The sequence below is a fragment of the Bifidobacterium bombi DSM 19703 genome, from assembly GCF_000737845.1.
Lineage (GTDB): Bacteria > Actinomycetota > Actinomycetes > Actinomycetales > Bifidobacteriaceae > Bifidobacterium > Bifidobacterium bombi.
The window spans coordinates 1,268,770-1,617,820 of sequence record NZ_ATLK01000001.1; the positions used below are offsets into that span (position 1 = coordinate 1,268,770).

Annotated in this window: 251 protein-coding genes, 9 tRNA genes, 3 rRNA genes and 9 pseudogenes; 120 read left to right on the forward strand and 152 right to left on the reverse strand. The window is 55.8% G+C overall.

Going from position 1 to position 349,051, the window contains the following annotated elements; genetic code table 11:
• Nucleotides 1-262 precede the first annotated feature (262 nt).
• Together BBOMB_RS04830 and BBOMB_RS04835 are read right to left on the reverse strand one after the other, a co-directional pair.
• Complete coding sequence (locus BBOMB_RS04830) at nucleotides 263-3,001, reverse strand: glycoside hydrolase family 2 protein (protein WP_044088067.1); 2,739 nt, start codon at nucleotides 2,999-3,001, stop codon at nucleotides 263-265.
• 768 nt (nucleotides 3,002-3,769) lie between these two features.
• On the reverse strand, nucleotides 3,770-4,027 hold the full coding sequence (locus BBOMB_RS04835; RefSeq protein WP_152570180.1) for a hypothetical protein: 258 nt from the start codon (nucleotides 4,025-4,027) through the stop codon (nucleotides 3,770-3,772).
• A gap of 34 nt (nucleotides 4,028-4,061) precedes the next feature.
• Here BBOMB_RS04835 and BBOMB_RS04840 point away from each other — a divergent pair, with 34 nt between their 5' ends.
• Entirely contained in the window at nucleotides 4,062-4,727 is a 666-nt protein-coding gene (locus BBOMB_RS04840; protein WP_152570179.1) for a hypothetical protein, read from the forward strand.
• 89 nt (nucleotides 4,728-4,816) lie between these two features.
• Here the strand turns inward: BBOMB_RS04840 and BBOMB_RS08330 are convergent, their stop codons facing one another.
• From BBOMB_RS08330 to BBOMB_RS08075, 22 genes and pseudogenes are all read right to left on the reverse strand, one after another.
• Nucleotides 4,817-5,227 carry a hypothetical protein gene (locus BBOMB_RS08330; protein ID WP_238549892.1) on the reverse strand — a complete coding sequence of 137 codons (411 nt, stop codon included), beginning with the start codon at nucleotides 5,225-5,227 and terminating at the stop codon, nucleotides 4,817-4,819.
• Nucleotides 5,194-5,913, reverse strand: coding sequence for an N-acetylmuramoyl-L-alanine amidase (locus BBOMB_RS04850; RefSeq protein ID WP_044087959.1), 720 nt, complete (start codon nucleotides 5,911-5,913; stop codon nucleotides 5,194-5,196). Before BBOMB_RS04850 ends, BBOMB_RS08330 begins: the two co-directional genes overlap by 34 nt.
• Before the next feature lie 85 nt (nucleotides 5,914-5,998).
• Entirely contained in the window at nucleotides 5,999-6,448 is a 450-nt protein-coding gene (locus tag BBOMB_RS04855; RefSeq protein ID WP_052377489.1) for a hypothetical protein, read from the reverse strand.
• A gap of 47 nt (nucleotides 6,449-6,495) precedes the next feature.
• A complete protein-coding gene (locus BBOMB_RS04860; protein ID WP_044087958.1) occupies nucleotides 6,496-8,262 on the reverse strand; it encodes a phage tail protein in 1,767 nt (588 codons plus the stop codon).
• A gap of 9 nt (nucleotides 8,263-8,271) precedes the next feature.
• A complete protein-coding gene (locus BBOMB_RS04865) occupies nucleotides 8,272-9,495 on the reverse strand; it encodes a hypothetical protein (protein WP_044087957.1) in 1,224 nt (407 codons plus the stop codon).
• The gene (locus BBOMB_RS08070; RefSeq protein ID WP_152570178.1) at nucleotides 9,492-9,887 is read right to left on the reverse strand and encodes a hypothetical protein; all 396 of its coding nucleotides are present in this window, start codon (nucleotides 9,885-9,887) and stop codon (nucleotides 9,492-9,494) included. The genes BBOMB_RS04865 and BBOMB_RS08070 overlap by 4 nt, the downstream gene beginning before the upstream one ends.
• 516 nt (nucleotides 9,888-10,403) lie before the next feature.
• Entirely contained in the window at nucleotides 10,404-11,285 is an 882-nt protein-coding gene (locus tag BBOMB_RS04875) for a hypothetical protein (RefSeq protein WP_044087956.1), read from the reverse strand.
• Entirely contained in the window at nucleotides 11,282-15,310 is a 4,029-nt protein-coding gene (locus BBOMB_RS07630) for a phage tail tape measure protein (protein WP_052377491.1), read from the reverse strand. Before BBOMB_RS07630 ends, BBOMB_RS04875 begins: the two co-directional genes overlap by 4 nt.
• Before the next feature lie 2 nt (nucleotides 15,311-15,312).
• Complete coding sequence (locus BBOMB_RS04885) at nucleotides 15,313-15,558, reverse strand: hypothetical protein (RefSeq protein WP_052377492.1); 246 nt, start codon at nucleotides 15,556-15,558, stop codon at nucleotides 15,313-15,315.
• Between the two features lie 32 nt (nucleotides 15,559-15,590).
• On the reverse strand, nucleotides 15,591-15,917 hold the full coding sequence (locus tag BBOMB_RS04890; protein WP_044087955.1) for a hypothetical protein: 327 nt from the start codon (nucleotides 15,915-15,917) through the stop codon (nucleotides 15,591-15,593).
• A 45-nt stretch (nucleotides 15,918-15,962) separates the two neighbouring features.
• Entirely contained in the window at nucleotides 15,963-16,649 is a 687-nt protein-coding gene (locus BBOMB_RS04895; RefSeq protein ID WP_044087954.1) for a hypothetical protein, read from the reverse strand.
• A gap of 64 nt (nucleotides 16,650-16,713) precedes the next feature.
• A complete protein-coding gene (locus tag BBOMB_RS04900; protein ID WP_044087953.1) occupies nucleotides 16,714-17,109 on the reverse strand; it encodes a hypothetical protein in 396 nt (131 codons plus the stop codon).
• A 9-nt stretch (nucleotides 17,110-17,118) separates the two neighbouring features.
• Nucleotides 17,119-17,436 (reverse strand): hypothetical protein, encoded by a 318-nt coding sequence (locus BBOMB_RS04905; RefSeq protein WP_044087952.1) that lies wholly within the window; start codon nucleotides 17,434-17,436, stop codon nucleotides 17,119-17,121.
• Nucleotides 17,433-17,777 (reverse strand): hypothetical protein, encoded by a 345-nt coding sequence (locus BBOMB_RS04910; protein WP_044087951.1) that lies wholly within the window; start codon nucleotides 17,775-17,777, stop codon nucleotides 17,433-17,435. The genes BBOMB_RS04905 and BBOMB_RS04910 overlap by 4 nt, the downstream gene beginning before the upstream one ends.
• Nucleotides 17,774-18,319, reverse strand: coding sequence for a hypothetical protein (locus BBOMB_RS04915; protein ID WP_044087950.1), 546 nt, complete (start codon nucleotides 18,317-18,319; stop codon nucleotides 17,774-17,776). Before BBOMB_RS04915 ends, BBOMB_RS04910 begins: the two co-directional genes overlap by 4 nt.
• Before the next feature lie 17 nt (nucleotides 18,320-18,336).
• Entirely contained in the window at nucleotides 18,337-19,563 is a 1,227-nt protein-coding gene (locus tag BBOMB_RS04920; RefSeq protein WP_052377493.1) for a phage major capsid protein, read from the reverse strand.
• Entirely contained in the window at nucleotides 19,560-20,288 is a 729-nt protein-coding gene (locus BBOMB_RS07635) for an HK97 family phage prohead protease (RefSeq protein WP_052377494.1), read from the reverse strand. The genes BBOMB_RS04920 and BBOMB_RS07635 overlap by 4 nt, the downstream gene beginning before the upstream one ends.
• The gene (locus BBOMB_RS04935; protein ID WP_044087947.1) at nucleotides 20,285-21,547 is read right to left on the reverse strand and encodes a phage portal protein; all 1,263 of its coding nucleotides are present in this window, start codon (nucleotides 21,545-21,547) and stop codon (nucleotides 20,285-20,287) included. The genes BBOMB_RS07635 and BBOMB_RS04935 overlap by 4 nt, the downstream gene beginning before the upstream one ends.
• A 13-nt stretch (nucleotides 21,548-21,560) precedes the next feature.
• Nucleotides 21,561-23,327: a terminase large subunit gene (locus tag BBOMB_RS04940; RefSeq protein WP_202961855.1), complete on the reverse strand. Its 1,767-nt coding sequence runs from the start codon at nucleotides 23,325-23,327 to the stop codon at nucleotides 21,561-21,563.
• Nucleotides 23,284-23,763 carry a phage terminase small subunit P27 family gene (locus BBOMB_RS04945; protein WP_044087945.1) on the reverse strand — a complete coding sequence of 160 codons (480 nt, stop codon included), beginning with the start codon at nucleotides 23,761-23,763 and terminating at the stop codon, nucleotides 23,284-23,286. Before BBOMB_RS04945 ends, BBOMB_RS04940 begins: the two co-directional genes overlap by 44 nt.
• 289 nt (nucleotides 23,764-24,052) lie before the next feature.
• Nucleotides 24,053-24,370 (reverse strand): annotated as a pseudogene (locus BBOMB_RS08520) (HNH endonuclease); the annotation flags it as partial.
• Nucleotides 24,301-24,519 carry a hypothetical protein gene (locus tag BBOMB_RS08075; protein WP_044087944.1) on the reverse strand — a complete coding sequence of 73 codons (219 nt, stop codon included), beginning with the start codon at nucleotides 24,517-24,519 and terminating at the stop codon, nucleotides 24,301-24,303. The pseudogene BBOMB_RS08520 and the gene BBOMB_RS08075, both read right to left, overlap by 70 nt.
• Nucleotides 24,520-24,773: 254 nt before the next feature.
• Here BBOMB_RS08075 and BBOMB_RS08080 point away from each other — a divergent pair, with 254 nt between their 5' ends.
• Both BBOMB_RS08080 and BBOMB_RS04965 read left to right on the forward strand, forming a co-directional pair.
• Nucleotides 24,774-24,929 carry a hypothetical protein gene (locus BBOMB_RS08080; protein ID WP_156097131.1) on the forward strand — a complete coding sequence of 52 codons (156 nt, stop codon included), beginning with the start codon at nucleotides 24,774-24,776 and terminating at the stop codon, nucleotides 24,927-24,929.
• On the forward strand, nucleotides 24,926-25,114 hold the full coding sequence (locus BBOMB_RS04965) for a helix-turn-helix transcriptional regulator (protein WP_044087942.1): 189 nt from the start codon (nucleotides 24,926-24,928) through the stop codon (nucleotides 25,112-25,114). Before BBOMB_RS08080 ends, BBOMB_RS04965 begins: the two co-directional genes overlap by 4 nt.
• A 246-nt stretch (nucleotides 25,115-25,360) precedes the next feature.
• Here the strand turns inward: BBOMB_RS04965 and BBOMB_RS04970 are convergent, their stop codons facing one another.
• From BBOMB_RS04970 to BBOMB_RS05035, 16 genes and pseudogenes are all read right to left on the reverse strand, one after another.
• On the reverse strand, nucleotides 25,361-26,113 hold the full coding sequence (locus BBOMB_RS04970) for a hypothetical protein (protein WP_156097132.1): 753 nt from the start codon (nucleotides 26,111-26,113) through the stop codon (nucleotides 25,361-25,363).
• A 162-nt stretch (nucleotides 26,114-26,275) separates the two neighbouring features.
• Nucleotides 26,276-26,506 (reverse strand): hypothetical protein, encoded by a 231-nt coding sequence (locus BBOMB_RS04975; protein ID WP_044093283.1) that lies wholly within the window; start codon nucleotides 26,504-26,506, stop codon nucleotides 26,276-26,278.
• A gap of 87 nt (nucleotides 26,507-26,593) precedes the next feature.
• Nucleotides 26,594-27,001, reverse strand: a complete 408-nt coding sequence (locus BBOMB_RS04980; protein WP_044087940.1) for a hypothetical protein — start codon at nucleotides 26,999-27,001, stop codon at nucleotides 26,594-26,596.
• Nucleotides 27,002-27,068: 67 nt separating this feature from the next.
• Entirely contained in the window at nucleotides 27,069-28,073 is a 1,005-nt protein-coding gene (locus tag BBOMB_RS07640) for a hypothetical protein (RefSeq protein ID WP_052377496.1), read from the reverse strand.
• Nucleotides 28,070-28,372 (reverse strand): hypothetical protein, encoded by a 303-nt coding sequence (locus BBOMB_RS04990; RefSeq protein WP_152570177.1) that lies wholly within the window; start codon nucleotides 28,370-28,372, stop codon nucleotides 28,070-28,072. Before BBOMB_RS04990 ends, BBOMB_RS07640 begins: the two co-directional genes overlap by 4 nt.
• The gene (locus BBOMB_RS08085; RefSeq protein ID WP_156097133.1) at nucleotides 28,359-28,526 is read right to left on the reverse strand and encodes a hypothetical protein; all 168 of its coding nucleotides are present in this window, start codon (nucleotides 28,524-28,526) and stop codon (nucleotides 28,359-28,361) included. The genes BBOMB_RS04990 and BBOMB_RS08085 overlap by 14 nt, the downstream gene beginning before the upstream one ends.
• Nucleotides 28,527-28,546: 20 nt before the next feature.
• Nucleotides 28,547-29,047, reverse strand: a pseudogene (locus BBOMB_RS04995) (single-stranded DNA-binding protein); the annotation flags it as partial.
• Complete coding sequence (locus BBOMB_RS05000; protein WP_081867306.1) at nucleotides 29,047-30,015, reverse strand: recombinase RecT; 969 nt, start codon at nucleotides 30,013-30,015, stop codon at nucleotides 29,047-29,049. The pseudogene BBOMB_RS04995 and the gene BBOMB_RS05000, both read right to left, overlap by 1 nt.
• Nucleotides 29,975-30,928, reverse strand: a complete 954-nt coding sequence (locus tag BBOMB_RS05005; protein WP_052377497.1) for a YqaJ viral recombinase family nuclease — start codon at nucleotides 30,926-30,928, stop codon at nucleotides 29,975-29,977. The genes BBOMB_RS05000 and BBOMB_RS05005 overlap by 41 nt, the downstream gene beginning before the upstream one ends.
• Before the next feature lie 165 nt (nucleotides 30,929-31,093).
• Nucleotides 31,094-31,549, reverse strand: coding sequence for a RusA family crossover junction endodeoxyribonuclease (locus tag BBOMB_RS05010; protein WP_044087937.1), 456 nt, complete (start codon nucleotides 31,547-31,549; stop codon nucleotides 31,094-31,096).
• Nucleotides 31,549-31,800, reverse strand: a complete 252-nt coding sequence (locus tag BBOMB_RS05015; RefSeq protein ID WP_152570176.1) for a hypothetical protein — start codon at nucleotides 31,798-31,800, stop codon at nucleotides 31,549-31,551. The genes BBOMB_RS05010 and BBOMB_RS05015 overlap by 1 nt, the downstream gene beginning before the upstream one ends.
• On the reverse strand, nucleotides 31,793-31,993 hold the full coding sequence (locus BBOMB_RS05020; RefSeq protein ID WP_044087935.1) for a hypothetical protein: 201 nt from the start codon (nucleotides 31,991-31,993) through the stop codon (nucleotides 31,793-31,795). The genes BBOMB_RS05015 and BBOMB_RS05020 overlap by 8 nt, the downstream gene beginning before the upstream one ends.
• Nucleotides 31,983-32,348 (reverse strand): hypothetical protein, encoded by a 366-nt coding sequence (locus tag BBOMB_RS07645; RefSeq protein WP_238549893.1) that lies wholly within the window; start codon nucleotides 32,346-32,348, stop codon nucleotides 31,983-31,985. The genes BBOMB_RS05020 and BBOMB_RS07645 overlap by 11 nt, the downstream gene beginning before the upstream one ends.
• A gap of 22 nt (nucleotides 32,349-32,370) precedes the next feature.
• Nucleotides 32,371-32,511: pseudogene (locus tag BBOMB_RS07650) on the reverse strand (DivIVA domain-containing protein); the annotation flags it as partial.
• Nucleotides 32,496-32,729, reverse strand: coding sequence for a hypothetical protein (locus BBOMB_RS05030; RefSeq protein ID WP_044087933.1), 234 nt, complete (start codon nucleotides 32,727-32,729; stop codon nucleotides 32,496-32,498). The gene BBOMB_RS05030 and the pseudogene BBOMB_RS07650, both read right to left, overlap by 16 nt.
• A gap of 6 nt (nucleotides 32,730-32,735) precedes the next feature.
• Nucleotides 32,736-33,017: a hypothetical protein gene (locus tag BBOMB_RS05035; protein ID WP_152570174.1), complete on the reverse strand. Its 282-nt coding sequence runs from the start codon at nucleotides 33,015-33,017 to the stop codon at nucleotides 32,736-32,738.
• A 70-nt stretch (nucleotides 33,018-33,087) separates the two neighbouring features.
• Here BBOMB_RS05035 and BBOMB_RS05040 point away from each other — a divergent pair, with 70 nt between their 5' ends.
• Nucleotides 33,088-33,618 carry a bZIP transcription factor gene (locus tag BBOMB_RS05040; RefSeq protein WP_044087931.1) on the forward strand — a complete coding sequence of 177 codons (531 nt, stop codon included), beginning with the start codon at nucleotides 33,088-33,090 and terminating at the stop codon, nucleotides 33,616-33,618.
• 456 nt (nucleotides 33,619-34,074) lie between these two features.
• Here the strand turns inward: BBOMB_RS05040 and BBOMB_RS08525 are convergent, their stop codons facing one another.
• Nucleotides 34,075-34,332 carry a helix-turn-helix domain-containing protein gene (locus tag BBOMB_RS08525; protein ID WP_081867308.1) on the reverse strand — a complete coding sequence of 86 codons (258 nt, stop codon included), beginning with the start codon at nucleotides 34,330-34,332 and terminating at the stop codon, nucleotides 34,075-34,077.
• A gap of 95 nt (nucleotides 34,333-34,427) precedes the next feature.
• Here BBOMB_RS08525 and BBOMB_RS05045 point away from each other — a divergent pair, with 95 nt between their 5' ends.
• Complete coding sequence (locus tag BBOMB_RS05045) at nucleotides 34,428-34,823, forward strand: helix-turn-helix domain-containing protein (protein WP_044093284.1); 396 nt, start codon at nucleotides 34,428-34,430, stop codon at nucleotides 34,821-34,823.
• Nucleotides 34,824-35,011: 188 nt separating this feature from the next.
• Complete coding sequence (locus BBOMB_RS05050; protein WP_238549894.1) at nucleotides 35,012-35,323, forward strand: hypothetical protein; 312 nt, start codon at nucleotides 35,012-35,014, stop codon at nucleotides 35,321-35,323.
• Here BBOMB_RS05050 and BBOMB_RS07890 read toward each other — a convergent pair.
• Complete coding sequence (locus BBOMB_RS07890; RefSeq protein WP_238549895.1) at nucleotides 35,320-36,495, reverse strand: 3'-5' exonuclease; 1,176 nt, start codon at nucleotides 36,493-36,495, stop codon at nucleotides 35,320-35,322. The genes BBOMB_RS05050 and BBOMB_RS07890 overlap by 4 nt on opposite strands.
• Before the next feature lie 508 nt (nucleotides 36,496-37,003).
• On the opposite strand from BBOMB_RS07890, the gene BBOMB_RS05060 reads away from it, so the two are divergent.
• On the forward strand, nucleotides 37,004-37,762 hold the full coding sequence (locus BBOMB_RS05060) for an HIRAN domain-containing protein (protein WP_044087929.1): 759 nt from the start codon (nucleotides 37,004-37,006) through the stop codon (nucleotides 37,760-37,762).
• A gap of 271 nt (nucleotides 37,763-38,033) precedes the next feature.
• The gene (locus BBOMB_RS05065; protein WP_044087928.1) at nucleotides 38,034-38,384 is read left to right on the forward strand and encodes a hypothetical protein; all 351 of its coding nucleotides are present in this window, start codon (nucleotides 38,034-38,036) and stop codon (nucleotides 38,382-38,384) included.
• Between the two features lie 396 nt (nucleotides 38,385-38,780).
• Here the strand turns inward: BBOMB_RS05065 and BBOMB_RS05070 are convergent, their stop codons facing one another.
• The 5 genes from BBOMB_RS05070 to trmB form a co-directional block, all read right to left on the reverse strand.
• A complete protein-coding gene (locus tag BBOMB_RS05070; protein ID WP_044088131.1) occupies nucleotides 38,781-39,302 on the reverse strand; it encodes a hypothetical protein in 522 nt (173 codons plus the stop codon).
• 5 nt (nucleotides 39,303-39,307) lie between these two features.
• Nucleotides 39,308-39,838: an ImmA/IrrE family metallo-endopeptidase gene (locus tag BBOMB_RS05075; RefSeq protein WP_052377500.1), complete on the reverse strand. Its 531-nt coding sequence runs from the start codon at nucleotides 39,836-39,838 to the stop codon at nucleotides 39,308-39,310.
• Between the two features lie 215 nt (nucleotides 39,839-40,053).
• Nucleotides 40,054-41,241, reverse strand: coding sequence for a tyrosine-type recombinase/integrase (locus BBOMB_RS05080; protein ID WP_052377501.1), 1,188 nt, complete (start codon nucleotides 41,239-41,241; stop codon nucleotides 40,054-40,056).
• A gap of 152 nt (nucleotides 41,242-41,393) precedes the next feature.
• Nucleotides 41,394-41,465, reverse strand: a tRNA-Glu gene (locus BBOMB_RS05085).
• A gap of 449 nt (nucleotides 41,466-41,914) precedes the next feature.
• Nucleotides 41,915-42,943, reverse strand: coding sequence for a tRNA (guanosine(46)-N7)-methyltransferase TrmB (gene trmB, locus BBOMB_RS05095; protein ID WP_161787717.1), 1,029 nt, complete (start codon nucleotides 42,941-42,943; stop codon nucleotides 41,915-41,917).
• 150 nt (nucleotides 42,944-43,093) lie between these two features.
• Between trmB and BBOMB_RS05100 the strand changes: the two genes are divergently transcribed.
• Nucleotides 43,094-43,167: transfer RNA gene (locus BBOMB_RS05100), tRNA-Asp, on the forward strand.
• 39 nt (nucleotides 43,168-43,206) lie between these two features.
• Nucleotides 43,207-43,282 (forward strand) — tRNA-Phe (locus BBOMB_RS05105).
• A gap of 535 nt (nucleotides 43,283-43,817) precedes the next feature.
• Here BBOMB_RS05105 and BBOMB_RS05110 read toward each other — a convergent pair.
• From BBOMB_RS05110 to BBOMB_RS05120, 3 genes are all read right to left on the reverse strand, one after another.
• On the reverse strand, nucleotides 43,818-44,333 hold the full coding sequence (locus tag BBOMB_RS05110; RefSeq protein WP_044088081.1) for a low molecular weight protein-tyrosine-phosphatase: 516 nt from the start codon (nucleotides 44,331-44,333) through the stop codon (nucleotides 43,818-43,820).
• A 316-nt stretch (nucleotides 44,334-44,649) separates the two neighbouring features.
• Nucleotides 44,650-45,309: a dihydrofolate reductase gene (locus BBOMB_RS05115; protein ID WP_044088080.1), complete on the reverse strand. Its 660-nt coding sequence runs from the start codon at nucleotides 45,307-45,309 to the stop codon at nucleotides 44,650-44,652.
• 117 nt (nucleotides 45,310-45,426) lie between these two features.
• Nucleotides 45,427-46,296 (reverse strand): thymidylate synthase, encoded by an 870-nt coding sequence (locus tag BBOMB_RS05120; RefSeq protein WP_044088078.1) that lies wholly within the window; start codon nucleotides 46,294-46,296, stop codon nucleotides 45,427-45,429.
• Between the two features lie 299 nt (nucleotides 46,297-46,595).
• Between BBOMB_RS05120 and BBOMB_RS05125 the strand changes: the two genes are divergently transcribed.
• Nucleotides 46,596-47,009: an OsmC family protein gene (locus BBOMB_RS05125; RefSeq protein WP_044088077.1), complete on the forward strand. Its 414-nt coding sequence runs from the start codon at nucleotides 46,596-46,598 to the stop codon at nucleotides 47,007-47,009.
• A 100-nt stretch (nucleotides 47,010-47,109) separates the two neighbouring features.
• On the opposite strand, the gene BBOMB_RS05130 is transcribed toward BBOMB_RS05125, so the two are convergent.
• From BBOMB_RS05130 to BBOMB_RS05170, 9 genes are all read right to left on the reverse strand, one after another.
• Nucleotides 47,110-48,087, reverse strand: a complete 978-nt coding sequence (locus tag BBOMB_RS05130; protein WP_044088076.1) for a hypothetical protein — start codon at nucleotides 48,085-48,087, stop codon at nucleotides 47,110-47,112.
• A gap of 108 nt (nucleotides 48,088-48,195) precedes the next feature.
• A complete protein-coding gene (locus tag BBOMB_RS05135) occupies nucleotides 48,196-49,050 on the reverse strand; it encodes a hypothetical protein (RefSeq protein ID WP_044093285.1) in 855 nt (284 codons plus the stop codon).
• A gap of 2 nt (nucleotides 49,051-49,052) precedes the next feature.
• Nucleotides 49,053-49,793 carry a hypothetical protein gene (locus BBOMB_RS05140; protein WP_044093286.1) on the reverse strand — a complete coding sequence of 247 codons (741 nt, stop codon included), beginning with the start codon at nucleotides 49,791-49,793 and terminating at the stop codon, nucleotides 49,053-49,055.
• 25 nt (nucleotides 49,794-49,818) lie between these two features.
• Nucleotides 49,819-50,193, reverse strand: a complete 375-nt coding sequence (locus tag BBOMB_RS05145) for a hypothetical protein (RefSeq protein WP_238549896.1) — start codon at nucleotides 50,191-50,193, stop codon at nucleotides 49,819-49,821.
• Entirely contained in the window at nucleotides 50,193-50,807 is a 615-nt protein-coding gene (locus tag BBOMB_RS05150; protein ID WP_162176040.1) for a hypothetical protein, read from the reverse strand. The genes BBOMB_RS05145 and BBOMB_RS05150 overlap by 1 nt, the downstream gene beginning before the upstream one ends.
• On the reverse strand, nucleotides 50,770-51,348 hold the full coding sequence (locus tag BBOMB_RS05155; RefSeq protein WP_156097135.1) for a hypothetical protein: 579 nt from the start codon (nucleotides 51,346-51,348) through the stop codon (nucleotides 50,770-50,772). The genes BBOMB_RS05150 and BBOMB_RS05155 overlap by 38 nt, the downstream gene beginning before the upstream one ends.
• Nucleotides 51,349-51,440: 92 nt before the next feature.
• On the reverse strand, nucleotides 51,441-51,983 hold the full coding sequence (locus BBOMB_RS05160) for a hypothetical protein (protein ID WP_044087976.1): 543 nt from the start codon (nucleotides 51,981-51,983) through the stop codon (nucleotides 51,441-51,443).
• A 190-nt stretch (nucleotides 51,984-52,173) separates the two neighbouring features.
• A complete protein-coding gene (locus tag BBOMB_RS05165; protein WP_044087977.1) occupies nucleotides 52,174-52,917 on the reverse strand; it encodes a hypothetical protein in 744 nt (247 codons plus the stop codon).
• A 35-nt stretch (nucleotides 52,918-52,952) separates the two neighbouring features.
• Nucleotides 52,953-53,606, reverse strand: a complete 654-nt coding sequence (locus BBOMB_RS05170; protein ID WP_044087978.1) for a hypothetical protein — start codon at nucleotides 53,604-53,606, stop codon at nucleotides 52,953-52,955.
• A 629-nt stretch (nucleotides 53,607-54,235) separates the two neighbouring features.
• Between BBOMB_RS05170 and BBOMB_RS07655 the strand changes: the two genes are divergently transcribed.
• Nucleotides 54,236-54,907, forward strand: a complete 672-nt coding sequence (locus BBOMB_RS07655) for a DUF1310 family protein (protein ID WP_052377502.1) — start codon at nucleotides 54,236-54,238, stop codon at nucleotides 54,905-54,907.
• Nucleotides 54,908-55,266: 359 nt separating this feature from the next.
• On the opposite strand, the gene BBOMB_RS05180 is transcribed toward BBOMB_RS07655, so the two are convergent.
• From BBOMB_RS05180 to BBOMB_RS05200, 6 genes are all read right to left on the reverse strand, one after another.
• Entirely contained in the window at nucleotides 55,267-55,629 is a 363-nt protein-coding gene (locus BBOMB_RS05180; protein ID WP_044087984.1) for a hypothetical protein, read from the reverse strand.
• 30 nt (nucleotides 55,630-55,659) lie between these two features.
• Nucleotides 55,660-56,667: a universal stress protein gene (locus BBOMB_RS05185; protein ID WP_044087985.1), complete on the reverse strand. Its 1,008-nt coding sequence runs from the start codon at nucleotides 56,665-56,667 to the stop codon at nucleotides 55,660-55,662.
• A 444-nt stretch (nucleotides 56,668-57,111) separates the two neighbouring features.
• On the reverse strand, nucleotides 57,112-57,843 hold the full coding sequence (locus BBOMB_RS05190) for a C40 family peptidase (protein ID WP_044087986.1): 732 nt from the start codon (nucleotides 57,841-57,843) through the stop codon (nucleotides 57,112-57,114).
• Nucleotides 57,844-57,895: 52 nt separating this feature from the next.
• Nucleotides 57,896-58,963, reverse strand: coding sequence for a CHAP domain-containing protein (locus tag BBOMB_RS05195; RefSeq protein WP_044087987.1), 1,068 nt, complete (start codon nucleotides 58,961-58,963; stop codon nucleotides 57,896-57,898).
• A 302-nt stretch (nucleotides 58,964-59,265) separates the two neighbouring features.
• Complete coding sequence (locus BBOMB_RS07660) at nucleotides 59,266-59,748, reverse strand: hypothetical protein (protein WP_052377503.1); 483 nt, start codon at nucleotides 59,746-59,748, stop codon at nucleotides 59,266-59,268.
• Nucleotides 59,749-59,797: 49 nt separating this feature from the next.
• Nucleotides 59,798-60,949 (reverse strand): type I phosphomannose isomerase catalytic subunit, encoded by a 1,152-nt coding sequence (locus BBOMB_RS05200; RefSeq protein ID WP_238549897.1) that lies wholly within the window; start codon nucleotides 60,947-60,949, stop codon nucleotides 59,798-59,800.
• A gap of 315 nt (nucleotides 60,950-61,264) precedes the next feature.
• Between BBOMB_RS05200 and BBOMB_RS05205 the strand changes: the two genes are divergently transcribed.
• Nucleotides 61,265-61,519 carry a hypothetical protein gene (locus BBOMB_RS05205; RefSeq protein WP_044087994.1) on the forward strand — a complete coding sequence of 85 codons (255 nt, stop codon included), beginning with the start codon at nucleotides 61,265-61,267 and terminating at the stop codon, nucleotides 61,517-61,519.
• Between the two features lie 140 nt (nucleotides 61,520-61,659).
• On the opposite strand, the gene BBOMB_RS05210 is transcribed toward BBOMB_RS05205, so the two are convergent.
• From BBOMB_RS05210 to lysS, 3 genes are all read right to left on the reverse strand, one after another.
• The gene (locus BBOMB_RS05210) at nucleotides 61,660-62,406 is read right to left on the reverse strand and encodes a phosphoglyceromutase (protein ID WP_044087988.1); all 747 of its coding nucleotides are present in this window, start codon (nucleotides 62,404-62,406) and stop codon (nucleotides 61,660-61,662) included.
• 249 nt (nucleotides 62,407-62,655) lie between these two features.
• Nucleotides 62,656-63,702: a 1,4-dihydroxy-2-naphthoate octaprenyltransferase gene (gene menA / locus BBOMB_RS05215; RefSeq protein WP_044087995.1), complete on the reverse strand. Its 1,047-nt coding sequence runs from the start codon at nucleotides 63,700-63,702 to the stop codon at nucleotides 62,656-62,658.
• 292 nt (nucleotides 63,703-63,994) lie between these two features.
• Complete coding sequence (lysS, locus tag BBOMB_RS05220; protein ID WP_238549925.1) at nucleotides 63,995-65,593, reverse strand: lysine--tRNA ligase; 1,599 nt, start codon at nucleotides 65,591-65,593, stop codon at nucleotides 63,995-63,997.
• A 595-nt stretch (nucleotides 65,594-66,188) separates the two neighbouring features.
• On the opposite strand from lysS, the gene BBOMB_RS05225 reads away from it, so the two are divergent.
• Nucleotides 66,189-66,265, forward strand: a tRNA-Pro gene (locus BBOMB_RS05225).
• Between the two features lie 756 nt (nucleotides 66,266-67,021).
• Nucleotides 67,022-68,209: an MFS transporter gene (locus tag BBOMB_RS05230; RefSeq protein WP_044087990.1), complete on the forward strand. Its 1,188-nt coding sequence runs from the start codon at nucleotides 67,022-67,024 to the stop codon at nucleotides 68,207-68,209.
• A gap of 510 nt (nucleotides 68,210-68,719) precedes the next feature.
• On the opposite strand, the gene BBOMB_RS05240 is transcribed toward BBOMB_RS05230, so the two are convergent.
• From BBOMB_RS05240 to BBOMB_RS05265, 6 genes are all read right to left on the reverse strand, one after another.
• The gene (locus tag BBOMB_RS05240; RefSeq protein WP_044087991.1) at nucleotides 68,720-72,916 is read right to left on the reverse strand and encodes a DNA-directed RNA polymerase subunit beta'; all 4,197 of its coding nucleotides are present in this window, start codon (nucleotides 72,914-72,916) and stop codon (nucleotides 68,720-68,722) included.
• A 99-nt stretch (nucleotides 72,917-73,015) separates the two neighbouring features.
• Entirely contained in the window at nucleotides 73,016-76,582 is a 3,567-nt protein-coding gene (rpoB, locus tag BBOMB_RS05245; RefSeq protein ID WP_044087997.1) for a DNA-directed RNA polymerase subunit beta, read from the reverse strand.
• Between the two features lie 520 nt (nucleotides 76,583-77,102).
• A complete protein-coding gene (locus BBOMB_RS07665; protein WP_052377506.1) occupies nucleotides 77,103-82,007 on the reverse strand; it encodes a BspA family leucine-rich repeat surface protein in 4,905 nt (1,634 codons plus the stop codon).
• Between the two features lie 541 nt (nucleotides 82,008-82,548).
• A complete protein-coding gene (gene dapE / locus BBOMB_RS05255) occupies nucleotides 82,549-83,853 on the reverse strand; it encodes a succinyl-diaminopimelate desuccinylase (RefSeq protein ID WP_044087430.1) in 1,305 nt (434 codons plus the stop codon).
• Between the two features lie 169 nt (nucleotides 83,854-84,022).
• Nucleotides 84,023-84,856, reverse strand: coding sequence for a hypothetical protein (locus BBOMB_RS05260; RefSeq protein WP_156097136.1), 834 nt, complete (start codon nucleotides 84,854-84,856; stop codon nucleotides 84,023-84,025).
• Nucleotides 84,857-85,289: 433 nt separating this feature from the next.
• Complete coding sequence (locus BBOMB_RS05265) at nucleotides 85,290-86,345, reverse strand: HhH-GPD family protein (protein WP_238549926.1); 1,056 nt, start codon at nucleotides 86,343-86,345, stop codon at nucleotides 85,290-85,292.
• A 573-nt stretch (nucleotides 86,346-86,918) separates the two neighbouring features.
• On the opposite strand from BBOMB_RS05265, the gene BBOMB_RS05270 reads away from it, so the two are divergent.
• Nucleotides 86,919-87,578: a tRNA (cytidine(34)-2'-O)-methyltransferase gene (locus BBOMB_RS05270; protein WP_081867311.1), complete on the forward strand. Its 660-nt coding sequence runs from the start codon at nucleotides 86,919-86,921 to the stop codon at nucleotides 87,576-87,578.
• Between the two features lie 228 nt (nucleotides 87,579-87,806).
• Here the strand turns inward: BBOMB_RS05270 and glyA are convergent, their stop codons facing one another.
• From glyA to BBOMB_RS05310, 7 genes are all read right to left on the reverse strand, one after another.
• Nucleotides 87,807-89,114, reverse strand: a complete 1,308-nt coding sequence (glyA, locus tag BBOMB_RS05275) for a serine hydroxymethyltransferase (protein ID WP_044087497.1) — start codon at nucleotides 89,112-89,114, stop codon at nucleotides 87,807-87,809.
• Between the two features lie 551 nt (nucleotides 89,115-89,665).
• Complete coding sequence (locus tag BBOMB_RS05285; RefSeq protein WP_152570138.1) at nucleotides 89,666-90,358, reverse strand: HAD family hydrolase; 693 nt, start codon at nucleotides 90,356-90,358, stop codon at nucleotides 89,666-89,668.
• 472 nt (nucleotides 90,359-90,830) lie between these two features.
• Nucleotides 90,831-91,439 carry a heat shock protein transcriptional repressor HspR gene (locus BBOMB_RS05290; protein WP_044087433.1) on the reverse strand — a complete coding sequence of 203 codons (609 nt, stop codon included), beginning with the start codon at nucleotides 91,437-91,439 and terminating at the stop codon, nucleotides 90,831-90,833.
• 87 nt (nucleotides 91,440-91,526) lie between these two features.
• On the reverse strand, nucleotides 91,527-92,543 hold the full coding sequence (locus BBOMB_RS05295) for a DnaJ C-terminal domain-containing protein (protein WP_044087434.1): 1,017 nt from the start codon (nucleotides 92,541-92,543) through the stop codon (nucleotides 91,527-91,529).
• A gap of 128 nt (nucleotides 92,544-92,671) precedes the next feature.
• Nucleotides 92,672-93,532, reverse strand: coding sequence for a nucleotide exchange factor GrpE (gene grpE, locus BBOMB_RS05300; protein WP_044087435.1), 861 nt, complete (start codon nucleotides 93,530-93,532; stop codon nucleotides 92,672-92,674).
• A 2-nt stretch (nucleotides 93,533-93,534) separates the two neighbouring features.
• The gene (gene dnaK / locus BBOMB_RS05305; protein ID WP_044087436.1) at nucleotides 93,535-95,421 is read right to left on the reverse strand and encodes a molecular chaperone DnaK; all 1,887 of its coding nucleotides are present in this window, start codon (nucleotides 95,419-95,421) and stop codon (nucleotides 93,535-93,537) included.
• 534 nt (nucleotides 95,422-95,955) lie between these two features.
• On the reverse strand, nucleotides 95,956-97,647 hold the full coding sequence (locus BBOMB_RS05310) for an MFS transporter (protein ID WP_152570139.1): 1,692 nt from the start codon (nucleotides 97,645-97,647) through the stop codon (nucleotides 95,956-95,958).
• Between the two features lie 725 nt (nucleotides 97,648-98,372).
• Between BBOMB_RS05310 and BBOMB_RS05315 the strand changes: the two genes are divergently transcribed.
• The 7 genes from BBOMB_RS05315 to BBOMB_RS05345 all read left to right on the forward strand — a co-directional run bounded on the left by BBOMB_RS05315 (nucleotide 98,373) and on the right by BBOMB_RS05345 (nucleotide 105,691).
• Entirely contained in the window at nucleotides 98,373-98,690 is a 318-nt protein-coding gene (locus tag BBOMB_RS05315; protein ID WP_044087499.1) for a glutaredoxin domain-containing protein, read from the forward strand.
• Nucleotides 98,691-98,887: 197 nt separating this feature from the next.
• A complete protein-coding gene (gene nrdI, locus BBOMB_RS05320) occupies nucleotides 98,888-99,358 on the forward strand; it encodes a class Ib ribonucleoside-diphosphate reductase assembly flavoprotein NrdI (protein WP_044087500.1) in 471 nt (156 codons plus the stop codon).
• 309 nt (nucleotides 99,359-99,667) lie between these two features.
• Entirely contained in the window at nucleotides 99,668-101,830 is a 2,163-nt protein-coding gene (gene nrdE / locus BBOMB_RS05325; RefSeq protein ID WP_238549927.1) for a class 1b ribonucleoside-diphosphate reductase subunit alpha, read from the forward strand.
• 372 nt (nucleotides 101,831-102,202) lie between these two features.
• Nucleotides 102,203-103,372, forward strand: coding sequence for an ImmA/IrrE family metallo-endopeptidase (locus BBOMB_RS07670; protein WP_052377508.1), 1,170 nt, complete (start codon nucleotides 102,203-102,205; stop codon nucleotides 103,370-103,372).
• Nucleotides 103,369-103,938 (forward strand): DUF4411 family protein, encoded by a 570-nt coding sequence (locus tag BBOMB_RS05335; RefSeq protein ID WP_044087438.1) that lies wholly within the window; start codon nucleotides 103,369-103,371, stop codon nucleotides 103,936-103,938. Before BBOMB_RS07670 ends, BBOMB_RS05335 begins: the two co-directional genes overlap by 4 nt.
• A gap of 442 nt (nucleotides 103,939-104,380) precedes the next feature.
• Nucleotides 104,381-104,680 carry a metalloregulator ArsR/SmtB family transcription factor gene (locus BBOMB_RS05340; protein WP_044087439.1) on the forward strand — a complete coding sequence of 100 codons (300 nt, stop codon included), beginning with the start codon at nucleotides 104,381-104,383 and terminating at the stop codon, nucleotides 104,678-104,680.
• 150 nt (nucleotides 104,681-104,830) lie between these two features.
• The gene (locus BBOMB_RS05345) at nucleotides 104,831-105,691 is read left to right on the forward strand and encodes a DUF1648 domain-containing protein (protein WP_081867313.1); all 861 of its coding nucleotides are present in this window, start codon (nucleotides 104,831-104,833) and stop codon (nucleotides 105,689-105,691) included.
• Between the two features lie 99 nt (nucleotides 105,692-105,790).
• Here BBOMB_RS05345 and BBOMB_RS05350 read toward each other — a convergent pair whose 3' ends face one another.
• From BBOMB_RS05350 to BBOMB_RS05360, 3 genes are all read right to left on the reverse strand, one after another.
• Nucleotides 105,791-106,393, reverse strand: coding sequence for a TetR/AcrR family transcriptional regulator (locus BBOMB_RS05350; protein ID WP_044093291.1), 603 nt, complete (start codon nucleotides 106,391-106,393; stop codon nucleotides 105,791-105,793).
• Nucleotides 106,394-106,551: 158 nt separating this feature from the next.
• The gene (locus tag BBOMB_RS05355) at nucleotides 106,552-107,820 is read right to left on the reverse strand and encodes an MFS transporter (RefSeq protein WP_044087442.1); all 1,269 of its coding nucleotides are present in this window, start codon (nucleotides 107,818-107,820) and stop codon (nucleotides 106,552-106,554) included.
• A 495-nt stretch (nucleotides 107,821-108,315) separates the two neighbouring features.
• Nucleotides 108,316-110,583, reverse strand: a complete 2,268-nt coding sequence (locus tag BBOMB_RS05360) for an exo-alpha-(1->6)-L-arabinopyranosidase (RefSeq protein ID WP_044087443.1) — start codon at nucleotides 110,581-110,583, stop codon at nucleotides 108,316-108,318.
• A 239-nt stretch (nucleotides 110,584-110,822) separates the two neighbouring features.
• Between BBOMB_RS05360 and BBOMB_RS05365 the strand changes: the two genes are divergently transcribed.
• The 3 genes from BBOMB_RS05365 (at nucleotide 110,823) to BBOMB_RS05375 (ending at nucleotide 113,086) form a co-directional block, all read left to right on the forward strand.
• Nucleotides 110,823-112,178 carry a hemolysin family protein gene (locus tag BBOMB_RS05365; RefSeq protein WP_044087444.1) on the forward strand — a complete coding sequence of 452 codons (1,356 nt, stop codon included), beginning with the start codon at nucleotides 110,823-110,825 and terminating at the stop codon, nucleotides 112,176-112,178.
• A 148-nt stretch (nucleotides 112,179-112,326) separates the two neighbouring features.
• Nucleotides 112,327-112,809 (forward strand): Dps family protein, encoded by a 483-nt coding sequence (locus tag BBOMB_RS05370; RefSeq protein ID WP_044087445.1) that lies wholly within the window; start codon nucleotides 112,327-112,329, stop codon nucleotides 112,807-112,809.
• Between the two features lie 194 nt (nucleotides 112,810-113,003).
• Nucleotides 113,004-113,086: transfer RNA gene (locus tag BBOMB_RS05375), tRNA-Leu, on the forward strand.
• A 286-nt stretch (nucleotides 113,087-113,372) separates the two neighbouring features.
• Here the strand turns inward: BBOMB_RS05375 and BBOMB_RS05380 are convergent.
• Both BBOMB_RS05380 and BBOMB_RS05385 read right to left on the reverse strand, forming a co-directional pair.
• Complete coding sequence (locus tag BBOMB_RS05380) at nucleotides 113,373-116,015, reverse strand: S9 family peptidase (RefSeq protein WP_238549898.1); 2,643 nt, start codon at nucleotides 116,013-116,015, stop codon at nucleotides 113,373-113,375.
• Between the two features lie 38 nt (nucleotides 116,016-116,053).
• Complete coding sequence (locus BBOMB_RS05385) at nucleotides 116,054-116,689, reverse strand: NAD(P)H-binding protein (RefSeq protein WP_044087446.1); 636 nt, start codon at nucleotides 116,687-116,689, stop codon at nucleotides 116,054-116,056.
• 451 nt (nucleotides 116,690-117,140) lie between these two features.
• On the opposite strand from BBOMB_RS05385, the gene purE reads away from it, so the two are divergent.
• Both purE and BBOMB_RS05395 read left to right on the forward strand, forming a co-directional pair.
• Entirely contained in the window at nucleotides 117,141-117,650 is a 510-nt protein-coding gene (purE, locus tag BBOMB_RS05390; protein WP_269146620.1) for a 5-(carboxyamino)imidazole ribonucleotide mutase, read from the forward strand.
• Entirely contained in the window at nucleotides 117,634-118,869 is a 1,236-nt protein-coding gene (locus BBOMB_RS05395) for a 5-(carboxyamino)imidazole ribonucleotide synthase (RefSeq protein WP_044087447.1), read from the forward strand. Before purE ends, BBOMB_RS05395 begins: the two co-directional genes overlap by 17 nt.
• A gap of 123 nt (nucleotides 118,870-118,992) precedes the next feature.
• Here BBOMB_RS05395 and purD read toward each other — a convergent pair whose 3' ends face one another.
• From purD to BBOMB_RS05435, 8 genes are all read right to left on the reverse strand, one after another.
• Nucleotides 118,993-120,354 carry a phosphoribosylamine--glycine ligase gene (gene purD, locus BBOMB_RS05400; protein ID WP_044087448.1) on the reverse strand — a complete coding sequence of 454 codons (1,362 nt, stop codon included), beginning with the start codon at nucleotides 120,352-120,354 and terminating at the stop codon, nucleotides 118,993-118,995.
• Between the two features lie 371 nt (nucleotides 120,355-120,725).
• Complete coding sequence (locus BBOMB_RS05405; protein ID WP_044087449.1) at nucleotides 120,726-122,561, reverse strand: ABC transporter ATP-binding protein; 1,836 nt, start codon at nucleotides 122,559-122,561, stop codon at nucleotides 120,726-120,728.
• Between the two features lie 83 nt (nucleotides 122,562-122,644).
• On the reverse strand, nucleotides 122,645-124,501 hold the full coding sequence (locus tag BBOMB_RS05410; RefSeq protein WP_044087450.1) for an ABC transporter ATP-binding protein: 1,857 nt from the start codon (nucleotides 124,499-124,501) through the stop codon (nucleotides 122,645-122,647).
• 242 nt (nucleotides 124,502-124,743) lie between these two features.
• On the reverse strand, nucleotides 124,744-125,289 hold the full coding sequence (locus tag BBOMB_RS05415; protein ID WP_044087451.1) for a MarR family winged helix-turn-helix transcriptional regulator: 546 nt from the start codon (nucleotides 125,287-125,289) through the stop codon (nucleotides 124,744-124,746).
• Between the two features lie 276 nt (nucleotides 125,290-125,565).
• Entirely contained in the window at nucleotides 125,566-126,090 is a 525-nt protein-coding gene (locus tag BBOMB_RS05420) for a hypothetical protein (RefSeq protein ID WP_044087452.1), read from the reverse strand.
• 142 nt (nucleotides 126,091-126,232) lie between these two features.
• On the reverse strand, nucleotides 126,233-127,681 hold the full coding sequence (locus tag BBOMB_RS05425) for an amino acid permease (RefSeq protein WP_044087504.1): 1,449 nt from the start codon (nucleotides 127,679-127,681) through the stop codon (nucleotides 126,233-126,235).
• A 388-nt stretch (nucleotides 127,682-128,069) separates the two neighbouring features.
• Complete coding sequence (ilvC, locus tag BBOMB_RS05430) at nucleotides 128,070-129,128, reverse strand: ketol-acid reductoisomerase (protein WP_044087453.1); 1,059 nt, start codon at nucleotides 129,126-129,128, stop codon at nucleotides 128,070-128,072.
• Between the two features lie 496 nt (nucleotides 129,129-129,624).
• Nucleotides 129,625-135,111 carry an endo-alpha-N-acetylgalactosaminidase family protein gene (locus BBOMB_RS05435; RefSeq protein ID WP_081867315.1) on the reverse strand — a complete coding sequence of 1,829 codons (5,487 nt, stop codon included), beginning with the start codon at nucleotides 135,109-135,111 and terminating at the stop codon, nucleotides 129,625-129,627.
• Between the two features lie 379 nt (nucleotides 135,112-135,490).
• On the opposite strand from BBOMB_RS05435, the gene BBOMB_RS05440 reads away from it, so the two are divergent.
• The 5 genes from BBOMB_RS05440 (at nucleotide 135,491) to gnpA (ending at nucleotide 141,361) form a co-directional block, all read left to right on the forward strand.
• On the forward strand, nucleotides 135,491-136,831 hold the full coding sequence (locus BBOMB_RS05440; RefSeq protein WP_193786674.1) for a carbohydrate ABC transporter substrate-binding protein: 1,341 nt from the start codon (nucleotides 135,491-135,493) through the stop codon (nucleotides 136,829-136,831).
• 101 nt (nucleotides 136,832-136,932) lie between these two features.
• Nucleotides 136,933-137,859 (forward strand): carbohydrate ABC transporter permease, encoded by a 927-nt coding sequence (locus tag BBOMB_RS05445; protein ID WP_081867316.1) that lies wholly within the window; start codon nucleotides 136,933-136,935, stop codon nucleotides 137,857-137,859.
• Nucleotides 137,860-137,871: 12 nt separating this feature from the next.
• Complete coding sequence (locus tag BBOMB_RS05450; protein WP_044087454.1) at nucleotides 137,872-138,786, forward strand: carbohydrate ABC transporter permease; 915 nt, start codon at nucleotides 137,872-137,874, stop codon at nucleotides 138,784-138,786.
• Nucleotides 138,783-138,962 carry a DUF6903 family protein gene (locus tag BBOMB_RS08090; protein ID WP_152570140.1) on the forward strand — a complete coding sequence of 60 codons (180 nt, stop codon included), beginning with the start codon at nucleotides 138,783-138,785 and terminating at the stop codon, nucleotides 138,960-138,962. Before BBOMB_RS05450 ends, BBOMB_RS08090 begins: the two co-directional genes overlap by 4 nt.
• Nucleotides 138,963-139,066: 104 nt before the next feature.
• Complete coding sequence (gene gnpA / locus BBOMB_RS05455) at nucleotides 139,067-141,361, forward strand: 1,3-beta-galactosyl-N-acetylhexosamine phosphorylase (protein ID WP_044087455.1); 2,295 nt, start codon at nucleotides 139,067-139,069, stop codon at nucleotides 141,359-141,361.
• 370 nt (nucleotides 141,362-141,731) lie between these two features.
• On the opposite strand, the gene BBOMB_RS05460 is transcribed toward gnpA, so the two are convergent.
• Entirely contained in the window at nucleotides 141,732-146,888 is a 5,157-nt protein-coding gene (locus BBOMB_RS05460) for a DUF5979 domain-containing protein (RefSeq protein WP_156097137.1), read from the reverse strand.
• Nucleotides 146,843-149,437, reverse strand: a complete 2,595-nt coding sequence (locus BBOMB_RS05465; RefSeq protein ID WP_156097138.1) for a hypothetical protein — start codon at nucleotides 149,435-149,437, stop codon at nucleotides 146,843-146,845. Before BBOMB_RS05465 ends, BBOMB_RS05460 begins: the two co-directional genes overlap by 46 nt.
• 708 nt (nucleotides 149,438-150,145) lie before the next feature.
• Between BBOMB_RS05465 and BBOMB_RS05470 the strand changes: the two genes are divergently transcribed.
• The 4 genes from BBOMB_RS05470 to BBOMB_RS05485 all read left to right on the forward strand — a co-directional run bounded on the left by BBOMB_RS05470 (nucleotide 150,146) and on the right by BBOMB_RS05485 (nucleotide 154,366).
• Nucleotides 150,146-151,231 (forward strand): glycerol dehydrogenase, encoded by a 1,086-nt coding sequence (locus BBOMB_RS05470; RefSeq protein WP_044087458.1) that lies wholly within the window; start codon nucleotides 150,146-150,148, stop codon nucleotides 151,229-151,231.
• 498 nt (nucleotides 151,232-151,729) lie between these two features.
• The gene (locus BBOMB_RS05475; RefSeq protein WP_044087459.1) at nucleotides 151,730-152,086 is read left to right on the forward strand and encodes a hypothetical protein; all 357 of its coding nucleotides are present in this window, start codon (nucleotides 151,730-151,732) and stop codon (nucleotides 152,084-152,086) included.
• Between the two features lie 365 nt (nucleotides 152,087-152,451).
• Nucleotides 152,452-153,750: an ammonium transporter gene (locus BBOMB_RS05480; RefSeq protein WP_414133054.1), complete on the forward strand. Its 1,299-nt coding sequence runs from the start codon at nucleotides 152,452-152,454 to the stop codon at nucleotides 153,748-153,750.
• A 277-nt stretch (nucleotides 153,751-154,027) separates the two neighbouring features.
• Nucleotides 154,028-154,366, forward strand: coding sequence for a P-II family nitrogen regulator (locus BBOMB_RS05485; RefSeq protein ID WP_044087508.1), 339 nt, complete (start codon nucleotides 154,028-154,030; stop codon nucleotides 154,364-154,366).
• A gap of 354 nt (nucleotides 154,367-154,720) precedes the next feature.
• On the opposite strand, the gene BBOMB_RS05490 is transcribed toward BBOMB_RS05485, so the two are convergent.
• Together BBOMB_RS05490 and BBOMB_RS05495 are read right to left on the reverse strand one after the other, a co-directional pair.
• A tRNA-Ala gene (locus BBOMB_RS05490) sits at nucleotides 154,721-154,793 on the reverse strand.
• Nucleotides 154,794-154,851: 58 nt separating this feature from the next.
• Nucleotides 154,852-154,925 (reverse strand) — tRNA-Ile (locus tag BBOMB_RS05495).
• Nucleotides 154,926-154,995: 70 nt separating this feature from the next.
• Here BBOMB_RS05495 and BBOMB_RS05500 point away from each other — a divergent pair.
• Nucleotides 154,996-155,838 carry a YgjP family zinc-dependent metalloprotease gene (locus tag BBOMB_RS05500; protein ID WP_052377510.1) on the forward strand — a complete coding sequence of 281 codons (843 nt, stop codon included), beginning with the start codon at nucleotides 154,996-154,998 and terminating at the stop codon, nucleotides 155,836-155,838.
• 355 nt (nucleotides 155,839-156,193) lie between these two features.
• On the opposite strand, the gene pknB is transcribed toward BBOMB_RS05500, so the two are convergent.
• The 8 genes from pknB to BBOMB_RS05540 all read right to left on the reverse strand — a co-directional run bounded on the left by pknB (nucleotide 156,194) and on the right by BBOMB_RS05540 (nucleotide 166,516).
• A complete protein-coding gene (pknB, locus tag BBOMB_RS05505; protein ID WP_044087461.1) occupies nucleotides 156,194-158,236 on the reverse strand; it encodes a Stk1 family PASTA domain-containing Ser/Thr kinase in 2,043 nt (680 codons plus the stop codon).
• Entirely contained in the window at nucleotides 158,233-159,231 is a 999-nt protein-coding gene (locus BBOMB_RS05510; RefSeq protein ID WP_081867317.1) for a serine/threonine-protein kinase, read from the reverse strand. Before BBOMB_RS05510 ends, pknB begins: the two co-directional genes overlap by 4 nt.
• Nucleotides 159,228-160,700, reverse strand: a complete 1,473-nt coding sequence (locus tag BBOMB_RS05515; protein WP_044087462.1) for a peptidoglycan D,D-transpeptidase FtsI family protein — start codon at nucleotides 160,698-160,700, stop codon at nucleotides 159,228-159,230. Before BBOMB_RS05515 ends, BBOMB_RS05510 begins: the two co-directional genes overlap by 4 nt.
• A complete protein-coding gene (locus BBOMB_RS05520; protein ID WP_081867318.1) occupies nucleotides 160,697-162,313 on the reverse strand; it encodes an FtsW/RodA/SpoVE family cell cycle protein in 1,617 nt (538 codons plus the stop codon). The genes BBOMB_RS05515 and BBOMB_RS05520 overlap by 4 nt, the downstream gene beginning before the upstream one ends.
• Nucleotides 162,310-164,028, reverse strand: coding sequence for a PP2C family protein-serine/threonine phosphatase (locus BBOMB_RS08205; protein WP_044087464.1), 1,719 nt, complete (start codon nucleotides 164,026-164,028; stop codon nucleotides 162,310-162,312). The genes BBOMB_RS05520 and BBOMB_RS08205 overlap by 4 nt, the downstream gene beginning before the upstream one ends.
• Nucleotides 164,029-164,105: 77 nt before the next feature.
• Nucleotides 164,106-164,639 carry an FHA domain-containing protein FhaB/FipA gene (locus tag BBOMB_RS05530; protein WP_044087466.1) on the reverse strand — a complete coding sequence of 178 codons (534 nt, stop codon included), beginning with the start codon at nucleotides 164,637-164,639 and terminating at the stop codon, nucleotides 164,106-164,108.
• Nucleotides 164,640-164,737: 98 nt separating this feature from the next.
• On the reverse strand, nucleotides 164,738-165,436 hold the full coding sequence (locus BBOMB_RS05535; protein WP_044087467.1) for an FhaA domain-containing protein: 699 nt from the start codon (nucleotides 165,434-165,436) through the stop codon (nucleotides 164,738-164,740).
• Nucleotides 165,437-165,667: 231 nt separating this feature from the next.
• Nucleotides 165,668-166,516, reverse strand: a complete 849-nt coding sequence (locus BBOMB_RS05540) for a hypothetical protein (protein ID WP_193786675.1) — start codon at nucleotides 166,514-166,516, stop codon at nucleotides 165,668-165,670.
• A gap of 240 nt (nucleotides 166,517-166,756) precedes the next feature.
• On the opposite strand from BBOMB_RS05540, the gene BBOMB_RS05545 reads away from it, so the two are divergent.
• From BBOMB_RS05545 to BBOMB_RS05570, 7 genes are all read left to right on the forward strand, one after another.
• Entirely contained in the window at nucleotides 166,757-168,283 is a 1,527-nt protein-coding gene (locus BBOMB_RS05545; RefSeq protein WP_414133055.1) for a formate-dependent phosphoribosylglycinamide formyltransferase, read from the forward strand.
• Nucleotides 168,284-168,477: 194 nt separating this feature from the next.
• Nucleotides 168,478-169,041 (forward strand): redoxin domain-containing protein, encoded by a 564-nt coding sequence (locus tag BBOMB_RS05550; RefSeq protein ID WP_044087469.1) that lies wholly within the window; start codon nucleotides 168,478-168,480, stop codon nucleotides 169,039-169,041.
• A 274-nt stretch (nucleotides 169,042-169,315) separates the two neighbouring features.
• Complete coding sequence (locus BBOMB_RS05555) at nucleotides 169,316-171,130, forward strand: FAD-dependent oxidoreductase (protein ID WP_044087470.1); 1,815 nt, start codon at nucleotides 169,316-169,318, stop codon at nucleotides 171,128-171,130.
• A 305-nt stretch (nucleotides 171,131-171,435) separates the two neighbouring features.
• Complete coding sequence (locus tag BBOMB_RS05560; RefSeq protein ID WP_052377511.1) at nucleotides 171,436-172,482, forward strand: alpha/beta hydrolase; 1,047 nt, start codon at nucleotides 171,436-171,438, stop codon at nucleotides 172,480-172,482.
• Between the two features lie 535 nt (nucleotides 172,483-173,017).
• Complete coding sequence (locus BBOMB_RS08095; RefSeq protein WP_202961856.1) at nucleotides 173,018-173,203, forward strand: aldo/keto reductase; 186 nt, start codon at nucleotides 173,018-173,020, stop codon at nucleotides 173,201-173,203.
• 277 nt (nucleotides 173,204-173,480) lie between these two features.
• Entirely contained in the window at nucleotides 173,481-174,188 is a 708-nt protein-coding gene (locus tag BBOMB_RS05565) for a flavodoxin (protein WP_052377512.1), read from the forward strand.
• Between the two features lie 153 nt (nucleotides 174,189-174,341).
• The gene (locus BBOMB_RS05570; protein ID WP_044087471.1) at nucleotides 174,342-175,673 is read left to right on the forward strand and encodes a hypothetical protein; all 1,332 of its coding nucleotides are present in this window, start codon (nucleotides 174,342-174,344) and stop codon (nucleotides 175,671-175,673) included.
• 215 nt (nucleotides 175,674-175,888) lie between these two features.
• Here the strand turns inward: BBOMB_RS05570 and BBOMB_RS08445 are convergent.
• A pseudogene (locus tag BBOMB_RS08445) lies at nucleotides 175,889-176,411 on the reverse strand (SDR family oxidoreductase).
• 455 nt (nucleotides 176,412-176,866) lie between these two features.
• Here BBOMB_RS08445 and BBOMB_RS05580 point away from each other — a divergent pair.
• Nucleotides 176,867-177,283 carry a (deoxy)nucleoside triphosphate pyrophosphohydrolase gene (locus BBOMB_RS05580; protein WP_202961857.1) on the forward strand — a complete coding sequence of 139 codons (417 nt, stop codon included), beginning with the start codon at nucleotides 176,867-176,869 and terminating at the stop codon, nucleotides 177,281-177,283.
• The gene (locus BBOMB_RS05585) at nucleotides 177,283-180,729 is read left to right on the forward strand and encodes a DUF3427 domain-containing protein (protein ID WP_081867321.1); all 3,447 of its coding nucleotides are present in this window, start codon (nucleotides 177,283-177,285) and stop codon (nucleotides 180,727-180,729) included. Before BBOMB_RS05580 ends, BBOMB_RS05585 begins: the two co-directional genes overlap by 1 nt.
• Nucleotides 180,730-181,069: 340 nt before the next feature.
• Here BBOMB_RS05585 and BBOMB_RS07680 read toward each other — a convergent pair whose 3' ends face one another.
• Both BBOMB_RS07680 and BBOMB_RS05595 read right to left on the reverse strand, forming a co-directional pair.
• Nucleotides 181,070-181,600, reverse strand: a complete 531-nt coding sequence (locus tag BBOMB_RS07680) for a helix-turn-helix domain-containing protein (RefSeq protein WP_052377514.1) — start codon at nucleotides 181,598-181,600, stop codon at nucleotides 181,070-181,072.
• A 281-nt stretch (nucleotides 181,601-181,881) separates the two neighbouring features.
• Nucleotides 181,882-184,800, reverse strand: coding sequence for a phosphoenolpyruvate carboxylase (locus BBOMB_RS05595; protein ID WP_414133078.1), 2,919 nt, complete (start codon nucleotides 184,798-184,800; stop codon nucleotides 181,882-181,884).
• A gap of 796 nt (nucleotides 184,801-185,596) precedes the next feature.
• Here BBOMB_RS05595 and BBOMB_RS05600 point away from each other — a divergent pair.
• The 3 genes from BBOMB_RS05600 to BBOMB_RS05610 all read left to right on the forward strand — a co-directional run bounded on the left by BBOMB_RS05600 (nucleotide 185,597) and on the right by BBOMB_RS05610 (nucleotide 190,706).
• The gene (locus BBOMB_RS05600) at nucleotides 185,597-187,405 is read left to right on the forward strand and encodes a threonine/serine exporter family protein (protein ID WP_414133079.1); all 1,809 of its coding nucleotides are present in this window, start codon (nucleotides 185,597-185,599) and stop codon (nucleotides 187,403-187,405) included.
• Between the two features lie 337 nt (nucleotides 187,406-187,742).
• Nucleotides 187,743-188,870: an ABC transporter ATP-binding protein gene (locus BBOMB_RS05605; protein WP_044087472.1), complete on the forward strand. Its 1,128-nt coding sequence runs from the start codon at nucleotides 187,743-187,745 to the stop codon at nucleotides 188,868-188,870.
• Nucleotides 188,871-189,218: 348 nt separating this feature from the next.
• A complete protein-coding gene (locus BBOMB_RS05610; protein ID WP_044087473.1) occupies nucleotides 189,219-190,706 on the forward strand; it encodes a DUF4032 domain-containing protein in 1,488 nt (495 codons plus the stop codon).
• A 56-nt stretch (nucleotides 190,707-190,762) separates the two neighbouring features.
• On the opposite strand, the gene rlmB is transcribed toward BBOMB_RS05610, so the two are convergent.
• The 13 genes from rlmB to dnaA form a co-directional block, all read right to left on the reverse strand.
• Nucleotides 190,763-191,758 carry a 23S rRNA (guanosine(2251)-2'-O)-methyltransferase RlmB gene (gene rlmB, locus BBOMB_RS05615; RefSeq protein WP_044087475.1) on the reverse strand — a complete coding sequence of 332 codons (996 nt, stop codon included), beginning with the start codon at nucleotides 191,756-191,758 and terminating at the stop codon, nucleotides 190,763-190,765.
• An 86-nt stretch (nucleotides 191,759-191,844) separates the two neighbouring features.
• Nucleotides 191,845-192,426 carry an LOG family protein gene (locus tag BBOMB_RS05620; RefSeq protein WP_044087476.1) on the reverse strand — a complete coding sequence of 194 codons (582 nt, stop codon included), beginning with the start codon at nucleotides 192,424-192,426 and terminating at the stop codon, nucleotides 191,845-191,847.
• A 239-nt stretch (nucleotides 192,427-192,665) separates the two neighbouring features.
• A complete protein-coding gene (locus BBOMB_RS05625; protein ID WP_081867322.1) occupies nucleotides 192,666-193,982 on the reverse strand; it encodes a MalY/PatB family protein in 1,317 nt (438 codons plus the stop codon).
• Between the two features lie 318 nt (nucleotides 193,983-194,300).
• Nucleotides 194,301-195,590 (reverse strand): alpha/beta fold hydrolase, encoded by a 1,290-nt coding sequence (locus BBOMB_RS05630; RefSeq protein ID WP_052400133.1) that lies wholly within the window; start codon nucleotides 195,588-195,590, stop codon nucleotides 194,301-194,303.
• Nucleotides 195,591-195,658: 68 nt separating this feature from the next.
• On the reverse strand, nucleotides 195,659-196,486 hold the full coding sequence (locus tag BBOMB_RS05635; RefSeq protein ID WP_044087522.1) for an anthranilate synthase component II: 828 nt from the start codon (nucleotides 196,484-196,486) through the stop codon (nucleotides 195,659-195,661).
• A gap of 268 nt (nucleotides 196,487-196,754) precedes the next feature.
• Nucleotides 196,755-197,807 carry a VanZ family protein gene (locus BBOMB_RS05640; protein ID WP_044087477.1) on the reverse strand — a complete coding sequence of 351 codons (1,053 nt, stop codon included), beginning with the start codon at nucleotides 197,805-197,807 and terminating at the stop codon, nucleotides 196,755-196,757.
• Between the two features lie 119 nt (nucleotides 197,808-197,926).
• The gene (locus tag BBOMB_RS05645; RefSeq protein WP_044087478.1) at nucleotides 197,927-198,571 is read right to left on the reverse strand and encodes a DUF3566 domain-containing protein; all 645 of its coding nucleotides are present in this window, start codon (nucleotides 198,569-198,571) and stop codon (nucleotides 197,927-197,929) included.
• Nucleotides 198,572-198,680: 109 nt separating this feature from the next.
• Nucleotides 198,681-201,446 (reverse strand): DNA gyrase subunit A, encoded by a 2,766-nt coding sequence (gene gyrA, locus BBOMB_RS05650; RefSeq protein WP_152570142.1) that lies wholly within the window; start codon nucleotides 201,444-201,446, stop codon nucleotides 198,681-198,683.
• 39 nt (nucleotides 201,447-201,485) lie between these two features.
• On the reverse strand, nucleotides 201,486-203,534 hold the full coding sequence (gene gyrB / locus BBOMB_RS05655) for a DNA topoisomerase (ATP-hydrolyzing) subunit B (RefSeq protein WP_044087524.1): 2,049 nt from the start codon (nucleotides 203,532-203,534) through the stop codon (nucleotides 201,486-201,488).
• Between the two features lie 303 nt (nucleotides 203,535-203,837).
• Nucleotides 203,838-204,320 carry a DciA family protein gene (locus BBOMB_RS05660; RefSeq protein ID WP_052377554.1) on the reverse strand — a complete coding sequence of 161 codons (483 nt, stop codon included), beginning with the start codon at nucleotides 204,318-204,320 and terminating at the stop codon, nucleotides 203,838-203,840.
• On the reverse strand, nucleotides 204,320-205,723 hold the full coding sequence (locus tag BBOMB_RS05665; protein WP_044087525.1) for a DNA replication/repair protein RecF: 1,404 nt from the start codon (nucleotides 205,721-205,723) through the stop codon (nucleotides 204,320-204,322). The genes BBOMB_RS05660 and BBOMB_RS05665 overlap by 1 nt, the downstream gene beginning before the upstream one ends.
• Before the next feature lie 106 nt (nucleotides 205,724-205,829).
• Nucleotides 205,830-206,954: a DNA polymerase III subunit beta gene (dnaN, locus tag BBOMB_RS05670; protein WP_044087480.1), complete on the reverse strand. Its 1,125-nt coding sequence runs from the start codon at nucleotides 206,952-206,954 to the stop codon at nucleotides 205,830-205,832.
• 536 nt (nucleotides 206,955-207,490) lie between these two features.
• Nucleotides 207,491-209,044, reverse strand: coding sequence for a chromosomal replication initiator protein DnaA (gene dnaA, locus BBOMB_RS05675; RefSeq protein WP_044087481.1), 1,554 nt, complete (start codon nucleotides 209,042-209,044; stop codon nucleotides 207,491-207,493).
• Nucleotides 209,045-209,453: 409 nt separating this feature from the next.
• Between dnaA and rpmH the strand changes: the two genes are divergently transcribed.
• The 9 genes and pseudogenes from rpmH (at nucleotide 209,454) to BBOMB_RS05710 (ending at nucleotide 218,105) form a co-directional block, all read left to right on the forward strand.
• The gene (rpmH, locus tag BBOMB_RS07905) at nucleotides 209,454-209,588 is read left to right on the forward strand and encodes a 50S ribosomal protein L34 (RefSeq protein WP_081867325.1); all 135 of its coding nucleotides are present in this window, start codon (nucleotides 209,454-209,456) and stop codon (nucleotides 209,586-209,588) included.
• A gap of 28 nt (nucleotides 209,589-209,616) precedes the next feature.
• Nucleotides 209,617-210,120: a ribonuclease P protein component gene (rnpA, locus tag BBOMB_RS05680; RefSeq protein ID WP_044087526.1), complete on the forward strand. Its 504-nt coding sequence runs from the start codon at nucleotides 209,617-209,619 to the stop codon at nucleotides 210,118-210,120.
• 139 nt (nucleotides 210,121-210,259) lie between these two features.
• Nucleotides 210,260-210,526 (forward strand): annotated as a pseudogene (gene yidD / locus BBOMB_RS08350) (membrane protein insertion efficiency factor YidD); the annotation flags it as partial.
• Between the two features lie 9 nt (nucleotides 210,527-210,535).
• Nucleotides 210,536-210,691 (forward strand): hypothetical protein, encoded by a 156-nt coding sequence (locus BBOMB_RS08355; RefSeq protein WP_238549934.1) that lies wholly within the window; start codon nucleotides 210,536-210,538, stop codon nucleotides 210,689-210,691.
• Entirely contained in the window at nucleotides 210,688-211,719 is a 1,032-nt protein-coding gene (yidC, locus tag BBOMB_RS05690) for a membrane protein insertase YidC (RefSeq protein WP_044087482.1), read from the forward strand. The genes BBOMB_RS08355 and yidC overlap by 4 nt, the downstream gene beginning before the upstream one ends.
• Before the next feature lie 1,087 nt (nucleotides 211,720-212,806).
• Nucleotides 212,807-213,463 (forward strand): Jag family protein, encoded by a 657-nt coding sequence (locus BBOMB_RS05695; protein WP_081867327.1) that lies wholly within the window; start codon nucleotides 212,807-212,809, stop codon nucleotides 213,461-213,463.
• Between the two features lie 979 nt (nucleotides 213,464-214,442).
• Nucleotides 214,443-215,123, forward strand: a complete 681-nt coding sequence (gene rsmG / locus BBOMB_RS05700) for a 16S rRNA (guanine(527)-N(7))-methyltransferase RsmG (RefSeq protein ID WP_044087484.1) — start codon at nucleotides 214,443-214,445, stop codon at nucleotides 215,121-215,123.
• A gap of 320 nt (nucleotides 215,124-215,443) precedes the next feature.
• Nucleotides 215,444-216,391, forward strand: a complete 948-nt coding sequence (locus tag BBOMB_RS05705) for a ParA family protein (RefSeq protein ID WP_044087485.1) — start codon at nucleotides 215,444-215,446, stop codon at nucleotides 216,389-216,391.
• A gap of 427 nt (nucleotides 216,392-216,818) precedes the next feature.
• The gene (locus tag BBOMB_RS05710; protein ID WP_414133080.1) at nucleotides 216,819-218,105 is read left to right on the forward strand and encodes a ParB/RepB/Spo0J family partition protein; all 1,287 of its coding nucleotides are present in this window, start codon (nucleotides 216,819-216,821) and stop codon (nucleotides 218,103-218,105) included.
• A 351-nt stretch (nucleotides 218,106-218,456) separates the two neighbouring features.
• Here BBOMB_RS05710 and trxB read toward each other — a convergent pair whose 3' ends face one another.
• From trxB to BBOMB_RS05725, 3 genes are all read right to left on the reverse strand, one after another.
• Entirely contained in the window at nucleotides 218,457-219,446 is a 990-nt protein-coding gene (trxB, locus tag BBOMB_RS05715) for a thioredoxin-disulfide reductase (RefSeq protein ID WP_193786683.1), read from the reverse strand.
• 146 nt (nucleotides 219,447-219,592) lie between these two features.
• The gene (locus BBOMB_RS05720; RefSeq protein WP_081867414.1) at nucleotides 219,593-220,819 is read right to left on the reverse strand and encodes a class E sortase; all 1,227 of its coding nucleotides are present in this window, start codon (nucleotides 220,817-220,819) and stop codon (nucleotides 219,593-219,595) included.
• Nucleotides 220,820-221,163: 344 nt separating this feature from the next.
• Nucleotides 221,164-221,943 carry a DUF881 domain-containing protein gene (locus BBOMB_RS05725; protein WP_044087486.1) on the reverse strand — a complete coding sequence of 260 codons (780 nt, stop codon included), beginning with the start codon at nucleotides 221,941-221,943 and terminating at the stop codon, nucleotides 221,164-221,166.
• A 90-nt stretch (nucleotides 221,944-222,033) separates the two neighbouring features.
• Between BBOMB_RS05725 and crgA the strand changes: the two genes are divergently transcribed.
• A complete protein-coding gene (gene crgA, locus BBOMB_RS05730; RefSeq protein ID WP_161787706.1) occupies nucleotides 222,034-222,570 on the forward strand; it encodes a cell division protein CrgA in 537 nt (178 codons plus the stop codon).
• 461 nt (nucleotides 222,571-223,031) lie between these two features.
• On the opposite strand, the gene dcd is transcribed toward crgA, so the two are convergent.
• Nucleotides 223,032-223,613: a dCTP deaminase gene (gene dcd / locus BBOMB_RS05735; RefSeq protein ID WP_044087487.1), complete on the reverse strand. Its 582-nt coding sequence runs from the start codon at nucleotides 223,611-223,613 to the stop codon at nucleotides 223,032-223,034.
• A gap of 665 nt (nucleotides 223,614-224,278) precedes the next feature.
• Between dcd and BBOMB_RS05740 the strand changes: the two genes are divergently transcribed.
• The gene (locus BBOMB_RS05740; RefSeq protein ID WP_081867415.1) at nucleotides 224,279-225,076 is read left to right on the forward strand and encodes an alpha/beta hydrolase; all 798 of its coding nucleotides are present in this window, start codon (nucleotides 224,279-224,281) and stop codon (nucleotides 225,074-225,076) included.
• Between the two features lie 86 nt (nucleotides 225,077-225,162).
• Here BBOMB_RS05740 and BBOMB_RS05745 read toward each other — a convergent pair whose 3' ends face one another.
• A complete protein-coding gene (locus tag BBOMB_RS05745) occupies nucleotides 225,163-227,235 on the reverse strand; it encodes a cation:proton antiporter (protein ID WP_044087489.1) in 2,073 nt (690 codons plus the stop codon).
• Nucleotides 227,236-227,569: 334 nt separating this feature from the next.
• Here BBOMB_RS05745 and BBOMB_RS05750 point away from each other — a divergent pair, with 334 nt between their 5' ends.
• Nucleotides 227,570-228,166, forward strand: coding sequence for a nucleoside deaminase (locus BBOMB_RS05750; RefSeq protein ID WP_044087490.1), 597 nt, complete (start codon nucleotides 227,570-227,572; stop codon nucleotides 228,164-228,166).
• A 100-nt stretch (nucleotides 228,167-228,266) separates the two neighbouring features.
• Here BBOMB_RS05750 and BBOMB_RS05755 read toward each other — a convergent pair whose 3' ends face one another.
• Nucleotides 228,267-229,157 carry a sulfite exporter TauE/SafE family protein gene (locus BBOMB_RS05755; protein ID WP_152570143.1) on the reverse strand — a complete coding sequence of 297 codons (891 nt, stop codon included), beginning with the start codon at nucleotides 229,155-229,157 and terminating at the stop codon, nucleotides 228,267-228,269.
• 360 nt (nucleotides 229,158-229,517) lie between these two features.
• On the opposite strand from BBOMB_RS05755, the gene BBOMB_RS05760 reads away from it, so the two are divergent.
• Nucleotides 229,518-232,142 (forward strand): bifunctional alpha,alpha-trehalose-phosphate synthase (UDP-forming)/trehalose-phosphatase, encoded by a 2,625-nt coding sequence (locus BBOMB_RS05760; protein ID WP_052377517.1) that lies wholly within the window; start codon nucleotides 229,518-229,520, stop codon nucleotides 232,140-232,142.
• A gap of 220 nt (nucleotides 232,143-232,362) precedes the next feature.
• On the opposite strand, the gene BBOMB_RS05765 is transcribed toward BBOMB_RS05760, so the two are convergent.
• On the reverse strand, nucleotides 232,363-233,121 hold the full coding sequence (locus BBOMB_RS05765) for an SIR2 family NAD-dependent protein deacylase (protein ID WP_044087492.1): 759 nt from the start codon (nucleotides 233,119-233,121) through the stop codon (nucleotides 232,363-232,365).
• Nucleotides 233,122-234,077: 956 nt separating this feature from the next.
• On the opposite strand from BBOMB_RS05765, the gene BBOMB_RS05770 reads away from it, so the two are divergent.
• The 14 genes from BBOMB_RS05770 (at nucleotide 234,078) to BBOMB_RS05835 (ending at nucleotide 249,700) form a co-directional block, all read left to right on the forward strand.
• Nucleotides 234,078-235,602 (forward strand): 16S ribosomal RNA (locus BBOMB_RS05770).
• A 424-nt stretch (nucleotides 235,603-236,026) separates the two neighbouring features.
• Nucleotides 236,027-239,098 (forward strand): 23S ribosomal RNA (locus tag BBOMB_RS05780).
• Between the two features lie 176 nt (nucleotides 239,099-239,274).
• Nucleotides 239,275-239,391, forward strand: a 5S ribosomal RNA gene (gene rrf / locus BBOMB_RS05785).
• The 16S, 23S and 5S rRNA genes sit together here, the layout of an rRNA operon.
• Before the next feature lie 475 nt (nucleotides 239,392-239,866).
• Nucleotides 239,867-241,453: a BglG family transcription antiterminator gene (locus BBOMB_RS05790; protein WP_044087535.1), complete on the forward strand. Its 1,587-nt coding sequence runs from the start codon at nucleotides 239,867-239,869 to the stop codon at nucleotides 241,451-241,453.
• On the forward strand, nucleotides 241,450-241,905 hold the full coding sequence (locus BBOMB_RS05795; protein ID WP_044087536.1) for a PTS sugar transporter subunit IIA: 456 nt from the start codon (nucleotides 241,450-241,452) through the stop codon (nucleotides 241,903-241,905). Before BBOMB_RS05790 ends, BBOMB_RS05795 begins: the two co-directional genes overlap by 4 nt.
• Nucleotides 241,905-242,381, forward strand: a complete 477-nt coding sequence (locus BBOMB_RS05800; protein WP_044087537.1) for a PTS sugar transporter subunit IIA — start codon at nucleotides 241,905-241,907, stop codon at nucleotides 242,379-242,381. Before BBOMB_RS05795 ends, BBOMB_RS05800 begins: the two co-directional genes overlap by 1 nt.
• A 56-nt stretch (nucleotides 242,382-242,437) precedes the next feature.
• Nucleotides 242,438-242,749 carry a PTS fructose transporter subunit IIB gene (locus BBOMB_RS05805; RefSeq protein ID WP_044087538.1) on the forward strand — a complete coding sequence of 104 codons (312 nt, stop codon included), beginning with the start codon at nucleotides 242,438-242,440 and terminating at the stop codon, nucleotides 242,747-242,749.
• A 47-nt stretch (nucleotides 242,750-242,796) separates the two neighbouring features.
• A complete protein-coding gene (locus BBOMB_RS05810; RefSeq protein ID WP_044087539.1) occupies nucleotides 242,797-243,912 on the forward strand; it encodes a PTS fructose transporter subunit IIC in 1,116 nt (371 codons plus the stop codon).
• A 66-nt stretch (nucleotides 243,913-243,978) separates the two neighbouring features.
• On the forward strand, nucleotides 243,979-244,716 hold the full coding sequence (gene alsE / locus BBOMB_RS05815) for a D-allulose 6-phosphate 3-epimerase (RefSeq protein ID WP_238549904.1): 738 nt from the start codon (nucleotides 243,979-243,981) through the stop codon (nucleotides 244,714-244,716).
• 354 nt (nucleotides 244,717-245,070) lie between these two features.
• Nucleotides 245,071-245,334 carry an HPr family phosphocarrier protein gene (locus BBOMB_RS05820; protein WP_044087541.1) on the forward strand — a complete coding sequence of 88 codons (264 nt, stop codon included), beginning with the start codon at nucleotides 245,071-245,073 and terminating at the stop codon, nucleotides 245,332-245,334.
• Nucleotides 245,331-246,956 carry a phosphoenolpyruvate--protein phosphotransferase gene (ptsP, locus tag BBOMB_RS05825; RefSeq protein WP_044087543.1) on the forward strand — a complete coding sequence of 542 codons (1,626 nt, stop codon included), beginning with the start codon at nucleotides 245,331-245,333 and terminating at the stop codon, nucleotides 246,954-246,956. Before BBOMB_RS05820 ends, ptsP begins: the two co-directional genes overlap by 4 nt.
• Before the next feature lie 223 nt (nucleotides 246,957-247,179).
• On the forward strand, nucleotides 247,180-248,193 hold the full coding sequence (locus BBOMB_RS05830) for an aldo/keto reductase (RefSeq protein ID WP_081867330.1): 1,014 nt from the start codon (nucleotides 247,180-247,182) through the stop codon (nucleotides 248,191-248,193).
• Nucleotides 248,194-248,197: 4 nt separating this feature from the next.
• A complete protein-coding gene (locus BBOMB_RS08360; protein ID WP_081867331.1) occupies nucleotides 248,198-248,449 on the forward strand; it encodes a hypothetical protein in 252 nt (83 codons plus the stop codon).
• A 408-nt stretch (nucleotides 248,450-248,857) separates the two neighbouring features.
• Nucleotides 248,858-249,700, forward strand: coding sequence for a TrmH family RNA methyltransferase (locus BBOMB_RS05835; RefSeq protein WP_081867332.1), 843 nt, complete (start codon nucleotides 248,858-248,860; stop codon nucleotides 249,698-249,700).
• A 209-nt stretch (nucleotides 249,701-249,909) separates the two neighbouring features.
• On the opposite strand, the gene BBOMB_RS05840 is transcribed toward BBOMB_RS05835, so the two are convergent.
• The 3 genes from BBOMB_RS05840 to BBOMB_RS05850 all read right to left on the reverse strand — a co-directional run bounded on the left by BBOMB_RS05840 (nucleotide 249,910) and on the right by BBOMB_RS05850 (nucleotide 252,790).
• Nucleotides 249,910-250,692, reverse strand: coding sequence for a nitroreductase family protein (locus BBOMB_RS05840; RefSeq protein WP_044087588.1), 783 nt, complete (start codon nucleotides 250,690-250,692; stop codon nucleotides 249,910-249,912).
• A gap of 298 nt (nucleotides 250,693-250,990) precedes the next feature.
• A complete protein-coding gene (gene mscL, locus BBOMB_RS05845) occupies nucleotides 250,991-251,482 on the reverse strand; it encodes a large conductance mechanosensitive channel protein MscL (protein ID WP_044087545.1) in 492 nt (163 codons plus the stop codon).
• A 60-nt stretch (nucleotides 251,483-251,542) separates the two neighbouring features.
• Nucleotides 251,543-252,790, reverse strand: coding sequence for an acyltransferase family protein (locus BBOMB_RS05850; protein WP_044087546.1), 1,248 nt, complete (start codon nucleotides 252,788-252,790; stop codon nucleotides 251,543-251,545).
• 435 nt (nucleotides 252,791-253,225) lie between these two features.
• Here BBOMB_RS05850 and BBOMB_RS05855 point away from each other — a divergent pair, with 435 nt between their 5' ends.
• From BBOMB_RS05855 to purM, 6 genes and pseudogenes are all read left to right on the forward strand, one after another.
• Nucleotides 253,226-255,268: a DUF6541 family protein gene (locus tag BBOMB_RS05855; RefSeq protein WP_238549905.1), complete on the forward strand. Its 2,043-nt coding sequence runs from the start codon at nucleotides 253,226-253,228 to the stop codon at nucleotides 255,266-255,268.
• A gap of 213 nt (nucleotides 255,269-255,481) precedes the next feature.
• Nucleotides 255,482-256,252: a phosphoribosylaminoimidazolesuccinocarboxamide synthase gene (gene purC, locus BBOMB_RS05860; protein WP_044087547.1), complete on the forward strand. Its 771-nt coding sequence runs from the start codon at nucleotides 255,482-255,484 to the stop codon at nucleotides 256,250-256,252.
• Nucleotides 256,253-256,479: 227 nt separating this feature from the next.
• Nucleotides 256,480-259,494 (forward strand): annotated as a pseudogene (locus BBOMB_RS05865) (phosphoribosylformylglycinamidine synthase); the annotation flags it as partial.
• Between the two features lie 318 nt (nucleotides 259,495-259,812).
• Nucleotides 259,813-260,607 (forward strand): annotated as a pseudogene (locus BBOMB_RS08450) (phosphoribosylformylglycinamidine synthase subunit PurQ); the annotation flags it as partial.
• Between the two features lie 206 nt (nucleotides 260,608-260,813).
• On the forward strand, nucleotides 260,814-262,307 hold the full coding sequence (gene purF / locus BBOMB_RS05870; protein ID WP_044087591.1) for an amidophosphoribosyltransferase: 1,494 nt from the start codon (nucleotides 260,814-260,816) through the stop codon (nucleotides 262,305-262,307).
• Nucleotides 262,308-262,415: 108 nt separating this feature from the next.
• Entirely contained in the window at nucleotides 262,416-263,564 is a 1,149-nt protein-coding gene (gene purM, locus BBOMB_RS05875; protein WP_044087550.1) for a phosphoribosylformylglycinamidine cyclo-ligase, read from the forward strand.
• A 139-nt stretch (nucleotides 263,565-263,703) separates the two neighbouring features.
• On the opposite strand, the gene BBOMB_RS05880 is transcribed toward purM, so the two are convergent.
• Nucleotides 263,704-264,897, reverse strand: a complete 1,194-nt coding sequence (locus BBOMB_RS05880; protein WP_044087551.1) for an ROK family protein — start codon at nucleotides 264,895-264,897, stop codon at nucleotides 263,704-263,706.
• 388 nt (nucleotides 264,898-265,285) lie between these two features.
• Here BBOMB_RS05880 and BBOMB_RS05885 point away from each other — a divergent pair, with 388 nt between their 5' ends.
• The 3 genes from BBOMB_RS05885 to BBOMB_RS05895 all read left to right on the forward strand — a co-directional run bounded on the left by BBOMB_RS05885 (nucleotide 265,286) and on the right by BBOMB_RS05895 (nucleotide 269,119).
• Complete coding sequence (locus tag BBOMB_RS05885; RefSeq protein WP_081867333.1) at nucleotides 265,286-266,443, forward strand: phosphotransferase enzyme family protein; 1,158 nt, start codon at nucleotides 265,286-265,288, stop codon at nucleotides 266,441-266,443.
• On the forward strand, nucleotides 266,440-268,122 hold the full coding sequence (locus BBOMB_RS05890) for a galactose-1-phosphate uridylyltransferase (RefSeq protein WP_044087553.1): 1,683 nt from the start codon (nucleotides 266,440-266,442) through the stop codon (nucleotides 268,120-268,122). Before BBOMB_RS05885 ends, BBOMB_RS05890 begins: the two co-directional genes overlap by 4 nt.
• 109 nt (nucleotides 268,123-268,231) lie before the next feature.
• Nucleotides 268,232-269,119 carry an SDR family oxidoreductase gene (locus BBOMB_RS05895; RefSeq protein WP_081867334.1) on the forward strand — a complete coding sequence of 296 codons (888 nt, stop codon included), beginning with the start codon at nucleotides 268,232-268,234 and terminating at the stop codon, nucleotides 269,117-269,119.
• Between the two features lie 157 nt (nucleotides 269,120-269,276).
• Here the strand turns inward: BBOMB_RS05895 and tgt are convergent, their stop codons facing one another.
• Nucleotides 269,277-270,713 carry a tRNA guanosine(34) transglycosylase Tgt gene (gene tgt, locus BBOMB_RS05900; protein ID WP_081867335.1) on the reverse strand — a complete coding sequence of 479 codons (1,437 nt, stop codon included), beginning with the start codon at nucleotides 270,711-270,713 and terminating at the stop codon, nucleotides 269,277-269,279.
• 537 nt (nucleotides 270,714-271,250) lie between these two features.
• On the opposite strand from tgt, the gene BBOMB_RS05905 reads away from it, so the two are divergent.
• The 3 genes from BBOMB_RS05905 (at nucleotide 271,251) to BBOMB_RS05915 (ending at nucleotide 278,453) form a co-directional block, all read left to right on the forward strand.
• Nucleotides 271,251-273,155 carry a S1C family serine protease gene (locus tag BBOMB_RS05905; protein WP_052377518.1) on the forward strand — a complete coding sequence of 635 codons (1,905 nt, stop codon included), beginning with the start codon at nucleotides 271,251-271,253 and terminating at the stop codon, nucleotides 273,153-273,155.
• 249 nt (nucleotides 273,156-273,404) lie between these two features.
• Nucleotides 273,405-275,006, forward strand: a complete 1,602-nt coding sequence (locus BBOMB_RS05910) for an FAD-dependent oxidoreductase (RefSeq protein ID WP_081867418.1) — start codon at nucleotides 273,405-273,407, stop codon at nucleotides 275,004-275,006.
• A gap of 342 nt (nucleotides 275,007-275,348) precedes the next feature.
• The gene (locus BBOMB_RS05915) at nucleotides 275,349-278,453 is read left to right on the forward strand and encodes an RICIN domain-containing protein (protein WP_052377519.1); all 3,105 of its coding nucleotides are present in this window, start codon (nucleotides 275,349-275,351) and stop codon (nucleotides 278,451-278,453) included.
• Nucleotides 278,454-278,607: 154 nt separating this feature from the next.
• Here the strand turns inward: BBOMB_RS05915 and BBOMB_RS05920 are convergent, their stop codons facing one another.
• Nucleotides 278,608-279,534, reverse strand: a complete 927-nt coding sequence (locus BBOMB_RS05920; protein ID WP_044087554.1) for a glycosyltransferase family 2 protein — start codon at nucleotides 279,532-279,534, stop codon at nucleotides 278,608-278,610.
• Between the two features lie 1,157 nt (nucleotides 279,535-280,691).
• Here BBOMB_RS05920 and BBOMB_RS05925 point away from each other — a divergent pair.
• The 6 genes and pseudogenes from BBOMB_RS05925 to BBOMB_RS05950 all read left to right on the forward strand — a co-directional run bounded on the left by BBOMB_RS05925 (nucleotide 280,692) and on the right by BBOMB_RS05950 (nucleotide 290,421).
• Nucleotides 280,692-282,794 (forward strand): DUF7657 domain-containing protein, encoded by a 2,103-nt coding sequence (locus BBOMB_RS05925; RefSeq protein WP_044093294.1) that lies wholly within the window; start codon nucleotides 280,692-280,694, stop codon nucleotides 282,792-282,794.
• Between the two features lie 959 nt (nucleotides 282,795-283,753).
• A complete protein-coding gene (rfbB, locus tag BBOMB_RS05930) occupies nucleotides 283,754-284,770 on the forward strand; it encodes a dTDP-glucose 4,6-dehydratase (protein ID WP_044087556.1) in 1,017 nt (338 codons plus the stop codon).
• 52 nt (nucleotides 284,771-284,822) lie between these two features.
• Nucleotides 284,823-286,277 (forward strand): annotated as a pseudogene (locus tag BBOMB_RS05935) (sugar nucleotide-binding protein).
• Between the two features lie 111 nt (nucleotides 286,278-286,388).
• A complete protein-coding gene (gene rfbA, locus BBOMB_RS05940) occupies nucleotides 286,389-287,285 on the forward strand; it encodes a glucose-1-phosphate thymidylyltransferase RfbA (RefSeq protein ID WP_044087558.1) in 897 nt (298 codons plus the stop codon).
• 18 nt (nucleotides 287,286-287,303) lie between these two features.
• Nucleotides 287,304-288,416, forward strand: coding sequence for a glycosyltransferase family 2 protein (locus BBOMB_RS05945; RefSeq protein WP_156097140.1), 1,113 nt, complete (start codon nucleotides 287,304-287,306; stop codon nucleotides 288,414-288,416).
• On the forward strand, nucleotides 288,367-290,421 hold the full coding sequence (locus BBOMB_RS05950) for a rhamnan synthesis F family protein (RefSeq protein WP_193786676.1): 2,055 nt from the start codon (nucleotides 288,367-288,369) through the stop codon (nucleotides 290,419-290,421). Before BBOMB_RS05945 ends, BBOMB_RS05950 begins: the two co-directional genes overlap by 50 nt.
• A 79-nt stretch (nucleotides 290,422-290,500) precedes the next feature.
• On the opposite strand, the gene BBOMB_RS05955 is transcribed toward BBOMB_RS05950, so the two are convergent.
• Complete coding sequence (locus BBOMB_RS05955) at nucleotides 290,501-291,745, reverse strand: ABC transporter ATP-binding protein (RefSeq protein ID WP_044087559.1); 1,245 nt, start codon at nucleotides 291,743-291,745, stop codon at nucleotides 290,501-290,503.
• The gene (locus BBOMB_RS05960; protein ID WP_044087561.1) at nucleotides 291,745-292,593 is read right to left on the reverse strand and encodes an ABC transporter permease; all 849 of its coding nucleotides are present in this window, start codon (nucleotides 292,591-292,593) and stop codon (nucleotides 291,745-291,747) included. Before BBOMB_RS05960 ends, BBOMB_RS05955 begins: the two co-directional genes overlap by 1 nt.
• An 87-nt stretch (nucleotides 292,594-292,680) precedes the next feature.
• Between BBOMB_RS05960 and BBOMB_RS05965 the strand changes: the two genes are divergently transcribed.
• On the forward strand, nucleotides 292,681-293,565 hold the full coding sequence (locus BBOMB_RS05965; RefSeq protein ID WP_330934715.1) for a glycosyltransferase family 2 protein: 885 nt from the start codon (nucleotides 292,681-292,683) through the stop codon (nucleotides 293,563-293,565).
• A gap of 98 nt (nucleotides 293,566-293,663) precedes the next feature.
• Here BBOMB_RS05965 and BBOMB_RS05970 read toward each other — a convergent pair whose 3' ends face one another.
• Nucleotides 293,664-294,704 carry a glycosyltransferase gene (locus BBOMB_RS05970; RefSeq protein WP_044087562.1) on the reverse strand — a complete coding sequence of 347 codons (1,041 nt, stop codon included), beginning with the start codon at nucleotides 294,702-294,704 and terminating at the stop codon, nucleotides 293,664-293,666.
• 301 nt (nucleotides 294,705-295,005) lie between these two features.
• On the opposite strand from BBOMB_RS05970, the gene BBOMB_RS08420 reads away from it, so the two are divergent.
• From BBOMB_RS08420 to BBOMB_RS05985, 4 genes are all read left to right on the forward strand, one after another.
• Entirely contained in the window at nucleotides 295,006-295,128 is a 123-nt protein-coding gene (locus BBOMB_RS08420; RefSeq protein WP_269146619.1) for a hypothetical protein, read from the forward strand.
• Between the two features lie 73 nt (nucleotides 295,129-295,201).
• Entirely contained in the window at nucleotides 295,202-295,903 is a 702-nt protein-coding gene (locus BBOMB_RS05975; RefSeq protein WP_044087563.1) for an ABC transporter ATP-binding protein, read from the forward strand.
• Nucleotides 295,904-295,913: 10 nt separating this feature from the next.
• Complete coding sequence (locus BBOMB_RS05980; RefSeq protein WP_052377521.1) at nucleotides 295,914-299,456, forward strand: FtsX-like permease family protein; 3,543 nt, start codon at nucleotides 295,914-295,916, stop codon at nucleotides 299,454-299,456.
• Between the two features lie 783 nt (nucleotides 299,457-300,239).
• A tRNA-Gly gene (locus BBOMB_RS05985) sits at nucleotides 300,240-300,310 on the forward strand.
• A gap of 468 nt (nucleotides 300,311-300,778) precedes the next feature.
• Here the strand turns inward: BBOMB_RS05985 and BBOMB_RS05990 are convergent.
• Nucleotides 300,779-301,192 (reverse strand): sterol carrier family protein, encoded by a 414-nt coding sequence (locus BBOMB_RS05990; protein WP_044087564.1) that lies wholly within the window; start codon nucleotides 301,190-301,192, stop codon nucleotides 300,779-300,781.
• A gap of 213 nt (nucleotides 301,193-301,405) precedes the next feature.
• Between BBOMB_RS05990 and BBOMB_RS08100 the strand changes: the two genes are divergently transcribed.
• Nucleotides 301,406-301,546, forward strand: a complete 141-nt coding sequence (locus tag BBOMB_RS08100; protein ID WP_156097142.1) for a hypothetical protein — start codon at nucleotides 301,406-301,408, stop codon at nucleotides 301,544-301,546.
• A 146-nt stretch (nucleotides 301,547-301,692) separates the two neighbouring features.
• Here BBOMB_RS08100 and BBOMB_RS05995 read toward each other — a convergent pair whose 3' ends face one another.
• Entirely contained in the window at nucleotides 301,693-301,917 is a 225-nt protein-coding gene (locus BBOMB_RS05995) for a hypothetical protein (protein WP_044087565.1), read from the reverse strand.
• A gap of 643 nt (nucleotides 301,918-302,560) precedes the next feature.
• On the opposite strand from BBOMB_RS05995, the gene BBOMB_RS06000 reads away from it, so the two are divergent.
• Nucleotides 302,561-303,301 (forward strand): rhomboid family intramembrane serine protease, encoded by a 741-nt coding sequence (locus BBOMB_RS06000; protein ID WP_044087601.1) that lies wholly within the window; start codon nucleotides 302,561-302,563, stop codon nucleotides 303,299-303,301.
• Nucleotides 303,302-303,448: 147 nt separating this feature from the next.
• Here BBOMB_RS06000 and BBOMB_RS06005 read toward each other — a convergent pair whose 3' ends face one another.
• The 5 genes from BBOMB_RS06005 to BBOMB_RS08425 all read right to left on the reverse strand — a co-directional run bounded on the left by BBOMB_RS06005 (nucleotide 303,449) and on the right by BBOMB_RS08425 (nucleotide 314,382).
• Complete coding sequence (locus tag BBOMB_RS06005) at nucleotides 303,449-304,531, reverse strand: D-alanine--D-alanine ligase family protein (RefSeq protein WP_081867336.1); 1,083 nt, start codon at nucleotides 304,529-304,531, stop codon at nucleotides 303,449-303,451.
• A 57-nt stretch (nucleotides 304,532-304,588) separates the two neighbouring features.
• Complete coding sequence (locus BBOMB_RS06010) at nucleotides 304,589-306,061, reverse strand: aminotransferase-like domain-containing protein (protein WP_081867337.1); 1,473 nt, start codon at nucleotides 306,059-306,061, stop codon at nucleotides 304,589-304,591.
• A gap of 571 nt (nucleotides 306,062-306,632) precedes the next feature.
• Entirely contained in the window at nucleotides 306,633-311,291 is a 4,659-nt protein-coding gene (locus BBOMB_RS07685) for a murein biosynthesis integral membrane protein MurJ (RefSeq protein WP_081867338.1), read from the reverse strand.
• Nucleotides 311,288-313,600: a DUF6049 family protein gene (locus BBOMB_RS06020; protein ID WP_052377523.1), complete on the reverse strand. Its 2,313-nt coding sequence runs from the start codon at nucleotides 313,598-313,600 to the stop codon at nucleotides 311,288-311,290. The genes BBOMB_RS07685 and BBOMB_RS06020 overlap by 4 nt, the downstream gene beginning before the upstream one ends.
• Nucleotides 313,597-314,382, reverse strand: a complete 786-nt coding sequence (locus BBOMB_RS08425; RefSeq protein ID WP_044087566.1) for an NUDIX hydrolase — start codon at nucleotides 314,380-314,382, stop codon at nucleotides 313,597-313,599. Before BBOMB_RS08425 ends, BBOMB_RS06020 begins: the two co-directional genes overlap by 4 nt.
• A gap of 104 nt (nucleotides 314,383-314,486) precedes the next feature.
• Between BBOMB_RS08425 and BBOMB_RS06030 the strand changes: the two genes are divergently transcribed.
• Nucleotides 314,487-315,902: a CCA tRNA nucleotidyltransferase gene (locus BBOMB_RS06030; RefSeq protein ID WP_044087568.1), complete on the forward strand. Its 1,416-nt coding sequence runs from the start codon at nucleotides 314,487-314,489 to the stop codon at nucleotides 315,900-315,902.
• Nucleotides 315,903-316,138: 236 nt separating this feature from the next.
• Here the strand turns inward: BBOMB_RS06030 and BBOMB_RS06035 are convergent, their stop codons facing one another.
• The 4 genes from BBOMB_RS06035 to BBOMB_RS06050 form a co-directional block, all read right to left on the reverse strand.
• Entirely contained in the window at nucleotides 316,139-316,807 is a 669-nt protein-coding gene (locus tag BBOMB_RS06035; protein ID WP_044087570.1) for a LytR C-terminal domain-containing protein, read from the reverse strand.
• A 131-nt stretch (nucleotides 316,808-316,938) separates the two neighbouring features.
• Nucleotides 316,939-318,015, reverse strand: coding sequence for a ribosomal RNA small subunit methyltransferase A (locus BBOMB_RS06040; RefSeq protein ID WP_081867421.1), 1,077 nt, complete (start codon nucleotides 318,013-318,015; stop codon nucleotides 316,939-316,941).
• A 353-nt stretch (nucleotides 318,016-318,368) separates the two neighbouring features.
• The gene (locus BBOMB_RS06045; RefSeq protein ID WP_044087571.1) at nucleotides 318,369-319,799 is read right to left on the reverse strand and encodes an aggregation-promoting factor C-terminal-like domain-containing protein; all 1,431 of its coding nucleotides are present in this window, start codon (nucleotides 319,797-319,799) and stop codon (nucleotides 318,369-318,371) included.
• 283 nt (nucleotides 319,800-320,082) lie between these two features.
• A tRNA-Thr gene (locus tag BBOMB_RS06050) sits at nucleotides 320,083-320,156 on the reverse strand.
• Nucleotides 320,157-320,739: 583 nt separating this feature from the next.
• Between BBOMB_RS06050 and BBOMB_RS06055 the strand changes: the two genes are divergently transcribed.
• Entirely contained in the window at nucleotides 320,740-321,750 is a 1,011-nt protein-coding gene (locus BBOMB_RS06055) for a DsbA family protein (RefSeq protein WP_052377524.1), read from the forward strand.
• A gap of 437 nt (nucleotides 321,751-322,187) precedes the next feature.
• Here BBOMB_RS06055 and BBOMB_RS06060 read toward each other — a convergent pair whose 3' ends face one another.
• The gene (locus tag BBOMB_RS06060; RefSeq protein WP_044087572.1) at nucleotides 322,188-323,225 is read right to left on the reverse strand and encodes a DsbA family protein; all 1,038 of its coding nucleotides are present in this window, start codon (nucleotides 323,223-323,225) and stop codon (nucleotides 322,188-322,190) included.
• 201 nt (nucleotides 323,226-323,426) lie between these two features.
• Nucleotides 323,427-325,682 (reverse strand): serine/threonine-protein kinase, encoded by a 2,256-nt coding sequence (locus tag BBOMB_RS06065; RefSeq protein ID WP_044087573.1) that lies wholly within the window; start codon nucleotides 325,680-325,682, stop codon nucleotides 323,427-323,429.
• A gap of 426 nt (nucleotides 325,683-326,108) precedes the next feature.
• On the opposite strand from BBOMB_RS06065, the gene BBOMB_RS06070 reads away from it, so the two are divergent.
• A complete protein-coding gene (locus BBOMB_RS06070) occupies nucleotides 326,109-328,517 on the forward strand; it encodes an HAD-IC family P-type ATPase (RefSeq protein WP_044087575.1) in 2,409 nt (802 codons plus the stop codon).
• A gap of 318 nt (nucleotides 328,518-328,835) precedes the next feature.
• Here the strand turns inward: BBOMB_RS06070 and trpS are convergent, their stop codons facing one another.
• Nucleotides 328,836-329,966 (reverse strand): tryptophan--tRNA ligase, encoded by a 1,131-nt coding sequence (gene trpS / locus BBOMB_RS06075; RefSeq protein ID WP_044087576.1) that lies wholly within the window; start codon nucleotides 329,964-329,966, stop codon nucleotides 328,836-328,838.
• Nucleotides 329,967-330,142: 176 nt separating this feature from the next.
• Between trpS and BBOMB_RS06080 the strand changes: the two genes are divergently transcribed.
• The 15 genes and pseudogenes from BBOMB_RS06080 to BBOMB_RS08210 form a co-directional block, all read left to right on the forward strand.
• Nucleotides 330,143-330,541 (forward strand): DUF3073 domain-containing protein, encoded by a 399-nt coding sequence (locus BBOMB_RS06080; protein WP_044087577.1) that lies wholly within the window; start codon nucleotides 330,143-330,145, stop codon nucleotides 330,539-330,541.
• Between the two features lie 588 nt (nucleotides 330,542-331,129).
• Complete coding sequence (locus BBOMB_RS06090) at nucleotides 331,130-332,179, forward strand: CpaE-like family protein (RefSeq protein ID WP_081867340.1); 1,050 nt, start codon at nucleotides 331,130-331,132, stop codon at nucleotides 332,177-332,179.
• The gene (locus BBOMB_RS06095; protein WP_462138049.1) at nucleotides 332,176-333,165 is read left to right on the forward strand and encodes a CpaF family protein; all 990 of its coding nucleotides are present in this window, start codon (nucleotides 332,176-332,178) and stop codon (nucleotides 333,163-333,165) included. The genes BBOMB_RS06090 and BBOMB_RS06095 overlap by 4 nt, the downstream gene beginning before the upstream one ends.
• Nucleotides 333,166-333,319: 154 nt before the next feature.
• Nucleotides 333,320-334,033 carry a type II secretion system F family protein gene (locus tag BBOMB_RS07690; RefSeq protein WP_152570147.1) on the forward strand — a complete coding sequence of 238 codons (714 nt, stop codon included), beginning with the start codon at nucleotides 333,320-333,322 and terminating at the stop codon, nucleotides 334,031-334,033.
• Between the two features lie 289 nt (nucleotides 334,034-334,322).
• Nucleotides 334,323-334,850 (forward strand): type II secretion system F family protein, encoded by a 528-nt coding sequence (locus BBOMB_RS06105; RefSeq protein WP_161787708.1) that lies wholly within the window; start codon nucleotides 334,323-334,325, stop codon nucleotides 334,848-334,850.
• Nucleotides 334,851-335,243: 393 nt separating this feature from the next.
• On the forward strand, nucleotides 335,244-335,534 hold the full coding sequence (locus tag BBOMB_RS06110; protein ID WP_052377527.1) for a DUF4244 domain-containing protein: 291 nt from the start codon (nucleotides 335,244-335,246) through the stop codon (nucleotides 335,532-335,534).
• A gap of 42 nt (nucleotides 335,535-335,576) precedes the next feature.
• The gene (locus BBOMB_RS06115; RefSeq protein ID WP_052377528.1) at nucleotides 335,577-335,978 is read left to right on the forward strand and encodes a TadE/TadG family type IV pilus assembly protein; all 402 of its coding nucleotides are present in this window, start codon (nucleotides 335,577-335,579) and stop codon (nucleotides 335,976-335,978) included.
• A 50-nt stretch (nucleotides 335,979-336,028) separates the two neighbouring features.
• Nucleotides 336,029-336,547 (forward strand): Rv3654c family TadE-like protein, encoded by a 519-nt coding sequence (locus tag BBOMB_RS06120; RefSeq protein ID WP_161787709.1) that lies wholly within the window; start codon nucleotides 336,029-336,031, stop codon nucleotides 336,545-336,547.
• A 62-nt stretch (nucleotides 336,548-336,609) separates the two neighbouring features.
• Complete coding sequence (dnaX, locus tag BBOMB_RS06125) at nucleotides 336,610-339,315, forward strand: DNA polymerase III subunit gamma/tau (protein WP_044087580.1); 2,706 nt, start codon at nucleotides 336,610-336,612, stop codon at nucleotides 339,313-339,315.
• Between the two features lie 177 nt (nucleotides 339,316-339,492).
• Nucleotides 339,493-340,095 carry a recombination mediator RecR gene (recR, locus tag BBOMB_RS06135; RefSeq protein WP_044087582.1) on the forward strand — a complete coding sequence of 201 codons (603 nt, stop codon included), beginning with the start codon at nucleotides 339,493-339,495 and terminating at the stop codon, nucleotides 340,093-340,095.
• 378 nt (nucleotides 340,096-340,473) lie between these two features.
• Nucleotides 340,474-341,234 (forward strand): annotated as a pseudogene (locus BBOMB_RS06140) (aspartate kinase).
• 568 nt (nucleotides 341,235-341,802) lie between these two features.
• Nucleotides 341,803-342,345, forward strand: a complete 543-nt coding sequence (locus BBOMB_RS06145; protein WP_044087615.1) for an ACT domain-containing protein — start codon at nucleotides 341,803-341,805, stop codon at nucleotides 342,343-342,345.
• 414 nt (nucleotides 342,346-342,759) lie between these two features.
• Nucleotides 342,760-343,830 carry an aspartate-semialdehyde dehydrogenase gene (locus tag BBOMB_RS06150; protein ID WP_044087583.1) on the forward strand — a complete coding sequence of 357 codons (1,071 nt, stop codon included), beginning with the start codon at nucleotides 342,760-342,762 and terminating at the stop codon, nucleotides 343,828-343,830.
• 56 nt (nucleotides 343,831-343,886) lie between these two features.
• Nucleotides 343,887-344,660, forward strand: a complete 774-nt coding sequence (locus tag BBOMB_RS08365; protein WP_044087584.1) for a DUF5701 family protein — start codon at nucleotides 343,887-343,889, stop codon at nucleotides 344,658-344,660.
• Between the two features lie 1,621 nt (nucleotides 344,661-346,281).
• The coding region (locus tag BBOMB_RS08210; protein ID WP_193786677.1) for a BspA family leucine-rich repeat surface protein at nucleotides 346,282-349,051 on the forward strand (2,770 nt) is incomplete at its 3' end.

Consider the following 349,051-nt stretch of genomic DNA (forward strand, 5'->3'; position numbering starts at 1 on the left):
TTGGTGGAATCCTTAACGCACGAGCATCGAGACTTGGGCTGAACCTGACGGACAGCTAGGCGCCATCGAGGAACACGAAGAACGCGCTGCTCATCGGTTTGCTCCATGGGAAGCACACCGAAAGCAAATCGGATAGGCACGAGTATAATCCGACCGAGATGCTGCGAGGCGCGGCTTATGGTTCGCACACGAACATTGCATCCAGCTCACGGCACGGTCCGGATGGTGTACCATCCTTGTGGACCATTGCAATGGAATGAACCTAATGCGCACAGGATTGCAGATCGTTGGCCGACCTCAGGACGCGGGCTGCCGTAAACTCGGCGGGGTTGACGACCGCATCGGAAGAGATGGACCACACCCTCGATTCACCGGGCAGGAGACTGACCATCCCCGAATCCACGGTTGAACGCGGATCGACCTTATCGGACATGCAGAAAAGATCACGTACATAGCTCGTGGCCGTAATGGTGAGTTCGTACCCACCCGGCGCCGCGACCGCCGTCGCTTCATACGGACGCGGCGAAAGCCGCTGGTCAATCACCTCACAGGGGTTGTAAATCACCCGCGCGAAACCACAACGCCCCTGAGATGATTCATCGTCAAAGCGAACCGCAATCAGTTCCTGACGGGCATCGGTAAAGTTCGCAACACTCTCATCCAGCCGAACGCTACACCTGCTCAAAGGTTCAATGCACAGGGACTCACGCTGCGAAGCCAGGACCCGACCGTTAAAAGCAATACGTTCGATCTCGCATCGGCCATCAAATGAATCGCACGTATCGTTGAGGAGAATCAGTGATAAGTGATCAGGCTTGACCGGCCCTCCTTCCCAACTCAGCGTCGCAAGAGCCTCGTCGGAGACGCGGGGCTGAATCGTCGCGAAACGCGGGGCGAAGACATCCCTCGAGGCATACCACAACGGTTTACGATGCCCGTAATAGTCCACTGCCGCCCAAGAGACAACCGGCCAATCATCGTTGAGCTGCCATATCAGCAAACCTGCATTGAGTGGCTCCAATGAGCGCATATGCTCCACTCCGTAACGGACAGCCTGTGCCTGTTGAAGCTGGCACGCCCAATGCCAATCCTCCAAATCCGCCCAGCGGTCGCTTTCAATCAGCCAATCACGGTGGCCATTCTTGTCGCGCGATACGTCGTCGAATACCCCCTCCGTCAGATGCGATCGCATCCCTTTGGCCAGCTTGTAGTTACCTTGTGAAGCCTTCTGATGCGTCAGCATCTGCGGTCCGAACACATCCGCGGGCTCATCGTGCACGACTCGGGTGAGGGTGCTCCAGGCAGGTGGGGCCTGATAACCGAATTCGTCGGCGAATCGAGGCTTGTAATCGCCATATTCCCGGTAGTCCTTCCGGTTCCACACATCCCAGATGTGCATGGTCCCGTCCGTGTCGAGGTTCGCGTCGGTGAACGGCGTGAAACTCATAGGTGAGCTCGGTAGGTACACTCTTGTCGGGTCGAGTCGCGAGAGCAGATTGGGGAACAGCGTGCTGTAGTAATAATCTCCCCAACCCCTTTCACCGTATCCATAGGCATTGGGTTGAAGGCTGTCGTCCCGTAACGCCTGTTTGTAGCCAGCCCATTGGGCATAGGCGACATAGTTTTCATTGGAACCGTTCCACACGACCAGACTCGGATGGGGGCAAAGACGGGAAATCTGCTCTTCCGCCTCGGCTTCGATCTGCGCCTTGGTCTGTGCGTCCTCCGGATATGCGGCACAGGCAAGCATGAAGTCCTGCCATACCATGATGCCAAGTTCATCGGCAAGATCATAGAAGAGATCGGCCTCATAAATGCCACCGCCCCACACACGCACCATATTGGAATTCGATTGAACCAGATCATCAAAACGGGAGAGATAAGACTCCGTACCGATACGTGAAGGAAATACATCCACAGGCACCCAGTTATAGCCACGCGCATGAACGGGTGTTTCGTTGACGTAGATTTGGAATGGCCGACCATGTTCGTCTGCGGCGTTGTCCAAACGAACGGTTCTAAAGCCCACGCGCCCATCCCAAGCATCCGTCTTTCCCCGGCCTTCGCGCAAGCCATCAGGCCTGTTCAATTCGACGTGTACGTCATACAGCGGCTGGTCCCCATAACCTCTGGGCCACCACAGCTCGACTTCAGGCACGCGCAAGACGACGGTGGCGCTCGTCCGGCCTGGATCGAGAAGAGATGAAGCACTGACTTCGCACCCCTGACCTTTGATGGCGACGGTAACCTCGATCGGCGCTTGGCCTTCATTCGCCTCAGCGGGATTCATGACCCTTCCGGTTCCGGCTCGCTCGACTTCGACGGTCGTCGTAAGTATCCCAGTGCCCTGTGCGTCCACATCGACCAAAGGACACACGCCTTTCAACCGGGCATCGGACCATGAATCCATGCCTATGGGACGCCAAATTCCGGCATTCGCGGCATCAATCCCCCAATCCCAGCCGAACTGGTATGAAGGTTTGCGAAGTTGATTAAACGCATGATGCTCCGTATGCGGATAATAGCCTCGTTGCTGTTCAAGCCTGTCGGACTCCCTCACCGGAGACTTGAAATCTATCTGTATGCAATTGTCGCCTTCGACAAGCAGAGGTGCGATATCCCAACGATGGGTGCGGTAGTAGTCACACGCATTACCCACCGGACTGCCGTTGAGCATCACATCGGCGACCGTATCGAGACCGTAGGCGACTAGATCATGGCGGCTGTGCCCGTCATCATGCCAAATGAAATGGCCGCTATACCGCCAATCAACATCACCGATCCACTGTTGTGAGCTTTCATTGTCGCCATCAAATGGGTCGGGAATCAATCCTTGCTTCAAAAGGCAAGTAGTCGCTTCACCGGGCACCGTCGCCACGACACCGACGGCAAGCGTCTGCCTGAGCCGTTCCGGAGCCGCTTGCGGATTCAATGCGGTCAGTGTCCAACGACATTGCAAAGGAGTGAAATTATGACCATAACGGTTGAGTACACGTTTCATTTTTATCCTCTTTATCCTCATTTGATGAGAGAAGACTTCACTGGAGATGTCATCTTGACGCTCGAAACGAAGCATGCAGCCGACGGCAGGAATGAAAAACCAGAACCTGACGCAACACCCCCGTGACGACCTCCATCGTGACGGTCTCCATAGCGTTCTTCATTGATTTCCCCATTGACATCATTCGTGACCAAAGCCTAACAGCCCACAGCCACGACTTCCTTCCGGCTTTCGGCCGCCGGAAGATACCATTCGCTGTAAAAGCAACAATAAATCTTCAGTCTGACAACGAACGATGTAGCAGCCAGCGGCACGCTTGTCAACCCATAAAAACCATACGACCACACAACAAGAAACCGTTAAAACGCATATCAAGAAGCCATGCAACCTGCAAGAAGAAACCACGTAAACTATGTGCCAAGAAACCGTGCAACCACACACCAGAAAACACCGGACCTAGACCCGACACGCCACAAGATTAGGAATGTATTGGCAGACGATGATGCCACGTCTAAACATACGATGGACCCGAATCTGGACTTCGCTGCGAAGACTCTCCAACTCGGTGATATTCGTTGATTTTCAGCCGTCTTTGGCTGTTTTGGTGGGTACCCCCTGAGAGAGTCGGACTCTCGTTGTCAGATTGAAAGTCTGACACTAATTCCACTTTAACACTACTGATTGCTAGTTTTTACTTTGGCAGTGTGTACTAACAGTGTACTATTTTGCCTTACATCGTGCAATCGAGCCAGCCGCATTAAGACAATATCAGCCGTACTTTTCCATCATTGCTTTGAGAGCGTGGTGGTCGTGTTTGTATCTGATGGCATTGATGTCGTCTTTGACTTGGCGGAGCCTGAGTGCAGCCTGGTCACTCTGCTCCCGGGTCAGGCTTGGGTCCCGGGTTTGGTCGAGTAACTGGTCTTTGATGCGCTCCATGCTGATCCTGACCCGCTCATAGTCACCGAGCGGGTGGTCATTGTGCCTTCCACGTCCGGTGGTCATGCTGATTGATAGTGTCCTCAAAAGCAATGGCACAATTAAGAGCTATAATTGTCTCATGGCTAAACTAAAACGCACCACCACTGCTAGAAAACAATGCAGGGAGTCTATGCAACACGGCAATCCAAAAACCGGGGAGCTAGAGGAAACGGCTATCAGGCACCAAAACTTTCTTTATTCTCTTTGCGCGTGGCTAAAGAGAAACCTTGCTTTAATCATAAGCATCCTCGCGTTGGTATGTTCAAATCTATGGTCTTGGAGTACCTATTCAAACTGGGAAAAATCAGGAGTTAAATTTAGCTATATCAACGTAGGACAACCAACTTTTACACATGATTTTCACATGGGAAAGAAGGAGATAAGCAAACCTGTAGCACAGACAAAGGTACTTATCTCGAACACCGGGCGTATGAACGCGACAGTAGTGGATGTAAGCCTCAAAAATGGGCATTCATATATCCAGAGTGGCTGTGAAAAACAAGAGGTTACAATCGCACCTGGCGAATCAAAGTTAATCTGGGTCGCCTTTGATAAAGATGAGTGGAACAACCCCAAGAAAAAAATCTACGTCACCACTGCAGACGGCCTTATCACTAGAGCTGACGATAGAGCGGCCAACGGCAAATCGACCGAAGTTTCAAGAAAGCGCGCATCAGATTATGCACAAGCACACGAGAAGCCTAAATCACCAGATTGCATAGTAGGAGTGTTTACAGTTAAGTAGCAGTCTCGATAGCCATTACCCCAAAATCGCCCTCCCCTGCCAAGCAGTGGGAGGGCGATGGCGTTATGACACGGGTGCGTGTCAGGAATCTACTTGCCGGTCATCCTGATGGGGTTGTAGGTGACTCCGAATCCTGCGGCGATGACGCCCGCGGCTGTGCTGACGAACCCGCCGACGTCGGGGTGGCCGAAGGCCATGAGCCCAAGACCGACCACGGACGCGACCAGGGCGAGCACATAGACGGCCGTGCGTACCTGACTGTTGAACACGGGCGTGTAGCCGGCGTCCACATGCTTGGGCGCATCCTCCGCCCGGCCCGCCTGTACGTCGGGCGTCGCGATGGCCAGACGGGCGAGCTCATCACTGCCGATCGGCCGCACTTGGGTCGGACCGGTTGCCCCCACGTCGCCAGGCAAAGCCTGAGCGACCTGGTCTGCCGTCAACATCTCAGCCTGCATCACGTCGCTCATCGCAACGCCTCCACCAGTCGCGTACCCCACGGAGACCGGCTGTCGCCGAGCTTGATGCAGGGCAGGGTCCTGCCGCACGCCTGCGCCACCATCTGCAGGGCGGTCACCTGATCGGGATGCGTCAGATCGTGCAGCCGCTGGCCGTCGAAATACCGCAGTCCCGGCTCGTCATTGATCTGGATTATCGCTTGCATGTCATCATCCTCCTGTCTTACGGGCGTTTCGCCCGTCAATAATTGGTTTGCCTTGTCGATCACATAAGCCACGTCCAGGCCGTTAGGAGCCAGGTCGGGGCATCCGGCGTGATCGCTGCCGGGCACCTCGCGATGCAGCCACACGTTGCCGTCCAGCCCGTCATGCCACAGGCGGGGCCACCCGTAACGGCGCGCGATATCGGCACACAGCTCGGCCGAGGCATCCATGCACGCCCGGGTGCACGGCACCCCGGCCATGCCGCCCTCATGCTCGATGCTGATGGTCGAACAGTTGGAAACCTCGTTGGCGTCGGACCACGAGCCATCGGACTCGCTGACATACTGGTGGATGGTGCCGTCAGCCCCGATGCCGTAATGCGCTGAAGTCTGACTGGCCTGACCGGCGAACACGCTGTCGGTGCCGGTCAGGCGGCCGACCATGATGTGCAGGGTGATGTGCGTGACCGAGTAGCCGCACCGACCCTGATAGTGGTTGGGACTGCCGACCCATTGGACCTGCATGCGCCCTCCTTCCCACCCCCGAGCGGGGGTGATATACGAAAGGCCACCCCAATGGGGGTGGTCTAGTTGTTAACGATGATGGTGGCTAGTGGTCGGGCGGGTCTCGCGCCAGCGTGTCTGGAGCGACCTGGGCGCGCAGCTCGTCCGGCAGCCGAGGTTTGGGATGACGGGCCATGTACTCCGGCTCCATGGCCTTGACCGCCGGGTCCAGCCAGTGACACAGGCTGCGGATATAGGACACCGCCACCCAATACTGAGCTTGACGCTCCTCCAAACGCTTGATCTGCTTGTCTTGGTCGTCAACCTGGGTGCGTAAAGGCTCGATGATGTCCTCGCGCATGATCTCCGTGGCCTCGTGGGCCGCCTGCACGGCCATCTGCTCGGTAGCGGCCCTGCTCTGCCGCCGCCCCGCCCACGCCGCTATCAACGCGCTCAACGCGCCGGACCCGACCATGGCCGGCAGCAGGACCATGAGCAGGTCCTTATCCAACAACAAATCCATCAAAGGCATACACAACACCAATCCGCCAAACATACGGCTCCAATCGACTGGGATATATCGCAGTAAACGGGATAACAAAATCATCGTGCGCAAATCAGTTTGGCGGTGATGCTGCTCCGCAGCCCGTTCATTGCGGTGAAATTCGGAGATTCTATACGCCACCCGATGCAATCCCCGGCTTCAAGGTACGCAAAGTGAGGTGGCACGGGGAATTCCACCCATGACCCTTCGCAGCGTGCGTAAATATTCGTGGGTATTCTATCGTACCCGTTGAAATTATTCTTAGCTCTTGAAGCGGCAATGATGATTTCAGGCTCACCTTGCCGAAATACGTTAGCTATTCCGCTTATTTCGTAGACGCCAGCCAAAGGCACTTGCAAGAAACCATTCTTCAAAGAATACTGTGATGCTCCGTTTATCGTCCTGACTTCCTTGAAAGTCACCTCCCAAGGACCATCATCGTTAACTGAGTTATATGCCTGACCGATGGAAATACGATCTGCTGGTGCACCATTGATAGTGACCCCATGGTTGCTGTCAACCTGAATAAAGCTTCCACCATTTACCCCAATAGTGACAGACTCTTCGTGTGGTGAATCCCGGGCAGTTATAACTCTATGCTGCCCCATACACACGAAGAATTCTTTTACGGTCCTATCGTCGCTAATGTTGCCGGATATCCCCCAGTGGATGATTTCCTTACCGTCATTTCTTTTCTCAATAAGTGATATTCCCCCAGTGTGATTAGATAATATATCAGCTTGCCGCATCGCCATATATGTGCCATTTTGCGATGTTTGGAAACCACCGACCGCGTTCACGCCGTTGGCATTAGCTGTGAACAGTTCTTTCTCATCCTTGCTTTTTACGAAGAACCCGTTGGCGTCGAACCCGGTCAGCCCATCGGGTGTGGTGAACCTGCCAGAACTGACAATCGCTGCCGTAACATCACCAACGTTGACTTTGTCAGCGGTTACGCTTTGTGCTGCAATTTGAAGCGCGGTAACAGCATTTGCCATTATTTTTCCGGTTGTTATTGCATTATCGGCTATTTCCGTGGTTCCAACTGACGATGCTACAAGCACCTTGTTTGCCATCAAAACCATGTCATTCCAATCGGCACCATTCCACACATAGATTCCTGTAACATTCCCGTTCTGAACGGACGCGATTTTAAACCACAAGTCACCATCAGCAACAAGTGAAGTATCTGGAGGTGTTACGCCACTGAATATTTTATTTTTCTGATCGGCTGTTAATCTGGCTTGACTTGCAGTATCCAATGCTTTTTGTGCATTTTTCTGCACTGCATCAATATCAGCTTTATTGACTGCTCCGATGACCGTAACCATTATAGGTTCGGATTCTTCACTTACATTCGGAGCACTCTCTCCTTTATCATTATGCGCGTCATCAAAAGCCACTGCAGTAATCGTTAACCTAGTACCGTCTTGCATATCGGCTTTAGACTGCGATCCGGATCTAGACAACTCACCGAAATCATAAATAACACCATTGCAATCTTTAGCAGTTATTTTGATATGACTGAAATCGGCTGGTATACCTTTTTCGAGTGTCCCATCCCAATTTACAATCACGCCGCCGGCAACACTGGAAGCGGTCAGTCCAGTGGGCCGCCCAGGAGGTGTGGTATCACCTACCCATTGAGCCACACCGGAACGACCAGCGTCTGTGCCGACAATGGTCCTTGATCCATCGGCATTATGGATAGTGATACTACCGGCTTTACGGGTCTGCTGCCTCCTGCTCTTATCTAAAGCCAGTTGCGCCAAAGCAGTAGCGGCATCAATGGGATCTGACGAAGTTATATTTGGATGAAAAACCATTATGCTCCCTTACTGGAATGGTGCCGGTGCTACGTCAAATTTGAGGGTTGCCTTATCGCTCTGGTCGCCTGACATCTCCATAAGTCGCAGATGATACATGCCGTCAGGCAAGGAAGGGAAACCATTAAGATATAAATCGACTGACTCACCGGGCCAGTATGAGCCAGCTGGATGTTTTGGATGGCCGTTGTTATCGGCGTCGTTAAAGTCGACGACACCAGTTATCTGCATGAGCTTGGTCCCACTTTGTGTCGCAACTCCTTGCACATGGCTGCGGAGCAAATCGAGACCCTCAGTGTCGGTGTCCCCGTAAACGGTCTCCCTGAGCACAGGCGGGTCATTAGCACTGTTGATTAGATCCATGTGCTCCACGCAGGCCGTCACCGTACTCTCGTCTGTACCTGCGCCTGTCGCATACCAGCGGTGATAGCCATCCTGGTATGCGACATGAATATCCTCGACATCTCCACCTTGTGGGGAATAAGTGAATGAGATAGGCAGTCGGTCGGCATCAAGGAAAACATCTGCGTCAGAGCCTGCAAGGAAACGCACACGAAAATGCCGTCCATCCTGCGTACGATATGGTCTAAAAGTGATGTCCGGCCCACCCTGACAGTTGGTAATGTTTGAAAGTAGATTGGACACCGCGAGATTCTGCACGTTCCAAGCCTGGTAATTGGTGCGCTGATGGGCCCCTGCTTCGCCAAGATAGCTCCAGTCGAATGGCAGCGCGCCCCCCTGCTTGGCGGATGTGGCTATACGGCCCAGCTCGGAGCATATGCCTCGATATGACATCGACTCGAAGGATATGACGTCATCACTGTGCCCATCCTGGAAAGCACCGTCCCGGACCGCATACCGGTCGGCAAGGATGGTCATTGGGCTCTCCAGGCTGAATGTGGTGTCCAGGAAACCGTCCTCGCGAGCGCCGATTTTGCCCCAGAATATCGGGGTTGCTGTTCCGTATCCGCTGTTGTTGTCCATGTCGGTGACCCATTCGGTGACGATGGCGCGTCGTTGGGAGTCGAGTAGGGCATTACGTTCTGCGGCGGTGGATGCGGGGATGGCGGTCCATGGTATGGTTAGGCTACTTTCGTCTGTTTTTCCTGGGCCTTTGTCTGTGGTGGCGAAGCCGAAATCGCTGATGCCCATCTGCCATGAAAAGCTGGGGATGTCGATGGGGGCGATGATTTGTCCGGTGCGGGCGTCGCATATCCAATGTCTCCAGCTCATCTGATGACTCCACGGTCCCATACGTCGACTTGTCGCAGTCCGCGCCACCAGAAAGCGGGACCATTTGTGTTGGGTTTGATGTCTACTATGATGTTGTGCCATCCGGCTTCCAGCTCAAGGATCCATGAAATGGTCTGTCGCTGATAATATATGCGTGGGATGAGGCACTCGTCATTTTCGTCGGTCAGTATTTTGTCGCCTTGGTGTGAGTCGCGGACTCTTGCGTAGCATGATGTGGTGTCACTGTCGCATTCGGCGCGGAAGGTGAAGCGTACTTCCACCAGTCGGTCGGTGGGGAGGTTGAAGCCTGTGGCCGCTTGTGCCCACCACCTGTCGGGAGTCCAATCCTGTATTAGGCTTTGCGTGTTGGATGCGTATCCTAGACGTCCCATGCTTGCGCCGTATGGTATCGCATAGTTTACACTCCCTATTGGCGATGAGGATGATGTGGATGTGGCTCCAGCGGGTACGAGCATGTCACGCAATCGCAAGGAGCCCGATGGGATTTCTGGTGGAACAGGTGCTGCTGATGGCGTACCTTGTACTACGTGTAGCTCTACTTGATTGTCCGGTATTCCGGTGTGGGCCACGAGATATATGCTGTCGATGCGTTCATATGCTCCGTCTCCCGCGGTAACTTGTTCTATGGTGAGTCCGCCGGGCCAATAGGCTTCGACTGTCCCATCATCGCCAGCCATCCCGGATACCGCCACACCTGATTCGGCACGGTATCTGAGGCCTGATACGCCGCAAACCTCTAGACCGCAGATGACACCGGTGTTGTGCCATCCTGCCTGTATGATCCGACGATGCGTTAATGCGTCTAAACCGTTGCCTGACTCGTCGGGCGCTACACCCAAAGCCGTAACCATATACTCCTCCTCATGTAATCATTTAAAACTTGGGAATCAGATATAGGTGTCATGTAATTCCACCGTGACTGATCCATCTCCCACACTGGCTAAGTGCAGCGTCACTGACCCTCCCGGTCGCACACTGGGTACTGCGCGACGAACCAGACTTCGGCTGACATCGATTCCACCCATACTGGCAGTCTGCGACCTACAGTCCAAAATCAGAGGCACACCTGATACGACTTTGCCGGACCATTCCAGAGACTGTTCTCCATCACAGACAATGACCACACCGTCAGGCCAATCGCCTGATACTGTTAGACATGGGTATGCAGTGGCGGTTCCTCGGTTGGATAGTCGAAGTAGATCATGTCCTCCGGCAGCCCGACCATAGGATAAGGGGTACGCTAGGCCATTGGCGTTCTGACCGTAGGATAAACCTCCTAAGGGCCCGGACTGTGGGATGAGCTGGCCCTCCTGGGCCTGCCATGACAGTCGTTCCGGTCGCGGGCACACCACGGTGAGAGTCCCGGTCATCCTGCCCTCATGCCAGGCGGGGTCCACACTAACGGTGGCGTAGCCTTCCACATAAGTGTCATCGCCACCGTCCACGACCCTCAGCCTGACCGGAACGGAAGCCGCGGACAGGATACGAGACAGCGCCGTGATCACCTGCGAACGTTCTTCGCCCAAGGCGACCCAGTGCAGGGTCACGGTGCGTGAGGAGTAGATAATCGCGTCGGGAGCGATGTCATGTGCCCCATTGCCCGAGGCACGTTCGGCCATGGTGACCTTCGCCTCGGGTGTCGACCGCCATCCCTCGATGCCTTCACCGCTGACGCCCAGACAGTCTGGCCGGTCCTGTGACATGCTGCCGCTGAACCTCACCTGACGGTCGCGGTAGTAGAGGATCGCGAATGCTGGCTGATAGCTCATGACACTCCCATCATCGAGGCGCGCAGCTGGCGCGCGGCCGTCCGACCGTTGATGGTGCCAGCCACATATGGATCCTTGACACCGTAATTGTTGATGGTCACCTGCATGGCCGGCATGGGCTTTTCCTTGCCGGTCTCGCCGCGATCGCCATCCTTGGAGAACAGGGCCCTCTGCTGGTCGCCGGTGAGCACCAGCTCAGGGTCCATGGTCCGGTTGCTGACCACGGTCACGCCCGGGGCCAAGTATCCGCCCTTGTCGTACAGTCTGGGAACGATGCCGCCGTCCGCGTACCCTCCGGGCCTATCGAGCGCCGACAAGCTCCCGTACCGGTGGATCGCATAGTTGAGTCCAGCGTAGATGTTGGCGAGCGGCTCCGTGATGGGGTGTCCTGCGAAAGGTCCCGCATAGGCGGCGAAAGTGGGCGGGATGACTTGCATGAGGCCCTGCGACGGCATACCCGCCTTGGCGTTGCTATCCCAATTGTTAATCGCGTTGGGGTTACCTCCGGACTCCTGGTTCATGCGTCGCAACACGGTGTCAGCCCAGCTGGCCGGCTGTGCGAGCATCTGCAAGGCCTGGAGCACCAATGGCCTCCATCGCTGCACACCGGCACCACCGTCACCTCCAGGTGCCGGAGCGCCACCGCCAAACAGGCTCGCGGCCATGCTTTTGACCTTATCGACCAGGGCCTGCATGGTCTTTATAGGCAGTTGGGCGATCAGGCTTCCCCAGTCGCCGGCACCGATGCCCGCCAGCGCGGTCTTGACCGGGTCAACGATCAGACGGTTGACCGTCCCACCTGGGTCACGCACGAATTCCATGACACTCTTGGCGGCGTCATGGAGCCAATGCTCGGCATCCTTGACTATGCCACCCATGTCGAATCCGGGCACAATTCCCCCAGTGGAAAACCCCATGTCCGCGCGGACGGCCGCGGGGCCGGACTGACGTGCCAGACGGTTCCACCGATAGACGTTGTCGGCACCTACGGCCCGGGTCCATTCGGGCACCATCCACGCCTCGCCGGGCGAGGTCAATGCCAAGATCGTGTCCTGGCCGGGCGCGTAGCCGGGGTTAATGCCACCTTCCGCAAAATGCGCGTCCGGCAGCTTCAAATCAAGGCCTACCGCGCCAGCGACCTTGTTCCATACCGCCTGGATTCCATTGGTGTACACAGTGTCGACAACCCAGTGCACAGGTTTTGCCGCAGCATCCTTAATCTGATCCCAGGAGCGTCCAATCCAATCCTTCGTTGCCTCGAACGCCTGCCCGATATCATGGATGCCGTCCTTGAACGGCCCGATGACATGATCGTTGATCCAATTCCAAGCATCCCTGAACTTTCCTACGATCCAGTCCCACACGGGACGAATGTGACCATTGTAGAAGTCGTTCCATATCATACCGAGGCCCCTGATTTCGGCCTTGAAACCGTCAATAATGTTCGTCTTGATCCAATTCCAAGCATCCCTGAACTTTCCTACGATCCAGTCCCACACGGGACGGACATAGTTGTTGTAGAAGTCGTTCCACCGGTCGCCAAGAGTTTTGATGCCTTCCTTGAAGGGTTTGACGACATTCGTGTCAATCCACTTCCACGCCCCGCCCATAATTTTGCGGATTGCTTTGAATGCGGGATCGATGACGTTGTGCCAAAGGTACTCCACGGGCTTACGCAGCAGGTTAAAGGCGATTACCCACGGGCTAACGAAGACCGTCACGACGAAAGTTATCAGGAACTTAAAAACCTGGCTTATTCCATGCCCGGCCGCCTTGACGAAATTCCAGAATCCTTGGAACACCGATTTGATTTTGTTCCACGCAGCCTTGAAGAAGTTGACAAACGGACCGGCAAACCATTTACCGACGGACTCGCAAGTGTGCTTGACCCCACGCATCAACTTGTCAACGGCGTCATGAAAAGGCTTGCACTTGTTATAAGCAAGGACGAAAGCACCGACTAGAAGGCCGACAACTGTCACGATCTTACCGATCGTGCTCCCTTTCCACACAAGCTCAAGCAGCCCGAACGCTGTTTTGAAAGCGGATACCGCTTTACGTGCCAAGCCCACCGCCAGCGTCAAGCCAACAACTCCAGTAACAACCCCAGCCAGCACTTTAGTGAGCGTCTTATGACTATCGGTGAAAGCTTTAATCTCCAACGCCCAGTCGGTCATGCCGCGCATGGATTTGGTGATGGCTGGAAGGAACTTGGAGGCGAGGGTGATGCGCGATGTTTCGAGCATCTGGTTAAACCGTTCGGTCTGCACTCTGGCGGTGCGCTGTGTCTCACCCCAAGTGCTGATATCTTTGCCGTTCTTTTTGGCGGCATCGGATATGCCGTTGACGTTGCTGGCGAAAGTCTTGGCCGATCCTCCCGAAAGCATGAGCGCCGTGTTCATGCCGGTGGCTCCACCCATGATTTTCTTCAACGCCTCCGTATACGTCTGCGCCTGCGGCGATCCTTGTTTGAGCTGATCGTTAAACCCCTTGCTCTTGGTATACATCTGTTCCCACTGGCGCACCAGCGAGGCCTGGGTGTCAGGCAGCGCTTTGAGACCTTTGCGGTAGTCGTTGAGGGTCACAGAACCGTCCATGACGCCTTTGGCCAGCTCCTTCGACGCTCCGGTGAGCTTACCGAACATGGTATCAGCATCCTGAGCGGCGAACTTGGACTGGTTGAAGGCGTCCAGAAGGATAGTGCCCGAAGGCCCCATCTTCTGCAGGATTGTTTCACTGAGATATCCTATAGTGCCGGTAAGCCCCCGTTTGCCGAGATTCTGGGCCACATCCACGCTGCTGATGCCGAATTGCTGCATCTCCTTGACAGCAACCTGATTGGGTGCCTGAAGATTACGGATCGTGTTGGCCAGCTCTTGTGTGGACTCCTGCGCGGAGGTGCCATGGGACGTGAGAGTTGCTATTGCCCCACCCACCTGGTCGAAGCCGATGCCGGCAGCCGAGGCGACTGGGAGCACCGTAGACAGAGATCCGGCGAACTCCTGCATGGTGGTCTTGGCCTCTCCGGAGGCGGCGACCAGCTGGTTGGTGACGCTGCTGGCCCTGTCAGCGGGGATGTTGTAGGAACGCATGATGGAGGTCAGTGCGTTGGTCATGACGCCAAGGTCGACCTGCTCGTCGGTGGCCCCCTGCGCGGCTGCCTTAAGGACCTTAAGACCGTCCGCGCCGCGGATCTGGGCCTTTTCCATTGTGTACATGCCCTCGGCGAGCTGGCTGGTGCTAATGCCCGTCTGGACGGCGATGTCTTTGATGCCCTCTTCCACTTGGTGGAGGTTCTTTGTGGACTCGCCGCCAGCCGTGACGAGCAGGTTCATTTGCTTTTCGAAGCCTTCGGCCGCATCGGTGCTGTTCTTCATCCATTGCGCCAGTCCGACCGCGCCCAGGCCGACACCGAGCAGGCTCAGGCTTCTGCGGGCACCGTCCCAGATGCCTTTGAGCTTACCGGATTTCCCGCCGACCCCTTCGAGGGCCTGTCCGAAGCTTGCCCATTTGGATGGCTGCTCCTCGGTGGCCTTGGCGAGGTCCTTGTTGGCCTTGGTCAGCTGCTCGGTGGTCTCCTTTGATGCATTCTTGGCGACTTTAAGAGCTTTCTCGGAAGTTTCCACACGCTCGTTGGTCTGTCTGACTCTGGCTCTGGCTGCGTCGAGCTGCGCTTCGGCTTTGATGGCCTGTGAGGAGGCTGGACCATACTTCTCTACCTGTTCAGAAAGTCGTTTCTCAGCGGCCTCCTGGTTTTTGGCGGCGACGGCCGCTGCGTCGCGCGACTTGGAGATGTCCCGCGTCGCGTCTTGCACCGCCCTTTTGGCTTTGGACTCGGCATCCTGAAGAGCAGACACCTGTTCCTTGAGCACGTCGGTCTTGGACGTGGCCGTCATGGACTGGGTCCAGGCGCGTCCCGCGGACTGTCCCGCCTGGCTTGCCGCGTCTGTGGTGCCTGTCAGCAGTAGTTTGGCAAATTCCGCCAAATCGGGCAGCACGGGCACGTATGCGGGTTTCACAGCCATGGTCAGCCTCCGGGGATGATACGGGATGACAGGGAGTCCAGTTCGTTTCTGACCTGGACATCGAGGTCGTCTTCAGGGCGGTGTTGTTTTTGTCTCTTTTGCTCATCCCGTGCGAGCGCCAGGGAGAGCACGTTGTACGGTTTAAGCCCTCGCACAAGTACGGCGAGGGCTCTGAGTGTGATGTCTCCGCGCCAGTACTCCGCGATCGGGTCACGGGGGCTGTATTGCTCGCATAATGCGGCTTCCAACTCCTCGGGGTGACCTTCAGCGTCGAGGAGATCTAGCGCTGTGTAGGGACTCCATCCGGCGTAGTGGACTCCATCTGCTCGCCGATTTCATTCATCAGCAGCATGACGTCTGCGACCTGTCCGCCGTCAGCGATGAAGTCGTTCCATTGGTCTCCGAGTACGGCTTTGGCCATGTCGATATCGGTCTTCGCTGCGGTGACCGCCTCCTTGGTCCTGTTGGATTGAAGTAGAGGGTGTTCGATATGGTAGACGCGGGCCTTTTCCTCGTCCTTGACGGTGAAGTCGATGGTGTCGGTGACGCCGGGATGGGTCTCCTTGTATTTCTGTCGGATGGCGTGCAGCGAGTATTTTGTTGACATTTATGCTCCTTAAAAAATAATCATGATTGATATGTTGTTGCTGTTTCAGGCTGTTTTCTTGACGCTGGAGGCCTTGTCGTACTGTTTGCCGGTCTTCTCGTCGGTCAGTACGTCGAAGGTGAATCCTAGGTCCTCGGTGTCTGCGCGGTCCATGGTCCGGTCACCGAACCCGCTGATGGTCGCCTTGTACGCAAATTCAACGCGGTAGACGGCGTCAGTACCAACGCCGTCCTGGGTGAGCAGGTAGATGCGGTAGAGGGGCAGCTGGCTCATGCCACGCTCGGTGATGGACCATGTCTTTTCGTCCTTGCTGGCGGGCCATGCTGATACGGGCTGGCCGGCACGGAGCGCCTGCGTGTACGCGTTGGCCTCGCCGAAGGTCACTTCCAGCTGACGCGTGGAGGAGCTCAGATCGCTGCGCACCGGCTCGAGATCCTGCAGCATGGTGGTGTCATCGGTCTTGACGCTGCGCTTCTCGACTGCGCCCTTGGTGGTGACGTATCCCATCTGCTTGTAACCGTCCGGCAGTTTGCACGGCAGGCCGTCCGCGCCGAAAAACTTGGACGGCGCGGGCGTCGAATAGTCTGCGATGGCGAAGACCATGGTGGCGTGCTTCCGCACGTTTCCTGAGCTGTTCTGCATATAGGCCTGCAGGTCGGCGATTGTATCAGTCTGCACGTCATCTTGAGTACCGATGCCGTCTGGCATTGTAGGGTTTATCAGATCGTTCATTGTTCTTCCTTTATATGCAAAAAGCCTCCCGCTTTGAGAGGCCTTATATTGGTTTATCGTTGATTCAGCTGTTCACTGGTCTCATGACCAGTGAGAACGTCGCCGTGCAACGTAGGATGGCGGGGTCGCCGAACGGGACATCACTGAACGCGGTTCCGGACACATCGTCCACATACCCATACTGGTTGCCGTTGCCAGCCAGCGCAGCCATGCACGAGTCCATCGTCTGTATCAGCGGGTTCATGTCCTTCCATGAGCCTGCCAGCAGATCGATGTCAACGCTCGCCGAGCGTTCGACTACTCCGAGCGTTCCCGAAGGGCTCAGACTGGTTCGCACGGCGGGGAGTCTGGCGCGCAGTTCGGTGATTTCTGGCAGTACCGTGTATGGCGAATATCCGGTGCGGTCCTTGATCCATTGGTTGACCAGCCGCAGATGCTGCGGCCATCTGACAGGTTCCACCTTCGCCTCCTACAGCTGAGCCGTAGCACGATTGAAGAAATTATGTTTCGGATATCTCAGCGAGCCGTATTCCTGTTCAGATGCGTTCTCGCTGCCTGCGACAACGTTCACGTAGGGGCGTTTGATGCCGGTCGGCGACTTCGTGCCGGGGCGTACCCCCTGTTCCAGATGGAGCGAGTCCGCGAAGTCCTCACACCCCTCCTGGATGGCCAGCCGCTGGCAAATGGGCAACAGCCGCTTGGCCGTGTCCATCAGGGCATCCTTGACGTTGGGGTTCTGCAGCACGTTGCGGTCGATCCATTCGTCATCCACGATGGCTCCGGTCATCTGTGGTCCTCCATCATGTAGAATTCGCTGTGCGATCCGAGCCCGTCAGCAGGCATGTACTCCTGGACCGCGCTTGACAGCCGGTACGCCTTGCCGTTCCATCGGATGGTGTCGTCGCCGTCCACGAGGTCGGAGACGAGAACGCCTTGTGGTCCGATAACCCGCCATCTGCCGATGATGATGTCCTGTTCGAAGAGCACGTCGCCCGCATTGGTGACGGGTTGCACACTGCAGCCCTCCACCGTGCAGGCGGTCATGCTCTCCTTCGTCTCGCCATCCACGTCCGGCTCGCCTAGGGTCCGGTGCTCTATGACAATGGTGTCACCGTGAATGCCGGTCATAGAATGCCTCCAATCCGGTATTTCGACACTGCCGAGCTCCAAGCCGCAGACGTGCCCACGCTCATCGTCAGACTGTAGGTGCGGGACTCGGCCCCCGTTGTATAGGAGGCCAGTCCGGGAAGCACCTGATAGATGGCTGCGGCCTGTTCCAACACTGCGTCTGACACGTCACCTGGTATCGGGTCATACCCGTGCGAGTAGGTGACCTTCAGTGCCCGCCACTTGTCGGGCAGGGGTGCGGGGAAGCGCAGCAGGCCGTCAGCCGACCATTCGTACGGTACTGGCGCGCCGTCAAGCAGCACCCGGTCCACTGCGAGGACCGGCCAGACCGGCAGACGAATCGTCCTGACGCCGGTGGCGTCGAGGATGATCTCCTCGTTTTCCACTTTGACGATCGGGTTGTGGGATTGCCCGACGAACCGGTCGGAGGCCAGGCGCAGGGCGAGCAGCAGCTTCTTATCATCGGCTTTGGCCCCTATGCGCACCGCCAGGTCATCGGCCGAAGCCAGAATTTGGCGGTCGCCCCGGGACTGTTCGCTCATGTCGGCCTCCTATCGGATCAGTGGCTGGCGTTGCCTGAGGGAGCTCCGGCGATGGCGGCCACAGCGATGCGCTTGGGCTCGCGGATCATGAGCAGGTATTCCTCCTCGGCCCTCACGTAGGTGAGGTTGTGGCGCGCGTCGTCCTCGTTCTGATTGAAGGCCAGGATGGACAGCGGGGTCTTCTGTAGCAGCTGCACGGAGTGGAAGTCGCCGACCAGGACCTTGCCCTGGGGCACGATGCTGGAGGTGATGCGCGGCACGCCAAACAGGGTGAAGGGGCCGGTGGCGAACGGGGCGTTGGACAGGAAACGATCGTTCTTGTCCTTCATCAGGTTCAGTGTCTCGTTGTCTGCCGGGTTCATGACCACGGCCTGCACGCCGATGCCGGGCACCGTCTGCTGCAGCTGGGTGATGGCATGGGACACGGTGGTGACCATGTCCGTGTCGAACGGGATCTGTAAGGTGCCCGCGGTGTTCAGGATGCCGTTGGGCTCGTCGGTGCCACCCATGCCGTTGAGCACTAGGTTCTCCTTGTAGGAGGCCAGATTGCGCGTCAGCACGGAATCGATCAGAGAACTGATCACCCCGTCGTCGGCGAGCTCCTGGTTGGTGACCTTGATGCCGTCCGCGACCGTGAAGGCGTGCGCCTCCGCCACGGCGGTGGACAGGGTGCTCAAAGGCTTGAGGTCGCCCTCCTTGACCTTTTTGGCGTTGTTGGTCACGGATACCAGCTGCCGGTATTTGAGGAACTGGCTGGTGGTGGTGCCCAATGTGATCAGGGAAAGGAAGGTGTTCGGCTGCGGGTAGGTCAGATCGGTGACGCCAGGAAGCACCTGGGGGACGATCGCCCCGGGCAGTCCGGTGGACAGCGGGTCCGGGTCGGCTTTGACGTGCAGGCCGCGCGCGGTGATGGATACCGGTGTGCCATGGGGCTGGTTGGACTGGAAGTTCTTGTAGGCCTTTGTCTCGGTGAAGGCCTGCCCATAGGACTTGGCGACAGCGGTCCTGGCGGGTTCCACCGGTGAGCCCTTGCCCTGACTGTCGCCTCCGGCGGCCAGACTCTTGAAGGCCTCATTGGCCTCATCGGCCTTTCTGATCCGTTCGCGCAGGACATCTGCTTTCTGTTTCCATTCGAGGATCTGGTCGTTCTCCTCGTCGGTGAATTCGCGTTTCTCCTCCTGTGCCTTCTTCGCCAGAGAATTTGTCTGGGCGAGGATATCCTTCAATTCTTCTTGCAGGCTCATAGTCTTCCTTCCATGAGATTGATTTCCATTTCCGCTGCCCAGGCGGTAGTTTCGGGCACTGTGCAGGATTTCACGGTGTCAGCCGCAACATCCCGTCCCTCTCCTTCCTTGCCGGATGGCTTGGACTGAGAGGAAAGTTCTTGGAGTACGGTCTGTCGGACCAGTTCGCGCATACCCTCGTCATGCTCCGCTGTCTCGGCATCAGCGTCGGCCTGGTCAGACTTGGTGGATAGCAGTACGGTGGCCGGATTGGCTCCCTTCATGCATGGGCCGAGCTCGATAAGGTCCACCTTGCCGACCTGATAGATCGCATCCCCGTCCGGACCATCAACCATCCGGAAGTCCGATTCCATGCCGGAGTATGAGAATTCCTTGATGCGTCTGTCCTTGAGGAGCTTGAAGACCTGGACCGCGGTGGGGTTGCTCATGTCCAGTTGTGCGGTGACCTCCAATCCCTGGTCGGTCTCCTTGGCTTCAAGCACCTCGCCGATATGGCTCATAGGATTGCTCCAGTCGTGAGACCAGACCACTGGTATCGGATCGCCGGAGGCCTTCCATTTGGCCAGGGTCTCCGTGAAGGCTCCCGGCATGACCACTTCGCCGAGGGAATCCACATTGCCGAACACGCTCACCAGGGCGGTGAACTGCCCTTCACCAAGGCTTCCTCCGTCGCCGACGCTCTTGAACGTGGCTCCGGTGGTTCGTTTGAGGGTGTGCTGCTTCATTGACTTCCTCCTAAATTCTGTGACCCCGAGTCAGTCGGGTCCGCCTGGGGTCCTCCTCCACGAACGGTGTTGAGCAGGTCGATGATTTGGTCATATTCGGGTCCTAATCCCGGGAATCCTTGTTCCTTGCGCCCCTCGTTGATACTCAGATAGGGGCCTCCGACTGCCTTTTGCAAGATCTCCGCCTGTTCAAGGAACGACCCGCGCAGGGCCGCGTTAAGGTCGAATTCGACGTATTCTCGGGGGTCCTGAGACACCAGGGGCACGATCTGGGCGTTGAACGCCTGCTCCAGCTGTGTGAACAGCGGGCCGAGGGTCTCCTTGTAAAGCGAGTCCCGGAACGCCTGGGTTGATGAGTAATTGGCCTCCCTGGCTCCCACCATCTCGGGCGGCACATGGTACGCAGACGCCACCTCGATGTCCGCGAGCGTGCGCCCTTCGACCTCCTGGGCGTCCTTGGGGCTGAAGGACTCGACCTTCTCCCAGTGGATGCCCTGCAGGACCGGCGAGCGACCTTCATGCCCGCCGTTCTCCAGGTAGTCATCGATGTCGGATTCCAATCGTTTCTGGTCGTCACGCTCCAATGGCTTCATGTCGGCGTTCATCGCGAAGATGCCGGGGATCCGTGCCCCGTTCTTCCAAATTGCCTGCCGCCATTTGACCGATTCGGCGTATTCGCGCAGCGTCTGGGACAGGGTCCGCATAGGGCTGACGCCATTGGCGCTGCCGTACCCCTTGTCCCATAGGACGCCGTCCAGGCCGATTACGCTGGAGCCGTTGTCCGCTGTGGCGAGCTGGATGCCGCGCACGTCCTCAAACCCGGCCCAGGTGAAAGTCCAGGTGTAGGCAGGTATCCGGTACAGCTCCCACCCGCTGCGTGAGCTGGCGGATGGGAGGAGTTTGACCGCGAAGCGGTCGTACACCATCAGATCGCAGATCAAGTCGTACCAGAATCGGTAGGACCCATGGTAGCGAGTAGGATACTTGACCAGGTTGTACAAAGGGCCGTCTGTGACCACAGGCCGGTCGTTGTCGCCATCGCGGCGGTATACCTTCATGGGGATCCTGGCGGCGTTGCGAGCGATGAACTCAACGGTCTTGCGCACAGCCGGCTGGGTGGCGAACACGGACAGCGACTCGGAGTTAGCGGACAGCGGCATTCCAGGGTCCACGACGTACCAGCGTCCCCGTACGGTGCCCGCCTGGAAGTCCTGGACGGACTTCTCAACATGTTTGTGTCTGGTGAAAGGCCAGATCATGCCGTCCTCCTTCTCATGCGTACAGCCCATGCGAGGCGTACGGATTGTCCTTCAGGGTCGTCTTACGGGTCATCGCCTCGGAAAGCGCATCACAGATGGCGGCCACGCCGTCTATCTTGTCACGCGAATCCCTCTTGTTAGGCTGCACGTTGCCGTTCTCATCGCTTTTCACGGCGAGATTGTCGACGTTCCAGCGCAGTACGGGGTTGCCACCATGCTGGAAGAGCGGATGGTCCTCGCTGCCGGTCAGCAGCAGACGTTGCAGCTCCTTGAGTACCGGGGAAAGGGTTTTGAACCCCTGCCTGACCGGGGTCAGCCGATCCACGGATAGCCCCTGCTCCTCGAGATCGTTGACCACCTGGGTGGCGTTCCACGGGTCGTATCCGATGGTCTGGATGTCATAGGCCTCAAGGTCTGCGCGGATCTGCCGCTCGATATAGGAGTAGTCGGTCACGTCCCCGGGCGTGGGCACCAGGTAGCCGTCCCTGACCCATACGCTGGCGTTTCCGGATGTGCGCCGATCCAGGTCCTCAAGCGCGGCTTCGGGGCACCAGAAACGCATCCGGCACCGGTAGCCCTCGCCCTGCGGGAAGAGCAGGCACCAGGCCGTCAGATCGGACACCGAGCCCAGATCCCAGCCGCCATAGCATTCACAGCCCTCCAACTCGCTCTCATCCACGGTCCCGGCGTTGCGGTCCCAAGCCTTGAGGGTGATGAAGCGGGTCTCCTGCTTGGTGCGGATGCCCAGGTGCAGCCTCAGATAGTTGGCGAGCTCGGCCGGCGAATTCCGCGCCCTGGTCGCCACCTTCGCCAGATAGTCGGCGCTTGGCGACACCCCGTAGCCGGGATTGGCCTTCATCTGCGTCTCCATGGCGAACGGGTCATCGTCCTCATCAGCGCCCCACACCACCCCGTACCAGGAAGGGTCCTGGATCGTGCCGGCCGCCAGCTGCTCCACATAGTGGCGGGTCTCGTCGTAGATGGTGCCCGACTTGCCCGCGTCTGGGGTCGTGATGCGCACACCCAGGGGCTGCGAACGCGAGCCGCGTCCGGTTTCCAGGGTGCGGACCAGGTCGGGGGTTTTGTAGACGTGGAGTTCGTCGCAGATGAAGCAGTGCAGGTTCATGCCGTGGGCTGCGTCTGCGGCGGAGCTGATGACTTCCATGTAGCTGCCGGTGGCTTCGTGGACGATGCGTTTTTGGTGGGCTTTCATCACGCCTTTGAGGGCGGGTGTCTTCTCGACGAGTTGTTTGACGGGTTGGAAGACGAAGCCGGCTTGGTGTTCGGTGCTGGCGGCGCATACGACTTGTGCGCCTTCCTCGCCGTCGGCTCCGAGCATGTAGACGGCGATGCCGCCTGAGAGGGTGGATTTGCCGTTCTTGCGTGGCACATCCACGTAGAGGTCGTTGATGATGCGCACGGTTTGCCCGTCGTCGTTCTTGTGGACCCATCCGAAGACCGGGGCTAGGATCCATGCGACCTGCCAGGGGGCCGGGTCGAGGGGGTGGCCGGCCCACTTTCCTTGCGTGTGGCGCAGGACGTGGAAGGATGCCAGGACGCGGTCCACGCGGGATGGGTCGAAACTGGCTCCCTCCATGTCGCGCGGCTCGGCGGTCTTGATTTTGGGCCGTTGCCATTTTTGGGGCAGGTCGAGTCCACGGGAGAGCATGTACCAGGCGACCTCGGGTGAGATTTTCAGGCGTTCCAGCTCATGGTCGGAGGGCAGTTCGATAGGTTCAGGTGCCGAAGGCGAAGGGGTTTGCTTCCTGGTCGCCATCATCCTCACCTAGTCCCTGTATCTGTCCTTCCGCTGCGGGATTGAGGCCGAAATCACGGGCGAAGGTGTGCACATCGGCCCTGGCGGCTTTCAATGCGGCCACTGCGGGATGCGGTTTGGGCACCCCTTGCGAGGTCTTGACCGTCATTCCTTCCTCCAGGAGCTGCTTTGTGGATTCGCGCATCTGCCAGACGGCCGTGCAGTACGCTTCCAGGCTCGGACCGTCCACTTTCTTGAGGATGCCTAAGCCATCCAGGGCCTCGACCACGCTCTTCCATACGGTCTTGGCCCCTTCGGGCAGGTAGGACGGCATCCGGGGCTTCTCGCGCTCGAAGCCAATCTCCTTCTCGACCTTACGCCCTCCGGAGTCCCGGCCTTCGCCCCGTCCATTGATCAGGCGGAGCTTGGGAGGGGCCTTGAGCGGCCCTCGCTGACCCATAGCGACCACCCCCTCCTGAGCAGAAAAACGAATTGGAAAACTTGAGACGCGAAAAAGGCAGTTTCGGCGGCGCTCCCCGGGTCGAAAATTTGTTCGATTTTGACCCCCTACCCACCCTATAAACGTTGGAATTGCAACGTTTTCATGGGTTTGATTGTTCGATTTGTTCGAAGAGGCGGGCGGCGAGGCCGGGGCCTTGGTCTCGGTGGGTGCGTCGGCGTCGGCTGTCGAGGGTCTTGGCGTGGTGGCAGGTGTGGCACAGTGATTGGAGGTTGCCGGTGTCGTAGAGGCTGCCGCCGTCTGCGACTTCCCAGATGTGGTCGACCTCGGTCGCTTTGCCGCCGCATCGTACGCATCTGCCATGGTCCCGGGCCAACGTCAGGCGGCGGGCCTTGGCCCACTGTGCGCGGTCGATGGCTTGCGTGTGGGCCGACGCTCTAGCCCATGGCTTGGGCTGGTGGTCAGCGCATCGTCCCTTGTCCACGGCCTTGGCCATACAGCCGGGCTTGGTGCATCTGCCGTGTGGTCTGGTTGGCATCAGAGCAGCTCGATGCCGAGGGACTGCAGGGCGGCGAGGTACTCGTCCTGGTATATGCGCAGGGGCCATGCCTTGAGTGCGGCGTCCCGGTCTACCTGCATGCCCTGGCCTTGCATGGTGTCGGCGATGCGGGTGAGCTGGTGGGCGATGCGTTCCATCTGCGGACTTTCGGTTTCGGAAGGGTTTCCGATATGGTTTTCAGGTTTTGTTTCCGGCATCATTCCAACCTTTTCGGCGTGTCGCCATTGCTTTAATTTAATTACTTTGTTATTATATAAGTGTCACCAAGGAAAGGAGGGAACATGAGGATAACCGATTGGATACAGACCATCTGCACAGTGGTGACGACGCTGGTCTCGGTGGCGACGCTCATACACGACATCACCCACCAGCACAGATAGTCCAAGAGAGGGGTTCCGAATAGACCAAGTATCCAGAACCCCTCCATCCCAATCATATCCCATGAAACATCATGAAGACAAAAACACTGATAGGCATCGCCGGCATCGCGTGCGGCGTGGCCGCTCTCGTGTGCAGCTTCTCGAGGCTGCCATGGACGGGAGGACTGCTGGGGCTCGCCGCGGGCGTACTGTGCCTCGACCTCGCAATCCGCAGGGACGACGAATGACCGCACACTACCTCAGCATCACGCAGATAGCCGACATGCTCGGCATCGCCAAAGGGGCGCTCGCGGGATACAGGCTCCCCGAACCCGACGCGACCATCGGCCGTACCCGGGGTTGGAGCGAGGACACCATCGAAAAGTGGGTCGCCTCACGTCCCGGCCACGGGGGACGACCCAAGAAACACTGAACGTTTGTTGCCTGCGGGCAAAGGAGTAAAGCCGCAAGCAAGACTACTTGGTATGACGTGGGGCTTCGAAGCGCTCTCCATCGTTTTATAAAGCTCGGATGAAACCATCGCACGCCACATAAATCCGCAATGACTCGGATTGCGTGAAGCTAGACGGATAACAGTGCAGGCCCCCGGAGATAACCTTCGGAGGCCTGCACACTTATGACGTAGTCATTATAGCACACTAGGGGTTCAGCCTACAAATCATTGGGATTTCCTGTTGGCCTGCGTAACAAGCTCCCCAATGGGAAACTCGTAGTAGCCGCCCTCCAACTGGCTGGCGTGGACCTTGCCCCGATGCAGCCAGTTCTTGACATCCTGCCGTGTGACCCTTACGCCGGTCTGTCTGCTGACCCATTTTGCTGCTCCAGCCGGTGTTTGCGTGGTGTGGAGTTGTTGCCAGCGCTCGCGAGTGTCGGCCCGTAGACTGTCGAGGTTGACCCAGTGCCCGCACTGGCAGACCATGCCATGCTCGTCCTTGTCGGCCTCGACTTCACGCCCGCAGTTGGGGCAGCGTCCGGCGAACGGTTTGACTTTGCGTCGCTCCACACGACGGCCGATACGCTCGTTGAGACGGACAAGATCCCGGTAGTCGTCTACCGCGTACGGGCTCTGGCAGAGCCGGGGCAGCACAGTCGTGAGTCTGCGCAGGATGTGATGCCAGTCGCCCCACACCTGGACGGTGGCGGCTATGCTGCTGATGGCGGCCTCCGCCTCGACCTCCAAATCCCATGCCGCAATGTTGACGGGCGTGGGTGCGGTACCGTGACCATGGGCACCGACCTCATGCCCACTGAGCTTGTACTCTCTCATGGCCAGCGCGTGCAACTGCTGCATGTTGAGGCGCAGCCGGTGTATCTGACGCGCGTAGTCCTTGCGACAGGCTTGGCACAGCCGCCAGGGCTCCGATACCGGATTCCCACAGTTCCCACAGCTCCTAGATTCGTCAACCATCATCCGCGCCCCCAAAGCGGAGCGCGGGACATCGCGTCATAACTATCGGCTATCCGCTCCAAGCTGTGAGCGATACTGACAAGCGCCAGATCACTGACACCGATCCCAGACCTCGCCAAATCTACAGCCGACATGTCGTTAACTTTGGCGGCATTCAGCATTTCTTCAAGATTCATTTCCGATATTTTTTTTACACATTTTTGTCTCCTTTGCTTGTCTGCGTGCCTTGCGTTCGGCCCTACGTCGTCTGGTGTAGTAATCCGGGTCTTTGGCGATGATTCTCAGATAGGTTCGGTGTTGCCGTTCCGCTTTGGAGAGCGGCGGCTCCTTACTGAGGTCCGCCTCACCGTCCCGACAGGCCCGAATGAAATCCCAATCCCATGCGCTCGCACTCATGCCTCCTCCCAACCGTCGTCCGGCCCGTCATGCCCGCCGAGCTTGTATTCGCGCATGTCCACCGTGTCGCACACCGCACGGGTCGGCTCACTTCTGCGTTTGCTCATCGTCCAGCGCCCCCATCAGCGCGTCCAATCCATCCGGCAACGGCCTGCCGATACGCCGCAGACATACATAGTCAATTCCTCCGAACAGCCGGACGAACTCGGCGCGGTTGATGTCAGCGAGCGCCATGATCTTCTCGTGCTGCTCGTCGACCTTCCACGCCTCGAGCTTGTGGACGGACCCGATGCCGTCTGTTGGGGTCAGCGGTTCCGTCGTGTTGACGCCTTCGAGTTTCCAATTACCGAGCGTGCTGCCGGTTTGCGCGTCGATGTAGCGGATCACGTCGCCGTTGATGGGTTCGGTCCGTACCTCGTAGTGTTTCGTGCCCTGCTCGATCCGCCTGTAGATGCCGGGTTCGATCTTGGCCGTGACGATCGTCAGCTGTTTCATGATTGCTCCTTTGTCGTTTCGTTGAATGTCCGTCCTGTTTTGGATGATCCTTTACCGCTCCCGTTCATCATGCTGCCTCCCAACCGTCCGTCCCGTCATGCAGGCCCAGCCTGCCCAGTGCCGTCTGTCCGTCCATGCCCTGGTTGAGCAGGATGGCGAGGTTGACGGCGAGGTCGTCGGTGTCGGGCGTCTGTCGGTTGAGCAGGCTTAGGACGTGCTCGCAGGCGTAGCTGTGGGTGTGGGGTTTGTCTGATGGCTGGCCTCTGTCGGTCCGGCTGTCGGGTTTGGTGTCTTTGAGCCACAGCAGGTAGCGTGCGTCCCAGTCCTTGAGCTTGTGTCCTCCGCTCTTGGCCCAGAGGCGGTAGCGGTCGGCCGAGCGGGGCAGGTCGATGTTGTGGTCGGCTGCGTACTGTCGGGCTTCAGGGTTCGGCTTCCAATCGTCCGGTAGCGGGTGGCGTGCTCGAGAGTGATGGTTCTTTTTCGGGGTTTCGCCCCCTTGGGGGGCTAAAGGGGGTTTATATATATCTACGTCAGTAGATATATATATTGGTTCTTGGTTCTTGGTTCTTGGTTGTGCGTCTTCGGGGTGTCTACCAAGCGTCTTCGCAGCGTCTTCGTCGCGTCTTAAGACGGTCTTAAGACGCTTGGTAGACGGTTCCGAGACGGTCTCATCATCTTCCGACGATGCTTCCTTGGACGTTTTCTCCTCGTCTTTTTTGGCTTTATAGCGGGCGTTACGCTCCTTACGGAGTTCGATGGACGTCTCCACCTGCTCGCGGCTGGTGTTATAGCCAAGATAGCCGTGCACCTGGTAGCCGCCATCGGTCTCGTCAAGCAGACGCAGGTCCACGAGAGCGGTGATGTCCTCCTCGGTGGCCCTCAACGTGTAGCGCAGGATGTCATGATCCACATGCCCGTCGGTGAGCTTGTCGGAGCACCACATGATCGCCATGAACCACACGTTGAGCGCATGGGGGTAGTCCTCCATCGCGTGCAGCAGCTTGGGGTTGGCATACCCGTCGTTGTACAGTTTGGCGTAGCCGCGCTCGCCTTGTTTGCGTTTGCCGGTCATGGTCGTACCCGCGCTATCTGGTCGAGGCACTCTGCGAGCAGGGCGCGTCTTACCGGGTTGAGGCAGGTCATGAGGGTCGTCTCGTCCACGGGACCGCTGTAGGTCAATGGCAGTTCGGTGGCATCGTATTTGGCTCGCAGCTCCTGGTCGGTCATCCAAGGGCGGTCGTGGTGCACGAGACTGGGCTCGTACCATTCGAGCTCGGCATCGGAGCCGCTGGAGTCGGGTGCGACCCATCTCAGGAGCACGGTCCTCGTACGCCTCGTAACGTATAGTCCATTGATTTTATACATGCTCATTGTTGGTCTCTCTGGTAGTCGTAGTCGCGCTCCTCGCGCAGATCATCGTCGCACGCAGGCACATGCCATGCCGCCCGATGTAGGGCCTGCCACAGATCGGGCAGGCCTCCTCATCGACATCGGGCGGCATCTCGTCGTGATACAGGCTCATCATGGCTGTCAGAACTCCGGGTCGGAGCCCCACGGGTCACCCGTGTCCTGCGAGCCACTCGCGCCCTGCGAACCGCCCTGATACGCTCCGGTGCCACCGGACGCACCCCACGACGAGCCACCCTGATATCCGCCATTGCCGCCGTTGGTGTTGCCTCCATGCTGGATGCGCTGCACTTGGGCCGTCGCGTAGCGCAGGGACGGACCGATCTCGTCGACCGTCATCTCCACGACCGTACGGTTCGTGCCATCGTTCGCCTGGTATGAGCGCTGCTGCAACCGTCCCGTGGCGATCACGCGCATACCCTTGGTCAGGCTGTTGGCACAATGGTCCGCCAAATCCCGCCAGGCCGAGCAGCGCATGAACAACGCCTGCCCATCCACCCACTGGTTCGTGTTGCGGTCGAACATGCGCGGGGTGGAAGCGATGGTGAAACTCGCCACGCTGCTCCCGTTTTGCAAGTTCCTGAGTTCCGGGTCCGCTGTCAGATTCCCAATGATCGTTATCGTCGTCTCACCAGCCATCACTTGGCCTCCTTGCCGGTCCAAGGGTCGTTCTGCTCGTCCGCGCTACTGTCACCGTCATCGGAGTGGAAGGTTTCTTTGGTTTCCGACGTGTTTTCTTCCACTACCTCTCCTTCTATCTGCGTGGATTCCGTAGGCGTGGAGGGCTGTTCCACGATCGGGTGGAAGATTTCACGGTAGTCGGGCGTGGATTCGTCCACGTTCACGGCCTGCTGCGCGTTGACCGATACCGGAAGGTACGGGAATACTCGACGGATGACGGTCTTCTTGGCCATCGCCTCGTAGTCCGACGCCCAGGGACCGTTGTTTCTGGCTTTGCTGCGCGCCCGTATTCTGTCCACCTCGCTGCGGGTCATGTGCTCGAAAACGAACCCGCCCGTCATCAGCTGTGCGTTGACGAACACGTCGGTGAGCTTGCCCGGCTCATGCGAGGCATTGGGGTTCTGACGGTATTTGAAATGCTGTCCGGTCTCGTCCTCCCAGCATTCGAAATCGTCCCCTTCGTACACGGCTTGCGCGTGGATGCTTTTGATCTGGCCGCTACGGCGTGCCAGGTCGATGATGCCCTTATAGCCGAGGATGAACGTGGCCTGGGTCCTGCCGTTCCTGCCGTTGCCGTAGGGCAGGATGTATGCTCTGCCCAACCCGTCCACGTCGGAGGGTTCCAACCCCAATGCGGAGCATTGCATGAAGCAGGAGAGCACGCTTTCGGGCGTGCAGTCCGCCAGTTTGGGGTTTTTGTTGATGGTGCTGACGCACAGCTGGTAGAGCCGTTCACCGCTCATGTTGTTGCCGATGACCGCCTGGATGCGAGGCCAGCTTTTCTCGAGCATGGTCTTGAGCTTGCCGGTCGGGCTTTTGGTCTGCAATCCTCGCGACTGCGTCTGCTGGGTGAGTTCCCCCATGATTATCTCCTTTGTCTTGTGTTTATTGGTTGATGGTCGTGATGCGCAGGGTGCGGCTGTCATACGCCTTGCGTACGGTCTGCGCGTGGTGCGAGGTCTTGTACGTGGCCTTGTACATGTCGTTGCACAATCCCTGGTGTTCGCCGATGAGGGTCTTGATCGTGGCCGCAACCTCGTCTCTGGCCGTCTTGGCTTTGCTCAGCTCCTTTGATCGCGACAAATACTCATCGCACGCACGGCGGAAGACCTCGTCGTCGGTTTGCTCGATCTGACCGTCATCCTGCGGGTACACGTCATCGACATCGCTGCCGGTCAGTTCCGGCGGCTCATCGCGTTGGACGTAACCCCAGAACTCCTCCGCGGCCTTGATGACCGCGGCGACATCCTGCTCGTCGCGCTCGAACCGCACCTCGACCGGCTCGCCCGAACCAAGATCCGCGTAGAACACGCCCCACGTCCAACCGGTCACGGCCATGTAGTGCGTGACTTGCGCCAGATAGTAGGCCGGGGCGTGCAGACTGCCGTCGTCGGCCTGCCAGTCTTTGGCACGATACGCGTTGGCGGTCTTGATCTCCAACACCCCGTACGACTTGGACGCCGGATCCCAGATGTACCCGTCCAGACTGGCCTGCATGCACGGATGCGCGACGCTCCTCAGGCTCATGTCCGTACCGCCTACCACAGTCAACTCGGGATGCTCACGCCGGAACCGTTTGCGCAGCTCTCCCTCCAGCACATTGCCCCGCTGGATGGCCCACTTGCCGCTCAAGTCCTCCGGATCAGAGCGACCGGTACGCTCCAGCCACAATGCGTACGGCGACTTGTAAGGACTCAATCCCATGATCGCCGCCATGTCACTGCCGCCGACGCCGTCATTGCGATGAGCAAGCCACTTGCCCTCACGCTCTGTCTTGGTGCGACCCTTGAACCGGGTCACCTCATAGGTTCGGTTGCTTGTCAAAATCCTATGATCCATCTCACTCTCCTTTACGTGGCAATGCGGTGGGTAGTTTGACCCAGCTCGTCTTATGCGCTGGTTTGACCGCGTGATGCACCTCGCATGCCCTGATCGCATCCTCCAATGCGCAGGGTGCCGCCAGCGGGCCACACGTCTTGCAGTGCGGCAGATACTCGCTCACTGTCACAGGTCACCACCAGTCTCGGGATCCATGTCGCTTATGCAGACGACCGTGTGCGGCCGGTACTCGATACCGTGATGGGTCAACTGGTCGCCTGGCTTGCGTTTGCGCAGACTGCCCTTGCGAGCGCCAGGGACCAGCTGGTCCGGCGTTATCTTGCACATGCAGGTATCAACGATCTGAGAGTCGTCCTTGTATGCGAGCCCGTTGAGTGCGTCGGTGACCAGCTTGTAGAGGTTGTCGAGGTCGGGGCGACCCTGGTGTGACATCCAAAACTCGGCATCGACGCACACTGGCCCATCCAACGGCGTCGCGTCAGGGTAGGCCTTCTTGAACTCGTCCGCCACGCGACGTTCGGCCGTCCTGGTCCTGGCTGGGGTGACTCCGTGTCCCTTATAGACTTGCGGTCGTCCCTTGGCGACGGGCTCGCCTGGGACCAGCAGTCTGTACCTGGCCATCAGTCCACCGCCTTAACCCGTAACATGCTCTTGGGAGCCCACTGACACAACGCCGTCAGCACACCCCGCTCCCGGTCGATGGTCACGTCGGACATGTCCGGCTGCAGCAGGAGTCGGTCGAAGCGTCGGTCGTTGTTGCACACGCTTATCGTCTCCTCCAACTCCATAAACAGGTCGTGGGCGGGCATGAGCCGTCCCAGCTCGGTAAGCGGCCACCGGTAAGGCGTGCGTGGCATAAAACCGTCAGTCAACGTCATCCTCCTCACCGGCATAAATCCAACTCAAACCGACACAAGCCACAATGACGCACACATAACCCGCTAATATCAGCCGGCCATCAGCCTCATGCGCTCCGGCCAGCAGCAGCACCAGACCGGTTAGCGCCAGGCACGTCATCAGCCCGATCGCGATCACACGCAACTTAGACCTGACATCACTCGTCATCGGACAGCCTCGCCATCATCTCCACGCCGGCCTTGGTAAGCGCGTAACGCCCGCATTTGTTGTGCGACCGGGTCAGACCGTCCTTGTCCGCCACCCGCACGTAGCCGAGCTTGCACAGCTCGTTGAGCCGAGTGCGGATCGTACTCTCACCCATCGGAGCCGCAGCAGGGTAGCGCTTATGCTGGATGCGCTGCGCGCACTCGGACACACGCCAAGCCTCCACGGGCTTGCCGTTAACGCCACACACATCGCGCATCGCGGTCAACGCGAGCCTCCGCTTGGCACGCACATCCGGGCACACACCGTCAAGCCGTCCGGCCAGCATGTCATCGATCGTCAACTGCTCCACGGTCATCATCTCCTCTCAATCCCTCGCGCTCTTTGGCAATCGCCGTAATCGTCATCGCGCACTGGTCCAAAAACTCGTCCACCTCGTCCTCGTCATACCCTTTGCGCAGCAGACCTACCTCGTTGAAAGTGGCCTCGCGTATATCCTTTGGTGTCAGTAGATCAACCATGCGGGTACCTCCCCGTATCGATCCCACACCGACAGCAGCAGCACCCCCAGTGGAGCGCAGATGATGACATAAAGCAGGTTGGTAACACACAACACTCCATGTGCGAGTCCGGCAATCAGCCAGCAGCACTGTATAAACGCCACCAACAGCAGGAGGTCACCGGCCACCAGGCAGACGACAGGCAGCCAGACGGTCGTATCCTTTTCCTTGTCTTGCATGATGCCTCACTCTTGGAAGCCGTATGGTATGCCGGGTTCGGCTGGCAGATTGTCTTTCGCCCACCCGCGTGCAGCTGCTGCGAGCATCTTGGGCGTATGGGTCCCGTCCGGATATACGACCGGTATGTCATGCGATCTGACCGCCTTGCGTATGAGCTTTTCCGGCTGGTTAAGCACAAGTGCGGCTTGTGGGATGGTCCAGTAGTCGGTATGTGCGTAACGTTCGGTCTTCGCCGCTTTCAATTTCTCCCTGAGAATCAGCTCTTCTGTTATACTTGTACTTGACATTGATTCACCTTTCTTTGTCGTCGCCGCAGTGGTAGCTGCGGCATTTTTCTTTATCAAAGAGGAGAAGTAAATGGACATTACTGCTATCATTCCCAGCATCATCAGTGGATTAGTGTCAATTGCCATTGCGGTCGTCGGATGGGTTATCACATGGCGGTCATCGAAAAGACGGGATGAGGAAATTAATGACGCAGCCGCGCAGGAATCCAGGAAACGAGCAGAAGATCTGGAGAATATGTCCCAGCAAGTGCAGGCGTTGCGGGAACAGGCCGCCGCTCTTAAAAAACAGGTCAGTATCGCCATGGACCAGGATGCAGTGCCCAAATGGGACCTGCACCAAGCCAATGGGGTTATATACGAGCTTGTGAACGGCAACACCCATACCGCGTTAGACGTGCGCATCGAACCTGTTGCTGGTTCCATCGATGATTCCGACAAGATAGAACTTGGTAATATTGATCCCGGATCGGCTAGCACCTTCGATTTTGACCTCGCAGCGACGAGCGCTGCCCCAGACAGCGTCCTCATTACCTGGCTCCCGAAGGGTTTCGATGAGCGCAAAAAGGTTCGGACGGCTCTGCCTCCTTATGTTCACCAGTAGATACAAGCGCCGCAGTGAGCGCATCGGAATTTGCTTCGAACAACTGGGTAACCCAAATGTATGCATGCCCGTCATGAATCTGAACCTCGATTGGGTGAGATTCCAACGAAGCAGTATGATTCGGGCGAATCCCAAGCAGTTCCGATAGGTTCATCATCTTGGATTTCGGTAATTCCCGAAGCGTAAAGCTAAAATCGTTATCGTCTTTCATGATTATTCCTTGTTTGACTTGTACTGAACATGTGATTCTTTTCAAAGGGGTGAGGAATAGACTCTGGTCGCGTCTCCATCACCTACTCGTTTTCTCCTGGCGCTGAGCGGAAGACTTTCTCCGAGCCTTTGCCTCCCGAACACAAGACGAGATAAGGACCACGACCGTTCCCGTCGAAAACACAACGGTCACGATACTTGCGATCAAAGTAATCCAATCCGCGACACTCATCCCATTGCCTCCCCTCACGCCGCAACCTTCTGCACCATTCCTGATTGCCGGAATGATGGTGGAAGAAAAACACATGGATCACATTTGAGTACTTGCGCAATGCGAATGATGTCATCAAATGTAAATGAAGAATAACCGCGCAATTTCGAATTGAGTGTGGAATATGGCATACCGGTCTTCTCAGCAACCGCCGTCTTCTTTATCCCAGAGCTAGCGATAACTGACTGAACCTTCTGCCCTAGCCAAGTATCTGTGCTTGTATTGGTAATCATGACTTTAACTCTAGTAATGTTTTCATTACATGTCAAGTCAAGAAGTTATAGATTTGATTACTTGCATTAATTTTTTCCAGAGGTATAGTATAGATATGAACACAGATACTGAATTACTAATCCAGCGGTCACAACTCTGCTCAAAGTACATTGGCGCAGAACTCAAAGGAGCAATTCGCGCTCGCGGATATACTCAAGGCGCTGTTGCCGACGCCATAGGCCGCCCCCGCCCAACTATGACCAATTGGCTGAATTCAAAGCCAGCGATACCAGTAGCAGAGGCAGTACAAATCTGTGATTTCATAGGAATAAAACTCGAAGACATTATTCATCGTGCCCAACAACGGGTCGAGGATGAGCTAGGCCCTTGGCCTCCAATACAAGACGATGATTTTGCTGATGTGTTGGCAAGGGCCAACCGTGGAGATATCACGCTCGCTGCCAATAACAACCCGGACAAAGAGCGTGAGATGGAAACGCCGGACGAGTGACCCCCTCAACTTCGAAGGAATCACCAAAACGAATGCCATTAATAAGAACGGAGTGAATTGGTATCAGACATCAACAGCCTCTACGACGAGGCTGCAAGCATGGGCGTAAAGGTATACGAGGCAAGATTACCTCACTGCTGCCAAGCATCTACGACGATGATCGTCGCATCATATGCCTAGACCAGCGCATGAGTCAGCGGCAGACTCTCTGCACGTTGCAGCACGAGCTCATACACGCTCGATATCGCGATGTCGGCTGCGCTGGGCGCAACGGCGTCCGCAACGAGCTGCGAGCGCAGAGGGAGACGGCCTTGGCTCTCATAGATCCGATGGGCTACCGTACTGCTGAGCAGATGTATGAGGGTGATAAGTGGCTTATGTCCGTCGAGCTTGGTGTCACGCTACAGGTGCTCTCTGATTATCAAACTCTGTTGCGGGAATGGTGTTGTCAGGGTCACTCATTGCAGCAACGCTATGCGGACGCATCCGTGAACGCTTAATCTTCTGTTGGTGTTTGTGGTTGGCTTGTTGGTTGTCTTTCAAGGAGTTTGGTGAGGTCGGTTTTGTGGTCGGAGTATGGGAATGAGACGCGCAGCTGGTAGTTACCGCTTTTCTTGTCGATTCTGAAGTGGGCGTAGCTGATACCACCTTCGTCGGGTACGTGGTCGTAGTGTTTTGCCGTTTCGTTTGCAGTGAGACTTCCTGCGAATTCGCCGTCGATCCAGACGTCGATGGTGGGGTATCCTTTGTATTTTCCGGTTTGGATTCGTCCGTGGGTAAGGGAGACCCATATCTCGTCGTTTGGTAGGAAGCGCGTGAACAGGTTTTGGTGTTCTGCTGGTTTGGAGACGTAGGCGCTTTGCCATGGGGTGTCGTTTTCGACGATGCACTTTCCGATTGGCTGTGGGTTGCGGGCGCGGTGCTGGTCGTGGCCGCCGAAATGGCGGGTTTCGCCGGCTGTCCGAGTGTTGTCGGCTTGCGTTGTATTGGTTATCCGAGAGGTGTAAGTGTTGTCCTGTTTTCGGGTGGCGAAGGTGCCGCCAAGCTGACTCACGTATTGACGCATCCATTCGAAGCACTGTTGAGTCTGAATGGCGTCGGACAGGGCTCGGTGTTCCTCAGCGTCAGCGATCCCGAATCTTTGGATGAGATCCTTGAGACGGTGATGGCGTTCCTGGGGGAACATGGCACGGCTCATCTGCAAAGTGTCAATGCAGGCCGGCCCGGGGAAGTCGATACCATTCCTGTCGGCCTCCTCACCAAGGAACCCCATATCGAATTTGAGATTATGCCCGACGAGCACGTCATCGCCGATCCACCTGACGAACTTGGGCAGCACATCCTTGATGGGTGGCTGATCAGCGAGCATTGAATCCGTCATCCCGGTCAGTTCGACAATCTTGCCGCTCAGCGGCCGTCCCGGGTTCACCAACACAGAGAAGCGGTCAACCACCACGCGCCCACGTACCTTCACTGCACCTATCTCTATGATTCTGTCAGACCCCGAATTCAGACCTGTGGTCTCGGTGTCGAGGACCACATAATCCAAAGGCAGTCCATCATTGTCAGACCGTACCTTCGGCACGAGCGGCTCCGCACAGGGGGCAGTCCCCGATATGTCTTTCTCATCCTCATGTCCACGCCATATCCTTCCCAGTCCTGGAGTGGACACCCTTACCTCCTTTCCTGTTCCTCGACAGAATCCAACCCAAAAAGCACAGCAGCGCAAACACCACCAAACAGACCACAGGGTGCACGAAAAACAGACACAGCAACACTAAGACCACGACAGCGTATCCGACCTTCTTCATAAGACCAAAAAATACACTAAAGCATGGAAACGCATACAGTCGACGGGCGGGACGATCATCTCCATGAGCGACATGACAGTATACGCATAAATCCTATGCATTCTAATCGACGAGAACGCATACGCCACGGCCGAAAACATCTATGAAGGCGACATCACCAATATCGCCGAAGAACTGGACGTCACTCAAGGCGTCATACGCGACTACCGCAACCTCGTACTTTCGGTGGCGACATTACGGTAGAATCATCACCGTAATCCCCGCATGCAAGGAGAAACGGAGAATCATGGAGGAAGGACAGACACAGGAAAAATATACCGAGACGATGGTGTCGAATCATCTAATTACAGCCCTTGATATGGAAGACGCATGATGGGATTACTTAGCCTGCTATTCATCTCGTTCATCGTGGTCCCACTGCTTGTAGCACTTGTCTATCTCATATACCAATGGGTCGCAGAGGATAACGGCGAAAGCACGACGCCAGGTAATCGGGATGATCAAAAAACTAGGCAGAGGCCAGAGACCACCGTGTTCTTGCAGACCACTGAGCATCCCCATGACCCTTTAAGAGGCAAGCCCATCAAGGATCAGACAGCGTATGCTCCGATATACAGTCAATTCTTCCTTCCCCCGGAGCATCAGCTTGATCTGGTGACCGTCGACAGCCAAGGCAACACGAACCTGAAGCTTGGCTTGTACAATGGTCAGCTTGTGTTGGAAGCGCCGAACGGCCTGCTGCCATGCAGGGCAAGCGGACAGATATATAAGCTGGGGATTTTCACAGGTACACTCAGGGGGACTTCATACTATGATGCGGCTTTCCTCCGAGCGGATACCAGACCTTTGAGACCGGCAATCCTACGAAGAGAGCCTGGCAACAAGTACGACAGGAACGCCATCGCCATCCTCGCCCCCAATGCAGGCATTGTCGGATACGTCAATAAGCAGAATGCCGCACGACTGTCCAAAAGACTGGACAAGGGAGCACCATACATGGCCATCTTCACCAGCGGATCACCATCGGGACAGGACTCCACACCCACATCCATCCTCATCGCCCCGGAAAACACCCTGCAATCCATACTAAAAAACAGCGTACCGGCAAACACGAATCTGATTTCGTAGCCTGTGCCACGCTGGGGTCCATAACCCATGTACGACAAAACACGATTCCAGCCGACAAAGCCCCACTTCGGTTGGGCACTTCAAAATCCAAACCCGCGAGCTCGGGGTAACCGTGCAGGTGCTTGGTGATTATCAGAGCTTGCTGCAGGAGTGGTGCTGTCAGGGACATGCATTACAGCAAAGCTGCTTGGACTCACTCGTGAGCGCGTAAATCAACATGATGGGATATCCTTTGTCTCGGCAGAGATGCCAAGAGACAAAGGAGAAGAACATGAAGCGAGCCATAGCTGCATTAGCCTGTGCGGCACTGTTAACCACTTTCGCGGGTTGTGGTGATGGCGGCAAGAGCAAGCAGCTCGAAGACACCGCCACCACATGCAACAAACAGGCGGGCGAGAAAGTCATGGAATACAATCCCAAAGACAAAAGCCTTACCTACCTATCTGACTTTGACACCGAATCTCTACAAGGTGCACGTTGCCTGACCAAGCAACTCAACATATCAACCGACGATCTCAGTAAAACACAAGAAAGTTCTCAAAGCCTGCACAAAAACGGATTCGTCTTTAAAGCAACAGGAAACAGCGATAAGCTATACCTCACCGTCACGGTTGACAAATAGCACACCACAATAAGGCCTCGCTTCGGCGGGGCCTTCACATATCGTGCCCATCGAGCTTGGCGTCACCATCTTACGAACGCCGTGGCACTGATATAAGGCACAGTATTGCTGTTATAACTTGTTCCATTGTTTTTCGGAAACGTTGCTATTTCAATAAGACTAAATGCGCCGACATGCCGTTCAGACGATGTGATTCGTGTTTAAACCCTAACATTTCCAACGAAAAACAGTAGGCTCCTGCGTAATCGTCATTTTTCATTGATAGAAATGATATATCCGGATGCATAATAGGTACAGCTATGAATCAAGACGGCCTCATCACCGTCTACACATCAGTTCAAAGTCTGGACCGTAAACAACCATGCTTCGGCGGGAGCTTATTGCTCACTGTTCCAATTAGCTTTTACGAACGAGGGATAAAAATATCTCGTGTAAAAACTCCTTATACTCTTTCTCCGATTTTTTATCTCTATTCGCGTCCCTAAACGGGAAGAGGTTACGTGTTATGACCCAGAGAATCCCGATAATATTGGCTAAACCGAAAACCATCCACGCAACGATTATCTGCACATCCAATTTATGATAATTCCACAGAGCAAAACCGGAATATGCGATAATCACAAGATCCGTCGCTGCAAGCTGAGCGCGGACAATAGACAGAGCTGTCTTAGAGAACATCTTCCTAGTGCCAGTCTCATCCTCATAACGTTTATTCTGTAAATCAGCACGTACCGCATTGGGTTCGTCACCCTTGCTCTCATTCTCGTCTGCGGAATTCGCCAAAGACTTTGTATCGGAAGTAGTAGCGCATTCCCCTATGTTAACATTGTCTTGAATTACATGACTGTCATTATAAAGATTAAGGGCAGCTTCAGTCTCTTCGTCTTTCCGCTGTGACGAATCCGGTGCGCTCGACATGGACGTTACATCAATCCCAAAGTAGCGACACGGACATTCATCGCACTCTTTGATACCGCGAAAATGTTCGCCATCTCACTGACGGATTTATCCTCTGCCCAGAACTGACGCACAATCGCAGCAGGCATAAGTAAGGCAGCAGCGAATTTATTGGCCCATATCTCTTCCGGGTCAATTCCCTGTGAAGACAGTTCATCGCGTTCCTCAACTTCCCCTGCAGGTTTTTCCCGCGGGAAGTCCTGATACTTGTGGATATAGTGTCCAATCTCGTGTGCGTAAGTGAAACGCTGTCGCTGTAATCCATCTGTTATATTGGCTACAGCGTGAAAATCATCATTTTCCGGCTTGACAAGGATTCCGGCTTTGTCCTTGTCAAGTATCATCGATTCCATCTTAATACCAAGCAGGCGGGATATATCTGACAGATTAATCGGGAGGTTAACTCTCCCATCGGCAGTGCCTACGGTTTTGAGCAACGTATCGGTGGCTGCAGCAGCTGGTGAACCAGTATTATCAACTTTGATTTTGTCTGTCATCGTGCACCTCCTCTATCGACTAACTTATGGCAATAAGTCAATTACTGTCATAAAAAAACATCTTCCTAGTCTTGCTATTAAAAGTAATACAAAAACGTTAAGCAAATGTAACACAATGCCGGAATTTTGTCGATACCAATCTTTTCAAGCCTGCAGTTTTCCAGTCCGAGCACGATTCTGTTTTTTCGCCCCGTCACCGATGCGAACAACACCATTCAAGCCCGTATCATCCTGTCCGCAGAAGTGACAGCTCCGAGCAGGTCGTGCGCGTTGAGGTGCGTATAACCCGCCGTGGTTGATGCCTTGGTGTGGCCCATGAGCAGGATGCGGGTCTGCTCGTCCACTCCCGCCTCGGTGAGCATGGTGGCCATGGTGTGCCTGGCAGAATGCACGCGCACCCGCGGCAGACCTGCACGCTCCAACGCCTGCCTCCAACGCCTCGTATCACCCATAGGCGATATCGGTCTCCCGTTTGTGGTGAAGATGAGATCGTCGGGACCGGCTCCGCACTCCTCCACCCAAGCCGCGAGCGCTGTGGCGAGTTCGGGTGTCAGTGGGATGAGTCTGTGGCCTGATTTGGTTTTGGGGCGTATGAGGTATTCGTCCCCGCCGAGATCGCGGTGTTCGACGCCTGCTGGGAAGTCGGCGTCTTTGATGCGTTGGAGCTGCCAGTTGATGCTCAGGCAGGTCACGTCGTCGACTTGGATCAGTTCGGATGGTGTTATGCCGAGCCGTTCGCCTTGGCGCAGGCCTGTCAGGAATGCGATGCGCCACATGAGTTGGTTCATGGGGTCAGTCTCCATGCCGATCATTCGGGCTGCTTGGGCGGGGGTGAGGATGTCCACCTGCTGTTGGGTGACTCTGGGTCGTGGGGTACGGTCGGCCGGATTGGAGTCGATGAGTCCTTCGGCCACGGCATCCTTGAGCGCTTTAGACAGTAGCTGGTAGGCGTGCAGGGCCATGCTGCTGCTGCGGGCCCTGCGGCCGGTTGTGGGGTCGTCGGATGTGACGTACTCCTCAAGGAGTCGGAAATGCTGCGGGCCTATTTTGTCGAGTCTGACTCCCCCGACTGCGGGGTTGACGCAGCTGTCGGCTATCGACCTATAGGTCTCCAGTGTTCGTGGTTTGAGCTGGGGGCGCATGATCTCGTTGAGCCAGCGGTCTATCCAGTCCCGTAGTTCCGGTGTGTGGCTGCCGCCTGTTTTTCCGGTGCGTTCGTACTCTTTCTTGCGGGTTTCGAACCGGGCTTTGGCCACGCGCTGGTCTTTAGCGCGTACGACGAGCCTGCGTCGTTTGCCCGTCGCGGGGTCTGGCGGTAGCTCCATCGAGTATTCGTAGAGCCCGTTGCTTTTGGGCTTGCTGATTCCGCCGCTGCCTTTGGTGCGTCTGCGTTTGACTGTCATATCGGTGTTCCCGGGTGTTGTATAGGTGTGTACTATAGTGTGTACTATCTTAGCTCTAATCAGCAATAACGAGCCGTATTTCGGAAATTTCACATCGTGCTTGTATTGCCGTTAATCGTTGATTTTCAGCCGTCTTTGGCTGTTTTGGTGGGTACCCCCTGAGAGAGTCGGACTCTCGTTGTCAGATTGAAAGTCTGGTGTCCTAACCGTTAGACGAAGGGGGCTAACAACCTAATCATCATAAGGTATGGCACAGACCGAAGCAAGTCGGCATGTTGCAACAGGAACCCCGTACGAAGCCCTGATCGATGCGAACGCCATACTTAAAATCCCTACATAACACCGACAATGAGGACGACTGTTCCCTACCGCCGCCACATCTCGGATTCCGCACGACGAGGGACGAAGAAACGAAGGAACGTGTATGAGGGAACGTGATTCCTGACCAGATCACCCGTCGATGCCAGATCACCCGTCGATGCCAGTGTCGGATTTCGCGCGACGGGGAACGTAGGAACCGAGGAACGGAGGAACCGCGCAGATGAGACCTCTTTCATGAAGTAAGCAAGGGCATCGAAATCCAACGAGCCTCAACATGCGGCACGACGGATATCAGCGAACGGCCGAGTAACGGCTGGGACAGACGCGGGGTACAGAGGAGCGGAAGCGGGATTCACCGCGCACGGTAGGTGAAATCATGTATCACCCGATCTGCCTTCAAGCCTTTCCTTTCGAAATTGGTAAGCACCCGGCCTTCGAAACGCTGCGATTCAACGAATCGGCTGTGCGGCAGATCTGCGGCCTTTGAGGACGTGCCCTTGCCCACATGACCAGTGGGCAAAGAAGCCGTAATGTCTCCCATGTTCTCGAAATCGGACCGCACATCCATCACTTCGTGAACATGCAACGCATAGTCCTCAATGTCGGTTGCAAGTCTCCACAAACCACCGGTCTTAAGCGCCCGATGTACGCTCTGCGCCAACGCCGGCTGCACTATGCGCCGCTTATGATGGCGCATCTTCGGCCACGGATCAGGAAAAAACGTCCAGAATTCATTCACCACACCGGCTTCGAAGCAATCAATCAGCTCGGGAGCATTGACCTGTGCGATACGCAGGTTCGTCAACCCGGCTTTACCAGCCAGAAGCATGGTATGGGCCACTCCCGGATCATAGACCTCCACCGCAAGGAAATTGCACTCGGGCCGTGCCTGGGCGGCGGCAACGACGTTTTCTCCCTGGCCTGTGCCTATTTCGACGATGAGCGGGTTGCAGTTACCCCATACCCGACGCACATAGTTTTGATCTAAAGCGAATCCGGAGCGTACGTTCAACGACCGACCGGCACCCCTCGCACCCTCACCTGTCTCCTCCTCACCCATCTCGACAGTGGTTTCCATCTCACCTGAAAGCCCAGCGGCCACGCTCATCATGTCGGACCCGGCACCGGCCACGGCCACCTTGGAAACCGGGCCAGACGCAGTCGTTTCGGCATTGGCATCCAGCAAGAAATCAGAGGCATAACGGCTCCATGCACGCTTGAGCCTATCGTCCAAATGCCCTTTGCGGCGCACGAACGAAAGTACCGCTCGATGTCTCATGCCGTCTTGTGTCACCTTCTCGCAATGAGACAACGAACCCTTGCCACCGACAACGTCCGTGGCGCACGACTCATCGAGCTCGATACCCTTTCGATGGTTCATATCCAACTCATGATCAGGCTCGTTGCAGCCTTGTTTCTCATCGCTTTCACACATATCGTCCAGTTTAGCGACACGCGGACACAGGCATAATTTGCGCGAGCCGTGTTTACCAAGTAGAATTTTAACTCGGTTGTTTGATGAAGCAATCACGGCTCCGTAGCTCAGTTGGTTAGAGCGCCGCCCTGTCACGGCGGAGGTCACCGGTTCAAGTCCGGCCGGAGTCGCTTGAAGTTCACGTTCGATTTTAGGGCGGGCTCTTCTATGGCTCTGTAGCTCAGTTGGTAGAGCGAACGACTGAAAATCGTTAGGTCAGCGGATCGATGCCGCTCGGAGCCACCATTCTCTTTTGCAGCCATCCTTTATTGTATGCCGGATGGCTCTGTATTCCCAATATGCTGCTCATCATCACCTCTACGCACAAAGCCGTGACCATTCTTGGCACCCAATGCTCATATGCCGAGCATCGCCTCCTGATGTACCGCACAAGGTTCACCGCATCCGCATGTCCGACGGCACACACCACTCGTATTCATTGCGTATCTCTCCGCCTTGAATACGGCAACAGGCAAAAACGAAAGAACGAAACCAGAAAATCGGGATCAGGGAAAGAATTTAAGGGATTATAGGCGCCGCTTCATGCTCTGCGTTCCCTCGTCCGACATGCAATTCAGTGTCGAGCAAAGCCATGACCACAAGCCTGAACCCGGCCCAAATCACAGATTCAGAGTCAAATCCAGCTCGAACTGTTGCTCTGGCTAGGGCTACAGCTCGGTCTCAGATTCAGAATCCCAGTCACGATTCCGATTCAAGCTCGTTTCCATGTCTGACACAGCCGCGAACGCTATCACAACATGAAGGCGCCCCGGCCATGCCGCTACTTCAGCCGCTCTTCCACCCAGTCCACGATATACGGAGCCACACCATCAATCTGGTCGATAGCCACTTCGAAATCCTCCGGACCGCCATACCACGGATCCACAAGGTCTATGTCTGATTCGTGGCCGGGCATCGGTTTGCGCAGCTTCGGGTCGAAGCTACGGTACAGATGAACCTCGCTCCTCTTGGACTCAGGAAGCTGCCTCAACAATGATCGCATATGCGATGCGGTCATGGGAAGAAAAAGGTCGGTTTCCTCAATCTCCTCAGGCGTGATGCGATGGGCAAAATGGCGGTGGGGCAACTCATACCCCCTGTCGCGCAGCACGCGCACAGCCCTACGGTCGATGGGGTTGCCGTATTCCTCGTCGCTCACGCCACTTGATTCCACACGGACTGCGCTGCCGAGACCGCGCTCCTCGAATCTGGTACGCAGGATGATCTCAGCCATCGGCGAGCGGCATATGTTGCCCGTGCACACCGTCATGACCGTGTATGGTTTATGTTCGTTCATGATTCCCTTTCCGCGCCGCCCGACCTGGAATGACCATCAAGAGCGCCGCCTGCCTTTTTCGGACCCACCATATTCTGGCTACCTTTCATGAAGCAGCCCTGTACGAAGCAGCCTCATATGAAGCTGCCCTGCATGAAGCCAATCGGCATGCCTCACGGCAACCGCGTGGGCCGACTCCCAAAGGATCAATCGGGTTCAATCGGCGCATCGACCGTTCGTCGGACGATTCGCAATTGCAGGCACGATTCCGCGCCTGCCTCCGTTGCTTTACGACTTCGCTTTGGCTGGCATCGGTCTCCCGACCAACACCGATACGTCACGAATTCCTGACGTATTCCACGAAGCGGTATGCCTCAATGCCGTCCTCAGGTTTACTCGGAGCAGTCCATTGGCCGGCGCTTTCCACACGCCAATCACCAAGACGCACTAAGGACTCCATATCGGGAGCGGATGTGTCGGCATTCACCTTCTTTTGTATGTAGGTGACGTAGGCCTTGCTGGCATACGGCATGGCAGCCTTAAAAATCTGCGCCCCCCCGATGACCCAGATTTCGCTGCGATCAAGCCCATCATCCGGTATGGCCTCCTGCCGTGCGAAATCAAGCGCCTCGTCGATGCTGGAGACCACTGTGGCACCGTCGGCCTTAAAATCACAGTTGTGCGAGACGACGATGTTATCCCGATTCGAAAGAGGCCTGAACTTGGGATCCAACGAATCCCACGTCCTGCGACCCATGATGACGGGGTGCGAAACGGTCAGCTCTTTGAAACGGCGCATGTCATCGCCCAGATGCCAGGGAATGCCGCCATCCAACCCCAACGCACCATATTGACCATTGTCTTCTTGGGCACAAGCCCAAATGAGGTTCACCGAGAAGGTCTTGACTTCGTCGTCTCCCCAATCCTCGTCCTCTTCAAGCCCGGCAAGTCCGGGCTCGGGTTCGTGATAGCCACTGCGGCTACTGTCATGCTCCATTTCTTATTCTCCTTGAGAGTGCAAACGGAATATATTCTACAAAAGCGAGCAGACTACATCAAGAGTTTGTGAAAAGCCTTGTCTCACAACGTAATCCCAACTCATGCGCGAGACTTTTCAGACCGCAACGGGTGCCTTGATGGCGGGATGGCACTGGTAGCCCACAATCTCGAAATCCTCGTAAGCGTAGTCGAAGATGGAATCGGCCTTGTGGATGCGCATCTGCGGGTACGGATAGGGCTTGCGGCTCAGCTGTTCAAGCACCTGCTCGATGTGGTTGTCGTACACATGGCAATCGCCCCCGGTCCATACGAATTCGCCGGGTTCAAGCCCCGCCTGCTGCGCCATCATGAGCGTCAGAAGCGAGTATGAAGCGATGTTGAAAGGCACGCCGAGGAACATGTCGCAAGAACGCTGATACAACTGACAGGACAGGCGACCATCCGCCACATAGAACTGGAAGAGCGCATGGCAGGGCGGCAGCGCCATCTGATCGACCTCGGCAGGGTTCCATGCAGTGACGATCATGCGGCGCGAATCCGGCTTCGTCTTGATGAGATTCAACACATTGGCGATCTGATCGACGGTGCGATGCGGATCATCGGGCGTGGGTGCCGGCCAGCTGCGCCACTGCACGCCGTAGACCGGACCAAGGTTGCCGTCGGAATCAGCCCACTCATCCCAAATGTGCACATTGTGCTCCTGCAACCAGCGAACGTTACTGGACCCTTGGAGGAACCACAGCAGCTCATAGGCTATGCCCTTGAAAAACACACGCTTGGTGGTGAGCAACGGGAAGGAGTCCTTCAAATCGAAGCGCATCTGCTGCCCGAAAAGCGAAATGGTGCCCGTACCCGTGCGGTCTCCCTTGAGCGTTCCCTGCGTGAGAATCCTACGGACGAGATCCTCGTACGGCATGGGAACGTCGGTTTCAGGACGTGCAGGTATTCGGGCTCGGATGCCCTCAAGCTGTTCTGGTGTCAACATACGCTTCATTCTAGCAATCGGTCATGTACCGATGTGCTTTTGGACGAATCGAGATACCACCCACTACCTGCCACCCACAGTGACATTGTGCGGGCATCTGCGCAGCCTGATACTGACCCGAAAGGAGGGTTTTCTGCCGTTTGCGCTGGCACTGGCGGTCAATGCCATGCCAGATAGATGGGCAATATGCTCGTTGAAAAAGGTGCCGGCGAAGGTCCTTTTACCGGTTGAACCCGCCTACGCTGCGCGATAGAGTTATGCAGGGAACAGAATCAAGCCAAATATTTCAAGGAGACGATATGGCTAAGAGACTATGGGTGGAGCGCAATGACGACGGCTCATGGGACGCATACAGCGATGAGGGTGCGCACCTGAAATTCGGCCACGAAGACGGGCTGTTCAATCCCGGCGATTTGATGAAAATCGCCTTGGCCGCATGCGGAGCACTCTCAAGCCAATTCGCCATCGAAAATACGCTGGGAAAGGGCAAAGGCGCAAAAATCGTGGTGAGCGGCACCTACGATGATGACGATGACGCCTATACGAGCTTCGACGAGCAGCTGGAAGTGGACGCGTCGGGCGCCGAACTCAGCGACCAAGACGTTGACAAGCTCAAGGAACGCATCAAACGCCACATCGCCAAGTCCTGCACGGTAAAGCATACGTATGAGCAGGCTACACCTGTGCGCATGGACGTGAACATACGTAAGTAAGACCACAATCGGTTGAATGTCAGGCCGACACGATCATCGGTTCAGCTTTGTGCCATCAGTACTCGAACCATCGCATAACTTCATCTGTTGTCATTGTGGTTCACTCCTTTGAGATGGTCCTGGTCTGCATGCACGCCCCCCACTGGTCACGAGACACACCGGTAAGACGCTCCAACAAACTACCCCCGGCCACGAACTCGATATCCATATACGACGACACCGTCCGCCTCTCATCCCACACCGAAAGATCAGGATCGGGATTGGCCTCATACACCGAACGCATCACCACACCCACCTCAGGCACCAGGAACGAGAACACCCAAGGCTGCGGGCCGACACGAACATCACGCGCCTGCGAAATCGTAGCCAGCCGGGTACGCCGGTAATCCACACCCTGCACCGCAAGCATGTGATAACGCTCCTCATCGATACCCCGAGCCAGATCCACCAACGGCGCCGGATCGACCCCACCGGCCGCAGCCAAGGCACGCGCCGCATCCACATTGCCCGAACCCACACCCGCAAGCATGCCCTCCTGCGACTCATCGGCGCACCGCACATACAACCCACGGCCGGCAAGACGGAACACACCCGCCAACCCGCTGCACGAAGCGAACGCGCCCTCCCAGCCAGAACTGGGACCCGCCCCCACCAGATTGAACACCTCACGCGACTCCTGCCCCTGCGCGAACCGGCAGAACGTGGCGCCACCAGCACCGAAATACATCGCATACGAACGCGAATCATCCCCACCGGAAGCCGAAGGCATCACACCATCGGCAACAGCGAACGCACAGTCACGCACCGGAGCCACGACCGAAGCCAACGACGCGCACGGCACGCCCTCGCCATCCGTCAACCCCATGCCCGCAAACGCGAACGACAACTCCTGACGCATCCGCCACAACGACGAATCCTCACCCACATAACCGAACGGCAACACCCGAAACGGCACCAGGAACCTCAGATAATCAGGCCCCCCGATCAACGAATACAACTGGGCGGAATCAAACCCCACCGAAGCCAACGAACCCGCCGACCAACCCGGAGTGAACCCGGCGGCCACACCCTGACTCATAACAACCTCCCACAACAAACACAACGAACAACACGACGAACGACGCCAAGCGCCGTACATCAGAAGAGCTTCGGCATCACCCTCCTCTCATACCTCCAACTCAACCGGTCATCCTGCCACAACCACGCCATGAACCGGTCCCACCAACGACGACGGCCGCCACCGGAACCCGCATACCGCTCCTGCAACACCCCCGCGCTTCGCCAGCGCCATACGAGCACGCGCGAACGCCACGAACCCATCCACATCAGACAGCACACGACGATCGACCACGACCGCGCCCGGCGCCACACCGGCCACGCCAGCGAACGGCACATACGCCAACAGATCCATACTCCACCCATACCGGGCAGAAGGAGACAACACCACCGAACGAGGCGTAACACGCACGCAATCCAGGTCGGCCCACGCCGAACGCACCGCGTTCACCTCCCCACGCACCGACACCAACAACTCCACACCCGACTCATCGACCAACAACCTCGCACGCGAAAGCCAACGCGGACCATACTCCTTGACATTGAACTGACGAACCGCCTCACGACCCTCCGGCCCCGACCAACCAGGAAAATCAAACCACTGCGGCCACGAATTCCAAGCAATCCCAAGTTCCCACCAGCACGACGGCCACAACGGAAAACCAAACAACGCAACCGATAAGATGAGAACAAGAAAGAGCCAGAAGTACTTCACTCCCTCGCCATCGAACCCATCACGGTAAAACGAAAAAAGGGAAAGCAGTATCAATCCACCGAGAAAAGCGGTGAAACCCTGGAACTGCAGCCGCTTCGCGCGCCCGTACGCGGTCGACCCGTACAACAGGTCCTCCCACATCGAGGGATCCAACGTGAAATCGAACACGGCACGCACCGGACCACCCTCAGCCGAACCAGCATCAGCCGGACCAGCGGACAGCCCAGCCTCAGAAGAGGCTCTACCCACACTCACGTCATCGCTTCCCATAGTCACCTCCATGAAACCGAATTGGGAAACACCGTACCACTGCCAGCAGCGGCAGGAGCTGCAGCACCGACCGCACCCGCAACACCCGCGGCACCATTTACACCATTCGCACCGGCAGCAGCACCATCATTACCACCGGTCTCCAAGATAAGATCACGCAGGATGCCACCAACCGAATCAGAGGCCAACTGACCACCACTCAACTCGTCAAGGAACGACACATCACCATCCCGATGCAGCTGCACAAGATTGAACACGTCAGCGGCCAGCTCCCAACAACCATCCTGCACGACCAACGCATCGGAACGATCGGACCACCGATCACGCACACCCCTGGGAAACAGCACGACACGAGACAAACGCTTCCAACGACGCGAACGCCTCGCCCTCCTACGAGCCTGACGAATCCTGCCATAGCATTCACGCCACAACACCCAAGGCCGATCCAACGACGACAACGGAATGGACAAACCATCATAATTCCCTATGCGATCCAGATAGGCCATACTCCCATGGGAAAGCTTCAACGAGTCACGATCCTTGTTCGCCGTGACGAACGTCATCAAGCCATGCATCATGCTCGGCCAACGGCGCATCTGCGTGAACGGAATCCTGATCAGGCTCCCATCCCTCGCAAGCTCCTCCACACCCAACTCCGTGACACGCACCTGCACCTGCACCGACATCGAGCAATCCGCCGGATCACCGAACCACTTTACCGGCCCCGGATTCCACGCCCCCATATCAACCCCATGCTTAACAAAATACTCACGAGCTATTGCATCGCGGTTCAACGGAGGCAAAGGAGGCAACACCAACCACCACGCCATAAGCACAAAAAGCGGCGAAAAACGCAAAAATACTAAGCCGGCCCCCAAAAGACTCATATTCCAGAAAATCCAAATGAAACAAGAAAGTTACTATCCACCAATTCAGCGCCACAAACAAAAAGCAGGCCTTACGCAAATACAAGTCGTTCACGACATGATAAAAACCACGGAACACCCTGTAGTCCAGCCTCACGTCAAACGGGCCGGCCAACACCCTCGGATCACCGACACGAGCGGAAAGACCACGCTCATAAAACACATCAAACTCACGATTCGCCTCATCAGCGGCAACAGACAAATCACCACCCACCATCATTTCCCCTTCGGCCCTTGGTATGTTTCCTGCCCGCTAGCATGGGATACTCTATGATTAGCACCCGGCAGCATCTGCGCACCGCCGTCGGCACCGGACACCAAGATAAGATCGCGCAGAACACCACCAATCGAATCAGAGGAAAACTCCTTACCACCACTCAACTCATCAAGGAACGACACATCACCATCCCGATGCTGCCGCACAAGATTGAACACGTCAGCGGCCAGCTCCCAACAACCATCCTGCACGACCAGCGCCTCGGAACGATCCGACCACCGATCACGCACACCCCTGGGAAACAGCACGACACGAGACAGGCGCTTCCAACGACGCGAACGCCTCGCCCTCCTACGAGCCTCGCGTATCCTCCCATAGCATTCACGCCACAACACCCAAGGACGATCCAACGACGACAACGGGACGAACACGCCACGGCCATCCCAGATCCTATGATACATATAAGCGTCATCCCCATCAGAAAGATGCAACGAATCACTGTCCTTGTTCGCTGCAACGAACGACATCAAGCCACGCATCATGCTCGGCCAACGGCGCATCTGCGTGAACGGAATCCTAATCAGGCTCCCGTCCCCCCGCAAGCTCCTCCACACCCAACTCCGTGACACGCACCTGCACCCGCACCGACATCGAATGGTCAGCCGGATCGTTGTACCACTTCTTCGGGCCCGGGTTCCAGGCCTCCATATCAGCCCCATGGATACAGAAGAAATCGCGCGCCGCTTTACTATCCCTGAGGCCCAACATCGAGGGAGGCCGCAACACAAACCACACGGCAATCGCCAGCATCGCCAAAAAGGAAAACACAGCCACCTTGGACCCAAAGGACTCGCCCCTCAACGAATCCAAATCGAAAAGAAAAACCGGAACCAACCACCAGCATAAAACTACGAATACCAAACCACTCTTACGCCAGTACAGATCACTAGCGACATGGAAGGCGGAACGGAACGCCCCGTAGTCCAACCTCACGTCAAACGGGCCGGCCAACACCCTCGCATCACCGACACTAGCGAAAAGGCCACGCTCATAAAACACATCAAATTCACGATTCGCCTCATCAGCGGCAACAGACAAATCACCATCCAGCGTCACCGCCCCATCGGCAACACGAGACTCAGAATCCAATCCCATATCCATTTACCAGCATAACCTCCATCAATCCCTCAGCGGCCACCATCACCGGCAGCCACACCCGCACATCGCCAAGCCGCCGCAGAAACGGACTACTCCTCGTCGCTATTGACGTCAACGATATGGTCTTGAACGAATCTGGAAACAAAATTCGGCAAAAAGAACAGCAGGCACAACAGCAGGCTTGCTACATCATGATACTTGGACTGCCTCCAAATTGCCAGTCCCAGCACAAGGGGAAGCACCTTGGTGAACATCGTTACGAACCAGAACGCTTGGAACGTCCGCATGGAAAGATCGTCGGCCAATCGAACCGTGACCACGCCCATGAAAAAGAACATGAGCGCCATACAAAACAGACCAACACCGAACCACATGTACCGACGCGCGAAGCCAAACACAGGCAGAATACACACGGCACCAACAACGGCGAACACCAATGCTATAGCGAAACAAAACAGCCCTCGGTTCTTGAGACTGCGACGATAAGACCTTTGAGGGACACCAGCACCCTGAAAACCAGCCCCCTGCGAACCAGCGTCATTCAACAACCGACCCTGCGCATCCTCATCGGAAAATCGCAACAGACGAGACATATCAGGGTTTGGAACACCAAACAGACGATAGAGAGACACAGCCAACCTCCTTCTAAACGGTTACATGACTAAAACCAACGACCAATGGCATCTCTTGCGTCTCTGAAATACCGCGTGAACTCCGAACCGTCCTGCCTGGGCGCCATGCTCGCCAAGCCAACCCGCCCCGCTACCATTCGATTCGCCAATCCACATCACCTCTCCATGTGAGAAGACACCACCGGCACCATCAACGTTGGAGCACATCAGACGAATCGGAACCAGCCGAACCAGCCGAAGCAGACACAGGGACGGAAGCAGACGCAACGCCACTCCCGACGACAGGAACACCGACCCCCACGGAAACAGGAGCGACACCGTCACCCACCACCGAACCACCATCCACAGCGGCGGAATCACCCGAAACAGCGGGAGCGGCCACAGCATTGGAACCGGCATTGGGATCGTCCCGCACGGCAAGGAACCCCCTAACGCCATCAGAAAACATTCCAGGCAGGAAAAACAGCATGCACGGCACCAGGAAAATACTCTTGGAACGACCATGACACAACCACACCGTCACGCTCAACACCACGGGCAGCAACTGGGCGAACCTCACCGACCACCAGAAACGACGATACGCCACCTCGGTCGGATCACGAGCCAGACGAAGCACAAGCACACCCATCGGAACAAACACAAGCGACGAGACGCACATCATAAGACCAACCCAAAAAACGACCGGATCCATAACACCATGCCCGGCATCAAGGTCAACCCAAAGGAAATAACCGCCCATCGCCATGAACATGAACGTGGCAAAGAAGCAAACCTTGCCCAAGTTCCTCGTGCGCCGACGGAAGGACTTGTAATGCCTGACATACCACTTCGAACCCTCGACAGGCATCACATTACCCTCATCATCCTCATCAAGGAACCTCAGACCACGCACCGAACCCTCATCGAAACCCCACAACAGATTCCAAAACGACACAACAAACCTCCCTATTGAACACAAGAACTGCGTCATCACAACACAGACGAATTCGAAGAATCCGACAGGCCGGAAGAAACCAGCCGACCAGACAGCTCGAACGGACCGGCAACAACACCTTCAACAGCAGGAGCAACCATCCCAGAGGCCGGGACACCATCCGCATCATCTGCAACGACCGAATCATCACAGGCCACAAGAAATTTCTTCATTGAGCTGCCCACATACACTGCAATACCGAAAGCCAAGAGCATCACACCAGACAGCCGGCCATGAAAGCCCTCGAACAGGGAAAACGTCAGAGCCGCCACTGACGGAACCACCTCAGCCGCCCTGGCAAAGAAACACGAACCGCCGATATCACAGCCAAGACAGCTCCTTGGCCAGTCCCCAAGCAGGTACAAGCTCAAAAGGGCATATGTGAAGGATATAACAAGGAAACAGAAAGAGAACCCAGCATGCAGAGAATCATCATGAATAGCTCCCGAAGTGAAACCCATACTCAACAGGCTGTGAATCACAGCAAAACACAGACACACCACTACCATGGTCTTCATACGACCACGTTTCAAACAGCGCTGTTTGGCAGACAATGGCCCCTTCGCCCGTCTCAACAGCTGCAGCGCATCCCCACCGATGAACAACAGACGACGCGATTCATTAGATTGAGACATGCTCGACTTCGACATAACCAACCTCCATTGAGTCTGAATCGCAATCATCTTATTATCATGTCAAACGCCACCGCAGGCAGTGATGAAATACTACTTTTGCCTTATGCAAGATATGGAATCCATGGCGAGTTACCGTAGTGATATCGCTGCATGAGCGAATAGAACGTTCCCGCCAATCATCCTTCCGCTGCTATAAATTCCATTAGAAATAACACCTCCCCCTGCCAACTACCAGCAAACGAAAACCTTCTCTTCATTCAATACCAGAGTAAGCTCAGCGTGATAATTAAATTTCTATTATTTTTTTATTTACCATACACCATCGCGAGATTTAGCGCAGTATTTATGCACATTAAACTTTGGCATCACATTATCTGCATTTTCAGACAAAAGTGCAGCAATTGTTCATTTTTTTTCTTTCGTGAATACGAAAAATGGCATGAAATTAAAGGTATGATTATTTTCGTGTCATGAAACCGAATCTGACGTAACACCGACTCCAAGAACAATGAGATGAAACCATTCCACCCAACAGAAAGTTTAATGGAGAACTCAGAACATCGTCGTTTATCGAAACGTAAGCAATCTATTACCGGCACAAAGACCGCACTCGGAATAAATCCACCACTATTCAGGAGGTTTCTATGACCGCGCCAAGCCGATTTATATCAAAATCATCAGAAAACTACTACAACTTGTACCCGGCCGTGTCTCAAACCAATGCGCCACAGACCACGGCGCCCTATGCGTCCAATGCCATGTCGCCCTATGCGTATGGACCGTACCCGAACCCCTACCCGGCAGAACAGGCAACACCACCGGCATACGGCCACGGCAGGCCGGCCAGAAGGAAAACCCGCCTGCAGAAGACCCTGACGGCCATCGGCATATGCGCCCTGGCCATCATCCTCCTATTCATGGAAGGAAGAATCGTGGAACACGAACGAAGCCTGCACGACGCCAAATACATAGCCCACAGCCCCGAAGCCATCGCCATCTACGAAAAAGACATGAAAATGCTCGACCCCAAGGCACTGACCAAGGAAGGCAAAATCAAAACCTACAGAATCGACGACGATAGCGTCAAATGGACACCCATGGGATCTATAACCTTGATCATCATCGTCAACGACAACCCCGAACTCAACTTCAACGAAGACCTCGATCGCCCCTACATGGGAGGGGAACGCAAACCACTGAAAGGCAGCGGACCCGCAACATCCTGGGAACTCAACCATCTCGTCAACCCGAAGGAATTCCCACAGGAGCATGCGCCCGTCGCACCGGAAGACGGAACGGAGAGGAGTGACCAATGAGAGACTACACCGATTATGAACGCACCGAAATCTCCCGCAGGGCATACGAAGATTTTAACGTCGGGAAATGTGTCCCCGTGGAGAGATAACCCTAACAGTCCCCCGATCGGTTACGTGGCCCAGAAAGTCAACAACCCCGACAGTGGCCTGCAGGCATACGTGCTCACGGACGAGAAAACCGGTACGCCACCCGACAAAGTCACACACGTGACCGTCCTGTACCGCGGATCCAACGAACCCAAAGACTTCCTCAACCCCGACAGGCAGGCCGCAGAAAGCGTGCTGACCGGCAAAACCGATCAACACGCGCGGAGACAATCAAATCGCCACATCACCTATCAAGTCCCAACACCTACACATCAGCTGAATACCGGAGCCGGAGCCGGAACGGAAAGCTGCTCACTGAGACCTTTGAAGAACATATTGATTTCTTTTTTCTGTTGACGGGCCTGATACAAGCTGCCATTCGCACGGGGATCTGCAGTGATCCTCACAACGCAACCTGACCCATTCGGATTGGGGGCGACAGTGGCCGTCAGGCGATCACCCCAAGTGAACGCACTCCAGCCGGTGGTGAAGAGGCAGGAAAGCTGCCGATCATTGGTTCCGGTAAGTTTGAATTTCGTCATTGAGTTCACAGCGGCCACCACTGCCCGATACGTCCGCACGGGGTCGGTCGGATACACATAACTGGCCTCGTCATGGCGATTGAAGAAACTCATTTTACCTCCTCATTGAGGGCACCGAATTACTTATGCCGCATGTTTCGGATCGATACTTGCCTCCAAGGCTTCCACTTTATCGCTGTCAGCACTCTCCACTGCCACCGTCTGCACGCCGTCGATGGAATCGATGGCGCCTTCTGAACGTGACTTCTCCGCCTCAACGTATTTGCGAGGCACAACATAAACAGGGCCGGCGGCATGCTGAATAAGTCCTTGGCTAGTGGAGCCAACAAGCAGACCCGTGAAACCGCCACGACCTCGCGACCCGACCACCACGACATCATGGTCAAGGCTTGCCTTGGTAAGGGCGTTTACAGCCGACTGCGGGACTATGGTCTTATGAATCTCCAGATTTGCGTGCGCCTCACGCAACGGTTTGAGCATCTCCTCCAAATCTTCCATATAGGAGTCCATGACATCATCCTCATCCGCAACACCCTGCAGCCCAGGGACCGCATCGATGATGTCCAGCTGAGCGTCATTATCGGCTGCGAGATTACCCGCTATCTCGAGGGCTTTGAGCCCCCAAGGGCTGGCATCGATGCCGACCGCCACTTTGGAAATGGTGTTGTTCAGGTGCATGGTGTTGCCGTCATCGTCGGTATACGGCACCACGATAATCGGACAATACGCATACGCCGGAAGCGAGGAACTGGTGGTGCCGAGCAGACGCTCCGCAAGTCCCCCCTTGCCGCGGTTGCCGATGACGATCAGGTTGTAATTGTGTGACAACTCCACAAAGACCGAGGAAGGATCGCCGGTGACGATAAGCGTCTGGGCATCCACGCCCTGCTCCTGCGCCACGGCCTTCGCCTGGGCGAGGATTTCCTGGGCGTCCGCATGTGCGGCATTGTCGTCACCCATGGATGTGTACGTGGAATCAAACGAAACAGCCGCATAACTTGGAAGCGAATACGCACACACAATCTGAAGCTTCAGGCCGGCGTGCTTGGCGTAATTCGCTGCCCACCAAGTCGCTTTATAGCTCGCCTTTGAACCGTCTACACCTACCAAAACGACCTTATCATCTACCATGTTGATACCTCCTTAGGCATCGGTGCCCCCTCGACACCTACCAACTATAGGATAGTCCATTTCGAGGAAAACGCATAACACGGTAAAGTGAACAAAAGCCTTCGACGGGTTCAAAACCTCACAACAACCCCAGCGCAAGTGGTCCTTCTGGGAGCAATCACCTTAACGAGGCAAACCTGCAAATAGACCGTCAAGGGGATGATTCCGACAAATCAAGCGCAAAACATACCCTAAAAAGTATTTTTCATCAAGACACCCGAAAACGAAACTGAAACACCCGGCATGTTCATAGCGCCAACATCCACCCCAACCAGCACCGCACTGAAAAAGGATACGATGATGCTCACCATAAGTCAAAATCATCATTTTTTGCAGAGCGCAACATCACATGAATACAGTGCGGATCAGCGGCCAACAAGCGAATGGCGCATGGCAAAATGCGATTTACAATACACGCGAGATGCTATACCTACCGCCTTGTAATACGTCTACACTGTTTATGGGACTTATCAGAGTGCCTTGCCTAGGATTCGCAGCATGAATAATCATTCCGTTCCCCAAGTAGATAGCAGCATGTGTTTCGTTCGCAATGATATCGCCGGGCATTGCCTCGGCCAAGCTAGGAACCCGGCGACCGGCATTTGCCTGCGCACCGGAGGTCCGTGGTAAGGCTATGCCGAACTGGGAGAACACGTACTGCACGAACCCGGAGCAATCCCAACCAGCTGGGGTGTTGCCACCATGAACATAAGGAACCCTGCCTGCAAACTGCTGAGCAAAGTTGACCAAGTCAGCGGATGTCTTACCATCCGGAGGAGTGACCGTAAACGTTGTGGCGGTCATCAAGGAATCACGCGATTCCGATCGACTTGCGGCGGCGGCTGCAGCGGCATCTTCCGCCGCTTTCCTGGCGGCGGCATCCTTTTCCGCCTGTGACTGGGTCTGGGGAACATTCAAGGATTCCACCCCACCCCAATTCGCCTTCGCATCAACTTCGGAAGCCGTGGACTCACGCAACAGATCCTTACGAACCACATTCATCTTGTGAAAGGAACGAGATGAGGTAACCGAAGGCGCGTCAGTGGCAGCAAAAGCCACAGCCGGCAACATAGTAGCGGTGGAGCCTATAAGGGCAACCGCAGCCAAAGCGGAAACGATCTTCGAAGATTTCGTCATGATAAGAATCCTATCACAAAGCGCAAACATACAAAGTTTACAGATTCACGAATCAGTAGTGAATCACTTGGAGCTGAGCGACCTGTTGGGCGCTGAACGTACGGGAGAACGTCTTGCCGTGCCAAGCGGCTCCCGACTCCGACGTCTCGACCGAACCATCAGCATTGATCTTCTCCACAACGGCCACATGCCCGTAAATCGGATCGCTCGCATACTGACCGGATGCAAAGACCAGGACATCACCCACATGTCTGGCGGAATTATCCACCCAATACCCCAAGGAACGTGCAGAATCGGCCCACATACGCCCATCACCCATGTGCGAACCCACCGGAAGTCCAAGTTGCTGCCGGCGTGTATAAGCCCACCAAGTGCATTCACTGAACGAATAGGCATTGCCCGTGTCACCGGAGTCATGGTTCGGATTGAAACCTACCGGAAGATGGGAGTAGTCATCATCCATAAAAGAGGCGACCCGAGGATTGTTGGCGATGGGCTTCACCATCTGCGAGACATCAAGGTCATCGTCATGGCCAAGACGCCACGTACCGTGACTGTAAGTCTGAGCTTTGTTGTCCGCGACGGTGGTGTCCGGAATGGAATCCCTGTCGGACGAGCGTGAAGCGGCCGAAGAGGAGACCGGCGAAAGCGTGCGTGTAATCGTGGCATCGACATCGGAACGCGCATCAAGACCCGTTGCCCGACCTGAGGAAAGTGATCCCGACACTGCGGTAAGACCCACCAAAGTCGCCAAGGAAACGGAAGCCAGCAGCTGAGACTTGTGGTTCCGCGCCTTCTGTGCCTCCCTCCAGGCCTTTCGCGTCAGAGGCGTCGTTTTGTTCAAATCACACAGAACCGCTTCATCCAAGTTCACCACGGTGCCATTACCAGCCGCCGCCTGAAAAGATCCACCACGTCCTCCAAAAACATGAGAGGCACCAGCAGATGGCGTTTGCTCGATGGTATGGTCTGTAAACGCCCTCATCCAAGAGACACCGAAATTAGCCTTATGCCTAGCATGAGAGCCTGAGCGCGAACGCCCGGAGGCAGTCGGCGGCACCGCAGAAACCGAACCTGCGCTGCTGCCGCCCCTCAGTGCTTTATGCGCTGCGTGCTTCATGCAATACTCCTTAGAAATTTTTTGCCAACTCGTTCAGACCATCTCATAGTCGGTATAAGCACAGCTTTGTGAAAACCCGCCATGCATATGACCCACAAACTTGTTACTGCGCCTTCAAGCATACCAATTCCACCCTCGCTTTTCCAGTTCAAATGCACAGTTCATCTCAAAATGTCGCATATTCAGTGAGTAAGGAGTGCCTTAGCGGCGTGTCTTTGCAAAAGCTTATTGAAAGCTGAAAAACTGCTTATAATCTCTGCGCGAACTCAGGGATTACGCGAATCCCGTAACGGACCAAAAGATCAGATTTGCGTGGCAGCGCACACGTAAGAACCCTCGGCGGGTGGAGTAGAAACGCCTCGCCGAGCATCACTGGCAGAGCCGAGGCCGGGCATCGCCCTGGAGCTGGCAACCACATGCCCACCGCTGACGCCGACCGCATCAGCATGACCATCAAAAGACCTTAACGAAGGCCCTTCACTGCCCATACGATCACGCCAACCATCGACAAGAAGCACCCCCTCCTGTCTCACCTCGTCAGCAGCACTGCGAATTTCCAACCATCCATCGCAAGCGGGAACGAACACGGCCTCACCCCGGCCAATCACGCATCGTTGCGAAGCGGTGACGCACTGCACCGCACCTTGTGTACACACCACGATGCGCGGTCCGAAATGCCTTTGAAGACGGCGAGCCCCCGCCACCAATCGGCCGTAGCGATGCCTTAGATGGGAGATGAGCGGCCACTGCCCCCCCTGATGGCCGACCTGCCCATAGGTCAACATGAATTCGTCTATTCGCGGTCGATACACGACGTGGTTGCCGGCAAGCGCCTCAGGCAGATTGACGCTTGGGTCGTATGGGGGCGGCCGGACGACAGTTCACAGTCCGAAGGAAACCAGCTATGTTCTTATGCTTCGTCGTAAGCCCCGCCCGCAGGACATTGTCGGAATTCGTCATAATCTCTGCCGCCGTCCCATGAATGTAAGCGTGCGGCGTGCCGGCGGGGATGAACACGGCGTCCCCCTCAGTCAACGCCACTGGATTCATCATCAGCAAGGCCAACGAACTCGGATCCTCATGGAACGTCTCACAAGCCTTCAGCGCATAGGCAAACGAGAGCGCGGACGTTTCACCGCCAGCCCTCCCGGCGGCGAAACGCAACGCATCGGCAAGCCCCTTCCCCTCATCGCCAGATGCACAGACACATGCACGGAAAGCGCGAAAAATCCGCCGTCTTGAAGGCGAAGCGAACTTGGCCCCTGGAGGCATCATGAAATCCCCATCGTCGCTCTGGGAACCACTGTCGGAAGCTCGCCCATCATCATAAGCCACATCAGCAGATCGGACGGCTATATCTTGGCCCTCCCGAGCAAAGCTTTCTTCACCACTTTCCGCGGAATTTCCCACATCATGGTCTCCAACGCCGAGGAACCCGGAAGTCGGGAAACCGGAACGTCCACGAGTCAGAGCCCGCAACATCCTTTGAGCCACGGGATGATCAACCTCAGCCAGATTGGATATCATCGTCACCAAAGGAGCGAAGCCAATGGATGCCTCAAACGGCTCCAAAGCAACGACCATCTCGCTTTTCGCGACGGGATCGCTGAATGAACGCTCCGGGTCGCCGAAAGGAACTCCTGCAAGGTTCTCCGCGTTATAACCGGTACGCGCTTCGAAATCGACCGGGTGAACCTGGAGTGAAAGCGGTATTCGTGCGGAGATGATCTTAAGCAGATACGGCAGCACAGGACCGAACTTCGCGGAACATCGATAGCCGAGCATCTCCTGCGGATTGCTCGCGATGAGATCGGGAAGGGTCATCAAATCAGGTGTCGCGACAATGGAAGGGGAACCTGCATGGGCGCTGAACCACATCTCGGCAAGGGGCTTCCCCCTATCCGGCCCGGCCTCGACGACCGACGGATCCGAGGCGAACATACGCTGCAGGCTGCCGTACGAGCCCCAGGCGTAATCTTTCGCCACCGGTCGGATCGGATACACAGCTCGCCTTTCTTGCCGCAGGACACAAAACGACGCCGTGCGTATTCAAACATACGTCGCCTTGGACCTTCCAAGTCGCTGAACACGGTATGCGCCGTATCAGCCGTATCACCTCAATAAGCTTACGCCACACAGGGCCGAACGATGAACGTCACCATACACAACAGTGCAAGGGCGCCGAAACGGAGAGCCAGGACCGCACCCAATCGAACCAATCCAACCTCGCGCACACGAACGAAAACGTCGCGTCGTAATGTACTTCCGGCCCAGGGGATGCTTGACACTATAGTGAGCAACATGAAGTTAGCTCCAATCATCAATCCAGAAGCCTGTAGACCCGCTCCAAAACCGGTGCAAGTGGATTTACGCAAAGTATTCCTGGTAATATCGTGCGATTGGTTGGTGGCGCTTGTCATTTCACTGATTCTTCTCGCAACGGGGTTCCACGTCACCGAGGCCGTCATCATCTGCACGGGCGGAGTCGCGATAGGCATCTGCCTGCTGATATGGGAGGCCTTTGATCGCAGGGATTACCGGCGTTTAGGTATGTAGAGAACAAAGAGGCGTTTTTGCACCAGCGAATCCCTGCATGAATGCCTTGAACAGTGAGCCCTCTTCGACGGCACGTCGAGAGGGCTCACTGAGTCGACAATCCAGGCGAACGGCACCTAGACGCGCCGTTCGCCTGCCGTTCACTTCTTGGCTTGGCCTTGGGCTGCAACGGCAGCGGCACCAGCGGCCGCCGCTTCAGGATCAAGGTATTCGCCGCGAGGCTTGACCGGCTTCATATTCTCATCCAAATCATAGACCAGCGGGATACCTGTCGGGATGTTGACCTTGGCTATCTCTTCTTCGCTGAGCCCGTCGAGCATCTTCACGATGGCACGAAGGGAATTGCCGTGCGCGGCGATAAGGACGGTCTTGCCGCTCTTGAGCTCAGGAACGATCTCAGATTCCCAATACGGAGTCACACGAGTCACCACATTGGCCAAAGCCTCAGCCTCAGGAACCGGCTCGCCTGCATAACGCGGGTCATGGTTCTGGGCAAATTCGCTATCCGGGTTGATGTCCGGAGGCGGAGTGCCGTAGGAACGGCGCCACACCATGAACTGCTCATCACCATATTCTTCGCGGATCTGCGATTTATCCTTGCCTTGGAGAGCACCATAATGACGCTCGTTGAGCCGCCAGCTACGCTTCACCGGAATCCAAAGGCGATCAGCGGCATCAAGGGCGTAATTCGCAGTGTTGATGGCACGGCGCAGTAGAGACGTGAAGACGATGTCAGGCAATACGTTCTTCTCTTTGAGAAGTTCGCCGCCATGCTTCGCTTCCGCTACACCCTGCTCGGTGAGTGGCACATCTACCCAACCAGTGAACTGGTTTGTTTTATTCCATGCGCTCTGGCCATGCCGGAGCAATACCAATCTATATGTCATATCTGCAATTCTAGACGCTGAAGCGGACGGATGGTGAATACCATGTGAACGCTCTCTTGGAACTGATCTAAAACCTTGCAGTGCCGCTGATGCCAGCAACTTGGGCACGGCAGGAACGCAACCCGCTCCAAAAGGCACGACGGCGTATGATTCGACGGCACAACGGCACACGATATATCTTGACACACCATCGCACGGCACACGCAACAGCGGCCATATATGCCTGGTTTCACAACGGCACGTGCTGATTCACAACAGCACAGACACCTCCGCAATGACGAACACCACGGAGAAAAGCAGTACCGTCATGCTGCACATGGGCAACGCCTTGGGAAAGTTCCCCGACCTTACCGCAACGACCATCGCCAACGCCACTTTGACGCATAATGCCGCGAACAAGAGCGCAATCACCGTCAGAACGATACCGATGAAACGAGCCCCGCCGGATTCAAGGAACACCATTGTAAGAGGCAGGAACGCGATGACGACCGTCAGAACAAGCGGAACCAAGTAAGTCACAAAAAGCACGGATCGCGCACGCGACCTGCCCAAACACACGCCGAGTGTGCGTTTGCCACTCACCCTGTCTTCTTCGACGTCACGAAGATTGTTGACCATCAAGATGGCGCACGAAAACAGGCCGCAAAGCACGGCACCGATGATGCCATGCACGTCCACGTGACCCGCTAGGACGTACTGGGTCCCCAGAACGGCAGCCAAGCCGAAGAAGAGGAACACACCCACCTCACCGAATCCGGCGTACCCGTACGGATGCCTACCGCCTGTATAGAACCACCCCGCCAGCAGACACAGGACACCGAGGATCAGCAACCACCAGTGGCCGGTGATGAGGACAATCGCCAGACCAGCCACACACGCGACCGCAGCATTGATGCCCGCAACGGCCAACACATGGTTTGGAGGAACAAGGCCCGAGGCGGTAATGCGCTGCGGCTTGGCGGTTTTCGTCTCGCAATCACCACGACCTGCGTCGGTGCCGCGCACACCATCCGAATAGTCATTTGCGAAATTCACCGAAATCTGAAGAAACAGCGCTACCACGACGCACAACAGCGCAAGGACGACGAACAAGGCGACGCCGGTACCAGTAAGCGGGCGTTCGACCGCACCGGCATACGTGGCGAAGCATTGCGGCAACGACCCTGCACCTGACGCACACATCTGGGACGCCTTCAAAGTGCGCAACCCCGCAGCGACGCCGACCACAACCGGTGCTATCGAAGCGGGCAACGTTTTGGGGCGCAGACCGGAAATCCATAAAGCTTTGTTTTTCAAAGCGATCACTTCCTTATTTCAAACAATGGCGACATGAAAAAGTGGACAACGCTTTGCGCAAAGGCTATGACGCAAGCACCCTTCTGCAAACCCTGCCGTAGCTGATGCCGCGTGCGGTGCCGTAGGCGGTTTTGCAGACCCGCACCGTAGGCGGTTTCGCGGACCGTACCTAACGGCCCTGCCTAGACCGTGCCGTAAAAGGGCCACCATAGACCATTTTGCGCAAGCCACGCCAAAGCCCCGCATCAAACTCTAAAATGGGCTGAAACCCAGGTGCTCCATCGCCACACGCTCAATTCAACGGTTTGACCAACGGGAAGGTGATGGTGTCGCGGATGGTCGCGCCGGTGAGGGCGATGAGCAAACGGTCGATGCCCATACCCATGCCACCTGCCGGAGGCATACCCACGCCCAACGCCTCGAGGAAGTCCTCGTCGATATCCATGGCCTCGACATCTCCTGCGAGCGCATCCTTGGCCTGCGCCACGAAACGTTCCCGCTGCACCACCGGATCATTGAGCTCTGAATAGCCGGTAGCCAGCTCAAAGCCACGTACATACAAATCCCACTTCTCCACCATACCCGGCTTGGAACGATGGGCCTTCACCAACGGGCTTGTCTCCACCGGGAAATCACGCACGAAGGTCGGTTCATACAAATCATCCTCATAGAAATGCTCCCAAAGATGCTCGACGAGCTTGCCGTGGTTTTCGACCTCGTCACGCTCCACACCGAGCTTGTCGGCGATGGTTCCAAGGTGCTCCACCGACGTTTCCGGAGTGATCTCCTCGCCAAGTGACTGCGAAAGCGACCCATACATGGTAATCTGCTTCCATTCACCGCCGAAGTCATAGTCGCTGCCGTCCTGCAAAGTCACCTTGGTGGAGCCGAAAGCATCGATTGCCGCGTTCTGAATGAGGTTTTTCGTCAGGTCCGCGATGGTGTCGTAATTGCCATACGCCTGATACGCCTCCAGCATGGTGAATTCGGGGGCATGGGTGCCGTCCACGCCCTCATTGCGGAAGTCGCGGTTGATCTCGAAGACACGCTCGATGCCACCCACCAGGCAGCGTTTGAGGAACAACTCCGGAGCGATGCGCAGGTACAAGTCGATGTCGAAAGCATTCATATGAGTGGTGAACGGCCGTGCGGCGGCGCCGCCGTGAACCGTCTGGAGCATGGGTGTCTCAACCTCCAGGAAGTCACGCTTCGCGAAGGTGTTGCGCAACGAAGTCACCACATGGGAACGACGGCGCACCATGTTGCGAACCTTTTCATCAGCGATCATGCCGATGTATGGCTTGCGGATGCGGGTGTCATCCGTGAGTTCCTTGTGCAGTGCAGGCAACGGCTGCAACGCCTTAGAAGCGATCCGCCATTGCGAGGCGAACACCGAAAGCTCACCGGTCTTACTGGCGATGACGCGGCCCTTGAGGAAAAGATGATCGCCCAAATCGACCATCTGCTTGAACTCCTTGAGACTATCGGCACCAACCTCCTTCTTCGAGATCATGCCTTGTATTTTGGTGCCGTCACCGGCGGAGAGCTGGACGAAGCATAGTCCGCCTCCATTGCGCAGGAAAAGGACACGGCCGGCGATGCCCACGACATCCTGGGTCTCCTCACCGGCTTCGAGCTTGCCGTTATACCGAGCACGCACCGCCTCGATGGTATCCGTCACGTCAAGATGCACCGGATACGGCTGCTCGCCGTTCTTCAGCATCAACGCACGTTTGGCTACGCGCATCTGCACCTGTTCAGGATGCGCCTCGGGGCCGAACTCGGCATTCGTTGGATCGATGGCCTCATCCAACGAGGCACCGCCCGCCACCTTGCCGGCAATGGCTTCGTCCTGACGCAAGAGCAGCTCGGCACGCTCCACGGTGGTCATATGAGGAGCCGTGGCGCTTGTTTCCGGTTCACCAGTGTTTTCCTTGATATCATTCACTTCACTCATGCCACAAAGTTTACTGAGAAGCCGATACACTTCGCCTTTACGTAACAAAAAGTGACGGAAAACGGCATAAAGAGACACGGCTTAATCCACCATGCCACAATCACAACAATATATGATGAAAACTGGCACAAAAGACCACCTTCATGGAATGGTGGGCTGCGTCCCCTCCGGAGACCTCACCAACGCCGTTATCTGCACGGGATGCGAAATACGCAGGCAACGTATCATCACCTTGGAAAGGAACGGGCGCACACCAGCATACAGTGAAAAGAGCGTGACGTAGGTCTGCGCACAAACCCGTCATGAATGGAACCGGTTCACAAACGGAAATAGACGCAGAAAGCCAGTCATAGAAGAAGTCGGCGGCTAAACCCGCCAAACCTCCAAATCGACAACCAAAACCACCAACCCCAACCGACCACTGAAACCACCAACCCCAACTGACCGCTGAAACCACCAACCCCAACCAAACCGACACGCTCAAAGAACGAAGCCCAGGGTGAGGCGTATAATCACTTACGTTGTTAATCGGGCTGTAGCGCAGCTTGGTAGCGCGCTTCGTTCGGGACGAAGAGGCCGCGAGTTCAAATCTCGCCAGCCCGACCAACATTTTCGTTGCATTCTGTGGCAATTCCGTCCCATTTATATACTTGGTGGCTGGTATACAGTCTGCTTTTCATGCACTGTAGCGTGAAGACGAAGGAGGCATGGGCCGCAGGACTACGGAACTACAGGTTGCAGAGCTACAGAACTACAAGGCACAGGGCCACCGAGCAATACGAACACATACGAACCGTGAAGGCGGTAAGGTTCATACACAAGACCCATTAAGCAGATCAAAAGAAATCAAGGCAATAAGGCAGGCATATAGGCCATGACAGCAGGCTATTTCGGCAATACGACGCATGAAAGCATAAGATCATGGACGCGAAAGGCGCAAGGCATGCGCACCACATCAAGACTGAAAAGACCATAGGAACTATCAAGAGCAAAAAGGGCCACAAGAATTTTAGAAACACAGCGGCCGTAGAACCGCAATGCCGCAAAGACCACAAGAGCACAGGAACACAAGAACCACAAGAACACGGAGGCCGTAGGTTTGCAAGGACCGCAAGGTCTCCGGGACCGTAGAAGACCAGACAACACCAGGCGTGCGCGGATGCATATAAGCCATGATGCGGATGCATATAAGCCATGATAAGGACTATAAGGGCGATACGCATGAAAGCCCTAGTCATAGGCGGTAGAACCATACGGAGCGATAAAGGCACACGGCATGGAAACGTATGGACAACACAGGCGCATAAAATCAGATGAAGCAGCATGAAAACATGAAGACAACGGCACGAGAATGGGCGGACAATGAAGAAAAGCATTCTGGCACTGGCATCCGGGGCATTCGTATATGGCGCAGCCGAATTCGTGATGATGGGCATTCTTCCGCATGCGGCCCACGACATGGGCGTAAGCATACCGACGGCCGGAAATTTCGTCTCCGCCTACGCCATCGGTGTGTGCATTGGCACGCTGATTCTGGTATTCGGCCGTAAAACATCCCCCAAACGGCTGATCATGCTGTTCATGGTCATCGCAGCTGTCGGCAACCTCTTCAGCGCTCTTGCCCCATCGGCACCCATGCTGCTCATCGGCCGGCTCATTGCCGGATTACCGCATGGTGCGTTCTTCGGCACCTCCGCACTCATCGCCCAGAAGGTCGCGGAAAAAGGCAAGGAGGCCCAGGCCGTTTCGCAGGCAGTCACCGGGCAGACCGTGGCGAACATGCTCGGCGTACCGGCGGGAACGCTGATTGCAGACCACGTAAGTTGGCGTATCGCTTTTCTCTTTTTGGCCCTGATGGCCCTCATTACTGTGGCCTTCGTGCTGCATTGGGTTCCTTTCGTCGCTCCGGTAGCCGATGCAGGCATCGCCGGACAATTCCGTTTCCTATCCGAACCCGGACCCTGGCTCATTCTTGCAGCCACGTTTTTGGGCAATACGGGAATCTTCAGTTGGTGGAGCTATATTTCACCGTGGCTCACCACGGTAGGCGGTTTCCGTGCGAGCGCCGTACCGCTGCTGATGATGCTCGCCGGCTTCGGCATGGTGATAGGCGGCCTGCTAGGAGGACGTATGGGAGACCATTGGCGCACGGCCGGGACCGCCGGTCTGGGCCAGATCATCTCCGTCGTCGGTCTCGCCACGGTAGCATTCGCCGCCCAAGGCAAGCCAGGCACAGCGGCATGCACTTTCATCATTGCATTCGCCATGTTCTTCGTTTCCTCACCTCAACAACTGCTCATGTCGCAGGCCGGAGTAGGCGGAGGGGAGCTCATTGGCGGCGCCTGCGTGCAAATCGCCTTCAATCTAGGCAATGCGGCAGGATCCTCCCTAGGAGCCTTCATGCTTTCGTCGTCACACATGGATTACCATTCACCGGCACTCGGCGGCCTGCCCGTGGCCGTTGCGTCCGTGATCCTCCTCATCGTCTATTCCCTGCGTTTCGAAACGCGGACTGATGCCATCGACCGACTTACCCCCGTTGGAGTCTAAAGACGCCTTTGACCGACGAACGAAAACCATACGCTGGCATCGGCCATACCCGCGAACCAAATGCGATAACCCACCTCAGAACCCGCAACGGACCTGTCGAAACCAACGTGAATGTACACGGAACAGCAACGACACAACGATGCCAACCTCATCACAACACCAGCGCGAATTCGCACGGTGGATACACGCAACGCACGCACACGACGCACACCAACAGCGAGCAGCGCAGAACACCTGTCGGAATATCGGCATGAACTCCGCCGCACGATGTACCCGGCACCAGCAGACACGGCACTACAGTAAGAACAGCACCAACGCCACAATGGACATACAACGAAACCAGCACAATACACAACAATAAACACACGGCAACGGCACCATACGCACGCACAACGAACATGTGCCGCAACCCAAAACAACAAGGTGCCACCGACTGTCCGCAGACAAATCAGTGGCACCTTATCATCAACGCTTCAACGCACCGTCGAAGCGCCAAAAGACGGACCAGTTTCAGGCTTGATCGGAATCAGAATCTGAATCGTTACCGGTGGTACCATCGTTTCCTTCAGCACCGTCGGCACCGTCCTCATGGCTTCCCGCATCTCCTTGCGAACCAGTCAGGCCCTCGCCGGCATGGAAATCATCACCGAAGCTCAGATCACCGTCGAAAGAGAGGCCGCCCTCGTTCGAACCGCTGGCACCAAAGTCATTCAGCTCACCCTGACCACCCTGATCGTCAAGGAAATCATCCGGGTTGAAATCATCACCAAGCTTCAGGTCACCGAAATCGATGTTGGAGAAGTCCACATCGCCCAAACCGTCACCGAAGCCCTCGGAGGCACCTTCTCCACCGAGACCGAAGTTCGGGTAGATGGTGTCACGGATGGCCTTGTCGGGCTCGACCTTGGCGTTGCGATAACGCGCCAAGCCTGTGCCTGCAGGGATAAGCTTGCCGATGATGACGTTCTCTTTGAGACCCTTGAGCTCGTCGGACTTCTGCTCCAGGGCGGCCTCCGTAAGCACACGGGTGGTCTCCTGGAAGGAAGCGGCGGAAAGCCACGACTCGGTCGCAAGCGAGGCCTTGGTGATGCCCAAGAGCTCCGGACGGCCGGCCGCCGGCTTGCCACCGGCTTTGACGGCGGCGATGTTCGACTCACGGAACTTGGCCTGATCGACCAGCTCACCAGGTAGCAGTGCCGTGGAACCGGAATCGATGACGGTGATCCTGCGAAGCATCTGGTGGACGATGACCTCGATGTGCTTGTCGTGGATGTCCACACCCTGCGAACGGTACACTTCGTGCACGCCCTCCACGATGGCGACCTGGGCGGCGCGCGGACCGAGGATACGCAGAACCTTCTTGGGATCCACGGAGCCCTCGATGAGCTGCGTGCCAACCTCGACATGCTCGCCGTCCTTGACCAACAGCGGGGCGCGACGGGTCACCGGGTAAGTGATGGGCTCCACGTTCTGATCGTCCGGAGTGAGCGTGACCTTACGGCCCTGATCGTTGTCCTCCACCTTGACGGTGCCAGAGAACTCAACGATAGGGGCCTCACCCTTAGGAGTACGTGCTTCGAAAAGCTCGGTGACACGGGGAAGACCCTGGGTGATATCGGAAGCCGAAGCCACACCGCCGGAGTGGAAGGAACGAAGCGTCAGCTGCGTACCAGGCTCGCCGATGGACTGGGCAGCGACGATACCTACCGCTTCACCGACATCGACCAGATTGTTCGTGGCCAGCGACCAACCATAGCATTTCGCGCACACGCCGCGCTTGGATTCGCAGGTGAGCACAGAGCGGGCGTTGACTTCCTCAACGCCATGGGCGACAAGGTCGCGCAGCACATCCATCGACAACGAGTCGCCGCGTTTGTACAGCACGGTCTTACCGTCAGCGGGATCGACGACATCCTTGGCGAGCAGACGGGAGTACGGGCCGCCGTCTGCAGCCTTGACAAGCACCAGATTGCCGTCTTCGTCACGCTCGGCCACCTTCATAGGTAGACCACGCATCGTGCCGCAGTCCTCTTCGCGCACGATGACTTCCTGGGCGACATCCACCAGACGGCGAGTGAGGTAACCGGATTCCGCGGTACGCAGTGCCGTATCAGCCAAACCTTTACGGGCGCCGTGCTGCGAAATGAAGTATTCCAACACCGACAGGCCTTCGCGATAATTCGACTTGACAGGGCGGGGAATGATCTCGCCCTTCGGGTTCGCCACCAGGCCTCGCATACCGGAGATCTGACGGATCTGCATCCAGTTTCCACGGGCCCCGGACTGCACCATGATGTTTACGTTGTTGTCGTCGCGGAAGTTCTCGCGCATCTGGTCTGCGACCTTGTCGGTGCACTCGGTCCAGAGGTTGATGAGCTCCTGACGGCGCTCGTCCTCCGTAAGAAGACCCATTTCGTACTGGTCGCTCACCTTGTCGGCCTGCTTCTCATAGTCCGAGATAATGTCGAGACGCTCCTTGGGCTCCACGATATCGGAGAACGCCATAGTGACGCCGGACCACGGGGCCTGGGTGAAGCCCAGATCCTTCAGCGCGTCCAGCGTGGCGGCAACCTGCGCAGTGGAATAACGCGTGGCGATGTCATCGACAATCGTGGAGAGCTTGCCCTTGGCCACCTGTTCGTTGATGAACGGGTAATCAGTGGGCAGGGTCTTGTTGAAACGCAGACGCCCGTAGGAAGTGGCGAACAGGACCGAACCGTCCTCGAAACGCTCCTCCTTCACGGTCTTAGGCGATCCGGGCTCCGGATCGACCGCTTCGAACTCGGTGGGCTCCCAATCGGTGGGAAGCACGAATTCCTTGGGCAGACGCACCAGCACCTTGGCCTGCACATCGACATCGTGACGGTCCACGGCCATCTCAAGTTCATCGACCGAACCGAGTACACGACCCTGACCCTTCGCACCCTCGATGACGGTGGAGAGGTAATACAGACCGAGAATCATGTCCTGCGAAGGCATGGTGACAGTGTGTCCGTCAGCAGGCTTGAGAATGTTGTCGGAAGCCATCATCAAGGAGCGGGCCTCGGCCTGCGCCTCGACACTCAACGGAAGATGGACCGCCATCTGGTCACCATCGAAATCAGCATTGAACGCGGCGCACGCAAGCGGCGGCAAATGGATGGCCTTGCCTTCGACCAGGATGGGCTCGAAGGCCTGGATGCCCAGACGGTGCAGCGTAGGAGCACGGTTCAGAAGCACGGGATGCTCCGAAATAACATCCTCCAAAACGTCCCATACCGACGGATCTGCACGATCGACGAGACGCTTGGCGCTCTTCATGTTCTGCGCGTAATCCTGATCCACAAGACGCTTGATGACGAAGGGCTTGAACAGCTCCAACGCCATGGGCTTGGGCAGGCCGCACTGATGCATACGCAGTTCCGGACCGACCACAATCACGGAACGTCCGGAGTAATCCACACGCTTACCAAGCAGGTTCTGGCGGAAGCGCCCCTGCTTACCCTTGAGCATATCGGAAAGCGACTTCAGTGGTCGGTTGGAGGCACCGGTGACCGGACGGCCGCGGCGGCCGTTGTCGAAGAGCGAATCCACGGCTTCCTGAAGCATACGCTTCTCATTGTTGAGCATGATCTCAGGCGCGCCAAGTTCAATGAGCCTCTTGAGACGATTGTTGCGGTTGATCACGCGGCGGTACAGGTCATTCAGGTCCGAAGTGGTGAAGCGACCGCCGTCGAGCTGCAACATAGGGCGCAGATCGGGCGGTATCACCGGAATGGCATCGAGCACCATCGATTCCGGCTTGTTGTCCGTGGTCAAGAAGGCATTGACGACCTTCAGACGCTTCAAAGCACGAGCCTTGCGCTGGCCTGAACCGTTGTCGATTTCCTCACGCAGTTCCTTCGCGGCACCCGCAAGATCGAAGTCCTGCAGACGCTTCTTAATCGCTTCAGCACCCATGCAACCTTCGAAGTAATCGCCATAGCGATCCTTCATCTCCTGCCACAGATCCACATCGCCTTCCATGTCACCGGGCTTGAGGGTCTTGAAGCGGTCGAACACGGCGTTCAGCCGTTGGATCTGATCGTCAAAACGCTGACGAATGGCAGCCATCTCGCGATCGGCGGAGTTACGCAACTTGGATTTCGATGCGGCCTTGACGTCACCTTCGGCCTCCAACGCAGCCATATCGGCTTCAACCTTCTTGGCGCGCTCCTCTATCTCGTTATCGCGGCGACGCGCGATGGTGTTGAGCTCGGAATCCAGCTCCTCCTGAAGATCAGGAAGATCCTGATGACGCTGAGCCTCATCCACGCTGGTGACCATATAGGCGGCGAAGTAAATAACCTTCTCCAGATCCTTGGGCGCGATGTCGAGGAGATAACCCAGCCTGCTCGGCACACCCTTGAAGAACCAGATGTGGGTGACGGGCGCAGCGAGTTCAATGTGGCCCATGCGTTCACGACGCACGCGGGAACGAGTCACCTCCACGCCACAACGCTCGCACACGATGCCCTTGAAACGCACACGCTTGTATTTGCCGCAAGCGCACTCCCAATCACGGGTGGGTCCAAAAATCTGTTCCCCGAAAAGGCCGTCCTTCTCAGGTTTCAAAGTACGGTAATTAATGGTTTCCGGCTTCTTGACCTCGCCGTAACTCCAGTTATGAATATCCTCGGTGGTGGCCAAACCGATTCTCAATTTGTCAAATGCGTTGACGTCCAGCACGTTTTGTCCTGTCTGTTATTGAATGTTCACGTTTTAGTGTTCACCGCCCGGTGAATGGAGGGAAAACCCACACACCGAGCGGGTGGCTAACAGTTAAGCTCAGCGGTATTCCGGCTGCATCTCGACCTGGTCCTCCTTGGCGGCAGCGTCCGGACGGGCGCCGATGTTGAAGCCAAGATCGTGGGACGAGGACTCGATGTCGTCATCGGCTTCCTTCATCTCGATGGCCTGGCCTTCTGCGTTCAGTACCTCCACATTCAGGGAAAGCGACTGCATTTCCTTAAGAAGCACTTTGAACGACTCGGGGATGCCTGCCGGTGGCAGATTCTCGCCTTTGACGATGGCTCCGTACGCGCGCACACGACCATCCACGTCATCCGACTTGGTGGTCATCATCTCATGCAGCGTGTAAGCGGCACCATAAGCCTCGAGCGCCCAGACCTCCATCTCACCGAAGCGCTGTCCGCCGAACTGAGCCTTGCCACCCAACGGCTGCTGGGTGATCATCGAGTACGGACCAGTTGAGCGGGCGTGGATCTTGTCGTCAACCAAGTGATGCAACTTAAGCATGTACATGTAGCCCACAGAGATCGGCTTGGGGTAAGGCTCGCCGGTACGACCGTCGAAGAGCGTGGCCTTGCCGTCTTCACCCACCAACTTATCACCATCACGATTAGGCAGTGTGGACTTAAGTAGGCCTTGGATGACTTCGGGACGAACACCGTCGAAAACTGGCGTAGCCACAGGAGTCCCAGGGGCACCACTCTCGGCTCCCTGCGGAACATACTGTTTCCAAGCGGCCTCAAGGTCGGGGTCAAGTTTAATGTCCCAACCCGCATGGGCAATCCAGCCCAAATGCAGTTCAAGCACCTGACCCAGGTTCATACGGCTCGGCACGCCCAACGGGTTGAGCATGATGTCAATTGGGGTGCCATCGGCCATGAATGGCATGTCTTCCTCAGGCAGGATCCGCGAGATGCAGCCCTTATTCCCGTGGCGGCCGGAAAGCTTATCGCCAACGGTGATCTTGCGATGCTGAGCGATGTAGACGCGAATCATCTGGTTGACACCATTAGGCAGCTCATCGCCATCCTCCTCGGCGTCTTCACGGGTGATTTCCTTGATGGAAATGACCGTGCCTGACTCGCCATGAGGCACACGAAGCGATGTATCACGCACCTCACGGCTCTTCTCACCAAAGATGGCTCTCAACAGGCGCTCTTCAGGCGTCAACTCGGTCTCGCCCTTAGGCGTGACCTTGCCGACCAGAATATCGCCGGCCTCGACCTCCGCACCGATACGGATAATGCCGCGCTCGTCGAGGTTCGCCAACGCGTCTTCACCGACGTTCGGCAAATCGCGGGTGATCTCCTCAGGCCCAAGCTTGGTGTCACGAGAATCGATCTCGTACTCCTCGATATGGATGGAAGAAAGCGTGTCATCCTTTACAAGGCGCTGAGAAATGATAACGGCGTCCTCGTAGTTGTAGCCGTTCCAAGGCATAAAAGCGACCAACACATTTTTACCGAGGGCAAGCTCACCCTTTTGCGTCGCCGGGCCGTCAGCCAAGACGCTTCCCTCTTCAACACGTTCGCCGTCGTGGATCAGCGGCACCTGATTGTAGGAAGTAGTCTGGTTGGAACGTTGGAACTTAGCCAGCTTGTAGCTGGAAGTTGTACCGTCGTCGTTCATCACCCGAATCATATCGGCGGACACGTATGTGGCCACACCAGCCTTCTGCGCAATGATGGTATCCCCGGAATCAACGGCAGTGCGCCATTCGGCGCCGGTGCCCACCAGCGGACGCTCGGACTGCACCAGAGGCACAGCCTGACGCTGCATGTTGGTGCCCATCAAGGCACGGTGGCCTTCATCGTGTTCCAAGAACGGGATGAGCGAAGCACCCACGGAAACCATCTGGCGTGGCGAGACATCCATGTAGTCGACGGTGCTCACGGGAACATCGACCGCCTCTTCCGTAGCGGAACGCACAAGAGCGGTCTTATCGACGAAATCACCGTTCTTATCAAGTTTCTGGTTGGACTGAGCAATGACGTGATCCGACTCACGGTCCGCGGTCATGTACTCGATCTCATCCGTCACATGTCCGTCAACGACCTTACGGTATGGTGTCTCAATGAACCCGAACGGGTTCACGCGGCCGAACGTGGCCAACGAGCCGATAAGGCCAATGTTCGGGCCTTCAGGAGACTCAATGGGGCACATGCGTCCGAAGTGGGACGGGTGTACGTCTCGCACTTCCATAGAAGCGCGGTCACGGGAAAGACCTCCAGGACCCAAGGCCGAAAGACGACGCTTGTTCGTGACACCCGAAAGCGGGTTGTTCTGATCCATGAACTGGCTCAGCTGAGAGGTACCGAAGAACTCCTTGATGGTGGCGTTCACGGGACGGATGTTAATCAGCGACTGAGGCGTAATGGACTCTGCGTCCTGAGTGGTCATACGCTCACGCACCACACGCTCCATACGGCTCAGACCGGTCCGCAGCTGGTTCTGAATTAGCTCGCCAACCTGACGGATGCGGCGGTTGCCGAAGTGATCGATATCGTCCACGTCCACGCGCAGATCGACATCCTCGCCGTCACGCCTGCCCAGGAAGGTCTTATCGCCGGCATGCAACGCCACGAGATACTTAATGGTGGCGATGATGTCTTCCTGCGTCAAGCTACGGTCATCGGAATCCTTCTCCAAACCAAGCTTACGGTTCATCTTGTAACGGCCAACCCGCGCCAAGTCATAACGCTTGGTGTTGAAATAGAAGGAATCAAGCAGATTACGGCCAGCCTCGGCCGTCGCCGTGTCTGCTGGGCGAATCTTGCGGTACAAATCGGTCAGGGCCTCATCCTGGGTCTCTATCGTCTCCTTCTCCAAGGCGTCGAGCACCAGCGGATAACCCTTGAAAGCCTTCCTAATTTCGGACTTGGTCATGCCGATGGCCATGAGGAAGACAATGGCGGATTGCTTGCGCTTTCGATCCACGCGGACACCAAGCACATCACGCTTATCAATCTCAAACTCCAGCCAAGCTCCACGGCTGGGAATAATCTTAGCCCCGAACACCTCACTATCGGAAGTACGATCCTGTTCACGGCTGAAGTACACACCGGGCGAACGTACGAGCTGGGAAACTATGACGCGCTCGGTGCCGCCGATGATGAAGGTGCCGTGAGGCGTCTGCAGCGGAAAATCACCCATGAATACGGTCTGGCTCTTGATTTCGCCGGTCTCGCCGTTTTCGAATTCGGCGTTGACATACAACGGCGCCGAATAGGTGTAATCCTTCTCCTTACACTCCTGCACAGTATGACGCGGCTCTTCGAAATACGGTTCCGAAAAAGTTAGGCTCATAGTCTGTGCAAAATTCTCAATCGGCGAAATCTCTTGGAAGACCTCGTCAAGACCGGAAGTGTGAGCAACGACGTGCGTGCCGTTCTTGATATCCTCTTCCACCCGCTTCTTCCAGCGCTCATTACCGATGAGCCAATCGAAGCTGTCGGTCTGGACGCCAAGAAGGTACGGCGGGTCTATGGGCTCACGAATGGATCCGAAGTTTACTCGATCAGAAGACCTATGCACGTCAATGTCGTGCTGATCGGCACGAGCGATGACCTGCGTGGTACTCGTCTGAAGCTTTTTATCAGCCAATGGACGTTCCTTATCACTTGCTTGTTCGATACTCTCGTGGAAACACCGCGCATCCATATCAGCATTGAACGCCATAAGTGACAAGACGGTTTGCTCTCAATATCGACTGCAGACTCACCAATCATGACATCACTTGTTCAACACCGAAAACGCTGAAATACGCGGGCGCTTCGACACTTGCAGTATGCCCGCAATATGACACACCTCATGCAAAGATTCAATTATAGCATAGGTAAGGACAACCATTTTCACACTATTACGACACCATTGGCTTTGAAAGCATCATCCGGGTTTCCGGCAGATTTTCACTTACCGAAATTCAGCCAAGCGACAAAACATCATCATCAAAGACTCAACACGATCACAAGGCAACGCCGTCACCCTCCGTACGCACTGCAATAAGACCACGGTAAAATACGACCGATCTACAAGATGTACAGTACATGGTTTGCCATAACGACAAAGTGGCCGTTCCCCGGACGAATCCGACAAACGGCCACCAACACAGCAGAATCACACGTCAGTAACTAACTGCACGATGGCGTGCCATGCCAGCCACACCAGCCATGGTCGCATCACGCGACAAAGGCACCTGAACACCGGCATGACGACCAGAACCAGCACCAGCGGCACGGGAACGACCATCATCACCATCGGCACGACCATACCCGTCATCAGCATCACCATCATCCATACGACGACGCAACGCCAGATACACCGCCTCCATCGCAAACCCGCCGACCAAAGCACTCGACAGGAAATACGGCAGCCACGTCACATAACGCACACCATGCGCCCCACCGATAACAGCCGACCGCTGATCGGCACACGGATCGGACACCTGACGCACCTGACCAGGCAGCACCTGACCATTGGGACCATAATCCGACAGCACACCATCACCACCGGCATCCAACCACGCCACACACTGGCGGTTGTTTAACCTGCTCTTCTTCCTAGGAGCCGGACGAGACTTCTGAACATCTCGCGGAGGCACCTGCGTATTCCGCGAAAGCGACTGAGCGCCCGGTGCTGAACCTGACGGAACAAAGCCGAAGAGCCGAGCGGCACCCGCAACACCACGGTTGCGCCCTACCACGCCGTTAATGCTCCCGCCATCGCCGCCGAGACCAAGAGCAGGCCCTCCGGCGGTCACAATCGTGACCGTACGCGGCTGGTCACCCAACACGACCTCGACAGATGAACCATCGGATGCGACGGTCGCACCCGTCGACTCACGCACACCAACAAACCTGTAGGTATCAGCCGCATACACCGTGATACGGTCACCAGGCCTCTTACCATCAGCGGAGCGATCCGTCATGGTCTTCTCCACAGACGAAGGCAGGCTCTTACCATCCTGACCCACGTACTCGAACGACACCCGCCCGGCCAAACGGGCCGGGGCCGCGGGATCGGCCTTCACGACGAGCTTCACCGTACGAGGCGCATCACCCAGCACGACATCCACGCTCTTAGCATCCGCGGCGATCTTGGCACCCGTGGAACCAGAAGCGACACGGTCGAACAAGTAGCCCGGAGCAACCGGCACGCTCACATGCGCACCAGACACACCGTCCTTGGGCGAACGCGCGGCCATCGCGGCAGCGACCTGCACCGGCAGGCTCTTACCATCCTGACCCACGTACCTGAACGACACGCGCCCGGCCGGCTTGCGCGCCAACGTGACCGTCACCGTACGATCCGAAACACCATACACACCGGAAAGCACACCACCGGCACACGAATCAGAAGACACCGAGGACGAGACGCCCTTCAACCGCCACACCGAATTATCCGGAAGGGAAAGCGAGAACCGCCCATCAGACGCACCCGCCTTCGAAACAGGAAGCCCAAGACCGGCCACCACACCGGATGCAAGCGCCTTGCCGTCCTCACCAACATACTTGAACGACACCACAGCCCCACGCTGATACGTCACGGGAGCAGTACGAACCTTTTCGATTGCACCATCGGCAGGCCTGCGCAACAGACCCTGATCGGGATCCACGGTCGAACAGGAAGCCTGGTCGCCGTCCTTGACATAACAGGCGCCACCCTCAGCAGACGGATCCACCTGAACCCAACGACCAGAAAGAGACGAAACACCAGCATTATCACCGAAATAGGCATTGGGACCCAATTTCAACGACGCAAGACTGCTCGCACCATAGAACATCCGCGCCATGTTCGTGACATTGCCAGTATCCCAACCACTCACATCCAACGACACAAGAGCAGACGCACCAGCGAACATGCTGTACATGTTCGTGACAGAGCCCGTCTTCCACTTGCTCACATCCAACGATTTAAGACTGCTCGCACCATAGAACATGTCCGACATGGTCGTGACCTTGCTCGTATCCCAACCGCTCACATCCAGCGACGCAAGAGCCTTCGCACCATCGAACATGTCCGACATGTTCGTGACCTTGCTCGTATCCCAACCACTCACATCCAACGACACAAGAGCAGACGCATACTCGAACATGCCCGCCATGTTCGTGACAGAGCCCGTCTTCCACTTGCTCACATCCAACGATTTAAGACTGCCCGCATTATAGAACATGTACGACATGGTCGTGACCTTGCTCGTATCCCAACCACTCACATCCAACGACGCAAGAGCCTTCGCACCATCGAACATGTCCGACATGTTCGTGACAGAGCCCGTCTTCCACTTGCTCACATCCAACGATTTAAGACTGCCCGCATTATAGAACATGTACGACATGGTCGTGACCCGGCTCGTATCCCAATTCTTCACATCCAGCGACGCAAGAGCAGACGCACCACCGAACATCCACGACATATTCGTGACAGAGCCCGTGTTCCAGTTGCTCACATCCAGCGACGCAAGAGCAGACGCACCACCGAACATGCCTTGCATGTTCGTGACAGAGCCCGTCTTCCACTTGCTCACATCCAACGCTTTAAGACTGCCCGCATTATAGAACATGTACGACATGTCCGTGACCTTGCTCGTATCCCAATTCTTCACATCCAGCGACGCAAGAGCAGACGCACCACCGAACATCCACGACATATTCGTGACAGAGCCCGTGTTCCAGTTGCTCACATCCAGCGACGCAAGAGCCTTCGCACCATCGAACATGCCTTGCATGTTCGTGACAGAGCCCGTCTTCCACTTGCTCACATCCAACGATTTAAGACTGCCCGCATTATAGAACATGTACGACATGTTCGTGACCTGGCTCGTATTCCAACCGCTCACATCCAACGACGCAAGAGCTTTCGCACCGGAGAACATGTACGACATGGTCGTGACCCGGCTCGTATCCCAATTCTTCACATCCAGCGACGCAAGAGCAGACGCACCACCGAACATGTACGTCATGTCCGTGACATTGCCCGTGTTCCACGAGCCGATGCCCTGCAACGTCTCAAGCTTGGCATCTCCCAAGAACGCGAAATACAGTGAGGTCAGCTTGGAGACATCGACCTTCTCCAAACCCGTGACCGACTTCAAAGAATCCATCCGGTTTAATTGGAATGCGTCCGAAGCACCCAACACGATCGGCTCATCCACCGAAACCTTCACAATCTTCTTATCCAAGCCGCCACTCACACTGTCATAGTTATTCCTGTACAAACCACGCTTGCCGGTCACATGAGCCACAAGACCCACACCAGGCTCATCAACCACACAAAAATCACCATTCGCAGCATCAGCAGTAGGCGTGTCATGATACGCGCAATCAGACCTGCCAGCACGACGCACCGTGACCGTCACCGTACGATCCGAAGCACCATACACACCGGAAAGCACACCACCGGCACACGAATCCGACGAACCAGAAACCGCAGGAGCCGACGAACACCCGGAAAACTCCCAACCAGCAGGAGCATCCAACGAAAACCGATCATCAGCCTTCACACCAAGCAACGACCCCGGCAAACCCTTCGTGGACTGCCCGGGAAGCGCCTTACCACCAACACCCTGGAACTTGAACGCAACACGGGAAGCAGCACGCTTATACGTCACATCACCAGAACGCGAAACCTTACCCGCATCCAACAAATCACTGACATTACGAGTAACGAAACCACCAGCAGGATCAACCTGATACCAACGGCCAGAAACCTTATCCGATTCATTCGTGCTGAAGAGATTGGGATCAGCATACGTCTTGGGCCCCAGTCGAACCGAATTCACACCAGAAGACATGCCAGCAAACACCATTGAGTTATTGTTGTCGCCCCACTGATGATTGAAGACGAGCGAAGTCAGGTCCCAACCGCTCAAATCCAGGACGCCCGAAACAGACACACGTTGGAAGGCATGGTCGAGATAGGTCCAACAATGCTCTCCATCAAACTTCCAGTTGCTCAGATTTAAGGAACCGGAAACCTTTAAAGAACCAAACATGGAGCTTCCATAGGTTTGCCTTCCTGACATATCCCAACCGCTTAGGTCCAACGAGCCCGAAACCTCTGCATTGTCAAACATACCTAACGTAGACGCCCAAGGGGCAAACTTCCATTTATTCAGCGCCAAAGTACCATGAATCTTCGCACCGTAGAACACCAGTTCCATGCGATCAGCATTACGAACATCCCAATTGTTGAGTCCTAGCGAACCCGGCAACTTACCAACATGGAACATGGACGTCATGCTCGTGACCTTGCTCGTATCCCACTTGCTCAAATCCAACGAATCCGGCAACGTGGCACCCATAAACATGCACGACATGTTGGTGACCTGGCTCGTATCCAAGTCGCCTGCATCCAGTGTCGTCAACGCAGAGTCATCGCTGAACGCGTAGCTCAGATCCGTCGCGCCCTTGATATTCGCCAAGCCCGTCACCTTCGTCAGGCTCTGCATGCCACCCAAAAGGACATAGTCACCCGCGACCAGCTGGATGGGATTGTCTATCGAAACCGAAACGACTTTATCCAGATCCAGATCACCGAACTTAGCTTGTAATGCGCCTCCGCCTTGCAGGGCTGCTTTGCCGGTCACATGCACCGCGTACATGCCATTGCCGGCATCCGCCGCACACCAGCCGTCACCCGAATCCACAGCCGACTGACCGGCACACACGCCACCAGTCTGCGCCGAAACCACAGGCCCGGCCTGCGCACCAGGCGCCTCCTTCTTTACATCACCGGAGACCGGTGCCTTCACCGGAACAGGAGCAGCCTTCTTCGCATCCTCACCGTGGGCCGGATCCCCGGCACCAGCCGGCACACTCGACCCGGCTTCCCCAGAAACACCACTCTCCACAGGAGCCTTGCCGTCCGGAGCCGAACCATTCTGGAGCGCGGCCGGAGCATCAACGCCCACCTGCTGAGCGGACGCCGGCAGCGAAGCGAACATGCCACCCAACATCGCCACAACACCCAACATGCCCACCAGCACGCGAGGCCAACGAGCCAAACCTTTACTCTCTTCCGAAACCATATAACACCTCAATAACCACAGCACGATGGGATGGTTAACCCAACCGTGCCTCACTTACATCCAACAGACCGTCACCACCGGCAACAACACCGCAAGCCCGGCCATGCAATAAATAACCAAATGCTGGGGCCATAAAATAGGTCCGAACCAACCTTCGAACTTAAAAGAGTCTCAAGCACAGAGAATGGAGAATGAGCGGGGCAACGAATCTGCAAACATCAAACCAGCAGACGCTGCCGTAAACCACACCACGATTCTCTCCTTTCAACTAAAAGACATGAGCTAATATCACATCCTATCTCTTTTGTTATTAAACGCCCAACCCACGACTTACAGAGACCGATACAAAACTGAAAAACGCATATGAAAAAAGCGGAAACAGCTCACCAAAAAACCATCAGAAATACGTCTGCGCCTACCGCTGCCCGCATCGCTTTGCACCGCAAGCAGCAAACGCCTATGAAGATGCCTAAGTAATACGTTCACTGGCAGAACAAAACCCATAGTCTTTCAACTCACATTAATGGACCGCTCAACAAGCCTAATTACCGTTATTGCGTAACTCCTCGTGCGCCTGTGAGCCGACTTCCACGTCGCACAACCAGTTAAGCAGGATGGAAGCCATGACGTCAAGCTGCGAAACCGGCAGCTGTTCATCGGCCTTGTGGGCCAAGAGCGGGCTGCCCGCGCCAAAGTTGACGGCCGGCACCCCCAGTTGCGAGAAACGTGCCACATCGGTCCACCCAAGCTTCGCCTCGGGCTTGAGGCCGGTCTGCTCACTTACCAAGCGAGCCAATGAGGCGGCAAGGGGAGAGTCCATGCCGGGGCGAGCTGCGGGAGACTCGTCCTTCATCTCCACCCCGAAGCCCTGGAACAAACCTCCGGCAGCCACCATCTCTCCCCTGCCAAGGCATGGCATCGTGGACGCATCGTCAGCACGACCACCGAACATCAACACTTTCGCCTGCCCGATGGTTTTGTCCGGGGCGAAACGGTAGTTGACATGCACACGGCACTCGTCGGGAATCACATTAGTACCCGTGCCACCTGAAATCATCGTGGCGTTCAGGCCTTCGCGGTAAACCAGTCCATCTACCGTGACGTCGGTAGGGACAAACCGCTCAAGCCGCGCCAACACTTCCGCAGCATCGTGGATGGCGTTATGACCCATCCAGGCACGTGCGGAATGAGCCGCCACCCCATGCGTGACCACGTCGAAACGCATGGTGCCATTGCAACCGCCCTCAATGCCACAGGAAGTAGGCTCGCCAATGATGGCGAAATCGCCCTGAACCCAATCCGGATGAGCCTGCACGACCTTCCGCAAACCGTTCTTCGGCGCAGCCACCTCCTCATGGTCGTAAAAAACGAAAGTCAGGTCATAACGCGGACGCCGAACGCTTGCTTCACTAGTCCGTGCCGCGAGTGACGCGATATACGCAATATAAAGAAAGACCGCATCGGAAGCCTTCATGTCGGTGGCTCCCCTTCCCCACATCACCCGCTGGCCTGCACTTTCAGCGGCCACGTCCTCGCGGACACGCGGGTCGCTTGGTTCCAACCATACAGGAGGGAAATTCTCGATGACGGGTACAGTGTCGATGTGCCCCGCAAGAATCACGCGCTGAGGAAGGCCGAAGTTCGTGGAAGCGACGACCGTGTCACCAAGCCTGCGAAAGGTAAGGGACCTACCAGCTCCTCCATAACCCAAACCCCGCAAAAAACTTTCGATGGCATCAGCCAACTGAGTTTCGCAGTCACTGACCGAATACACACCCATGAGCTGCTCAAAGAGACCGACCAACGCCTGAGAACGCCCCACACCATCAGCAATGCTTAACATCATACATTCATGATACGTACACGCTTACACGTCTGCACCACAGTTTTCAACAACCAAGACAGGCTTCATGCCGACGAGGGCCAGACTCGGCGGGGATAGCCGATGACGCCGAGCCGGCATGTACAAGTACACCATTTGATTCGGCGGGTATGCCGCCGAATGAACGTCACCGTTATTCAACGATGATATCCACCTTATTGCTCTTGACTCGCGGGTGTTCCTTGAGGCTCAGCTGGGCTGTGTAACCACCACGGTCCACACGCGGCAATTTGGCGTCATCCTGACATGCTGTGCCCGTCTGGTCCGCGTTCCACGTCAGTTTGCGCTCGTCATGGTTCATGTCGGAAGTCCTGTACATTGCAAGCTTGCGCGGGTCGGTAGGGCACACATCGGAACGCCAGACCGTGTTAGAACCCGAGTAGATGCTCAAGACGCGGGACGCATCGGAACCATCGACTATGCAACCTTTGAAGCCTTTCTTGTACGAGGCTTCGTTATATCGGATAACTGCGGTGAATTCAACCGAACCGCCTACGGGAATCGTTGCATGGTTTGCTTTAAGGTCCAATTCCACCTCCTTAGCACCACAGTGCGGAAGGAGCTTTGCCTGCTCATCTGGAGCGGCTGGAGAATCAGTGTTGGAAGCTTTGCCAGGCTTTGCAGTGGGTTTTCCGGTTTTTGCGCCGGACTTGGCGTCGGATTGAGCGCCGGCCACCGAGGAGCCTCCCTGAGCGGAAGCGGAACCGTTCGCAGATCCACCACCGAACATGGACGTGCCGTGAACCAACCCATAGGCGCCGAACGCCACAAGCGCCAGCACAACGACCACCACCAGAACAACCATGATGCGGCGGCGAACGTAAATTCGATGCATATTCGACTTGTCACCCAAGGATTGAGCGGACGACTTGCTGGACGACCGACGCGGCGACCTTCCGGTGAACTTCGAGGAGTTGTGAGAGGGCTTACCACCCCGGGACGATTTGCTAGGCTTTTGAGACACCATGCCTTCCAGTCTAAACTGCGCAGAGGAATTTTCTGCGTGAGCCGGTGCTGTATCAACCACTCTGACAGGCGCTCAACCCCTTGACAGTTGCTCACGGCCTTGATACTTCCTCACCCCAACCGACAGTTGGCCATCTAACCCGACAGAGGCAGAGACGAAGGCCGCCCTGTAGGGCGTCGTGAATCATCATGGAACACAAATCTCACCGCCAACCGCCTTAGCATGGCAAACTACGGCACTCAGTTCGGCTCTAGAAAAACCAATTTGGTAGATTGAACACAGCTCGAACACTACACCAAACGCGAATCATCGCAACAGACTGAACGGGTGACACAATAAACTCAATGCAAATGAGCTAGGCAAGCCAAACACGGCTCGAACAGCGCAACCCAACGCAGCTTGCCACCATCCAACATAATGAGTTCACCGCAACTCAACGTGGCAGACTCAACGAACCATCCTGATATATCACTATCAAACCGTCCTCGTCCAAGGACGCGATGCAGGCATCGAGCTGCACCAAATCAGGCCAGAGCGCTTCCACGTCCTTACGCGAAAGACGCCCACCACCCAGTAAGCGAAGGGCCTCAAGCACCTTGCCCCTCACTTGGCGGTTGGTTCCCTTGAAATGCTGACGAGGACGGGTACGGCGTTCCCCCAAGTTCGGCAGACCGGCATCAAGGAACGCACACGAGTCCGCTATTGGGCATACCTTGCACATCGGGCTTTTTGCAGTGCAAACGAGAGCACCAAGTTCCATGACCGATTGATTCCACACCGCGCTTGGCTTGGTACGGCGGTAAATGCCGTTGGCATGCACATCGATGGCATCCTGGTCATTTACAGCCGGAACGGCCGAAACGGCGGGAACCGAAGTTCGGTCACCTTCGGCAAGGCGTGAGCCGGTCACCGTGCTGGCGAGCGCACTCGCCTTAGCTCCACTACCTGCATTACACTCATCGGGGTCAAATGGCAGCACCGACTCCGCCAAACCACGATCCACCTCCGTGGCAGCACCGCCGAACGATTCAGTGCCGAGGAAAACTCGCGTAAGCACACGGCGGATATTGGTGTCGAGCACCACGATACGACGGTTAAAAGCGAAACTCAGCACTGCACTGGCGGTGTAATCACCTATTCCAGGAAGCTTGAGAAGCTTATTGTAGTCGTCAGGCAATGAACCACCATATTGTTCGCTTACCTGGCGCGCGCATTCCTGAAGACGCAACGCGCGACGTGGGTACCCAAGCCTACCCCACGCCGTAATGACCTCTGCGGCACCGGCCCTGGCGAGCGTCTGGGCGCTGGGCCACATCTCCATCCATGCCAGCCAGTACGGCACAACACGACTCATTTGGGTCTGCTGACTCATTACCTCGGAAACCAGAACACCCCAAGGCGAGGTCCTGCCGAAACGCCACGGCAGATCGCGCGCGTTCTCATCCCACCACACGACCAATTTCTGTTGAACGTGGTGCGCGAGCGCCAGATCGATCGCGCCACCCTCAGAAACGGGTAGGCCTCGGACCGGGCTATGCTGATTATCGGTTTGACTCACAGCCCTATTGTGCCGAGAGCCATCGCCAAACAAGCATGATACGACGGAAAATCAGTCCATCGTGAACAAAAACGCAGACATGGATCATGCTCGTTCTGGCACGTTTCGCACGGAATTGTACTTCACATGGGGCTTTGCCTAGCATGGGTTTTTACCTCGCAAGGACACTCTTTCGAAGGAATTGTTCTGAATGGAAACCCATACCGAACCGTTCAGACCGGAACCGTTCTGACTGGAACCGTTCTGACTGAAACTGTTCCGACTGAAACTGTTCTGACCGGAACCGTTCCATATAGAGCCTTATAAAGCCCTGACTCTGCGCGGTACCATTTCTCCGAAACGGTTTTATGCGGGGTAGTCTCGTGCGACAAGCACGTCAGTAGCGGTCTGGGTGGCGCAACAGACTTGTGCAACCAGGCCCCACGAACACAGATGAAGAAACCGGAAATAGAGAACCGCTCCGGTTCAACCTACTGTGTCGGTTGACGGGGATAACTTTGAGCTATGAGTCAAGATGAGCAACCCAACGATATTGCGAACGACGCGACGGCCAAAGTTAGCGATATGTACGAATACGGATACCGCAAATCGAACTACGGGCCCGACGAACTCGTCACCGACGCACACGGCAACCCGATCTCCGTCACCGATGCCATGATGAGCGCGCACGAAGCAGCCACAACCACCACCGTAACACCGCACCTGTGCTACTACTCACCGCGCATTCCCGGGAACACAGGCTCCGCGATCCGCCTATGCGCCGTCACAGGCACCATACTGCACCTCATCGAACCCCTGGGCTTCAATCTGCGCGACACCAAACTACGGCGAGCAGGACTTGATTACCACGACATGGCCCATGTGGTGCTGCACCCGGACTTCGACGACCTCGTGCAATCGATGCCAAGCTCGCGCATCATCGCGTTCACCGCACACGCATCCAAAAACTACACCGAAGTGCAATACAGGCCGGACGACATACTTCTGTTCGGGCCGGAACCAGGGGACATCCCCGACCCAATGGACATCATGGGAGGACCTCATGTAGCCGAGCAGGTGCGGCTCCCCATGCGGCCGAGCCTACGCAGCCTGAACCTCACCAATTGCGCTTCCATCGCGATTTACGAAGCCTGGCGCCAGCTCGGCTTCAAAGGCGGTCAGTGATGGCAAGGCCATCGGACTGTGACCGCGGGCGGACATACGCTGACCCACACAAGCGCAAGACGGCGGAACGACACGATTGCACAACGACACCAGCCGTAACAATAGCGTTGGGTGACGAGTCGCAGTGGTATGAGGACATGCTTACGAAAAGGCACGGCACGACTACAACACAGACAGGCACGGGTCAATGACCACAATCATTGACCCGTCAGCCTACCAGCAGACCACTCAGTGAGTCTGGTCCAAACCCGGATACAACGGGAACTCCTGAGCTAGCTTGGTGACGCGTGCATGCAGGGCCTCCACATCCGCAGCCTTGCCCGCCGCCAACGCAGTGCCAATAACATCCGCAATCTCACGATATTGCGGCTCGCCAAAGCCGCGAGAAGCCAACGCCGCCGTACCGATACGGATACCGGAAGCAACTGAAGCCGGGCGCGGGTCGAACGGAACAGTGTTCCGATTCACCGTGATTCCACACTGTGCGAGCAAATCCTCACCCTGCTTGCCGTCCATCTCGCTATTGCGCAAATCGACCATGACAAGATGGACATCAGTACCGCCAGTAAGCAAGCTGATGCCCTGGGCCTTCACATCTTCGGCCTGCAAGCGCTCCGCCAAAATCTTCGCGCCATCCAACGTGCGTTGCATACGATCCTTGAATTCAGGCTTTGCTGCTACACCAAACGCCACTGCCTTGGCTGCTATGACATGCATCAGAGGGCCACCCTGCTGCCCTGGGAAAACCGCGGAATTCAGCTTCTTGGCATACTCCTCTTTAGCCAGAATGAAACCGGAACGCGGGCCGCCAAGGGTCTTATGCGCAGTGGAAGAAACCACATCGGCATAAGGGACGGGGCTGGGGTGGAGACCGGCAGCCACAAGACCGGCGAAGTGCGCCATATCTACCCAGAACTTCGCGCCGACCTCATCGGCAATCTCCTTCATGGCCTTGAAATCCTCAATGCGAGGGTAGGCGCTCCACCCACCGATGATTAGTTGCGGATGCACTTCCTTTGCTTTTTCACGAATAATATCCGGGTCGATGCGGAACGTCTCGGGATTGACACCATAAGATTCGGCATTGTAGAACTTGCCGGAAAAATTCATCTTCGTGCCATGAGTCAAGTGGCCGCCATGGTCCAAGGCAAGACCGAGCACGGTATCGCCGGGCTTGATAAGCGCCTGGTAAACGGCGGCATTGGCCTGGGCGCCCGAGTGGGGCTGCACGTTGGCATAGTCGGCGCCGTACAGGCTCCTGGCACGATTGCGAGCTATGGTCTCCACCTGATCGACCACCTCGCACCCGCCATAATAACGGTGGCCGGGGTAGCCCTCGGCGTACTTGTTCGTCAGCACGGAACCTTGCGCCTGCAACACCGCGCGAGTGACGAAGTTCTCGGAGGCGATCATCTCAAGCCCCTCCTGCTGACGTCGCAACTCGGCATCGAGCAGAGCGGCGATTTCGGGATCGGCCTGTGCGATCGGAGCATTGAACGCATCCGACGAGCACTGAGACAGAGCCGGATTGGACATTGTGCCTTGTGCTTCGGGATTATTCATGTTGATGCTCCTTGTTGATATTGACTGTACTGCCGTACGGGGCTGAGTAAACCGCACCGAAAACGTATGGCATGTCTGCAAAGATTAGCACAACCACGTCTTCAACAGAAACCCAGTGCCGTAATGTGAACATGTGAGGGTGAAACCGTCCAGGGTCATGCAGGTGCACCGTTGAGGAGTCGGCGAGGATGGCCACAACATACTGCTGCGTCGCCACCAGGGACACGGCTTGTGAATCGCCGCCTCTACGGCGAAGCTTCAGCCATCGACCACGGTGGCGGAGCTTCAGCGACGCCATCATCAGCAACGTCGGAACGCGAACCACGCCATCTCTAAATCGGCGGCCACGCTGGCATGGAAGACGACTGAATGCGGAACGAGCAACGCAAACAAGAAAGCGGCACAGCAAACGAACGGCACAGCAAACGAACGATGTGACTGAAAACAGGTCAGGCCAAGCCGAACACCCCTTATTAAGGCGCGGAACGGTCGGCATCAGTCCACGGACTCGCTCAAATCGACCTTCACAAAATGCCCAAACGACGCTCCACACAGGATTCGAGGGATTCAATGGTCACACCGTCGTAACCATCGACGGTCTCAAAACGCGGCCCCGCGGAAGTATCCGAAGGATTGAAGGCGGTTTGGGCGAGCGTGGTGGCGCCGCTCGCGGAAGCGGACTGCAAACCCGGGACGGAATCCTCAATGGCAACGCATCGCGCCATAGCGCGCGGGTCACTCTCAGCATCCACCCCGACCAGACGAGCCGCCGCCACATAAGAAGCCGGATCGGGCTTCTTTGGAAGGCCGTCCGAACCACTGACGCTTCCGACGAACGTGCCCTGGGGGGCTTGACTCAGAAGATTATCGGCCATTTCACGCGGTGAAGCCGTTACCAGCACCGAAGGTATCCCCGCATCCGCGAGCGCGGACAGCACCGGCAGGACGCCCGGAACCCAAGGCATCTGACGTTTCTCAGCCTCAAAAACATACTGAATGAGCATAGGCGTGATTTCATCGGCACTCAGCCGCGTACCATGCTCAACCATGCGCTGGGCCACGACAGGAACCGGTTTCCCAGTGCACTGCCAACCGAGTTCAGGGCTCCAATCACCACCATATTCACGCGAAATCTCCATCTCGCCTTGATGCCAAATAGGTTCGGAATCAATGAGCGTTCCGTCCATATCCCACAGTACTGCCTTGAGTAAGGCCATCTTCACCCGTCCCCTTTTTGGTTGATGCCATTCGATTCGTTCATGGACAGGGCCGAAAGATCCTCTCCGACTCCCATCTCCGACGCATCGGTACGGCATCATCATACCAATTTTAGGGAGAGAACGACGCCGGTCCCCATCAACAGCATCACGCCGGGCAGGAACGTGAGGACATTGGAAACGGCGCGGGAGCCGATCGACCGCCGTACCGAAGGCAAGCATACATGCCGCTCACCGGGGGCCTTATGCCCACGGATCAGCCATTCCTCAGAATCTACGGTTCGACAACGTTCTTGCAGAGCAGCAACTTAACGACCAACGCGTTCCAATGGCGGTTCCACCTGTCCAACAACAGCTTTGCGAGGTAACAACTTGAAGCCCAACCATGCACCAGGCACCGCCGACGAACCTTACCATCCCCGACGGAACAAGATCCTGCCACCTTGCCCGGCGAAGACACAGGCACGATTGGCTAGTCCAGGAAATCGTTCCACAGGGCGAGGGCGCGCCTTTGCACCAAGGAGTTGCCGGGCTTCCCTTCGGAAACGCCGTCTTCGGTGTCCGGATTGGCCGCATCGGGTCTGCGCGAGGGCAACTCACGGACTCGATGCGACATCTCGCGACGCCAGTGGCGGGCCTGCGTAGAACGCCGGACCTCGGTGATGTCCCCATCGGCATCGGCGGCGAACACACTGGGATTGCCACGCTCCTTGAGCCTCTTGATATCGCGGCGCAACTGACGGTTCTCTTCTTCAAGACGCAGAATGTACGCCACACCGGAAAGCGTCACGCCCTCATCCTGGCTGAGATGCTGGGCACGCACCAGACGCTCGATGTCACGCAGCGAATAACGGCGGGCGCCACCTTCCGTCCGCTGCGGCACGATAAGATTCAATCGATCATATTGGCGCAGCGTCTGCGGATGGATATCAGCCAATTGTGCGGCCAAGCCAACGCTGAACACGGGAAGGTCGATGTCGAAGCCTGCGTCGTCCGCGCCGTCGAGGTCCGCACGATGCTCCTCCAGGGCGATGGCGCACATGGCATATAACGTACGCATCTGTCGATCAACACTTGCCATCGCACTCACCCACCTTTCGTTCCAGAGCCTGACTCTTTCGTTTCTGCTGAATCCTTCGCCGTTGGCCCCGCCGCACCGCAGTCCGGTTCACGCGCGCGCGGCCGCTACTTCGTCCGTATACTCCGCGTTCTTCCTATCGAATTCCTTGGCCGCATGTTTGAGTTCCAGACCCGGCTTGGCGGGAACATGAATCTCGATGCGCGCAATCAGATCACCGCCGCGACCGGGCACGCCCCCACCGGAGACACGTACCTTCGTACCGCTTGATGAGCCGGCAGGAACCTTGATTCTAATCTCTTGACCGTCGAAATCTCGGGTAGAGACTTTGGCTCCCGCAACGGCTTCACCCACAGTGACCGGCAAAGGCATCACGAGGTCGTTGCCCTCCATTGAGAACTTCGCATCCGGAGTGACGGTGATGTTGAGGTACATGTCGCCGTTGGCACCGCCGTTCGTGCCGTGACGTCCCTTACCCGCGAGACGTATCTTCTGGCCGGTCTTCACACCGGCTGGAATATGGGTTTTGAAAGTTCTGCCATCCACCTTGAGCGAGACCGTGGAACCCTTGACCGCCTGCCGGAAGGTCAGCGTGATCTTGGAATTACGATCGGCACCGCGTTGGGGCGGCTCAGGCTCACGATATGGGCCGTTTCCTGCGCTGCCATACGGCGCGTCGGCTCCTTGACCCCCTGTAGCTCCGCTGAACATCGAAAAGATGTCGTTCATACCAGGGCCACCTGAGGTTTGGAAACGAATGTTACCCGGACCACCAGTTCCACCGCCGAACATCGAACCGAAGATGTCGGAGAACGCATCAGTGTTGAAACCGCTCTGCCCCGCACCTGAGCCACCTGCAAAACGTGCCCCGCCCATGCCGAACTGACGGATCGCATCGTACTTCTTACGCTCATCCGCGTTGCTCAATACGTCGTACGCCTCGGAGATGTCCTTAAACTTCTCTTCAGCCTCTTTGGTCTTGTTAAGATCCGGATGATACTTGCGCGCCAATTTACGGTACGCCTTAGTGATTTCAGAGGCCGTAGCGTCCTTCGAGACACCGAGCGTCTTATAAAAATCCTTACTCAACCATTCATTCTCAGCCATAAATTCACACCTTTCCTAGCTTTCCCAGCCTCACTCCCGCATCACACCACATTCACGACAGCGGGAAACACGACGGGTGCGGCCTCACATTACAGTGAGATTCCGCACCCGTCGTGAGTGAAACCCCACTAGGCCTTCGGGGAAACGACCACCACACGCGCGGCGCGAATCACACGGTCACCGATGCGATAACCGGCCTCGACCACCGTGTCAACGGTCTCCTTCGTGGCGCTCGGATCCGGCTTGTGCAGCACGGCCTCATGCTTGGTGGGGTCGAAATCCTCGCCTTTCTCACCGAATTTCTGTACATCGAACTTTTCGAAAGCCTTGTCGATCTTCGTTGCAACAGCGGCGAACGAATCGTCGAAGTCACCATGCTCACGGATGCGGTCGATGTCGTCAAGCGCAGGCAACAGCGCCGTAAGTACGTCGATGATGCCATGCTGGCGGAAACGCTCCTGCTCTTTGGCCGCACGATTGCGGAAGTTGACGAACTCGGCACGCTCTCGCTGGAGAGCGTCCAGATATTCCGCAGCCTCCTTCTTCGCTTGGCCGAGCGGAGTAAGGGTGTCGCCTTGCTGAGTACCGTCATCACGTTCGTCTCCTTGGTCTTGGCCTTTATCAGTGCCTGAACCTGTTGACGAACCACCTCTTGCTGAACCATCCTTTTGCGAAGGATCCTGGCTCGAAGCGCCATTCGACGCAACTTCGGCGGCACCCTGGTCGGATGCATTCTGACGTGCGGATTCCGAGTCGCCAGAATTCATAGGGGTATCCTCACTCCCTGCGGCCTGAGCGCTTTCATTGTTTTCCTTCGACACATTAGCCTCCTGATCTGCGGACCGCACGGACGGTTCATCGGAATCTTCGGCGGAGCCTTGCGACCCAGACCCGCTGGCACCGGAAGCACCGGTGCCAGCGGATTTGAGAATCGGGTCGTCGGGATCCGGCAGATCCTTCAGATAATCATCCTTGTCGAACCCGGACATGATTACTTGTTGTCCTTCTTGTCGTCATCATCATCAACGACCTCGGCATCAACAACATCATCGTCCGACGATGAGGTTGCACCGGCATCCGCACCAGTCGTGCCAGCGGTACCAGCGGCGGCGCCTTCGGCACCTTGCTGGGCATAGAGCGCCTGGCCGATCTTCTGCGAAGATTCGGTCAGCTTGGTCTGAGCAGCCTTGATCTTCTCGATGTCCTCACCCTTCAAGGCTTCCTTCAGGGCGTTCACATCGTCGGTGACTTCCTTGACCACGTCATCGGAAAGCTTATCCTTGTTGTCGTTCACCAACTTCTCGATCTGGTAAGCGAAGGACTCAGCCTGGTTACGGGTCTCAGCCTCCTCCTTACGCTTCTTGTCATCGGCCTCGTGTGCTTCGGCCTCCTTGATCATGCGGTCGATTTCATCCTTCGGCAGACCAGAGCCACCGGTGATGGTCATGGACTGTTCCTTGCCGGTGCCCTTGTCTTTGGCGCCGACATGCACAATGCCGTTGGCATCAATATCGAAGGTGACCTCAATCTGCGGGACGCCACGAGGGGCCGGAGCGATACCGGTCAGTTCGAAGGTCCCAAGCGGCTTGTTGTCGCGGGCAAACTCGCGTTCACCTTGATACACCTGAATCAACACGGAGGGCTGGTTGTCCTCCGCGGTTGAGAAGACCTCGCTGCGCTTGGTTGGAATGGCGGTGTTGCGATCGATGAGCTTGGTCATAATGCCGCCCTTGGTCTCGATGCCGAGCGAAAGCGGGGTGACGTCGATGAGCAGCACGTCCTTGCGGTCGCCCTTGATGACACCGGACTGCACGGCCGCGCCCACGGCGACGACCTCATCCGGGTTCACGGACTGGTTGGCCTCACGGCCACCGGTGAGTTCCTTCACCAGCTCCTTGACGGCAGGCATACGTGTGGACCCACCGACCAGAACCACATGATCGATGTCGGAGACCGAGATGTTCGCATCGTGCAACACATTGTTGAACGGCGTGCGGCAACGGTTAAGCAGGTCGGAGGTCATCTCCTCGAAGTGGGCACGTGTCAGCGTCTCATCGAGGTGCACCGGAGCTCCGTCAGGAGTCATAGCCAAGTACTGCATCGAAATCGAGGTCTCGGTGGAGCTGGAGAGCTCCTTTTTGGCCTGTTCAGCGGCTTCCTTGAGACGCTGCAGAGCGATGTTGTCCTTGGAAAGATCCACGCCGTACTTGTTCTTCACCTGGGAGACGAGCCAATCGATGATCTTCTGATCCCAATCATCGCCGCCCAGCCTGTTGTCGCCGTTCGTGGCCTGCACCTGAATGGTGGCGAAGCCGTCATCATCCTTGCCGATTTCAAGCAACGACACATCGAAGGTGCCGCCACCGAGGTCGAAGACCAAGATGCGCTCGTCCTCTTTGCCTTTCTCAAGGCCATAAGCCAGAGCTGCGGCAGTCGGCTCGTTGATAATACGCAGTACGTTCAAGCCGGCGATTTTACCTGCATCCTTAGTGGCCTGACGCTGCGCGTCATTGAAGTACGCAGGGCAGGTGATCACCGCATCGGTGACGGGCTCGCCCAAATATGCCTCGGCATCCCTCTTGAGCTTCATCAGGACCTGCGCGGAAATCTCCTGGGGGGTCCACTTCTTCCCGTCGATGTCAACAGTCCAATCGGTGCCCATATGACGCTTAACGGAACTGATGGTGCGATCCACATTGGTGACAGCCTGGCGCTTGGCCACCTCACCGACGAGCACTTCGCCGGACTTGCTGAACGCGACCACGCTCGGCGTGGTGCGAGCACCCTCGGCGTTGACAATGACGGTCGGCTCGCCGCCCTCAAGCGTCGCGATGCATGAATTGGTTGTACCAAGATCGATACCTACTGCACGTCCCATATCTATTCTCCTTACATTAGGTTTCATTACGTATGCCCGCTCAGGTTTTGTACTCTGCAAACACGCTACGACCGAACGTCTGCGGAGCGGCAGCCGGGTTCACATCCGTTTTGCTTTCCAAAACTTGAGCCTACACTACTCAACTTTGAACTGTCAACTTTTATTCCCGCGTTTTGAGAAAACTTGCTCATATCTGACTCAAGTTTCATTTTCACTTCATCGCAAGCACTCCTGAATAAACCATGCCACACGAGCCGTCACTACCGCACCGGCGCCATTGATTCGCAACGAACTTTGTGACCCTAAACCATGCCACTGCCTACGGTAAGGAGAGCGCATCGCGAAATCAAGCCACAGGAGCATCACCAGAGCACCTGGCCGCCAAGCAAAGCCAACCACAAGCACCGGCCGTACTGCCCAACCCGCATAACAACCCTGCCACCAAGCCCCATAACGACGGTCGTATGGCGACGCGTCGCCATACCCGACCACCTATAAACAAGGAGAACTGCTCAATTGAGAGCAACGATGCTACTACTGGGCCTTGCCACGCTTAACCGCGCGGGCTATCCAGACGGATGCGAAAAGACCGATTAGCAGCATGACAATGGATGCGAACAAAGTCCATTGCCCCGCCGACACAAAGGCAGACTGTAGAGCATCGGCCACCTGCGGCCCCAACGCACCCAATTTCCCGTTCGTGCCTTGGGCGCGAATACCTGGAATCACCGAGCCTGCGGAGGCACTCAAGGAGACGGAAAGCCCATTCGAGGCACTCGCTGGCAAACCCTGAACAGCCGCGAGTCTCACCGGTGCGATGGCGTGAATGGCAATCGCCAAGACCGCACCGGCAATAGCTGAACCCACGCCCGTACCTAACTGGCGTACCATCGACTGGGTGGCCGAACCTTCGCCGGACTGTGGAATCGGAACCTCGGAAAGCACCAGGCTCGTGAGCTGGGCGGAGGCGAGACCAAGTCCGAATCCATACAGCAGCATGGCGATAAGCATCAGAAGCACGGGGAAATGCGGGTTCATCAACACCAGCGTCAGCACCACACCGAGAGTCTCCAGAACCAGACCAAGTTGAACCGTTCCCGCAGCACCTATTTTCTTCGTGAACGCGCGCGCAAGGCCACCAGAAACGATCGAACCCAAGCCCATACTTGCCACAAGCGCGCCGGTGGCCATCATTCCAAGCCCACGAGCGTTGATGAGATACAGCGGCAGCACGAAAATCACGGCGAACTGACCTGCGGCAATCGCGCAAGCCGCGATGTTACCCAGGGAGAACGTAGGGATACGGAACAACGTCAGATCAAGCATGACCGGCAACTCACGTGAGGCGCGGCTGGACTCCGTATGAATGAACCAAGCGAAGAACAGCACGCCCAGCACGATGCACACCGGAATGATTGAAACGGGCCAGGCCTGCCCCCAAGTAAAGCCGCCGATGGAGAATGTTCCTGTGGGGCGCCACCACCCATAAGTCTCGCCCTCGATGAGACCGAAAATGAGGAAGGCCGAGCCAAGCGCGGAAAGAACAATGCCGAGAGGATCCGCACCCTGGGGCTTACCAGACCTCGCGGCATTCATGGCGCCACCGGTCTGCGGGACGAAGAATATGGCGGAGACAAACACGATCAGACCCAGAGGAAGATTGACGAGGAAAATCCAACGCCAACCGATGGTAGCGGTGAACAGCCCGCCAAGCAATGGCCCGACCGCAGCCGCCGCGCTCATCACGGATCCCCAGACACCGAACGCGACCGCACGATCCTTGCCGCGGAAAGATGCGGAAACCGTGGAAAGCGTGGAAGGCATAACGAGCGCCCCTCCGACAGCCTGCACGGCACGCGCGGAAAGCAGAACCGCCGCCCCGTTCGAACTTGCCGCCAAAACCGAACCGCATACGAAAATCACAACGCCCACCTGTAGAGTGGTCTTACGGCCTTTCATATCGCCAAGCTTCCCAAACGGCAGCAACAGCGCTGCCAGCACAATGTTATACAGCGATGTGACCCATTGCGCATCCGTCAAGTTGATATGAATCTCACGGATGATGTCCGGCATGGATACATTCACAATGGAACCATCGAGTACGATCATGGCGAGTCCTAACGCAAGAACCCACAACGCATTCCAAGGTGGAGCCACCTGCTGCGCACCAGCCTGCCCATGCAAGGACGCAGGCTGTGATTCATTGGAATTTTTGCCATCAGCCATAGTTTCCCTCTCTTCACTACATTTCGACATGCACCGCTCATTTGCAACATCCAACAGCACCATCATCGCAAATATCCACACGATGGTATCCGCAGCCGTAGTCACAATCAAACGCTTTACACTGTTATTGGTCACCACACAGTCACCTGCACAATTATGCGCGTCATACAGGAACCATATCGGTCAACATTCTCAACCTATTTGAATGGATTTGATTCCAGAAATCACAACACGGGACGACAAATTTTCGCGCGAACCTCCAAGGTTCGACATAAACGCAATGCCTCCACAAAATGATTGAGACAGTGAAAAACCTGCAATCCAGTCAAATCGTCGATGCCAGCGAGCCACCCGTGAATGCATGAAACAGCCAAAACCGGGGTCAACGAAATGCACAAAACAGGTGAGACGCAATGACCGCGCGGCCACCGCCACACCATCATCGCCACGGCAACCGATCGGAATCACTCATGAACGAACAACAATAAAGGAACACGCCCAAAACATCTCCCAGACATTGTGTGAAGTGCGCGACATTTGCCGATGTGGACAGCTCTGTGGACAAGTCCCCGGAGCTACTCGCAACTAGGATTGCGCACAGCCAAGACACTACATCTAGTGGGACGATGGGCGACACCCTACTACAAATAGTGTTTTCTTTGGAACTGAAGGCATGTAGTCTATACGTACTGAGCAAAATGAATTTCAAGTCGATGGAGGGCGCAATGACCGTCACAGTATTCACTAAACCGCACTGCCCACAATGCATGGCCACCACACGCCAGATGAAGCGTCAAGGCCTACAGTTCGAAACCGTGAATCTGGCCGAGAACCCCGAGACTCTCAAGCAACTTATTGATGCCGGATACAAGCAGTCACCAATCGTCATCACTCCCGACGGATCGTGGAGCGGCTACCGTCCAGACCTTATCAAGGAACTGGGTGACGGCAGTTCTATGAACGCTTCCGCCGCTGCTTCCTCAAGCGTTCCACAAGCCACATCCAACGAATCACGGAAGCAGGAAGTACTGGCTCAGCAATGAACGACGAAGAATCAGCACAGGCGAACTACGTAGAGCAACACAACGCATTTGAAGATGTGGCATCCCATTTCCAGGAAACCGCAGCCACAGCCACCATTTCCGCGAGTGACCCCTTCGAAACTGAAAACCTCGAAGCCGAGAACACCGCGGACCCTGGTCGCGCGAACGAGGACGGTGAAGAGCAGGACGTCGCCAGCCTGCCCGAACGTCCGGCAGATCCCAGCACCGAACACATCGGTGCCGTGGTCTATTTTTCCTCAATATCCGGAAACACAGCCAGGTTCATCACGGCATGTAATTTCCCCGACGAAGGCATCAACGTCTACCGCATACCGTTGCGCACCAAGGAAGAACCGCTCCAAGTGAGGGAGCCCTACGTGCTCATCGTGCCGACGTACGGAGGCGGCAACGTGAAAAAGGCGCTATTGCCCCAAATCCGTAAATTCCTAAACGGACGCGCCAACCGCAGCTTCATCCGAGGAGTGATTTCCTCCGGCAACCGCAATTTCGCGAGCGCCTTCTGCGCCGCCGGAGACATCATCTCCCAAAAATGCCATGTACCCTTCATGTACAACTTCGAGCTCATCGGCACTCCGGACGACCACCGTAAAGTAAGAGAAGGCGTACGGAACTTCTTCCTTGAACAACGTAAACAAGATGCTCGGTAACCGAAACGAACGCCAAATAACCGAAAGACCGGATTCCGCGACACCTATGCGCTCAACCGTCTCCGCGGGATGAATAAACCGACGGGCGACGACGGCGCAAGAACGAAGTACACCGGTACGGTTCAGACATAAGGAACACGACGTGTATTGAGCACGACCTCTATTCATCCGCATTCGACACGACAGAACACTGAATTTTGAGATGTAACCAATCGACGATCGAAGCAAAAGCCTCATCGTCATATAACCGAAAGGAAACTGCCGATTATGGCCAGCAACACCTTACCCACCAACGACACCACGCTGAGCATGGACCAAACAGAAGACGAAGCCGATGTCTTCGACCCCGAGCACGACTACCATTCGCTGAATGCCATGCTCAACCTCTACGACGAGAACGGCCAGATCCAGTTCGACGCGGACATCGAAGCCGAACGCGCGTACATCGAAAGCCATGTGGCACCGAACACCATGCGATTCGCCTCCACGGCGGCTCGCCTGAAGTACCTGGAAGACAACCTTTATTATGACAAATCCGTCTTCGACCGATATTCGCCGCAATTCCTCGACTCCTTCTACGAACACGTCGAGGGGCTGGGATTCGAGTTCGAGACCTTCCTGGGGGCGTTCAAGTTCTACCGCTCCTACGCGCTGAAGACCTTCGACGGCAAGCAGTACCTCGAGGACTTCCCACAGCGGTGCGCCGCCGTGGCCCTGGAACTCGCGGCGGGAGACGAAGACGCCGCCGTCAAATACGCCGATGAGATGATCGCCGGCCGCTTCCAGCCAGCAACCCCGACCTTCCTCAATCTGGGCAAGGCACAGCGCGGCGAGCCTGTCAGCTGCTTCCTGGTTCGTATCGAGGACAACATGGAGTCCATCAGCCGTGGAATCAACTCCGCGCTGCAGCTGTCGAAACGCGGCGGCGGCGTGGCCTTGCTTCTGACTAATCTGCGTGAGCAAGGTGCACCCATCAAGCACATCGAGAATCAGTCCAGCGGCGTCGTGCCAGTCATGAAGCTTCTTGAGGATTCGTTCTCATACGCCAACCAGCTGGGCGCACGCCAGGGCGCCGGCGCCGTGTACCTGAGCGCGAACCACCCGGACGTCCTGCGCTTCCTCGATACCAAGCGCGAGAATGCGGACGAGAAGATCCGCGTGAAGACCTTGGCCCTCGGCGTGGTGATCCCCGACATCGATTTCGAACTCGCAAAGCGCAAGGAGAAGATGGCGCTCTTCTCCCCGTATGACGTGGAGCGTGTGTACGGCAAGCCGTTCGCGGATATCTCCGTCACCGAGCATTACGACGAGATGGTCAACGACGAGCGCATCAAGAAGACCTACATCGACGCACGCGAGTTCTTCATGACCCTGGCGGAGGTGCAGTTCGAATCCGGCTATCCGTACATCCTCTTCGAAGACACCGTCAACCGCGCCAACCCCATCGACGGGCGCGTGACGATGAGCAACCTGTGCTCCGAAATCCTGCAGGTGCAGGAAGCTAGCACATACAACGACGACCTCTCCTACGACCATGTGGGCAAGGACGTCTCCTGCAACCTGGGCTCCCTCAACATCGCGAAGGCGATGGACGGCGGCCTTGCGCAGCCCGTCGAAACCGCCGTTCGTGCACTCACCGCAGTTTCCGACCAGACCCATATCGACTCCGTCCCCTCCATCAAGCGCGGCAATGAGGAGAGCCACTCCATCGGCCTCGGCCAGATGAACCTGCACGGCTTCCTGGCGCGCGAGCACATGTTCTACGGCAGCGACGAGGCGTTGGACTTCACCGACATGTACTTCATGACCGTGGCCTACCACGCCTACAAGGCCTCGCACGCCCTTGCGGTGGAGCACGGCCACCCGTTCGTCGGGTTCGAGAAGTCACAGTACGCCAAGCCGGCCGGGGCAGGCAACTACTTCGACAAGTACACCGACGGCAGCCGCTCGCTGGAACCTCGCACCGATGCCGTGAAGGCGCTTTTCGAGCGTTTCGGCGTAGCCATCCCATCAGTTGACGATTGGAAGGAGCTGCAGGCGCAGATCCTCAAGGACGGCATTTACAACGAGTACTTGCAGGCCGTGCCGCCCACCGGCTCGATCTCCTACATCAACCATTCCACAAGCTCGATCCATCCGATCGCCTCGAAGATCGAGATCCGCAAGGAAGGCAAGACCGGCCGCGTCTACTACCCCGCGCCGTACATGACCAACGACAATCTGGAGTACTTCCAGGACGCCTACGAGATCGGCTGGCAGAAGGTCATCGACACTTACGCCGAAGCCACGCAGCACGTCGACCAGGGCCTGTCGCTGACGCTCTTCTTCCCCGCGGAGGCCACCACGCGCGACATCAACAAGGCGCAGATCTACGCCTGGCGCAAGGGCATCAAGACCATCTACTACATCCGCATCCGCCAGCAGGCACTGGAGGGCACGCAGGTCGAGGGCTGCGTCAGCTGCATGCTGTAGTTTGATCGCAACGCACATCTGCAACCGCGCTACTGAGCCGCCTGCATGGCCGGGTTTCCGGCGAGCGCAGGCGGCTCTTTTATTCGCAGCGGCGAGGTAGCGGCGGTCCGATTCCCTAGCTTCACATTTCTACGGGATTTCCAGCGGAAACGCGAACGTCTACAAGTCCGATGCCCAATCTTGCGGTTGTTGATGAAGATGTTTCCGTAAGTAGCCATAGACTCCGCAACAACTCCTGGCCGTACGAACAAGCCTTGTCCAAGAAGTACAATCCACCCGCCGGGATAGTTATACCTTCGGTGTAATATTGACGTACAAAAATCGTAGCGAGACAACCATGAATCCCGTCCAAAAGCGCAGCAAGGAGGCAGAATGGCCACGATAACCGTCCAGCCCACAACGCTACGCTGGGCTGTGGAACAAAGCGATGCTGATCTCGATGAAATAGTAATCAGCAAGCCAAAACTTGGCCAGCTTCCGGATTGGCTCAACTCCAACGAACCCTTGAAACTATCCTTCAGCAACCTGGAAGCTCTCAGCGCATCGTTGCATGTCCCGTTCGGAACGCTGGTGCTCACCGAACCACCGCAAAGCCACGATGAAGCCATCGTAAAGTACCGCACACTCGGCAACGACAATGCCCATATCAGCCAGAATCTTCGAGATGTGCTGGCCTCCATGCATGCCAAACAAAACTGGGCACACGACGAACTCAGCAATCTGGGCTTGGGAGACAATACGCTGGTCGGCAGTGCGCGGCAAACCAAGTCCCCACAAGAAATCGCAAACCTCATCAAGGACCAGCTTTCCTTGAAAGACGATTGGCCGCTTGGCTACGACCGTCGACCCGCTCGGTTCAATTTCCTGCGTGACATCGTAGCAAAGGCCGGTGTGCTGGTGATGAACGATACCATGATCGGCCGAAGGCGCTTAAATCTCTCGGAATTCCGGGCATTCACCCTCCTTGACGATGTGGTTCCTCTTATCTTCATCAACCGCAACGATTCTGACAGTGCGATGCTGTTTTCCCTGCTCCATGAACTTGTGCATGTGGCGCTCGGGACCGAGGAGCTGTTCAACGACTCCGAAATACCACAATCCAGCGCTGATTCGGAACGGCTCATCAACAGGACAGCAATGGAGCTTGTCGTGCCCGAGCACGTGTTCCTCAACGAATGGAAACTGATGGCCCGGACGCATACAGCCGACGATATTGCGAATCGTTTCTCGTTGAAATACGGCTTAAGCACAATCGCCTTCCTCATCAGAGCCCGACAACTTGGACTTGCAAGCGAAGCCGACATCGAGCAGGAACGCAATGCCATGGAACAGCGTCTTAAGAGTCCTCGACAATCCAATGACAGCAAAGGAGGGAATCAGAATCTCACGAATGCCTCCCATTTTGATTCCCGATTCGTTGGCCTAGTGAGGCAGAGCATCAACTCGGGTACTCTTCCCTACACTGATGGCTTCGCATTGCTCAATGTGAAATCCTCACGCGCTTACGACGGGTTGCTGAAAGCAAAGAAGATGATGCCATGACACAACAGCTCTACCTGCCGGATTCGAACATTTTCATAGAATCCTCACGTCAGCATTATCCGTTTGATTACGGCGAGTTCCATGCCTTCTGGCAATGGCTTGAACGATTGAACGACTCAGGCAGCATCATTATGCTCGACGTTGTTTTCAATGAGCTGACGACTACACGCAGAAATGACAGCAAGAGCAAACCGGACTTCCTCGAAACTTGGGTGATGGCGACCTTCACCAACCCTGTAAGCCATAAGACGGACGAAATCGGCGAGGCGTATTCGGAAATCCTCGATTACCTCAATACCTGCGGCCTGTATTCGCAGGATTCCTTTAGACAATGGACGCCGGAAGACAAGGCCGATCCCTGGCTCATAGCCGCCGCAATGACTACCGGAGCAACCATCGTCACCAATGAGGTTCCGGCACATCCAAGCAGGCAACAGCAAATGAAACGAGAACCAAAGATTCCGGACGTTGCGGCGAATTTTGAGGCTCGAACCATCAACTTGCGCGAGTTTTTTGATGAAAGCGGTCTACTTAATAAGAATCCATATTCGTGCCATGCAAAGTGACATTATCGATGTCTCGATGAGCTCCGGTTTTATGTGAGGCATTCCCTCCCAGTTCCGTTCTGGTTGTATTTGTATCGTTGCGTCTCGGTTGTGTCTTGGTTGCACACTTTGGTTGCGTCTCGGTGGCGTCTCGGTTCGGGAAGAGCCAGTCTTTCCGGAACACGCATTGCAGATTCATCAATCACAAGCCTTTCTTGCTACCTCAAAACCAACGATTACACGCACTTCACTTATTTCAAAATAAATTGAAAAATATCTGCATCGTCAGCGTGTTTCAATTTTATTTGAAATATAGTTACGAGCAATCAGCAAGAACGCAGTTCACTGAACGGTTGGCCGGAGAGCTGGCCGAACGGCCGATCGGAGAGTTCGCTGGATGGCCGTCCGGGGGGGGCTCACCAAACAGTTAGCCGTCAAATTCGCCATAAGAAAGGAGGTGAGTATGGGGGTCCAAACGACGCTCGAAGCATTGAACGACTCCGCACGGCGCAGAATCATCGAGCTCCTGCGCACCCAGACCATGAGCGCGGGCGATCTCGCCGAAGCCGTGGACCTTGCCCCATCGCGCCTCTCATACCATCTGAACAAGCTCAAGGCGGCAGGCCTAGTCAGCGGCACAAGGCGCGGGACCACAATCTACTACGAGTCAAACCTCACGGTGCTGGACGACACCATCGTCTGGCTCAAGGGGTTGCAGAAACGCGAAGACGCCTCAGGTAGCGACGATACCGAAAACTGCTGAGCGCCAGTATCCGACCCGCAGCAGCACAGCGGCACAACCGCCACGCGGCACCAGTCCGTCAGGCAATCCCGACGGACGCATATAACCATCCAATTCAAATAATGTGAGCATCCAACAACCATCGGCCAACACCGAGCAACGGAGACCATCATGTCAACACAAAAAACACAAACCACAACCACCGAAGCCACCGGAACCCTAGGAATTCCCAAAAATCCAGAAACCACCGAAAAACCCGAACCCCGCACGATTGTACGCAGCCTGCTCGGATGGAACATCGCAATGTACATCCTGGCACTGCTGACACCAGTAAGCACCCTCATCACCCTGCCGAGTCTGCCTGCGCAAGTTCCGGCGCATTATGGCATCAGCGGCGAAGTCGACCGTTGGGGCAGCAAGTACGAGACACTGACCATGTCGGGAATCATGATTGTACTTCTCGTCATTTGGACGGTATTGGAACTCGTGCTCATACACCGGACGATTCACAGCGAATCCGAGCCTGACGCCAGACGCAGCATCCGGTTCTTCATCTTCGGCGGCATATGTATATTCGTGTTGTTCGATGTAATAAACACCTATATACTGTGGATGTCGAAAACAGGAACGACGAGCCTCAACATGACTTCGGTCTCGTTCGCACAGATCATCAACATCGTGACAGGGCTGGTACTCATCATAACCGGCAACTTCATGCCGCAAGCCAAGCCAAACACATTTTCCGGTATACGTCTGCCCAGCGCCTACACGAGCCGTGAGACGTGGCGGCGCTGCCAGCGCATGGGCGGCATCGCGTTCATAATGGCCGGAGCGATCATCTTCATCTGCGGAATCTTCGTCAACGATGAAACCGCCGCGCTGACCGTGCTCCTCACCGCCATCATCACCGCCACCATCGCCTTGATGGTCTACGCCCCTTATGCCGCCCGCAAATACGGTGCCATCGGCGGGCCGATCGACAGCGAAGACGACGAGTCCGCGGATATTCCACAAGCACCAGCAATGAAGTAGCATTTAACCAGCCTGGACAAAACAAGGTAAAATATCATATTGTGAGGGTGAGACGGCATGCATGAACAGAAAACGGGATTCATGCTGGACTCAATCGTCCTACCGATACCCATCCCACATCGGCAACGGCATCAACTGATCCTCGCAGTGTGCCCACAACTCGTTGAGGTCACTGCCCGGATTCCTCAGCCACCGCAGCTGAATGCCGTCCATCATACTGAAACCTGCATTCAGTAGCTGTTCGATATTCACTCCGTCAGGGACGGCCCACGGGACCTTCAACATTGAGTCGATGACATTACGGTCTCGATCGAGGAAGTACTGATACGCCGGATGCTTGGGATCAATCGCCTCGGCATCGAGGGTGGAGAACATGTGAACCTGTTCGGGGCGTTTGGAATTGAAAGCCACGACATCTCTCCACATATGCGCCAACAGCGGCTTCTCCGTCATGCTGAAACGTGTGATTATCTGTGATGTGCCGGTATCGTATACCTCATCAAGCACAATGTTGAGCAGCCCCTCCTTACTGCCCACATGATGCAGCACACCAGCCTTGGTCATGCCGACAGAATTCGCTATCTTCTGCAATGAAGTGCGGTAGTATCCGCGCAAACCGAACGAAATGACGGCGGCGTCAAGAATAGCCGCACGGCTGCTCGCCCCGTTCGTGTATTTTTTAGTGCGCTCTAAAGGCTGCATTTCATCATCTTCTTCTGCTCTCAGCAACAATCAATCCGTTTTATTGTGCATGTTGAGGTAGACCTCGGAATGAAGCAACAGCTAATAAACAAGAATGCGGACCCCGCTCCCTCTTGTGGCAACGGAATCCGCATCATACGACAACGCACTATCTAAATTCACTTCACCTTGCGAATCATCATGATGCCAATGGTTCCTATGAGCAAGAAGAAAGCAGCGACAGGGAAGACCGCCTTGTAGCCGCCCATAAAAGCAATGATCGCGGTCGTGCACCACGGGGCCAGCGCCTGACCTATGGTATTGGCGAGGTTGAGGATGCCCAGATCTTTGCCAGCCTGTTCCGGGCTGGGAAGCACATCGACGTTGAGCGCCTGGTCAACGGACATGTAGCAGCCGTTGCCAAGACCCGACAGCACCGCGAAGATGTACATGCCGGTCGTGGTGGGCATGATCCAAGGCATGAGTAGTCCCAATGCGGTCAGTATGCAGCCGAACGCCACCATCACCTTGCGGCGTTGCAGGAAATCGGAAAGCGGACCGGACACCACCGATGCCACGATAGTGGCCACCAGGGTGATCATGGAGATGATTTTGATGGCCGTGCTGGATTCACTGACGCTCAAATGGATGTAGCGTTCAAGGATGAGCAGCTGATAGCTCGTGATCATGAACATGCCAATGGTGAAGGTAAGCCTTCCGACCAGAGCGAGGTAGAAATCACGGCTGTTCTTGGTGGGAGGAATGAAGGAGCGGAGGATATCGGCAGCTGAGGTCACCTTCGTGTTGTTCTCGGCGGACTGCTCGCGCGGCCAGATGAGCACGGTGAGCAGGCCAGAGAAGAGGAAAAGCAATGTGCCGATGACCAGACCCACGTTGAGTTTGGTCAGAAAGAAACTGCCGACGAAGTTACCCAGCTGCATCCCGACAATCTGCCCGGCACCGTAAATCGCGGAGAATGTTCCACGTGTTGCCTCGGGAATACGGTCGGAAAGCACGGCTACGGCAGGCGCGATGAGGCAGTTGATGCCAATCTGCACGATGCACCAGCCGGCGACGATCCAGAACAAGGTCCTAGACTGTGAAGTCAGGAAATAGCCCGCCGCACCGATGACACCGCCTGCGACGATCCACGGGGTGCGCTTACCGACACGGAATTTGGAGATATCCGACAAGGTGCCGAATATGATGTTGGCGAAGAGCGCGAAGATGACGCTGATCGAGTTCATAGAGCCAACGGCTTGCTCAGCGGAGAGCCCTGGAATGCTGGTGAACAGCTGCGGCAAAAGCACTCCCGAGCCCATAGAGAACGGTATTCCCCAAAGTATTGAAATCATGGCGAAACCAATGCCGAACCTCACTTTATTGGCCAATGGTTTCCCTGTGTCCGGTGCCAAATTCGCCGCATCCGGTAATGATACTGCCTCCATGGCATGACCTCCTTGCGTAATGCCGACAACTATCTTTGTTGCCGAACGGTCGGTAAGTATTCTATCACTGCATGAAACAATATTCAATTCAATAATGTGTTTTTGCAATTGCATGTCTGATTGCATACAGATTGCACGACCGTGTCCTCCCCCAACATCGCACGAAGCGGCGGCAGCACGGTTACGAGTATATTCCAGTGCAAACGTCGGCATCGCAGCTCACAATCGGCATCAAGGTTGACGGTTTATAGCGGTGCGAATTCTTCACTGAGAGAGGAACAGGAAAGGGCTGGAATAGTGCGAACAAAAGGTTCCGATTCTATCTGCGGAACCGTCCGAGATTCCATTGCGATACTGAACCGCCCATGGCTCTGTCCAATACGAAACCGTCCGACCCACGACGACTTCGCCGCAAGCCGGACGGAACAATGAACGCACGCAAAGCAAGGCCTCACGTGCAGGTCATTTCAAATGGACCGATTGGGTTGACGCTCGTCAGCCGCGAATCTTCTCATACTCCTCCATGGTTCGGGTATACAGATCCTGCGCTATCTCTGCACTCAGCAACATCGACATGCCACTAAGCGGTGCGGAACGCAGGAACATGACGATAAGCTGGCTATCGGGGATAATGGGGTGACCGTACTTCTTCTCCAGCTCAGGAAGGACCGTGTTCAACGCCTGGGAACCCACCGGATCATCAGCCCACTCACCGTAGGTGGACCACTCCGTCAGCTTCATGCGCTTGCCGTCATCATCGACATCGACATCGACAATTTGGGCGATGTCACGCGAGGAACTACCGACCTCGATGCCATATGAACCGCCTTCGACTTTCCAGCCTTCGAACTGCTCGGACCAATAGGCGAACGCACGCGAATCCAAATCGAAGGTGACCTCCTCGGACGCACCAGGCTCCAAGAAGACCTTCTTGAACGCCTTGAGCTCATGGACCGGACGAGCCACTTTACAAGCTGGTGGGGCAACATAGAGCTGTACTACCTCGGCGCCAGGCAAGGAACCCGTATTGGTTACTCTAGCGGTAACGCGGGCGCTTTGAGGTCCGGACTTTTGAGCGTGCACATCCGAAATCTCGAAGGTCGTGTAGCTCATGCCATAGCCGAACGGATAGACGACCGGCTTGTGGAAGGTATCGTAGTAGCGATAGCCCACAAACACTCCCTCGCCATAATCCACATGACCTTCTTCACCAGGCCAGTTCATCATGCTTGGATCGTCGTCCAAGTTGTTGATAATGGTCTGCGCGAGCTTGCCAGAAGGATTGACATCACCAAAAACAACGTCGGCGGTAGCAGCCCCGCCGGCCTGCCCCAGCAGCCATGTTTCGATGATCGACTTCGCCTCGCCCTGCCAGGGCATGGAAACCACAGAACCATTGGAAAGGATGACCACAACGTTCTTGTTGGCTGTTGCCACGGCCTTAAGTACCTCAACCTGCTTGGCCGGGATGTCGAGCGTGGTGCGGTCAAAGCCTTCGGACTCGGCCTCCGCAGGAAGCCCGAGGAAGAGCAGAACGGTATCAGCTCCCTTGGCTGCGCTGACGGCCTCATCGGTGAGCGCTTGAGTCTGTTCGGAACCATCAAGAGTGAATCCTGGAGCGAATTGCGCATCCACGCCACGCTCCTTGAGCGCATCCAGGAAGCTGGTGAGCTTGTTGGGGTTGATCAGCGAGGAGCCAGCGCCCTGATAGCGCGGGGTACGCGCGAACTCACCGATGACGGCGAGTTTGGTGCCCGGCTTCACCGGCAGCAGGCCGTCCTCGTTCTTCAGCAGCACCATGGCCTCACGCGCTGCCTCACGAGCCACCTCATCGTGCTCATCAATGTCGTAACGATAGCCGGCGGCTCCCTTCTCCATGGCAGGACGAGCCTTGGTCACAAGGTCGATCATGCCTTGCGCCATGTCCTCAAGCTGCTCCGGCTTGATCTGGCCGTCGCGCACTGCGTGCACCACCTTGTCATCGGTCTTGGTCGGCGGCATCTCGAGGTTCAGCCCGGCATTCAGTGCCGCAGCACGGTCGTGGACGGCACCCCAGTCGGACATGACAATGCCTTTGAATCCCCACTCCTTGCGCAGTACGTCGGTCAGCAGCCAATGGTTCTGCGAAGAGTACTCACCGTTGACACGGTTGTAGGAGCACATCACGGTCCAAGGTTGGGCTGTCTTGATGATGTGTTCGAAAGCCGGCAGGTAGATTTCGCGCATGGCGCGCTCAGAGATGCGCGCGTTGATGCGCAGACGGTCGGTTTCCTGGTTGTTCGCGGCGAAGTGCTTGAGCGACGTTCCTATCCCCTTGGACTGGATGCCTTCAACTTCACCGACTGCCTCATGCCCAGCCAAATACGGGTCCTCACTCCAAAACTCAAAGCAACGACCGCCAAGCGGATTGCGCTTGATGTTCACGCCAGGTCCGAGAATGACGGCGACTTGTTCCTGGATGCACTCCTCACCCATGGCCTCGCCGGTCTTCTTGATCAAATCCGGATTCCAGCTGCTGGACATGCCGGCGGCCGGAGGGAAACAGGTAGCGGGCACAGCTGCATCCACATCCATACCCTCAAGATTTTGAGCCTTACGCAATCCATGAGGCCCGTCCGTGATGGTGTAGTTGGGGAGACCTTTCTCCGGAACACTGCCGATACTCCAAGGATTAGTGCCGCTGGTCAGCGCCGCCTGTTCTTCGACGCTCAAGTCCTTCGCTTGCGGCAACGTCGCCTTCTGCTGGGAATTTTGCTCGCTCATCATATTCCTTTCATCTATGTGACCGTCCCGCACTGATATCGACTTCGATGCTGCAGACGGCTTGCAACCATGTGCACGGTGGTGTGCACCCGTTCGAGGTACTGGTAGCCCAGCACAATGAGCCGGCACCACCTGTTACCGAACGGACGGTAGGTATTAATATAATAGCACACTCACCCGCGATATGGTAGAGCATATGGATAATCAATCGTATCCTGCCGAAACTGTAGACTGAGGATATGTCATTGTGGCTCAATATTCTGCTGATTTTCGTCTTCCTTATGCTCGGATCGATATTTTCGGGCACCGAACTCGCATTGGTGAGCCTGCGCGGATCACAGCTCGACCAAATGGAAGAGCAGGATGCACGCGGCGCGAGGGTGGCCCAAATCGCCCGCGACCCCAATACTTTTCTTTCCACGGTGCAAATCGGCGTGACGCTTTCGGGTTTCCTATCGGCGTCTTTCGGTGAATCGTCCATATCACCGTTCGTGGTGCCGGTGGTGGAAGGCTGGGGCCTACCTTCCCGCATAGCCGCACCTTTGACGACGATCATCCTGACGCTGGTCATCTCATTCTGCTCCATCGTGATCTCCGAAATGGTACCGAAGCGTATCGCCATGCAGCGCACGGTGCAGATATCGCGTGCCGTTGTGCCGGCAATCGATGTGTTCGCTAAAATTTGCAGACCCATCATCTGGGCGATAGGCAAATGCACCAATGGATTCGTCAGGTTGCTCGGCTTTGACCCGAACGAAACCAGCAGCGAGGTCAGCGACGACGAATTGCGCGTGCTAGTGGACTCCAATTCCCGCCTCAGCTTGGACGAACGCACTATTCTTGACGACGTCTTCGACGCCTCCGGCACTATCGTGGCTGAAGTGATGCGGCCGCGTGCTGATGTGACGTTCCTGGACGGCGACATGCCGCTCGCGGAAGCGGCGAAATACGTGCGTAAGATGCCCTACTCCCGTTACCCCGTCACCGGCAAAGACTTCGACGACGTGTTGGGTTTCGTGCACGTGCGCGACCTTCTGGACATTAGGGATCCCAAGGCGAAAACCGTGGCCGACGTGGCGCGTCCGGGAATCTCGCTCCCCGGCACCTCGAAGCTACTGCCCAGTCTGGAATTGCTTCGCAAGCGCGGGGTGCATCTTGCAGTAGTCATCGACGAATACGGCGGAACGGACGGCATTGTGACCCTCGAAGACATGACCGAGGAACTCGTCGGGGACATCAGAGACGAATACGACCTCCCGGATGACTCCGGCACCGAACGCGAACCGGGAGGCAAGGGCGATCAGGCTCCTGCTTTCGTGGACGGCGTCGCCACGATTGAAGGAGGCATGACCATAGAGGATTTCGCCGATCTGACGGGAATACAACTCGAAGATGGACCGTACGAAACCGTAGCTGGCTATTTCCTCGCGCATACAGGCAAGCTCGCTTCTGTGGGCGATGTGCTGCATTCCGATGACGGCTACGATATGATCGTATCGAAGGTGGACGGACGCAGAATCGAAACCATCGAAGTGCGCAAAAGCAGCAGCGAAGGCGCGGAGCCCGCTTTTGGAGCGAACAACAGCCAACAATAGCGAATTGAACGAATGTATCTCCGCGCTTAGCACAATTGTCACCTCGCAGCAACCTTAGGGCACAATTAGCCTCACGGCGCAGTGATTAAGCAAACCAACAGCACTCAGTAAAATAGTATTGGTATAGAAAAAATAGAAAGGAAAGTTCATGGTTAAGAATTTTTTGAGCCCAGGACTGGATCAGGCAAGTTCCGACAAGATCGTCGATATCCTGCTCAGCTGCCTAGCCCATGAGGAAGAGGGATCGCTTGTCTTGAAGCATGCCCACTGGAACGTAGCCGGCCCATCCTTCATCGGCGTCCATGAGATGCTTGATCCCGAAGTCGATTCGGTACGCAATATGGCCGATGAGACCGCCGAACGCATTGCCACCTTGGGCGGTGCAGCAGAAGGCGGTGCGGACTTCATCCTCAGCCGCCGCAACTGGAAGCCGTTTGAGCTCAAGGGCCGCCAGGACACGCAGGACTATCTCAAGGCCCTCGTGGACTACTACGCCGAGTTCATCGTCGCCGAGCGCAACGCGATTACGCAACTCGATGACTTAGACGTCATCAGCTCGAACATCATCCAAGATCATGTGCAGGAATTGGAGCACTTCAACTGGTTCATGAACAGCCACCTCATCAAGTGATTTTCTGTTGAGTAACGATTCGCATCCACGGCGATCTTCGTAGGCGAAGAACGACCCCTAGCCTCGCATCATGTGAGCCAAGGGGTCATTCTTCGGAAGATAGCCGCGGATGTCGTCGTCTTGAATGACGTTCGACACGCACTGAACCGGCGCTTGCGTAAGTATGAACGCAGAGGTATCGTTAATTTTTGTCTGCGAGTATGGCGGAATGGTAGACGCGCTGTCTTCAGGTGGCAGTGAGCGAATGCTCGTGGGGGTTCAACTCCCCCTACTCGCACTTTTATAATGTCATTTACAGGCACTGGTGGTCTGAATTTCATCATTCTACCTGCGTCATATTATCCAATTCTCCTCTTCCCTAGACACGCGGTGACATGACCGGTCACACTCACCGCCGGCTCGTCTACATGAGACTCGTCGTTCTAACCCAAGATTCGCAGGCGCTGCGCACAGGGCGACGGCAAGACGTATCACAGAGCTACAGCTACACTAGCGATCTCTTCCACTGTGACTGGCCGTATAGGGCAAGCGCATAATCCATCCATGCACCACGCCGACCTACGTCAGCATATCCCCAACGCATCATAGAGGAAATCCCTCTGGAGCGTCAGAAGGTTCTGAGCAACGGTCTCGTCGTTGGTCATGTGCGTGATTCCGACGAGCGGCAGATAGGTATGTGGCCGACCGGACGCCATAAGCGCCTGCGACAGGCGCAGGGAATGGGCTATGGTGACGTTGTCGTCCGCAAAGCCGTGAATCAGCATCAGCGGCCGTCTGAGCTTGGGTGCATCCGCCACAATGGAATTACGCTCATATACCTTCGGGTCCAGTCCCAAATATCGTTCAGTGTAATGCGTGTCATAGAGCGTCCAATCCGTAGGCGGAGCTCCGGCGCATGCCGCATGGATCACGTCAGGCGCGTCCAGAACGGCGAGCGCCGAAAGATAACCTCCGAACGACCAGCCGATCATGGCCACATGCTCGAGATCTGCATCAGGCGCCACCTGCGGCAAAGCGCGTACGACCTCCACCTGGTCATCAAGGCTCGCATGCTTGAGATCCTCGAACATCTCTCGATCCCACAGAGGTCCGCGACCTGGGGTACCACGATTGTCCGCAGTAACGACAAGGAAGCCCTGGTCGGCCCACCACTGTGACTCGCTGTAGAAAGCCCTGTTGAGCTGAACCTGCTGAGCGCCGGGTCCGCCATAGGGTTTGAGCAGCACCGGAAGTTTTTCGGCATGAGCCCACTTGCTGCTCACACTCGGCCGGGTGATGGCAACGTACATACGCCGTTCTCCGAGACGTACAAAACTCGTGTTCGGCATGAAGCCAGGGACTTCGGCATAATTGGCGATGGAATGCAACAACGATGAGGCATACCCTGAAACCCGAGTGAACACGTCCTGCGCAAACTCGCCGGCACGTTGTGATTCACCCGGTCCATCATCGACCCGGCAAGCAGAGCTTTCTTCGGTGGCTGCCGGATGCCGGACATCTTCCACCCACTCATGCGCCACGAAGGCATGCACCATCAGCCCGCGCTCTTCGCTCATTCCGCGTCCCATAAGGACAATGCCCTGACCTGTTCTGCTGGCGCTCCAATCGCCAGGCTCCTGGTTGACCGGCGTCAGGGAACCGTCGTAGGCGATGGTGACCACATCCATGCTGCGGGCATCATGCGCCTGCCCCGTCTCACTGTCGTTCTTGTCCAGCCATTCCGAGGGAAGCGCCGCGTTCGGGTCGCCGGCTACCGCCGCAGCATCAGCCAGCTCCGGCGTACGTTGTACCACGACAAGCACATTCTCATCGTTCACGTCAAGTACGGAGCGCACCTGCCATCCGGTAGGGGTGAACGGACGCCCGTCAATCGTAAGCCGATTGGTGTTGGCATCCATGTCGTTTATCGCGCAGACGAGACGCCCATCGGGAGTAAGTGCCGGAACACCGGGAAACAGATCAAGCCACTGCGGATTCTCGTGCTCCTGCATCAAGGAAGTGGTACCGTCCGGTTCAATGGAAAGCACCTGGTCATGGTTCTGCCGTCTGTTCTGTACCAGCATGACCGGCCTGTGTCCATCGGTCCAGCTCAGGGATGCCAAGTACTCATAGGCGGATTCGTCCCACTGCACCTGACGAATCTCACAGCCTCGATACTCCCCGGACTCACTGAAGTCCAGAGCAGCGAGCGACAACGTCACCTTGGCGTTGCCAGTAAGCGCACGCGGATACCGTCTGCTCTCCGCACCATGTTCAGGCTCGCTCGGATCACTGATATACCATGTGGGTTCATCACTGGAATCGAAACTTTCAAACAGTATCTCACTGCTGTCCGGCGCCCACCAGAATCCGTCGTAACGGTCCATCTCCTCGCCGGCGACGAACTCGGCCAGACCGATCCGGTGTGTTCGCGGATCGGCGCCGGCGGCGATGCGTGCCACTTCATGCACGGCATCCCCATCGGCGCCTTCGACGGTGTCGTCACCGACATCGACCAGCACAAGCCGAGACCCGGTGCTATATGCAATATGCGAACCGTCAGGGGATATGTGCGGGTTGAGCACGGGCCGCCACTGCGGATCCGAAAGCGCCTCGGCCGCGACCTCACGGGTCGCCCGCCTAACCTCGCCTCCGTCGGAAGCCTTCACGGCTGCCGACACATCAGTGAGGAACAGCTTGGAATCGAGGGTAAACGCCACACGGCGACCCATCGCGTCTACGCAATAGGAGACGATGCCTGCACCGCCTTCACGCATACGCTCCCTACGGGCGCGTTCCTCAGGTGGAACGTCCTCGGAATCGGCGTTAGCCAGTAAGTCACGCGGATCCGCGAGCTTGACCTCACGGCCCGCATCCCCACAGATGCGCGAACCGTGCGCACCATCATCCGCATCGATGACGCTCAGCCACAGGGATGTCGCCAAATCCACGGGCCCGTCGGAACGCAGGAACAACGCAAGTCCGCCGTCTCCGACGACCGTTGCGGACCGAGGGGCGCCGGCACGGAAGCGAAGCGTGCGCGCGTTCCGTCGCGGATACTGACGAATCGCTTCGGACTCGTCCAAGGGCTCACGCCCGTCCAATCCGACGACATCGCCGGTACCGGAGTAAGCCTTACTTGAATTCCTCTGTTCGACCATGTCACCCAGTATAAAGGCAAGCCATGAAAGTACCGGCGGATGCCGGTACTTTGTTGAACGGCTCATGGTTCGCCTTTCAGATCACCGGCCACGAACCATACGTATCACCACATCGGCCTGTCTGCGTCCGTGCCGGGACGATCGATGCCGACGCTAGAGCGATTATCAAGCTGCTGATCGGCAAGAAGCCGCATAATATAGTCCGCAATCGACGCTCGGGAGATGGTTGTGCCTCGGAACAGCTTGCCTTTGCACGTGGTCTCATAGTCGGTGTCGGCCGCGTCGTCCATATAGGCTGCGCGGATGATGGTGTAGTTCACATCCGAATCCTCGATAATCGCCGCCGCACGGCGGGTATCCTCCATGACCTCGTGTCCGCAGCTTTCTTCGATCCAACGTCCGAATTCACCTGGAACCTCATGATACAACCCCAGCCCGGTGACATAAATCAGGCGTCTGACGCCATCGGCATCCATTGCCCTGACGATGTTCGCCGCCATCGGCTCAAAACGCCCACCCAAGTTGGCGTACACCACGTCCTGGCCTTTGACAGCCTCGACCAGTGCCGCATAATCGTTCACATCACCTTCCACCACGGTCTCACGCTCCGGATCGGCATCGGTGATACGCTCCGAACGACGCAGGAACAGGGTCAGGTGCGCATCCTTCTCCTGCAGCAGACGGCTGCGCACCAGTCGTGCTACCTGCCCGTAAGCCCCCAAAATAATGATGCCGGTCATTCCCTTCCCTTTTCCCTTGGATGCACCACACCGGATGACGCTAATCCGAGCCATCCGCTTTCATCCACACCTAAGGCTATTCCTTCAAGCCTGCTCAAAGTCAAATGGCTTCTGTACCAATCCAGAGGGTGGGCGGCAGGTTTCCCAAAATGCGTTCCACTCACCTCTCGGTAGGAGCTCAGACGGGCACGCAGACGGCAGGACAAACCGGCTGACGGAAGGCGGCGTCTAGCCGGCCTAAAATTCATCCGACCTGTGCGGAGCATCGGACTCCGACGTGTTCGCACCCAGCGGGTAATATCGGCCTTGTCCCTACCGGAGGTCTTATATGGCAACAGTGGCAGCTTCTCACAACAACGATTCATCCGAATTCAACGGCACCGATGTAGCCAATGCCCAAGAGGCCGGCGCCCCCGACGCACCCACACCCCCCGATAGGTGCCACGCACGCATCGAAGGGCATGGTGCCGATGAGGCACCTGAAGTGGCGGTCATCATGGGCTCAGCGAGCGATTGGGAGACCATGAGGCATGCCTGCCGTACTCTCGAGCGATTTGGAGTGGCGTATTCGAAACAGGTCATCTCCGCCCACCGCACACCCGAACTCATGGCGAAGTTCGCACACGAGGCGCGGCGAGCTGGAATCAAAGTCATTATCGCAGGCGCAGGTGGTGCGGCGCATCTGCCCGGCATGGTGGCCGCACAGACCACGTTGCCGGTCATCGGCGTTCCGGTCCAATCACATGCGCTTTCAGGTTGGGACTCGTTGCTCTCAATCGTACAGATGCCAGGCGGCATACCTGTTGCAACAACGGCCATAGGCAATTCTGGCGCAACGAACGCAGCTCTGCTGGCTGTGAGCATCCTAGGCCTCACGGATGCCGCACTCGCGGATCAATTACAGGACTATCGCGATTCCCTCAAGGAAAAGGTGGCTCAGAGCAATGCCCAGCTTATCTGAGGAAACGAACGGACGAATCGAACAACTTATGCCAGGGGCCACCATAGGCATCATCGGGGGCGGCCAACTCGGCCAGATGATGGCCATCGCTGCGAAATACCACGGATTCCGCGTAGGCACCCTCGACCCTACGCCGGACTGCCCCTGCGCGCAGGTAGCCGACTGGCAGATTGTTGCGGATTACGACGACGAGACCGCCATCCGCAATCTTGCTCAACGTAGCGACGTGCTTACCTACGAATTCGAAAACGTGAACGCCGACACCATCGACGCAGTCCGCGGCCAGGTCGCCGTGCCCCAAGGCACCGACCTTCTGCGGGTCACACAGGAACGCGTACACGAGAAAACCTTCATTAACCGCCATGGCTCCTTGACGGCCCCTTGGCGCGCAATACACAGCATCGAAGAATTGGAGGATGCACTGTCGGCCGTTGACGACGACGTGGACCCCGTACCGCCGAACTCACCTACGGATTGCCGCCGCAGATGCATCGGCTACCCCGCGGTGCTCAAGACGTGCAGCGGCGGTTATGATGGCCACGGACAGGATGTGCTGCGCGGGCCCGAAGACCTGGCACGCATCCGCGAGCGCGCACGACAGAAAGGAGCGTTCCCTGCGAGCATACTCGAAGGCTTCGTCGATTTTGATTTCGAAGCGTCCGTGCTGGTCTGCGGCAATGGCAACAACTCCGATCTGGTGACTTTCCCCTTGGTGCGCAACGAGCACCGCCACAATATTCTGCACATGACCATCGCTCCCGCACAAGCCAAGCCGAGCATCGCGCAGGAGGCGCACGAGTTGGCAATCCGTCTGGCCAAAGGCTTCGAATTGGCGGGCACGCTGGCTATTGAACTGTTCATCACAAAAAGCGGGCAGGTCATCGTCAACGAGCTTGCTCCACGACCGCACAATTCAGGCCATTACACCATCGAAGCCTGCTCGCTGGACCAATATGACGCACATATTCGCGGCATCGTGGGTTGGCCGTTGCCCAAGGTGAAGTTGCTTAGCCCTGCCGTCATGGTAAACGTCCTGGGCCAGCATGTGGAGCCTACTCGCCGGGTCATCCCCCTGCATCCTGAATGGAACGTGCACGACTACGGCAAGGGCGAGACCCGTCGCGACCGCAAAATGGGACACATCACGGTTCTCACCAACGATACGGCGCGTACCGTCGACGAGCTCGAAGCTACCGGCTGCTGGGACAATTTGGAGTAGTAGCGACGTCCGGGCGCAACCCACCCGGAACGCCAATCCGCCCAGACGCGGTTCGTTCGGCCACTTTCGTATCGCTCGACGCCGCGCAACGGCGCACACGCACAACCGATTCGGCACAGCTGGCTATTTCAGCGCTTTGGCACCTATGTCATGACGATAGAACATGCCGGTGGTGTCGGCGGCATCCAGAAGTTCATAGGCACGAACCTGCGCGTCGTGGATATCACGTGCCCTTGATGCAAGAAGAAGGACACGTCCGGAGCTCGCGGCCAGCGGTGCCTGCGACACGGTTTTCAGCATCGTCGAGGTGGTTCCGGTGATGTTGTTGGCAGTGCCCACGAAACTGTCCGAATCCGCCGCACCGCTGAGGTCCTCCTCCACTGTGCCGATTTCGACGCCGGCGTAGAAGACGTGACTATCGGCATCGATGTCGATCAGAGGCACGTCCGCACCGGTTTTCACCGCATTCGGATACCCTTCGGCCGCCAGCACCACGCCGACCACGGCATGATCCTCATCCCAAGTGAACGTGGGCTCGCGGTGATTGAGGATATCGTCAATGGCTTCGCCCAAATCGGAAGTCAGCAATGGCAGCACGACCTCAGCCTCCGGATCGCCGAACCGCGCGTTGAACTCAATCACCTTCGGCCCCTCATCCGTGGCGATGAGCCCCGCATAAAGCACGCCCGTAAACGGATTACCCTCATCAGCCATGGCCTTGACCGTCGGCCGCACGATAGTGTCGATTGCGGCGGTAACAACGTTGTCACCGATTTGAGGCACCGGGCTATATGCACCCATGCCGCCCGTATTGGGTCCCTCATCACCATCGTAGGCACGTTTATGGTCCTGTGAGATGGGCATGGGCCAGAAACGCTCGCCGTCTACGAAACTCATGAGCGAAAACTCCTGACCTTCAAGGTAGTCCTCCAGGACCACGCTCATTCCGGCGATGCCGAAACGGCGATCCACAAAAATGCTCTGCAGTGCGTCAAGCGCGGTACGCTCATCCATTGCGACGGTCACACCTTTGCCGGCCGCCAGGCCGTCGGCCTTCACGACGATGGGGGCACCGTGTTCGACGACATAGGCCTGGGCGCTGTCCAAATCTGTGAACGTACGGGAGGCGGCGGTAGGAATCCCGCGACTTTCCATAAGCGACTTGGCGAATGTTTTGGAACCCTCAATCATCGCGGCCTTGCGTGTGGGGCCGAACGCCTTTATCCCCGCCTCAGTAAAGTCATCCACAATTCCCTCGACCAAAGGAACCTCAGGGCCTACGAACACCCAGTCGTAGCCGTTCGCCTTCACGAACTCAATGAGGGCCATGCGATTCTCCGGGTTGATTTTCATGGTGCGGATGCCATCACGTTCCATACCGGGATTGCCCGGGGCCACCGTGACTTCCGAGACTCCGCCCCCTTTGAGCAGCGTATGTGCGATGGCATGCTCACGCGCGCCGGAACCGATGACCAAGACCTTCATATCTGTTCTCCCGACTGTATGGAGTTTCCCTGCGGGATGCCCCTACGTGGACTCCCACTTCCCCCCGTTCTTTCACTCAGCCGCCCTGAAGCGCCAAGTGGCGCCAAATCCATAGCAATCCGCTACACATATGGCATATATGACTTAAGATTACTCCCTAGATGGTAGGAACCCGGCAGCCACGGCAGGACTCGCAATAGGCTGGCTGTATCCCCTGACGCCTGTGCCATTTCGTCACTTCACCGTAGACCTGGCACAGGCCTGATTCATGCCCGCTCGACGGGTACGGAAAAGCGGCGGCACCTTCTTGGTTTGCCGCCGCTTCCATGGTATTCGAGGTCTTTCGTTTGCACCGCGTCTAAGGCAACGCCTTACGCGGGCAACTGCGAGAACTGACTGTTGTACAAATCGGCGTAGAAGCCGCCCTTTTTGAGCAGCTCGTCATGAGTGCCCCGTTCGACCACGTCGCCGTGGTTGATCACCAGAATCATATCCGCGTCCCTGATGGTCGAAAGACGGTGCGCTATGACGAAGCTCGTGCGCCCTACGGTAAGCGCGTCCATGGCTTTCTGGATGAGCTCCTCCGTGCGGGTATCCACCGAAGAGGTGGCTTCGTCGAGGATGAGAATCGGCGCATCCTGAACCATGGCGCGGGCGATGGTCATCAGCTGACGCTGCCCTTGCGAAAGCGAAGAGTTCTCATCCAACACCGTGTCGTAACCCTGAGGAAGCGATTGGATGTAACGGTCCAAGCCGACGGCCTTGCACGCGCTTCGAATCTGTTCGTGTGTCACTCCCCCCTTGGCGTATGCTATGTTCTCATTGACCGTTCCGTGGAACACCCAGGTATCCTGCAACACCATCGAGAACTGCTCATGCACGTTGGCGCGCGGGACGGACGCGGTGTCGATGCCGTCTATGGATATGGAACCGCCATTAAGATCATAGAAACGCATCAACAGATTGACCAGCGTCGTCTTGCCGGCACCTGTCGGCCCGACGATGGCCACCTTCTGTCCGGCCTTGACGGAGGCGGAAAAATCGTTGATGATGGTTTTGCCCGGCTCATAGCAGAAATTGACGTCCTTGAACTCCACGTCGCCCTTCACCCTCTGCGGGTGGCCCTCGGCATCACGACCGAGCAAGGCCCGCTTGCCCGATTCGTCGCTCATTTCCGGTTCCTCCAGGAAGGTGAAGACGCGTTCCGAGGCGGCGGCGCAACGCTGAAGGTTCTGCATGGCCTGGGCGAACTGGGCAAGGGGCTGCGTGAAGAGGCGCACGTACATCATGAAGGCGACGATGACGCCGAATTCGATCTTACCGTTCAGCGCCAAGGAGGCGCCCACGATGCACACGACCACGAAACTGAGGTTCGCGATGAAGTTCATCATCGGGTTCATCAGGCCCGACAGGAACTGGCTTTTCCAAGCGGAGTCATAAAGGTCATCATTGTACTTTTCGAACTGGCGAATGGAGTCAGCCTCGCCGTTGTAGGCTTTGACGATGACATGACCCGAATACATCTCCTCGACGTGCCCGTTCACCTCGCCCAACGCCACTTGCTGACGTATGAAGTATTCCTGCGAAGCCTTCATGACAATGACCATGAGCACGCCACCGACCGCCGCAACAACAATCGCGCACACCGTCATCAGGACGTTGTTCCAGAACATCATTACCAGAGCACCGACGAACAAGGTGATGGAAGTGATGAGGCTTCCCAAGGACTGCCCCAGTGTCTGGGCGATGGCATCGACATCATTGGTTATGCGCGAAAGAACATCGCCGTAGCTGGTCCTATCGAAATAGCTCAACGGCAGACGGTTGATTTTGCGCGAGATGTCGTCACGCAGCGACTGTGCCGTATGCTGCGTGACGTTGGCCATCATCCACTGCTGGACGTACCCCAGCAACGCATACGCCAGATACAGCGCAACCAGCGTCCAGGCGATGCGGGTGACTGCTCCCATGTCGATGGATCCCAAAACGGGACGGCCATGCACGATGGCAGGCAAGCCCTTGGCTATCTCGTTGGTCATGTTCTTGAGCATGTTGGGCCCTGCAATCTGGCAGATCGTCCCTATGGCCCCCAAAACCAAGGCGATGACCACCATTGGCAGGTATCTTTTGCAGTAGCTGACGAGTTTTTTCATCACACCTGCGAAATCGGCGGGTTTCTCGGCCACGCCCCTCATTCTTCTTGGCATGTTTTCTTCCTTAGTTCAACGTTAACGTTTTCCTGTTCGACATGGGCCCGTATCGGCGCTCCAAAAACGGGCCGCACCACGGTTTAGGCCTCAAGCTCTTCCGGGCTCAGCTGGGATTGCGCGATCTCCTTATAGACAGGGCAGGTTTTCAGCAGTTCGTCATGGGTGCCAACCCCTGCGACTCTGCCATCGTCAAGCACGACGATGGTATCGGCGTCCATTATGGTGCCGATTCGCTGAGCGACGATGAGCTTCGTGACGCCCACAGCCTGGGTTTTCAACGCGTCGCGTACGGCTCTGTCCGTCTTGAAGTCGAGCGCGCTGAACGAATCATCGAAGATAAGAACTTCAGGCTTGCGGTATACCGCGCGTGCAATGGAAAGCCTCTGTTTCTGACCCCCCGAAACATTGGAGCCGGATTGGGCAATAGGCGCCTGCCAGCCACCATCCATACGCTCTACGAATTCGCTGGCCTGCGCCACCTGACCGGCCTTGCGCACGTCCTCCATCTGGGCATCCGTGAGCCCGACGTTGTCCGAACTTGCGGCAATGAGCTCCAGCTCATGTCTGCGACCCTCTGCCGTCGAGGTGTCGGCCAGCTCGACGTCTTCGCTGTGTTCAGGTTTGGCCCCGTAGCTTACGTTCGAAGCCACGGTACCCTTGAACATGACCGACTGCTGCGGAACATACCCCAAACGGTCGCGCAACGCCTGCACATCCCAGTCGCGCACGTCGACACCGTCCACAAGCACCTGACCGTCGCTGACGTCATAGAACCTCGGAACCAGGTTAATCAGCGAACTCTTGCCCGAGCCGGTGGAACCGATGAACGCCACGGTCTGTCCCCTCTCGGCTTTGAAGGAGATGCCTTCAAGCATAGGTTTGCGGGCCCTCGGGTAAGTGAACTGCACGTTTCTGAACTCCACGGTTCCGCTTTCGCCGTTCTTCCCCGTCGTGACCGAACCGGACCTGACGATGGGTTCGGTATCGAGCACTTCAAGCACACGCTGCGCCGAGACGTCGGCGCGCGGCCACAGAACAAATACCATCGCGAGCAGCAGGAAGGCAGAGATGACCTGCATGGCGTAGCTCGAGAAGACCACCATGTTGGAAAAAAGTGTAAGCCTGTCCATCGCTCCGGCGGCTTTGATGAGGTAGGCACCTATCCAATAGATGGAGAGACTCAGACCATTCATGACGGTGTTCATCAGGGGCATCATGACGGCTATCACACGTGTGGTGAAAAGCTGCGTACCAGTCAACTCGTCATTCGCCTTGTCGAACTTTTTCTCTTGATAGTCCTCGGCGTTATAGGCGCGCACCACACGAAGGCCGGTCAGGTTTTCGCGTGCCACCTGGTTGATGTTGTCGGTGAGCTTCTGCATGGCCTTGAATTTAGGGATGACAAGCGCCATGATAATGGCCATGAAGGCCATGAGAATCACCGTGGCAATGCCGGTGGCCCAGGTCCAATCCGCACCTTTGCCAGCGATTTTGAAGACGGCCCAGACACCCATGATCGGCGCCCTGAAAACCATGAGCAGACCCATGGTGATGAAAATCTGAATCTGCGTCACATCATTGGTGGAACGTGTGATCAGGCTCGCAGTAGAAAACCTGTCCATCTCGGCAGGGCCGAAGGACTCCACCTTCCGAAATTCCAGAGAACGCAGCCGTTGGCTGAAAGAAGCGCCAATGCGGGCCATGAAGTACCCTACAGCGATGGCGCACAGCAACGAGCCCATGGAAATGAGTAGCATTTTGCCGCCCTCTTTCCATATGTCAGACATTCTACTCCCCGGGGTCTCCACCAATTTGGTCACCTGAGACATGTAATCCGGCAGTCTGAGGTCGAAGAAAATCTGCCCCACAGTAAATACGAGGCTCAGCAGCAACTGGCCTATCTCCATTTTGGAGAGATACCTGCTTATACGAAGCATCGGCTCCCTTTCTTGCGTACAATCGTATCGACGTCGCCAAGCTCCGTCATCCGGAGTAACATCGTCGAAATTTTGTACATCAGCATCAAAAATATTTAACAGCATTAATTATTTCTTGTGCGAAATATTATACTATGCTAAAGGACATCAGCGTTTATTTGCTTACCGCGAAGTGGTTTCCCGTCGTGCCTCAAAAAGCTCCTCGGTCAGTGTGGGTTAGCCAATCGACAACGCTTCACAAATCAATGCTCTGTGGGTACTGAACGGACATGAGCACGTGAGTTCGGACGTTCTTTGTCGCGCTTGCGGGCGCGCTCCTCGAACGCCTGGGAAACCTCCTGCGCACTCGGTCTTGGCCCAGCGGGCTGGCATACTGACATATAGGTCATGAACTCATCCACCAGTTCGACGAACTCACGGGTGCGGCGTTCGCCCATCTGGGAGAAGACCCAGCGGATGGCCGAGCTGACCCTATCATTTTCACGACTGGCTTCAGCCCGACCTTCATCAGTGAGCGAAACCAAAATATTACGCCGATCTTCCGGGTCGATACGGCGGATTATAAAGCCTTTCTTCTCCAAAGCACCAAGCAGGGCCGATATCCTACCCGAACTCGAACGCAGAGCCGCCGCCAAATCAGAAGGAGTGGAAGTACCATGACCCAGCAGATGGTGCAGCACAAACGGCTCCCCCTTGTTGGAACGGTACAGCTCATGGCACATCGCGGACTTCTGATGATGCAGACTGTCATGCAAAGCCAGCAAAGCCTCTTGTTCGAACCCTTCCATGAACACCCTCCTGAGTACTATTTTATGAAATAATATCTCACACTATTAACTTTTCATCTCCAGTGGAATCAAGCCATCGATTTACGTCGAAACGCTCGCTGTGTCACAAACGCTTGACTGAGACAATGGAAAACGGTCCATGACCACACTTCGCACAGGCCTTGGAACGGCAAAATGGCATCACGATACTTGAATGTATCGTGATGCCATTTCACCCACACCATCGACAGTCAAACATGACTGTACTACAGAGCCCTATCGGCTTTGGATTCCCTCTCAGCGACGCTGTCCATCCTTGGAATAATCGCCACCGTCGTAGGCCTCATCTTCGTCTTCATCTTCCTTCTCGTCCTTGCGGCGAAGCAGATAGTTAATCAAAAGCACGATGAGCACTCCGACAATCACACCAACAACGACATAAGGCAGCCACCACCACCAAGGAAGGTTACCGTCGTCACGAATCCAGAAGAATGAATGATCCTTGCCCTCAGCAAGGACTACCCCTGAAGTCTGAACGGCGGTCTTGGAAAGACTATCCGCAGAGAGCGGAACTTGAGCAATCTTTCGAGCACCATCGACAGGAACCGTCAGTTCCAGCCTCGCGTCCTTCCCTTTGTACTCCTGCGAACGATCAGAAACCGCATAAACGTTATTCGCCGGCAAGACAATCGAATCATCTGCTCCCGCAGCACCATTGCCCTGAGCGGCCAATGCCGGACCCGCCATAGCCAAACCAAGGACAGCCATAACCGTCGCGGCAGCCATAGCTACTGCCTTACGGATATTTGTCACTTTCATCATTCTCCGACTCCTTTATCACATGGCACAATTACCATATGAATTAATTAATTCCAGTCATATCCACTTAACTATAACGCAACACCTCTAAAAACTGGGATACCAGTTTTCTGAGCAAGCGTCTTCTCCCCAGCCTTCGAAAATATCACCTCTCTAACGCAACCCCGGCTTTACGACCCTTAATCAAGCTGTATCCACCGAAGCAGAGGAGCCATAACAATCCGAGCGCCGCAGGGGCGGTAGTCTCTTTCGAAAGAAACAGAGTGCAGTAGATGAACACGAAAAAGACAATCGTGATGACGCTGGTCACCTTGTAGGCAGGCATCAAGAAACCGTCGGGGTCGAAATCGTTTGACATCCGGTAGCGCCGGTGAGCCACCATGGTGAGAATATATACAAACAGAATGACCGCGCTGGAAGCGGACGAGAAGAGGACGAAGGCACTGGACACCTGCGGGACTGCATTGATTGCCGGAGCAAGAAGAATCAGTGCGGCGGAAGCCAGGATGGCTCGCGCGGGCACTTTGCGCCTCGACACCACGCCAAGTTTTCGGATGACGGCATTGGGAGACTCAAGCGCCACCTGGAACAAATGGCGGCCGGCGGAATACAGGAGTGAGTTCAACGCCGAAGACGCCGCAGTGATGACGACGAAAAAAACGAGGGCGGAAGCCCAGTTGAACCCTGCGTATTGAAACACCATGACGAAAGGCGAAGCGAAGGTACCGTCCTCATTGGGTTGAAATGTTCGCCAAGGAACTATGAGCATGATGGAAATGAGGGCACCCACATAGAAAATGAGGATGCGGCCTATCAACTCATTGATGGCCTTAGGAAGCACCTTTCTTGGATTCTTCGTCTCAGAAACGGTTACGCCGACGAATTCAATCGTCTCATAGGCGAAGAAGACCATCTGGAAACTCATGAGGAAAGCCATCGGCCCATTCGGCGCAAGCTTGAAACCGTTGAGAATATTGTCAAAACCGACATGTCCCGCCGAACTGACATGGTCCAGTCCATGCACATGCACAGCCGGATAATGGTAGCCGACAATCAGCATCACCACAGCTGTTGCGATAAGCCCTAGAATAAGGGTGATCTTAATCATGGAGAACCAGAATTCCGTTTCCCCGAACGCCTTCACGGCAATGAGATTGATAGCGACGAGCAGCACCAGGAAGCACAACTCGATGAGCCACTGCCACTGTTTGAGATTGAAGCCGAACGTGCTAAAAAAGGTGACGAAATAAGTGCCCACGGCTGTCAACTCCGTCAAGCCTATCAAAATAAGCACGATCCAGTACGACCATCCGGCGAAATGCCCCCACCCGGGCCCAAGATACCGGCCTATGAAATTAATGAAGGTATGCTGGTTCGGATCGCGATACATGAGCTCCCCGATGGCGCGCATGAAAAGAAACATCACCGCACCTACCAAAATATAGACCAAGATGATGCTCGGGCCAGTCAATGCTATGGATTTGCCGGAGCCAAGGAACAGACCAGTCCCTATGGTCCCGCCAATGGCGATGAACTGCACATGACGATTGGTCAACCCTCGTTCCAGCGAATTGCCCTTGCTTTGCTCGCCCATGGAAACGTCGTTGCGCGGGAGTTGTAGACCATCCGTTCCCGCTTCCGTATCGTCGCTCACAGTGCCCTTTTCACTCATGCCGCCCCATGACTCATCAATCCTCAACCCCGTGCACCCCTTCAGTAGTGGTACCAGCCAATGCTCGCCATGAACGCAAGATAACCCTGCGCCTTCAAGCGCCAGTCTTTATTGTAACCAAATGATACACAAGGAAAACGGCATACATGTAAACGGCATGCTAACCATCCATCAACAGCAAGCACTGATCACAGCCTTCAAGAAACGACGATCCGTGTGCATGTGCGCTGCCTTGAGTGCAACACGCACACGGACTACAGCGGTCATATGAATGACCACAACTGCAAACCATGAAAGGCAGACAGGCCGACTACTCGCCCTGCACCTGCTCACGGGCGATCTTGCCAGTAAAGGATTCCTCCTCATCCTTATCGGCGGCCGGACCATTGTTCCAAGAGAACATGGCGCGAAGCTTCGGGCCGACCTCTTCGATCTTCTCGTGGCTGAACTTTTCCTGCAACTCTTTGAAATGCGGGGCACCAGCGGCCTGATCATCCATAAATTCCTTAGCGAAGGAACCGTCTTGGATGCGCTGCAGCTGATGGCGCATACGGTCCTTTGTGGACTCGTCCACCACGGTGGAGGTGAAGTCGCCGTATTGAGCCGTATCCGAGCAGGACCAGCGAGCCTTGTTCAGGCCACCTTCATTCATCAAGTCGACGAGCATCTTCAGCTCATGGCACACCTCGAAGTACGCAATTTCAGGCTGGTACCCGGCCTCAGTAAGCACCTCAAAACCGGTTTCGACCAAATGGTTCACGCCACCCATGAGCACGTCCTGCTCACCGAAAAGATCGGTCTCCGTCTCTTCGGTGAAGGTGGTCTTGATGGCACCGGCACGAAGCGCACCCAACGCTTTGGCGTAGGCGAGCGTGATATCCCATCCGTCCCCGCGGGGATCCTGCTCGACGGCGACCACCACCGGTACACCGCGTCCCGCCGCGTACTCACGACGGACGATATGACCCGGCCCCTTGGGGGCGACCATGAACACCATATGCGAAGGACCCGGCTTGATGTACCCGTAATGGATGTTGAAACCGTGTGCGAAGGCGAGCGCGGTATCGGGTTTCATGTTGGGCTCGACCTCGTCATGGTAAATCTTGGCCTGGTACTGGTCGGGAGCCAGGAACATGATGATGTCCGCTTCTTTGGCGGCATCGGCGACTGACTTGACCTCAAGTCCCTGCTCCTTGGCGAACTGGACAGATTTGGACTCCGGCCGCAAACCAACGATGACGTCGACGCCGGAGTCTCGCAGGTTGAGCGCGTGGGCGTGACCCTGTGAGCCGTAACCGACGATAGCCACCTTCTTCCCGTTGAGGACCGAGAGATCCGCATCGTCTTCATACCAGATTTGTGCTGCCATATTGGGCTCCTTTTCTTCTTTTGCCGAGCTGAAACGCGGCGACGAGCGCCAACGGCATTGTCGCCGTTGCAAGCTCCTGCGCCACACGAGCAAGCTTCCTCGCGCAGTGCCGTCTATAAGATGACGGGCACGGACCCAAGGCCGATTCACCTCGCGGTCCCCCCGATTATTCATAATGGGATTTTGTCCCTTCTGCTGTTCAATATATCGTGCGGAATACATGGGGGGCGCATCCATTCCACAGTCCGAACACGATCGATGGCGATTGCAGGATGCACGACCAATCACGAACCGTTCAAGCCAGGGCGCACGGGTGAGACGCATTGTCCCCGTCGTGAAGTCCCAGCCGCTGCTGGGACCTAAACCCGTGTGATCGCGATTCCAGGCCGTTACGCAAAGTAAGGAAATGGCCAAACCCCTAGCGACACTGCAGCAATGCAAATCACTGTCAGGGATTTGGTCATCTTAACTAGGTCACGTCTGCACGAGGGGCGTCTTAATGGGAGTCCGGCACATGCCTGCGGTGACGTGATTTGGCCACGAACAGCGCAGCAGCAGCCAAACCTGAGGCAACCGTTACGGCGACGATTACCAAGACAGCCGATCCAGTAGCGCTCAGCTGGACGTCATCCGGCTTCCTCGTGAATCCCGTACCGGACTGGCCGGCACTTGAACTACCGATAGCGCCTATACCGGGAGAGCTCGAATCCCCGGGAACGTTGGAAGCGCCACCATGCACCTTGACCAGATGCCCGATGGCCGTCAACAAGTTGGTTTGACTCAACAGCACGTCATACAGGGTGCTGTTTTCATTGGAAAACACCGTTCTGGCGGCGGCGAGCGCCTGGGCCAGGGTGTTCCAAGTGATCGAGGTGTAGTCGTTCTGATTCAGGCCGGACGCCTCATCGATGGCCGTACCCAAATCGGTCTTGTCAACGGAGTCCCCAGCATCAGGAACAGCACGTTTTGTGGTGATTCGCAGTTCCGCCGCTGAAGCGAAGTTGTTCTCCTGACCGGAATCACCGTCCGTCTGGGTGGCGCTGATGCGCACAGCTGTGACATTCTTGATGACGACGGGGAATTTGACTTTCTGCCAAACGGCTCTCGTCGTGAATGTGCCGTCAGTGACCACACGCTGATCGGGCGTAGCGGAGCGCGGTTGAGCCGCGTACGTCTCCCCGCCATCGGCGGTGCTCACATCGATGTTGTACTTCAGTATCCTGCCATTGGCACCACTGCTGCGAGGAAGGTACCGCAGGCCGTCGATAGTCGTGGGCTGACTCAGGTCGAACTGATACCACGCGCTGCCGGCCTGAACGGCGTTCACACCCCATTGCGTATGCCAGAACGTATCTGTCTTGCCATCCTGGGCCAGGATGGCAGGGCCTTCCGTCCCTCCACTTGAAAGCTCCTGCTCGCTCCCTGCCTTAACGGTGTATTTATCCGTCTCGACATCATACGCATCCGAGCCATCATTATTAGGGGCCTTCTGCATGTACGAATCAAGGCTTTCCAACAACGAGTATGCCTTGGCGTAGCTTTGCTTATCGGCACCATTCTTGTCGATCAGCACCTGTGCCTTCGCCAACGTATCCTGGTATAATCGCCAAGCCGTCGCAGAGAAATCAGAACTCCTGTCATCGTACTTGCCCTTTACTTCCTTGAGCTTGGCTTCGGTATCTGCCTTGGAGCGCGACGCCGAAGGAAGGTGACGGACCACGAGGTTGTCGAGGATGAAGTCCTTGTATCCACCGAAATCCTGTGCCTTACCGGTCGAGCCCTGCAAGTCGGGAGCCCTGTCCGTGGAGGATATGCCGAACCAGGAATCACCGTTTGGCGCACCGGTTACGGTGAACCTTGCATGAGCCGTGGTTCCCAACGCCTTTTTGAGCGGAGAGAGCTGGTCACGCGCAGGATCGTACTGTCCTTCACCTGTGGTGAACGCGTAGATGCCGTCGGAACCGGATTGGTAATCGAAGGACACCTCGTAAGCCTCCCCTGGCTCCAAATGGACGGTCTGCGGAATCGTCTGGTAAACCAAGTAGTCGTAATCAGCCAATCCGTTCACCTTGAGCGACCACTTGCCCTGCAGAACGTCATCCATTTTCTTGACGTCCCAGCCAGCTTGTGTGTACGGCGCATGAAGCTCAGAAAGATGAGAACGATTGTCTTCCACGCCCTCCAGGCCGGATTCCACGAACGGCCACATGCCTTGCGGGTTACTCTCGAAGTCGTTCTTGAGCTCCTTGAGCGTGCCATCGCTTTCGAAGGACAGTCCGTCATAGTCATTTTCCAGGATTCGCACATCGTCGAAATAGGCGTGATCCACGGCGTTAGCCGTTCCGCTTTGCGAAAGAGTCACCTGGGCGCTCCCCGAGGACGGGGCGATGAACCACACCATCATGTTCTGGAACAGGCTCGTGCCATTCTCAGTATCCGTGTCTTTATTGTGGGCATAGGCCTTCACGTAATTGTAGGCGATGCTCCTGTCGGTGTAGTTGCTTGCAAGCGTCTTACCGTTATTGGTGACGTTGATCGATGCGATTCCATCACCTCGCTTATCCACGCCGACATAGAGGACATAGCGCTTGCCCGGCGTAAGGTCGGTGATGCTTTGCGAGACACCAGCCGCCCCCGAAAGTCTGAGCATGGCGTTGTTCGTGCCTACGATGTCGGCAGCGCCATGGCCTTTGGCGGAAAGCGTGGGATGCCAGTTCCGGATGAGGGTATCCTGGCCGCCGTTGAATCCGGCGTCCACTACATGCATGCCTTCGCTCCAGGCAATGTGCCGGTTCTTTTGGACACCCTGATAGACTACGTACGGCGTATTGGCGTCTGCATTCAAAGTCACCTTCCCGTCGGAGACGGGAACAGTCCGCATGTCGGTTTTGCCTTGATCAGTAAGACGGTACACTTTCACGTCGGAAAGACCGTTCCACCCATCGGGCAGCGCCCATGTGGTCTGACCACCTTTGGTGTTCCAGTGGTAGAGGCGCTGGGCGGAAGGATGTTGTTCCTTCCCGGTCTTGGCGTCCCATAGCCATGGCAACAGATACGACTCGTCTTCCGACCCCTTGGCGGTGCCGTCATCCGCCCTTACTGCTCCGTTGGAGATTACCCGTCCATTGAGGGTGATGGTGCGCTGCCGATAATCGGAACTCTTCGGGTCGTTCGACTTACGGGAAACCACCACCGTGTTGCCGTCAGCATCCTTGAGGGCAATCTGCTCGTTGCCTCCATTGGTGGACGGATCATGGGCGGAAGCTGCGTCGAGCGGGCTGTTGACCCAGCGCTGCACCGTGAAGTGCTGAAGGAATTTCGTGGACACGTCATGGGTGTAGAGATTGAGGATGTATGCCGCATAGTCATTACGGCCCTGCCAACCTTCAAAGTCCTTCATGTCATAACCACCGAGCAACGGCGCGTTGGCCGCGCCGCCATAGGATGGGTAATCACCTACCCAGCTGTCCTTCTGGTGATTACGCAAGAACCGCATCACCTGGGAATTCTCGCCTTTAAGCTCACTTCCGCCATAAGTCAGATCCGCCGCCCAATGCTGGAAAGTGGAATCATACTCATTGGCGGCGCCCCACTCGTTGGCCATGCGCCATCCTCGGTCATTGATCTCCTTGGAGAGTTTGCGCGTCTGCCAAGAATCGTCGGAACCACCGGTTTGGTTGCCCCAAATATCGACGTAGATGAAATCGAGATTGTCGCCCACTTCGTTCTTCAGGTCCTGGAAGCGATTGGCACGCCCATGCGTCAGATCGTAGATGCTGTCGATGCCGACCGCCTGATCGAGCCAGTTCCACCCATACCTCAGGCTGCCGTTCGGGTTGCGACGCACAAGCTCGTCATTGAACGCCTTGGCTTCAGGGTACATCTCTCCGGCATTAACATGTACGCCGAACCGAGCACCGTAATCGGCGCCTTTCTTCAACAGCGTGTTCATGTCCTTCGCACCACCGATGCGCTGGCCAATGTCGCCGTAGTCAGGGTGTCCGGAGTCGTGTCCCTCGTTCGCGTAACCCTTGAGCAACACTGACTGCCCCAGGCCGTCCGTGTTCAGCGAGACTTTCTTCACATTATCGAGCGTGGTCAGGAAGGGGTTCTGGGCCTGAGAGCCGAAATTCATGGCGATGCGGTAGGAGACGAGGTCAGGAACCTCTTGGGACTTGACGGGATTGTTCATGATGGAACGGTAGGCGAGCGCGCCGTCTTCCCAATCAACGACGCCGTCTTTGTTCTGATCTGCGGCAATGGCGACCTTCAACTTGGGCATTTCCGTCTGATCGACCGTATACGAACGGTTTTTCGAATCCGTGACCACACGGTGATAGTACCAAGGAGCGCTTTCCAGACCCAACGAGGTCTCGCCGTTGATCGGAACGGTCGAAGCTATCACGCGGGTGTTCTTCGCACCACCGGCGACAGCCGCAACCGCAGTGCCGTCATACTCGGAATTGCTCCAGAGGCCGGCGCTCAGCGATCCACCCGAAACGAAACCATAGGCGTAATCTCCGGCGTCGTTGATTGCAGTAGTATCGGTGACTGGGAATGTAGTATCGCCGTTTTTATTGGTGTCTGACGACATTCTGGCACCGGTAAACTGAGCCCCGTCCTCGTTGGATTGCACCGAGACGAGCGATTGCCTAGGAAACGCGATGGTCTGGATGGGGTGGTCTTTTTCACTCAAGTTGTTCTTGATGCCCGTAACCTCAAGACCCAGCGTATTCGCTTTCACCGTCAGGTCGACCGTGAGCTCGGCGTCTATATATTGGTCATCGTTCTTGACGGATAGCAGATAACGGGCTTCGGTGTCACTCACCTGCGTGAACTTGACGTCGCCGTCGCTCAGCTTCACATCCGTGCCATTGACGTTCACCACGTTCGAATCAACGCTTTGCCCATACATCTTCTTGCGGCCGAGCTTGATCATCGTATAATCCAAGACCGCCGGGAACCGCTCCTTGACACGCACCTCCATCTCGTCAGTGGTGAGCGTCCGCGTATGCTGATCGGCATTGGTGGCTGCGACCAGCGTAATCTGCGGGAGCTCCACATCGCTCCCCTGCAGCGTCACATCCCTGGTGATTTCGGTATAGCCGGCCTTCCCCACGGATAGCGTGTACTTCCCGTTCTTCAAGTTGCTCAACGTAAAGTCCCCGGAAACATCGGTGGAGACGCTTTGCAATCCGGCAATGCGAACCTTGGCGCCGACGATGGGGCCCTCGGCGCTCGCCACCGAACCCTTGACACTATACGTGGATGTGTCCGCATGCGGAAAGTCCCTGATATATATATCAGTCAAGTCTGAGCCATATGTCGCGGCTCTCATGGCGACTTTCCCGCTCAACGAGTTCATGGATGAATAATCAACTTCGAACGCATCCTTACCGCCTAAGTTCAGTTTCGCGACCTTCCCCGTCCACGATACCGTCACGTCGGTGACCGAACCGGCGACCGGGGCGGGCAGACGAGCCCCTTGGTACCAATCCCCATCGCCACCAGCGTACTTCTGCCAAAACCAACCGCTGGAATCAAAACCTATGAACAGGCCGTCACCGGCAGACTTATAGCCCAGATAAAATCCGAAACGATTATCCGAAGCTGATTGGGAAGATCGTATGGCCGCATGGAAGGATCCGGCTTGCCTAAAGTCGAAGGCCGAACCATACACCGCAATCGCCGGTTGACTGGACCCAGTTGTGGAATTACCGTTTTGGGAGGAAGACTTGAAATGAGTCCAGCCATCCTTATCTTCCAACACCTCACCCTTTGTGTTGTCGATCGTCCAACCATCCACCGTCGTCTGCGCTTGCGGACCGATCAACGGCGCAACTGCCGCCTGTACGGGGCCACCTTGGGACGGCGTCGACACCAAAGTCCGCAGGGAGGATGTGTCGGCGAACGCCGTTTCCCCCGTGAAAGCAAGGGTCAGCAGCAGCACCAGGCCCGAACGCAACAGCATGTTTTTCCTCATTGAAATTGTCTCCTCTCTGATTCTTCCTATACAACCTCAGCGTCACACAGGAATGAATTTTAACGACAACATTCTTTATGTTAAACGAAACAACTTACAAATCATAATATACTATACACGAAATGTACAGATAACCAATCCTTTCGGTTTTTTGAAAAATATAAATTACAACGGAATATCAGCGATACCGTCAATGCGTCTGCCAAGCGTTTTATCGAATGCATATTCTTTCGATGGATCTTCCAACTTTACAATTAATAGAAAGATGGTGTACATTAATATGTAACAGTTCATCCGCAATCGTCATACGCGGATTGGACCTGTACGTCGGTTTTGACTAGGGCATGTCAAATCCGCAGAGAGATTACAAGGAGGTACGATGAAAATGAAGGCAACATTGAAAAGGGCGGTCGCCCTTGTGGGCGCCGTAGCCATGCTCGCGTCCGTAGGCGCTTGCGGCGGCGCGAAGACCGGCGCTGACGGCGGGAAGACCGTACTGAAATTCGCCGCTTTCGAAGGTGGATACGGTTCGGACATATACAAACAGGTCGTCAAGGAATACGAGAAGCTCAACCCTGACGTCAAAATCGAGCTGACCACTTCCAAGAAACTCGGAGACGAGATAACCCCCGGGATGAAGGCGGGGAAGTATCCGGACATCGTCGAGATGGCCCAAGGCAATGAGTCCGGCTTAGTCGAAACCATGCTCAAGGACCACGCGCTCGAAGACGTCTCCGATGTACTGAACGAAAAAGTTCCGGGCGAAAGCAAGAAAGTGAAAGACAAGCTGGTCGACAACATCATCGGCCTCTATACCAATCCTTACGGTGATTCCAAAACCTATCTGATGCCTATGTACTATTCGCCGTCCGGCTTGGTGTACAACAAGACGCTGCTTAAGGAGAACGGCTGGGAGGTGCCCACCAACTGGGACGACTTCTTCAAGTTGGGCGATGAAGCCAAAGCCAAGGGCATCTCGCTGTTCACCTATCCAACTTCCGGATACTTTGACGGTTTCTTCAACGCGCTGCTGGCGGACATGGGCGGTGAGGACTATTACAAGGACGTCATGACCTACAAGAAGGACGTCTGGAAAGAGGACAAATCAAAAGAGTCACTGGAACTGGTGCACAAACTCGTCACCGAGTATCTCAATCCAGCAACGGTAGGTTACGCGAACGCCCAGGACTTCACCAAGAACCAGCAATCCGTATTGGACGGCAAATCACTCTTCATGCCCAACGGCACATGGATTGTCAATGAAATGAAGGACGCACCACGTACCAGCGGTTTTGAATGGGGCTTCGCCCCGGTCCCAGCACCGAAAGCCGGCGGGACACGCTACATCAACACAACGATCGAAGGAATCTGGATTCCGGCGAAGGCGAAGAACAAAGAGGCCGCTAAAAAGTTCATGGCTTACATGTACTCCGACAAAGCGGCCGAAATCTTCGCCAAGACGGGTGCCGTGCAACCTATAAAGGGTGCTTCCGACAAGGCAGACAAGACCATGCAGGTCTTCTATGACGGGTACAAGGAGAACGGCGTGAAGGCCATCACCGGATCGTTCTCCGCAACAGCATCCGTAGAAGGCAAGAACATCAAGGATGACCTTTACACCGCAGTCGATTCCGTGGCATCCAAGCAGAAGAGCGTTACGGACTGGCAGAATTCGTTGAACGAAACCAGTAACGCACTTAACGCCGCAGCTTCGAAGTGAGCCTATAGGCCGATAAACCGATATAAACCAAGGCGGGGCGACGAACAGCACTTTGCCGCCCCATCGATTTTCATCAATCTTCAACAGCAAGAAGGGATCACATGTCGAATTCCACAAGAAAAACCAAAGGCAAACGCAGTGATCTACAACGCCGTCATTCGGCGTTCGGCTTGGCATGCGCAACGCCTGCGGTCATATTATTCGTCATATTCATGGTGATACCCACCATCAACGTTTTTCGCATGTCTCTTTATAAGATGAGCCCGCTTTCCGACGATAAGACTTTCGTAGGGCTGGCGAACTTCATGAAATTGGCGACTGATCTGAAATTCGTGAAAGCATGTCAGAACACCGTACTCTTGCTCGTACTCGTCACCGCCATCACGTTGCCGATTTCAATCATATTCGCAGCCATCCTGACGCAAAGCAACATCATAGGATCAGGCTTCTTGAGATTCGCCATGTACATCCCTTCAGTGCTTTCAGCCGTGGTGATAGCAGCCATCTTCTCAGCCATCTACGACCAAAAGGACGGCCTGCTCAATGGCACCCTCGGGTTCCTTGGACTCAAAGCGCTCAGACAGGTATGGCTAGGCAACCAGAAAATCGTTATCTACTCCATTGTTTTCGCCATGGTCTGGCAGGCCTTCGGCTACTACATGGTGATGTACATGTCCGCGATGGCAGGTGTCAGTCCGGAACTTTATGAGGCGTCTGAGATCGATGGTGCGGGCAAAGTCCGTCAGCTCTTCACCATAACCATTCCGCTGATATGGCAGAACATTCGCACCACCCTCACATTCTTCATCATCAGCTCGGTGAACATGAGTTTTGTGCTGGTCACGGCAATGACCAATGGAGGCCCTGACGGAGCATCGCAGACTGTATTGGGCTACATGTATAAGACGGCATACACTGATGCCACATATGGCTATGGAATGGCCATAGGCGTGGTGCTGTTCCTCTTTAGCTTCCTGCTATCTTTGATCGTCAATCAGTCCACCAAGCGTGAAGTGCTGCAATTCTAGGAGGCGTCAGCAATGACGAGCAAAACTTTCAAACCAGCAGAAAACCGCGGTTCCACGCATACATGGACTGTAGGACGGGCAGTAGGTGAATTCATACTCATTCTGGCAGCACTGAGTATTCTCATCCCCGTGATTTGGGTGTTTTTCGCATCATTCAAAAGTAAAAGCGAATTTTATGGCAACCCCTGGGCCATGCCGAATGGTCTGCATTGGCAGAACTATGTGTCCGCCTTCCAAGATGCGAAACTGGGTCAATATTTCGGCACATCGGTCATTGTGACGGTGATGGCCTTGGCCATTGTACTGGTCGTGGCCCTACCATGCGCATATGTGCTGGCAAGGTTTGATTTTCCGGCCAAGCGCATCATACAGGTCGGCATCCAGGCAGGATTGTTCATCAACGTGAACTACATCGTTGTGCCGATTTTCCTCATGCTGACGGATGGCGACAAATTGCTCATCGACATCTTTCCTAACGGCTTCTTCATCAACAATGTATTCATTCTGGCCTTGGTATACGCAGCCACATCACTGCCATTCACGATTTTCCTACTTCAGGATTTCTTCGTTACCATACCTACAACGTATGAGGAGGCGGCGCTGCTTGACGGTGCTTCACAGTTCACGATTATGACACGCATCTTCTTCCCGATGGCAGGACCGGCCATCTCAATGTCAATGCTCTTCAACTTCCTGAGTTATTGGAACGACTACATCATCGCCCAGACCCTCATGCCACCTTCCGCGGACATAGACCGCCGCACGGTACAGGTGGGTCTGCTCAATCTTATGCAAACGCAGAAAGCCGCAACTGACTACGGAAGACTCTACGCCGGCATGGTCATCGTCATGATACCTGTTCTCATCTTCTATGCGTTGGTGCAGAAGAAGCTGCTGGAGACTTCAAACATGGGAGGGATCAAATGAGCGACAGACTTCGTTCAGCGCTAATTATAACGCTGGAAGTACTCGTGTTCCTTACCTTCACGGCACTTACCGTGATTGGTCAGCGAATGCTTTCCTGGCAAGGCTTGGGACTGGAATGCATCGGTCTGGCGGGAGTGGTGGGTGTCATATGGTTTTACAACCATACCCACAAGTGAGGCAGACTAGCTGGCAAACGGCCCGTGCAACGCCATATCAGTGACGTATTGCAGCTGCACACAATGACAAGCAACCTCTATAGACACATAAGGGAGAGAAACATATGTCCTACGGGTTATTCACCCTTCCGGCGGAGGAGAACTTCGCAGCAAAGACGCGTGAACTTGCGCAGCTCTGGGGGGCGGATGCCATCCGCAACTCGGACGGAACTCATTTGGACGAGGAGGTCAAGGCACTAGGCAAGAAGATATACAGCGCCTATTTCCCCGCTCGAGGCCATAATGAGTGGGCCCGACTGCACATGGACGAAACGCCGATGGTCTACCTGCTCAGCCAGCGTGTGCTCGCAGAGGACGACCCCACCACCAACGGAAACCAGAGCGACACAAGCCCGAACGGCGCAAAGACACGGGTGGAGATTCCTTTCATGAAGACGTTCTTCGAAGAGCAGCTCCAACCCTATTATGATGCCGATCCGGCGCGATACTGGGAGGTCACCGACAGAACAACGGGCGAAACGATACCCACCGAACGCTGGCATGTGGATCGGGAACGAGACACGGTCATCGTGGAACCAGCCGAGTGCTTCCACGAGTACACCGTCACCTTCTTGGCATCCATCATCTGGGACCCCGTCGAGATGTACAACCACATCACCAACAACTGGAGCGACCATGAGCACGCCGTGCCCCTTGACGTGTACCAGCCCGACACACGGGACTTCATCATGCACGCCTACCAGGAATGGCTTGATGCTAACCCTGAGGTGGACGTCGTGCGACTCACCACGTTCTTCTACCAGTTCACGCTTATTTTCAGCGCGCAGCGGCGCGAAAAAATAGTGGATTGGTTCGGATGTGCCTGCACCGTTTCGCCTTCGGCTTTGGACGGATTCGAACGGGAATACGGTTACCGCATGCGCCCCGAGGACTTCGTGAGCGAAGGCGGGTATAACAGCACTTTCCGACAGCCCACCCGTCCGCAACTCGACTGGCTTGGGTTCGTGATGCACACGGTTCGTGCGAACGTGAAACGCATGGTGTCCATGACCCATGAGGCCGGCAAAGAGGCGATGATGTTCCTGGGCGACCAATGGATAGGCACCGAGCCATACGTCGACGGGTTCGAAGACCTCGGTCTTGACGCGGTGGTGGGATCGGTCGGGGACGGAACCACCCTGCGCATGATCTCGGACATCAAGGGCGTCAGATACACGGAGGGACGGTTCCTCCCCTATTTCTTCCCCGATACGTTCCATGAGGGCAACGATCCCAGCATCGAAGCATGGAGCAATTGGCGCAAGGCACGTCGCGCCATCCTGCGAAGCCCCATATCGCGTATGGGCTACGGCGGCTACCTTTCATTGGCCGCGAAGTTCCCGAAGTTCGTGGATGCAGTGACGGAAATCGCCGATGAATTCCGCGACCTGACGGCGAAGACGGGTGGAGAGGGGGCCCAAGGATCGCTCAACATCGCCGTTCTCAACACTTGGGGGCGCATGCGTTCTTGGATGGCCTACACCGTGGCCCATGCGAAGCCGTATCCACAGACCTATTCCTATTACGGCGTGCTTGAGTCACTTTCGGGGATGCGGGTCAACGTACGGTTCATCAGTTTCGACGATGTGACCTCACGTGGCATCGATGACGAAATCGACGTCGTCGTGACTGGAGGCGCCGCCGGCACGTCGTTCAGCGGAGGCGAAGTATGGAAAGACCCTGCACTGGTGTCCACACTGCGCAGATGGGTCCGCAACGGCGGCGCCCTGGTGGGACTCGGCGAACCCAGCGCCGTCAACTGGCAGGGGCGCTTCTTCCAGCTGGCGGACGTGTTCGGTGTGGACAGGGAGATTTCCCAAACGCTTTCCGTAGATAAATACTTCCCCGCACTGACCCGTGGGCATTTCATCACTGCCGATGTTCCAGCGAACGAAACGAACGCGGAAGACGGGGACATCGAGCCCGAGGACTTCGGAGGAACGGTTTACGCCACCCCACGGGCGATGAGCGACATAGGCTACGATTTCGGGGAACCCATAACGGGCACATACCCCATCGACGGAAACGTAACGCTCCTCTCCGCCGCCGAAGGACGAGTGCAGCTGGCCACGAACCGGTACGGCAGCGGTGTCGGCGTCTACCTGTCCGGCCTGCCTTATTCAGGACGGAATGCGCGGTTGCTGGAGCGCATCCTCTTCTATGCGGCTAGACGCGAGGATGAATACGAAGCATACAGTTCCACCAACCCACAGTGCGAGACTGCGGTCTTTCCCAAAACCGGTTGGATGTGCGTCATCAACAACACCAACCAACCGCAGAGCACGGATGTGAAGGTCCCGGGTCAGGGACCGGTGCACGTCGACCTCGGTACGAGTGGCATCTTCTGGAGAAAGATCTAGCTCCAGCCACCGGAAAAGGGCCCGCGCAAACGCCATGAGGCTTTGTGTGGGCCCTACTATCACAGCGGCATCGCATGGTGTCGCCCAAAGAAACTGACCGCGCCACGGCAACTGAATACCCTGCAACGGCGAAACCAAGCCCCCCTCACCTCGACCCGGAAGGCCCGTGGATTCCCGTGCCGTTCTTTCATCGAAGCTTGGCGGCATGCCCCATCTGACGAGAACACGGAACTTACGAGACCGAACGTACGACACTAAGAATCAAAGGTAAGCATGACGATAGGCCACCCGGGTAAAACGGCGAATACCGAATGCCCAGGCAGCCTATCCTGCGTTTCAGAGACTCAACGGCTGTCACGTCACCGCCAAGTCACCGCTTGGCATGTCCTGCGGCCAAATGAGAGCCTGAAGCTTCATGCCTCCTGCGAGAAATCATCAGCACCCCGCCGGCACCGAACAAAATCACGACGGCTGTCACCAACGCGGCGATTGCCGTACCGGTGGAAGCCATGTTCGGGCGCGCATTGAACTGGTCGATGATCTCCACAGTGGTGATGTCATCGTCGGGTATGACGGCATTGCCGTCTTGTGGATTGTAGGAGACCAAATCAGCCATACTGGTATCTGTCTGGGTCACATGACAGCCGGTACCTACAATGAACTCACCAATGGTCGTCTGGTAATCATGAGCCGCATCCAAGATGACCTCACCCTTGCCGGGAAGCTCCTCGTCGGAGGGGCTGTTCTTCTGATGAGCGCAATCAAGCCGCACTCTGAATGGGCCCGCGCCCCGAGCGGCAATCGCCGAACGGTCACCCGTGCGCTTGAGCACGACACGAAGCGTGCCGATGTCATACCTGTCCTGGGCGAGAACCTCGGCATGGCTCAAGCCATCCTTACCGGATTGCCCGCCAGGAAGCTCATTCAGCCTATTGATAGTGACCGTTCCGTTCGTCGGCGTAAGCCTATGCTCCGTGGCGCCGGAATCGTCCAGCTGATTGACGACGCACTGCGTGCCGGCCGGGAATATGCCAAAGCTTTCCGTCTCACCGTTCCGCAGGCTGAACAGGCCATCCTTCCCCGCGAGCAGATGCTGACCTCGATAATCGCACACCGCGGAGAACCGCATCTTGGCCTTCCCGTAACGGGGAGCACCGTCCCCGGTCACTTCGCGCCTGATTTGCAACGTGCCGGCATCATAGTGATTCGTCACCAACGTGGAGACCACATCAGTGTCGCTATCGTTGAGTGTGATGGAGGCGGTGCCGTCGGAGTGTCCCGTTACATTCGTGCCGGTGAACACGGTGCTGTCGGCCGCCGATGTGCCCGTCTCCTTCAGCAGGCAGGTCGAACCGGCGGGAATTGTGTCCGCAGGGGCGCTCCATACGCCCCCATCAGTCAGCGTGAACGACGTGTCGTTCCTCCCTGCAAACCTCACCGCCTGTCCATCCTTCGTAGCGCATGAGAGCGTGAAGTCAAATGGACCGAACTGACCCTTATCGGCCTTCGTGTCCACCTTCTTGCGAACCTTCATACCGGCATACCTGTAGGTATTGGTAATCAAGACCTTCTGCGTATGATCCACATCATTGGAAGGCTTGCCGTTTGAATCAACACCGTCGGCATGGGAGAGCGCCACGACATTAGTGGCGACATTGTCGACGCTCACCGAACGCTCGGTTTCACCGAATTGTCCAAGCGGGCCATGTTCGTTGACGGTGCAGGAAGTCGCCTGCTGACCGGCACTCAGTGGAATCCCACTGAGACGGCCGGCCACGTAATTGCCATCGTCGCCTTTGGATATCGTGACGGACCCCGTTTCCTTGGTGCCGAAGAGTACGTTCTGCCCTTGTGCGTTTCGACAATCAACATCAGCAACGACGTGCGCGGGCGCATAACCTTTCGCCAGGCCATTCACCTCCTTGGCTATCTCCAACGAACCCGTAGAGATATGCACTCCGACCGGTACCGGCGCCAGAGGAGTGGAACTACCAGACATATTGGTGTAGTACAGACCAAATTGGCCCTTAGCCTCTTGCGGTCCGGCCTTGGCATCCATCGAGGCGTTACCCTCAGCCGATCCAGCCACGTTCTTGGAAGAATACGTAACGTCTACCCCATCCCCAGGGCTGAGTTCCCCTCCCGTCCGACTGAAATCGACGGTCACGCGAATCCCCGTGACCTTCGACCAATCAGCGACGCTCGCGCTCGGCATCCAGCTGACCGAAGGATCGGTGGAACACGCATCAGGAACCTGTGAGACACCATTCAACAGGGACGGCCAAGTGCCCACGCACGGCGAAGCGCTCGTGGTCGCCTCTATCGTCGCGGCTCCTGCCGGAACACCCAACACCTTGGGTGCTCCGGTGAGTTCCGGACGATAGGTGGAACCTCGGTTTTCACCGCTTGCGACCATCATCTTATCGCCCTTCTGCGGCAACTCCTCAAAGAACTGAGCACGTTGAAGCGGGACGGTTCCTGCATTGACCATATGCAATACCCAGTCATCGATGCCACCTATCGCCGTATTTGCCTCGCAAGGACTGCGGTAATACTTCTTACCATCCTTGCCGGTGAACGTGACGTCGCATTTCGCACTTGGATCCGTAAAGCTCACCGCTCCGTCCAAGGCCCCTCTGACGCCCTTCAACGCGTAGATGTTCTCTCCATATGAAGGCAAGACGTTCGCCGAGGTCTTGGCGCCTCGTTCCGCACCACTGAGCGCTACCGGGGAGCTAGGCGACGGCATGCCGTCGACAGAAATCGCATACAGGCCAACAGGCTGTTTATCGGTATGCACCTTCACCGGGAGGGTAATCTGTTGCCCGGAACGGGCCCCAGGCTGCAACTCCAACCAGATGCGGATTCGCAGTTGCTCTCCGGGATTCATGCGGCTCTTGCCCGCCGGCCACGTAAGCTTGATCTTCCCGGCAGTCGAAGTATCCAGCGAAGGCACTGTGGTAACGCCGCCCGTATGGCTAGAATCCGGCTCGAAGGTCATCGCTGGATCCCCGACCGTAGCACCGAAACCTGTGTACACCAGCTGATCGGGCAGATCAAGCGTAATGTCATCCAAGCTAATATATGCGGTGCTGCTTGCGCGGTTTGAAACATAAATATCCCAAGGCACCATCTGCCCGATGGTGGCGGTGGAGGCGCCGTTATTGGCGAATTCAGACAGCCCCAGATCCGCACTACCCTGTGAGCGCTTCACACTTGCGACTGCGGTATCACTTGCGCTACTCGACAGTTCGGAGGTTTTCGACTCAACCTGCACCGACAGCAACACCGTATCCGTCGCATCGGTCGGCTTGAAACTCACGGCTTGCGAGGTTCCCCTCACCGTACTCCGTTGTTTTGCACCATACGTTACGCCAGCGCGCCAATCATTACGAGTCGAGGAGAACAGCTGTGCATTGCCGTTGGCATCAGGGTTGTCGAACGTGAATCGAAGACCCTGGACATCAGAGAATCTTGAATTCGCCACAGGCATGGCATAGCCGGAATTCGAAGCAGTGTTCAACAGCTGCCAATCACCGTCCTGCCATTGCATCGCTCCATTGACGCCGAACGGGCCGTACGCGGAAACCTTTACTCGTGAGGCACCCGAAGGGAAATCAATGGTCTTCAGTCCAGTGAAGTCATGGTTCTTCCAGAACCCACTAGTCTTTTGTGCGACTTCGCCCGTGTCGTTTGCAAGTCCCTGGTCCTCGGGCCAATCAGTCATGGTGACCTTGGTGGGCGACAGCGTCGAACAGGCGTCACCCACATTTTGCCCGGAACAGCTGTCGGCGCGACCTTGCAAGGAAACCGTCAACGGACTGTCCGGCTTCGTTTCGTTCACCACGGAGGGATCGATGTTGGAAGCGGCCTTGGTCTTGACTGAGCCTGAAATATAGGTACGATTCATAGCGACAGAGGAACTGGGCCAACGACCTCCACCAGTAATCGGATCAAGTACCTGTGCAAAAACTCTGTTCTTGCCTGAAGTCTGCGACCCATCCGACTTGGGAACGAACTTGCTGCCATCGGCTCTGAGCGTACTGCGCACCCTAGTGGACAAATCCACATGCAAATTGTTCCCGCTGGTGATCGTCCCACCATCTTGCTCCGGATCGGTACCTTGGAACGTGACGGACACTCCAACCACATCACTGAGCTGTTCTTCAGTCATGGCATTCGCATCTTGCGCCGTGGTCTTCGTGAACGAATACCTGTGCGCCCCATCCACTCCGGGAGTGTAGCGCAACAACCAAACCACGGACTGTTCAAGCGACACCTCACTCGGAATATCCGCTGAAATGGAAATTCGCGTCAAATCCTGTTTATTGAATATGTTGGGAATTTCGAAACTGTCTAGCTTGCCGTTCTTGATGTCATCGACTGTATTGCGATCAAACGGATTCTTCACGGCAGCCGCGTGGGCCTGATCGAAATCCGTCGGCGGCAATGCACACGCCGGAATATTGGTATCCGAACACATCGCCGGCTCGATGACCCTTATGTAGGACGCACGACTGGGAGAAGAGCTCTTGGCTTGAAGCCGGTAATTCAGATTCGGATAATCACCCTGACTGACCGCGCCATACGGAGGCACGACCACGGGGGGCTTGTTAGCGGTGTTCGAATCCGATGGTGGGTCGGTGGAGCTTGAAGAATCGCCGGTGGCATCCACGTTCGGAGTACCGTCCTGAATGTTGAAATCGGCCTGGCCTGCACCTTGGTATTCTTGCAAATCACCTTGTCCCGGACTATGAACGGTAAGTGACTTAGAGTACACCTCAAGGGTCTGTTTCACAACTCGGGTAGCCGCCTGCGAACCTGAACGGGCAAATGGGGAAGGAGACGAGAAGCCGACAAGCGCTCCCTTAGGCTTGGGAAGCCCGGCGGATTGCGTCCCCAAAGTGCCTTCCGACGCATCCGCCAAGCCTCGAGGAGCGGTCTGCAACGCATTCGCGCCCAACGCCTGACCCGAAGCATCCGTGGAATGGCCAGTGACGAAGCAATCATGACGTGTGCAATCACGCTCCTTGACTCGAATATTCCAGTTGAGCACAAACTCACGAACCGCAGCGGATGGCGTCACACCCGATCCCGGGGCAGGGACGTAAGGGTTGGTGGAATCCCTACTACGAGCAGCATCGTTGGGTACAACCATGAAACGGACACCTGTGATATCCTCACGCTTCACAGTCGAATTGGGGAAGGTTTCTGGAATGACATATCCTTTGAACGACCCATCCTGATCCTGCCAACTGCCATTGGGTTTTGGCAATTCAATCCAGTTGTCCCGTGTCGTTTGCACCTCGATCTTGGAGATGGTGTCGTACTTGAGGTACCAGCCATTGTCATAAGGCGTGGATGAAGTATTGATGCCGGAGATGGACATCAGGTTGAAGTTCGGACCCCACGTACCAGCGAACGTATCATCGTTCGAGACATATTCGAATGTGTCATCACGATCCGTGACCCTGGCATAGCTCATGTCCGGATCCACACCCCACATGAGGTGAGATGAGACCTCCATATCCGATTGCGCATAGATGGACTCAACAGGCACATCATGCTGGTGTACTTGATGTTCGCCCAGCCATCCATCTTCAAAAAGCCATGTTTAACGTCATCTTTCGTCGGGTATTTGATTACGTCGATATGACGACCGGAACTATCCGCGTCAAGCTTCGAGACGGAGACGACCTTGCCGTCATCGGTGACGCCTTCCGCGTTGAGCACAGTGGAGTTTCCGATTTGATACGGCGTCGGAATCTGGCCCTTGTCGTCAATCTTGTCAGTCTCATCGGTATTGGATCCCGGCGCGTTGGTGCCGTCCCGACGTGTGCTGCGTTCAGTGAACGCAACGAACTGATCAAGCGCCTTCATGGCATCAAAGGGACTGTTGTTGCCCGAATCGAATACGAACCTTATGCCTGTGACATCGCTTGGGACCGCACCGCAGGCATCATGCAATTTCCTTCGCAGGTCTTCGGCCGACAACCTGTACAGCGATGAGTTGCCTTTCGCGGGAACGTGGTCAAGCACGACCCAGCGACCATTGACCTGCACCTGTACGTCCAGACTGGTGTTTTGCGGCAAAGGCGTGGGCTGAATCGACTTGATGTCGAAGGCGTTCCAGAAGTTTCTGGACTTGTCGCCAGCTTCGTCGTTGTTGACCACGTTGCCATTGACGTCAAGCTTCTTGGGCTGCCACGAATCCTCGACGGTGACCTTGTTCGGCTTCAGCGCATATGTCTTTGAGGATATACCGGCCTTAAGCTGCGCAATGACGCTCGCACCCGGCGACACACTCTGAGTGGGACTCACCTTTTTGACCACGTTTAATTCGATCACGGGCTTGACGAGCGTAACGCCTGACGATAATTCCTTGCTCGCCTCCAAGCCATTATGCGTAACGACTTTGGTCACGACAGTGCTCACCGAGTTCTTCGCCGTGCCTCCGTTGGGGAACGTCATGTCGCTGCTGGTCTTCACCGTGAAGTTGACGGTGGTGTGCGCACCATGCTCAATGGGATCGATCGTGCCGGCACCTCCGTCGAATTCGACATCAAACCCTGAAATGTCGCCAGTCGGATTTGCCGGCACACTGGAATCGCCGAAGGTCCTGACCTGATCGGCCGTCCCATCCAGCATATGATAGGTCACCTTCCCGCTGTGGGCGCCTTGCGGGAGGATGATGGGGGAGAAACCACCGAACTTGATATCTTTATCAAAAAAGCCTTGTTTGCTGGAAACGATGAGCTTGTGCACATTGGTGCCCATATTGCTCACCGAAATGACATCAGTGAAACGGTTCCCGGCAGGGTAGCTGGGATTCGTGTCCGTTCCATTGAAGAGCTGGGTGCTGTCGACGGAGATGCTCGGAGGGGATAGCGTGAAGCTGGCGTTGGCGGACGAAACGTCACCCGTTTTATTTCCCTTGGATGCCTGAACGCTCACTGTGTTGTTGATCGTCACCGAAGTCTTCGACTGCGTCAGTGGGGTGTGTGCATCGTCATTGCGATCATCACCCCTTTGCTTGAGATTGATGACGAACTGTGGAATGGACACGTCCTTCGCCATATCACCTTTGAACGTAAATCGAAGCCCGGCCACCTGACTTGCCCTTACGCCGTCAGGCAACATAAAGTCTGCAGAATCCCTGCCTTGTTTCCAATTCCAGGAACCCGCAGTGTATACATAGGCATCCACCCGCACCGTATCTGCACCGGAGGGCAGACGGTTCATTGAGTCAAATCCTTCGAAATTGAAAAAGCGGAAGGGATTGCTCTCATCAAGTTTGCTCGTTCCGTTCGGAGTCTTCGAACCTTGAGGCTCGGAGACGACCAAGGACGTGATTCTGCCGTTCGCGCCACCTCGGACAGACAAGATCAGAGCAACGTTGCCATCGGAACCATAGGTACCATTTTGCGGATTGAAACTCGCGTTGATATTGGCGGACAAAGATTCGAGCACATGCACAATGATGGAGGAAGCGGACGAGGCGGTCGCCGAGTTGGGACCCGAGAGATTGGCCAAATTCTCAATCGTCTGGTTGTTACGCGGATCATCAGGAGTGAAATCATCAGGAACCTTCAGCGTGACGCTGACGGAGCTCTGCCCCACGGCGAGACCAGTGCCGCCATCGAAGCTCTGCCTTGGAGTGACGGTCAGCTTCGTGGCGTTCCCAACCTTCTGCGGCCGGGCGTCGAGTGGTGTTCCTCCTTCACTCCAAACGACTGTGGAGTTCAGGCTGCTATCGACTGAGACGTCTGTAATCCCGAAGTCCTTGAACTGCGCAGGGAATTGGTCTTCAAGCTTGACACCAGGACAATTACGCTCAGAACAGCTCAAATTGAACCGCAATGTGAATGAATCGCCTGCCTTGAGCGCCGCGGGGTCCGAACCTTGCACCCCACCGACGGACTGTGAGAGGCCGAGGAATTGATACTTGCCCGGTTGGATGGCGGTGGCGGCAGGCACTCCACCTATGAGCAAAGTTGAGAGAGCGGCCACCAGCGCCACCAGCCACTTCAGCCAAGAGCGTATCGGCGTACGACGATTCCCCCGCTTATTCGCCATGGCAGGCATATTGCCGGTTGACCGGTGTCTCCCATTCTGCCTAAACATCATCGTGAGCCCTCTTTCAGAAGCGACTGTCTGACTTCAACCTACGTCAGACGTTTTATATAGCATAAATATTGTAAATCACTATCATAATAACCTATTTAATATCCAGTTTAGTCATTTTTCAAAATACCGTATTCTTTTTCTGCCAGCATGAACATAATTTCTGCACGCGATATTAACAGAAGAATACATAGATATCCCATGCACGCTGCCATGTGACGGACAACGAAGGTCGTTATATAATCTAAGAACGTTTGACACCAAAAACCAGTTTTTTACTATATTCAAATATCGACGCGCCAACACATTCCACTATTTCGAAGCACGAATGAAGGACACGACGCCGAGTACGCAATCACATCCTAGGCTCCCAAGGACAGCAAAGAACACAACACTTTTCTCCCCGACATCATCTCGTCCTACGGGCCTCAAGAGCTACGCTGGTGTATGGGTCTGCCGCCAGATCTACCAATGCACCACGGCCGATAACGACATCGTGCCACAGATGACCAGTGAAAGGTTAGTATCATGGCGCTCTGCATCTTCGGGCGTTTCCCATACAGTTGTCCTATCATGAAATAAGCGGGTTTACCGTCGAATCCGTACAACACGCAGCGGCCGGTAATGACGGGGTCGCGACACAATGATGAGAGGTTCACTATGCGTAAAGTTTTATGTTCACCTGGTAGCTATATCCAGCAGGAAGGCGCCATGGGACAGTTGGCGAAAGAATACTCGGCCATCGGGTCAGTCGGCGCGTATGTGCTTGTCGACCCCACAATTGACGAGCTCTACCACGACGAAATCGTATCCAGTTTCGAGCAGGACCATGTATCTTACCAACTAGTCAAGTTCGGCGGAGAATGCTCCATGGAGGAGGTTGAGCGCAATCGCAAGAACCTTGGCCAAGCCGACGCCGTGATCGGCATCGGCGGAGGCAAGACCCTCGATACAGCCAAAGCAGTGGCACATTTCGCCCATCTCCCGGTCATCATCGTACCGACCGCCGCGTCGTCCGACGCCCCCTGCTCACGACTCGCAGTGCTTTATACGCCCGAAGGAGTGTTCGACAAGTACCTGCCTCTGCCCGCCAACCCGAACGTCGTCATCATGGATACCGACATCATCGCCAAGGCACCGGTGCGGTTCCTGGTCTCCGGTTTGGGCGACGCCTTCGCCACCTATTATGAGGCCGCCGCCTGCGTTCAGTCCAACGCCACCACGATGACCGGCGGACACGCCACCAACGCGGCCTTCGCATTGGCAAAGCTGTGCCACGACACATTGCTTGAAGATGGCGTGAAGGCTGTGGCCGCAGCCAAGGCGGGTGTGCGCACCGCAGCCTTGGAAAACATCATCGAGACAAACACCTTACTTTCGGGCTTGGGCTTCGAGTCAAGCGGCTTGGCGGCCGCCCACTCCATCCACGATGGCATGACCGCACTGGAAGGCACGCACAAGATGCTGCACGGCGAGAAGGTGGCATACGGCACCTTAGCTCAATTGGTGCTGGAAGATAGGCCACTCGAAGAAGTCAAAGAGGTCTACAGCTTCTTCCGTCAAGTCGGACTACCCACCTCCCTGGCCGAAATCGGCATCGCCGATGCCACAGACGAAGACCTCCTCAAGGTGGGCGAACACGCCTGCGGTTCGGATGAGACCATGGGCAACATGCCTTTTGAAGTCACTCCTGTCGATGTTGCCCATGCGCTGCGCGCGGCGGACGCACTCGGCAAGGCACTGTAACCCGAACCCGGCGTTCCGATTGAATAATTTATTCGGCTCCCTGGATGTGGACTGCATTTGCCAGGGAGCCGGATGGCACACACCCAGTTGGGTCTCGCACACTCCCGCCATCTTACGTCCTAGCGGGGTAGCAACAGTCGAATAGTGTGCACAGCCGTCTCGCACACTCGGCAACCATCACACAAGCAACGCCTCAGAACGCCAGAGAATACCCGTTTCACAAGTCAGTCCGCCTCATACGGGCCTGTAAGAAATTCCGTTCTTCTTTTTCTCTATACAATTCCTCACAGGCCCGCAATCAACCGCTTCTAATAATCCGCGCCTCCCAATCCTCATTCGTTTCATCCATCCAACTCTCCTCAATTTCGTTTTGCCTTTCCCTGCTTCCCTCCGTTCGCTTCGCCTTTCCCGACTTCCCCTCTCCTTTCTCGTTTTTCTCACCGGTGAAAGCATAAATCCCAAATCAACGTACTACAGATAAAACGAACCTCAAACACCATGCGGCCTACAGCGAATGGAGAACACCTATGGGCAACGCAATCGATCGCCATCAAGGACACGAGCGAGACCACCGGCGGCAGTACTTGCGCTCTTCTCTACTATAAAAACCAAATCCACCCTACTTACGTCAACATCAGCCAGAACGCACAAGGCAACGTCTCCTCGATATCCGAACAAATTTTCGCAAATAAGGACTATACGCAAATCACCCTGCCCGAATACAACATCCTCAACCAGACCAACGCCATCGAATCCCCCTATGAAACCCTCAACCATGTAGCCATTCGATTCAGACTAAGGTTCGTCGGCAAACCCAATCCGCGAGCCAGGCTCAACAACTGCACAACGTCATAACAGGCAAGTAGTCCCTTCGCAAGACATCCTTGCGAAAGACGCATTCTCCCACAGACTTTCCCAAAGGCACCTTGTCCTGAAAGCCGTAGCACAGACATGCCTCCACGGCACGTCGCCCCAAGCACAGTTATCACAACGGCATACCGGGCTTCATTGCGATGGCAGTACAGTGACAACAAACAGCGACAGATTCACAACATAAGCTTCAGCGTTGTGCCAACGCTGACACCGACGCCGCCCTTTACCTCCCTGTAATCAATGTTTTAACTGACCGTAATCTGCCGTAACCGCATCGACTCATGGCAAGTGTTTGATGTGCGTAACAAGGCGGCAATTGCCGCATGAACACGAGAATGGGGGAAACTATGAACAGTGGAAACGCGGCATGGATGCTAGTGGCGGCATCGCTAGTGTTCCTGATGACACCTGCCGTGGCGTTCTTTTACGGAGGGATGGTCCGGAGGAAAGCGGTGCTCAACATGCTCATACTCTCAGCCGGAGCGCTGGCCGTAAGCTCCGTCGTCTGGGCGATGTGGGGCTGGTCGATCGCCTACGCGGGGCACGACGTCGGCGGGTTAGGCCTGTTCGGAGACCCGGCGAGCGGCCTCCTCCTAGGCGATACCATGAAGTTGGGCAAGGACGGCGCATACACCTCCACCGGTCTCAACGCCATCGGGCACTACCCGGTGGACATAGACGTGGCCTTCCAAATGGCTTTCGCCATGATCGCGGTGGCGCTTATCAGCGGTGCGCTGGCGGAACGCATCAAATACAGCACCTGGCTTGTGTTCGTCGCCCTGTGGATCACGCTTGACTACGCGCCAATGGCGCACATGGTATGGAACGGCGGCCTGCTTTCGTCCACCGGAACGATTTCCAAGGCATTGGGAGCCGCCGCCCACGACTTCGCCGGCGGTACCGTCATCCATATCAACGCCGCCACGGCGGCCCTCATCATCGTCCTGATCATCGGCAAACGCAAGGGATTCGGTGTTGAGGTCACGAGGCCTCATAACATGCCCTTCGTCATGCTCGGTGCATTCCTGCTGTGGTTCGGGTGGTTCGGGTTCAACGCGGGATCTGCCTTCGCCGCCAACGGCACGGCTGGTTATGCGTGGGTGTCCACTTCACTGGCGGCCGGGGCGGCCATGCTCGCATGGGGCTTCACGGAACGCATCCGAAACGGCCATTACACGGCGCTGGGCGCGGCGTCCGGCATGGTGGCCGGCCTTGTGGGCATCACGCCTGCCGCGGATGTGGTCTCCCCGCTTGGGTCCATCGCCATAGGTGCCATTGCGGGCGTACTCACATGCCTGGCCTGCGGCCTCAAATTCCGGTTCGGATATGACGATTCACTTGACGTCGTTGGAGTACATGGCGTCGGTGGGGTCACGGGAACCGTACTCATCGGTGTGTTCGGCGCCGAAACCGGTCTACTTGCCGGCGGTTCGTGGAAACAGTTGGCCGTGCAGGTCTCAGTCGCAATCGTGGCCATCCTTTATTCAGCAATCGTGACCGGAATCATCGCATTCGCCCTGCAGCACACGCTGGGCTGGAGAGTCTCCTCGGACGAGGAAATGCTCGGCGTCGATCTGAGTGACCAGGGTGAGAGCGCCTACGATGTGCTCGCCCCAGCCATGTCCCTGGTCAACATCGGGCAGTGATTACGTGGTTCCGGCGAAGCAGAAGACACAGGCACGAGCACAGCCAAGACAACACGGTCCGAGCCGACGCATATCGCGATCTTCCACAGACGACAAGTCGATTCGCGAGCCACGCCGCGACCCCGATCAATCATCGTCCATTCAATGGCCCGACCCAACCACCGTTTATTCAATCAAACAATCAGACATCACGCCCGGTCAAACTGCGGATGCCCAACGCAACACGAAATACCGGACATGAAGGTGACCAAGCAAATGCACAGTCATGGAGAAGAACATGAAACTCATAACCGCAATCATCCGCCCTCAACAATTCAGCGATGTGAAGGAAGCCCTGGAACGCGAAGGCGTCCGAGGACTCACCGTAAGCGATGTGGCGGGATATGGCTGCCAGCACGGGCACGCGGAGGTGTACCGCGGCGTGAGGCAGACCTCGCAGCTTGTGCAGAAGATCCGCCTTGACCTGGTGGTGAGAAACACCGAGGCGGATGCCATGGTGGACGCCATCGTCCAGGCTGCACACACCGGCAACGTGGGAGACGGCAAAGTGTGGGTGCTGCCGATCGACTCCGTGACCCGCGTACGTACTGGCGAATCCGACGCCGCCGCCTTATGACGCCAATCTCAACCGTCACGCCGAACATCAACGCAAACCACTTGCTCACTCAGAGGCTTTAGCAGGAAACCCCAGACCATGTGCAAAAAACATCACGAATCTGAACGTAAACAAGTGATTCCATAGACAGCTGGCATATCCTCAAGCGACACACCACGCCAAGGCGAGCCTGCGTCTGCCATTGCCTCTGCTACTAGAAGAGAGATAGAGCCGTCTGCGAGAAAAGCCTGTGAAAAGCTGAAGATGCTGCCAGGGAATGGAGCGCACTCGCGCGTTTTTGTAGTTGTGTTTGTAGTTGTCGGAGAAACGAAAGACCCGCGACCCTTGATCTCCCAAGGCTCCCGGGTCCGTCTGTGGAGCTAGGGAGACTCGAACTCCCGACCCTCTGCTTGCAAAGCAGATGCGCTACCAGCTGCGCCATAGCCCCTTGGTGCACTGTCCCAAGGCGATTTCATCAATGTCATAAAGGTATCTTGGAACTTGCGTGGGCCCAGGAGGACTTGAACCTCCGACCTCATCCTTATCAGGGATGCGCTCTAACCAGCTGAGCTATGGGCCCGCACGCACTAAAACGTACAGATAGAAATAGTAACAGCTCAGGCAGACGAGTCAACTCCGCAGGAGGTTGCGTGTCGCGGAAGCACGATCCGTTCCTCATGCAAGTCAATCACCTGAGTCACAATACTTCCATGTCTTATCATCGTCGCAGCAGCACCCGCCACCATGCGGTCCGCATCATCGATGAATCCACAATGCAAGTGGACGGCATGCCGGTCCATGTGACGCGAAAAACCACGCACAATATGTACCTTCGCATCAAACCGCCGCTTGGAACGGTGGAGATCAGCGCCCCTGTACAGATGAAGGATGAAGACATCACACGGTTGGTGAGGGCACGCATGCCTTGGATCACAAAACAGCAGGCGCGTTTATGGCACTCCATGCAGGAAATGCAAGCCGGATTCACGGCAGCAAACGGGGCAGGAGCTGCGGCAACGTATGCACCACGGGCCAACACACCAGAAACCATAAGGAACACCCCAGCCGAAGCAGGCCGCGATGACAGCCTCGTCGCACCGACCGACTCCAACACCGCCACGACGATGGACCTTGCAGCAGGCCAATCGGCTTGGAACGACGACATGAAGAGCGAGGCCGAACGCCGCATCAGAGCCAGATTGCCGGAGCTACTCCGTCATTGGACGACCATCATAGGACGCGGCCCAACGCACGTCACGCTTCGACTTATGACCTCACGCTGGGGTTCCTGTACACCAGCCACCGGAAGGATTCGTCTCAATCTGCAACTGGGACTGATGAAACCGGAGCTTCTTGAATACGTCCTGGTGCACGAGATGACACACCTCTGGGAAAACGGTCACGGGGCGCGATTCCAACGACGGATGGACGCCTTTCTGCCAAATTGGCGCACACTACGGCACACCCTCAACCAACAGGTTGCATGGAAATGAACGAATCCAGCAAGTCAAGTCAACCATGGTGGACTCTGGATACCGGTTCTCTCATCGCTAAATTCCCCCCTGCCCAAATCACGCCCCCTAGCCTTCGTTTTAACGAATCCAATGGCACTCATGCTGTGCCGGCTACAAGCGGGCCATATCACCAACACAACCAACACAACCAAATCCACGCGCTTGACTGTGCATGACGCAAACCGCAATCAAGGCCTACACCGATCGGTGCAGGAATGAAATCCGATGCAACCTAGGCCGCATAAAACCAAAGTGGATTCCCTCCGATCTAATCGACAGGAATCCACTTAACTGAGTGACGCCACACCCCTCTAAACGCTTTCCGGCTATGTAATCAGCTCACGGGAGGGGCATCGGTTTTATTGGAGGCCGGAGGGTTTGTAATCGCAGGAGCCTTCGTGGTGATAGTGACAACCGATCCTTTATCGACCATATTGCCACTGCCAGGATTCACGCCGGTCACAAGCGCATTGGAGTCATCGGGTCCCTGAACATGAACCTGAAACCCAGCCGCAGTAAGCAGACTCTGCGCATCACGCAGGGTCATACTCCCAGTGGTGTCAATGTCTGGAATGCCAACTTTCTCTTTGCCTTTCGACACAAAGATGGTGACCCCCGACTGCTGAGTCACGCTCGCCCCCGCCGCCGGGTCGGTACGCGAAACCGTACCTGCCGGAGCATCGGAGAATTCCTGTTCTATCGTGACGACGAACTTCTGCGCCTGAAGCGTCTGCTGGGCGGCGTCCTTCTGCTGCCCCACCACATTAGGCACCTTGGTCATACCCGAGGAAATGTACAGCATCAACGTTGAACCCTTAGGCGCGGAAGTGCCGGCCGTCGGGTCGGTACGCGTCACCATGTCCCTCGGCACATCCACGCTATCTTCGGTCTGTGTGCTCGGGGTGACCTTAAAGCCGGCCTTCTCCAGCCTGGCCCTGGCATCGTTCTGCGAAGTTCCCTTGACGTCCGGTATAAGCACTGACTGCGGGCCAGCCGAGAACCAGACCTTCACAGTAGTACCCTTCAACGCCTTCTTTCCGCCCTTCGGCGACTGCTTGGTGAAAGTGCCCTTTGCGAGGGTTGAGTCCGTATCCTCCTCCACCTGGATCTTCAGTCCCGCGTTTTCGAGTTGCTTGCGCGCTCTGCCTTCCGTGGTGCTTTCACTGAACGTCGGCACGGTGACATACACGTCCTTGCTCTGCCTGTTGCGATTCAGCGCAAATAATCCTCCGACCGCAAGCAAAACCAACACCACCGCGGCGGCCACAGAAGCGATGATGATCTTCTTTTTCTTCGCCTTGGCTTTGGCTGCCTGTTCGGCGCGGGTCTTTACTGCAGTGGCGGGACCGCCGAACGTACCGGTCGCCGGATCATACTCAAGCGGATTGAACGCCTCCGTGGCGGTCGTCTCCAAAGGATTCATGGCCTCCGTAGCTGCGGTCTCTTCCGCCTGCTTGCGAGCCTGCATGTTGGAAAGATCAGAAAGCGGGTTGAACGCGGCGGCGACAGGAACACCGCCATTCATGAAGGTGAGGATGTCGTTACGGAACTCAGCGGCCGTAGCATAACGGTTCTGCCGATCCTTCGCCATGGCCTTGCCGCAAATCTGATCCCACATACGAGGTAAGCCCGGAACCATGGAACTCGGTGGGGTAGCGACCTCCGAAACATGCTGATAGGCGATGGCCACGGCGGAATCACCGGTGAACGGTGCTTTCCCCGTAAGCATCTCATAGAGCACGCAGCCCGCCGAATAGAGGTCGGACCGCATGTCCACGGTCTCTCCGCGCGCCTGCTCAGGCGACAAATACTGTGCGGTGCCGACGACACCCTGCGATTGGGTCATCGTCGCCACCGAGTCATCCAACGCGCGCGCGATACCGAAATCCATAACTTTGACAATGCCTTGCTCGGAAATCATGATGTTCCCGGGCTTGATGTCGCGGTGGATGATGCCCATGCGATGGGAATAGTCCAACGCCGTCAACACGCCCAACATCACTTGTTCGGCATCACGCTGGCTAAGTGGACCGTTGGCTTTGATGATGTCACGCAGGGTCTGGCCCTTGACGTATTCCATGACGAGATAAGGCACGCGTTCGCTCACCCCGTTCTCGCTCTCCACCGTCTCTTCACCGGAATCATAGATGTTGACGATGTTGGCGTTGTTCATCTGAGCCACAGAATGGGCTTCACGACTGAAACGACGCAAGAAGATTTCATCATTGGCAAGGTCAGAACGCATGATCTTGATTGCGACGACCCGACCAAGCCTGGTATCCTGGGCGATGCGCACTTCGGCCATGCCACCTTTGCCGATAAGACCACCGAGCTGGTAACGGCCGTTCGCGAGGGATGAAGGCATGTTCACGCTCATAGTTGCTCCTTCTGTGTCTTTCCGTCAAGTTCTGGTTGCTCAGGTCGGGTCTGAACATGGGTCGAAGTTGTTGAGAAACGTCCTACGCCGCCCGGCATACTTGCCACTCGCCGTGGAATGCGCCCACCCTTGAGCTGAATGATGGTGTCCTCCGCTTCGGTGCGTTGATCGAGCAGCCTACGTTCGATCCGCGCCAAGGTGCTTGAGACCACGAGGGCGTCCTTGGGACGGTCGCGAGGATCCTTCTCCAGCATGCACATCACGAATTGTCGAAGTTGCAAGTCTATGAAATCAGGCATCGGCGGCACGGCGTCGTTCACATGTGCAGCCGCGATGTCCACGGGCGTGGCGCCGGTGAACGGCCTATGGCCGCACAGACCCTCATATGCCACGACACCCAGGGAATAGATGTCGGATTGAGGCGTGGCCTGCTCCCCTTGAGCCTGCTCTGGCGAAATATACTGGGCTGTGCCCACCACCATGCCATCCTGGGTTATCTGCGCCTGGTTGGTGGAGTACGAAACCCCGAAATCGGTGATCTTCACTTCACCGTCCGGCGAAACCATGATGTTGCCCGGCTTGACGTCGCGGTGAATCACACCATGCGAATGCGCCACATACAGACCTCGTGCCGCCTGTATGAGAATCGGCAGCAGCTCGAGCGGATCCATCGCCCCCTTGCGGTTGCGGTAGATATCAGCCAGGGAATCATTGGGAACATACTCCATGACGATGAAGCCGATGCCATCATGCTCATAGTACTCGAACAGCGCGGCGATGTTGGGATGGGCCAGATCCGCCGAATTGTAAGCTTCACGTCTCAGCCTGCGGAGCCTCGCGCCGGTGTCCTTCATATCGGTTCGCAACGCCTTGACGGCTACATCACGCCTGAGCTGCAGGTCATAGCCCTTCCATACCTCTCCCATGCCACCCCGCGCAAGCCTGGTGTCGAGACGGTAGCGATTGTGAATCAACTGGCCTTCCACAAGTCTCATTTCTCTAGCGCCTCCTGCATCATCGACCTCATAATAGGACCTGCGGCGAAACTACCCAAGACATCGGTATTGTGCACCAAAACGGCCACGGCGATTTGCGGATCGTCCGCTGGTGCAAATCCTATCACCCAGCCATCAATGCTGGAATTACCAACACCTATCTGAGCCGTTCCCGTTTTGGCCGCGACTTGGATACCCGGTAAGGCGAGATTCGCATTCTCTTTCGTCACCACCGATTTCATCATACCGGTCAATTTCCCGGAAGCATCAGATGACATGACGTTCGCTTTCACGGACGGATGCGTCCGTGAGATGGTCGAAAGATCGCTGGCGCGCACCCGGTCGACCAGCGTCGGCTTCATCATCTTGCCCTCATTGGCAATCGCCTGCGCCACCATGGCGTTCTGGAGCACGGTGGACTGCACATCGCCCTGGCCTATGGCCGAGAGGGCCAACTTGTCCGGAGCCGGACTGCTTGGGAACTTTGAAGCCACTGCGGTCATGGGCATGCCACTCGAATCGGTTCCATCGATGGTGATTGGTGAACCGTATCCAAACTTTTTAGCCTGGGTGGCGACGGCATCACCGCCCAATGCCCCGGCCAGCTGGGCAAAAGCCGTGTTGGACGAGTAGGCCAGGGCGTCTTCAAACGAAATATGCCCATCCACTCCCGCCGCGGCCGGGGTGGAATTGGTGAGCTGCGTGGAAGTGCCCGGCAAAGTGTAACTGGCGCCGGCGGGTATCTGGGTGTCGGGCTGATACTTGCCGGAGGCGAGTGCCGCAGTCGCCACGACGGTCTTGAAGGTGGACCCCGGCGGGTAAAGCTGCGAGGTGGTTCGATTCACCATGGGACTGGAGTCCCCGGAAGTAAGCTGCGTATAGTTCCTGTTCACTTCAGTGCTGTTGTGACTCGCCAAAAGATTGGGGTCATAGCTTGGTGAGCTGACCATGGCCAGAATTCTGCCGGTCTTGACTTCGATTGCCACCGCGCCGCCGTCCTTGCCGCTCGCGGTCAGACCATCATAAGCCGTTTTCTGCAGTACCGGGTCAATGGAGGTCTCAATTGACGCGCCGTTGTTTTTGCTGCCTTCGACCGTGGCCCTGAGTCTTTTCCAGAACATGGCATTGGACTCATCCGTAAGCGGCTTGTTGCGCGAGGCCTCGATACCACGATCGGCGGCCTGGTTTATGGAGAAATAACCCGTGACCGGCGCATACAAAGGACCGTCCGCATATTCACGCTGATAGGCGAAAGTGTCGTTCACTGGATTGGACTTCGCCATCACGGTGCCATCGGAGGCCAGAATGGACCCACGGGGGGAGCTCACGGAAAGTTCATAAGCCCGCACATTGCGCGGATCGGAAGTGTATTTGTCCGCTGAAATCACCGATATCCATGAGCTGGAGAAGGCAATGATGACGAAAAGCGCCAATACGACGGTGAACAGTTGCCTGAGGTATTTGTTCACGACTCATCACCCCCTTGCTCCTGTGATGACCACGGGCTCCGCAAGGACCCCGAATCAAGTATCTGCGTGCTCATGGCATCCTGCGTGGCTTCATCCTTCTTCTGCGTTTCTTGGCTCACGGCGTCTTCGTCCACGGAACCCCCCACAGGCGATACCAACGATGTGGCATCCTCACGCTCCTGAGACAAGTGGGGTAGGTGCTCTCCAAGATGCACCCGCTTCTGCGTCTCCTCGCGCCCCTTGGCGGCCGCACGGTTGTTCATAGCAAGCAACGCCTCGTATTGCATGGTGCTGGAAAGCCCCTCTCCCTGATCGGGCTTATTCGCCTCGTTCGAGATGACGATGAGCAGCGCCGCCAGCAGATAGTTGGCCAACAACGACGATCCGCCCGCCGCCATGTACGGCATGGTGAGCCCCGTCATGGGCAACACCCTCGTAAGTCCGCCCACAACCGTGAAAATCTGAAAAGCCATAGTGAAAGCCAGTCCAGCGGACAGAAGCTTGCCGAAACCATCCTTGATCTTCATGGCCGTGATGAAGCCTGTCGCGATGATGGCGAGATACAGCATGAGAATCGCCAAGGTACCCGCCAAGCCCAGCTCTTCTCCAAGGGAGGCGTAGATGAAGTCGGAGTTGGCGAGGGGGGTCTTATATGGCCGTCCCTGTCCAACTCCCGTGCCAGTTACGCCGCCAGCGGCCATGCCGAAGATACCGGTGACGAGCTGATAGGAGCTTCCGTACTCCCGCCCATACACCTTGGGGTCGAACGCGTGCAACCATCCGTCCACGCGGTAGCCGACATGGGCGAAGGCCTTCGCCGCGAACAAAGCGGCGGCTACGAACGCGACACCGCCGATGACAAGCCAGTTCTTACGTCCGGTGGCGACGTACAGCATGGAAACGAACAGCGCGAAGAACATCAACGAAGTACCAAGATCGTGCTGCACCACCAACACCAGAATCGCAGCCACCCACACCAACGCTATTGGCCCAAGGTCCTTGATGCGGGGCAGTTGCATGCCCAATATCTTCCTGCCGCCTACGGCCAATTGGTCACGATGGTCGAACAGATATGCGGCGAAGAAAAAGGCGAGGAACAGTTTGGCGAACTCCCCGGGCTGCAGGGTGTACCTGCCGACGCCGATCCAGATACGCGCGCCTCCTATGGTCCTTCCCAACTTGGGAATCATGGGGGAGAACAGCAGCACAAGACCGATTGCCATATTGAGGTAGGAGAAACGGCGTAGCACACGATAATCACGCAGCCATACCACGAAAACGCAGGTGAGAGTCAAGGCAAGACACAACCATATGAGCTGCTGATAACCTACGTTCGTCTGCGGTTTGGCGACATAATCGAGACGGGCTATCATCATCGTCCCTATGGATGTGAGCATCACGACGCAGGGGAGTATCGTCTGATTCGCGTAAGGCTGGAAAACGAGCAGCAGCACCCACAGGACGACGAACAATGCCGCAGCCACAACCAATATGACGACGTATCGGGCAGGAACATAGCCGTACGTACGCTCGAACATCTGAAAATAAATCATGGCGCTTAACGCGAACGAGAGCAGGAGAAGTGAAATCTGACGCAATCTGGTGACGATCATGACTTCGTCCCCCTGCCCGAATCCGTGTCCGATGCGTTGCGTTTTGTCGTCGATTCCTTTTCCTTGTCCTTTTTCTGCTTCGCCAAATCCCGTCTGATCACGCCGATTCTGTCACGTGCCTCATCCAGCGAATCTTCGCTGACGCCTTCGGTGATCTTATCGTTCATGTTCTGAGAGAGTTCCGAAACGGGGATATCCGTCGTTTCGACGGTGCGCGAAAGACTCATTCCGAAAAGATTCGTGTTGACACCTTGGTAGATGGCGACCATTCCATCGGATTCGCCTATATAATACTGGCTGAAAGTCCACTGATAGGCACCAGATACCCCGACTATGGCAAGCACCACAAGCAAGGCCACTATGGTAATCTTCGCGAGACGCTGGCGCATTTTCCGTCTGTTTTTCCCACGGGTCACGCTCCGCTTTTCCCGCTCGATGAACGCCGCCACTTCGGGGTCATGCGGATCGGCCGAATATTGGCCATTACGTTTTTTGACCACGGGTATTTCACTGGTGTCCAGGTCACCCTTGTCTTCGTCCTTCATGGCCGCTGGTATCGCGACGGAAGGCTCGTCTTGAGGTTCGCTCACCGCTTCGACGACAGGCTGATCGGCCTCCGCATCGGTCTGTCCGGCCCCATCATCGGCGGTCGGATGCGGCGACACCCTTCCCAGCGCGGGGGCGGTGATGACCTGTTTGCCGACATTCTGCGCAATAACATCGAGACCTGAAGTCGCGGCCCCTCCCACGACGGGAATCTGATGGTCAAGTTTCAACGCCGCTGTGGCATCCGCGATGACCGCGGTAACGTTATCGGTACTGCCGGCCTTCAAAGCCATACCCACGAGACGACGTGCGCACTCCTGCTGATTGGGTATGGAAACCAGCACGTCCTCGATGGCAGTGTCGTCCAACACCCCACACAAGCCGTCGGAGCAGAGCAACCAACGGTCACCGGGGTACGCCTTGAAAATGGAGATATCCGGTTCGGGATCGATGTCGAAATCACCAAGGACCCGCATGACGACGTTGCGCTGCGGGTGAGAGCGCGCTTCGCCCTCGCTGATTCGTCCGGAATCCACCAGATGCTGCACATAGCTATGGTCATGCGTCATTCTGCGCAACCTGCCCTCACGCAGCATATACGCACGGGAATCGCCTATGTGGGCGCAAACCCAGTGATCGTCAACGAGCACCACGGCCGAAAGGGTGGTACCCATTCCGGCCAGACTACGGTTGTATTTAGCCGTGGCCACTATGGAATCATGAGCGTTCTTGACCGACTTTTCAAGCGTGGACGCCACTGACGCGATATCCAGACTTTCCTGCGACTGCTCCGCGCCGCCCACCGACCTCTCACGCACACGAGAACGCCCCGCGACTCCACCGTCACGCCCGGCACGCGGAGTGTCGCCAACCTGGCTGGAACCACTTCGAGCGTCTTCAGCCTTGCCCACGTCAACACCGTCAATCGCACCTTCGTCTTTGACGGGTACGTCAGGAAGCAGCCCGGAGCCCACCGACTTCTCCAAATGTGCCAAGGACTTGATTGCTATGGTCGAAGCCGTGTCCCCTCCGGCGTGTCCACCCATGCCGTCGCACACGGCCGCGAGCCGTTCCCCGGCGAAAGATGAATCCTGGTTATTGCTGCGCACCGTGCCCACATCGGAAATGGTGGTGGAGTACAGGAACAAACGCCCCAATGACGGTTGCATTTGGCTTTCCCCCCGACCATGCGCGTGATCGAGACGTATATCCGAAACCTCTGGAGTGGGAGTGTCAGCCAATCGCATCACCTCAGTTCAAACGTCGTGGAGCCGATGCGTACCGGCACGCCGGCCTGCAACGCCACTGGCTGGGTGATGCGGTGATGATTGACCACTGTGCCGTTGGTTGAATTCAGATCCTCAACGGCCCATGCACGCGAAACCGGATCAAGGTAGACCCGAGCATGGTGCGAAGAAGCGAACTCATCGTCCAACACAACGGCATTAGAGGACGAACGCCCCAAGGTGATGGTTGAATGGGCGAGCGGAACGGAGACACCCGCAGCAGGACCGTCGAGTACCGTGAGCAGGGTCGGCGCCGCGCTGTGCATCCCTCTTGAAGCCCTGCCGCCGCCCATTGCGGGGGTGGGCGATGCCGCCTGTGTCGGCAACTTGCGGGCGGCCTTCTGCGCCTTGCGGTCACGCATATGATGCCCGAAAGACTTGCGAGGGCTGAATGTCTCTATGTCCTTCCGTAGAGAACGCACGACGAAATACACCAGAAGCCACAGCAGAGCCAGGAATACATATCTGAATATAGTGAACGTCAAATCAGTCATTGCGCTTCTCGCCCCCAATCCATTGCTTCCAGGCTTTGACCCAACCACGCGACCACTCTACCGAACCACAGCCGCCATACTCCCTGTTACGATTGACGTCAGGCTTCCTGAGAAGAAGCCCAGTACATTATCCGAGTACGGCCTATGGTGATCGTGTTGCCGTCCACCAACGTAGCTGCCGGAACCTGATGCCCCTCCACATACGTGCCGTTCGTGGAACCCAAGTCACGGGCGACGACGCCGGCGTCGCTGATGTCGATCTCCAAATGGTTACGCGATATACCCGGATCGTCTATGACGATGTCGCATCCCGATCCACGCCCAATCACCGTCTTCGGCTTGGTGAGCAGGTATTGGCTGCCGTTGATCTCCAGCACCGGGCTGTCCTGAGCCTGATCCTCCACGGTCACCGGAACCGCGTTCCCTTGGACTGATTCAGAGGCCACGTTGAAATTGCCGACACTCAGATCCAAATCCTCTTCGAAAATCACGACGACGGGACCTACAAAGGCATAATGTTGGCTTTTCGCATATTTCGTGAGGTTTTCAGCCAATTCATCAGCCAACGTGGCGCTGCCCCATTCCTCGATGCGGTCGAAATCAGGGGTGCTCAACTTGATGCGATACTCATTGGGCGCCACGGTACGATCCTGCCCGACCGGCATGGCCTCGGCATCGATCTCGTGCTCAAGCGCGCTGGATAGATCGACCGGTTGCAGGTCTTTCGAACCGAACTTCGAAAAGACACCGTTCACCGCACCCTCTATGCCTTTTTCAAAACTATCGAGTACACCCATAGTGGCTCCTAACTGTACATTCGGATATTATCTTACGCGGTGCCACAAACCAGGGCAAATGCCACGGCATACCCATAACGTCGGACCGCAAGCGTATGTCCCTTCATGCAATCCGACCACGGAAACCGCGAGAATACATGGCCGGCCGGACCAGATGCAAACCGACCCGAGTCCCCACCATATCCTGTCACACACGGCATGGCGGCAAACGCACGGACCGCCCTTGATCCGTCAGCCTTTATATGTCTTCTTCCATACGTCCACATGCCCGTCCACCGCCTTACCCGACCGGTCGGCAACGCGCCGCCTGGCTTCATTCGAATCCTCCTCGGAGGACCCATCATTGGCAAGCTGCAAAAAAGCGAGCTGCCGCTGAAGTCTGGTGCACATCGGCTTGAAGGAGAACCATGTGAGACCTCCCGACACGGCCGCTCCGACAAGCGGGACCACTTTAGAGACACTGTCGGCGAACATGCGTTCGCTCATCTTCGCACCGATAATGTCAGCCACCTTCTTGACGATGGGATAGACGACGCCTCTGGTCAGTGCCTGCTCGGGCAGCGTCTTCACAACCTGCTCGGAAATGAGGTTGGCCACCTTCACGATGCCCAGATTCGCGGCGCTGATGCCCATCATTGCGCCCGCGAACAACGTCATGACGGATTTGGTACCACCGTCCACCTGGCCTTCTCCCGCTTCGAAAAGAGCAGGCCAACTATACAAATACGCCAATTCCTGTGATATACGGAGCATATGGCCAAGGTACTGCGCGGCATCCGCCGGAACGGTGGCGACCATGGCGATGCCACCCGGAAGCCCGGTCGCCACCGAAAGCGCCGTGGTTCTGGCGGCCTCCTCGTTAATGGCATTTTTGGCGGCCTCCTCGATGACCGATTTCGGTACACCGGCCTGTACAGGTGTCTGGGCCAGAGCCTGATTGATTTGGCTTTTTGGAGCCATGCCTTTGAGCGCCGACCGCAGGAACTGCGACCTGTCGACGCCTACGCCCGGCAATTGCGCCGCCTGATTCAACAGGCGGCTGAAATCCACATTCCTAGCACCGTCTTTTAAACGCCGCACATCAAAGCGCCTCATTCGTGAAAACCCTCGGAGGACATCGACACCCCTTCATTGTTGATCTTCGAGTCATTATGAGTATAACAAGAAAAAGCAATAAAGAGCCGTGAGAGAAAACGTCATAAATACGATTCCCATGTCTACGCTTACGACGGCCTGAGGTCGTGCACCACGGAGCACGGGCGAATGCCGGACCGTCTCCCGAAACGTGAAGCGGGAGCGCATTAGGGTACACTCAAAATCATGAGCCACCTTCCTTCAGCACCGTCTTCAGCACCGTCGTCTTCCGGTCCATCCCAAGAAGACCCTGCATCGTATGCATCGCCTTCCGCCTCAGCTTCGCCTGAAGTTCGCCAGGGCAGGCCGCAAAGCCAGGAACCGGATCAACGCATCCTCGGGGCACCGCTGAGCGTCAACGACGGACACAGGACCCGGGTACTGCTACTGGGCAGCGGCGAACTCGGCCGTGAGATAACGATAGAACTCATGCGTTTGGGAGCGTGGGTGTGCGCGGCCGACAGCTATGGTGGCGCGCCCGCACAGCAAGTCGCCCATGAAGGACGTGTGGTCGACATGAGCAATGCCGATGCGCTGCAAGGGTTGATTGAGAGTATACGGCCAGATGTCATCATTCCTGAAGTAGAGGCAATTGCCACGCAGGTTCTAAAGCGGGCAGCCGAAAAAGGAATACAAGTGGCACCCAGTTCAGCCATCACGGCGATGTGCATGAACCGTGAGGAACTCCGGATTTTCGCTCACGAAACCTTGGGACTCCCCACAACGCCCTATCGATTCGCCAGTTCTCTAGAAGAACTGAGGAGTGGGGCGGAAGCGGTCGGATTCCCGTGCGTCGTAAAGCCGGTCATGAGCTCTTCAGGACATGGGCAAAGCGTGGTGAGTGGTTTTGACGAAGACGACCGCAGCCGGGAATGGGCGTGCACGGACGACGACGTGGAGCCGTGCCATCGACCCGTTTTATCGAGCAGGCGATCACAACCACCACAAGGCGTCTCGTCCGAACATACACATCCTGACCCACTCGAAAACGCTTGGAACGAGGCTCAGACGGGAAGACGGGCGGCACGCTCAAGCGAGGTCTCACGTGTCATCGTGGAAGCTCTGGCGCCGTTAAGCGCGGAGCTGACAGTCATCACCATCAGCTCCGCCGCGGGGGTGAGCACATGCGAACCAATAGGCCAACGCCAGGAACACGGCGACTACCGGGAATCCTGGCAACCAGCGGGGCCGACGGAGGCATTGCCCCAAGAAATCCTTGAGAAGGCCCGTCACATGGCGCAGTCCTTGGTGGAGGGCATGGTCCGTATGGCTCAGGCAGACGGTGAGCGTGGCTGGGGAGTGTACGGCGTGGAGCTGTTCGTGCTGAACGACGGTTCCCTGCTTTTCAACGAGGTATCGCCTCGCCCCCATGACACCGGCATGGTGACCATGATCTCCCAGCGTTTAAGCGAGTTCGCACTCCAGGCCCGGGCCGTGCTGGGCATACCCGTGACACAGGAGCATCTGGCTCCCGTTCCCGGCCATGGCGTGGCCGCGAGCCGTGCCATCGTGGTGCAAGGCGAAGGCGAAGTGACGTTTTCCCATGTGGACGAGGCCCTGGCCGAGCCGGGAACGGATCTGCGCATCTTCTCCAAACCACGGGTGAAGGGCCATCGACGTATGGCGGTGGCTCTCGCAGTGGGTGAGAATGAGCGGCAGGCACGCACCAAGGCCGAACATGTGGCCGCCTCACTACGAATCGGCGTCGATTAGCCCACGTTGTGTGCCAAACACAGCGTCCTTCGCCGTGGCACGAGGTTCAATATTGTGAGTATCACCACATTAGCGACCACTAACGATTTACCCGGCAACACTGTACGATGAAGTCATAATCAAAAAAGCTATCCCGTGAATTTCATGTCAAACGATATGAATACCAGGTCGTCAGCAATCAAAAGGAGATTATCATGACAATGCTCCAACATGAATTGACCGATTTCAAGGCCAAGTATTTTCAAAACAACGAGATCAAAGAACTCACCAAAGCCGACCTTCTGGGCCATTGGTCATTGATCTTCTTCTACCCCAACGATTTCAGCTTCGTGTGCCCGACCGAACTGGAAGACCTCGCCGATCATTACGACGAATTCAAGAAGATCGGCTGCGAGGTCTACGGCGTCTCCCACGACACTGAGTTCGTACACAAAGCCTGGCATGAGTCCAATGACAAAATCGCCAAAATCCAATACCCGATGGTGGCCGACCCTACGAACCGCCTCTCACGTGACCTCGACTCCTATGACGAGGAGAACGGTCAAGCCGAGCGCGGCGATTTCATCCTGACCCCCGAAGGCAAGGTAGTGGCCTACGAGGTCATCTCCTCCAACGTGGGCCGTAACGCCGAAGAGATTCTGCGCCGCGTACAGGCCAGCCAGTTCGTCTACGAGCACGGCGACGAGGTCTGCCCGGCGAAGTGGACACCCGGCGACGAGACCATCGAACCGAGCCTGGACTTGGTCGGCCAGCTCTGATACCGGTCTACCCGCTATAGCGACCTTTAGGCATCAATGGGCGCGAATCCCCGAGCGCTGTACGGCGTACGCGGTTTGCGCCCATTCCTGTCCCTAGGCCCGCTCAAAAGTCGGTTCCGGCCGTTTTCCGCGGGGCATGCCACAAACGCATTCGAAATCATATGCCGGCATGCGGGCGCTTCGGCGAAGCCTGCAGATCATGCCGCAAGTCCGTTCCGCATGAGACAGCACGGCGACGCATGCGCGTCGCAATGAACGAAAACGAGGATAATCAATGAAACAACAGAATGATTTATACGATGTAGTAGTGGTCGGCGGCGGTCCCGCGGGGCTTACTGCCGGTCTGTACCTGGCCCGGGCGCGCTACCGCGTGCTTATCCTCGAGAAGGACGACTTCGGCGGTCAGATCACCATCACTTCAGAGGTGGTCAACTACCCCGGCGTGGCATCCACCGACGGGCGAAGGCTCACCGAAACCATGCGTCAACAGGCCGAGGACTTCGGCGCCGAATTCAAGGCAGCCCAAGCCACCGGGCTCAGCGTTGACGGTGAGGTCAAAACCGTGCATACCAATCGCGGGGATATACGCACATTCGGCATACTTATCGCCACAGGAGCCAACCCGCGCAGAATCGGCTTTGAAGGCGAATCGGAATACGCCGGACGCGGCATCTCCTACTGCGCCACCTGCGACGGGGAATTCTTCGACGGCAAGGAGGTGTTGGTGGTGGGCGGCGGTTTCTCCGCGGCCGAAGAATCCGTGTTCCTCACCAAATATGCGAAAAAGGTGACCATCCTGGTGTTCACCGATGATTTCACCTGCGATGCCGCCGTAGCCGAGGGAGCCAAGAACAACCCCAAGATCGAAATCCATTACAACACCGAGCTCAAGGCCGTGGCCGCGGGTCAGGGAGGTCTCGCCGAGGCCACCATCCTTGACCGCAAGACCGGTGAAGAGCGCGTATGGAAACCAACCCAAAGCGACACGTTCGGAGTCTTCGTCTTCGCTGGGTACGTCCCGCAGACCGACATCCTCACCGGGGTCGTCGAGCTGAACGAACACGGTTATGTAACGACGCACGGTTATCTGGAGACATCCGTCCCCGGTGTTTATGCCGCCGGAGACCTGCGCGAGAAGAACCTACGCCAAGTGGTCACGGCCGTATCGGACGGCGCCGTGGCCGCCGTCGAGCTGGAACGCTACGCCAAGGACATGAGTGAGAAGACCGGACTCGTGCCGCCACGCCCCACGGACTCGCCTTATGAGAAGAGGGAGGCACAAAAAGCGGAAGCGGCGAAGAATTCAGCGACTTCACCTGCGCCCGCACCTTCACAAGGCACCATGGAAACGGCAGGTACGATCCAAACCAGTTCACGCTCAGGATTCTTCAATGAAGCCATCATCAAACAGCTCAACATGGTATTCGACAAGATGACCCGACCGCTCATCCTGCGCCTGGAACTCGACGGCACCAAGCTTTCCCGCGAGCTGGAAGGCTTCATCGACGAACTGGTGGATCTGAGCTCCGGTAGGTTGAGCAGCCAGAAAGTCCGGGCCGAATCCGGTTCGGCTTCAGCCGGTGCCGACGGCAAAGCCGGGTTTGATCCCGCGCAATCCATGCCGGACGCACGACCATGCGTACGCCTGTGCATACCGGGCGACGACGGCGAACCGGTGGAGACGGGGCTTGCTTTCCACGGCGTTCCCAGCGGTCATGAATTCAATTCATTCGTGCTTGGCCTGTATAATGCCGCAGGTCCCGGCCAAAGCGTGGACGCCGACAGCGATGCACGTATCAGGGCCATCGACACAACGACGGAAATCATGGTATTGGTCTCGCTGACCTGCACCATGTGCCCGACCACTGTGCTATCCGCCCAACGCATCGCGGCAGGAAACACGAACGTACGCGCCGAGGCCTATGACATCTCGCATTACCCGGAACTGCAAAACCAATACCACGCCATGAGTGTGCCCTGCATCGTCATCAACACGACCGATGCCAACGGGGCAACCAAGCAAACGGTCGAGTTCGGCAAAAAGAGCGTGCCGCAGATACTCGACCTCATTGAGCAAAGTCGAGACTGACGTCTTCCCATGAATCATGCCCGCCCTAAGTGGTGGGCATGATTCGGTTTCCGCGTCAGATTGACGGCTTCCCTTGGGTCGTCCCTTTTCCTGGGGTACGGAGACATAATCCGATGCCGCATCCATTTGACGACACACTCCGCCAAACGCTTCATTGAATGCAAAAGCTTGCATATGTACAGATGGCCATTCCTCACGACTGAGGCTCGAAATTGCCGCCTGAAGGCTCTGGGAGAACGGATTCAAGTGCTGTAAGTCAAATTTCACTGAATGCCCTAACGCTGTATGCATGGTGATGGTAACGTATGAAGCGTATGAAACAGGGGGCACGCGATATGCATCACGGCGATGGACATGATGATAATGGACGACCGGTACCTGCACATGCCATGGATCTACCGGATGCCGCTGGAAAGGCAACGGTTGGGAAACGCAGCTACCGAGGCCCGGCGATAATCGTTTTCGCGCTGATTGCGATAGTCGCACTCGCACTTGTAGCCATATTGTTACCGCGACTGTCGAATCCGCACGCCCCGGATTTGACTTCCGCCAAGGCGAGTGCCTCGACGCAACCGAGGCAATCCGCAACGACGGACGACCAGGACCGATCGGACTCCGTTGCAACCCTGTACCTGCACGGATACAACGGCGGCAAGGTCTCCACGGACAGCATGATTGAGTACGCGGAAAAACACGAGGACGCCACGAAGGTGCTCACCGTGACCATTTCCTCGCAAGGCGACGTGAAACTCACCGGCACATGGCCTAAGCACACCAAACGCCCACTGATCCAAGTGCTGTTCGAAGACAACACCAACGTGGATTACGGCGTCACCAGCGAATGGGTACATAGCCTCATCGTCACGCTGCAGCAGCGCTACCATATCCGTCGTTACAACACCGTCGCCCATTCCATGGGCAACCTCGTCATGATGTACTACGAAATGCAGTACGGGCAGGACACCAGTCTTCCGAAACTCGAGAAACAAGTCAACATCGCGGGCAATTTCGACGGCATCGTGGGGGTTGACGATTCCCCTAACATGAACACCATCCAAGCCGATGGCTCGCCAACGTACCGCAACCAGCATTTCAACTATCTGCTCGCCCATAAAAACAACTATCCCGATGGCGTCGAGGTGCTCAACATCTTCGGCAATCTCGATGACGGCACCAACAGTGACAACAATATCTCGACGGCATCGGCACGTTCATTGAACTACATTCTGAAGGGCAAAGCCGCCAGCTACAGAGAGATCGAGGTTCACGGCAAGATGGGCCAGCACAGCAAACTGCACGAGAACCCGAAAGTCAGCGACGAGATAGACGCCTTTCTGTGGGGACGCGGCTAGTTGGCTGCTCCAATCGGTGACTTCTTACAGGGTATCGACCGAGCCGCACCATCATTGTGCCGAAAGCTCCGTCGCCAATGCATGTTTTGGATAGAAGGTTCGGCAGACGATTCCGCCTCGCCGGCTCGGCATCGATTCCCCGTTAACGACCCAACCATGACAATACCGGTAAACGTGCAATCTCCATCCGTTCGAAGCATCCAAACCAACGCGTATACGACTGCAAACATGCGGCATGCTGCGGCTTGGAACCTTGTACGGAACCGATGGCGCGGAACCGGAGCCTATTCGATGGTCCGCCAATCGCCACGATGGAATCAAGACTGATGAAAAACGTCCTACAATCCCTGGGAAGTGCGATTTGGCAGTGAAAGCGCTTGAAGGCATAGGCTGATTCATGATACGTGTCAAGGAACCGTGGGGGAGCGTTCAGCGAATTCTCTTACGTACTCTCGAAAGGGCGGAATTATGAAAACAAGGCATATCGGCAGTCTGGAAGTCTCCCCGATCGGCATGGGCTGCATGGCCCCTTCACATGACTAAGGCAAAATGCCGAGCCGTGAGGAGAGTGGATGCCATTCGCTCAGCGTATGATTTCGGTTGCACCCTGTTCGATACCGCCGAAAGCTATGGCGAAGAGCAGTTCCATGCCGAACACAACGAGCAGCTGGTAGGTGAAGCCGTCAACCCCTTCCGTAATGACATCGTGCTCGCTTCGTAATTCCACCTGCGTGACGGGGAAGTCCACGGCCACCGCGGCGTGGAGGAGTCGGAGCAATCGTCCTTCGGCAACAACTGGACGAACAGGTAAGCGGCTACGCGGCTAGGCGCGTATGCCCGACGACAATCATCGCTGGCCATTGGCACGGATGCACACGACCCATCCGAAAATGCGAAAACGTAAAGAAAGCACGCATAGGCAAACTCCCAGAGGTCGCCGCTGCGGGCGTTCGCACCCTTACGTGCAAACCCCCTTTGAACCACAGAAAAGGATCACTATGAAGGAATTCATCGGCAAACACAAAGGACTACTCATCGTGTCGGTGGCGATCATCATCGTCTTCGCATTGTTGGGATGGAACTTCCAACGCAGTAGAGCGTATCGGCAGACATCCACGACGGAAAGCAAATCAGCCATCACGACCGTGCCGAAAAAGCAGAGTGCCACCAAAGGCAATGAAAAGGCCGACGGCGGAAAGATTCTCATCGTCTTCTTCTCTCGATCGGGAATCAACTATGGCAACAAGAACCTCGAAATCGGCAACACCCACCGCGTGGCCAATGAGATCGCGCGCGTGACCAAAGGCGACGAAGTGGAGCTGAAAACCGTTCAGCCCTACCCCGCCAACTATGACCAGACCGTGGACCAAGCGCAGAACGAACAGAACACGAACGCACGCCCTAAACTCCAGGAACCGTTGCCCGACATATCGCAATATCAGACGGTGTTCATCGGCTACCCCATCTGGTGGAGCGATATACCGATGCCGGTACGTACGTTCATGGACTCGGCCGACCTCAACGGCAAGACCGTGATTCCCTTCTCCACGAACGAGGGCTCCGGTTGGGGCAACTCACTGGAGACGCTCAAACATCAGTATCCGCACGCAAACTTCAAAAAGGGCTTTGAGACCGAAGGCAACAAGGCACAAAACGCGAACAAGGAGATTGATAGCTGGCTGGAAAGCTTGGGCTATCACGCCTAAGGGTACCGTCGATGTCTGAGCGCCGAATCCATGCAAAACCGCCATTTTCACTATTCACCCAATGATGGGGCATGAACCCGTCACCCATCACATGCTCGGGCATGGGCGCCAAACCAATCTGAGCCGAAACAAGAAGAAACTGAGGAGAAAGCGATGCTGAAACGTCATCCGATCATACTCAACTGCGTGTGGATGCTCATCCTGCTTGCGCTTCCATTGCCGTTGGTCGCAATACTGGATTCAAGCCTCTTGCCCGCGGCGATTTCGCAGCTCCTCCCCATCGATGCAGGCGTGACGGCCTACGTGTGGTGGCTCGCCGCCGTGGCTCTTTCCACACGTCCACGATGGATCGACCGAATCATGGGCCTGCCGAAAATGTACCTGATTCACTCCTTGCTTGGAATCGGCGCGCTGCTTCTGGCTTTTCTGCACCGGCATTTCCTGATGACCATGGGTCGCTGGATAGCGCTGGCTGGCAACACGGCTTGGTATCTGGCGCTTTTCGGGCTCACATACGCGCTACTCATGCTCTCAGGTCTTCTGGTCGACCGATTCACCCCTGCGTCCAAGTTGAAGCATCGGTTGGAAACCGTCTTCAACCATCAGATTTCGGTATGGGTTCATCGTCTCAATCTGGTGGCGATTCTCGCCATCTGGTTGCATGTGCACCTTATCGGGCGCATCAGCATCCACTTCTGGTTCATCACCCTCTTCGACCTATACACGGTCGCCGCCCTCGGTTGTTACTGCTGGGCAAAATTCCGCGGCCCAGCCAAGTACCTGCACGGAACCATCGTAGAGAACCGTGAACTGAGCCCTCAGACACAAAGGCTGGTCCTGGATTTCGGGCGCAACGCTCATGGTTATGAGGCAGGGGACTACTTCTTCTTCACTTTTCCGGCCATTTCCAACGAGAACCACCCGTTTTCCGTGACCGATGCCCCGGACAACCACCTGGCGGAACGCACTGCGGACGGCAAAAACGAGCGGAATCAACACCGTATGGTGCTGACCGTACGTAAGCTGGGAGACTACACCAAACACCTCGCCGATTTACCGGTCGGCAGCGAGGTCGGTGCGGAGGGCCCCTTTGGCCGGTTCGCCGATGACATCGAACGTTGCATTGCCTCTGATAAACCGGTGGTACTTGTAGGTATGGGAACCGGCATAGCGCCTTTGCTGAGCTTGGCTGAAGAATACCGAACTCGGCTGCCGATTCATGTGATCTGGACGGTTCGCGCGGGTTCGGAGGCCTATTTTGACCACGAGTTCCGAAACATGCGCGACGATGATGAAATCCGTTACGACATGCAGGTAGGCCGACTGACCGATGAGCAGATACCTCGACTGCTTTCCAAAACCGAGCTGAAAGAAGCGACGTTCTTCGTCGTCGGGCCGGCACGGGGAGTGATTGACGTCGAACACATGCTTCATGCCCAGGGCGTGGCACGCCAGAGGCTTGTAGATGAGCGCCTGACGATGTGACACACAATGTACGCCCCTTGACGGCTCGACTCTGCGTATGTGTTTTCTACCGTCAAGAAAGTCGACAGATTTGTTATATGTGTAGAAAAACCATCGTAACCTCTGCAATCCACATAACGTTGCAGCGAGCGCCCCGCTATGTCCACATAAACCAGCTATGAAACGGTTATAAAACGGTCATGCAACAGCTACGCAACGGCTGGAATCGTACCCCTTTAGATAAGCACTGGATTGCGGTCAATGCGAATATCGGAGACCGTAAGGTTGAGGTCGTTGACCAGATTCAGAAGAGCGATCCGAGCCAACTCATCAACACGCATGAACGTATGCTGCTTTCCAGCGGTACTAGTCATGGCTTTCGCGGTAGAAGTCCGTGTCGATACCGCCCGGATATACACCGATCACACGCACACCAGACCCCTTATAAGCCGCCTTGAGGCTTTCCGTATAGCCACGCTCACCCCATTTGGCCGCGCGCAGTAGACGGACTCCTCAGCCGTTGCCCCTGGTGGCGGCGGTGCTCTGGCGCACGAAGTCCTCGTCCGTAACGTCACCCACAAAACCTTGGTACTGCGACGTTTCAAACTCGCGGTCAAGCTGAGCCATGCGCTCGGCGTCGAAATCGACACCGCACACAAACCAACCGCGTTCGAGAAGCTGACGTACCAGCTCAAGGCCGAGCCCCGCCGCTGATCCTGTGACAATGGCCGCATGAAATGTACCCCTTTGAACACCCATGACTCCTCCTCGGATTGTGCAACATCCGCTGTAACCCGTTAAGCTACAATCATGCCTTAACATGCTATACAAGCGCTAAGGTCTAGCCACGGCGCGAATCCCATTTAACAGCGCTACACTCCAAAACTGCTCAACCGCGTTCCACTGAGTAGCGTGTTCGACGGGAGCTGCCGGATCAGCCTTAAAGAAAACAAGCGAAATGAACTTAGGATAAGCTGCTGGAACAGCCTGCAGCAGAAACGACTCAATAAACCCCTGGAGCAACCTGAATGAACCCAAGAAACTAGCCAGATCAGTACTGCTCTCTTCCGTCTATACATGCGGTACGAAGCGCAAACAGTATATAAATCGAAGCAAAAAATAAAAAACTCTCTGTGTTTATACCTAGTAAAGTGTAATGTAACTTCACAAAATATGTAATCACAACATCTTTAAGTGAGGAATATGGGGATAGCATGGGCACTATAGACAAGCCATTGCGCGTAGTTGGCGCAGCTATCCAACATAACAATATGATCTTATGCGCTCAACGGGGCGCTAACAAGTCTTTGGCCGGATATTGGGAATTTCCTGGCGGTAAGATCGAAGTAGGGGAGACGCCGCAGCAGGCATTACGCCGCGAAATTCAGGAAGAACTACATTGCAAAATAACGGTGGGTAAGCTGCTGTGTAAGACGGTGCAACACTACGATTTTGGTGATATTGAGCTCTCCACTTACCACTGCACTTTGAACGAAGGCGAAACACCACAGCGCACAGAACACAGGCAATTGCAATGGATGCAACCAGATCGTCTCGATGAGTTAGATTGGGCAACAGCCGATATTAAGGCAATGCAGCAACTCAAAGTTTCATATACGAAAGAACAATGATGAGCAAAAATACACCTGATGCTATCGATACCCACGAGGTAAACGACACAGCAGGATCCATCAACCGACCCCTTGATGACTCATTACTAGAGGCCGTAACCGCGGGGTTCATCAATCGCAACCCGGAGGCGGACACCTCTCTTACTCCGGAGCTCATCGCCAATCGCGACGGCTTGACGATGGAATCAGCTCTACAAGATGAGCTACATCACTGCGATGATTTCGACATGTCAGTTGCCTTCGTGAGCGCCGAAGCATTGAAGTCTTTGTTCCAGGATTTTCTTGATTTCAATGAACACCAATCCCGCAGCAAGCAGTACATTGCAGCCAGCAATGGGGCTGAACTTCAGGATAATCAATCGCACCCAGCCCTGTTGAAGAAACCGAATACAACCCCTCCGTTGAGTGGTCGCATAGTCACTTCCACATACAACTACTTCAACAGCCCCGACACTTTTCGAATGCTGTTGAAAATCCAGAATCAAGCCCATATTGAAGTTCGCGTTTGGAAAGGTCCCGACGATAGAGGGAACATCAATACAATCGAGAGCTATCCTTACCATCCCAAAGGCTACATTTTCCGTAAAAACGAGGGAAGCCAGGAGCTAAATAATGCATATATCGGCAGTTCAAATCTCACCCAACGGGCACTAAATCTCAATAAAGAGTGGAATCTCAAGGTTTCAGCGCTTCGCAGCAGCGATCTCATTCGCCAGATTGGCATTGAGATAGATGAGCAATGCCAAGAATCTGATCTTCTGACCGATGCATGGATCAAGGAATATGAAGAGGAATTCAAACAGCACCAAATTACGAATACTTCCTCCTCTCAACAAACAGACAAGAACACCAACATCAAGCCGAATGCCATGCAGGCCGAAGCGTTAATGAATCTTGCTGATTTGCGTCGCAATGGCGAGAGTCGAGCATTGATTATCTCGGCGACGGGAACTGGTAAGACTTATCTTTCAGCCTTCGACGTGAAGCAAGTCCATCCGCAACGCATGCTTTACGTTGCGCAACAGCAGCAGATTCTTGATAAATCTGCCCAATCCTATAGCCGCGTACTTGGCAAGAGCGGCAACACATTCATCATGCTTTCAGGCGATCACAAGATAGACAAAAGCACTGTCAACAATTTAATGCAAAAAAGCAAAACAACATCAGCAGACGGCACGACTTGCGTCTTTTCGACGATACAGACACTTTCACGGCCTGATGTGCTCTCACAATTCAAACCGGATGACTTCGATTACATCCTTATTGATGAAGCTCATCATTCCGCCGCAAGTAGCTATGAGCGCATTACTAATTACCTAAAACCAGACTTTCTGCTTGGCATGACTGCAACGCCTGAGCGCACGGACGATGCGGATATATTCAGTATATTCGGCAATAATATCGCTTGCGAGATCCGCTTGCAGAAGGCGCTGGACGAGGATATGCTATGCCCGTTCCATTACTATGGCGTGCATGAATATCTCAAGGAAATTCCTGATGATGAGCCGATTCCCTCCTCGGCCGTACCGAACTTCGAAAATGTCGACTTAACGGAAGGAAAACAAAGCGACCGAACCAATCTCGAACGAGCGCTTGCCGACCCCAACCGTGTAAAGTACATCGCAGACATGTTGCAACGATATGGCGATCCGAGCGCGCCAGTCTGCGGCCTGGTGTTCTGCAGCCGTCAGCAGGAAGCCATCGACCTCTCAGCAGCATTTAACGAGCACATCAATGAGCAGGCCGAACGCAATTACCGCACGGTCGCCGTAACTAGTGGAAGCAGAGGTATGACTCGCGATGAAGCCGTTACAAAACTGGAGTCAGGTGAACTCGACTACATCTTCACCGTCGACTTGTTCAATGAAGGTGTGGATATTCCGAAGCTCAACCAGATTGTAATGCTGCGACCAACCCAGTCCAGCATCATTTTTACCCAACAACTCGGCCGCGGACTACGTAAAGCGCCGGGTAAGCAGTCAGTCACCGTCATCGACTTCATCGGTAACTATATAAAAAATAATTATCTGATTCCGATTGCACTATATGGCAATACCGGCGACCGAGATGTGGCTCGCAAAAACCTACAGCGGCAGACAATCGGGCTCTCTTCGATTAGCTTTGACCATATCGCACGCGATCAAGTTTTGAAGTCGCTCGATACGGTGGACCTTTCGGATATGAAACTGCTCGGTATACAATATCGACAGTTGCGCGACGAACTAAACCGTATTCCAATGCTCACCGATTTCGCTAAAACCGATAATTCACTGGTCTACACTCTTGCCTCGAAGAAGGATTCGTACTTGGATTTCGTACGTTCACGCGAAGCCAGCCTTTCAAATGGAAAGCATTCCTCAACTGCATTCATCAAGCAGCTTGAAGCCACCAATGATACTGAGGATGGGGCACTCAAAATGCTCACCGTCACACAACTACGCGGTTTGCGTCCCCATGAGCTAGAAGCCTTGGCAAAGCTGTGTGACATCAGCTTTCCAAATCCCTCAGATACGGCATTGCGACATGATATTTCTAAGCCTCTTCAACCGCAAGAAAATACAACTATTTCGGTGGCGGAGTTGCAATTACTTATCCAGCACGATTTCCCGTACGCCGATGCTAGCTTGGACCAATGCCAATCGGCTTTGAACGTGCTCTCTTATTCGTATTTCACGAACCCAAGCCGCAAGAGGTTTGGCGAAGCTCCGATAATTGAACGAGTACCAGCTTCCATGCCTACTAATTCCAACGTTTCTGATGTCATGGAAACGAACACAGGCGAATATAAACTCACTGACTGGTTCTACAATGCTTTACTACAAAACCATACGTTTGCCACATTCCTCGCCGACACTGTGCAAGCTGGTCTTAGCAACTGCAAGACGCTGTATGCAAATCTAGAACCGCATGCCCCGAATCTCAGAGAAACACGAGGATTCATCTACGGCGAGAAATACAGTCTTGCCGACGTGATGCGCTTGTGCGGTTGGCACAATGAGCAAGTGGCACAAAATGTAGGCGGTTACAAGTTCGACACTGAAACCAACTCAATGCCTATCTTCATCAAGTATGAAGCTAGTCAATACGGCGATCGCTTCCTCAGTACCAGCGATATTCGCTGGTTCAGCAAGAACCAGCGTTCGCTCACTTCGTCAGAATTCCAATGGTTGCTGTCCGGAACTGCGGATACCAATCAAAGCGACTGGCAGTCCACCCACTTTGTTCCAGTCTTTATCTGCCGTAAGCAAGATGCCGACAGCAGTAAGAAAGCTCCCAGCTACTACTTTGTAGGCACTGTCGCTAAGGTAACGGACATGTGCGAAAGCAACAACCCACCAGCTGACGAAAACGGCAAGTCATCAAAGGTCGTAATCTCACGCCTGCATCTCTCCCACCCGGTCGACCCGCAGCTGTTCAAACATCTTACCGGTCGCCCAGCGCTGTAAAAGAACCAGGCCGACAAGTGATTTACCTTTTCGCAGATGATATCATTCGCTGGATCCCGTATATCGTTGATATCCTAATCGCTCATACTGCTGTCGATATTCGGCACATCAAGAACCCGGTAGGTGTTAAAATTGCTGCTGTTCTTGCATCTCAACACTTACTGTCGCGATGAACAAAATCGCCAATGTATCGGAACACTGCTCATCGGTTCGTGGCGTTAGTATTTCGGCGAGCATGGCCTCAAGTAGTTCATAGTCCACACGTTCGTGCGCAATGAACTAAGATAATCCTCCCCTATGCTTGCCGATTTCGTCGCCGTTTACAAAGACATATAGCCGTTTAATCTTCGCTGCCATGCTGCACCTCCTCACTGCGCAGCATTAGAGCGTTGAGCATTTGCTGATAACGGTTCTGAGAATGTGCAATCGCTTGGTCAAGATTGGATACAGCAGCATTAACAAGAGATTGCTGCATTTTAGCTATAGGTTCGGCTATTGTTTTAGCTACAGATTCGTTTATCGATTTAGCCATATGTTCCGCTAACGGTTGAGCCACAGATTTCCCCACCAGTGGCGTACGAGGATTGGCTATCATACTGCGGTTCGCTTGGCCGTCCTTCGCGCTCTCATCGGAATCATCCGCGTCCACATCGTAGCTGATCGTCAAATTGACGTTAAGCGCATGGCAAATGGCGAGAATCCTCGAAAGACCGGCGTTCGGAATCTTTCCCTGCTCGAACTGGCTAATCCACGGACGTGTAAGTCCTGTCGCTTCCGCGAGCTCGGCCTGCGTTATATGTTGAGCCTTGCGAGCATCTCTCAGCGAGGCTACGACTTGACCGACCGATTGAGGATTAGTCGAAAATTTCATGCCATTGCCTCCTGAATACGCCTGTACGGTAAAAATGTAAGACTATCGTAACATATAATCCCTAATATGTGTTCGGATAATCTAACATCATGGAAATGTAAGGAAATACTAGCACTACCATAATGTAATGGTTTTCTAACATGCTGTTATCCCACTACCAACAGCGACCTATTATCTCGCCACAAACTGCAACCCGTCACCATAAAAAACACAAAAACTCCCGTGATTCGTGACATTTTCCGTCACAGATCACGGGAGTTTCGTATACGGAAGAACCAAACTCAGCCGGTGTTCTGCAGGCCGGCGGCAACACCGGAGACCGTGCATAGAATCAGGTACACATAGCCGCTGCGCTGTTGGTCCTGGCTCAACTCCTCATTGGCGACCTTCGGGACGGGCGCACCGACGCCGATCCCGCCCGGCGCCGACGAGCTGCCGGAGAATCCAGTTGCCACCGAAACACCAGCACCGCCGCCCGCAGCCATCGCCGTCTTGCCTCCATGCGCCTCACCACCACTTGCCTTGTGCGCGACATTCGCCGTCTGACCATCCAAACCGCGCAGGTTTCGCAACGCCAGCACCTGCGTCACCGAAAGCACGTCCACATACGGCGAGCGAATCCGGATGGCCTGCCCGAGCACATGCCTATGCTGCAACGGCCATTCGTCACCGACGATGTCAAGCACCCACTTGCGTGTCAGGTGCATCTCGTCGAGCACCTTCTTCTTGAGGTCCTCGCGGTCGCCCAAAGCCAGGTACATGCGCGCAATGCGGTCATCCGTCTTCGCCAATGACATCTCGATGTTGTCGATGAACGTATTGAACACCGGCCAATCACGGTAGGCGGCCCGAAGCGTCTTCAAATCACCGAAGTCCTCGCACGCCGTGCCCAAGCCGTACCACGCGGCCAGGTTGATGCGAGCCTGGGCCCAGGAGAACACCCACGGAATCGTCCGCAGATCATCCAACGATTTCGCGCCCAAGCCACGCTTGGCTGGTCTGGAGCCAATCGGCAACAAGCCAATCTCAGTCAATGGCGTGACCGTTGAGAACCATGGGGCAAAATCCTGTGTGCCGAGCAGGTCAAGGAAGCGCCGATGTGCGGAGTCGTCAAGTTTCCGTGCCATACCCCAATACTTCTCGGTCATCTCGGTGTTCGTCTTCTCCATGCTCGGGGCGCTCTGCAGCAAAGTCGCCGCCGCCACCGATTCCACATGACGCACGGCCAACACCGGGTTGCCGTAGCGTGCGAAGATACTCTCGCCCTGCTCCGTAAGCTTGAACCGACAGTTCACTGACCCCACTGGCTGTGCCAGCACCGCGCGGTTCGCGGGTCCGCCACCGCGGCCTACGGCGCCTCCACGGCCATGGAAAAGCGTCAGGTCGATGTCGTGCGCCTTTGCCCATTGCGCAATGCGCTTCTGAGCATCATGCAAGGCGAGCGTGGCCGTGGTCGGGCCGGCATCCTTGGAGGAGTCCGAGTAGCCGAGCATCACTTCGAGCTTGCCGCCCGTGGCTTTGAGGCGAGCCTGCACTTCCGGAATCTTGATCATCTCATCCAGCACGTTGACGCAGTTCTGAAGGTCCTCGAGCTGCTCAAACAGCGGAATGACATCGATGGTAGGCACATCCTGAGGGTGAGCGAACGCCATGCGGTTGAGCTCGTACACGTCGCGCACGTTGCCGGCGGACTTGGTGAACGAGATGATGTAGCGCCGTGCCGCCTTCATGCCATGCCGTTTCTGAATGGATCCAAGAGCACGGAACGTATCAAGCACCTCGTGAGTCATCGGCTGCAACTCGCCGCGTTCGCCATGCAGGCCATGTTCGCGGATGTCCTCTAGCGCACGGGTGTGAACCAGGGAATGCTGACGGAACTCCATCTCCACCAAATGGAAACCGAAAGTCTGCGCCTGCCATATCACGTTCTGCAAAGGCCCGTAAGCGGCGCGTTTGGCACCGGCGGCGACCAGCGAGCGCTGCACCACTTTCAGATCATCGATGAAGTCATCACATGAGGCGTACATGAGGTCGGCGTCGCGTTCCACCGTGTAATGCAGTCGATCGGCCATCACGAGCATCACCGCACGATGCAGCTCTCGCGTGGAGATAAGCTGCGCCTTGTCCGTAAGCCGTTCGCTCATCTCCTTTTGCCGATTCCACAGGCTCACCAGTTCGGAGCTTGGGGGAGTGGTCTCGGTTTCCATCGTCATGTTCGTCCCGACCTTGCGCGTGGCGTTCTCCAAGGCATGGATGGCGTGGTCGCTGAATTTGCGCGCCACGGCGCGGCTGACCTTGGCCGTCACGTTCGGATTGCCGTCGCGGTCGGAACCAATCCATGATCCCGGATGGAAGAACGCTGGGCACTGCGGCTCCTCCACTCCCGCCTTGTCGCCGAGCAGCCAATCGTCGAAGCGGCGATACACCCGTGGGATGGTGTCAAACAAAGTGTTGTCAAAGATGTCGAGGATGGTGTCGGCCTCCTCCACGGGGGTAGGCTTCTTGAGCGCTATGGGCGATGTGCGGAACAACGCGTCGATCTCGTTGTACAGCATCCGGTAGTTTTCCTTCTTATCGGAACCACCGAGCAGCTTGCCGGCGCTGAGCAGATTGGCGATACGACGAATCTTGCCTTCGACCGCCTTACGACGCGCCTCGGTCGGATGGGCGGTGAAAACAGGGTGGAACTCTAGCTTTTCAAGCAACTCCCTTGCCTTTGCCGGCCCCATCTCGCCGATGAGCTGATGATAGGCGCCCGTGAGCTCGTTCACCGGATCGGTGGCCGCATCCTCAGCGACCTCCGATTCCCTCTCATGGAGGACCGATACACGATAGTTCTCCTCGCACAAATTCGCCAAATGGAAGTAAGTCGTGAATGCACGGGCCAGTAACTGCGCATCATGCAGATTTAGCGCATCGATGGTCTTGACGGCCAACTCATGGTTCTTATCCTGCTCTTTGACGGCATCGGGATCCGAAGCGTATTGTTTGGTGCTGGCTCTGTTGGCGTAATCAAGCACCGTATCGAACGTAACGAGCAGCTTGCCGTCGTATTCACCAAGCACGTCACGCAGGATATTGAGGCACAGGTCCATATCGGCCTTCAGCGACCTCGGCAGCTCCTGCTCTTCAGGGGCCTGTGCGCCCGCACCTATATCCGAAGCCGTCGCATCCTTGCCTTGCGCGAGTTTATTCTGTATGGCCTTCGCGGAATTCACCAAACCTGTGAAAGCTTCGGAAACCTTGGAACTCCCGAACTCCGTGGCTGAGCTTTCCACCCGGCTTGATCCCCCGGCTGAATCCGCCCACCTTTCACCGTCACCACTTTGTTCTGACCTATTTGCGGCATTCGCACGTGCCATCAGGCACCTCCTTTTCCAGCGACGGGTTGCTCGGTCTGCAGACCTCCGCGGCTCTTCCACGGTTTTAGTGTCTGTCGTTGCGAACCCAAAGCCCGTTCCTCTGGCTGATGTTGCCTATTCATTGTAAGCACGACCACTGAGATTCAGCGACGTAACAGAACGGATTCGTCCGGCCCAGGACCAACCATGAAGAAACAACCTGAACGTGGGCCATCGCCATAAAGCATGCCTATGCCCCCATACAGTCCATGCCCCGACACAGGCTGGTGACATACATGCTGCAAACCTCACCGGCAGCCATCACCATACCGTCCCTACCGTGACGTAAGCGACGACTCGACTACCAGTAGCTACTACGAGGAATCGCACGACGAACCCTGAGTATGCATCGACCCGGCGCTTTTCGGCGATGCACCGCGATTGCGAGCGCTTGAAGCACCGCCACCGCCACAGTCGCTACAATGGAAGACGTCATCAATTACATAACGACGATTCGGAGACATCATCACTCATGACCGCAAATCAAGACGACGAACTTGAAAACAGCGCACCACACATCCACGAAACGATAGCAGACAACGTGATGCACGACGCGGGCGAGCATGGGGATGGGCAACTCAGCGGTGGAACGGCTATGGATCGCTACAGGACCCATTCCATACCTCTGAACATGGAGGACATCAAGAACGATTGGGACAAACCGGTACTGGATGCAGGCATAGCGGCCAAAACCAGCATCATCGCCCGGGTGGGCGCACTCGACCTGGGCGCCGGTACGGGAAGTTTCAGGGTACGCGAAATGATGCATCGCATCGCGTACCCTCTAGGCGTCCATGTCCGCGCCGACGTTAACCTGACCGATATCGAAGCCACGTGCACCGACGGCAAGCATCGTCTCACGGAAGTCATCGACCTGCCCACCACAGGCGTCAATACCGAGCGCATATGGCTTTTGGAGCATTTCGCTGATTGGTTCAACGTCAATCTTGGCAAGCGGTCGCTGTATCACGCAAAACCCTCCGTTTCCGAGGTCCTCGTGGATCATCTGGAAAGCCCTGAAGCCAAGCAGTCGGCGCTGCGCGTACTCAAGAAGGTGCGCGAGGAACGCGAACGAGAGGAACGCGAACAGACCAAAAGCATGCAGCGGGCTCAGCGGCGAGGATATAAGCCACCGAAAGGCCAGTATGCCGTCCATTTCGAGCATGTCGGGAAGATGACGCAGGAAGTCGAAAAAAGCAACAGCGACGAAGACGAATCGACGATGAATCCCGCCGTCCTTGAAGTTCCGACATCAGGCCCAGGCACCGATGCAAAGGCAGGACCGAATGCTCAACGAAAACTGACGGAAGGCAACCGTCATGCCCATACGAAGGAACAGACAGCGGAAGCGGGTGTTGACAACACGGCGCAACATTCGACCCCGCAACATTCCACAGCACCGCAAGAGCAGACGAAAGGCATCACCGTCCGGCAGGCGCATGAACGCCTCACCCTCATCGAACACCGCAAGCCGCTGTATACGGCCTGGTTCTCCGGATTCGCGGCGGCTGTGGCATGCGCGGCGTTCGTGTTTCTGCTTGGCGGAGGCCCATACGACATGATCGGTGCGTTTGTAGGAGCGGGGATAGGCCAATGGCTCCGCAAACACATGTTTGCACACCATTTGAACCAATTCTTCGTGACCTTCGTCGCGGTGGCCGCTGCGGCTTTCGCCAGCATCGGCACGCTGCGCCTCATCGGGCTCGCGGACCCCACGGCCCTGCAGCACGACACCGCCTATATAGGGGCGATGCTGTTCGTCATACCAGGATTCCCGATCATCACGGGCGGGCTTGACATCGCCAAGCTCGACATTCCCTCGGGTGTGCAACGCACATGCTATACCCTGGCGATCATCCTCATGGCCACGCTTGCCGGTTGGATGGTGGCCACCGCAGTGCACTTGACCCCGCAAGGATTCGAACCTCTCGGCCTTAACCCCATAGTCAACGACGGCCTGCGATTCGTAGCGGCGTTCTGTGGGGTCTGGGGCTTCTCCGTACTCTTCAACTCCCCGCAGCGCATGTGTCTGGTGGCCGCAACCATCGGCGCCATCACCGACACGTTGCGCCTGGTCCTGACGGATTTCGGAATGCCGCCCGAGGCCGCCGCACTGCTCGGGGCATTATTGGCCGGGCTCCTGGCCACGGCGTGGCGTTCATCTGTTCGTCATGGTTTCCTCCCGCCGCACCTCGGATACCCGCGCATCTGTCTGACCGTACCGTCAATCGTCATCATGGTTCCCGGGTTGTATATGTACCGCGCCATGTTTTACTTGGGTCAGTTCGACACGTTACACGCACTGAACTGGATGTTCCGCGCGCTGATGGTAATTGTCTGCCTCCCGATCGGGCTGGCCATGGCGCGCGTCATCACGGACAAGTCGTGGCGTTATGACGTGTGACATCGGTGCAAAATCGTCCCGTCGTCCCCGCCACCACCCCCACTGAAGCCTTTCGTATCAGCTGTAACCCCACGAACATCACGCCGACGGGTTTCTCGGTAAAGGCATAATTACGAACTCACTGCAACTTTTTCTATGAAAGCCGTAGAGACACGCTGGCACGACAAGGCGAGTCGTGCAAAATCGGTGTATACTGTTCATCAGTGGTTGAGCGAGGTCGTGCTCGCGTAATCCAAAACTAAACGCTGAAGTTACGACACCGAAGTCGGTGACGGAGCCAAGGCAGACCCTTCACAACGGATCGTTCGGCACGTACCTGCCGATGAAAGGAACAAAGATGGCAAAAGTCATATTTGACAATGTCACTCGAATTTACCCGGGCAACACTGAGCCCTCGGTTTCGAATTTAAGCATGGATATCAAGGACGGTGAGTTCCTTGTGCTCGTCGGTCCTTCAGGCTGCGGCAAGTCCACAACGTTGCGCATGCTCGCAGGCCTTGAGGAAGTCAACAAGGGCCATATCTACATCGGAGACACCGATGTAACGACCATGCAGCCCAAGGACCGCGATATCGCAATGGTCTTCCAGAACTACGCACTGTACCCGCATATGACCGTCGCCGACAACATGGGCTTCGCCCTGAAGATTGCAGGCACACCCAAGGCGGAGATACGCGAGCGCGTTGAAGAGGCGGCGAAGATGCTCGGCCTGACCGAATTCCTCGACCGCAAGCCCAAGGCGCTTTCCGGTGGTCAGCGCCAGCGTGTGGCAATGGGTCGTGCGATCGTGCGTAAGCCGAAGGTCTTCCTCATGGATGAGCCTCTGTCCAACTTGGACGCAAAGTTGCGTGTGCAGACCCGTACACAGATCGCCGCACTGCAACGGCAGCTCGGTGTCACCACCCTGTACGTCACCCACGACCAGTCTGAGGCCTTGACGATGGGCGACCGCATCGCCGTCATCAAGCTCGGCGTGCTTCAGCAGATCGGCAAACCGACCGAGCTGTACGACAAGCCCGCGAATGCGTTCGTTGCAGGATTCATCGGCTCGCCGTCAATGAACATCAACAAGCACCCCGTCGTGGACGGGAAGGCGAAGATCGGCGACGACACCGTCGAGCTTCCCGCCGAAGCGGTCAACAAGCTGACCGCTGACGATAACGGCGAGATCATCGTCGGCTTCCGTCCCGAGGACGCCAGCCTCGCTGGTGCCGACGAACCGAACGCTTTCGCCCTGAACGTTGTAAACGTCGAGGATCTTGGTTCCGATGGCTACATTTATGGCAGCATCGTGACTGACGGCTCCGTGGCCGAAAGCACCGCAACCATGTCCGATCAGAACAACCTGACGACAATCCGCGTCAACCCGAGGTCCTTGCCGCATATTGGTGACACCGTCAAGATCAAGATCGACCCTGCGAAGATGCACCTCTTCGCTCCGTCGACAGAAGTGCGTCTGAACTAGTATCCACGTTCGGTTCGCATCGATTATGCGTCCCGCGGTCACGCTTAGGGTGTGGCCGCGGGATTTTTGCACGATGGTTACATGCTCCGGCGCAAATCGCGGACATTCCAGGACCATGCGGCTGCACCTTATCATGATCTGTATGAAAACACTGGCTGGTCCATCAACACCGGTTTGGCCAACCACGCCGACCCGAGCCACGTGATTCGACGATGAACGGTGGCATCGTTGGTTCTCCTGGGCCGTTTCCACCACCTCCTACTTTGCCGGGACGATCTACGAGAGTTGTCGCGCCCCGTCTTCCATGTCCATTCCGTCTTCTCCTATCTTGCGATTAGGTTGGTATATATGAAACTATCCGGCACAGCTCAGTTCGACCCCCGCATACTCAAGGCCACTTCAGTGAAAAGCGAGGAGACCGCCACGGAGAAGGATGAACCCAACGCACTCAACATCACCGCCGCGAGCTCAAACCCTAAGATGTTTACTTTGCCGTGGGAACTGCCACTTGCGCAATGGCCGAAAGACCTGCTCGCCAATCTGCCGCGAGGCATCTCAAGGCACGTGGTCCGCTTCGTGCATGTCGGAGACGAGATCTATGCGATGAAGGAAATCACCAGCCAGATAGCCGCAAGGGAATACGAGCTCCTGCGCCGCCTGCAGAAGCTTGAGCTTCCAACCGTCCGACCAATCGCCGTGGTCACCGGCCGTCACACCAAAGAGGGTGAGCCTTTGGAATCCATGCTGGTTACCAAACAGCTCAAATTCTCACTTCCTTACCGCGCATTGTTCGCCCGCAATCTTCGGACCGACACCGCTGAACGCCTCATCGACGCCCTCGCGGTGCTTATGGTCAGGCTGCATTTAGCCGGCTTTTATTGGGGGGACGTATCCCTTTCCAACGTGCTCTTCCTGCGCGATGCGGACGCTTTCTCAGCCTTTCTGGTTGACGCCGAGACTGGGGCGTTGCACACCACGCTGTCCGTGGGGCAGCGCGAATATGATATGGATTTGGCCCACACCAACATCATTGGCGAGTTGATGGACCTCAGTTCAGGTAAACTGCTGCCCGACAGCGTGGACGAAGTCGAGGTGGGCAACAGGCTCCTCGAGCGCTACCACTCATTATGGAGCGCACTGACGGATGAAGAGGACTTCAGCCCAGATGAAATGTGGAAAATCGAAAAGCGCGTCAACAAACTCAACAATCTTGGCTTTGACGTAGACGAACTCGAGGTCAACACGGCCCCCGACGGCAAGCATGTGCTGGTCAGTCCACGCGTGGTCGATGCCGGTTACGCCTCACGCAAGCTACTACGGCTCACCGGTCTGGACGTCCAGGAAAATCAGGCGAGGAGGCTTCTGAACGATCTCGACGCCTACCGTGCCTCCACTTGGCGAGACGGAGAGGATCTGGAGATCGTGGCAACGGACTGGATGCGTGAATGCTTCGAACCCACGGTGCGCATGATTCCTTCGCAGTATCGCTCGCAAATCGAACCAGCCCAGTTCTTCCACGAAGTTCTGGAACATCGCCAGCAGATGTCCGAACAGTGTGGCCACGACATCCCCACGGCGCTGGCGGCCACCAATTACATCAAAAAGGAACTGCCGAAATACAACCTTGATGCCAAGGCACTCGACGAGATCAACGCCGACGCCGATGCCGGAGTGGTGGATGAACGCTCTATATATGCCGATGATGACGCCATGAACTCTGGCGGTGCCAGCGGCGATGCCACGACAGGGGAGCAGGACGAATCCTATGACCCCGACATGGACGTGGACAATCCTGACGACGAGTACGACCAGGACGCGTCGGTCTGGGCACAGTAGCAATGAAACCAGGGGGCGACCCATCGGTGGATCGCCCCCCTGCTTCAGAGTCGAAATCAATCTTCGGCTTCGCCGGCTTTACGACGCGCACGGGCCACCGCATATAGACTGATGCCGGCAGCCACTGATGCATTCAAGGATTCGACCATACCGCTGATTGGTATGCCGGCGATGGAATCACATGCAACGCGTGTCAACCGACTCAAACCTTTACCTTCGGAACCAAGCACCACCACAAGTGGATCCGTTTCGAAGCCCGACTCACCCACAAGTGCATCGCCACCGCCGTCAAGACCGACCACGTAGTACCCACGTTCCTTAAGCGCCTCGATGGCTTTGGTGAGGTTCACCACTCGCGCCACCGGCATGTGAGCCGCCGCGCCGGCCGAAACCTTCCACGCCGCAGCGGTGACTGATGCGGAACGACGTTCCGGAAGAATGACGCCGTTGGCGCCGAAAGCGGCCGCCGACCGGATTACGGCACCAAGATTCTGCGGATCGGTCACCCCATCCAACGCAATGAACAGTGGCCGCGACGCATATCTAGCACTGGCCGAGCTCGCCTCCTCCATGGCGTGCGCCTTCTTTTCGGCACGGTCGGCCAAGTCACGAAGCGAGGCATATTGGTATGGCTGAGCCTTGAGGATCACTCCCTGATGACCTTTGGAATGAGCGATGCGATCCATCTCAAGGCGATCGGCCTCAAGCAGGGTGAGACCCTGGGCACCGGCGAGCTTCACGATCTCACGAGTACGATCGTCATGCTCGATACGCGAAGCGATGTACAACTGCGAACTCGGCACGCCTACTCGCAAGGCCTCCAACACGGAGTTGCGGCCGAAAACCAAATCACTCGCGTCGTCATCATACTTACTCGCACGACGCCTTGCCGCCAACCGCGGATCAGCGAACTGACGCCTCTCATTCGCCACCTTGGCCTTATACGCCTTATGGTACGTACGATCCGTAGCCTTGGGTGTAGGGCCTCTGCCCTTAAGCGCATTACGATGTTTCCCACCCGAACCCTTGGTCGGGCCTTTTTTCATAGCCATGCCCACCATTATCCCAGAACCCCGCGGCAATCATGACAGACGACGAATCCTTAGGTGCACGAGGATGCGCAAACACCCGGCCACGTTCAGCGCGAATCCGACTCCGGATCCATCCTCGGTGCCGGCGGCTGGTAAGAGGCGGCAAAACGACGAATCTCAGTGTAATCATGCGAAAACAGCAGCTTGTCGCTATGCTCCGGACTGACGAAGCCATCAGCGACCATGCGGTCGATCATCTCTTTCATCGGATCCCAAAAACCATTGAAATCATAAAGCACGCACGGCTTATCGTTCAGACCCAAGCGAGCCCACGAGAACGCTTGAGAGAACTCCTCCAAGGTGCCCGCCCCACCAGGGAAAGTGATCGTTACATCGCCTGCCGCCATGAGCCTGCGCTTACGCACATCCATGTCCGCCACAATCTCAAGGCTGTCGGTAATGCTTGAGTCGGCGATCTCACGATCCTTAAGCACCTGAGGAATGACTCCGAGCACTTTCCCGCCATGATCATGCACCGCTCGGGCAACCGCTCCCATCAGACCGGTGCGTCCACCGCCATACACCAATTCGTCGCCCGCCTGAGCAATCTCGACACCGAGCCTTTCGATCTCTTCCTTGTACTCGCCTACTCGCCCGCTCGCAGCGCCGCAATACACCGTAACTTTCATTGTCGTCCCTTCGGGTCCTTCGGATATTCCATTTGCAATATTGTATTATTGCATCAAACTTCGATGAAATACCGTGTTCCCGTGACGCAACGGCACCCCGCGCCTATCCGGCTGCGGCGCAGTCATTCATGGACGTCCGTTGCCTTCTCCCGGCGTTGCGGATGCCACCCATATCGGCCATCGTGGATGCGTCTGGAAGCGAAAGGTCCCCTCACAAGAATGCGCCCTGGTACACGTCCTCACTCGTCAATGAACACGTATTCGCCCAGACGCTTCATGGCTTCCTGAATGCGACTCAGCGGCAGCGCGAGATTCATGCGGATGCCGAATGGCACCCCGAACTGACGCCCATCCTGAACCGCCACACCGACGGACCAGGCGCGACGAAGCACCTCGTCTATGGACAAACCGTGATCTTGGCACCATCGCCGCGCATCAAGAAGCATGATATAGGTGCCCTCAGGCGTGGCAAAGTCGATGCCGGGGAAGTGACGTGACACGTAATCCGCCACGTATTGCACATTGCCGGCCAGGACTCGGCGCAGCTCATCCACCCATATGCCGCCCTCGGGTTTATACGCACCGATGAGCGCGTGCATCGAAAGCACGTTCATCTCGTTATAGACGGCCTTAGAGCTGTAAGCCGTGATGCGGTCACGCAGGTACTTATTGTAGATGATGTGGTACGAACCGACCAAACCGGCCAAATTGAAGGTCTTGCTTGGCGCATAGAACGCTATGGTGCGATTGCGCGCGTCCTCGCCCACGGACTGCGTGGGTATGTGCCGGTGCCCGGAGAGGATGAGGTCGGACCAGATCTCGTCGGATACGACCACACAATCGTTGCGCCGGTACACATCCATGGCACCTTCGATCTCCCAACGTTCCCATACGCGGCCACACGGGTTATGGGGACTGCAAAAGACGGCGAAATGAATATTGTTTTCCTTGATCCTACGGTCCATATCTTCGAAATCCATGCGCCAGATACCGTCCGCGTCACGTTTTAACGGCGAATGAACGATACGGTATCCGTTGGAACCTATGGCATTGGTGAATCCTATGTAGGTAGGGCTGTGGACCAATACGGCATCACCGGCCGTCGCAAAACAGTGCAGCGCCGAAACTAGACCACCCAAGACTCCGTTTTCATAACCGATATCGTCTTTAGTAAGACCTTGTACGCCATTACGGGTTCTTTGCCAGTTGATGATGGAGTCGTAATACTCGTCCGTGGCACGGAAATAACCGTAGAATGAATGCTTCGTGCGTTCGATGATCGCTTCGGGGATGGTGGGAACCGTGGCGAAATTCATATCCGCCACCCACATGGGAATCACATCGAAGCCAGGTTGTGGCGCGTCGGGTGCGAAACCCGGCTCCTTGCCCAAACCGTCGTAAGCCACCGCATCCCTGCCACGCCTGTCCACGACGGTTGTGAAGTCATATCGGAAACCGGACCCTTCGGAACCTTGGAAAGACGAACCACCACCGACTTGTCCTACGACCGCTTCATTCACCGCACGGCCATGCTTCACGGCATGTTCATCGCACATACAATCACCCATCCCTTCTTACCACCCAACACCACTCGTCCATCGTCTTTCAATATTAGCAACATACAGTGGTTCGCGCGGCAATATTCCAGCCAATAAATGGTTTCTGCGCGTCCAGTGCCCGGTCGGCGAAGCCGAAACACGGCAAAGACGGCACAGGGAACGATCGTCGTGTGCGGCAATGGATGAGACCGGTGCATGATCGAATACGACTTGGGGATACCTGGCGGGAACTATTGGGCGCAATGACGAAGCGAAACCGTGACGGACGGATGGAGATCCCGACGGCGGCCGATAGGGCACACGGGTCCGCCGGTCTTACTTATCAAAAGCGAAATCTGCCGGCGAGGCGAAAAACGTAAAGATCTCATCAAGATACCGCTGCAATATCTTGTTGGGCATGCTGAATATCTCATGGCATGAGGTGTCGTAACGAACAAGCTCAATCGAGCTGCCGCCGTCCCGGACACGCTCAACGAAACGGAACTGGCCAGCTTCATGCGTCCACACGTCATGACCCGCCTGGAAAAGCAGGGTCGGCGTCTCGATCCGCGAACACGCTTCGGCGGCCTGCGCTGCGTCACCCATCTTCAACAGCTCACACACATGACCGAACGTGGCGGCATTGGTTTGATAATGACGGTCGTTCCGACGTAGTCGCCTGTACCACTCGACTCGCACCGGTGCGGCACCTGCATGGCCTTTGTCCAAGGCGTTCGGATCGAAGTCCTTCTGGAATGGAGCACGGCGCTTGCTTATTCCCAATTGCACCGCCGTGGCCGTGGCCGGGAAAGCCATCCACCGCGGTATGCCCGTGTTCGGTGTAAAAGCAGGCGCATTGAGCACGGCACGGTGAAAGAGATCGGGATATTCCTCCATCACGACGGAACCGATTACCGCACCCATCGAATGGGCATACAGGTACAGCGGCTGCTCACCGGCCGCAGCGACGCCAATGCTCTGGGCGAACTTCGCCAAATCCGCCACATACCTATGCCAATCATCGATCCACACGAGAGCGGGATCACTGACGTCACGGGGGGAGTACCCATGACCGCGATGCTCCAATACGCATACCGAAAAGCCGGCGAGCAGGAAATACCACACCAATTCGTCGTATTTTTCAGCGAATTCAGTGTAACCATGCGAGATGACCACGGCACCGCAAAATCGTGCCGAAGCCCCGAGGGCATTCACCTCATCGAATCGTTGCGCGTCATATACGATGTAATGCAGCTTTCCAAACGTCGCAGATCGGCCGCCACCATCAGAGGAACGTCCAATTCCGGGCTTACTCCCATCGGGCATCCGGATGTTTCCGGCCGCTTCGCCCTCCGCATTTTCGAACGTCTCGGACACTCCGTCCGAATTGCTTGGAAACGACGCATCCGAGCTCACGAGGGAACTGCTGCACGTACGCCCACCTCGATCCAAACCCTGCACGTCGTCTGATTGAAACGCCTGTACCGGAACGGGAACCGCCAAGTCCGGCGTCTCGGCCGGATCCATCCAGCCATCGCTACGGCATTTCGCCAGTGACGGCAACACCGTACCTTCCATCACTTGCCCGTAGGCGTCAGCGTCTTCGTCAATCAGCTCCATCTGCATGACAATCAAGTCTAATTGGATTATGATAGGCCGGCAACCACCATGCCAAGGCCATCTCGCCCCTCATATCATCGGGATATTGCCGGCACTCTGGGCATCAGACCATATGAGCGTCCGACGGCCGAGGATTGTCCGCATATACCAAGCCAATTGGCAAAAATACGGTATCCAGATCCGCTCATGATCGACTCCGGATGAAACTGTACGCCATAAAGCGGCAGCGCAACATGTTGCAAGGCTTGTACCGTATCGTCATCCATCGCCCGAGCGGTCACCTCGAGCTCATTCGGTAGGGTGTGCGGATCCACAGCGAGCGAATGGTACCGGGTTGCGACGAATGGATTGGGAACTCCTTCGAACATGCTCTGCACCGTTCCCTTCACTTCGGCAGAATCACCGAGGTCCTCCGTGGGCGACGCTTCATCCCCACGGTAGCTGCATGAACGCCCATTCACCCCAAGCAGCTCAATATCGCTGGTCTTGCCGTGCCGAATACTGGCGGCATGAGTCACGGACGCTCCATATACCTCCGCAAGCGCCTGCAGACCAAGACACACGCCAAGCATGGGGGTGCCGGTCCTGGCACACAACCGTATCATGTCCTCGCTTACACCGGCATTCGCAGGCGCACCAGGACCGGGGGAGATGAGCACGCCGTCATAGTCGGCAAACGAAACATGTTCGACATCCCTGGTGCGGAAGGCACCGTCGCCATCACCGCTGAAATCACTGTTTTTAACGAAAGCACTCGAATCTGAGTTCGTTTCGGCCGGCACGATGTCGCAGCCCACCACGGCGATGGCATCGTTGCGCAACACATCCACTACGGCACCCAGAGTTCGCAGGTAGCTCACTATCGTGTATACAAAGGAATCGTAATTGTCGACGACCAGGATATGCGCCGCATCGTGCGCGTCCCGCCTGAGCGCACCTCGTGCCCCCTCGGCCGAGCCGTCGGCCTCACCGTCTTCAGGAAATCGCGAAACCAAGTCATGGCCATTGTCCAATGGAGTCATTGCCTACCTCACTTTGCGAGCGCACTAATGGTCATATCCAATGATAGGTACAAACGCCATTCACAATGCCGCCCGCTTCACCACGTGGTACCATGCCGCATAATTCCAACGCCCTGGACAACGCCCATCTCATGCGCATCCCAAGCAGTTATACGAAATCGTACGGCATCCGTCGAGCAACGACATAGAACACACATAAAATCAGAACCACAACGACCCCAACACGAGCCCAAGGCGTGACGAAAAGCTGCGTTGCTGCGAACAGCATAAGCCAACGCAGCAGGTAGAACAACGCTCTTCTACCGCCTTGACGCACTCGCATCTCCACATTCATATGAGTGAACATGGCGCCAAGCGTCTGCCCATGGCAGAGCACGGGAATCAGCAGTTCAAAAACAAAGAAGGCGAGCACGGAGCCCAAGCGGGCGACGACATCGAACACACCTGCTGCGAAAGTATGCCCAAGAAGCATGAACCTCCCATCCAAGGTCGGCGTCGCGATGTGGTGGAACCACGCTATGAATCCGAACGTCAGCGCGAAATCGCATACCCAAACGAAAATCAGGTCGATGACGAGAGCGACCACACGGTGCAACAATCCCGGACGCATGTTGACTTCATGCGGATCGATGCTGTTTTCAGATGGAAAGACAAGACCATATGTCCATGCCACAAGACAACCGAGAACCGCACCTAAGGTATTCGTAATCAAATCGTCGACGTCAAACTGGCGATAAGCGCATGGATAGACTCCCCATACACCAGTGAGCTGCGAAACCTCAATAAACGCCGAAGCGACGAAACCGGCGGGCAGCACCAAAACCGCCGACCAACGCGCCCATCGTTTGAGGGCGAAACCGAGAGGCATGAACAGCAGCACATTGAAAAGCAATTGCAGAACGGCGATTTTACCGTCCGTACTGATGTCATGAAGAAAGCGCATGACATGTAACTGCGGCTTCAGTGAATGCGTAAGGCAGTAAGAAGCCGGATCGTCAGGCATGGGGTACAGAGTGAAAGCCGCCAAACCGAGCGCATAGAGCACGCAGATGTAGGCCGTGAGAACGGACTTGATGCGCAGACGGTGATGACGATGGTACATCAGCGCAAGGATGGGCAAGGTCAGCACGACGGAAAGGAACGGCCACAAAGCAACCGCGATGATGAACGAATAGCTGAACGTTTCAAGATAGCCGAGCATTTTCGCACCTCACGACCGTGATCGACTGTAAGAATACACCGGCGTGGCGGATTACGGAAACCACGGTGTGTGAATCCGAGTGATCTGCGCCATGTATGGCGCAGATCGAAGGCGTCGGATCAGTCGTCGCCCACCGTGATATGCACGCCACCCACAAGTTGCGATATGACATTGTACAGAGCAGCGATGATGACCGCCAGCAAGGTAACAAGCACCACCTCGACGATGGAAAATATCGTGGAGACGCTAAGCACGGTGCCCAACGACAATACATTCGAAAGACTGAACCCGCCGGCATCAAGACCGGTAGTGGAAAGCAGCTGCGAAACCTGGTCGAACACGCCTACGGCGTTGAGCAAAACCCACATCAGGCTGATGGCCACAATCTGGATGATGCCCCCCGCTACGGAAAGCAGGAAAGTGACCTTGGCAACGGACCACGGGTCGACATGTGTGACCGAAAGTCCCATACGCCTAGCGTGCGGCGCACGTCGCCGTGACTTACCACGCACCGGACGCTTGGCTGATTCAGATCCCCGCGACCTACTCGATGGCCCTGCGACACCATAGCCGGCTGTTGCTTGGGAAATATTGGAAGCAGTTCTAGGCGCACGACGACTGCTCATATCAGAGCCCCCCTGAACCACGGTTTGTGGGTCCTGCAGCGGCGCACGAGAATCACGTGTCTGCCTGGACAAATCCGAATCCGGAATTGCGGGCCAATCGATCGAATTTGGTTTATTGTCACTGCGATCGTCGCTCATTGCTTCTCCTCAACCCCTGCGCCTTAATTTCAATCGACCCTGGAACCGGGTACGTTCACCACGGTTCCAAGGTCATCTGATCGACCCAACTTGTTACTTACATAGATTATCAGTTTTCGGGGACTGCCTTCGCGGTCGTTTCGCCCCCGTCGGTCTTGTCGACATCGATGCGTCCATCGGCGTTGCCTTGGATCGTGTCACGGGTGTCATCGCCCGATTCATCCGATGCATCATCATCGGCGTTTCTGGCAATGGAGATAATCTCATCGTTTTTGTCGGGCTTCGCCAACGTGACGCCCTGAGTATTACGTCCAGTAAGCTTCACTTCGGAAACGTTGGAACGAATCACCTTGCCGGATTTCATGATCGCCATGACCTGATCGGATTCGGTGACTATCAAAGCACCCACGAGCGAACCTCTTCCTTCCGCGAGGTTGAGCGCCTTGACACCAAAACCATTACGTCCCTGCAGACGGTATTCACTGACACGGCTTCGTTTCGCGAAGCCCTCGTTCGTGACCACAAGAAGGTCGAGATCGGCCATATCGTTCGCATCACCGCTTCCATTGGCGGCTGAAAGCGCGGCACGGTTCTCGTCGCTGGGCACCACATCCATCGCAAGCAGTTCATCTCCGCTGCGGAACTTCATGCCCTGTACACCGGCCGCACCCCGTCCCATGGGGCGAAGCTGTTCATCGTCGGCGCGGAACTTGAGGCTCATACCTTGGCGCGAAACGAGGATGATGTCATCATCCGCGTTGCACAGCGCGGCACCTACGAGTTCATCAACGGTCTCTCCTGTGTCCGGATCTTCCATAAGCCGTACGGCGATAAGGCCCCCCTGGCGCGAAGAATCATATTGCTCAAGCGGCGTCTTCTTAACCTTCCCCGACTTGGTGGCAAGCACCAAATACTTGGCAACCTGATAGTCCGGAATCGAAAGCACGGTCTGAATGGCCTCGCCGGGAGCCAGCTGCAGCAGGTTAGCCACATGCTGACCCTTCGAATCACGCGAACCTTCTGGAAGCTCATAGGCCTTGAGTCGGAAGACGCGACCGCGGTTAGTGAAGAACAGAATCCAGTTATGGGTCGAGGTCAGGAAGAAGTGGTCAACCACGTCATCCTCACGCAACCTCGCCCCTTTGATTCCCTTTCCACCGCGATGCTGGGCTCGGTATTCGTCGGCCTTGGTGCGCTTGGCGAAACCGGAGTGCGTGACAGTGACCACCACGTTCTCATCCGCGATAAGGTCCTCATCGCTCATCTCCCCTGAGAAGGGAAGAATCTTCGTACGACGGTCATCGCCGTATTTGCCCACGATCTCATCGAGTTCGTCACCTACAATCTGCCGTTCCCGTTCGGGGCTGGCCAGAATGCCATCGTAATCGGCGATCTTCTTCATCAACTCGTTGTGCTCGTCAACGATCTTCTGGCGTTCCAAAGCGGCCAGACGACGCAGTTGCATAGCAAGGATGGCATCCGCCTGCACGTCGTCCACGCCGAGCAGATCCTCAAGGCCAGTACGTGCGGCATCCACATCCTTAGATGCGCGGATGAGCGCGATGACCTCGTCGATCATATCAAGAGCCTTGAGGTAGCCCTGGAGGATGTGGTCACGTTCCTCCGCCTCGCGCTTCAAATACCGAGTACGACGGTCCACGACCTCAAGCTGATGGTCAACCCAGTGACTCACAAAGGCGTCCAAGGACAGCGTACGTGGTACGTTGTCGACCAGGGCGAGCATATTGGCGCCGAATGTCTGCTGCAGCTGCGTGTGTTTGTACAGATTGTTCAGCACCACTTTGGGAACCGCGTCACGTTTGAGCACAAGCACCAATCGCTGGCCGGTCCGACCCGAGGTCTCGTCTCGCATGTCGGCTATACCCTGGATCTTGCCATCACGAACAGCCTCACGAATGGAAGCTGCAAGGCGGTCGGGATTGACCTGGTATGGCAGTTCGGTGACGACCAGGCACATGCGCCCCTTGATCTCCTCCGTGTTGACCACGGCGCGCATGGTGATCAGCCCTCGCCCGGTACGGTAGGCCTGTTCTATGCCCTTATGACCAAGGATGGTGGCACCAGTGGGGAAATCAGGTCCTTTGATACGTTCGATAAGCGCATCAAGCAACTCCTCTTTGGTGGCCTGCGGATGTTCGAGTGCCCAATGCACACCGTCGGCCACTTCGCGCATGTTGTGCGGGGGGATATTGGTAGCCATGCCCACGGCGATGCCGGACGACCCGTTGACCAGAAGGCTGGGGAAGCGGGCGGGAAGTACGGTGGGCTCCTGCGTCTTGCCGTCGTAGTTCGGCACGAAGTCGACAGTGTCCTTGTCGATATCACGCACCATCTCCATGGCGAGCGGAGCCATGCGGCATTCAGTGTAACGCATGGCGGCCGCCGGATCATCACCGGGCGATCCGAAATTGCCCTGTCCATCCACAAGCATGTAACGCATCGACCACGACTGGGCCATGCGCACCAGGGTATCGTAAATAGCCGAATCACCGTGCGGATGATACTTACCCATCACATCGCCCACGACGCGCGAGCACTTGTTGTACCCTCGATCGGGACGATAGCCGCCATCGTACATCGCATAGATCACGCGACGATGCACTGGCTTCATGCCATCGCGCACATCAGGAAGGGCACGTTCCACAATGACGGAAAGCGAATACGCCAAATAGGAGTCCTTCATCTCTTTGCCCAGTTCGACGGGCTGGATGCGTTCACCCGTCATCAAACCGTAATCGGTGTCATCGGCCTCTTGGGGACTGAGCGGTTCCAGCGAACCGTCCGGTGTATATTGTTCTTCGAACCCGTCATCTGGGGTTTCGTTCGTCGTATTATTATCGTCTGCCACTGTCATTCCTTAGAATCTCAAGCTTTTCTATATCATTGCGCGAAATCACGCATCGATGAACCGCGCGTCATGCGCGTTGCGCTGGATGAAGAGACGACGGGGCTCGACCTCGTCGCCCATGAGCATCGAGAATGTCTCGTCGGCCTGAGCCGCATCCTCGATCTGGACTTGCTTGAGGATGCGGTGATCTGGATCCATGGTCGTTCCCCATAGCTCCTGGTAGCTCATCTCACCCAGACCCTTGTAACGTTGAATGCCCTCGCCCTTGGGTAATTGGCGGCCAGCCTCCTTGCCCTCCTTGAGCACGCGATCGCGTTCGGCATCCGTGTAGACGAAACTGTGGTTACCTTTCGTCCATTTGATTCTATACAGCGGCGGCATGGCGACATACACGTAGCCGGCGTAGATCATCGGACGCATGTAGCGGAAGAACAATGTCAGGTTCAAGGTGGCGATGTGGGCTCCGTCCACATCTGCATCGGCCATGATGATGACCTTGTGGTAACGCACCTTGTTCAAATCGAAGTCATCTCCATATCCGCCGCCGATGGCGGTAATCAGCGCCTCGATGGTGTCGGATTTCATGATGCGGTCAATCGAGGCGCGTTCGGTGTTGAGTATCTTGCCTCGCAACGGAAGAATGGCCTGGGTAATCGGGTTGCGTCCCTGGATCGCGGAACCACCTGCGGAATCGCCCTCCACGATGAACAATTCGCACTCCTCGGGATTACTTGATTGGCAATCCTTGAGTTTGTCAGGCATGCCCGCGGTTTCGAACACGGATTTACGCCGGGTGTTTTCGCGCGCCTTCTTGGCCGCGATACGTGCGTGGGAGGCTTCGAGCGCCTTCTGGATGATGTTCTTGGCCTCGCTTGGGTGGGCATCAAACCAGTCACCAAGCTTGTCAGTCATGACTCGCTGTACGAAGGTCTTAGCCTCGGAATTGCCGAGCTTGGTCTTGGTCTGTCCCTCGAACTGCGGGTTCGTGAGCTTCACGGACACCACGGCGGTCAGTCCTTCGCGTACGTCCTCACCGGAGAAGTTGTCATCCTTCTCCTTGAGCAGGTTCTTGTCGCGGGCGTAGCGGTTGATGAGCGTGGTAAGCGCCGCGCGAAAACCTTCTTCGTGCGTACCGCCTTCGGTCGTGGAGATGGTGTTCGCAAAAGTATGTACTGACTCCGAATACGCCGCTGTCCATTGCAGGGCTATTTCGGCTGAGATGCCGATGGACAGGTCCTCGGCTTCAAGATCGATCACATCCTCCTCAATCGGGGCGGATTTACGGGACTTCACCAAGTAATCCACGTAATCCTTGATGCCGTTCTTGTACATGTACGAAACGGTGTTGACCTTCGGCTTCTCTTCCGGCTCATCCTGCCCGGCCACTTCGTCGCCGGCCAGGTCCGGCTGCCGTTCGTCGGTCAGGGTGATGCGCAGACCTTTGTTGAGAAAGGCCATTTGTTGGAAACGCGAACGAAGCGTTTCGAAATCGTAGACCGTCGTCTCGAAAATGGCTGGATCGGCCCAGAAAGTAACCGACGTGCCAGTCTCTTCACCATCCTTAAGGGCTTCGCCCTGCTTGAGCGGGGCCACGGCCGTCTGATTCACGAAACTTTGCGACCAGTGATATCCCTGTCGACGTACGTCAACATCGATGCGTGTGGAAAGCGCATTCACGACCGAGATGCCCACGCCGTGCAAACCACCGGAAACCGCATATCCGCCACCTCCGAACTTGCCACCGGCGTGCAGCTTGGTCATGACAGTTTCCACACCGGAGACGCCCTCGCCAGGCACTTCGTCCACCGGAATGCCTCGACCGTTGTCGACAACGCGTATGGCGTTATCCGGCATGATCGTCACTTCGATATGGGAAGCGTAACCCGCGAGCGCCTCATCCACGGAATTGTCGACGATTTCGTAAACCAGATGATGCAACCCGCGTGGCCCCGTCGATCCGATATACATGCCCGGGCGTATGCGCACCGCCTCCAGTCCCTCGAGTACACGAAGATCGCTGGCATCATAATGTTCAGGCGAAAGCGAATCGTCAAGCTGGACGTCGTTGAGCTCGTCATGCTCCAGTTTGTCTATGTTGCTGGCAAGGGTGTCGCTGGCAAGAGCGGCAGGCTCGTTCCCGTCCTTTGCATTGTCCGCGATGCCGCCTTCGGCAGCGCCATCGATCGAACCGTCCTTTTTGTTCAGATTTGAATCTGCCACAAGGTTCCTTTCTGATTTCCCTCGCACGAAAGGGTTCCTGCAGGGGCAATACACTCTGTATGGCCAATAATCGGGCCTTAAAAGCGTTTAACCATATATCCAGTATTTTACTTGCATATAGGGACTTCAGGCCTTACCGGGGCATTTAACGTTTTAGCTTCCACCATCGCAAACCGCTTACCGGTTGTAACCTCGATGCCGGTAGCGCTGGGCAAAACGAGAGGTGCGCGGTCCTGTGACCTTGATTTCCTTGACTTCCAAACCCTCAAGCCGCTCTCTTATGGTTTGGGTCAATGCCGGGATCAGATACGTCAGTTGCGTTGCCCAAGCACCTGATTCCGTATGTATGGTAAGAACACCGTCACGGAAGTCATCTACATATGAATGCGCGGCAATGCCGGCACCCACGACTTCATCCCAATGGGTACGCAGTTGCGCAACCTTCAGATGAGGCACCCATTGCCGCCCGACGGCAATGGCATCTAATGTTCCTCCCAATTGAGCCGGGTCCCGGTTCGGTTTGCCGAAGTTCTCCCACGCCTCCCGCTCGCATTGCGCTCGATCCCTGCGCAGAATGGAACGTTTGGTCAGACGCTCGAAAACCTGGCTGGGCAGCTTGCGGGCATCCAGATTCAAAGCAAGGTCTATCGGACGTTCCATCATGCGACGCCTTCGTCATGGTTTGAGGCATCGACCGCATCCACACCGCCACGGGAGTCGGCATCGCCGGTGTCAAAGACCTGAAGGTCAGCCACCTTGATGACCTTGCATGGCACCGCATGGCGCCGCAGACGTCCCATGTCGGGAATATCGCTCACGGCCGCGACGGTCACGAACACCTGATCCTGCTGCGCCGCGAAATCCAATATCTTACCACGCCTCGTCTCATCGAGCTGTGCGAACACATCATCCAAAACCACGATCGGCTTCTCACCGCGTCTACGCGAAATCGCACGATACAGCGACATTTTCAACGCCAACGCCAGCGTCCAGGTCTCGCCATTCGACGCATACTCCCGAGCCGGGTAGCCCTCCAGTGAGAATTCCATATCATCCCGGTGGGGGCCAATCAGATTGCGCCCCCGAGCCACTTCGCCCGGGTACAGACGTTGGAAATGTCTGCTGATTTCCGGTTGTGGAAGTTCGGACGACAACACCTCCTCAAATGAAGGAACGTAACGAAGCTCAGCCGAGTGTTCGGGTTGATGCTCTCTTCCAAGACCCGCGCCTTCGGCGTGTGACGTCGATATGCCTTCATCGGCACCTCCCGATGACCGCACACCAGAAACTCGGCGTTCTTCGAAATCATCACCGTCTTGCTCTTGTCCTCGCCCATCAGTTGAGAGGGCCCCATATAGGTCGGAGAAGTCGGGGGAGATCTCATCGACGATCGTCTGCCTGTAGCGCGTCAGCTCCACACCTTTGTCGATGAACTGGCCCGTCCACACCTCAAGGCCGCTTAACGAGGCCTGCCGCAGGTCCAGGTCACCATCGCGTTCACCTAATTGCTTGAGCAAAGCCACGCGCTGTCGTGCGATTTGCATGAAATCATGCAGACAATCGGCATAGCCAGGGATGAGCATCGTACCGGCTTGATCCAGAAAAGCACGCCTCTCAGACGGATCCGCGGAAACAAGTCGTTGATCATCCGGAGTAAAAGAGACCAAGGGCACTCTTCCTACGATGTCCCTCATATACAAGGACGGACCATTGTCGATGCGCCCGCGATTGGCACCTTTTGTGGCAATGCTGACTTCATAGGTGACCACATCGCCATTCGTTTCAGAGCCGGCATCCTTCCCGCTCACCATGTCGGATCCGCCCCGTACGTCCATCTCGCGGACGTTGGCCCTCACTGTGGCCTTGTTTTCTCCGCGCCTCACCAACGGCAACATGTTGGAGGTCCGATGGCTGGAACCGGTGGAAAGCACCTCCAAAGCCTCGACGATGTTGGTTTTCCCCAATCCGTTGGCGCCTTGAAGCAAGGTGATTCCCGGTTCGAAATCCAGGACGATGTGCCGCCAGGATCTGAAATAATCAAGAGCAAGTCGTGAAATATATATCACTTATACCACCGCGGATTCTATGAAAAACACCAGCCCCATTCGGTCCGAACAGAGCTCCCGACATTCATCGGAAGCAACGATTGCGCGACAATGCAACCGACAATCAGCTGTTCAGGCGCATCGGCACCAAAAGGTAACGGTAATCCATGGATTCGTCGGAATCGGCTTCCTGCTGCCCATTGAATTCGACAGGTTTGACTGCCGTAGTCATCTTAATCCGAACGAACGGCTCCGCAATTGCGCTCAGCCCTTCGATGAGGTATGAGGGGTTGAAAGCGACGGTGATGGGCTCGCCGTCCATGTCGACATCAAGCGTCTCGTTGGCCTGTGATTCATCCACAGCTCCGGCAGAAAGCGTCAATGCGTTGTTTTCGAACATCATGCGAATGGGAGCATTGCGTTCAGCCACAAGGGATACGCGTTTTATTGCCGAAAGCAACAACTGACGGTCAATGATGGCCTGTATGGGGTATTCATCGGCGAAAAGCCGATCAACCGCGGGGAATTCTCCATCGATGAGCTGCGAGGTGGAAAGCCGACCTGCATTTTCAAAGCCAAGGAGTGTTGGCTTGTCAATATCCAAAGCGATGGCGATGTTCTGATGTTCATCGGTCGATCGGGCGACGTCACGCAATAGAGAACCCCTGACCAAAGCCTGAGCTTGTATATCTGGATTCTTGGGACTCCAGGTGAACGTCGACTTGGACAGGCGGAACCTATCCGTAGAGCTCATGACGACTTTGTCTCCCTGGAATTCGATACGGACACCTGTGAGAACCGGCCTGTTTTCCTCTCTTGAGACGGCGACGCAGGCTTGCATGACAGATTGGATGAACGTCGACGCATCTACCTGACCTATGGTCTGTGGCACCTCGGGAAGGTCGGGATATTCGCTCTCCGGCATGAGATGCAATGTAAATGTCGATTTGCCGGACGAAATCGTCAGCGTCGATTCGGATGTCGAAATGTATGTCTTCTCCGCAGGAAGGGATTTGCTGATGTCAGTGAGCAACTTGCCTTGAACCAAAACCGAACCCGCCTCATCCACGCCGGCTTCGATGTGATGGCGTGCCGAAATTTCGTAGTTGAACGCGGAAAGTTGTAACGTACCGTCGGCTGCTTTCAGTTTGATGCCGGCGAGGATGGGGTTGGCTGGACGCGCGTCTATGACTCGTGCTGTCCACGCAACGGCATCGGCGAATGCGCCGGAATTGACTTCTACTTTCATCGTTCTTGCTCCTCATCCCAAAGTGTTTGTTTAAGTCTAGCGCTCAAACCGTACTACAAAAGTGTAGCGTGCTTCAGTTTTTATGATGATGACGAGATTTATATAGATTAAGTAGATAATCGTAATAATAAGTACTGTGGATAAGTGGAAATCTTGAAATAACGTTACTCGCATTTCACTTTTGAGACGTACTTCATTGTGGATAACTTTAGATTTACGTGTGGAAAAGAAAGAAGGTTTTCCACAACTCGACATGACCCTTATTCTTGTCCACAGCCAAGCGCTATTTGTTCACATGTACCACACTGCTTCATGACTGTTTACTCACCGTGCGATTACGGTGTTGTGGATTGTATGTGCACAACTCTGTGGATAAATTTTTCTCATATTTTAAGCTCAGGTGTGTCGCCATCGATATTCATAAACAGCATGCAAACGGATATATACAGCCTGAAACAAATATCGACTGCATAGAAAAAGAAAACTTCTTCAATGATGATCCGGCTGCAATACCGAATCACTGAAGTTGTGAATCGTTATTTCTTCGGTTGCTGCTTCAGGCGAACCGTAAGCTCCATGACATAGTTGTAGATTTCTTCTTTTTCCTGCATCTCATCGGAAATACGGGTACAGGCGTGCATCACCGTTGTGTGATCCTTGCCTCCAAATACTTCACCGATGTCGACCAGGCTCATGCTTGTCATCTCCCTGGTCAGATACATTGCTATCTGTCTTGCCAGAGCCACATTCTTCGTGCGGCTCCGTCCCACGATGTCGTCAAACGTCAGATGGAAGTACTGAGCTATCTGGCTGATGATGTCGGTGGGTTTGATCTCCACGTCGGAGGTGTACAAATCATGCAACGCACGTTCCGCGAGAGGAACCGAAACGGGTTGGTTGCTCAGGGATGCAACAGCCGTCACGCGGGTGAGGGCCCCTTCGAGCTCACGGATGGACTCGGTGAAGCGCTGCGCGATAAGGTCGAGCACATCGTTGGGGACGTTCGTATGATTGTTGGCTGCCATCATCCTGAGAATTGCGGTACGAGTTTCCAAATCCGGTGGTTTGACATCCACCGTCAGACCCGACTCGAATCGGGAGATGAGCCTCGACTCAAAGCCTTTGAGGTTGATGGGAGCCACGTCGGAAGCTATGACGATGCGTTTGTTCGCTTGATACAGTGAATTGAAGGTGTGGAAGAACTGCTCAAGGGTGGAATCCTTGCCACCCAGGAACTGGATGTCGTCGATGAGCAGGACGTCCACCTGGCGGTAACGACGATTAAACGCGGCAATCTGTCCTTCGCTCTGATTCGGCTTTTGCAGTGCCTCGATGAATTCGTTCGTGAACTCTTCGCTGGTCACGTATCGGACCTTGAGACTGCTGTCCTTGACCAACGCGTAATTGCCTATGGCGTTGAGCAGATGCGTCTTTCCCAGTCCAGGACCTCCGTAGATGCACAATGGGTTGTAGTCTTTGCCGCTTCCTTCCGCCACTGCCATTGCGACGGTTCGCGCGAAACGGTTGGAATCCCCCGGAACGAAAGTGTCGAAGGTGAAATTCTTATTGAGATGGGTCTGGGGGTCACGAGCGGTCTTGTCTCTTGAAAACGTTTTTTCCGTTTGTGCTTGCAATGGCCCGGTTTCAAGAGGCTGTGGCTCATCGACCTGGAGGAGCGTGGGCTCATTGATGTCTGGCTCCACTGCTGACGTCCGCGTCTGTTGCGACGTTTGTACGGGAGCGTCGGTTATCACTGCTTTCGTCGATTCTTCCGGTTCCGGCACCTGCGTAGGTTGCTGTTGTGGGATGATTTTGAATGCAGGGTACATGTTCATGCCGCAACTGAGGTTGAGCGCATGCAGCAGCCGTTCGTTCAGCTCCCCCTGCAACGCCTGCTGTGTGGCGGTGCTTGAGACACATAATACGATGGTCGTGCCGTATACCGCTTCAGGTACTACATCCTGAAGCCAACTCCAACCACGTGGCGTGATGGTGGAATCACCGCGAAGTATGGAAAGGGCGTCACCCCAGGTCCGGAAAGCCTGAGCCTTGGGATCCTGCAATGATGAGTCATTGGGACCATCGATCATGACTCTTTCCTTTCTCACACCTGAATTCGCGCACGCCGAGTGCCGACGTACCACCTGCCGGCGGAACAGATCAATGGCGCAGGCCAGACCATTACATATTTACTCGGGGTGCTAGAAGTTATCCACAGCTTCGCGTGTTGCAATTATTGAGATGTGAATAACATTGATGTAATTTGTGGACAAGAAGGCGAGGGGAAACCTAGCAATCATTGTGTTTCCGGGGCTTTTCAGAATAGGGTTCGAGCCTCGTACCGGGCCTCTATCCGTTCGATCGCTCACGCAATGCAGTCATGATATGGGATGGAATCGCCTTCACGCGTTGACGTGAGACCAGGGGTGAGAGTAGCTTAATATAGCTTGTCTTTAAGAGGAGCCATGCGTAGGCATGGCCTGAACACGGGAGCATGTTATGAAGAGAACATATCAGCCGAACAACCACCGGCGCCACATGAAGCATGGATTCCGCATCCGTATGCGCACTCGTTCCGGGCGTGCGGTGCTCAACCGTCGCCGCGGCAAGGGTCGCAAAGCCCTCGCGGTCTGATTGCGCGCAAGGCGGTAAGATACAGGTCATGGAGCGACTGACGAAGCATAAGGATTTTGTGAAGGTGCTCAGGTTGCGCCATAAGGTGAGCAGCGCTGATGTCGTCATCCATTTTCTGATACATGATACTTCCGCACGAGATGATTCTGGCGTGCGCGATCAGGCGTTCGATGAAGATGATTGGCTTCGTGATGACAAGGTTTCGACGCGACCGGTGAATGACGATGATACGCAGGTCGATAATGGCACGAAGTCGAAGAAAGTCACGTGTCATCGGCTTGGCTTGGCGGTTTCGAAAGGCGTAGGCAATGCCGTGACGCGCAATCGAGTCAAGCGCAGGTTCCGGGCCTTGTCTCGGGAGCGGGAGTTCCTGCTTCCACCCGAGTGCGACATCGTGATGCGAGCGAAGCCAAGCGCTTCCCAAGTGTCATACGCTTCGTTGTTGGATCAAGTTGAACGGTTGTTCGGTGACATCGCCCGCAAGGATACCAAGTCCACACGCACGGGGTACCACGACATGTCCCGTGAGTGATCATACCGCCGATTCCCTATTGAAGTGAGGCATGGTGACTGCAGCCGCCCGATTTCGTCGCCCGGAACCGAATGCCGGACATGACAATCGTAATGGTGTAATCGTGTCTGAACATACTCAGGGTGTGATTTCGGCTTATATGATCAAGGCCATCCGATGGTACCAGGTGCATATCTCGGCACACAATCCTCCTTGCTGCAAGTATTACCCATCCTGCTCCAATTATGCACTCCAAGCGGTTCTTCGTTATGGGGCATTCCGCGGAGGAGTGCTGGCGGCATTGCGACTGCTCCGTTGCAGACCGTGGAGTCTCGGCGGCATCGACGACGTGCCCCGTCGATATTCTGTTTTTTACCGCTTTTCGTGGTCAAAGGCCCATGAGGAACCGCGGTTGACACCTCTCGCGGATTCAGCGATGAGCTATGTTGATGCTGATTCTTGTGGTGATGTGCTTGCGCCTGGTTCGTCGCAACAAGATCAACCGGAAGCGCCGTACGATATGATGACTGATGTTGATGTAACAGCTGGTTTTATTTCCAAGCCATTGGCTCTAAAGGAGACGACTCGATGACGCCGGATTATAACAACTTCGTGATGGATCACGGTCTTTTCGGCTGGATCTACAAGATTCTTACACCCGTCGAATGGGTGATGACGCAAGTCATGTCATTGTTCCACAAGCTTTTGGTACTGCTTGGCATGGCTCCCGTGGGTCTTTCCTGGGTCTTTTCGATAGTCTTTCTTGTGCTTGTGGTGCATGCCATCATTTTGCCCATATACATAAGACAGATGCGTTCGATGGCAAAGATGCAGGCATTGCAGCCGAAGATGCAGCATATTCAGAACAAATACAAGGGTAAGACGGATCAGGCGAGTAGGGAGGCCATGAGTCGTGAGACCATGAAGCTCTACCAGGACAACAAGGTCAATCCGGCTGGATCCTGTTTGCCCATGCTTATCCAGGGACCTGTATTCATGTGCATGTTTTATATGCTTTCAGCGATTCCCTACATCGCGCATGGTTCCCGAGGCCAGCTCGGTGCTTTTGACAAGGCTACGGCGACACAGTTCACCGAAACGTCGTTCTTTGGCCTCAATGTGACGAACACTTTTTCCATGGCTGATCTTTCCGGTAAAGCCATCATGGGGCTCTTCACCTTCCTCATGTGCGCTGCGATGTGGTACATGCAGTTCAACAACATGCGCAAGAATCTGCCAAAAGAAGCCATGCAGGGTCAGTCCTACCGGGTCCAGCAGATGATGACCTGGATTTTCCCGCTCATGTATATCTTCTCCGCCTTGAGCATGCCTTTCGCGGTGTTGGTGTACTGGCTGACGAACAACATAGCCAATATGTTCCGTTCGCTCTGGCAGGTCTACGCGTTCCCGGCCCCAGGGTCGCCCGCGCATGAGGAAAAGGTTAAGCGTGAGCACCAAAAGGAGAATCAGCGTCGCATCAAGGAAGGTTTGCCCTCCATTGAGGAGGAGAACCTACAGAAGGCGATGGACGAGGCCCGTAAGCGCGAGGAGGAAGGCTATCAACGCCAGCAACCCAAGCGCAACCTTACAAGGAGTCAGCGTAAGAAGAACCGTCGATAGGTAGAGGGCGGACCCGGCCAACGGTTTTCTCCCGGTTCAGAAGTTTGGATTCCAAAGCACTTCCTACGCCCTTGCGGTGGTGAATACGAGTTTCTGGCGTTCATCCTTAGTTTTCAGTGATTTCCTGGCCAATGCTCGTAAAGTGGAACGTTCGTTCCCTTGTCTTGCCCGGAGTGATTTGTTGCCGTATGTGTTTTGGTTTTGGACTTTTGTGTTTGGTTGTCGGTCATTGGCGTTTGTCGTTGTACTTCGGCGTTTGCTTTTCCGGTTTGTTTTTGGACTTTGAGGCCTTCGGTTCGGCCTCGTGTGTTCGGGACATGCGTCTTGGATGTGCTTCTGCAACGTATGTTTTGGACGTGTGTGTTGGACGTGTAGTTGGGTTCTTCCACCTTCCTGACTGATTTCGCCATGGCTGTCCTTTGTTCCAACGGCATCAGGGTCCTTTTCTACGATCGGTGACGACGGATTCGCCTTTGAAGCGGTGACTGATCAATATGTATTAACCCAATCCTTATCATCACGTGATCACAGAAGAGCCGTCATTTTTCCGATTGTCGTTTGTTGAGAATGCGAACCGACCCTCGCCATTCGCTTTTCGGACTTCCTGTGTCTGAAGCGCACGGATATGTTAGAAGGTGCATGTTTTTTGCCTTACGGGCGCCGTTATTCCGGCCCTAATGTTCCTGTGATGAATTTGGGTGGCATCTTTCTTGATGCCCGATGCAGTTATGCTGTGCAAAGATACCTCCTTAATGCCCGTTGCCCTGCAACGTACGTATGTTGTTTGCTGTCATGGGCAAGTGACATGTATTCCTGGTTTTAAGTAGTTGTCTTGGTTCTTCGCCTTGGCCATGGCGGGCTTCATATCCGTTTTCGTGTGGCCGATAGGAGGTTGTCGAACGATGCCGTTTTTTAGCAGTTGTCTGGTGTACTATTGCTTATAGGCATCTTAAGTATAGAACCTGTAGGAACGAAGTTGAACGTCATCCTTGTGGAGGCATTCGGTGTCGTACGTGATGACAGCCCTACTGGTTTGGCTTGAAGAGCGAACGAGAATGAACGGACCGGATTCGTAAAGGATTTGTTTATGGCACACGAAGACGACAAGACGATAGATCAGCTCAATGAAGAGGCGGATATCGCAGCGGACTATCTGGAAGAGCTCCTTGACATCGTGGACTATGAAGGTGATATTGAACTTGGAGTGCGCAATGACCGGCCGAACGTGCAGATTGTCGCTGATGACGACACCGATATTCGTCATCTTGTTGGCAAAAACGGCGAAGTAGTAGACGCTTTGCAATTGCTTACCAGACTTGCGGTACAACAGAAAACCGGGGATCGCTCCCGGTTGCTGCTCGATGTTGATGGTTTTTTGAAGAAACGGCGCAAGCACCTTCAGGTATTGGCGTTGGATGCCATTGATGAAGTCAATGAAACCGGTGAACCTGTGGATCTCGATCCCATGAACTCATATGAGCGCAAGGTCATTCACGACTTGGTGCGCGAGGAAGGTTTTAAATCACGATCTCATGGTGAGGAACCTCACCGCTATGTCACGATTTATCTTAAGTCCAAGGAAGCCTCCGACGTCGATTCGATTGAAGATGATGATATTGTTGCCGATACGGATGAGCGCGCCCTACCTGAACAGGATCCTGAAATGCTTCATGCTTCGAGCCGACGCCGTCACTCAATCGCGGAGGATTTCGTGAAGCCCGAAGGTACTGATATCGTCGATTGAGAGTTTGGACTGTAATGGGATTACTAGGATTTCGATTTGGTTTTAGAGTGTTCGGTTCTGCATAAACTTCATTAAGTCTTACATGATTCGGTGTCAAAGGTTTTACGGGAGGGTATTCAGCCCGCTTCTGTCTTCTGAATCCGTGTACATTCAGCTCCTATCATGGTTTTGCGCAGAAATCATACATATTTTGCAGTCTTCGTTTCTTGCGTTTGAGCCCTTGTATCAAAGTTGTTGACGGATTGTTTTTTACATGGTCATTATTTTCTTCTGCCCAGTAGATTACTATCGCTCAATCAGTACTTATTCCCGTGCCGTTTCTTGTATTTGTTGTTTTTTAAATACGTGAAGGTTTGCTTAACCTGGTATTTATATTGTTTCACGTGAAACAACATAAATACAGATTCATTGTACTGCCGCAGTGTTCATATGGAACGATTCTTCGTTCGATGTGATAAAGTGCGATGATTCTCAGTCTAGTCATTTTGCGAAACGGTGAGTTTACATCTACATTTTTGCAATTGTTTCACGTGAAACACTATCAGTTCTTCGTGGATATTTCATGTAGTGTACTCGTCTCAGTGGGGTGTAAGTCCTCATAGTGGCTCAATGCCATGTATCGATGAGGAATCATTATCAGCAACCTTGAAAAGTCGCTTCACTGTAGGTAGTCAAAACTAGATTCGGCATAGCACTACTGGTATGAGTCGATTCCTATTTCTTTCACATATTTTTGCGTTGATATTTCTGTCTCATGTATATTACGGTTGTTGATACCACCGTATATCTTACGGTGAACCTGATGGTAACTTGATTTGGGGAAGACAGTAGGTAGATTGCGCTTTGGGTTGTCTTTCGCACATGTACAGCGTTTTGTTCACCTTAATCGTAAAGTTTCATATAAAATCATAGAGGTCGTTTATTGGGTTGTGGAATGACAAAACCTGGAACCAGTGGTGAATTGAGATTGGATCGACGAATGAATGAGCATACAGATGCGGAGTTGGAAGAGTCCCCGTTGCTTGAAGAAATCTTGGGCGATGCTCTTCCTCAAATGCGATTGTTTCACGTGAAACTTTCACAGGAAGGGGAAGAACGAGGTCTGATTGGTCCGCGCGACGTCAATATTATCTGGGAACGCCATATTTTGAATTCGGCGGCTGTAGTTCCGTTCATCAAAGCCGAGCTACAACAAAGGCGTTTCAAATCCGTAGCTGATTTGGGCAGTGGAGGCGGTTTTCCCGGCATTGTCGCCGCCGCGTGTTTGCCGGATTGTTCCTTCACGTTAATCGAGCCGATGGAACGACGGGTGACCTGGCTTCGTGAGTGTGTACAGGAGCTCAATCTTAACAATGTCGCTGTCCTTCGTTCTCGTTCCGAACAAGTAATTCAGGAAGTCCAGCACAGACATTCCATGCATCTCTTTGATGTTGTAACTTGTAGGGCCGTGGCACCAATGACCAAACTCGCTGGCTGGACATTGCCACTGTTGCGTTCTGGAGGTCGACTCATAGCGCTGAAAGGGAAATCGGCACCAGCCGAGATTAAAAAAGCGCACCAGCAAATCAAGGCTTTTGGCGGTGTTGATGCACAAGTCAGACAGGCGGAAGTCGGTACTGGATTGGAGCCGACCAATCTTGTTCTGATTCGTAAACGGTGAGTCATGGAGGATGCATAGGACAGATGCTGAAGTACGCAGAGACCTGACTTATCCACATTTGTGACCTGGCTTTTCACTTATCCACATGTGTAAACATAGTATTGGCTTGAGCGAAAAAGGGCGTATTTTCAACGTTAACTAAAGTAGAGAAATTACATCATTGAAAATAACGCACAGCTTATCCACAACGACGCTCATCTATTGTGGATAACTTTGGATGGGCCTGAACTGTCCATAGAGATGGCGAAACTTGAAGATGATATTGATGAATGGAAGTAAACATCATGAGGCGACCGAGGTCGCGGAAGGGATTAAGTAGTATGGAATCTGCCTCGGAAACCATCAAGCGAATTTTCGGTGATGCGAATGGAGTGCTCGGCACGGAAATCGCTGAGACTTCCGCAAGGTTCGAAGCGGTCGAAAGATTGAAATATCCACGCCCAAGCAAAACGCGCTGCATTGCTGTGGCCAACCAAAAGGGCGGGGTCGGGAAAACCACAACAGCTGTGAATATAGCCGCTTCATTGGCTTTGGCGAAATTGAAGGTATTGGTCATTGATTTGGATCCCCAGGGCAACGCTTCCACCGCATTGGGCGCATCTCACAGTTCAGGTGAACCTTCCACATATGATGTGATTGAAGGGCGAATGTCTATAGCCGAAGTCAAGCAACAAAGTTCGGCATTTCCAACTCTGGATATTGTGCCGGCCTCAATTGATTTGAGTGGTGCTGAGCTGGAGATAGCAGACATGGCGAATCGAAACAACCTGCTGAAAACTGCGGTTGAGCGATTCCTCGAGTCAAGCAAGCATCACTACGATTTCGTGATTGTTGACTGCCCACCCAGCCTAGGACTGCTTGTCATCAATGCAATGTGCGCTGTCACTGAGGTCATGATACCCATACAGGCCGAATATTACGCCTTGGAAGGGCTTGGACAACTTATACATACAATCGGACTGGTTCAGGACCACTTCAATCCAATCCTTACCATTTCGACGATGCTTATCACCATGTATGATAGACGGACGTTGTTGAGTAAGCAAGTATATGACGAGGTAGAGAAACACTATCCGGATATTCTGCTGCACACCACCATTCCCCGGTCGGTGCGAATTTCTGAGGCACCAAGTTTCGAGAAAACCGTATTGGAGTATGACCCACGTGGATTGGGGGCGATTTCGTATCGTGAAGCCGCGTATGAAATAGCCAAGCAGTCAAAGCGGGTATTATCAGAATTAGCGAAAAAGCAGCAGGGGAGAAACTGAAATGGCATCGAAATCGAGACTAGGTAAAGGATTGGGAGCTCTGTTTCCCGCATTGCCGGGGAATGTCAGGGAAGACGAAACCCCTAATGCTGTCGACAACGCAAAGCAAGTGACTTCAACCGAAGGAGAACCAGAAAAAGCCGTTGTTTCACGTGAAACAACGATAAAGCGGAAAACGGAAGGTGCCCGAGACTTTGGTAAGGGTGCAGCAGGAAAGGCCCCTATGAAGCCGGTACGGGACGCGCGACAAGTTGGTTCTGCGGCGGGTTCCTTAGAATCACCAACGGTTACGAATACCGTTGATTCAGATAATGCCTCATTTGCTATGGGTGGCGGAAATGCATCCAATCATGATCCAGTGGTACGGGGATTGCGAAACAAAGCAGACATCGCGGGGAAGGCAAGCGACCAGTCCTCTGAAGAGGAGATGGCAACTGCCAAGAGCGGAACAGTGGCGTCGAACAAGCCCCATAACGGTGAAGGCAAGGGAAAGTCTGTTAAGAGCGGCCCTTCATCGAGACAAAATGTTTCACGTGAAACAACATCGAAGTCGAAGCAAAGACGTAAATCCATACCATCCATAGAGACATTGAAGCATCCAAGCGATGTCTTTTTTGGTACGACTGGTAGCGCTTCCTCTAGATCGAATGTGACGGGAATCAAGGAGGCATCAACAACAGTGGAGACCAGTTCGGCACCGATGATGATTGATGTCGGAATTGGAAGGAAGGGGGCTGGTGCTACTAAAGGTGATGCCGGCCGTCTTCAGAGTGTCGATGCCGGTCAGACCAATCCCTCGAAATCGGATGGGATCAGGGCAGATGAAGCTCTCAAGCCTGTGCAGGGTGGATATCTTGCTGAACTTGAGCTTGATCAAATCGGCCCGAATCTGCACCAGCCAAGGGCCATTTTTGATGAAGATGACTTACGGGAACTTGCCGATTCATTACGTGAGGTTGGGGTACTTCAGCCCGTCGTCGTTCGCAGGAGGCCGATTGCCAAGCAAGCTTCCGTCATCGCCCGAAACCAGGAACATGTCGAAGGTCTTGACAGCGAATATGAGCTGATTATGGGCGAACGTCGTTGGAGAGCTGCGCATCTTGCGGGATTGAAGACCATTCCGGCGATAGTGAAGACCACGAGTGACGACGATATGCTCCGAGATGCGTTGCTTGAAAATCTGCATAGGGTTGCCTTGAATCCACTTGAAGAGGCCGCTGCCTATCAGCAGATGATGGATGATTTTGGCCTCACGCAGGAGCAATTGTCTCATTCGGTCTCAAAGTCGCGCTCACAGATAGCCAATACCCTACGTCTGTTGAATCTCCCACCTTCCGTACAGAAAAAGGTGAGTGCCGGAGTCCTCTCCGCTGGTCACGCAAGGGCCTTGCTGGGCTTGCAGACGGCAGAGGATATGGAGAAACTTGCGAAAAGAATTCTTCAGGAAGGTCTTTCCGTACGAAGCACTGAAGAGATGGTTGCCATGAAGACCAACTCCGGGCAAGTCGATAAGAAACACCCTGTCAAACGTAATGATTCATGGAGTCAGTCACCCATCACTCGGAGGCTTGAGAATCGCTTTGACACCAAAGTGACTATCAAGGGCAGTAAAAAGCATGGTCGTATAGAAATAGTGTTTTCCTCTCCGGAAGATATGGATAGGATTGTTAATCTGCTGGCACCGGAGCAGGATTCCGCGTCCCATTGGGTCTGAACGTGATTCGCCTTTGAATGCCGCCGTCGCTTTCATGATGGCTGGGGCGAGAAGTGGTGGGGTATTTTCAGCCATCCATCCCGTAGTAAGTTAATAACAAAATATTATTGAAAGAAGGCGGGTGCGATTCATGTACCCGCCTTCTGGCGCCTGGTCGTCAGCGAAGATGTCGCTTTGCCAATAAAGAGTATCGATCCATTGCGTCTCCACCGTGCAGTAAGGCCGTTGATGATGGGCGGCATGGGCAGTCTCGTGCGGAATCATAAAAAAACGTAGGGCGACATGACGATGTTTCCGTTGCGCACGAAATCGTCCTTCAAGAGCACGCACAGAGGAGATTTCAAAGGTGCCTTATCTCACGAGTTCAGTCAGGTAATCCTGCGCATCCAGCGCGGCACGGCAGCCCATACCTGCCGCCGAGACCGCTTGGCGATACACACTGTCCACAACATCGCCCGCGGCGAAGACTCCCGGCGCTGAGGTGCGTGTGGAGGATCCGTCAACTACGATGTATCCTTGCTTGTCAAGCTGGAGTGCACCGTTGAGGAATCCCGTGGTGGGTGTGTAGCCGATGGCAACGAACACGCTGCTTGTTGGAAGCGTCGTCATCTCGGTGGTCTTCACGTTGCGTACCGTCACCGATTGAACTCCGTCGTCTCCGCCGTTCACTTGTTCCACAACGGAATCGAGCATGAAGGAGAGCTTGGGGTTGGCCTGGGCCCGATCAACCAGAATCTTCGTGGCACGGAATTCGTCACGGCGATGAATCAAGGTTACCGAAGAACCGAAACGAGTGAGAAATTCGGCGTCAGTGAAAGCGCTGTCTCCGCCGCCTACAACGACGATGGGCTTGTTACGGAAGAAAAAACCGTCGCATGTGGCGCAATATGACACACCGCGACCGGCAAATTCCCTCTCGCCGGGAACACCGAGTTTGCGAACTGTCGAGCCAGTGGTGATCACCAAGGCACGCGACCGATAGGTCGCTCCCTGATCGCAGGTGACCGTCTTGATGCCATCGGTGCGCGAAGATTCGCCGTCGGTTCCAAGATCGACCGAGACCACATCGTCCCAGACGATTTGCGCCCCGAACTTTTCGGCCTGCTTCTGCATGGCATCCATGAGATCCGGACCCTGCACGCCGTCAGGAAAGCCTGGGTAATTCTCCACTTCTGTGGTGTTGACCAGCTGCCCACCTGGTGCGAGAGCCCCCGCGATGACCAACGGCCGGTAGCCTGCGCGGCCCAGGTAGATTGCCGCCGTATAACCGGCTGGTCCTGAACCGATGACGATGGCATCGCGCACGTCATGCACGGCGTCTTCTTGCTTCGCCTCCGACATGCCTTTTGTGTCGTTTACTTCGGCCGGAAGGCCGACTGAGCCAATCAGGTTACCGCTGTTCTTCAATTCGATCATATGGTCACCCTAACATCAACGCAGACCTCACGCCATGGCTCATGCTTTAGGCACAAAAGCCAAATGTCCCGCTAATTCGTCACGGCCACGTAGTTGGACATCTGTTGGAGTGCCGGTATGTTGGCGGCTGCCCAGGGGAAGGTCCATTGGAACAGCGCCATCGCCGCGGCGAATAGCAGAAGTGATATCAGAAGCAGGCGAATCGGGAATGTCCCGGGTTGCAGTCTGGTAAGACCTCCATAGAGACTCAGATTCGGTTTTTCGGCGCGGCCTTCGCGGATGGCACGTCGGCGCGGCCATCTCCAAACCACTGCGGCGGCCAGGAAGATCACCAAGTATGCCGCGAGAACCAGAAGAATCACGGGAATGAGCGAACGAATCCTCGTGAAAGCCGGACGTTTCCCATTATTGATGAAACGGACCACGCCTTCATGGTCGGTATGCGCGAGTTCCTTAGGCACGCCGTCTGAGACCTTGGCCCAGTACTTCAAGGTGCCATAGGATATCCACCGGTGGGTGGGTGTGGAATATTTCGGTTCGCACGTCGTCAGAGTGATGAAACGGCTGGTCGGTGGCGCCGATGGGTCGTCGGGATTCGGGGCAATGACCTGGACCTGATCGGGAGTCACGATCTTCATCTTGGTGTAGTTGTATACATACCAGTAATCTTTGGTTCGGATGACGATGGGGTCTCCGACCTGCAGCTTGTCCACGTCTCCCAAAGGCTGGCCGTAGCCGTTGCGATGACCGGCCACGGCAAAATTGCCCACTTGTCCAGGCAGTTGCGTTTGTGTGTAATGGCCAAGCCCACGCTCGTTGAGTTCGGCCATATCCGTGCCTTCGACGATGGTGCGTTGCCATTGCTCACCGAAGCGTGGAATATAGATCTGAGCAATCAGATCGTTTGGTTTCAGATGTTCAGGTTGTACCGGGGGTTCGCTGTTCTGCGCTTCGGCGATATGCGTGCTCGGGCTTTGACTTGGGTCGCTCCACGATGATGATTGCACGCTTTCGTATTGGTTTCGTTGGGACTGTACTCCGGTCCACCACATCTGCCAAGCGATGTACAACGCACATATGGCGGCGGCGGTGAACAGAAGTTCCGCAACGATGCCGAGCGCCTGCCACAAGGGGTCAACGTCGTTGGAGGACGCGCGGCCTGGCTCCGAAGAGTCGAATCGATAGGCGTCGCCGGTTTTCCGATAGACGCCGTACTGTGCCGACGGTGCACCCGTCGCCCCTGTAGGATAGCCGTTTTCACTGGAATCATCGAGATCATCCTCATCGTCCGAGACCATGGCCAACGAGTCCTGTAGATCGTTGGTGGATTGCGAATCGTCTCCAGACCCCGATTGCGTGAATTTTCTGGTCATCTACCGCCTCCTGTTCCTGTGCTTGCGATCTTCCCGGGCAGCGAGCACGAGTGACGATCGCTCAGCTCGGTTTTCCGGTTCGATGCGATTCGCCCATGTTCGCGCCACCGCCACTCACCGCAAAGCGCATTGCATGGTTATCCAATGAAAAACGGCTGAACACTACTCAATATAATATAATTACGGACATTACGCTGAGGCGGTTCTTTCGTGCGAGCAGGTTACGGGTGGCTTCGACCGACTTCGATTCGCCGGTCAGGATGGTGCCCTTACCGGTCATCGTCTTGTGACTTCTTCGCCTTGGCGTATTTGAGCGTTTGTAATAGCGGGGTTTCGGGGAACTTGAGGTTGTCGTGTTCCTCAACCTTCCACCCCAGGCCGAAGGCACTGACATATTCCTTGTACTCCCTGATGGCGGACGAGTTTTTCAGCGCGTCCTGCATCTGCGCCGTGGGACCGATCGCCGAAATGGTGTATGGCGGCGAGTACTGCTTTCCTTGGAGCATGAGGACGTTTCCTTTGCAGCTGATGGCCGCATTATAGGCAAGACGCTGATCCTGAATTCCCACCGCTTCGGCGCCCCCCCGCCACAGCGCGTTTACTACGGCTTCGATGTCCTGCTGATGAATCACGTAATCATTGATATTCGAAGCTGTTCCCGAGCTGTTGACCATGTGCTGCCACAAGGGGGAGTCGTCCAGTGTCACACTTATCCCAGGACCTTGGACGGCGGCCAATACAGTCGAGGACCCCATGTCCTGGTTGGAATCGCCTGAGTACTCCGTTTTGTCGCCATTCGCCGCTTTGTCTAGTGTGTTGACCTGTGCACCTAAATCCTTGACCTGTTTCTGAAGTCTGTTGACCTGCGTCACGCGCTGCTCCACCAGCTCTGCAGTGTCGGAGGAGACGGTGACCATTTTGTTGACCTTGATATTGGTCATAAGGAGAAAACCGGTCAAAGCGACGACCAGGAACATCGCAACACTGTTCATCAGGGTATGTTTCGCGCTATGACGACCGCTGCTATGTCTCCTCGCATGATTTGTCATGTCTTCATTATCGTCCTGAGTGGTTACTTTCGAGTGCATACACTATTATAGTTGATGGTATATAGCACGTTTGAATGGAGAAGTACGCTTATGGCAGATGAAAAGCTGAAAGACGACGCATTGGGCGCCGTTGATAATGGCAAGGCCGGAGACGTTGAGGTCGACGCAGCTGCGGAAGGCATGGACGCTGCCAAGGATGGCGCCGCAAAGAACGGCTCCGTGGTGGAATCTGAAAATCATGAGGCCGCTGAGGAAACTTCGACGGATGGCGACTTTGCCGATGACGATGATCTCGACCTGCCCATGGATGAAATCAACGCATTGCTCAGCGCCACGAATGAGGATCGCAAGAACATGAACGCCCAGATGCGTCGTGTGGCGCAGCGTGAGGCGGAAAGCCGCCGGCGCGTCGAAGAGACAGTGAAGAGCACCAAGACCAGTCCACGGTGGTATGTGCCCCTGTTTTGCGCGTTCCTCATCATTGGTATGCTGTGGGCTGTCGTATATTATCTCACCAGCAGCATGCCCGGTGGTGGTTACCCCATTCCTGCGCTGAAGCAATGGAATCTGTTGGTGGCGCTTATCATCGTGCTCATTGGGTTCATCATGACGGTGGCTTGGTACTGATACCGCATCGTCAACTGTTGTGAACGGCTGCCTTCTGATGGAGGGCAGCCGTTTTCGATATGGATACCTGGGTGGTTCGTCCTCGGAAATCACAGGTGGGGAAGCCATCTTCGGCGGGAAGAAGGTCTGCCGGACGAGTCGGCTCTCGTCTCCCGTCTCAGGAGTGCAGCATAGGGTGCTAGAGGCCGGAACGACAGTGGCGTCGTGCATAACGGGATGTGCAACTGTTGACAGTTGAAATGTGGATATCCGTTTTTCCACATTATCCACATCATCTAAACGTTGCAAATTGTGGAATTGTGTGTAACTTTGTGGATAACTTATCTAGTTGTCTACAACTTATCCCCAACTTATACCCCGTGTTAAACCATATTATCCACATTATTGTCCACAACGGTGGAGAACTACAGGCATGTAATTTGCGGATGGCACATGTCTACGGTTCTTACGGCGGTGTTCGCTTAGTCCTCGATTCGTGCCCTGTAGAAGTTTTCATAGGATCGTGAAGGAGTGGGGCCGCGTTGACCTTGGTAGTGCGAACCCGTGCCGGATGAACCATAGGGGTGTTCTGCCGGAGAGCTCAATTCGAAGAAGCACATCTGACCTATTTTCATGCCTGGCCAGAGCTTGACCGGAAGCGTACTCACGTTCGAAAGCTCCAGTGTGATGTGACCTTCGAAGCCAGGGTCGATGAAGCCGGCGGTTGAGTGCGTGAGGATCCCAAGACGACCGAGGGAGCTTTTGCCCTCCAAGCGTGCGGCGATCGTTGCGTCAAGCTTGACGTATTCCCACGTAGAGCCAAGTGCGAATTCGCCTGGGTGCAGTATCCAAGGCTCATCCGCCTTCACTTCGAACTGTTCGGTGAGTTCGCCCTGGTTCTCCGACGGGTCCACATATGTATATGCATGGTTGTTGAACAGACGGAAATATCGGTCAAGCCTGACATCGATCGATGCAGGTTGCACCATCTGCGGCGTCCAAGGATCAAGCGAAATGTGTCCTCCGTCGTGGGCGGCGAGGATTCCTCTATCGGAAAGCAGCATGAGATTCTCCTTAGATACTATGTATGCCGTTGTTATGTTCTGTGTTTCAGTCTAGCTGCTGCATGGGAACGTCAGGTGCGGTGACTCGAAACAGGTTCGACGTTCCGGCGTTCTGGTTGCCGCAGCTTGCGCGTCTCGTTCGTGCGTATAGTCCGCGTTCGGGTGCATGATGGCAATCGCACGGTTTCGGCTCGCCGGAGCGGTGGCTTTCGATTGCGCGGGCATCCGGTTGCAGACCTGGATTTTCAGGAAGTTTTCAGATAATATCCGTGTTACATGAAGAAAAAGGGAGTTATATAGAGGTGTCAGCAAAAGTTGACCGGGAGCTAGCTCCTGATAACTGAACCCTTCTTCTCTCTTTCTCTTCCCCGGTGCGTAACGCACTGGGGTTTCTCTTTTTCGTCGTCATACCCGTCCGCCCCGTGCTCCGTCTTGTTTCTGCGTCTCGTGAGGTTTCGGCATATTTGCGACCCATGCGCTATGTGCTTGGCATGGGCTGGCAAGGTCTACGCATGGTGCGCGGCCAAGGCGGTCCAAGTGGTTGTCGGGCTCCGTGCCGGATGCATGCCGACGAGGTCGATGAGCGGAACGCTCCATTATCTACTCATGCCGATAGTGCACAGACCTCGTTGCCTTGTGCATGAAACGCACTTATAGTGATGGATATGAGTGAACACAGCGTTGAAGAAAGTACCGAAGGAGGGTTCCCGGGCAATGGTTCCGAGGTCGGTCTCGGCCGAAGTTCCAGCGTTGTTCCGGGCCGTTTCGGTGAGCCGCTCGAAATTTCGCATGCGGTCTATTCCCGGGGAGGTGGCCGGCTCCAGCTCGGGCGTCCGTTGTTTCTATGTCTGCACGGATGGGGCTCCAACGAGCTTGACCTTGCTGACATGATGCGGTATGTGGCTCCGGGCAACGACTATGTCTCGTTGCGGGCGCCACTTGTCCTCGAGGCTGAAGCCCCGGGTGAGTTCGGAAGCGGCGCGGGCGCTTACAGTTGGTTCCATGACAGTGTTCCCAGCGGTGAGGATCGTGATCGCGACATATACGCCGCTGCCAAGGCGGTCGATGACTGGGTGTCAGGGAACATTGACGCCCAACGGCAGATCGTCCCCATAGGTTTTTCGCAGGGAGCGGCGCTCGCGGTTCATTTGCTGCGCATCCATCCGGAACGGTATCGTGCGGTCATCGCCCTTTCCGGCTTCCTCGCCTCGGCGGCCGTTCCCGGTGTTGCTCCCGGCGATGTTCGTCTTCCGTCCCTGGAAGTACCGGTATTCTATGGCTACGGTGCTCGCGATTCGGTCTTGCCGAAGTATGAATCGGCTGCGCTTGCGGCGTGGCTTAATGAATGTTCCTGGCCGACCATAAAGGAATACCGCACGCTTGACCATGCGGTGAGCCTTGAAGAGTTCGGTGATATCCGCCAGTGGCTTGTGCTTCATAACATCTCCTCGGGCGTGGTGTGACGAAAACAAAGTCGGTCTGCACATTGCAAAAGCCCAGTGCAGGAGTATGGTAGCGCTCCTTCGGCGCAGCATCGGGACCGGCTGGTCTAGGCCTCGTCCGCATCCACCTGCATCACATACACATTGCGCCGTAATTCACGTGCCTGTGTTCTTGAAATCTCTTCGTCCTCCAACATGCTCTGTATGATTCCCAGTTCGATGGTGTAGCTCTCGTTTCTCGCTTCCTGGATCCGCGAGCGCGTCCCTATGGCGTTGCCGAGCGAGAAACGGCTGCGCAAGGCGTGTTCGTTGCGTTGGTAATCCTGCAGCAGGGCCATGTAATATTCACTCATCGCACTGTCGCCGTGCATCCTTTGCGTGATGCGGTCTATCACGTGTTCAACGGCGTCGATTTGGATGGTACGCATCACGGCGTCGATTTCGTTTTCTGCGAGTACCGGGGTGCTGTGACGCACCCTGGTGATGATGCGCCGCGTCCATAACCTCAGCCTATGTCCCCAGGCATGCGCACGGCCACGGATTTTTGAGAGAATTCGGCCTCCTCCGCTTCGTTTGCGCGCGTGACGCAGGGCGTGCATGATTTGGTCCATGAGACGTTCGCATGCTTCTATTTGCAGGTCACGTTGATCGGGGTCGAGAGCTTCTTCTGATTTGACCCGTGCCAGCCGTTTTTTGATGAAATCCTTCTCCCAGGTGAGTGCTTGAATCTGCAATTCCTGGAACTTCTGTTCGTCGAAAGCTCCGGTGCGCTCTCGAAGCCGGGTGATGCGTCGGTTATATGAGTCGATTACGGGCAGGACGATGGGCCGGTTTTCCGGATCCGTCTGTTCCGCCAGCTGCCCGACCGTTCTGCGCAGCACTTCGATGGTCACGTCCGCCATCCTGCGTGAGGTTTCCGCGGACTTTTTGTCGGGCGCGAGCAGCGGCAGCATGAAATTCGCCAGGACGAGGGTGACGATGATGACGCCCGAAGCTATGAAGATAAGCTCGGAGCGCATGGGGAATCGCGCTCCTGAGCTTATGGCATAGGGCACGGTGAACATCAGCGAAAGGGTGATGGTGCCTTTCGCTCCTCCGAATGTCATGATCGCCACGGAACGCCATTGTTCCGCATCAAGTCCGAGGCGTCGTTCGCCACCGTCCCTTGTGCCCATGGCCATCGCCGCCAACCATACGAATCTGAGCGTCAGAACCGCCATTGAAACAAGGATGATGAAACCCACGAGCATTCCGTTGGGCACGGACGTGTCGTTCCAACTGGCGCGGATGGCGTCCGGAAGCTGCATGCCAAGTACGATGAACACGGTTCCGTTCAGGCTGAAAGAAAGCACCGACCACACGCTGTTGGAAACGATGTTGGTCCGAGCCGTGTTCGGGCTGATGCCGGTACGGTCGAAGTGCACGAAAAGACCGAACGCGACTACGGCCAGTATGCCGGATACATGTGCGATGCCGTCCGCCGCCACATATACGAGGAACGGGAGGAACAACTCCATGAGGATACGGCTTGTGGTGGTCTCCCACCCTGCTGCTCGTATGCTTTCGAAAAGTCGGTTGGTGACCCATGCGGCGACGACCCCCACGGCGGCGCCTCCCAAAAACGACAGCAGAAAATGCCATGTCGCGTCGGCTAACGAGAAGTGTCCGGTCGCGGCAGCAAGAATCGCAAACTGAAACCCCACGACTCCCGAGGCGTCGTTGAACAGGGATTCACCTTTGAGGATGCCTTTCTGTTTTCCGCTCAATGCGGCCTCATGGCTCAGCGATGAGACCGCCACCGCATCGGTGGGTCCCAATGCGGCTCCCAGCGCGAACGCCGCGGCCAGCGGTATGGTGGGCCAGACGAAATGAAGGGTATAACCGATGACCACCATCGTCATAAGAGCCAAACCGATGGCGAGCACAAGCGCCGGTTTCAGGGTCCGCACAAGCGCCGTCTTTTCGGTTTCGTGAGCTTCGAGGTATAGCAGGGGAGCGATGAACAGTATCATGAACAATGACGGATCGAGCTTCACTGAAGGGAACGCCGGCAGTAGGGTCAGCGCAACGCCGAGGGCAATCTGCACCAATGGCGTCGAAATGCGCGGAATGAAGCGACTGATGAACGATGAGACGACCACCGCTCCGAGTATGGAGAGGACCATTTCGAAAATTTCCATGTTGTCCTCCTGTTCTTGTCGTTCTGCGGTTCACACAGCATTGTTTAGGCGGTGTCCTCATTCGGCCGATGCCGCGAAATGGAATGAACGGGCATGCCGGTTCCGGTTGTCACTTGTCTGATATAGACCCTTGATATCAATTATAAACGTCTGATATTTCGTGCATGTGGCGAAGATGTAAAGCGGCTGGCGACCTCATGGATCGATGTATGGGTGGTTTTCGGTTCTCGCGGTGCTGCTGGTTGCAAGGTTCTAAGGGCCACGACTCGCACGGTCTTGCCGTGGTGTCTGACGCCGGCTGAATAAGGTGCGGCGTCCACTTTAGACTGGAGGCATGTCTGTTCAAGGTCGTGAGTTCGACGAAGCCATGGTTCAGGCGCTCCGTCTGGCATCTGCCGCTGGAGCGGAAGGTGACGTGCCTGTCGGTGCCGTGGTTTTGGACCATGGTGGGAAAGTCATCGGAGTCGGTCGTAATCGCCGTGAGGCCGATGGTGATCCATTCGCACATGCTGAACTGGAGGCTCTCGGTGATGCCGCCCGAAGGCGGAACGGTGCAGACGGCGAGGATTCCGGAGGCGTGTGTGGGTGCCGCGCCCGAGGCTCCGGTGCTACAGAGGCCGGTGATCGTGCGTCCGCCGCTGCCGACGTTGGGGTGCGAAGGGCATGGAATCTGGCCGACTGCACACTGGTGGTCACATTGGAACCCTGCCCCATGTGCGCCGGTGCTGCGCTGGAGACCCACGTGGGCCGTATCGTCTTCGGTGCGTGGGATGCCAAACTTGGAGCGTGCGGTTCCGTATGGGACATTCCCCGGGATCCGCATGTCGGAGCGGTGCCGGAAATAATAGGGGGCGTCCGTGAGCCGGAATGCGCACGACTCCTCAAGGATTTCTTTGTCGGTCATCGGCGTCCGCATGATTCGAACGAGTGAAGCAGGGTGGCTGTGGGATGGCCGTGGGATAGCCGGACGGTCACGTCGGTTACGCAAATCGGCGGATAAGGTGGTGTTGGCGGTGCGTTCGGGCGATCTCTCATCTGCGCGGCAACATGGGGCCGATCGACGGCGTGATCTTCAATGCGGTCCATGTGCATCGCAGCAGCACGATAAGAAGGTACGCTGCCAGAAGATATGAACCTGCACGCGCCGAAAGCATCGAGGCGACGGCTGAACCGATCGGCGTCGCCGCAGCCGCCGCGATGCCGATCAGCAGCCCTGTTCCTAAATTGACCAGTCCGCGTTTCCAGTTCGAAATCGTTCCGGTGATGGCGCTGGGGAACATGGCAAGCAGAGAGGTACCCCTCGCTATCAAATCGCTTGCTCCGAATGCAAGCGATAGGGCGGGTACAGCCACGGCTCCGCCGCCGACTCCCAGCAATGCCGAGAGCATGCCTATCAGGATGCCGAGCACGATGAGGCACGTTCCTTTGATGGCCGTCATGTGTATCACCGAATCACGCGATGGCACGAGTATGACTTGCGAGATCATCACGAAAGCGAGGAAAGCCACGTATGCCCAACGCAGGAGCAGCTCAGACAGACGTGAAAGCAACCATGAACCCATGATGGAACCGGCGATGGTGCCGACCACCATCAGTGCGGCGGCCAGCCAGTCCACGTTGCCGTTCGCGGCATATGAACCGACTCCCGAAATCGACAGCGGGATGATAGCCGCCAGCGAAGTGGCTGCCGCGTGCCGTTGTGTATAACCGATCCAGACCAGGGCCGGAACGATGATGGAGCCGCCGCCTATGCCGAACAGACCCGAAAGCGCCCCTGCCAGCAGTCCGACGATGACCATCACCGCGATGTTCCGGATTCGCCGTCGTCCCGAAGGCGCTTTGACGGCTCCGGTTGTGGTTGCGCTGTTCGCCACGTTCAGACGGTCCACCGTCGTGTCGCCTTTTCCGTGTTTTCCGTTCATTTCCCCTGCCCTCATAGGTTCGAGTAGCTGTGTGTCCGTGCCCTGCGTGTGTATGCGGCTTCTCGTGGACGTCTTTCATATTCCGGTGTTGTCCGATTCACCGGATGGTGCACCATGCCGTTCGGAAACTATGGGCAAAACTCAAGGCATATATGCGCAACGAGTACGCCTTTCCCGCGCGGTTCCGGTGCAACGACGGGGAATGATTTTGCGCCGTCATGCGCAATTGCGTCCATTTGTTCCCCACCCAAGATTATAAGGCCTAATATATAGATATATCGAGTTGTCGAGATACGAGGGCGTTCATTCGTTCGGGTTGTTAAGCGGCGCTCCGTAGGCATGAGGAAAGCTGGGGTATATATGGCACGTTTGATCATCGTTTCCAACAGGCTTCCTGTTTCGCTGCATATCAAGGATGATGGTTCTTTTCTGCTTACGCAGAACGTAGGCGGGCTGGCTACGGCCATCGGCCCGTACCATAAGTCCCACAGCGATTGTCTTTGGGTGGGATGGAGTGGCATCGAGAAGGAAGGTCTGGATGAGGGGCAGCTCGCCGCCATCACCAAGGAGTTCAAGTCCCGACGCTGCGTTCCGATCCACCTTACGCGCGACGAGGTGGATGGCTATTATGGCGGTTTCTCCAACGACACCCTCTGGCCGTTGTTCCATGATTTCTCTCATGAAGCGAAGTTCAGTCCGGAAACGTGGAAGATGTACCAACGCGTGAACGAGATTTTCTGTGATGTGATCTCTAAATCCGTCCGACCTGGCGACATGGTCTGGATTCAGGACTATCACCTCATGCTGCTTCCGGCTTTGCTCCGCAGTCGTTTTCCTGACTTGCGCATCGGATGGTTTCTGCACATCCCGTTCCCTAGTACCGAGATTTTCCGCTCTCTGCCTCAGGGTGCCGATTTGCTGCGTGGTCTGCTGGGTGCGGATTTGCTTGGATTTCATACGGTCGATTTCTGCAATAATTTCTTGGCTTCAGTCAAATTGCTGCTCGGCCTCGACACGGACGACGATGGCAGGGTGGCGCTCGCAGATGGCCGTCACGTTACGGTCGATGCGTTCCCAATCGGCATCGACTACAACTTATACAAACGAACGTCGCATTCACGCCTGGCCCAGGGCATGCGCCACGGTATAGAGGCCGCGAGCGGCAAACGGACGAGGCGAATCATCAGCTCCCTTTCCGCCGAGTCCCGCGCAGCTGTGGAAGCCGAGCAAAAAGAGGGGTCTTGGTGGAGCCATCGCTCCGATGAGGAACTTTCCGAGCTCTCGCTGTTGCGGCCTGTGGTCTCCAGCAACCCCAAACCCAACAAAATCGTCGTCTCCGTCGACCGGCTCGACTATACGAAGGGGCTTCCCGAACGTATCAAGTCTTTTGGCCGCATGCTTGAGAAATATCCCGAGTGGGTAGGGCATGTCACCTACTATCTTCTGGCCACGCCCTCCCGGGAAAACGTGGAGTCCTACAGGCTGCTCAAGAAGCAGGTCGACCAGCTTGTAGGGGAGGTTAACGGCAAGTATTCGCTGCTTTCGTGGACACCGATTCACTACATCACCAGGTCCTTGCCCATTAAGCCCGTTTGCGGCATATATACTGCGGGTGACGTCGCTTTGGTGACCCCCTTGCGTGATGGTATGAACCTTGTGGCAAAGGAATACCTCTCCTGCCATGATGGCCGTGATGGCTCGCTGGTTCTGTCCGACATGTGCGGCGCGGCACGTGAGCTCACCGATGCGTTCATCGTCAACCCGTATGACATCGAAGCTGTCTGCGACGCCTTGCACAGCGCATTGGAGATCGATTCGGCCGAAGCCATCCATCGCAATAGGCGCATGCAGGCTCGCCTGGAATATTCAACCGCATCGCTATGGTGTGGTCAATTCATCTCCGCTTTGCGTCAAGCCAGTACGGATGGGCTTTCCAGTGGCCGTCTTTGCACCGCGAAACGTGACGAATTGGTGGAACAGTGGGGCAATGCGAAGCATAAGCTTGTTTTGTGTGATTATGACGGGACGCTTACGCCCATCGTCCGTACACCAGACCGTGCACATCCGACCAAACGACTGCTTGATCTTCTGAAACGATTGGGATCTATGCCAGGCGTGGACTTCGCCATCGTCTCCGGGCGCAATCGCAAGACCATGCAGGACTGGTTCGGTGATCTGCCGGTCCGCCTCGTCGCTGAGCATGGCGCGTGGTCAAGTCCCAATCCTTCTTCAAGTGTCCAGCATGAGGGGAATTCGGGGATTCAGCGGCATGACGGTTCTCAAGATCGCTCCTGGTACCAGGCTCCCGGTCTGCCTGATCCCGATGTCTGGCATCCGGTCATCGAGGAGATCATGGACGAGTCCGTCGCCCGTGTTCCTAGGTCGTTTGTGGAGCGCAAATCCAACACAATGGCTTGGCACTACCGCATGAGTGATCAGCATCTTGCGTTCAAGGAATGTGACCGTCTGCTCCATCGTTTGCATGAGGTCTGTTCCCAATATGGACTGATGACCATGGAGAATTCCAAGGTCATTGAGGTTTGCCCGGTCTCCATCGGCAAGGGCATGGCGGTTTCACCGTTGGTGAACAGCGGTGATTACGATTTCGTCCTGGCGCTTGGGGACGATATCACCGATGAAACCATGTTCGCGGTCGTCCCCGAACGACTGCCGGACCATCGCCAAGACAGCGGTTCATCCGAGACGAATCTGCAAGACGGCGATGCCGAAGCCGGCGTGAACGAGGCAGATGCGCTGGTGGGCAATGGGCCCGATGGTCGGGACTCCCGATCTCACCCTGCTGCGAATCAGGAAAACGGACCTTCCTCATCTTCAAGGAACGAGGTGGATAACGACAATGGCACTGGCTGGACGGTCAAGGTCGGCGTCGGAATGACAAAAGCCAGATACCGTGTAGGTGATTATGGCGATACGGTTCGGTTGCTTGGTTATCTTGCCGCCGAATCCAAGGCGCGGATGCAGTAGACGCAACGGTTCCGTTGAATGGTCGGCGTGGTTGTGTATTGCCTGATATACCTTGGCTTGAGCATGCTTCGTCGGCACTTGGAGTGCATGCGTGATGCGGCATAGCCTAGTCGAATCAACGTGATGACGCACACCCATTGCCATCCGTCTGTTGCGCCGCACTGGCACGGGCTTTGGGTCGTCAGTCCAGGGGTTTTTCGAGTACGTAAGATTTTGCCGGTCAGCCGAGGTCAGCGGAGATGGTCGCATCTACTAATTGCGGCAAAGCCGTGGCGATGTCGTCGTGGAGCAGCGTCGTGGCGATGTCGTCATACTGTGTGCGGCCGATGTTCATGATGGTTATTGCAGTGTTGGTCTGATAGGCTATAGGAACCAGCGAGGCGGCCGGGAACACTTCCAGCGTGGAGCCGATGACCCAGAATTCGTCGGCCTTGCTGACGGCGGCAGCGGCACGTTCCATAGCCCCTTCAGGCAGCGCCTCACCGAAGTAGACGACATCGGTCTTCATGAGTCCCTCGCATGGCATGTTCCCGCTGTAGGGAAGCCTGCGATGGCAATGTGGGTCCGGCTCGTTATCAAGGTTGGCCATGATGTCGGCCGTCTTGTATTCCGCGTGGCATTTCATGCAGTGCGATGTTCCGATGGTTCCATGCAAATTGACTATGAGGTCAGGCGAGTTTCCTGCTTTTTCGTGCAGTGCGTCGAAGTTCTGAGTGGCCAGCAACGAAAGCATGCCGGCCCGCTCCAGTCTCACCAGGGCTTCATGTGCCTTCCCCGGTTTCGCATTCCATACGGGGGAGGCTTTTTGCCAGGCCCATGAATATTCGCGGGCCTTAGGGTCGCTCAGGAAAGCATCGATGTCATATACGCTCATCTGGTCGGGGTGCTTGGTCCATACACCATCGGGGCCGCGAAAGTCAGGGATTCCCGCGGAGGTCGAGATTCCGGCGCCGGTCAACACTGCGATTTGTTTAGTCATATATGTCATTGTATGCCTAGAGGGTTGCATGCGGAAAGACGTGAGCATGCGGAAAGACTGAGCAAGCCCAGCGGCGCAAGTCGGACGGTAAAACCGGATGGGTGTTCGTAGGAGAGCCGTGTCCTGCGGTTCGAAGATCGGGCGACGGGATTCAAAAAACGTCCGGCGAGGTCTGATACTTCATGTGTCTGAATAGGCGAGGCTCGATACCCGTGATGCGGTCGAAAACTGATACCGGCGCCGTCCGGTTGCGGAAGCTGTGGGCACGGGCTTCGCAGAAGGTCGTGGGTAGAGGAGGTGACAGCCTGGACGTTTGAGGTGCATTGAAGGTTGGTTGGTTATTTGATGGGAGGTTTGATAACGGGAGAAATATCCGTCCGCACGTTGAAGTCTGATGATAAATAGGTGATTCGTAAAAAGCCTGATCAGTGAATTCGGGAACGATGCGATTCGCGGGCGGTGGTAATCCATTAGCCTTGGATGCGCGAAGTGTTTGTAAACGCGAAACGCGGAAAAATCGAATTTTAAAATAATTTGTGGAGTAAAGCCTAAAGATCGGTCCGTTTTTCTCAGTGAAAATCGCGATTGCAACACTCCGATGAATCGTTGTAGTTTGAACGTTTTGAGCATTTACAAAACTATGCCATTTGCATTTCGAATCGGAAGTGCGTATAGTGATTCTTCGCTGCTCAACGCGGCCTCCACTTCGGTTGAAGAGCTGAAGATTGGGGTTGTTGGTGTGGTGGTGGTTTGAGAACTCAAGAGTGTGTCTGTACTACTTTTTTAGTTGAATGTTTTTGATTGCCAGTTTGGTGTGCGCCTGCGGGTTTGTCCTGTGGGTACCCGGAGGGGTTTAATGTGCATCAAGGTTTTTTGGTGAGGGACGTTTCCTCCTTATGGAAACGGACCGTCAATTATTATGGAGAGTCTGTTTGAGGCTTTTCCGCAAAAGGTTTTTTGTGGAGGGTTCGATTCTGGCTCAGGATGAACGCTGGCGGCGTGCTTAACACATGCAAGTCGAACGGGATCCATGGTGCTTGCACCGTGGTGAGAGTGGCGAACGGGAGAGTAATGCGTGACCAACCTGCCCTGTGCTCCGGAATAGCTCCTGGAAACGGGTGGTAATGCCGGATGCTCCGCGCCCCTGCATGGGGGTTCGGGAAAGCTCTGGCGGCATGGGATGGGGTCGCGTCCTATCAGCTTGTTGGCGGGGTAGTGGCCCACCAAGGCTTCGACGGGTAGCCGGCCTGAGAGGGTGACCGGCCTCATTGGGACTGAGATACGGCCCAGACTCCTACGGGAGGCAGCAGTGGGGAATATTGCACAATGGGCGCAAGCCTGATGCAGCGACGCCGCGTGCGGGATGAAGGCCTTCGGGTTGTAAACCGCTTTTGTTGGGGAGCAAGCGAGAGTGAGTGTACCCTTCGAATAAGGACCGGCTAACTACGTGCCAGCAGCCGCGGTAATACGTAGGGTCCAAGCGTTATCCGGATTTATTGGGCGTAAAGAGCTCGTAGGCGGCTCGTCGCGTCCGGTGTGAAAGTCCATCGCTCAACGGTGGATTCGCGCCGGGTACGGGCGGGCTGGAGTGCGGTAGGGGAGACTGGAATTCCCGGTGTAACGGTGGAATGTGTAGATATCGGGAAGAACACCAATGGCGAAGGCAGGTCTCTGGGCCGTTACTGACGCTGAGGAGCGAAAGCGTGGGGAGCGAACAGGATTAGATACCCTGGTAGTCCACGCCGTAAACGGTGGATGCTGGATGTGGGGCCCGTTCCACGGGTTCCGTGTCGGAGCTAACGCGTTAAGCATCCCGCCTGGGGAGTACGGCCGCAAGGCTAAAACTCAAAGAAATTGACGGGGGCCCGCACAAGCGGCGGAGCATGCGGATTAATTCGATGCAACGCGAAGAACCTTACCTGGGCTTGACATGTGCCGGACAGCCTCAGAGATGGGGCCTCCCTTCGGGGCCGGTTCACAGGTGGTGCATGGTCGTCGTCAGCTCGTGTCGTGAGATGTTGGGTCAAGTCCCGCAACGAGCGCAACCCTCGCCCTGTGTTGCCAGCGCGTAATGGCGGGAACTCGCAGGGGACCGCCGGGGTTAACCCGGAGGAAGGTGGGGATGACGTCAGATCATCATGCCCCTTACGTCCAGGGCTTCACGCATGCTACAATGGCCGGTACAACGGGATGCGACACGGTGACGTGAAGCGGATCCCTGAAAACCGGTCTCAGTTCGGATCGGAGCCTGCAACTCGGCTCCGTGAAGGCGGAGTCGCTAGTAATCGCGGATCAGCAACGCCGCGGTGAATGCGTTCCCGGGCCTTGTACACACCGCCCGTCAAGTCATGAAAGTGGGCAGCACCCGAAGCCGGTGTCCGAACCCCTTGTGGGACGGAGCCGTCTAAGGTGAGGCTCGCGATTGGGACTAAGTCGTAACAAGGTAGCCGTACCGGAAGGTGCGGCTGGATCACCTCCTTTCTACGGAGAATTCAGGTCGGTGTTTGCCGGCCGGTGTCGGACGCTGCCCGATGTTCGGGTGGTTTGTCCTGCTGGTGTGGAAACAGTCATGGATGTTCTTCTTGTGGTATGGGCATGCTTTTGGGTTCCCGGATCGTCACCCCGTCCTTCGGGGCGGTGCGGTCTGTGCCCTTCCGGTTGCGGTGGTCTTGGTTGGCTGTGCGTGGCTGGTTGGTGTGCGGTGGTTTGAGAACTGGATAGTGGACGCGAGCAGGAACGGTTGAGGCCGTTCTTGTTTAGTGATGCAATTTTTAATGGCTGGGCCCTGTTTCTAAAGGGGGTCCGGTCGATCGTTTTGTGATCATTTTGTGCGATAGTAATAGTGTTGTCTGGTGTTTTTCGTATGTAGGTCCTGTGGCGTGCATTCCTTTGTGTTTGTGTGGGGTGTGTCGTTTATGGGGGCGTATGGTGGATGCCTTGGCAGACAGTACCGATGAAGGACGTAGCAGATTGCGATAAGCCTCGGGGAGCCGTCAAGCGGGCTTTGATCCGAGGGTGTCCGAATGGGGCAACCCGCCGGCCTTGATGGGCTGGCACCCGCCTTTGTGGCGTGGAGGGTACGCAGGGAAGTGAAACATCTCAGTACCTGTAGGAAAAGATATTCCGTGAGTAGTGGCGAGCGAAAGCGGAGCATGGCTAAACCTCATGCGTGTGATAGCCGTCGGGCGTTGCGTGTGGGGTGTCGTGGGAGCATGTGTCCGGTCTCCGATGGGGCCGGCCGGTGAATGTGAGCGTGGTAGGCGAACCGGGTTGAATCCCGGGCCGTAGAGGGTGATGGCCCCGTAGCCGAAGGCGCGCTCCTGCCGGATTGTGTGTCCCGAGTAGCACGGTCCACGAGGAATTCCGTGTGAATCTGCCCAGACCGTTGGGTAAAGCCTAAATATACCTGTCTGACCGATAGTGAACGAGTACCGTGAGGGAAAGGTGAAAAGCACCCCGGGAGGGGAGTGAAATAGTTTCTGAAACCGTGCGCCAGCGAACCGTCGGAGCCTTGTTATGGGGTGACGGCGTGCCTATCGAAAAATGAGTCTGCGAGTCAGTGGCATGTGGCGAGGCTAACCCGTGTGGGGGAGCCGTAGCGAAGGCGAGTCTCAATGAGGCGTTTGAGTCGCGTGTCCTGGACCCGAAGCGGGATGATCTAGCCCTGAGCAGGTTGAAGCGCGGGTAAGACCGCGTGGAGGACCGCACCCACCTAGGTTGAAAACTGGGGGGATGACTTGGGGTTAGGGGTGAAAGGCCAATCAAATTCCGTGATAGCTGGTTCTCTCCGAAATGCATTTAGGTGCAGCGTCGCGTGTTTCCCCATCGGGGGTAGAGCTACTGGATGCCTGAGGGCCCGTTTGCGGGTACCGAAGGCAACCAAACTCCGAATACCGTGGGGTTCAGCGCGGCAGTGAGTCGGCGGGGGATAAGCTCCGTCGTCGAAAGGGAAACAGCCCAGACCGTCGTCTAAGGTCCCTAAGCGTGTGCTAAGTGGGAAAGGATGTGGAGTCGCATCGACAGCCAGGAGGTTGGCTCAGAAGCAGCCATCCTTGAAAGAGTGCGTAACAGCTCACTGGTCTAGTGGTTCCGCGCCGACAATGTAGCGGGGCTCAAGCACACCACCGAAGACGCGGCAGCATCGTTTGATGCTGGGTAGGAGAGCGTCCCCCTCGGGGCGAAGCGGCGGCGTAAGCCTGTCGTGGACTGTGGGGGAGTGAGAATGCAGACATGAGTAGCGAGAGACGGGTGAGGATCCCGTCCGCTGGATGACCAAGGTTTCCGGGGCCACGTTCATCGTCCCCGGGTGAGTCGGGTCCTAAGGCGAGGCCGACAGGCGTAGTCGAATGGATGAACGGGTTGATATTCCCGTACCGGCGTGCGACCGACAGGTCCGAGGCGTGGGTACTAACCTCCGGTGTCGTGGATGGTTCCCTTCGGGGTTCCTGATGCGGTGCTGTTGGGACAGACCGTGTAGTAGGGCAGCGCAGGAGTGACATGACGGGTAGGCCGGCTGCGGCGGTGGTAGTCCGTGGCCAAGCGTGCGGCCCTTCCCCTAGGCAAATCCGGGGGTGTTTATGGGCGAGGCGTGATGGTGGGTCCCTTTAGGGACGAATCCGGTGGATCCCGTGATCGAGAAAAGCTTCGGCGTGAGGGCGTACGGCGCCCGTACCGCAAACCGACACAGGTGGTCAGGTAGAGTATACCAAAGCGATCGAGCGAATCCTGGTCAAGGAACTCGGCAAATTGCTCCCGTGCCTTCGGCATAAGGGAGACCCCTTCGGGTGAACGTCCTAGCGGCGGGAGCCTTGGGGGGGTGGCACAAGCCAGGGGGTAGCGACTGTTTACCAAAAACACAGGTGCATGCGAAGGCGCAAGCCGCTGTATATGCACTGACGCCTGCCCGGTGCCGGAAGGTTAAGAGGATCCGTCATCCCTCCTTGTGAGGGGGCAGCGGTGAATTCAAGCCCCGGTAAACGGCGGTGGTAACTATAACCATCCTAAGGTAGCGAAATTCCTTGTCGGGTAAGTTCCGACCTGCACGAATGGCGTAACGACTTCCCCACTGTCTCGACCAGGAGCTCGGCGAAATTGCAGTACGAGTAAAGATGCTCGTTAAGCGCAGAAGGACGAAAAGACCCCGGGACCTTTACTATACCTTGGTATTGGCGTTAGACGGTGGCTGTGTAGCATAGGCGGAAGGCTTCGATCTCATGGCGCCAGCCATGGGTGAGCCGCAAGGTGAAATACCGCTCTGCCGCCGTCTGGCGTCTCACCTCGACACGTTATCCGTGTCAGGGACAGTGCCTGGCGGGTAGTTTAACTGGGGCGGTTGCCTCCCAAAGAGTAACGGAGGCGCCCAAAGGTTCCCTCAGCCCGGTTGGCAATCGGGTGTTGAGTGCAATCGCACAAGGGAGCTTGACTGCGAGACCGACGGGTCGAGCAGGGACGAAAGTCGGGGATAGTGATCCGGTGCCGGCGTACGGACGCGGCATCGCTCAACGGATAAAAGGTACCCCGGGGATAACAGGCTGATCATTCCCAAGAGTCCATATCGACGGGATGGTTTGGCACCTCGATGTCGGCTCGTCGCATCCTGGGGCTGTAGCAGGTCCCAAGGGTTCGGCCGTTCGCCGATTAAAGCGGCACGCGAGCTGGGTTCAGAACGTCGTGAGACAGTTTGGTCTCTATCCTCTGCGCTCGTTGGAATACTGAGGAGGCCTGCCCATAGTACGAGAGGACCTGGGTGGACGAACCTCTGGTGTGCCGGTTGCCGCGCCAGCGGCATGGCCGGTTGGCTACGTTCGGGAGGGATAACCGCTGAAAGCATCTAAGCGGGAAGCCTGCTCCAAGATAAGTATTCCGCACGTCCTTGAGGCGTGGAAGGCCCCAGGTAGAACACCTGGTTGATAGGCCGGACGTGGAAGCCTGTGAGGGGTGGAGCCGACCGGTACTAATGGCCGAACGGCGATACACTTTGATTCCCGCTTTTGGGTGGGGTCGGCGTGGGATCGTGCGTGTGAGAGCATCGGATGATACTGCGCAGTTTGATTATGGAATGGTCTGTGTCACTTGAATCGCGTCCGCTGTCCGGTCCCCGAACCGCCGCTGATTCCCTTCGTGGGTTGTCCTGCGGGGTGTTAATTGAAGATTTGCGGCGGTCATAGCCCAGGGGAGACGCCCGGTCCCATTCCGAACCCGGAAGCTAAGGCCTGGCACGGCGATGGTACTGCACTCGGGAGGGTGTGGGAGAGTAGCACGCCGCCGCATTACATGTTATGGGGGATGCCTTTGGGTGTCCCCCTTTTTTGTATCCGACGTGGCACACGACAAAACGTGTGGGTTCCGGCGTTTCGGGGTGCGTGTTCACGGCGACGACCACCCAAAACCAATACCCCCAACATAGACCACCGCAGGTTTATGTTGCAAGGAAAAGCTTGACTGCGCCTAGTGGCGGCATCTAGTCAACTCCCTAGACCTTAAAAGCCTCGGACTGTTCTTAACTATCACGCGCACGGCACGAAACATGCCGTACAAGCACTCCCTTTGTGTGTGATACGTGATATGCCCAGATTTGCTTTAACGTGATTTTGTAGTTTGCCGCTTAAGTTTTGTGAAATGTCTTGTAGTTCCCTTTTTCTTGTGAATTAATTGTCCGTTGCCAAGTGACGAATCTGTATATTGAATCTGGCATTTCCGCGTCTTTTTTCCGCAATAATTCAATTGAGTAAGGAGGCGTTCGAAGATGATTCAAGTGCAATCTATTATTGATTACCTGTTGAATAGGCGCGACTTCGTACCAGCCTCCGATCTTGCGCATGCACTCGGCGTATCTACTCGTACCGTTGCTCGCATGGTCAAACAGATCAATGGAATTCCAGGTGAGCGACCGGTTATTGAGTCCATGCGAGGCAAAGGCTACCGGCTTTCTGATTCCTATATTGCGGAGACTGACTCGTTTGGTGATCCCAGTTCGGGCTCTTTCGGTGCGAATTCCGTGGCGCCATCTTACTCCCACGCCTCTGCCAATATAACACGCGCCACTCCGGTTGAACGCAGGGACTATGTCCTAAAAAAACTCTTGATGACTGCCCCTCAGCAGTTCAGCGTCAGTAGGTTATGGGACGAGTTTTATATCAGTGAGTCAGCGGTGACAATGGACATACGCCGGTTGAAGAAGGTGTTGACCAATTACGGTTGTACCATCGAACGAGTCGGCGACCGCATCTGGGTAGAGGGGTCGGAAGCCGATATTCGTCGGGCGATTTGTGATCTGCTTTCGAGCACTGACGTGTTGGCGGCGGGTAGATTCCTTCAAGCCAATCAACTTGTGCAGCAAAGGGATGCTGAATTCGTGCAACACCAGCTTGGGCATATCGAAGAATTAACGGGCACGACGATTTCATATCCATACAGTGTCAATTTGTTCACTCATCTGTATATCCTCATAGAACGCTTCAGGAGCGTTGGTGCCGCGGCCTACGAGAAACAATACACGGATGAGGAACGCATGGAACTTCAGCTCCATCCTCAGCTGCTTCGCATATGCAAATCCATCATCTCTAACCTAGATCGGTATCTCAATACAAAGCTTCCGGAAACCGAAGTCTACTATCTGTATCAGTATCTGACTTCCTCCAGAATCGATTTGGCATTGCCACCCAGTGATGAAACTTCACAAAAGGCGCGCGAAGTCACCAGGTACCTCATCGACATCGTCTGTTCGGATCCGCTGTATGCTGACATGAACACAAATGAACTGTTCATTAACCTGTCGAAGCATATGAAACCGCTGCTTAACAGACTTCAGAACAAAATCAGGGTGAACAACAATCTGCTTGGGCAAATTATATTGGAGTATCCTGTGTTATTCAACACCGTCAAGAGTGCGACGGCGCAGATGGCTTCACAATTCGCTTTGGGGGAGATCGACGATGAGGAAGTCGGGTTCATAACTGTGTACTTCGCAAATGCGTACGATACTGTTCGCCCGAAAATCAACATCATTATCGTATGTACGACGGGGCTTGGCAGTGCGCAGTTGTTGAGAGGGAAAATCGAGCGTAGGTTTTCAGGGTTCAACATTGTGGAAACGGTCGCGTCAATGGAATTGCAGCGCGCGATGGAAAAGCATCCTGAGGTAGATCTTGTCGTTTCGACAGTGGGTCTCGGAGGTGAGGTCAGGGTCCCCGTCTTGGTGGTGAGTGCCATGTTGACGATTGAAGATCAGGAGCGTCTTGAGCGCAAAGCCGATGAAATTCGTTCGGGGAAAGCGCTGCGCGTGCTTAAGGGTGCGCGTGAGGAATTCAATGAGCGGCGGTGCGGTCTATGAAAAGATTGCTGTTGTGGGAGCCTGAGTTTTTAAAGGATTGTACTGACTTGGATCGAGCCTTGCATGTGTTAAGCGAGTATGTGTGCAGGGCTGGTTTGGGGAAGGAAGCGTCGCGTATCGAAAACGATTTGGGAAGCCGTTGCCGTGCGGGGGACGTCATGTTGTCGCACGGTCTCGTCAACCCACATGCGCAGAGTTCGAATGTGCTTGTTTCGACGATGATATATGTCAAATTCGCCAAACCGTTGAGAGCCAATGCAGTTTACGCGTCGACTGTTGAATCTGGGTTTAGTCGGATGCTGCTAACCATGCTTTCCACTTCTCCGACGCAGGAGGAAGTTCGAGAGGTGTGCGGTTGGTATCGGAGTATGGCGGATGATGAGATTTTAGCGTTATTGGCTAATGGCACACAACAGGAAATCCGGCGATTGCTGCTGGAGGAAGGGGAATAATGGCGGAAACGATGGATACGGCCGCGCTGGCCGAGGTTCTGGATCCGAGAATCATCGTTACGGGTCTGGAAGCCAAAGGCAAGGAAGATGTCTTCCGTGACTTGGCTGATCGGCTCGAAGCGGCGAGATATGTCGCCGATGCGGATAGCTTCATCGACGCGATCCATGAACGTGAACAGCAGGGAGCCACTGGCATCGGTGGATACGTGGCCATACCGCATGGGCGTAGCGATACGGTCAAACGTAATGGCGTTGCAGTGGCCGTATTGAAAGATGAGATTCCGTGGGAGTCACTTGATGATACCGGAGCAAAAGTCGTGGTCTTGTTCGCTGTCGGTTCTGATGACGAAGGATCCAAGCGCCATCTGCAATTGCTTTCCTTGTTCGCACGCCGTCTGGCGAAGGCTGACGTGGTTAAGTCGCTCATTGCCGCAACCGACGTGGATCAGGTGAAGGCCGCGTTGCTGAACGATTGAGCGACCTGCATGGCCATTGAACATTTGATATTAACCATCAATCAAAGGAGAACAATATGAAAATTGTGGGAGTCACTGCGTGCACTATCGGTATCGCTCACACATACTTGGCGCAGCAAAAGCTTCAGGATGCGGCCGAGGCAGCCGGTGATCAGATCAAGATCGAGACGCAGGGCACAATCGGCATAGAGAACGCATTGACCGACGAGGACATCGCCGGCGCTGATGTCGTGATTCTTGCGGTCGATATCAAGATTGCGGACGAGGATAGGTTCAAAGGCAAGAAAGTGGTCAGGGTCTCAACGGACACGGCCATCAAATCACCCAACAAGCTTATCGAAAAGCTGCACGAAATCGTCTCGAAGTAATGAGGCGATAAGACATATAACAAATTAACCGAAACAAAGAAGTTATCATGAAAGATTTTTGGAAAAAAGCTAATTTTAAAGGTCATTTGCTGACAGCTATCTCATACATGATCCCGATCGTGTGCGGAGCAGGTTTCATCATAGCCATAGGCATGGCATTCGGTGGCAAAAGCCAAGACGCTCTAGTTATGGGCAAATTCGACTTCTGGCAGGCTATGGCTACCCTCGGTGGTAAGGCTCTTGGTCTGCTTCCTGTGATCATTGCCACTGGAATTGCCTTTTCCATCGCCGGGAAACCGGGCATCGCCCCTGGCTTCGTCACTGGTCTCGCCGCAGTATCCATCAGCGCGGGCTTCATTGGAGGTATGATCGGTGGTTATATAGCCGGTTGGCTTGCCTTTGCGGTGCTTAAGTATTTCAAAGTGCCGAAGTGGGCCAAAGGTCTTATGCCGACATTGATCGTACCGTTTATCGCATCGCTGCTCAGCGGCCTGATTATGGTCTACATCATAGGCACTCCCGTCTCCTGGTTCACTGATTGGCTTACGAACTTGCTGAAGAGCCTTAATGGTGCTTCAAACTTGGTTCTCGGCGGCGTCATCGGTGGTTTGAGCATTGTTGATTTCGGCGGACCCATCAACAAGACGGTATTCGCGTTCGCCCTCACTTTGCAGGCACAGGGTATCAATGGTCCTGTCACAGCGCTGCAATTGACCAATACGGCAACTCCAATTGGCTTCGGTTTCGCCTATCTCGTGGCCAAGCTGTTGCGTAAACGCATTTATACCCATGAAGAGGTTGAGACGCTTAAGTCGTCCGTCCCGATGGGCGTGGTCAACATCGTCGAAGGGACCATCCCGATCGTGATGAATGATCTCGTTCGTGGTGTTGTGGCCGCTGCTCTTGGTGGTATTTGCGAAGGTGCGACGCTGATGGCACTGACCGGTGCGAAGGGTGCGACCGTTCCGTTTGGTGGTTTCCTCATGCTGCCGACCATGGGCTCGCTGTGGTGGGTCGGTCTATTGGCGATTGCTGCGAACGTTGTGGTCACAGGCGTGGTGTACGCGCTGATCAAGAAGGACATTCCTGAGGGCAGTGAACAAGCTGTCTCTGACGCCGATGATGAGGAAGAACTGAATCTGGACGACATCCAGGTCATGTGAATGTGATGTCGGGCGCGGTTCATGAAATCCCGCGCCAGCATCGAAATGAAAGGAAGATTTATGTCGATGGATTCGACATCAACACTCAAAGAACGTGAAATCGCACTCGCTCCATCGCTGATGACGATGGATCTCGATCAATTTAAGGAACAGCTGACTTTCCTTGACACGAGGGTCAATCAGTATCATATTGACATCATGGACGGTCATTTCGTCCCTAACATCACTCTTTCACCTTGGTTCATAGAAGAGGCGCGTAAGATTTCGAACCTGCCGATGAGTGCGCACCTGATGGTGACCGACGCGACTTTTTGGGTTCAGCAGCTCGTTGACATCAAGTGTGAAGAGATAAGCATGCCCGTGGAAGTAACCAATGGAGTGGCTTTCAGATTGATCGATCAGATTCATGATGCCGGGCTTAAAGCCGGCATGGTCATGAATCCAGAGACACCGGTGAGTTCGTTGATGCCGTTCATTGATCAGCTTGACAGCGTCATGGTGATGACGATCGATCCGGGGTTTGCGGGTCAACGTTTTCTTCAGGTGTGTCTCGACAAGATCGTTGAGCTGCGACGGCTTCGAGAGGAGCATGGTTACCGCTACAGGATTCAGATGGATGGTTCCACGAATCTGGCGCATTGGAAGATGATCTCTGATGCGGATCCGGATGTCTATGTCATCGGGCGCAGCGGGCTCTTCGGTCTGACCGATAACATAGCGGATTCCTGGAAGCAGATGGTTCAGGAATATGAAATGTCCACAGGCTATCGGTTCGACACGGGAATGCCTGACTGCAGGAAGTGATATGGAAGCGGCTGCGTGTGTGCGGGGAATCCGCACACCGTTGCCGCTATGCTTAAGGTTCCTCGTTTCGTTGTAATGTGGAACCTGCTTACGCACCTTGTTCAGGTGCGTTGGGTCAATGACCGTTGCCCGTGACCAATGATTTAGGGTCGCAGGCAACGGCGCCTATGAATTGTATCCGGTGCTGGCATACAGTCGTAAATCCAATGATGGTACTTCAAATACCGTGCTATGGCGCGGTTTCCTCATATTGTTTCACACCCGAAGGATGTTAAAGCGAAGCCTTACATGCAAGGTTTGTCGATTGTCGATTTGCACCGCGATGAGATGTCACGAAAATTAAGGAGAGGAATTATGGCGCGTTCATTCACGTTTGTTGTGACTGATCCGAATGGCCTTCATGCAAGACCAGCAAGTGAGCTTGTGTCCAAGGCTCAGGCTTGTCAGTCGCAGGTCACCGTCGGTTTGGGAGAATCCGTCGCTGATGCGAAAAGCATCCTTGGCATCATGGGCCTGGGCGTCAAGTGTGGTGACATGCTTACGGTTAGAGTCGAAGGGAAGGACGAGGAAAGCGCAGCGCAGAATTTGGAGCGTTTCTTTAAGGAGAACTTGAAATGAAGACGATTCAAGGTACAGGTGTGTCGGCCGGTATCGCCATAGGGCACATATCGGTTTTGAAGGAAAAGGAAACAGTGGTACGCCAAGAAGTGAAGGACACCGTTGCGGAAATCGAGCGTTTCCGTGGGGCCCAGAGCCAAGCAGTGGCCCAGCTCGATGCGCTGCGCACCAGCACGGCTGCTGATCTCGGCGAGGACAAGGCACAACTATTTGATGCTCATAAGCTCATGGTTCAAGATCCCGGTTATGTGGACAACGTTGAGCGGATGATCACCGATGAAGGCGTAAATGCTGAATATGCCGTCCATGCGACGGGAGAAAAGTTCGCGGAGATGTTCTCGCGAATGGATAATGAGTACATGAAATCCCGAGCTGCCGATGTGCGTGATGTATCAGAGCGACTGATTGCGGCATTGACGGGGGAGTCTGAAGGCACTGGGAAGAAGACCGAGAATCAAGGGCCTCACATCATCATGGCTGAGGATTTGACCCCTAGCCAAACCGCGCAGCTCGATAGGACGACAATTATGGCGCTGGTCACTTCAAAAGGCTCCCGGAACGCGCACACCGCCATTTTGGCTCGTACGATGGCTTTGCCTGCGGTCATCGGTATCGGTGATTCGTTTGACGAGCGTGATGATGGTAAACAGGCCGTTGTTGATGGTGATGAGGGGGTGGTGATCGTCGATCCCGATGAAACAACCCTTCGCGAATATCAAGAAAAGCAGCGCCGATATTCGGAGCATCAGCGCTTGCTGCAGGAGCTCAAGGGCAAACCGACCCAGACTTCAAAGGGACAGCGAATCAAGCTGTATGCCAATATTGGCCGACCATCCGATGTGGATGATGTGCTCGCCAACGATGCCGAGGGCATCGGCTTGTTCCGCAGCGAATTCCTTTACCTCGACAGCCAGGATTATCCAACAGAGGAATTCCAGTTCAACGCTTACCGTGAGGTGGCACAGCGGATGGAAGGCAAGAACGTCGTCATCCGCACGCTTGATATCGGTGCTGACAAGCAGGTGGGTTACTTTGGTCTGGAACATGAGGCGAATCCGGCGCTTGGATACCGCGCCATCCGAATCTGCCTGACTCGTCCCGAGATCTTCAAAGTGCAGCTTCGTGCGATTCTGAGGGCCTCTGCGTTCGGCAACATCTCCATCATGCTGCCGATGATTACTTCCGTGAACGAGGTGCATGACGCCAAAGCGATCATTGAAGCGGTGAAGGCGCAATTGCGCAGCGAGCATGTGGATTTCGATGAACGCATCAAAGTTGGCATTATGATTGAAACGCCCGCTTCCGTAATAATGGCGCCTGAACTGGCTCGGGAGGTTGATTTCTTCTCCATTGGCACGAATGACCTGACTCAGTACACATTGGCCTGCGATCGGCAGAACCCGAACTTGTCACGATTTGCAGATCCGCATTCCCCTGCTGTCCTGCGCATGATAGCCATGACGGCGAAGGCTGCGCATGACGCCGGTATTTGGTGCGGAATATGCGGAGAGCTCGGGGCAGATCGCGAGCTTACCCAGACTTTCGTGGATGATGGCATCGACGAGCTTTCCGTCACTCCAAGCAGTGTGCTTCCGGTACGGGAGATCGTTCGAGAGCATTAACTTCTTCGGCATCGACTTCATTGCATTGACGAATCGCGGACCCATATGGGTTTTCCTGATTGTTCTTGGAAACGCGCCATATGGGTCCGTGTTGTACTGCGCCGATCGTGTGTTACAGAATCGGTGTACCTTAAGCATGGTTTCGTTTGTCGCCAACGAGCGTGTATCGTTGACTACGAATATTGACGCATCGCGCCGTCGCGATGTCGGGGGAGGAGTGACTATGAAATACAGTGAACTGGGGCGGTCAGACATCCATGCCTCTCGCGTCGCGCTCGGGGCGATGCGCATGAATGCCAAAACGCCCGATGAGGCACGTGACGTGGTGGGTACTGCACTTTCGTCAGGAATCGATTTCTTCGACACGGCAGATTGCTATGCGGCAGGCGAGAGCAGCAGAAGGCTCGGTCAGGCCTTGAAAGACCTTGATGTCGAACGTGGCTCCATATATATCCAAACGAAGATCGGCATCTACCGTGACCCGGTCACTGATGCGATCGAACGATATGATTTTTCGAAGCGGTATTTGCTCGATGCAGTTGACGGCGAGCTGAGGAACCTGCAGACGGACTACCTTGACTTCGTCCTGTTGCACCGTCCTGATACGTTGGTGGATCTTGATGAGCTTTCAGAGGCGCTCGACGAGCTGGGTACCAGCGGCAAGGTGCGGCATTTTGGCGTGAGCAACGTCAATCCGCTACAGGTCGAGTTGTTGCAAAGCGCCGTGAGCCGGAAGTTGGAAGTCAATCAGTTGCAATTTGGACTCGGACATACCGGCATGATTCAGCAGGAGTTCCATGTCAACATGGATGACGCGCCGAGCGTGGACCACGATGGAGGTCTCATCAGCTATTCGCGTCTGAGGAACATGACAATACAGGCATGGAGTCCCTTCCAATACGGGTTCTTTAAGGGGGTGTTCCTTGATGACCCACGGTTCCCGGAGCTCAACGCGCGGTTGAAAGCCATCGCGGATGAACATGCCGTGGATAAAAGCGCGATAGCTGTGGCATGGATTCTTAAGCATCCGGCGATGATGCAGGTCCTCATCGGTTCCATGACGCCCGGCAGGATTACCCGAATGGCGCAGGGAGCTGACGTGGATCTTACGGCGCAGGAATGGTACGGTCTGTACATGGCCGCCGGCAACGATCTGCCTAGATGCCGTTTTCTTGGTGTCTTGCACGTAGCAAACCGCGATAGCGTTCGCTACGTGCAAGACCGATGCGTACAATAGGGACGTGCACTACTTCACTCCCAAACGTTGCCCTTCCTCCAATAAAATCATGTACCACGACAGAGTACAGGCGCTTCGTGCGGCGGAGCAGAGCTTCATCGAGCGGGGAACGGAACTTTGGGTATATCGTTGTGAATTCTGCGGCCGGTGGCATCTGACGCACCACGACCCGAAGAATTCCATGGGGACGATGCAGCATTACAAGGGTGCAGGTCGGCCGAGATCCCGTAAACGGGGCTATAAGCCGCGCTATTGAACGAATTAGGCAAGGTGGGGAAGTCCTTTGGATCGATGCCCGTTTTCGGCTCGGCACATAGCGATGACGCGAGTGCGCAGCGATGACGCGGGCACACAGCGATGATCTTGGTGCGCAGCGATGACGCCGCCACGAGGCTGTTGTTCCGATTGGTTATCGTCAATGGTTTTCGTTGCGTTATCCCAAAGGTTTCCGTCCAATGGTTCGGCCAGATGATTTTGTCTCGTGTAGTCTTGTCGCATAGTCTTGTCGTGTAGTCTTGTCACACGGATTTGACCGCCTAGCCTGGCTGGTCCCGGAATCGAAGGCGTGTGCTGCGAATCGACGGTCCTGCGGGTTCTGGTGACGTTTTTGCGGTCATGCATTGCCGGTTGTGTAGAATGACGGTGGCAATAAGGAACGAGTGACATGGCTGAAAGGCGAATCGGTATGGTGATGGCAATGACTGGTGAGAAGGTAAGTAAACGCAGCGATCCGGCGGTGCAGCGGATTTTGGATATAACCAAACATTCCAGGCAGAACGCGAAGACCATTCTACTTGAGGATGAGGAGCCCACATTACAGGCGGTGAACGCCGGGGTGAAGGTTCAGGAGTTGTATTTTGCAGAGAACTTTCCACCGGCGCAGACCGTGCTCGACATGGCCGGTGACAGGCGCATACCGGTGAGGCCCGTGACCAACGAGATTTTAAGACTGCTTTTCCCCGCAGGAAAAAAGCCCAAGCTTTTCGGCGTCGCCACTGCGCCTCGGGCGCTCACCTTGGATGTGCTTGCCTCGGGGAGGCAGGACTTCGTCGTGCTCGACGGGGTGAAGATAGTGGGGAACATCGGCGCCATCATCCGTACCTCATATGCGTTGGGTGCTTCCGGAGTGGTATTGCTCGACAGCGATTTGGAACGGATCAGCGACGCGCGTCTCATTCGCTCCAGCCGGGGGTATGTATTTTCATTGCCTGTGGTGCTCAGCGACTCCGGTAGCTTACGGGAGTTCCTCAAGCGCGAGGGGGTTCGGCCTGTGCTGTTTGATGCACATGGGCGCACGGATCTGCGTTCATTGAGCGGTCTGGACAATCGATTGGCCTTCGTCATGGGCAGCGAGAAGCGAGGCCCCTCGTTCAATGCAGATGGGCTTGATCCCGCGACCGTGTCGATTCCGATGATTGACGAAGTCGAGTCCCTCAACGTTTCGGTGGCCACCGGCATAGCGCTTCAGCAACGCATGGAGCGCAACATCGCGCTGCATAAGGCATAAGCCACAAGCCAGTCCTGAGGCGTTGTCCGTCCAGGAGCCGCTTTCCAGCGTGGACCTCAACGGGTTGGTTCGCTCAAGTGTCCGGTAGCCTAGATGTCGCAGTTCAGGCTGCATCATCTGATGGCTATGGTGATGGCGGGGTGCCTGAGCTTACGTTTGACATCCCGCCATGAGCTGATGTTTTCGTTCGGTCGCATGGTCCGGAAACCTTATCGTTCGAGGTCGAAGCCTTGAGCAGGAGCATGTTTGGTCAACGCCATCTTGAAAACACCGCGATCGACGGATTTCGAGGCAATTTGGTCGCTGAACTTCTCGACTGGGCGGTCGGGCCGGCGCAGGTCGTAATACCGGTGCACCTCTTGGTCAAAGTCGCCCATATCGTTCAGAATTGCGCCGTCATCCTCGGGATAGGCGTCATCGAAGAACTGCGCCGAACGTTTCAACCGCGGTTTGATTGCTGGCTCCTGATCAGGCTTGCCGATCGCGAGACCAAGCACCGGGTAGGTGTATTTAGGCAGGTGAAGCAGTTCGATGAGTCCCGGCGTATCGTTGAGCACCGTGCCCAGAATCACGCAGCCCAAGCCAAGCGATTCGGCGGCGGTCTCCATAGCGTGCAGTGCCAGTACCGCATCGTTGTGGGACTGGATGAGGCGGTATGTGGAGTTGAGCGTGAACTCGTCCGACTCCGTGTGAACACCGGCCTTGGTTGCTACCGCCGCGTTCCGGTGTTCGTCCGCAACGAACACATACAGCAATGGGGCCTGGGCGATATAAGACTGATGGCCGATTTTGGCGATTTTGTCTTTGATAGATTGATTCTTGATGCGGATGGCCGACCAGTCATTCAGGTACTGGCTGTTCGCGGCGTGCTGGGCGGCTTCCTCGATTGCGGCTACGGTCACCTCGTCGATTGGCTCCTGCTTGTATCGGCGAATCGAACGACGGTTAAGTAGGGTTTCTATCGTGCTGTTTGAAGTTGATGAAGTTGTCATATTGGTATTCTGGCATGACTTTTTCAAAAGGTCGAGTTCGTTGCGCTGGCAGGGAAGGTCTGTTGTGCAAGGTATGGCTTTATTGCAATGGACGCGCCGTTGCTGGCCACGATTGTCGCGAAGATTACAATTCCGCTTGTATGGTCGTCATAGTCCCATCGGACGATCATGATCAGACTTGAATCGGCCTTCCTGAGGGTGTACGGTGCTAGGTATGGATTGGTTATAGACCGAATTGTGGTCAGTGGCGCATTGTCGGCGCGGTGGCGTAGAGGCGCGGTGATGCGTTTGGAAGGCGTCAGCTTTGCGGTGAGACGGGCCGACTGGTGATTGTCGTCTTGCGGTTGATGGCATCGAGGTTGTCGGCTATACGGCCAAGAAGTTCGATGGTGCGCGGATCGGCCTCCGCTGGTTCCGGCTGCTTGTCGCTCTTCGCCTCGTCTTTCTTGTCTTCTTGCGTCTCGACGAGACCCATCTTGTTGACTATCACCTTGGAGACATCGCGGAATTTGTTGATCGGCACTACGATGAAGAAGTAGATAGCGGCGGCCATGATCAGGAAGTTCAATAGAGCGGAAAAAATGCCGCCGAACGATATGGTTGCATGGTTGAAAGTGAAGTTGAGGATGTTGTCCATGTTCGGCTTTCCGAAAAACATGGAGATGAGGGGATTGATGAGGTCCTTGACGATTGCGTTCACCACGGCGGTGACAGCTGAGCCCATGACCACGCCTACGGCCATGTCTATCATGTTGCCTCGTGATATGAATTCCTTGAAACCTTTGAACATTGTTCCTCCCATGTATATGCACATCCGTGTGGCTCTGACTCCTCAGCCATGACGATTGTTTCATTCTATGCCATGATGGCTCATACTGTACAGCGCATTTTCCAGTCGTGGAGCCAACCGGCTGATCAGCGGATTAATGATGCAGGCGTCCAGAAGCAAGGCCAGACAGGTGAAGCCGACGAAGATCAGGACCGTTAGAAGTGCGCCGAGGCCAAGACAGGCCCACGGTGATTCCGGCTTGGCGATGAGCGTGGACAGAAGGTAGAACCCCACATGCCGCACCGCTAAATTATCGTGCAGCAGATAGACGCTGAACATGCCTGAAGCCAGGAGGCAGAGCAGACGTGATTGTTTGGGGCCGCGCTCGCGGCTGGCACGTACCGTGTACCGGAAGGTCACGGTGGACATCAGCACCTGGAAGCCATTGAGCAATACCACGGGGTCGTCCTCCCAGCGAAGCGCCTCCGCGAAAGGCAGTCGTCTGGAGATGACCCAATCGAAAGCCAGCATGATCACGGCGTATGAGGTGAGGGTCGCGGCCATGAAGGCGAAGCCGTTATGCGTGTCCAGAGCATCGGGATATGTCTTGATGTAACCGCCGATGAGGTAACAAGTTACCGCGTATACGACTGGTTTGAACGGTACGGTCTGTGTAAAGCCCAACAACGGGAGGAATGAGCAGGTCATAAGAAGGCAGAGCAGGGCGAATAGGGCGTCGCGCCTGCCGTGTTCAAAGATCATGTTAAGGAAGGGCGACAGGAACAGCAAAAGGATGTAAGCGGATATAAACCAATATTGTCCGCTTAAAACGGGCATCAGCATTTCCATGACCACTCGCGTCGCTGATGTGCCTCCTGATGAGAGCATGGCGGCGACCTGTTCGGGCAAGCGTGTCCCTGCGCCGTGCGGCGATACGACGACTCCTGCCAGTGCCGCGACGAAGATCATTGCCGAATAGAGAAACGTCTGAAGCCAGGTACGTATGATGCCATGCAGGTTGAAGGCCCGACCGGTCTGGAAAAAACCGGTGATAAGGAAAAAGAGGACGACGCCGATCTGTCCGTTCTGGACGACGAACTGGCTTACGATTCCTGCGGCCCCGGGCAGTCCACGTAGATTCCAAGGCATATGAATCGTGAAATGGCATACCACGATAAGCGACATGGCGACGATACGCAACAGCTCGATGCGCCCGTCCCGATTCGTGCTACGGATGGGGCGGGCCTCATCGCCAACCATGTAGCCGCTTCCCTGTGAAGGGACGGGCATGTCGGAATCATCGTTCGCTACAGCCGGTTGCCTTTGCATAAACGCCTTTCATGTTCACTCGTCGATTCGTTTCAATAAGTCTACATTCCCGCTTTCGCTTTTGCCTGCACCGATATGGGGGCTTTTGTGAACCACTGTCAGTAAAGGGAGTCTAGTATATAACGTATCGGTTGATGTCGCGGGCATATCCGAGCAGGACCTTGAAGCCTGAGAAACCGTATGACATGGGAGGGAGCCTTATGGCGCATGCCTGCGTAAGTGGATACGTGGCGCGTGAGCGCGCGTGCCGCCTGTTCGTGCCCTTTAGGGTCGTCGCGTCACTGACGGCACCGTCGGTAGTGCAGTCGGTCGTGCTTGGATACGTACGTGCCGAGGCTTCCGAGCGGGGCCGCAGGTCCTGTGGTGCACGCAGGGCATCGGACCGCGCCTGCGTTTGGGTCCCTCGCTTGGTGTGCATAAGGGAACGCGGTATATATGAGTAAAGCAAGGCACAGGAAAGACAATGGCGTCCTCGCTTGCGTACGCACGGGTACCGCGTCCCACCGCAGCAGGGGCATGTATGGTCCTGCTGGCAGGCATCGTAAGGTGAAGGAGACGTCGACCATCCCACCTCGCCTCGTAGGGTCCATCTGCGCCGTGGCCGGGGTGCTTGCTGCCTTCATCATCGTGTTGGCGTGGTTCCCCTCCTATAGCGGCATCTGGCGGTTGCCGTTGCAGGAGATTGACGCGCCGGCGCATTATTACTACATTCGCAAGATTGTGAAATATGGTCCCGTCGCCGCGCTGCATTTGTGGGATAACGGTGCCTTCTATCCGCCCTTGTTTCATCTGCTCGCCGCGGGGTTGGTCGCATTGGGCCGCATCGTTGGCGTGAATGTGAGTGTCTACGTGGCCTTCAACGCCATTTGGCTGCTCTCTTCTGGAGTGCTTTGGCCTGCGGGAGTTAGCCTATGGACGTCATATTGGACTCGGCGTGTGGACGCGTCGGCGGCGTGGCGTCCGTTTTCGTGTGCGATGTCCGTGATTATGCCCGTGCTGGCCGTGAGTTCAGCGAGTCACCCATTCCAGTCGTTGGCCGCCGGCCCGTTGGTCTCCTTCGGTCTGAGCACCTCGCTTCTGCCGTTCTGGTTGTATGCTACGCTGCGTGTGTTTGATGCGCTGCGGCGACGCCGGTATGTCTTGCGTCGACTGTCGGCGATGGTGCTGTCCGGTTGCCTGTGCATGTTGGCACATCCACGTTCCGCATTCACCTGGCTGTTGCTGATGGTGCCTTTCATCGTCCTACGGCTGCCGTGGAAATTCATCGTCGCCACGGTGCTCGCCATTCTCGCCGCCGCCTTGGCGCTGTTTTTCTACATGTCGGGCCATTACCTTTCCAACCGTTATTTCAATCCGTCCAGCTGGTTCCATACATTCGTCCCCTCGCGTGGTGTGGGCGATGCGTTGAAGGTGCTGGTGAGCGATGATATCGCCGGCATTGCAGGCTGGTTCATGGCGGTCGTGTCCATATTGGCGGTTTGTCTGGCATTAGCGGCTGTAGTCAAGCCTGGAGCGTTGTTCTGTACTAGTGATTCAGATGCATGCGTCGGAACACACGACCAATGGGTTCGCCGGGACGCGGCTGCTCTGTTGCTCGATTTCGGCCTCATCGGGCTTGTGTATGTGTGCTCCGCCTCCCTGACCGGGTGGTTTCCCAATATCGTCACTGCCGTTTGGCAACGGACCGAGACTCGTCCGTTGACCATGATTCCGCTTGGATTGCTCCCACTTGTGGCTTTTGCCGCTTGCGCCGCTGCCGGTGCGCGGTCTTGGGTTGTGTCCCCTGCCCGGTTGCGCGGCCTTGAGGCATTAGGGCACGGCATGCGCAAGTTCATCGTGGTGATTGTCTTGGGGGCGCTCGTGGTTGGCTGTCAGGTGGGCAATGTGAACCGCGCGGCACTTGAGGAAAATGTGGCCGACAATGTGCGTCTGGGGGACGGTTCCCAAGACGGGCAGATCAACAAGGCGAAATACCGTGTGTTGAAAGATACGGTGGACATTGCGGGTACGCACGCGCTGATCATCTCCGACCCCTTGAACGGGTCGATGTACGCCGCCACGATGTTCGATGCGAACATGTTGTTCCCGATTTACAATGAGGCGCACGAAAAGTCAGGTGTCGTGTTCAGCCAGGTGGAGGCCGCGTTCGGCTCAGGCGATGGGGCAAGTCTGCTCGCCGCCTCCTGCCCGGTTTCCTTCGACTCGCATGGACGGCGTTCCTCGGAGGGCGGAGGTCCGGTGTATTTCCTTTCGATGGGTCCGCAGGTTCCCAGTCTGCAGATGTTCACTTTCAGACAGCAGTATGACGTGTTTCATGATCGGGGTCTCATCGATAAGTACGCAGGCGATGGCACCATGAAAAAGGTCAAGGATTTCGGCGTGTATGGGCGGCAGTCCCGAGGCTGGGCGTTGTATAGGCTTGGTTGTGGTGGTGCCGCGGCTTTTGAGTCATCGAAGGACGAAGCAAGTTTCCGTTGATGATTTGGCATGCGGCTGTTCTGCATCTGTGGAGTGTATGAGTTCGGTACATGTGGCATGCGCATAGGGTACGGTTTCGCTTCTCAAGCGTGTCTTTGTCGGCATTTTGTAAGTCACCTTTGTTAGACTTATATTCGTCGGTCATATCAATTAGTTCCAATTAATTCCAAACTTTCACCAATCATCTCTCGTTTCTCGAGAAAGGTAGTGATAATGGAGAAACTGGATAAGCTCTATCAGGGCAAGGCCAAAAAACTCTATGCAACCGAAAATCCCGATGTGCTCTGGGTCGAATACATGAATCAGGCGACGGCGGGCAACGGGGCGAAAAAAGAGGACATCGAAGGTAAGGGCGTGCTCAACAACCGCATCACCTCGCTCATGTTCGATTTGTTGAAGGCCCGTGGGGTCGAGAGTCATTTCATCCGCCGTATTTCGGATGATGAGCAATTGGTTCAACGCATGGATATGTTTCCGCTGGAGATCATCATGCGCAACGTCGCCGCGGGAAGCTTCGCCAAGCGTTATGGAGTGCAGGAGGGTACCCGACTGAAGCGTCCGGTCCTTGAGTTCTGCCTCAAGTCCGACGAGTTGGGCGACCCGTTCGTCAACAAGGACTCCATGATCGCGTTGGGGCTTGTGGATGAGGACGAGCTCGAACAGATCTCACGTCAAGCCCGTGCGGTCAATGAGGCACTGCTGGACATCTTCGGCAAAATCGGTGTCCGACTGGTCGATTTCAAGATAGAGGAAGGGCGCAATTCTGCGGGTACGATCTTGCTGGCCGATGAGATTACGCCCGATACGTGCAGGCTTTGGGATGAGAGGAACTACCAAAAAGATGCTGAAGGCTCACATCGGATTGAGCGTCTCGACAAGGATATCTTCAGGCGAGACCTCGGTAGCATTATTCCGGCGTATGAAGAGATTTACAGGCGGTTGACGGATTTAGCCGATTCCGAAAACATTAGCCTGAGGCAATAATGCAGAACGCCCGCATCCATCTTGCATGGTGCGGGCGCAACTATTCTCGTGCTGGAGCTGTTTGGGTGGCTTGGCTTGTGCGAAGGGGAGTTGGGCCTGTTTGCGGCGCCATGGTTGAGAATAATTACGGGTGCTGGGTCTTGGCAAGCCGCGATTTTAGCTCCTGTCAGCACTATTGATTAGCAAAGACCGAAAAGGCACGCAGTGCCGAAATAGGGGGTAAGGACTTGGTTTTTCGGATTTATGTCGAGAAGAAGCAGGGGTTTGAGGTCAAAGCCGATCAGCTTCTTGATGAGTGGCGCGACGTATTGGGATTGGATACATTGGTTGCGGTGCGCATCGTGAACCGTTATGACGTGGACGGTGTTAGCGAGGAGCTGTTCCAACGCGCGGTGCGCACAGTGTTCAGCGAGCCGCAGAGCGATGTGACGGCCACGGACCTCGATGCGCTGCTCGAGGGCATGCCGATGGGTACACAGGAAGGGGGAGACGGTGCAGTCGACGTTTCAGGAAATGGCTCGTACGGCTCTTCGTCCGTGCGCGCTGTTTTCGCAGTGGAGCCATTGCCGGGACAATTCGACCAGCGCGCTGATTCCGCGGCGGAGTGCATTCAGCTGATTTCCCAGGCTGGACGCCCGCAAGTTCGTACCGCGACGATTTACGTGCTCGAAGGTTCGAGTTTGAGCCAAACCGATGTGCAAGCCGTCAAACGCTATGTCATCAATCCGGTGGAATCCAGGGAGACCGACGTCGACGCGCCGGTGCCGGATACATTGCAGGTGCGGGTTCCGGTGCCTGCCGATGTCGAACGGATTACGGGATTCAATGAACTTGATGACGAAGGCCTGCGTGGTTTCATTCGTGATCGCGCATTGGCCATGGACCTGGGCGATATCAAGGTATGTCAGGACTATTTCCGTGGCGAAGGCCGGGTGCCGACCATCACCGAGATCAAGGTCGTCGATACCTATTGGTCAGACCATTGCCGCCATACCACGTTCGGTACGCGACTCGACGACGTTCGTATAGATGATGCCGTGGTCCGTAGGGCGTTCGACGAATATCTGCGGATGCGACGTGAGCTGAAACGGGAGGGAAAACCCTGCAGTCTCATGGATATAGGAACCATCGGAGCCAAGTGGATCAAGTCGCTGGGCGGACTTGAGAGCCTCGACGAGTCCGAGGAGGTCAATGCCTGCACGGTGAAGGTGAAGGTCGATGTGGCGGCGGGCGGCGGCCACGCCGGTGGCGCCGCAACCAAGAAGGAGACTCAGGATTGGCTTTTCCTGTTCAAGAACGAAACCCACAATCATCCCACGGAAATCGAGCCGTTCGGCGGCGCAGCCACGTGCATTGGCGGCTGTATCCGCGACCCGCTCTCGGGGCGTTCCTATGTGTACCAAGCCATGCGCGTCACCGGAGCCGGTGACCCACGGGTGCCGGTCGGCCAGACGCTTCCGGGGAAGCTGCCCCAGCGCAAGTTGGTGACGGCGGCGGCCGAAGGATATTCCTCGTACGGCAACCAGATAGGCCTCGCCACAGGTCAGGTCAGTGAGATATACCATCCCGGCTACGTCGCCAAACGCATGGAGGTCGGCGCGGTGGTGGGCGCTACGCCGGCGGACCATGTGCGTCGTGAAACTCCGTCCGCCGGAGACCGGATCATCTTGCTCGGAGGGCGCACGGGCAGGGACGGCATCGGTGGGGCCACGGGTGCCTCCGTGGCCCAGGATGAGCATTCACTTGAAGAGCGCGGTGCCGAGGTGCAGAAGGGCAATGCCATCGTGGAGCGTAAGCTGCAACGCCTGTTCAGGCGGAAGGACGCATGCCGACTCATCAAACGTTGCAATGACTTCGGCGCGGGCGGGGTGTCCGTCGCCACGGGCGAGATCGCGGACGGTCTATGTATCGATCTGGATGCCGTGCCTAAGAAGTACGAGGGCCTGGATGGCACGGATCTGGCGATATCGGAGTCGCAGGAACGCATGGCCGTGGATGTCGCGGCGAAGGATGTGGATGAATTCCTCAGGTATGCCAAGGAGGAAAACCTCGAGGCCACGGTGGTGGCCGTCGTGACCCGGGAGCCGCGCATGCGCATGACGTGGCGTGGGGACACAATCGTCGATCTCAGTCGCGAATTCCTCGCATCCAACGGTGCGCAAAAACACCAGAGCGTCCATATCCGCGCGGACGAACGCACAGCCTCGGGAAATGACGGGGACGACGTTGGTGGCCAGGACATACTCGCCTACACCCATCCGTGGCGGATGGGTTCTCTGTCCGAACGGCTGAACGCCCTCGTAGGTGACATCAACGTGGCATCGAACAAAGGCCTGGCCGAACGATTCGATTCCACAATCGGGGCCGCCACGGTGCTCATGCCTTTCGGTGGTCGGCGGCAGCTGACGCCCACGCAGGCGATGGTCGCGAAGTTCCCAGTGGAAGGTGAGACGGACACCGCTTCGGCGATGGCGTGGGGTTTCAACCCATACATCAGCGAACGCAACCAGTATGCGGGCGCGTATCTGGCCGTGGTCGAATCCCTGGCGAAGCTCGTCGCCACAGGGTTCACCCGTGATGCCGCATATCTGAGTTTCCAGGAGTATTTCGGCAGACTCGGCGACGACCCGATCCGTTGGGGCAGGCCAACCGCATCGGTGCTTGGCGCGCTCATGGCCCAGGTGGACCTCGGTGTCGCCGCCATAGGCGGTAAGGATTCGATGAGCGGCACATTTGAGGGCCTCGACGTGCCTCCCACCCTGATCTCGTTCGCGGTTTCAGTGGGCGACGCCTCGCACGTCGTCTCACCCGAGTTCAAGGGTGCGGGTCATCGCATCGTGCGCATCGCGCCGAAATACGGCGATGAACGCGCTGTCGGCGGTTCGCAGGGCAAGGTGGACCAGCATTGTGCGGTGTATGGGGCCTACGATTTGATCCCCCGGTCCAAGAGCCTGCTTTCCGTGATGGACGTGGTGCAGGCTCTGGCGGCGGACGGTTCGGCGCTCGCCATATCGACCCCGGGCTACGGAGCCGCTGCCGAGGCGTTGTTCAAGATGGCTCTTGGCAATCGGATCGGTTTGCGGCTCGCCGGCATCGATGTCGACGATCTTTTTGTTCCGGCGTATGGTTCGTTCCTAATCGAGCTGAAGGATGGCGCCGGGCTGCCCGACGTCGATCCGGACTCGATGGACATGCAGGTCATCGGTGAGACGACAGCCGATTACCGTTTCACCGTGGTATCCCCAAAAGCTCAATCGTGGCGGGGTTGCCGTCAGGCGAGTATGTCCGATGACGACGGCCGGGTGTGTGGTTCTCATGCCGATGGATTCCACGCCGAACCCGATGACGAGGACATGATGTGTGAATCGGCGGACCTGGATGATGTGCAGGAACGTTGGGAGGGCGTGTTAGAGTCCGTCTACCCGTATCGTTCGAAGGCATGTGCCGCTGCCTCGGCCGCCGCGAATCGGGATAGGTACGGCACCTCCGCGGTTCCGACGTTGAACTTCGATGTGCCCGCTTTCCGCTCATCGCGTCCTCGTCACGTCGGTGGCGTTCGCCCGAGGGTGGTCATACCCGTCTTCCCGGGGAACAATTGCGAATATGATTCCGCGCAGGCGTTCCGGCGTGCGGGGGCTGAAGTGCATACCCTGATCATCAACAATCTCACGGCCGGGGCGGTCGCCGGATCGGCCAAAGCGCTCGCGGCCGCCATCAGGGCAAGCCAAATCGTCATGATTCCCGGCGGCTTCTCCGGTGGTGACGAGCCCGACGGCTCCGCGAAGTTCATCGCCGCCTTCTTCCGGTCTCCTGAAGTGGCGGATGCGGTACGCGACCTTCTGCACAACCGTGATGGGCTCATGCTCGGCATATGCAACGGCTTCCAAGCCTTGGTCAAGCTGGGTCTCCTGCCTTACGGAGATATAGTCGACATGACCTCGCAGTGCCCAACCGTGACGTTCAACACCATCGGGCGGCATCAAAGCCGATTGGTGCGTACTCGTGTGGCCAGCACGAAATCGCCCTGGCTGTCGTTGACGAGCGTTGGAGCCGTCCATACCGTCGCTGTTTCACATGGGGAAGGGCGTTTCGTGGCTTCGCCGCACCTGCTTCGCCAGCTTGTGGACGATGGCCAGATCGCCACACAATATGTCGGTGACGACGGCAGGCCAAGCATGGATCTGAGCGTGAACCCCAATGGATCGGTGTTTGCCGTCGAAGGGGTAACCAGTCCGGATGGGCGAATCTTGGGCAAGATGGGGCACAGTGAGCGCAGCGGCGACAATCTCTACCGCAATGTTCCGGGCGACCACTATCAGCCTGTTTTCGAGGCGGGGGTGGCGTATTTTGCTTAGCGAATCCTTGGTCTTGGGGCGTGGTGCAGCGTTGGTGCACCTCCCCTCCGCGCTGGTTTTCCCTGTGGACGGTAGCGGTAATCGGCATCGCGGTGTTGATGGATGCCGAACGTGCGTATGCGGTCGTGGGATCCACGCCGGTTATGGTGCCGAGACCCAGATCGGTCAAATCATGCAATACAAGACTCTTCAACGAGGAGGGCGATATGTCGGTCGAGCTTGAGGACATCCATGAGGAGTGCGGGCTGTTCGGTGTGTGGGGGCATCACGATGCCGCCCATCTGACGTATTTCGGTCTGCATGCGCTGCAGCACCGTGGGCAGGAGGGGGCGGGCATCGTGGCGAACGACCACGGATCACTCGCTGGGCACCGTGGCCTTGGGCTGCTTACCGACGTGTTCCGTGATGAAACCGAGATGCGGCGTTTGAAGGGTGACGGCGCGATAGGCCATGTGCGTTACGCCACTTCCGGCTCGAAGAACGTGGAGAATATCCAGCCGTTCCTGTTCCGTTTTCATGATGGTGACTATGCCCTTTGCCACAACGGAAATCTGACCAACTGCACGAGTCTTAAACGCGGCCTTGAGGCCGAAGGTGCCATTTTCCACTCGAATTCCGACACGGAGGTGCTCATGCACCTCATCCGTCGCAGCGACAAGCCGACGCTCATGGCGCGGCTCAAGGAGGTTCTTCCGCGGGTTCACGGCGGGTTCGCGTATCTGCTCATGACCAACGACGCACTTATCGGCATCTCGGACCCCAACGGCTTTCGTCCGTTGGAACTCGGCAGGCTGCCTGGGGGCGCGTACGTCCTAGCCAGCGAAACGTGCGCGTTGGATGTGGTCGGCGCGCAGTTCGTGCAGGACATCGGACCAGGTCAGATAGTGACGGTCGACGACAATGGCTACAGCATCGAGACGTACGTGCCCGATCCGCAGCTTTCGATCTGTTCCATGGAATTCATCTATTTCGCGCGTCCCGATTCCAATATCTACGGCATCAACGTCCATTCGGCGCGTAAGCGCATGGGCGCTCGCCTTGCGTGTGAGGCACCGGTGGAGGCCGATATGGTCATAGCGGTGCCGAATTCCTCACTTTCCGCCACTTGCGGCTATGCGGAGACCAGTGGTCTGCCCAATGAAATGGGACTGATCAAGAACCAGTACGTTGCCCGCACTTTCATTCAACCGACGCAGGAGTTGCGTGAACAGGGCGTTCGCATGAAGCTCTCGGCCGTGCGCGGGGTCGTCGAAGGTAAGCGCGTCGTCGTGGTCGACGATTCGATAGTCAGAGGCACGACCTCACGGCGCATTGTGCGGTTGCTGCGCGAGGCTGGTGCGAAGGAGATCCACATGCGGATAAGCTCGCCGCCTTTGCGTTATCCGTGTTTCTATGGCATCGACATCTCCAACACCAAGGAGCTCATCGCCGCCAAAATGAGCGTGTCTGAAATATGCGACTATATCGGAGCCGATTCCCTCGCGTTCCTGAGCCTGGACGGGTTGGTCGAGTCAATCGGCATGCATGAGGATGCGCCATATGGCGGGTTGTGCGTCGCCTATTTCAACGGTGACTATCCAACGGCTCTCGACGATTATGAAGAGCCGTTCCTTGGGTCGTTGCCGCGGTCCGAACGTGAGCGGTTGAGACGCGAGTGGCGGTGCAGTGACTATCGCCATGACGCGGGCGTCGGAAAGTGACGCTGTGACGGGCGAAGCAGCATTCGTGCCGAAGGATGCAGCCGATGCGGGAGAATTTCAGATAACGCGGCGAGAATCGCAGCGAACACAAGCAACAAAGGAGCATCAATGCCACAGGCTTATGAAAACGCCGGCGTCAGCGTCGAAGCGGGATATGAGGTCGTCAGACGCATCGGCAAACACGTGGCCCGCACGTCCCGTCCCGGCGTCATGGGCGGCATCGGGGGGTTCGGCGGACTGTTCGATCTTTCGGGCCTGGGGTACCGGGAACCGGTGTTGGTCTCCGGCACGGACGGCGTGGGAACCAAACTCATGGTGGCCCAGGCCATGGGAAGGTTTGACACCATCGGCATCGACTGCGTGGCCATGTGCGTCAACGACATTGTGGCTCAAGGCGCTGAACCGTTGTATTTTCTCGATTACATCGCATGCGGGCACAACGATCCGGTGTGTTTGGAACGAGTGGTTTCGGGCGTGGCCGATGGCTGTGAGCAGGCGGGTTGCGCGCTGATCGGCGGTGAGACGGCTGAGATGCCCGGGATGTATGCCGCCGATGAGATCGATCTGGCTGGTTTCGCCGTGGGTGTGGTCGAAAAGTCCAGCCTCATCGACGGCGCCAGCGGTGCCACGGGCATCAAAGCCGGGGACACGCTCATTGCCCTTCCTTCCAGCGGCGTGCACTCCAACGGTTTTTCTTTGGCTCGTAAGGCGCTGTTCAACCAAGCCGGATACACCGTCGACACCCCGTTCGATGCGGTGATGGCGGATGACGGCGATCGTGGCGTTGCGGCCCGACCGCGTGTCGACGCCCAATCCGCCCGTGAAGACGGCATTGGCGCCGCCCCGACGCTTGGCGATGTGCTCCTGACGCCTACCAGGATCTACGTGAAGGCACTCATGCCGTTGGTGCGCGCCGGTCTGGTAAAGGGCGTCGCGCATATCACGGGAGGCGGCTTCATCGAGAACGTTCCACGCATGCTGCCGCAAGGTCTTGCCGCGCAGATCGATCTAGGTACGTGGCCCGTTCCTCCCATATTCGGGGCGATAGAGCGTGCCGGCTGCATCGATTGTATGGAGATGTACAACATCTTCAACATGGGTGTGGGCATGATGCTGGCTGTAGGCCACGATGAGGCGCAGGCGGCGCTTTCCATGCTCCGGTCCAATGAGGAGGAGGCGTACCGGGTGGGTGAGGTCGTCGTGCGGAACGATGATGGCGTGCGTGTCGTGTTCTCCGGTCCAGGTTTGGTGCGGTAAAGGATTTGCTATCTGCGGTGCGGTTGCGTCCGGCGGGCGCACATCGGCATTGTAGGTCACGCCGGTGGCTCGACCCGCAATAGGTCGGGGCGGGAGGGACTCCCGTCATCGTGGCATAAGGATTGGGGAGCCTGGTCGGTCAGATGTCGTCTGATTCCCGCGAGGCGATGGTCTCACCGCCCGTCGCCGCGGCTTGGGCCACGGCGACGGTGGCTCCGCGCAAGGTGATGTCCTGGCCGCACTGGCACCGCCGTATGGTGGTGCGTTTATGGAAGTTGGATGCGGTGGACCGGTTGAGGTAATGCTGAGCGGTGTCGATGAACACGTCGTTGACGATGTCGGGCGGCCCCCAGACGCAGACGTCCCCCATGTCGAGCAGTCCCACCGGCATGGCTATCGCCTGGGCCAGGTGTTCCCCCGCATCGGCGATCACCTGCCTGCGTTCGTTTTCGTTCGCCGCTCGGGCCATTCGCTCGCGCAAGGCAGGTGCGGAAAGGATGGTCTCCAGGCAGCCGCGTTTGCCGCATGGGCATTGCGCGCCGTCGGGATCGACGACGATGTGGCCGATCTCCCCGCTGGCGTAGTTTTCACCCACGATGGGTATGTCGTTGACCAATGTGGCGGCGCCGATGCCGCGGTCTATCTTGACGAACAGGAGATTCCCGCTCCCTTTGCCGAAGAATCGTTCGGTCATCATTGCGCAGATGACGTCATTGGTGACGCATACGGGCACTGCGAACCGTCGCTCCAACATTCCGCGCAGATCGACGTCGTGCCAGTCCCATTCGGTTGAGGTGAGAATCACCCCGTCGTGCACGACTCCTGTGGCGGCGATGCCGATGCCGATGACCCGTCCGCTGTCGTTCCCGATTCGCAGCTCCTCCTTCCACAGGCGCTCAATCAGAGAGGCGATGATTTCGCAGTCCACGCCTTTTTGGGAGTCGAGTGCGATCTCCGCATGCTGCAGGGGCGTGCCGAGGAGATTGGTCACTTCGCCGCTGATGAGATGCTCCTGCGAAAGGTCGATGGTGATGATGCGCAGGCGTTCCCCATCCACGCCGAGCAGCATGCCTCTCTTTCCCTTACCTGCGACATGGGTTTCGTAGCCCGACTCATAGATGAGCCCCTCGGAGAGCATGTCGTTGGTGACGTCGGAGATGGCCACGCGGGAAAGGCCGGTGGTGCGCCCCAGTTGCGCACGCGAATAGGCATGGGAGGGGTACAACAGGTTGAAGATCAACGAGCGGTTGTTGCGTCGTACGTCCGCCGGACTCGCCTTGCTTGAGGTGGCATGGGTGTGCAGATGGGCCGTCGTGTTGACGCTGACCGACATGCATCCTCCCTTCCTTGTGGGTCGTGCGATGTACCTATCAAGGTCACGGATATCGAATGAACGAGTTCGGTAAGATTATACATCCTCATTTCCGGAGAGCGGGTAACGGCTCCGGCCCTGTGGGCGGTCTGCATGGTTCCGGATCGGTCGTGGTGCTGATCCGATTTTGGAGGGACATGTGGAATGGTTGCTGGGATGGCTGCCGAAGTCTGGACATGATTTTATATTTATGTATATTATATTAACAATAAGTGTATTGCGCGGACTGTTTCGGTAGGGTTTTCCGAAAGGTTTCGAGGCATATGCCTGGTTTGCAAGCGATTTCGGGGCTTCGGCCGGTTGTGCCGTCAGTTGCGCATCGGGCATTGATGACTACGAAAGGCGTGGTATGAAAGGCAATGAGGACATTATCGGCGGCGTTGAAGCCGGCCGCGTGGGTGACGGAGCGCCGCTGTCCGAACGGCTGAACGCGGTCGCGCGCGGTTTCGCCATCGAAGGGTTGATTGAAAGCATAGAGCCTTATGGGGATGGACACATCAATGAGACCTATCTGCTTGTTACGGATCGGAGTCGTTACATCCTACAGCGCATGAACACCGACATCTTTGCGGATGTCGGAAGCCTTATGCGCAACATCGAGCTGGTCACGGCCTTCCTGCGTGAACGGGGGAAGGAGACGCTCGACATCATACCCACGACGGAAGGTGGCTCATACCGTCATTTCGACAGTGGCGACTGGCGTGTGTATAAGTTCATCGAAAACACGATTTCGTATAATCTGGTCCCCTCAACCGACGTGTTCCGGGAGTCCGGTGTCGCTTTCGGGCAGTTTCAGAATGATTTGGCGCAGTTCGATGCCTCTCGGCTGACGCAGACCATCAGGCATTTCCACGATACCCCCAAGCGTTTCCGTGATTTCCGGGCTTCACTCGAAGCCGATGAATTCGGGCGTGCCGCCGTCTGTCGTGATGAGATCCGGTTTTACCTCGACCGGGTTTCGTGCTATGGCATCATCATGGATGGTCTGGCGGATGGTTCGATTCCGTTGCGGGTGACGCATAATGACACCAAACTTAACAATATCCTCATGGATGCGAAGAGCCATAAGGCCCGAGCCATCATCGACCTCGACACGATCATGCCCGGGTCAATGCTTTTTGATTTCGGTGATTCCATACGCTTCGGGGCCTCGACCGCCCTTGAGGACGAGCGCGATCTCAGCAAAGTGCATTTCAGCCCCGACCTGTTCCGCGCATACACCGAGGGATTCGTCGGGGCGGTGCGCCCAAGCATCACCGATCGTGAGGTTCAGCTGCTGGGTCTGGGTGCCCGGATGATGACCTTGGAATGCGGCATGCGGTTCCTTACGGATTTTCTTGCAGGTGACACGTACTTCGCCGTGGCCTACCCGGAGCACAATCTGGTCCGTTGCCGTACGCAGATCAAGCTCGTCCAGGAGATGGAGGACAAGGAGGCGCAGACCTCTAGGATCGTCGATGAGGTGATGGATCCGATGACCGGAGCCGCTGCAGGAGGCAGGCTATGAGCAGGATGGCGATGGACGGCGTCTACGAAGCCATCGATGCGCTGAGCGACTTTGCGTTGGATCGTCTTTCGCTCAGTCCAGACGACGAGGTGTGGGCCCGCAATCGTGTATTGGCCTTGTTTGCGCTCGACTCGTACCATCCGACGGGCACGAAGGCCGAAGGTGCCGATGTGGATTCGCTTCTGAATCGACTGCGTGAAGCGGCCGTGGCTGCCGGACTTCTGAGCGGGGATCCGACTTCCGACGGCGGGGGCCTGACTTCCGACGGCAGCGATCGGTCGAAGCGGTCCTCCGCTAGGGCGATCGATGACGCAGCGGTCAACGGCGATGCCTTGGACGATGCGGTGATGTCGTGCTTCACAGCGTCTCCATCCGTGTTGCGGAGCCGATTCAAGGGCATCGAGTCCGTTGCCGCCGCCGGTCCGATGGAGGCGATGCGCTGGTTCTACGATTACTGTTCGGACAGCACCTACGTGAAACGTTCGCGTTTGTCGCGCAACCTACGTTTCGCCTCGCATGGGCTCATCGTCACCATCAACCTTTCTAAGCCGGAATTTCGTACCATGAAGAACGCCGCTGTGGGAAACAGCGTTTCAGGGGGGTATCCCAAGTGCACGATCTGCTATGAAAACGAAGGGTTCGCCGGTCGCGATAAGCGCACGCTGCGCACCATACCCGTCACCCTCGGTTGTCGTCGATGGTTCTGGCAGTTTTCGCCCTACGGCTATTTCGACCAACACGGCATCTGTGTGAACGCGGAGCATACGCCCATGCACGTGGACCGGCAGACGTTTGTCAACCTGCTTGATTTCGTCGACCGTTTTCCGGGTTATTTCCTGGGCTGCAACGCCGCGCTGCCCAGAATCGGCGGCTCCGTGCTTGCCCATGACCATTATCAGGGCGGCGGTGAGCTCATGCCCATGCACAAGGCGGGCGCCTGGGCCACCCTTCGCTTGGGTCCAGATGCCGACAACCGCGTCTTGCCTGCCTTGCCCGCTTCCGTCGTCGGCGCCGATTCACGGAGAGTCAACGGTTGCGCCGGTCCTCTTCCGCAGAGGCAGGCGGCATGCGAGTGCGTCGTGGAGATTCTCGATTGGCCCGGAACGGCGGTACGTGTGGTTTCGCGCTCGCGTGCCGCAATTGTCGCCGTGTCCGACCGTATTCGCGAAGGATGGGTGCACTACAGCAATCCTGGGCTCGCCATTGTCTGCGAGGGGCCGGAGGGTCGCCGTAGTGCTGTGTCGCCCAGTGTCGTGGTGACGGAGCGTGGCTACGAAATGAATCTCATTCTGCGCAACAACGGTGTCAGTGAGGAATTTCCGCAAGGGATATTCCACGCCCATCCCGAATTCTGGGCGGTCAAGCAGGAACCCATCGGGCTGATCGAGGCCCAGGGGTTGTTCGTACTCCCCGGCCGTCTCAAAGACCAACTGGCGCATATCGAGGATGCGCTTGTGGCGGGCGGTCCGTTGCCCGAGGCCGAGCATGAGTTCGCTTTCGAGTGGGATGAGCTGCGCGACAAGCTCGGGGGCCGTGCCGACCGCCAGGGTGTGAGGGAGGCCATCAAGGACGAGTTGGGCGATATCTGCGAACGCATTTTGGGCAATACGGCGGTTTTCAAACGTAAGGAGGACACCCTGGCGTTCATGCAGTCGCTTGGTTTCATGAAAAACGACTGAATTGCCCCGTTGGTCTTGCGTAAGATCAGCCTGCGGCGCTTCGCCGGTCGCCGGTGCTTTGTCATGTTGTCGAAACTATGATTGGTGTGGTACGACAAAGGAGGTTGGCATGGTGGTGAAAGGTCTGAAAGCGCAAGACGACGAGGAGACGTTGCGAACGGAAGCGGGTTCCGGTTCGGCTGCTGCCGGTGATGGCCGTGGCCAGGAGAGTTCGCAGGTCGGTTTGAGTGTACGCAGGGCAGTGGTGACCGGCGCGTCCAGCGGCATCGGTCGAGCCACGGCCGAGGCGCTTGCGGCCGACGGATGGAGGGTCGTGGCGTTGGCGCGTCGCGAGGCGAAGCTGCTCTCGCTGGCGGATGAGCTCAACGAACGTTATGGCGCTGGAACGTGCATATATTCAATCTGCGACATCACGGACGAGGCTTCCACCCAGACCGCGGTCACGCGGGTCCTTTCGCTGGACGGCGGCGTCAAGGCGCTGGTGAATTGCGCTGGGGCGGCGTTCGGCAAGGATAGCGTGGAACATTCCAGTCTTGATGATTGGCGTAATATGTATGAGCTGAACGTCATCGGCACTTTGCGCATCACCCAGAAGCTGCTGCCTGCGCTCAAGGAGGCCCCCGGAGGCGGCACCGTAGTGGTCATCTCCTCCACGGCTGGCATTGAGCCCTATGAGGGTGGTTCGGGTTACTGTGCGGCGAAAGCGGCCGAGCGTGTCATGGCCCGGGTCCTGCGGTTGGAGCAGATAGGGCAGCCATTGCGCGTGATCGACGTTTCGCCGGGCATGGTGAAGACCGATGAGTTTTCACTCAAGCGTTTCGGTGGCGATCGGGCGAAGGCCGAAGCGGTGTATCAGGGCGTTCCCGATCCGCTGAGTGCCGAGGATGTCGCGCAGTCCGTGCGTTGGGCGTTGTCACAGCCCGATACCGTGGATGTCGATTCAATCGTGGTGCGGCCTCGCGCGGAAGGTTCCTACACCAAAGTCGATCGGCATTAGGCGGTGCGTCCAGCTTCCGGATTTTCCGTTTTCTGCTTTCCGCTCCTTGTCGCTTCCTGTTGCTGCGGCTCGCCTGTACGGAAAATCCGGAAGTTTGTTCTGTATATCCGCGGTTCGCGGCTTCCATCCGAAGCCTATCTGCACAACTTGCTGACCATCACTTCATTAAACCGTTTTCGTAGTAGTGCGCCAGTGTTTCGTCCCGCAGCTCTTCGAAGTAGCCTGCATCGATCGAGGCGCGGATGTCATCAAGGAGCTTGACGAAGAAGTGCTCGTTGTGGATGGTGGCCAACGTGGCGCCGTTCATTTCATGCGCACGCAGCAGGTGATCCACATAAGCGCGGGTGTAGTGAGTGCAGGTGTAGCACTCGCAGCCCTCCTCCAAGGGATTGAAGTCATGTTTGTTGGCGGCACGTTTGATGTTGTAACGTCCATGTCGAGTGAATATGGCCCCGTTGCGTCCGCACCGAGCGGGTGAGACGCAGTCGAAGGTGTCGCCGCCGTTCTCGACGCATGCGAAGATGTCGTCGACCTCGGCGATTCCGAGCACATGCCTGGGGCGGTTCTCCGGCATTTCGTCGCAGATCCACGCGCAGGTGTCGCCGATGAGCCGTTTTTCGATGGCTCCCCCGATGCCTACTCCGTCGAAGTCGAGGGAGGCGATCTCCCTCGCCGCGCGGCGCCTTAGGTCCTCGTAATTGGCTCCTTGCACCACTCCGTACAACGCCTGATAGGGTTTGCCTACGCGCTCGTGCGTCAGCCTCCGGTGCTCCTCGACGCATCGGCGCGCCCAGCGGAACGTGCGCTCTACGGAATGCTCCTGGTAGCCCCGGGTGTTCATCAGTGTGGTCAGCTCGTCGAAGGCGAACATGATGTCAGCACCGAGCTTGTGCTGGATGCCCATGGAAATTTCAGCGCTGAAACGGTGCCTGCTGCCGTTCAGCGGTGATTTGAACGTCACGCCGTCCTCGTCCACGAACGCTAGCCGTTCCTTGCCTTCCGCGATGACGTCGTCGTTCTTCATGTCGGTCACGTCCATCGCAAGGGTTTTCTTGAACCCCGCTCCGAGTGAGAGCACCTGGAATCCGCCCGAATCGGTGAACGTAGGGCCGTCCCAGTTCATGAACCGCGCCAAGCCGCCAGCTTCATCGAGCACCTCTTCACCCGGGCGCTCGAAAAGATGGAAAGCGTTGGAAAGCAGGCACTGCGCACCGAGGTCCTTCATGGTCTCCGGCAGTACCCCCTTCATGGCGCTCTGCGTAGCGACCGGGACGAAAGCGGGTGTACGGATGTCGCCGTGCGGGGTATGGATGATTCCCGTACGTCCGTAGCGCGCCCCATCGTGTCCTTTGCCCTGAGCGCAACTTTCCAGACGTGAATGCTGCTCGAAGCTGAATTCCGATCGATCGCCGGGCAGTCCGGGTCGGGCTCCGCGAGGGTGCTCGAGCAATCCTGAAGCGCTGTGGGCCAGGTGGCTTGCCGTGCGGATGGTTGAGTCGTTGTCCGCGGGGTGACCGCTGTGGTCGGCTGCTGCTGTCTGCAGGTGTCGGGCATCCGCTGCTGCGTCTGCGTTGGTTGCGGCTGTTGTGTTCATAGTGTGTACTTTAGGAGGAACCATGCCGAGCCGGTTCGACGCGGCGCTCCTGCACGCCTATGCCATGGACGTTCGGTAGCACAGGGCCGGTGTGGCGACGAAACGTCGATGTGTCCGTATGGACACGAAATCTCGCCACATGGTGCCGTGCTCGGCTGTGGCGCGGAATGCTGCCGTGTCCATATGGCTTGCCAAGACGGCCACATTGGCATGTGTAGTCCTTCGACGTATCGGTGACTATGCACATGGAACATCGCGGATATCGATTTTCGGGAATAAAATTGGCTGAATATAAGCTGACAGAGTGTGGGAGCCGTGTGCAAAGCCCATTCCATACGGTTCACGCCATTTATTAGTATTGAAAACGTACATGCGACATGTAGAGGGTTGGTTTGGCGTGTGACGGGGTTTGGAAACAGGGATCGCTCTTCTATGGAACGTCCAGCAAACTTTCAGATAGCCTGTCTTTACTCATCTATAGCGAAACACATGAGGCGTCATCCGCTATGGCTGGCGCTTAACGATGAAGGAGTGATCATGGCTGAAAATGACGACAGGTCGCTGTCCGGTGAGCAGCAGGCAGCTTCGCGGCGCGATGCGGGTCAGGCTGGGCAGGGCGGCCAGTCCAATCCGTTCAGCGGATTGTACGGTCAGGACACCGGTGTGAATGAGGGTGCGGCAAGTGAACAAGTCGGTGCCTCCGCTACGAAGGATGGCGTTGAAGTGGGCGGAGGTCAGCCTTCCGCCGAGCCGGGGTCAAATGGTGGGCCGCAGTCAGGTGAAACGCCTCAGTCTCGAGAAAACCAGACCCCGGAGCATGTAAAAGACGGTGAATCGACGGCACCGCACAATGGTTTCGGTTCGAACCCGTATGCGGGGGTGGAGAACGGCCAGCAGCATACGCAGCCTATGCAGCCTCAGTATGGTCAGTATGCGCAGCCTCAATATGGTCAATTCGCACCGAGATCGGCAGGCGCCGAAGACGTCGATGCCGGGAGCATGACCGGCGCGGAATCCGATTCTCAGCCTACGGAGCAGTTTGACGGTCAACCGACCAGACAATACGCTCAAGGTTTCGGCGTCGGTGGTCCGGTGCCTCCCGTGCCGGGTCAGGCGGGGAATGTGCCTCCATACGGAGCTGATTTCGGCGGCCCCATGAACCCCAACAATCCCATGAAGCCCATGAAGCGCAAAAAATCCAACGATAACGTACTCGTCGCAGTGGTTTCTGCAGTGCTCACGGCCATCCTATGCCTCGGATTCGGTTATGTGGCCTTGTCGAACGGATGGGTGCCCATTCATGATTCGAGTTCGATGAGCGGGATCATGTCGAACACCTCCGGTGAAGGCACCGCCAAGCCGCAAGGCGGCGCGGCGCCCGATTGGACCAGCGTTTCCAAGAACGTCTCGAATTCGGTCATCTCGATTCAGACCAAGGTGCAGGGCGGTGAGGCCAAGGGATCCGGTGCCATTATCGATACCGACGGGCATGCTGTGACCAATAACCACGTCATCTCTGGCAGTGAGGACATTCAGGTCACGCTGGCCAACGGGCAGATGTACAAGGCGAAGGTCACCGGCACCGATCCGACGACCGATTTGGCGGTCATTCAGCTGCAGGATGCTCCTAAGGACCTGACACCGGTGAAGTTCGCCAATTCCGACAAGCTCGCGGTGGGGGAGAACGTGATGGCAGTCGGCAACCCGCTGGGCTATGACGACACCGCGACGACGGGCATCGTCTCGGCGATCAATCGACCGGTGAGCGTGATGGACGGGAACCAGTCTCAGATCGTTACCAACGCCGTGCAGATCGACGCGGCCATCAATCCGGGCAATTCCGGCGGTCCTACCTTCAACGCCGCTGGCGAAGTGGTCGGCATCAACTCGTCGATCGCCACTGCTTCTTCCTCCTCGGGCCAAGCAGGTTCCATCGGCATCGGATTTGCCATTCCCTCGAACTTGGTCAAGAGCATCTCGGATGAAATCGTCAAGGATGGCGCTGCAAAGCACGTGATCTTGGGCGTGACGATCAAGACCGCCTCGACGACGGCGGACGGCATCACCAGAACCGGAGCCCAGATCACCAAGGGTAGCGACGGTACGGCCGTGGCTTCAGGGAGCCCGGCCGCGAAGGCCGGTCTTAAAGAGGGCGATACCATCGTCTCATTCAATGATCGTGCGGTCGGTAGCAATTCGGCGTTGTTGGGTTACGTCAGGGCGGCATCGATCGGGGATAAGGCGGACTTGCGCATCGTCCGGGGCGGCAAGACCATCGAGGTCAACGTGACTCTCGACCAGGAGGAGAAGCAGGTCACTGGTTCCAACCGCAAGGAAAAGAAGAGTCCAAGCTCCGGCAGTAACGGTCAGGGAGACGGCCAAGGCGACGACGGCGGCAACGGAGACGGCGGTGGGATCTGGGATCCCTTCGGCTTCTTCTAAACCAGTGCGATTGGTGAGTCGTTGAGTCTTGCAGCGGTTCGTATGAGGTGGCGCGACGTGGATCGCGCCACCTCTTTTTTGTATGTGTGCGTAGACACGTGCCCGGGGTGGTGCGGTTGGCGCTCGATGAAGCACGGAAGATCCATCCGATTCAACCATGAGCATTGCTGTCCCGCCTGGGAGAAGCGTTTGTCGGGTTTTCACGGAATCTGTTTCCGTGGTACTCGGGGTTGCGATAAAGTGGTTGATATGACTGAGCATTTGAATGATGACAACGAGTCCGTGTCGAAGCAGACTGGGAATTACTCCCGCGACGGGGGCGAATTGCGCATCGCCGTCGTGGGCGCGGGCCCCGCCGGCGTCTATTCGTCGGATATCTTTCTCAGGGAGCTTCACAAACGTGCTGCGGAATTGGGGTTGCCTCAGGATGCGCGCATCGATCTTTTTGAGAGGCTGCCGGTTCCCTTCGGACTGGTGCGTTATGGGGTGGCCCCCGACCATCCCGCTATAAAGTTCATCTCGAGCGCGTTGGAGAAGACGCTGGACAATCCCGATATCCATCTTTACTGCGATGTGGATTTCGGCAAGGACGTCACATTGGGCGATCTTGTACCGCGCTATGACGCGATACTGTTCGCGACCGGCGCGGTGGCCGATAAGCCTCTGAATTTGCGTGGTGCGAACCTTGACGGGGTGTATGGCGCGGCGCGGTTCGTGCAATGGTACGACGGCTACCCTGAAGGCACACGCCAATGGCCGCTTGATGCCCGGCAGGTCGCCGTCATCGGCGGAGGCAACGTGGCGATGGATGTGTCGCGTGAGTTGGTTCGTCGTGCCGATGACCTGAAGACCGGGACCGATATTCCGGACAATGTGTATGAGGGCTTGGCCGCGAACCAGGCGAACGAGCTGCACCTGTTCATTCGGCGTGGGGTGGCGCAGGCCAAATTCTCCGTACAGGAGCTCAGAGAGCTGGAGAAGCTTCCTGGGGTGCAGGTCATCGTCGATGACAAGGACTTCGAACTGGATGACGAGACCATTGAGATCGCTGGTCAGGATAAGCTGACCAGACAGATGGTGGAGGAGCTTTTTACCGTGCGCGACATGGCTGAAGACATGGCCATGGACGAAGACGCGAACGGGTTTGGTTCTGATTTCGAGGGCAATCCGGCCAGCAAGAGGTATTACATCCACTTCAATTGCGATCCGGTTGAGATCCTTGGAGAAAACGGCAAGGTGACCGCGTTGCGTGTCGAGCGCACGTGGACCGGTGCGGACGGCGATATGCACCGTACCGGCGAATTTGTCGAATATCCGGTTCAGGCGGTGTACCACGCCATCGGTTACAAGCCTGCAAGCGTGGAAGGCGTGCCTTACGACAGCCGACGTAGCGTACTGGCGAATCAGGATGGCCGCATCTGCACGCAGACCGGCGTGGAGATGGGTGGAGTGGATGAGGTGTGCCCGCGGCTTTACGCGACCGGCTGGGCCAAGCGCGGGCCGGTGGGGCTGATCGGATCCACCAAGTCCGACGCGCTCGCCATTGTGGATAACATGCTTGAGGATCTGGCCGAGGCGAAACCCACCGCAGCCGGTACCGGCGCGCCAGCGGAACTGGAAGGCGCGGGAACCAATACCGACGCGGTCTTCCTTGGTGGCGCCCGTTTCGGTGTGGATCGCGATCCTCGGTCCATTGACCGTCTGCTGTCTTCCCGCGGCATCAGGCCCATTGATTTCGCGGGCTGGAAACGTGTGGATGCCTATGAGCGTGCTCAGGGTGCGCAGGAAGGTCGGGAACACAAGAAAGTGATTGATCCGGAGCAGATACGGGACATCGCCCTTGGGCAGTGATCAAGGATCCTGCGAAGTTTTGCAAGACCTGTGAATCGGAAGGAGTGCGGATGGATAGGGGCTCTTCCGCATCATAGATGTGGTGTTATTGTCGTGATATGCCGTGAGGATTGGGATGCGTCAAGCTGCGGCTGTACTTGTGGTAAGGACATGCTGAGAAGTGAGGATAGTGCGAAGATCGTGACATGAAGACTGCGATGCCTGCGAGACGCGGGTTGAACGCGTTTCGTCAGACGTTGCAGTTTTCCGTGGAGCTGTCGAACTGTACGTTATAATCGTCACTTAGTGAGTTATGAGAAGTAGGAGTTTGAAACAGAGAGAATCTCAAAATATAAGGCAGATATGTCAAAATTTGATGTAAGGCGTGTACTGGTAATCATGATGACGGCTTCCTTGGTGGGGGCCTTGGGTGTATCGCCCGTTACGGCGAATGCGGATACCGGTGGAACGTTGAGCGACCAGACCAATGTAAAAACTATCGGCGACCAGAGGATGTCTCGCAATGGTCTGGGTTCCATGCCTGACAATCCTACACAACCATTGCCCGACAAAGTAAGTGCGGTTACCCCTGACGATGCCGCCGTGGTCGCGCCCACGCTGGCGACGAAAAAAGACGGTACCACGGTCAACCTCTCAACTGGTGCCACCGTGACCGATTCGAAGATCGTGGGTACGTCGACACAACCGCCGGATCCACTTGGCAAAACTGACGGCAAAAGATTTATCCCCGTTCAGGCGGGTGAGGTGAAGAAAGCCGTTCGTGCCAACGGCGGCGAAGTGGACGTGGCGACAGGTGGGAAGGACGCTGGAAGCCAGTCGGTGCCACGCGTCCGTAACATAGCCTTGCAAAACAACGGTTACGGCGCTTACTGGGGATCGTACAACGGCACCCCGGCTTTTTTCGAGGCCGGGGGAAATTTGTTCGCGCAACAGGCCAAAGGCGTCATCGACGTGTCCCAGTGGCAGGGTGACATCGATTGGCAGGCCGTGAAAAACTCAGGTGTGGAGGGCGCCATAATTCGTATTTCCTATGGTTGGGGTAACGATTATGATCCCAAGGCAATCCGCAATATCAACGAGTGCAAGCGGCTGGGCATTCCGTTTGGGGTTTACATTTACTCATATGCGTATGACTCCGCAGGTGCCGCCGCCGAGGGCCAGGACGTGGTGGCCAAGCTCAGGGGAGCTGGTGTGAGCCCGTCGGATTTGAGCTATCCGGTGTTTTACGATCTGGAACATTGGTCTTGGACTGGTCATGCACCTCCGTCAAGCCCTTGGGTGTATGACGGTATCGTCAATTCGTGGTACAGCCAGCTGCAGGCGGGCGGCTATAACAATCTTTCCATCTATTCGTATACGGGCTACCTTAACGGCCCCCTCAACTCAGGTAATATCCATTCGAAAACCCGATGGGTCGCCAGCTACGGTCCACGGACCGGCTTCGGATACTCGACAAATGAGCGCGGATGGCAATATGCAGACAATGGCAGCATCCCGGGCATTGGGGGAAGCGTTGACCTCAATGCTTTCGGGAATCTCAGCTATTCGGCATCATGGCCTTGGGGGCATAACACCTTCACCGATATTTCGCAGCATCCACAAGTATCACTCAGTAATGGAAAGTATTATATAAGCTCAGCACAACGGGATACTGCAGGTATTGATGTGCCGGGCGCTTCCACTGCCGATGGTACGCTGTTGCAGCTTTTTGGGGCAAATCACTCAGATGCCCAACGCTATCTTTTTACCGCCCAGAATGACGGCAGCTATGAAATAAAAAACGTCGCTTCGAACAAGGTCCTTGATGTTCCAGGTGGTCAGGCCCGAGCCGGCAAGGCAATTCAGCAATATGCGGCGAACGGGACTGCCGCGCAACACTGGTTTCTAAGGGAGTCGGGTCAACGGGGTGGGCTCGTCATACAGTCAGCCCTTGGCAATTTCGTTCTTGATTTAGCTTTAGGAAACACAACGGATTTCACGCAACTGCAACTTAATGACCCGACCTTGAGTGGTTCGCAGCAGTATTTTTTAAGTTCCGTGACTCAAATATCCACTTCTCGGGCGCAGAGGATTTCTTCGGTCGCAAATTCCAGCCAAGTTCTTGATATTCCTAGTGCTTCGGATGATGACAATGTTGGGGTGGAAGTGTATTCGTGGAATGACACAGATGCACAGAAATTCAATTTTCACGAGATAGGCAATGCGATTTATGAGATTACCAATGCTGGTTCAGGGAAAGCCGTTGAAGCCGCTGGAGCTGGTTATCTGAATTCAACGCCTATTCAGCAATACGCACCGAATCATACTTCAGCTCAACGTTGGATGCCTCGGCTCAACGGTAACGGGTCTTATTCGTTTTTCCCCGAATGTGCCAACAAGGCTCTGGACCTTCCAGGTGGGTCCACGCAAAATGGCACGTACCTTCAACTGTACAATTCAAATGGCTCAAGCGCACAGCAGTGGAGACTCGAAGATGCAACAACAAATCGCGATAAAATAAATAAGCTCGCAGCTCAACATAAAACCGATTTGGCAGATGGTACGTACACCTTTATTTCCTCAACCGCCCAGAATAAGGTAATGGAGGTAGCTGGAGGTTCACATGAAGACGGTGGGAAAGTTCAGCTCTACGATTTAAATAACACATATGCGCAGGCTTGGCAGGTCAGTCATGATGCCGATGGATACATTACCTTGACCAATCAGGCATCAGGTAAGGTGCTGGATGTGAATGGTGGAGTGGCTCGGCTTAGCGCAGGGGTTCAGCAGTACACATCCAATGGTTCGTGGGCTCAGAAGTGGATAGCGCTGAAAAGCGGCGATCACTATACTCTTATGTCCGGCATCAATCGCAGTTACGTGCTTGATGTTGCCGGTGGTTCAACCATGAATGGCGCTGTGGTTCAGCTCTACTCAAATAATGGAACGTCGGCGCAGCAGTGGAGACCGGTGGCGGCAAAAACCCCTCGTACGGCTCTTAATGCTTTAGCTGCGGCCCACAAAACAGATCTAGCCGACGGTAAATATGTTTTTGCAACAAAAAATGCATATAAGCAAGTGCTGGATGTGGTTTCTGGTTCGCATTCCGATGGGGCGGTCGTTCAACTGTACGAGGAAAATAATAGTGGTGCGCAGATTTGGCAGGTCAGTCATGATTCAATGGGTTACGTGACACTGACCAACTCCGGATCTGGCAAGGTCCTCGATGTAAGTGGCGGTGTTGCAACGTTGAATGCAAGAGTGCAACAGTTCTCTTCCAACGGTTCGTGGGCTCAAAAATGGGTGGCGGTCAAAAATGGGGACCATTGCACTCTTATTTCCGCTATTGACAGTGACTATGTGTTGGACGTTGCAGGAGGCTCATCAAAGAATGGCGCTACTGTTCAACTTTATTACAGTAATGGCAGTAATGCGCAGCATTGGCAAGGTAAAGCGTTAAGTCGTTAGCGGGTTCGGATATCTCCTTGTTTTATGTATTGGAAGGCTAATTCGTTAAGTATTCGTGAACCTTACGGGTTGCTGCTTTTTTGACGTGCCAGATTGCGACACCAGCGATAAGTCAGCCCATATGTCGGTATTGGCATCGCTTTTAGCAAAGGATTCAGTGGCGGTGCCAATATGAAAAAATGTTTGCACCTGTGACGTACGTTTTTCGATCTCGTTTGGCAATGACATCCAGAATGATGCCGGTCACGATGAAAAGCAATCCGGCTACAATGAGCATGACGGAGCCGATGAGTGTTGGAAACCGTGCCACCATGCCGGTACGCCAGAAATCAATCATGACGCTGATCAGGAATCCTAGACCGACCAATGACGAGATAAGACCTAAGCTGCCGAAGAATGGTAGTGGCTTGTACTCCCTTATCATTGTGAAAATGGTAGAAATTACCTTCATTCCATCGCCTACAGTGTCTAGTTTGCTCACCGAGCCATCAGGGCGGTCGCGGTATTTAACAGGCATTTCGTAAAGTTTAAGATTGTTGTTGAGACTGTGTATCGTCATTTCGGTCTCGACTTCAAATCCTCTCGATAATACCGGGTATGTCTTTACAAAAGTGAAGGAAAAAGCCCGATAGCCCGTCATGATATCGTTTACATGTGCACCGAAAAGAAAGTTGATGGAATTGCGGACCAACTTATTGCCGGCATTGTGGAATGGTCGCTTATTCTCTTCAAAATATGTAGAACTCAAGCGGTCACCAATGACCATGTCGTAGCCTTCGATGATTTTATTTGCCATGGCAGGCGCTGCCTCCGCGGGATAAGTGTCATCACCATCAGCCATGATGTAGACGTCGGCGTCTACATCCTCGAACATCGCCCTGATTACATTTCCTTTACCCTGCCGGGGTTCCTTGCGAACTATAGCGCCCGCCTGTGCGGCGATTGACGCGGTCTGATCAGTCGAATTGTTGTCGTAAACGTAGATCTTTGCGTCTGGCAGAGAAGCTCTGAAATCCTTGACAACCTTACCGATAGTGACTTCTTCGTTATAACATGGCAGAAGCACAGCGATTTCAGCCATACCATATTCCTTTCGAGCTTTCAAAATATATATCTATGTATTCCATTTACCGTGATGTGCTTGATTTAGTAATCTCCACGCTTCTTAATTATAGAATTGCCTTCCTACAGGAAGGACATGATAAGAAAACATTGTAATTTGTCATACTTGATGACTTATTGATTACTGTAAATCGGTATGTGGCTTTCCTGGCCCTGGCTGCTGAAGTGATCATGACGAGCATAAGTTTCTATTTTCAGCATAGAAATCCTAATATGCAGTCTACACCAGTAGATCAGTAATGATATATCTTGAAACGACTGAAATAATAATAGATGTATCGTTTGAATTTGCCTATATTATGTAATAATGCACAGAGTCTTATTAAGCTCTTCTAATGCAGATACTACAGTTGTCAGATATGGTTAATGATTGATATTACTTTTCAAGTAGAATCCTCTCCTTTGAATGGGTCATTGAGCCGTTGTTGTTGCCAGTTGCATTTAGTGCCCTCATTTTAATAATCGCTGATACCGTGCTGAATGTGATGTCACACTTTTTCAGTGTAATTGTTATATGTACGAAGCAAGGTATTTTGAAAATTATATGATCATACCTTATTTAGGCCAGTGTTACATTAATGTGTCACGTTTTCTAAGATAGATATTCCCAGACCTACTGTATCGTCACAAAGTAAATGCACGTTGAATAAGAATCGGCAGATTGGTCTTTCTTACCTATTTTCATGCTTGGTTGTTTGTATCATGTCTTCAATTCGATTCCACGCACTTGATATCCTGGTAGTGAAGCGACGCCGGCAATCAGTTTTCTTGAGCATTATCTTCAGTGTCTTCCGTTTTGTTGGTTTTCTAGAAAAGAGTTTATTTCGGGTTAAAAAATTGCGTGAGTAATAGGGTCATTATCTTTTTGATTCTAGAATAGGTCGTTTCCGTGTTACAATCGCTTGTTTGCGTGGGTTTCTTAATCCCCAAAAACAGGAAGATATTTTTATTCTGTCCTTTCTAGCGCTGTTTTACAAGGTGGAAAGTACTCTTGGAATCGAGAAAAGCAGGCGTCTGTAGAAGTGAGGTAACATGCGGAACGATAAGGTCTACCGGCCGAGCGAACTCGAATGCTTCATCCGATTTTCCTCACCTAGGTTCAAACGAACCCTCTTTATGTTTTCTTCAGCGTTCTTGGCACTTCTTGCGTCGTTCGCGTTCCCAGTATGCGCGCGTAGGTTGCTGTCTATCGCGAGTATTGATGCAAGTGTTTCTGTTGTTATCGTTCGTTTTCTCATCTTATGGGTGCTGCTTTTACCCATCGTTTCCATTTTAGTCTTCGGATTCTCTCGAACGGGATCCTGGCTGCATAAGAATCGTTTCATTATAGCCGTCTGTATTGTTTTGTTTGCGGTTATTTTTGATGTCAACGGTTCATCCTTGGGGCAGTGGGATGCTCTTCTGGGGCATCCCAGCAATGCAGGTATTGCACTGGGAAAGTCTCAAGCCCTTCGTACTGACGAGTATATGGGCCTAACCCCTCTCGCTTTTTCTCAGAAATACAACAATTATCGTTATTTCAGCACAATTCCCAGTGGACAGAGTACCGATCTTTTCATCATCAAAGACGCCCCTGTGCTAGCTTTGGCTGAAATATTCCGTCCTTTCCAATGGGGCTATTTATTCTTAGGTTCCTCACGAGGGCTTGCATTTTATTGGTCAGCCCGTATGGTGGCGCTTTTCCTGTGCATGTATGAGCTTATCCGTCTGATGACAGCTAGCCGCCGTTTGGCCGCTGCAGGAGCTACTCTTGTCACATATTCCCCCATCGTTCAATGGTGGTATGCCGTCAATTCGATCGTAGAACTCCTTATTGCAGCTTCATTGGCGATAGTGTTGTTCAATCATTACTGTCACGACCACAACTCGTGGCATAGACTCAGTTGCGCTGCAGTCATCTGTCAATGCGGAGGCATGTTCATCCTTGCCTTATACCCGGCTTTACAGGTGCCTTTGGCTTATTTGATTATGATTTTGCTTGCCTGGTCCTTGGCGGAGAACTGGAAAAATATTCATATGACGCTACGGGATTGGCTGTGGGTGGTCGTATGCGTAGCGGTGACAATTCTCCTGCTTGGAACCGTGCTCTATTATTCAAGGCCGACGATCGTGGCTGCACTCAACACTGTCTATCCAGGTCATCGCGTTTCTACGGGTGACGACATGCCTTTCCTGAATCTTTTCAATGGATTTACATCGATGTTGTATTCGCTCAAAGATTATGTGGGTCCCGTCAATGCTTCTGAAACAGCGCAGATGGTTGATTTCTTCCCATTGGGTTTGCTGCTTGCCTTGTACCAGCTCTTCAAGCTGAAGAAAAAGGATGTACTCTCAATCCTGCTTTTCATTTACAGCTGTGCCATGTGCCTGTTTATGACGGTTGGCGTCCCTGAATGGCTGGCTTCGGTCACTTTGTTCTCTCGTGTCACAGGATCACGCTGTTATCTGGGTTTTGCCATAGCTAATGTGTTGCTGCTATGCAGGTGTCTTTCACGGCCAATTACCATTATGGAGAAGCGTTTCAGTCTTGCGATTGTGCTTATCTATGCTTTGCTCATTGTGGTCATAAGTCGTCGCTATAATCCAGCTTATGCAGGTAAATTGACCTTATCTATCGTGGCTGTACTGGTTGTTCTGATAGGTTTCGGTCTTTTATTCATCATAAAGAAGTATGATACAGTCGTTTCAATATGTATTGCATCCCTCGCGATGTTCGCGGTTATCGTCTGTGGTGGGCTTGTCAATCCCACTAGGATTGGTGCTGAACAGTTGGATAATCAGTCGCTAAGCAATCAGGCCAGGACAATCCAGAACAAGCATGCGGGTCTTTGGATCGTGGAGGGGCCTTCAAGAATAGGAGACAATATTCCCCAGCTGCTTGTCGCCAATGGAGTTCCCGCTTTCAATAGCATCCAAGTGACGCCGCATCTATCGGCCTGGCGTAAGATTGATCCAACAGGCAAGTATGCCAATGTTTATAATCGATATGCGTATGTCGCAATTGAGATTTGTGAAAGGGAATCCGCGAAGCCTTTTAGACTTGTCACTCCGGATAGAATTCAAGTCTCATTGACTCCTGAACAATTGCACAAATTTGGCATTACATACGTGATGAGTCAATCCAACCTTACAGCGGTTCAGCACGGCCGCTTTGGCTTTGAACAGGTGGGCCTTAAAATTGACGGTTGGTATACATATCGGATTATGAACAATTCTTGAGTTTTATCAATTAGGTGATTGAGCGCCTGTGTTGTCAGCTCAATGGCATACATGTTTTGGTGATAAGTGGTGTGCAAGTCCGCGATATGTGAATATTGATAGTCGCTCAATATCAAGAGGCTAATCCTACTAAGTCTCAACCGAAAGGTCGTTCCTTTACTACGTAGATGCTTGCTGATACGGATAATTCGTTGGGTTCTGATGGTCGGACATGTGTGCTTGGTTCCATCAAAAGTCGAACGCGAAAAGATTGGTCGATTAAAGACGGAAGTCTGAAAAACAGGAAACATCAATGTCTCAAGTCGTGATACTGCAAACGAAATATGAAATAGCTAGCTCGGTGGTTCCTTTTACGAGAATGCACTGTGACACCTTCATATTGTTGAGTGACTAATGATGTGCCCCATTGCGCAGACAAACTATGAAGGCAATTAGATAGTGCACTGAAAGCGGACAAGATGAAGGGGAAGTATTCGTTACATGGGATTGGTCGTTCCTATTTTCTATACGGTTTGATCTATACACTCTCTGGGTAATGGTTCTGCTAGTAATTCGATTGATTCCCATTCTCGGTTCTTCCATTTTGTTGGATCGGTTGCCCTTTTATTGTCCTTGGAATGATCGTGATTTTTGAGATGTTTCGTCCACGAGCAAGCATTGCAACGTACAAGATAGGATTGAAACACAGTGGTAAGAAGATGGTGTCGGAAAGTGGATGATTATAGGCAACAAAAAATGAGCCACTTACAAATGATAAGCAATGAAATCGCCGATTCGTGAATTGTAACGCAATACCATAGAGACAAAAGGTCGAATGTTTCTGAAGTACATCTGCAGAGGCTTAGGCTGTTATGGGAGCGTTCAAGAAAAGTGAATTTTACTGGTACATTATAACCATGTTTTCATAGATTCAGGAGAAGGAATCTGCGCTTCGCCATGCCTATGGCTAGAATGGAGCCATGACTGATTTTGCTCCTAAGAACATCATTGTGACCGGTGGCTGCGGCTTCATCGGATCGAACTTCGTGCACTACGTAGTGAACAATCACCCGCAGACCCATGTCACCGTGCTTGATGCGCTGACATACGCCGGAAACATCAAGAACATCGAAGGCCTCCCAGAGGAACAGGTGGAGTTCGTCCACGGCAATATCTGCGATGCGGACCTGCTCGACAAAATCGTCCCCGGCCATGACGCCATCGTGCATTACGCAGCGGAATCGCACAACGACAATTCCATAGAAAACCCCGAGCCCTTCATTCAGTCCAACATCGTGGGCACCTATCGCCTGCTGCAGGTTGCACGCAGATATGACGTACGTTACCATCAAATCAGCACCGATGAGGTCTACGGCGATCTTGCGCTCGATGACCCGCATCGTTTCACCACGGAAACCCCGTACCATCCTTCGAGCCCTTACTCCTCCTCAAAAGCCGCGGCGGACATGCTCGTACGCGCCTGGCATCGCACCTACGGCACCAGAATCACCATTTCGAACTGCTCCAACAACTATGGTCCGTACCAGCATGTGGAGAAGTTCATTCCCCGCCAGATCACCAACATCCTCGATGGCATCCGGCCCAAACTCTACGGCAATGGCTTGAACGTCCGTGACTGGATCCATACGGACGACCATTCCTCGGCGGTCTGGACGATTCTGACAAAAGGCAAGATCGGAGAGACCTACCTCATCGGAGCCGATGGGGAGAAAAACAACCTCACGGTGCTACGTGAGATTCTGCGGGCGATGGGTCAGCCGGAAGACGCCTTCGATTGGGTCAAAGACAGGCCGGGGCACGATCGCCGCTACGCCATCGACCCGTCCAAGCTTCGTGACGAGCTGGGGTGGCGTCCGCAACATACCGACTTCGCCGGCGGTCTTGAACAGACGATTCAGTGGTATACGGACAACCGAGACTGGTGGGAGCCCGCGAAGGCGGAGACGGAAGCCAAGTACAAGCGTCAAGGTCAGTGAGCACCGAGCAATCATGCGCATACGCAGCGTCGAAGAGAGGTAAAGGAAAGATATGCCATTCGAATTCGAAAAGGAACTCAAGGTAACGAAGACCAAACATTCCCGGGCTTTTGGTCTTCGACCTGCCGGTGCATGGCGACAACCGCGGCTGGTTCAAGGAAAATTGGCAGCGCGCAAGATGACAGCCCTGGGCCTTCCGGATTTCGGACCGGTGCAGAACAACATCAGCTACAACGAGAAGAAAGGCGTGACACGCGGCATCCACGCAGAACCTTGGGATAAATACATCTCCATCGCAGCCGGCGAAATCTTCGGCGCCTGGGTTGACTTAAGGTCGGGAGAAAGTTTCGGACAGGTCTTCACCACCCGTCTCGACCCGTCACGCGCCATATTCGTGCCACGCGGGGTGGGCAACAGTTTCCAGGCGCTTCAGGACGGTACGGTCTATACCTACCTAGTGAACGCGCACTGGTCGCTCGAGCAGAAGAAAACCTACACATTCGTCAATCTCGCCGACCCGGACCTGGGAATCGAATGGCCCATACCTCTGGAACAGAGCGAGCGCAGCGAGGCGGATTTGCACCACCCCATGCTCAAGGACGCCAAACCGATGGCCCCGCGTCGAACGCTGGTGACTGGTGCCAATGGCCAGCTTGGTCAGGCGATTGAGCAATATGTACGCAGGCATGGATTGCAAGGTTTCGAATTCACTGACCGAGACGAGTTCGACTTTTCAGATTCCAAGGCTTATGAAGCATACGATTGGAGTTTGTACGGAACCATCATCAACGCCGGTGCTTATACGGCCGTTGATAAAGCTGAGACCGACGAAGGTCGTGTCGCGGCTTGGAAGGCAAACGCTCAAGGTCCAGCCCTACTGGCACGCGTCGCCACAGAGCACAATATAACGCTGGTTCATGTTTCAAGCGACTATGTTTTTGATGGAACGACTGAGGAGCATACGGAAACTGAGCCTTTTTCTCCTCTTGGCGTGTACGGTCAATCCAAGGCGGCAGGAGATATTGCGGTGTCGAATTCACCGCGTCACTACATCCTCCGCTCCAGCTGGGTGATAGGCCAGGGACACAACTTCGTCAATACGATGATGGAACTTTCAAATCGTGTAGCCGATCCAAACGATACTTTCAATGCAGTAACGGTAGTGAACGACCAATACGGTCGGCTTACCTTCACTGACGATATGGCTGAGGCCATCTTCCATCTGTTGAATTCTGGAGCTGCCTATGGTACCTATAACTTGACTGGCTCAGGTGCTGTACGATCATGGGCCGAAATCGCAGCTGAAGTTTTTGATAAAACCAATGGTAACGGTGACAAAGTGAAGCCTGTGAGCACTGCCGATTATTATGCCAGGTCCACCAGTTTGGTTTCGCCGCGCCCAAGGAACAGCGCTTTGAATCTCTCCAAAATAGAACATGCCGGATATCGTCCTGCTGATTGGGAACAAAGTTTACAGGATTATATGAATGAGAAGAGTGGACGTTAAATTCATATGTCCAAGTGTTCTTGTCCACATGGCCGTTTGGTTTGCGGTTATAAGGCGTGCATACTAGAATATGAACTCTTGCCAATAGGCTGAAAGGAAGGAAACGGCGGTATGAAAGGCATTATTTTGGCTGGTGGGTCAGGCACGCGGCTATATCCGTTGACCACTGTAACGTCCAAACAACTATTGCCGGTGTATGACAAACCGATGATATACTATCCATTGAGTGTGCTGATGCTCGCCGGTATTCGTGATATTCTCATTATCTCGACGCCGAAGGATCTACCTAACTTCGAAAAGCTTCTTGGTGACGGATCACAATATGGTGTGCGCCTTTCATATAAGATTCAACCCAGTCCGGATGGCTTGGCCCAAGCATTCATCCTTGGGGAGGAATTTATTGCTGGTGAACCTTGCGCGTTGGTTCTCGGAGACAATATCTTTTATGGCAATGGCCTTGGGCATATGCTTAAGGAGGCTGTGCACTATGCCCAACATGGCCAGGCGAGTGTATTCGGTTATTATGTCGATGACCCGGAGCGTTACGGCGTGGTCGAATTTGATAACGCCAATAAGGCCGTCAGCATTGAGGAGAAGCCGCAGCGTCCTGCCAGCAACTACGCCGTAACCGGTCTATACTTTTACGATGAGCGCGTGGTTGATTTCGCAAAGCAGATTGAACCTAGCGCTCGTGGAGAGTTGGAAATTACCGATTTGAACCGCATGTACCTTGCTGACGGTACGTTACGCGTGAGTACGCTTGGCCGTGGTTATGCTTGGCTTGATACAGGTACGATGGATAGCCTCTATGAAGCCGCGGAATACGTACGTACTGTGCAGAATGCACAAGGTCTTCCAATCGCTGTGTTGGAAGAGGCTGCGTATGAGAATGAATGGATCAGCAAGGAGCAATTGCTTGAGGCCGCGCACAAGTATGGGAAATCGCCTTACGGACAGCATCTGAAAGACGTGGCCGACAACAAAATCATCATCAATAAAAAGAACTGATTGGCGGAGTTCGTTATTATGATAAGTGCACCGAAAATATCCATCGTGGTTCCTGCTTATAATGTCGACCAGTTTCTGGCTCAATGTCTCGACAGCCTATTGCGGCAGACATATACGAACTTCGAAGTTATCATCGTCGATGATGCTAGTACGGATGATACTCCGAGAATCGCAGATGACTATTCCAGGCGGGACGCCAGAATTCGTGTATTACATAAACAGCATAATGAGGGTCTCCATCTTGCACGTAGGTCTGGTGTTCAAATAGGTCGTGGGGAGTGGATTCTTTTCATTGACGGGGACGATGAATACGATTCTGATGCACTTACTCGAGTGATGCGTTACTGTGGAGAGAGTAATAATGCTGATTTTATAAGATTCGGGATTAGCGTCATTCCAGAAGATAGTGCTGAATCTAAAGAAGCCAGACGTTTAGAGAGTACTTATAATTGTATGGAAGGATCACTTCTTGGCAGAGACAAGCTATTAAGTGTTTTTTCAGATGATGATCAACACCATGGTGTTTGGACAGTGGTAGCTACAGCATTTTCTGCTTCCTTATGCAAAAGTGCGTTCGCGATAATGTCATCCAGAAGGTTGCAACGGATGGAGGATGCCTATGAATATTTCGTGCTTGCTGATCAGGCTAACATGATTTCACTACACACTAGTGAGCACATTTTGCGTTACCACTGGGGTCGTGGAATTACCGGCATGCAGCGTATAACATCGAGACAATTCGGTAACGAGGCTCAGTCCATGAAAGACGTGGTCGATGCGGTCGGACACTATGTTCAGCTGTATCCTTCTGCAGCCGCGACTAGTGCATTTAGCTGGCTGAGTCATGAAATTCCGAAGCATGTATCAACGACTTTGGCGTTGCGTGTGTCGCCCCAGAACCAAGAAAGAGCCATGTTGGAATTCGCTCACATTTGGGACATTGATACAGCGCTATCCCAGGTATATCGTTTAATTTCTGACCGTGCCAAGGATTTAACCAAAGCAAATGCAATGCCGAGTATCAAGGATGAACTGTTCCGTTATAAATCCATTGCTCGTACCTTGGAACTGCTGTGTACTTATGATAACAGCAAAAAAACAGACAATAGGGGGGGACGTTGCAGCGGTTGAGGCCTCTCGTACACAAGCTTGTGTTGCACTCGCAGAACATCAAAAAGAGAGCAATATCAAGATTGTAAATGCCGGATCTAGTAAGCGACGATTAGCCATCTATTGTTTTTTCGATCCAAATGGACATGCGACTACATATATTAAGCCATTCTTGGATGACCTCAGAAAAAGTGTGTCTGATATCGTCGTTGTTTCCAATGGAGCAGTAGATGAACCGACAAAGGAATTGTTCGCTCACTATACAGACATGCTTATAGAACGAGAAAATAAGGGTCTCGATATAGCAGCGTATCGTGAAGCCATGCTCACTTTGGGTTGGAATCGGCTAAAGCAGTATGATGAGGTAATCTGCCTGAACGACACTATTATGGGTCCAGTCTATCCATTTGCAGAAATGTTCCATGAAATGGACAAGCGGGATGTCGACTTTTGGGGTATTACTGCCTATTCTGCAGAGAACATCAATCATGAAAGCATCCCTACGCATCTTCAAAGTTACTGGCATGCTTATCGTAAATCGCTCGTTTCCTCTCAGTCTTTCCAAGAATACTGGGAAAATCTACCTCAATGGACGGATTATGCTGAAGTGACTCGCCGGCATGAGATGCAATTCACTCAACACTTTGAAAATCTCGGCTTTACATGGAGCTCGTATGTCGATTGGCATAAATATGCAGGTATTTCTTCATATCCGTTGCTCTATATGCCTGTGCAGCTCATCCGTGACGATCGGTGCCCTGTCTTCAAACGTCGTTCATTTTTCGTAGATTACTCTACATATTTCGATCAAACGGCAGGTCAGCCAGCTCTTGATTTATATGATTATTTGAATACAAATACAGTATATGATGTGAATCTTATTTGGGATGCTCTGCTACAGTCATATAATGTAGCAGATTTGCGCAAGGCAATGCACTTGGACTATGTGCTTCCGTCACAAACGCTAAATCCAAGCAACGTCCCCAGGCCAAAATCAGCATTCATCTTCCACGTATATTTTATGGATATGCTTAACGATACATGCCAATATTTAGCCAATGTTCCAGAAGAAACGGATCTTTATATTACTACAACCGAGGACAAGATTCCGCAAATCGCTACAGGGATAAAGAACTTCGGTATCCGTAAGAAACCAACGTTTATACCAGTGAAGAATCGTGGACGAGACGTTTCGGCGTTGTTAGTGGCAGCCAGAGATGTAGTTCTTGGCGGCAAATATGAGGTTGTTGGTTTCGCGCACGATAAAAAATCCAGCCAGAATCAAAAAAATGGACATCATGGGACAGAGACTCAGGGGTTTTCATACAAGCTCATGGAGAATACCCTTGGTAGTGAGCAATATGTCGAAAACATTCTGACACTTTTTGCGCAGAATCCACGTCTCGGTATGGTATCTCCCATGCCGCCTTATCATGCACTCTATTTTGCGCATACACTTCCATTGGATTGGGGGCCGAATTTTGACATCACCAAGGATTTGTTGGAGAACACGCTGGACTTGCACGTTCCACTCGATCCAGCAAAGCCGACGATGTCAGCTATTGGATCATGCTACTGGTTCCGTTCGATCGCATTGAAAAAGCTTTTTGAAGCAAAATGGACATATGATGACTTTTTGTCAGAGGAACAGATGGGTGTTGATGGTACCATTTCACATGCTATTGAGAGAGCTAATGGCTATGTAACACAAGCCGCAGGATATTATCCGGCGTGGGTTATGAGTGATCGTTATGCACGCATAGAAGTTGACTCTTTGCTGCACACTACGAATACACTTCTTGATGCTATGGGTTCATGCAGAGAGGGTGAGACGCTGCTTGCCAATGCGAACAGTCTGAGGTGTTCACTTAAGAAACAGCCTTTACTGGGGCGTAAGTTCAAACACGGTATTCACAGACTTTTTGCTTTTATTGCGCATGTAGTCACTGCGCCGATGGGTGAAAAAGCAAAAGCGAGGTTTTATAACTGGGGTTGGCGTATAGTCAGTAAAGTGCTCGGAAGATGAACTTTCTGCAACCTTAAGAGAGGCGCCATATATGCGTTGTGTGTGGCGCCTCTCTTAAAATCCAATACGATATGTGTTCTTATTGTTGTGTAAGTTTTACTGCATCATATTTTAACAATGCATAATCTGAACCGTGCGCATCTTCACTTATTGAGAATGAACAGACATTCTCCTCGTTAGTATAGCCGATTCGTATTGTTTCATTAGGATTTTTCGGATCAGGCTTTCGAAGTGAAGCAGTGATTTGATATGTACCATTATTGAAGATATTGAGAGGTAAAGAAAAGTGGCGTTTATGTCTTCCGCTTCCACCTCTACCCATGGGAATAGCACCTGTGTCATATGGAATGCCACCACGGGTCATATCCAACATGGAAAACGCTAAATCGAAATCTTCATTTTTCGTATATTCATATTCAATATCAAATTCAAAGTTTTGCTGGCTGGATAGTACGACCTCTGATGTTGGAACGCACTTTAAATATGGAACCGTTTCGTTGAGTCCCAATGGATATTTGTCAGGGTTTTCATTTGTTTCATGCTTGTCTGTCTGCAAGCTTTTCAAGTTATCTTCCGTGTAAAGGTTGGCGGCGTCGTTCTTGTCTCCATTAACTACAATTCTCCCGTCGCGAATGAGAATTGCCTTATTGCAGTATTTTTTGACCGAATCCATCGAATGTGTGACGAGAATGACAGTCTTTGACGGATCTTTCTTGATTTCCGTGAAGAAGTTGTTGCACTTGGTCTGGAATGCCTCATCGCCAACGGCCAACACTTCATCAAGTACCAAAATGTCGCCCTTGGCTTTAATGGCTAACGAAAATGCGAGACGTACTTGCATGCCGCTCGAATAGTTCTTGAGCTTCTGATCCATGAAGTCTTCGAGTTCGGCGAAACTTACGATGTCGTCGTACATCGCCTCAATTTCAGTCCTTGAGAAACCAAGCATAGCTCCATTAAGAAAGACATTCTCGCGACCAGTGAGTTCAGGATTAAAACCAACACCAAGTTCTATGAACGGCACTAGCTTGCCTTGGTAAGCAATGGAGCCAGAATCGGGAGTGTATATGCCTGAAATGAGCTTCAATAAAGTTGATTTGCCACTACCGTTGCGACCAACGATACCGAGGAAATCTCCCCGCTCCACCTCAAAGCTGATGTCTTTAAGTACGTTCTGTTCTCTATAACCCTTGATGCCTCGAGTCCAGTTGATTAGTGCTTGCTTTATACCACTGGCTTGCTCTGTGGGCAAACGAAAGGATTTAGAGACATTTTTTACGGAAAGGACGATGTCTTTGTTTTGAATTTCTGGATTATTGCTCATCACAACACCTCAGCGAATTTTGCACTGTTCTTACGGAAAACGTACACGCCAAATAGAAAAATGACAGCAGTAAGTATAACTGGGATTATTTTAATATACCACGTGTGAATGCTTCCCCACACTGTAGGGACGTTTTCTGGTGACAACAGGTTGTGTCTGATATCCATAATGGCTTGCGCCGGTGGACTAAGTAACATCAGTTTTTGCACGGTCATTCCGACTTTCGGATTACTGGGATTCATCTGTGTGACCATTGTTAGCGGGTAAATGATGGGTGTAGCGTAAAATGCGACTTGCATAAAGACTTCCCACAAATGTTGTAAATCGCGGAACCACACGAATAGAGTCGCGAGAATGAGCGCCATGCCAAGAGCCATCAGATATAGCTCAGCAAAATTCAGCGGTAGAAAGATGATACGCCATGTGTAGTGTGCATGGCTGAAAAAGCCAAAGATGATGACTACCGCCATGTTTATGGCTAAGCTGATAAGTGATCCAATTGTTGCTGCGACAACAGTGATGTACTTTGGGAAATTAATTTTCCTCAGCAAATCACCACGCGAAACAACTGACTGCATCCCCATCGTTGTTGCTTCATTGAAGAAGTTCCACAAACTTATGCCACAAAGTAAGACGATAGGCCACGTCGGACTTCCGTCACTGACGCGCAGGAATCGCACAAAGACCACATACATGACGGCAAATAACATCAGCGGTTTAATCACCGACCAAGCCACACCAAGCCATGATCCTTCATAACGAAGCTTGAAATCGGTCTTTACTAATTCCTTCAGCAGAATCCACGAGTATCGATATCGTGCTGATAACTTTTCCCATAACTGTTTCATTGAAGAAAAGTATAGTCAATGTGAGGTATTTGCTAAACAAATTGGATAAACTCGCTATAGAAGTAGATGTGAAAGGTAACTGGAGTTATGGGTGATGAGGAAACTTCGCGGGTGAACATAGCAGCGGGAATCGTGACGTACAATCCTGATATCGAGGATATCAAGGCGAGTGTTCCACGACTGATGCGGCAGGTGCAATGCGTGGTCGTGGTGGACAACGGGTCGGACAACGTCGCTCAAATCGAAGCGGAGCTTGCGCCTTATGAGCGTGTCGTGCTGCTGAAGAATGCCGGGAACCTTGGCGTGGCGGCTGCGTTGAACCGCGTGTTCGAGTGGTCGCGCGGCCATGGATACGACTGGGTCCTGACCTTGGATGACGATTCTCAAATCCCAGAGGATATGGTCGAGAAGTATGGCAGCGAACTTCGCGGGCGGATGGATGGGCGCCATCCACGTGTAGGGATTGTATGCCCGCTACTGAAGAACCGCCGCGACGGCACGGTTTTTCACAGCAAGCGCTCGCGCGATGAATGCATAACGTCGGGCAGTCTTACTTCGGTTGCTGGGTGGGAGGCGGTGCACGGCTTTGACGAATGGCTGTTTATCGACGGAGTTGATTTCGACTTCTCGCGCAGGCTGGTGGCGGCAGGATATGAATTGGTGGAGTGCTCCGACGTGGTGATGCCCCATCAGATTGGTGAAAGCCGCAGCATCCACGTCCTGGGGCACCATCCGATCATCTGGAATCATGCGGCTTTCCGCCAGTATTATATTCAGCGCAATAACCCATATATCGACTATAAACTCGGTACGTACTCGTATCTCGGTTCCTTGCGCCGCATGCTTACGGACATGCTGTTCGTCATCGTTGGTGAGCGCGATCGCCCCGCCAAGATTCGCGCCATGCTGCGAGGATGGAAGGACGGGCAGCGCAAGATCCGCGCCATGAGAGGTGCGAAAGTCAGGGGGTGATCCGAATCAAAGCTCCGCATGCGTCGGGCGACGAACCCGCACCGGAAGATGCCGTGGAAAGCATCACTGTCGAGGGACGGAGGACCGGGTTCGCGTCTTCATGACATGTTTTTGATTTTGCGGTCGTACACCGCCTTCTCTAAAAGGCGCATCAACCGAAGCGCGTCGCAGTGCGTGTGTTCCGTCTTGGTCATCATCGAAATGGCCTTGTCCGCAGCGTCACGGTCGTGGCGAACTATCGCCGCATCCTGCGGTGCTGTGTTTGGCTGTGACGCGGCTTTGGTCTCATAATGCAGATTTCCGATTAGGGTGTAGTAGCTACGAGCCGGAGTCAAATGACGCCGTCTGCAGATTTCCATGTTGTGCAAGGCCGCCGTGACATGGTCGTGGTAGAAAGCGGCCGCATGCTTACGATGGGTCACGGATTGCGGCTGCTGGAGCCAGTTATAGAGATTCACGTCGATGTCGGCCACGGCGTGCATGCGGATATACACCTCGCCTGCGATGGCTGTGTCTTGCGCGTACATGCCTTCCGGGAAGCGCACGCCGCTCCATAATTCCGCCCGATAGAGACGGCACCAGTTAGCCTCATTGAAATAGCGCGCTTCACTTTTCCGACCGAGCAGATCTCCCGCGATGCGCAGCGATTTGCAGAACACCGACTGATAAGCCCGTAACGGGTCTTCGAAAACGGTGATGTGTCCCGGTGCTGATGCGCCTTTGGCGGCTTCTGCGGTGACCGCATCCATCTGGGAGACACCGAACTGCCGCCAGCGGGCTTTGCTCATGTCCGCGCCGGTGGTGACGAGTGCGTGGAGCAGCAGTTCGATGTTGCGCGCATCCAGGATATCGTCGTTGTCGGCGAAGGCGATGTAATCGCCGCGTGCGGCATCCAGTCCCGTGTTCTGGGCTTTTGCTATACCGCCGTTGTTCTGGTGGATCACCTCGATGCGTTGATCTTGGGCGGCGTACTCGTCGCAGATGCCGCCCGAGGTGTCGGTCGAACCGTCGTCTACAAGGATAATCTGCAGGTTGCGGTAGGTCTGGCCGACGATTGAGTCCAGGCAATGGCGCAAAAAGCGTTGCGAATTGTATACCGGCACGATGATTGAGACCAGAGGGCCACGGGTTGCGTTCATACTTCATATTGTAGGGTGCCGCGGGGATTGTCTGCCGTACGGCGGATGATGTGCCGCCGTGCCGCGTCGCTTGAACCAGTGCAGTACGCACCAGTTCACGCAAAGGCCGATCGCCGGAAGAAGAGTGTGACTTTGCCTGTTCCAAGTCCGTTCGTGCGCGCATGTGGTCGTTTGGGCGGAGATGGGGCATGGTGCTTCCCCTCAAGTTTCGGTATATGCTCAGCTATAAGCCAAGCACAAGTGGTCTGAGTATAGTGGTTTACGAATAAAATACTGGTATGTTAACGCTAACGGTTTGCACATGAAAAATCGGTATGGCTGTGGTATACCGGTGCAGGCCTATGTCGGTGCGCTTGAGTTCGCGTCAAAGCCGCTGGCATTGGGGCGGCAAAAGGACAGGTGCTTGGTGCTTGCGTCAAGCTGATGTATGTAAGAGGACTTTTTAGACTCTTTACAAGATTGTTGAGTCGTGCGTCGACAGGGGTGAATGGAGAACGATGAGCTATATCGAAGTGATTCACGAAACAAAGCGTTACAAGACTGGTGACACGGTCATCGCAGCGAATAACGATGTCAATTTCACGGTGGAACGCGGCGAGCTCGCGGTCATCCTCGGGGCGTCCGGCGCAGGCAAATCCACCATGCTCAACATCTTGGGTGGAATGGATACCTGCAGCGAAGGACAGGTAATCATCGATGGGCATGACATTGCCCAGTACAGCGCTAAGGAGCGTGTCACTTACCGTCGCCACGACGTGGGCTTCGTCTTTCAGTTCTACAATCTGGTGCCGTCCCTTACGGCTCGCGAAAATGTGGAACTCGCTTCACAGATCGTGCAGGATTCCGCAGATCCCACTGAGACGCTGATCAGCGTAGGGCTTGGCAAACGCCTCGATAGTTTCCCAGCGCAGCTCTCCGGCGGCGAGCAGCAACGCGTGGCCATTGCTCGTGCAGTGGCGAAGAACCCCAAGATACTGCTGTGTGATGAACCCACCGGAGCCCTTGATTACAACACGGGCAAGCAGGTGCTGCGCATCCTGCAGGATATGTCCAGGGTTCACGGCGCCACCGTAGTGATCGTCACGCACAACGCCGCGATTGCCCCCATCGCCGATCGTGTCATCCACATGCATGATGCGCGGGTCCAACGGATTGAAGAGAACGCGAATCCGACGGACATAGACGACATCGAATGGTGAGGTGGAACGAATGACAACATCATCTCGCTATGGCGCCGGCAAGCCAGTTTCAAAATCCATGCTTTGGAAGGACATCCGCAAGTCGTTGAGCGGCTCGATGGGACGCTTCGTGGCCATCGTCTGCTTGGTGGCGCTCGGATCGTTCGCCCTCGTGGGACTTACCGTGACCGGTCCGGACATGCGCGATACCGGCAATCGGTATTTCAACGCCCACCATCTTGCTGATCTTTCGGTAATCAGCGACTACGGTTTGGATGCAGCCGATCGCGAATACATCGACCGGGCGCCCGATGCCAGCCGCATCGAATACGGCTACCTGAAGGACGTCACGGTGAGCAAGGACGGAGCTAAACCGGGCTCCGCAGCCAAGCTGGACGATGAAAGCGTGCGCATCTATTCCGCGACCAAGCGCATCTCCACATATGAAGTCACACAGGGAAGGATGCCGAAAGGTACGCAGGAAATAGCCGTCAACGGTGTGCTCGCCAAGAACCATCCGGTCGGTTCGCGTCTGATTGTCAATGAGCAGTCCGACCAGCTCGGCCGTAAGGTGCTGCGCTCGCATACGTTCCATGTGGTCGGTGTGGTGCAGTCGCCCGAAGTGCTCAGCCGCGTCAATCTCGGCAATTCCACTTCCGGTTCCGGTTCCTTGGATGGTTTCGGCGTCGTGGCTCCTGCGGCGTTTGATTCCCCTGAATACATGATTGCGCGCCTGACGTATTCGGATCTGGACCGTATGCCCGATCATTATTCGAAGTCCTACACCAATGCCCTGCAACGTCACAAGGATGCCCTGAGCGACATCTTGCGCGACAGGCCCGTGGCGAGGTTGAAGGACGTCCGCAACTCGCAGCAACCAGCGATTGACCGTGGACAGAAAAAGGTCGATGATGGCAAGAGCCAGTTGGATGATTCCCGCAAGCAGCTTGATGATGCCAAGGCTCAGCTCGATGCCGGTGCACAGAAAATCACTGATTCACAGGCGCAATTGGACAGCGCCAGCGCCAGTGCCAGTTCGCAGATAGCAGCGGCGCAGGCTCAGGTCAACCAGGGGCAGAGTACCTACGACCAGCAAAACCAGACTTACCAGAATGCGGTGCCGCAGGTGAGTGCCGCCCGGCAGCAGGTCAATGACGCTCTTGCCCAGGTGAGCGCCGCACAGAGCCAGATCGACCAGTCACGCAATCAACTGCAGGACGGATTGAACACGGCCCAGAACGGCCTTGCGCAGGTGCATTCCGGCATAGACCAGACGAACGGTGGCATTTCACAGGTTCAGAGTCAGATCGATCAGATCAAGACAAAGCTGCAGGACCAGACCTTGACCCCCGCAGAGAAAGAGCAGTTGCAAGGTCAGCTCACGCAACTCCAGCAGCAGCTGTCAGCGTTGCAGGGCCAGCTTTCACAGTTGCAGAACGTGACGCTTCCTCAGGTGCAGCAGGCTCATGACGACTTCATCAATAACACCTACAATCCGGGAATGGCGCAGGTCTCCGCTGCCCAACAGCAGCTCGACGGCAAGAAGCAGCAGGCCGATGCGGCGAACGCACAGGTGAGCGCCAAGGAGAATGCGCTTGGACAGGCAAAATCGCAGCTTGATGCCGCAGCATCTCAACTGGCGCAAGGCCGATCCCAAGTGGCGCAAGCACAAACGCAGCTTGCTACGACCCAATCATCCGCTCAGCAGGCCATCGACTCAGGTAAAACTGACTTGGCTTCTAAAACTGCCGAATACCAAGCTAAACTTGATGAATTTAACAAAGCCCAGCCAGGTGCGACCAAGAAGATCCAGGATGCCCAGAAAAAGGTCGATGAGGCAACCTCGGCACTGAAGGCGATGAGAGAACCGACGTATTCGCTCGATTCACGGCGTGAGACACCTGGATCTGACGGTTACACCGTCTACGATTCAGTTTCGGTCATCGTGGACTCTCTTTCGCGAATCTTCCCGTACTTCCTGTATCTCGTAGCCGCTTTGGTGACGTTCTCCACTATGACTCGGTTTGTGCAAGAGGAGCGCATCAATGCAGGAACACTCAAGGCGCTGGGCTATTCGAACGGCGACGTCATGAAGAAGTTCTTGGTCTATGGCGGTGCGGCTTCGGCCCTTGGTGCGTTCATCGGCATTCTTGCCGGTCACCTGCTCATGCCGGTTATTGTTTACGCCGCCTATGGGCACGCTTTTGATATTCCGTTCATCCACATGAGCTTCCATTGGCAAGTGACTCTGGCCGCCGTATTCCTGGCCTTCCTCAGCGCTGTAGTGCCGGCGTTCCTCAGCGCGCGTAAGGAGCTCAGGGAGCGTCCGGCCGCTTTGTTACTGCCCAAGCCGCCTTCAGGTGGCTCGAAGATTCTGCTTGAGCATATTCCCTTCATTTGGAATCGTCTCAACTTCACCCATAAGGTCACCGCTCGCAATATCTTCCGCTACAAGCAGCGCATGTTCATGACTATTTTCGGGGTGGCCGGATCTGTCGCTCTGCTCATGGCCGGTTTCGCTGTGCAGGGATCGATTTCTGGCATCAACGCCCAGCAGTTCGGACCGATTCTGGATTACAGCCTTATTGCCGCAAACAACAACCACGTCACCGATTCTCAGGGTGAGGCAATTGAGGCGCGTCTGAAGCGATCAGATATCAAGCGTTCCACCGCGATTCACTACGAAAGCGTCACGAAAGTGGCCGGCCGTAACGATGACAAGCAGCAAATCACGCTCATTGTTCCTGAAGAAACGAATCAGCTTGGCGACTATGTGCGGTTGCACACCCGGCACGGTCATGAGCCGATCTCGCTTGACAGTGGGAATGGCAACGATTCGGGTGGTGTCGTCATATCGGAGCGTCTTGCCAAGCTTACCCATGCCAAAGTGGGGTCAACTATCGAGTTCCAGGCGCAGGCTGGGCGTACTTACAAGGTGCGTGTGTCTGGCATCTGCGAGATGTATCTCGGCCATTTCATGTTCATGAGCCCGCAGACCTATGAGACCACGTTCCACACCGATTACGCCACTAACGCCCATTTGGTCACCCTCAAAGACGGCAGCGTAAGCAACGTCAAGCGTCAGGCTGCTTCGTTCATGCGCCTTGGTGGAATCAAGGGCGTCATGCAGAACACGACGCTCATGGGTGAGATTGATACGGTTGTGCAATCGCTGAACATCATCATGTGGGTGCTCATCATCATCGCCACGCTGCTTGGCATCGTGATTTTGTACAACCTCACGAACCTTAATGTCATGGAGCGCATCAGAGAGTTGAGCACCATCAAGGTGCTCGGCTTCTATGATCCTGAGGTGACGATGTACATCTACCGCGAAACGATTTTGCTTTCATGCCTCGGTATTTTGGCGGGTTACGTATTCGGCGCCTGGCTGCACAGCTATATCCTCACCGCCGTGCCGCCAGACAATGTCATGTTCGATCCGTCGATCAGCTGGACTGGCTTTGTGGTCCCCCTCGTTTCCGTGACGGTAATCACCGCAGTTCTCGGCGCATATGTGAACCGCCACCTGAGCCGAATCAACATGCTTGACGCGTTGAAGTCCGTGGACTGAGTCCGGGTGATTTCCGCGTGCCGCGCGGTTTGTTTCAGGCCGGCTTGTATTGTGTTTGGCGCGGCGTCGGTTGAACCGGCGTTGTGCCAAATATGTGGCTTGGTTGATGGGACGGTGAGGTTGAAGTGATATACGTCTGCGTGGATGAGCAAATGGCGTAGACGGGCAAAACGGCATGGATAGGCAATGGCTTGAATAGGCAACGGCATAGAGGGAGTCTGTCTGGCGTCATCACCGGTGCCGTGCCGGCATCGTTACAGGGTATTAAGCAATGAATCGCGCGGTGCGGAATCGGTGATCGCTGCTGAAAGTGCCACATAATGTCACAGATTGTCGTGCGAATTATTAGCAGCAACATATGCTGCCTTGAAACGTCATAAACTGTAACAATTTCTTTCCTGTGTGACGGTTATTATCTGTCTCCGATCTGGGTTGCAGTTTTCCGGTTCGGATGCGACCAGGCCTGACATTAACCGATGGACGCGAGCCGTTGCACACAAGCCGCTGCACGCAAAGCCAGTTGGGGGCGATTCATCGATGCAAGTCGTCGGGCGCGATCCGGTCGAACGCAAACCGGGTGGGTCGTCACCGGGCTGAACTATAACGGTCGGGCTGTCGTATCGGATGTGTTGCTGCCGGTCGCTACTGAGTCACGCGGCCTTTGCCCGGATATCGGCATTGCCATCAGGTCGTCAGTAGGTGGAACCGCCGCGCGGTGACTCGGCAGTGTGCATAATCCCAGGCGTTGTGCTAAACTATCTTTTCGTACGCATTGTGTGTATCGCGGATGTAGTTCATCGGTAGAACGACAGCTTCCCAAGCTGTAAAGGCGAGTTCGATTCTCGTCATCCGCTCTGGTGCTTCGGTTGCGCACTGCCACGCTTTCAGTTGGCGGATTCAAGGTTCGGATGTGATGTAATCCTGGTGATGGTGTGGTTCTGTAAATCCATGAGATAGCTTTGCGAAACAACCCTGCAGAACAACCCTGCGGGATAAGCCCGTGGGATAAACCCGTGGGAAACAACTTTGCGGGTTGCGAGTCATTGCCCATTTCCCAATGGAACGAAGTGGTGCGCTTTGATTCACCGCCTATGACTTCTTTCTGCATCTTTGGGTACAGGCCCGCGTCAAGGAATGGCCAGTCAGGTGTAATCCCAGCGAGATTATTGTTGTTGCTGCCGTTTTCAAAGCCGATGCTAAGGATGCGAGTGAAGGCTGAGAATCTCGTTATGGTACCGTGGATAGCAGGCCAATCGAATGTTCGAATGCATTTCGGCGGAGCAGGGTGCACAGACTCCCCGCAATCAATGCCGAACCGGCATTCAATCAAGCGGCAGCAATGCACTCAAGTCGTCACGTTCACCGACAGCGCTGATATGTCCTGCGTCTTTCTCCTCGTCCCACTCAGTCAGCCCGCAAGCCAGTCTCAGCCATACATCAGGGTCGAGTTCGATGACATCGGGGGGAGTGAGGTTGTGGGGGTCCGATGCGGGGCCGTCGAGGATTTTGACGGCACCCCAAGGTGCCACGCGCACCTCAACGCCGGGGCCGGGTGCCTTGTTTTCAAGAAGATACAACGAGTAGCGCACGGCCATCGCCCAGGTGGAGCGCGGTAAGTCGGGGCTGAATGCAAGCCTTTCGCCTGTACTCTCACCCATGTGCTGCGACGTTTGCCGCCGCCACTGGTCAAAGGCCTTCATGCCTTTGCTGATATCCTGTTCGCGAATTGCTGCCATACGGCCATTCTATCCATATTGTGCGGGCACGGGGCAATGGCGTTTGCTTCCGCCAGGATTTCCGTACGCGATTTTGGCGGGAATTCGACCGACGAATGGGCAATCCGTGTGGTCACCATGCCCGCAAGGCCGAGTTCGTCATTGAACGGCCGCGTACGTGGAACCGCACCGTCAGGTGCACCGATGAATGAACGAAGGTAGGGGGAGGGAAGCGTGGAGAACGTTCTTATGGCGGATGGGTGGTTTTGGCGCGGGGTGGGAGATATCTACGACGAAGGAAGCAATGAATTCATTACGGTGGAAGGCAACGGCATTGCGATTGCATGGATGGCTTCCTTGCCTGAGGTGCGTTAAGGAAGCGGGCGCCACGGTTCATGAGGACGGAGGGGATCGAGGGAATGCATACAGTATCTGCAACCATACGTTGGGCAAAAGAAAATGCCGCTGTGAAGCTATCAACGGCATCACAACGGCGAAACGGCTATCAGTTCCGACGACTATCAGGCAAGATCGGGCTCGGCCGTTGCCTGCCCTGCAGTCTCGCCTGCATCCTCACTCTTGTCAAGACCGAGGTCGACGGGTGAAGAACTGTTCTCCCAAGGCTCTTCCCAAGGATCGTAGTCTGGGTTCTGCTGCTTGTAGAAGTACAGACATGCTACTGCCGCGAGAATTCCACCGAAGAGCAGTGCAAAGAACTTCCAACCGCTTGAAGATTTATTCTCCATTACGGCTCCTTTCTAGTTACTGTTGACTTGCTCTTCCAAGCCAACTCCTTGTACCATCATAGCCGATTGGTTGTGAAAATGCTGTGAGATGAACAAAATTCGGCGTTTTTTCATGAGACCTCATGCTGACTTCGAATCAGTGATGCACGAGCGATGTTGGTGACAAGGCGGTTTTCCCGTTTGTCGTCCAGCTTAAGATTCGCTTGTATCCCTTCGATTCCGTATCATCGCGCGATGGGTAGGTTCCTAAGCCAATGATTGACGCAAATGGCGGAAGTACCGTTATCAGGCGTCTGGCGGCGGGTTGTGGGGGAACGTTGGTAAGGGGGGGAAGCACTGCGTGCCGGAAATTGGCGCGGGTCAGGAGTGCTGATCCATTAAGAGGCCAGTCTGTCCGGAATCGCCCGTCGGAGGGGAATCACGGCTAAGGTTGCGTACGCTTACGAATCAGGAACGCTGGCGGGTCGGGGAACGCATTTCGGAAGCGTGGCCAGGTCAGTGCGGTCAGGTCGTTGATGCCGCCTGCAGAAGGTGTCGCTGAACTTTGAATGGTGGTGCATGACGCTTCCGACGAGCGAGAATGCTATGGTATCGGTTGAATGGATAATAGATGTTCGGCGATGGCTTGGAAAGCGAGAGTGCCATGACAAACGGTTTCAAGACGAACGGCCGCCCGTACCTGCATAAGTTGCGCTATTACTGGAGGGATGGGGGGCCGGTGGTCACCGATGTGACGATTGCTCTGTGCTTCGCGATCTGGATCGTGGAGGTGGCCTTGCGCAGGTTCGCTCCAAACGGTTTCGTACTGATGATCGGTTACGGCTCGTTTCAGCCCCCATTGGCCACCCGTATGCCCTGGACGTGGCTGACGTCGATGTTCCTTCATGCACCCTCGGTCTTCCATGTGCTGTTCAATATGATGACCTTGCTCGTCGTCGGACCGTATCTTGAGAGACTGATGGGGCATTGGAACTTCCTTGCGCTATACATCGCTTGTGGACTCGGCGGTGCGGCCGGCATGGAGGTCTACTGCCGTCTGAGCGGCGACTGGATGCTATCCGCATATGGTGCATCGGGGGCATTGTTCGGGCTGTTCGCCGCGGTGCTTGTCGTGTTCCGTCGCACAGGTCAGGACATCCGCACCATGGTGGTCTGGATGGCGATTAATTTCGCCATGCCGTTCTTTGACCATGCGGTGGCCTGGCAGGCGCATGTCGGAGGGTTTGTGACCGGACTGGCGTTGACTTGGTTGTTGGTCAACGGTTTCCGCCCGTTGCGCGCTTGGTCGCTTGGGAAGCGAATGTTGGTCTATGGCCTGGCGGTGGCAATCATACTTGCCGGAATCATCGTATGGTGCGTGCCGGTGCAGTCGACGCTGCTGTGAGTTGATCTGCGATGCCGTGACCTGCCGCTGTTGCTGTCTATAGTGAAAGTCATGCAAGACCGGTCTTTCATATGGTCTCTTATGACGCCAGTTGATGCCGTTCGCCAAGGGCGTCAACCGGCGTCATCCGGAAAGGCAGTGTAGAACTCAGTCGGCGCGCTTTTCCCTTAGCACGGACTCGACAAGCGCTGAGTACAGGTCGCCCAGGTCGTAGCCGGCTGCCGTGGCGGCCTGGGGCAGTTGTGAGGTGTCGGTCATCCCCGGAGCCACGTTGGACTCGAGGAATTGCGGTACGCCGTCCTCATCCACGATGAAGTCCGTCCGAGATATGTCCCGCAGTCCCAACGTCTGATGAGCCTTGAGGGCGGCGTCTTGTGCAGCGGCGAGAACCGGGGCATCCAAACGGGCCGGTACGTAGAAGTCGGATGCTTCGGGATTCACGCGCGCCTCGTAGTCGTAATTGTCGCTGTGAACCGCGACCTCAAGCGGGGGCAGTACCAAGAGCTCGCCGTCGATGTCGAAGATGGAGACTGAGATTTCCGTTCCCTCGACGACCCGCTCAAGCATCGCCACGTCGCCGTACGCGAAGCAGTCGATCAGGGCATGCGGCAGTTCCTTGGCGGAGTTCACCTGCGAGCATCCCATCGCGGATCCGCCCATGGTCGGCTTGACGAAGAGCGGCATGCCCAGCGAATCGTCGACCAGCTGCACGACCCGTTCGGCTCCGAGTTCGCGGAACATCGATTCCGGTAACGTCACGGAATACGGCGTGTTCAGCCCCGCAAGCTTACGCACCACGTTCTTGGCGATTGGTTTGCTCCATGCAGTGCGTGATGCCTTGGCTCGCGAACCGATGTAAGGGAGCCTCTCCATCTCCAGGACATCACGGATGGAACCGTCCTCACCGATTGCACCGTGGAGCAGCGGCCAGACGATGTCCGGTCTGGTGTCGGGGTCCGAAAGATAGGGGAGCAGTCCACCATCGATGTCGTGGAATGCTACATTCCAACCTGCTTCCTCGAGGAAACCGCCGACACGATGGCCTGATTGAAGGGATACATCGCGTTCATGGCTGAATCCGCCGCAGACGATGAGCACCTTGGTCGTCGAGCGGTCGATGCTTGATTTATGTGCTGCATGCGTGGGTTTATGGGATGCGCTCGCAGGAGTCGTGGTCTCCTGGCGTGTCGCGCGATGCTTCCCGTAGGTTTTTCTGGCGTTTGTCATCATCGTGCTGCCTTCCTTTTGTGTTCGGTTATGTGCGGTGGTTGGATTGTGGTCCTGCTGCTAAACGGTGTGATTCCGTTTTGATGTGGCGTTCTTCGCGGCGGGTGCGGTGCGCTTTGCGACGTTCTTGTCCGTTCGGTCATCAGAGTCATCGATGCGGCTGGAAGCGGTGCCGAAAAGCTCCACGGTTTCGCGTTCCGCGTCCATCACCCCGGCGAGACGACGTATGCCTTCATGGATGCGTTCCGGTGTGGGGTAGCAGAAGGAAAGCCTCATATGATGCGTTCCTTCGCCGTTGAGGTAGAATCCGGTACCTGCCACATACGCGACCTTCGCTGTGATGGCGCGTGGAAGCATCTCTTTCGAGTTGAGTCCGTCGGGAATCCTGAGCCATATGTAGAAGCCGCCTTTGGGTTTGTTCCACGAGCAGTATGGCAGATATTCCTTGAGCGCTGCGTCCATGGCGTTGCATCGTTCCTTGTACATGCCGCGATAGTCGCTTATCTGGGCCTTCCAATCGAAGTTGTCGAGGTAGGTGGTGATGGTCATCTGGCTCATGTTCGGCGGGCAGAGAATGCTCGCCTCATTCGCCAGGATGAGCTTCTGGCGGATGCCTGCGGGTGCCACGATCCAAGCGATGCGCATGCCTGGGGCGATGATTTTGGAGAAGCTGGAAAGGTACACCACGTTTTGCGAATCCATCGATTTGAGTGCCGGGTAGGTCTGCCCGTCAAACCCAAGAAGGCCGTAAGGGTTGTCCTCCACGACGAGCACGTGGTATTTGCGTGCAATCTCCAATATTCGAGGCCTGCGTTCGACGCTCATCGTCACGCCTGCGGGATTGTGGAAATTGGGGACCGTATACAGGAACTTCACCTTTCTGCCGGCTGCACGTTGGCTTTTGATCGTCTCTTCAAACGATTCGGGTATGAGACCATCCTCGTCGGTTTCGGCGTTCGCCACCTGAACTTGGAATGAACGGAATACGCCGAGGGCACCTACGTAGTTCGGTGCCTCCGCAATCACCACGTCACCTGGGTCGCACATGATGCGTGTTATCAGGTCCAAGGCGTTTTGAGAGCCGTTGGAGATGACCACATCGTCGGCCTGCACATCCTTGATGCCTTCGAGCTCCATGATCTGCAGCACGTCTTCTCGCAGGTGCGGGTCTCCCTGAGCCGAACCATACTGCCAGGCTTTGTCACCCTCATCGCGCATCATTTTGGCGATAAGTTCCGAAAGTCTGTCGAATGGCATGCGTTCCAAATAGGGCATTCCACCGGCAAGCGAGACGACATCGGGACGGCTGGCCACGGAAAAAAGCGCCCGAATTTCGGATGATTTCATGGCATCCGCGCGGGACGCATAGGAGTCGTACCATGGATCGTTCTTGATGATTCTGGGTTTTGGTTGGTCTGTGGACCGGACCGGTTTCGCGGTGCCATGGGGACCCACGGCTTTTTCGGATGTCGCGCCACCCGTCCTGCCGCTCTTCGATCCGCCATTGACGGTGGTGCCTTCGCCAGTTGACATGCCAAGCCTTTCGTCGTTTTCCCGTTGTCCGTAGCGTTGAGTCGCCGCGCCTCGTCATGCCGGTGGATGATGCATCCGACGCGCGTCCGTCCAACGGATGCCTTGGATGGCTCATCACCGCATTCATATATCAGACTCTAGTACCCGGCATTGTCGTGTGAGGCGGAGACTCTGCGTCGGTCGGTCACATGCGGCGCGTCGGCACGTCGGCGCAGTGGCGCGACCAGGCGTGGACCGCCCACCGCCGGTCGGGACGGTCCCGTGAACTCTTTGTCCGGTCATAGGAGAGAATTTCACGGTGAACACGTCGAAGCCGTTGCCTTATACGGCCGTTATCGGCGGTCATCGCTTCTGAAGCCGCATCATCGAAGACTGTTACTGCGGAAAACCATGCTTCTCAATCGGCAGGGCCCATGCATCGATGATTCATGAGGCATGAGGAGAACCGGAAGAGGACCAGGGGACCAGAGGAATAGGGGGGGGCAGGGAACCAGAGGACCAGAGGGGCCGCTGAAAGAGCGCAGAAAGAGCGGCTATAGCCGGGGTCGTCATCCCAAGACATTGATTGCGCCTAGAAGACCTGGACTTTTTCGACCCAGAACGAATTTCCTGGCAGGGAATTGATCGGCACCCAAACCAGGAGATCCTGTGTGGTGACTTTCTGCTTGAGTTTTACCTCCGTCGTGCCGCTCTGGTCGAAGCTGAACTGTGCCACTTTCTGGCCTGAGGTGGGTTTGTTGGTATTCGCCATGAGCTGCGCATTGCCGCCCGAGGAGCGGATGGTGATGACGAACCGCGAAACGGGTTGTGGTTGGTTCAGATGGATGTGGTAGCCATATCCCTGCTGACCGTCCGTGTTGTCGATGAAAGACTGGCTCGCGATGGTATATGGTGTCGTGTTCTCCGGTTGCGGCGCAGGTTTGGGTTTGGCTGGAGTATCCTCAGTCCGTCCAGATCCTTCTTCGTCCTTATTCCCTTTGAACGGCACCTTGTTGACGTCGATCTTCGGCCATGGACCCGACTGTGAATTCTGCTGTCCCAAGCCTCCAAGTCCGCTGCTATGATTGACCAGACCGAGCATGGCGAAACCGAGGGCTGCGATGAGCAGCAAGGCCACGAGCACCACGACGATGATTTTGGTGGTTTTATGTTTGAGCGCGGGAGAATCAGTGAATTCCTCCACCTTCTCGACCTGTGAGGCAGGGGTGAAACTAGGCGGGAGCGCGCCGTCCGCGTTCAACCGTGAAGCGTCCCTTTCTTTGATGAGGGCGCGTGCCGATTCCTCGCCCGGCCTGATGGGGGTGCCTGCCTCGGTGAAAATGGGGATGCGGCTGGTCGCCTGAAATGCAAGGAAATCATTTTGAGCGCCTTCTGGAGCTGCACCGTTGAACGAACTCGCCAGCAATGGCAGTCCGGTGCGGGTCTCGTCAGCTTCGGCCTCGACCTCGGAATCGGCTTTAGCACCGGCTTGTTCGCGTGTCGAATCGTGTTTCATCGACTGAGCATCCATGGCGGATTCGGGCAACCCATTGCCCGGCTTATCCGTGGTGCCGCCGTCGGCAGCGTCATGATCCACAGCCGATAAGCCGCCTGCGGGGTCGCCGGCATTCTGGTCGATACTGATACGTGTGTTTTGCGTGAAGGGGACGCCTGGACGCGAAGCGAATTCGGGGCCGCTTAGTCCGGTCTTGTCGGCCTTGGTTTTTCTGAAGCCGGGAAACAGTGAATTATCTGCGAAAGCATCCACTGGTTTAAAGGCCTGTGCCATTTCGGCTGCGGCGATGTCGTGAAAGTCCAGTCCGGCGGTATCGGAGGTGCTGTCCGCTAAGTCCGAACCATCGCGAGTGCCCTGGGTTGGCTGGCCGTCGCCTGAGGTGCGTAATCCGTTGTTTTTGCCTGAAATGACCGACCTGAAGGTACGTGCCGTGGCGTTGGCCGTCTGCTGTGGTCGGCGTTCGGCAGCCCCGCCTGATTCGGGGTGTCCTGTGGCCTGCCGGTCATCGGCTGGATCATGGATTGACGGAATCGGTTCGTTGCATGCGCCTGGATTGTTCGAATCCTGCGAGCTTTCCGGTTCACCATCGGCGGTTCCAGTCTCACCGGAGAGATGCGCTATGAGCTCTTTCGTGATGGGCAGCGCGTTGCTGGCACCTAACTGTCGTAATGCCGTACGCTCGATTGTCGCATCGGCGTCTGTCTGTTCGCCTGAGCCCATGCCGCAGGCATCGATTGCGTTGGTGCGAAGGAGCTTATTTGTGTTGGAACCTCTCACCGTCGTCGACGATCCCAGCAAAGTCATGAGTTCGGAAAGCGAAACCAAGGAGATGCTGGAGGAATGGTCGAGGTAGACAACATCAAGTCCGCGCTGGCAGATGAGACTAAATTCCTCCGGTGTGTCCTCGGGGAGCTGTTCCAAGTCGAAATTAGGGATGTCGGCGCTGGCGCGGTCGGTGATCATCGCGTAGAGCAATGAGGCGGTCTGATAGATGGCCGTGCGTTCGGCATCCATCTTCGGCGTATGCAGCAGGTCAATGAACATCGGGCTCACAGGAGCGTCCGCAATCTGGATGCCGTCCGTGCCGATGCGAATCATGTCGGTGGTAAGCGTGGGAAGGGCGATGCCGTCGGAAAGCAATTGCCGCAAGCCTTCCGTGACTTGCATCGTTATCAGGCGCATGGATTGGAAGTCCAACCTGCCATGCCCGCTGCCGGTCCCCAGGCAGTCGCTGAGGGTTACTCCGGATTCCATTTGCGTGACCAGCACCGCAGCCTTATGCACGTACTGCATCGAGCTGACCTTGGTGAATCGGTTGTTGGTGGAGAGCGCGAGCGATGAGGCGATGGCCTCCACTTTGGAGGTGATGGACGTGTCGGTGATGACGAACAGTTGCCTGTCCTGGTCCAATACCGTGTCCAAGACGCGCCAAGCCTCGAATCCCGGGGTTCTGCGAAGCGGAGAAATCAGCATGTATCGATCGATTACAATGTCCTGTGATTTCAGTTCCATGTCTGTTCCGGTTCTGTTTGTCGATAATGCGGGTTCGAAGACCTTTCCTAATTCAATATTAACGTCGGGAGTGGCCGAGTCAACGTTGCCCGACGGTGTTGTGGAGGCGTGGGCCCCACTGGCGTACTCGTCGCCGGCCGCACCGCTTGTCTGGCCGAAGACAGGTGACGTCCGACTGTTCCGCGCCTGGCCTCGATTTAAAGCATTGGGGTCTTTGATGCTTCGGTTCCCAATGTCCCCGGCTGAAGGGCGTTGAGGAGCGTTGCCTGAGCCGCGGGAATCAGCCGCCGCTGATGAGACGGCGAATGACGGCGGCATGGAGGCCGGTACGTAGGCGGATGCTTCGCGGTCCGTCTTACGTTCATCGGCTGTGGATCGGCCGTATCGGTTGGAGACGACTTTCCTCGATGCGGGCTCCGGCGGCAGGGTGCAGTCTTGATCGGAACCTTCCTCTAGGTCTCGCCGCGCCTGACGTATGCCGGTGGGAGCTACGGCGGTGGTGTGCCCATCGATGTCTTCGTTGGACTCCTTGCGGGTGACGCGGTTTGCTTTCCGATTGTCCGTTCCTCGGTTGGCGATTCGTGATTTTATGATTTCCAACGAGGAAGACAGCTCTGGCGTGCGCAGCACCAGCAGTGTGCCGACGTACAGCAAGATAACCACGATGCTCTGTATGATGCAAACCCCGATGGATTGAATCCAACTCATATGTCCCGATCCATCATGAATGTATGCTCCGAACAGTGAATATACGGGGTTTCTCATGGCAAGCCCTCCGACTGCGGCGACGCAACCGGCGACAATCGCCTTGATGGAAGTCGTCAGCACCCTTGTGCCGTCGATGTGGCCGTCGAAACGTCGGCGCAGCATGATAATGAGGGCCGGGCAGGAGACCATGTAGCTCGCCGTTATGCTCATTCCCAGCAGCGTCACCCAATCCTCCTCGCGGATGAACAGGGTTCCCAGGAGTAGGATCCCAATTTGGGACAGGTACTGCAACGTCACGAAAAGAAAGGGGTGATATCCGTCTTCGAAGGCGTAGAACGTACGCTGGATGATGAGGAACAAGGAGCTCAGAGGGAGGCCGAGTGCCAGTGCCACCAAGGGGCCGCTCATCAGCAGCGCCTCCTTTAGGCTGATGGAGGGCAGAAGCGCCAGGGAGATGGGCACCGGCATGACGACGAATGCGGCTGTGAAGAAGCACATGACCAGCCAAACATTGCGTAAGGAGCGACTGAGCGTCACCCTGGCCGAATCGACGTCACGATCGGCTACGAACTGCGCGATACGGGGGAATATGGCCGTGGCCACCGAAACCGCGATCAGGGAATACGGAAGGACGTAAATCGTGAAGGCGTTCTGGTAAGTGGCGTTCCCGGCCACTTCATACAGACTGGTGCCGTAGGCTTCGTGGGCCTTGAGTGGCGCGCTTGTACTCACCCGTGTGTTGATGATCGTCGTGAGCTGGTCCATGACCACTATCCCAAGGCTCCACGCCGCAACAGGCCCCATTTGCCGCAGTCCGATGCCGTGCACGCCCAATCGCGGTCGATAATGGATTCCGAGTTTGAACAGTGGAAGGAACAGTACCAGCGCCTGAAACGCGACGCCGAGTGTCCATGTCCCGGCCGTGAGCGCGATTTTCTCTTCCGTCCAGAATCCGAGTGGCTGTTTGTCGGCCTTGCCGAACATGAGTATGAAGACGGTGAAACCGACGCAGCTGATGACGTTGGCGCCTACGGAACTCCATGCATACATGCCGAAATGGTCTTTTGCCGCAAGGATTTGGCCGACCACCGTGTACAGCCCATAAAAGAATATCTGCGGAACGCACCAGAAGGTGAACGCCGTGGACAAGGCGAGCATGTCCGATCCGCCGTTGACGTACAACCTTGTCAAAGCCGGAGTGAGTGCCGCAACGACACCGGTGACCGCCAACAGTAGAACGATTGCGAAGGTGATGAGTTTATTGAGCTGTTCCTGTGCGTCTTTGGATTTGAGGGTACGCACGATCTGCGGCACCAATACCGCATTGAAGATGCCGCCCGATACCAAAGTGTAGATGACTTGCGGAATCTGCGATCCAGCTTGGTAGGCGTTGGCGGCCAGCCCGGTGGTCCCCAACGCGGCGGCCAGCAGTATGGTCCGCACCTGCCCTGTGATGCGGGAGGCCGCCGTACCGGTGGCCATCACCATGGAGTTATGTCCTACAGAAGAGCTCATTGATCGGAATCCTTTGTAACGTGGAATTGCCGCCATAGACCGACCACAGCCAGCAGTAAGGCGAAAGCGATGAACAGCCAGCCCGTCACGTCGCTGATGCGCAACGTGGAGGTTATCTTCGTGGATTGCGGCGAAGAGAACACGACACCCGAGCGATCGAGTAGATTCATGTGCGCCGTGGCCGTCCCCGACGTGGAGACGCGCACAGTGAAGGTCGTCTGCGACGTGCCTTTGGCTGGTACGGCGACCTCCTCGAACCTTGACGTGACGATTTCCATGGAGTCCGTGAGTGATGAGACCTTCACCCGCACCGGATAAGGCAAGTCGTTGGTTACATTGACGGGCATCGAGGCCGTTTCACTCACCACGGTTAACGGTTCCGACTGGCTTATGCGCACGCTTTGGAACAGCCGATCGGCCAAACCTCTGGCATCGTCCGTAAGGTGGTTGGCACTTTCGGCTTTCGCGGCGTCATCATCGCTGCGTGCCGTTGGTCCCTTTTCATCGGTTTTCTCCGGCTGGTGTATGTGCGCGCATAGTGCGTGAAAGGCCAGCTCGTTATGCAGCGAGGTGACGGCATTCATCCACGTGCCAGAGTTTTTGGTGCGATTGGCGGTTTCCTTGGCGTCCTGACGTGCGAGGGATTGAGGATCGTCGTTCTTCTTCTTGCCGTTACTGTCTGCTTGCCTTTCCTCGTTGCTCCCCAAGCCGCCTGTAGGGGAGGCGGGCGCATCAAGCACCGAGGATCGGAAACGCTCGATATCTGCGGCGCTGCTTTTCAGAGACTCCAGATTTTGAGCGAGTTGTTTCGTATGTTGCTGGCTCATCTCCGCCGACTTGGGGAGCAGTGCCGCGGCCTGCTCGCCTGATGCATAGGCCTCTGCCTTTGTTAGGGAGTCCAAGTCGGTCAATGAAAGCCAGGTGGCCTGCTCGAGCGAGCTCATGATGGTCCCGTTCTCATCAGCCGTGCGTGATGGTGAAAGGCAGATGAGCACATTGCGGTTCGAATACGGTTGTTCCATTTGATAGAAGGCGCTCTGCGCCAGAAGCCTGGAAATTCGACCAGCTTCGCTTTGCTCCGCCGCTGCAGACTTGTCGGAGGGGTTGCCCTGGGAAAGCTGGGTCAAATCGCGTTGCGCCGCGACAAGTGTGATTTCGCCCGCAGGGGTGGGAACGGAGTATATGTCGGAATGTATGGCTCCATCCCCGTTGTCTTCGATGCCGCTTTGCGCGATGGCGGTCGTATAGCCCTGTTCCCGGGCTCTGGAAAGCGCGTTGAGCGTCCAAGTGCTGTCGCCTTGCCAGGCATAGGCGGAGGGGGATGCCGAGGCGTCTCCCACGGCGGTACGATATTGGGCGGTAGCGGCTTCGCTGTTCCACATCGATGGGGATACCCCCGCCGCGTTGTAGTCTTCGGGATTGCCGTGTGCGCTGAATGCGGTGATGTCGAAATTCCCCGGCTGCATCACGCCGCTTGATTTAGGTACCAATTTCAGCGTCTTGGCATATGACGGATCGGTGACCACTTGGAGCTTGGGATGGTTTTCGACGAGTTTCTGTACGTCGTTCAACGTGGATCTCGTCTGCTCGTCGGTGGCTTCTCCGCCGTTACGCAACGCTTCCGACGCTTGGATGCCCTTGTCGCCGCTCATGAGCGCATCAACGGCCTTGCCGTCCAGTCGCCATGAGATGTCGGTGAACGGCATGACCACCGTGGCCTGCATCGGTGGGGTGTCGGCGGTATTCAGACCGTCCTTTGAACGTGTAAGGAAGGTGCGCAGGCTTGCCGTCCGGTCAAGGGCGATGGGATCATGCCCAATGAAATAGTCTATTCTCACTGGTTTTGGCCCCCATGTCTGCAATGCCTTGAGTGTGGTTTGGTCGGCGTTGGCATCCACGCTCACCGTTGTCGTGCCATTGACCGGTATTTCAGGCACATCGGCGCGACCTAGCTCGTTGGAGGTGGGGATGGTGTTCTGGGCGCGCGCCCAATCGTTGAGGTCGGTGCGTGATACGAAGTTGTAATATGTGTTCGTCGCGGCGCGGAGCAGTCCGGCTTTCAAGACATGGTCGCTTTTGTTGGCGATGGTGACTTTAATGTGGTACCCGGAGCTTGCACTGACCACGGGCGTCGATGAGGTGAGTGTGAGCGCTGCCTGCGGCCGCGGCTCGGCGGATTGAGGGACCGCCGATGCGGGAGCCGGCTCCACGGCCAAGGTCAAGAACAACGAGAGCATGATGGTGATCAGGATGACGGCGCGGCTGGCCAGGCGGCACGTCGACGCCCTGTGAGCGTGAAGGTGTTTCATTGGCCCTGCCTGTTCATCTTTCTGGCATATAGCCATACTATTTTACGTTCGTTAGGGTAACTCAGCACCTTGTCCAGATCTTCGAAATCCACCCACTTTGTATCCTCGGCTTCGTGATCAGGATCGCCTTCCACTGTGAGGAATCCTCCGACCTTGCGTAAAGCGAAATGATGCACCAGCTTGTGGACGCGCTCATCCGTGCCGGTGAACCAATAATCCGTGGTGGCGATGGAGGTCACCACCACACCCAGGATTCCGGTCTCCTCGTGGATTTCGCGGACCGCCGTTTCCTCCGGCGTCTCGCCTTTTTCTATATGTCCTTTCGGCAAGCACCATTCCAGATGGCCGCTGCGTGAATGGCGCGCTATGACGGCTACACGGTTCCTATCATCGAAAATGAGCCCTCCTGCAGAATACTCTCGCACGGCCGGTAGCTCCTGGGCATCCAGCGAAGCGAATGTGGTGTGAGGTCCACCTTGGTGGATTCGGGCCATCAAGGCAGGTGTGGGAGTCTCTTCCGTCGTGTGCCATTGATCGGTTCCCTGCCTGCTGCCTTGCGGTGGTTTCTTCCCCTCGCCGTCTTCGCTGTTCAGCGCCGCCCTTAATCTACGTAGTGACGCGCCGTCAAAGGCTTGGCCCAACTCTGTTTCTGGGCCTGAAGAATACAGCAGTGAGTCAGGTTCTAAGTTGTCTTGCGGCCCGGAATCGTTGATTTCGCGTTTTTGGGCGCGCTTGCCCGCGGCCTTGGCTACCATGCGAGCCATGTCTGCGGGTGTTATCATGCTTCCTACTCTACTCAACCCGCTGTGCAGATGGGGTGAAGGTATGCTAGAAGATAGTAAAAATAGACTTTAAACGGCTGTTTTGCTTGTTTTAAGGAGTTACATTGGATTTCGAGGTATGGCCTGAGGCCATTGAACTGGGACGCATGTTCGAGCAGGAAGGACATGAACTGGCTTTGGTCGGCGGCCCTGTGCGCGATTTGTTGCTTCATCGGGCGAGCCACGATCTGGACTTCTGTACGTCGGCGCGTCCGGAGGAGTTCGAGCCGATTCTCAGACGTTTCGGCCATGACGGCTTCTGGGACATGGGGCGTAAGTTCGGCACCTTGGGTGCCATGCGGCGTCGTGCTGATGGTACGGAGGTGAAGGTCGAGGTCACCACGTACCGCAGTGACAAGTATGACCCTGATTCGCGCAAGCCGGCAGTCAGCTACGGTGATTCGCTCGAAGGCGATCTCTCCCGAAGGGATTTCACCGTAAACGCCATGGCTCTTCGTGTCCCCGATCTTCGGTTCGTGGACCCGTTCGGCGGTGCGAACGATATAGCCAAGGGAATTCTGCGCACCCCTGTGGATCCGCGCCAATCCTTCGAGGATGACCCATTGCGCATGATGCGTGCCGTCCGTTTCGTGGCTCAGCTGGGTTTCCGCATCGAGCCCGATACGGCAGTGGCCATAACGGAGATGACCGATCGCATCGAAATCGTCTCCGCGGAACGTGTACGTGACGAATTGGTGAAGCTGCTGCTCTCCGAACGGCCACACGAGGGGGTGGAGGCCTTGGTCGATTCGGGTCTGGCCGACATCGTGCTTCCCGAGATTCCGGCGCTTCAGCTTGAGATTGATGAACATCACCGTCATAAGGACGTTTTTGAGCACACGCTTAGGGTGCTTGACCGTGCCATCGCTCTGGAGACCGGCCCCGACGGTCCTGTCCCAGCACCGGATCTCACATTGCGCCTTGCGGCGTTGCTGCATGACATCGGCAAGCCAGCAACCCGCCGCTTTGAGCCGCGGGGCAAGGTGAGTTTTCATCACCATGACGCCGTGGGGGCGAAGATGGTGCGTAAACGCATGAAGGCTCTGCATTTCGACCACAGTATGATCGATGATGTCAGTGCCCTCGTCAATATGCACCTTCGTTTCCACGGCTACGTCGAGGAACCGTGGACCGATGCTGCCGTACGACGCTATGTCAAGGATTCAGGACCGTTGTACGAGCGGCTCAACAGACTCACCCGCGCCGATGCCACCACACGTAACCGCCGTAAGGCGCTCATATTCGAGCAGGCGATGGATGAGCTTGAGAGCCGTGTGAAGAAGCTTAAGGAGCAGGAGGATCTCAACGCCATCCGTCCCGACCTGAACGGCAACGACATCATCGAGATACTCGGCGTCGAGCCCGGTCCAATGGTGGGGCGTGCCTACAGGCATATGCTCGATTTCCGTCTCGACCATGGCCCGACGAGCCGCGCCGAGGCGCAGGCCGAGCTTGAGCGATGGGCTCGGGAGCAGGGCTAGCTTCATGCTGGTGTCGCGTACGGCGGTGCGCCTACCCATCCACTGAATTTGGTCGCTTGTTCGGTGGCGGTACGGTACGGCTCTCGGTACCGGTGTCGGGGTCTAAGGCGCCGCCAGCTGTCGTGAGGCTTGTTTCTTGGGCATATGCCTAGCCGGCGTCCATGTTTCGAGGGCTACATGATGCGCCGTTCGCCAATATATGGGTTCGGATTCCTCCGGTTTCGTCCGCCTTGGCTTCAGCTGTTCTGGTCGCCCTCGGCGGGGGCTGGAGGAGCGTCGTGCACAGGTGCACTGGGCAATTTTGCCTTATCGACCTTATCCAGGTTCGTGCAGCCTTTGAGGTTCTTGATTTTCGCGTTTTTCGCCGGTATTTGTTTTTTGGATACCAGATCGTTGAATGAAGTGCCCAGCACGACATCGACCAGGGCGTCCTGCCGGTTGTCCATCACCATTTGCGCATCGGAGAAGTTCGCGAGCACGGTGTATGCCTGATAGATGTTGTTGACGCCGTAATAGATGGTCGTGCGTTTCACGTTCTGCCGTGTGTAATTCGATACGGAAGTGACGTTGAACAGTCTGTCGGTTAGCGCTTCGCCGACAGCGCCGGCGAAGCCGCGGGACTTTGTACCATTAAGGACACGTACATACACCGTGGAATTGGAAGGATAAGCCGCCTCGTTCCTATGCTCGTTCAGAGGCGCGCAGACCGAAGCCGCGCCGAAGTTGGTGTCGGCCTGCTCACTAGGAGAGGTTTGGGCTTTGCCGCTGAAACCATGCAACTCGAACAACACCGAAACGATGAGTGCCACGGCCAGCACCGCGGCCACAAAAGTGAACACCTTGACCTGACGTCTGTGCACGTATTGCTTACGCTCTTCGCGTTCGTCAATGTTTCGTTGTGGCATTCCCGTTTCCTGTCGATCTGCGCTTGTCCGTCGTGCTGGCTGCCGCATCATCCAGCGACATCGCAACCCTCTTGCAGTATATTTTACCGACACTCCATGACTCGTCCGCCACATCATGGCGGTCTTGTGCATTACGGCTGGAGTCGGTCGTGCAGGTCGCAGGCTCGTGCCAGCGATGAAAACTCCTCAACCGTCAGCGTTTCGCCGCGTCTTGTCGGATCGATGCCGGCATCGGAGAATTCCGCCTCTGTCACCATTCCCTTCAGTGCGGCGTGCAGTGTTTTCCTACGTTGTCCGAAAGCGGCGTCCACAAGCCGGAACAACGTCTCGCGTGTGGGACGGAAGGTGCCTGAAGTGGTCGTGCCGGTGTCAGAGGTGCGGGTGAAGGAGACGAGCGCCGAATCGACGTTCGGTGCCGGCCAGAACACGTTGCGCCCAACGAGTCCGACCCGTTCCGTTTCGCCGTACCATGCGAGCTTCACACTTGGAGCCCCGTAGACCTTGTTGCCGGGCTGTGCCGAGAGGCGGTCGGCGACTTCTTTCTGCACCATGACCACGAATCGGTTCAGATTTGGGAAGCGCTCAAGCAAGGTCAGTAAAACAGGAGTCGCAACATTATAGGGCAGATTCGAAACAAGGGTGAATCCGTCCGTGCCGCCGCCCACGTGCCTGTTCACCTCGTTTGACGAAGCTCTGTCGCCGGAGTCTGCGGCGTTTTCAACCGTGCAGACGGCCGTGTCCACGGCGGTGGAGTGCGATGGGCATCGCTCGTCGTTGTTCGTCGTTGTGAAGTGTGGTAGGTCCCCGGGTTGCAGTGTCAGCGCATCTGCCTTAATCACGGTGAGCCGTTCAGCTGCCTGCGGCATGTATTCTGCAATCGTACGGGGCAGTCGTTCCGCCAGAGCGGGGTCGATTTCCACGGCGGCGACGTTGGCGCCTGTCTCCAGCAGGGCCAGTGTCAATGAGCCCAGACCTGGCCCTACTTCCAGTACATTCGTGCCTTCGCCCACTTCGGCTTTGCGGGCGATACGCCGTACGGTGCCTGGGTCGATGACGAAATTCTGCCCGAATCTCTTGGTCGGGCTGATACCAGCCTCCGCCGCAATACGGCGGACGTCCGCGGCTCCCAACAGTCGCGCCGCGCCGCCGGTCCGGTCTGCCGAACCATCCGTGTCATGAGACGCCGCCACGCTTTCCGACACTGTCATGTCCTTTTTTTCGCTCGTCCTGACTTCACCTGGTCTATCCATCCGATCGGATGCGTCCGATTGCTCGTTTCCCATGACCTTCAATCTACACAATGCGCCGGAACCAGAGGATGGCCGTTGCACGCATGAGGTGGCGCTGGGCATGACGCTGCGACGATGTTTTGGGGTCGAAACGCTGCCCAGATTCACGCGGGTCGCAGTCCGATTCTCTATGGAGCCGTCCTTATACGTAGACCGTGCAGACCTGGCGTTGCGCCATCATGTACTGGGCGAAGGCAAGTCATGCCCTGCCTCGCTATACTTGCATGACTTGCATGACTTGCATGACATGCATGACTTGCATGACATGACCCTTAGTACCAACTCTGCGTTTGCCAAACCCTCCATGCCTCGGATGGACTCCCGTAACGGCTACGGATGTAGCTCAGGCCGATGTTGATTTGGACGCCGGCATCGTCACGGTAATTCGGCACCGATGCATAATAGTAGTCAAGCAACTGGGGAATGCCGAGAGCAGTGGATTTCGGGTTCTTTTGCCACCAGCACCAGCCGGACTCATGGTCCCACAACGGTACCAAGGCGTTGAAGTCCTGGTCACTCCAACCCATCTGCCTCACCGCGCCTCTGGCATAGGTCTGTGCGACTTGAGGGGATGCGTGCCACATGCCGTTATCATTGCTGGCCGGTGGTGGAGTGGGTGTGGGCTGTGGTTGTTGTGCTGGTGGATTTGGTGTGGGAGCTGGTGCCGGTGAAGGCATCGGATTCTGTGAAGGGGCAGACGGTGTTTTCTCCTTGTCCTTTTCGCCGCTGCCACTTGAAGCCCCGCTGTCGGTTGCTCCAGTGGCGCCCGAGCTGGATGTGCCGCTGGACGTGCCGCTGGACGTGCCGGATCCGTTGGCCTTGTCTTTACCGGAGTTCGGTGCGGGGGCAGGAGCCGATGGACCTACCGCGATGACCTGGTCGACGGGTGGGGTCACGATCGTTTCCGATGTCAGTGTCCTGCTTTCGGCAGCGCCGTCCACATACGTGACCTTAAAGTTCTGACGTTTGACTCCGTCCGTGCCTTGTTGGCGGATCTCGCTGGCACCCGGTGAAAGCGCAGAATCCACGATCGTGCGGGTCCCGTAGGGGAGCGCGACATCCAAGGTTTCCTCGCCATGCGTGACACGCTGCACGCGCAGTATGGTCTTCCCGTCGACGTCTTCCACGCTTACGCGGTCCTCTTTGCCCAGTGTGATGCCTTTCATATCCAAAATCGATGCAGCCGTAAGTTTCCCGTTGGGCACTACGGATGTCTTGCCGTCGGCGATGACGGTCACCGGACCCGATCTGTTGATTACGAACCCGCCGGTGAGCTGGTTGTATACGTTGTTCACGTTGACCGTGACTCTGGAGGCCCGTGCGTCATTGGACTTGAAAAAGCCAAGGAGCTGGTCGGCGCTGGAAGCCACGGTCCAAAAAGGTACCTCCTGGCCATCGATGGTGATAGTCGCCTGATATGCACTTTGCATATTGACCGTGTCGTGGTTGCGCAGGGCTCCGTTTGATGTTGACTTGACCATGTCGTGCGTCCTCATTTTGACGCCATTTGTCTGCAACAGTCTATCGACGCTTTGCGTATACGTGGTGACCGTGTGGGTTTCACCGTTGATGCTGAGCGCGACGGTTTTTCGCGCTCCCAACGCGAATGCCGCGATGCATGTCAAGGTCACCGCCGCGACGCATATGATGATGCGCATACGTCTGAGAGTCGTGAATCTCTGAGGTGTCCAACGACGTTCCATGCGCTCTCCTGATTCGGTTTCGGTTTATGTTCCGCGTAATCCATCTTAACTTGATGCGTCATAAATGTAAAAGTAGGTTGGCGATTGGGATAATCCGTCGTCGGCCCTGGCACGACCGGTGAAGTAAAAGGGCGGGAGTGAAGGGGGTACTCCCGCCCTGAAGGCGGGATTTCGGGTAAATAACCCCGCCAGTTGGCAGAAACCGCATATATTCAGGCCTCTGCGCCTTACTCGAGAAAAGAGATCAATTCAACACCAAGTTGCCTGCCCCTTTGCTCAGGTGAGCCTCCTGTCGGGATCGAACCGACGACCTGCCGCTTACAAGGCGGCCGCTCTGGCCATCTGAGCTAAGGAGGCAATGCGTCTTAGGATACCGACGCATCGTTATACGAGAATAAGCCTAACTCGTGCTCTACCGAGTCTGGGCGTGTCGCGTGTCGTGTTTGAAAGCACCGAAAACGGGTTTGACGTTCGCAGTGCCAAACTAGACACGATAAAAGTTCTTGATGCTATCGTAATGTCAAATGTGTTTTTTCGGAATTATTGATGTGAATTTCTTGTTTCTCCTGATTGTTTGTTGAATTCTTCCATTGAGCCATATGCGCAATACGAGAACGTTTTTATGCTATGGAAAAGCATGTGGAGAGTCAAGCGAGAGTATTGGTTTTTGTGTTGTTGAATCCTAATTGGTGCAGGTATTTTCGTGCTGAGTGTTCCTACGGGGAAACGACGTGTCGATTTGACAGTGTCCGTCAAAGTTTTACAATTTTACGGTATGTGGAGGTGTTATGTATCTGGTTGGTTTGGATAGGTACGGATTGTTGGTTCATACAACAGGCGACTTATAATTGTAATGCTTCAATGAAGAGCATAGGTATGTGTGTTTATGGCGGTGCTGTCATAAGGTTTGAGGCATTTTGGAAAACTGAAGGCAATCGATATGGAGTCAGGAGCTGAACGCGGCGCCTATACGGCACGCAGGTACGTCCGGAACCAGGACGCTAAGTTGGTTCAACCGTCTGATGTCGCCGTCGGCTCTGATAGACGCTACATGGATGCGCGCTCTCGTGAGTCGCTGCACCACCGCCGTAAGGCGAGGGAGCGTAAGTGGCGCCGCCGGATCATTATCATGACTCTTGCGGCGAGCATTGTCTTGATTTGTACGATAGGTGTGTCCTTGCAACAGATTTTCGAGCAACGTCAGTTGCAACGCAGTATCACCGAGCAGGACGCTTACAACGCGTTGCAGGAAGTGAAGGTCGTGCCCGAATACGCAGATAAGAAAGGCGGCATAATGCTTTCGCGCAATGGGTATGGCTCGCAAATCAACGGTGTGCCGACCGTCGAGGTCTTCATGGATCCGCTCTGCCCCGGCTGCAAACTTTTTCTTCAGCAGATGGATGGTACTTTGGAAACGATGGTCGCCGCCGGTCAGATCAATCTATCGGTCCATCCGGTGGCCTTCCTTGACCGTCTGTCAACTGACGATTACTCTTCACGCACTGCTGAAGCCATCGCCTATATCACCGATCATGATTCCAATTCGGAGCATCTTATGAATTTTCTTCAGAACATCTATTCATCGGATTTCATGCCCCGCGAGTTACCTGATTATAAGCCGGTGAGCAACGACAGTCTGCGTGATCAAGCCATCAAGGCCGGTGTGCCTGAGCCGGTGGCGCGCAAGGCGTTCAGCGGCGAATTCAAGGAATGGGTTGACCGGAGTAACGACTATACCAAGCGTCGCAAGGATTTGATGGCCAAGTCCGGCAAATTTGCCGGGAGAGTGGCTACTCCGTCCATTGTATGCAACGGGCAGTTGGTAGATATCAACAAGCTGGCGGATGAGGGACTGTCTTACAAGGATGCCGTGTTGCAGACGGTGGGCCTTACCGATGGGCAGGTCGGCGGGTCCGACCAGTTGCCGAGTGTCGGTGGTGAGTCCCGATAAAAGCCTGTTGCTGCTGAACTTCATGACTTGTCCCATCTTCGACGCGATGTCGCGAGCATCCATGTATGCGTCGATTCCTTCACTTCCATGGATGTGCTCGGCGTCACCATCGTTCCCTAAATCGAGTTGATGGCCTTGTGCGCCATATATGGGCGAAGCCGTTCGTCACGCATTCTTCCTCCGTTTGCGGTGGCCGTGCACCGCAAAAAACGTGGCATCAATGTGGCATGGATTTCATGTATGCCGATTCGGTTTGGTCAGTGCGCTCATGCGTGGTCGGTTCCGTGCGCGGTTCGAAAGGTAGGTCCGGTTGGTTTGGCAATGGTTCGTGTCCTCTCGCGCGCAGACCGGTGAAAGGTCGCTCTGGCCCTTGGCTGAGACGAAAAAATGGAGCCCGCGTTGGCGCGGGCCTCGCTTTTCGAATTGTTATTTTGGGTTTACGACATGGATTCGGGCTTTCCTTCGGTGCCGATGTCGGGCATCTCTCCTTCGACGCCAACCTGTGATTCGTTCAGCCCCAACGATTTGAGTATAAGCGCCCTTTGCTTTGAAGAGGAATTCGGCACTTGGCTCATGTCAATCCTCTGCCCGTTGATGACAATGGTCGGGGTCGAAAGGCTGCCCTTGGCTTGCCCGGATGTGTTCCACAGCTCAGGCCTGCGCACAGTGTATTGGTACGAAGCGTGCAGCCAGTCGTTATAGGTTCCCGAGAACGCCTTGTCGGCCACGGACTGGGGCACGCCGGCCTTAAGCGCCTGGGTCTTGATCTTGTCGTTGCCGGTCGGCACATAGCCGCTGCCTTCCTCGGGCTGGAAATCCTTGGAATATATGTTGTCGATGAAGTCCATCAAATGACGTTGGTTCGGGTCGTGGGCCGATATGTAGACCAGGGCTCCTGCGGCGCGTGTCGAATAATTGTCGGTGGAGAGGTTATCTTCGAAGTTCATGGGGTGGTAGACGAGATTGATCTGCCCGGCGTTCACCATATCCTCCAGGGTGGGTCCCACCTGGCGGTGAAGCTCGCCGCACCAAGGGCACAGCGGATCCATGTATATCTCCATAGTGGGCGCACCGGGGGCCTTCTTGCCGTAGCCTTCACGTGAAAACAGGAGGCCTCCCTGCTTGTTTGCGGTTGATGGCTTCGTCCGGACCTGTTGAAGTTGCGAATAAGCCTGGTCCATGGTCAAGGAGTTGGCCTTGTGTCGCTTGTATATGTTGTAGCCTACGATGCCTCCGATGGTCGCGATGAGCGCGATGACCACCACCACTGCGACGATGCCGATGATGGTTTGGCGACGGCGTTCGTTTTCGGCCTCCGCTTCGGCCTGCTGACGGGCAAGCATCTCCGCCTGAGCTCGGCGGCGCGCCCTTGCCCTGCGCCGTTCGGACTGGGTTTGCCGATTTGCGCTGACGGATGTGTCGCCGGGCTGCTTCCGATCGAGGTTCTGTGATGAACGATTCGGTTCTTGTGCCATAGCGCTGTTCCTTTCAGTTTATTGACGTTCCATGGGCATGCGCGTTGATGCCGTCACGTATTCCTTACTCCACTATATCGTTGCGGCTGTAATGGATGCGGTGTGCGGATGGGCGGCGTCTGGAGTGCGCGGCGTAAGGGTGCGGAAGCCTACACAGCGGTGCTAACCGGATCGTGGGTCGACTCTGTGGGCATCACGCGCTCACAATGGGAACCATGTGAGATGATCGGCGGTCAGGCATGTCGCGGCTGTGAGAAGCGTGATTGCAAACCAGATGACGAGCAGTATGAAGTCCCAGCGGTTTGCGGACCGTCGGCGTGCCACGTCTTGTCTGCCGGCGTTGGCCAATGGATCCGGATGGACTCTGGCGGTGGTCATCACGTTCGAGCTTACCGGAACATCGCCCAATTGCCAGGGCTTCGTCGCGGAGGAACTTTGCGAAGCGCAGTCTCCGCGCAAGTACCCCGCACCGATGCGTAAGGTGTGCCCGCCGTGGACGACGAAGACGACGAGCAGCCACGATGCAGCCGCACAGACCACCTGCGTGACGCCCGTCGATGACAGCGGCTGGTTGGCGAAGACCGGCACGGGGAGACTCTGCGAACCGAGGGGAAACGTGAACGTGGAATGCGGAAGACCCAACACGAGCTCGATGATGACGGGAACGGCAAGCGCGATCACGGCGTTCAGCGCAATCTGCGGAATGCTGAAGGCCAATCCCTTCAAAGCATGCCACGGCATTTCCAGGCAACGGCGTGTGAAGTCGCCGCCCCGTCGTGTTCCCCCATGCTTCTCCTCGCGGGCAAGCTGGGCCTGTTCGCTCAGTCCCAACGTCGTCAGAAACCATATCAGGGTCGATGCGGCGATGGACGCGAGCATAGGGTAGGCGCTCGCGAGCATCGCTATCGGTATGGCTATAAGGCATGCCGGCAACACGGATCGGGAGAGGAGCCTCTGCCGGCGGACGGATACCACAGTGTCCGCAGACACCTGGGCCATGAGGTCCGAAGGATCTCTCGGACCCGCCCTTCCCGCGGCCAAAGATGTCGGGTTCTCCGTTGATTGTGGCATGACGGCGGGGGGGAGGGTATCTCTTCGTTCCCCAAGGTCGTCTTCTGTGGATGCATAGGGTTGGCCGTCAGTTGGAGGCATGATCGTGGTCCGACCCGGCATCGCGACCGTCGGTGCGGGCGTATCGACCGGCATGACGACGGTGTCGTTCGTTACCGGCGCCATAGGGAAGGCCGTAGTGACGTCCGGCATGTCATCCTTGGGCAATATCTGGGTTCCGACCAGCGCCGTGTCCCGATCCTCTATGGGAAGCAACTGGGTTGTGGAGGTCGGCGCGTCGTCATGCCCGGGTCGCATTGGTGCGGCACGCTCGACATCGGTGTCGTCGTCATTCCAATATATCCGCGGGTTGCCGTCTGAGTTTTCACCGGCCATGCCCCGGTGGGCGGCCGCATCGTGACCTGCACCGGAGTGATGGTCCGGTGCGGACGAGTCAAAAGGGAACGCCGCGTCACCACCGGTCCAGCCATTGCTCTCCGTGGCGTCGGCCTCGATTGTTTCCAACAGTTGCTCCGGACTGCATCGTTTCGTGCGTATGGGGCTGAGCGCCTGCCGGAAGGCGGACAACGTGCGCGGCGGGAGTCCGGAAAGGTCCGCGCTTCCCGCAGCCTCCCTTTCCAGAACTGCCATCATCGGTTTGTCCCCGAAAACCGGCTTGCCGGTGGCGGCGAATGCCAGCACACTGGCCAGTGACCACCAGTCCGTGGCTTCGTCGGATTCATCGCCGTCGATGATCTCCGGCGCGATGAAGCCGGGCGTCCCCATCACCAGGCCGGTCCGGGTCACATGGCTTTCCCCCTGCGCCATGGCAATGCCGAAGTCAACCAAGACCGGGCCCGTGGCTGAGACCATGACGTTGGTCGGTTTGATGTCGCGGTGGATGATGCCTTGGGCGTGCACCGCCCGCACGGCACTGATGAGTTTGCGGGCCAGGAGCTCCAAGTCCTCGCCTTCGTAGCGACCGTTGATGTTCACGTCATCGCGCAGGTTGCGACCTTCGATGAGTTCGGTGACTATGAAGGCGAGCGAATCGTCGAGTTCCATGTCGACGATGGAACACACGCCCGGATGCTGCACCTTGCGTAACGCCAGCGCTTCCCTCCGGAGCCGTTCCCGGGCGGTGACACGTGGGTTGCGCCGCATGGCCGGGGTCATGTGCCCGTTCAAGGGCCCGGCGGATTCCACGTCCTCCTGTAGCGGGCCGTCATCCGTCTCTTCTTTCAACGAGTCGCGCAGTATCTTCATGGCGTAGGTCTGTCCGCCGTCATCGCGTACTCTCCATACCGATCCCATCGCCCCTCCGCCAAGGCGGTCGATCAGGGTATAGCCGCCCACCATTTGCCCGGACTGGAGGTCCAACGCGTTTACATCGCTCATGGACACCATTTTAAGGACTTTCATGCCACGTTGAAACCTTGGGGTTCCCACATCATGGTTCCGTTCCGATCGTCTGGCGGTAGGCCGTGGGTTAGGCACCGGAAGGATGGTGCGCACTGGAGCATCGCTCCGCATTCTGTGTCTTGTGCTCTGTGCTTTTTGTGTCTTGCGTTTCTGTGTTTTGTGTCTTGCGTTTCTGTGTTTTGTGTCCTGCGTTTCTGTGTTTTGTATCCTGCGTTTCTGTGTTTTGTATCCTGCGGCCGGCATCGTCGCAAGGCTTCCAACGTTCGAGGGGTGCGGCTATAATGAGTGAGAACAGAGATTCATCTTTACGCCGTGTATCGGAAACCGTGGCATGCGGTCCGGTGGGTTAACAAGGCGTGACCGAGGTGTCGGTCACGCGAATGCCGGCACATTACCAGCGTAAGGAACGTCATGTCATCTTATGTACATATGATCATCCGTCTGTGTCGTCGGATACCCATGTTGCTGCTCACCATCGCCGGTGCCGTCCCAATGGTGCTATGCCGGCGTGTGCGACCTTGGGGCGTGCGTCAATGGACGTACAATCCGACGATCGGGGAGCTGGTCGTCGTCGTGCTCGTGCTAGTCTCCGTCGTCGCATCGTTGCGGGAGATGATCGAAGATCTGCGTCACGGTCATGTCGGCGTCGATGTGCTGGCCGTCGTGGCCATGCTCTCCACCCTTGCGGTACGCCAGTACTGGGCCGCATGGGCTGTGGTGCTCATGGTTTGGTCGGGTGACGCGATCGAAGGTTTCGCCCAGAGCAGGGCGGAAGGCAACCTGACCGCATTGATGGCCGCCGCACCGCAGGTCGCGCACGTCAATGGCTCCGATGTTCCGGTGGAGAACGTTAGACTCGGTGACGTGCTGAATGTCCTGCCCGGGGAGACGGTTCCGGTGGATGGCACCATGCTGAGCGATGTCGCCACACTGGATATGAGCAACATCAATGGTGAGCCCGTGCCCAGGCAGGTGGGGCGCGGTTGCGAGGTGTTTTCGGGTTCTGTCAATGGCTCGAAAGCATTCTTGCTGCGTGCCACCAGTCTGGCGCAGGATTCGCAGTATCAGCGAATCCTGGAGTTGGTCGGTTCTGCTCGGGAATCCCGGGCCCCAGTCATCAAGACCGCCGATATGCTCGCCGTGCCGTTCACGGTCCTATCGTTCGTCATCGCCGGTTTGGCGTGGCTCATCTCGGCCAGTCCGTTGCGGTTCGCGCAAGTACTGGTGCTCGCTACGCCATGTCCGTTGCTCATCGCCGCCCCGGTGGCGTTCATGGCCGGGACCAGTCGTCTTGCAAAGTCCGGAATCCTCATCAAAAGCCAGGATATACTTGAAAACCTGGGTCGCGTCACTCATGTGTTCTTCGATAAGACCGGAACCGTGACGGGCAAAAGGCCGCAGGTCATCCGTGTAGATATGGCCGACGGTGCCGAGGAGGCGGAAGTGCTGCGACGATGGTGCAGACCGGACTCAGGGTGCAATGAGACTCCGGCATCCGGGGTTCGATCCAATCGGATTCGGGTCTTGAAATCGGACAGTCGGAGCGGTCAGGATGTCGCCGGCGAGCGTTCCGTCTGCGATGAGCACGGGATGCGAAGCTCTGACTTGGTTCTGGCGGTTGCCGGGGCGCTTGAGTCGAATTCAGTGCACGTTCTCGCCCAAGGCATAGCCAAAGCCGGCGGCGAAGCGGCGGCAAGGCTGTATTCGCTTTCCTCGAAGTCTGGACGTGGCGCATCTTCTACAGGTAAGTCGACCGGCGCGTCGGGAGAGGTTCGCGCATCCTCCTCACAGTCTGGGCGTTCTTCGTCGACTGACAAGTCTTGGGGCCGACCGTTGGATATGCGTTCGCTTGACGCCGGCGATGTGCAGGAAAACTCGGGCGAAGGGGTGAGTGGCACCGTCATGGGTGTGCGGGTTCGTGTGGGGCGGCTTCGTTACGTGATGGCCGGTGAGGAGCGGTTCGACGGAAACGAGGATGTCGGTGTGCTTCAGGAGCCGGAGGCATCGTGCGACGGACTGGTGCGGCTTTCGCCTGTCGCCCGTGATTCGGCTTTGGTTCCGGGCAGGCAGGAAGTTTCGAACCCAGATGGTGCTTCGGGTCGAGCGTGGTCTCCACGTCAGGACGAGGAGGTCCGGTTTTCCGAACTGCGGCCGGATGAAATGGCCGCGTTCGTGTCTTTCGACGGGAAGCTCGTCGCCCGTATCGTGCTACGCGATGAGCCTAGGCGCGATGCGAAGGATGCATTGAGCGAGCTGAGGCGGCTTTCCATAACGAAACTGAGTATGCTTACGGGCGATCATTGGGATTCGGCTTATGCCATTGCCAAAGAGGTAGGGATCGAGGACGTCCATGCGCAGATGCTTCCCAAAGACAAACTTGATGTGGTCCGTGCCGCACAGCATGAATCGGTAGAAGCGGCTCGATGGCGGAGTGTATTCGAGCGTATCGTGACCGGCCGGTCATCCGTGCGTCCGGTGACGATGATGGTGGGTGACGGCGTCAATGATGCCCCGGTGCTTGCGGCCGCCAACATTGGCGTGGCGATGACGGACGGGGCTTCGACGGCCGCCTCGCAGTCGGCTCAAGTGGTCATCATGAACGATGACATCATGATGGTGCCGTACGCCGTTCTTGTGGCGCGGCAGACCAAGCGTGTCATGCTTCAGGCCGTGCTTGGTGGGCTTGCGCTCGCCGTGGTGGGCATGGTAGCGGCCTCGTTCGATCTCATTCCGGCCGTGGTGGGGGCTTTTGCACAGGAAGGAATCGATGTGGTCTCCATTTTGTGGGCCTTGAGCGCTACATTGGACCGCCGCGAGTGAGTGCTGATCCGTCCGCGATGATACGTATTCAGAGGATCTCCTGGCGTTCAGGGCGAACACGCGGTTTCAGATGGTCTGGTGAGCCGTGTGGGCGGTCATTGCCCCTTGACCTTTAATATGGTCGCCAATCGGGAGCGAAGGTGAGAAGGATGGTTGGCGCAGATTGGAATCATAGGAATCGCAAGGGGGTGGAAAACCGTGGAATCATGGTGCTCGCGGCATGAAGATTGGTCTTGCCGAGTCATCAATCGGCCGTTGGTACCCAATCGTTCCGGTACGTCCCGCCGCCCGCCTTTCAGCGTCTTCTCGGCAGGGACGTCAGTACAGCATACCCATGGCCTCACGCACTTCATCCAGCGTCTCATTGGCTATCGCATTGGCTCGTTTGTTCCCGTCATGAATGACGTCGCGTATGGAATCCATGTCCTTCGCGAGTTCCTCGCGGCGTTCGCGATGGGGTGCGAGGAACTCGTTGACCGACGTGATGACATATTGTTTGAGTGCGCCGGCGCCGGCATCGCCTATTTCGTCGGCTATTTCCACGGGGTCACGCCCGGTGACCAATCCTGCTGTAGTGAGCAAGGCTGATACCTGCGGGCGGTTCACTGGATCGAAGGTGATGCGTCGCTCTGAATCTGTGGGGCTCTTTTTGATGAGTTTTTCCGTCTCTTTCGCGGTGGCTCCGAGCATGATGGAATTGCCATAGGACTTGCTCATCTTGCGGCCGTCGAGTCCCGGAATCTCTGGGGTATCCGACAAAATCGCGGCGGGTTCGGGGAACACCGGGTGTTTGTGCGCGTACCGTTCGTTGAAACGGCGAGCGATGGTCCGTGTCATCTCAATATGCGGGAGCTGATCCTTGCCTGCCGGAACCACGTTGGCCTTGCAGAAGAGGATGTCGCAGGCCTGGTGCACCGGGTAGGTCAGCAACAACCCGGTCAATGCGTGCCCCGATGCCTCCTTCTCCGATTTCACCGTCGGATTCCGTTCCAGCTCAGCTTCGGTGACGAGCGACAGGAACGGCAGCATGAGCTGGTTTTCGGCAGGCACCGCGGAGTGCGTGAAGATCATGGTCTTTTCGGGATCGATGCCGGCCGCCATATAGTCAAGCACCATGTTGAGAACGTTTTCGCCGATGTGGTCAGTGGTGTCGCGGTCCGTGATCACCTGATAGTCAGCGATGATGATGTTGGTACGTACGCCCTTGTCCTGCATCTCGACACGGGATCGGATGGAGCCGAACAGATGGCCTAGGTGGAGTCTGCCCGTAGGTCTGTCGCCGGTGAGCATGGTGAATTCTTCGGGGTGTGCCTCCAACCGGGCCGTTGTCTCATCGGAGCGTTTTTTCGCTGCGAGGAAGCTGGCGCTCATTTCATTGCCGGCCGCGGTGAATCGGGCGGCAGCGTTCGTGTTGTGCGCGTTGTTGTCTGCATCCGTTGCATCCGTCATGATAACCCTTATTTCCTTATATCCTATGAAGGTGTGGAATCCCCGTGAATTGGTGTTTTTATACTAAAAGTCTGAGCCGACAATGAAAGAACGAGAAAAAAGCGGAATCTGAGCATGGTCAGTGGTATCCTACGTAATGATGAATTGTTACCAGTAGAGATCATGCAGGGGGTCAAATGGGCCGCGGACGTCAGAAGGCTAAGCAGAAGAAGATAGCCAGGAAGTTGAAATATCTGACAACCGACACCGATTATGACGAGCTCGCCAAGGAGCTGAAAGGCCATGAGTCGGATTCTGACTCGGTTGACGTATCGGCAGATGACAACGTGGATCAAGGGTTTGACCGGTTTTCCGAGGGGGAGGACAGGCTGGCACAGCCGTCGTTGTCTCATTCAAAGGTGTCGACCGACGAAGACGATCTTGATGAGTATGCGAAGTGGGCTGCAGAGGCTGCGGCGAGGGCTACCGAGAAGGCGGCTGTGGCTTCGGCTGGCGCCGCTTCGACGAAAAAGATTGCACATAAGCCTTTCCCGATGCCTTTGCCCACCATTCTGAAGAAGCCGACGACGAAGTGAGTTCATCCTCATCCGATTTTTCGGCGTGAGTCTTGGATTTTGGATTTTGGATTTCAGGTTCAGGTTTCAAGCGTTGGATCTGGGTTTTGGGTTTCAGGCGTTGGATTTTCGGCGTTGGATTGGGGACTCGGATCTTCGGTTTCCGGCGTTCCTGATTTCTGTGTGCGGCAGTGTCATGGTAATCCGCGGCTTCGTGGCTTTGGGAGTTGCGGTTCTTGCACTCGTTGTCAGGTGTCGGTCTGGTTTGCCTTTTCTGCTGCTTTTTGTGATGTGAACATTTGGTTCTCAGTGCCATCCGTGTGCGTTTTCAAGCGTTCGTTCTCCTCTGATGGGCGAACCTCAACAATGCGATTGTGACATTGGACAGGTTTTCGAGCGTCCGTCCTTTTCTGATGGACGGATCGGTTGGAGTACCTGTGTGCGCATAAGTATGTTGGTTGTCAACGCTTTTATGCGGATGTGGGTAGATTATCGGACAATGACGGTGTGTTTCAGGTTGACTCGCGCGATTTGTGGATAACTCATATCATTCGACCACAATGATGGATTTCGTCATCGCTCCGCACCGTTCAGAGCTTCAATGAAGCCATGAACGATAGAAAACAACAACCAGGGTTGATGCGAACGTCCGGTGGGCGTATGTCAAGTCGTGCGCTTGTGCCAGTCCCTCTTCCTCACACGGACGGTCCGGTCGTCAGCCGGTTTCCTCCAAAGCCGGTTCCTGCTAGAAAAGGTTTCAACGCCGCCGTTGGGGCGGGGAATTCGTCGGTCCGGGACGGTATTCCAGGCAATGTGGTGGTCGTGCAATGCGCCAGTGGTGGTGTGGGTCTGACCACGTTGTGTGCTTTGCTGTCGCTTGAGTTGACGGGTAGGGGGTGCAGCTGCGTTTTAGTGGACGCAGATTTCCAAAAGGGCGGGTTGGATGTGCTTTTGGGTATGGAAAACGATCAGGGGCTAAGATTCGGTTCGCTGGACATTCCATTAGGCAATGTTTCAGGAATGGCTTTATACCGTCAATTGCCCCAGTGGGAAGGAGTTCGGGTTCTGGCCTTCGACCCGTGGGACGGCGATGCGCCCCAGCCGTGGCTGGTGGAGGCTGTGATCAGGGCGTTGGCGGCTGTGGTGGACGTGGTCGTGGTCGATGCCGCGTATGGATCCGTTTTGGCGGATGCCCCTGCCTTATACCAAGCGCCCAGAGTGGTCCTTGTCGAGCTGTCGGTATTGGGCACGATACGTTCGCAAGCATTGCTGCGCACTGCGTACGGTGCTGCTGGCGGTGCGGGGAGTCACGGACATGAAGGCCACGCATCGGCACAGAGTGGTGTGGACGCCCCTGGGGGCGGGCTTGTAGGTGTGGGCTATGGCCCGATGGAGGTACCGGCCCATACTCCGCACCATATGGCGATCGTCGGAATGCGGCCTCGTGGTGCTCCGGGAAGACGCGGGGTTCTGAAACAGGAGGAGGCTTCGCTGTATCTGGGCAGGGAATTTGTCGGTACGCTACATGCCGATGCGAAGCTGGCTGGTGATGTGCTCGAGGGGCTCGGCATCAGGAATGTACCTAAAACGCTCAGACCGGCGGTCGGTGCAGTGGTCGATGACATAGAACGCTGGCTGAGGGGAGGTGACGTCTTGTGAGGTTCGGTCCGTTGGACGATCTGATGCATGATCACGCTTTGACCGACGTGGCCGTCACATGTGAGGGAAGGGTGTGGGTTGATCGGGGAAACGGGATGAGCGAGTATGTTCCGAAGGTCCCCTTTCGCTCACCTGACATGGTCAGGCAGTACGCCGTGCAATTGTGCGCCCAGCTCGGCCGAAGGCTTGATGATGCCTGCCCGATAGCCGATGCCTCTAACGTCGAGGGAATCAGGATCCATGCGGTCATTGCGCCGTTGGTGCCCCAAGGGGCCTGCATCTCCATCAGGTTCCCGAGCCATATGGCGCCTCGGCTGGACCGATTGGGGAGTCAGGGTCTGTTCCCCAGTGAATGGTATCCGTTATTGTGCTCGTTGGTGGCCCGACGCGCCACCATCCTGATTACAGGCGGAACGGGAGCCGGCAAAACCACACTGCTTAAGGCGCTTCTGCGTCAGTGCGACCCCCGTGAACGCATCGTGAGCGTCGAGGAAGTCAGAGAGCTGGGCGATCTTGGCCGTGACGATTATGTTTCTTTGGTCTCTCGCGAAGCAAACGTGGAAGGGAAGGGGGCGGTCGGTCTTCCTGAACTGGTCAAGGCCACTCTCAGGATGCGTCCGGACCGTGTGGTGCTGGGGGAATGCAGGGGTGAAGAGATAGCCGATTTGCTCAGAGCTTTTAATTCCGGTCATCGTGGTGGCATGGTCACTTTGCATGCCGATGGTGTTCGCAGTGTTCCTTCCAGGCTTGTCTCATTGGGCTTGTTGGCCGGTCTCAATCAACGTGCCGTCACCATGCTGGCTGCCGATGCGTTCGATGTGGTATTGCATATCGAACGAAATCGGGGCAGGCGGTATATCACCGAAATCGGAAGGCTGACCGTTGACGAGCATGGTTTCAGAGGCGAAGCCGTGGCCAACTGGAATGGTTGTGGTAAAGCCGTGCCCGGACCTCTATGGGTGGAGTTTCTAAGGCGTTGGATGTAAGACAGTCGGTGGGGTGAACGGAGGGAGAGGGACGTATGGCGGTGCCGCGGAGGTGGGGCCGTCGCCCCGATGGGGTGCCTGCTCCTCGGTCCCTGTTGGAACCGTTCGTCGCAGTGTTCGGACAATGTTCGAATGCGGTAAAGAAGGTGAGGATATGCGGGATGTGCAAAGTGCCGTACTGACCGGTTGTTTTCTGTTTGTTGCGGTTCTCCTGTGTGGATTCAAGTGCGGAAGCACCGTTGAACGGTTGGTCTGTGTTCGGGGTGGGGCGGTGGTCGGGGGAGGGATGCCTACGGATGGTGCCGAGGCGGTCGATTATACGGCTGGCGCCAAGGGATCCGGGATGCTTGCCCTTATAGATGCAGTTCAGGCTCATGTGCGTTCAGGTGGATCTCTGAATAAGGCCTTTGCACCTTATATGTCGGGTGAGTGGCTGAGTTCCACTCCCTCATTGCCGAATGTCGATCAGCTTGCGCGAATGCTGGAAACGTTCGCACAAGCAGATGAAAGCGAAGCTCAGGTGCGTCGGATGGCAGTGGAGCTTGATTTGGCGTGTCGAATCAGTCAGTCGTCGGGTTGCCCTGCGGTGCATTGTCTTGAGGCCGTCAAGGACTCATATCGACGGATGCGTTTGCTTGACGATCAGATGGAGAATGCGCTCGCGGTTCCCAAAGCAAGCGTCAGGTTGCTTACGGTCTTGCCGGTAGCCGCGGTGATGTTCGCTGAGCTGCTTGGGGCGCATTCCCTTGCTTTTCTTTTCGGAGCCAATGCGGGGCGCCTGTGCTTGGTGTTGGGAACACTGATCTACATGATCGGGGTGATGTGGATGAAAATCCTGACGGAGAGGGTCATCGAAGCGATACAGTGAGCTGCTTCTATGGAGTTGCGCCTGCAGGCATGATAGGCCATGCTTGGCATGACAGGCATGATTGTAAACCAAGGCCTTCGGACATTGGCATCGAAGCCGTATTGACAGAAAGAACCAGACGATTGAAGGGAGACGCATCATGTTCGGTTTCAGACTGTTTTGCTTCTGTGCCGGTGTCTGCTTGGGCATGTGCTGTTACCTGGCATTGTCCACTGCGTGCGCGTCTGTAGGGCGTCTGAGCACGCAATTTTTGTCGATACGAGAAGAATACGGCATTGCCGGGTGCGGCATGGCTCATACCGGATCTGATGGGCATGAGGCCGACCGTCCCTCCATCGGGTTGGTGTTGCGGATGGTCGCTGTAGCGGTGCAGTCGGGTGCTTCCATTCCCAGAGCGTTGGAGCAGGTCGGCCAGGTATTATCGGGGCCGTTCGCATACAGTTTGCGGATTGTGGCGGATGGATTGTTGCGCGGATATGCATGGCATGATGTCTGGATACGTGCCGGCGGTGAATCGGTGTCCGAGAAGGGTGGGCGAAACTGGTTCGGTGAATCGTCACGCTCCTTTTTCGATGAGAGGGATGAAAAGGATTTGTCTTTGCTGCGGGATGCCTTAGAGGATTCCTGGATGCGAGGTTCCTCTCCCATCAGTCGTTTGGAAAGCACCATCGAACAGATTGATGCGCGGCAACGCCATGACATCGAGCAGGCCTCCTCAAAGTTGTCGGTAAAGATTCTCATGCCGACGGGTCTGTGCTTTTTGCCGGCGTTCATGCTTATCGGTGTGATTCCTGCAGTTGCTTCATTCGTGTCCTGACGGAGTGCTCAGTGAATGCTTCATGGTCGTGTGCATGGATGGTGGGTATTTTATGAATCGGGGCTCGTGTTTCCCCTTTCCCTTTTCCCTTTCCTTTTTCCTTTCCTGTTGTCTGGGCCTGTTATTTGTCTGGGCCTGTTATTTGTCTGGGCCTGTTATTGCCGGCTTGTTTTTCAAATGGTCGTGGTCCGGATGCTTCCTGGCGGAGATAGAAAGTTGGTCCGTTCGTCGGCATGTTTATAAGACAGTTGCGACACACTGCCTCAGTGCATAACTTCGGGCGTTCGACCACAGCTCCCTGTGGCGCTTGGATATCATGCCCGCCTGCATCAGACTGGATATATCGCAATCAATCGGTTGCGAGTCAAATAACACCAATAACACCAAGGAGGAATGATGAATAGTCAGGAGATTGATCTTGTTTCAAGCCGAAGCGGAATGTTAACGGCTCAAAGAAAACGTTTGGCGCAGGCGGTGGGTTCCATCAGGCAAAAGGCCTGCATGCTCGATATGAAGCTTCGCACGCTTTCCTGCCAGGTCGATGAAGGTGCGGCCACGGCGGAATATGCGATTGTGTTGGTAGCTGCGACCGGCTTCGGAGCCGTATTGGTAGGGGTCCTCAAATCCGATATGGCCAGAAAACTGCTTGAGGGTTTGGTGAAGAAGGCATTGGGTGTGGTCTGATACTGCGGTTGTCACCACGATGGTTCAAACGGAAGAGATGGCATGGGATACAAGCGCAATAAGCCCGTCGGGATGTGTTCTTTCCCACGGTACTGGACAAAGTGCTTTGGGCGAAGCGATGAGGGCGCGGTTACCGCTGAATTCGCCGTGGTGTTGCCCGCGGTGATGATCGCGGCTGTTTTGATTCTCATGCTGGCTCGTGCGTCTACTGTGGCCATGACATGTCAGGATGCGGCATCGGCCGCAGCGCGAACCGCGATCATTTCGAAAGATGACTATAAAACGAAAACCGTGGCTCGCAATGCGGCCGGAGCCGACGTCGATGTATCGGTGGCAAGGATGAATGGACAGGTCGAGATTGTGGTCAGCTGCCCAATCGTCTCCGATCCGCTACATGTGTTGCCGAAAGTCGTACATGGCAGAGCGATTGGGGAAGAACAATGATACGGTGGGAACGCCTTCGTGCTGCGCCCTCGACTCTCATCTCGAAGGGTATGGGATTACAGGCTTGTGCGGATTGGCATATCACCGGGAATGACGATGGTGTTGACCGGCTTCCTGATGAAGATGGGGCTACATCGCATCCGAAACATGGTCTTGTCGGGCGCGAAAGTCGATTCTCGGCGGAGAGGGGCATACGCGCCGGCAGGCAATTCGTTCGGTGTCCTCGATTCAGAGATCGCGGTTCAGGTACCGCAATGGGTGCTGCTCTCATCGCGGTCGTCGCGATACTGCTATTGGTCATCGCCGCAGGTGCTAATGTGCTGCTTAGCATCTCGCGGGCACATACGGCCGCCGATCAAGGTGCCTTGGCTGCGGCAAGCGCTTTGCGCAACGGAGATAGCTTTGTCTGCCTGCGTTCACGATCGCAGGTGCGTTCAAATAATGCCGTTCAGGAATCATGTACCGTGGTGCAGGAGGACGTGACGGTGACGGTGAGTGTTGCGACGGACGTTCCGTTTTTGCCACGTGTCCGGGTACAGTCGCGCGCCGGACCGGTGGACTGTAGTTGAACGATAGGTCCGTTGATGTCTGAATCATTGGGAAATAGCTTGGTGTTGGTAGGTTAGTAGATATGGCACTTGCATTGTATCGACGGTATCGTCCGGACACGTTTGACGGCATTATCGGGCAGGATCAGGTCACCGTGCCCCTATCTCGCGCTCTGGATGCAGGCAGGCTCACTCATGCTTATCTGTTCTCCGGACCGCGGGGTTGCGGAAAAACCAGTTCTGCCCGAATTCTGGCCAGATGCATCAATTGCGAACAGGGGCCCACATCGCATCCTTGCGGTGAATGCCCCAGCTGTAAGGATCTTGGCACAGGCGGCCCCGGTTCCATCGATGTGGTGGAAATAGACGCCGCAAGCCATAATGGCGTGGACGATGCCAGGGAACTGCGTGAGCGAGCGGCCTTTGCGCCTGCCAGAGACAGGTATAAGATATTCATCCTCGATGAGGCGCACATGGTCACCCAGCAAGGTTTCAATGCTTTGCTCAAGATCGTCGAGGAGCCGCCTGAGCATGTCATGTTCATCTTCGCCACCACGGAACCAGATAAGGTGATCAGCACCATCCGTTCGCGGACACATCATTATCCGTTCAGACTGGTGCCGCAGGAAGTGATGGGCCCATATCTCGAGAAGGTGTGTAAGCAGGAAAAGATAGAGCCTGAGCCAGGTGTTCTGGGCTTGGCCATGAAAGCCGGTGGCGGTTCGGTCAGGGATACGCTTTCTGTTTTGGACCAGCTTATGGTGGGTGCCGTCGATGGCAAGATTTCATATGATTCGGCCGTCTCGTTGCTTGGATTCACTCCGGACGCCCTTATCGGTGAGGCGGTTGACGACCTGATCGAAGGTGACGGTGAAGGCCTTTATGGGGTGGTCGAAAAGGTCGTTGTCGGAGGGTTCGAACCAAGGAGATTCGTAGAGGATCTTCTAGCACGTATAAGGGATTTGCTTGTTCTTACCCTTGGAGGGGAGCGGGCGGCCGAATCGCTTGGCGAGGAAACCGCTTCGCTCGATATGTCGCAACTGCAACGTCAGGCTAAGGCTCTTGGACTTTCCGCCCTCACCATGATTGCGGAAATCATAGATTCCGTGCTTGCCGGCATGGTTGGCGCCACGTCGGCACGTATGCGTTTGGAGCTTTTGGCCGCACGTCTTTTAGCTGCACGCCGGTCGGGATTCGCACCTACGGCTGTTGCCGGTGCGGTAGGAACTGGAAGTGAGGGAATGACGCCCAGCTCAACCGGTGCCCAATCTGCTGCCAGCAAGGGCGGTTCGGTTCAGCGGGGAGGATTCATCGGGAGTCGTGGCGCACAAACCGAAAAGGACGCAGGTATGGGTCCCGCGGTCACTGGAGGTCCCGCTCAACAGGGTCATGCTGGTTCCTCCGTTTCCTCGCGTAAGGTGACTTCTCCCGATGTCGGGGGTGTCGGAACTGATGCCGGGAGTGCCGTCAATGAGCCTGAAAAATCTGTATCTTCCGGTATAACTCCGCAAAAGGAGGCGACGAGTGGCGTCGATTCGACCGCTAAGGCGGAACCCGCGCATCCCGATGCTGCCGCGACGCAAACGGCGGACACCATCAAGGTCTCGGCTGCCGAAAAGGCCGTACGTCGAACGGTGGGTGAGGTTGATCCGGCGGCGCCCGTCCAGGAAAAATGGGAAGTCGTTTTGCGGGCTTTGCCTGTTGGCGTGAGTGAATACGTCAACCAGGAAAAGGTTCCGGTCGTGTCGCTGGCCACGAATCCTGCCGGTCGTGCAAGACTCTCCATGACGTTCGACACGGCGCTCAGTCAACACGCATTCGCCCTGGCTATTGCCTCGGACCCGGAGAATGAAGGTAAAAAGGCTTCTTGGGTGGTGCTCGAGACCGTCAAGGTCGTCTTTGGCCCTTCCACAACCATCGCACCTACACCCGTCGCGGCGAATGGGGAACACGTGACTTCCACCAAGCGCATGAAACCCGAAGAACTGGCTCAGGTGAAACGCAAGATCGCCATGGCCAAGGCGGGACTTACTATGGCGTCGGATATCGTCTCCCCCAGTGGCCGCGCTTCAGAGTCCAAGGAACGGAGAAAGGTTCGTGATGAGGATGGCGGCGATTCGGATGACGCCTCTCACGCGGTTCAAGATCAGGATGTAGATCCTTGGTTCCAGACACCAGCTCAGGCGCAGCACGACGCCAAAGAGACGGAAGTTGCTCGATTAGGAGTCGGTCAGGTTCCCGAGAGAGAGAAGGGCCCTGTCGAAGATCATGACTCGGGTATCCAAGCCTTGGAAGCGCATGGCGACCCCGCTTCCGATGCGAACGTGCATCATAAGAAGCATGTTGCGGTTCCAGACATAAGTGATGGAGTGGATCCCTGGGCGGTCGCGGAGGATACGGATGACCAAGTCGGCGGCATTGCCCCGACAATTGCGGCGGCTGGCAGTATTCGTACGGAGCGCTCACCGCATGTGTTTCCGCAGTCCGATGTGAATCGTCAAGCTGATGTGCAACGGACTGATACGGATGTGCACAATTCGGATGTACATAATCTGGATGTACACGATTCGAATGTATACAATCCAGTGAAACCCGAAGTGCCGCCTGAGGACGATGTCTATTCGCTGAGCGATCGATCGGTGGGCGGTGACGATGCGGTAAGCATCGATGATCTCACTCGAATGTTCGAGGTGAAGAAAGTGGAGGAGTTCGACGCGGAGGATCCCAAAAACCCCAAAAATGCCAAGCCTGCCGCCAAATCTCAGGAGAGCCAGAAGCGTGCCTGGTGATTTGGTGCAGGGTGGTCTCGTTGTCATCTTGTCTTGGAAGTCATATCGGACCTTGTGGCGTTTTGGCGAGTCAGTGGCTGATGTTCTGGTGAGGATGTGTCGATGGTGTGTTGGTGAGATTGTCACTAACGTGTTGTCCATGGTCGCTCTCACTCAGATGGAGAAGGGAATGAGAATATGGCATTAGCTTATGACGGCGCCATACAGCGTCTCATCAATGCTTTCGCGCAATTGCCGGGTATCGGTCCCAAAGGTGCGCAACGCATTGCTTTCTATATTCTTTCGGCTAGTGATGAGGAAGCTGACGCTTTGGCTGAAGCCATCCATGAAGTGAAAGAGAAAGTGCGGTTCTGCGAGGTTTGCGGCAATGTGTGCGAAACAAGTCCATGTCCGGTTTGCGCCGACCCGCGGCGTGACCGCTCCATGATCTGCGTGGTGGAGGAGCCCAAGGATGTGATGAGCATCGAGCGCACTCGTGAATACCATGGTCTCTACCATGTGCTTGGTGGAGCCATAAACCCGATGGCCGGAATCGGGCCTTCCGACCTGTCTATTCCCAAGTTGCTTGACCGGCTCAAGACAGATGAGGTCAAGGAGATCATTCTGGCGCTCGATCCGAACATCGAAGGTGAAGCCACAGTGACTTACTTGAGCCGTCTTCTTTCGCCGTTGGGCATTAAGGTCACCCGTCTGGCCAGTGGCCTACCGGTCGGTGGAGATTTGGAATATGCCGATGAGATAACGTTGGGCCGCGCGCTGTCCGGCAGACAGGAGATTTGATGGTTTGGGATGCCTGGGATTAGGTCAATTTGGCCAGTAGGCCTGACTTTGTGGTCGGCTTGGATCTAGGTCCAAACATTTGAGCATTGGTGTGAATCCGGTTTTGGTTGGCCTAGGTCTGGTCTTGGACTTTGGGCTTGGGTACGGCCGTGGGTGCTGGCGTTTTCCTTGCTATGCCGCCAAGAGGCTGATCGGCTTTCTTCCAGTGCCCATGGTGATGTACGGCGCATGATTCAGGCGTGATGTCCGATGTCCGATGTCCCACATTATGACGGCCGAGTTCGTTCTTCCATACCGCATTCCTATAATGGCTGTATTCGGTCAGTGTGAGGATTCGTAGGGAATGCAAGGCTGACTTACGGGAAGACAGAGGGACTTGTGGCTCTGATTGTGCAAAAATTCGGCGGTTCGTCCGTGGCGGACGCGGCGTCGATCGAGCGCGTCGCCAAACGCATCGTACAGACCAAACGTAAAGGGAACGATGTGGCGGTGGTGGTCTCGGCGATGGGCGACACCACTGACGACCTTATTGACCAGGCTTATAGCATCGATTCGAACCCGCCGGCGCGTGAGATGGACATGCTGATGACGGCAGGTGAACGCATCTCCATGAGTTTGCTCGCTATGGCGATTCATGCAGCCGGTGAGCATGCCCACTCCTTCACTGGTTCCCAGGCGGGTTTCATGACGGATGCGCGTTTTGGTGCGGCTCATATCAAATCGGTCAAGCCGCGGCGTGTGCGTAAAGTGCTCGATGAAGCTGCATTGCCATCGTTGCTGGTTTTCAAGGGGTTAACGCCGACGGTGATTACACCACGCTCGGCCGTGGTGGTTCGGATACTTCGGCCGTGGCGCTTGCCGTGGCGCTCGGAGCCGACGTATGTGAGATCTACACTGATGTTGACGGCATATTTACCGCCGATCCTCGCATTGTCCCTACGGCCAGGCGGATTCCTGTCATACCGTATGAGGCGATTTTGGAGATGGCCTCCTGTGGTTCAAAGGTGCTGGCTCTGCGATGTGTGGAATATGCTCAGCGTTTCAATATGCCATTGCACGTGCGCAGTTCGTTTTCGAGTCGTATGGGAACTCTAGTTCTACCTGAAGGCGTGGCTCCTGGCTCGTTGCCCAATTTATAGGATCTGCTCATGAAAATCCCTGTTGAAGACATTTGTACATGCGGAGGTGATGACGTGTTGCCCTTGAGTGCGATGGAATCAGTTGTATCGCATGTTGCCGATCGGCATGATCTGACATCTGGTTTCAGGCGATGAACGCTGTCGGTGCCGATTCACAGGATCCGGTGAAATCGGATGGAAACAAGTGGACCTTGACTGGATGTGAGATAACTGAGGGCTGGTCAAGTCTCACTACCTAATTGATGAGCAAGCGCGTACGGCAGCAATCAGTACAGTAACCATCAATACAGTTACGAATCAGGAGTCCCACACTCCATAACTATGATCGAGGAGAACAAGAATGGCAAGTAACGTCAACAATGCCGATGCCAGGGGTATTGGTCGAACTACGCCGAATGTCGGCGACGGTTCACATGATTGTCAATCGCTGCATCGAGCCGACATGCCCGACCATGAGAACGGTGCCGATGGTCCGTCAGGGGCGAACGATGCTTTGAACCTTGCGAGCCTTCCCCGTACGCCTGGCTCGGATGAAGCTCGCAAAGCCGATGGTTCGGCGAACGAATCCATGGGTGAACTATTTCCCGACCTTGGTCCGGAGACACCGGTCATTTCAGGAGTTGCACATGACCGGACGGAGTCACTTGTCACCATTTGCGGTGTGCGCAATGAGCCGGGCATGGCCGCCCGTGTGTTCGAGCGGTTCGCTAAAGCCGGGGTGAACGTGGACATGATAGTGCAGGCCGGGGCTTCCACCGGTACAGCCGACATCTCTTTCACGGTTCCTTCAACCTCCATCGACGCCGTTCGTTCTGTGCTTGAGGGGTCACGGAACGACCTTGGCTACCGAGAGTATGATATCGATACCGAAGTCGGTAAGGTGGCCGTCGTTGGTGTGGGCATGAAGACGCATTCGGGGCTCGCCGCGAAGTTCTTTGCGGCACTCAGTGACAAGAAAATAAACGTGCTTATGATTTCCACATCCGAGATTCGGATTGCGGCGCTTGTTCCCATTGCCCAACTTGATGATGCCGTCCGTGCCCTGCACACTGCCTATGGGATTGACGCCACTCAGGTCGAAGCCGTTGTTTACGGTGGAACCGGTCGGTGACGCCGTCGCTGGTAAGGCGGTGATACCTGGCTAGGCTTGTGATGTGGGTGGGTCTATATTGAGCCGGAATCGTGTGTATGCAGCTGCAGAGTGGGGCTCGGTGGATTCCAACAGCTTGACCGTGAGACGACTTGTCTGCCAAGCTGATCCGTCGTAGGGGAGTCGTCGCTAAGAGATCGTTGGGATAGGTTTGAATCTTTTCGCCTTTCCGGTGTTCATTCTTGGCGGTGAGGTTTCCGGTGTTCAAGTAATAGTAATCATTCGGACGGTCGCGGTCGGTTGCGGTACTCTAGAAGAGCGATGCGGCGGGCACTGCGGTGTTGGCTCCTGGTTGCACTTACCCGGTGAGCTGTGGGCGGAGCGCTGTGCGCTGTCCGCTTTCGCGGTTCACGATGGTATGAAGTGGAGGTTGGTATGGTCCAGATCAATGAGAATGGTGTGGATGTCGCGGTTCTTGGTGCCACCGGCCAGGTCGGCATGGTGATGAGGCGTGTCTTGGATGAGCGCGATTTCCCGGTGCGCAATCTGAGGTTCCTCGCTTCTGCACATTCGGCGGGCAAGATGCTGCAATGGCGGGGACGCAATATCGAAGTCGAGGATGTAGCCGTAGCCGACCTTTCAGGCATCGATATCGCCATTTTCTCCGCAGGGGGTGACGCGTCCAAAGTGTGGGCGCCTCGTTTTGCACAGGCCGGTGCTTATGTGGTCGATAACTCTTCGCAGTGGCGTATGTGCGATGACGTGCCGCTTGTGGTGGCCGAAGCGAATCCACAGGATCTCGACGACATTCCCAAACGCATCGTGGCCAATCCTAATTGCACCACGATGGCGTGTATTCCTCCTCTTAAAGCGCTTTCCGATGTTTTTGGACTCAAAAGGCTTATTGTGAGCTCATATCAAGCGGTTTCCGGAGCCGGCAGGGCGGGAGTGGAGCAGCTGATGACCGAGGCGAAGGCCGCACTCAATCAGGGTGCCGACAAACTCGTCTTCGATGGCTCCGCGATTGATTTCCCGAAGCCCACCAAAGTGGCGAGAACCATCGCCTTCAACGTCGTCCCTTTCATCGGTTCCATTGCGGATGACGGTTCGCAGGAGACTGACGAAGAGCAGAAGCTGCGCAATGAGAGCCGCAAAATCCTGCATCTGCCTAATCTCAAGGCCTCATGCACCTGCGTGCGCGTCGGCGTTTTCACCGCCCACGGGATGAGCGTCAACGCGGAGTTCGAGCGTAGCGTCACTCCCGATCAGGCCCGTGAGATTCTCTCCGCCGCCCCGGGCGTGGAACTTGACGACATTCCCACACCTCAGCTGGCCGCCGGTCGTGATCCGAGCTTTGTGGGGCGCATCCGCCAAGACCAGGCGGTGGATGGCGAGCATGGCCTGTCCTTCTTCGTGGCGAACGACAACCTGCGCAAGGGTGCGGCGTTGAATGCCGTAGAGCTCGCGGAGATCATAGCGCGTAAGCATTTCACCGATCGTCTTTGATATGCTGATGTGCTTGCGCCGATATTTCGGTTGGCCGGTTGTGGGATACTGAAGCCATGTCGAAGGCATCCGTAGAAGTACAAAGGCAACTGGACCGTATCGTCGCTTTGGGCTACCCCGATGTGGCCGATATGAGTGCGGAGGCGTTCAGAGCGTTGGCGCGCCCGTTGATCCATGCGCTCGAAGGTTGCAGTGACGAGGAGATTGCGGGTTGGAGCGGTGCGGACGTCAATGGAGCGGGTTCACGCGCCACCAGCTTGGATATTCTTGAGGAATCCGGTGAGTTGGCGGTCCGTAGGGCCACCGATGATCAGCGGGCTCCCGTCATCTCGCCCGATCACCGCGATCCTTCGGTGGATATTCTTCTGGTGCCGACTCGTGAGCTCGTCGCTCCGGATTCGTTGATTGCCCGTACCAGCATCAACAGGATGGCAGGTTTCACTACGATGCCGCCGCGTGATGTGGCCAGCTTTCTGCAACAGCCGGGTTTCAATCCCCCGGAAGGCCCCTTCTACCTGGTCATTGCACCCCACACCGGCACCTGCTACGTGAACCGTGAGCCGGATGTAGCCCGAAAGCTCATTGAATCGGATGAGCGTTCCCCCCTCACCTTGGAGGAGGGGCTTGCGATAGCGACCCAGCATCCGGACTGGCTGGTGTGCAAAAACGGTTTCAATCTGTTGGGGTCCCGCAGTTCGGATGGGCGTTATCCAAGCATTTGGATGAGTCAGAATTCTCCCCGTCTTGGGTCGGTCTGGCCTACATCCCGCCATACCTGGCTCGGCAACGCGTATTGTCTGGCGCGCCGTGGGGTGTCTCTTTTCCGGTGAAGCCGTTGACGGAGGGTAGGCCGGTTATGCCGGCTTTGTGACCGTGCTCTCCGGCTGGACTGTCTGGCGTGGTGTCGACTTGGGGTGACGAGTCCGCATCGTCTCGTCATTCATGTAGTCAAAACCAAGCGGCTCAGACTCTTACTGCTATATGAGCGTCATGACCGGATATTCGGCCTGCTTCGTATTCCGGTTTTTATCGCAAAACCGTAACGTTCGGATTTCGCATGAACTCACGGTGAATGTTTGATTGGTCCGATGATGCGGCTGGTTTCTGTGGTGTGAAGATTTGTCGGTTCATGATCAGGTCGCTGCTACTTCGACTGCATGCCTCCAGGCGCTGGGTCGCCCGTCCGTGGCAAGTGGGTGGGATCGGGCCGGGTCGGCTGAAAACAGTGGGATAAACGTCTGGCTGCACAACGAAAGCATATGAGGAGGTCGGCTGCCCTGGAACCTTGGGAGCGTCCGCTGTTCGTTGTCGTATGCGTTGTGCATGGTGGTGTATATCCGGTGGTTTGAATTCGTTGGGAGTATACCCTGATGCTATTGAGTGCATGACGCGGTTATGCATGTTTGCTTCGTGGTGCCCGGCGCCGGCCGTATGTCGGTGCGGTGTCGGTGTTCGTGTACGGTGTCGGTGTGGTTGCCCGGTGCGTTGGGTACGTGGTGGTGTCGTTGCGCGAGTGGAGACGTGCCGTGATGTCTGTTGGTCGTGGTGTGAGGGATCGAATGCATGCGCTGGTGGGTGTTTCAGGCGTGGTGGCGGTGCTGGGTCGTTTTTTTCGGATTCGCTCGGGCGGCCCTTTGCGTTGTTGTGGTGGTGACGTGTGGTTGTGGGCTGCGGCGTGTGGGTGGCGGCTGGGTTAACAGGTTCGAGATCGTTGCTGTGGTGTGGTTTGGGTGGCTGTTGCGTGCGTCGATCGCAAGTACGGATGCTGGTTGTGTTCGCTTTGCCCCAGTGGGTGTGGTTGTTCGTTTCTTCCGGGTTTTGCTATGGGCTTGGAGGATGGCCCGTCTTCTGTTGGTCCGGGTTTGGGGTCGTTTTTGGTTCCATCTTCCGGCTGCCGTGTCGGTGAATGGGTCCCCTGGTTTGACATAGGTGACGCATGGTCTATGATCGCTGTTTTTCCTGTCCTGCATCTGAATGGTTTATCGTGGTTTTGCTACCGGTCATATATTTTCGTGGGGTTGCTGGCGTCCGTGGTGGTGTGGCTCGGCGGCGTAAGGGTCGAGCGCGGGTTTTTGTCAATCGTTTGGCATGGTGTCTTGTCTGGTTGGCCCGTTTGGAGGGGCAGATTCCTTGTGACGCGTGTTTCGTAGGTTTTCCCTCCGTTCGTTTTTTCGACGTGAGCCACTAAGGCGGCGCATATCCGACTGTTGCGAATATTTCGTTCTTATACGGGTTTGTCGGGGGGGGGGTTTACCTTGATGCTTAATGCATAGATTCATCGTTATTCGTATCTGTGCGTGTGTTGGGCATCGTGGTGTGATGCCGATGGCAGGCGAGGTTTTCGCAATACCGGGTTGTGTGGTGGCGTGGGCCGTCGCCGTGATGCCGGTCCCGAAACGGGGCCGGTCTGGCATGTAGTGGTGTTGTAGTCAGGGATGAAGGAGTCAATGGATGTTTGGTAGACGATTAAGGGATTGGTGGCGCACGCTGGTGGGCGTGATCGCCGCCGTGGCGATATTCGGTGGTGGTTTCTCGCTGCCGGCTTTCGCGGATCCGGCGCCGGATGGTGGTGCTGGTCGTTCCGCGCAGGATGCGTCCAAGCCGCGAACCCGAAGCGGCATCTCACCACAAAGTGCTACAGATTGTTTCTCTGGCAGGCAGACCGGTACCGATTGGTATGCGGATAATGCCGGTGACGGCTATTGTGCGGTGCATGTGACCGGCAGGGCCGCCCTGCAAGGCGATTCCGGCGACGGTGCGAAGTTTGATAATTTGAATTTGGATAAGGTGGTTTCGGTTTCGATCGACAATCCCATCCAGTTGTCTCCGGGTGGCCGTGTCCGTCTGGGTCGGATGAACAATCTGACGTCGGTGACTGGCCTGCGGAACATCCAGGGCGCGACGGATCTGAGCAGCGCGTTCAATGATGATCTCGCTTTGACGTCGTTGGATTTGAGTGGTTTGGATACGAGCCACGTCACGAACATGGCGAACATGTTCGAACATGCGAGAGGTTTGACGTCGTTGGATTTGAGCCATTTCGATACGAGCCACGTCACGAACATGCATGCCATGTTCGCTGGTACGCCTGGTTTGACGTCGTTGGATGTGAGTGGTTGGGATACGAGCCAGGTCACGGACATGTCGCACATGTTCGCTGGTGTGTCTGTTTTGACGTCGTTGGATGTGAGCCATTTCGATACAAGCAACGTCCAGGACATGACGGCCATGTTCCGTGAATCGTCTGGTTTGACGTCGTTGGATGTAAGTGGTTGGGATATGAGCCACGTCACGAGCATGTATTCCATGTTCGATGTTATGCCTGGTTTGCGGTCGTTGCGGTTGGGGCCTCGCACGTATTTCGATGGTACCTCTGCTTTTTCGGGTCTTTCCGGTCGTTGGACTCAGGTGGATCCTGCTCCTGTTCCGGGGGCGTGTTACGTCAATGGTGGTGACCTCAATGGTGGTGACCAGGCCTCCTGTTCGACCACCGATCCGGACTTTGGGCTGTTCAGGCCGGCTCCCGGCGAGCCCGGGCAGGTGCGTACCGGTGCGGTCACTTACGGGCTGAATGGGTATAAGGCCGCATCCACGATTACGTTCAGGTACGTGGATGACAAGGGCAATCCCGTTCCTCAGGACGTGGTGAGCAAGCTTGGTCTTCCCGGTTCGAAGTCCGGTAACCAGGGTGATCCGTTCGAGTTCTCGTTGCCTGATGGTGCGGGTTGGAAGTTCACGGGTTGCGACCCGTCCTCCGCGGCCAGCTGCACCGCTACGAAGATCACGGGTACGTTCCCGGGTTCGGATACGACGGTGACGGTCAAGATGGTGCGCAAGACTGCTGGTAAGGTGTCGTTCGAGTATGTCGGTGAGGATGGCAAGCCTCTGGCGAAGGCCGTGGCTGCGTCCATGCCGGCTGCTTCTCCGGCTGGTGCTTTTGTTGGCTCTCATGTGAGTGTGCCGGTTGCTCCGGGCTACCTGTTCGATCGTGTCGATCAGGGTTCCACGGGTGCGTCGGTCGTTCAGGGCGGCAAGAGCGTGAGCGTGGTGATGGGCGAGCAGGCTCGCACGGTCAAGCTCGTCGTGAAGACGGATGCCAGTGTTCCCAGCCGTCGTGCTGGTAAGGTGTCGTTCGAGTATGTCGGTGAGGATGGCAAGCCTCTGGCGAAGGCCGTGGCTGCGTCCATGCCGGCTGCTTCTCCGGCTGGTGCTTTGGTTGGCTCTCATGTGAGTGTGCCGGTCGCTCCGGGGTACCTGTTCGATCGTGTCGATCAGGGTTCCACGGGTGCGTCGGTCGTTCAGGGCGGCAAGAGCGTGAGCGTGGTGATGGGCGAGCAGGCTCGCACGGTCAAGCTCGTCGTGAAGACGGATGCCAGTGTTCCCGGCCGTCGTGCTGGTAAGGTGTCGTTCGAGTATGTCGGTGAGGATGGCAAGCCTCTGGCGAAGGCCGTGGCTGCGTCCATGCCGGCTGCTTCTCCGGCTGGTGCTTTGGTTGGCTCTCATGTGAGTGTGCCGGTCGCTCCGGGCTACCTGTTCGACAGTGTGTCCGAGGTTCCTTCGGTGTTCTCTGGTGTGTCCCAGACTCCTGCAGGTGTGACGGTCGCTCAGGATGGCAAGAGCGTGAGCGTGGTGATGGGCGAGCAGGCCCGCACGCTCAGATTCAAGTTGAAGTCTGATGCCAGTGATTCCAGTCGTCTTGCCGGTAAGGTGTCGTTCGAGTATGTAAGTGAGGATGGCAGCGTCTTGCCTTCCGATGTTGTGGCGTCCATGCCGGCTTCTTCTCCGGCTGATGCTTTGGTTGGCTCTCGTATGAGTGTGCCGGTCGCTTCCGGTTACGTGTTCTCTGGCGTGGCTCCGGGTTCCACGGGTGTGAAGGTTGCTGATGATAAGAAGAGCGTGAGCGTGGTGTTGGGTCGTGAGGCCCGCACGGTCAAGCTCATCGTGAAGTCTACTTCGGGCGACTCGGGTAACGGTGGCAACACTGGTAACGGTGGTTCCGACAACACTGGCAACGGTGGCAACACTGGCAACGGTGGCAACACTGGCAACGGTGGTAACACTGGCAACGGTGGTTCCGACAACACTGGCAACGGTGGTTCCGGTAATGGTGGTTCCAACGGTGGTAACACTGGCAACGGTGGTAACACTGGCAACGGTGGTTCCGACAACACTGGCAACGGTGGTTCCAACGGTGGCAACACTGGTAACGGTGGCAACGGTG

Bases quoted from the DNA above. Each gene is read 5' to 3' on its own strand.
- BBOMB_RS04830 (WP_044088067.1), bottom strand. From the start codon at position 3,001: ATGAAACGTGTACTCAACCGTTATGGTCATAATTTCACTCCTTTGCAA.
- BBOMB_RS04840 (WP_152570179.1), top strand. From the start codon at position 4,062: ATGGCTAAACTAAAACGCACCACCACTGCTAGAAAACAATGCAGGGAG.
- BBOMB_RS04850 (WP_044087959.1), bottom strand. From the start codon at position 5,913: ATGCAGGTCCAATGGGTCGGCAGTCCCAACCACTATCAGGGTCGGTGC.
- BBOMB_RS04855 (WP_052377489.1), bottom strand. From the start codon at position 6,448: ATGTTTGGCGGATTGGTGTTGTGTATGCCTTTGATGGATTTGTTGTTG.
- BBOMB_RS04860 (WP_044087958.1), bottom strand. From the start codon at position 8,262: ATGGTTTTTCATCCAAATATAACTTCGTCAGATCCCATTGATGCCGCT.
- BBOMB_RS04865 (WP_044087957.1), bottom strand. From the start codon at position 9,495: ATGAGCTGGAGACATTGGATATGCGACGCCCGCACCGGACAAATCATC.
- BBOMB_RS08070 (WP_152570178.1), bottom strand. From the start codon at position 9,887: ATGGGACGTCTAGGATACGCATCCAACACGCAAAGCCTAATACAGGAT.
- BBOMB_RS04875 (WP_044087956.1), bottom strand. From the start codon at position 11,285: ATGAGCTATCAGCCAGCATTCGCGATCCTCTACTACCGCGACCGTCAG.
- BBOMB_RS07630 (WP_052377491.1), bottom strand. From the start codon at position 15,310: ATGGCTGTGAAACCCGCATACGTGCCCGTGCTGCCCGATTTGGCGGAA.
- BBOMB_RS04890 (WP_044087955.1), bottom strand. From the start codon at position 15,917: ATGTCAACAAAATACTCGCTGCACGCCATCCGACAGAAATACAAGGAG.
- BBOMB_RS04895 (WP_044087954.1), bottom strand. From the start codon at position 16,649: ATGAACGATCTGATAAACCCTACAATGCCAGACGGCATCGGTACTCAA.
- BBOMB_RS04905 (WP_044087952.1), bottom strand. From the start codon at position 17,436: ATGACCGGAGCCATCGTGGATGACGAATGGATCGACCGCAACGTGCTG.
- BBOMB_RS04910 (WP_044087951.1), bottom strand. From the start codon at position 17,777: ATGACCGGCATTCACGGTGACACCATTGTCATAGAGCACCGGACCCTA.
- BBOMB_RS04915 (WP_044087950.1), bottom strand. From the start codon at position 18,319: ATGAGCGAACAGTCCCGGGGCGACCGCCAAATTCTGGCTTCGGCCGAT.
- BBOMB_RS04920 (WP_052377493.1), bottom strand. From the start codon at position 19,563: ATGAGCCTGCAAGAAGAATTGAAGGATATCCTCGCCCAGACAAATTCT.
- BBOMB_RS07635 (WP_052377494.1), bottom strand. From the start codon at position 20,288: ATGAAGCAGCACACCCTCAAACGAACCACCGGAGCCACGTTCAAGAGC.
- BBOMB_RS04935 (WP_044087947.1), bottom strand. From the start codon at position 21,547: ATGATCTGGCCTTTCACCAGACACAAACATGTTGAGAAGTCCGTCCAG.
- BBOMB_RS04940 (WP_202961855.1), bottom strand. From the start codon at position 23,327: ATGATGGCGACCAGGAAGCAAACCCCTTCGCCTTCGGCACCTGAACCT.
- BBOMB_RS04945 (WP_044087945.1), bottom strand. From the start codon at position 23,763: ATGGGTCAGCGAGGGCCGCTCAAGGCCCCTCCCAAGCTCCGCCTGATC.
- BBOMB_RS08075 (WP_044087944.1), bottom strand. From the start codon at position 24,519: ATGCCGGAAACAAAACCTGAAAACCATATCGGAAACCCTTCCGAAACC.
- BBOMB_RS08080 (WP_156097131.1), top strand. From the start codon at position 24,774: ATGAAGACAAAAACACTGATAGGCATCGCCGGCATCGCGTGCGGCGTG.
- BBOMB_RS04965 (WP_044087942.1), top strand. From the start codon at position 24,926: ATGACCGCACACTACCTCAGCATCACGCAGATAGCCGACATGCTCGGC.
- BBOMB_RS04970 (WP_156097132.1), bottom strand. From the start codon at position 26,113: ATGATGGTTGACGAATCTAGGAGCTGTGGGAACTGTGGGAATCCGGTA.
- BBOMB_RS04975 (WP_044093283.1), bottom strand. From the start codon at position 26,506: ATGAGTGCGAGCGCATGGGATTGGGATTTCATTCGGGCCTGTCGGGAC.
- BBOMB_RS04980 (WP_044087940.1), bottom strand. From the start codon at position 27,001: ATGAAACAGCTGACGATCGTCACGGCCAAGATCGAACCCGGCATCTAC.
- BBOMB_RS07640 (WP_052377496.1), bottom strand. From the start codon at position 28,073: ATGACCGGCAAACGCAAACAAGGCGAGCGCGGCTACGCCAAACTGTAC.
- BBOMB_RS04990 (WP_152570177.1), bottom strand. From the start codon at position 28,372: ATGAGCATGTATAAAATCAATGGACTATACGTTACGAGGCGTACGAGG.
- BBOMB_RS08085 (WP_156097133.1), bottom strand. From the start codon at position 28,526: ATGATGAGCCTGTATCACGACGAGATGCCGCCCGATGTCGATGAGGAG.
- BBOMB_RS05000 (WP_081867306.1), bottom strand. From the start codon at position 30,015: ATGACAGCCGCACCCTGCGCATCACGACCATCAACCAATAAACACAAG.
- BBOMB_RS05005 (WP_052377497.1), bottom strand. From the start codon at position 30,928: ATGGATCATAGGATTTTGACAAGCAACCGAACCTATGAGGTGACCCGG.
- BBOMB_RS05010 (WP_044087937.1), bottom strand. From the start codon at position 31,549: ATGGCCAGGTACAGACTGCTGGTCCCAGGCGAGCCCGTCGCCAAGGGA.
- BBOMB_RS05020 (WP_044087935.1), bottom strand. From the start codon at position 31,993: ATGACGAGTGATGTCAGGTCTAAGTTGCGTGTGATCGCGATCGGGCTG.
- BBOMB_RS07645 (WP_238549893.1), bottom strand. From the start codon at position 32,348: ATGACCGTGGAGCAGTTGACGATCGATGACATGCTGGCCGGACGGCTT.
- BBOMB_RS05030 (WP_044087933.1), bottom strand. From the start codon at position 32,729: ATGCAAGACAAGGAAAAGGATACGACCGTCTGGCTGCCTGTCGTCTGC.
- BBOMB_RS05035 (WP_152570174.1), bottom strand. From the start codon at position 33,017: ATGTCAAGTACAAGTATAACAGAAGAGCTGATTCTCAGGGAGAAATTG.
- BBOMB_RS05040 (WP_044087931.1), top strand. From the start codon at position 33,088: ATGGACATTACTGCTATCATTCCCAGCATCATCAGTGGATTAGTGTCA.
- BBOMB_RS08525 (WP_081867308.1), bottom strand. From the start codon at position 34,332: ATGATTACCAATACAAGCACAGATACTTGGCTAGGGCAGAAGGTTCAG.
- BBOMB_RS05045 (WP_044093284.1), top strand. From the start codon at position 34,428: ATGAACACAGATACTGAATTACTAATCCAGCGGTCACAACTCTGCTCA.
- BBOMB_RS05050 (WP_238549894.1), top strand. From the start codon at position 35,012: ATGAGTCAGCGGCAGACTCTCTGCACGTTGCAGCACGAGCTCATACAC.
- BBOMB_RS05060 (WP_044087929.1), top strand. From the start codon at position 37,004: ATGATGGGATTACTTAGCCTGCTATTCATCTCGTTCATCGTGGTCCCA.
- BBOMB_RS05065 (WP_044087928.1), top strand. From the start codon at position 38,034: ATGAAGCGAGCCATAGCTGCATTAGCCTGTGCGGCACTGTTAACCACT.
- BBOMB_RS05070 (WP_044088131.1), bottom strand. From the start codon at position 39,302: ATGTCGAGCGCACCGGATTCGTCACAGCGGAAAGACGAAGAGACTGAA.
- BBOMB_RS05075 (WP_052377500.1), bottom strand. From the start codon at position 39,838: ATGACAGACAAAATCAAAGTTGATAATACTGGTTCACCAGCTGCTGCA.
- BBOMB_RS05080 (WP_052377501.1), bottom strand. From the start codon at position 41,241: ATGACAGTCAAACGCAGACGCACCAAAGGCAGCGGCGGAATCAGCAAG.
- trmB (WP_161787717.1), bottom strand. From the start codon at position 42,943: ATGAACCATCGAAAGGGTATCGAGCTCGATGAGTCGTGCGCCACGGAC.
- BBOMB_RS05110 (WP_044088081.1), bottom strand. From the start codon at position 44,333: ATGAACGAACATAAACCATACACGGTCATGACGGTGTGCACGGGCAAC.
- BBOMB_RS05115 (WP_044088080.1), bottom strand. From the start codon at position 45,309: ATGGAGCATGACAGTAGCCGCAGTGGCTATCACGAACCCGAGCCCGGA.
- BBOMB_RS05120 (WP_044088078.1), bottom strand. From the start codon at position 46,296: ATGTTGACACCAGAACAGCTTGAGGGCATCCGAGCCCGAATACCTGCA.
- BBOMB_RS05125 (WP_044088077.1), top strand. From the start codon at position 46,596: ATGGCTAAGAGACTATGGGTGGAGCGCAATGACGACGGCTCATGGGAC.
- BBOMB_RS05130 (WP_044088076.1), bottom strand. From the start codon at position 48,087: ATGAGTCAGGGTGTGGCCGCCGGGTTCACTCCGGGTTGGTCGGCGGGT.
- BBOMB_RS05135 (WP_044093285.1), bottom strand. From the start codon at position 49,050: ATGGGAAGCGATGACGTGAGTGTGGGTAGAGCCTCTTCTGAGGCTGGG.
- BBOMB_RS05140 (WP_044093286.1), bottom strand. From the start codon at position 49,793: ATGGGGGCGTGGAATCCGGGGCCGGTAAAGTGGTTCGGTGATCCGGCG.
- BBOMB_RS05145 (WP_238549896.1), bottom strand. From the start codon at position 50,193: ATGGTGGGTGGTGATTTGTCTGTTGCCGCTGATGAGGCGAATCGTGAG.
- BBOMB_RS05155 (WP_156097135.1), bottom strand. From the start codon at position 51,348: ATGGGATTGGATTCTGAGTCTCGTGTTGCCGATGGGGCGGTGACGCTG.
- BBOMB_RS05170 (WP_044087978.1), bottom strand. From the start codon at position 53,606: ATGTCGAAGTCGAGCATGTCTCAATCTAATGAATCGCGTCGTCTGTTG.
- BBOMB_RS07655 (WP_052377502.1), top strand. From the start codon at position 54,236: ATGACCGCGCCAAGCCGATTTATATCAAAATCATCAGAAAACTACTAC.
- BBOMB_RS05180 (WP_044087984.1), bottom strand. From the start codon at position 55,629: ATGAGTTTCTTCAATCGCCATGACGAGGCCAGTTATGTGTATCCGACC.
- BBOMB_RS05185 (WP_044087985.1), bottom strand. From the start codon at position 56,667: ATGGTAGATGATAAGGTCGTTTTGGTAGGTGTAGACGGTTCAAAGGCG.
- BBOMB_RS05190 (WP_044087986.1), bottom strand. From the start codon at position 57,843: ATGACGAAATCTTCGAAGATCGTTTCCGCTTTGGCTGCGGTTGCCCTT.
- BBOMB_RS05195 (WP_044087987.1), bottom strand. From the start codon at position 58,963: ATGAAGCACGCAGCGCATAAAGCACTGAGGGGCGGCAGCAGCGCAGGT.
- BBOMB_RS07660 (WP_052377503.1), bottom strand. From the start codon at position 59,748: ATGTTGACCTATGGGCAGGTCGGCCATCAGGGGGGGCAGTGGCCGCTC.
- BBOMB_RS05205 (WP_044087994.1), top strand. From the start codon at position 61,265: ATGAAGTTAGCTCCAATCATCAATCCAGAAGCCTGTAGACCCGCTCCA.
- BBOMB_RS05210 (WP_044087988.1), bottom strand. From the start codon at position 62,406: ATGACATATAGATTGGTATTGCTCCGGCATGGCCAGAGCGCATGGAAT.
- lysS (WP_238549925.1), bottom strand. From the start codon at position 65,593: ATGACCACCGTGGAGCGTGCCGAGCTGCTCTTGCGTCAGGACGAAGCC.
- BBOMB_RS05230 (WP_044087990.1), top strand. From the start codon at position 67,022: ATGAAGAAAAGCATTCTGGCACTGGCATCCGGGGCATTCGTATATGGC.
- BBOMB_RS07665 (WP_052377506.1), bottom strand. From the start codon at position 82,007: ATGGTTTCGGAAGAGAGTAAAGGTTTGGCTCGTTGGCCTCGCGTGCTG.
- dapE (WP_044087430.1), bottom strand. From the start codon at position 83,853: ATGATGTTAAGCATTGCTGATGGTGTGGGGCGTTCTCAGGCGTTGGTC.
- BBOMB_RS05260 (WP_156097136.1), bottom strand. From the start codon at position 84,856: ATGGTGTCTCAAAAGCCTAGCAAATCGTCCCGGGGTGGTAAGCCCTCT.
- BBOMB_RS05270 (WP_081867311.1), top strand. From the start codon at position 86,919: ATGAGTCAAGATGAGCAACCCAACGATATTGCGAACGACGCGACGGCC.
- glyA (WP_044087497.1), bottom strand. From the start codon at position 89,114: ATGTCCAATCCGGCTCTGTCTCAGTGCTCGTCGGATGCGTTCAATGCT.
- BBOMB_RS05285 (WP_152570138.1), bottom strand. From the start codon at position 90,358: ATGGCCTTACTCAAGGCAGTACTGTGGGATATGGACGGAACGCTCATT.
- BBOMB_RS05290 (WP_044087433.1), bottom strand. From the start codon at position 91,439: ATGGCAAGTGTTGATCGACAGATGCGTACGTTATATGCCATGTGCGCC.
- BBOMB_RS05295 (WP_044087434.1), bottom strand. From the start codon at position 92,543: ATGGCTGAGAATGAATGGTTGAGTAAGGATTTTTATAAGACGCTCGGT.
- grpE (WP_044087435.1), bottom strand. From the start codon at position 93,532: ATGTCCGGGTTCGACAAGGATGATTATCTGAAGGATCTGCCGGATCCC.
- dnaK (WP_044087436.1), bottom strand. From the start codon at position 95,421: ATGGGACGTGCAGTAGGTATCGATCTTGGTACAACCAATTCATGCATC.
- BBOMB_RS05310 (WP_152570139.1), bottom strand. From the start codon at position 97,647: ATGGCTGATGGCAAAAATTCCAATGAATCACAGCCTGCGTCCTTGCAT.
- BBOMB_RS05315 (WP_044087499.1), top strand. From the start codon at position 98,373: ATGACCGTCACAGTATTCACTAAACCGCACTGCCCACAATGCATGGCC.
- nrdE (WP_238549927.1), top strand. From the start codon at position 99,668: ATGGACCAAACAGAAGACGAAGCCGATGTCTTCGACCCCGAGCACGAC.
- BBOMB_RS07670 (WP_052377508.1), top strand. From the start codon at position 102,203: ATGGCCACGATAACCGTCCAGCCCACAACGCTACGCTGGGCTGTGGAA.
- BBOMB_RS05335 (WP_044087438.1), top strand. From the start codon at position 103,369: ATGACACAACAGCTCTACCTGCCGGATTCGAACATTTTCATAGAATCC.
- BBOMB_RS05340 (WP_044087439.1), top strand. From the start codon at position 104,381: ATGGGGGTCCAAACGACGCTCGAAGCATTGAACGACTCCGCACGGCGC.
- BBOMB_RS05345 (WP_081867313.1), top strand. From the start codon at position 104,831: ATGTCAACACAAAAAACACAAACCACAACCACCGAAGCCACCGGAACC.
- BBOMB_RS05350 (WP_044093291.1), bottom strand. From the start codon at position 106,393: ATGCAGCCTTTAGAGCGCACTAAAAAATACACGAACGGGGCGAGCAGC.
- BBOMB_RS05355 (WP_044087442.1), bottom strand. From the start codon at position 107,820: ATGGAGGCAGTATCATTACCGGATGCGGCGAATTTGGCACCGGACACA.
- BBOMB_RS05360 (WP_044087443.1), bottom strand. From the start codon at position 110,583: ATGAGCGAGCAAAATTCCCAGCAGAAGGCGACGTTGCCGCAAGCGAAG.
- BBOMB_RS05365 (WP_044087444.1), top strand. From the start codon at position 110,823: ATGTCATTGTGGCTCAATATTCTGCTGATTTTCGTCTTCCTTATGCTC.
- BBOMB_RS05370 (WP_044087445.1), top strand. From the start codon at position 112,327: ATGGTTAAGAATTTTTTGAGCCCAGGACTGGATCAGGCAAGTTCCGAC.
- BBOMB_RS05380 (WP_238549898.1), bottom strand. From the start codon at position 116,015: ATGAGCCGTTCAACAAAGTACCGGCATCCGCCGGTACTTTCATGGCTT.
- BBOMB_RS05385 (WP_044087446.1), bottom strand. From the start codon at position 116,689: ATGACCGGCATCATTATTTTGGGGGCTTACGGGCAGGTAGCACGACTG.
- BBOMB_RS05395 (WP_044087447.1), top strand. From the start codon at position 117,634: ATGCCCAGCTTATCTGAGGAAACGAACGGACGAATCGAACAACTTATG.
- purD (WP_044087448.1), bottom strand. From the start codon at position 120,354: ATGAAGGTCTTGGTCATCGGTTCCGGCGCGCGTGAGCATGCCATCGCA.
- BBOMB_RS05405 (WP_044087449.1), bottom strand. From the start codon at position 122,561: ATGCCAAGAAGAATGAGGGGCGTGGCCGAGAAACCCGCCGATTTCGCA.
- BBOMB_RS05410 (WP_044087450.1), bottom strand. From the start codon at position 124,501: ATGCTTCGTATAAGCAGGTATCTCTCCAAAATGGAGATAGGCCAGTTG.
- BBOMB_RS05415 (WP_044087451.1), bottom strand. From the start codon at position 125,289: ATGGAAGGGTTCGAACAAGAGGCTTTGCTGGCTTTGCATGACAGTCTG.
- BBOMB_RS05420 (WP_044087452.1), bottom strand. From the start codon at position 126,090: ATGATGAAAGTGACAAATATCCGTAAGGCAGTAGCTATGGCTGCCGCG.
- BBOMB_RS05425 (WP_044087504.1), bottom strand. From the start codon at position 127,681: ATGGGCGAGCAAAGCAAGGGCAATTCGCTGGAACGAGGGTTGACCAAT.
- ilvC (WP_044087453.1), bottom strand. From the start codon at position 129,128: ATGGCAGCACAAATCTGGTATGAAGACGATGCGGATCTCTCGGTCCTC.
- BBOMB_RS05435 (WP_081867315.1), bottom strand. From the start codon at position 135,111: ATGAGGAAAAACATGCTGTTGCGTTCGGGCCTGGTGCTGCTGCTGACC.
- BBOMB_RS05440 (WP_193786674.1), top strand. From the start codon at position 135,491: ATGAAAATGAAGGCAACATTGAAAAGGGCGGTCGCCCTTGTGGGCGCC.
- BBOMB_RS05445 (WP_081867316.1), top strand. From the start codon at position 136,933: ATGTCGAATTCCACAAGAAAAACCAAAGGCAAACGCAGTGATCTACAA.
- BBOMB_RS05450 (WP_044087454.1), top strand. From the start codon at position 137,872: ATGACGAGCAAAACTTTCAAACCAGCAGAAAACCGCGGTTCCACGCAT.
- BBOMB_RS08090 (WP_152570140.1), top strand. From the start codon at position 138,783: ATGAGCGACAGACTTCGTTCAGCGCTAATTATAACGCTGGAAGTACTC.
- gnpA (WP_044087455.1), top strand. From the start codon at position 139,067: ATGTCCTACGGGTTATTCACCCTTCCGGCGGAGGAGAACTTCGCAGCA.
- BBOMB_RS05460 (WP_156097137.1), bottom strand. From the start codon at position 146,888: ATGGAGGTCTCATCTCACCTCATGTGGGGTGTGGATCCGGACATGAGC.
- BBOMB_RS05465 (WP_156097138.1), bottom strand. From the start codon at position 149,437: ATGGCGAATAAGCGGGGGAATCGTCGTACGCCGATACGCTCTTGGCTG.
- BBOMB_RS05470 (WP_044087458.1), top strand. From the start codon at position 150,146: ATGCGTAAAGTTTTATGTTCACCTGGTAGCTATATCCAGCAGGAAGGC.
- BBOMB_RS05475 (WP_044087459.1), top strand. From the start codon at position 151,730: ATGCGGCCTACAGCGAATGGAGAACACCTATGGGCAACGCAATCGATC.
- BBOMB_RS05480 (WP_414133054.1), top strand. From the start codon at position 152,452: ATGAACAGTGGAAACGCGGCATGGATGCTAGTGGCGGCATCGCTAGTG.
- BBOMB_RS05485 (WP_044087508.1), top strand. From the start codon at position 154,028: ATGAAACTCATAACCGCAATCATCCGCCCTCAACAATTCAGCGATGTG.
- pknB (WP_044087461.1), bottom strand. From the start codon at position 158,236: ATGAGCGTGAACATGCCTTCATCCCTCGCGAACGGCCGTTACCAGCTC.
- BBOMB_RS05510 (WP_081867317.1), bottom strand. From the start codon at position 159,231: ATGAGACTTGTGGAAGGCCAGTTGATTCACAATCGCTACCGTCTCGAC.
- BBOMB_RS05520 (WP_081867318.1), bottom strand. From the start codon at position 162,313: ATGATCGTCACCAGATTGCGTCAGATTTCACTTCTCCTGCTCTCGTTC.
- BBOMB_RS08205 (WP_044087464.1), bottom strand. From the start codon at position 164,028: ATGCAACCGTCATTGGGGCGTTTGTTCCTGTACTCCACCACCATTTCC.
- BBOMB_RS05530 (WP_044087466.1), bottom strand. From the start codon at position 164,639: ATGACTGATTTGACGTTCACTATATTCAGATATGTATTCCTGGCTCTG.
- BBOMB_RS05535 (WP_044087467.1), bottom strand. From the start codon at position 165,436: ATGGGTGTACTCGATAGTTTTGAAAAAGGCATAGAGGGTGCGGTGAAC.
- BBOMB_RS05545 (WP_414133055.1), top strand. From the start codon at position 166,757: ATGAGCCACCTTCCTTCAGCACCGTCTTCAGCACCGTCGTCTTCCGGT.
- BBOMB_RS05550 (WP_044087469.1), top strand. From the start codon at position 168,478: ATGACAATGCTCCAACATGAATTGACCGATTTCAAGGCCAAGTATTTT.
- BBOMB_RS05555 (WP_044087470.1), top strand. From the start codon at position 169,316: ATGAAACAACAGAATGATTTATACGATGTAGTAGTGGTCGGCGGCGGT.
- BBOMB_RS05560 (WP_052377511.1), top strand. From the start codon at position 171,436: ATGAAGCGTATGAAACAGGGGGCACGCGATATGCATCACGGCGATGGA.
- BBOMB_RS08095 (WP_202961856.1), top strand. From the start codon at position 173,018: ATGACTAAGGCAAAATGCCGAGCCGTGAGGAGAGTGGATGCCATTCGC.
- BBOMB_RS05565 (WP_052377512.1), top strand. From the start codon at position 173,481: ATGAAGGAATTCATCGGCAAACACAAAGGACTACTCATCGTGTCGGTG.
- BBOMB_RS05570 (WP_044087471.1), top strand. From the start codon at position 174,342: ATGCTGAAACGTCATCCGATCATACTCAACTGCGTGTGGATGCTCATC.
- BBOMB_RS05580 (WP_202961857.1), top strand. From the start codon at position 176,867: ATGGGCACTATAGACAAGCCATTGCGCGTAGTTGGCGCAGCTATCCAA.
- BBOMB_RS05585 (WP_081867321.1), top strand. From the start codon at position 177,283: ATGAGCAAAAATACACCTGATGCTATCGATACCCACGAGGTAAACGAC.
- BBOMB_RS07680 (WP_052377514.1), bottom strand. From the start codon at position 181,600: ATGAAATTTTCGACTAATCCTCAATCGGTCGGTCAAGTCGTAGCCTCG.
- BBOMB_RS05600 (WP_414133079.1), top strand. From the start codon at position 185,597: ATGGATCGCTACAGGACCCATTCCATACCTCTGAACATGGAGGACATC.
- BBOMB_RS05605 (WP_044087472.1), top strand. From the start codon at position 187,743: ATGGCAAAAGTCATATTTGACAATGTCACTCGAATTTACCCGGGCAAC.
- BBOMB_RS05610 (WP_044087473.1), top strand. From the start codon at position 189,219: ATGAAACTATCCGGCACAGCTCAGTTCGACCCCCGCATACTCAAGGCC.
- rlmB (WP_044087475.1), bottom strand. From the start codon at position 191,758: ATGGCTATGAAAAAAGGCCCGACCAAGGGTTCGGGTGGGAAACATCGT.
- BBOMB_RS05620 (WP_044087476.1), bottom strand. From the start codon at position 192,426: ATGAAAGTTACGGTGTATTGCGGCGCTGCGAGCGGGCGAGTAGGCGAG.
- BBOMB_RS05625 (WP_081867322.1), bottom strand. From the start codon at position 193,982: ATGTGCGATGAACATGCCGTGAAGCATGGCCGTGCGGTGAATGAAGCG.
- BBOMB_RS05630 (WP_052400133.1), bottom strand. From the start codon at position 195,590: ATGCAGATGGAGCTGATTGACGAAGACGCTGACGCCTACGGGCAAGTG.
- BBOMB_RS05640 (WP_044087477.1), bottom strand. From the start codon at position 197,807: ATGCTCGGCTATCTTGAAACGTTCAGCTATTCGTTCATCATCGCGGTT.
- BBOMB_RS05645 (WP_044087478.1), bottom strand. From the start codon at position 198,571: ATGAGCGACGATCGCAGTGACAATAAACCAAATTCGATCGATTGGCCC.
- gyrA (WP_152570142.1), bottom strand. From the start codon at position 201,446: ATGACAGTGGCAGACGATAATAATACGACGAACGAAACCCCAGATGAC.
- BBOMB_RS05660 (WP_052377554.1), bottom strand. From the start codon at position 204,320: ATGGAACGTCCGATAGACCTTGCTTTGAATCTGGATGCCCGCAAGCTG.
- dnaN (WP_044087480.1), bottom strand. From the start codon at position 206,954: ATGAAAGTAGAAGTCAATTCCGGCGCATTCGCCGATGCCGTTGCGTGG.
- dnaA (WP_044087481.1), bottom strand. From the start codon at position 209,044: ATGATCGATGGTCCCAATGACTCATCATTGCAGGATCCCAAGGCTCAG.
- rpmH (WP_081867325.1), top strand. From the start codon at position 209,454: ATGAAGAGAACATATCAGCCGAACAACCACCGGCGCCACATGAAGCAT.
- rnpA (WP_044087526.1), top strand. From the start codon at position 209,617: ATGGAGCGACTGACGAAGCATAAGGATTTTGTGAAGGTGCTCAGGTTG.
- BBOMB_RS08355 (WP_238549934.1), top strand. From the start codon at position 210,536: ATGAGCTATGTTGATGCTGATTCTTGTGGTGATGTGCTTGCGCCTGGT.
- yidC (WP_044087482.1), top strand. From the start codon at position 210,688: ATGACGCCGGATTATAACAACTTCGTGATGGATCACGGTCTTTTCGGC.
- BBOMB_RS05695 (WP_081867327.1), top strand. From the start codon at position 212,807: ATGGCACACGAAGACGACAAGACGATAGATCAGCTCAATGAAGAGGCG.
- rsmG (WP_044087484.1), top strand. From the start codon at position 214,443: ATGAATGAGCATACAGATGCGGAGTTGGAAGAGTCCCCGTTGCTTGAA.
- BBOMB_RS05705 (WP_044087485.1), top strand. From the start codon at position 215,444: ATGGAATCTGCCTCGGAAACCATCAAGCGAATTTTCGGTGATGCGAAT.
- BBOMB_RS05710 (WP_414133080.1), top strand. From the start codon at position 216,819: ATGGCAACTGCCAAGAGCGGAACAGTGGCGTCGAACAAGCCCCATAAC.
- trxB (WP_193786683.1), bottom strand. From the start codon at position 219,446: ATGTCGGAGGCGAAGCAAGAAGACGCCGTGCATGACGTGCGCGATGCC.
- BBOMB_RS05720 (WP_081867414.1), bottom strand. From the start codon at position 220,819: ATGGTCTCGGACGATGAGGATGATCTCGATGATTCCAGTGAAAACGGC.
- BBOMB_RS05725 (WP_044087486.1), bottom strand. From the start codon at position 221,943: ATGACAAATCATGCGAGGAGACATAGCAGCGGTCGTCATAGCGCGAAA.
- crgA (WP_161787706.1), top strand. From the start codon at position 222,034: ATGGCAGATGAAAAGCTGAAAGACGACGCATTGGGCGCCGTTGATAAT.
- dcd (WP_044087487.1), bottom strand. From the start codon at position 223,613: ATGCTGCTTTCCGATAGAGGAATCCTCGCCGCCCACGACGGAGGACAC.
- BBOMB_RS05740 (WP_081867415.1), top strand. From the start codon at position 224,279: ATGAGTGAACACAGCGTTGAAGAAAGTACCGAAGGAGGGTTCCCGGGC.
- BBOMB_RS05745 (WP_044087489.1), bottom strand. From the start codon at position 227,235: ATGGAAATTTTCGAAATGGTCCTCTCCATACTCGGAGCGGTGGTCGTC.
- BBOMB_RS05750 (WP_044087490.1), top strand. From the start codon at position 227,570: ATGTCTGTTCAAGGTCGTGAGTTCGACGAAGCCATGGTTCAGGCGCTC.
- BBOMB_RS05755 (WP_152570143.1), bottom strand. From the start codon at position 229,157: ATGAACGGAAAACACGGAAAAGGCGACACGACGGTGGACCGTCTGAAC.
- BBOMB_RS05760 (WP_052377517.1), top strand. From the start codon at position 229,518: ATGGCACGTTTGATCATCGTTTCCAACAGGCTTCCTGTTTCGCTGCAT.
- BBOMB_RS05765 (WP_044087492.1), bottom strand. From the start codon at position 233,121: ATGACTAAACAAATCGCAGTGTTGACCGGCGCCGGAATCTCGACCTCC.
- BBOMB_RS05790 (WP_044087535.1), top strand. From the start codon at position 239,867: ATGATTCAAGTGCAATCTATTATTGATTACCTGTTGAATAGGCGCGAC.
- BBOMB_RS05795 (WP_044087536.1), top strand. From the start codon at position 241,450: ATGAAAAGATTGCTGTTGTGGGAGCCTGAGTTTTTAAAGGATTGTACT.
- BBOMB_RS05800 (WP_044087537.1), top strand. From the start codon at position 241,905: ATGGCGGAAACGATGGATACGGCCGCGCTGGCCGAGGTTCTGGATCCG.
- BBOMB_RS05805 (WP_044087538.1), top strand. From the start codon at position 242,438: ATGAAAATTGTGGGAGTCACTGCGTGCACTATCGGTATCGCTCACACA.
- BBOMB_RS05810 (WP_044087539.1), top strand. From the start codon at position 242,797: ATGAAAGATTTTTGGAAAAAAGCTAATTTTAAAGGTCATTTGCTGACA.
- alsE (WP_238549904.1), top strand. From the start codon at position 243,979: ATGGATTCGACATCAACACTCAAAGAACGTGAAATCGCACTCGCTCCA.
- BBOMB_RS05820 (WP_044087541.1), top strand. From the start codon at position 245,071: ATGGCGCGTTCATTCACGTTTGTTGTGACTGATCCGAATGGCCTTCAT.
- ptsP (WP_044087543.1), top strand. From the start codon at position 245,331: ATGAAGACGATTCAAGGTACAGGTGTGTCGGCCGGTATCGCCATAGGG.
- BBOMB_RS05830 (WP_081867330.1), top strand. From the start codon at position 247,180: ATGAAATACAGTGAACTGGGGCGGTCAGACATCCATGCCTCTCGCGTC.
- BBOMB_RS05835 (WP_081867332.1), top strand. From the start codon at position 248,858: ATGGCTGAAAGGCGAATCGGTATGGTGATGGCAATGACTGGTGAGAAG.
- BBOMB_RS05840 (WP_044087588.1), bottom strand. From the start codon at position 250,692: ATGACAACTTCATCAACTTCAAACAGCACGATAGAAACCCTACTTAAC.
- mscL (WP_044087545.1), bottom strand. From the start codon at position 251,482: ATGTTCAAAGGTTTCAAGGAATTCATATCACGAGGCAACATGATAGAC.
- BBOMB_RS05850 (WP_044087546.1), bottom strand. From the start codon at position 252,790: ATGCAAAGGCAACCGGCTGTAGCGAACGATGATTCCGACATGCCCGTC.
- BBOMB_RS05855 (WP_238549905.1), top strand. From the start codon at position 253,226: ATGAGTAAAGCAAGGCACAGGAAAGACAATGGCGTCCTCGCTTGCGTA.
- purC (WP_044087547.1), top strand. From the start codon at position 255,482: ATGGAGAAACTGGATAAGCTCTATCAGGGCAAGGCCAAAAAACTCTAT.
- purF (WP_044087591.1), top strand. From the start codon at position 260,814: ATGTCGGTCGAGCTTGAGGACATCCATGAGGAGTGCGGGCTGTTCGGT.
- purM (WP_044087550.1), top strand. From the start codon at position 262,416: ATGCCACAGGCTTATGAAAACGCCGGCGTCAGCGTCGAAGCGGGATAT.
- BBOMB_RS05880 (WP_044087551.1), bottom strand. From the start codon at position 264,897: ATGTCGGTCAGCGTCAACACGACGGCCCATCTGCACACCCATGCCACC.
- BBOMB_RS05885 (WP_081867333.1), top strand. From the start codon at position 265,286: ATGAAAGGCAATGAGGACATTATCGGCGGCGTTGAAGCCGGCCGCGTG.
- BBOMB_RS05890 (WP_044087553.1), top strand. From the start codon at position 266,440: ATGAGCAGGATGGCGATGGACGGCGTCTACGAAGCCATCGATGCGCTG.
- BBOMB_RS05895 (WP_081867334.1), top strand. From the start codon at position 268,232: ATGGTGGTGAAAGGTCTGAAAGCGCAAGACGACGAGGAGACGTTGCGA.
- tgt (WP_081867335.1), bottom strand. From the start codon at position 270,713: ATGAACACAACAGCCGCAACCAACGCAGACGCAGCAGCGGATGCCCGA.
- BBOMB_RS05905 (WP_052377518.1), top strand. From the start codon at position 271,251: ATGGCTGAAAATGACGACAGGTCGCTGTCCGGTGAGCAGCAGGCAGCT.
- BBOMB_RS05910 (WP_081867418.1), top strand. From the start codon at position 273,405: ATGACTGAGCATTTGAATGATGACAACGAGTCCGTGTCGAAGCAGACT.
- BBOMB_RS05915 (WP_052377519.1), top strand. From the start codon at position 275,349: ATGTCAAAATTTGATGTAAGGCGTGTACTGGTAATCATGATGACGGCT.
- BBOMB_RS05920 (WP_044087554.1), bottom strand. From the start codon at position 279,534: ATGGCTGAAATCGCTGTGCTTCTGCCATGTTATAACGAAGAAGTCACT.
- BBOMB_RS05925 (WP_044093294.1), top strand. From the start codon at position 280,692: ATGTTTTCTTCAGCGTTCTTGGCACTTCTTGCGTCGTTCGCGTTCCCA.
- rfbB (WP_044087556.1), top strand. From the start codon at position 283,754: ATGACTGATTTTGCTCCTAAGAACATCATTGTGACCGGTGGCTGCGGC.
- rfbA (WP_044087558.1), top strand. From the start codon at position 286,389: ATGAAAGGCATTATTTTGGCTGGTGGGTCAGGCACGCGGCTATATCCG.
- BBOMB_RS05945 (WP_156097140.1), top strand. From the start codon at position 287,304: ATGATAAGTGCACCGAAAATATCCATCGTGGTTCCTGCTTATAATGTC.
- BBOMB_RS05950 (WP_193786676.1), top strand. From the start codon at position 288,367: ATGATAACAGCAAAAAAACAGACAATAGGGGGGGACGTTGCAGCGGTT.
- BBOMB_RS05955 (WP_044087559.1), bottom strand. From the start codon at position 291,745: ATGAGCAATAATCCAGAAATTCAAAACAAAGACATCGTCCTTTCCGTA.
- BBOMB_RS05960 (WP_044087561.1), bottom strand. From the start codon at position 292,593: ATGAAACAGTTATGGGAAAAGTTATCAGCACGATATCGATACTCGTGG.
- BBOMB_RS05965 (WP_330934715.1), top strand. From the start codon at position 292,681: ATGGGTGATGAGGAAACTTCGCGGGTGAACATAGCAGCGGGAATCGTG.
- BBOMB_RS05970 (WP_044087562.1), bottom strand. From the start codon at position 294,704: ATGAACGCAACCCGTGGCCCTCTGGTCTCAATCATCGTGCCGGTATAC.
- BBOMB_RS08420 (WP_269146619.1), top strand. From the start codon at position 295,006: ATGAAAAATCGGTATGGCTGTGGTATACCGGTGCAGGCCTATGTCGGT.
- BBOMB_RS05975 (WP_044087563.1), top strand. From the start codon at position 295,202: ATGAGCTATATCGAAGTGATTCACGAAACAAAGCGTTACAAGACTGGT.
- BBOMB_RS05980 (WP_052377521.1), top strand. From the start codon at position 295,914: ATGACAACATCATCTCGCTATGGCGCCGGCAAGCCAGTTTCAAAATCC.
- BBOMB_RS05990 (WP_044087564.1), bottom strand. From the start codon at position 301,192: ATGGCAGCAATTCGCGAACAGGATATCAGCAAAGGCATGAAGGCCTTT.
- BBOMB_RS05995 (WP_044087565.1), bottom strand. From the start codon at position 301,917: ATGGAGAATAAATCTTCAAGCGGTTGGAAGTTCTTTGCACTGCTCTTC.
- BBOMB_RS06000 (WP_044087601.1), top strand. From the start codon at position 302,561: ATGACAAACGGTTTCAAGACGAACGGCCGCCCGTACCTGCATAAGTTG.
- BBOMB_RS06005 (WP_081867336.1), bottom strand. From the start codon at position 304,531: ATGATGACAAACGCCAGAAAAACCTACGGGAAGCATCGCGCGACACGC.
- BBOMB_RS06010 (WP_081867337.1), bottom strand. From the start codon at position 306,061: ATGTCAACTGGCGAAGGCACCACCGTCAATGGCGGATCGAAGAGCGGC.
- BBOMB_RS07685 (WP_081867338.1), bottom strand. From the start codon at position 311,291: ATGAGCTCTTCTGTAGGACATAACTCCATGGTGATGGCCACCGGTACG.
- BBOMB_RS06020 (WP_052377523.1), bottom strand. From the start codon at position 313,600: ATGAAACACCTTCACGCTCACAGGGCGTCGACGTGCCGCCTGGCCAGC.
- BBOMB_RS08425 (WP_044087566.1), bottom strand. From the start codon at position 314,382: ATGATAACACCCGCAGACATGGCTCGCATGGTAGCCAAGGCCGCGGGC.
- BBOMB_RS06035 (WP_044087570.1), bottom strand. From the start codon at position 316,807: ATGCCACAACGAAACATTGACGAACGCGAAGAGCGTAAGCAATACGTG.
- BBOMB_RS06040 (WP_081867421.1), bottom strand. From the start codon at position 318,015: ATGACAGTGTCGGAAAGCGTGGCGGCGTCTCATGACACGGATGGTTCG.
- BBOMB_RS06045 (WP_044087571.1), bottom strand. From the start codon at position 319,799: ATGGAACGTCGTTGGACACCTCAGAGATTCACGACTCTCAGACGTATG.
- BBOMB_RS06055 (WP_052377524.1), top strand. From the start codon at position 320,740: ATGGAGTCAGGAGCTGAACGCGGCGCCTATACGGCACGCAGGTACGTC.
- BBOMB_RS06060 (WP_044087572.1), bottom strand. From the start codon at position 323,225: ATGGCACAAGAACCGAATCGTTCATCACAGAACCTCGATCGGAAGCAG.
- BBOMB_RS06065 (WP_044087573.1), bottom strand. From the start codon at position 325,682: ATGGTGTCCATGAGCGATGTAAACGCGTTGGACCTCCAGTCCGGGCAA.
- BBOMB_RS06070 (WP_044087575.1), top strand. From the start codon at position 326,109: ATGTCATCTTATGTACATATGATCATCCGTCTGTGTCGTCGGATACCC.
- trpS (WP_044087576.1), bottom strand. From the start codon at position 329,966: ATGACGGATGCAACGGATGCAGACAACAACGCGCACAACACGAACGCT.
- BBOMB_RS06080 (WP_044087577.1), top strand. From the start codon at position 330,143: ATGGGCCGCGGACGTCAGAAGGCTAAGCAGAAGAAGATAGCCAGGAAG.
- BBOMB_RS06090 (WP_081867340.1), top strand. From the start codon at position 331,130: ATGAACGATAGAAAACAACAACCAGGGTTGATGCGAACGTCCGGTGGG.
- BBOMB_RS07690 (WP_152570147.1), top strand. From the start codon at position 333,320: ATGCGGGATGTGCAAAGTGCCGTACTGACCGGTTGTTTTCTGTTTGTT.
- BBOMB_RS06105 (WP_161787708.1), top strand. From the start codon at position 334,323: ATGGCTCATACCGGATCTGATGGGCATGAGGCCGACCGTCCCTCCATC.
- BBOMB_RS06110 (WP_052377527.1), top strand. From the start codon at position 335,244: ATGATGAATAGTCAGGAGATTGATCTTGTTTCAAGCCGAAGCGGAATG.
- BBOMB_RS06115 (WP_052377528.1), top strand. From the start codon at position 335,577: ATGGGATACAAGCGCAATAAGCCCGTCGGGATGTGTTCTTTCCCACGG.
- BBOMB_RS06120 (WP_161787709.1), top strand. From the start codon at position 336,029: ATGGGATTACAGGCTTGTGCGGATTGGCATATCACCGGGAATGACGAT.
- dnaX (WP_044087580.1), top strand. From the start codon at position 336,610: ATGGCACTTGCATTGTATCGACGGTATCGTCCGGACACGTTTGACGGC.
- recR (WP_044087582.1), top strand. From the start codon at position 339,493: ATGGCATTAGCTTATGACGGCGCCATACAGCGTCTCATCAATGCTTTC.
- BBOMB_RS06145 (WP_044087615.1), top strand. From the start codon at position 341,803: ATGGGTGAACTATTTCCCGACCTTGGTCCGGAGACACCGGTCATTTCA.
- BBOMB_RS06150 (WP_044087583.1), top strand. From the start codon at position 342,760: ATGGTCCAGATCAATGAGAATGGTGTGGATGTCGCGGTTCTTGGTGCC.
- BBOMB_RS08365 (WP_044087584.1), top strand. From the start codon at position 343,887: ATGTCGAAGGCATCCGTAGAAGTACAAAGGCAACTGGACCGTATCGTC.